This is a genomic window from Microbacterium sp. 4R-513 (genome assembly GCF_011046485.1).
Taxonomy (GTDB): domain Bacteria; phylum Actinomycetota; class Actinomycetes; order Actinomycetales; family Microbacteriaceae; genus Microbacterium.
In genome coordinates this window covers 460,250-921,622 of record NZ_CP049256.1, presented here as the reverse complement: position 1 = coordinate 921,622, position 461,373 = coordinate 460,250, and the positions used below count along the sequence as shown (strand labels likewise).

Annotated in this window: 358 protein-coding genes, 1 tRNA gene, 5 pseudogenes and 1 riboswitch (2 of these 365 only partly in view); of the genes and pseudogenes, 224 read left to right on the top strand and 140 right to left on the bottom strand. The window is 70.6% G+C overall.

Annotated elements, in window-relative coordinates:
* Positions 1-47: the 5' end (the start) of a LacI family DNA-binding transcriptional regulator gene (locus tag G5T42_RS03940; protein ID WP_165125735.1), read on the bottom strand. Its footprint begins 946 nt before the window's first position; only the first 47 of its 993 coding nucleotides appear in the window; it begins with the start codon at positions 45-47; its stop codon lies off the left edge, out of view.
* Positions 48-216: 169 nt separating this feature from the next.
* Between G5T42_RS03940 and G5T42_RS03935 the strand changes: the two genes are divergently transcribed.
* The 3 genes from G5T42_RS03935 to G5T42_RS03920 all read left to right on the top strand — a co-directional run bounded on the left by G5T42_RS03935 (position 217) and on the right by G5T42_RS03920 (position 6,953).
* Positions 217-1,491 (top strand): MFS transporter, encoded by a 1,275-nt coding sequence (locus tag G5T42_RS03935; protein WP_241245950.1) that lies wholly within the window; start codon positions 217-219, stop codon positions 1,489-1,491.
* 26 nt (positions 1,492-1,517) lie between these two features.
* The gene (locus G5T42_RS17955; RefSeq protein WP_347104217.1) at positions 1,518-6,578 is read left to right on the top strand and encodes a family 78 glycoside hydrolase catalytic domain; all 5,061 of its coding nucleotides are present in this window, start codon (positions 1,518-1,520) and stop codon (positions 6,576-6,578) included.
* A 72-nt stretch (positions 6,579-6,650) separates the two neighbouring features.
* Positions 6,651-6,953: an SDR family oxidoreductase gene (locus tag G5T42_RS03920; RefSeq protein WP_165125729.1), complete on the top strand. Its 303-nt coding sequence runs from the start codon at positions 6,651-6,653 to the stop codon at positions 6,951-6,953.
* A gap of 32 nt (positions 6,954-6,985) precedes the next feature.
* On the opposite strand, the gene G5T42_RS03915 is transcribed toward G5T42_RS03920, so the two are convergent.
* Both G5T42_RS03915 and G5T42_RS03910 read right to left on the bottom strand, forming a co-directional pair.
* Positions 6,986-7,447, bottom strand: a complete 462-nt coding sequence (locus tag G5T42_RS03915) for a DUF3237 domain-containing protein (RefSeq protein WP_165125726.1) — start codon at positions 7,445-7,447, stop codon at positions 6,986-6,988.
* A complete protein-coding gene (locus G5T42_RS03910) occupies positions 7,444-8,559 on the bottom strand; it encodes a LacI family DNA-binding transcriptional regulator (protein ID WP_165125723.1) in 1,116 nt (371 codons plus the stop codon). The genes G5T42_RS03915 and G5T42_RS03910 overlap by 4 nt, the downstream gene beginning before the upstream one ends.
* 60 nt (positions 8,560-8,619) lie before the next feature.
* Here G5T42_RS03910 and G5T42_RS03905 point away from each other — a divergent pair, with 60 nt between their 5' ends.
* From G5T42_RS03905 to G5T42_RS03890, 4 genes are all read left to right on the top strand, one after another.
* A complete protein-coding gene (locus tag G5T42_RS03905; RefSeq protein WP_165125702.1) occupies positions 8,620-10,074 on the top strand; it encodes an APC family permease in 1,455 nt (484 codons plus the stop codon).
* Positions 10,071-11,696 (top strand): amidohydrolase, encoded by a 1,626-nt coding sequence (locus G5T42_RS03900; RefSeq protein ID WP_165125699.1) that lies wholly within the window; start codon positions 10,071-10,073, stop codon positions 11,694-11,696. The genes G5T42_RS03905 and G5T42_RS03900 overlap by 4 nt, the downstream gene beginning before the upstream one ends.
* A 139-nt stretch (positions 11,697-11,835) precedes the next feature.
* Positions 11,836-12,762, top strand: coding sequence for a DNA-3-methyladenine glycosylase 2 family protein (locus G5T42_RS03895; RefSeq protein WP_206535705.1), 927 nt, complete (start codon positions 11,836-11,838; stop codon positions 12,760-12,762).
* Between the two features lie 148 nt (positions 12,763-12,910).
* Positions 12,911-14,614 carry a VWA domain-containing protein gene (locus G5T42_RS03890; protein WP_165125696.1) on the top strand — a complete coding sequence of 568 codons (1,704 nt, stop codon included), beginning with the start codon at positions 12,911-12,913 and terminating at the stop codon, positions 14,612-14,614.
* Positions 14,615-14,641: 27 nt separating this feature from the next.
* On the opposite strand, the gene G5T42_RS03885 is transcribed toward G5T42_RS03890, so the two are convergent.
* Complete coding sequence (locus tag G5T42_RS03885; RefSeq protein WP_241245949.1) at positions 14,642-15,205, bottom strand: NYN domain-containing protein; 564 nt, start codon at positions 15,203-15,205, stop codon at positions 14,642-14,644.
* Positions 15,206-15,330: 125 nt separating this feature from the next.
* Here G5T42_RS03885 and G5T42_RS03880 point away from each other — a divergent pair, with 125 nt between their 5' ends.
* Positions 15,331-16,002 carry a VOC family protein gene (locus G5T42_RS03880; RefSeq protein ID WP_165125690.1) on the top strand — a complete coding sequence of 224 codons (672 nt, stop codon included), beginning with the start codon at positions 15,331-15,333 and terminating at the stop codon, positions 16,000-16,002.
* Positions 16,003-16,044: 42 nt separating this feature from the next.
* Here G5T42_RS03880 and G5T42_RS03875 read toward each other — a convergent pair whose 3' ends face one another.
* Complete coding sequence (locus tag G5T42_RS03875) at positions 16,045-16,221, bottom strand: hypothetical protein (RefSeq protein ID WP_165125687.1); 177 nt, start codon at positions 16,219-16,221, stop codon at positions 16,045-16,047.
* 273 nt (positions 16,222-16,494) lie between these two features.
* Between G5T42_RS03875 and ppk2 (G5T42_RS03870) the strand changes: the two genes are divergently transcribed.
* Both ppk2 (G5T42_RS03870) and G5T42_RS03865 read left to right on the top strand, forming a co-directional pair.
* Positions 16,495-17,319 carry a polyphosphate kinase 2 gene (ppk2, locus tag G5T42_RS03870; RefSeq protein ID WP_165125684.1) on the top strand — a complete coding sequence of 275 codons (825 nt, stop codon included), beginning with the start codon at positions 16,495-16,497 and terminating at the stop codon, positions 17,317-17,319.
* 58 nt (positions 17,320-17,377) lie between these two features.
* Positions 17,378-18,739 carry a threonine/serine exporter family protein gene (locus G5T42_RS03865; RefSeq protein ID WP_165125681.1) on the top strand — a complete coding sequence of 454 codons (1,362 nt, stop codon included), beginning with the start codon at positions 17,378-17,380 and terminating at the stop codon, positions 18,737-18,739.
* A gap of 93 nt (positions 18,740-18,832) precedes the next feature.
* On the opposite strand, the gene G5T42_RS03860 is transcribed toward G5T42_RS03865, so the two are convergent.
* Positions 18,833-23,233: a S8 family serine peptidase gene (locus G5T42_RS03860; protein ID WP_165125678.1), complete on the bottom strand. Its 4,401-nt coding sequence runs from the start codon at positions 23,231-23,233 to the stop codon at positions 18,833-18,835.
* A 210-nt stretch (positions 23,234-23,443) separates the two neighbouring features.
* Complete coding sequence (locus G5T42_RS03855) at positions 23,444-24,169, bottom strand: GNAT family N-acetyltransferase (protein ID WP_165125675.1); 726 nt, start codon at positions 24,167-24,169, stop codon at positions 23,444-23,446.
* Positions 24,170-24,315: 146 nt separating this feature from the next.
* Between G5T42_RS03855 and G5T42_RS03850 the strand changes: the two genes are divergently transcribed.
* A complete protein-coding gene (locus G5T42_RS03850; RefSeq protein WP_165125672.1) occupies positions 24,316-25,707 on the top strand; it encodes a sigma 54-interacting transcriptional regulator in 1,392 nt (463 codons plus the stop codon).
* Positions 25,708-25,740: 33 nt separating this feature from the next.
* Positions 25,741-27,780 carry a VWA domain-containing protein gene (locus tag G5T42_RS03845; RefSeq protein WP_165125669.1) on the top strand — a complete coding sequence of 680 codons (2,040 nt, stop codon included), beginning with the start codon at positions 25,741-25,743 and terminating at the stop codon, positions 27,778-27,780.
* 6 nt (positions 27,781-27,786) lie between these two features.
* Here G5T42_RS03845 and G5T42_RS03840 read toward each other — a convergent pair whose 3' ends face one another.
* From G5T42_RS03840 to G5T42_RS03825, 4 genes are all read right to left on the bottom strand, one after another.
* Positions 27,787-28,551: an alpha/beta hydrolase gene (locus tag G5T42_RS03840; protein ID WP_165125666.1), complete on the bottom strand. Its 765-nt coding sequence runs from the start codon at positions 28,549-28,551 to the stop codon at positions 27,787-27,789.
* Between the two features lie 4 nt (positions 28,552-28,555).
* On the bottom strand, positions 28,556-29,407 hold the full coding sequence (locus tag G5T42_RS03835; protein WP_165125663.1) for an ADP/ATP-dependent (S)-NAD(P)H-hydrate dehydratase: 852 nt from the start codon (positions 29,405-29,407) through the stop codon (positions 28,556-28,558).
* The gene (locus tag G5T42_RS03830; RefSeq protein ID WP_165125660.1) at positions 29,391-30,122 is read right to left on the bottom strand and encodes a histidine phosphatase family protein; all 732 of its coding nucleotides are present in this window, start codon (positions 30,120-30,122) and stop codon (positions 29,391-29,393) included. The genes G5T42_RS03835 and G5T42_RS03830 overlap by 17 nt, the downstream gene beginning before the upstream one ends.
* Before the next feature lie 74 nt (positions 30,123-30,196).
* A complete protein-coding gene (locus tag G5T42_RS03825) occupies positions 30,197-31,054 on the bottom strand; it encodes an aldo/keto reductase (RefSeq protein ID WP_165125657.1) in 858 nt (285 codons plus the stop codon).
* Between the two features lie 166 nt (positions 31,055-31,220).
* Between G5T42_RS03825 and G5T42_RS03820 the strand changes: the two genes are divergently transcribed.
* The 3 genes from G5T42_RS03820 (at position 31,221) to G5T42_RS03810 (ending at position 34,487) form a co-directional block, all read left to right on the top strand.
* The gene (locus tag G5T42_RS03820; RefSeq protein ID WP_241245948.1) at positions 31,221-32,399 is read left to right on the top strand and encodes a peptidoglycan-binding protein; all 1,179 of its coding nucleotides are present in this window, start codon (positions 31,221-31,223) and stop codon (positions 32,397-32,399) included.
* 93 nt (positions 32,400-32,492) lie between these two features.
* Positions 32,493-33,275, top strand: coding sequence for a uracil-DNA glycosylase family protein (locus G5T42_RS03815; RefSeq protein WP_165125654.1), 783 nt, complete (start codon positions 32,493-32,495; stop codon positions 33,273-33,275).
* A gap of 177 nt (positions 33,276-33,452) precedes the next feature.
* Entirely contained in the window at positions 33,453-34,487 is a 1,035-nt protein-coding gene (locus G5T42_RS03810) for a LacI family DNA-binding transcriptional regulator (protein ID WP_165125650.1), read from the top strand.
* Positions 34,488-34,496: 9 nt separating this feature from the next.
* Here the strand turns inward: G5T42_RS03810 and G5T42_RS03805 are convergent, their stop codons facing one another.
* Positions 34,497-35,510, bottom strand: a complete 1,014-nt coding sequence (locus G5T42_RS03805) for an NADPH:quinone reductase (RefSeq protein WP_165125647.1) — start codon at positions 35,508-35,510, stop codon at positions 34,497-34,499.
* 163 nt (positions 35,511-35,673) lie between these two features.
* Between G5T42_RS03805 and msuE the strand changes: the two genes are divergently transcribed.
* Positions 35,674-36,300, top strand: coding sequence for an FMN reductase (gene msuE / locus G5T42_RS03800; RefSeq protein ID WP_241245947.1), 627 nt, complete (start codon positions 35,674-35,676; stop codon positions 36,298-36,300).
* 116 nt (positions 36,301-36,416) lie between these two features.
* Positions 36,417-36,587, top strand: coding sequence for a CsbD family protein (locus G5T42_RS03795; protein WP_165125644.1), 171 nt, complete (start codon positions 36,417-36,419; stop codon positions 36,585-36,587).
* A gap of 69 nt (positions 36,588-36,656) precedes the next feature.
* On the opposite strand, the gene G5T42_RS03790 is transcribed toward G5T42_RS03795, so the two are convergent.
* The 5 genes from G5T42_RS03790 to G5T42_RS03770 all read right to left on the bottom strand — a co-directional run bounded on the left by G5T42_RS03790 (position 36,657) and on the right by G5T42_RS03770 (position 42,672).
* Positions 36,657-37,115, bottom strand: coding sequence for a hypothetical protein (locus tag G5T42_RS03790; protein ID WP_165125641.1), 459 nt, complete (start codon positions 37,113-37,115; stop codon positions 36,657-36,659).
* Complete coding sequence (locus G5T42_RS03785) at positions 37,112-39,478, bottom strand: molybdopterin oxidoreductase family protein (protein ID WP_165125638.1); 2,367 nt, start codon at positions 39,476-39,478, stop codon at positions 37,112-37,114. The genes G5T42_RS03790 and G5T42_RS03785 overlap by 4 nt, the downstream gene beginning before the upstream one ends.
* A 95-nt stretch (positions 39,479-39,573) precedes the next feature.
* Positions 39,574-40,242, bottom strand: a complete 669-nt coding sequence (locus G5T42_RS03780; protein ID WP_165125635.1) for a GAP family protein — start codon at positions 40,240-40,242, stop codon at positions 39,574-39,576.
* 118 nt (positions 40,243-40,360) lie between these two features.
* A complete protein-coding gene (locus G5T42_RS03775) occupies positions 40,361-42,031 on the bottom strand; it encodes an MDR family MFS transporter (protein WP_165125632.1) in 1,671 nt (556 codons plus the stop codon).
* Positions 42,028-42,672: a TetR/AcrR family transcriptional regulator gene (locus G5T42_RS03770; RefSeq protein ID WP_206535704.1), complete on the bottom strand. Its 645-nt coding sequence runs from the start codon at positions 42,670-42,672 to the stop codon at positions 42,028-42,030. The genes G5T42_RS03775 and G5T42_RS03770 overlap by 4 nt, the downstream gene beginning before the upstream one ends.
* 194 nt (positions 42,673-42,866) lie before the next feature.
* Between G5T42_RS03770 and efeU the strand changes: the two genes are divergently transcribed.
* From efeU to G5T42_RS03750, 4 genes are all read left to right on the top strand, one after another.
* Positions 42,867-43,838, top strand: a complete 972-nt coding sequence (efeU, locus tag G5T42_RS03765; protein ID WP_165125626.1) for an iron uptake transporter permease EfeU — start codon at positions 42,867-42,869, stop codon at positions 43,836-43,838.
* The gene (efeO, locus tag G5T42_RS03760; RefSeq protein WP_165125623.1) at positions 43,835-45,064 is read left to right on the top strand and encodes an iron uptake system protein EfeO; all 1,230 of its coding nucleotides are present in this window, start codon (positions 43,835-43,837) and stop codon (positions 45,062-45,064) included. The genes efeU and efeO overlap by 4 nt, the downstream gene beginning before the upstream one ends.
* Position 45,065: 1 nt before the next feature.
* On the top strand, positions 45,066-46,391 hold the full coding sequence (gene efeB / locus G5T42_RS03755; protein ID WP_165125620.1) for an iron uptake transporter deferrochelatase/peroxidase subunit: 1,326 nt from the start codon (positions 45,066-45,068) through the stop codon (positions 46,389-46,391).
* 73 nt (positions 46,392-46,464) lie between these two features.
* Positions 46,465-46,902 (top strand): cupin domain-containing protein, encoded by a 438-nt coding sequence (locus tag G5T42_RS03750; protein ID WP_165125617.1) that lies wholly within the window; start codon positions 46,465-46,467, stop codon positions 46,900-46,902.
* A gap of 8 nt (positions 46,903-46,910) precedes the next feature.
* On the opposite strand, the gene G5T42_RS03745 is transcribed toward G5T42_RS03750, so the two are convergent.
* Genes G5T42_RS03745 through G5T42_RS03735 form a run of 3 tightly spaced genes read right to left on the bottom strand, consistent with a single transcriptional unit; the run spans position 46,911 to position 50,002 of the window.
* Positions 46,911-47,852 carry an SCO family protein gene (locus G5T42_RS03745; RefSeq protein WP_165125614.1) on the bottom strand — a complete coding sequence of 314 codons (942 nt, stop codon included), beginning with the start codon at positions 47,850-47,852 and terminating at the stop codon, positions 46,911-46,913.
* Between the two features lie 3 nt (positions 47,853-47,855).
* The gene (locus tag G5T42_RS03740) at positions 47,856-48,755 is read right to left on the bottom strand and encodes a HEAT repeat domain-containing protein (protein WP_165125611.1); all 900 of its coding nucleotides are present in this window, start codon (positions 48,753-48,755) and stop codon (positions 47,856-47,858) included.
* Positions 48,752-50,002, bottom strand: a complete 1,251-nt coding sequence (locus G5T42_RS03735) for a tyrosinase family protein (RefSeq protein WP_165125608.1) — start codon at positions 50,000-50,002, stop codon at positions 48,752-48,754. Before G5T42_RS03735 ends, G5T42_RS03740 begins: the two co-directional genes overlap by 4 nt.
* 228 nt (positions 50,003-50,230) lie before the next feature.
* On the opposite strand from G5T42_RS03735, the gene G5T42_RS03730 reads away from it, so the two are divergent.
* Together G5T42_RS03730 and G5T42_RS03725 are read left to right on the top strand one after the other, a co-directional pair.
* The gene (locus G5T42_RS03730; RefSeq protein WP_165125605.1) at positions 50,231-52,432 is read left to right on the top strand and encodes a PEP/pyruvate-binding domain-containing protein; all 2,202 of its coding nucleotides are present in this window, start codon (positions 50,231-50,233) and stop codon (positions 52,430-52,432) included.
* Between the two features lie 58 nt (positions 52,433-52,490).
* Positions 52,491-53,234 carry a sulfite exporter TauE/SafE family protein gene (locus tag G5T42_RS03725; RefSeq protein WP_165125602.1) on the top strand — a complete coding sequence of 248 codons (744 nt, stop codon included), beginning with the start codon at positions 52,491-52,493 and terminating at the stop codon, positions 53,232-53,234.
* A 38-nt stretch (positions 53,235-53,272) separates the two neighbouring features.
* Here G5T42_RS03725 and G5T42_RS03720 read toward each other — a convergent pair whose 3' ends face one another.
* The gene (locus G5T42_RS03720) at positions 53,273-54,217 is read right to left on the bottom strand and encodes an AraC family transcriptional regulator (RefSeq protein WP_241245946.1); all 945 of its coding nucleotides are present in this window, start codon (positions 54,215-54,217) and stop codon (positions 53,273-53,275) included.
* Positions 54,218-54,325: 108 nt separating this feature from the next.
* Entirely contained in the window at positions 54,326-55,150 is an 825-nt protein-coding gene (locus G5T42_RS03715; RefSeq protein WP_165125599.1) for a zinc-ribbon domain-containing protein, read from the bottom strand.
* An 80-nt stretch (positions 55,151-55,230) separates the two neighbouring features.
* Here G5T42_RS03715 and G5T42_RS03710 point away from each other — a divergent pair, with 80 nt between their 5' ends.
* From G5T42_RS03710 to G5T42_RS03695, 4 genes are all read left to right on the top strand, one after another.
* Entirely contained in the window at positions 55,231-56,421 is a 1,191-nt protein-coding gene (locus tag G5T42_RS03710; protein ID WP_165125596.1) for an acyl-CoA dehydrogenase family protein, read from the top strand.
* 226 nt (positions 56,422-56,647) lie between these two features.
* Positions 56,648-57,121: an SRPBCC domain-containing protein gene (locus G5T42_RS03705; RefSeq protein WP_241245945.1), complete on the top strand. Its 474-nt coding sequence runs from the start codon at positions 56,648-56,650 to the stop codon at positions 57,119-57,121.
* On the top strand, positions 57,118-57,435 hold the full coding sequence (locus G5T42_RS03700) for a metalloregulator ArsR/SmtB family transcription factor (protein WP_241245944.1): 318 nt from the start codon (positions 57,118-57,120) through the stop codon (positions 57,433-57,435). Before G5T42_RS03705 ends, G5T42_RS03700 begins: the two co-directional genes overlap by 4 nt.
* A 313-nt stretch (positions 57,436-57,748) precedes the next feature.
* On the top strand, positions 57,749-59,803 hold the full coding sequence (locus tag G5T42_RS03695) for a glycosyl hydrolase family 28-related protein (protein WP_165125590.1): 2,055 nt from the start codon (positions 57,749-57,751) through the stop codon (positions 59,801-59,803).
* Positions 59,804-59,953: 150 nt separating this feature from the next.
* Here the strand turns inward: G5T42_RS03695 and G5T42_RS03690 are convergent, their stop codons facing one another.
* The 6 genes from G5T42_RS03690 to G5T42_RS03665 all read right to left on the bottom strand — a co-directional run bounded on the left by G5T42_RS03690 (position 59,954) and on the right by G5T42_RS03665 (position 68,009).
* Complete coding sequence (locus G5T42_RS03690) at positions 59,954-61,567, bottom strand: tannase/feruloyl esterase family alpha/beta hydrolase (protein ID WP_165125587.1); 1,614 nt, start codon at positions 61,565-61,567, stop codon at positions 59,954-59,956.
* A gap of 247 nt (positions 61,568-61,814) precedes the next feature.
* Entirely contained in the window at positions 61,815-62,765 is a 951-nt protein-coding gene (locus G5T42_RS03685; protein ID WP_165125584.1) for a manganese catalase family protein, read from the bottom strand.
* A 150-nt stretch (positions 62,766-62,915) separates the two neighbouring features.
* On the bottom strand, positions 62,916-64,652 hold the full coding sequence (locus G5T42_RS03680; RefSeq protein WP_165125581.1) for a beta-galactosidase: 1,737 nt from the start codon (positions 64,650-64,652) through the stop codon (positions 62,916-62,918).
* A gap of 65 nt (positions 64,653-64,717) precedes the next feature.
* A complete protein-coding gene (locus G5T42_RS03675; protein ID WP_165125578.1) occupies positions 64,718-66,067 on the bottom strand; it encodes a sugar ABC transporter substrate-binding protein in 1,350 nt (449 codons plus the stop codon).
* A gap of 80 nt (positions 66,068-66,147) precedes the next feature.
* Positions 66,148-66,957 (bottom strand): carbohydrate ABC transporter permease, encoded by an 810-nt coding sequence (locus G5T42_RS03670; RefSeq protein ID WP_241246033.1) that lies wholly within the window; start codon positions 66,955-66,957, stop codon positions 66,148-66,150.
* A gap of 131 nt (positions 66,958-67,088) precedes the next feature.
* Positions 67,089-68,009, bottom strand: coding sequence for a sugar ABC transporter permease (locus G5T42_RS03665; protein ID WP_165125572.1), 921 nt, complete (start codon positions 68,007-68,009; stop codon positions 67,089-67,091).
* Positions 68,010-68,119: 110 nt separating this feature from the next.
* On the opposite strand from G5T42_RS03665, the gene G5T42_RS03660 reads away from it, so the two are divergent.
* Together G5T42_RS03660 and G5T42_RS03655 are read left to right on the top strand one after the other, a co-directional pair.
* Positions 68,120-69,163 (top strand): LacI family DNA-binding transcriptional regulator, encoded by a 1,044-nt coding sequence (locus G5T42_RS03660; protein WP_165125569.1) that lies wholly within the window; start codon positions 68,120-68,122, stop codon positions 69,161-69,163.
* 140 nt (positions 69,164-69,303) lie between these two features.
* Positions 69,304-72,906: a glycoside hydrolase gene (locus G5T42_RS03655; protein ID WP_165125566.1), complete on the top strand. Its 3,603-nt coding sequence runs from the start codon at positions 69,304-69,306 to the stop codon at positions 72,904-72,906.
* 92 nt (positions 72,907-72,998) lie between these two features.
* Here the strand turns inward: G5T42_RS03655 and G5T42_RS03650 are convergent, their stop codons facing one another.
* Genes G5T42_RS03650 through G5T42_RS03640 form a run of 3 tightly spaced genes read right to left on the bottom strand, consistent with a single transcriptional unit; the run spans position 72,999 to position 77,718 of the window.
* Entirely contained in the window at positions 72,999-74,657 is a 1,659-nt protein-coding gene (locus tag G5T42_RS03650) for an acyltransferase (protein ID WP_165125563.1), read from the bottom strand.
* Positions 74,654-75,772 carry a substrate-binding domain-containing protein gene (locus G5T42_RS03645; protein ID WP_165125560.1) on the bottom strand — a complete coding sequence of 373 codons (1,119 nt, stop codon included), beginning with the start codon at positions 75,770-75,772 and terminating at the stop codon, positions 74,654-74,656. Before G5T42_RS03645 ends, G5T42_RS03650 begins: the two co-directional genes overlap by 4 nt.
* Positions 75,769-77,718 carry a heparinase II/III family protein gene (locus G5T42_RS03640; protein WP_241245943.1) on the bottom strand — a complete coding sequence of 650 codons (1,950 nt, stop codon included), beginning with the start codon at positions 77,716-77,718 and terminating at the stop codon, positions 75,769-75,771. The genes G5T42_RS03645 and G5T42_RS03640 overlap by 4 nt, the downstream gene beginning before the upstream one ends.
* A 196-nt stretch (positions 77,719-77,914) precedes the next feature.
* On the opposite strand from G5T42_RS03640, the gene G5T42_RS03635 reads away from it, so the two are divergent.
* The 11 genes from G5T42_RS03635 (at position 77,915) to G5T42_RS03585 (ending at position 89,193) form a co-directional block, all read left to right on the top strand.
* Positions 77,915-79,870 carry a DUF2264 domain-containing protein gene (locus G5T42_RS03635; protein ID WP_241245942.1) on the top strand — a complete coding sequence of 652 codons (1,956 nt, stop codon included), beginning with the start codon at positions 77,915-77,917 and terminating at the stop codon, positions 79,868-79,870.
* A gap of 55 nt (positions 79,871-79,925) precedes the next feature.
* Positions 79,926-81,236, top strand: coding sequence for an extracellular solute-binding protein (locus tag G5T42_RS03630; RefSeq protein ID WP_165125554.1), 1,311 nt, complete (start codon positions 79,926-79,928; stop codon positions 81,234-81,236).
* A 95-nt stretch (positions 81,237-81,331) separates the two neighbouring features.
* Positions 81,332-82,252 (top strand): sugar ABC transporter permease, encoded by a 921-nt coding sequence (locus G5T42_RS03625; protein ID WP_165125551.1) that lies wholly within the window; start codon positions 81,332-81,334, stop codon positions 82,250-82,252.
* Positions 82,253-82,410: 158 nt separating this feature from the next.
* Positions 82,411-83,169 (top strand): carbohydrate ABC transporter permease, encoded by a 759-nt coding sequence (locus tag G5T42_RS03620; protein ID WP_347104456.1) that lies wholly within the window; start codon positions 82,411-82,413, stop codon positions 83,167-83,169.
* A complete protein-coding gene (locus G5T42_RS03615) occupies positions 83,166-83,846 on the top strand; it encodes a DUF624 domain-containing protein (RefSeq protein ID WP_165125545.1) in 681 nt (226 codons plus the stop codon). The genes G5T42_RS03620 and G5T42_RS03615 overlap by 4 nt, the downstream gene beginning before the upstream one ends.
* Before the next feature lie 41 nt (positions 83,847-83,887).
* Positions 83,888-85,072, top strand: coding sequence for a glycoside hydrolase family 88 protein (locus G5T42_RS03610; RefSeq protein WP_165125542.1), 1,185 nt, complete (start codon positions 83,888-83,890; stop codon positions 85,070-85,072).
* Positions 85,073-85,121: 49 nt separating this feature from the next.
* On the top strand, positions 85,122-86,042 hold the full coding sequence (locus tag G5T42_RS03605; RefSeq protein ID WP_241245941.1) for a fumarylacetoacetate hydrolase family protein: 921 nt from the start codon (positions 85,122-85,124) through the stop codon (positions 86,040-86,042).
* Positions 86,039-86,803, top strand: coding sequence for a 2-dehydro-3-deoxy-D-gluconate 5-dehydrogenase KduD (gene kduD, locus G5T42_RS03600; RefSeq protein ID WP_206535703.1), 765 nt, complete (start codon positions 86,039-86,041; stop codon positions 86,801-86,803). The genes G5T42_RS03605 and kduD overlap by 4 nt, the downstream gene beginning before the upstream one ends.
* A 47-nt stretch (positions 86,804-86,850) precedes the next feature.
* A complete protein-coding gene (kduI, locus tag G5T42_RS03595; RefSeq protein ID WP_165125536.1) occupies positions 86,851-87,684 on the top strand; it encodes a 5-dehydro-4-deoxy-D-glucuronate isomerase in 834 nt (277 codons plus the stop codon).
* A gap of 7 nt (positions 87,685-87,691) precedes the next feature.
* A complete protein-coding gene (locus G5T42_RS03590; protein WP_165125533.1) occupies positions 87,692-88,594 on the top strand; it encodes a sugar kinase in 903 nt (300 codons plus the stop codon).
* Positions 88,591-89,193: a bifunctional 4-hydroxy-2-oxoglutarate aldolase/2-dehydro-3-deoxy-phosphogluconate aldolase gene (locus G5T42_RS03585; RefSeq protein WP_165125530.1), complete on the top strand. Its 603-nt coding sequence runs from the start codon at positions 88,591-88,593 to the stop codon at positions 89,191-89,193. The genes G5T42_RS03590 and G5T42_RS03585 overlap by 4 nt, the downstream gene beginning before the upstream one ends.
* A gap of 235 nt (positions 89,194-89,428) precedes the next feature.
* Here G5T42_RS03585 and G5T42_RS03580 read toward each other — a convergent pair whose 3' ends face one another.
* Entirely contained in the window at positions 89,429-90,541 is a 1,113-nt protein-coding gene (locus tag G5T42_RS03580; RefSeq protein ID WP_165125527.1) for a substrate-binding domain-containing protein, read from the bottom strand.
* A 188-nt stretch (positions 90,542-90,729) separates the two neighbouring features.
* Here G5T42_RS03580 and G5T42_RS03575 point away from each other — a divergent pair, with 188 nt between their 5' ends.
* Positions 90,730-95,571 (top strand): family 16 glycoside hydrolase, encoded by a 4,842-nt coding sequence (locus G5T42_RS03575; protein WP_165125524.1) that lies wholly within the window; start codon positions 90,730-90,732, stop codon positions 95,569-95,571.
* A 95-nt stretch (positions 95,572-95,666) separates the two neighbouring features.
* A complete protein-coding gene (locus G5T42_RS03570) occupies positions 95,667-98,573 on the top strand; it encodes a discoidin domain-containing protein (protein ID WP_165125521.1) in 2,907 nt (968 codons plus the stop codon).
* A 74-nt stretch (positions 98,574-98,647) separates the two neighbouring features.
* Here G5T42_RS03570 and G5T42_RS03565 read toward each other — a convergent pair whose 3' ends face one another.
* The 4 genes from G5T42_RS03565 to G5T42_RS03550 are packed head-to-tail and all read right to left on the bottom strand — an operon-like array spanning position 98,648 to position 104,008.
* Positions 98,648-99,565: a carbohydrate ABC transporter permease gene (locus tag G5T42_RS03565; RefSeq protein ID WP_165125518.1), complete on the bottom strand. Its 918-nt coding sequence runs from the start codon at positions 99,563-99,565 to the stop codon at positions 98,648-98,650.
* A complete protein-coding gene (locus tag G5T42_RS03560; protein WP_165125515.1) occupies positions 99,565-100,500 on the bottom strand; it encodes a sugar ABC transporter permease in 936 nt (311 codons plus the stop codon). The genes G5T42_RS03565 and G5T42_RS03560 overlap by 1 nt, the downstream gene beginning before the upstream one ends.
* Positions 100,497-101,792, bottom strand: a complete 1,296-nt coding sequence (locus G5T42_RS03555) for an extracellular solute-binding protein (RefSeq protein ID WP_165125512.1) — start codon at positions 101,790-101,792, stop codon at positions 100,497-100,499. The genes G5T42_RS03560 and G5T42_RS03555 overlap by 4 nt, the downstream gene beginning before the upstream one ends.
* 32 nt (positions 101,793-101,824) lie before the next feature.
* Entirely contained in the window at positions 101,825-104,008 is a 2,184-nt protein-coding gene (locus tag G5T42_RS03550; RefSeq protein ID WP_165125509.1) for an alpha-galactosidase, read from the bottom strand.
* A 115-nt stretch (positions 104,009-104,123) separates the two neighbouring features.
* Here G5T42_RS03550 and G5T42_RS03545 point away from each other — a divergent pair, with 115 nt between their 5' ends.
* Positions 104,124-105,230 carry an ROK family transcriptional regulator gene (locus G5T42_RS03545; RefSeq protein ID WP_165125506.1) on the top strand — a complete coding sequence of 369 codons (1,107 nt, stop codon included), beginning with the start codon at positions 104,124-104,126 and terminating at the stop codon, positions 105,228-105,230.
* A 57-nt stretch (positions 105,231-105,287) separates the two neighbouring features.
* Positions 105,288-106,958 (top strand): annotated as a pseudogene (locus tag G5T42_RS03540) (alpha-glucosidase); the annotation flags it as partial.
* Between the two features lie 63 nt (positions 106,959-107,021).
* On the opposite strand, the gene G5T42_RS03535 reads toward G5T42_RS03540, so the two are convergent.
* The 5 genes from G5T42_RS03535 to G5T42_RS03515 form a co-directional block, all read right to left on the bottom strand.
* Positions 107,022-108,020 carry a glycosyltransferase gene (locus G5T42_RS03535; RefSeq protein ID WP_165125503.1) on the bottom strand — a complete coding sequence of 333 codons (999 nt, stop codon included), beginning with the start codon at positions 108,018-108,020 and terminating at the stop codon, positions 107,022-107,024.
* A 72-nt stretch (positions 108,021-108,092) separates the two neighbouring features.
* The gene (locus G5T42_RS03530; RefSeq protein WP_241246031.1) at positions 108,093-108,626 is read right to left on the bottom strand and encodes an SRPBCC family protein; all 534 of its coding nucleotides are present in this window, start codon (positions 108,624-108,626) and stop codon (positions 108,093-108,095) included.
* 200 nt (positions 108,627-108,826) lie between these two features.
* A complete protein-coding gene (locus G5T42_RS03525) occupies positions 108,827-109,438 on the bottom strand; it encodes a DUF3618 domain-containing protein (protein ID WP_165125497.1) in 612 nt (203 codons plus the stop codon).
* A complete protein-coding gene (locus tag G5T42_RS03520; protein WP_165125494.1) occupies positions 109,435-109,902 on the bottom strand; it encodes a phage holin family protein in 468 nt (155 codons plus the stop codon). Before G5T42_RS03520 ends, G5T42_RS03525 begins: the two co-directional genes overlap by 4 nt.
* Positions 109,899-110,603: a hypothetical protein gene (locus G5T42_RS03515; protein WP_165125491.1), complete on the bottom strand. Its 705-nt coding sequence runs from the start codon at positions 110,601-110,603 to the stop codon at positions 109,899-109,901. Before G5T42_RS03515 ends, G5T42_RS03520 begins: the two co-directional genes overlap by 4 nt.
* Before the next feature lie 505 nt (positions 110,604-111,108).
* On the opposite strand from G5T42_RS03515, the gene G5T42_RS03510 reads away from it, so the two are divergent.
* The 13 genes from G5T42_RS03510 (at position 111,109) to G5T42_RS03450 (ending at position 122,621) form a co-directional block, all read left to right on the top strand.
* The gene (locus G5T42_RS03510; RefSeq protein WP_165125488.1) at positions 111,109-111,783 is read left to right on the top strand and encodes a DUF6766 family protein; all 675 of its coding nucleotides are present in this window, start codon (positions 111,109-111,111) and stop codon (positions 111,781-111,783) included.
* Complete coding sequence (locus tag G5T42_RS03505; RefSeq protein WP_165125484.1) at positions 111,758-112,753, top strand: TIGR03885 family FMN-dependent LLM class oxidoreductase; 996 nt, start codon at positions 111,758-111,760, stop codon at positions 112,751-112,753. Before G5T42_RS03510 ends, G5T42_RS03505 begins: the two co-directional genes overlap by 26 nt.
* Entirely contained in the window at positions 112,750-114,411 is a 1,662-nt protein-coding gene (locus G5T42_RS03500; protein ID WP_165125481.1) for an alpha-amylase family protein, read from the top strand. The genes G5T42_RS03505 and G5T42_RS03500 overlap by 4 nt, the downstream gene beginning before the upstream one ends.
* Before the next feature lie 208 nt (positions 114,412-114,619).
* On the top strand, positions 114,620-114,955 hold the full coding sequence (locus G5T42_RS03495; protein WP_165125478.1) for an ATP-dependent DNA ligase: 336 nt from the start codon (positions 114,620-114,622) through the stop codon (positions 114,953-114,955).
* Complete coding sequence (locus G5T42_RS03490; RefSeq protein WP_165125475.1) at positions 114,942-115,205, top strand: hypothetical protein; 264 nt, start codon at positions 114,942-114,944, stop codon at positions 115,203-115,205. Before G5T42_RS03495 ends, G5T42_RS03490 begins: the two co-directional genes overlap by 14 nt.
* A 497-nt stretch (positions 115,206-115,702) precedes the next feature.
* A complete protein-coding gene (locus G5T42_RS03485) occupies positions 115,703-116,008 on the top strand; it encodes a hypothetical protein (RefSeq protein ID WP_165125472.1) in 306 nt (101 codons plus the stop codon).
* A 14-nt stretch (positions 116,009-116,022) separates the two neighbouring features.
* Positions 116,023-117,549 carry an FAD-dependent oxidoreductase gene (locus G5T42_RS03480; RefSeq protein ID WP_241245940.1) on the top strand — a complete coding sequence of 509 codons (1,527 nt, stop codon included), beginning with the start codon at positions 116,023-116,025 and terminating at the stop codon, positions 117,547-117,549.
* A 159-nt stretch (positions 117,550-117,708) separates the two neighbouring features.
* A complete protein-coding gene (locus G5T42_RS03475; RefSeq protein WP_165125469.1) occupies positions 117,709-118,590 on the top strand; it encodes an SDR family oxidoreductase in 882 nt (293 codons plus the stop codon).
* 1 nt (position 118,591) lies between these two features.
* Positions 118,592-119,029, top strand: coding sequence for a hypothetical protein (locus tag G5T42_RS03470; protein ID WP_165125465.1), 438 nt, complete (start codon positions 118,592-118,594; stop codon positions 119,027-119,029).
* Positions 119,026-120,255, top strand: coding sequence for a divalent metal cation transporter (locus G5T42_RS03465; protein ID WP_165125462.1), 1,230 nt, complete (start codon positions 119,026-119,028; stop codon positions 120,253-120,255). Before G5T42_RS03470 ends, G5T42_RS03465 begins: the two co-directional genes overlap by 4 nt.
* A complete protein-coding gene (locus G5T42_RS03460; protein WP_165125459.1) occupies positions 120,252-120,668 on the top strand; it encodes a hypothetical protein in 417 nt (138 codons plus the stop codon). Before G5T42_RS03465 ends, G5T42_RS03460 begins: the two co-directional genes overlap by 4 nt.
* The gene (locus tag G5T42_RS03455) at positions 120,655-121,005 is read left to right on the top strand and encodes a PRC-barrel domain containing protein (protein WP_206535702.1); all 351 of its coding nucleotides are present in this window, start codon (positions 120,655-120,657) and stop codon (positions 121,003-121,005) included. Before G5T42_RS03460 ends, G5T42_RS03455 begins: the two co-directional genes overlap by 14 nt.
* Before the next feature lie 56 nt (positions 121,006-121,061).
* The gene (locus G5T42_RS03450) at positions 121,062-122,621 is read left to right on the top strand and encodes an SLC13 family permease (protein WP_165125456.1); all 1,560 of its coding nucleotides are present in this window, start codon (positions 121,062-121,064) and stop codon (positions 122,619-122,621) included.
* 111 nt (positions 122,622-122,732) lie between these two features.
* On the opposite strand, the gene G5T42_RS03445 is transcribed toward G5T42_RS03450, so the two are convergent.
* Entirely contained in the window at positions 122,733-123,791 is a 1,059-nt protein-coding gene (locus G5T42_RS03445) for an SDR family NAD(P)-dependent oxidoreductase (protein WP_241245939.1), read from the bottom strand.
* 52 nt (positions 123,792-123,843) lie between these two features.
* On the opposite strand from G5T42_RS03445, the gene G5T42_RS03440 reads away from it, so the two are divergent.
* Both G5T42_RS03440 and G5T42_RS03435 read left to right on the top strand, forming a co-directional pair.
* Positions 123,844-124,425, top strand: coding sequence for a TetR/AcrR family transcriptional regulator (locus tag G5T42_RS03440; RefSeq protein WP_277601765.1), 582 nt, complete (start codon positions 123,844-123,846; stop codon positions 124,423-124,425).
* 85 nt (positions 124,426-124,510) lie between these two features.
* A complete protein-coding gene (locus tag G5T42_RS03435) occupies positions 124,511-124,825 on the top strand; it encodes an ATP-dependent DNA ligase (protein ID WP_165125450.1) in 315 nt (104 codons plus the stop codon).
* 7 nt (positions 124,826-124,832) lie between these two features.
* Here G5T42_RS03435 and G5T42_RS03430 read toward each other — a convergent pair whose 3' ends face one another.
* The 6 genes and pseudogenes from G5T42_RS03430 to G5T42_RS03405 form a co-directional block, all read right to left on the bottom strand.
* The gene (locus G5T42_RS03430) at positions 124,833-125,198 is read right to left on the bottom strand and encodes a hypothetical protein (protein ID WP_165125447.1); all 366 of its coding nucleotides are present in this window, start codon (positions 125,196-125,198) and stop codon (positions 124,833-124,835) included.
* Positions 125,199-125,218: 20 nt separating this feature from the next.
* A pseudogene (locus G5T42_RS03425) lies at positions 125,219-125,866 on the bottom strand (NAD(P)-binding domain-containing protein); the annotation flags it as partial.
* Positions 125,867-125,929: 63 nt separating this feature from the next.
* A complete protein-coding gene (locus G5T42_RS03420) occupies positions 125,930-128,230 on the bottom strand; it encodes a glycoside hydrolase family 3 N-terminal domain-containing protein (RefSeq protein ID WP_165125441.1) in 2,301 nt (766 codons plus the stop codon).
* Positions 128,227-129,042 (bottom strand): carbohydrate ABC transporter permease, encoded by an 816-nt coding sequence (locus G5T42_RS03415; RefSeq protein ID WP_241246030.1) that lies wholly within the window; start codon positions 129,040-129,042, stop codon positions 128,227-128,229. The genes G5T42_RS03420 and G5T42_RS03415 overlap by 4 nt, the downstream gene beginning before the upstream one ends.
* 56 nt (positions 129,043-129,098) lie before the next feature.
* The gene (locus G5T42_RS03410; protein WP_165125435.1) at positions 129,099-130,121 is read right to left on the bottom strand and encodes a sugar ABC transporter permease; all 1,023 of its coding nucleotides are present in this window, start codon (positions 130,119-130,121) and stop codon (positions 129,099-129,101) included.
* An 11-nt stretch (positions 130,122-130,132) separates the two neighbouring features.
* A complete protein-coding gene (locus tag G5T42_RS03405; protein ID WP_165130064.1) occupies positions 130,133-131,422 on the bottom strand; it encodes an extracellular solute-binding protein in 1,290 nt (429 codons plus the stop codon).
* Between the two features lie 172 nt (positions 131,423-131,594).
* Here G5T42_RS03405 and G5T42_RS03400 point away from each other — a divergent pair, with 172 nt between their 5' ends.
* Positions 131,595-132,593 carry a LacI family DNA-binding transcriptional regulator gene (locus tag G5T42_RS03400; RefSeq protein ID WP_165125432.1) on the top strand — a complete coding sequence of 333 codons (999 nt, stop codon included), beginning with the start codon at positions 131,595-131,597 and terminating at the stop codon, positions 132,591-132,593.
* Between the two features lie 19 nt (positions 132,594-132,612).
* On the opposite strand, the gene G5T42_RS03395 is transcribed toward G5T42_RS03400, so the two are convergent.
* Complete coding sequence (locus G5T42_RS03395; protein WP_165125429.1) at positions 132,613-133,776, bottom strand: ROK family protein; 1,164 nt, start codon at positions 133,774-133,776, stop codon at positions 132,613-132,615.
* A gap of 180 nt (positions 133,777-133,956) precedes the next feature.
* On the opposite strand from G5T42_RS03395, the gene xylA reads away from it, so the two are divergent.
* The 3 genes from xylA to G5T42_RS03380 all read left to right on the top strand — a co-directional run bounded on the left by xylA (position 133,957) and on the right by G5T42_RS03380 (position 137,299).
* The gene (gene xylA, locus G5T42_RS03390) at positions 133,957-135,147 is read left to right on the top strand and encodes a xylose isomerase (RefSeq protein ID WP_165125425.1); all 1,191 of its coding nucleotides are present in this window, start codon (positions 133,957-133,959) and stop codon (positions 135,145-135,147) included.
* A gap of 104 nt (positions 135,148-135,251) precedes the next feature.
* Entirely contained in the window at positions 135,252-136,556 is a 1,305-nt protein-coding gene (locus G5T42_RS03385; RefSeq protein WP_206535701.1) for an FGGY family carbohydrate kinase, read from the top strand.
* 62 nt (positions 136,557-136,618) lie between these two features.
* Positions 136,619-137,299 carry a GTP pyrophosphokinase family protein gene (locus G5T42_RS03380; protein WP_165125422.1) on the top strand — a complete coding sequence of 227 codons (681 nt, stop codon included), beginning with the start codon at positions 136,619-136,621 and terminating at the stop codon, positions 137,297-137,299.
* A 13-nt stretch (positions 137,300-137,312) separates the two neighbouring features.
* Here the strand turns inward: G5T42_RS03380 and G5T42_RS03375 are convergent, their stop codons facing one another.
* Positions 137,313-137,903 carry a TetR/AcrR family transcriptional regulator gene (locus G5T42_RS03375; protein ID WP_165125419.1) on the bottom strand — a complete coding sequence of 197 codons (591 nt, stop codon included), beginning with the start codon at positions 137,901-137,903 and terminating at the stop codon, positions 137,313-137,315.
* A 67-nt stretch (positions 137,904-137,970) separates the two neighbouring features.
* Between G5T42_RS03375 and G5T42_RS03370 the strand changes: the two genes are divergently transcribed.
* The 5 genes from G5T42_RS03370 (at position 137,971) to G5T42_RS03350 (ending at position 142,814) form a co-directional block, all read left to right on the top strand.
* Positions 137,971-139,107, top strand: a complete 1,137-nt coding sequence (locus tag G5T42_RS03370; RefSeq protein ID WP_165125416.1) for a hypothetical protein — start codon at positions 137,971-137,973, stop codon at positions 139,105-139,107.
* A 128-nt stretch (positions 139,108-139,235) separates the two neighbouring features.
* Entirely contained in the window at positions 139,236-140,099 is an 864-nt protein-coding gene (locus G5T42_RS03365; protein ID WP_165125413.1) for a transposase, read from the top strand.
* A 125-nt stretch (positions 140,100-140,224) separates the two neighbouring features.
* A complete protein-coding gene (locus tag G5T42_RS03360; protein ID WP_165125410.1) occupies positions 140,225-141,424 on the top strand; it encodes a cation:proton antiporter in 1,200 nt (399 codons plus the stop codon).
* A complete protein-coding gene (locus G5T42_RS03355) occupies positions 141,421-141,921 on the top strand; it encodes a glutaminase (protein WP_165125407.1) in 501 nt (166 codons plus the stop codon). The genes G5T42_RS03360 and G5T42_RS03355 overlap by 4 nt, the downstream gene beginning before the upstream one ends.
* A 152-nt stretch (positions 141,922-142,073) precedes the next feature.
* The gene (locus G5T42_RS03350; RefSeq protein ID WP_241245937.1) at positions 142,074-142,814 is read left to right on the top strand and encodes a tryptophan-rich sensory protein; all 741 of its coding nucleotides are present in this window, start codon (positions 142,074-142,076) and stop codon (positions 142,812-142,814) included.
* Positions 142,815-142,835: 21 nt separating this feature from the next.
* Here G5T42_RS03350 and G5T42_RS03345 read toward each other — a convergent pair whose 3' ends face one another.
* Both G5T42_RS03345 and G5T42_RS03340 read right to left on the bottom strand, forming a co-directional pair.
* Positions 142,836-143,582, bottom strand: coding sequence for a GMP synthase (locus tag G5T42_RS03345; protein WP_165125404.1), 747 nt, complete (start codon positions 143,580-143,582; stop codon positions 142,836-142,838).
* Positions 143,583-143,679: 97 nt separating this feature from the next.
* Positions 143,680-144,417: a LysR substrate-binding domain-containing protein gene (locus G5T42_RS03340; RefSeq protein WP_165125401.1), complete on the bottom strand. Its 738-nt coding sequence runs from the start codon at positions 144,415-144,417 to the stop codon at positions 143,680-143,682.
* 33 nt (positions 144,418-144,450) lie between these two features.
* On the opposite strand from G5T42_RS03340, the gene G5T42_RS03335 reads away from it, so the two are divergent.
* Positions 144,451-144,849 carry a DUF1304 domain-containing protein gene (locus G5T42_RS03335; protein WP_206535700.1) on the top strand — a complete coding sequence of 133 codons (399 nt, stop codon included), beginning with the start codon at positions 144,451-144,453 and terminating at the stop codon, positions 144,847-144,849.
* Positions 144,850-144,858: 9 nt separating this feature from the next.
* On the opposite strand, the gene G5T42_RS03330 is transcribed toward G5T42_RS03335, so the two are convergent.
* The 7 genes from G5T42_RS03330 to G5T42_RS03300 form a co-directional block, all read right to left on the bottom strand.
* On the bottom strand, positions 144,859-145,422 hold the full coding sequence (locus tag G5T42_RS03330) for a thermonuclease family protein (RefSeq protein ID WP_165125398.1): 564 nt from the start codon (positions 145,420-145,422) through the stop codon (positions 144,859-144,861).
* A gap of 173 nt (positions 145,423-145,595) precedes the next feature.
* Positions 145,596-146,003, bottom strand: a complete 408-nt coding sequence (locus G5T42_RS03325) for a transferase (protein WP_165125395.1) — start codon at positions 146,001-146,003, stop codon at positions 145,596-145,598.
* 171 nt (positions 146,004-146,174) lie between these two features.
* Entirely contained in the window at positions 146,175-146,948 is a 774-nt protein-coding gene (locus tag G5T42_RS03320; RefSeq protein WP_165125392.1) for an Fpg/Nei family DNA glycosylase, read from the bottom strand.
* Positions 146,949-147,094: 146 nt separating this feature from the next.
* A complete protein-coding gene (locus G5T42_RS03315) occupies positions 147,095-152,104 on the bottom strand; it encodes a DEAD/DEAH box helicase (protein WP_165125389.1) in 5,010 nt (1,669 codons plus the stop codon).
* A 151-nt stretch (positions 152,105-152,255) separates the two neighbouring features.
* The gene (locus G5T42_RS03310; RefSeq protein WP_165125386.1) at positions 152,256-152,441 is read right to left on the bottom strand and encodes a PspC domain-containing protein; all 186 of its coding nucleotides are present in this window, start codon (positions 152,439-152,441) and stop codon (positions 152,256-152,258) included.
* Between the two features lie 39 nt (positions 152,442-152,480).
* On the bottom strand, positions 152,481-154,142 hold the full coding sequence (locus G5T42_RS03305; protein ID WP_165125383.1) for an ABC-F family ATP-binding cassette domain-containing protein: 1,662 nt from the start codon (positions 154,140-154,142) through the stop codon (positions 152,481-152,483).
* Positions 154,143-154,471: 329 nt separating this feature from the next.
* A complete protein-coding gene (locus tag G5T42_RS03300; protein WP_347104194.1) occupies positions 154,472-155,050 on the bottom strand; it encodes an alpha/beta fold hydrolase in 579 nt (192 codons plus the stop codon).
* A gap of 171 nt (positions 155,051-155,221) precedes the next feature.
* Here G5T42_RS03300 and G5T42_RS03295 point away from each other — a divergent pair, with 171 nt between their 5' ends.
* Complete coding sequence (locus G5T42_RS03295) at positions 155,222-155,890, top strand: NUDIX hydrolase family protein (RefSeq protein ID WP_165130060.1); 669 nt, start codon at positions 155,222-155,224, stop codon at positions 155,888-155,890.
* Between the two features lie 294 nt (positions 155,891-156,184).
* Positions 156,185-157,852 (top strand): DivIVA domain-containing protein, encoded by a 1,668-nt coding sequence (locus tag G5T42_RS03290; protein WP_206535699.1) that lies wholly within the window; start codon positions 156,185-156,187, stop codon positions 157,850-157,852.
* Between the two features lie 72 nt (positions 157,853-157,924).
* Here G5T42_RS03290 and G5T42_RS03285 read toward each other — a convergent pair whose 3' ends face one another.
* Together G5T42_RS03285 and G5T42_RS03280 are read right to left on the bottom strand one after the other, a co-directional pair.
* Positions 157,925-158,992, bottom strand: a complete 1,068-nt coding sequence (locus tag G5T42_RS03285) for a low specificity L-threonine aldolase (RefSeq protein ID WP_165125380.1) — start codon at positions 158,990-158,992, stop codon at positions 157,925-157,927.
* A gap of 92 nt (positions 158,993-159,084) precedes the next feature.
* Positions 159,085-159,756, bottom strand: a complete 672-nt coding sequence (locus G5T42_RS03280) for an SDR family oxidoreductase (RefSeq protein ID WP_165125377.1) — start codon at positions 159,754-159,756, stop codon at positions 159,085-159,087.
* Between the two features lie 121 nt (positions 159,757-159,877).
* On the opposite strand from G5T42_RS03280, the gene G5T42_RS03275 reads away from it, so the two are divergent.
* Positions 159,878-161,278 (top strand): MFS transporter, encoded by a 1,401-nt coding sequence (locus tag G5T42_RS03275; protein WP_165130059.1) that lies wholly within the window; start codon positions 159,878-159,880, stop codon positions 161,276-161,278.
* Between the two features lie 27 nt (positions 161,279-161,305).
* Here the strand turns inward: G5T42_RS03275 and G5T42_RS03270 are convergent, their stop codons facing one another.
* Positions 161,306-162,763 carry a DUF6421 family protein gene (locus G5T42_RS03270; RefSeq protein WP_165125374.1) on the bottom strand — a complete coding sequence of 486 codons (1,458 nt, stop codon included), beginning with the start codon at positions 162,761-162,763 and terminating at the stop codon, positions 161,306-161,308.
* A 122-nt stretch (positions 162,764-162,885) separates the two neighbouring features.
* Here G5T42_RS03270 and G5T42_RS03265 point away from each other — a divergent pair, with 122 nt between their 5' ends.
* The 6 genes and pseudogenes from G5T42_RS03265 to G5T42_RS03240 all read left to right on the top strand — a co-directional run bounded on the left by G5T42_RS03265 (position 162,886) and on the right by G5T42_RS03240 (position 167,651).
* On the top strand, positions 162,886-163,404 hold the full coding sequence (locus tag G5T42_RS03265) for an Lrp/AsnC family transcriptional regulator (RefSeq protein ID WP_241245936.1): 519 nt from the start codon (positions 162,886-162,888) through the stop codon (positions 163,402-163,404).
* Positions 163,405-163,413: 9 nt separating this feature from the next.
* The gene (locus tag G5T42_RS03260) at positions 163,414-164,391 is read left to right on the top strand and encodes a diacylglycerol kinase family protein (protein ID WP_165125370.1); all 978 of its coding nucleotides are present in this window, start codon (positions 163,414-163,416) and stop codon (positions 164,389-164,391) included.
* Positions 164,392-164,457: 66 nt separating this feature from the next.
* Entirely contained in the window at positions 164,458-164,811 is a 354-nt protein-coding gene (locus G5T42_RS03255) for a helix-turn-helix transcriptional regulator (RefSeq protein WP_165125367.1), read from the top strand.
* Positions 164,808-165,668, top strand: a complete 861-nt coding sequence (locus tag G5T42_RS03250) for a hypothetical protein (RefSeq protein WP_165125364.1) — start codon at positions 164,808-164,810, stop codon at positions 165,666-165,668. Before G5T42_RS03255 ends, G5T42_RS03250 begins: the two co-directional genes overlap by 4 nt.
* Before the next feature lie 195 nt (positions 165,669-165,863).
* Complete coding sequence (locus tag G5T42_RS03245) at positions 165,864-167,015, top strand: histidine kinase (RefSeq protein ID WP_165125361.1); 1,152 nt, start codon at positions 165,864-165,866, stop codon at positions 167,013-167,015.
* Positions 167,012-167,651 (top strand): annotated as a pseudogene (locus tag G5T42_RS03240) (response regulator transcription factor). Before G5T42_RS03245 ends, G5T42_RS03240 begins: the two are co-directional and overlap by 4 nt.
* A gap of 10 nt (positions 167,652-167,661) precedes the next feature.
* Here G5T42_RS03240 and G5T42_RS03235 read toward each other — a convergent pair.
* Positions 167,662-168,348, bottom strand: a complete 687-nt coding sequence (locus tag G5T42_RS03235) for a hemerythrin domain-containing protein (protein ID WP_165125358.1) — start codon at positions 168,346-168,348, stop codon at positions 167,662-167,664.
* A 178-nt stretch (positions 168,349-168,526) separates the two neighbouring features.
* Here G5T42_RS03235 and G5T42_RS03230 point away from each other — a divergent pair, with 178 nt between their 5' ends.
* On the top strand, positions 168,527-169,342 hold the full coding sequence (locus G5T42_RS03230) for an ABC transporter ATP-binding protein (RefSeq protein WP_165125355.1): 816 nt from the start codon (positions 168,527-168,529) through the stop codon (positions 169,340-169,342).
* Positions 169,339-170,802 (top strand): ABC transporter permease, encoded by a 1,464-nt coding sequence (locus G5T42_RS03225; RefSeq protein WP_165125352.1) that lies wholly within the window; start codon positions 169,339-169,341, stop codon positions 170,800-170,802. The genes G5T42_RS03230 and G5T42_RS03225 overlap by 4 nt, the downstream gene beginning before the upstream one ends.
* A gap of 178 nt (positions 170,803-170,980) precedes the next feature.
* On the opposite strand, the gene G5T42_RS03220 is transcribed toward G5T42_RS03225, so the two are convergent.
* The gene (locus G5T42_RS03220) at positions 170,981-171,496 is read right to left on the bottom strand and encodes a hypothetical protein (RefSeq protein ID WP_165125349.1); all 516 of its coding nucleotides are present in this window, start codon (positions 171,494-171,496) and stop codon (positions 170,981-170,983) included.
* A gap of 66 nt (positions 171,497-171,562) precedes the next feature.
* Here G5T42_RS03220 and G5T42_RS03215 point away from each other — a divergent pair, with 66 nt between their 5' ends.
* Positions 171,563-172,195: a 2-phosphosulfolactate phosphatase gene (locus G5T42_RS03215; protein ID WP_165125346.1), complete on the top strand. Its 633-nt coding sequence runs from the start codon at positions 171,563-171,565 to the stop codon at positions 172,193-172,195.
* A gap of 75 nt (positions 172,196-172,270) precedes the next feature.
* On the opposite strand, the gene G5T42_RS03210 is transcribed toward G5T42_RS03215, so the two are convergent.
* The 3 genes from G5T42_RS03210 to G5T42_RS03200 form a co-directional block, all read right to left on the bottom strand.
* Positions 172,271-172,762 carry a SprT-like domain-containing protein gene (locus G5T42_RS03210; protein WP_165125343.1) on the bottom strand — a complete coding sequence of 164 codons (492 nt, stop codon included), beginning with the start codon at positions 172,760-172,762 and terminating at the stop codon, positions 172,271-172,273.
* 30 nt (positions 172,763-172,792) lie between these two features.
* Positions 172,793-173,314: a tetratricopeptide repeat protein gene (locus tag G5T42_RS03205; RefSeq protein WP_165125340.1), complete on the bottom strand. Its 522-nt coding sequence runs from the start codon at positions 173,312-173,314 to the stop codon at positions 172,793-172,795.
* A 102-nt stretch (positions 173,315-173,416) separates the two neighbouring features.
* Positions 173,417-174,283 carry a fused MFS/spermidine synthase gene (locus tag G5T42_RS03200; protein WP_165125337.1) on the bottom strand — a complete coding sequence of 289 codons (867 nt, stop codon included), beginning with the start codon at positions 174,281-174,283 and terminating at the stop codon, positions 173,417-173,419.
* Between the two features lie 123 nt (positions 174,284-174,406).
* Here G5T42_RS03200 and G5T42_RS03195 point away from each other — a divergent pair, with 123 nt between their 5' ends.
* Positions 174,407-175,162, top strand: a complete 756-nt coding sequence (locus G5T42_RS03195) for a 5-oxoprolinase subunit PxpA (protein ID WP_165125334.1) — start codon at positions 174,407-174,409, stop codon at positions 175,160-175,162.
* Positions 175,156-176,778 carry a 5-oxoprolinase/urea amidolyase family protein gene (locus G5T42_RS03190; protein WP_241245935.1) on the top strand — a complete coding sequence of 541 codons (1,623 nt, stop codon included), beginning with the start codon at positions 175,156-175,158 and terminating at the stop codon, positions 176,776-176,778. Before G5T42_RS03195 ends, G5T42_RS03190 begins: the two co-directional genes overlap by 7 nt.
* 9 nt (positions 176,779-176,787) lie before the next feature.
* Here the strand turns inward: G5T42_RS03190 and G5T42_RS03185 are convergent, their stop codons facing one another.
* Positions 176,788-179,412 carry a DUF4062 domain-containing protein gene (locus G5T42_RS03185; protein WP_165125331.1) on the bottom strand — a complete coding sequence of 875 codons (2,625 nt, stop codon included), beginning with the start codon at positions 179,410-179,412 and terminating at the stop codon, positions 176,788-176,790.
* Positions 179,413-179,481: 69 nt separating this feature from the next.
* Entirely contained in the window at positions 179,482-182,097 is a 2,616-nt protein-coding gene (locus G5T42_RS03180; RefSeq protein ID WP_165125328.1) for a DUF4062 domain-containing protein, read from the bottom strand.
* A gap of 320 nt (positions 182,098-182,417) precedes the next feature.
* Here G5T42_RS03180 and rpoB point away from each other — a divergent pair, with 320 nt between their 5' ends.
* The 3 genes from rpoB (at position 182,418) to G5T42_RS03165 (ending at position 190,586) form a co-directional block, all read left to right on the top strand.
* Positions 182,418-185,915 carry a DNA-directed RNA polymerase subunit beta gene (rpoB, locus tag G5T42_RS03175; RefSeq protein ID WP_165125325.1) on the top strand — a complete coding sequence of 1,166 codons (3,498 nt, stop codon included), beginning with the start codon at positions 182,418-182,420 and terminating at the stop codon, positions 185,913-185,915.
* Between the two features lie 51 nt (positions 185,916-185,966).
* On the top strand, positions 185,967-189,839 hold the full coding sequence (rpoC, locus tag G5T42_RS03170; RefSeq protein ID WP_165125322.1) for a DNA-directed RNA polymerase subunit beta': 3,873 nt from the start codon (positions 185,967-185,969) through the stop codon (positions 189,837-189,839).
* A 132-nt stretch (positions 189,840-189,971) separates the two neighbouring features.
* The gene (locus G5T42_RS03165; RefSeq protein ID WP_165125319.1) at positions 189,972-190,586 is read left to right on the top strand and encodes a hypothetical protein; all 615 of its coding nucleotides are present in this window, start codon (positions 189,972-189,974) and stop codon (positions 190,584-190,586) included.
* A gap of 16 nt (positions 190,587-190,602) precedes the next feature.
* Here G5T42_RS03165 and G5T42_RS03160 read toward each other — a convergent pair whose 3' ends face one another.
* Positions 190,603-191,217, bottom strand: a complete 615-nt coding sequence (locus tag G5T42_RS03160) for a hypothetical protein (RefSeq protein ID WP_165125316.1) — start codon at positions 191,215-191,217, stop codon at positions 190,603-190,605.
* Between the two features lie 131 nt (positions 191,218-191,348).
* Between G5T42_RS03160 and G5T42_RS03155 the strand changes: the two genes are divergently transcribed.
* The 49 genes and pseudogenes from G5T42_RS03155 to rplQ all read left to right on the top strand — a co-directional run bounded on the left by G5T42_RS03155 (position 191,349) and on the right by rplQ (position 251,436).
* The gene (locus tag G5T42_RS03155) at positions 191,349-192,512 is read left to right on the top strand and encodes an ABC transporter (protein ID WP_165125313.1); all 1,164 of its coding nucleotides are present in this window, start codon (positions 191,349-191,351) and stop codon (positions 192,510-192,512) included.
* 54 nt (positions 192,513-192,566) lie between these two features.
* Positions 192,567-193,052 carry a hypothetical protein gene (locus G5T42_RS03150; protein WP_165125310.1) on the top strand — a complete coding sequence of 162 codons (486 nt, stop codon included), beginning with the start codon at positions 192,567-192,569 and terminating at the stop codon, positions 193,050-193,052.
* A 48-nt stretch (positions 193,053-193,100) separates the two neighbouring features.
* On the top strand, positions 193,101-193,817 hold the full coding sequence (locus tag G5T42_RS03145; RefSeq protein ID WP_165125307.1) for a spermidine/putrescine ABC transporter substrate-binding protein: 717 nt from the start codon (positions 193,101-193,103) through the stop codon (positions 193,815-193,817).
* Between the two features lie 68 nt (positions 193,818-193,885).
* Entirely contained in the window at positions 193,886-195,019 is a 1,134-nt protein-coding gene (locus G5T42_RS03140; RefSeq protein WP_165125304.1) for a serine/threonine-protein kinase, read from the top strand.
* Positions 195,020-200,965 carry an Ig-like domain-containing protein gene (locus G5T42_RS03135; protein WP_165125301.1) on the top strand — a complete coding sequence of 1,982 codons (5,946 nt, stop codon included), beginning with the start codon at positions 195,020-195,022 and terminating at the stop codon, positions 200,963-200,965. It begins immediately after the preceding gene.
* A 38-nt stretch (positions 200,966-201,003) separates the two neighbouring features.
* Complete coding sequence (locus G5T42_RS03130) at positions 201,004-201,969, top strand: MoxR family ATPase (RefSeq protein WP_165125298.1); 966 nt, start codon at positions 201,004-201,006, stop codon at positions 201,967-201,969.
* Complete coding sequence (locus G5T42_RS03125; protein ID WP_165125295.1) at positions 201,966-203,366, top strand: DUF58 domain-containing protein; 1,401 nt, start codon at positions 201,966-201,968, stop codon at positions 203,364-203,366. Before G5T42_RS03130 ends, G5T42_RS03125 begins: the two co-directional genes overlap by 4 nt.
* Positions 203,363-205,879, top strand: coding sequence for a transglutaminase domain-containing protein (locus tag G5T42_RS03120; RefSeq protein ID WP_165125292.1), 2,517 nt, complete (start codon positions 203,363-203,365; stop codon positions 205,877-205,879). The genes G5T42_RS03125 and G5T42_RS03120 overlap by 4 nt, the downstream gene beginning before the upstream one ends.
* Positions 205,876-207,513, top strand: a complete 1,638-nt coding sequence (locus G5T42_RS03115; RefSeq protein WP_165125289.1) for a DUF5684 domain-containing protein — start codon at positions 205,876-205,878, stop codon at positions 207,511-207,513. The genes G5T42_RS03120 and G5T42_RS03115 overlap by 4 nt, the downstream gene beginning before the upstream one ends.
* On the top strand, positions 207,510-208,229 hold the full coding sequence (locus tag G5T42_RS03110; RefSeq protein WP_165125286.1) for a hypothetical protein: 720 nt from the start codon (positions 207,510-207,512) through the stop codon (positions 208,227-208,229). Before G5T42_RS03115 ends, G5T42_RS03110 begins: the two co-directional genes overlap by 4 nt.
* Positions 208,230-208,567: 338 nt before the next feature.
* Entirely contained in the window at positions 208,568-208,936 is a 369-nt protein-coding gene (gene rpsL / locus G5T42_RS03105) for a 30S ribosomal protein S12 (protein WP_029145644.1), read from the top strand.
* 5 nt (positions 208,937-208,941) lie between these two features.
* The gene (gene rpsG, locus G5T42_RS03100) at positions 208,942-209,412 is read left to right on the top strand and encodes a 30S ribosomal protein S7 (protein WP_133540949.1); all 471 of its coding nucleotides are present in this window, start codon (positions 208,942-208,944) and stop codon (positions 209,410-209,412) included.
* 104 nt (positions 209,413-209,516) lie between these two features.
* The gene (gene fusA / locus G5T42_RS03095; RefSeq protein ID WP_165125283.1) at positions 209,517-211,631 is read left to right on the top strand and encodes an elongation factor G; all 2,115 of its coding nucleotides are present in this window, start codon (positions 209,517-209,519) and stop codon (positions 211,629-211,631) included.
* Positions 211,632-211,799: 168 nt separating this feature from the next.
* Positions 211,800-212,993, top strand: a complete 1,194-nt coding sequence (tuf, locus tag G5T42_RS03090; RefSeq protein ID WP_141881972.1) for an elongation factor Tu — start codon at positions 211,800-211,802, stop codon at positions 212,991-212,993.
* Positions 212,994-213,143: 150 nt separating this feature from the next.
* Positions 213,144-213,362, top strand: a complete 219-nt coding sequence (locus tag G5T42_RS03085; RefSeq protein ID WP_165125280.1) for a hypothetical protein — start codon at positions 213,144-213,146, stop codon at positions 213,360-213,362.
* A gap of 331 nt (positions 213,363-213,693) precedes the next feature.
* Positions 213,694-221,145: a VWA domain-containing protein gene (locus G5T42_RS03080; protein WP_165125277.1), complete on the top strand. Its 7,452-nt coding sequence runs from the start codon at positions 213,694-213,696 to the stop codon at positions 221,143-221,145.
* Between the two features lie 308 nt (positions 221,146-221,453).
* Positions 221,454-230,447, top strand: a complete 8,994-nt coding sequence (locus G5T42_RS03075; protein ID WP_165125274.1) for a SpaA isopeptide-forming pilin-related protein — start codon at positions 221,454-221,456, stop codon at positions 230,445-230,447.
* 274 nt (positions 230,448-230,721) lie between these two features.
* Positions 230,722-232,206: a hypothetical protein gene (locus tag G5T42_RS03070; protein WP_165125271.1), complete on the top strand. Its 1,485-nt coding sequence runs from the start codon at positions 230,722-230,724 to the stop codon at positions 232,204-232,206.
* 502 nt (positions 232,207-232,708) lie between these two features.
* Positions 232,709-233,017 (top strand): 30S ribosomal protein S10, encoded by a 309-nt coding sequence (gene rpsJ / locus G5T42_RS03065; RefSeq protein WP_013584016.1) that lies wholly within the window; start codon positions 232,709-232,711, stop codon positions 233,015-233,017.
* Between the two features lie 11 nt (positions 233,018-233,028).
* The gene (gene rplC, locus G5T42_RS03060; RefSeq protein ID WP_165125250.1) at positions 233,029-233,688 is read left to right on the top strand and encodes a 50S ribosomal protein L3; all 660 of its coding nucleotides are present in this window, start codon (positions 233,029-233,031) and stop codon (positions 233,686-233,688) included.
* Between the two features lie 4 nt (positions 233,689-233,692).
* Positions 233,693-234,353, top strand: a pseudogene (gene rplD / locus G5T42_RS03055) (50S ribosomal protein L4).
* Positions 234,350-234,649, top strand: a complete 300-nt coding sequence (gene rplW / locus G5T42_RS03050) for a 50S ribosomal protein L23 (RefSeq protein WP_165125247.1) — start codon at positions 234,350-234,352, stop codon at positions 234,647-234,649. The pseudogene rplD and the gene rplW overlap by 4 nt, the downstream one beginning before the upstream one ends.
* Positions 234,650-234,675: 26 nt before the next feature.
* A complete protein-coding gene (rplB, locus tag G5T42_RS03045) occupies positions 234,676-235,515 on the top strand; it encodes a 50S ribosomal protein L2 (protein ID WP_165125244.1) in 840 nt (279 codons plus the stop codon).
* A 12-nt stretch (positions 235,516-235,527) separates the two neighbouring features.
* Positions 235,528-235,809 (top strand): 30S ribosomal protein S19, encoded by a 282-nt coding sequence (gene rpsS, locus G5T42_RS03040; RefSeq protein ID WP_018171448.1) that lies wholly within the window; start codon positions 235,528-235,530, stop codon positions 235,807-235,809.
* A 25-nt stretch (positions 235,810-235,834) separates the two neighbouring features.
* Positions 235,835-236,236, top strand: coding sequence for a 50S ribosomal protein L22 (gene rplV, locus G5T42_RS03035; protein WP_165125240.1), 402 nt, complete (start codon positions 235,835-235,837; stop codon positions 236,234-236,236).
* The gene (gene rpsC, locus G5T42_RS03030) at positions 236,236-236,997 is read left to right on the top strand and encodes a 30S ribosomal protein S3 (protein ID WP_133540926.1); all 762 of its coding nucleotides are present in this window, start codon (positions 236,236-236,238) and stop codon (positions 236,995-236,997) included. Before rplV ends, rpsC begins: the two co-directional genes overlap by 1 nt.
* Entirely contained in the window at positions 236,997-237,416 is a 420-nt protein-coding gene (rplP, locus tag G5T42_RS03025; protein ID WP_133540925.1) for a 50S ribosomal protein L16, read from the top strand. The genes rpsC and rplP overlap by 1 nt, the downstream gene beginning before the upstream one ends.
* On the top strand, positions 237,416-237,730 hold the full coding sequence (gene rpmC / locus G5T42_RS03020) for a 50S ribosomal protein L29 (RefSeq protein ID WP_018171452.1): 315 nt from the start codon (positions 237,416-237,418) through the stop codon (positions 237,728-237,730). Before rplP ends, rpmC begins: the two co-directional genes overlap by 1 nt.
* The gene (gene rpsQ / locus G5T42_RS03015; protein WP_165125235.1) at positions 237,730-238,077 is read left to right on the top strand and encodes a 30S ribosomal protein S17; all 348 of its coding nucleotides are present in this window, start codon (positions 237,730-237,732) and stop codon (positions 238,075-238,077) included. Before rpmC ends, rpsQ begins: the two co-directional genes overlap by 1 nt.
* Positions 238,078-238,111: 34 nt before the next feature.
* A complete protein-coding gene (rplN, locus tag G5T42_RS03010) occupies positions 238,112-238,480 on the top strand; it encodes a 50S ribosomal protein L14 (RefSeq protein WP_045246799.1) in 369 nt (122 codons plus the stop codon).
* A gap of 2 nt (positions 238,481-238,482) precedes the next feature.
* Positions 238,483-238,842: a 50S ribosomal protein L24 gene (gene rplX / locus G5T42_RS03005; RefSeq protein WP_141881983.1), complete on the top strand. Its 360-nt coding sequence runs from the start codon at positions 238,483-238,485 to the stop codon at positions 238,840-238,842.
* A gap of 2 nt (positions 238,843-238,844) precedes the next feature.
* On the top strand, positions 238,845-239,435 hold the full coding sequence (gene rplE, locus G5T42_RS03000; protein ID WP_165125232.1) for a 50S ribosomal protein L5: 591 nt from the start codon (positions 238,845-238,847) through the stop codon (positions 239,433-239,435).
* A gap of 94 nt (positions 239,436-239,529) precedes the next feature.
* Positions 239,530-239,928: a 30S ribosomal protein S8 gene (gene rpsH / locus G5T42_RS02995; protein ID WP_165125229.1), complete on the top strand. Its 399-nt coding sequence runs from the start codon at positions 239,530-239,532 to the stop codon at positions 239,926-239,928.
* Positions 239,929-239,934: 6 nt separating this feature from the next.
* Positions 239,935-240,471, top strand: a complete 537-nt coding sequence (rplF, locus tag G5T42_RS02990) for a 50S ribosomal protein L6 (protein ID WP_165125226.1) — start codon at positions 239,935-239,937, stop codon at positions 240,469-240,471.
* Between the two features lie 2 nt (positions 240,472-240,473).
* The gene (gene rplR, locus G5T42_RS02985) at positions 240,474-240,833 is read left to right on the top strand and encodes a 50S ribosomal protein L18 (protein WP_165125223.1); all 360 of its coding nucleotides are present in this window, start codon (positions 240,474-240,476) and stop codon (positions 240,831-240,833) included.
* Between the two features lie 20 nt (positions 240,834-240,853).
* The gene (gene rpsE / locus G5T42_RS02980) at positions 240,854-241,528 is read left to right on the top strand and encodes a 30S ribosomal protein S5 (protein ID WP_241245934.1); all 675 of its coding nucleotides are present in this window, start codon (positions 240,854-240,856) and stop codon (positions 241,526-241,528) included.
* Positions 241,528-241,713 (top strand): 50S ribosomal protein L30, encoded by a 186-nt coding sequence (gene rpmD, locus G5T42_RS02975; protein WP_060960260.1) that lies wholly within the window; start codon positions 241,528-241,530, stop codon positions 241,711-241,713. The genes rpsE and rpmD overlap by 1 nt, the downstream gene beginning before the upstream one ends.
* Positions 241,713-242,315 (top strand): 50S ribosomal protein L15, encoded by a 603-nt coding sequence (rplO, locus tag G5T42_RS02970; RefSeq protein WP_165125220.1) that lies wholly within the window; start codon positions 241,713-241,715, stop codon positions 242,313-242,315. Before rpmD ends, rplO begins: the two co-directional genes overlap by 1 nt.
* A 143-nt stretch (positions 242,316-242,458) precedes the next feature.
* Complete coding sequence (gene secY, locus G5T42_RS02965) at positions 242,459-243,784, top strand: preprotein translocase subunit SecY (RefSeq protein WP_165125217.1); 1,326 nt, start codon at positions 242,459-242,461, stop codon at positions 243,782-243,784.
* Positions 243,781-244,410: an adenylate kinase gene (locus G5T42_RS02960; protein WP_165125214.1), complete on the top strand. Its 630-nt coding sequence runs from the start codon at positions 243,781-243,783 to the stop codon at positions 244,408-244,410. Before secY ends, G5T42_RS02960 begins: the two co-directional genes overlap by 4 nt.
* A 1-nt stretch (position 244,411) precedes the next feature.
* Positions 244,412-245,248 carry a type I methionyl aminopeptidase gene (gene map, locus G5T42_RS02955; protein WP_165125211.1) on the top strand — a complete coding sequence of 279 codons (837 nt, stop codon included), beginning with the start codon at positions 244,412-244,414 and terminating at the stop codon, positions 245,246-245,248.
* 12 nt (positions 245,249-245,260) lie between these two features.
* The gene (locus G5T42_RS02950) at positions 245,261-245,944 is read left to right on the top strand and encodes a thioredoxin domain-containing protein (protein WP_165125208.1); all 684 of its coding nucleotides are present in this window, start codon (positions 245,261-245,263) and stop codon (positions 245,942-245,944) included.
* A gap of 122 nt (positions 245,945-246,066) precedes the next feature.
* Positions 246,067-248,016 carry a choice-of-anchor A family protein gene (locus tag G5T42_RS02945; protein ID WP_165125205.1) on the top strand — a complete coding sequence of 650 codons (1,950 nt, stop codon included), beginning with the start codon at positions 246,067-246,069 and terminating at the stop codon, positions 248,014-248,016.
* 158 nt (positions 248,017-248,174) lie between these two features.
* Positions 248,175-248,396, top strand: a complete 222-nt coding sequence (infA, locus tag G5T42_RS02940; RefSeq protein ID WP_133540897.1) for a translation initiation factor IF-1 — start codon at positions 248,175-248,177, stop codon at positions 248,394-248,396.
* Between the two features lie 76 nt (positions 248,397-248,472).
* Entirely contained in the window at positions 248,473-248,589 is a 117-nt protein-coding gene (rpmJ, locus tag G5T42_RS02935) for a 50S ribosomal protein L36 (RefSeq protein ID WP_005050492.1), read from the top strand.
* 204 nt (positions 248,590-248,793) lie between these two features.
* Entirely contained in the window at positions 248,794-249,168 is a 375-nt protein-coding gene (gene rpsM / locus G5T42_RS02930) for a 30S ribosomal protein S13 (protein ID WP_133540895.1), read from the top strand.
* A 33-nt stretch (positions 249,169-249,201) separates the two neighbouring features.
* Positions 249,202-249,600, top strand: coding sequence for a 30S ribosomal protein S11 (gene rpsK, locus G5T42_RS02925; protein WP_056117708.1), 399 nt, complete (start codon positions 249,202-249,204; stop codon positions 249,598-249,600).
* A 161-nt stretch (positions 249,601-249,761) separates the two neighbouring features.
* Positions 249,762-250,751, top strand: coding sequence for a DNA-directed RNA polymerase subunit alpha (locus G5T42_RS02920; RefSeq protein ID WP_165125202.1), 990 nt, complete (start codon positions 249,762-249,764; stop codon positions 250,749-250,751).
* Positions 250,752-250,827: 76 nt separating this feature from the next.
* The gene (rplQ, locus tag G5T42_RS02915; protein WP_165125199.1) at positions 250,828-251,436 is read left to right on the top strand and encodes a 50S ribosomal protein L17; all 609 of its coding nucleotides are present in this window, start codon (positions 250,828-250,830) and stop codon (positions 251,434-251,436) included.
* A 1,060-nt stretch (positions 251,437-252,496) separates the two neighbouring features.
* On the opposite strand, the pseudogene G5T42_RS17540 reads toward rplQ, so the two are convergent.
* Positions 252,497-253,507, bottom strand: a pseudogene (locus tag G5T42_RS17540) (acyltransferase); the annotation flags it as partial.
* A 313-nt stretch (positions 253,508-253,820) separates the two neighbouring features.
* On the opposite strand from G5T42_RS17540, the gene G5T42_RS02905 reads away from it, so the two are divergent.
* Genes G5T42_RS02905 through G5T42_RS02895 form a run of 3 tightly spaced genes read left to right on the top strand, consistent with a single transcriptional unit; the run spans position 253,821 to position 258,305 of the window.
* Positions 253,821-255,956 (top strand): adenylate/guanylate cyclase domain-containing protein, encoded by a 2,136-nt coding sequence (locus G5T42_RS02905; protein ID WP_206535698.1) that lies wholly within the window; start codon positions 253,821-253,823, stop codon positions 255,954-255,956.
* A gap of 37 nt (positions 255,957-255,993) precedes the next feature.
* Entirely contained in the window at positions 255,994-257,424 is a 1,431-nt protein-coding gene (locus G5T42_RS02900; RefSeq protein ID WP_165125193.1) for a mechanosensitive ion channel domain-containing protein, read from the top strand.
* 20 nt (positions 257,425-257,444) lie between these two features.
* Positions 257,445-258,305, top strand: a complete 861-nt coding sequence (locus G5T42_RS02895) for a tRNA pseudouridine synthase A (RefSeq protein WP_165125190.1) — start codon at positions 257,445-257,447, stop codon at positions 258,303-258,305.
* Between the two features lie 3 nt (positions 258,306-258,308).
* On the opposite strand, the gene G5T42_RS02890 is transcribed toward G5T42_RS02895, so the two are convergent.
* Both G5T42_RS02890 and G5T42_RS02885 read right to left on the bottom strand, forming a co-directional pair.
* Positions 258,309-259,358: an acyltransferase gene (locus tag G5T42_RS02890; RefSeq protein ID WP_165125187.1), complete on the bottom strand. Its 1,050-nt coding sequence runs from the start codon at positions 259,356-259,358 to the stop codon at positions 258,309-258,311.
* 4 nt (positions 259,359-259,362) lie between these two features.
* Complete coding sequence (locus tag G5T42_RS02885; RefSeq protein ID WP_165125184.1) at positions 259,363-260,373, bottom strand: acyltransferase family protein; 1,011 nt, start codon at positions 260,371-260,373, stop codon at positions 259,363-259,365.
* A gap of 361 nt (positions 260,374-260,734) precedes the next feature.
* Here G5T42_RS02885 and G5T42_RS02880 point away from each other — a divergent pair, with 361 nt between their 5' ends.
* The 6 genes from G5T42_RS02880 (at position 260,735) to G5T42_RS02855 (ending at position 268,567) form a co-directional block, all read left to right on the top strand.
* Entirely contained in the window at positions 260,735-262,159 is a 1,425-nt protein-coding gene (locus G5T42_RS02880) for an O-antigen ligase family protein (RefSeq protein ID WP_165125181.1), read from the top strand.
* A gap of 119 nt (positions 262,160-262,278) precedes the next feature.
* Entirely contained in the window at positions 262,279-263,796 is a 1,518-nt protein-coding gene (locus G5T42_RS02875) for a lipopolysaccharide biosynthesis protein (RefSeq protein WP_165125178.1), read from the top strand.
* Positions 263,793-265,073, top strand: coding sequence for a polysaccharide pyruvyl transferase family protein (locus tag G5T42_RS02870; protein WP_165125175.1), 1,281 nt, complete (start codon positions 263,793-263,795; stop codon positions 265,071-265,073). The genes G5T42_RS02875 and G5T42_RS02870 overlap by 4 nt, the downstream gene beginning before the upstream one ends.
* Complete coding sequence (locus G5T42_RS02865; protein WP_165125172.1) at positions 265,066-266,154, top strand: acyltransferase family protein; 1,089 nt, start codon at positions 265,066-265,068, stop codon at positions 266,152-266,154. The genes G5T42_RS02870 and G5T42_RS02865 overlap by 8 nt, the downstream gene beginning before the upstream one ends.
* Entirely contained in the window at positions 266,151-267,152 is a 1,002-nt protein-coding gene (locus tag G5T42_RS02860; RefSeq protein WP_165125170.1) for an acyltransferase family protein, read from the top strand. Before G5T42_RS02865 ends, G5T42_RS02860 begins: the two co-directional genes overlap by 4 nt.
* Positions 267,149-268,567: a Coenzyme F420 hydrogenase/dehydrogenase, beta subunit C-terminal domain gene (locus G5T42_RS02855; RefSeq protein ID WP_165125168.1), complete on the top strand. Its 1,419-nt coding sequence runs from the start codon at positions 267,149-267,151 to the stop codon at positions 268,565-268,567. Before G5T42_RS02860 ends, G5T42_RS02855 begins: the two co-directional genes overlap by 4 nt.
* 90 nt (positions 268,568-268,657) lie before the next feature.
* Here G5T42_RS02855 and G5T42_RS02850 read toward each other — a convergent pair whose 3' ends face one another.
* Genes G5T42_RS02850 through G5T42_RS02835 form a run of 4 tightly spaced genes read right to left on the bottom strand, consistent with a single transcriptional unit; the run spans position 268,658 to position 273,023 of the window.
* Positions 268,658-269,986 (bottom strand): UDP-glucose/GDP-mannose dehydrogenase family protein, encoded by a 1,329-nt coding sequence (locus G5T42_RS02850; protein ID WP_165125166.1) that lies wholly within the window; start codon positions 269,984-269,986, stop codon positions 268,658-268,660.
* Positions 269,983-271,056: a glycosyltransferase family 4 protein gene (locus G5T42_RS02845; RefSeq protein ID WP_165125163.1), complete on the bottom strand. Its 1,074-nt coding sequence runs from the start codon at positions 271,054-271,056 to the stop codon at positions 269,983-269,985. The genes G5T42_RS02850 and G5T42_RS02845 overlap by 4 nt, the downstream gene beginning before the upstream one ends.
* A complete protein-coding gene (locus G5T42_RS02840) occupies positions 271,053-272,180 on the bottom strand; it encodes a hypothetical protein (protein WP_165125161.1) in 1,128 nt (375 codons plus the stop codon). The genes G5T42_RS02845 and G5T42_RS02840 overlap by 4 nt, the downstream gene beginning before the upstream one ends.
* A gap of 39 nt (positions 272,181-272,219) precedes the next feature.
* Positions 272,220-273,023 (bottom strand): glycosyltransferase, encoded by an 804-nt coding sequence (locus G5T42_RS02835; protein ID WP_165125157.1) that lies wholly within the window; start codon positions 273,021-273,023, stop codon positions 272,220-272,222.
* 496 nt (positions 273,024-273,519) lie between these two features.
* Between G5T42_RS02835 and G5T42_RS02830 the strand changes: the two genes are divergently transcribed.
* Positions 273,520-274,755: an Ig-like domain-containing protein gene (locus G5T42_RS02830; protein ID WP_165125154.1), complete on the top strand. Its 1,236-nt coding sequence runs from the start codon at positions 273,520-273,522 to the stop codon at positions 274,753-274,755.
* Here G5T42_RS02830 and G5T42_RS02825 read toward each other — a convergent pair.
* From G5T42_RS02825 to G5T42_RS02785, 9 genes are all read right to left on the bottom strand, one after another.
* Positions 274,739-276,082 carry a cellulase family glycosylhydrolase gene (locus tag G5T42_RS02825; protein ID WP_165125151.1) on the bottom strand — a complete coding sequence of 448 codons (1,344 nt, stop codon included), beginning with the start codon at positions 276,080-276,082 and terminating at the stop codon, positions 274,739-274,741. The genes G5T42_RS02830 and G5T42_RS02825 overlap by 17 nt on opposite strands.
* Before the next feature lie 28 nt (positions 276,083-276,110).
* Positions 276,111-277,241, bottom strand: a complete 1,131-nt coding sequence (locus G5T42_RS02820; protein WP_165125147.1) for a glycosyltransferase — start codon at positions 277,239-277,241, stop codon at positions 276,111-276,113.
* Positions 277,242-277,385: 144 nt separating this feature from the next.
* Positions 277,386-278,360, bottom strand: coding sequence for a glycosyltransferase (locus G5T42_RS02815; protein WP_165125144.1), 975 nt, complete (start codon positions 278,358-278,360; stop codon positions 277,386-277,388).
* Positions 278,357-279,436: a polysaccharide pyruvyl transferase family protein gene (locus G5T42_RS02810; protein ID WP_165125141.1), complete on the bottom strand. Its 1,080-nt coding sequence runs from the start codon at positions 279,434-279,436 to the stop codon at positions 278,357-278,359. Before G5T42_RS02810 ends, G5T42_RS02815 begins: the two co-directional genes overlap by 4 nt.
* Complete coding sequence (locus G5T42_RS02805; RefSeq protein WP_165125138.1) at positions 279,433-280,509, bottom strand: glycosyltransferase; 1,077 nt, start codon at positions 280,507-280,509, stop codon at positions 279,433-279,435. Before G5T42_RS02805 ends, G5T42_RS02810 begins: the two co-directional genes overlap by 4 nt.
* Positions 280,510-280,528: 19 nt before the next feature.
* Positions 280,529-281,890: a polysaccharide biosynthesis tyrosine autokinase gene (locus tag G5T42_RS02800; RefSeq protein WP_165125135.1), complete on the bottom strand. Its 1,362-nt coding sequence runs from the start codon at positions 281,888-281,890 to the stop codon at positions 280,529-280,531.
* A gap of 156 nt (positions 281,891-282,046) precedes the next feature.
* Complete coding sequence (locus tag G5T42_RS02795; protein WP_165125132.1) at positions 282,047-282,916, bottom strand: alpha/beta hydrolase; 870 nt, start codon at positions 282,914-282,916, stop codon at positions 282,047-282,049.
* 1 nt (position 282,917) lies between these two features.
* Positions 282,918-283,943: a GDP-mannose--glycolipid 4-beta-D-mannosyltransferase gene (locus G5T42_RS02790; RefSeq protein WP_165125130.1), complete on the bottom strand. Its 1,026-nt coding sequence runs from the start codon at positions 283,941-283,943 to the stop codon at positions 282,918-282,920.
* Positions 283,940-284,869 carry a hypothetical protein gene (locus tag G5T42_RS02785; RefSeq protein WP_165125128.1) on the bottom strand — a complete coding sequence of 310 codons (930 nt, stop codon included), beginning with the start codon at positions 284,867-284,869 and terminating at the stop codon, positions 283,940-283,942. Before G5T42_RS02785 ends, G5T42_RS02790 begins: the two co-directional genes overlap by 4 nt.
* Positions 284,870-285,156: 287 nt before the next feature.
* On the opposite strand from G5T42_RS02785, the gene G5T42_RS02780 reads away from it, so the two are divergent.
* Positions 285,157-286,671 carry a sugar transferase gene (locus G5T42_RS02780; protein ID WP_165125126.1) on the top strand — a complete coding sequence of 505 codons (1,515 nt, stop codon included), beginning with the start codon at positions 285,157-285,159 and terminating at the stop codon, positions 286,669-286,671.
* Here the strand turns inward: G5T42_RS02780 and G5T42_RS02775 are convergent.
* Complete coding sequence (locus tag G5T42_RS02775; RefSeq protein WP_165125124.1) at positions 286,649-286,867, bottom strand: hypothetical protein; 219 nt, start codon at positions 286,865-286,867, stop codon at positions 286,649-286,651. The genes G5T42_RS02780 and G5T42_RS02775 overlap by 23 nt on opposite strands.
* 134 nt (positions 286,868-287,001) lie before the next feature.
* Complete coding sequence (gene galU, locus G5T42_RS02770; RefSeq protein WP_165125122.1) at positions 287,002-287,916, bottom strand: UTP--glucose-1-phosphate uridylyltransferase GalU; 915 nt, start codon at positions 287,914-287,916, stop codon at positions 287,002-287,004.
* 207 nt (positions 287,917-288,123) lie between these two features.
* On the opposite strand from galU, the gene G5T42_RS02765 reads away from it, so the two are divergent.
* The 4 genes from G5T42_RS02765 (at position 288,124) to glmM (ending at position 291,639) form a co-directional block, all read left to right on the top strand.
* Positions 288,124-288,822, top strand: a complete 699-nt coding sequence (locus tag G5T42_RS02765; protein WP_206535745.1) for an endonuclease/exonuclease/phosphatase family protein — start codon at positions 288,124-288,126, stop codon at positions 288,820-288,822.
* Between the two features lie 472 nt (positions 288,823-289,294).
* Complete coding sequence (gene rplM, locus G5T42_RS02760; protein ID WP_165125118.1) at positions 289,295-289,741, top strand: 50S ribosomal protein L13; 447 nt, start codon at positions 289,295-289,297, stop codon at positions 289,739-289,741.
* A 26-nt stretch (positions 289,742-289,767) separates the two neighbouring features.
* Positions 289,768-290,253, top strand: a complete 486-nt coding sequence (gene rpsI / locus G5T42_RS02755) for a 30S ribosomal protein S9 (protein WP_165125116.1) — start codon at positions 289,768-289,770, stop codon at positions 290,251-290,253.
* A gap of 15 nt (positions 290,254-290,268) precedes the next feature.
* Positions 290,269-291,639: a phosphoglucosamine mutase gene (gene glmM / locus G5T42_RS02750; RefSeq protein WP_165125114.1), complete on the top strand. Its 1,371-nt coding sequence runs from the start codon at positions 290,269-290,271 to the stop codon at positions 291,637-291,639.
* Between the two features lie 6 nt (positions 291,640-291,645).
* Here the strand turns inward: glmM and G5T42_RS02745 are convergent, their stop codons facing one another.
* From G5T42_RS02745 to G5T42_RS02730, 4 genes are all read right to left on the bottom strand, one after another.
* Positions 291,646-292,998, bottom strand: a complete 1,353-nt coding sequence (locus G5T42_RS02745) for a GDSL-type esterase/lipase family protein (protein WP_165125112.1) — start codon at positions 292,996-292,998, stop codon at positions 291,646-291,648.
* A gap of 215 nt (positions 292,999-293,213) precedes the next feature.
* Positions 293,214-294,059, bottom strand: coding sequence for a hypothetical protein (locus G5T42_RS02740; protein WP_165125110.1), 846 nt, complete (start codon positions 294,057-294,059; stop codon positions 293,214-293,216).
* Positions 294,052-296,625 (bottom strand): DUF4062 domain-containing protein, encoded by a 2,574-nt coding sequence (locus G5T42_RS02735; protein WP_165125108.1) that lies wholly within the window; start codon positions 296,623-296,625, stop codon positions 294,052-294,054. The genes G5T42_RS02740 and G5T42_RS02735 overlap by 8 nt, the downstream gene beginning before the upstream one ends.
* A 60-nt stretch (positions 296,626-296,685) precedes the next feature.
* Entirely contained in the window at positions 296,686-297,618 is a 933-nt protein-coding gene (locus G5T42_RS02730; RefSeq protein WP_165125105.1) for a Ppx/GppA phosphatase family protein, read from the bottom strand.
* An 81-nt stretch (positions 297,619-297,699) separates the two neighbouring features.
* Between G5T42_RS02730 and coaA the strand changes: the two genes are divergently transcribed.
* From coaA to G5T42_RS02685, 9 genes are all read left to right on the top strand, one after another.
* Positions 297,700-298,707, top strand: coding sequence for a type I pantothenate kinase (gene coaA / locus G5T42_RS02725; protein ID WP_165125102.1), 1,008 nt, complete (start codon positions 297,700-297,702; stop codon positions 298,705-298,707).
* 77 nt (positions 298,708-298,784) lie between these two features.
* Positions 298,785-300,638, top strand: a complete 1,854-nt coding sequence (glmS, locus tag G5T42_RS02720) for a glutamine--fructose-6-phosphate transaminase (isomerizing) (protein WP_165125099.1) — start codon at positions 298,785-298,787, stop codon at positions 300,636-300,638.
* Between the two features lie 194 nt (positions 300,639-300,832).
* Complete coding sequence (locus G5T42_RS02715; RefSeq protein WP_165125096.1) at positions 300,833-301,204, top strand: holo-ACP synthase; 372 nt, start codon at positions 300,833-300,835, stop codon at positions 301,202-301,204.
* Entirely contained in the window at positions 301,201-302,325 is a 1,125-nt protein-coding gene (alr, locus tag G5T42_RS02710) for an alanine racemase (RefSeq protein WP_206535697.1), read from the top strand. The genes G5T42_RS02715 and alr overlap by 4 nt, the downstream gene beginning before the upstream one ends.
* Positions 302,326-302,363: 38 nt before the next feature.
* Entirely contained in the window at positions 302,364-302,897 is a 534-nt protein-coding gene (gene tsaE, locus G5T42_RS02705) for a tRNA (adenosine(37)-N6)-threonylcarbamoyltransferase complex ATPase subunit type 1 TsaE (RefSeq protein ID WP_165125093.1), read from the top strand.
* A gap of 86 nt (positions 302,898-302,983) precedes the next feature.
* Positions 302,984-303,661 carry a tRNA (adenosine(37)-N6)-threonylcarbamoyltransferase complex dimerization subunit type 1 TsaB gene (gene tsaB / locus G5T42_RS02700; protein ID WP_165125090.1) on the top strand — a complete coding sequence of 226 codons (678 nt, stop codon included), beginning with the start codon at positions 302,984-302,986 and terminating at the stop codon, positions 303,659-303,661.
* Positions 303,658-304,155, top strand: a complete 498-nt coding sequence (rimI, locus tag G5T42_RS02695) for a ribosomal protein S18-alanine N-acetyltransferase (protein WP_165125087.1) — start codon at positions 303,658-303,660, stop codon at positions 304,153-304,155. Before tsaB ends, rimI begins: the two co-directional genes overlap by 4 nt.
* 5 nt (positions 304,156-304,160) lie before the next feature.
* Positions 304,161-305,249: a tRNA (adenosine(37)-N6)-threonylcarbamoyltransferase complex transferase subunit TsaD gene (gene tsaD / locus G5T42_RS02690; RefSeq protein ID WP_165130055.1), complete on the top strand. Its 1,089-nt coding sequence runs from the start codon at positions 304,161-304,163 to the stop codon at positions 305,247-305,249.
* A complete protein-coding gene (locus tag G5T42_RS02685; protein WP_206535696.1) occupies positions 305,246-305,770 on the top strand; it encodes a hypothetical protein in 525 nt (174 codons plus the stop codon). Before tsaD ends, G5T42_RS02685 begins: the two co-directional genes overlap by 4 nt.
* An 18-nt stretch (positions 305,771-305,788) precedes the next feature.
* Here G5T42_RS02685 and G5T42_RS02680 read toward each other — a convergent pair whose 3' ends face one another.
* Entirely contained in the window at positions 305,789-306,985 is a 1,197-nt protein-coding gene (locus G5T42_RS02680; RefSeq protein WP_165125084.1) for a class I SAM-dependent methyltransferase, read from the bottom strand.
* Positions 306,986-307,169: 184 nt separating this feature from the next.
* On the opposite strand from G5T42_RS02680, the gene groES reads away from it, so the two are divergent.
* Positions 307,170-307,466 (top strand): co-chaperone GroES, encoded by a 297-nt coding sequence (gene groES / locus G5T42_RS02675; protein WP_165125081.1) that lies wholly within the window; start codon positions 307,170-307,172, stop codon positions 307,464-307,466.
* Positions 307,467-307,690: 224 nt separating this feature from the next.
* Entirely contained in the window at positions 307,691-308,614 is a 924-nt protein-coding gene (rarD, locus tag G5T42_RS02670) for an EamA family transporter RarD (RefSeq protein WP_241246028.1), read from the top strand.
* Between the two features lie 97 nt (positions 308,615-308,711).
* Here rarD and G5T42_RS02665 read toward each other — a convergent pair whose 3' ends face one another.
* From G5T42_RS02665 to G5T42_RS02655, 3 genes are read right to left on the bottom strand one after another with little or no spacing between them, the layout of a single operon-like run.
* Positions 308,712-309,056: a metal-sensitive transcriptional regulator gene (locus G5T42_RS02665; RefSeq protein ID WP_241245933.1), complete on the bottom strand. Its 345-nt coding sequence runs from the start codon at positions 309,054-309,056 to the stop codon at positions 308,712-308,714.
* Positions 309,053-311,410 (bottom strand): heavy metal translocating P-type ATPase, encoded by a 2,358-nt coding sequence (locus G5T42_RS02660; RefSeq protein WP_165125075.1) that lies wholly within the window; start codon positions 311,408-311,410, stop codon positions 309,053-309,055. Before G5T42_RS02660 ends, G5T42_RS02665 begins: the two co-directional genes overlap by 4 nt.
* Entirely contained in the window at positions 311,410-311,616 is a 207-nt protein-coding gene (locus G5T42_RS02655) for a heavy-metal-associated domain-containing protein (RefSeq protein WP_165125072.1), read from the bottom strand. Before G5T42_RS02655 ends, G5T42_RS02660 begins: the two co-directional genes overlap by 1 nt.
* 211 nt (positions 311,617-311,827) lie before the next feature.
* Here G5T42_RS02655 and G5T42_RS02650 point away from each other — a divergent pair, with 211 nt between their 5' ends.
* Complete coding sequence (locus G5T42_RS02650; RefSeq protein WP_165125069.1) at positions 311,828-313,090, top strand: ABC transporter substrate-binding protein; 1,263 nt, start codon at positions 311,828-311,830, stop codon at positions 313,088-313,090.
* Positions 313,091-313,350: 260 nt separating this feature from the next.
* Here G5T42_RS02650 and G5T42_RS02645 read toward each other — a convergent pair whose 3' ends face one another.
* From G5T42_RS02645 to G5T42_RS02630, 4 genes are all read right to left on the bottom strand, one after another.
* On the bottom strand, positions 313,351-314,121 hold the full coding sequence (locus G5T42_RS02645) for an ABC transporter ATP-binding protein (protein WP_165125066.1): 771 nt from the start codon (positions 314,119-314,121) through the stop codon (positions 313,351-313,353).
* The gene (locus G5T42_RS02640; protein ID WP_206535744.1) at positions 314,118-314,993 is read right to left on the bottom strand and encodes an ABC transporter ATP-binding protein; all 876 of its coding nucleotides are present in this window, start codon (positions 314,991-314,993) and stop codon (positions 314,118-314,120) included. Before G5T42_RS02640 ends, G5T42_RS02645 begins: the two co-directional genes overlap by 4 nt.
* A 256-nt stretch (positions 314,994-315,249) precedes the next feature.
* On the bottom strand, positions 315,250-316,227 hold the full coding sequence (locus tag G5T42_RS02635; RefSeq protein ID WP_165125063.1) for a branched-chain amino acid ABC transporter permease: 978 nt from the start codon (positions 316,225-316,227) through the stop codon (positions 315,250-315,252).
* Positions 316,228-316,229: 2 nt separating this feature from the next.
* On the bottom strand, positions 316,230-317,558 hold the full coding sequence (locus G5T42_RS02630; RefSeq protein WP_165125060.1) for a branched-chain amino acid ABC transporter permease: 1,329 nt from the start codon (positions 317,556-317,558) through the stop codon (positions 316,230-316,232).
* 292 nt (positions 317,559-317,850) lie between these two features.
* Here G5T42_RS02630 and guaB point away from each other — a divergent pair, with 292 nt between their 5' ends.
* The 3 genes from guaB (at position 317,851) to G5T42_RS02615 (ending at position 321,201) form a co-directional block, all read left to right on the top strand.
* On the top strand, positions 317,851-319,353 hold the full coding sequence (gene guaB, locus G5T42_RS02625; RefSeq protein ID WP_165125057.1) for an IMP dehydrogenase: 1,503 nt from the start codon (positions 317,851-317,853) through the stop codon (positions 319,351-319,353).
* A 205-nt stretch (positions 319,354-319,558) separates the two neighbouring features.
* On the top strand, positions 319,559-320,419 hold the full coding sequence (locus tag G5T42_RS02620; RefSeq protein ID WP_165125054.1) for a DUF559 domain-containing protein: 861 nt from the start codon (positions 319,559-319,561) through the stop codon (positions 320,417-320,419).
* Between the two features lie 143 nt (positions 320,420-320,562).
* Positions 320,563-321,201 (top strand): TMEM175 family protein, encoded by a 639-nt coding sequence (locus tag G5T42_RS02615; protein WP_165125051.1) that lies wholly within the window; start codon positions 320,563-320,565, stop codon positions 321,199-321,201.
* A gap of 27 nt (positions 321,202-321,228) precedes the next feature.
* Here the strand turns inward: G5T42_RS02615 and G5T42_RS02610 are convergent, their stop codons facing one another.
* Positions 321,229-322,689, bottom strand: a complete 1,461-nt coding sequence (locus G5T42_RS02610) for a DHA2 family efflux MFS transporter permease subunit (RefSeq protein WP_165125048.1) — start codon at positions 322,687-322,689, stop codon at positions 321,229-321,231.
* Positions 322,690-322,771: 82 nt separating this feature from the next.
* Between G5T42_RS02610 and G5T42_RS02605 the strand changes: the two genes are divergently transcribed.
* From G5T42_RS02605 to G5T42_RS02560, 10 genes are all read left to right on the top strand, one after another.
* On the top strand, positions 322,772-323,413 hold the full coding sequence (locus tag G5T42_RS02605; RefSeq protein WP_165125045.1) for a TetR/AcrR family transcriptional regulator: 642 nt from the start codon (positions 322,772-322,774) through the stop codon (positions 323,411-323,413).
* Between the two features lie 40 nt (positions 323,414-323,453).
* Positions 323,454-323,738, top strand: a complete 285-nt coding sequence (locus G5T42_RS02600) for a DUF2277 domain-containing protein (RefSeq protein WP_165125042.1) — start codon at positions 323,454-323,456, stop codon at positions 323,736-323,738.
* 93 nt (positions 323,739-323,831) lie between these two features.
* Positions 323,832-325,520 carry an ATP-binding cassette domain-containing protein gene (locus tag G5T42_RS02595; protein WP_165125039.1) on the top strand — a complete coding sequence of 563 codons (1,689 nt, stop codon included), beginning with the start codon at positions 323,832-323,834 and terminating at the stop codon, positions 325,518-325,520.
* A 225-nt stretch (positions 325,521-325,745) separates the two neighbouring features.
* On the top strand, positions 325,746-326,864 hold the full coding sequence (locus G5T42_RS02590; protein WP_165130052.1) for a GuaB3 family IMP dehydrogenase-related protein: 1,119 nt from the start codon (positions 325,746-325,748) through the stop codon (positions 326,862-326,864).
* Positions 326,861-327,757 carry an SURF1 family protein gene (locus G5T42_RS02585; RefSeq protein WP_241245932.1) on the top strand — a complete coding sequence of 299 codons (897 nt, stop codon included), beginning with the start codon at positions 326,861-326,863 and terminating at the stop codon, positions 327,755-327,757. Before G5T42_RS02590 ends, G5T42_RS02585 begins: the two co-directional genes overlap by 4 nt.
* 10 nt (positions 327,758-327,767) lie before the next feature.
* Complete coding sequence (locus tag G5T42_RS02580; RefSeq protein ID WP_165125036.1) at positions 327,768-328,283, top strand: DUF3817 domain-containing protein; 516 nt, start codon at positions 327,768-327,770, stop codon at positions 328,281-328,283.
* Between the two features lie 13 nt (positions 328,284-328,296).
* A complete protein-coding gene (gene guaA, locus G5T42_RS02575) occupies positions 328,297-329,880 on the top strand; it encodes a glutamine-hydrolyzing GMP synthase (RefSeq protein ID WP_165125033.1) in 1,584 nt (527 codons plus the stop codon).
* Positions 329,881-329,897: 17 nt separating this feature from the next.
* Positions 329,898-331,013, top strand: coding sequence for a hypothetical protein (locus tag G5T42_RS02570; protein ID WP_165125030.1), 1,116 nt, complete (start codon positions 329,898-329,900; stop codon positions 331,011-331,013).
* Positions 331,014-331,137: 124 nt separating this feature from the next.
* Positions 331,138-331,767, top strand: a complete 630-nt coding sequence (locus G5T42_RS02565; RefSeq protein WP_165125027.1) for an ATP-dependent Clp protease proteolytic subunit — start codon at positions 331,138-331,140, stop codon at positions 331,765-331,767.
* Positions 331,764-332,372 carry an ATP-dependent Clp protease proteolytic subunit gene (locus G5T42_RS02560; protein ID WP_165125024.1) on the top strand — a complete coding sequence of 203 codons (609 nt, stop codon included), beginning with the start codon at positions 331,764-331,766 and terminating at the stop codon, positions 332,370-332,372. Before G5T42_RS02565 ends, G5T42_RS02560 begins: the two co-directional genes overlap by 4 nt.
* Here G5T42_RS02560 and G5T42_RS02555 read toward each other — a convergent pair.
* The gene (locus G5T42_RS02555) at positions 332,354-332,689 is read right to left on the bottom strand and encodes a helix-turn-helix transcriptional regulator (protein WP_165125021.1); all 336 of its coding nucleotides are present in this window, start codon (positions 332,687-332,689) and stop codon (positions 332,354-332,356) included. The two genes, G5T42_RS02560 and G5T42_RS02555, sit on opposite strands and share 19 nt — an antisense overlap.
* Before the next feature lie 250 nt (positions 332,690-332,939).
* Here G5T42_RS02555 and G5T42_RS02550 point away from each other — a divergent pair, with 250 nt between their 5' ends.
* The gene (locus G5T42_RS02550; RefSeq protein WP_241245931.1) at positions 332,940-334,310 is read left to right on the top strand and encodes a glycosyltransferase; all 1,371 of its coding nucleotides are present in this window, start codon (positions 332,940-332,942) and stop codon (positions 334,308-334,310) included.
* A gap of 120 nt (positions 334,311-334,430) precedes the next feature.
* On the opposite strand, the gene ligD (G5T42_RS02545) is transcribed toward G5T42_RS02550, so the two are convergent.
* Both ligD (G5T42_RS02545) and G5T42_RS02540 read right to left on the bottom strand, forming a co-directional pair.
* Entirely contained in the window at positions 334,431-335,675 is a 1,245-nt protein-coding gene (gene ligD, locus G5T42_RS02545) for a non-homologous end-joining DNA ligase (protein ID WP_165125018.1), read from the bottom strand.
* 207 nt (positions 335,676-335,882) lie between these two features.
* Complete coding sequence (locus G5T42_RS02540) at positions 335,883-336,806, bottom strand: Bax inhibitor-1/YccA family protein (protein WP_165125015.1); 924 nt, start codon at positions 336,804-336,806, stop codon at positions 335,883-335,885.
* A gap of 151 nt (positions 336,807-336,957) precedes the next feature.
* Between G5T42_RS02540 and G5T42_RS02535 the strand changes: the two genes are divergently transcribed.
* The gene (locus G5T42_RS02535) at positions 336,958-337,977 is read left to right on the top strand and encodes a glycerophosphodiester phosphodiesterase family protein (protein ID WP_165125012.1); all 1,020 of its coding nucleotides are present in this window, start codon (positions 336,958-336,960) and stop codon (positions 337,975-337,977) included.
* Between the two features lie 26 nt (positions 337,978-338,003).
* The gene (locus G5T42_RS02530; protein ID WP_241245930.1) at positions 338,004-338,885 is read left to right on the top strand and encodes an aminoglycoside phosphotransferase family protein; all 882 of its coding nucleotides are present in this window, start codon (positions 338,004-338,006) and stop codon (positions 338,883-338,885) included.
* A 60-nt stretch (positions 338,886-338,945) separates the two neighbouring features.
* Here the strand turns inward: G5T42_RS02530 and G5T42_RS02525 are convergent, their stop codons facing one another.
* The gene (locus tag G5T42_RS02525) at positions 338,946-339,191 is read right to left on the bottom strand and encodes a hypothetical protein (RefSeq protein WP_165125008.1); all 246 of its coding nucleotides are present in this window, start codon (positions 339,189-339,191) and stop codon (positions 338,946-338,948) included.
* A gap of 76 nt (positions 339,192-339,267) precedes the next feature.
* Between G5T42_RS02525 and G5T42_RS02520 the strand changes: the two genes are divergently transcribed.
* Complete coding sequence (locus G5T42_RS02520; RefSeq protein ID WP_165125005.1) at positions 339,268-340,038, top strand: hypothetical protein; 771 nt, start codon at positions 339,268-339,270, stop codon at positions 340,036-340,038.
* A 51-nt stretch (positions 340,039-340,089) separates the two neighbouring features.
* On the opposite strand, the gene G5T42_RS02515 is transcribed toward G5T42_RS02520, so the two are convergent.
* Positions 340,090-340,785, bottom strand: coding sequence for a hypothetical protein (locus G5T42_RS02515; RefSeq protein ID WP_165125002.1), 696 nt, complete (start codon positions 340,783-340,785; stop codon positions 340,090-340,092).
* Between the two features lie 130 nt (positions 340,786-340,915).
* A complete protein-coding gene (locus G5T42_RS02510; protein WP_241245929.1) occupies positions 340,916-341,425 on the bottom strand; it encodes a MarR family transcriptional regulator in 510 nt (169 codons plus the stop codon).
* Positions 341,426-341,506: 81 nt separating this feature from the next.
* On the opposite strand from G5T42_RS02510, the gene G5T42_RS02505 reads away from it, so the two are divergent.
* The 6 genes from G5T42_RS02505 (at position 341,507) to G5T42_RS02480 (ending at position 349,264) form a co-directional block, all read left to right on the top strand.
* Positions 341,507-343,651 carry an MMPL family transporter gene (locus tag G5T42_RS02505; RefSeq protein ID WP_165124999.1) on the top strand — a complete coding sequence of 715 codons (2,145 nt, stop codon included), beginning with the start codon at positions 341,507-341,509 and terminating at the stop codon, positions 343,649-343,651.
* A gap of 47 nt (positions 343,652-343,698) precedes the next feature.
* Entirely contained in the window at positions 343,699-344,367 is a 669-nt protein-coding gene (ribA, locus tag G5T42_RS02500) for a GTP cyclohydrolase II (RefSeq protein ID WP_165124996.1), read from the top strand.
* 44 nt (positions 344,368-344,411) lie between these two features.
* Entirely contained in the window at positions 344,412-345,899 is a 1,488-nt protein-coding gene (locus G5T42_RS02495) for an MFS transporter (RefSeq protein ID WP_165124993.1), read from the top strand.
* Between the two features lie 207 nt (positions 345,900-346,106).
* Entirely contained in the window at positions 346,107-346,919 is an 813-nt protein-coding gene (locus tag G5T42_RS02490; RefSeq protein ID WP_165124990.1) for an alpha/beta hydrolase, read from the top strand.
* The gene (locus tag G5T42_RS02485) at positions 346,916-348,286 is read left to right on the top strand and encodes a diguanylate cyclase (protein ID WP_241245928.1); all 1,371 of its coding nucleotides are present in this window, start codon (positions 346,916-346,918) and stop codon (positions 348,284-348,286) included. Before G5T42_RS02490 ends, G5T42_RS02485 begins: the two co-directional genes overlap by 4 nt.
* Positions 348,287-348,514: 228 nt before the next feature.
* On the top strand, positions 348,515-349,264 hold the full coding sequence (locus G5T42_RS02480) for an EAL domain-containing protein (RefSeq protein WP_165124987.1): 750 nt from the start codon (positions 348,515-348,517) through the stop codon (positions 349,262-349,264).
* A 56-nt stretch (positions 349,265-349,320) separates the two neighbouring features.
* Here the strand turns inward: G5T42_RS02480 and G5T42_RS02475 are convergent.
* The 3 genes from G5T42_RS02475 to G5T42_RS02465 form a co-directional block, all read right to left on the bottom strand.
* Positions 349,321-349,393, bottom strand: a tRNA-Met gene (locus G5T42_RS02475).
* 100 nt (positions 349,394-349,493) lie between these two features.
* Positions 349,494-349,982: a heme-degrading domain-containing protein gene (locus tag G5T42_RS02470; protein ID WP_165124984.1), complete on the bottom strand. Its 489-nt coding sequence runs from the start codon at positions 349,980-349,982 to the stop codon at positions 349,494-349,496.
* Positions 349,983-349,992: 10 nt separating this feature from the next.
* The gene (locus tag G5T42_RS02465) at positions 349,993-351,060 is read right to left on the bottom strand and encodes a YafY family protein (protein ID WP_165124981.1); all 1,068 of its coding nucleotides are present in this window, start codon (positions 351,058-351,060) and stop codon (positions 349,993-349,995) included.
* 62 nt (positions 351,061-351,122) lie between these two features.
* Here G5T42_RS02465 and G5T42_RS02460 point away from each other — a divergent pair, with 62 nt between their 5' ends.
* The 11 genes from G5T42_RS02460 to ligD (G5T42_RS02410) all read left to right on the top strand — a co-directional run bounded on the left by G5T42_RS02460 (position 351,123) and on the right by ligD (G5T42_RS02410) (position 364,508).
* Entirely contained in the window at positions 351,123-352,175 is a 1,053-nt protein-coding gene (locus tag G5T42_RS02460) for an ATP-binding cassette domain-containing protein (RefSeq protein WP_165124978.1), read from the top strand.
* On the top strand, positions 352,172-352,960 hold the full coding sequence (locus tag G5T42_RS02455) for an ABC transporter permease (protein WP_165124975.1): 789 nt from the start codon (positions 352,172-352,174) through the stop codon (positions 352,958-352,960). Before G5T42_RS02460 ends, G5T42_RS02455 begins: the two co-directional genes overlap by 4 nt.
* A gap of 239 nt (positions 352,961-353,199) precedes the next feature.
* Entirely contained in the window at positions 353,200-356,253 is a 3,054-nt protein-coding gene (locus tag G5T42_RS02450) for a hypothetical protein (protein ID WP_165124972.1), read from the top strand.
* Positions 356,254-356,300: 47 nt separating this feature from the next.
* Positions 356,301-357,101, top strand: coding sequence for a polyphosphate kinase 2 (gene ppk2, locus G5T42_RS02445; protein ID WP_165124969.1), 801 nt, complete (start codon positions 356,301-356,303; stop codon positions 357,099-357,101).
* Positions 357,102-357,218: 117 nt separating this feature from the next.
* A complete protein-coding gene (locus G5T42_RS02440; RefSeq protein ID WP_165124966.1) occupies positions 357,219-358,100 on the top strand; it encodes a CHAD domain-containing protein in 882 nt (293 codons plus the stop codon).
* Positions 358,101-358,150: 50 nt separating this feature from the next.
* Positions 358,151-360,598 carry a UvrD-helicase domain-containing protein gene (locus tag G5T42_RS02435; protein ID WP_165124963.1) on the top strand — a complete coding sequence of 816 codons (2,448 nt, stop codon included), beginning with the start codon at positions 358,151-358,153 and terminating at the stop codon, positions 360,596-360,598.
* Between the two features lie 64 nt (positions 360,599-360,662).
* Complete coding sequence (locus G5T42_RS02430; RefSeq protein ID WP_165124961.1) at positions 360,663-361,769, top strand: SseB family protein; 1,107 nt, start codon at positions 360,663-360,665, stop codon at positions 361,767-361,769.
* A gap of 80 nt (positions 361,770-361,849) precedes the next feature.
* Positions 361,850-362,296: a metalloregulator ArsR/SmtB family transcription factor gene (locus tag G5T42_RS02425; protein ID WP_165124959.1), complete on the top strand. Its 447-nt coding sequence runs from the start codon at positions 361,850-361,852 to the stop codon at positions 362,294-362,296.
* Complete coding sequence (locus tag G5T42_RS02420) at positions 362,293-362,769, top strand: SRPBCC family protein (protein WP_165124957.1); 477 nt, start codon at positions 362,293-362,295, stop codon at positions 362,767-362,769. The genes G5T42_RS02425 and G5T42_RS02420 overlap by 4 nt, the downstream gene beginning before the upstream one ends.
* Position 362,770: 1 nt before the next feature.
* On the top strand, positions 362,771-363,367 hold the full coding sequence (locus G5T42_RS02415) for a dihydrofolate reductase family protein (protein WP_165124955.1): 597 nt from the start codon (positions 362,771-362,773) through the stop codon (positions 363,365-363,367).
* A 94-nt stretch (positions 363,368-363,461) separates the two neighbouring features.
* Complete coding sequence (gene ligD / locus G5T42_RS02410) at positions 363,462-364,508, top strand: non-homologous end-joining DNA ligase (RefSeq protein WP_165124953.1); 1,047 nt, start codon at positions 363,462-363,464, stop codon at positions 364,506-364,508.
* Between the two features lie 63 nt (positions 364,509-364,571).
* On the opposite strand, the gene G5T42_RS02405 is transcribed toward ligD (G5T42_RS02410), so the two are convergent.
* Together G5T42_RS02405 and G5T42_RS02400 are read right to left on the bottom strand one after the other, a co-directional pair.
* Complete coding sequence (locus G5T42_RS02405) at positions 364,572-365,618, bottom strand: ATP-dependent DNA ligase (RefSeq protein WP_165124951.1); 1,047 nt, start codon at positions 365,616-365,618, stop codon at positions 364,572-364,574.
* A gap of 171 nt (positions 365,619-365,789) precedes the next feature.
* Positions 365,790-366,944, bottom strand: coding sequence for an AI-2E family transporter (locus G5T42_RS02400; RefSeq protein WP_165124949.1), 1,155 nt, complete (start codon positions 366,942-366,944; stop codon positions 365,790-365,792).
* Between the two features lie 159 nt (positions 366,945-367,103).
* On the opposite strand from G5T42_RS02400, the gene G5T42_RS02395 reads away from it, so the two are divergent.
* Positions 367,104-367,604 carry a DUF6325 family protein gene (locus G5T42_RS02395; protein WP_241245927.1) on the top strand — a complete coding sequence of 167 codons (501 nt, stop codon included), beginning with the start codon at positions 367,104-367,106 and terminating at the stop codon, positions 367,602-367,604.
* Between the two features lie 2 nt (positions 367,605-367,606).
* Positions 367,607-367,768: a hypothetical protein gene (locus tag G5T42_RS02390; protein WP_165124947.1), complete on the top strand. Its 162-nt coding sequence runs from the start codon at positions 367,607-367,609 to the stop codon at positions 367,766-367,768.
* 138 nt (positions 367,769-367,906) lie between these two features.
* On the opposite strand, the gene G5T42_RS02385 is transcribed toward G5T42_RS02390, so the two are convergent.
* The 5 genes from G5T42_RS02385 to G5T42_RS02365 form a co-directional block, all read right to left on the bottom strand.
* A complete protein-coding gene (locus G5T42_RS02385) occupies positions 367,907-370,837 on the bottom strand; it encodes an AAA family ATPase (RefSeq protein ID WP_165124945.1) in 2,931 nt (976 codons plus the stop codon).
* 106 nt (positions 370,838-370,943) lie between these two features.
* A complete protein-coding gene (locus tag G5T42_RS02380; RefSeq protein ID WP_165124943.1) occupies positions 370,944-371,132 on the bottom strand; it encodes a hypothetical protein in 189 nt (62 codons plus the stop codon).
* Between the two features lie 138 nt (positions 371,133-371,270).
* Entirely contained in the window at positions 371,271-372,503 is a 1,233-nt protein-coding gene (locus tag G5T42_RS02375; protein WP_165124940.1) for an acyl-CoA dehydrogenase family protein, read from the bottom strand.
* Positions 372,504-372,614: 111 nt separating this feature from the next.
* Positions 372,615-373,940 carry an alpha/beta fold hydrolase gene (locus G5T42_RS02370; protein WP_165124937.1) on the bottom strand — a complete coding sequence of 442 codons (1,326 nt, stop codon included), beginning with the start codon at positions 373,938-373,940 and terminating at the stop codon, positions 372,615-372,617.
* Positions 373,937-374,251 (bottom strand): metalloregulator ArsR/SmtB family transcription factor, encoded by a 315-nt coding sequence (locus tag G5T42_RS02365; protein WP_165124934.1) that lies wholly within the window; start codon positions 374,249-374,251, stop codon positions 373,937-373,939. Before G5T42_RS02365 ends, G5T42_RS02370 begins: the two co-directional genes overlap by 4 nt.
* A gap of 115 nt (positions 374,252-374,366) precedes the next feature.
* Between G5T42_RS02365 and G5T42_RS02360 the strand changes: the two genes are divergently transcribed.
* On the top strand, positions 374,367-375,104 hold the full coding sequence (locus tag G5T42_RS02360; protein WP_165124931.1) for an SDR family oxidoreductase: 738 nt from the start codon (positions 374,367-374,369) through the stop codon (positions 375,102-375,104).
* A 50-nt stretch (positions 375,105-375,154) separates the two neighbouring features.
* On the opposite strand, the gene G5T42_RS02355 is transcribed toward G5T42_RS02360, so the two are convergent.
* The 6 genes from G5T42_RS02355 to G5T42_RS02330 all read right to left on the bottom strand — a co-directional run bounded on the left by G5T42_RS02355 (position 375,155) and on the right by G5T42_RS02330 (position 382,606).
* Positions 375,155-376,357: an acyl-CoA dehydrogenase family protein gene (locus G5T42_RS02355; RefSeq protein ID WP_165124928.1), complete on the bottom strand. Its 1,203-nt coding sequence runs from the start codon at positions 376,355-376,357 to the stop codon at positions 375,155-375,157.
* Positions 376,357-377,394 carry a phosphotransferase family protein gene (locus G5T42_RS02350; protein WP_165124925.1) on the bottom strand — a complete coding sequence of 346 codons (1,038 nt, stop codon included), beginning with the start codon at positions 377,392-377,394 and terminating at the stop codon, positions 376,357-376,359. Before G5T42_RS02350 ends, G5T42_RS02355 begins: the two co-directional genes overlap by 1 nt.
* Before the next feature lie 89 nt (positions 377,395-377,483).
* Entirely contained in the window at positions 377,484-377,897 is a 414-nt protein-coding gene (locus G5T42_RS02345) for a thioesterase family protein (protein ID WP_165124922.1), read from the bottom strand.
* A gap of 2 nt (positions 377,898-377,899) precedes the next feature.
* Positions 377,900-379,057: an alcohol dehydrogenase catalytic domain-containing protein gene (locus G5T42_RS02340; protein ID WP_165124919.1), complete on the bottom strand. Its 1,158-nt coding sequence runs from the start codon at positions 379,055-379,057 to the stop codon at positions 377,900-377,902.
* An 85-nt stretch (positions 379,058-379,142) separates the two neighbouring features.
* Positions 379,143-381,857, bottom strand: coding sequence for a cation-translocating P-type ATPase (locus G5T42_RS02335; RefSeq protein ID WP_165124916.1), 2,715 nt, complete (start codon positions 381,855-381,857; stop codon positions 379,143-379,145).
* 77 nt (positions 381,858-381,934) lie between these two features.
* On the bottom strand, positions 381,935-382,606 hold the full coding sequence (locus tag G5T42_RS02330; protein ID WP_165124913.1) for a TetR/AcrR family transcriptional regulator: 672 nt from the start codon (positions 382,604-382,606) through the stop codon (positions 381,935-381,937).
* A gap of 180 nt (positions 382,607-382,786) precedes the next feature.
* On the opposite strand from G5T42_RS02330, the gene sucC reads away from it, so the two are divergent.
* From sucC to G5T42_RS02305, 4 genes are all read left to right on the top strand, one after another.
* Positions 382,787-383,950, top strand: coding sequence for an ADP-forming succinate--CoA ligase subunit beta (sucC, locus tag G5T42_RS02325; RefSeq protein ID WP_165124910.1), 1,164 nt, complete (start codon positions 382,787-382,789; stop codon positions 383,948-383,950).
* A 48-nt stretch (positions 383,951-383,998) separates the two neighbouring features.
* Positions 383,999-384,901, top strand: coding sequence for a succinate--CoA ligase subunit alpha (sucD, locus tag G5T42_RS02320; RefSeq protein ID WP_165124907.1), 903 nt, complete (start codon positions 383,999-384,001; stop codon positions 384,899-384,901).
* 354 nt (positions 384,902-385,255) lie between these two features.
* Positions 385,256-415,573 carry a hypothetical protein gene (locus G5T42_RS02310; protein WP_206535794.1) on the top strand — a complete coding sequence of 10,106 codons (30,318 nt, stop codon included), beginning with the start codon at positions 385,256-385,258 and terminating at the stop codon, positions 415,571-415,573.
* A complete protein-coding gene (locus tag G5T42_RS02305; RefSeq protein WP_165124901.1) occupies positions 415,486-416,472 on the top strand; it encodes an LPXTG cell wall anchor domain-containing protein in 987 nt (328 codons plus the stop codon). The genes G5T42_RS02310 and G5T42_RS02305 overlap by 88 nt, the downstream gene beginning before the upstream one ends.
* On the opposite strand, the gene G5T42_RS02300 is transcribed toward G5T42_RS02305, so the two are convergent.
* Positions 416,430-417,896: an NCS2 family permease gene (locus G5T42_RS02300; protein WP_277601764.1), complete on the bottom strand. Its 1,467-nt coding sequence runs from the start codon at positions 417,894-417,896 to the stop codon at positions 416,430-416,432. The genes G5T42_RS02305 and G5T42_RS02300 overlap by 43 nt on opposite strands.
* A gap of 162 nt (positions 417,897-418,058) precedes the next feature.
* On the opposite strand from G5T42_RS02300, the gene G5T42_RS02295 reads away from it, so the two are divergent.
* The 9 genes from G5T42_RS02295 to G5T42_RS02255 all read left to right on the top strand — a co-directional run bounded on the left by G5T42_RS02295 (position 418,059) and on the right by G5T42_RS02255 (position 431,830).
* Complete coding sequence (locus G5T42_RS02295) at positions 418,059-419,837, top strand: DUF6350 family protein (protein WP_165124895.1); 1,779 nt, start codon at positions 418,059-418,061, stop codon at positions 419,835-419,837.
* A 9-nt stretch (positions 419,838-419,846) separates the two neighbouring features.
* The gene (gene purN, locus G5T42_RS02290) at positions 419,847-420,455 is read left to right on the top strand and encodes a phosphoribosylglycinamide formyltransferase (RefSeq protein WP_165124892.1); all 609 of its coding nucleotides are present in this window, start codon (positions 419,847-419,849) and stop codon (positions 420,453-420,455) included.
* A gap of 61 nt (positions 420,456-420,516) precedes the next feature.
* Positions 420,517-422,124, top strand: coding sequence for a bifunctional phosphoribosylaminoimidazolecarboxamide formyltransferase/IMP cyclohydrolase (gene purH / locus G5T42_RS02285; RefSeq protein ID WP_165124889.1), 1,608 nt, complete (start codon positions 420,517-420,519; stop codon positions 422,122-422,124).
* 112 nt (positions 422,125-422,236) lie between these two features.
* On the top strand, positions 422,237-423,808 hold the full coding sequence (locus G5T42_RS02280) for an AlkA N-terminal domain-containing protein (RefSeq protein WP_165124886.1): 1,572 nt from the start codon (positions 422,237-422,239) through the stop codon (positions 423,806-423,808).
* Positions 423,805-424,299 carry a methylated-DNA--[protein]-cysteine S-methyltransferase gene (locus G5T42_RS02275; protein ID WP_165124883.1) on the top strand — a complete coding sequence of 165 codons (495 nt, stop codon included), beginning with the start codon at positions 423,805-423,807 and terminating at the stop codon, positions 424,297-424,299. Before G5T42_RS02280 ends, G5T42_RS02275 begins: the two co-directional genes overlap by 4 nt.
* Before the next feature lie 359 nt (positions 424,300-424,658).
* Positions 424,659-426,500, top strand: a complete 1,842-nt coding sequence (locus G5T42_RS02270; RefSeq protein ID WP_165124880.1) for an ABC transporter ATP-binding protein — start codon at positions 424,659-424,661, stop codon at positions 426,498-426,500.
* Positions 426,497-428,314, top strand: a complete 1,818-nt coding sequence (locus tag G5T42_RS02265; RefSeq protein WP_165124877.1) for an ABC transporter ATP-binding protein — start codon at positions 426,497-426,499, stop codon at positions 428,312-428,314. The genes G5T42_RS02270 and G5T42_RS02265 overlap by 4 nt, the downstream gene beginning before the upstream one ends.
* A gap of 289 nt (positions 428,315-428,603) precedes the next feature.
* Positions 428,604-430,358: a hypothetical protein gene (locus tag G5T42_RS02260; RefSeq protein ID WP_165124874.1), complete on the top strand. Its 1,755-nt coding sequence runs from the start codon at positions 428,604-428,606 to the stop codon at positions 430,356-430,358.
* On the top strand, positions 430,355-431,830 hold the full coding sequence (locus G5T42_RS02255) for a hypothetical protein (protein ID WP_165124871.1): 1,476 nt from the start codon (positions 430,355-430,357) through the stop codon (positions 431,828-431,830). The genes G5T42_RS02260 and G5T42_RS02255 overlap by 4 nt, the downstream gene beginning before the upstream one ends.
* Before the next feature lie 23 nt (positions 431,831-431,853).
* Here G5T42_RS02255 and G5T42_RS02250 read toward each other — a convergent pair whose 3' ends face one another.
* Positions 431,854-432,306, bottom strand: coding sequence for a GNAT family N-acetyltransferase (locus G5T42_RS02250; protein ID WP_165124868.1), 453 nt, complete (start codon positions 432,304-432,306; stop codon positions 431,854-431,856).
* Positions 432,307-432,438: 132 nt separating this feature from the next.
* Here G5T42_RS02250 and G5T42_RS02245 point away from each other — a divergent pair, with 132 nt between their 5' ends.
* A complete protein-coding gene (locus G5T42_RS02245) occupies positions 432,439-434,658 on the top strand; it encodes an NADP-dependent isocitrate dehydrogenase (RefSeq protein WP_165124865.1) in 2,220 nt (739 codons plus the stop codon).
* A gap of 69 nt (positions 434,659-434,727) precedes the next feature.
* Here the strand turns inward: G5T42_RS02245 and G5T42_RS02240 are convergent, their stop codons facing one another.
* Together G5T42_RS02240 and G5T42_RS02235 are read right to left on the bottom strand one after the other, a co-directional pair.
* Positions 434,728-436,230 carry a L,D-transpeptidase family protein gene (locus G5T42_RS02240; protein ID WP_165124862.1) on the bottom strand — a complete coding sequence of 501 codons (1,503 nt, stop codon included), beginning with the start codon at positions 436,228-436,230 and terminating at the stop codon, positions 434,728-434,730.
* 96 nt (positions 436,231-436,326) lie between these two features.
* The gene (locus G5T42_RS02235) at positions 436,327-436,794 is read right to left on the bottom strand and encodes a hypothetical protein (RefSeq protein ID WP_165124859.1); all 468 of its coding nucleotides are present in this window, start codon (positions 436,792-436,794) and stop codon (positions 436,327-436,329) included.
* Positions 436,795-436,939: 145 nt separating this feature from the next.
* Here G5T42_RS02235 and G5T42_RS02230 point away from each other — a divergent pair, with 145 nt between their 5' ends.
* From G5T42_RS02230 to G5T42_RS02205, 6 genes are all read left to right on the top strand, one after another.
* The gene (locus G5T42_RS02230) at positions 436,940-438,142 is read left to right on the top strand and encodes an ROK family transcriptional regulator (RefSeq protein WP_165124856.1); all 1,203 of its coding nucleotides are present in this window, start codon (positions 436,940-436,942) and stop codon (positions 438,140-438,142) included.
* 105 nt (positions 438,143-438,247) lie between these two features.
* On the top strand, positions 438,248-439,492 hold the full coding sequence (locus G5T42_RS02225) for an extracellular solute-binding protein (protein WP_165124853.1): 1,245 nt from the start codon (positions 438,248-438,250) through the stop codon (positions 439,490-439,492).
* 133 nt (positions 439,493-439,625) lie between these two features.
* A complete protein-coding gene (locus tag G5T42_RS02220) occupies positions 439,626-440,618 on the top strand; it encodes a sugar ABC transporter permease (RefSeq protein WP_165124850.1) in 993 nt (330 codons plus the stop codon).
* An 80-nt stretch (positions 440,619-440,698) separates the two neighbouring features.
* On the top strand, positions 440,699-441,526 hold the full coding sequence (locus G5T42_RS02215) for a carbohydrate ABC transporter permease (protein ID WP_241246026.1): 828 nt from the start codon (positions 440,699-440,701) through the stop codon (positions 441,524-441,526).
* Between the two features lie 43 nt (positions 441,527-441,569).
* A complete protein-coding gene (locus tag G5T42_RS02210; RefSeq protein WP_165124844.1) occupies positions 441,570-442,520 on the top strand; it encodes an ROK family protein in 951 nt (316 codons plus the stop codon).
* Complete coding sequence (locus G5T42_RS02205; RefSeq protein WP_165124841.1) at positions 442,513-443,292, top strand: glucosamine-6-phosphate deaminase; 780 nt, start codon at positions 442,513-442,515, stop codon at positions 443,290-443,292. Before G5T42_RS02210 ends, G5T42_RS02205 begins: the two co-directional genes overlap by 8 nt.
* 72 nt (positions 443,293-443,364) lie before the next feature.
* Here G5T42_RS02205 and G5T42_RS02200 read toward each other — a convergent pair whose 3' ends face one another.
* Genes G5T42_RS02200 through G5T42_RS02185 form a run of 4 tightly spaced genes read right to left on the bottom strand, consistent with a single transcriptional unit; the run spans position 443,365 to position 447,881 of the window.
* The gene (locus G5T42_RS02200; RefSeq protein WP_165124838.1) at positions 443,365-443,763 is read right to left on the bottom strand and encodes an NUDIX domain-containing protein; all 399 of its coding nucleotides are present in this window, start codon (positions 443,761-443,763) and stop codon (positions 443,365-443,367) included.
* Positions 443,760-445,154 carry an FAD-linked oxidase C-terminal domain-containing protein gene (locus G5T42_RS02195; RefSeq protein ID WP_165124835.1) on the bottom strand — a complete coding sequence of 465 codons (1,395 nt, stop codon included), beginning with the start codon at positions 445,152-445,154 and terminating at the stop codon, positions 443,760-443,762. Before G5T42_RS02195 ends, G5T42_RS02200 begins: the two co-directional genes overlap by 4 nt.
* On the bottom strand, positions 445,151-445,543 hold the full coding sequence (locus G5T42_RS02190; protein WP_165124832.1) for a YrdB family protein: 393 nt from the start codon (positions 445,541-445,543) through the stop codon (positions 445,151-445,153). Before G5T42_RS02190 ends, G5T42_RS02195 begins: the two co-directional genes overlap by 4 nt.
* A gap of 10 nt (positions 445,544-445,553) precedes the next feature.
* Positions 445,554-447,881, bottom strand: a complete 2,328-nt coding sequence (locus G5T42_RS02185) for a sigma-70 family RNA polymerase sigma factor (protein ID WP_165124829.1) — start codon at positions 447,879-447,881, stop codon at positions 445,554-445,556.
* Positions 447,882-448,290: 409 nt separating this feature from the next.
* Between G5T42_RS02185 and G5T42_RS02180 the strand changes: the two genes are divergently transcribed.
* Positions 448,291-448,734, top strand: a complete 444-nt coding sequence (locus G5T42_RS02180; RefSeq protein ID WP_165124826.1) for a RidA family protein — start codon at positions 448,291-448,293, stop codon at positions 448,732-448,734.
* Here the strand turns inward: G5T42_RS02180 and nagA are convergent.
* Positions 448,731-449,876 (bottom strand): N-acetylglucosamine-6-phosphate deacetylase, encoded by a 1,146-nt coding sequence (nagA, locus tag G5T42_RS02175; RefSeq protein ID WP_165124823.1) that lies wholly within the window; start codon positions 449,874-449,876, stop codon positions 448,731-448,733. The two genes, G5T42_RS02180 and nagA, sit on opposite strands and share 4 nt — an antisense overlap.
* Complete coding sequence (locus tag G5T42_RS02170) at positions 449,873-451,486, bottom strand: family 20 glycosylhydrolase (RefSeq protein WP_241245926.1); 1,614 nt, start codon at positions 451,484-451,486, stop codon at positions 449,873-449,875. Before G5T42_RS02170 ends, nagA begins: the two co-directional genes overlap by 4 nt.
* A gap of 126 nt (positions 451,487-451,612) precedes the next feature.
* Positions 451,613-451,697, top strand: a riboswitch (ZMP/ZTP riboswitch).
* Between the two features lie 51 nt (positions 451,698-451,748).
* Between G5T42_RS02170 and glyA the strand changes: the two genes are divergently transcribed.
* The 3 genes from glyA (at position 451,749) to G5T42_RS02155 (ending at position 455,618) form a co-directional block, all read left to right on the top strand.
* Positions 451,749-453,023: a serine hydroxymethyltransferase gene (glyA, locus tag G5T42_RS02165; protein ID WP_165124820.1), complete on the top strand. Its 1,275-nt coding sequence runs from the start codon at positions 451,749-451,751 to the stop codon at positions 453,021-453,023.
* A gap of 155 nt (positions 453,024-453,178) precedes the next feature.
* The gene (locus G5T42_RS02160; protein WP_165124817.1) at positions 453,179-454,063 is read left to right on the top strand and encodes a bifunctional methylenetetrahydrofolate dehydrogenase/methenyltetrahydrofolate cyclohydrolase; all 885 of its coding nucleotides are present in this window, start codon (positions 453,179-453,181) and stop codon (positions 454,061-454,063) included.
* A gap of 400 nt (positions 454,064-454,463) precedes the next feature.
* Positions 454,464-455,618, top strand: coding sequence for a serine hydrolase domain-containing protein (locus G5T42_RS02155; RefSeq protein ID WP_165124814.1), 1,155 nt, complete (start codon positions 454,464-454,466; stop codon positions 455,616-455,618).
* Positions 455,619-455,663: 45 nt separating this feature from the next.
* On the opposite strand, the gene G5T42_RS02150 is transcribed toward G5T42_RS02155, so the two are convergent.
* The gene (locus G5T42_RS02150) at positions 455,664-456,236 is read right to left on the bottom strand and encodes a YdeI/OmpD-associated family protein (protein ID WP_241245925.1); all 573 of its coding nucleotides are present in this window, start codon (positions 456,234-456,236) and stop codon (positions 455,664-455,666) included.
* 47 nt (positions 456,237-456,283) lie between these two features.
* Complete coding sequence (locus tag G5T42_RS02145; protein ID WP_165124811.1) at positions 456,284-456,811, bottom strand: DUF1269 domain-containing protein; 528 nt, start codon at positions 456,809-456,811, stop codon at positions 456,284-456,286.
* A gap of 295 nt (positions 456,812-457,106) precedes the next feature.
* On the opposite strand from G5T42_RS02145, the gene G5T42_RS17435 reads away from it, so the two are divergent.
* Positions 457,107-457,334, top strand: a complete 228-nt coding sequence (locus G5T42_RS17435) for a YkvA family protein (RefSeq protein ID WP_206535695.1) — start codon at positions 457,107-457,109, stop codon at positions 457,332-457,334.
* Between the two features lie 48 nt (positions 457,335-457,382).
* On the opposite strand, the gene G5T42_RS02135 is transcribed toward G5T42_RS17435, so the two are convergent.
* From G5T42_RS02135 to G5T42_RS02115, 5 genes are all read right to left on the bottom strand, one after another.
* Complete coding sequence (locus G5T42_RS02135; RefSeq protein ID WP_165124806.1) at positions 457,383-458,117, bottom strand: amino acid ABC transporter ATP-binding protein; 735 nt, start codon at positions 458,115-458,117, stop codon at positions 457,383-457,385.
* Positions 458,114-458,989, bottom strand: a complete 876-nt coding sequence (locus G5T42_RS02130; RefSeq protein WP_165124803.1) for an amino acid ABC transporter permease — start codon at positions 458,987-458,989, stop codon at positions 458,114-458,116. Before G5T42_RS02130 ends, G5T42_RS02135 begins: the two co-directional genes overlap by 4 nt.
* A gap of 52 nt (positions 458,990-459,041) precedes the next feature.
* Positions 459,042-459,893 (bottom strand): ABC transporter substrate-binding protein, encoded by an 852-nt coding sequence (locus G5T42_RS02125; protein WP_165124800.1) that lies wholly within the window; start codon positions 459,891-459,893, stop codon positions 459,042-459,044.
* A 93-nt stretch (positions 459,894-459,986) separates the two neighbouring features.
* Complete coding sequence (locus G5T42_RS02120; protein WP_165124797.1) at positions 459,987-461,030, bottom strand: DUF6596 domain-containing protein; 1,044 nt, start codon at positions 461,028-461,030, stop codon at positions 459,987-459,989.
* Positions 461,027-461,373 carry the 3' portion of a YciI family protein gene (locus G5T42_RS02115; RefSeq protein WP_165124794.1) on the bottom strand. Its footprint extends 37 nt past the window's final position, so only the last 347 of its 384 coding nucleotides appear in the window; the start codon falls outside the window, past its right edge — the gene reads right to left on this strand; it ends in the stop codon at positions 461,027-461,029. The genes G5T42_RS02120 and G5T42_RS02115 overlap by 4 nt, the downstream gene beginning before the upstream one ends.

Here is a 461,373-nt window from a genome sequence, read left to right as displayed (position 1 = left end):
CGGGCGACATCGGCCGCTGTGACTCGTTTGGTCGTCGGGCTCGGCATCCTGTCCCTCCTTTGGACTTGCGCGCGCTAGTGCAGATAACGTAGCATCCTGAGCAGCCACTAGCACGCGCTAGCAATCGAACCCGACAATGGAGTCCGCCCGATGTGCCCTACCACCAACGATGAACCGCTCATCACACCTCTCCCTGCGACCCTGCCGCCGCCGACGGTGAACGCTGTCGAGCTCGACGAGGCGGCACGCGCCGCTCCCGAGCTGCCCAAGGTGGGCGCTCGCTACATCTGGTTCATGGTGCTGGCGCAGTTCGGCGTCTTCATGGCCTTCATCACTCCGCTGGCGATCTCGCTCACGATCCGGGTCAACACGCTGGCACCTGGTCATCCCGAGTATCTGGGGTTCATCACCGGCGCGGGCGCCCTCTTCGTGATGCTCACCTCGCCGTTCATGGGGATCTGGAGCGACCGCACCCGCACGCGGATCGGACGTCGCCGGCCCTTCATGATCGGCGGCATGCTCGTGGGCGTGCTCTCGCTGGTCGTGATGGCCGTCGCACCGAACGTCCTCGTCGTGGGGCTCGGCTGGATCCTCGCCCAGTGGGGCTGGGGCACGACGCTCAGCAACCTGCAGATCTCCACCGCCGACCGCCTGCCCGAGTCGCAGCGGGGCAAGGTGGCCGGGTTGACGAGCTTCGCGACTCAGATCGCCCCGGTGTTCGGCGTGATCCTCGCGCAGTTCTTCACCGGCGACCCCCTGCTTCTCTTCCTGGTCCCCGGTGCGGTGGGAGTGCTGTTCGTCCTGCTGTTCGTCACGCTCGTTCATGAGGACGACAGCCGTCCGCTGCCGAAGGACCCCATCACTGTCCTCCAACTCCTGTCGAAGTACGTCTACAACCCGCGCAAGCACCCCGACTTCTCGTGGAACTGGCTGAGCCGTTTCCTCTTCTTCACCGGCATCACCCTGAACACGACGTACACGGCCTTCTTCTTCGCCGACCGGCTCGGCATCGCCGTGGAGTCCGTCGCCGGCATCATCGCGACACTGAGCCTGGGCGGCATCCTCGCCGTGACGTTGGGGGCGATCGGCGGCGGCTTCCTCTCCGACCGTCTCAAGCGACGCCGTCTGTTCGTGCTGCTGGGCGGCCTGATCATGGCGGTCGGGATGCTGCTGCAGGCGTTCGCCCCTGGCCTGGCCCTGCTCATCACCGGGTCGCTCATCGCCTCGGTCGGACTGGGCCTGTTCGCCGCGGTCGACCAGGCGCTGCTGCTGGACGTGCTTCCCGAGCGGGAGACGGACGCCGGCCGCTTCATGGGAATCACCGGATTCGCCACCTCCATCCCGCAGTCGATCGCCCCGCTCGTCGCTTCCGGGATCCTGCTCATCGGCGTCACCGGCGATGAGCGCAACTACACGCTGCTGTTCATCGTCGCCGCGGTCTCCGTGGTCCTCGCGGGCGCCGTCGTACTCCGCATCCGCTCCGTCCGCTGACACCTCTCGAAGAAAGCCCGTCGCCGATGTCTCTCACCGTCACGCCCGTCCGATTCGAGCACCACCGCGATGCCCTCGGCATCGGCGAAGCCGCACCCCGACTGTCGTGGATCACGGCGGATGCCCCGGAGGGCTGGGCGCAGGCCGCCTACGAGGTTCAGCAACGTGACGGTGAGAGCATCCGCATCGATGCTGGCGAGTCCGTGCTCGTACCGTGGCCGTTCGATGCGCTGCGTTCGCGGGAGCGGCGGGAGGTCCGTGTGCGCGTGCACGGCCACGACGGGTCCACCAGTGGATGGAGCGACTGGGCGACCGTCGAGGCCGGTCTGCTCGAGGCATCCGACTGGTCCGCTCAGATGATCGGTCCGGCGGATTCGGCCATCGCGTCGCCGCTCGTGCGCGGATCCTTCACCGCCGTCGAACGGGCCCAGGTGGTCCGGGCGCGGGTCTACGCCACGGGTCACGGCCTGTTCCAGCTCGAGCTCAATGGGAGGCGGGTCGGCGACGACGAGCTCGCACCAGGCTGGACCGCGTACGAGTCGCGGCTTCGATACAGCACCTACGACGTGACGGATCTCGTTCAGGCCGGACACAACGTCGTCGGCGCGTGGCTCGGCGACGGGTGGTGGCGCGGCCATCTCGGCTGGGGTGGCAAGAAGGCGCTCTACGGCTCGGACCTCGGCGTGCTCGTCCAGCTGGAGATCGACTACGCCGACGGCACCCGCCAGACCGTCGCCTCCGGTTCGGACTGGCTGGCCGGCACCGGCCCGATCCAGGCCGCCGACCTCTACGACGGTGAGGATTACGACGCCCGGGAGTTCGACCCGGCATGGTCGGCGATCGACGCGCACCTGGACGGGTGGACTGCGGTCGCGGTGCGCGAGCTGAGTGACGTGGCGCTCGTCGCACCCGATGGGCCGCCCGTACGAGTCGTCGAAACCCGCGCGGTGCAGAACGTGCTGGTCTCCCCATCGGGCACCACGATCCTCGACTTCGGGCAGAACCTCGTCGGCCGGCTGCGAATCACGGTCTCGGGCGAGGCCGGCACGACGATCACCCTCCGGCACGCGGAGGTCCTCGAGCACGGTGAGCTCGCGGTCGAACCCCTGCGGGGAGCCAAGGCGACCGACACCTACACGCTCGCCGGCGACGGCGAGGAGACGTGGGCGCCCCGGTTCACGTTCCACGGCTTCCGGTACGCCGAGGTCACCGGCTGGCCGGGCGAGTTCGATCCCGCAGCCGTGACCGCTGAGGTCATGCACTCCGATCTGCTCCGCACCGGCTGGTTCGAGACCGACAACGCGCTGGTGGACCGGCTGCACGAGAACGTGGTGTGGGGGATGAAGGGGAACTTCGTCGACATCCCCACCGACTGCCCCCAGCGCGACGAGCGGCTCGGCTGGACCGGTGATCTGCAGGTGTTCGCCCCCACGGCGGCCTACCTCTACGACTCGGCCGGCTTCCTCGTCTCGTGGCTGAAAGACCTCGCCGCGGAGCAGAAGAAGTACGGCGGCACGCCGATGGTCGTGCCCGCGATCGTCACCGGCTACACCGGACCCACCGCCGGATGGGCGGATGCCGCGACAGTGGTGCCGTGGACGATCTATCAGGCCTATGGCGATCTCGGCGTCCTCGAGTCCCAGTTCGACAGCATGGCCGCCTGGGTCGACGAAGTCACCGCAGCCGCGGGACCGGACCGGGTATGGAGCGCCGGCTTCCAGTTCGGCGATTGGCTCGACCCCACGGCGCCGGCCAACCGCCCCGAACAGGCGCAGACCTATCCCGAGATCGTCGCCACGGCCTACTTCGCCCGGTCCTCGCGCATCGTGGCCGACGCCGCGGCCCTCCTCGCACGTACCGACGAGGCGGAGAGATACGGTGCGCTCGCTGATGAGGTCAAGGAGGCGTTCGTTCGCGAGTACGTCTCGCCCTCGGGGCGGCTGCTGTCCGACTCGGCCACCGCCTACGCCCTCGCGCTGAGCTTCGATCTCATCGCGGACGCCGATCAGCGGCAGCGCGCCGCGGATCGGCTGGCGGAGATCGTGGCAGGGAACGGCTACAAGATCGCGACCGGGTTCATCGGCACCCCGATCGTCACCGATGCGCTCAGCGCGAACGGTCACGCGGGCGTCGCGTACCGGCTGCTGCTGCAGACGGATGCCCCGTCCTGGCTGTACACCGTCGAGCACGGTGCCACCACCATCTGGGAGCGGTGGGATTCCCTGCTGCCCGACGGGACCGTCAACCCCGGCGGCATGACCTCGTTCAACCATTACGCCTTCGGGGCGGTCGCCGACTGGATGCACCGCGTCGTGGCCGGCCTCGCGCCTGCGGCGCCGGGCTATCGACGCATCCGTGTGGCTCCCCAGCCCCCGCGCCTGGGCCTCACCTCCGCGCGCGCCACCCTTCTGACCCCGTACGGCACCGCGACCGCCGGGTGGGATCTGGCCGACGGCCAGCTCCACGTCTCGGCGACGATCCCGGTGGGTGTCACCGCCGACGTCGTGCTTCCGTCGGGACGAGCCCTCGAGGTGACGGCGGGCGCGCACGAGTGGACCGAGCCGTTCGAGGTCGATGAGGAATCGGCGCGCGAGTTCACGGTCGACTCGCGCATGGCCGACATCGCCGACCACAAGCCGGCGCTGAAGGTGCTCACCGGTGTCATCGCCAAGTGGGTGCCGGGCGCGGCCGAGCACATGTCGGGCGGTCTGCGCGGGCAGGACGAGGTCACCCCGCGCCAGATCACCGGCATGCTGCCCGATCCGGCCGCGGTGCTAGCCGACCTCGAGCGGGGCTTCGCCGCGCTGAACGCCGGCGAGGAGATTCCCGCCGACATCTACACCGCTCCGCAGCCGACGGCGGACGACGGCGAGCTGAGCGAGAAGGCGGCGCTGCTCTCGGGCCGTGACTTCTGGTCGACCCGCGACAGCGCGGGAGTGGCGTCGATCGTGATGGTGGACGGTCCGCACGGTGTGCGCCGACAGGACGGCGCCGCCGACAACCTCGGATTCAACGACTCGCTGCCTTCGACCTGCTTCCCCCCGGGTGTCGCCATGGGATCCACGTGGGACCCCGCGCTGATCCGCGAAGTCGGGGTCGCACTGGGAGAGGAGGCCCGGGCGCTCGGCGTGAACGTGCTCCTCGGCCCGGCGATCAACATCAAGCGGTCGCCGCTGGGCGGCCGTACCTTCGAGTACCTCGCCGAAGACCCGCTGCTCACGGGCATCCTCGCTGCCGAGTACGTGCACGGCGTGCAATCCACCGGCGTCGGCACCTCGCTGAAGCACTTCGCGGTGAACAACCAGGAGACCGACCGTATGCGGGTCAGCGCCGAGGTCGACCCGCGCACCCTCCGCGAGATCTACCTGCCCGCCTTCGAGCGGGTCGTGAAGGAGGCGGCGCCCACGTCGGTGATGAGCTCGTACAACGCCATCAACGGCGTGTTCGCGTCCGAGAACCGGTGGCTGCTCACCGAGCTTCTCCGCGACGAATGGGGCTTCGACGGGTTGGTCGTCTCCGACTGGGGCGCCATCAAGGACCGCGTCGAGGCGCTGCGCGCCGGGCTCGACCTCGAGATGCCCGGCACCGGTGATGACGGCACCGACGCGATCCTCCAGGCGCTCCGCGACGGATGCCTCGACCGCGACGTCGTCGAACGCGCCGCCGCACGAGTGGCGAACCTCGCCGACCGCACCCGGCTGTCTCAAGAACCATCGACCTTCGACGAGGAGGCGCACCACGCGCTGGCCCGACGGGCGGCAGCCGCTGGTGTCGTGCTCCTCCGCAACGAGGACCGGACACTGCCGCTGCGGGCAGGGCAGAAGGTGGCCGTGCTCGGCGTCCTGGCCGCCGAGCCGCAGTATCAGGGCGGCGGCAGCTCCCACGTCAACCCGACCCGGCTCGACATCCCTCTCGCCGAGCTCCGTGCGGCGCTGGGGGAGGAGAACGTCTCGTACTCGCCTGGATATCCCGGCGACCGCGACGGCGACCTCGATGGGGCACGGCTGCGCGAAGAAGCCGCCGAGACGGCCGCGGCCGCGGACGTCGCCGTCGTCTTCGTCGGGCTCTCCGAGAGGGACCAGTCCGAAGGCTTCGACCGGACGGACATCGACCTTCCGGCCGACCACGTCGCTCTGATCGAGGCAGTCGCCGGGCGCGCCGGTCGCACCGTCGTGGTGCTCTCCAACGGCGGTGTCGTCACGCTCGAGCCGTGGCACGACTCCGTCGACGCCATCGTCGAAGGCTGGGCGCTAGGGCAGGCCGTCGGCGGAGCCCTCGCCGACATCCTCACAGGGGCGGTGAACCCGTCCGGCCGACTGGCCGAGTCCATCCCCTTCCGGCTGCAGGACAACCCCTCCTTCCTCAACTTCCCGGGAGAGAACGAGATCGTCCGCTACGGCGAGGGCGTCTTCGTCGGCTACCGGTACTACACCTCCGCTGAGCAACCGGTCCGGTACCCGTTCGGGCACGGCCAGTCCTACACGACGTTCACCCATGAAGCACTCGAGGTCGTCATGACCGGGTCCGACAGCGCGGCCGTCCGTGTCACAGTGCGCAACGCCGGGCCGGTCGCCGGCGCCGACGTCGTCCAGGTCTACGTAGCGCCCCCGCCGTCGCCGGTGCGGCGGCCGGTACGGGAGCTCGCCGCGTTCCAGAAGGTGCACCTCGAGCCGGGCGAAGTGCGAACTGTCGAGCTGGCGGTGGATCGCCGGGCGTTCGCGTACTGGGACACCGTCAAGGACCGCTGGCGCGTGCAGCCGGGGACCTACGGGATCGAGCTCGGGCGGTCGTCCGCCGAGATCGTGGACTCCGTTCCGCTGGACCTCGAGGGCGACACGGATCGGCCGGAGCCGCTCACCTTGGACTCGACCGTCGCGCAGTGGTTCGGCCACCCGACCGTTGGACCGGCGCTCATGCAGGCGATGATGGCCAACGCGACTCCAGAGCAGATGGCCGCCGCCGAGGACAACGGCCACATGCTCAAGATGGTCGAGTCGATGCCCATGGGACAGTTCGCCCGATTCCCCGGCGTCGAGATCCCCGAAGACGCCCTGGACCGGCTCGTCGCGCTCAGCCTCACTCCCTGAGCATCGCGCTCCAGCGCCGATAGCTTCGGGCATGCGCCCGAAGAAGCAGACGTGAACCCAAGGAGACCGCGTATGAACCCCGACTCGCGCACACGCGTCTTCCTCACCGGCGCCGCCGGGAACTGGGGACGCAAGGTCCTCGAGGAGTTCCGCCAACGGGCGGACCGATTCGAGGTGATCGCGCTGGTGCTTCCGACCGGACGAGACCGGGAGGTGATCCGCCGCTACGAGGACATGGAGAACCTCGAGGTGATCTTCGACGACCTCACCGACTACCAGGACGTGGAGCGCTGCGTGCGCCGCGCGTACTACCTGCTCCACATCGGTGCGGTGGGCATCTGCCTACGCGGAGGCTTCGGCCGCTCGCTGAGGTGAGCCGGGTCAGGTGACGCGGCCGGCGAGCCGGGTCAGCTGACGCGGTAGGCGACGTAGCGGACCCGATTCGCCTCGCGGACGTACGACGCGACGTACACCGAGCTCTCGAATTCGGGGTGATCGGCCGACTCGAGCGTGAGCGCTGCGCGGAAGTAATAGGCGGCCGGGTCGACGTCGGCCCCGCCGAGCAGTGCTTCGAGCACGGCCGGGTCGCCGCTGCGCACGCCGCGCGCGCGGATGTAGAGGAGCGACCCGTCGTCGGCCCGAGCGCTGTACCGGCCGTCGATCTCGATCGATCCGTCCGGCCGCACCGTCTGCCAGTCGGCGCCACCGCGGAGGATCTTGCCGGTGAACGCACCGCGGATCGAGCCCCCCACGACCGGGATGATGCGACGGTGCCCGGCCCGCGTCATCCCGTGATCCTCCAGCGGCCCCAGGTCGGCGACGACCTCGAACGCGTACTCGAGCGACGGCACGGGCGGGTCGACGGTCATGGCGCTGTCCTCTGGGCGCGGCGGGTGGACTCGCGCTCGCGATAGACGACGTCGAACCACTCGATCCGGGTGGGCGCCGAGGTGGCTTCGTGTTCGCCCTCGATCAGCGAGATCAGCAGTTCGCCGGCGCGCAGGCCCGCCTCGCGCGGCCGCAGGTCGAGCGCGGAGATCGGCGGCTGGACGATCGGCAGCGTCGCGTTGTCGACGAACGACACCACCTGGATGTCTTCGGGCACGCTGCGTCCCAACTCGCGCAGGGCGGACAGGATGCCGACGCCGAGGCCCTCCGGAATGCAGACGATCGCGTCGATGTCGGGCGTCGTCGTGATCAGATCGCCGATGATGCGCTGAATCTGCGGGGCGGTCGGGATGCCGTCCAGCGGGACGAGTCTCAGAGGCACTCCGGTTTCGGCAGACCAGGCTCCGGCAGCGTCGTTCACGCCGACGACCCACATCTGGTCGACGGTCGGCGTGAGCACGGCGATCGAGCCGGCACCGCCCGCGCGGAGGCCGCCCAGCAGCATCCGTGTCGCCGTCTGATGATCGGCTGCCACCGTGGCGGTGGGCTGCGGCATCCCGGGCGGGACGAGTTCGGAAGTCACGACCGGCCGGCCGGAGGAGAGGATGGCACGGGCGAGCTCGTCGCCCCCGTCGACGTCCGCCATCACGAAGCCGTCGACGTGGATGCTGTTCGCCTTCGCCGGGGGGAAATCGCCCGAGATGAGCGAGACGGTCAGCTCGCGGTCCTGCGTGCTCTCGGCGACGCCGAACGCGAAGTTCATGTAGTAGTCCATGAACCTCAGCCCCCGCGGAAGCCACAGGCCGATCGATCCGGCCCGGGCCCGACGCAGGTTTCGCGCGCCGCTGTTCGTCGAATAGCTCAGCGAAGCGGCGGCTGCGATCACCCGCGCGCGGGTCTCGGCCGAGACGCGGCCGACACCGGTGAGAGCTCGGGATGCCGTCCCTCGTGACACTCCGGAGAGGTCGGCCACCTCTTGCAGTGTGGCCGGACGCGTGGCAGCCATCGGACTCCTCCCCGCGAGCGATACTAGGCGGACGATTCCTGAGCATTCTTGCACAATCGATTGCGCAAGCGGCCGATCGTAGTGCACACTCTTTCAACAGACGGCGGCGCCCGACCGCTGAGAAGTCATTCACCACAGGAGTTGCACATGACTTTGGACTCGACCCTCCTCGACGAGGCGCCCAAGACCGGATCGCTCAAGAAGGCGGCGCTGAGCACGTGGGGAGTCGTCTTCCTGGTCATCTCCGCCGCCGCACCGCTGAGCGTCCTCGCCGGAATCGGACCCCTTGCCGTCCTGATCGGCGGCGTCTCCGCCCCGCTCGTGTACGCGATCGCCGGTGTCGTCCTCGCGATCTTCGCCATCGGCTTCCTGTACATGGCCAAGAACCTCACCGCGATGGGCGGCTTCTACACCTACATCGCGGTCGGCCTCGGCAAGGTGGTCGGACTCGCCGCCGGCTTCCTCGCCTGGGTGTCGTACAACGTGCTGCAGATCGGACTCTGGGGTCTTTTCGGGGTGATGGCGCAGGGGATGCTCGCCACGGTGTTCGGCATAGACATCCAGTGGTGGGTGGTCGCCGTGATCGGGGCGGTCCTGGTGTTCGCACTCGCCGCCGCGGGGGTGGATGTCGGGGCGAAGGTGCTGGGCGTCCTCCTCGTGCTCGAGACCGTCCTGCTGGTCATCCTCGCGATCGGCATCCTGACCCAGCGCGCCGGCGAACTGGAATTCGGTACGTTCGCGCCCGGGAACGTCTTCACGCCGTCGATGTTCGCGATCCTGGGCTTCGGCTTCGCCGCCTTCATGGGCTTCGAATCCACGGTGCTGTACCGCAACGAGACCAAGAACCCCGAGCGGTCGATCCCGCGAGCGACCTACATCTCCGTCGCGTTCCTGGCCATCTTCTACACCGGCACGCTGTGGCTCGTGATCCAGGCTTTCGGCGACGCGCAGGTGCAGGCCGTCATCGCCGAAGACCCGGCAGCGTTCTTCTTCACGGCCATGGGTCAGTACGTCGGCGACTGGGGCGTGGCCGCGATGTTCATCCTGATCGTGACGAGCATCTTCGCGGGGCAGCTCGCCTTCCACAACGCGATCAACCGGTACAGCTACGCGCTTTCGCGCGACCGCATTCTGCCGGGCTTCTTCGGACGGACCAACCGCACCGGCGCCCCGTGGATGGCGGGCCTGCTGCAGACCGCCGTCGCGATCGTCGTCGTGATCGCGTTCGGCACGGCGGGCCTCGATCCGCTGACACAGCTCGTGATCCTCGTCAACTCGCCCGGCGTCTACGGCATCATCACGCTGCAGCTGCTCGCCTCCATCTCGGTGCTGATCTTCATCCTGAAGAACCGCCATCTGCCCAGGAAGCCGTACGTCCTGCCGGCGGCGATCTTCTCGATCGTGGCGATGGCCGCCCTGCTGGCCGTTCTCGTGATCACGATCGACTACCTGACGGCCGCCGGTTCAGCCGTCAACGAGGTGATCCTCGCCGTCGTGCCGGCGGTGCTCATCGGCGGAGCGGTCTATGCCCTCCACCTCCAACGCCGGCGTCCAGAGGTCTTCGCCCGCATCGGCGGGCAGGAAGCGGCGGAGGCGGCATGAACGCGGCACGTGCGGACATCGTGATCTTCGGGACGGTGATCACGATGGCGGAGGACGACCGCACGCCGGCCGAGGCCGAAGGCATCGCGATCGCCGACGGGCGGGTCCTGGCCCTCGGCGACCGCGAACAGCTCACGCCCCTCGTCGACGCGTCGTCCGAGGTGATCGAGCTGTCGGATGCGGCGATCCTGCCGGGTTTCGTCGACAGCCACATCCATCCGGTCTTCGGCTTGTCGCTGACCCGCGGCGCCGACCTCAGCCGTTGCGGCACCCTGAGCGAGGTGGGTGCCGCGCTCACCGCCGAACTCGACAGGCTGACAGGCGACGACTGGCTCCTCGGATGGGGGCTCGACCCCAACGTCTTCGGCGACGAAGAGGTGACGAACGCCTTCCTGGACTCGGTCGCCGGTCGACGCCCGGCCTTCGTCCGGCTGTTCGACGCGCACGCGGCGATCGCCTCATCGCGCGCGCTGGAGATCGCCGGGGTCGAGGGGGGTGCGGCGTTCACGGACGCCTCGCGCGTCGTCACCGATGAGAACGGCCGCCCGACCGGATACCTGCTCGAGATGCAGGCGCTCGGTCTGGTCGAGCGCGTCCTGCCGGAGCTCAGCTTCGAAGAGCGGGCCGAGCTCCTCTACGAGATCCTGCTGCGTATGGCCCGAGCGGGCTTCACCTCCGGTCAGGTGCAGGACCTGGCGCCGGGAACCATCGAGCTGCTGGAGCGGATCGAGGGCGATCGTGATCTGCCGATCCGGCTGCGGCTCTCGCCGTGGTTCGAGCCCGGGACGCCGGTCGCGGAGGTCGAGCGGCTCGTGGCGCTGCAGGGTACGCGCGGGCGCCGGTGGGTCGTCGAGGGTGTCAAGCTCATGATCGACGGCACGGTGGACAACGGCACAGCCTGGCTCCACGAGCCCGACTGCCTCGGCGAGTCGACCGCCTCCCTCTGGCTCGATCCCGAGCACTACCGCGCGGCGATGACCGAACTGCACAGGCGTGGAGTCCCGACGACCACGCACGCGATCGGCGATGCGGGCATCGACTTCGTCGTCCGCACGATCGACGGTCTGCCCCCGGGCGTCGCGACGCACCGGGTCGAGCACATCGAGACGATGACGGATGCCTCGCTCGAGGTCTTCGTGCGGTCCCGGGCGACGGCGAGCATGCAGCCCACGCATTGCACGCTGTTCACGAAGGCGGACGGCAGTGACAACTGGTCCCGCCGGCTCGGCGAGGAGCGCGCGGCGCGCGGCTTCCGGAGCCGCGACCTGGTCCGCGCGGGCATCCCGCTCGCCCTCGGGTCGGACTGGCCGGTCGCACCGAGCGACGCCGTCGCCATCCTCGCCGACGCGCAGCTGCGCCGCCCGCATGACGACGCGGATGCCGCGGCCATCCATCCGGAGCAGGCACTGGATGCGATGGATGCGCTGCGCGGTCTCACCACCCAGCCGTACCGGACGATCGGGAGCCGCGGCGGGATGCTCGAGGTCGGCGCCGTTGCGGACGTGACCGTGCTCGATCGGGACCCTCGTACCGTCGACCCTGTCGCCCTCGGCAGCGCTGAGGTCCTGCTCACCCTCGTCGACGGGCGTCCCGTCGTGGATCGGGTCAGCAGCCTCCGCTGAACCCGCTCCGCAGGCCGTCGCTCCTCGAGCCCCTGCAGGATCGCGCTCCTGTCGGCGACCAGGCATGCTGTTCAGACGAGAGGACACGCGTCATGACCCTGACCGGCCCCGTATCCGCCATCACCGTCGACGACCGCGCATGACCGAGACGATCGCCCTCCCGCGTCCCGCGGGCTACTCGCTCGCCGCGGCATCGCGTTTCGTCATGGCCTTCCCCGCGGGAGAGGGCGGCGACGACACGGGGCGACTCGACCTCGCGTTCGCGCTCGACCGCACGTGGCGGCCCGTCGCCGTCCGAGTCAGCCAGCGCGAGGACGCGCTCGAAGCCGAGGTCGTGCACGACCCGTCGGGCGCTGGAGTGCAGGCCATCCGGCACGACCTCGTCCGCATCCTCAACCTCGACGTCCTCGATGACCCCTTCGCTGAGATCGGCGCGCGCGACCCGCTGATCGCACAGCTGCGCACCCGATATCCGGGGTTGCGGCCCGTGCAGTTCCCTACCCCGTGGGAGGCGGCGGCGTGGACCATCATCGGCCGACGCATCCGCATGACCCAGGCGGCGGCGATCAAACGCCGCATCGCAGAGCAGCACGGTGAGCGCTTCCGCTTCCCCGACGGCGGCGAGCTCGCGGCCTTTCCCGGGCCCGAGGCGATCCTCTCGGCCGAGACGCTTCCGGGCCTGACGGGACAGAAGCTCGGTGCGCTGCACCTGGTCGCCGAGGCAGCGGCCTCGGGCTCGCTCGACAGCGACCGCCTCGCGGCCGCGCCCGTCGCCGAGGCGCTCGAGAGCCTTCAGACGATACCCGGCATCGGACCCTTCTCGGCCGAGCTGATCCTCGTCCGGGGCGTCAGGCAGTCGGATGTGCTACCGGCGCACGAGCCACGACTGGCCCGGGCCATGGCGACCCTCTATGGCACGGATGATCCCGCCGAACACGCCCGCATCGCCGAGGCATGGCGACCCTATCGGTCGTGGGTGTCGTTCCTCCTCCGCCGCTGGCTCGAGGATGAGACCGGGGAGATCGCGCGGGGGAGGCCGGCGCCGAGCCCGGATCGGACCGCCTGAGGGAGCTCGACGGACGAGGCATCCGATCCCCGACACGCCGTCGCCTATACTCCGTTGGAGTATCCCCCACGTACGCCGGCGTATTTCCCCCGATACGACGTCGTATCCCGCAGACGGGCTCCCCAACCCGCCGTCCGACGGAGTGCCTGTGGTCCGAGTGCAGCCGACCGCGCCCACCAGCGCCGACTCGCCGACGCGCGCCGCGGCGCGCGCAGCGCAGCAGCGGAGACGTTCGCTGATCCTCCTGGGCGTCATCCTCGTCCTCGCCGCAGCGCTCGCCGTCGTGCTCGGTGTCGTCTTCATGCGCGGAACGGCCGGTGAGCCCGAGCAGGCGCCCGCGTCGACGGGCGAGTGCCTCGCGACGAGCCTCCGCATCACCGCGGATCCGGCGATCTCGGGAGCCGTCGGAGCGGTCGTCGCCGACCTCGCCGGGTCGCGCACCGACTGCCCCGAGGTGACGATCCGGGCGGAGGACAGCGCGGTCACCGCCGCAGCGCTGGCCGCGGGGACGGCCCCGGACTTCGACGTCTGGGTCCCCGACTCCGGGATGTGGCCGGCGCGGGCCACCGGGCTCGCGAAGCTCACGGGCGTCGACGCGGCGGAGCTCGTGGTCGGCGATGCCGTCGCCAGCACGCCCGTGGTCTTCGCCGCGACGGAGGCCACCGCTTCCGCACTCGGAGCGGAAGAGGCGGGCTTCTCGAGCCTCGCGGGGCGCTCGGTCGCCGCGGTCCTCCCGGATCCTCTGACTGTCGCGTCCAGTTCCGCTGCGCTTCTCGCCCTGCAGACCGCGGTCGGCGGAGACGCCCGTGCCTTCACGGGGCTCGTCCTCGGCCTCGACACCGGTGTCGTCCCGACGGCGGCGGACGCGCTCGCTGCCACCTCCGCCGCGACGGCTCCCACGATCGCCGTCACCACCGAGCAGGCGCTGCTGGACTACGACCAGGACGCGAAGGCGCCGCTCGTCCCGATCTTCCCCGCCGACGTCAAGCCCACGGTGAGCGTCCCGGTCGTGAGCCTCGCGGATGCCTCGGACGACACGCTCGCCGCAGTCAAGGCCCTCTCCGCCGCGATGGTGGACCGCAGCGACCTCCTCGCCGCGCACGGCCTGCGTGGTGCGGACGGAGCTGCGATCGACTCGAAGACGGCGGAGGAAGACGGTGCTGTCGCGGCATCCGACCCGATGGACAGCGTGAATCAGGCCGAGGCGCTGCGCACGTGGCAGGTGCTCACCGCCCCGTCCCGGATGCTGTCGCTCAACGACGTCTCGGGTTCCATGCTGCAGCCGGTGACCGCCGACATGCGACGCATCGACCTGTTCGAGGAGGCCGCCGTCCGCGCCGTCAATTCGCTCTCCGACGAGTCCTCGCTCGCGACCTGGGTGTTCTCGAGCCGCCGCATCGGCGGCCAGGACTGGCAGGAGGTCGTGCCGTTCGGCCCGCTCGGGGACCCCGCGCACAAGCAGCGCACCATCGACACCGCGAACGGGCTCGACAGCCTCGTCGGCGGCGGGACGGGACTGTACGACAGCGTGCTCGCGGCCGTGAAGTACATGCGCGAGACGTACGTGCCCGGGCAGATCAATCTCGTCCTGCTGAACACCGACGGGGTCAACGAGGACGACGAGGGCCTCGACCTTCCGGGGCTTCTCGCGGAGCTCGAGCAGCTGCGGGATCCGGCGAAGCCGGTTGCGGTGATCGCGATCGGCTATGGGCCGGACACCGATCAGGCCGCGCTCGAGCAGATCGCCGCGGCAACCGATGGCGCGGCGTATCAGGCGCTGCAGCCGACCGACATCAGCACCGTGCTGGTCGACGCGGTCACGCAGCGCGGCTGCCGCCCGAACTGCGGCTAGGCCTTCGTATACCCGGAAGTCCTCTGATCAGGAGAGGAACATACCCGGGTCGAACTCGCTGATCGGGATCACCCGGATGCGCGGTAGTGGGGCGTCGAAGACCCGCGCGTCGTACTCGAGGTCGAACTTCTCGAGGCCCGGGATCGAGTTGAAGCCGGCGTTGCGGAACTCCGAGAACGCGACGACGCCGACCCGCCGGTCCGGCCCGATCAGCGCGGAGATCTCGGGGATGAAGTCGCCGTCGTGGCTGACGAGCATCACATCGGCCGCACGGCTCTCCAGTGCGCGCAGCGTGCGCTGGATGGCGATGTCGACGACCTTCTCGTCCGGCTCCCCGGAGAGCGGGACGACGATGTAGTCCATCGCCTTGAGGGCCTGGACGAACGGCATCGGAATGCCCGAGGAGGCGTTGAGGTAGAACACGCCGCGCGCCGGCTGTCGCCACGCCCCGTCTGCGAAGGCGACGAGGCGATCCCATCGCGGCCGTTCGTCCGGCTGCGGACGCCGGTTCAGGATGGACGTGCCGAATGTCGCGTCGATGTTCTCGCCATCCACGAGCACCCACGTGGTTCGAGAGCCTGCCTCTGACAATCCGTCTCCTTTGTGAGCCTCAGCCCGAATCATATGCGGGCGGGACCCCGCGAGTACCGTAGGGTCCGCACGGCGCCACCGGTTGCGACCGGCGGGGCGGTCCGACGGGTGGGAAGGAGTTGCTCATGGACGAGTCGACGACAGGGGCCGGGCTGATCTCGGCGGCGGAGTTCCACCGGGCGCCGGGCGTCTCGGACTGGCGTGTCACGGCGACGGGCCCGCAAGCGGTCTTCGCCGCGACTTCGCTGTCGGCGGCAGCCGACCTCATCTCCCCGATCGTCGAGGCGGCCGAGCGTCTCGGCATCCGGCCCGACGTCGACCTGCGTCCGGAGGGTGTCATCGTGCGCATCCCGTACCGCGACCCCGAGGGGATCCCCGAGGCTGCGGGTGAGTTCGCGGCGGCCGTGTCGCGGTCGGCGGCGAAGCTCGGCCTTTCCGCCGATCCGTCGCGGGCGCAATCCGTCGGCATCTACGTCGCCCAGCACTCCCAGGCGGACGTCCGCCCGTTCTTCCTGGCGGCGCTCGGCTACGAGGCGTTCGGGGACACCGATGCGGTCGATCCGCTGCGCAGCGGTCCGCAGCTCGCCTTCAACCCGATCTCCGGGGACGCGCCCGCGCGAGGTCGGACCCACTTCGATGTGTTCGTGCCGGCCGATGAGGCGCGATCACGGGTGGATGCCGCGCTCGCCGCCGGCGGAAGGCTCGTCGACGACTCGCACGCCCCCGCCTGGTGGTCACTGGCGTCGCCGGACAACCACGGCGTGGACATCGCGTCCTGGACCGACACCTACGAGTGAGCGCCCTGCAACCGGTTGACGCAGGAGTTCGGCCGCGGCGCGTCAGGCGTCGGGCTCGCCCTTGTCGGACTTCTCCGGCGGGATGTCGGTGCTGCGAGGACCCACGACGTCGCCGGTGATGGTGTGCTCGCGCTCGACGTCCTTGATCACGTCGGTCTTGAGTTCGCTCGCGGGATTGCTGAATTCCGGCGTCGGCTCCGGCTTGGAGGCATTCGTCACGATGTGCTCCTTCCGCCGGGCAGGTTAGGCGAGGATCGACCCGCCGATCACGCGGGTTGCGCACAGCCGGCGACGGGTGTAACCGAGAGATGCGTACCCCATTTCGGGCGTGCCTGCCAGCCCCCGAGCGTCCCGACACCGCGTGATAGTTTCCCCCTGGCCCTCGCCGGGGATCCGTCGTCGCGCCGCCCACAGAGACGTTCGGCGGCACAAGTGATCCCGGTGCGATGCCAGGCGGCTCATCCCCCCGAGAGCCGCGAGTTGGAGGAGCACATGTCCAAGAAGAGCTCACGCAAGTCGTCCGTGAAACGACTCGACAAGAAGCTGTACAAAGAGGAGCTCGAGCGCCTGCAGATCGAACTGGTCGAGATGCAGCGCTGGGTCGCCTCCGCGGGCGCCCGCGTGCTGGTCATCTTCGAGGGCCGGGATGCCGCGGGCAAAGGCGGCGCGATCAAGCGCGTCACCGAATACCTCAACCCGCGTCACGCCCGCGTGGTCGCGCTGACCAAGCCGTCCAAGCGCGAGCGCGGCCAGTGGTACTACCAGCGCTACATCGAGCACCTCCCTGCGAAGGGAGAGATCGTGCTGATGGATCGATCCTGGTACAACCGCGCCGGCGTGGAGCATGTCATGGGCTATTGCTCGGACGAGGAGTACCAGACCTTCCTCCGGCAGACGCCGATCCTCGAGCAGCTCCTCATCGAGGACGGCATCATCCTCATCAAGTACTGGTTCTCGGTCTCGGACGAGGAGCAGCAGGCGCGCTTCGTCTCACGGCTCGAAGACCCCATGCGCCGGTGGAAGCTCTCACCCACCGACGTCGAGTCGATCCTCCGGTGGGAGGACTACTCGCGCGCGAAGGATGCGATGTTCGCCGCGACCGACACCCCGGGCTCGCCCTGGTGGGTCGTGGAGAGCGACGACAAGCGCAGCGCGCGTCTGAACTCGATCAGCCACCTCCTCAGCAGAATCCCGTACGAGCGCCTCGAGCCCGAGCAGATCTCGATCCCCGATCGTCCGAAGGCCGACGACTACGATCGGCCGCCCATCGACAAGTTCAACTTCGTGCCCGACATCGCGGCCGAGCTCGGCAAGTAGGCACGGGCCCAGGTCCACGTTCGCGTCGCCCTGAGGATGCACCGACGCTGGGAAGACCGTGATCTCGACATTCATCGCCATCGGCGTGCTCCTCGTGGCCGCCGTCATTCTCCTGTCGCTGCGGCACCGGGCGGAGCGGGACATCAGCGCGAGTGCACGCGCGGCCCAGATCACCGGGTCGATGCCGGTCGCTCCGACCGATGCACCGGACGCGGTCACGACGCTGGCAGCAGCAGAGGCGCTGGGAAGCGCCATGACCCAGGCCGGCTACTCGGTCGAGACGGTGCAGGACGTGCTGGGCGACGTCGCGCGGGTCAACAGCCTGCCCGAGAGCGAAGCCGTCGTGTTCCCCAACGCGCTCCTCGTCTCGGCTCGCGGCGGCGGCGAGCACCGGACCGGCGCGGTCGTCAGCGAGGGCGGCCAGCTGCTGCTGTCTCAGATGGATGAACTGCAGCGGACGGTGGATGCCGCGCGCACAGGTGTCATCGATCCGGCATCGACGCTCGTGCGCATCGATCGCATCCGGGATATGCCGCACACCTATCGGCCCTACGCCCGCGTGATCGGCTACGGCTTCCTCAGCGCGGCGCTCGCCGTTCTGCTCGGCGCGACCTGGGCCGGAGTGTCGCTCGCAGCCGGACTGGGTCTGATCACGGGCGCCGCGCTTCTCGTGAGTGAGCGCGTGCCCCGACGCTACGGCGCGCTGATCACCGTGGCGATCTCGTTCGTCGTCGCGCTCGCGGTCTTCCTGCTTCTGCGAGCGGGGTGGGGGTCCGGCATCCTCGCGGCCCTTCTGGCTCCGCTCGTGGTCCTCCTGCCCGGCGCGCTGCTCACGACCGCCGTGCTCGAGCTGTCGATGGGGCACATGATCAGCGGAGCCGCGCGGGCAGCGGCCGGTGCGATGCAGCTCGTCCTCCTCGGCGCGGGCATCGTGGCCGCCGCGGCGGTGGTCGGCGTCCCGGACTTCGACTTCAGCCGGCATCCCGACCTGCTCGGTCCGTTCGCACCGTGGATCGCCGTGGCCGTCTTCGGCGTCGCGGTCTGCGTGCACCGCTGCGCGCCACGTCGGGCGATCCCGTGGATCCTGCTCGTGGTCTACGTCGCCTATGCCTCGCAGGTGCTCGGCGACCTGCTCGTCGGCGGAGTCCTCTCGGCCTTCGTCGGCGCGCTCGTCGTCACACCGGTCACGGCGCTCATCGCCCGGCAGCCGACCGGCCCTGCGGCACTCGTGAGCTTCACGCCGGCCTTCGCCCTGCTCGTGCCGGGAGCTCTGGGTCTGGCCGGTGTCGCCGACCTCCTCGGCGGCGACACCGCGGCCGGGGCGTCGCTCATCGCGACGCTCTCCACGATGGTCGCGATCGCCCTCGGCGTCCTGGCCGGCTCGAGCCTCTCGAACCGGATGCGCCGGCCGGCGCTCTGATCGCCCGCGGGGCGTGACGCACGAGCGCCCGAGCCGGCGCCGAGCGTCCCGCCGGGCCGGCACGATGCCGACCCGGCGGGACGCGGAAGGCCACTACTCGCGCAGCGACTCGGGAATGGCGAGCAGCACGGAGCTCGACCATGCCGAGTCCGGTCCGCCCTCCCCGTACAGCATCAGCTGGTGGCGGTTGTTGATGTCGAAGCTGTACGTCGGCATGAACCATTCGTCGGACCCGAGCGGCACCATGCCGGAGAGGTCCCACAGTCGCCCCTGCGGATCCCACATCGCCGAGACGGCGAAGTAGGGCGCGAGCTCGACGACGCCGAGCACCCAGCCGTCGTCGGTCACCTTCTCCGCGGCCGCGTCGTAGCCGTAGTCCGCGAGGCGCTTCATGCCGGTCGTCTCGGTCCACACGAACGCGTCGTCGCCGCTGACCCCGACGACGGTTCCGGAGGCGTTCACGTCCATCGCCGTCGCGGCCCCGTGGCCCGGGAGGGTGCCGAGGTCGCGCAGAGCGCCGGTCGCGGCATCCCACATCACCGCGTGCGGATCGTGCTCCGCGGTCACCGAGCCGCCGACGACCGTGCCCGCGGCGTTGACGGCACGCGGCTGGGTCGCCGACGGGTCGGTGGACAGGTGCTCGAGCGGGACGAACGCGCCGTCCGCCGTGCGGGCGAAGGCATCGCTGTAGTTGTGCCAGGTGCCCTCGGCATCCTGCTCCGTGAGCTCGGCGAACCCGACGACGGTGCCGTCCTCGTTGACGTCGGTCGCGTAGCCGCCCCAGTAGGGCCGCCAGTCGGGCACGCCGATCACCTCGAGCGATCCGTCGGCCGCCCACTGTGCCGGGACGAAGTTCCCGGTGTCGTCGCTCACGACCCCGACGGCGGTGCGGTCCTCGTTCATCCCGAGCGCCGAGCCGTACTCCCCGCCGTCCATGTCGAGATCGACGAAGCCATCCTCGGGCGTCCACGTCGTCGGCGTCATCTTGGCGTCCTTCTGCCGATCGCCCGCCACGACACCGTCGTCGGTCAGGGCCGAGCCGACGAACGGCGCGGCCCAGCTGACCAGATCGAGTTTCGGCACCTCGACCGTCGTGATCCGCACGGCGGCCGCCCCGATGATCGTGCCGTACTCGTTGGCGACCCGCACGCGCCCCACCATGGGCTCGCCCGTCAGCTGGCGAGCCGTCACGGTGACCGCTCCCTCGACCGGCATCGACTCGCCCGCCTCCAGCGCGAACGTCGTGTCCGACGTCGGCGCGACGGTGCCCTGGCCCCGCGAGAACATCTCCTCGTGGTAGTCGAACGTCACGCTCTCTCCCGCGACCGCGACTCCGGCCACGACGATGACGTACGTCCCGGGTTCGGGGTCGTCGATCACGATCCGCTCCGGTGAGTCGCCCGTCGTCGTGCTCTGCCCGATCGGGCTGCCGCGGAAGTAGACGTAGAAGTCGAGGTCGGCCGGCTCGCGCGGAGTGAGCGTGACGTCGAGCCGCGTCGCCTGGCGGGGGACGTAGAGCTGATTGGCGGTGATCTCGCCCTGCGCGACCGTCGAGAAGAGGTTGACGACGGTCCCGATCTCACCCTCGGCCACATGCGCCTCGACGGGTCCGAACGAGTTCGTGCCCGACAGGCTGACCGCGGTCGGCGCATTCATCGTCACCGCGTCGATCGTGGTCGAACCGGGGTTGACGCTCATGCCCTGCAGCGAGACGGTCGCGGTGTAGGTGTTCGCGTCGGTCGCCGACGTGCGCCGCGCCTCGATCACGAACTCCCAGATGCCGGGCATCGGGCGGTACACCGGGCGAGCCGTGGCCTCGCAGCCCGACGGGTCGGCGTAGCCGGTGTAGCAGTGATTGCTCGCGTTGCTGTCGGCAGGCATGCCCTCCGGATCGATCGGGAGGATGCGCACCTGGCTGCCGTCCGCGATCCCCTCGAGCGTCAGCTGCAGCGCTTCGACGCCTTCCGGCACGGGAACGAGCAGAGACGTCGTGCCGCCTCGGGCGAGGACGCCCGAATCGCTCACGGAGTAGGACGGACCGGCGAGCGGTGCCGTAGCCAGGACGGTGACGGCGACGAATTGGTCGATGCCGTTCGTCGCGGGGTCGTCGATCGTCATGATGGCGCTGTGCACCCCCGAGGTCTTGGCGAGCGCGGTCACCGTGATGTCGGCGGTCTTGTCCTTCTTGAGCGGCAGGGTCGAACGCGCGCTGAACGTGCCGTCGTTGCCGATCCAGCCCACGCGGTGCGAGACACTCCCCGTCGGTCCGCTCGTGCGCGTGACGCCGACCTTGTAGGCCTTCTCCGTGCCGGTCACCTGGCCGCCCTCGGAGGGCAGGCAGCGGTTGTACACGCCCGTGCCGGTGTCCGGCTTCTCGAGCAGGCCCGACAGCGCACTGCACACGGGGGCTGCGATGCGGAGGTCGTTGATCGAGACCTTCTTCGCGAGCTGCTTCCACGCGGCGACGGTGTCGATGAGGCCGGCTCCCTGTGCCGCGGTCGGGATGCCGGGGATCAGCCTCGCCGTGCCGGTCAGAGCCGTCTTGAGGGCGGCGGGCGAGATCGTCAGAGAGCCGGCCTCGGCCGCCGACAGGAGCAGGGCCGCGGAGCCGGCGACCTGCGGGGCGGCCATCGACGTGCCGTTCAGCATGCCGTAGCCGGCGGGCAGCTCATAGCCCGTCTCGGGCACCGACTCTCCGGCGAGCCACATCGGGATCGGCGAGACGGCAGCCCCGGGCGCGGACAGCTGGGGCGCGAGAGCGCCGTCCTCGGCGGGACCGCGCGACGAGAAGCCGAAGATGCCCTGCTCCGCGGTCACGGTGGCTCCGTAGTCAGCCCACCAGGTGCGGGAGCTGACGGATGCCGCGACCGCGATGGCCTCGCCGGCCACCGCGGGAGAGCTGACGGTGTTGCTTCCGAGGCCGTCGTTGCCCGCGGCGACGATGATCTGCACGCCGTACTCGTCGATGAGCTGGCCGTACAGATCGGCGACGACGTCGGAGCCGTCGTTCAGGGCGGGCAGTCCGCCGATCGAGAGGTTCACGACATCGACGTGCCTGTTGAGGACCAGGTCGATCATGCCCTCGGTCAGTGCGGCCTGCGTGCAGCCGCCCTCGAAGGTGCACGCCCGGGATGACACGATCTGCGCGCCGGGCGCTGCGCCGTGCATCTCGCCGCCGAACATCGACGTCGCCGCCACGATGCCCGCGACGTGGGTTCCGTGCGACGCGGACGGCAGGCCGATGTTGACGAACGTTCCCGTCTCACCCGGCTGACCGAGCGGCGACAGGTCGACGTCGTCGCGATACTGCACGACGAACGGGATGCGCTCGTTCTGGGGCGTGGCCGGATCGTCCGCACCGAAGTGGCCCACCTGACGGTCCACCGCGTACGGCGCCATCGCCGGGGCATCGGTGAAGTCGTGGTTGTCGTCGGCATCCACCCAGATCCTGTGCGTCGACGGCTCGTACAGCACGCCGTACGCGTCGTAGACGTCTCCGTCGCGGTTGAGGTCTCCCGCGAAGTCGCTGCCGGACGTCGCGAGGTCGTAGAAGTAGCCCACGAGGAACTCGCCCGCCGGCGCGGTCCACGAGTATCCCCCGTAGGAGAACGACGGACCGCTCCGGGTGGCCGACATCTCGACCCACGAGCCGTCGCCGTCCTGGATGGGATCCGTCGAGGTGACCCAGTCGACGATCTTCGGCTTGCCGTCGCTCGTCGTCTGCAGGGCGGGATGCTCCACGTCGACGCCCGTGTCGAGCACGCCGACGACGGTGCCGCGGCCGTCCCACTCGGGGTGTGCGCTCACGAACGCCGTCGCGCCCGTCTCGTCGATCGGCAGATACGGGTTCGCTGCGGGGGTGCTCGCGTCGGGTGCGGCCGGAGCGGCGCCACGGAGCGACGGCGCTGCGGCACCGGCGGCGAGATCGGGCGCCGGCACGCGATAGGTGCGGTTCAGGTCGATCGCCTTGACGCCCGACAGTCCGGCGAGGTCGGGAACGCTGTCGGTGGGCACCGTCGCCCGCACGTATCCGAGCTTCTCTGTGACCGACCCGACAGTTCCCCCGGCATCGAGCACGGCCGCGACGACGTCGTCGACGGCGTTCCTTCGCGCGAGCAGGAGGACCGTGACGGTCTTGGCCTTCTCCACCTCGGCCCGCTGCAGGAGCCTCGTGTCGGCGTCGCCGAGCTTCGCGACGACGACGTCGGACGACCCGGTCGAGTCGAGGGTGTGGAAACCGGGATCCGCCGGGGGCAGGTACAGGTCGCCGTCGTCGGCCGACTGCCGCTGAACCCCCGCCGACGACGCGCCCGCATCCTTCAGACCATGCCGCCCTGCGGAGAGCGGGCCGTCAGGATCGGGGGAGGCGGAGGCGTGGTGATCGGGTGGCGGCGCCGGCGTCGCGGCGGCGGCGGTCCCGATGGGCCCGGCCGCTATCGCGACCGACATCAGCGCCGCGGATGCGGCGCAGGCGAGCTTCATGCGTGTGCTCATCGTGCTCCTGGGGGGATCAGGACCGATGTCGGCGTCGACACCGGCACGAGCGCGGAGAACCCGCGGATGCGCGGCCCTCGGGCTCGGGTCGAATCTCCCAGCGCCGCGCCGAACGGGTCAATCGACTCGGTCGGCGGATACGCGACAGGGGCGGGAACCCGCCGGGCCGCAACCCGCCGGCGGGCTCCGCGGTCGCGTCGTGCGGCGGCCTCAGCGATCCGCGAGGACGCCCTCGGGAGTGCGCACGGCCGAGAACACGGTGTGCTTGCGCACGACGAAGCCGAGCTTCTCGTAGGCCGCGATCGCGTTGACGTTCCCGGCAGCCGCGTGCATGAGCGCGCGATCGCCCCGAAGGCGGATGTGGTACGCCACGTCGAGCACGAGTCGCGAGGCGAGACCCTGTCGGCGGTGCTCGGCATCCGTCGCCACAGCGCTGATCTCGGTCCACCCCTCGGGATGCAGGCGCTCGCCCGCCATCGCGACGAGCTTCCCTTCGCGACGGATGCCGATGTACCGGCCGAGCTCATAGGTCCGCGGCCGGAACGGGCCGGGCTGGTTCCGCTCGACAAGTGCCAGCATCTCGGGCACGTCGTCGGCGCCCAGAAGGATCGCCTCGTCGTCGGGGCGCGGGCGCAAGGCATCCGTCTCGACCAGCTGCACGCCCTCGCCCTCGCCGAGCACCTCCCATCCGGCCGGGGGAGCGGACGGGCTGCCGGACAGTCCGAGTTCGGCACCCGGGCCGGCGAGCTCGGCCAGCGCGTCCCACACGCGCGGGTCCTCCCACGTGCGCACGGCGACGAACGGCGCGACGTCCTCCGGATACCGGCGGACGAGATCGCCGCCGATCGCGAAATGGGCGTGCGGACCCGTGAGGGCGTGCCACGCCGGGTTGTCGAGCACCGTGTCGTCGTGCCGGGCGGAGTCGAGAGTGCTCATTCGTTCCCTTTCGCAGCGGGCCGAGGGCCGTCGGAAGCGACGGTAGAGCGGAATGCGGCCCGCCCACCGGGAGCAACGTCACCGGCCGAAACAAGATTTCCTCGGATCCGGCCCACATGACCGTTCAGCAGACCTACTCTCTCGTCATGACACCGTCGCCTTCCGCGATCACCACGACCGGACAGCTGCGCGCCTCCGGGCACACCTTCCGTCCCCTGCGGATCGAGCTGCGCGAGAACCTGCTGGCCGCGCTCGCCGAGGACCGCGATCCGTGGCCGGGGATCCACGGCTTCGACACCACCGTCATCCCGCAGCTCGAGCGCGCCATCCTCGCTGGTCACGACGTCGTCCTCCTCGGCGAGCGGGGGCAGGGGAAGACGCGCCTGCTGCGCAGCCTCGTCGGCCTCCTCGACGAATGGTCTCCCGTCATCGAAGGCTCCGAGCTCGGCGAGCATCCGTTCCACCCGATCACGCCGGCATCCGTCCGTCGTGCGAGCGAGCTCGGCGACGATCTTCCGGTGACGTGGCGGCATCGATCGCAGCGGTACGCCGAGAAGCTCGCGACCCCCGACACCTCGGTCGCGGACCTCATCGGAGACGTCGACCCGATCAAGGTCGCCGAGGGTCGCTCGCTCGGCGACCCCGAGACGATCCACTTCGGCCTCGTCCCCCGCAGCCACCGCGGGATCGTCGCGATCAACGAGCTTCCCGACCTCGCCGAGCGGATCCAGGTCTCGCTCCTCAACGTCATGGAGGAACGCGACATCCAGATCCGCGGCTACCTCCTGCGGCTCGACCTCGACGTGCTCGTCGTCGCGACGGCCAACCCTGAGGACTACACGAACCGCGGCCGCATCATCACACCGCTGCAGGATCGGTTCGGCGCCGAGATCCGCACGCACTACCCCCAGACCATCGACGAGGAGATCGCGGTCATCCGGCAGGAGGCCGACCTCGTCGCGCAGGTTCCCGAGCACCTCCTCGAGGTGCTCGCCCGGTTCACGCGCAATCTGCGGGAATCGGATGCCGTGGACCAGCGCGCGGGCGTCTCGGCGCGGTTCTCGATCGCCGGCGCGGAGACGATCGCGGCGGCGGCCCTTCACCGCGCGACGCGTCAGCACGAAGAGGTCGCGGTCGCTCGTCCCGTCGACCTCGAGACCGCCGTCGAGGTGCTGGGCGGCAAGATCGAGTTCGAGACCGGTGAGGAGGGCCGAGAGCGCGCCATCCTCGAGCACCTGCTGCGCACCGCCGTCGCCGACACGGCCCGCGCGCACCTGCGGGGGCTCGACTCGCGGGTTCTCGTCGAGGCGCTGCACGAGGGCTCGACCGTCATGACCGGCGAGCAGGTGCCCGCGGCCGAGGTGCTCGCCGGAATGCCCATCCTCGGCGAGTCCGACCTCTACGACCAGGTCGCCGAACGGCTCGACGCCCAGACGCCCGGCGAGCGTGCCGGCGCGCTCGAGCTGCTGCTCGAGTCGCTCTACCTGGAGCGGCGCATCGGCAAGGACAGCGCGGCGGGAGAGACCGTCTATGGATGAGTCGCGGCCGGTGCATCGGGGAAGGCTCCGCTGATGGTCCGGAGCTTCCACCGCTCGCCCGCCCACACGTCGCGGTACGGCCGCTACGCGGGGGGCGATCCGCTCGCGCCGCCGGTGGCGGTGCAGGCGGCGCTGGAGGCCATCGGGCAGGACGTCATGTCGGGCACGTCGGCCGAGCGGGCGATGCGGGAGTATCTGCGGCGCGGCGAGCGCGACCGGGAAGGACTCGACGACCTCGCCCGGCGCGTGCGCGAGCGTCGCGCGGAGCTGCTCCGGCGGCACCGGCTCGACGGAACGCTGGAGGAGATCCGAAAGCTGCTCGATCACGCTGTGCTCGAGGAGCGCAAGCATCTCGTGCGTGACGTCGACCTCGACGACGACGCCCGCGCGTTCGCCGAGATGCGCCTCGAGAACCTGCCGCCGAGCACGGCGGCGGCTGTCAACGACCTCGCCGACTACGACTGGCAGAGTCCCGCGGCGCGCGCCGACTACGACCGCATCCGCGAGCTGCTCGGCCGTGAGCTGCTCGATCAGCGGTTCGCGGGCATGAAGAACGCCCTCGAGAATGCGACGGATGCCGATCGCCAGGCCATCCGCGACATGCTCAACGACCTCAACGACCTGCTCGAGAAGCGCCGCCTCGGCGAGGACACGCAGGAGGACTTCGACGAGTTCATGCGCAAGCACGGGGATCAGTTCCCCGAGAACCCGCAGAACCTCGACGAGCTGATGGACGCCCTGGCGGAGCGCTCAGCGGCGGCGCAGCGCATGCTCAACTCGATGACCCCCGAGCAGCGCGACGAGCTCCTGAACCTGGCCGCGCAGGCCTTCGGCTCGCCGGACCTCGTGCAGTCCCTCTCGCGGCTCGACGACAACCTGCGCTCGCTCCGGCCCGGCGAGGACTGGACGGGCTCGGCATCCTTCTCGGGAGACGAGCCGACCGGCCTGGGCGAGGCGACCGGCGTCATGCAGGATCTCTCCGACCTCGACTCGCTCACCGATCAGCTCGGCCAGATGTACCCGGGCGCCCGCATGGACGACATCGACCTCGACGCCCTCGAACGTCTCATCGGCGAGGATGCCGCCGTCAGCGCGCGGACGCTCCGGGACCTCGAGCAGGAGCTGAAGGACACCGGGATGCTGCAGCGAGCCTCCGACGGAGCGCTGCGGCTGACCCCGCGGGCCATGCGGCAGCTCGGGCGGGCGCTCCTCCGCGACATTGCGACGCGGCAGTCCGGTCGGCTCGGGCGCCGCGAGACCCGCAACGCCGGAGCGGCCGGCGATCGCACCGGTGCGACGCGGGAATGGGCTTTCGGCGACACGGAGCCGTGGGACATCCCGCGCACAGTCTCCAACGCCGTGCTCCGCACGGTGGCCGACGGCGGCGACGCCTCTGCCGGCGTGCGTCTCGAGACGAGCGACGTCGAGGTCGTCGAGACCGAGGAGCGCACCCAGGCCGCCGTGGCGCTCCTCGTCGACACGTCGTTCTCGATGGCGATGGACGGCCGCTGGGTGCCGATGAAGCGGACGGCGCTCGCGCTCCACCACCTGATCTCGACCCGGTTCCGCGGAGACAGCCTGCAGCTGATCGCCTTCGCCCGCTACGCCGAGGTGATGGACATCGAGCAGCTCACCGCGAAGGACGCCGTGTGGGACAAGGGCACGAATCTCCACCACGCCCTGCTGCTCGCGCAGCGGCACTTTCGCCGCAACCCGGTCGCCCAGCCGGTGCTGCTGGTCGTCACCGACGGCGAGCCGACGTCGCACCTCGAAGCGGACGGGCATGTCGTCTTCGCCTACCCGCCCGACCCGCGCACGGTCGCCGCGACGGTGCGCGAGCTCGACACCGTGCAGCGGCTGGGTGCCCAGACGACGTTCTTCCGGCTCGGAGACGACCCGGGGCTCGCCCGCTTCATCGACGCCCTCGCGCGCCGCGCCGGCGGGCAGGTAGTCGCCCCGGAACTCGACGACCTGGGCCGCGCCGTCGTGGACAGCTACCTCGGTTCGCGCCACACGGGCCGCGGCACGCCGGAGGACTTCGGAGACATTCTCCGCGGCCGCTCGTGGTGGTGACCGGGGTCAGGATCGCGCGCTGACCTCGAGCGTGTGCGCCTCGATCGCGGACGCCATCGCGCGGGGTGCCGACTGCTGCGCATTGTGGAAGTGCCCCGGGATCACGACGAGCCGCGCGCTGCTCGCGCGGTCGCGCAGCCGGCGGCACCACTCCTGGCCGGCGATGGGATCCCTGCCACCCCGCACGAGCAGGAGCGGCATCGTCAGGGCGGTGACGCGGTCCTCGATCGGATAGGCCAGCATGTGCCGCAGTTGCGCGAGGTACCACGGCACGCCGCAGCGGATGTAGTCGGTGAGGACGAGCGCATTGACGTTGGGCGGCTCACCGAGCGAGTCGATCGCGAGTGCCACGGTCTGCGCGACGGCCGTGCGGTGCGACTCGTCGACGACGGGCCCGATCGCCACGACGTGGGACACGAGGTCCGGTCTCTGGGCACCCGCCTCAACGACCCACTGGCAGCCCATGGACTGCCCGACCAGCACGACCGGCACGACGTCGAGCGAGGCGATGACCTCGCCCAGAGCCGTCGCCATCTGGAAGACGTCGACGTCGTGGCCGGGCTTGGGCAGGCCGCCGAACCCGGGGAGATCGATCGAGTACACCGGGCCCTCGGCGGCGAGCAGGTCGTGCAGCTTCGAGAGGTAGCGGTGCGACATCCCGATCCCGTGGACCAGCACGAAGGGCGGCCGCTCGCTGCCGGACGGTCCCGGGCTCGCCAGCACCCGGAAGGCGAGGCGGCCGATGTCCAGGCGCGTCTGCGAGGTCGTCACGGGTTCAGGCCTCCGCTCGCATGAGGTCGCGGAGGGCGCGAGTCAGCTGCAAGGGGATGTCGCGCGCGAGGAACCCGATGCCCACGTCTTCGGTGAGCAGATCGCCCGCCCGAGCGTGCGCCCAGGCTCCCCACACGGCCGCCTGTGCGGGCGCGATGCCGCGGGCGGCGAAACCGGTGATCGCACCCGCCAGCACATCCCCGCTGCCGGAGGTGCCGAGGCCCGGCCCTCCCCCGGGAACATCCCACGCTTCGCCGGTCGGCGCGACGACGTGGCCGTAGCAGTTGACGACGGCGTCGTACCGGCGGGCGATCTCGACGAGATCGACCTCGCCGTCGTCGGGGTCGCGGTCGAGGAGGATCGCCGCCTCCTCGTGATTCGGATTGAGGACGAGGTCGCGCGGCAGCGCGGTGCGGTCGACGCGGGGGAGGATGCCGAGGGCATAGGCGTCCAGCACGAGACAGCGCACCTCGAGCCGGGACACGGCGAGGAGGGTCGCCCGTGTCTCGTCCGGGTCGTCGAACCCGGGTCCGACGAGGACCGCCTCGGCGGACTCGATCGTGCGCCGCGGTCCGTCGCCGAGGGGCTCGTCCGCGTCCTCGGGGAGGGAGTGGACGGCGGCCTCCGGCATCACGACGCTGAGCTGTGCATCGACCGATGCGGGCACGACCACGGCCAGCCGCCCCGCGCCGACGCGGAGCGCCGCCTCGCCGGCCAGGAACACCGCTCCGGGCGAGCGCCGCGAGCCCCCGACGACGACGACGTGGCCCCGGGACTTCTTCGAGTCGCCGGGATCGGGAAGCCCCCACGCGCGGAGAAGCTCCGGCGTGACGGTGATCTCACTCGGGTTCGACATCCGGGTTCCCCGGGTGGACGGTCACCGGAGCGCCCTCGACCTGCAGATGGCCGACGCCCGCGAACTCGGCGAGCCGCCAGCCCCCGCTCTCGTCGTCGCGGGTGAGCTGGGTGACCGATGCGTTGAGCACCGTGTGGGAGGCCGCGAAGTCGAGCAGCTCGGCCTCTTCGAGCGGCAGGAGCAGGTAGAGCAGGATCATCACGACGGCGTCGTGCGCCACGATCAGGCCGCCGCCCTCGCACCGGGGCAGCTCGTCGCGCAGGAACGAGCGCAGGCGCAGCGCGACATCCGCCCACGACTCGCCGCCGGGCGGCCGGTGGTAGAACTTGCCGAGGTGGCGGCGGCGGTCCGCCTCTTCGGGATGCAGGTGCTCGACGCCCCGCCGGGTGAGCAGGTCCAGGATGCCGAGCTCACGGTCGCGCAGGCGTTCGTCCACGATCGCCGCTGCATGGTCGTCATCGTCGCCGCGGGCGATCGCGAGGGTCTCGCGGGCCCGGCGATACGGCGACACCCAGCAGACGTCGACCGCATCCCGGTTCGCCGCCCACCACGTGCTTAAGGCCTGCGCCTGCTCGCGCCCCGTCGGCGACAGGGGCACGTCGGCGTCGCGGATGTCGATGGGGATCCGCTCGAGCCCCTCGCGCTCAGCGCGAGTCGCCGCGATGTTCGCGACGCTCTCTCCGTGCCGCACGAGCCACAGGTCCGTCACCGCCATGGTCTCAGGCTAGGTCGGCGGCGGGACGGCGCCCACGGGTTGACAAGCCCCGCCGAGTGCCCGAAGGAGCGGCGCTACGGCCGGGGACGCGGGCGCGCCAGAGGCAGGACGGCCGACATCAGCCAGCGAGGCATCCGGAACATCGGGCGGTCCTTCCCGAGGGCGTCGATGTCCGCCATCTCGCCGGGCGTGAGCTGGAAGTCGAAGACATCGAGGTTCGCGGCGATATGGGCAGGGTTCGTCGACTTCGGGATGGCGACGAATCTCCGCTGCACGTGCCAGCGCAGGATCACCTGCACGGCCGACTTGCCGTGCGCGCGCGCCGCCGAGACGATCGGCGGCTCGTCGACGAGCTTCTTCGACCCGTGGCCGATGGGATACCAAGCCTCGGCGACGATCCCCTTCTCGGCGAGGTAGGGGAGCAGCTCCGGCTGCTGCCAGTGGGGGTGCAGCTCGACCTGATCCACGACCGGCGCGATGCGCGCCTCCGGCAGCAGCTTCTCGAGGTCGTCGACGGTGAAGTTGCTGACGCCGATCGAGCGGACGACGCCGTTGTCGACCGCCTCCTCCATCGCGTGCCACGCGCCCTGGACGTCGCCGACCGGCTGGTGGAGCAGCAGCAGGTCGATCGGCCCGCAGTCGAGCCGCTCGAGAGCGCCGCCGATCGCCGCCTCGGCCTTCTCGTAGGCGTAGTCCGACGGCCACAGCTTCGTCGTGAGGAAGATCTCGTCGCGGGGCACGCCGGACGAGCGGATGCCGCGTCCGACGGCGGCCTCGTTGCGATACGCGAATGCCGTGTCGATGAGCCGGTAACCCGTCTGCAAGGCCGTCCTGACGCTCGCCTCGCACACCGTGACGTCCGACACCAGGTAGACGCCCAGGCCGATCTGCGGCATCCCGAGCCCGTTCGAGAGTTCGACGCTCGTCGTCATGTCTCGAACCTAGATCGTCGGTTCGTCTCCCGCGAGGGGGGAGCGACTGGCGACCTCCGGCCGTCTCGCGCGGAGGTCAGCCGATTCGGATGAGGCGGCCCCGGCACGCGCCGTGCGTGCTGTCATCATCGGCGAAGGTCCTGGCCATCGATCGGGAGGTCCGCTCATGAAGATGCCCCGCACGCGCGCTCCACGCCTTCTCATGGTCACGGCCCTCGGGTTCGTCATCGGAGCCGTCTCGCTCGCCGGCTGCGCCGGCAGCGTCAGCAGCGTCGACGTCGCCAAAGCCCGCGTGTCGTCGAAGGAGAAGGCGGTCGCCGAGGCACAGGCCGACCTCACCGCCGCGTCCGCGGAGTTCTGCGACGAGAGCAAGACGTACATCATGGCGCTCGACCGCTACGGCGATGTCATCGTCGAGACGGCCCCGACCGTGGGCGAGGTGCGGGACGCCGGTGCGGACCTCGCTCAACCGCGGGAAGACGCGTTCGACAGCGCAGAAGGGGCGCTCGAGGCGCAGCGGGCCCTGTCGGATGCGCAGGTGGAGCTGGATGCCGCGCGCGCAGCGCTCGCGAAGGCCGAAGCGGGAGAGACCGAAGACGCCGGCGACGGCGGCGAGGATGCCGCTGTGCCTGATCAGCCGACCCCGACGCCTCTCGCACCGGCTGCGACGGTCGATCGGGTGAAGCAGGCTGAGCAGCAGTTCGCCGACGCGCAGGCAGGGATCACCGACGAGACGCCGCTGAATCAGGCCTCCGAGCAGTTCAACAGCGCGGTCGTCGCGCTCGAGCTGGCGTGGCTGAGGCTCTTCGCGGATGCCGGGTGTCTGTCGGAGGAGGGACAGATGGAGGCCGAGGCATCCGTCCGGGCCTACACGTCGGCGCTCCAGCAGGATCTCGCGACGGCCGGCTACTACACGGGACCGGTCGATGGCATCTACGGCCCGCTCACGGTGCAAGCGGTCCAGGATCTGCAGGCCGCGAACGGTCTCCCCGTGACGGGGACGGTCGACAAGGCGACGGCCGAGGCTCTGCAGGCTCGCCTCGCCGCGCTTGGAGGTGCTGCTGCCGATGCCTCGCTCGCCACCACGGCAGCCGTCCAGCAGACCCTCAAGCTCGTCGGCTTCTGGGACGGACCGGTCGACGGCGTGTGGACCCCCGCCCTCACCGAGGCGGTCATGGCATTCCAGACCGAGCTCGGCGTTCCGCCGACCGGAACCGTGGATGCCGTGACTATCGCGGCGTTGGAGCACGCGATCGCCGAGCTGAAGAGCGCCCTGGCCTCGCCGAATCCCGGGGAGCCGGAGCCGGAGCCGTCCGGCGAAGAGACAGATCCCGGGGACGACTGAGGCGGGGGCCTCTCGTCCCGCGCCCGGCGGTCTTGCGCCGGCCCCCGGCATCCACTAGACCAAGCCCTGGGGGTCGACGAAGTGGGGGCCGCCATGATCACGGATGCGTTCGACAGCGGGCCGAAGGGCGCCTTCAAGGCGCTGTGCCGCAACTACCCCGACGACACGGTGTTCAAGGGGAGCGACGGGTTCCGGTCGCTATGGGGGCCCATCTTCTACCGCGGTCGCGCGGACGGGTCGGCGCGGCTGCTCGTGGTCGGGCAGGACCCCGCCCAGACCGAGGCGGTCACGAGGCGGATCCTGTCCGGACAGGCGGGACGGCGTGTGCAGGGCTTCGTCGAGAAGCTGGGCTTCACGCGCCGGTACCTCATGATCAACGCCTTCCTCTACGGCATCTACAACCAGAACATGGCCCTCCCGCACCTGAGCGATCCCGACATAGAGGCCTACCGGAACAAGTGGTTCGAGGCGGCGTTCGCCGGGGGGAAGATCGAGGCCGTCGTCACCTTCGGGAATCCTGCGTTCGCCGCGTGGACGGCCTTCAGGGCGACGCCGGTGGGGCAGACGGTGACGGCGTTCCACCATCGGGCCCTGCACCCGACCGCCGACAAGCCTCAGGGACCCATCACGCGCGCCGAGCTGCTCGACAACTGGAACGTCGCGCTGCAGGCCCTCCACGCCAACGTCCAGCATCCGGACGTCGCGAAGCCGCTCGTGCTCTACGGCAGCGACTTCACGCCCGACGAGCTGCCCGAGATCCCGAGCCGCGACCTGCCGATGGGTCTTCCGGCGTGGATGCGTGCGTCGGACTTCTGGGCGTCGATGGCTCCGACGCCGGGCAACGAGCGCGCGAACATCTCGATCGAGGTGCCCTGAACCACGGCTCCTCCGCGTGCACGGGCACGGGCGGTTCGCGAGGTCGGTCGGCGCATCCCTTGACACTCCCCCTTCCTGGGGTGAGAAATGCTGATAACGATGCGTTGCGAACTACGCTCGGGAGCGCTCCCGGTTTCGCGCCGGGACTCCCGCCCCGCCCTCGCAAAGGAATGACCCGTGCCTGACGAATCGACCCGCGCTCGTGGGCGCCCGAGCATCTACGACGTCGCCGCGCGCGCGGGTGTCTCGCACATGACGGTGTCGCGGGTCATCAACGGGCAGACGAACATCCGGGAGGCCACGCGCGAGCGCGTGCTCCAGGCGATCGCCGAGCTCGGGTATCAGCCCAGCTCCACCGCCCGCGCGCTGGCGTCCGGGCAGTCCCGCCGGATCGGGGTGATCGTGGATGCCGCGGAGCACTACGGTCCGAAGAACACCCTGCTGGCCATCGAGCGCGCCGCTCGCGAGGTCGGCTTCGCGGTGGAGGCCTTCTCGATCTCGGGGCACCAGCAGGTGACGGCTGCGACGGCGCTCTCGGAGCTCGCTCAGCACGAGGTCGACGCCATCTGCATGATCGCGCCGCGGCTCTCATCGCTCGGCACGCTCAGCGGCCGGGCGGTCCCCGTGCCGACGATCGTGGTCGGCGACTACGACGGCGACGCGTCGGTCCGCACGGTCGCCGTCGATCAGGGCGCCGGCTCGGCGATGGTCGTCGACCACCTCGCCGAGCTGGGCCACAGGTCGGTGCTCCACCTCGCCGGTCCGCTGGACTGGCTCGACGCGCTCGCGCGCGAGAGCGCCTGGCGGCGCGCGATGGACGCGCGCGGACTCGATGCGCAGCTGCTGGTCGGCGACTGGTCGTCGGATTTCGGCTACGAGGTGGGTGCGAGCCATCCCCTCATCGACGAGGTCACCGCCGTCTTCGCGTCGAACGACCAGATGGCGCTCGGACTCATGCACGGGCTCTGGACCCGCGGCATCCGGGTGCCCGACGACATGAGCGTCGTGGGCTACGACGACAGCCCGGAGTCGCGACACTTCCTGCCGCCGCTCACGACGGTGAGGCAGGACTTCGCCGCGCTCGGCGAGGCGGCGATGCGGGCCGTGCTCGACGCGGTCGAACGGCGCGACGTCCCGCACCGGCAGCGGGTCGAGCCGGAGTTCGTGATCCGCGAGTCCACCGCGGCGCCCCGCTCCGGCGGGGCGGGCTGAGCGGGCGCGTCACACGACGTCGATGAGGACCTTGCCGACGAAGCCGCCCTCCACGGCGTCGTGCGCCTGGGCGGTCTCGGCGAGCGCGTAGCGCGCGATCGGGAGGCCGTGCTCCTCGCCGACGGGGAGGGCTCCGTCGGCGACGGCCGCAGCCACCGCCCGCACCGCGGCATCCTTCTGCTCGTCGGTGATCGTGTAGGTCAAGAGGAACTGCCAGCGGATGTTCTTGGCCATGCTGGGGCGGATCGGGATCGACACGTCGTCAGCGCCAGGGGCATCGGCGTACGAGGCGACGACGGCGTTCACGCCCACGACCTCCGCATCGAGCGCCGCGTTGGCGGCGACGTTGACCTCGGCGACGATGTCGACGCCGCGCGGGGCGAGCGCCGAGATCTGGGCGGCGGCATCGGATGCCGTGTAGTCGACGACGTGGTGGGCTCCGGCGGCGCGCGCGAGCGCGCCCTTCTCGGGGCTGCTGACCGTCGCGATGACGGTCGCCCCGGCCCACACGGCGAGCTGGATGGCGGCGTGCCCGACGGCACCGGCGCCTCCCGCGACGAGGACCGTGCGACCGGCGAGCGAGCCCGCCGCGAGCTCGGACGGGCCCTGCGCGCTCGCCGCGAGCGCGTGGTGGGCTGTGAGGGCCGGGATGCCGAGCGAGGCGCCGAGGTCGAAGCTCGCGGTCTCGGGCAGCACGACGACCTGGCGTCGCGGCAGCACTACGAGCTCCTGGGCCGTTCCGTCGGGGCGGCGGTACGCGGCATCCCACACCCAGACGCGGTCGCCCGGGCGCAGATCTTCCACGCCCTCGCCCACCTCGTCGATGACGCCCGCGCCGTCCTGGTTGGGGACCTGCGGCTGGTCGAGCGCCCCGCCGCTGCGCCGCGCCTTCCAGTCGGTCGGATTGACCGCCGACACGTGGATCCGCACGCGCACCTCGCCGGCGCCCGGGTGCGGCTCGTCGCGGTCGATGACGGTCAGCACGTCGGAGGCGCCGCGGGAGGAGTACGTGACAGCTTTCATGGAGTGCCTTTCGGGAGCGGATGCCGGACACGGCCTCCCGCCACGCTAACGGCGCTCGGACAGGTGGAGGCGCGGCACCGCACGATTACGCGGCGTGTGCGCGCATGACGGCGTGTGTCGATCTGCAGGGCGCGGCCGCCCTGCCCCGACCTACCGTCGGTGCATGACCACGACGCCGGCTCTGATCCCCACCCGCAGCGACAGCCCCGTCCCGCTGCGACGGCCGCTCCGGGTCGTCGGCGTCTCGGGGTCGCTGCAGGAACCGAGCAAGACCACTGCGCTCGTCCGCGCCATCCTCGACACGGTCGCCGAGCACGTGCCGATCGAGACGCGCCTCATCGAGATCGCCAAGATCGGGCCGCGGTTCGCGGGGGCACTGACGCGTGAGGAGCTTCCCGCGGACGTGCGGGAAGCCCTCCGGCTCATCGAGACCGCCGATCTGCTGGTCGTCGCGAGTCCCGTCTATCGGGCTTCGTTCACCGGGCTCTTCAAGCACCTGTTCGACTTCGTCGAGCAGTACGCCCTCATCGGTCAGCCGGTGCTCCTCGCCGCAACGGGAGGCGGCGAGCGGCACGCGCTCATCATCGAGCACCAGCTGCGTCCGCTGTTCGGCTTCTTCCAGTCGCTCACGCTCCCGCTCGGCGTCTATGCGAGCACGAGCGACTTCGACGGCCCCGTGCTGCGCGACGGCGCCGTGCGTGATCGGATCGACCAGGCGGTCAGCCGTGGGCTCCCGCTCATCGAGCACTCGGCCGCGCAGGGCCTCTCGGAGTACGTGTCCACCTGGTAGGCCGTCGCCGCGCCGCGGTACCCCAAGATGAGCCTTCGCGCAACCCCAGGCCGTGTGGCGAACAGACTCCTACCGTGGAATCAGCCGGTCAAACCGATCGAGATCAAGGAGACGACATGGGACTCGACGACAAGATCAAGAACACCGCTGAGAAGGCGGGCGGCAAGGCCAAGGAAGCCGTCGGCGACGCTACGGACAACGAGCGCCTCGAGGCTGAGGGTCAGGCCGACCAGACGAAGGCCAACCTGAAGCAGGCTGGCGAGAACGTCAAGGACGCCTTCAAGTAAGTCCTGAGCAATCGCCCTGCGCCGATCGGCGCAGGGCGATTCTCTTTGCCCGGCGAGCGGGACGCGGCGTCAGCTTGCAGCGATCAGCACCTGCGGTGCCGCGTGCTTCATCCGGGTCTTCAGCCAGCGCAGCTGGACGGCCGTCTGCTTGTCGCACGCGGACACGACCTCCAGCAGCTCGCGATCGCGCAGCGCCTGCCCCGCCTGTTCCACGGCGATCCAGGTGATGTCGGTCAGGCTGGCGAGCAGGTAGAGGTCCTGCAGGTCGCGGAGCATTCCCAGCGGACCGGTGCGAGCCTCGCCCACGCCCGCCGCGTGCAGACGCTCGGGCTCGTCGTCGGATCCCTCGCCGTACCGCTCGATCACCGGCTGGAGCTTCGCCTGGTGCTCTTCGCACTGGTCGGCCAGCGACATGCAGAGGAAGTGGATGTCGGGCTCGTCGCCATGCGCCTCGGCGACCACCCGGAAGGAGTCCGCGAGGGTCTTCTCCGACTGCGAGAGCAGCGACAGGTACACCGGAAGGTTCATTCCGCACCTCCCAGACGCTTCACCCGCACAGCCGCGGCCTTGAAGACCGGCTGCTTGGAGACCGGATCCCACTCGGTGATCGTGAGCTCGTTGGCGGCCGTCGGGCGCCGCTTCTCGGCGCCGGGAGGGGCATCCCAGTACCCGTAGTGGAACGGCGCGAAGACAGCGCCGGGGCGGATCGCGGTGACGCGCGCCGGGGCGACGAGCCGCCCCCGTCGCGAGCTGACCTCGACGACGTCGCCGTCCGCGATGCCGTGGGCTTCGGCATCCGTCTGCGAAAGCTCCACCCACACGGAAGGCGCGGCATCCCGGAGCTGACGCGTGCGGCCCGTCTTCGTGCGCGTGTGGAAGTGGTACACCGACCGTCCCGTCGTGAAGCCGAGCGGGTATTCGTCGTCCGGCGGCTCGTGCGGGCCGACGTATTTCGCCGATTTGAGGAATGCGCGGCCGTCGGGGCGCGCCGCCTTGTACGGCTCGACCTCGACGCCTGCCCCCGTCAGGAGGTCGTGGCCGAAGGTCTCGCAGTAATCGGCCCGCGTCGAGAACTCGGCGTCGGCGTACAGGCGGTCGATGCTCTCGGTCTGGCCCTCCCGCCGCGGCCAGCGGATGCCGCTCTCACGCCGCAGGTCGTCGTACGAGATGCCCGTGTAGTCGCAGGGGCGGCCGCGCGAGCACTCCTGCCACGCCCGGTAGACGTCCTCCGGGTCCTGCCACTGGATGAGGGGGCTGCCGTCGAGGCGGCGGAAGTCCATGCGGCGGGCGTAGTCGAGGAAGATGTCGAGGTCGGCGCGGGCCTCGCCGGGCGGTTCGACTGCCTTCTCGGAGAGATGCACCGTGCGGGTCGTGTTGGTGAAGGTGCCGGTCTTCTCGCCCCAGCCCGCGGCGGGGAGCACGACGTCGGCGAGCGCGGCGGTCTCGGTCAGGTAGAGGTCCTGCACGACGATGAACGCGTCGGTCGTGCCGAGCAGCTCGCGGATGCGGGGGAGCTGAGGGAGCGACACGGCCGGATTGGTCGCCGAGATCCAGAGGAAGCGGATCGACCCCTGCTCGACGTATCGGAAGAGCTGCATGGCGTGCGTCGGCTCGGCCCAGTGCGGGATGACGAGCGGATCCACGCCCCACAGCTCCGCGAGCTGCTCGACATGCTCCGGGTTGTCCCAGTTGCGGAAGCCGGGAAGGTCGCCGTCCGCGCCGCACTCGCGGTTGTTCTGCGCCGTCGGCTGGCCGTTCATCTGGAGGATGCCGCACCCGGGCCGCCCGATCATGCCGCGCAGCAGATGCAGGTTGTTCACCTGACACGACGACGCCGTGGCCTGCGCCGATTGATAGAAGCCCTGCAGCACCGTCGACAGGACGCGCTCGGATGTGCCGAAGATCCGAGCTGCTTCGCGGATGTCGGATGCCTCGACCCCGCACTCCTCCGCCGCGCGCTCCGGCGTCCACTCGGCGATGTGCTCGGGGAGCTCGTCGAGGCCCATCGTGTGCTGGGCGATGAAGTCCTCGTCGGCCCATCCCTGGAGCAGCACTTCGCGGATGAGCGCGTACATGAGCGCCAGGTTGGTGCCGGGGCGGACCGGCAGGTGCACGGTCGCGCGCTCGGCGACGGGCGTCCGGCGCGGATCCACAACCACCAGCAGCGGCGGCTCGGGGCCTTCGAGCCGGTCGAGGATCCGCGCCCACAGCACGGTCTGCGTCGCGGCGACGTTGTGCCCGTAAAGGAAGAGCGCGTCGCACTCCTCGACGTCCTCGTAGCAGGCGGGCTGCCCATCGGCGCCGAACGTCTCCTTGAGCGCCGCGGCGGCCGTCGCGGTGCACAACCGCGTGTTGCCGTCCATATGCGGGGTGCCGATGCCGGCCTTCCCGATCACCGCGAGCGCGTAGTACTCCTCGAGGAACAGCTGGCCGCTCGTGTAGAAGCCGTGGCTCAGAGGACCGACTTCGTCGAGGAGCGCGCGGCTGCGCTCGACGATGGCCTGCATCGCCTCGTCCCACGTCGCGGGGACCAGCTCGGCGCCGCGACGGATGAGCGGCGTCGTCAGGCGGTCCTTGGCATCCATCCCCTGCCAGCTCGCGAACAGCCCCTTCGGACCCAGGCGCCCTCGGTTTATCGGGTCATCCGTCCGCCCGCGGATTCCGACCATGCGGCCGTCCTTGACGGCGATGTCGCATCCGCACCCGTTGCTGCAGAGCACGCAGGCCGACTTCACCCACGTGTCCACATCGCTCTCGGCGAGCCCCTCGGCGAGCGCCAGATCGAGGCGATCCGGCCACGCCTCGCCGCGAGCGTGCGGCGTCCGTCCGCCCCAGACGTCGCGCACCCGGTCGGTGCCCGCTTCCCCCGTCGAGCTGTCCTGCTGGATCATGCCGCCATGGTCGGTCCGCCGCGGGCGCATCCGGGAGGCCCTTGACGAGCGGCCGTCGACGACGCAGAGATGCGCGCGTCGCCTTCCGAGGGGTGTCAGAGCCGCTGGATGCCGATCACGACGACGACGACGCCGACCAGCAGGAGGATGGCCCCTGTCAGCACTTCGCCGTGGCCGAGAAGCCATTCACGCGCCGTGACAAGGCGCGGCTGCACCTCTTTGCGCGCGACGACGGACGCCACGATCGGGATGACGACGGTCGACGAGCCGATGAGCGTGTAGACGCCGAGCGCCACGGCCACCTCGGTCGGCGTTCGCGTGTCGGCGCGGAGCGCGAGACCCGCCGCGATCGCGAGCAGCAGGCCCTTCGGGCGGATGTTCAGCACGAGCCCGAGGCCGAGCGACGACCAGGGGCCGAGCTTCTCGATCGACTGCATCCACTTGGGGATCGTCGCCTGCGCCCGTCTGCGCGCACGAAGGAGCGTCCAGGCGCCGGCGAGGATGATCGCCGCACCGACCGCGATCTCGAGCCAGCCGATGAGCTGCTCGGTGCGCCGGGGGATCCGGTACGAGGGGAGGAACTGGGAGAGGCCGGTCATGAGCAGGGCGACGAGGAACATCCCCGACACCCAGCCGATCAGGAACGGGACCGCCGATCGCGCCCCGTAGGGCGAGAGGAGGATGACGAGCGCCGACATGATCGGCACCGTGCTGAAGGCGACCGCGATGGCGATCGGCACGAGACGCAGCAGCACCGTATGCATGCCGCCCCCTCGGCCGAACCGGGCCGCTCCACGAAGCGGGCGCGGCGTGCCTTCACACTATTGGATGCCGCTCCCGCCGGGCTGTCGCGCCGCCCCCGCGAAAGGACGGCGCGACCACTCAGCGTGACGAGGGCGTGCGGGCCTCGGCATCCGTCGCCTGCTCGGCGGTGCGACGCTCGGCATCGCGGCGCTCGGCGTCGAGCCGCTCGGCCTCCTCGCCGCCGATGGCCTCGCCGCGGGCGACGAGCCCCGCGACGTCGGACAGCGGGATCTCCTTGAGGAAGATGGCGAGGATGAGCGCCACCGCGATGAAGGGGACGAGGTACCAGAACACGGGCGCCAGCGCATCGGCGTAGGCGTTCACCACACCGTCGCGCACGGTGTCGGGGAGGGTCGACAGCACCGACGGATCGATCGTCGAGGTCGCCTCACCCGCCTGATCCGGCGTGGCCCCGGCATCGGTGAACACCTTCGTCAGGTTCTCGGTGAGGCGTGTCGTGAAGAGCGTGCCGAAGACGGCGATGCCGAGCGCGGCGCCCATCTCGCGGAAGTAGTTGTTCGTCGACGTCGCCGTGCCGATGTCGGCCGCCGGGACGGCGTTCTGCACGACCAGCACGACCACCTGCATGATGAGGCCGAGGCCCGCACCGAAGAGGAAGAGGTAGACGCAGATCAGCCACACGGGCGTCGCCGCCGAGAGGGTCGTCATGAGCACCATCGCGACGCCGACGATGATCGTCCCGGCGATCGGGAAGAACTTGTACCGGCCGGTCTTCGTGATGAGCAGACCCGCGGCGATCGAGGTGCCCATGACGCCGACCATCATGGGGAGCATCAGGAGACCGGATGCCGCGGCCGACGTGCCCGACGACATCTGCAGGAACGTCGGCACGAACCCGAGGGCCGCGAACATGCCGATGCCGATGGCCATGCCGATCGCGGTGGCGTTGACGAAGATCGGGTTGCGGAACATCGAGAGGGGCATGATCGGATCGGCCGCGCGGGACTCGGTGAAGATGAAGAGGCCGGCCGCAGCGACGAGCCCGGCTCCCCACGCCCACGTGGCGCCGTGGTCCCATCCGAAGTCGGCCGAGCCGCCGAAGTCGGTGAAGAAGATGAGGCACGTCGTCGCCGCCGAGAGGAAGAGCACTCCGAGCCAGTCGATCGGCTTCTCGGCCCTCTTGTTGGGCAGCTGCAGCGCGAACACCGCGATGAGGAAGGCCGCGATGCCGACCGGGATGTTGATGTAGAACGCCCACTGCCACGAGAGGTGGTCGACGAAGAAGCCGCCGAGGAGCGGACCGGCGACGGCCGCGAGACCGAAGATGCCCCCGAGCGGGCCGAGGTACTTGCCGCGCTCGTTGGCCGGCACGATGTCGGCGATGATCGCCTGCGACAGGATCATGAGCCCGCCGCCGCCGAGGCCCTGGATGGCTCGGAAGGTCACGAACATCCAGAAGTCCGTCGCGAAGGCGCAGCCGATCGAGGCGAGCGTGAAGATCGCGATCGCGATCATGAAGAGCCGACGCCGCCCCAGCACGTCGCCGAACTTGCCGTAGATCGGCATCACGATCGTCGTGGCGAGGATGTAGGCCGTCGTGATCCAGACCTGGTGCGAGACGCCGCCCAGTTCGCCGACGATGGTCGGCATGGCGGTCGAGACGATCGTCTGGTCGAGGCTCGCGAGCAGCATGCCGGCGATGAGGGCCGAGAAGATGACCCAGATCCTCCGCTTCGTGAGCAGGAACGGTGCGTGACCGTCCGGCAGGGTCTCGATCGTGGCGGTCATGGTGTGGTTCCCATCAGGTCGTGTTGAGTGGCGAAGACGTCGCGCGCGGCGGCGATGCGACGTTCGAAGATGTCGAGGAAGGTGTTGTCGTTCTCCCGATGGAGGAACTCCGCCGCGGCGGAGCGCACGAGCGCGCCGACGACCTGAGCGGCCACCTGCGCGCGCAGATCGCCGTCCTGCAGACCCTCGCGCTGCTCGATGAGGCGGGCGTCGAAGCGCTCGCTCTCGGCGCCGAGCTCGAGCATCCGTCCGAGCAGCCGGGGCTCCTTCTCGACGGCGGCGAAGAGGTCGCGCACCGTGTCGGGCGCGATGTCCAGCGCCCGCCAGCGCTCTTCGGCGAGCAGGGCGAGGTCGGTCAGCAGGGTCGGCGAGATGCGGCCGGGGGTCGAGCCGCCGTTCGCGAGGAAGCGGGCGATGGCCGCGGCATCCGATCGCTCGAGCGGGACACCGAGGACGGCGTCGTCCTTCGACGCGAAGTAGTTGAAGAACGTGCGCCGCGAGACGGCGGCCTCGCTGCACAGCTCCTCGACCGTGAAGCCGCCCAGACCGCGTTCGGCGGTGAAGTGCCGGGCCGCGCGGATGAGCGCGCGGGTCGTGTCGGCCCGTCGCCGCTCCCGCGGAGAATCTGCACTGTCGTCCACGTAGTGCATTTTTGCACTGAAGTGGTCCGAGTGCAAAACAGGCCACGTTACGCGATCGCTTTGGCGGCGCGGGTCGATGCGGCTATCGTGGGAAAGGTAAGGCTACCCTCACTCCCTCGCCGGATAGTGAACGGCGGCCGCTGCGCGCGACGGAGCGCACGTTCCCACTCCCCGCTCGAAACTGGATCCCCCTCTTGCTCGCCACCTTCCTGATCGGCCTGCGCGAAGGCCTCGAAGCCGCGCTCGTCGTGGGCATCCTCGTCGCCTACCTCGCGCGCCTCGGTCGGCGCGACGTCCTCCCCCGGCTCTGGGCCGGCGTGGGTCTCGCCGTGGCTCTCGCCCTCGCGATCGGCGCCGTGCTGACGTTCGGCGCCTACGCCCTCACGTTCGAGGCGCAGGAGCTCATCGGCGGCCTGCTATCCCTCGTCGCCGTCGGCATGGTGACCTGGATGATCTTCTGGATGCAGCGCACCGCGCGCACGATGAAGAAGTCGCTCGAGGGCGGCGTCGACCGCGCTCTCGCGACCGGCGGCCTCTGGGCGATCGTCGTCATCGGCTTCGTCTCCGTCGCGCGCGAGGGCATCGAGACGACCCTGTTGCTGTGGTCGATGGTGCAGTCGTTCGGCGACGCCCCGCAGGCCCTGTTCGGGGCGCTCCTCGGCCTCCTCGTGGCGGCGGTGCTCGGGTGGCTCCTCGCCCGGGGTGCACTGCGGCTGAACCTCCGCCTCTTCTTCACCTGGACCGGCGCGTTCCTCATCGTCGTCGCGGCCGGCGTGCTCGCCTACGCCGTGCACGACCTGCAGGAGGCCGGCGTCCTCCCCGGTCCGTTCACGGCGGCCGCCCCCACCGACCCCGCGACCGGCGCCGTCGCCGTCGGGCTCGCCGGCTTCCCGTTCGGCTGGGCCTTCGACGTCTCGGGCGCCATCCCGCCGGGCAGCGCCCTCGCGACCGTCCTGCAGGCCACCGTCGGCTTCATGCCGGCGATGACCTGGCTGCAGGTCATCGCCTGGACCCTCTACATCGTCATCGTCGGCGCCGTGTGGCTGAGGGGCCTCCGCCAGGGGTCGCCCAAGCCCGCCCGCGAGACCACGTCCTCGCCCACCAGCCCTTCCACGACCACGCTCGCCACGGCCGTCCAGCCGTCGACGCAGCAAGGAGCAGCATGACCGCCCCCCGCCTTCTCGGCGCCTTCGCCCTCGTCGCCGCCGGTTCGGTGGCGCTGGCCGGGTGCGTCGCCAAGACGGATGTCGCGGCATCCGACGCAATCATGGTCTCGTCGACCGCCGACGGCTGCGCCGTCTCGTCCGCCACCGCCACGAGCGGCACGCTGGCGTTCGACGTCACCAACGCCGGCGACCAGGTGACGGAGTTCTACCTCCTCGCCGAGGACGGTCTGCGTATCGTCGGCGAGGCCGAGAACATCGCGCCGGGTGCTTCGCGCACGCTCACCGTCGTCGCCCAGCCGGGAGAGTACTACACCCTCTGCAAGCCGGGCATGGTCGGCGACGGCGTCGGTCGGGCGGCCTTCACCGTCACCGGCGACCGCGTCGCGGCTGAGGGCGACGACGCCGAGCAGAAGAAGCAGGCGGTCGACCTCTACGCCGCCTTCGTGAAGGACCAGGTCGGCCGGCTCGTCCCGGCCGTGGACGAGTTCGTCACGGCGTACGAGTCGGGCGACGACGAGACCGCCCGCACGCAGTTCCCCCAGGTGCGCGCCTACTACGAGCGGATCGAGCCGATCGCCGAGGCGCTCGGCGACCTCGACCCGCGTATCGACTATCGCGAGGTGGACGCCGTCGCCGAGGGCCTCGACTGGACGGGCTTCCACCGCATCGAGAAGGACCTCTGGGTGCCGGCGCAGGATGCGCTCAACGCCGACGGCGAGACGCCCGCGTGGCAGGACTGGGGCCCGTCGACCACCGAGGAGCGGGCGTCGTACGGCGACCAGCTGATCGCCGATGTGCAGGAGCTCTTCGACTACGTCCAGTCCGAGGACTTCGAGTCGACCCTCGAGGACCAGGGCGTCGCGGGACTCTCGAACGGTGCGATCGCGCTCCTCGACGAGGTTGCGACCGGCAAGATCACGGGCGAGGAGGACTGGTGGTCGGGCACCGACCTGTCGGACTTCGCCGCGAACGTCGAGGGGTCGAAGATGGCGTTCTCGCTCGTCGAAGACCTCGCGAAGGCGAAGGGCGACGACGGTGCGGCGCTCGTGGCGCACATCGAGGGCGGCTACAGCGACCTCGAGGCCGCGCTCGCCGAGCACGGCAGCCTGGCGTCGGGCTTCGTGAACTACCGCGAGCTCTCGGAGGACGACAAGCGCGCCCTCACGGACCTGCTCAACGCCCTCGCCGAGCCGCTCTCGCAGCTCACGGTGACCGTGCTGGACTGACATGACTGAGGACTCCTCGACCGCCGCGGACCAGGCCCCGCCCGGCCCCGCTCCCGCCTCCGGCCCGTCCGGGCTCTCGCGGCGTGGGCTCCTCGGCCTTGCGCTCGGTGCGGGAGCGGCGGGCCTGGCGGTCGGAGCCGCGGGCGGGGCGACGACGGCTGCGGCGGTCGCGCGCTCGGAGCGGACGGATGCCGCGGCATCCGCCTACGACTTCTACGGCGCTCACCAGGCCGGCATCACGACGCCCGTGCAGGACCACCTGCACTTCGCGTCGTTCGACATGATGGCTCGCACCGATCGCGACGACCTCGTGTCGCTGCTGCAGGACTGGACGTACGCGGCCTCGCGGATGACCCAGGGCCTCGACGTGAGCGCGACGGGCGCCGTCGGCGGATCGCCCGAGGCGCCGCCCGACGACACGGGAGAGGCGCTCGGCCTGGCGGCGAACGGCCTGACCATCACGTTCGGCTTCGGCCCCACCCTCTTCGACCTCGACGGCACCGACCGCTACGGGATCGCCGGGCAGCGCCCCGCCTCGCTCGAGCGGCTTCCGGCCTTCCTCGGCGATGACCTCGACCCGGCCAAGTCAGGCGGCGACCTCTGCATCCAGGCCTGCGCCGACGATCCCCAGGTCGCCGTGCACGCCGTGCGCAACCTCAGCCGGATCGCCTTCGGCCGTGCGCGCCTGCGCTGGTCGCAGCTCGGCTTCGGCCGGACGTCCCGCACGACGACCGATCAGTCGACGCCGCGCAACCTCTTCGGCTTCAAGGACGGCACCGCCAACATCCTCTCGACCGACACGGCCTCGCTCGACGATCATGTGTGGGTCGCGGCATCCGACGATCCCGCGTGGATGGCGGGAGGGTCTTACCTCGTCGCCCGCAAGATCGCCATGCTCGTCGAGACGTGGGACCGCGTCCGGCTCTCGGAGCAGAACGCGATCGTCGGCCGTGACAAGGGCGAAGGGGCCCCGCTCTCGGGCGGCGGCGAGTTCGCCGAGCCCGACTTCCGGGCGACGGATGCCTCGGGCGCCCCCCGCATCGACCCGAACAGCCACGTGCGGCTCGTCCACCCCTCGCTGAACGGCGGCAACCGGATCCTCCGCCGCGGCTACAACTACGTCGACGGCAACAACGACCTCGGCCGCTTGGACGCGGGCCTCTTCTTCCTGTCATACCAGCGCAGCCCCGAGCAGTTCATCGCGCTGCAGAAGGCGCTCGCGACCGACCGCATGGCGGAGTACGTCCGGCACGTCGGCTCGGGGCTGTGGGCCGTGCCGCGCGGGGCGACGCCCGGGTCGTACGTCGGCGCCGAGCTCTTCGCCTGACGCCGGCGACGTCAAGGTGCACCCTGTCGGCGCCCGCGTGGATACTGGCGGAAGCATCGAAGAGGAGGCCGCCATGGACACCGCCGAACAGACACTCGCCCTCATCGCCGCGCTCGCGGCCGACCCCGAGGCGGCGTCAGATCCGGGGACGCTCGTCCATGCCGACGAGCTCCGCACCGGCCGGGGGCGCCTGCGCATGTTCATCGGCGCCGACCACGGCGCCGGCATCTCGTACTTCTTCGTCGACAACGAGCCCGGCCAGGGGCCGGGGCTGCACCGGCATCCGTACTCCGAGACGTGGTTCGTGCTCGCCGGCGAGGCCGAGATCCGCCTCGGCGACCGGGTGTTCCGCGCTCGGGAGGGCGACACGACGACCGTGCGGCCGGGGCAGTGGCACGGGTTCACGAACGTCGGCGAGGGCCGGCTGCGAGTGCTGTGCATCCACGCGTCGGACCGGATCATCCAGGAGTGGGCCGACGAGCCGGGCGTCCTCGACATCCCGACCCTGTAGCGGAGGCCTCAGACCGCCGAAGGGACGGCCCCGGCGCTCGCGAGCCAGTCCGGATCGAGTCCGCGCGCCGTGAGATCGCGCTTGACGAGGAACAGCTCCCGTGCGTGCTCGTTGACGGTGACCGGGCCGTAGCCGACGCGCAGTCCGAACATCGCCTTCACGTCGGGCCAGGCATCCGTCGTCCGCAAGAATCGGGCGCGGTCCCCGAAGGGGAAGCCGCGCTCGGCGCCATAGCGACGCAGGCGGGCGGGGGAGTCGTAGGCCGGATCGTACGTCACAGCGAGGTGGGCGCGTTCGGCGGGCGACTCCGCGCGCGCCGCCGCCGCGAGCCGGGTGATCGTCAGGGAGCATCTCGCCGGGTTCATGCAGCGCGTGTAGAAGAAGGCGAGCACCGTCTCGCGGCCGGTGAGGGCGTCGGCCAGCGTCGCCGTCCGGCCGTCCTGGTCCTCCACCGGTACGCGCGCGAGCGCCTCGGCATCGAGTGCGGTGACGGATGCCTCGTCCCCCGAGCCCTTCACGGGCGCCGCAGCCTGGGCTCGCACCTCCTCGAGGGTCGCGAGCAGCTCGCCGCGGGCCGTGCGCATCCACGAAGGGGCGACCGTGCCCGCCTGCCAGCGGACGAAGACGTCGTTCGTCGCGAGGCGGTCGGCGGCGTCGCGCAGGAGCGCAGCCCACTCCTCGTCCACGGCCGAGCCGAGGCTGCGCGCGGCGCGCGCCGCGCCCGCCAGCACGATGGGGCTCGCGCTCGTGCGAAGCTCCTCCGCCACGACGGCGCGGGCCGCCAGGCCCGGGATGCCGCGTTCCTCGAACGAGGCGAGCAGGTGGGCGCGGACGCGCTCGGCGTCGGCGGCCGAGAGCCCCGCAGTGTGCGGGGCATCCTGACGCAGCAGATCGGCGGTCACCGGCCGGGAGAGGAGGTCGGCGATGAGGGCGTCGACGGGGCTCGGCATCCGTCAGCCGTTCCCTTCGGGGGCGCGGGACTCGGTGAAGCGGTCGATCGAAGTGCGCAGCGCTCGCGACGAGGTCTCGCCCTTGATCCGGTCGAGGTGCGCGTCGAACGCCGGACCGGCGACGGCGTCGCCCGCCTCGGGCGTGAAGGCGAGAGCCGAGAGCGTCGCGGTGCGCAGCGCGTCGTCTTCGTCGTCGTCGATCACGAGCCCCCGCGCCACCTCCGCGAACGCCTCGGGCGAGGCGGCCTTGAGGCTCATGGCGGCGAGCTCCCGCACCTTCGGCCGCTCGGTCTTGTCGGTGGAGATCTCGGAGAGGAGGCCGACGGAGTCGGGGTCGGCGGCGAGGGCGCGGAGGGCCTCCTCTCGCACCCGGGCGGACCCCGTCCGGGCGAGCTCACGGAAGAGGGGCGCGGCGTCGCCGTGCTCGTCCCGCGCGAGGAAGCGCGTCGCGGTCGCGGCGGGAACGAGCGCCTTGCGCGTGCCCTCGAGACTCTCGCGCAGCAGCTGCTTGCCGACCTCGTCGTCGTCGAGGGTCAGCCGGTCGAGCGCGAGGAAGCGGAGCTGCTTGTCGTCCGAGACCGCGAGCTCCCGGAGCCGCTCGACGAACTCGGCGTGGAACGGCGCGAAGCGCACCGGCTGGAACGCTGCTCCGCCGAGCCGCTCGATGGCCCGCAGCTTCTGGTCGCTCGTCGCCGCTTCGTCGGCGAGGATGTCGAGCAGCAGGCGCACCGCCGTCTCGAACGTGTCGGCGTCGACGAGCATCGTCTCGAGCTCCTCGTCGCTCATCTCGGGGCTGCGCGCGGCAGCGACGCGGCGCGCGCTCAGCGGCTTCGGCCGCGCGCGGCGCTCCTCGGTCAGCTCCTGAACGTACGCCTTCCGCAGGTCTTCGATGTCGTCGCTCACGGGTTCGCTCCCACCAGCTGGAACGGCACGTCGTCGTACGCGAAACCCAGATGGGCCGGAGCGACGGTGCCGAGGTAGTCGATCGTGTCGCGGATGCGCGGGCTCAGGCCAGGGGCATCCGTCATCGGCGAGGTGTTGAGCTGACCGCCCGGAGCCGTCGTCGGACGCGGAGCCTGAAGGGGACCGCCCCACGGCCAGAGCCGGTCGCCGATGCGGTGGCCCGGCAGCGTCGCGCTCATCGCGTAGGCCCGGGCCGCGCCCGGATCGTGGCGCCGGAACGCCCACTGCCACTTCGCCCACAGGCGGTCGACGTTGCAGTGCAGGAGGAAGAAGAGGGGATCCTGCGGCGCGGTGCCGGGGTCGGTGATGACGCCGCTCAGGTGCGCCATGTGCGCGCGCCCGTGGGGATTGCCCTGCATCGACGCGAACGGGGTGAAGTCGGCGACCGGCGAGCCGCCGAGCGCGAGGGTCTGCTGCTCGGTGCGCACGAGCGGAACCGTCTGCGGGCCGACCCCCGGACCGCGCTCGACTCCGGGCAGCGCACCGGCGACCCACCCGCGGAGCGGATTCGTCGGCGTGAACTGCACCCGGTCCTGCGGCCCCGAGACCCCCATGAACTGCCGGGTGAAGACGTTCGGCGCCGCCTGGTCGAAGCGCCAGTACGGCAGCGACACCTCGCCGTCGATGGCCTGCAGCTCGCGCTCGAGGTCGAGCAGGTAGATGCGGTGCCACGGCAGGAAGCCGGTGCCGCCGTGCGCCTCGCGATCCGGCGGCCCCGAGACGTGCATGTCGCGGAAGTCGCGGAACCGTCCGTTGCCCGCTCCGTTGAGCACCGCCATCGCGCGGAGGAACCGGTCGCGCTCGGCCGTCGTCAGGCGGTCGGCGTTCTTGCGGACGCGCACCATCGTCGGGTGGCTCGCGAGGAGCGCGTTCGACGTGCGGTCCCGCACCTCGACGGTCACGTCGCCGAAGGCCGCGCTCGCCGCGGGGAACGCTCCGCCGACCCAGACCGAGACGGCCGAGCCGCTCGCGGGGAGGCTCAGATCGACGGATGCCGCGCCCGCATGCGTCAGCGATGTGGCGAAGGCGAGTCGGCCGCCGCCCGCGGCGCTCCGCGCCGAGACCCGCACGTTCAGCGCGGCTCCCGCCTGCGGCGGCTTGACGGCGATCTTGACCTCGACGGGCCGCCACGTCACGAAGGCCCGGCCGCGGTCGTCGTACCGCGGAAACGTCACAGTCACGCTCATGGCCACCCCACCACGCCCGTCTCCCCGCGATCAGGCTAGCCCTGCCGCGTCCGCGGGTCGAGAGGAGAGTGCTCGTGCGCGCCGACGCGTGTCGTCGGGCGGCCGAAGCGGGACTCGCCGTGCGGGCGCTCACCCGAAGTCGTGCGCGGATGTTGACCGCGGACGCGCGTCGCGGTTGCATCGGACCAGGCGCGCATCGGGGGCTGCCGCGCCCGAGAGGGGCACGTCATGACGGGATTCCTGCCGCGCGAACGGTCCGCCGCCGCGCTGACCGATGAGACGTTCCTGCCGCGCCGGCGCGACGCCCCGCGTCCCTTCGTCCCACCCGAATCCAGGCTGAGGGCCCTCCCGCTCGCGATCGAGCGCCTCGACTCCGCCGACGCGTTCGAGTCGGTCTCGACGCCGGCGAGCGACCTCGTCGCCAACGGGCGGGCGGCGCGATTCCTCGTCGACCGTCGGGATGCCGACGCCCCCGTCGTGCGATTCGTCAACGGCAACTTCACCCGCGACGGACGCGTGCCGACGTCCGCCCAGTCGCACTACTACTTCGGCGTCGAGACGTTCGGGGTGCCGGAGTCGCTCGGCGACTTCAACACCGCGACGTACTTCACGAACGACAAGCGCTACATCGCCGGCACGGTCCGCACGTACGCCCTGGACGGGGCATCCGATCCCGTCTACGGAGTGCAGTTCTATCCGCAGGACGTCATCCGCGAGGAGCTCGTCGTCGAGGCCGTGGGGCTCGTGAAGACGCAGATCGGCATCGCCGGCGCGCGGTTCGCCTTCGTCTCGACGGGTTCCCAGCAGACGACCGCCACCGTGGGCCCGCAGCTCGCGGCGCTCGGGGTCGACGACCTGTCGATCGATCGGATCCTCGGCGGCATCCGCTACCTCCCGCTCAACGCAGGCGAGGCCTGGGGCCACCTCCGCATCTTCCCCACCGACGGCGACGATCTTGCCGCGACCGACATCCCCGTCTTCGACGAACTGCCCCTCGACCTGTCTGTCGTGGCCGGCGTGCTGACGCGGGCCGTGCAGGACACCAACTCGCACGTCAACCTCAAGTCCAAGGAGCGCCGGACGCCGAACGCCGTCTTCCGCGACGCGTCGCCCGACCACCCGCGCCTCGCCCCCTTCGCCGGCCAGCCCGTGCACCTCGTCGTGGGCAGCGACGACTTCACCCTCGAGCCGACCACCGACGACGTGATCGCCGCCAAGCTCGCCGAGCGGATGCAGCGGCCGCTGCTGCGGCTGCAGTGGGAGGCCGAGACCGTCATCCGCTCCTACGACGAGCTCGCCGCCGGCACGGCGCGGCAGACACGCGCCCACTCCGCCCGCTACGGATCGAAGGCCGCGAACCTGGGCTTCCTCGCCCATCGCGCCGTGCTCGGCCGGGTCGGCGACGCCGGCTCGCCCAGCGAGGCGCGCGGGTACGACCTCGTCCCTCGGGGCTTCGCGGTGCCGCTGCAGGCGTACCGCGACTTCATCGAGCACCCGCCGAACACCGACGTCCGCGCGCTGATCGACGCATTCGTCGCCGACGAGCAGGCCGGGCTGCTCTCGCCCCGCGATCGTGCTCGGCGTACCGAGGAGATCCAAGACGGCATCATGGCGGCGTCGTTCCCACCGGGCGCGCTGGAAGCCGTCCGCGCGAAGCTCGACGAGGTGCTGCCCGGCGTCAAGAAGGTCAAGGTGCGCTCGAGTGCCAACGCCGAGGACGTGCCGGACTTCGACGGCGCCGGTCTGCACGACAGCTATTCCGCCGACACCACGAAGCGCGACCGGCCGATCGGGCCCTGCCTGGTCGAGGTCGACGACGACGCCGACGACGGGGAGGTGAAGCGCAAGGTGAAGCCGAAGTCCGTCGGGTGCGCGATCAAGGGCGTCTACGCGAGCCTGTGGAACAAGCGCGCGGTCGAGGAGCGGTCGTTCGCCCGCATCGACCAGACGACCGTCGCGATGGGCCTCGCGATCGTGCCGGCTTACGACACGGACTCCGAGGTCGCCGCGAACACCGTGATCGTCACCCGGGTGCTCAACACGCAGGACGTCTACGGCTACTCCCTTTCGGTGCAGCTGGGGAACAACCTCGTGACGAACCCCGATCCCGGTACATATTCGGAGGTCACCGTCGCCGGGTTCTACTCCGACGACGAGCCCATCAGCCTCACGATCACGCGCTTCGCCAAGCCCGCCCGTGACACCGCCGAGAGGACGGATGCCGTCCTCCCGCGCGACCGGATGCTCGACCTCATCGACATCGCGAAGCGGGTCGAGCGCGCCTACTGCGCCGCGACGCCCGGCTATTACCGCTGGTGCTCGGAGGTCGCAGGAGCGACCGACAAGAAGACCTCGCTCGACCTCGAGCTGAAGATCCTCGAGAGCGGGCACGTCGTGTGCAAGCAGGTGCGCGAGTTCGGCGGACGCTGACCGAGGCGGCGCCGCCGCTAGCCTGGAACGCATGCCGACCCGAGCCCGCCGCGCCTAGATGGTCGAGCTCACCCCGTTCCTCTGGTGCCTGCTGGCGCTCGGCGCGCTGGTCGTCGGCCTGTCCAAGACGGCGCTTCCCGGCGGCGCGACGCTCGCCGTCGCCCTCTTCGCGGCAGTCCTGCCGGCGCGCACCTCCACCGCCACGCTCCTCGTGCTGCTCATCGTCGGAGACGCCTTCGCCCTCCTCATGTACCGCCGGCACGCCGACTGGAAGACGCTCGTGCGCCTGGCCCCCGCCGTCATCGCGGGGCTCGTGGTCGGAGCGGTGTTCCTCGCCCTCGCGGACGACGACTGGGTGCGGCGCACGATCGGCGTCATCCTGCTGATCGTCGTCGCCTTCACCTTCTGGCTGCGGCGGCGCACGGAGAGGTCGGCGGCTCTCGTCGCGGGCGGGCGCGCGGCATCCATCGGCTACGGCACCCTCGGCGGCTTCACGACGATGGTCGCGAACGCCGGCGGCCCCGTCATGTCGATGTACTTCCTCGCCTCCCGCTTCGAGGTCAAGGCGTTCCTCGGGACCGCGGCGTGGTTCTTCGCCATCGTCAACATCGCCAAGCTGCCGTTCGCGATCGGCCTGGGACTGCTCAACACGCACACGCTGCTCATCGACCTCGTGCTCGTGCCCGCCGTCGTCGTCGGCGCCCTCATCGGACGACTGCTCGCCGACCGCATGAATCAGGCCGTCTTCGAGCGCGTGGTCTACATCCTCACGATCGTCGCCGCCGTCTACCTGTTGTTCTGATCCGCGCCGTCGGGCCCGGGCGCTTCGTCGCGGCCGGCTCAGCCCATGCGCACGGTGTCGCGCGGGTTCCGGCCGTATGCCTGGCGGTAGTACCGCGCGAACTTCGAGGGACCGGCGAAGCCCCAGCGGCGGGCGATGTCGGTGACGGATGCCGCGACATCCGCCTTCAATTCGGCATGCGCGCCGTCGAGCCGTACTCGACGCAGGTACTCCGTCGGGGTCAAGTCCAGCGCGCGCTTGAAGGCGTACTGCAGCCCGCGCGTCGAGATGCTCACGGCGGCGGCGATGTCGTCGACGGTGATCGGCTCGCGCGCGTGCTGCTCGATGTGCGCGATCGCCCGCCGCACGGTGCGCGGGGCGGCCTGATGCTGCGCCGCCCGGTCGAGGGCGTCGAGGAAGGTCGTGGGGAAGACCGCCAGCGTCGTGCGCAGGGCGTGCCGCCGCAGCTCGGCTTCGACGAGCGGCTCCGAGAAGCCGGTCGCGGCCATCGACAGCAGGGACGACGACACGTGCTGAAAGGTCCGCTCCCACTGCTCGGCGAGAGCCGCCGCGCGGGGCGAGGCATCCGTCATCTTGAGGACGAGCCGGTCGTCTCCCGTCACCTTCCTCGCGAAGCGCTCGGCGTGATCCCGGGCGAAGACGAACGCGCGCACCTGCGCCCGCCCGTTCCACCGGGCGGTCGTCGGGCCGTCGATGCTCAGCCACGGCTGGCGGGCGTTCAGCTCGCGGGTGGGTGTGCGCACCCAGCCGTCGCGCACGGCGACGCGGCACGCCATGATCTCGTCGCTCGGCTCGATCGCGGACTGCACGGAGGCGGCGAGTTCGTAGCGGACGAGCGAGAAGTCGTCGAGCGCGATCGACGTCCAGTCGAACTCGAAGGTGCGCGGGTCGACCTGATGCAGCTTGGCCGACGGGACGAACTGTCGCCAGGTCTCTTCGACGGCCTGGCCGTCGCGCGACTGCAGCGTGAGCACTTGACTCACGGGGTCCTCCTGCCAGGTGCGGAAACGTCACGCCTGGGCGAGGTCGGCGTTGCGGGAAGTATCCATTGTCATATACCTATGGCAGGAGGGGACGCATCGCGTTCCCATCTAGCGGAGGTAGGCGTCGACGAACAACGGTCCGCGGATGTCGCGGAAGGCGTCGATGAGCCGCTCGACGCCCTTCTTGCCGAGGCCGGAGAGCTGCAGGTCGTGGGGTCCGAGCTTCTCGAGCTTCCCGGTGCGGATCCTCACGACCTCCCATCCCGCCGAGCGCAGCAGCCGGTCCTTGCGGCGGTCGGAATCCTCTCGGGCGCCGACGTGCTCGAGGCCGAACTTGCCGGTGCTGTCGTATTCGACCGCGATCCGCAGCTCGGGGAGCACGAGGTCGGGCCACACCTCGAGATGGCTGAAGAAGGGGCGGCTGACGCGCACGGCGTTGAACCCGGGCGTCACGCCGAGCCGGGCGAACAGGTCTGCCCGCAGCCTCGCCTCGACGGCCGACGCCGGCTTGGGCGCGCACTCGCTCACGAACGGCTCTCCGACCGGAAGAGCGGGCGTCTTCTCGCACAGCGGCCGCGTCGGCCGGGGGCGTTTCGTGCGCGTCTGACCTGCGGGACGCACCCGCTGAGGCTTCGCAAGAGTCGCGCACTCCGGGCACCAGGCCGACCGCCGGCGCTCGGCGCCGGGTCGTGAGCGCTGCTCGCTCGGCGTCGCGGCGAACAGGTGCCCCGCCTCGCACTGCCACAGGAGCAGCACGTCGGCAGCGGGTGGGATCTGGGTCAGCGTGATCCCGGCGTTGAGGTCGGGATGGTACTGCCGGATGAGCATCGGGTACGGCGCCCACGCCTCGCGGTAGGTGCCGATCTCGTACGGCACCTCGACGCCGCGCGAGAACTGACGCCGCGCCCACCACGCCTCGACCCGCTCCGCCATGCCGGGCACAGTACCCGGGACCACCCACATCGGCGCCCGGTGATGCACACTCGTCAGTGCACGTCGACGAAGGAGTTCCCGTGACCGGCAGCACCATCGATCCCCACTTCCGCTCCGCCAGCGACCTGCTGGATCTCGACGACGAGTTCTCGGCGGCCGAGCGCGCCGTGCGCGACACCGTCCGTGAGTTCGTGGGCCGCAGCATCCGTCCCCGCATCGCGGAATGGTTCGAGACGGCGACCTTCCCCGTCGAGATCGTGCCCGAGATCGCGGAGCTGGGTCTTCTGGGGATGCACCTCGACGGCTACGGCTGCGCCGGGCGATCGGCCGTCGAGTACGGGCTCGCGATGCAGGAGCTGGAAGCGGGGGATTCCGGCATCCGGACCTTCGTCTCGGTGCAGGGTTCGCTCGCGATGACCGCGATCCGCCGTCACGGGTCGGAGGAGCAGCGCCAGGAGTGGCTTCCGCGGATGGCGCGCGGCGAGGCGATCGGATGCTTCGGCCTCACCGAGCCGACCGCGGGCTCGGACCCGGCGAGCATGCGCACCACGGCGCGCCTGGAGGGCGGCGAGTGGGTGCTCGAGGGCGCCAAGCGCTGGATCGGCCTCGCGTCGATCGCCGACGTCGCGATCATCTGGGCCCGCGCGGACGAGGGCGTTCGGGGATTCGTGGTGCCGACCTCGACTCCCGGCTTCAGGGCGACGCCGATCGGGCAGAAGCTCTCGATGCGCGCCTCGATCCAGTGCGACATCGAGCTCTGCGATGTGCGGCTGCCCGAGACCGCGGTGCTGCCGGGTGCCATCGGTCTCAAGGGGCCGTTCTCGTGCCTCAACGAGGCCCGCTACGGCATCGCGTGGGGAGCCGTCGGCGCAGCGCGCGACTGCTTCGACGAGACCCTCGCCTATGCCCTCGAGCGACAGCAGTTCGGCCGTCCGCTCGCCGGCTTCCAGCTGACGCAGCAGAAGCTCGTCGACTGGGCGCTCGAGATCCAGAAGGCGCAGCTGCTCGCGCTGCATCTCGGGCGGAGGAAGGATGCCGGGGCGCTCGAGCCGCACATGATCTCGGCGGCGAAGCTCAACAACACCCGCATCGCGATCGAGATCGCCCGCGAGGCCCGCGCCGTCCTCGGCGGCAACGGCATCACCCTCGACCACTCTCCGCTGCGCCATGCCAACAACCTCGAGTCGGTACGGACCTACGAGGGCACCGACGAGGTGCACACGCTGGTGCTCGGGCAGCACATCACCGGCATCCCCGCCTTCCGCGGCTGACCCAGCGCCGGCGGTCGCCGCCACAATGTCGGAGATCGCCACAATGTCGGACCGGCGCGCCGGGCCCGGCTCCGACGATGCGGCTTTCTCCGACGCTGCGGCGAAGACCTGCCAGGCACATGCAACCCTAGGGTTGCTTTTAGCTGATCGATGTGCAACTCTGGGGTTGCTACAAACTGCAACGCAAGGGTTGCATAGATCTCCGAGAGGAACCATCATCATGAGCATGACCGCCAATCCCGTCTCCGTCGTCGACGAGGACCGGTTCACCGTCCGCCGGACGATCCACGTCGCCGCGCCCGTCGAGAAGGTGTGGTCGGCCGTCACGGCGCCCGAGCACATCTCGCAATGGTTCGGCCAGGCGCGGTTCGAGGGCAGCGGCGTCGGCGCCCGAGGGACGCTGACCTTCCCGGACTACGGCGCCGTCCCGCTGCGGATCGAGGCCTTGGACCCCGAGCGCTCCGTCACCTACCGGTGGGGCAACGACGACGCGCTCGGCACGCCGCCGGCCGAGCTTGACGACGCCCGCTCGACCGTCTTCACCTTCACTCTTGAGCCCGCCGACGGCGGGACGCAGCTCACGGTCGTCGAGTCGGGGTTCGAGAACACGTCGGACCCGGCATCCAACCTCCGCGCGCACAGCGTCGGCTGGAACGACGAGCTCGACAAGCTCGTCGCACTCCTCGAGGGCGGCGCGTGACGTCCGAGACCCTCGTTCCGATGTTCGCCGCACTCGGAGACGAGACCCGGTGGAGCATCCTGACGGCGCTCGGTGAGGGGGATGCCTCGGCATCCGCCCTCGCCGGGCGCCTCCCCGTGACCCGCCAGGCCATCGCGAAGCACCTGGCCGTGCTCGAAGAGGTCGGCCTCGTCGAGTCCTTCCGCGTCGGGCGAGAGGTGCGGTACCGGGTCATCGGCGCGGCTCTCACCGCGACCGCCCAGCGCCTCGACGCCATCGGCGCGGAGTGGGACCGCCGCCTCGCGGCGATCAAGCGCATCGCCGAGTCGCTCTAGCCCCCCCGTCGCCGCGCGGCCGGGCCGTCGCGCAGCCCCGCCCGCCACAGCGCCGGAGATCGCCACTTCGTCGGAGCGACACGCCGTGCTGCGCTCCGACGAAACGGCGATCTCCGACATTGCGGTCTCGGTTAGCGCGGGGAGGCCCACGCATGGTCGCGCAAGCGGTCCGCATGCCGTTGCATCCGATGCAAGAAATCGACAGCATTGAGACAAAACACAACAAACACTTGAACTACCACGATCCCCGCACCTAGATTGAGCCGCGAGCGGGCGTCGACGCCCGTCCCATCCCGCCTGAAACGAGTCGAAGATGACACGTCCCCGGATCCTGCTCGCGGCGGCTGCCGCGGCATCCGTCACCGTCGCGATGCTCACTGCGGCGTCGCCGGCGCTCGCCGCGAAGCCCACGCCGCCTGCCCAGCCCGTCGTCACGCGAGCCGCCCTCGATCCGGCGCTCGTCGCGGGCCGCGGCGCCGACGTGGGGTTCGTCGAGCAGGAGGCCGAGAACGCCGTGACGAACGGCACAGTCATCGGACCGAGCCGCGAAGCCTATGAGCTCGAGGCGGAGGCCTCGGGTCGCAAAGCGGTTCGACTCGCTCCCGGACAGTACGTCGAGTTCACCCTCCCCGCGGCGGCGAACGCGATCACGGTCCGCTACAGCCTTCCGGATGCCTCGAAGGGCGGCGGCGTCACCGCGCCACTCGAGGTCAGGGCCGGGCACAAGAAGCACACGCTCGCGATGACGTCGCAGTACGGCTACCTTTACAACCAGTACCCGTTCACCAACGATCCCGACGCCGGACTCCTGCACCCGGACTGGTGGATCACCGAGTGCGGGTGCGTTCCGCAGTCCGACCAGCCGGGCTTCGAGCCGCCGCATCCGTTCCGGCCGATGAAGTTCTTCGACGAGGAGCGCCTGCTGCTCGGCAAGACGTATGCGGCGGGCGAGACCATCCGGCTCACCGCACCGGCCGGCGTCGCCTGGACCGTGATCGACCTTCTCGACACGGAGCTCGTGGGCCTCCCGTACGTCACGCTCAAGGCCGCGAACGTCGTGCTGTTCGGCGCCGATCCGACGGGACGGAAGGACTCGGCATCCGCCATCGAGAAGGCGATCGCGTTCGCGCAGGCGCGCGGGCTCACGGTCTACGTTCCGCCGGGGATCTACCGCGTGGACCGCCACATCGTCGTCGACGACGTGACGATCGAAGGCGCCGGCAGCTGGTACACGAAGATCAAGGGCTCCGAAGTCGCGCTCGCGACGCCGTCGCCGGACGGGTCGTTGCACACGGGCGTCGGCTTCTACGGGAAGGATGCCGCGGCCGGCGGCAGCTCGAACGTCCACCTGTCGGGCTTCGCGATCGAGGGCGACGTGCGCGAGCGCATCGACACCGACCAGGTCAACGGTATCGGGGGTGCGTTCAGCGACTCGAGCTTCTCGGGCCTGCACATCCAGCACACGAAGGTCGGCATCTGGCTCGACGGGCCCATGTCGAACGTCACGATCGAGGACAACGTCATCGTCGACCAGATCGCCGACGGCGTGAACCTGCACCTCGGCGTGACCGACTCCGTCGTGCGGAACAACTTCATCCGCAACACGGGGGACGACGGTCTCGCCGCGTGGGCGGAGCAGAAGGCCGACCTCCCGACGAATGCGCGCAACACGTTCGACCACAACACGGTGCAGACGCCGACGCTCGCTAACGGCATCGCGATCTACGGGGGCACCGACACGACGGTGTCGAACAACCTCGTCGCCGACACGATCCGCGAGGGGAGCGCCCTGCACGCGGGGTCGCGCTTCGGCGCGCACGCCTTCGCGGGGTCGCTGACCTTCTCCGGCAACACGACGGCGCGCGCCGGCACCTTCGAGCTCAACTGGAAGATCGGCCTGGGCTCGATCTGGTTCTACGTTCTCAACAAGTCCATCGACGCCGACATCCAGGTCGTCGGGGACCACTACCTCGACAGCACGTACAACGCGATCATGCTCGTCTCCGACTGGCCTGTGAAGGATCAGTACACCCTCACCGGGCTGCAGTTCCGTGACATCCAGGTCGACGGCGCGGGCACGTCGGTCGTGAGCGCGCGGGTCAAGGGCGGGGCATCCTTCGAGAACGTCGACGTGCGCAACATCGGCTGGTGGGGCGTCAACAACTGCGGCTCGTTCGACGACCCGACCTATTCGCACACTTCGTTCTTCTCGACCGACCTCGGCGGCAACGACGGCGTCGACAGCAACGAGTGGCACCCGGGCACCAACTGGCTCGCGTACTACCTGCCCAACCCCTACACGTGCGACGACCGCCCGCCGGTCGTCGCGCCGCCCGCGCCCTCGCCGTGGGTGCAGCCCGTGGGCTGACCCCCTCGCCCGCCGCAACGTCGGAGATCGCCGCAACGTCGGAGCTCTTCAACCCGGAAGCTCCGAAGAAGCGGTGATCTCCGACGTTGCGGTGCGGACGGACGGATGCCTCGGCCCGGGCGGCGCCAGGCCGAGGCATCCGCTCACCGGTCAGGGGACGCAGGTGAAGCTTGCCGCGCTGTTCGAGTCCGCACCCGTGAACTTCGGCCACGTGGGGTACTCGCAGAGCGGTCGGGTGCGGCCCGCCGTCGCAGCGTTGGTGTCGACGATGGTCTGCGGCCCCGGCGCCACGCCGTTCTCGACCCCGTTCTGCAGCGCCGTGAGCGAGTCCCAGCCGGCGACGAAGGGGCCGAAGCCATGGCTCATCCCGGGGATCGTGTAGAACCTGAGGAACGAGTCGACCTTCTTCTCACCCAGGTCGGCGACCACCCGGTCGTAGAGCTGGATCGTGTTGTAAGGGGAGACCCCGTCATCGGCCATGCCGGTGTACATCAGCACTTTCACCTTCTTGGCGAACGCCTGCTGGAAGCTCACGTCGGTCGTGTCCATGATCGTGCCGAGCTCCTGGATCCGGTCCTCATACGCGTGGATGTCGAAGTCCAGGTAGTTCAGCGTCGGGTCCTTCGTGACGAACCACTTCGCGTTGGTGTCGCCGACCTGGTAGTGCCAGGCATCCTGACTTGTCGCGGGATTGTGCGGCACCTGTGTCAGACCGAGGTTGTACCTGCCGAGGGTGAGCAGGCCGCCGTTGTAGACCGGGAATCTGGCCGCGACGCTGTTGCCCGCGATCTCGAAGCCGAGGTCGTTGTCGGACGCGAGGGTGTCGAGCGTCGCGATCTGGGCATCGGAGAGGCAGGAGTCGCCGAGATCGGCGCCGCCTGCGCACCGGAGCGTCTGCACGTCGAACGTCTCGAGGCATCCCTGCGTGTCCGAGATGATGCCGTCCGTGGCGCCGTCGATCGGATCGCACGTCGCGTAGACGCTGTTCACGAGCAGCGTCTGCTTCGCCGGATTCACCCAGCCGGCGCCGCCGTTCTCGTAAAGCGCATCCCGGTAGACGGAGCCATGTCCCGCGTGCATCATCGTGACGTTGTAGGTCGGCGTTCCCGCCACGACACCGTCGTAGTCCTTCGAATAGCGAGCGGCGGCGTCGAGCGCCTCATGGCCGCCCTGCGAGAAGCCGATGAAGTAGAAGTACGAGGGCTTGGCCTTGTAGGCCGCATCGATGAGCGAGACGGCGACGTCGTGCGTCTTCTTGATCGACTGCTGGCCGTAGTTGAGCAGTGCTTCGTCGTTGAGGGCGAAGCTTCCGCCCGCGCCTTGGTGGCCGCCGTCCGACCCGAGGGTCACGTAGCCCTGCTGGAGCGGCGTCGGCTGTCCGGGAGGCTGATTGCGGTACGCACCGAGCCCGTTGACGAGCGTGCCGTTGAGCCCGCCGCCGCCCATCTGGAGGGCGCGGCCGTTCCAGTTGTCGGGGAGGTTGACCTGGAACATGATGTCGGGCGCCGCCGGATCGACGGGGTGGATCGCCCCGTTCACCCGGCATTGCCCGTTGGGCGACGCGACCCATTGCGCCTGCGTGACCGTCGCGCCCGTCGTCGGCAGGTCGATGGCCTTCTTGCTGATCTCCAGGCCGGTCAGTGCCGCGCACTGTTCCTGCCCGAATGCCGCGGCCGGCTGCTTGGCCTGCGCGGGGCTGCCTGCCCACACGCCCGCCAGCAGAGCAGCGATCGCCGCCGCGACGGCGAGTTTGCGCTTCCGCATGATCTCTCCTCGTTGAGTGATGGATGCGGGGAAGGCGGCCTGGTGAGCGAGGGGCTCGACTTCCCTCTTCTAGGCAAGCTAGCCGTTGCCTATGGGCGAAGGGAAGTAGTCACGCCAAAACTGTTCACGATTCTGGCTCCGATCGCTCGGGACCGCGAGCCATTCGGCTGCCCGGCACGCGTCCGCCCGCAGACGATGGATGCCGTGCCCCGGCCGGGGACGCGGCATCCATCGCACGCTCGGGGTGTCAGCGCAACTTGCCGAAGGTGGCGTCGATGTCGGCCATCTCCATCTCGGCGGTTGCCTCGATGAGCGCGCGGAGCTCGGCATCGGCACCCGGCGCGAACTCCTCCGGCCGCTCGGGCGCAATGGTGAGCGGAGCGCCCTCGGGAGCCTGCTCCGACGCGTCCAGCGTCGTCCCATCCCCGGACGGCGAGACGCCCTGGAAGATCTTGCCGGCCTCCGACTGCCCGCCCAGGTCGAACGAGTACTGCTTGTTCTGCAGACCCAGGTCGAGCAGCCGCTTGACCTCGGGGAACCGCTCGGCGTTCGTCTTCGGGATCGGAAGCGCCATGCGCCACTGGACCCCGAGCGTCTCGAGGGCCTTCGCATAGGCGTTCTCGTGCGCCTGGTCGCGCACGATGAGGTACGAGATCGTCGAGCGCGCGGTCTTGTTCGACGTCATCTCGTAGATCCGGCACTTCTGCAGTCGCCCCGTCGACTCGAGCATGAGGTTGTAGAGCAGGTCGAGCACGAGGTTGCCCGAGTTGTACACGTAGCTTCCGCTCCACGGGTTGCCCGCGGCATCCACCGGCAGCGCTCCCTGCGCCCCGACGAGGTAGTGGTGGATGTTGCTCGTGTCGAGGGCGATGCTCAGCGGCGTATCTCCGCCCGACCCCGGCATGTCGACGGGATCGGTGGGCTTGCCGTTGTAGCGCGGCGACCCGTCGAGGAGGCGCGAGATCGTCGTGCCGATCAACTCGACGTGGCCGATCTCCTCCGTGCCGATGCCCTGCAGCAGGTCCTTGTACGGCTTGCCGCTCGGGCCCCGGAAGTTGATGCTCTGGAAGAGGTACTGCATCATCGTGCGCATCTCGCCGAACTGTCCGCCGAGGCCCTCCTGCAGCGCGTTGGCGGCTGCGGGATCGGGCTCGTCCTCGGCGATCGGGTTGATGAGCTGCTGCAGGTGGAAGTACATGGGGCTCTCCTCGATCCGAACGACCCGGGCGGAACGACCCGGGTGCCTTCGACCGTGCAGGAGCGCGGCGGATCGCGGATCCCCCTGGATTCTCCTGGAAAGCGGGGCGTAGACTCCCGCGCCCGCGACCGGATGGCGCCTTCCGGGGCCCTACTCCTCGAGCGGACCCAGCGCCGGACCGGGCACGAAGCGGGCGGCGGTCGGATCGGCACCGTCGAGCTCGATGATCACGACGTCGTTCCCGCCCGCGCGGGTGACGGGCGCGGGGACGAAGAGCGTCTGCTGCGGGCCGTTGCTCCAGTAGCGACCGAGGAGGAAGCCGTTGACGAAGGCATAGCCCTTGCCGAAGCCGCTCGTGTCGAGGAAGAGGTCGGCCTGCGCATCGAGGTCGAACCCGCCACGCGCGACCCGGGGGCCCCACGCCAGGGGCGATCCGGTCGCCGCGAGCTCGTCGAGGTCGATCGGGGTGGCGGTCCAGCCCTCGATCGGCACGCCGCCCAGCCGCGGCAGCCCTATGAGACCCTTCTCCTCACCGAGGCGCTGGTCGTAGTTGACGCGGCCCTGCTCCTCGACGAGCAGCGCGAGGTGCGAACCGGCGGGAACGAGAAGCGTCCTCTCGCTCCGGGTGCGCGAGAGGGTCCCCACGCGGCGCCCGTCGACGGCGACCCAGGCGTGATCGCGGATCTCGTCGATCTCGAGCACCGTCGGCTCGCCGTCGCGCGAGGCGTCGGCCGGCAGCTCGGCCTCGTACAGGACGAGCGCCCCGAGGTGGTCGAGCGCCTCGAACGAGGGAGGGGAGGGATGCCGCGCCCCGCGATCGCCGCGGACACCCTCGCCGATCACCGCGTCGAGCGCGACGTCGAAGGCGGGGGCCGGCCGTGCGGGAGCCGGCGTCTCGGCGGGAACCTCCGCGTAGCGCGCGATCACCTCGCGGAACGCGTCGAACTTGGCCGTCGGGTTCCCCGCCTCGTCGAGCGGCGCGTCGTAGTCGTACGACGTCGTGATCGGCAGGTAGCGGCCCTTGTCGTTCGCGCCGTTCGTGATCCCGAAGTTGGTGCCGCCGTGGAACATGTAGATGTTGACGGATGCCCCGGCGGCCAGGAGCGCGTCGAGCTCGGCGGCCGCGGCATCCGTGTCCGTCGTGTGGTGCAGGCCGCCCCACCAGTCGAACCAGCCGTCCCAGAACTCCGAGCACATGAGGGGGCCTGTGGGCTGGTGCTCGCGGAGCGTCGCGAGGCGCTCGGTCGCGCGGGAGCCGAACGATCCCGTGCGGTGGAGCTCGTCGAGGCTGCCGTCGCGGAGCATGTCAGGCTCGGGCTGGTCCACCGTCGTGAGCGGGACGGTGATGCCGGCATCACGCGTCACGCGCACGAGCTCGGCGAGGTAGTCGGCGTCGGCGCCGTACGCGCCGTACTCGTTCTCGATCTGGACGAGGATCACGTTGCCGCCGCGGTCGATCTGCCGGGGAACGACGATCTCGTAGACGCGCTCGAGATAGCGCCTGACCTCGGCGAGGTACTGCGGTTCGGAGCGGCGGAGGCCGATGCCGGGCGTTCCCGTCAGCCAGACCGGCAGGCCGCCGTTGTGCCACTCCGCGCAGATGTAGGGGCCCGGGCGCACGATGGCGTGCAGACCCTCGGCGGCGACGAGGTCGAGAAAGCGGCCGAGGTCGTTCCAGCCCGTCGCATCCCACTCACCCCGGAGCGGCTCGTGGGCGTTCCACGCGACGTACGTCTCGATCGCATTGAGGCCCATGAGGCGGGCCTTGCGGATGCGGTCGGCCCACTGGTCGGGGTGCACGCGGAAGTAGTGGAGAGCGCCCGCGATGATGCGGTGCGGCTGTCCGTCGAGGAGGAAGTCATCGTCGCCGATGGTGAAGGTGGGCACTGGGCTCTCCATGACAGAGGGGCGGCCGGCGTGTGACCGACCGCCCCCTCTCGTTGCTCGTGTTCTTACTTGTCGACCGTGAAGCCCTGCGCGTCGCCGTACTCGACGAGCGCGTCCTGCCACGTCACCAGGCCCTCGTTGAGGTCCGAGTGGTTCTCGTACGACTGGCCGACGGTGTCACCGAAGATGCTGTTGCCGTAGACCTGGAAGGGGAGGTACTGCCATCCGGGCACGACCGAGTCGGCCGCCGCCGCGAGCACCTCGTTGATCTTCTGCCCGCCGAAGTACTCCGGCTCGGCAGCCAGGAACTCGTCGGAGCCCAGCTGCTTCGTGGTCGAGGGGAAGCCGCCGCTCTCGAGAAAGATCGAGATGCTGTCGTCGCTGTTGTTGAGCCACCAGAGGAAGCCCGCGGCGAGAGCCGCGTTCTTGCTCTGCTTGGTCACAGCCTGACCGCCGCCGCCGTTCTCGGCCGACGCCGCCTTGCCGTCGTAGGTCGGCATCGGGGCGACGCGCCAGTTGCCGGCGCCGTCCGGGGCTCCCGACTCGAGGTTGCCGGGCATCCAGGCGCCGGTCGCGAGCGTCGCGATGGTGCCGTTGCCGAGCGCCTGGAACCACTCGTCGCTCCACGCCGAGATCGGCGCGACGAGCTGATTCTCGACGAGCGTGTTCCAGGTGTCGGCCCACTTCTTGGAGCCCTCGTCCTGGAGGTCGATCTTCACGTCGGTGCCGTCCGTCTGGAACGGCTGACCGCCGGCCTGCCAGATCATGCTGGTCGTGAAGCCCGCGTCACCCATGTCGGCGGTGATGTACTTCGACGGGTCGGCGGCGTGGAGGGTCTGCGCCGCGGCGACGTATTCGTCCCACGTCGTGGGGACCGCGATGCCGAACTGGTCGAACACGGCCTTGTTGTAGAAGAGGGCCATCGGGCCCGAGTCCTGCGGCAGGCCGTAGATCGCGTCGCCCGAGGTGACCGAGCCCCAGGTCGACGCCGTGTAGTCGCCTTCGAAGTCGCCGAAGCCGTAGCCGGAGAGGTCGAGCAGCGAGTCGGTGAGCGTGAACTGCGGGAAGGCGTAGTACTCGATCTGCACGACGTCGGGAGCGCCCGAGCCGGCCTTGATCGCGTTCTGCAGCTTGGTGTACTCGTCGTTGCCCGTGCCGGCGTTGACCACGTCGACCTTCACGTTCGGGTATGCCTTCTCGAAGGCGGCGGCCTGCTCCTCGGCCTGCGGCGTCCACGACCAGTACGTGAGCTCGCCGCCCTTCTCGAGCGCCGACTCGACCGCGCCGAAGCCGTCCTGCGGGGCGTCCGAGGATCCTCCGCCGCTCGAGCCGGAGCAGCCGGCGAGTGCGAGTGCGGCGACGGCGCCCATCGCCGCGATGGCGGCGTAGCGGCGCGCATGTGACCTGTGCGTCATTGCTGTGTCCCTTTCAGGTGAACAGGGCCGCGCGTTCCGCGGCCCCGCCGGGTTGTCGTTCGTCACGGTGCAGTCCCCGGCTACTGCTTGACGCTTCCCGCGCTCAGCCCCGACTGCCAGAACCGCTGCAGCAGGAGGAACGCGACGATGATCGGGATGATCGTGAGGAGCGACCCCATGATCACGAGGTTGTAGATCGGCGAGGATCCGGCGCCGATCGACTGCGCCGCCCACTGGTTGAGGCCCACGGTGAGCGGGTACCAGGTGGGGTCGCTCAGCATGATGAGCGGCAGGAAGTAGTTGTTCCACGTCGCCACGACGGCGAAGAGCAGCACCGTCACGATGCCGGGGACGAGGAGCCGGATCGAGATCGTGAAGAAGGTGCGGAACTCGCCCGCGCCGTCCATCCGGGCCGCTTCGAGCAGCTCGGTCGGCACGGCGTCCTCGGTGTACACCCAGATGAGATAGAGGCCGAACGGCGTCACGAGCGAGGGGATGATGACCGCCCAGGGCGTGTTCGTCAGTCCGAGCTCGCTGAAGAGGAGGAACGTCGGCACCGCGAGGGCCGTCCCGGGCACCGCGATCGCGCCGAGGACGATCGCGAAGACCGCTCGGCGGCCGGGGAAGCGGTACTTCGCGAGGCCGTAGCCGGCGAGGGTCGCGAGGAGTGTCGCGCCGCCGGCGCCCACCACGACGTAGAGCAGCGTGTTGCCGAACCAGCGGAGGAAGATGCCGTCGCGGTAGGTCAGCGTGTCGACGAGGTTCTGCCACAGGGCGAAGTCCGGGCCGAACCACAGCCCGAAGCTCGAGAAGAGCCCGCCCTGGGTCTTGGTCGCGTTGATGACGAGCCACAAGAGGGGCACGAGCGTGTACAGCGCGTAGAGCACCATGACGATGAGCAGCACCTTGGAGCTGCGTGGACGGAGCGGATTCGTCCGTGCCAGCGCGGGCTTGCGCGTCGGCTTCGAGGCGTCCCGAGTCGTCCGTCGGGTGGTCTCGTGCGTGGGGATGGTCGCGGTCATCAGCGCACCTCCGCTCGGGAGCCGCGCAACTGCACGACGTAGGCGATGACCGCCGTCATGACGCCCATGATGATTGCGACGGTGGCGGCGTAGTTGAACTGCTGGCCCGAGAACGACAGGTAGTACGCGTACATGTTCGGCGTGTAGTACGTCGTGATCACGTTCGGAGCGAGGGGGCGCAGGATGTTGGGCTCGTTGAAGAGCTGGAAGCTGCCGATGATCGAGAAGATCGTCGCGATGACGATCGCACCGCGCAATGACGGGATCTTGATCGCGAAGACGGTGCGCCATGCGCCGGCGCCGTCGATCGACGCGGCTTCGTAGAGCTCACCCGGGATGGTCTTGAGCGCCGAGTAGAAGATGAGCATGTTGTAGCCCACGAACTCCCACGTGACGATGTTGCCGATCGCGACGAGCATCCACTGCTTGGCGAAGGGCGTCAGGAGCTCGAATCCCAAGAGGTCGTTGACGTTCGCGGTGAGGCCGAACTGGTCGCCGTAGATGTAGCCCCACATGAGGACCGCCACGACCGCGGGGACCGCATAGGGCAGGAACAGCACGATCCGGAAGAAGGATGCCCCGCGCAGCCGTGCGCTGTCGATCGCGAGCGCCGCGCCGAGCGCCAGCGCGAGCATGATCGGCACCTGCACGACGAGGAAGAGGAGCACCCGGCCGAACGCCTCCCAGAACTGCGGGTCGGTGATCGCCTGCGCGTAGTTCTCGAGGCCGACGAAGGTCGTTCCGCCGACGAGCTGGTCGCGGAAGAGGCTCAGGTAGAGCGCGTACGCGAGCGGCGCGAGGAAGACGAGGGCGAACACGATCATGAACGGCCCGACGAACCACCAGCCGCGCCAGTCCGTGGACGGACGGCGCAGACGCGGGGTGCTCGCGAGTGCGGGGGGCGCGACGGTTGTCGTCATCGACGGGCCTCTTCTGGACTGATCAGGGGTGTCGCCGGAAGCGCCCGGCGGAATTGTTTACGCAAACATTTGCATGAACGTCGCTACGATGTCAACGTAAACAGAGGGAGATGACGATGGTGGCGTCACCGCAGCGCATCGAGGCGACCGCACCTCGGCGCGAACCGTCGATCCTCGACGTCGCCCGCGAGGCCGGGGTCTCGGCGCAGACCGTGTCGCGTGTCGCGACGGGCAAGGACGTCGTCCGCGCCGCCACGCGCGAGAGGGTCGTCGAGGCCATGCGCCGGCTCGGCTACCGCCCCAACGGCGCCGCACGAGCGCTCAAGGCGGGCCGCTACCGCAGCATCGGCGTCATCATGTTCTCGCTCTCGACGTACGGCAACATGCGCACGCTCGAGGCGATCGCCGCCGAGGCGACGGCCGCCGGGTATTCGATCACCCTCATCCCACTGGATGCCGCCACCCAGGGGAGCGTCTCCGGCGCCTTCGCACGGCTCAGCGAGGAATCGGTAGACGGCATCGTGATCATCATCGAGGCGCATCGCCTCAACGAGTCCGAGCTCGTGATCCCCTCCGGCATGCCCGTCGTCGTGCTGGACTCGAGCGCCGAATACGACCTCCCCGTCATCGACACGGATCAGGCTCAGGGTGCCCGGCTCGCGACGGAGCACCTCCTCGGCCTCGGACATCGCACCGTGTGGCACGTCGCCGGGCCCGAGGAGTCCTTCTCCGCCCACCGCCGCCGCGACTCGTGGGAGAGCACGCTCCGCGCGCACGGCGCTCCGGTGCCCGAGCCGATCATCGGAGACTGGTCGGCGGAGTCGGGGCGCGCTGCCGGAGAGATCCTCGCGCGCATCCCCGAGGCCACCGCCGTGTTCGCGGCGAATGACCAGACGGCGCTCGGGGTCGTGCACGCGCTGCACGCGGCCGGCCGGTCGGTGCCGGGCGACGTGAGCGTCGTCGGCTTCGACGACATGCCCGAGGCCGCGAGCTTCTGGCCCGCCCTCACGACGATCCGCCAGCACTTCGACCGGGTGGGGGCCGCCGCCCTCCAGGCCCTTGTCGCCTCGATCGAGGGGTCGCCGGGCGAGCGGGCCGACCTCGTGCCGACGGAGCTGATCGTCCGCGAGAGCTCGGCTCCGCCAGCGGCCTGAGCCTTCGTCATCCGGCCGCGACCCCTTGCGTGCCGTCTTGGATGCTCGCTAGGATCCCCATGTTCCCGCTAACTGTTTACGTAAACAGAGCGAACAACTCCGTGGGCCGGCGTCGGTCCACCGCGAAGGAATGGAAGACAATGCCGTCACGAAGAGCATTGGCGTCGGCCGCGGTCGCCGCCGTGATCGCCGCCTCGGTCACCGCCGCTGCGGCCCCTCCCGCGGCATCCGCCGCCGGCACACCCGTGCGCATCACCCCCAACCCCGCCTACGCCTCCGCGCCGTTCGAAGGCTGGGGCACGAGCCTCGTGTGGTTCGCGAATGCGACCGGCGGCTACCCCGAGCAGGTACGCCAGGACCTGTTCGACAAGGTCTTCGGCGAAGACGGCCTGAACCTCAACATCGCCCGCTACAACATCGGCGGCGGCAATGCCACCGACGTCCCGTCCTACCTCCGGCCCGGCGGAGCCGTCGAGGGATGGTGGAATCCGGATGCCGGTCTCTCCGACGCGCAGGGACCCATCACCTCCACCTACGCCGACCGTGACCGCTACGCCGCGGCGTGGGATGCCGAGAACCCCGCGCACTACGACTGGGACGCCGATGCGACGCAGCGCTGGTGGATCGAGGCGCTGAAGGACAAGATCACGCACTGGGAGGCGTTCAGCAACTCCCCGCCCTACTTCCTGACCGAGAGCGGCTTCGTCTCGGGCGGCACCAACGCCACGGCCGAGCAGCTCGCATCGGCCGACATGGACGACTTCTCGTCCTACCTCGTCAACGTCGTCGAGCACCTCGAGGACGAGTACGGGATCGAGTTCGACACGCTCGACCCGTTCAACGAGCCGAACACGAACTACTGGTCGACCCGCCTCGGCGCGAACGGCTGGCCCACGAGCGCGAGCCGCCAGGAGGGTGCGCACATCGGGCCGGCGGCCCAGAACGAGATGATCGCCAAGCTCGCGGATCGGCTCTCTCAGCCGTCCACGACGACGGATGTCGCGATCTCGGCGATGGACGAGACGAACCCGACGATCTTCGCGCAGAACTGGCGGGCGTGGTCGACGGCGTCCAAGTCGAAGGTCGATCAGCTCAACGTCCACACCTACGGCACGGGTGACCGCCTCGTCGCGCGTGACATCGCCAAGAGCTCGGACAAGCCGCTCTGGATGAGCGAGGTCGAGGGCGACTGGGACGGCACCGGCTTCAACCAGGTGAACATCGAGAACGGCCTCGGCATGGCCGGTCGCATCGTCGACGACCTGCGCGAGCTCGAGCCCACGGCGTGGGTGTTCTGGCAGCCGGTCGAAGACCTCTACAACATGCAGAAGGTCGAGAACCTCAACTGGGGCAGCGTCTTCATCGACTTCGACTGCAACGCCGAGGGCAAGTCGCTGCGCCGCATCGCCGCCGGCGAGGCCGACCCGACGTGCAAGGTGCTGACGAACGCGAAGTACAACACGACGCGCAACTTCACGCACTACATCCACCCCGGCGACCGCATCGTGCCGACCGAAAACACTCAGACGACGGCGGCCGTGACCGCCGACGGCACGGGAGTCACGCTCGTGCACGTCAACAGCGAGGCCGGTGCCCGCGACGTCACGATCGACCTGTCGCAATTCGGCACGATCGCGCCCGGTGCGACGGTGACGCCCGTCGTCACGACCCAGTCGCCGTCGTCCGATCCGGAGGCGAATGCCCTCAAGCAGGGCGCACCGGTCCCCGTCGACGCCGCGAGGAAGTCGGCGACCATCAGCGTTCCGGGCAAGTCGGTCACGACCTTCGTCGTGTCGGGTGTCTCCGGTGCCTCGGCCGACGCGCCGGTGCTGCGCGATGGTCACACCTACCAGCTCCTCGGGGTTCAGAGCGGCAAGGCCCTCGCGGCCGACCCTTCGTCGCTCGCCATCCGCACGTCGGCGACGACGACCGCCGGTGCGACGGCGCAGGCCTGGACCGTCCGCACCCTGGAGGGCGCGGGCACCGACCGCCAGCGCTTCGTCCTGCAGAACAGGGACGGACGCCTCCTCGGCACGTCGGGCGGAGGCACGACGCTCTCGACCTCGACGGTCGAGGCCGCGGCATCCGATCCCGCCCTGCAGTGGATCGCCTCGACGACCGACGGCAAGACCTACTCGCTGCTGAGCGTCGCCGGTGAGCAGGTGCTCGACGTCAACGGCCAGAGCACGGCCGACGGCGCCTCGGTCGGCCTCTACACCTCGAACGGCGGGGCGAACCAGCGCTGGACGCTCGCCGATGTCGCTGTCACCGGCGCGAAGAGCGTGCGGACGGCGACGGCGATCGGTGTGGCGCCGCAGCTCCCCGCGCAGGTGACCCTCGTGTACGCCGGCAACGTCGAGCGCCCCGCCGCCGTGACGTGGAACACGGCCGGCATCGACTGGTCGAAGCCCGGCTCGAAGACCGTCACCGGGTCGGGGACGGATGTCTTCGGCACCGCCTTCCAGGCGACCGCGACCGTCGAGGTGGGGGCGCTGGCCGGCACGCAGCCTGTCTCGGTGACCACCTACGCGGGCATCTCGCCCGCGCAGGTCAAGGCTGCCGCGCCCACGACGGTCCCGGCCGAGGCGGGCACGAGCGGCGAGACCGTCGCCGTCCCGGTCACATGGGACTGGACGGGGGTGGATGCCGCGAAGCTCGCCTCCACGGGAGTCGTCACGGTACCCGGCACCGCCACGACGACCGACCCGGCTCACCCGCAGGTGCCTGCCAGGTTGTCGGTCATCCTGACGACCGCCACGGAGAAGAACGTGGCCCCGGCGAGCACTGCCGCAGCCACCTTCACCGAGAGCGCCAGCTACAGCGTCGATCGCACGAAGAACGGCGTCACCACCGACAAGGGCTGGTCGAACTGGCGGTCGGGCACGAAGAACACGACGGACACGCTGACCTACACCCTCGCTGCGCGCGAGAAGGTGCAGCACGCCAAGGTGTACTTCTACAAGGACGGCACCAACAGCTGGGCGCAGTCGATCACGGTCGAGTACCGCACGGGGACGGGGGCGTGGACGACCGGTCCGACGGTCACCGACGCGACACCCGCCAGCGGGACGGCGCCGATCCTCGACATCCCGCTGGGAGTCGACGCCGACGCCGTGCGGTTCGTCCTGACGGCGAACCCCGCGACGCACATGATCGTGTCGGAGGTCGAGATCTACGCCGCAGGTCCGTCGGCCTCGGCCGTCGCGGACCTCGCGCGCATCACGACGAACGGCGTGGCGCTCCCCTCGTTCGCGCCGGCCCAGACGGCGTACACCGTCGACTGGGACGGCGGCGCGCTGCCGACCGTCGCCGCGATCCCCGTTGATCGCAACGCGAAGGTCGAGGTCGCCCAGGCGACGGCGGCAGCGCCCACCGCGACCGTCACGGTGACGGCCCCTTCGGGTGCGACGAAGGCCTACACCGTGCAGTTCGAGAAGAAGGCCGCGCCGGTGCTGGAGGCGAGCGCCACTGCGACGACGCGCTGCGTCGCCGGGAAGGTGCAGCTCGTCGTGACAGTGGCGAACGAGGACGAGGTCCCGCTCGATTTCGTCGTCACGACGCCGTACGGCACGAAGTCCGTCGACGACCTCGCGGTCGGCAAGAAGACGTCGGCGGCGTTCAGCACGCGCCTGGCGACCGTGTCCGCGGGCACCGTGCAGGTCGCGGTCTCGGCGGTCGTGAACGGGGCGGCGGTGCAGTCCACGGTGCAGGCGCCGTACGTCGCCGGAGGCTGCGTCAACTAGCGGCAGGAAGATCGACGGATGCCGCGTCCTGGCAGGGGCGCGGCATCCCTCGTCTCTTCTCTTGCGTCGAGCGTGAGAGCGGATGCCGGGGGTCAGCCGAGCGGCGCCGGTTCGGGGCGATGCACGCCCCGCGGGCGGTAGCCGAGCGCGTCGGAGAGGCCGGCGAGATCGGCGAGGTACCAGATCGTCGCGAGCCACATCTCCGTGCCCTGCAGCCCGGGATGCGAAGCGTCGCGCCAGGCATGGTCCTGGCTCGGTGCGCGGAAGCCGAAGCCTTCACCGTCGACCCAGCGGTCGAGCGCGACATCGAGGAGCCGCCGGGCGGTCGCCGAGACCTCGTCTGCCCGATAGCCCGCGGTGCGCGTGAGCCACAGGGGATGTGCGACGTCGAGCACGTTGCACGCGTCCTGCCGGTCGGGGCGGAACCATCGGTCATCTCGCACGTGCGCGAGGACGGTGTCGACGACGCGCTCGGGACGGGGGAGCGGCAGGCCGAACTGCGCGAAGGTCCCGCGCGAGGTGCGGTAGAAGCCGTTGACGAGCTGAAGGCGGCTGCCGTCCGCCCCGATCCGCCCCCACATCCCGGTGGCCGGGTCGGCGTGGGTGAGGAGCCAGCCGAACAGGGTCTCCTCGAAGGCGGGCGGGATGCTGTCGCCCCGCCGTCGAGCCCAGAGGAGCGCCGTGCCGACGGCATCCACCCGGTGCCCGGCGTGCCACGCGTCGGTGTGCCACGGCAGCCCGTCGAGGAAGGCGGAGAGCTCATCTGCCGACGACTGAGTCACGATGTCCACGGGATGGTCGAAGCTCGAACCCAGGACATCCAGGGCGTAGCCGACCGAGAGCACGTGATACGCGACGTCCGGATCGTCGTCGGGCGCCGACTCCGCGAGCGTTCCGTCAGCGAGCATGCGGGCGACGCGGCCGGTCGCCGGATCCTGCCACCGACGCAGGCGCTCGACCTGCTGCTCGACGGACAGCTGCGGAGGAGCCGAACCCAGGAGCAGGTCGGCGATCTCGATCGCATCGGCCTGCGCGCGGACCGTCGGTGCCGCACCAGGGCGATCGACGAAGAGCCGGTGATCGTCGCGCCACGAGCGCTCGAGGATGGCAGCCGCCTGGGCGCGGGCCCTCTCACCCAGCGACTCGAGGCGGCGGCCGAGGTCGCCGCCCGCCGGCGACGCTCCCTCGCCCGCGGGGGCGATCCGCCAGCGGAGCAGCTTCGCCGGGTTGCCGCCGACGATCGCGCCGGCGGGCACGTCCTTCGTCACGACGGCTCCCGCCGCGAGCACCGAGTGGTCGCCCACCCTGACACCGTCGAGGATGACCACGTGCGAGCCGATCCACACATCGTCGCCGACGCGGATGCCCTCGGCCGTGAGGGGCTGGCGGAACACCGGCAGGTCGGGGTCGGTCATCGTGTGGTTGAACCCGAGGATCGACGTGTGCGCGCCGATCCGCACCCCGTCGCCGAGCTGGACGTCCCCTCGGACGACCGCATACGGGTTGATGCTGCAGTCGCTTCCGGCTCGCAGGGCGCCCGTGAGATAGGCGCCCGCAGCGATGTAGGTGCGGTCTCCGAGGCGGAGCTCGTCGTTGTCGACCGACGCCAGCGCTGAGACGAAGCATCCGTCCCCGATCGAATGATGCGGGCGCGCCCGCAGCCCGCCCAGGAGGCCGCGCTGCCGTTCCTGCGCTGCGGGCTCGGCGCGAGTCCAGAAGTCCCACGGCGAGAACTCGAGGGGGTCGATCACCGTGGCGGCGCCGTCGACTCGCGCACGTGGAGCGTCGGATTGAGCAGGACCCGGTGCACGGGACGGTCGGGTTCGGCGATGCGGCGGATGAGGAGGTCGACGGCGGCCGCGCCGACATCCATGCGCGGCGGGCTCACGGCGGTGAGGGCCGGGGTGAAGAGCTCGGCCACCTCGTCGTCGTAGGCGATGACCGACAGGTCGCCGGGCACCGAGATGCCGCGGGCGAGCGCGAGATCGACGAACGCCATGGCCTCGGCGTCGGGGTGCACGAGCAGCGCGGTGGTGCCGCTCTTCATCGCCCGGTCGAGCGACGCGTTGACGGCGTCCGAGAAGTCCGAGCTGCTGCGATCGGGCAGCAGATGCTCGAAGTGCTGGGTCGGGGTGAGCCCCAGCTCGTCGCACACGGCCTCCCAGCCGGCCGCGATCTTGCGCGAGGTCGGCGAGTCGCGGGACAGCACCAGTCCGACCTTGCGGTGTCCGAGGTCGGCGAGGTGGCGGGCGGCGAGCACGGCGCCGAGCGCATGGTCGGACGTCACGGACTCGACGGGTGCGCGATCGGGAAGGAGGAAGGCGTCGCGCTCGGTGAGAACGCTCGGCACTCCCGCCCCTGCGAGCCACTGGATGACGTCCTGCGCGTGGGCGGTGTCGGTGTTCGGGGCGACGATGAGGCCCTTGACGCCCTCCGACCGCACGAGCCGCTCCAGCACGGGCCGCTCGTCCTGCAGCTCGTACGACGCTCCGCGCAGCATGACCCGGTAGCCACGGCGGCGCGCTTCGCGCTCCATGCCGCGCACGACGGTGGGCCAGTAGTAGTTCAGCGAGGGCACGAGCACCGCGATGGAATCGGATGCCTCGGTGGTGCGATCCTCCTGGTCGACGGACACCGTGTCCGGCGCGAGCCCGTTGCCCCCGGCCGGGGCCACGGCGCCGCCGTGCACGCGGACGAGCAGGCCTTCATCCTCGAGCTGTGCGAGGTCGCGGCGCACCGTGACGGGCGTCACGCCGAGCTCGTCGATGAGCTGCGAGACGCGCACGATGCCCTCGCGGGACAGCGAGGTGAGGATGTGCGCGCGGCGCGCCGGGGCGAGCGGAGCGTGGGTCGGCTGATCGGTCATCGGCTGTCCTTGTCGGTGGCTGCGTCCAGTTCTACCGTGACGCGGAGGCTGCGGTGCTCCGTGACGAGCAGGTCGACGCGCGTCAATGCGTCGCCCCACACCTCCGAGAGCACCGGGTCGGAGAGCGATCGGGTCACAAGTGCGGCGGGAACCTCTGGCGTCCACCGGACCGAGACGGGGCGCGCGCCTCCCAAGGGGAGGACCCTGAGTGCGCCGGCCGAGAGCTCGACCTCGCCGGCGACGAGGAGGCGAAGAGTCGTCGGAGGCTCGGCCGGTCCGGTCCAGGGCTCGACGTCCCACGCGTCCTCGATCACGACGCGCGTCTCGCCGGCCCCCCGGTCGAGTGCCGCGCGTCGGCGCCAAGCCCGAAGCCCCGGTGCCTCGTACGCCCCGGCGATGTCGAGGGAGAGGGCGGTCCGCTCGTCGCCGAGGGAGGGACGGACGACGGACGCCGCGTACCCCGCGCCCGGGGACTGAGCAGCACCGCGGACCTCGGGCACGTTGTGCCACGCGCTCTGCATCGTCCAGATGTCGTAGCGGCGCGGGCCGAACGTCGCCGCCGTGTACGTGGGACGACCGGCGTCGACGAGGACCGGGACGCCGTCGACCGCGACGACGAACGAGCCGACGTCGTTGTGATTGTGGTGCTCGCCGTTGTGTCCGCCCTTGATCGCGAGGGTGAGTCCCGCTGCCGAGCCGGTGCGCTCTCGCGCGATCAGCACCTCGGTCGAAGGCAGCCACGTGTCGCGCGGCAGCGGAGACGTCGCCGCGGCATCCTCGCGCCACACCGCGTCGGTGAGACCGCGCAGCAGCCGGCCGAGGCCCTCTCGCTCGGTCGCGAGAGGCGCGCCGGGCACGCGCTGGGCCGCGGCATGGCGCCGGGCGCCGTCGTCGCCGATGCGACGAGCGGCGCGGTGCAGGGCGTGCCACGGCTGCTCCCGGGTCGGGCGGGCCTGGCCGTCGGCCAGGTTGAGGTACCAGTCGCCGCCGAGGTGCATGCGGTGGGGGAACGCGACGGTCTGACGCAACGACTCCACCGCGGCTGCGGCATCCCATCGCCCTTCCGTCGCGAACGAGAGGAGGTCGAGGGCTTCGAGCGCGCGGCACGCTCCGTTCCACCAATACGAGTAGCCCTCGTCGATCGCGCCGTCATCGGGGAGGGAGGCGACATATCGATCGAGACCCTCCACGACCAGGGCCACGATCTCGGCGCGCAGATCGGCCTCCGCCGGATCGTCGAGCAGCTGCAGCGCTGTGACGAGGACGTTGCCGTGGATCCAGGGGTTCCAGTTGTGGACGTCGCCGTCGAGTCCGAGCCAGTGCCAGTCGGGGCGCGCGAGGAAGGGGTCGATGATCCGCAGGCGGGCTTCGCGCCGGATGCGGGCGCGCACGCCCGGGTAGCGCTCATCGAGCTGCGTCCCCAGCAGGCGGTCGAGCCACGCGAGCTGGCCGGCCACCTCGCCGGCGCCCAGATCGAGGAAGGGGTCGTCGACGGTGGCGAGCACGGCGCCGTGGCGCGCCCGGGTGTCGTCGTGAGCGGGCCAGCACCACGAGCTCTGCTCGCAGAGGAGGATGACGCCGTCGGCGACCTCGTCGATCCACTGCTCTTCGAGGGTCAGCGCTGCCGCGGCAGCGGCTCGGCTGAGCCGGCGCTGCCGCTCGAAGGCGAGCGTCTCCCAGGCATCCCGGTCTCCGTCGCGGTGGACGCGGACCGCCTGGCTCGCAAGGGGGAGGGGCCACGGGATGCCGAGGTCCCGCTCGGCGCGGGCGACCAGGTCGTGCGCGGTCACCGAATCGACAGAGGTCCAGACGGCGCGATCGGTCGCCGGCGGCACCGGAAGGGCGGCCGACGGAGGGAGGAGGATGCCGCGCACCTCGGCTGCGCCATCGCCCGTGCCGGTGCCGAAGAGTCGGGCGAGAGGGCCGGTGAACTGCTGCTCGGACACGGGTGCTCCTTCCTCCTCGTCGAGTGCTGACATCGCCGCACGGCGGCCCGCCCGGGGTAGACCCCGGCGCGAACGCCTCAAACGATCATAAACGATCAATACAGAAAAATCATGTGTTGCAATGAACGAAACTGATTGCTAATCTCCCAAAGCGGCCGCTCTGCGGACCCGCCCAGCCATTCAAAGGAGAACGACGGTGACGCGCATCCACGAAGCCCACGGCGGCGCATCCGCGCCCGACTGGACGCGTGCGCAGTGGGTCTCCTACGCAGATCGCCTCCTGGCCGGCGCCCGCGCCTTCGCTTCGCCCGGCCACGCGCGCATCACTCCTCCTGGCGCCGAGGGCGGCTACGGCACCGCGATCGACGGACTCGAGGGCTTCGCCCGCACGTTCCTCCTGGCGGGCTTCCGCATCGCCGGCGAGAGCGGCATGGGCGTCGACGACCTTGTCGACTTCTACTCCCGCGGCATCGCGACCGGTGTCGACCCGAACGCCCCCGACCGGTGGGTCCGCCTCGACGAGCACCCGCAGGCCAAGGTCGAAGCGGCATCCATCGCGCTCATCCTCGACCTGACGCGGCCGTGGATCTGGGACCGCCTCGATGCGATGACTCAGGAGCGCGTCATCGCGTACCTCGCGCCCGCTGTCGGCGACCAGACGTACCCTCGCACGAACTGGCTGTGGTTCCGCCTCGTGGTGCAGACGTTCCTCCGTTCGGTCGGCGGCCCCTGGTCGGCGCAGGACGTCGCCGACGACCTGGCCCTCCACGATTCGTTCGGGCGGCCGGGCGGCTGGCTCTCGGACGGCGACGAGCGCTCGTACGACCACTACGTCGGCTGGGCGCTGCACCTCTATCCCGTGCTCTGGGCGCGCATGCAAGGCGCCGCCGAGCTCGCGAACGGGCGCACGCCCAAGGATGTGGCGCTCCTGGACCGGTTCCTCCTCGACGCGATCGCGCTCGTGGGTGCAGACGGGTCGCCGCTCATCCAGGGCCGCAGCCTCATCTATCGCTTCGCCGCGGCCGCCCCCTTCTGGGTCGGCGTGATCGCGGGGGTGCCGTCGACATCGCTCGGTGCGCTCCGCCACGCGGCGAACCGCGTCGTCGGCCACTTCGCCGACAGCGGCGTGCCGGATGCCCGCGACCTGCTCAGCATGGGGTGGCACGGCGACTGGCGGCGGCTCGCGCAGTCCTATTCCGGCCCCGCCTCGCCGTACTGGGCGACCAAGGGTCTGCTCGGCATCTCGCTCCCCGCCGACCACCCGATGTGGAGCGCGCCGGCCGAGCCGCTTCCGGTCGAGAGCGGCGACACGCTCCGCGCCGTGCGCGCGGCGGGATGGGTCGTCTCGGGGACGCGCGCCGACGGCATCGTCCGCGTCGTGAACCACGGCACCGATCACGCCGCCGAGGGCAGCCTCGTCGGCGACTCGCCCCTGTACGCGCGCATCGGCTACTCCACCGCGACGGCACCCCTCGCGAACGGCCGGGCGTGGCGTGAGCCCCTCGAGCAGTCCGTCGCCCTCGTCGACCACCAGGGTCGGGCGACTCACCGCGCCGCGATGCAGCTCCTCGACGTGAGCATCGACGGCGAGGTCGGTGTCGCCGCCTCGACGTGGCCGGCGCATTGGATCTCGCCCGCCGAGACGCAGGTGCGGCACGGTTCGGGCATCCACGGCGAGATCGCGCTCGCGGGTCGCCTCACCGTCCGCTCGCTCGTCCGCGGTCCGTGGGAGGTGCGGGTGATCGACCTCGACGGCGTCGAAGACGGCGTGGACCCCTCGGCACTGACCCTGCGCGTGGGGGGCTGGCCCGTCGCCGACGGCGAGGAGCGGGTGACGGATGCCGCGGCATCCGTCACGACGCACCGCCTGGCGAGCGCCATCCGTCCCCTCCTCGGTGCCGGCGCCCCGAGCGTCGAGGTGCGGGCCGACTCGACCCCGCTCGGCGCCGACGCGGGTGTGCCCGTCGTGACCTTCCCCGCCGTCCCGGGGGAGCGCGTCGCGGTGATCGTCGAGCTCTCGGGGGCGCCCGCAGACCTCGGCGCCGCGCAGCTCGCCATGGAATCGGGCGAAGCCCGGATCACGTGGCCCGACGGCGTCGTCACGACGACGCCCCTTCCAGACCCCCGGATCGTCGATGCGTCGACCCGGTGACCGCAGGACCCGACGAAGGGTCCGCAATCCTGTACTCGCAAAGGAGCACCATCACATGAAGCGCAAGTTCGCAGCAGCGGCGGGGATCGCCGTCGTCGCAACGCTGTCGCTCGCCGCCTGCAGCGGCGGCTCGGGTGACACCCCGGCCGCCGAGGAGTCGTCGGGTCCCGTGACCCTGACGCTCTCGGGCTGGAGCCTCGAGACGACGCCCGAGTTCCAGACGCTCGCCGACGCCTTCCACGAGAAGAACCCCGACGTCACGGTGGAGCTCAAGGAGTACGACCCGGCCAACTACAACACCCTCGTCACGGCCGACCTGGCCGCCGGCGTCGGGCCCGACATCATCACGCAGAAGGAGGTCAAGTACGTCACGACCTTCCAGGAGGGCGGCCAGCTGCTCGACGTCTCGGATGTCGAGCTGCCCGACGACATCAGCGGCACGTCGTCGTACGAGGTCGATGGCACCGCGTACGGCGTGCCATACCGCCAGGACTCGTGGGTCCTCTACTACAACAAGGACCTGTTCGACGCCGCGGGCGTGGACTACCCCGACGGCTCGTGGACGTGGGACGACTACGACGAGGCCGCGGCCGCACTGACCGAGGGTCTGGCGGCATCCGGGAGCGCCGCCAAGGGGGCCTACCAGCACCGGTGGCAGTCGACCGTGCAGGGCTTCGCGAACGCCCAGTCGAAGGACGGCGACATCCTGAAGGGCGACTACGGCTACCTCAAGCCCTACTACGAGCGCGTCCTCGCGCTGCAGGGCGACGGTGACCAGGTCGACTACAACACGAGCGCGGCCAACCAGCTGACCTACCAGGGCGAGTTCGGCAAGCAGAATGCCGCCATGATGCCCATGGGCACGTGGTACGTCGCGACCCTCATCGCGCAGCAGGCCTCGGGAGACGCCGACACCTTCAACTGGGGCATCGCGCCGATCCCGCAGCTCGACGCCAAGACGACCGGAACCGACAACACCCCGGTGACGTTCGGCGACCCGACCGGCTTCGCGATCAACGCCGCCGTCGATGACGCGAAGAAGAAGGCGGCGAAGGAATTCCTCGCCTTCGCCGCCGGCGAGGACGCCGCCAAGGCGCTCGCCGCCATCGGCATCACCCCCGCGCTCCTCAACGACGCCGTGGTCGAGACGTACCTCGGGGTGAAGGGCGCTCCGGCCGACGACCTGTCGCGATTCGCCTTCTCGACGCACGAGACCCACCCGGAGAACCCCACCTCCAGCAAGACGGCGGCGATCCAGGGCATCCTCAACGACCTGCACACGGCCGTGATGTCCGGGTCCGACAACATCGACAACGCCATCAAGACGGCGGAGGACCGCGTCAAGAACGAGGTCGGTCTCGACTGAGACCCCCTTGCGGCGGCCGGGCCGCGGCTTGCGAGCCCGGCCGCCCACCAACCCTTCCCCCCCACTGGAGGACACCATGACGAGCATCGTCGCCGATGACGTCGCGACCGCTGCGGCGTCGCCCGCGCCCCCCGCGGCGCACCTCGAAGCTGCGGCTGCGCAACACGCTGATCGGCTGGAGCTTCATCCTCCCGAACTTCCTCGGGTTCGCCCTGCTGACCCTCGTGCCGGTCGTGACGCTGTTCTACATGTCGTTCACCAACTGGAACGTGTTCGGCAAGGCGGACTGGATCGGCCTCGCGAACTTCCAGCGTCTGATCGGCGACGGCAGCTTCCGCATCTCCGTCCTCAACACGCTCTACTACTCCGTCATGCACATCCCGCTGACGATCGTGGTCTCGCTCGGCCTCGCCCTGCTCCTGAACAACAGGCTCCGCGGCATCGCGTTCTTCCGCACGGCGGCGTTCTTCCCTTACATCACGTCGATCGTCGCGATCGCCGTCGTCTGGAACCTTCTCTTCAGCCCCGAGTACGGCCCCATCAACCAGATCCTCGGGTTCTTCGGGGTCCAGAACCCGCCGGGCTGGCTCACGTCGGCCGAGTGGGCGATGCCCGCCGTGGTCATCGTCAGCACGTGGCGCGACATGGGCTACTACATGATCCTCTTCCTCGCCGGCCTGCAGACCGTGCCCCGTGAGCTCCACGAGGCCGCGCGCGTCGACGGCGCGAACGTCATCCAGCGCTTCTTCAACGTGACGCTTCCGTGCCTCCGGCCGACGATGTTCTTCGTCACCGTGATGCTCACGATCAACTCGTTCAAGATCTTCGACCTGATCCTCGTCATGACCAACGGCGGTCCCGGGCAGTCGACCCTCGTGCTGTCCCAGTTCATCTACAAGAAGGGCTTCGAGGAGAGCCAGTTCGGCTACGCGTCCGCCGCGGCCGTCGCCCTCTTCCTCATGTGCATCGTCGTGACGATCATCCAGTTCTTCTGGAACAAGCGGAGGAGCTACTGATGACCGCGATCGAAAGCCCCATCAGCCGCCGTCAGCTGCACGAGGTGGCCGAGGAGCAGTCTCCGCCGCCCGTCGAGAAGTCGACGCTGACGCCCGGCCGTCGCGCCCTGCGGATCGTCGGATACGCGCTGCTCGTCATCGCGGCCGTGGGACTCCTCATGCCGTTCTTCTGGATGGTCATGAGCTCGCTCAAGTCGGCCAACGAGGTCTTCTCGGTGCCGATCAAGTGGTTCCCCGAGACGTTCGTGTGGAGCAACTACGTCGACATCTGGACCCAGTCGAACATGGTCACCTGGATCCGCAACACGCTCGTACTGGCGGTGGTCGTGACGTTCCTCCAGGTGCTCACCGGCTCGTTCGCGGCCTACGGATTCGCGAAGATCCGCTTCCCGGGGCGCGACGTCCTGTTCCTCGTCTACATCGCCACGATCGCCGTCCCGTGGCAGTCGTACATGATCCCGCAGTTCATCCTGCTCTCGAACTTCAAGGTCTCGAACACGCTGTGGGCCATCATCCTCATCCAGGCGTTCGGCGCCTTCGGCGTGTTCCTCATGAAGCAGTACTACGAGACGATCCCCGAGGAGCTGTCCGAGGCCGCCCGCCTCGACGGACTGAGCGAGTACGCGATCTGGCGGCGCATCATGCTGCCCCTTTCGATCCCGGCTCTCGCGAGCCTCACGCTGCTCACGTTCGTGAACACCTGGAACGACTACCTGGGACCGCTCATCTACTTGCGCAACCCCGACCTGTGGACCATCCAGCTGGGTCTCAAGAGCTTCGTCTCGAACCTCTACGACACCAACTACGCGCTCCTCTTCGCCGGCCTCACGATCTCGGTCATCCCGATCGCGGTCATCTTCCTCCTCGGCCAGCGCTTCTTCATCGAGGGCATCGCGACGAGCGGAATGAAGGGATGAACGCCCTGCGCCGCATCTCGCACGAGTCGTACGCGAACGTCTTCGGGGTCGTCTATCTGGGCCTCATGACGAATGCGCTGCTGCTCGTGGCAGCTCTGCCCCTCGTCCTGCTGCTCGTGACGACGGACCCCTCCCGCTCGTGGCCCCTCCTCGCCGTCGCAGCGCCTCTCGCCGCTCCGGGCCTGACCGCGGCGTTCTCGGTCTTCCGCGCACACGCGCAGGGGAGCACCACGATCGCGCGCGACTTCCTCGCGGGCCTCCGCGCCACGTGGCGGCGATCGCTCGCGCTGGGAGGGATGCTGTCGGCCGTCGTCGTCGTGCTGCTCGTCGATGTGCGGGCCTTCTCGGGCTCCCCGGTCGGCGTCGCGGTCATCCCGGCGCTCGCCGTCCTGACGGTGCTCGCCGTGGCCATCGCGCTCCTGACGTTCGTCGCGCTCGCCGAGGAGCCGAAGGTGCGCCTGCGCGACGCGCTGCGTGCCGGCGCGTGGCTCGCGGTCCGCCGCTGGTACCTGTCGGCCGTGTCGCTGCTCGTGCTCGCCGCCCAGGCGATGCTCTTCGCGTCGTTCCCCGCGATCGCGCTGGGGCTGACAGCATCCGCCGCCCTTTACCTGGCCTGGGCGAACGCCCGCTTCACGCTCCGACCCGTGCTCGACATCGCAGACACCCAGACCGCCTGACACGCAACGCCTGAGAAACCGACGAAGGAACACAGAGACCGATGACGTCCACGCCCCCGACTCAGGAGCGGACCGCGCTCGCCGCGCAGCCCGCCCTCGCCGGCGCCCTCTCGACCGTCCGCCGCAACATCGCGGCGTTCGGCGACCTCTATCCCGACGACACGACGCAGGACGACCGGTATCCGCTGCGTCCCGCCGAGGGCATCTTCGCCGAGGGCGGCAACCGGGGGTGGACGACGAGCTTCTGGCCGGGCATGCAGTGGCTCTCATGGGAGATCACAGGTGACGAGGTGTTCCGGGATGCCGCGCTCCGCCACGCCGCGGACTTCGAGCGCCGCGTGCGCCAGGGCGAAGACCTCGACACCCACGACCTCGGGTTCCTCTACACGCTCGCCTCCGTCGCGCCGTGGCGACTGCTCGGCGACGAGGACGCGCGGCAGGCGGCACTCCTCGCGGCCGACCACCTCATGAAGCGCTTCCTCGAGCCGGCCGGGATCATCCAGGCCTGGGGCGACCTGTCCGACCCCGCTCAGCGCGGCCGCACGATCATCGACAGCCTCATGAACATGCCCCTGCTGACGTGGGCCCACGAGCAGACCGGCGACGAGCGCTTCGCCGACGCCGTCCGCCGCCACACGATCCAGCTGCGCGATCACATCCTCCGTGAGGACGACTCGACCTTCCACACCTTCTACTGGGATGCCGAGACCGGCGAGCCCCTTCGCGGGGCGACGGAGCAGGGCGCCCACGACGACTCGTGCTGGGCGCGCGGGCAGGCATGGGGCATCTACGGCTTCGCCCTCAACCACCGGGCGACGGGGGATGCCTCGCTCCTCGATGCCGCCTGGCGCTGCGCCGACTACTTCCTCGCCCACCTTCCCGCCGACGACGTCCCGTTCTGGGACCTCGTCTACCACGACGGCAGCGACGCGCCGCGCGACAGCTCGGCCGCGGCGATCGCGGTCTGCGGATTCTTCGAGCTCGCCGATCTCGAACCCGGCACGGTGCGCGCCGAGCGGGCGACGTCTGCCGCGAACGCGATCCTCGACTCGCTCGTCGCGCGCTACGCGCCCGAGCCGCCCGAGGCATCCGACGCGCTCATCCTGCACGGCGTGTACGACCTGCCGAAGCACAACGGCGTTGACGAGGGCACTCTGTGGGGCGACTACTTCTATCTCGAGGCGCTCACCCGCCGCGCCCTCCCCGGATGGAAGCCGTACTGGTGAGGGATGCCGTGGCCCCTGGCCGGAACCCCGGGGGCACATCGTGCGCCTCGTGACGATCGCAGCCGCCGCGGCGCCGGTCGCGGCATCCGTCGTCTCTTCCCCTGACGGAACGGATCGCGTCGTCGAGCTGTCGGACGCGCTCGCGCAGGCGGGCGTCGCGGCGATCCTCGCCGACGCCGGCTTGCTCACGGCCGCCCGCGCCGAGACGGCGGCTCACGAGCCGGCGCGACTGCCCCTCCTCGCCGACGCCGAGCTCCTCGCACCGGTCGTGCCGGGCAAGATCCTCTGCCTCGGGTACAACTACCGCGGGCACGCGCCGGACGGGGTCGACCCGACGGCGAACGATCCGGAGTGGCCCGACGTCTTCGTCAAGACGCCGAACACCCTCGCGGGGCCGCGCGACGCCGTCGTCATCCCGCCGGGTGCGACCGATGTCGACTACGAGGGCGAGGTCGCCGTCGTCATCGGCCGGCGTGCGCAGCGCGTGACGCTCGACGAGGCCCTGGACCACGTCGGCGGGTACACGATCCTCAACGACGTCTCGGACCGCGCGTGGCAGCGGCGACAGAGCCAATGGGCGCTCGGGAAGTGCTCCGACGGCTTCGCCCCGCTGGGTCCGTGGGTGGTGACGCCCGACGAGGTGCCCGATCCCCACAATCTCCTCGTGGAGGTCGAGCGCGACGGGGTGGTCACCGTGTCGCAGTCGACGTCGACCACGATCTTCAGCGTCGCCTTCGTCATCCATCACCTCAGCCAGGTGCTGACACTCGAACCTGGCGACGTCGTCTCGACCGGCACGCCGCAGAAGCTGCCCGCCGCACAGGACGCGCACCGCCCGCTCGCGCACGGCGACGCCGTGACGGTGCGCGTCTCGGGGGTCGGCGAACTCACGACCCGCTTCGTGGGCGCCGAGGGCCTGGCCACCTCCTCGCGTCCGACCACCGGCACCCTTCAGGAGGCCCACGCATGATCCTCGACTCCTTCCGCCTCGACGGCCGCGTCGCCCTCGTGACCGGGTCCAGCCGCGGACTCGGCCAGGGGGCGGCGGTCGCGCTCGCCGAGGCGGGCGCCGACATCGCCCTCCTCGACCGCGGCGACCCCGCGGAGACGGTCGCCGCTGTGGAAGCGCTCGGCCGCCGCGTGCACAGCGTCCGGCGCGACCTCATCGGCGCGGCGCCGGCCGATCTCGCCTCCGCGGTCGACGAGGTCGTCGCCGAGCTCGGCCGTCTCGACATCCTCGTCAACAACGCGGGCACGATCCGCCGGGCTCCGGCCGCCGAGTACTCCGCCGAGGACTGGAACGACGTGCTGTCGGTCAACCTCGACGCCGTCTTCCACCTCTCTCAGACCGCAGGCCGGCACATGATCGCGCAGCGGCACGGCCGCATCATCAACGTCGCGTCGATGCTGTCCTTCCAGGGCGGCATCCTCGTCCCCGCGTACACGGCCTCCAAGCACGCCGTCGCGGGGCTCACGAAGGCCCTCGCCAACGAGTGGGCGGCCTCGGGGGTCACGGTGAACGCGGTCGCGCCCGGATACATGGCGACCGACAACACGGCGGCCCTCCGCGCAGACACCGAGCGCGAGGCATCCATCGTCTCCCGCATCCCCGCCGGCCGGTGGGGCACGCCGGCCGACCTGCAGGGAGCGTTCGTCTTCCTCGCCTCGGACGCCGCCGCCTACGTGACGGGCGCGGTCGTGCCCGTCGACGGCGGCTGGCTCGTCCGCTGAGCGTCCCCTGACACCGACCTCGACATCCATACGGAACCAGGAGCGACATGGAACAGCGCTACGCGACCAACCCCGACCAGATCCCCGGCATGACGACCGACGAGCTGCGCGAGCGCTACCTCGTGCCGGAGGTGTTCGTGCCCGGCGAGATCCGCCTCGTCTACACGCACCACGACCGGATCGTGCTCGGCGGGGCCGTGCCCGCCGGGTCGCAGCTCGCGCTGACCGGGTACCCCGAGATCCGCAGCGACTACTTCCTCGAGCACCGTGAGCTGGGCATCGTCAATGTGGGCGGCCCCGGCACCGTCACGGCGGACGGCGAGGAGTACGCCCTCGCCACGGGGGCATGCCTGTACCTCGGCCGGGGCATCCAGTCGGTGTCCTTCGCGGATGCCGACGCGGGCGGCGAGGGGGCGCAGTTCTACCTCTTCTCGGCCCCGGCGCACACGACCTATCCGTCCGCGCTCGTGGGCCCGGGCGAGGGAACCGTGCGGGAGCTCGGGGACCAGGTCACGTCCAACCGGCGCACGCTGAACCAGTACATCCACGAGAACGGCGTGAAGTCGTGCCAGATCGTCATGGGGGTCACGCAGCTGCACCCCGGATCGATGTGGAACACCATGCCGGCGCACACGCACGACCGCCGCACCGAGTGCTACCTCTACTTCGACGTCCCCGACGACGCCCGCGTCATCCACCTCCTCGGCGAGCGCGAGGAGACGCGTCACCTCGTCGTCGCCGATCGGCAGGCCGTCATCTCGCCCAGCTGGTCGCTGCACTCGGGCGTCGGCACGGCCGCCTACTCGTTCGTCTGGGCGATGGCGGGCGAGAACCAGGCCTTCGACGACATGGATGCCGCGCCCGTCACCGACCTGCGATGATCGGCCGATGACGAGTACCCGCGCCGGGGCGCTCCTCGCGATCGGCGAGACGATGGCCATGGTGACCCCGGCGGCAGCCGAGCGGCTGAGCGACGCCGTCGAGTTCCGCGTGGATGCCGGCGGCGCGGAGTCCAACGTCGCGGCCCACGCCGCTGCCTTCGGCGCCGCAGCCCGGTGGTTCAGCCGCCTCGGCGACGATCCGCTCGGACACCGCATCGCGCGGCAGCTCGCCGAGCGCCGCGTCGACGTGTCGAGTGTCGAGTTCGATCCGGGGCATCCCACGGGCGTGTACTTCAAGGACCCGGGGCACGGCGTGCGGTACTACCGCGGCGGCTCGGCGGCGGCGCACCTGGCACCCGCCGATGCCGATGCCGTCGACTTCGACGCCGTCGAGCTCCTGCACGTGTCGGGCATCACGGCCGCGATCTCCGCCACGGCGGCCGCCTTCCTCGACGCGGTGATCGGTCGCGCGCGCGAGGCCGGTGTGCGGGTCAGCTTCGACGTCAACCATCGCGCGCCGCTGTGGAGCGCCGAGGTCGCGGCCGCTCCTCTGCTCACCCTGGCCCGCCGTGCGGACATTGTGTTCGTGGGCCGCGACGAGGCCGAGCATCTGTGGGCGACGACGGATGCGGCATCCGTCCGCGCCCTCCTCCCCGACGTCGCCGAGCTCGTCCTGAAGGACGGGGATGTCGGGGCGACGGCGTTCACGGGCGCGGAGACCGTCTTCGAGCCCGCCCAGCAGGTCGAGATCGTCGAGGCCGTCGGCGCGGGGGACGCGTTCGCGGGCGGCTACCTGTCGGCGCTCCTCGAGGCGCTGCCCGTCGCCGAGCGGCTCCGCCGAGGGCACCGACGTGCGGCCCTGACCCTGCAGACCACGAGCGACTCGGTCGACGAGAGGACCCCGGCATGAGCGACAACGACTTCGAGGCGATCTTCGGGCGCGTGCCCGTCATGGCCATCCTCCGTGGAATGGGGGTCGAGCGCTCCGCCGCCCTCTCCACCACGGCCTGGGACCTCGGCATCGACTCCGTGGAGGTGCCCCTCCAGACCGACGAGGACGACCGGGCGCTCCGGGAGGTCGTCCGCCTGGGCGGCGAGCGCGGCAAGCTCGTGGGAGCGGGCACGATCATCTCGGTCGAGCAGGTCGCGGCCGCCCAGCGGGCGGGAGCCGCGTATCTCGTCTCGCCGGGCCTCGACGCGACGGTCGTGCGGGCGGCGCAGGCCGCCGGCATCCCGATCCTTCCCGGCGTAGCGACGCCCAGCGAGGTGCAGCTGGCGCTGTCGCTCGGGCTCACGTGGCTCAAAGCCTTCCCCGCGAGCTGGCTCGGGGCGGGGTGGTTCCGGCACATCCGGGGCCCGTTCCCGCAGGCGCGCTTCGTCGCGACGGGCGGCATCGACGCCTCGAACGCCGCGGAGTTCCTCGACGCCGGCGTGAAGGTCGTCGCGGTCGGCTCGGCCCTCGAGGACCCGTCGCAGCTCGACCGCCTGGCGGCCCTCCTGGCTCGCTGACCCCTCGCCCACCGTCGCCGCGCCGTCGGCGCCGGCCCGCGAACCCTCACCACAACGTCGGAGATCGCCACAACGTCGGACGGATCCGGCCTGAAACGTCCTACATTGCGGCGATCTCCTGCGCTGTGGTCTGTGCCGCGAGCGAGCAGGGCCTCGCACCGGCCCGGGCGACGCGGGCGACGGATGCCTCGGGCCGGCCGCGCCGCGGCCTCGAACCGGCAGCGGCGCGGCGCCGTCAGACCCGGGCAGGCACGGCGGTCGACTCGCGCAGCTGCAGCTCGGGCAGCACGTACGTGCGCTGGACCGGCCGGTGGCCGCTGTCGGTGAGGCGGTCGACCATGGTCTCGACCGCGAGCCGGCCGATGTGCTGCTTGGGTGGGCGGAGGGCCGTGATGGGCGGTTCGGCGCTCTGCGCCACCTCGTCGTCGTACGCGATGATCGCGAGGTCGTGGGGGATCGACCAGCCGTGGTCGCGCGCGTGCTGCTGCAGCAGCACCGCCTGCGGGTCGGAGTGGATGAGCAGCGCGGTGGTCGAGGTGCCGCGGCAGCGCGCCAGCACGTCGGCGATGAGAGCGTCGCGCGAGTCGCCGTCCATCGCATCGAGGGAGGCATCGACGTCGACGGGGCATTCGAGGCCGAGCTCGGCGGTCGCGCGAGTCCATCCCCGGCGCAGGTGGAACGACGTCGGCGAGCCGGACGACGTGATGATGCCCACCCGGCGGTGCCCGAGAGATGCGAGGTGGTCGGCGGCCAGCGATCCGCCGAAGACATGGTCGGTCGTGACCCATTCGAGGCTCGTCAGAGCGAGGGCGGACGGGGCGCGCCGCTCGGCGAGGACGACCGGGATGGGAAGCGACTCGAGCCACTGCAGGAGGGCCTGCCCGTCAGCGCCCGCCGTCTCGGGCGCTGCGATCAGGCCGTGCAGACCGCCGGACTGGACGAGCGAGGCGATCTGCCGACGCTGGTCGTCGACGGAGTAGCTCGCTCCGCGCAGGATGAGCTGCACGCCCAGCTCGGTCGCCGCCGCACGGGCGCCGACGATGATGTGCGGCCAGTAGTAGCTGAGCGAGGGGGTCACCATTCCGACGCGGAAGCGGATCGGGGCGGCGACGGCGGCTGCCGCGGGCACGGTGGTGTCGAGACGGCTGCGCAGCGTCGCACCGCCGTGCACACGGCTGAGCAGACCGCGGTCGGCGAGGTGGCTGATGTCGCGGCGGACCGTGAGCTCGGCGACACCGAGCTCTCGCGCGAGGTCGCTGACCCGCACCGCACCCGTGCGGCGCAGCTCGTCGAGGATGCGCTCCCGGCGGGAGAGCCCGAACGATGGCCGGTCTGTCGCGTCATCCATGTCACGAGGAGGCTATCGCGAGGTTCGGATCGATTCAAGCATGACCGAATGTGTTCGAATTGTTCCTTCGTTCGCGGTAACACGGCAAAATCTCGCTCGGGCACGTCGTCGTGCCCGCGTCGACGGGCCAGGACGGACCGCCGACGACAGCACACGCGAAACGGAGAGCGCAGATGTCGGAGGCAAGGATGCCTCGCCCTCGGGGCGGCAGGGATTCACGGACGTTTCGCGCGGCACTGGCCGCCGCCGTCACCGCGGCGGCGATCGTCGCTCCGCTGAGCGTCCCCACCGCCGCGCAGGCGGCCGGCGCCGACCCGGTGAGCATCACCGTCGACGGTGCTGATGTCGCGGCCGCGGCGCTGAACCGGAACGGGCTGACGTTCAAGGGCTTCGGCGTCCTGTCGGCGAACTCGACGAGCGCCCTGCTCCTCGACTACAAGTCGCAGCATCCCGAGAAGTACTGGGAGCTCATCGAGACGCTGTTCGGCGGCGACCACCCCATCATGAACACCGTCAAGATCGAGATGGGGAACGACCGCAACACCTCGACCGGCCCGAACGCCGCCACGATGCGCAGCCGCGACGAGTACCCCAACGTCCTCCGGGAGCCCGGCTTCCAGCTCGCCGCGGACGCCCAGCTCGTCGCTCACGGCGACATCCACCTGAGCCTTCTGCGATGGAACCGCCCGACGTGGGTGACGAGCCACGCCGACCAGTACATCTGGTTCAAGAACACGGTGCTGGCCGCGTACCGCCAGTACGGCGTCATGGTCGACTCGATCAACCCGGATACCAACGAGACCGGCAATCCCGAGCAGCAGCTCTACAAGAACTTCGCGGGCTGGGTGCGGGGCGATGTGAAGGGATACGAGGGCGCCACAGCAGGCGACCCGAACAACGGCTTCAAGACCCCCGAGGAGAAGACGCTCTTCAACGGCATCCGGACGATCGCCGGCGACACCGTCGGCACCCCGCCGGTCGCGCTGGGCAACGCCATGACCTCGGCGACCGACTCGTCGCTCCGCGACGCCGTGGACATCATCGGCTTCCACTACTCCAGCGCCGACGACAGCGCGGGCAACATGAAGAAGATCGCCGAGCAGCTCGACCGCGAGGTCTGGAACTCGGAGGGCCAGTCGACCTTCTCGAGCTCCGCGGACCGCCCCAACAACAACGCGAGCGACGAGCAGGGCGGCTTCGGCACGCAGTTCGGCGGCACGAACAGCGCCCTCGAGATGGGCAACTGGGTCACGACCGGGTTCAACGCCTCGCGGCGGACGATGAACATCTTCCAGCCGGCGATCGGCTCGTTCTACGACGGCTTCCAGTACTCCTCGAAAGAGCTCGTCAATGCGCGCGACCCGTGGTCGGGCTGGCTCTACTACGACGGCGGACTCGCCGTGCTCGAGCAGTTCACGCAGTTCGCGAAGCTCGGCTGGGAGAACGACGACAACACCGCGGGCATCTGGCGAGCGATCCCGAAGGCCTCGGGCAGCGAGCTCGGCACGGGCAACCCGCCCGGCGGCGCCCGCGCGGGCGGGGCGTCGTACACGACGCTGGCCGCCCCCGATGCGAGCGACTTCTCGACCGTCATCGTCAACGACAGCAAGTTCACCAAGATCTACCGGATCACGGCGAAGGACCTGAACCTCGGCGCCGACCAGACGGTCGAGTTGTGGCAGACGCGCGCCGCCGACGCCGGCGAGGCGTACGACGCGAACTACCTGCAGCCCGTCGCAGAGGTCTCGCCCGACGGCGCCGGGATGTACTCCGTCACGGTCAGGCCCTGGTCGACGGTCACCGCGACGTCGCTCGACCACGCGACGAAGCGGGCCGACGGCACGCTCGTCGCCAAGGAGGGCTACGGCAGCTCGCTGCCGACCTCGAAGGAGTACACGGCGGCCGACGGCGGCCGTGACGTCCTCGACACGGATGCCTCGGGGAGCGTCAACGGCGTGACCGGCGACGGCACGCTCTACGCCGACGACTTCGACTACGCGGGCCTCGCGAACATCAAGGGCTACGACCCCGACACGAAGCAGCTCGTCGACTCGGGCCAGTCGTTCCTCGAAGCGCGAGGCGACAAGGCCAAGCCGGCCGGCACCCCGTCGGTGCAGACCGAGGACAACGGCGCGACGCCGCGCTACACGAACGACACGAACGGCGCGTTCGAGTCGGTCGCGACAGCGGATGCCGCGCACGGACGCGTGCTGCGTCAGCAGGTCGGCCCCGGCATGGCCGGCAGCGCCTGGAACAGCGGCGACCCCAAGACGACGATCGGCGACTACCGCTGGGCGAACTACACAGTCTCGGCCGACGTGCTGTTCGAGGCATCCGGATCCCCGTACGCGACGGTCGGCGCGCGCGAGCAGGGCGGCACGGCCAACGGCCAGAGCGTGTCGGCCGCGGAGCTCAAGGTCGACGCGAACGGCGCGTGGACGCTGATGCGGTTCGGCAGCACGCTGTCGACGGGCACCGTACCGGCCGCCGCGGCCTTCAAGACGGGGGCGGGCGTGTGGAACAACCTCGCCGTCACGGTCGCGGGCGCCAAGTACACGGCATCCGTCAACGGCGTCGAGGTCGCGAGCTACACGGATCCCGCGCCGCAGGCGACGGGCCGCATCCAGCTGGGCTCGAGCTTCAACTTCGTGCAGTTCGACAACCTGAAGGTCGTGCCGGTGCCCGGCTACACGCCGTACTACACCGACGTCATCGACGGCATGCACCAGACCAGCTGGGCCGACGCCTCCAAGAAGGTCCTGAGCTTCGACGCGAACTGGAGCCACGTCAACGGCCAGGGCATGTTCGAGTGGCAGCGCACGGCCTCCAAGAGCACGGCCAAGGGCGCGGCGCTCACCTACGCCTTCGCCGGCACGGGGCTGGACATCATCGGCACGAACTCCGGCACGCCTACGCTCGACGTCGTCGTGGACGGCGTGCAGGTCGTGGCGTCCGCGCCGACATACAGTGCGGGCAGCGAGCGCACCGCGTTCACGCTGCGCGGCCTGAAGAACGGCGCTCACACCGTCGTCGTGAAGACCGCCAACGCGGAGTCGATCAACATCGACGCCGTGGGCGTCATCAAGGCGAACGCGGACTCGAGCAAGGTCGACACGACGGCCCTCTCGACGCTCGTCGACTCCGTGAAGGGTCTCGTCGAGGCGGACTACAGCGCCGACACGTGGGCCGTCTTCGCGGCGGTGCTCGCCGACGCGAAGGCCGCCGTCGCCGATCGGGCCGCCTACGGCCTCGACGCGGAGGGCGCCGCGGCGATCGCGGCGCGTCTGTCGGCCGCGGCCGACCGCCTCACGCCGAAGGACGTGAGCGCCGATGTCATCGACCTCGGCGTCGTGACCGTCACGACCAAGGATCGCAAGCTCCCCGCGAACGTCACGATCGCCGGCGCCGACACCAAGGCCACGTGGAGCCTCGGGTCGGTCGACGCCGCCAAGACCACGGCCGAGCTCGCATCGTTCGCCGCCACGGGGCGCACGACCGAGAAGACAGGGGCAGGCGTCTACCAGCGCTTCAGCGCCACGGTCGTCGTGCTGCCCGCGGACCTCGCGTACTTCATCGACTCCGGTTCGTCGGGGGCGCCCGCGGGCTCGGTGTACGCGGCCGCGAAGAGCGCGTTCCCGAACCTCCTCAACGCCACGAGCGACCAGAAGTGGGACGGCACGACCGCCGGCACGACGTGGGGCTACTCCACGACCGCGACGACGCTCGCGGCGGGGACCCCCGCCGACTGGGGCTCGTCGTACGTGGGCGCCGACTACAACAAGCCCGTCACGTACCACCTGACGCTCCCCGCGGGCACGTACAACGTCGTCGGGGTGCAGGCGCCGCGTGCGGGGCTGACGACGAACGTCTACTCGAAGGTGACGGCGGCCGGCAAGGCGACGACGAAGACCGCCGTCTCGACGGGCACTGCGACGCCGGTCGCGCAGTCCGTGACCCTCGACACGGCCGGCGTCGTCGACCTCGAGTTCGGCACGAACGGCACGAGCGGCTACAACGCCCGCCTCGCGCTCGTCTACGTGCAGAGCCTCCCGCGCGACCTCGGCGTGCAGGGTGCCCTCGGGGTCGAGGACGCGCTGCCCGCGAAGGTCGACGTCGCCGGCACGGCGACCGCCGTCACGTGGGAGGCGGCATCCGTCGCCCAGCCTCGGACGGAGTACGCGAAGCTCACCGTCACGGGACGCCTCACCGGCAGCGGCCAGCCGATCATCGCCTCGTTCGAGGTCATTCCCTCCCGCCTCGTCTACTACATCGACGCGGGGACGGGTGGCGCGGACTCGCCGCAGTACGCCGCCGTGAAGAAGGCGGTGCCGACGCTGCGGAACGACAGGATCGACCAGGCCTCGGCATCCGCGGACCAGTGGGGCTATGTCGCCGACGGGATGAAGGTCAAGGGCACGACAGACATCAACGACAAGTACTCGACCGGCTACTACCAGGACACGACGAAGCTGATCTACCGTCTACCCCTCGACGCCGGCACGTACACGCTCACGGGCGGCTTCACCGAGTGGTGGAACCTCAACCGCACGATGTACCAGACGGTCTCGGCGGGAGGCGTCGAGCTCGCGAAGGGCAGCGTCCCGCTCTCGGGTGCGAACACGCCCCTCGCGGCCGACCTGACCTTCACGCTCGACGCGCCGGCGACGGTCGAATACCTCGTGACCAACGAGGGCGCAGGCGCCGAGAAGCCCGTCATCTCGTGGCTCGCCGTGAAGAACGTCACGCCGCCGGCGGCCGTCACGGTCACGCAGCGCTGCGTCGCGGGCAAGGTCGTCGTCGCCGCGACCGTCACGAACAAGAGCGATGCGAAGCTCAGCGGGTCTCTCGCAACGCCCTGGGGTACGAAGCAGATCGCCGACCTCGCGGCCGGGAAGTCGACCTCGTTCGCCTTCACGACGCGCCAGGCCTCGATCCCGGCGGGCGACGTGACGCTCACGCTACCCGAGGACGCCACGGGGACGACTCGCGGCCCCATCACGGAGTCGTTCGACGCGTTCCCCTGCGGCTAGCCGACCGAGGGATGCCGCGGCCCGGCCGGGGTCGCGGCATCCTCCGCTCTGCGCCGCAGCCGCTCTCACACACCGATGAAGGAAGTGGACCGACCATGAACCACCTGCGTGCTGCCGCGTCGTGGGCGATCGGGGCGCTGCTCGTCTCGTCCGTCGTCGCGGCCTCGGCCCCCGCCGCCGCCCTCACCCCGGCCGCCGTCACCCCGGCCGCCGTCGTGACCGACCCCGCCGACGGCGTCCCCCGTACCGACCCGCCGCCGGTCTACGAGGACTATCCCGCGATCGCCGATCCCGGCGCGGGCTCGGCGGGCTACTTCCAGCCTTACTGGTACGACACGCAGGGCCGGCACATCCAGGCGCACGGCGGGCAGATCGTCACGGCCGAGGAGAACGGCGAGACCGTCTACTACTGGTACGGCGAGGACCGCACGAACGGCTATTACGGCAGCCCGGGCGTCTCGGTCTACCGCTCGACCGACACGCACAACTGGGAGAACCTCGGCACGGCGCTGCGCGGCGTCTCGAACAGCGCCCAGCTGACGACGGACCCGTACTTCGTCGATCTGTACGGCACGGTCGACGGCGCGGGTCAGCCGAAGACGGGGCTCGTCCAGTCGCTGTCGTACTACCTCAACACCGACCAGAACTGGACCTACACCGCGATCTTCGAGCGGCCCAAGGTGCTCCACAACGACAAGACCGGCAAGTGGGTCATGTGGTGGCATGCTGACGGCCGCACCTCGGCGGGCGGCTCGATGTACGCGCGGTCGATGGCCGCCGTGGCGGTCGCCGACAGCCCCGCGGGCCCGTTCAAGATGACGGGCGCCTATCGCCTCTACAACCGCTCGAACTATCAAGCCTGCACATCGAGCGCCGTCCCCGGTCAGGCCCGCGACATGACGGTGTTCCAGGATGCCGACGGATCGGCGTACATCGTCTACTCGTCGGAGGAGAATTACTCCCTGTACGTCGCGAAGCTCGACGACGACTACACGAACGTCGAGCACACGACCTCGACCGACCCGGTTCGCATGGGCTCGTTCGGCGCGAGCGGGAGCTACACGTTCCAGTACTCGGAGAGTGGGCGGTACCCGCACCTGTTCGCGGACGGCACGGCCGACGCGCCCGTCCGCGGCGTCGACTTCCAGATCGTCAAGGAGTGCGGTCACCTCGAGGCGCCCGCCCTCTTCACGCACGGCGGCAAGTACTACGCGCTCGCGTCCGGGGCCACGGGCTGGGCGCCCAACCCGCAGACCTACTACAGCGCCGACGACCTGCTCGGCAGCTGGATCCGTGGCGTCAAGTCCGACGATCCGTACGAGAGCGTCGCCTACAACTCCATCCCCGAGGGCGGCGACGGACTCCTGTCGGTCGGCGATGCCCGGCGCACGACCTTCGGCTCGCAGTCGACCAACGTCCTGACGCTCGGCCCCGGCAAGTACGTCTACATGGGCGACCGCTGGAACGAGGGCAAGTCCGACTCGACCTACGTCTGGCTTCCCCTCACCGTCGCGGCGGACGGCGCGCTCGAGATGCGCAATCCCGCCGCCGAGGATCCCGCCCGCTGGGGCGACGGCTGGGATCCGTCGTACTGGGATGACAAGGGCGCCGGCGCCAAGATCTGGCGCCTCGTGGATGCCTCGATCCCCGAGGCCGTCCGACTCGGGTCGTCGCCCGCCGAGGCGCTGCCGAAGAGCCTGAAGATCGAGGTCGACGGCGAGACCCGCGATGTCGCCGTGCAGTGGGATGCATCCTTCGACGCGCTCGGGACGACGAGGATCACCGGCATCCTCGCAGCCGATGCCGACTTCGGCCCCGGCCGCCGCGTGACCCGCACGGTGGACGTGTGGGACTACGGCGTCGCGAACATCGCGCCCGGCGCCAGCGTGACGGCCTCGAGCCGGCAGGATCTGGCACGCACCGTCGTCGACCTCAACGTCAAGGGCAAGGGCTGGGACGACTGGCTCTCGGGCGGTGTGTTCCCCAAGAACAGCTGGCTCGCCTTCGACTGGCCGACGGCGCAGCGCCCGCGCACGATCCTCCTGCACACGTACCGCGACGGCACGACCTCGTGGCCGTCGACGATCAAGGTGCAGTACAAGGCCGACGGGGCGTGGGTCGACACGCAGATCAGCGCGACGCTCGACCAGACGGCCATGACGGCACCGGTCGCGACGCTCGACGTCTCGAGCCTCCCGGCCACGACCGGCATCCGGCTGCAGCTGCAGACGGCGACCAACGTGTGGCAGTCGATCTCGGAGGTGCAGATCCAGGGTGCCGCGGCTCAGGGCGGCAACGTCTGCCGCGTTCCCGGCGCGAGCGTCTCGGCGACGTTCTCGCAGACGGAGTGGGAGACCTTCCCCGCGGCCAACGCCTGCGACGGCAGCGCGAGCACACCGTGGTCGACTTGGGCGAGCGCGCTCTCGTCGCGCACGTCCGTCGGCTTCACGCTCACGACGGGCACCGCCTACGAGGTCTCGAGCCTCGCCTTCACGAACACCGAGGGCTCGCCGAAGACGGTCGACGTCAGCTATCGCGGAGTCGACGGGCGCTGGCACGACACGACGGCCACGGGGGTACCCATCGCCGCGAACGGCACGTCGACCACCGCGAGCTTCACGCCGGTCGTCGCGACGGCAGTCCGCCTCGTCTTCGCGACGCCCGCGACCTACGTGAAGCTCCCCGAGATCGCCGTGTCGGGCGTCCTCGCGTCGGCGCCGCCGGCGGGCCCCTCCGTCGAGTCGTCGGTCACGACCCGGTGCGTCTCGGGCAAGGTCACGGTCGTGGCATCCGTCACGAACACGGATGCCGCGCCCCTCGCCGTCGAGGTCGCGAGCCCCTTCGGCTCGAAGTCGTTCGCGTCGGTCCAGCCCGGCAAGACCGTCTCGGCGGCGCTGACCACGCGCCAGGCGCAGATCGCGGCCGGAAGCGTCGAGGTGACGGCACGCGGCAGCGCCGAAGCCACCCACGAGATCGCCTATGCCGCGAGGTCCTGCGGCTAGCCGCCGGACACGACGGATGCCGCGACCAGCGCCCGGTCGCGGCATCCGTCGTCTTCTCGGCGGGGTCGCCCGGCCTATTTGATCGAGCCTCGCGTGACGCCGGAGATGACCCAGCGCTGGCTGAAGATGTAGACGATCAGCAGCGGCGCCATCGCCATGAGGTACGAGGCGAACGCGACCGTGTAGTCGGTGTTGAACTGTCCCTGGAAGACGTACTGCGCGAGGGGCAGGGTTCGCGCGCCGGGGTCGGTCAGCACGACGAGCGGCATGATGAAGTCGTTCCACGCCCAGACGCATGTCAGGATCCCGACCGTCGCGTTCATCGGCATGAGGAGCGGGAAGATCACCGACCGGAACACCCGCCACGTGCTAGCGCCATCCATCCGCGCCGCCTCCTCGAGCTCGATCGGGATCGAGCGGATGTAGGCCGTGTAGATGAAGATGTTCAGCGACAGCCCGTAGACGGTGTACAGGATGATGAGGCCGACCTGGTTGTCGAGCCCGAGGATCGCGGTCTGCTTCACGAGCGGCAGCATGATGATCGGGAACGGGATGAAGAGCGCCGCCAGCAGGTAGAAGAACACGCCCTTGAAGAACGGCCGGTGGAGGTTGCGCGCCAGGGCATAGGCCACGATCGAACTCGTCAGCAAGGTGAAGACGACGGACCCGACCGTGATGAAGGCGGTGTTGGCGAGCGCTCGGGGGAAGTCGGTCCGCTGCCACGCCTCGGCGAAGTTGCCCCAGTTCACCGGGTTCGGCCACTCGAAGCCCGTCCCCGTCGTGAGCTGGTCGGGCGTCTTCAAGGCGACGACGACCGCGAGGTAGAGCGGGATCAGGACGGTGAGGGAGCAGATCGCGATGAGCGCGGTCGCCCACCAGTTCGTCTTGCGGGTGTCGTCGTCGTCCTCCTTCGAGCGGCGCCAACGGCGCCGGGGCTCGACCGCCTCGGCCGGCTGCTCGAACTGGATGGCTGTATTGGTCATGCTGGTCATCAGAAGTCGGCCTCTCTGCGCTGAAGGACCCGGAACTGGAAGAGCGACACGACCGTGATGACGATGAAGAACACCACGGCGTTCGCCGTCTGGTAGGCGAACTCGCCGCCTGAGAAGCCGCCCCGGAAGATGAGCAGCGTGACGGACTCGGTCGACGTGCCGGGGCCGCCGTTCGTGAGAGCGACGATCGGATCGAACACCTGCAGGAAGCCCTTCAGGCTCAGCACGATGTTGATCGTGAAGAAGGCGCTGATGAGCGGGAACGTGATCGACCGGAACTGGCGTGCGGGCGTCGCCCCGTCGATCGACGCCGCTTCGTAGAGCTCGGCGGGGATCGTCTGCAGGCCCGACAGGTAGATGATGATTGAGAACGCACACGCCTGCCACACGGCGAGGGCGACGATCGCCGTCCACGCCCACGTCTCGTTCGTGAGGATGTTGTCAGCGAACAGCGGGATCCCCGCGAGAATCTTCGGCAGCGAGTTCGAGAAGAAGAACTGGAACACGTAGCCGATCACGAGGATCGCGAGGATGTAGGGCACGAAGTACACGCCGCGGAAGAGGTTCCGCGCCCTGATCTTCGCATTGAGCCCCAGTGCAATCGCGAGCGAGATCGCATTGGTCAGGATCGTCGCGACGATGGCGAAGAGGAACGAGAACCCGTAGGCCTGCAGCACGCGGTCGTCCCGGAACAGGTTGACGTAGTTCGACAGTCCCACGAAGTTCCACGCGCCGTAGCCCGGGTAGTTCGTGAAGCTGAAGAAGATGCCGACGAGGACCGGGAGGGTGTGGAAGAAGGCGAAGGCGATGACCGCCGGCCACACCATCCAGTAGTACGCGGACGGCGCTCGCCGGGTGTCGGTCCGGGTGCGGGCGGCGCGCTTCTGCGCCTTGCTTTCGACAGCGGTGGTCCGCACCGCCCGTGTGAGGGTCATCGGTTCTCTCCCGTCGTGACCGGAATGGTGCGGGCTGCGACCTTGCGCCACTCGTTGTCGAGCGTCTTCAGTGCCGCGTCGGCGTTGCCGTCGAAGAGGAACTGCTGGTCCGTCGGGATCAGGGGAACCGCGGGTGGGATCTGGTGGTCGATGAAGCCCGTGATCTGCCCGTTGTCGAAGAACGGCTTGACGGACTGCAGAGCGGGATCATCGCTGAGCTCGGCGCCCTCTACGGAGGGCACCATGTTCTGTGAAGCGGCGAACTTCTCGATGACGTCCTTGCGGAAGGCGTAGTCGATGAATCGCATGGCCGCCTCTTCGTGCGGGCTGTTCTTGCCCATCGTGAAGACGACGTCGACCCCGGAGACGAGCAGCCTGTCGGCGGGGTCGTCGGTCGGATAGGGGAAGATCCCCATCTCGATGTCGGGATTGACCTGCTTGATGGGATTCGTCGCCCAGATGCCCTGCAGCAGCATCGCCGACTCGCCGTTGGCGAATGCGGCATTGCCGTCGTCGTACGTCTTGCCCCGGTATCCGTCCTGCATGTACGAGTACAGCTCGTACTGGCGGTCCATGACCTCGGCGAAGTCCTTCTCGAAGGAGACATCGGAGTCGGGGCCGACATCCGCGCCCTCTGCGCGCAGCTTGTCGAAGAAGCCGTCCTGCGCCGGATAGGCGCCGAGGGCGTTGAAGGACGGAATGCCGGTCCACGAGTCCGCGAGCGTGCCGTAGAAGGGCTGGATGCCGGCAGCCTCGAGCTTGTCGCACACGGCGATGAACTCATCCCACGTCTCGGGCGGCTCCAGGCCCTGCTCGCGGAAGATCTGCTTGTTGTAGATGACGCCGTTCGCGTTGTTGACATAGCCGAGGCCGTTGACCTCGTCGCCGTAGGTGCCGAGGTCGGCGAGGATGTCCTGCACGGCCGGGTTGATCGTCTGCAGCACCGGCGCGTGCGAGAAGTCCTTGAAGACGCCGGCCTGGGCAAGGCGACCGAAGTTGCCGTTGGCGTTGAGCGTGATGATGTCGGGCACGCGGTCTTTGACAAGGAGGGTGCGGATGAGCGTGTCGGCGTCCGCCACCTGGTTCTGCACGATCCGGATGTCGGGGTTCTCGGCCTCGAAGTCCGCGATCATCCGATCGAAGTCCTCGAGCGCTTCTCCCTTGAACTGGAAAAAGTTCAGCGTCGTCACCCCGTTCGAGGGGTTGGCGGCGCAGCCTCCCGTGACCGCCGCGATGCCCGCTATCGCGAGCAAGGCGGCCAGTCGGCCGAGCCGGCGTGGGTTGGATTTCATCGGTGCGCCTCCTTGCGCGTCGGGGGGAGGGATCAGGAGATGGCGGTCAGCTCGACGACCGTCGAGCGCTGGGGGAACTGCACAGGCGGGCGCAGTCCGACGGTCGCGAGCTCGCGACCGGTCATGACCGTGGGATGGGCGGTCCACTCGAGCAACGACTGGCCGGCATCGGTGTGCTCGCCGGATGGGGCGAGCACCGCGACGCGATAGTGGCGGGCGGGATCGAGTCCCGGCATCCGCACGCGCCCCGGGGGATACGCCACCGACGTCTCGACCTGCGTGATCGTGAAGATTGCGGATGCCGCATCCTCGGCGACGATGCCCCGCACGTCGATGCCGGGGTCGGTGCCGTCGACGTCGACGGTGCGGCCGGTCGCGACCAGTGGACGGATGCGCTTGGCGACCCCGATCCACGCGGCGACACGAGCGCGGGTCTCGTCGTCGGCCGAGGCGAGGTCCCACTCGACGCCGAAGTGCCCGAAGAGGGCGACAGCGGCGCTCAGGTCGAGGCCGACGGCGCGGCCCGAGGAGTGCACGACGGGACTGGTCAGGTGCATGCCGAGCATCTCGGGCGGCACGACGAGCGCCGTGTAGCGCTGGTTGGCGAGACGCTCCAGAGGGTCGAGGCTGTCGCTCGTCCACACGCGGTCGGTGCGGTCGAGGATGCCGAGGTCGACGCGGGCTCCGCCCGAGGCGCAGCTCTCGATCTCGAGGCCCGGGTGCGCCGCCTTCAGCTCGTCGAGAAGCCGATACACCGCGAGGGTGTGGGCGTGCACCCGCGCGACGCCCTCGGGCCCCGAGCCGGCGTCGACGAGATCGCGGTTGTGGTCCCACTTGAGGTAGGCGATCCCATGGTCGGAGAGGATCGCGTGAAGACGCTCGGCGATGTAGGCGTACGCCTCGGGGTGCGCGAGGTCGAGCACCTGCTGCTGTCGTGCCGACGGCGGCAGCGCGAGTCGTCCGCGCATGATCCAGTCGGGATGCCGGCGGGCGAGCTCGCTCTCGGGGTTGACCATCTCGGGTTCGACCCACAGGCCGAACTCCATGCCGAGACCGCGCACGTGGGCGATGAGCGGGTGCAGCCCGTCGGGCCACACCGTCTCATCGACGTACCAGTCGCCGAGCCCCGTGGTGTCGTCGCGGCGGCCGGCGAACCACCCGTCGTCGAGGACGAAACGCTCGACGCCCACGGATGCCGCGGCATCCGCCAGCTCCTCGAGCTTCTTGAGCGAGTGGTCGAAGTACACCGCCTCCCACGTGTTGAGCGTGACGGGGCGGGGGCGACGGGGATGCTGGGGCCTGCGCCGCCACTCGTCGTGGAACCGGTGCGAGAGCTCGGTCAGCCCGTCGCCCCACGAGCCGATGACCCACGGGGTCGCGAGCGTCGCGCCGGGCTCGAGGATCGCCTCGCCGGGGCCGAGCAGCTCGCCTCCCGCCAGGAAGGCCTCACCCGTGACGGCTCGCTCGGCGATGAGGCGGTGGTTGCCGCTCCACGCGACATGGATGCCGTGCACGCGGCCCGCTTCGAAGCCGAAGCCGGGTCGTCCCGCGGCGAAAAGCAGGCTCGCGTCGGCGCCGGGGCGTCCGCGCCTGCTCTCGCGCACGTGGGTGCCGAATGTGAAGGCGTGCCGCTGCGGTGAACGCTCGCGCAGGTGGCGGCCCGTCGTGTCGAGCAGCTCGGTGGCGTCCCACGGCACGGGGAAGGCGAGCTGCAGCGACTGGACCGTGTAGTCCGTCTCGCCTGTGTTGCGAAGGGTCAGGCGCTGGTGGAAAAGACCGCTCGGCCCGACGCGCAGTTCCACCTGCGCCGCGAGGCGGGCCTCGGAGTCGACGAGCGCGAGGACGGCGCGATGGTCGTTGCGCTGGACCCCGGCGACCTCGAAGCGCGCGCTGAATCCGGCGCCCGAGCGGTGGCCCTCCAGTGCGGGTGTACCGAGCCATCCGCCCGCCGCCGTGGCGACGACCGTCAGGCGCGCGGTGGAATCGAGGTTGCCGGACACGCGCTGCGGGCGCGCCGCGACCGCAAGTCCCGCGAGCGATCCGATGGTGGAGTCGACGAGCTCCTCGCCCCAGTGGACGATCGCCGGACCTCCCTGGGCGTCGAGATCGACGACGACGCTCGTGCCTCCTCGATGGAGGTGAAGGACCGATGGGGCGTCACCGGCGGGGCGGAAGGGCGAGTGCTCGACGTCGAGCGAAACGTCACGAGAGGTCATGCGGTTAGTTCTACCACGGAACTAATTCTCGGGTCAAGAGTGAATACGAGAGGATCGCATCGCTGTGGATCGGGGGTTTTCGTGCCAATATGAAAGCAATGGAAGGGATGAGGGGATGCTCACCGACAGCGAGAAGGCGCTCGCGCGCGCCGTGCTCATCCACGGGCCGATCTCGCGCAGCGCCTTGACGTCGCGTCTCAACCTCTCGCCGGCGAGCCTCACGCGCCTCGCGAAGCCGTTCCTCGACCGCGGCTTCCTCATCGAACTGGACGACTCCGCCGACGGATCGGTGGGCCGGCCCGTCCGACCCCTCGACATCTCCCCGGGCTTGGGTCGGTTCGTCGGCGTCAAGATCACCGGCGAAGCCCTCCACGTCGTCACGACCGATGCGCGAGCCGCGCTGCTCGACGCCCGATCGGTCTCCTTGACGTCCACGGAGCCGGCCGCCGTCGCCATGCAGATCCGCGATTCGATCAGCTCGGAGCGTCCCCCGGGGGTCGGTGTCTCGCTCGGGGGCTCGGTGCGGGGTTCCGTCGCCGAGTTCTCCCCCTTCCTCGGGTGGGAGGAAGTGCCCTTCGGCGCGATCCTCGAAGACCTCGTCGGTGTGCCCGTGACACTCGAGAACGACCTCGTCGCGCTCACCGAGGCCGAGCGCTGGTTCGGCCTCGGCCGAGGCATCCCGGGCTTCACGGTCCTCACGATCGGCGCGGGCATCGGCTACGGTCTCGTCGTGAACGGCGAGGTCGTCCGTTCGCGCCAGGCAGGTGTCGGCCTCGCCGGTCATCTGCCGCTCAGTGCCAACGGCCCCGTGTGCCAGCTCGGCCACCGCGGCTGCGCGCAGGCCATGCTCACTTCGGGCTCCATCGCGGCGCAGGTGTCGGCATCCGTGCAGAGGCCCGTCGACTACGGCGAAGCGCTCGCGCTCGCGGCCGCCGGCGATCCGGCGGCCCGGACGGTGGTGGATGCCGCGGCCGATGCGCTCGGCCGGTTCGTCGCGCTCGCCGCCAATCTCTCGCTCCAGCCTGCGTCGGTGCTCGCCGGCGAGGGCATGGGGCTCTTCGCGGCGGCGGAGGAGCGCGTCCGCGCCGCGATCGACGCCGACCGCGATCCGAGGGCCGACCCGATCGAGCTGTACGTCGATGAGACGGGATTCACCGCGTGGGCCCGAGGGGCGGCGGCCGTCGCCATCCAGGCGGCGGTGGACCGCATCCGTCTCGATTGACGGCGCCTCGCCGACAAGGCGGCGCCGATAGCGCCGCGGAAATGGGAGAAGAGTGACATGAGCCCGGCCAATCCGCTCCTCGACCCGGCGACCGCGCCCTGGTGGACAGGAGCGGTCGTCTACCAGATCTACCCCCGCTCGTTCCAGGACTCCAACGGCGACGGGATCGGCGACCTCCGCGGCGTGCTCGACCGCATCGACCACCTCGTCGCGCTCGGAGTCGACGTCGTGTGGTTCTCGCCCATCTACCGCAGCCCGCAGGACGACAACGGCTACGACATCAGCGACTACCAGGACGTCGATCCGCTCTTCGGAACGCTCGAAGATCTCGACGAGGTCGTCGCGGCGCTGCACGAGCGCGGCATCCGGGTCGTGATGGATCTCGTGGTGAACCACACGAGCGACGAGCATCCCTGGTTCGTGGAGTCGCGGTCGTCGAAAGACAACCCCAAGCGCGACTGGTACTGGTGGCGTCCCGCTCGTGCCGGCCTCGAGCCCGGATCGCCCGGTGCCGAGCCGACCAACTGGGGCTCGATCTTCTCCGGACCGGCGTGGGCCTACGACGAGGCCACGGGTGAGTACTACCTGCACCTCTTCAGCACGAAGCAGCCCGATCTGAACTGGGAGAACCCGGAGGTGCGCCAGGCCGTCTACGCCATGATGCGATGGTGGCTCGACCGCGGGATCGACGGCTTCCGCATGGACGTGATCAACATGATCTCCAAACGCGTCGGCGACGACGGCTCGCTCGCCGACGGTCTCGTGACGATCGGTCCGTACGGCGATCCGAGCCACAGCACGATGAACGGCCCGCGCCTGCACGAGTTCCTGCAGGAGATGAACCGCGAGGTCTTCGCCGACCGCCGCGATGGCCTCCTCCTGGTCGGCGAGACACCGGGGGCCACGGTCGAAGACGGGAAGCTCTTCACCGACCCCGACCGGCACGAGCTCGACATGGTCTTCACGTTCGAGCATGTGCACCTGGACCACGGCGCCGCCGGCCGCTTCGACCTGCAGCCCCTCGACCTGCGCCAGCTCAAGGCCACCATGGCCCGGTGGCAGACGGGCCTCCAGACAGCCGGGTGGAACTCCCTCTACTGGGAGAACCACGACCAGCCGCGCGTCGTCTCGCGCTACGGCGACGACGGCCGCTATCGGCGGGAGTCGGCAACACTCCTCGCGACCGTCCTGCACCTCCACCGGGGCACGCCGTACGTGTACCAGGGGGAAGAGCTCGGGATGACGAACGCGCACTTCACCTCGCTCGACCAGTACCGCGACATCGAGTCGCTGCGCTGGGTCGCAGAGGCCCGCGCCCTGGGGCCCGCGAGCGACCACGACCTGCTCCGTGGACTCGCGAACGGCAGCCGCGACAACGCACGGACGCCCGTGCAATGGGATGCCTCGACCCACGCCGGCTTCACCACGGGGACGCCGTGGATCGACGTCAATGCGAACCACGTCGACATCAACGCCGAGAACGAGCGGGGGGACGAGGCATCCGTCTTCCACCACTACCGCAGGCTCATCGCGCTCCGGCACGACGAGGCCGTCGTGCGGTTCGGGGAGTTCGCGCTGCTCGTGCCGGACGACCCACACATCTATGCCTTCACACGAACGCTCGGAGGTGAGCGGCTCGTCGTCGTCGCGAACTTCGGGGGCGACGCTCGCGAGGTCGAGCTCGGTGTCGACCTGTCGCACGCCGAGCTGGTGCTCGGAAATTACCCCGACAGCAGCGTGGCCGGGGGAGCGCCATGGCGCTGCGGCCGTGGGAGGCGATCGTCGCGCGCGTCAGCTGACGGGGAAGGCCACTCCCGCACGCGTGCGCGGCTGGTCCGCGGTCACCTCCCCCAGCGCGGCATCCCAGCGCGAGAGGAAGGTCGCATGGCTGAAGCGCCGCAGCGCGTGGCGACGGATGCGGCGGCCCGCCTCGCGCGCGTGGTCCTCGTCGACGAGGTAGCCGATCGCCGCGTGCTTGAGGGCGTTCACATTGGTGGAGACGGCTCCGAGACCCGGCGGCACGGCGTGGAGGGCCTCGGTCGCGGCGAGCGCCACGACCGGCATCCCCATGAGCATCGCCTCGATGAGCGACAGCCCGAGCGAGGTCCAGCGGAAGGGGTGCAGATAGAGGCGGCGCCGAGCGAGCTCGCGCCGCAGGCCGGCGGGATCGAGGTTCCCCGCCCACGCGACCCCGGAATCGGGGCCGAGACGGTCGGCGAGGCGGTCGCCGTCGATGCCGAACACATCCACGCGGGCGAGCCGGCCGAAGTCGGGGAGCAGGTCCGTGCCCGTCGTCCGCCACCGTCGCACCGGTTCGTTGATGACGACGCCGATCGCCGGGATGTCGCCCGTGTAGAGCTCGCCGGGATCGGGGAGACCGTGCTCGATGACGAGGGTGCGGGCCCTGCCGTTGTCCCAGAAGACGTCGTTGAAGTGCGTGACGTGGACGATCGGGATGCGCGTCTGGTCGGCGAGGGGATGGACGCTGGCTGTGGGGTGGGGGTGCGGGGCATTGTGCTCGAGGTACACCGCCGGGAGGTCGTGGCCGGGGCGCCGCCCGGTGAGCCGCTCAGCCAGCTCGATCTCCTCGGGACGCTGCAGCACGACGACGTCGATCTCGGCGTCGCGCAGGTCGGCGTGGTCGATCTCGGTCGTGCGGGGCCAGTCGCGGCCGTCTGCACCGAGGCCCCAGGCATCCCGAGCGTCATCGACCGGGAGCAGGTAGTCGTGGTCACCGCGTACGAGCGCATCGGTGTAGCCGCCGTGCACATGCCAGACGAGAACCTTCATGCTGCGTCCTTCAATCCGCTGATCGGGACGGGGCCGGCGCTCCACGCTTTCGCGGAGCGCCGGCCCGTCACGTCATCCGCGCAGAGGCTCTCCGCCCGCGCCCGGGAGGCCGCTGACGGTCGTTCCCGTTGTTCCGCCGTAGGCCGCCGTGCCGGTGGAACCGGCATCGGAATCGCTCACGGCACCGGTTCCGGCGTCGACGTCGCCGCGCCAGGAGCCTGTCTCGCCGCCGCGGCCCTCGATGAACTCCTTGAAGTTGCGGAGGTCCTTCTTGACGGCGTGCTGCGGCGCGTGCACGAGGGCGCCGGCCTTCTCGAGAAGGTCGCCGGGCTCCCAGTCGATCTGCACCGTCACGCGGGTCTGGCTCTCGTCCAGCCGGTGGAAGGTCACGACGCCGGCGTGCGCCGTGTCGCCGCCGACGCTCTTCCAGGCGACGCGCTCGTCGGGGTGCTGCTCGGTGATCTCGGTGTCGAACTCGCGCTCGAACCCGCCGATCTTCACCTTCCAGTGGTTGTGGGTCTCGTCGAGCTGGGTGATCGACTCCACCTCGTCCAGGAAGTGGGGGAAGCTCTCGAACTGGGTCCACTGGTTGTAGGCCGTCGTCACGGGGACGTCGACGTCGATGGTCTCAACGATCTGCACGTTGTCTTTCCTTTCGTTGGGTCCTGCTGCTCGGCTCGTCCGTCCTGCTCCCGGCGCGTCGACGTTCGCACGCCGAAAGCAGGCGTCCCCGCCCGATCGGGACGGGCCGGCTGTCGGTCGTCTCCGACCCAGCGGCCCGCCCGTCCGGGCGGGGACGACGGCGGCTAGTAGCTCGAGCCGGTCGAGGAGTCCGAGGTGACCTCGTTCTTCGTGGCCTCGACCGAGTCCTTCGTCTGGTCGGCGACGGCCTGGCCGCTCGCCTTGGCCTCGCCGGCGACGTTCTGAGCGGCGTCCTGCGCCGTCGTCTTCACCGAGTCGACCGCCTCCCGTGCGGGCTCCTTGAGGTTCTCGCCGACCTCTCGCGCGACGTCCTTCGCCTGGTCGACGAGGGGCTGCGCCTTCTCCTCGACCTTCGCCGCGAGCTCGCGCTCCTTGTCCGAGGCGGGGATGAGGGATGCCACGAGCAGTCCCGCGCCGAAGGCGACGAGTCCCGCGGCGAGGGGGTTGCCCTTCGCCTTGCGGGCGATCGTCTGTCCCGCGTGCTGGACGCCGGACGCGGCGGACTCGCCCGCGTCGTGGACCGAGGACCCGACGTCATCGGCCGCGCCCATAACGCTCTCGCGCACGTTCGTGAACGCGCCGCGGATCTTGTTCTTCTGGCGATCGACGATCTTCGACGGCGTGACCTTGTCGGCGAGCGCGTCGACGTCCTGGCCGAGCTCGCGACGAGTCGCCTCGATGTCGGCCCGGATCTCTTCCGGTGACTGGTTGCTCATCGGTTCTCCTCATTCCTCTTCAGCGTCTCGGGGATCTCCTTCAGGGTTTCCACCGTCTGAGGCGCTCCTTGAACCTTCTTCATGTTGCTGCGGCCGACGGCGAAGAGGATCGCAGCGACGATCCCCCACAGCACGGCCACGATGAGAGCGGACCATCCGTTTCCGATCAGGTACCCGAGCGCCCACCAGAGGGTGATCGAGAGGAAAAGGATCGTCATGTGGCCGGCGTAGCCCGCCGCGCCGAGCATCGCGCCCGCCTTGGCGGTCGTCTTCGCGGATTCGCGAAGCTCCGCCTTGGCGAGTTCGAGCTCCTTGCGCATCAGGGTCGACATGTCGCCGGTGACCTGGCTGACGAGCTCGCCCAGCGACGTGTTCGCCGCCTGCCGTTCCGAAGGCGTCGAGTCGTCGAGCGGGGCGGCCGGCGAAGGCTCCACCCTTCGCGCAGCTGGTGTCTGGTCGGTCATACCTGCTCCCCGGAGCGATACAGCGGGTCATTGGGGTCGTCGGACGCGTCGGTGACGCTGCCCGTGCCGTACCCCGTGCCCTCGCCGGTCTCGGTGCCGAGCCGTCCCGCGGACGCATCGTAGACGGGGGTGTCTCCGTACGCGCTCGTGGTCGAGGTTCCGTAGCCGTAGGCGGTGCCCGTGTCACCGGGCACGTAGCCGGTCGACCCGGTCAGCTGACGACCCGAGGAGTAGTTCCCGCCCGAGTCGGGCTCACCGGCCGCGAGCGACCGGGTGAGGCGACCGACGAGCACGCCCGCGAGGGCGGCGGCGCCGAGGAACACGACGGGGCGGCGGCGCGCGTAGCGCTTGACCTCGTCGAGAACATCGCTCGGGTTGCGGTCGCCGAGCCAGGATGCGGCGCCGTTGAGGCGCTGGGCGGCCTGACGGACGAGATCGGTCGCGACCCCGCCATCGGTGCTCGAGGAGGCCATGCTGTGAAGCTCGTCGCTCGCGGAGCGCAGCCCCTGGGCGAGCTTGTCCTGGCGCTGGGCCGCCTGGTCGCTGAGCTCCATGCGGGTCTCGTCGTAGAGGCGGGAGACCTGAGTGCGCGCTTCGCGCCCGACCTCCTTGGCCTCTTCCTTGGCGGTGCGTGCGACGTGCTTGGCCTCGTCCTTCGCCGTGCCGGCGACGTTCGAAGCCTCCTGCTTGGCAGTCTCCACTCCGCCCGCCCCGCTGCCTGAGGAGGGTGTCGTCGTCCCGGTCCCTCCTGGGACGGTCGACCCGTCTGGAGTCGTGGAATAGATGGTCGGCGAGGTTCCGGCGGAGAATTCATCTCCACCTGTTGGCAGCGTGTCACGAGTGTCCGACATCGCGACTCCCTTCCGAATCTGCGGCCACAGCGGGCCGGTTGCCTACAGTCCTAGTTGGCGCTCCCCCGAGATTCGCGGGGCTTGCGTGATGCCGAAGGGTGTGGCATAACCCGCCCGCGGTTGGGCTGGCGCCTCGACCCCCCGTTCCGATGCCATGTCCTCGCGCGCCGCGTCAACCCCCTCACTGCCCGCACCCGCTCCGCATAGCGTGGGGTTCGATGGCGCGAGGAGGATGCCGATGCCGGAGACACGCCCGGAGCGCGTCGGGAGGCGCGCCGTGTTCTGGACCTGGATGGCGATCATCGCGTTCGGGCTCACGTACTTCGAAGCGATCCCCCTCATGGGCAGGTGAGCGGTGAAGTTCCTGCGCAACAACGCTCTGAGCCTGTTCTTCCTCGCGATCTTCGTCGCCGCGATCATCGGCCAGTCCATCGCCGGGTGGTTCGACCAGAACGAGCAGCTCACGATGCACGGTGAGGCGCCCGTCGCGTTCCTGCAGTTCGTGACGTCGTCGGACTTCGTCGTCGACGTCGCGGAGAACTGGCAGTCGGAGTTCCTGCAGTTCTTCCTCTTCATCGCCGCGACGATCTGGCTCGTGCAGAAGGGATCGCCCGAGTCGAAGAAGCCCGGTGAGCAGGGCGTCGAGAGCGATGAAGAGCAGTACGTCGGGCAGTACGCCGTCGCCGATTCGCCGACGTGGGCGAAGGTGGGCGGCTTCCGAGGCTGGCTCTACGCCAATTCACTCCTGCTCGTGATGGGTGTGATCTTCCTGCTCTCGTGGCTCGGCCAGTCGGTCGCCGGCACCGTCGTCGCCAACGAGGAGCAGGCGGAGCACGGTCTTCCGGCCATGACGTGGGGCGACTATGTCGTCTCGCCCGACTTCTGGAACCGCACGCTGCAGAACTGGCAGTCCGAATTCCTCGCCGTCGGGTGCATGGTCGCCTTCTCGATCTACCTGCGGCAGCGCGGCTCGAGCGAGTCCAAAGAGGTCGGCGCGCCCCACCATGCGGGCTCGATGGCGGCGGAGTGATCAGGTGAGGATCGGATTCCATGCGTCACACGAGCAGTTCACGCCGTCACGGCTCCTGAGCCTCGTCCGCGAAGCGGAGGCGGCCGGCTTCGATGCTGCGATGAGCTCGGACCACTTCGCCCCGTGGGGCCTCGCGCAGGGGCAGTCGGGACTCTCGTGGAGTTGGATCGGTGCCGCGCTCGCGACGACCTCCTTCCCCATCGGCATGGTCGTGGCGCCGGGTCAGCGCTACCACCCGGCGATCGTGGCCCAGGGCGTCGCGACGCTTGAGGAGATGTTCCCCGGCCGCTACTGGGCAGCGCTCGGCAGCGGCGAGGCGGTCAACGAGCACATCACGGGCGACGCGTGGCCGGCGAAGGCCGATCGCGAGCAGCGCCTCCGCGAGTCGGTCGACGTCATCCGACGGCTCCTCGTCGGTGAGCGCGTCGACCACGACGGAGCCGTGCGGGTGCATGACGCCCGGGTGTGGACGCGTCCCGCCGAGCCCCCGCCCCTGAAGGCCACCGCGGTGGGACCGGCGACGGCGGCATGGGCGGCCGGCTGGGCAGACGGTCTCGTGACCGTCGGGCACGATCCGGCCGGGCTTCGGGAGGTGGCGGAGGCGTATCGGGATGCCGGGGGCACCGGCGCGATCGCGGTGCAGGTGCACGTCTGCCTCGCGCCGAGCCTCGATGAAGGGCTGGGCGTCGCCGCGGAGCAGTGGCGACAGGGCACCGTCCCCGGCGAGGTCATGTGGGACCTGGAGCAGCCCGAGGACTTCGACCGGCTCGCCGATCCGGGCGACGAGAAGGCTCTCCACTCGGCCGTGCTCATCGACACCGACCCGCGCGCGATGGCCGAGCGGCTCGCGGAGGTCGCGGCTTCGGGCTTCGACGAGATGTATCTGCACCACGTCGGCCTCGACCAGTCGGCGTTCCTCGCGCGGGCGCGGGACGAGCTGCTGCCGGCGCTCCGGGAGGCGGTCGCATGAGGATCGCCGACGTGGGCGACCTCTGGTGGCGGAACGCTGTCTTCTACTGCCTCGACGTCGAGACCTTCCGCGACGGCAACGGCGACGGCGTCGGCGATTTCACCGGACTCACCGAGTCCCTCGGATACCTCGAGCAGCTCGGTGTCACGTGCATATGGCTCATGCCGTTCTACCCGACGCCGGACCGCGACGACGGCTACGACATCTCGGACTTCTACGGCGTCGACCCGCGGCTCGGCACGCTGGGCGATGCGGCCGAGTTCATCCGCACCGCACGGAGCCGGGGCATCCGCGTCATCGTCGACCTCGTCGTCAACCACACGTCCGACAAGCACCCCTGGTTCGTGCAGGCGAGACGCTCCCGGAACTCGAAGTTCCGCGACTACTACATCTGGCGGGACCGACCCACCCGCAACCAGAAGAACATGGTCTTCCCGGGCGAGGAGCAGAGCATCTGGGAGTGGGAGCCGAAGACCGAGCAGTACTACATGCACTCGTTCTACCGGCACCAGCCCGACCTCAATCTCACGAATTCGGCCGTCCGCGAGGAGATCGCGAAGATCGTCGCGTACTGGCTGACCCTGGGCGTCGCCGGGTTCCGCATCGATGCCGTGCCATTCCTCCTCGCCGCGCCGGGATCGCCCGATGCCGCCGATCCGCACGAGTTCATCCGCGATCTCAAGCGGTTCGTCCGACGCCGCTCGAGCGAGGCCATGCTGCTCGGCGAGGTGGCGCTGCCGCATCCCGAGCAGCTGGAGTACTTCGGCGGACAGGACGGCGGTGAGCTCGATGCGCAGTTCGACTTCACCCTCATGGATGCCGTCTACCTCGCCTCCGTCCGGGGCGATGCGACGCCGATCGCCGACGCGCTGCGGTCGCGCCCGAAGACGTCGGAGCCCGTCGCGTGGGGCAACTTCCTGCGCAACCACGATGAGCTCACCCTGCAGCTCCTCACGGACGAGGAGCGCGAAGAGGTGTTCGACGCCCTCGCTCCGGAGCCCTACCAGCGGATCTACGGCCGAGGCATCCTGAGACGACTGGCTCCCATGCTCAACGGCGACCCCCGTCGTCTGCGCCTCGCGTACAGCCTCCTGTTCTCCCTCCCGGGAGTGCCGGTGCTGTATTACGGCGAGGAGATCGGGATGGGCGAGAACCCGGAGCTGCCCGGCCGCTCCGCCGTCCGCTCGCCCATGCAGTGGACCCCCGAGCGGAACGGCGGCTTCTCGCCCGCGCGGCCTTCGCAGCTTCCTGGATCGCTGACGACCGGGGGTTTCGGCCCCGAGTACGTGAACGTGCGAAACCAGCAGATGGATGAGGGGTCGCTGTTCCACTTCATCCGCGCCCTCATCGCCCGCTACCGCACGACGCCCGAGATCGGATGGGGGGATGTCGAGCTCGTGGAGCATGACACTCCCGGCGTCTTCGCCCACATCCTCCGCACGGACCACGAGGGAGGGATGCTGGCGCTGCACAACCTCACCGCGGAGCCGGCGACGGTTTCGCTGCCGTCGGCCGCCGACATCGGGGGAGAGGTGCTCACCGACCTCCTCCACCCGCGTGAGATCCCGCTGCAGGCCGAGCGGGCGACGGACGTCCACCTCGATCCGTACGGCTTCCTCTGGCTGCAGATCACACCGCCCGGCGGAGCGATCGTCTGAAGCCCCGAGGAGGTCTCCCTCGCTCACGTCGGGACCTGCGGTGCGGGGGTCGACCGGCGTACCGTAAGCACCGAGCCCCGTCAAAGTATTTGCCCGCCCGCGACAGGACGACAGCGTGAGAGCAGCACGTCGTGGCTCGCGTGCCCGCTCGAGAACTTGGGATCGACGGAGCCGAACGGACCCTCTGTGGGTCCGGTGAAGGAGCGCGATGGGAAAGTTCGTTTACGAGGGCATCGTCAAAGTCGATTTCGAGGACCGGACGCTCGCCCACCTGCAGCTCGTGATCGGCACGAAGCTCCGACGCGGCGAGGCCTTCCACTTCAGCTGGCGCGACGACCCCAGCACGGGCGACGGCCGGACGACGGTCTGGATCCACCCGCGCTGCTCGCTCGTCTACAAGTTCTACGGCAGTCGCCGGCCCTCGCTCAATCGGGCGTGGGTCGACGCGCTCGCCTACACCGCGAACTCGCCCGCCGGGCTCTACGTCGTGCCCGAGCCGGCCGAATACCCCGACAGCCAGGGAGCCGCGGATGAAACGGATTGACGTCGTCTACGACGGGCACACGTACAGCGTGGGCGGGGTGGAGCTTGAAGACCTGCAGCAAGAGATCGCCGAGGGGGTGGCAGGCGGGCCGCATTGGCTGAAGGTGAACGAGGGGGAAGGCGATCGGCGAGACGCGCTCCTGCTCATCACGCCCGCGACGAGCATCTCCCTGATCCCGATCCCCGAGGGCGTGAGCGCCCCCGAGAAGGAGATGGGCTCGTGGGAGGTCCAGACGCAGATCACGCCGTGAGGCCGCTCGTGCTGCCGAGGGGGCTCCGGTCACGTTGCGGATTCCGCGTCAGAGATTCGCATCCCGGCTGACTTTTTCGCGCCCCGGCTCTCCCTTTCGCGCGAGGGTCGAGCGGCCGCTCGGGTGGTCTATCGGTGGTGACGAGGTGCGGCGGATGTCAAGCCCCTCGTGAGAGTCCTCTCACAGGCGCACTCTCGAGAGACAGAGCGCGACGCCCTGGGCAATGGAGCGTCGGCGAGCTACTCAGCGAGGTGACGAGATGGGCAAGGCGAAGACTCGCGAACGGCATCGAGGGGAAGCGACGGTCGACGCGGGGCAGATCCCGGGTCGTGGTGGAGCCTGGTCCGCAGACGACTACGACACCCGCCTGCGGCCGCAGGGACGTGGCTACGTCCCGGTCCGGTCGTACCAGGTTCCCGCGGATCGGCACGAGTGATGGACGGCAGCGTGGCCGAGCCGGCAAGTTCCCTGCCGGCGCAGGAAGAGGTGCGAAGGCCATGACGACGTTCATGCCGGACGGACCCGTCCACCAGCTCGAGCTGGTGCCTCTCGGCGAAGGCGCCTGGCGGCTGTGCGATCGGAATGTGCAGGAGGACGACCCTGCTAGCGTCATGGCCTACGTGGAGCAGAGCGAAGAGTTCCTCGAGGTCGTGTGGCTTCACGGCCGGCTCGGGTGGGCGCGGTTCACGTGTCTGACCGAGGTGCTCGAGGCAGCGGCGGCCGAGCTGGCGCCGACGCCCGCGCACCGGGCCAGACGTCCCGTCGACATCCCCCACTTCGCACCGCGGCTCTCGCCGCATTGATCGCAGCGTCACCGGTGCCGTCCCCGCCCTTCGCGGCCGACCCTCCCGCGTCGCTCTGGCAGCGCACCGCGGCTGCCATATCGAGCGACGCGATCAGCGATCGCGCTGACGTCGTCGTGGTCGGTGCGGGACTCACCGGGCTCGCGACGGCGGTCATGCTGGCACGGCGCGGCCGGCGCACCGTCGTGCTCGAGGCGCGGACGGTCGGCGCGGTGACGACCGGCAACACGACGGGAAAGCTCAGCCTCCTTCAGGGATCAGTCTTCGCCGGCATCCGGTCGCACGCCGGCGACGAGGTCGCCCGCGCCTACCTGGCGGGCAATCGCGCCGGCCAGGACTGGGTGCGTGACGTCATCGGGGGCGATGCCGCCGTCATCCAGACCCGGACGGCCGCGACCTTCGCCACGACACCCGAGGGCGACGACGCCGTCCGGCGCGAGGCCGAGGCGATGACCGCGGCTGGCGCGCCCGTGGAGGTGGAAGGCCCCCGCGCGGACCTGGACCTGCCGTTCCCCGTCACCAGCGCGATCCGCCTCGCGGACCAGTCGCAGCTGCACGCCGTGCGGCTGCTCGGCCGCCTCGCCGGCGAGCTTCGCCGTCTCGGCGGCCGGGTCGTCGAGGGTGCCCGAGTGACGGGTGTCAACGTCGCGGAGGACGGCGTGCACGTGCGCTCGACCGCCGGCGACGTCGCCGCTCGGCTCGTCGTGCTCGCCACGGGCACGCCGATCCTCGACCGGGGGCTCTTCTTCGCCAAGCTCGTCCCCTCGCGTTCCCTTGCGGCGGCGTACCGGCTCCCGGGCGACCGTCGGCCGCCGCGGGGGATGTATCTGTCGGTAGATCCGGAGGCCCGCTCGCTGCGCGGTGCGCCGACCGGGCCCGGGGCCGAGCTCCTCGTCGTGGGCGGCGGGGGTTTCGTGACAGGGCGCGCCGAGAGCGTCCGGTCCATCCGGGCAGAACTCGACGCGTGGGTGGAGACGCACTTCCCCGGCGCTGTGCGTGAGACGTGGTGGGCCGCGCAGGACTACCGCATGGTCACGCACGTCCCGTTCGCCGGCCCCCTCCCACGGGGCGGCGGCCGGATCTACGCCGCGACGGGCTACAACAAGTGGGGCATGACCAACGCGGCCGCCGCGGCGATCGCCATCACGGGCCAGATCACGGGCGATGAGCCGGAGTGGTCCGAGCGGCTCCGCATGTCCCATGTGAGCCTGTCCAGCGCCGGCGAGGCGGTGGGCGCGAATGCGGAGGTCGCCGGTCATCTGGTGGGCGGCTGGGCGCGCGCCGGGCTCTCCGGTGCGCCCGACGCGCCGCCGGCGGAGGGGGAGGGACGCGTCGTCCGAGCCGGCGTCACGCCCGTCGCGGAGTCGACGGTGGTGGGCGTCACCTGCCGTCTGTCCGCCGTCTGCACCCACCTCGGCGGGATCGTCTCGTGGAACGACGCCGAGCAGACCTGGGACTGCCCGTTGCACGGCTCGCGTTTCGCGGCGGACGGCAGGCTGCTCGAGGGGCCGGCCGTGAACGATCTGGGCAGCGCGGAGTAGCGGCGGCGCCTCAGCGCTCGGCCGGCGCGGGGCGCCGGGCATGGCCAATTCCTGCCCGACCCCGCGCGCCTTGTCAACCCGTTAGGCGCGTATGCCGCCCGCGACTAGCGTCTCGATCGGCGGGCCCCGCCCCGGGCCGCCGCGAGGCAAGGAGACGGCATGAGCGACCCGCCGAACGACCCGCGCGAGAAGCACCCCGACGGGTTCCCCCCGCAGGCCCAGGATCAGCCCGGCAAGACCGAGGACGTGGAGCCGACGCCCGACCATGGCGAGGACTCGTACGAGGGTTCCGGGCGGCTCCAGGGCCGGCGCGCCCTCATCACGGGCGGCGACTCGGGCATCGGACGCGCCGTCGCGATCGCATTCGCGCGGGAGGGCGCGGATGTCGCCATCGCACACCTTCCCGAAGAGATCGACGACGGCGATGAGACGGTGCGAATGGTCGCCGAGGCGGGAACGCGGGGCGTGAGCTTCGCGGGCGACATCCGGGAGGAGCGTTTCGCCACGGCGATCGTGACCGACACGGTCGCGCAGCTCGGGGGACTCGACATCCTCGTCCTCAACGCCGCGTATCAGAAGGACCGCGAGAGCATCGAGGCCCTCGAGACGGAGGAGTTCGACCGGGTCTTCCGCACGAATCTCTACGGGCTGATCTTCTCGGCGCGGGCGGCCGTGCCGCATCTGCAGCCGGGGGCGTCGATCATCGTGACCTCGTCGATCCAGGCGTTCAATCCGTCACCCGCCCTCATCGACTACGCGATGACGAAGGCGGCGCAGGTGGCCTTCGTGAAGGCCCTCGCCCAGGAGCTCGGCCCGAAGGGCATCCGCGTGAACGCGGTGGCGCCCGGTCCGATCTGGACACCGCTCATCCCGGCGACCGGCTGGGACCAGAGCAAGGTCGAAGAGTTCGGCAAAGACACTCCGCTGGGGCGCGCCGGCCAGCCGGCCGAGCTGGCGGGTGCCTATGTCTACCTCGCGTCGGAGGCCGCCTCATACGTGTCGGGGGCCGTGCTCCCGGTCACGGGCGGCAAAGGCCTCTGACATGAGCGGCCGGCGCTCGTCCAGCCGGTCGCAAGGCCTCGTCGCCGTCTGCGCGGCGATCGTCATCGCGCTCTCGGCCTGCGCGCCCACGCCGTCGCCCGACCCGGCGCTCGTCTCGCTCACAGCGGACGCGCTCAGCGCGACCCGCTCGGCGCAGCTCGGCACGGGGCTCCGCGACGACGGCCGCATGTTCTCGACGACGACGCACGCGCTGCTCGGCGACATGGAGCAGAAGATCGCCGACGTGGCGCGCGAGGCGGGGCTCCACGCTCCGGCGGACGCGACGGATGCGGCGTACCGCGACGAGCTCCTGAAGGCGACGGACGACGCGCTCGACGCCATGCACGCGGCGTCCGCGGGCAAGGACGACGGCGAGGCGCGGCTCGATGCCGCCGCAGATCGGCTGGAGGATCTGGAGAAGCAGGGAGGCGGGTCGTGAAGCGCATCTTCGCGGTCGCCCTCGGCATCCTGACCGCCATCGGGGGCTTCGTCGACATCGGAGACCTCGTCACCAACGCCGTCGTCGGGGCGCGGTACGGCCTCAGTCTCGTCTGGGTCGTTCTCATCGGGGTCGCCGGCATCTGCCTCTACGCCGACATGTCCGGCCGGGTCGCGGCGGTGAGCGGACGCGCGACGTTCGAGATCATCCGCGAGCGGCTCGGGCCCCGGGCGGGCCTGGCGAACCTCTCCGCCTCGTTCCTCATCAACCTCCTCACCCTCACCGCCGAGATCGGCGGCATCGCGCTCGCGCTGCAGCTCGCCGCGGGGGTCGGCCCGGGCATGTGGATCCCGGTCGCGCTGTTCGGCGTCTGGATCGTCCTGTGGCGCGTCAAGTTCTCGATCATGGAGAACGTCGCGGGCCTGCTCGGCCTGTCGCTCATCGTGTTCGTCGTCGCCCTCTTCCTCTTGAAGCCCGACTGGGGGAGCCTCGCCTCGAGTGCCCTACAGCCCTGGACGCTCGGCTCCGAGAGCCCCCTGTCGTACTGGTACTTCGCCGTCGCCCTCTTCGGCGCCGCCATGACGCCGTACGAGGTGTTCTTCTTCTCGTCGGGCGCCGTCGAGGAGGGGTGGACCACGAAGGACCTCGGCACCGAGCGAGCGAACGTCTTCATCGGCTTCCCGCTCGGCGGCATCCTGTCGATCGCGATCGCGGCCTCCGCGGCGGTCGTGCTGCTGCCCCAGGCGATCGAGGTCGAGACGCTCTCGCAGATCGTGCTGCCGGTCTCGCAGGCGGGCGGGCAGCTCGCGCTCGCCTTCGTCATCGTCGGCATCCTCGCCGCCACCTTCGGCGCGGCCCTCGAGACGACCCTTTCGAGCGGCTACACGCTGGCGCAGTTCTTCGGATGGAGCTGGGGCAAGTTCCGCCGCCCGGCCCAGGCCGCCCGGTTCCATCTCGCGATGATCATCTGCCTGCTCATCGGCGGCGGCATCCTGCTCACCGGGGTGGATCCGATCGCCGTCACCGAGCTCTCAGTCGTCTTCTCAGCGGTCGCGCTGCCGCTCACCTACTTCCCGATCCTCGTCGTCGCGAACGACCCCGACTACATGGGCGACGCCGTCAACGGGCGGGTCCGCAATGCGCTGGGCGTCGTGTTCCTCGTCATCATCCTGATCGCCGCGATCGCGGCGATCCCGCTCCTCATCGTCTCGGGGATGGGCTCATGACACGCAGAAACGATCCGAGGCATCCCCTCGAGTGGTACCGCGACCCCGACGGCCGGGGCGTCGATGCCCGGCTGCATCTGCTCGACCGCCAGATGCTCGACACCGACCGCGTCCCGGTGAGCACCGTCGACGACGTCGAGCTCTCGGGCATCGAGATCGGCGACAGCACCGAGCCGGAGCATCCGCCCGTCGTCGCAGCCCTCCTCGTGGGGGCTGCTGTGCTCCCCCGGATCTTCGGCGGGCGCATCCCGCGGTCGCAGTGGAACCGGATCCCGTGGGACGTCGTCGCGAAGGTCCACACCGCGATCGACCTGCGCGTGCACGCCGATGACCTCGATGCCACGTGGACCGAGCAGTTCGCGCGCGACCGGATCGTCGCCCGCATCCCGGGAGGCCGCCATGCTCCTGAGTGATCTTCTGGGTTCGCGGGTGCACGAGCCCGACGGCACGTCGCTCGGCACCGTCGTCGACGTGCGGTTCCGGCGCGGGCCCGCGCGCCGCAGCCGTGAGGGCGAGCTCGAGCTCATCGCGCTCATCGTGAGCCCGCGCAGCCGCATGTCGTACTACGGCTACGAGCGCGGACGGGTCAGCGGCCCCGCCGTCGTCGCCGCGATCATCCGGCGGATGCACAGAGGCACGCGCATCATCCCGTGGGAGTGCGTCGCGTCGGTGGAGGATGGCAGGGTGCGGCTCGGCATCAAGGCCCCCGTCATCCCGCTCGACATCCGCGTGCCCATCGAAGACGGCTGACCGCCGAGAAGAGCGGATGCCGCGGCAGCCGGCCCCCTCCTGGCTACGCTGGCCGCGTGGACCCCGTCGTCGCGACTCTCGCCATCCTCGTGCTCGCGGTCGTCGCATTCGTCAGCAATCGAGTGCCGCTGGAGATCGTCGCGCTCGGGGTCTCGCTCGCCCTCTTCTTCACCGGCGTGCTGACGCTTCCGGAGGCGCTCGCAGGGTTCGGCGATCCGACGATCCTCTTCATCGCGGGACTGTTCGTCGTGAGCGAGGCGCTCGACGCGACGGGGATCACGGCATGGGCGGGGCAGAAGGTGATCGCGCGTGCCGGCACGGGGCGGCGCCGACTGATCCTCGTCATCGGGCTGCTGGTCGCTGTCGTCTCGGCGCTCATCAGTGTGAACGGCGCGGTCGCCGCGCTGCTGCCGCTCGTGGTCGTGGTGGCGGCGCGGGCCGGCATCGCGCCGTCGCAGCTGCTGCTCCCGCTGGCCTTCGCGGCGAGCGCGGGCTCGATGCTGCTGCTCACGGGGACGCCCGTCAACATCATCGTCTCGGAGATCGCCGCGGAGAGCGGCGGGCGGCCCTTCGGCTACTTCGAGTTCGCGCTCGCGGGGATTCCGCTCGTCGCGGGCACCGTGATCTACCTCACGGTCTTCGCGCACCGGCTCCTGCCCGACCGCACGCCCGCCGAGATGCCGCTCGACCTCGCACGCCACGCGCGGCTGCTCCGGCAGCAGTACTCGCTGAGCCTCGAGACGTCGACGCTGCTCGGGCCGACCAACGGGGTCACCGAGATCGTCGTCGCTCCGCGCTCACCCCTCATCGGGAAGAAGATCTACCCGGGCATGGCGACCCCGTCCGGCGACCTCGTCGTGCTCGCGGCGCGCCGTGGCGACGAGGTCCTCAAGGGCGATGCCACCGTCCAGGCCGGTGACGCGCTGCTCATGCAGGGACGCTGGGACGACCTCGCGCGGCAGGCCGACGGTACGGGGGTGCTCGCGGTTCATCCGCCGCAGCAGCTGCGCCGCGGCGTGCCCCTCGGCAAGGGCGCCCGTCGCACGATGGTCGTCGTCGCGGTGATGGTGCTCCTGCTCGCGACGGGAGTCGTGCCGCCCGCGGTCGCCGCCCTCCTCGCCGCGTGCGCGCTCGTGCTGCTGCGCGTCGTGAAGCCGGCGCAGGCGTACCGCTCGATCTCGTGGACGACGATCGTCCTCATCGCCGGCATGATCCCGCTGTCCACCGCCTTCTCGAAGACCGGCGCCGCCGACCTCGTCGCGAACGGGCTGCTCGGCGCGATCGGCGGTGCCGGCCCGACCGTCGCCCTCCTCGTCCTGTGCGTGCTGACGCTCGTGCTCGGTCAGCTCATCAGCAACTCCGCGACCGTGCTCATCCTCGCCCCGATCGCCGTGTCGGTGGCGGCGACGATGGGCGTCTCGGTGCAGCCGTTCCTCATGGCGCTCGCGGTCGTCGCGGCCGCGGCATTCCTCACGCCGGTCGCGACTCCCGCGAACCTCATGGTCATGGAGCCCGCGGGCTACCGCTTCGGCGACTACTGGAAGCTCGGGTTGCCCCTCGGCATCTTCTTCCTGCTGATGGGCGTCTTCTACGTGCCCCTTATCTGGCCCTTCTGATCCCGGGCGGCAGCTGGCGACTCCGCGGGCCGGCGAGGCGGATCACTCCGCACCGCGCCGGCTCGCGAGATCGCCCGAGCGCCCCAGGGGCACGCCGGGGTCACGCCGGGGTCAGGCGGCGGACCAGCCTCCGTCGCTGGCGAGAGTGACGCCGTTGACGTTCACGCCGTCGTCGCTCAGGAGGAAGGTGATGGATGCCGCGAGCGCCTCCGCCTCGGCCGGTGCGGGCATGACCGCCATGGCCGTCTGCACGCGGTCGGCGCCGAGCGGCGAGCCGAACGAAGCCTCGATGTTCGTGATCGTCGCGCCCGGGGCCACGGCGTTGACGCGGATCCCACTCGGTCCGTACATGAAGGCGCTCGACTTGGTGAGGCCCACGACCGCGTGCTTGGACGCCGTGTACGCGGCACCGGCCGCCGAGCCGCGGAGCGCCGCCTCCGACGCCGTGTTGACGATCGAGCCCCCGCCCTGCGCGAGCATCGCGGGGATGACTGCCCGCATGAGCTTCATGGTGCCGGTCACGTTCACGCGCAGGACGCGCTCCCAGACCGCGTCGCTCAGCTCGCCGACCGGGGTCATGTCGTCCATAATCCCGGCGATGTTCGCGAGCCCGTCGATCGTGTCGCCGGCCGCCGCGATGATGCTCGCGACTCCGGCGTCGTCGGTGATGTCGGCCGTCAGCGGGACGACCTCCGAGCCGTCGTGCTGCGCGACGAAGTCGTCGAGGCGCTCCTGACTGACGTCTACGGCGATGACGCGGCCACCCTCCCGCGCGATGCGGGACGCGGTCGCACGGCCGATGCCCGAGCCGGCGCCGGTCACGATGACGGTCCTGCCGCTGAACCGGCCGATGTCGATGCGCTCGGTCCATGCGCGGGGCTGCGGGCGCGCGGGGGTGTCATCGGCCTCGGCCTCGGCCCCGGCCCCCGCGTCGGCCGGACCAGGCTCCGCCTGCGCGACGCGACGGACGAGATCGTCGAGCATGTCCTGCGTGAAGGCGCCGCGGCTCATCGCTACGAGGCGCTTGATGGCGAGGCTCTGAATGGGCTTGAAGACCTCGGGACTCTGGCCGCCCTGGGCGAGCATGTCGGTCAAGATGGCGCTGCCCGCGGGGTTCGCGAGCCAGTCCGCGATGGCGGAATCCTCGGTGAGGGGGGTGGTGTGGGGCACGGTTCGGGTCCTTTCTGTACCGGACATCATTGTCCGGTAATAGGTTATACCCGTGCCGAACAGTGCGGGATCACCTCAGCGGAGCAATCGTGGACCCGCCGCGGGCCCCGAGAACCGGCGTGCTCTAATCGCCGCCGCCCGTGAGGTGTACGCAGAGGCGGGCCTGAGCGCCCCGTTCAGCCAGGTCGCGAAGCGGGCGGGAGTCGGGCAGGGGAGCCTCTACCGTCACTTCCCCGACCGCACGGCGCTGGCTCTGGCCGTCTTCGAGGAGAACATCGCCGAGCTCGAAGCCTTCGCCGCTGACGCCGAGCACACGATCGAGGACCTCCTCGATCTCGTCGCCGATCAGGCGGTCGTCTCGACGGCGTTCATCGAGCTGCTGTCCGCGCGCTTCGAGGATCCGCGGGTCCTTCAGCTCGGCACGCGATATCGCGACGTCGTGGCGACGCTCGTCGGGCGCCAGCGCGAAGCGGCAGGCGAGGCATCAGATATCGACATCGACGACGTGCTCGTGGCGACCGAGATGCTGGCCTTCGCGATCTCGCGCAGCGCCCCCGAGAACCGGACGGATGCCGCGGCCCGCGCGCGCCGGATTCTGCAGAACGCGTTCCGGCCGGTAGCCTCATCGGTCTGACGTCGCTTCCTCGCCCGCGGCGTCGCTACCGACCGAACCGATTCAGGCGCTAACGTGTCGAGCGACGGGGAAGAAGGAGCAGCGCATGGGGAGGTTCATTTACGACACGATGGCGAACTCGGTCGACATCGACGACCGGACGCTCGCGCATCTGCGCATCGTGGTGATGAACAAGCTTCGGCGATCCGAGGCATTCATGTTCGACGTCGAGATCGGCGACGGCAGCGGCCGGAGGAGCTTCTGGATCCACCCCTCCGTGCCGCTGCAGTTCCACTTCTTCGGAAGTCGCAATCCGCGGATCAACCGACTCTGGATCGAGGAGCTCATGCAGTCCGCGAGCGGACCCAGCGGACTCCAGATCGTTCCCGAGCCCGAAGAGAGCACGGGCGAAGAGGGCTGAGGCTCCGTCAGTCGCGGTCGTCGACGAGCTCGACGGCCTGCGGGGAGATGTCGGGGACGGGCTCGCCGTCGGTCTCGACGTTCTCGGCGACGAGCGAGATCCCGCCCGACGAGTTCGCGGAGTTCGCGAGGTCCTCGATCCACTCCCGGCTGAGGGACGGAGACTCCGGCTCGTCGAAGACGAACCGGAGCGGGATCGAGGGGTGCAGCCAGATGGTGCTGCGCCCCCGAGGCTGATCGTCGGGGTGCGTCCAGGAGACCGTGAAGCTCTCACCGCGGCGGAGCTTCGTCGCGATGACGACCTTCAGATGCGCGAGTGCGCGATCTTCGATGTGGATCGGGGTGGCCGATCCGCCGTAATAGATGGTCCCCATACGCACACACTAACCCTGGGTCAGCGTTCCGCCAGCGACAGATTCTCGATGAGCTCGTCGCGGTCCTGACGCACGACGTACGCCGGCTGGTCCCGCTCGACGCGCCAGCTCTCCGAAAGCGGTCCGACGTCGACGGCGTCGAAGCCGAACTCGTCGTACAGAGAGGTGACGAGCGCGCTGGCCTCGGGCGCGTCGCTCGAGGTCGCCAGGGCTCGGCGCCCGGCGGTGCCCGCGGGGGATCCGTCGGTGTTGATGTCGGCGGCGGGGATGTGGTTGAACGCCTTGACGATCTTGGACTCAGGGAGGTGGTCCTGCAGGAGGCCGCTGACCGTCGCCCGCTTCTCGTCGAGCTCGGCGATGCGTCCGTCGCGCTCCCAGTAGTAGTTGTTCGTGTCGAGGACGATCTTGCCCGCGAGCGGGGCGACCGGAACATCCTTGTACGCCTTGAGCGGCACCGTGACGACCGCGAAGTCCGCGGCGGCCGCAGCATCCTCCGCCGTCGCCGCCCGTGCCTTCTCGCCCAGCTCGCCGACGAGCGCCGAGAGCGTCTCGGGCCCGCGCGAGTTGGCGATGACGACGTCGTAGCCGCGGGCGACGAGGCCCCGGGCGAGTGCCGATCCGATGTGTCCTGCTCCGATGATTCCCACTGTGGTCATGCCGAGGTGGAACGCGTCATGCCGGAGGCTATTCCGTGTTTCCCCGGATGACGTGGGCCGAGGGCGCCCGTCGGTTCAGGCATCCACCGGCGCCGTCACGTCCACCGACACAGTTCGCCCGTCAGCGGCCGTCACCTCGTGGACCGGCCCCGTGAGGCGCATCGACGCGGAAGTCTCCTGCTCCTCGCACGAGCCGCCCACCCACAGCTGCACGTCTCCCGGCTCGACGATCCGCACCCCGCGTCGATCCGCGAACGCGAGCCGGGCGGAGGGCACCTGGAACTCGACGACGGCGCGCTGACCCGCTTCGAGCGGCACTCGTGCGTAGCCCACGAGCTGCGCCACGGGACGCGTCACGCTCGCGTAGAGGTCGCGTGCGTAGAGCTGCACCACGTCGACGCCGGCTCGTCCGCCGGTGTTGACGACGTCGACGCTCACGGTGAATTCTGCGTTCGTCGCGGACTCCTCGGGAGCCGTCAGGCGGGAGTGCTCGAACGTCGTGTAGGTGAGGCCGTAACCGAATGGCAGTGCGGGCGTGCTGTCGGCGCTCGTCACCTCGGACGGGCCGCCCAGGATCGGGTGCAGGTACGTGTACGGCTGCGCGCCCGCCGAGCGCGGGAGCGAGACGGGCAGTCGACCGGACGGCGCCGCGCGGCCTGACAGGAGGGCCGCGATGGCGGGCCCGCCCTCCTCGCCGGGGAAGAAGGCCTGCACGACGGCGGACGGCGTGGCCGGGCCGCTGATCGCCCAGCCGATCGCGTAGGGGCGGCCGGAGAGCACGACGACGATCGTCGGGACGCCGGTGGCGACGACCTCCTCGACGAGCCGGCGCTGGATGCCGGGCAGCTCGAGGTCGTCGACATCGTTGCCCTCGCCGACCGTGCCGCGGCCGAAGAGGCCCGCGCGGTCGCCGACGACGACGACCGCGACATCCGCTTCTCGCGCCGCCACGACGGCATCCGGGATGCCGCTCGCGTCGTGGCCGGTCACATCGCAGCCGGCGACGACGTCGATCGCGGCATCGGCGAACTCGACCCGGAGCGCGTCGGCCAGGCTGGGCAGCTCCAGTCCGAGCGGCACCTCGGGGTGGTGCGCCAGGACGTGGTTGACGAACGAATAGCAGCCCATCAGGGCCTCTGCCGAGTCGGCGTTCGGGCCGAGGAGCGCGAGGCGAGTCGGCGCCTGCCGATCGAGCGGGAGCAGTCCGTCGTTCGAGAGCAGCACGAGCGACTCCTCCGCGAGACGACGTGCGACGTCACGGTGCGCCGGGGTGTCCAGGTCGATCTCGGCGGGCGGCTCGTCGAAGGTCTCGTCGAGCAGCCCCAGCTCCTCCTTCTCGGCCAGCACGCGGAGGACCGCGCGGTCGATGAGCTCCTCGTCGACAAGCCCGTCCCGCACCGCGCGGGCGAGCGGCTGCGCGAAGGCGTCGCCTGTCGGCAGCTCGACGTCGATCCCTGCGGCGAGGGCGAGCGCGGCGGCTTCACCGAGATCCTCGGCGACCGCGTGCATCGTGTGAAGGAAGGCCACCGAGAAGTAGTCCGACACCACGACTCCGTCGAAGCCCCACCGCTCGCGCAGGAGATCGGTGAGGAGCTCCTCCGACGCGGCGACGGGCACGCCGTCGATCTCGGAGTACGAGTTCATGACCGACCGCACGCCGCCGTCCCGCACTGCCATCTCGAAGGGCGGGAGGAGCACGTCGGCGAGTTCGCGGGGTCCTGCGTGGACGGGAGCGTGGTTGCGTCCGGCCTGCGACGTCGAGTACCCAACGAAGTGCTTCAGCGTGGCGTGGATGCCGGCATCCTGCAGTCCCCGCACGTACGCCGTGCCGATCGTGCCCACGACGTAGGGATCCTCGGCGATGCACTCGTCGACGCGGCCCCAGCGGGGATCACGGATGACGTCGAGCACGGGAGCGAGCCCCTGATGGATGCCGAGCTGCCGCATCGAGTCGCCGATGAGGCGACCCATCTCGTCGACGAGGTCGGGGTCGAACGAGGCCCCCCACGCCAGGGGAGTCGGGAAGGTCGCGGCCTTCCACGCCGCGAGCCCCGTGAGGCATTCCTCGTGGACGATGGCCGGGATGCCCAGACGGGTCTGCTCGCGCAGTCGCCGCTGCTCGTTCCAGAGCCAGGCCGCCCGCTCGACGGGGTCGACCGGCCTCGTGCCGTAGACCCGCGTGAGGTGGCCGATGCCGTGGGCCGAGGCATCCTCGTACTTCGTCGAAGTCGCCATCTCGCCCGCCATCGGCGCCACGAGCTCGTCGCCCTGGTCGACCCAGTAGCCGACGAGCTGCGCGAGCTTCTCGTCGAGAGTCATGCGCGCGTGAAGAGACCGCACCCGCTCCGAGACGGGTGGGAGACCGACGTCGCTCATCCCTTGACCGCTCCTGTCAGACCGCCGACGATGCGACGCTCGAACAGGCTGAAGAACGCCAGGGCGGGGATCATCGAGAGAGACGTGAAGGCGAGCACCTTGGCGGTGTCGACCGAGTACTGGGACGAGAACTGCTGAACGCCCAGGGGCAGCGTGAAGTTGGCGCTGTCGTTGAGGAGGAACAGCGGCAGCAGGTAGCTGTTCCAGCTGCCGATGAAGGCCAGGATGCCGACCGTGATGACTCCCGGGACCGCAAGGGGAAGCACCATCCGCCAGAAGAAGCCGAGCCGGCTGCAGCCGTCGATGAACGCGGCCTCCTCGATCTCGTCGGGGATCGCGCGGAGGAACGGCACCAGGATGATGATCGTCGTCGGGAGCGCGAATGCGATCTGGGGAAGGATGACGCCGCCGAGGGAGTTGATCAGCCCGATGTCGCGCACGACGATGTAGAGCGGCGTGATCGCGACCGTGATCGGGAACATGAGCCCCGCCGCGAACAGGGCGTACATCGCGCCCCGACCCTTGAACCGGTAGCGCGCGAGGACGTAGCTCGCCATGAGGCCGAGCACGATGACCCCGACCGTCGTGGCGATGCCAACGATCGTGGAGTTGAGCACGAGCTGCCAGAAGACTCCGCCGGTCAGCACATCGATGTAGTTCGTGAAGACCCACGGATCGGGCAGGCCGCCGGGGTCGGTCGTGATCTGGGAATTCGTGCGGAACCCGCCGAGGATGATGTACAGGACGGGCCCGAGCATCAGAGCGATCACGACGAGGGCGACGAACCACACCGCGGGGGTGGCGCGCCGCATGCGCTGGCGTCGGGGCGGCGGCAGCTCGATGGTCGCCAGTGCGGCCGTGGCCGTGGTCATTCTTCGTTCCTTTCGGTGAGTGCGCCGGCGGTGTCGCGGCGCAGCACGAAGCGCTGGTAGATGAGGGCGACGACGAGCGAGATGACGAAGATCACGACGGCGACGGCGTTGCCGTAGCCGAAGTTGCCCGCGTTGCGGCCGTTTGCGACCATGTAGGTCGCCATCGTCGAGGTGCCCGCCACGGGAGCGACGTACTGACCCCAGATGATGTAGACGAGATCGAACAGCTGCAGGGCGCCGATGATCGACAGGAATGCCCAGATGCGCAGGGTGGGTCCGAGCAGCGGAATTGTGATGCGGCGCTGGATCTGCCAGTAGGTGGCGCCGTCGATGGCGGCCGCCTCGTAGAGCTCGTCGGGAATGCCCTGAAGGCCGGCGAGGAAGAGGATGACGGCGAATCCGACGTACTTCCACGTGAGGATCGCGACGAGCGTCCAGATGGCGATGCTGGGATCGGAGAGCCAGTCATGGACGAGCCCGTTCAGGCCCCACTTCTCGAGCACGCCGTTGAGGCCGCCGTTGGTCGCCAGCAGCAGGCTGAATCCCGTGCCGACGACGACCTCTGCGATCACGTAGGGCACGAAGATGAGCACGCGGATGACCGACTGGCCCCGCATCTTGCGGTTGAGCAGGAGCGCCAGGAGCAGCGCGATCGGCCCCTGGATGACGATCGACGTGACGACGATGAACGCGTTGTGACCGAGCGCTTCCTGGAAGTCGGGGTCGGTCAGGATCGTGACGTAGTTCTTCAGGCCGATGAAGTCCGTCGCCGGACCGTACCCGTGCCAGTTGAAGAAGCCGTAGTACGCCGCCATGATCACGGGGAAGATCACGAATCCGACGAAGAAGAGCATCGCCGGCCCAGCGAGGATCGCGATCTCCAGACGGCCCTTCCACCCGATTCCTCGAGGTCGGCGGCGCCGCGATGCCGAGGGCGGCGGTGTGCCGCCGCCCCCGGAACGCTGCGCGAGATCCGTCTCCGGGCGATCGTCCGTCTTCGGTGTCTCGCTTGTCTGCATGGGAGGTCTCCCTAGCCCTTCGCCCCGGCCTTGTTGGCCTCGTCGATCATCTGCTGGGGCGTGGACTGTCCGGCGAGCATCGAGACGACCGCCACGTTGAGCGCGTTCCCGACGTTCTGGCCCAGCACGGTGTCGAGCCACTGCGAGACGAACGGTGCCTGGTTGTAGGCCTCGAGGATCTGCTTGAGGTACGGCTCTTCGACGGCAGCCTGCGCCGCGCTGTTGACCGGCGGAGAGTTGAAGGCCTTGTAGTACGCCGTCTGCTGATCGTCGCTTGCGACGAAGTTGAGGAAGTCGACGCACTCGTCCGGCGCCTGAGCAGAGCACGAGTAGCCGTCCACGCCGCCCATGATCGCGCCGGGCTCGCCCTTGCCGCCCGAGACCTCGGGGAAGGGGTACCAGGCGAGGTCGGGAAGAGGCTTCTGGTCAGGTGTCAGCGACGCGATCACGCCCGGGTCCCAGGCGCCCATCAGCTCGCCGCCGGCCTGGTGGTTGGCCACGAGGCCCGCCGAGCTGCCCGCACCCTGCTGCGCCGACGTCGTGAGGAAGCCGTCGTTGAAGGGCTCGGTCTTGGCGAAGTCCTCGAGATCCTGCGCGGCCTTCAGCCAGCAGGGGTCGCTGAAGTCCTTCGAGTCACCGGTCTCCTCCATCGTCTTGGGCGCGCACTCGCGCAGCGCGAACCAGTAGAACCAGTGCGCGGCCGGCCATGCGTCCTTCGCTCCGAGCGCGAGCGGGGCCACGCCGGTCGCCTTGAGCTTGTCGTTGGCGGCGACGAGGTCGTCGATCGTCTTCGGGTTCTCCGTGATGCCGGCGGCGTCGTAGAGGTCCTGGCTGTAGAAGATGCCGCCGGGCAGCACCGAAAGGGGCATCGCCCAGAGCTTGTCCTGATAGGTCTCGGCCTTGAAGGAGCCCTCGGAGATGTTCTCCTTGGCCTCGCCCTCGATCTTGCCGGTGAGATCCTTCAGCTGACCCGCCTGCACCATCGCGGCCATCTTGCCGCCACCGCGCTGGAGGAAGATGTCCGGCGGGTCGCCCGCGTTGAGCGACGTCTGCAGCTTGCCGTCCATGTCCTCGTTCTGGACGGACTGCATCTTGATCTTGACGTTCGGGTTCTCCTTCTCGAACGCGGCGATCGCGTCCTTCCAGAACTGCTGACCGGGTCCCGTCGTGGAGTTCTGCCACAGCGTCATCTCGACGTTGCCGTCACTGCTCTCGCCGGATCCGCCCGCGCTGCAGCCGGCGAGCGCGAGTGCGCCGACGACGAGTGCTGCGGATCCTGCGAGGATCCTGTTCGCCTTCATGTGATTCCCGTTCTCTTCATCGAGGAGCACCTCTGCTCCGGGGTGCGTGGTCAGCGCGACCGGGGGATCGCGCAGCTCGGAGAACTGTCCGAGCACAAAAAGTCTGCGCATCCAACAAATAATCTGTCAAACGTTTTCGAAAACGATTTCCACTCTGTTATGGTTTCGAGACATGAGGCACCGGCCGACGATCAACGACGTCGCGACGGCGGCCGGAGTGTCGGTGTCGACCGTGTCGAAAGCCGTCAACGGCCGGTACGGGGTCGCGAGCGAGACGGTCGATCGCGTCCTCGCCGTGGTCGCCGAGCTGGGGTACGAGTCGAGTCTCATCGCGAGCAGCATGCGCTCCCGCTCGACCGGTGTCATCGGGGTGCTCGTGGCCGACTTCGAGCCCTTCAGCGCCGAGATCATGAAGGGCGTCGGCCAGGCGCTGCGCGACTCGCCTTACGACCTGCTCGCGTACTCCGGGTCGCACGGCTCCGCGGAGGGGTGGGAGCGGCGCTCCCTCTCCCGCCTGTCGGGAACGCTCATCGACGGAGCCATCATGGTCACGCCGACCGTCGTGAACGTCGGCACCGAGGTGCCGGTCGTCGCGGTCGACCCGCACACCGGGCCGGCCGACCTCCCGACCGTCGAGTCCGACAGCTTCGGCGGCGCCCTCGAGGCGACGCGGTACCTGATCGAGCTCGGTCACACCAGGATCGGCTTCATCGCCGGCCGCCCCGACCTGCGGTCGTCCATCGCGCGCGACGCCGGCTACCGGCGGGCGATGGCGGACGCCGGCCTCCCGGTGCACCCCCACCTCGTGGGCACGGGAAGCTACCGCCAGGACGCCGTGCGGGTCGCCGCCCTCGAGATGCTCGGAGGGGTGGAGCGTCCGACCGCCATCTTCGCCGCGAACGACATCTCGGCGATCGAGATCGTCAAGGTCGCCGCCGAGCTCGGCCTCGACGTGCCGAAGCACCTCTCGATCATCGGCTTCGACGACGTGCCCGAGGCATCCAAGGCGACTCCCGCCCTCTCGACGGTCCGCCAGCCCATGCAGACCCTCGGCGCCGAGGCCGCGAGACTGCTGCTCGCGCTCATGCGCGGCGAGACGCCCCAGGCGACGCACATCACATTGCCCACGCGCCTCGCGCCGCGGGCCACCACGGCGCCGCCGCCGCGGTGAGGGGCTGCGGCTCCGCGCGTCAGCGCAGGGCGGTGCCGGCCGGGTCGCGCAGCAGTTCGTCGAAGGCCGCCTCGGCAGCGCCGATGAGCAGGCGGTCCTGCGCGAGCGCCGCCGGACGGATGTCGAGGTCCTCGCCGTTCGCCGGCATGGACTGACCGACCACCGCCCTGGTGAAGCCCTCCAGATCGTGCTCGGCCAGCATCGCGAGGAATCCGCCCAGCACGACCACCGACGGGTTCAGGACGTTGACGGCGTTGGCCAGAGCCGTCGCGAGGATGCGCCGCTGCCTCGCGACCTCGTCGAGCACGTCGGGGGTGCGCTCCTCCTTGAGGAGCTGCGCGAGCGTCGGCTCGTCGACGTTTCCACGGTGAAGGGCCGCGAGGAGCCTCGATCGGCTCACCTCGTCTTCCAGCACGCCGTTGCCCGCGCGGCGATCGGCCGGCGAGGCGATGCCGGGGCGGTTCTGTCCGAACTCCCCCGAGTATCCCGACGCGCCCGAGATCGCCATCCCCTGCACGATGAGGCCGCCGCCGATTCCGCTCGCCCCGCCGTTGAGGTACACGACGTCGTCGATGCCGCGCGCGGCTCCGAACAGGTGCTCGGCGACGATGCCCATCGAGGCGTCGTTGCCGATGACCGTCGGCAGCCCCGTCGCCGCCTCGATCAGGTCGCGCAGCGCGACCTCCGTCCACTTCAGGTGCGGCGCGTCGCGGACGAGGCCGTCGGATGCGCGCACCAGACCGGGCACCGCGACGCCGATTCCCGCGATGGCGGCGTCGGCCAGCTCGCCGTCGCGCCAGGCCGCGAGGCGCTCCGCGATCAGCTCGGCGGTGCGCTCGGGGCCGATGAGCCCCGTCATCTCGATGCGCTCGCTCAGTCGCACGGTCCGGTCGAGGCCCACGGCTCCGATGGTCAGCGCGTCCACCTCGGGGTTCACCGCGATCGCGACGACACGCGGATGCGCCGTCACGAGCGGCGAGGGCCGGCCGACGCGGCGACTCGGGTCGGGCGCCCGCTCCTCCACGAGCCCGAGCCCGACGAGGTCGCCGACGAGATCCCCGATCGTTGAGCGATTCAGGCCCGTCGCCGCGGTGAGTGTCGCCCGCGAGAGCGGGCCTTCGAGGTGAGCGAGGCGGAGCAGCCGCGAGAGGTTGGCTTGACGGCTGCCGACCGGATCGTTCATGCCATCACTGTAGGGGGTGCGGCGAACCCGCCGGATCGGGGCATCCGAGGTTTCCGAACTCGACCGCCCTCGGGGATGCGCATCTCGGCCACCAGCCCGAGAAGGGGAGTGGACGCGGCATCCGTTCTGCTATATGTTTCTCTTAACAACAATTCCCTCGGTCGTTCGCAAAGGAGCGCCATGCCCACCCCCACCCGTGCCGACAAGTTCTCGTTCGGTCTCTGGACCATCGGCTACAACGGCACCGACCCCTTCGGCGGCCCGACGCGGCACCCGCTCGACGTCGTTCACGCGGTCGAGAAGCTCGCGGAGCTCGGCGCGTACGGCCTCACCTTCCACGACGACGACCTCTTCGCCTTCGGGTCGACGGATGCCGAGCGCCAGACGCAGATCGACCGACTGAAGGGCGCTCTCGCCGACACCGGCCTCATCATCCCCATGGTGACGACCAACCTCTTCTCGGCACCGGTCTTCAAGGACGGCGGCTTCACGTCGAACGACCGCCAGGTGCGCCGCTTCGCCCTGCGCAAGGTGTTCCGCCAGCTCGACCTCGGCGCCGAGCTCGGCGCCAAGACCTTCGTCATGTGGGGCGGGCGCGAGGGCGCCGAGTATGACTCGGCCAAGGACATCCGCGCGGCGCTCGAGCGCTACCGCGAGGCCGTCAACCTCCTCGGCGACTACGTCACCGACAAGGGCTACGACATCCGCTTCGCGATCGAGCCCAAGCCGAACGAGCCGCGCGGCGACATCCTGCTGCCGACGCTCGGCCACGCGATCGCCTTCATCGACTCGCTCGAGCGTCCCGAGCTCGTGGGCCTCAACCCCGAGGTCGGCCACGAGCAGATGGCGGGCCTCAACTTCGCCGCCGGCATCGCCCAGGCGCTGTACCACGGCAAGCTCTTCCACATCGACCTGAACGGCCAGCGGGGCATCAAGTACGACCAGGACCTCGTCTTCGGCCACGGCGACCTGCACAACGCCTTCGCGCTCGTCGACCTGCTCGAGAACGGCGGCCCCGGCGGCGTCCCCGCATACGACGGCCCCCGCCACTTCGACTACAAGCCGAGCCGCACCGAGGACGAGACCGGCGTCTGGGACTCGGCTGCCGCAAACATGCGCACGTACCTGCTGCTCAAGGAGCGCGCCGCGGCCTTCCGCGCCGACCCCGAGGTGCAGGAGGCGCTCGAGGCCGCCCGCGTCCCCGAGCTGTCGCAGCCGACGCTCAACGAGGGCGAGTCGTACGAGGACTTCCTCGCCGACCGCTCGGCCTACGAGGACTTCGACCCGTCGGTGTACCTCGGCGGCAAGGGCTTCGGGTTCGTCCGCCTGCAGCAGCTCGCGACCGAGCACCTGCTCGGCGCCCGCGGCTGAGGCATCCCCCTCTTCAACCATCTCTTGCATGTCCCGAAGTTCGCCGTTCTCCGGCTCGGCAAGCGGCGAACTTCGGGACATGCTCGACTAAGGAGGTGCCGGGGATGAGCCTGGTCATGGGAGTCGACTCGTCGACGCAGTCGTGCAAGGTCGTGATCGCTGATGCCGCGACCGGCGCCGCCGTCCGGCAAGGGCGTGCGTCGCACCCCGACGGGACAGAGGTCGACACCGCCGCCTGGTGGGTCGCCCTGCACGCGGCGATCAGAGACGCCGGCGGGCTCGACGACGTCACCGCCTGGGCGATCGGCGGCCAGCAGCACGGCATGGTCGCGATCGATGCCGAGGGCCGCGTCATCCGTCCCGCCCTGCTCTGGAACGACACCCGGAGCGCGGGCGCCGCGGCAGACCTGATCGCGGAGTTCGGCGCCGACGTGCTCACCCAGCGCACAGGCCTCGTGCCCGTCGCCTCGTTCACCATCACCAAGCTGCGGTGGCTCCGCGACCACGAGCCCGAGAACGCCGCCCGCGTCGCCGCCGTCGCGCTCCCGCACGACTGGCTCACGTGGCGCCTGCGCGGCTTCGGGCCGGCGGGCGAGTCGCCGCGCGGCCCCGTGCTCGAGGAGCTCGTGACGGACCGATCGGATGCCTCGGGCACCGGTTACTGGAACCCCGACACCGACGACTACGACCGCGACCTGCTCACGGCCGCCCTCGGCCACGACGCGCTGCTGCCGCGAGTGCTCGGACCGGTCGAATGGGTGGAAGACCAGGACGGCCGCCGGGTCGGGCCCGGCGCCGGCGACAACGCCGGTGCGGCCCTCGGCCTCGGCGCTGGACCGGGCGACGTCGTCGTGTCGATCGGCACGTCGGGGACCGTCTTCGCCGTGAGCGAGAAGCGCACGATCGACCCCACCGGCACGGTCGCGGGCTTCGCCGACGCCGATGGGCGCTTCCTGCCGCTCGTCGCGACCCTCAACGCCGCGCGCGTGCTCGATGCCATCGGGCGCGTCCTGGGCGTCGATCACGCAGAGCTCTCGCGCCTCGCCCTCGCCGCCGAGCCGGGCGCCGGCGGACTCGCGCTCGTGCCGTACTTCGAGGGCGAGCGCACGCCGAACCTTCCCGACGCGACGGCGTCGCTCACCGGCATGACCCTCGCCTCGACGACCCGCGAGAACCTCGCGCGGGCGGCGGTGGAGGGGATGCTGTCCGGCCTCGGCGCGGGGCTGGAGGCGCTCCGCGCGCTCGGCGTGCCGCTCGAGCGGGCCCTGCTCGTCGGCGGCGGCGCGCAGTCCGAAGCGGTGCGCGCGATCGCCCCGCAGGTGCTCGGCATCCCCGTCGAGGTCCCCGAGCCCGGCGAGTACGTCGCCCTGGGCGCCGCCCGTCAGGCTGCGCGCGTCGCGTCGGCCTGAGGCATCCGTCCTCGCTCGGCACTTCACAGCAGTCGTATAGACGGCCTTCGTAGGTTGGGGGCATGGCCCTCCCCGCCGACGAAGCGTCGGTCACGATCTCGCCGTCCGAGCTGCGCAGTCTGCGCGACGAGCTGCAGCGGTTTCTCCTCGAGTACCGCTTCGGGATGCAGGAGATCGAGACGAAGATCGGCATCCTGCGCGAGGAGTTCGAGCACACGCATGCGTACAACCCGATCGAGCACGTCTCGAGCCGCCTGAAGTCGCCCGACAGCATCGTCGACAAGGTGGCGCGCAAGGGCATCGATCCCGGCTTCGAGTCGATCCGCGCACGCGTCACCGACATCGCCGGCGTGCGCGTCACCTGCAGCTTCGTCACCGACGTCTACCGACTGTTCGACCTGCTCGTCCGGCAGGACGACATCACGCTCCTCACGGTCAAGGACTACATCGCGAACCCCAAGCCCAACGGCTACCAGAGCCTGCACGCGATCGTCGAGGTGCCCGTCTTCCTGTCGACGGGCCGCGTCGAGGTGCCGGTCGAGGTGCAGTTCCGCACGATCGCGATGGACTTCTGGGCGAGCCTCGAGCACAAGATCTATTACAAGTACGACAGCCAGGTGCCCGACCGGCTGCTCGCCGAACTGAAGGAGGCGGCGGACTCCGCCGCTGCCCTCGACCACCGCATGGAGCGCCTGCATCGCGAGCTCCACGGACCGCACCCGTCGCCGGTCGTCGCGATCTGACGCGCCGCGCGGCTCAGGACGAGAGGACGGATGCCGCGAACTCCACGTACTCCGCGGGTTCGCGTCGCCCCAGCATCGCGGTGTTCGCGATGAAGCCCTGAGCGAGCGTCACGACTGTGCGCGCCGCCCGCGCCGAGAGCGCGGCGGCCGCCGCGTCATCCGGTGTCTGCGCGCGCGCCCACGGCAGGATCGCCGCCTGCAGGCCTGAGAAGAGCCGCCCGATGGTGTTGGTCATCTCGGCGCGGATCTCGGGGTCGACCATCGCCTCGCCCCAGAACTGCAGCACGAGCCCGGGGGAGAGTCCTGTCGAGGTGAAGATCCCGAGCATCGTCAGCAGGATCTCGCGCGGAGAGAGCACTTCGCCTTCGGCTGCGCGGTGCTCGAGCTCGTCGATCCGCACGCCGAGGAACCGGCCGACGATGTAGCGCGCGAGTTCCGCCTTGTTCGTGAAGTGCGAGTAGATCGCGCCGGTCGACAGACCCGATTCGGCGACGATGTCGGCGATCGAGGTGTCGCGCACGCCGTTGCGCTCGAGGCAGCGGATCGCCGCCTGGGCGATCTCGTCACGTCGTGCCTCGCGGTACTCGTCCGACACTTTGGGCATGGAAAGAGAATATCCGTTCTGTTATCCTCACAAACAGAACGATCATTCTCTTTGCAAGGAGTTCGCCATGAGCGACCACTCGGCCGCCGCGGCCCGTCCCACCAAGTGGGGATTCGCGGCACTGTTCGGGCTCGTCGGAGCCCTCGTCGTCGGCGTCATCGTGACGGCGTTCGTCTGGCCGGCAGCCACGGCGCAGGCTCAGAACCTGCCCGTCGGCATCAGCGGACCGGATGCCGCGGTCTCAGCCGTCGAGGACGCCCTCGCCGAGAAGGACCCGTCTCCCTTCGCGCTGCAGACCGTCGACTCGCGCGACGATGCAGTCCAGGCGATCAAGGAGCGCCAACTGTACGGCGCCATCCTGCTCGGCGATCAGCCCGAGGTGCTCATCGCATCCGCCGCGGGAGCGGCCCCGGCCGCGGCTCTTCGCGCCGTCGCGACCCAGCTCCAGACGCAGATCGACACGACCGTGCAGAAGGCCCTCAAGGACCAGCTCACCGCGATCGTCCAGGCGCTGCAGTCCGATCAGCAGCCGCAGCTCCCGCCCGGTGCGGGAAGCGGATCGGCCGAGGTCCCGACCGTCACCGTCACCGACATCGTGCCGCTGTCGCCCGGTGATCCGACGGGGGCGGGCCTCGCCGCGGCATCCTTCCCGCTCGTGCTCGGCGGAATGCTGGGCGGCATCCTCCTCACCCTCCTCGTGCAGGGCGCCGTGCGCCGGCTCATCGGCCTGGTGGTCTTCGGCGCGGCCGCCGGTGCTGTGATCGTCCTCGTGATGCAGACGTGGTTCGGCATCCTCGAGGGCGACTGGCTGCTCAACGCGGCGGCGACCGGACTCGGCGTCACCGCGACGTCGGCCTTCATCGTGGGACTCGCGGCGCTGATGGGCCCCCCGGGGATCGGCGTGGCGGCCGTGATCACGATGCTCATCGCGAACCCGATCTCGGGCGCAGCGCTGCCCCTCCAGTTCCTCCCCGCGCCGTGGGGCGAGGTCGGTCAGTGGTTCGCGCCGGGCGCGGCCTCGATGCTCCTCCGCTCGGTGAGCTACTTCCCCGAGGCATCCACCGCCATGCAGTGGCTCGTCCTTTCGGGATGGGTCGTGCTCGGCGTCGTGCTGACGGTCGTCGGCCACCAGCGGACGGCCGCCGAGATCGTGCCCCGGCCGTCGGAGCTCGAGCCCCGGGCCGCTGAACCCGCCGTCGTCTGACGCCGTCCGCACGGCACCGCGCCGACACGCCGTCGCTCCTACCCGGGCGGCGGCGTGTCGTCGTCCGGTCGTGCGGACGGCACGCCGATCCGTGCGGCCGGGCGGACGCACCGGGCAGAATGATCGGGATGCCGAAGCCTCCGGCGCCCGATGAGCTCGACGCGATCGCCGTCGAGCTCTACGCCCTGCCCCCGGCGGAGTTCACCGCGGCGCGCAATGCCCGGGCCGCGGCATCCGATCGCCCTCTCGGGGCGCGGGTGAAGAAGCTGCCCAAGCCCGCCGTCGCGGCCTGGGCGGTGAGCCTGCTCGGACGTGAGGGGCAGCTCGGCGATGCCCTCGAGCTGGCGTCCGCGCTGCGCGAAGCGCAGGACGATCTCGACGCCGCGGAGCTCTCGAGGCTGAGCGGCCAGCGCCGGGCGCTGGTCGCCGCGCTGTCGAAGCAGGCCGCCGCCCTCGCGGGGGAGCGGGGCGTCGCGGTCGGTGCGGCTGCCCGCGAAGACGTCGAGAAGACGATCAACGCGGCGGTGATGGATGCCGCGGCCGCCGCCGCCGTGATGACCGGCCGTCTCGTTCGACCCCTCGAGGCGACGGGCTTCGAGAGCGTGGATCTCACCGACGCGCTCGGCGGCTCAGCGCCCGACGGAAGCGCGGCTCCCCCTCCGCCTTCGCGCGACGACCTCGCCGAGCGGCGCGCCCGCAAAGAGGCGGAGAAGGCAGCCCGCGAAGCGGAGCGTGCGGAATCGGAGGCGGAGCGCGAACTGTCGCGCATCGAGGGCCGACTCGGCAAGGCGCGCGAACGTGCCGACCTGCTGCACGAGCGACTGGAGGATCTGCGGGACGAGGTCGCGCGCTTCGAGCGCGATTCCGCCGACGCCGAGGCCGAGGTGAAGCGGATCGACGAGGAGCGCTCGGAAGCGGCATCCGTCGCCCGCGCCGCGAGCAAGAAGGCCGAGGCCGCCCGAGAGGCTCTCGAAGAGCGTGGGGGACGGTGACCGGGACGGCCGCGGGCTGATCCGCGGCGCCGCCCCGGCCGGGACGGCCGGGGCAGTTCCCCGGCGCCGCCCGGCCCGGGTGAGCAACTCGCCCGCGGGAGACCGGCCGTCGCTACCCTGATCCCGTGAGCACGCAGCAAACGACGATCCTCGTCATCTTCGTCCTGGCGGTGCTCGCACCCCTCGTGGCGCGGTTCCTCGGCCGCTGGGTGCGCGTGCCCATCGTCGTCTTCGAGCTCCTGCTCGGCATCCTCGTGGGGCCCGCCCTCCTCGGGTGGGCCCAGCCGTCGGCCTTCGTCGACGTGCTGTCGAACTTCGGGCTCGCGATGCTCTTCTTCATGGCCGGCTCCGAGATCGAGCTGACGGCGCTGCAGGGGCGCACGGGCCGGCGGGCGGCCGGGGGATGGCTCATCAGCCTCGTCGCCGGCATCGCGGCGGGGTGGCTGATCGCGCCCGGCGAGGCCGCGGTGGTCGTCGGCGTGGCGCTCTGCTCGACGGCGCTCGGAACGCTCCTGCCGATGCTCCGCGACGAGGGAGAGCTCAAGACGCCCTTCGGCAAGTCCATCTCGGCCATCGGCGCGGTCGGCGAGTTCGGCCCGCTCATCGCCATCTCGCTCTTCCTCGGGGGTCGCGACCCCGGGATCGCGACCATCGTGCTCCTCCTCTTCGTCGCGCTCGCGGGCGCGGCGATCTGGTGGGCCTTCCGCGTGCCGCAGGGCGCTCTGCACCGGGCGGTCAACGCCTCGCTCCACACGTCGGGGCAGTTCGCGGTGCGCTTCGTCGCGTTCGCCCTCGCGGTGCTCGTCTCGATCAGCATCGTCCTCGACCTCGACATGCTGCTCGGCGCCTTCACGGCCGGTGTGGTGTGGCGGCTCATCATGCGCGACGCGAAGGAGGAGGACCGCCACGCAGTCGAGAGCAAGGTCGAGGCGGTCGCCTTCGGCTTCCTCGTGCCGATCTTCTTCATCTACACGGGCATCACGTTCGATCTCGAGGCGCTCCTCGCCAACCCGATCCTCTTCCTGCTGCTGCCCGTCGGGCTGATCCTGCTGCTTGTCATCCGGGGACTGCCCTCGACCCTCGCCGCGCCGGAAGCGTCATCCCGCCGGGATCGCGTGGCGACCGCGCTGTACGGCGCGACGGGGCTTCCGATCATCGTCGCGGTGACGGCGATCGGCGTCGACGAGAAGCTCATCTCCAGCGGGCTCGCCTCCGCCCTCGTCGGCGCGGGGATGCTCTCGGTGCTGCTCTACCCGCTCATCGGCACGCTCGTGCGACGCGAGCCCGTCACGGCGCCGGCAACCCTCGAGGACGACTTGGCGTGAACCTCTTCGCCCTGTTCGACAGTGCGCGCACGAGACTGCAGGTGATCCCCCGCGAGGGGCTCGGTGAGCTCATCGAGCCTCCCCGCATCCTCGGCATCCGCCGGGGGCCGCGCATCGTCTCGCGCGGTTCGGTGTGGCACCTCGGGGCCCTTCTGATCTCGGAGGACGCGGTCTACGCGACCGGCGACATCATCCGCGCGCACGAAGAGGTGCGCCGCGGATACCCGGCCGAGTCGCAGCGGCGCCGGGCCGAGCTCGCGGCGGCCGCCCGCCGCGGCGGATTCGCCGAGGGGCAGACGGTCCACCTCGGCTGGACGATGATCGACCTGGCGGCGGTCGGGGAGGGCGAGGCATCCGGTCCTCTCACCCTGATCGCCGGAGTGCCCAGCATCCGCTGGAGCCCGCGCGGGGGCTTCGTGCCGCTCGAGGGCTACCTCGAGGAGCGGATCTCGCTGCTGCTGCACCCGCCGCTCGGCATGGGGGAGTCTCCCGGATGAGGCGACCCAGCGCTTGTCAAGACCACGCGACGCCCGCCGGACATTCGTAGCCTCGGACCCATGACCGCCGCAGCCTCGTCACCACGCCTCGCCGTCGACTCTCGCCCCCCGACCTCGCCCGTCAGATCGCCGTCATCTCGGCGACCTGCTTCATGATCATCGCCGCCGCCGTCGGCACCGGTGCCTTCGGCGGCACGCCGGTCCAGGACCTGCAGGGTGGAGCGCTCGACAGCGACGGCTCATTCCTTGCGCCCGCGCGTCCGGCCTTCTCGATCTGGAGCGTCATCTACCTGCTCCTGATCGCCTACACCGTGTGGCAGGCCTTTCCCGGACAGCGCAGCGATGCCCGCCAGCGAGCGATCGGCTGGTGGGTCGGGCTGACCGCCGTCCTCAACGGCGTCTGGCTTCTCACGGCCCAGTTCGGCACTCTGCCGCTCACGGTGCTCGTGCTGTTCCTGCTCGTCGCCGCGCTCGGCGTGACGTTCCAGCGCACAGTCGCCGTTCCGTCGGAGCGGCCCGTCGACGCGATCCTCATCGACGCGACGACCGGACTCCACCTCGGCTGGTGCACCCTCGCCACCGTCGCCAACACCGCCGCCTGGCTCACCGCTTCGGGCGTCGAGGTCGATGCGCCGGCCGTCTGGGGCATCGCGGTGCTCGTGGTCGTCGCGGCGATCGGCATCGCCATCCCGCTTCTGAGCGGCGGGCGCTTCGCCCCCGGCCTCGCCATCGGCTGGGGCCTCATCTGGCTCGCCGTCGGCCGCCTCACCGGCGAGCCGGCGAGCGCCCCGATCGGGATCACCGCCATCGTCGTCGCGATAATCGTGGTCGTGACGCCCTTCGTCATCGTGATCTCCCGCGCGCGGCGAGGTGGGCGGTGGTTCCGCCCCTGACGGCTGGTCGGGCCGCGCCCCTCAGGACTGCTCGGGACCGAAGCGCCGGGCGAACCGCCGCAGCAGCCGCACGGGTTCGGTGACGGATGCCGCGAGCACCTGCGCCGCGATGTGCTCGTAGTCGTGCGCGGCGAAGTAGCCGTCGTCGCGGTACACGGCCATGCGCTCCGTGAAGGCCTTGGGCGTCGGCTCGGGGTGGAACTGGGTCGCGTAGAGGCGGTCGCCGACGCGGTACGCCTGCACGGGGCATCCCTCGTTCTTCGCCAGCAGCACGCCGCCCGGCGGCGGCACCGCCGAGCCCTCCTTGTGCGCCGTGAGAGCGGAGAACCGCGTCGCCAGCTCGCCGAACAGAGGATCGGCCGCGCCCTCCCGGGTCAGCTCGACGACCGTCGCTCCGGTGTCTTCGGGGTAGGCACGGCTGACCTCGCCCCCGAGGAACCTCGTGACGACCCCGATGCCGTAGCAGGTGAACAGGGCGGCCGTCGTGGCCGCCGCGGCCTGCTCGGCAATGGTCGTCAGGTCCTTCTCCAGGCGCTTCTGGACGTCGGTCTTGGTCGACTCGGGATCGGTCGTGTTGAAGGGGCTGCCACCGACGAGGAATCCGCTGTAGCGGTCGAACACGTCGGCCGGGAGCGGCTCGCGCACGAGGTCGTGCTGGGCCAGCTGCGACGCGTCGAGGCGGGTCGCGCGGCGGAACGACTCGTACTCCGCTGCGGCCGCTCCCTGCTGCGGCCGCACGCACACGTAGAGCAACCGGCCGCGGGTCATGCCCAGGATTCTAGGCGGCGGGGTCGGGATCGCGCGGCCCGCACGTCACGATCCGCCGCAGACGGGGGCCGTCCGGCGCCGGGTGCGAGAGGCACGGTCAGGCGCGCGAAGAGTTGGCCGTCCGCCCCCGCACGATGCCGACGAACGCGTCGACGTGCGGCGTCGTACGGTCGGCCGGCCACGCGAGCGCGACCTGGGATACCGGCCCGTCACGAAGGGGGATGGATGCCGCGTCCCGCCGCTGGTGCAGCCGCGCCAGCGACATCGGCACGATCACGACGCCGACCCCGGAGCCGACCGTGGCGATCGCGTCCCCCGTCGTCTCGGGAGGGTCGAAGGCCGGAGCCACCGCACCGGGCACGGTGACGCCCAGGACGTCGTCGAGCGGTGCGATGACGACCTCTCCCTCGAGGTCGGCGAGGTTCAGCTCGTCGACAGCGGTCAGATGCGAATCCTTCGAGACGACGACGACAGGCTGCTCGTCGTACAGGGGGATGACGTGCAGTCCGTCCGCGACCAGAGGCAGCCGCACGAGAGCCGCGTCGAGTTCGCCGGACAGCAGCTCCTCGCGCTGGGCGGCGACGGCGAGCGGGCGCAGCTCCAGCTCGACCCGCGGCATGCGCTCGCGCCACGTGTCGATCCACTTTCCCGGGGTCGCTCCGGGGATGGCGCCGAGCACGAAGGTCGACGGCTCGGGGGCGGTGGGCTCCGGGGCGGCGGGTTTCGGCCGGGTCGCGCGTGCGGGGGTGTTCGCGCGGCGCGGGGACGAGGCATCCGTCCTCTTCACGCTCTTGCCCTGCCGGGGCGCTCGCCGCGAACCACCGCCTTTCGCCATGCCGCCAGCGTAGCCGGGCGATATGGTTCGCTCATGGTGGCCATCCTCGCGACGGTGTTCGCGGCCCTCGCAGCCCTCCTGCACGTGTACATCTTCGTGATGGAGAGCGTGCAGTGGACCCGGCCGCGGGTATGGAAGCGGTTCGGAGTCGCCGATCAGGCGACAGCCGACGCGACGAAGCCCCTGGCCTATAACCAGGGCTTCTACAACCTGTTCCTCGCGATCGGCGCGATCATCGGACTCGTGCTCTTCTGGGCGGGGGGAGCGGGCACGGTGGCGGATGTCGCGGGCCGCACCCTCGTGCTCTTCAGCCTGGGATCGATGGTCGGCGCGGCGCTCGTACTGACGACGACGGGCTCGAGGTACCTCCGCGCCGCCCTCATCCAGGGCACACTGCCGCTCATCGGCTTCGTCCTGTTCCTCTTCGCCTGAGGACGCGGATCACCCGCAGGCGCCCCATTGCCCCGCTGAGCCGGCACGCGCGTCGGCCTCCAGGCTGCGGAACAGCGCTTCGTGCAACGTGTTCGGCCGGTAGACCTCGGTTCGCGCGTCACCCTGCGCGACGAGCTCGGCGTTGACGAAGCGCCCGTCGGCGGTCCACACGTAGAGCAGGTGCCGGCCGTACTGGTCGTACACCTCGACGTCGGGTGCGACCCAGATGGTCGATCCCGGAGGCGCGAGCGCAGCGAGCCGAGCAGTCGCCTCGGCGCCCCAGCAGTCCAGCTGCGGCGAGATCTCGGGGGTGTCGACACCCAGGAGGCGCACCCTCGTCGACGCGAGATCGGTGACGACACCGTTCGGCGCATCGACGTGCGCGCGGAGCGTGTCGCCGTCGTGGACGGATTCCACCGTCATGGGGAAGGCGTCAGCCGGCCGCGGCGGCACCGTGGGTGCGGCGGTAGCGGACGAGCCCTCGACCGGCGCGTCCGACCTCTCCGCGAACCACCACGCCGCCCCGGCGGCGACAGCCAGGACGAGGAGGGCGATCAGGACGCGCTTGGCCACCTGGCGATCCTAGAGCGGACCGATGACGTGGGCTGGCGCCTGGCCTGCGCGCGCCGGTTCGTCACGCGGCGAGGCGCTGTGTCGGCAGGTCAGGCGGCGAGTGGTTGTGTCCGTACGGTCAGGCGGCGATACGCCGTGTCGGTAGGCAGGCGGCGAGGCGCCGTCCCGGTCGATCAGGCGGCAAGCCGCAGCCCCCGGCGATCGGTCGCGACGCGCTCGCCGTCGCCGATCGTCTCGTCGTCGCCGATGAGTGAACCCACGGCGACACGGGCCTCGCGTCCGACCTGCGTGCGGACGCCGATCTTCGCACCGGCGCCGATCGCGGCTCCGGGTCCGATGTGCGCGTGAGGCGCGATGTCGGCCTCCGGCCCGATGACGGCGTCGCTCTCGACCCACACCCCTCGACCGACGTGTGCTCCGGCGGCGATCTGAACCCCCGGCTCGACATAGGCGCCCGCTTCGACGACGGCGCTCGGGTGCACCTTGGCTCCGTGCGCGATCAGCCCGCGACCGTTCGCGTGCTTGCGGTAGCGCAGGGTCTCGCCGCGGTCGTTCTCGATGTCGATGTAGTTCTTGCCCACTGTCCCCTCCTGCGGCGCTTTCGGCGCCGAGCATAGGAATAACCCGAATGCCCGGGAATTCATTCCCGTGCATGACCTCTGTCCCTATTGGGCCTCACAGAGGTATTCGCGACATAGGGCATTGCGGATTGGAGCACCGCGTGGCATAGCGGGAACCGCTCGCTCGAAAGGTCACCGCTGGCAGTTCGGGCACCAGAAGACGATGCGCTCGCGCGTCGGATCCGCCCCCAGCGCGCCGCCGAGGATCGTCGTGCCGCATCGCCGGCACGGCCGCCCCTCACGGCGGTAGACCCAGGTGGATCGCCCCGGTCGCGCGTCGCCCGTGAAGGTGCGCCCGGATCGATTGCGATTGGCGCGGATCATGCGCGCTCCGAGATCCACGACGGCCGCGGCATCCGTCTCCGTCGCCGGCCGGGTGGGCAGGATGCCGCGCACGAAGAGGATCTCATTGGCGTACTCGTTGCCGAACCCGGCGATGTTGCGCTGGTCCTGGATGGCGACATGCGCCGCGCGCGAGTCGGCCCCGAATCGACGAGCGGCCTCGACGGGATCCCAGTCCTCCGACAGGGGATCGGGGCCGAGATAGTCGACGAGCCGGCCCTCGTCGCGCGTCGGCACGACCTCGATGTCGGCGAGGTCGAAGCCCACGGTCTCGGCGGTCGGGGTGGAGATGACCGCTCGCGCCTTGAACGCCGGCGCGTGCCAGCGCTCGCCGGGACGATAGACGTGCCACTCGCCCTCCATCTTGAGGTGCGAGTGGAGCGTCCAGTCGCCGATGCGGTGGAGCAGATGCTTCCCGCGCGAGACGACGCTGTGGACCATCTCGCCGCGGAGGTCGACGGTCGCGGCCTGCGGCACGCGCAGCTCGAAGCGGGTCACTTCGGAGCCGGCGAGCGCCTCGTTCAGGCGTCGGGCAGCCCGGTACACGGTGTCGCCCTCAGGCATCGCCGCCCTCCGTCCGGTGCGGAAGGAGGAGATCGAGCGAGCGGAGGTGCAGCCGATGCACTTCGGACCTCCGCCCGTGCGTACTCCTCCGCCCGTGCACACTCCGGCGCTCGCGCACCTTCCGCGTGCTGCTCGAGCGTGCCCGTTCAGGCATGCGCCGCCGCTCGCGCCGCATCCCCCGCCGTGAGGCGCCGGAGGGTCAGGCCTCTCGGCGACTCGACGAAGCCGGCGTCGCGAAGGGCGGCACCCGTCGGCGCCGTGTAGACGAAGGCGCCGTTGACCTGCTCGATCGTGAGGGTGTCGAGTCGCCGCTCCCGTGCTGTCGCCGCAAGGTCGCGCGCCGCCGCCGCGAGCCGCTGCTCGTCGTCGGTGAAGGCGAGCGCCGACTTGCCGCCGCGCTCGAGGTACAGCGTGAGGGCGCCGTCCACGAGCACGACGATCCCGCCGGCCTTGCGCCCCGGCCGGTGGGTGACGCCCTCCAGCGCGGGCCACGCGAGCGCCGCCCCGTACGGATTCGCCGGATCCGTCGCGGCGAGGGTCACGGCCTTGAGGGGTGCGGGGTCGGGCAGTCCCGCGAACTCGCGGAGCCGGTCGACGGTGGCGGATGCCGCGAACTGCGCCGCCCCCAGCTTCTCGATGACGTAGCCCCGCCGGCAGTGCCCCGCCTCCTCGAAGCCGGCGAGCACGCGGTACGCCTGTGCGAAACCGCCGGGAAGACCCTCGGACTGCACGGCTCCGCGCGTCACGACGCCGTAGCGGTCGAGCAGGAGGCTCGCCGACGCGGTCGCGCGCAGCGCGGTGTCGATCTCCGCCGGCGGCAGGAGCGACCAGCGGCCGCCGATCGCGGGCGGACGGGGAGGGACGGATGCCGCGACCGACCGCACCGCCGCGCCCCGGTACATCCGGGCGCGGGGTGCACGCCGCGTGACGCGATGCGCCTGCGAGCCGCCCGTGAGGAGCGTGCGGATGGGCGCGAATGTGTCGTTGGTGACGCGGCCCGCCCACGTGAGGCTCCAGAGCGCGTCGATGACCGACTGCTCGTTCTCGGCACCTGTGATCTGCTTGAGCTGCGCGGCGAAGTACGCCCCGCCGCCCGCGAGCGCCTCGAGCAGCTGTTCTTCGAGGGTGCCGTGCGCGATCTCCTCGTTCGGCGGCGCGAGCGTGAGCGGCGCGCCGTCGGCGGGATGCAGCGCGATCCACCCGTCGCGGCCGGGGAGCGATCCGTGGCCGGACCAGATGACCTCGCCCGTCGCGGTCAGCTCGTCGAGCATCGCCGGCGTGTAGTCCGAGACGCGCGCGGGGAGCACGAGCGACTCCCACGCGCTCGCCGGGATCGGCACCCCGGCCAGTTGCTCGATGACGGCCGCGACGCCGTCGACGCCTTCGAGCGGGCGCGAGATGTGCTGCCACGCCGGAAGGAACCGCGCGTAGGCCTCTTGCGAGACGGGCTCGACGCTCCCGCGGATGGCGGCGAGAGAGCGCATGCGCAGCCGCCGCAGCACCTCGGTGTCGCACCACTCCAGGTCGTCGCCGCGCTGCTGCGCCTCGGCGGACGCTTCCGGGAGGAAGAATCCGCTCGACACGCGGCCCTGCGACTCGAGTCGCTGCAGGGTGTGCCGGATGACCGCGACCCCGAGGCCCAGACGGGTGGCGACGGCGTCCGCCGTGAACGGGCCGTGCGTGCGCGCGTGGCGTGCGACGAGGTCGCCGAGCGGGTCGGCGAGCGGATCGAGGAACGCCGTCGGTATGCCGACGGGCAGCGCCGCCCCGAGGGCATCGCGGAGGCGCCCGGCATCCTCGATCGCCGCGACCCGGGTGATCCCGGCGACCGTCACCGGAATGGCTCGCCGGGAGTCGATCAGCGCCGTCAGGTGAGCGGATGCCTCGGCCTCGGTCGCATGCGGCTCCGACGACCAGCCCGCTCGCGGCGCCGCCTCGCCGCCCCCGGTCCCTGAGCTTGTCGAAGGGTCGAACGCCTCGTCCTCGGCCGCCGAGCCACCATCCCCGGCCCCTGAGCCACCATTCCCGGTCCGTGAGCTTGTCGAAGAGTCGAACTCCTCGCCCTCGTCCCACCACTCACCCGTCTCGGGGTCAGCGTGCCCCTCCGCGACCCGCCGCGGCGCGGCCGCCTGCGTGGTCGCGGCGGGCGCCGTATCCGCAGGCTGCAGCCGCAGCGCCACCTCCGCGGCATCCATGGGTCCGAGCATCCGGAGGAGGTCGGCGACGCCCTCGACGCCCCGTGCCCTACGCTCGGGCTCGAGGCGCTGAACCTCGCGCTCGAACTGCGCGATGATCGCGGGATCGAGGAGCTCGCGCATCTCGACCTTGCCCAGGAGCTCCGAAAGCAGCGCGGGATCAACGGAGAGGGCCGCCGCGCGACGCTCGGCCAGGGGAGAGTCCCCCTCGTACATGAACGCGCCGACGTAGCCGAAGAGGAGGTCGCGCGCGTACGGCGACGGCTGGGACGGCTCCGTCTCGACAAGTCGGATGCGGCGCTCGCCGATGCCGCGGGCGATGCGCAGCAGCGCCGGTACGTCGTAGACGTCCTGCAGCACCTCGCGGAGCGTCTCGAGGATGATCGGGAAGGTCGGATAGCGCCGCGCGACCTCGAGGAGCTGCGCCGAACGCTGCCGCTGCTGCCAGAGGGGGCTGCGGCGGTTCGGATTGGTCCTCGGCATGAGCAGGGCCCGTGCCGCACACTCCCGGAACCGCGAGGCGAACAGCGCAGAGCCGCCGACCTCGTCGGTGACGATCTGCTCGAGCTCGTCGGGATCGAAGACGAAGAGCTCGGCGCCCGGCGGCTCGGCTGTGGCATCCGGAATCCGGGCGATGATCCCGTCGTCGCTCGCGACCGCCGATCCGTCGACGCCCAACCGCTCGCGGATCCGGGCGTTCACCGCGAGAGCCCATGGCGCATGAACCGGCATGCCGTATGGGGAATGCAGGATGAGACGCCAGTCGCCCACCTCGTCGCGGCCGCGTTCCACCGTCAGGCTCTTGTCGGTCGGAAGCGTGCCGGTCGCCTCGCGCTGCTCGGCGAGGTAGGCCATGAGGTTGCCCGTCGCGTTGAGGTCGAGTCCTGCCTCGCGCAGCCGCGCCTCCGCCTTGTCGGGCTTCGCCGTCGAGACCTCGCGCGCGAAGGCCCCCAGGGCCTCACCGAGTTCTGCCGGCCGGCCGAGGCCGTCGCCGTGCCAGAACGGCACCTTGCCCGGCTGTCCGAACGCGGGCACGACGTTCACCCGATCGTGCGTGATCTCGACGATGCGCCAGCTGGTCGTGCCGAGCGTGAAGACGTCGTTGACGCGCGACTCGTAGACCATCTCTTCGTCCAGCTCGCCCACGCGAGCATTCGACGACTCGCCCGCGACGAAGACGCCGAACAGGCCGCGATCGGGGATCGTGCCGCCGCTCGTGACGGCGATGCGTTGCGCTCCGGGCCGGCCCGTGAGCACGCCGAGGTCGCGGTTCCACACGACGCGGGGCCGCAGCTCGGCGAACTCGTCGGAGGGGAAGCGGCCCGCGAGCAGGTCGAGCGTCGCCTCGTAGGCCGAGCGGGGCAGCGAGCGGAACGGCGCGCTGCGCCTGACCGTCTCGTACCAGCCCTCGACGTCGACGGGACCGACGGCGCAGGCCGCGACGGTCTGCTGCGCGAGGATGTCGAGCGGGTTCTGCGGCACCGAGATCGCCTCGATCTTGCCGGCGAGCATGCGCTCCGTGACGATCGCGGTGTGCAGCACGTCGCCCCGATGCTTGGGGAAGAGTGCGGCGCGGCTCACCTCGCCCACCTGGTGCCCCGCGCGGCCGATGCGCTGCAGGCCGGAGGATGCCGAGGGCGGCGCCTCGACCTGGATCACGAGGTCGACGGCGCCCATGTCGATGCCCAGCTCGAGGCTCGAGGTCGCCACGACGCAGCGCAGCACGCCGGACTTGAGCTCCTCCTCGACCTGCGCGCGCTGCTCCTTCGAGACCGAGCCGTGGTGCGCCTTCGCGAGCACGGGGGCGGCGCCCGAGGTCGACCCCGCCTGCGCCATCATCGCCGCGGGCATTCCGGCCCCTGAGCCCGAGGGCTCCGGCAGATCTAGCCCGAGGCGCTCCGAGTAGATCTCGTTGAGCCGTGCGGTCAGCCGCTCGCCGAGCCGCCGGGAGTTGACGAACACGATGGTGGAGCGCTGCTGCAGGATGCGATCGACGATCGCCTCCTCGACGTGCGGCCACAGCGACCCCGTCACCTCGGTGCTCTCGGACGTGGACCGGGCTCCCGAGCCGAACCAGTCCTCGTCCTCGTCGGCGCCCGGCGGGGTCTCTTCGACGTCGGCGCCTGGAGGAGGCGGGGGGTTGAGCATGTCGTCGACCGGGACGACGACCCGCAGGTCGAAGGCCTTCGACGACTTCGGCGCGACGATCTCGACCGGCGCCGCGCCGCCGAGGAACCGGGCGACCTCGTCGATCGGGCGGACGGTCGCCGACAGCCCGATGCGCTGCGCGGGCGGCGAGCCCGGCTGCAGCGATTCGCGAAGGGCGTCCAGCCGCTCGAGGCTCACCGCGAGGTGGGCGCCGCGCTTCGTCGCCGCGACGGCGTGCACCTCGTCGATGATCACGGTGTGCACGCCGGCGAGGGTCTGCCCCGCCTGGCTCGTCAGCATGAGGTAGAGCGACTCGGGAGTCGTGATGAGGATGTCGGGCGGCGCCGAGACCAGCTTCCGACGATCGCTCGACGTCGTGTCGCCCGAGCGCACTCCCACCGAGACGTCCGGCACCGTGATGCCCAGCCGGCGCGCCGACTGCCCGATTCCGACGAGCGGCGACCGCAGGTTGCGCTCGACGTCGACGCCGAGGGCTTTCAGCGGAGAGATGTAGAGGATGCGGGTGGGGGATGCCGCGGCATCCCGTCTCTTCTTGCCCCGCCCAGGAGCGGGCTCGGAGTTCTCGGGAGCCTTCTCGCGGAAGACCCTGTCGATCGCGTACAGGAAGGCGGAGAGGGTCTTGCCGGAGCCCGTCGGAGCCACGACGAGCGCGTGCTTGCCGGCGGAGATCGCATCCCACGCGCCGATCTGCGCGTTCGTCGGCTGCGCGAAGGCGCCGCGGAACCAGTCCTGCGTGGCAGGCGAGAACCGCGCGAGCACACGCTGTGCCGAGGCTCCCGAAGCGTCGCTCATCCCTCCATCCTCCCGGACACCGCCGACATCGGGGGCGGTCAGATGAGAACTTTCTCCTGATCGAGAGACCATTCGCGCGTCTCGCCGCCCGAGCCTGCCCGCAGCTGACGAGGCCCCGCGGTCTCTCCCTCGCGGCGGCCGTCTGACCGGGTCAATCCTTACCGAGGGGAATGAGCAGCCAGAGCAGCAGGTAGAGCCAGATCGACAGGCCGAAGAAGACGACCGAGCCGACCATGACGACGCGGACGACGATGGGGCTCATCTCGAAGCGGTTCGCGATCGCGAGGCAGACGCCACCGAGGACGCGACCGGTGCGGGGACGTACGAGCTCGGCCATGCGACCATCCTGCCCCCATCGTCCCCGCACCGATAGACGTCATCGCTCCCCGAGCGTCCCGTCGCGGTCGAGCTCCAGCACGAGGTCGACGCCGAGCCGCTCGAGGAACGCGTCGTCGTGGCTCACGACGAGCACCGCCCCCCGGTAGGCAGAGAGCGCCTCGACGAGGCGGTCGACCGTGTCGAGGTCGAGGTTGTTCGTCGGCTCGTCGAGCACCAGCAGCTGCGGCGGCGGGTCGGCGAGCAGCAGCCGCGCAAGGGCGACGCGGAACCGCTCGCCGCCCGAGAGCGTCGAGACGGGCCGGGTCGCGGCATCCCCTCGGATCAGGAAGCGCGCCAGCCGGTTGCGCAGCTCCGGGATCGGAACGTCCGGCGCCGCGGCGGCGACGTTCTCGACGACGGATGCCTCGTCCTCCAGCCCGTCGACGCGCTGCGGCAGGTAGCCGATCCGATCGGTGTGAGCCCTCGCCGCGCACGACGCCGGCAGGACACCGTGGGAATCCGCCGGCTCGGGGGCCGCGCCCGCGGATCCCGAATCCGCGAGATCCGTGCCGGTCGACCCGACGAGCCGCTCGAGCAGCGTCGTCTTCCCGACGCCGTTCGGTCCGATGAGCGCGACGCGCTCCGGGCCCTGGAGGATCCAGGACCGGGTGCCGTCGCCGATCGTCGCGATCCGTCGCCCCGCGGGCACACCCGGGGCGGGCAGATCGATATGAAGCGACGCGTCGTCGCGCACGCGCCGTTCCGCGGCGTCGAGCGCCAGGCGAGCGGATGCCTCGCGGTCGGCCTTCTCGCCGCGCATCTTGCCCGCCGACACCTGCGCCGCACGCTTCAGGTTGCCCGCGACGATGGGCGGCACGCGCTTCTCGAACTGCGCCTTGCGCCCCATCGCGACTCGCTTCGCGAGCTTCGACTCGGCCTCGATGCGCTCGCGCTTCTCGCGCTTGAGGAGCTGCTCCGCGGTGCGCTCGGCCTGCCGAGCGGCGCCCTGCTCGGCATCCAGCCATGCGCGCCACTCCGAGTACGGGCCGCCGAAGACCGACAGCTCGTTCTCGTACAGCTCGGCGGTGTCGTCCACGAGCTCGAGGAGGGCGGTGTCGTGGCTGACCACGATGAGGGCTCCCCGCCACCCGCGGACCATGGCGTAGAGCCGGGCGCGGGCGTCGCGGTCGAGGTTGTTCGTCGGCTCGTCGAGGAGCGCGATGGGCGAATTGCGCAGCCGGATGCCGGCGATGGCGGTCAGGACGGCCTCGCCGCCCGAGAGCTCGCCGACGCGGCGGTCGAGCATGTCGGGTGCGAGCCCGGCCTCGGCCAGCGCCGCATGGGAGCGCGCCTCGATGTCCCACTCCGCGCCGACGGCGTCGAAGTGGGCGGGGTCGGGGTCGCCCGACTCGATCGCGCGGAGCGCGACGAGCGGAGCGGCCACGCCGAGCAGTTCGGCGACGGGCCGGTCGACGTCGAGCGTCAGGCGCTGCGGGAGGTACGCGGCATCCGTCGACCGCGTCACCTGCCCGCGATCGGCGGCGAGCTCGCCGGCGATGAGCCGGAGCAGCGTCGACTTGCCCGATCCGTTCCGGCCGACGAGACCGGTGCGGCCTGAGCCGAACGCTCCGGAGAGGCCGGCGAGGGCGGTCGTGCCGTCGGGCCAGGTGAAGGTGAGGTCGTCGATGACGACGGAGGGGGTGAAGGTATGGGCGGGCATGAGGCTCCTCGGTGTCGTGGGATGCACTGACACCGAAGAGGCCGCGAAAGCGTCCGGAGAAGCCGGAGCCGGATGACGGCGGAGGTCGACGGGTCAGCGCGGATCGGGGCGCAGACTCGCGTCGAGGATGTCCGGGAACGGACAGAGGGGTCGACGGATCAGCGCGTGGTCACAGCGCGGTCGCGACGATCTCCGTCAACGTCTTTCCTCACACTCGGGACAAGGACCGGCCAAGCATAGCGAACCGATCCTGAAAGAGGAACGGGATGCCTCGACCCGCGCTCCTCACAGCTGCGGCTCCGACACCTGGATGTGCTCGGGGTCCGTGGTCATCCCGCCAGGTTCTCGAGCTGCTTGTCGAGGAAGACCCGCACGTCAGCGAGCTCGGCCTCCGACACGCTGTGCGTGAGGCCCTGGTAGACCCGTCCGCTCAAATCGACGTGCGCGGGCAGCCACTCGATGCTGTGCGCGACGAGGAACTCGGGGATGACGTCGTCGTGGGTGCCGCGGCCCCAGAACACCGGTGGCTTGCGCGCGGCCAGCTCCGCGTCTCGGGGCAGCTCGCCGGGGGTCGCATAGCCCGACAGGTTCACGACGAATGCCAGTCGCTCCGGGGCGAGCCGCAGAGCCTGCAGTGACACCGCGCCGCCCTGCGAGAAGCCGAGCAGGCCGACCGGCGTGGGCGCGGGTGCGACGGCATCGAGCCAGTGCAGGAGGCGGGCGGCGGCATCCGTCGTCCTCGCCGCATCGCGGCCTTCGAGGCCCTCGATGGGGTACCACGAGTAACCAGGGGCGGGCCACGGCGGCGCGAGCGGCGCCCGGACGGCGGCGACCGCGAACTCGGACGGAAGGTAGGGGACGAGGCCGAACAGGTCGTTCTCATCGGCGCCGTAGCCGTGCAGCAGCACCAGCAGCGGCCTGCCCCCCGATCCGCGGGAGGAGCCGACCAGAGCACGATGTCGGGATCGAGGTGCGGGGTCTCGGTCGACGGATCGGTCATGCCCTCGATCCTGGCACTCGTACTCGACGTGCGGTCGGTCGGAGCCGTGCCGCCGAGGGCCCTGCGGTATACAGGAGGCATGCCGGTCCGCACGCCAGACCCCGATCCCAACGAGAGCGACGACCAGGGCACGCCCCGCGATCCTCTCGGCGGCATCGGCGCGTCGTTCGGGGTGCCGGGGAATCCGCTCGGCGACGGCACCTTCGGGTCGCCGGCTCCCGGAAACGCCGCGAACCCCGGGTGGCTCACCGACATCGAGCTCGCCGAGGCGCGTCGACGCCTGCCGATGCTCTACGTCGAGGCGCTTCCCGTGCGGACCGACGGCATGGGAGCCGTGACGCAGGTGGGCATCCTGCTGCGCGCCACCCCGCTGGGCGAGATCACCCGCACGATCGTCTCGGGACGCGTCCGCTACGGCGAGACCGTGCGGGATGCGCTGTTCCGCCACCTCGAGAACGATCTGGGGCCGATGGCGTTTCCGCTCCTGCCGCCCCAGCCCGTGCCCTTCACCGTCGCGGAGTACTTCCCGATCCCCGGCGTCAGCGCCTTCCACGACGACCGGCAGCACGCGGTCTCCCTCGCGTTCGTCGTGCCCGTGACAGGCACGTGCGAGCCCCGCCAGGACGCGCTGGAAGTCACGTGGCTCTCACCCGCGGAAGCGGCGTCGGACTCGCTCGCGGCCGAGATGGAGGGCGGGCGCGGCACGCTCGTGCGCCTCGCGCTCGCGAGCGTCGGCGCGCTCCGCTGAGCTGACCTCAGCGACCCGCGAACCCCCTCCTTCGTCGGGCAGGCGAGCGACTCGGACGCGGCGTCGTGGGCGCGCTCCCAGGGCCGTTCCCCCCGCACAGTTTCGGCAGGTATGATTCCCCCGACCGAGGCGCGATCCCGCGCCGGATCCCCCCAATACCGACGTCGCGGCACCCCGCGCGACGACCTCGCCGCAACGCGACCGCCGAGCCCGATCGACGGTCGCGGAACGAGGCCTGTCCGCCCGCTCTGCCCGCCGTCCTCGAGCTCATGAAGCGAAGAAGCGGAGAGTCAGATGTCCGACCAGCAGAGCCCTGCCCGGAACGCCCGCCCCGAAGACGCGTCCCCGTTCGACGAACTGATGATCGGCGGCGAGCAGTCCGTCGCCGGTCCCTCGTTCACGACGGCGTTCCGGGGCTATGACAAGGACGAGGTCGACGCGGCCATCGCGCGCCTGACGGCGCGACTGCGCGCGGAGAGCGACGAGATCACGCTGCTCGAGCAGCGCTACCGCCACGTGAGCGACACCGCGAACGCGCAGAGCATGGAGGCCGTCGAGCGCATCGAGTCGGAGTATGAGGCCAAGCTCGCCGACGCCGACGCCCGCAGCCGCGAGACGATCGACCGGCTGAAGGCCGCGCTCAACACGGCGAACGCGCGTCTCGGCAAGGTACAGGACCGCGTGCAGTCCGAGGTGGCCGCCGCCGACGCCCGCAACCGCGATGCGATCGAGCGCCTCGAGGCCGAGCTCACGGCGGCGAACGCCCGCGCCGCCAAGGCCGAGTCGCAGGTTCAGGCGCTGAGCGACGAGCTCGTCGAGGGGGCCGGGCAGGACTCCAGCCGGCCGCAGTTCGAGGAGATCCTCCGCGTCGCCGAAGACCAGGCGAGCCTCATCATCCGCAACGCCAGCATCCAGGCCGACCGCCTGCTCGAGGCCGCGCGCGAAGAGATCGGCAACCGCCGCAAGGAAGTACAGGTCGAGGCCGAGGCGATCCTCACCCAGGCACAGCACGAAGCGCAGCAGGCCCGCCTCCGCATCGACACCGAGCTGACGGCGCACGAGGCCCGTCTCGAGCGCGAGGCCGCGCACGCCGCCGAGAAGGTGTCACAGGCCGAGCAGGAGGCCGCCGCGATCCGCAGCGAGGCCGAGAAGGGCGCCGCGTCGCTGCGCTCGATGGTCGCCCGCGAGACGTCGCTCTCGCGCCAGGAGGCCGAGGAGGCGGTGCGCGAGCTGCGCATGCGCGCGCTCGAGTTCGAGGAGTCGCTCACCCGCCGGCAGAGCGATGCTCAGCAGGAGTTCCTCATGCTCCATAACCAGGCCGTCGCGCACGCCGAGCGGATCACGCAGGATGCGAACGACCAGGTCGCCGCGTCGCTCGAGCACGCTCAGCGCGTCGGAGCGAAGGCCGACGACTTCGATCGCCTCATGCGGGCGCAGGCCGCGCAGATCGAGGCCGATGCGAACATCCGCGCACGTGAGACCCTCGACCGGGCTCGTGACAAGGCGCAGAAGATCATCGAGACGGTGACCGCGCACTCGCAGGGCGTGCTGCGCGACGCCGAGGACCGCACGCGCCAGCTGCGCTGGCAGCAGCACCAGCTCACGAGCTTCATGGCCGAGGTGCGTGAGCTCATCCGCCCCGAGACGCCGTTCGACGCGACGGACGAGCCGTCGAGCGGGTCGACCCCTCCCGCCGAGGAGGAGACGACGGATGCCGCGGCTGCCGAAGCCGCGGACCCCGATGGCGCGGCCCCCAAGGGCGATGGCACCGAGCTCGAGCACTCCGGCGTCGAGCAGTCCGACGGCGAGCGCACCCACGTCGAGCACACCGAGTCCGAGCACGGCGACGGCGAGCACGGGGGCCAGCACAGGAGCGCCGAGGAGCACACCGAGGTCGAGCGGTCCTCCGAGCACCACGGGGCCGAGGGTGCGCCCGCCGACGCGGAGCAGCACAACAGCTGACGCCCGCCGATCCCATGAGAAGGGGTCGAGCACAGCCCGGAGCTGCGCTCGACCCCTTCGTCGTGTCCGGCGCTACGCCGAGGTCTCGCGGGCGATCGCCGTGACGAACGCGTCCACGTCCCCTTCGGTGGTGTCGAAGCTGCACATCCAGCGCACCTCGTTCTTCGCGGCATCCCAGTCGTAGAACCGGAAGCTCTCGCGCAGCCGGTCGGCGACGCCGGCGGGGAGGGTGGCGAAGACGCCGTTCGCCTGAGTGGGCTGCGTGAAGGCCACACCGCGGATCGACCCGTCGGCGATGCCCGCCTCGACGCCCGCACGCAGGCGCTGGGCCATCGCGTTGGAGTGCTGTGCGTTGCGCAGCCACAGGTCGCCCTCGAGGAGCGCGACGAGCTGAGCCGAGACGAACCGCATCTTCGAGGACAGCTGCATGTTGAGTTTGCGCAGGAAGGTGAGACCCGAGGATGCCTCGGGGTCGAGCACGACGATGGCCTCGCCCACCATCGCGCCATTCTTCGTGCCGCCGAAACTGAGGACGTCGACCCCGACGTCGCGCGTGAAGGCGCGGAGGGGGAGGTCGAGGGAGGCCGCGGCGTTCGCGATGCGCGAGCCGTCGACGTGCAGCCGCATGCCGAGGGGGTGGATGTGGTCGGCGATGGCGCGGATCTCGTCCGGCGTGTAGAGCGTGCCGAGCTCGGTCGACTGTGTGATCGAGACGACGAGGGGCTGCGCGCGGTGCTCGTCGCCCCATCCCCACGCCTCTCGGTCGATCAGCTCGGGGGTGAGCTTCCCATCGTCGGTCGGGACGTTGAGGATCTTGATGCCGGCGACGCGCTCGGGCGCTCCGCCCTCGTCGACGTTGATGTGCGCCGTCGTCGCCGCGACGACCGCACCCCAGCGCGGCAGCATCGACTGCAGGCCCGTGACATTGGCCCCCGTGCCGTTGAAGACGGGGAACGCCTCGGCGCCCTCGCCGAAATGCTGGGCCATGACCTCCTGCAGGCGCGCCGTGTAGGCGTCCTCGCCGTAGGCGACCTGATGCCCCTCGTTCGCGGCCGCGATGGCGGCGAGGATCTCGGGGTGGATGCCGGAGTAGTTGTCGGACGCGAAGCCGCGCACCGTGCGGTCATGGATCGTGGTCACGATCCACCAATCTACTTCGCCGCCCCCGGCCCCCCGCCCCGCCCGGTCCCTGAGCTCGTGGAGGGGTGGAACGCCGGCCCCTCCGGTCCCGTTCAGCCGAGCGTCACGACCGTGTCGTTGACGTCGGCCGCGTCGGCGGCCCACAGACCGGTGAACGCGTCGGCCAGGGTCTGCTCCAGTCCGTCGAGGGCCTTCACGCGGAAGACGACGGATGCCGCGGCCAGCGGCTGCGAGGCATCCCGTGCCGCCTTCGCGAAGCCCTGAGCGACGGCGCGCGTCCATGCCTCGCTCGCCGCCTTGACGGCCGCGTAGTTCGCGCCGCCGGCGAGCGGACGGGCCACCGCCGTCGACGAGACGATCGCGAGGCGGCCTGCCGGGGACGAGCGCAGGTCGTCGTCGAAGGCACGGGTGACATGGCGGAGCGCGGTCAGCGACCGCTCGAGGAAGCGGAAGTCGTCGTCGGTCTGACCCGCGAGGCCGCCGCCGCCGCGCCAGCCGCCGACGAGGTGCAGGACGCCGTCGATGCGCCCGACGTCGGCGTGCAGCTCGTCCGCGAGCCCGCGGACCGCCGCTTCGTCGGTCAGGTCGCACGCCGCTCCGCGCACGCCCGGAAGAGCCTCCGCCATGCGGTCGAGCTTGGCCGGATCGTGCCCGGCCACCACCACTGTCGCTCCGCGATCCAGGGCCGTCCGCGCGGCCGCCTCGCCCACGGCGCTCGTGCCGCCGGACAACAGGATCGTGCGGCCCGCCAACGACGTCGTCATGGGTCCATCCTCCCACTCGGGGTTTACGCGTGTCGGAGCCGCCCGTTAGCCTCGCCCCATGGCCTCCGACACCGGCCCTTCGGACGCCCCTCGCGAGACCGTGCTCGCGCCGCCCGGGGGTATGCGCATCTTCATCCAGGTGCTCGTCAACACCGCCGTCGCGAACATCACGACGAGCTTCCTGTGGTTCGCGCTGACGTTCTGGGCCTACCTCGAGACGAAGTCGGTCCTCGCCACGGGCGTCATCGGCGGCGTCTACATGCTGCTGATCGCGCTGTTCGGGATGCTGTTCGGCACCGTCGTCGACCGTCATCGCAAGCACCGCGTCATGGTGCTGTCGGGCTTCGTCACGCTGGCGGCGTTCCTCATCGCCGGCGCCATGTGGATCGCGCTCGGCGAACCCACCCTCATCGACCTCGGTCAGCCCTGGTTCTGGATCTTCTCCGCGATCATCCTGGCCGGCGCCGTCGTCGAGAACCTCCGCAGCATCGCCCTCTCGACGACCGTCACCCTCCTCGTGCCCGTCGAAAGGCACGCCAACGCCAACGGGCTGGTCGGCACCGTGCAGGGCATGGCCTTCATGGTCACGAGCATCTTCAGCGGCCTCGCGATCGGCCTCCTGGGAATGGGCTGGACACTCGTCATCGCTCTCGTCCTGACGGCCGCGGCGCTCCTCCACCTCATGCTGATCCGCATTCCCGAGGCGAAGCCGGCCGCCTCGGGCGAGAAGCTTCCGTTCATCGACTTCCGCGGCAGCGTCCGGGCCGTCGCCGCGGTCTCGGGGCTCTTCGCGCTCATCATCTTCTCGACGCTCAACAACCTCATCGGCGGCGTCTACATGGCGCTCATGGACCCCTACGGCCTGACGCTCTTCCCGGTCGAGTGGTGGGGAGTCGTGCTCGGCGTCACGGCGACGGGCTTCATCATCGGCGGCGCGTTCGTGGCGAAGTTCGGTCTGGGCAAGAACCCCATCCGCACGATGCTCCTCTTCGTCATCGTGATGGGCGTCCTCGGCAGCCTCTTCACGATCCGTGAGTGGTGGTGGCTCTACGCCCTCGGGATCTGGCTGTACATGTGCATCATCCCGGTCGTCGAGGCGTCCGAGCAGACCGTGATCCAGCGGGTCGTGCCCTATGCGACGCAGGGGCGCGTCTTCGGCTTCGCCCAGGCGTTCGAGGCGGCCGCGGCACCCATCACGGCCTTCCTCATCGCGCCGATCGCGCAGTTCTGGATCATCCCCTATATGAACTCCGAGGCGGGTCAGCAGACGTGGGGGTGGCTCCTGGGCGAGGGGGAGGCGCGCGGGATCGCCCTGGTGTTCCTGGTCTCGGGGTTCATCATGGTCGTGCTGGCGCTCCTCGCCTTCACGACGCGCTCCTACCGCACCCTCTCGCGGGAGTACGAGACGGGCGAGACGGGCGCGACGAGCGACGCGGCGGGGACGGATGCCGAGGCATCCGTCGCCACGCCGCCCGCCGCGGGCGCAGCGACCGAGCCCGCCCCAGAGAGCTCGGGCCGCTGAGCCACCTCGTCTCCGAGGCGACCGAGGTCAGTCGGTGCCGCGGATGCCCGAGGTCGACTCGATGACGGGGCGCATCTTCTTCTCGAGCGCCTCGTAGAACATCGAGAGCGGGAACTCGTCGTCGAGGACGGCGTCCGTGTAGCCCTTCGGCATGCCGGCGAGCACCTCGTCCGAGAGACCGCGCGCCCAAACCGACGCCGGGTTGGGCGTCAGCGTGCCGCGCACGAGGTCGTACGCGGCGAGCCAGTGCGCCGTCTTCGGACGGTCGATCGAGCGCCAGTAGAGCTCGTCGATGGCGTCGCCGAGCGCCACGACCGCTGCGGGCACGTCGTCCCAGTCGAAGGCGAGCGACGTGTCGGTCCAGTGCAGCACGTTGCGCTGGTGCAGCCAGGCGAACAGCAGCTGTCCGCCGAGACCGTCGTAGTTGCGCACGCGCGTGCCCGTGATCGCGAACCGGAAGATCCGGTCGAAGATCACGGCGTACTGCACGAGCTTCGCGTGCTGCAGCATCTCGGTCTCGGTCGCATCGAGGTCGCCGGCGCGGGCGGCCAGACGCTGCTCGATGGCCACGCACTCTCGGAACGCGGTGAGGTCGCAGCGCAGCTCTTCGAGCGAGTACAGGAAGTACGGCATCCGCTGCTTGATCATGAACGGGTCGAACGGCAGGTCGCCGCGCATGTGGGTGCGGTCGTGGATGATGTCCCACATCACGAAGGTCTTCTCGCTCAGCGCCTGGTCGTCGAGCATCGCCGCCGCCTCGGCGGGAAGGTCGAGCTTGGTGATCTCGGCGGCGGCGTGGACGACCCGGCGGTAGCGCGCGGCCTCGCGGTCCTGGAAGATCGCGCCCCACGTGAAGGCGGGGATCTCCCGCATCGCGACCGTCTCGGGGAACAGGACGGCCGAGTTGGTGTCGTATCCGGGCGTGAAGTCGACGAGCCGCAGCGAGACGAACAGCTTGTTGCCGTAGTCGCCCGCTTCGAGCTGCGCGATGAAGTCCGGCCAGATGACCTCGACGATCAGCGCCTCGACGAATCGATCGGCCGAGCCGTTCTGCGTGTACATCGGGAAGACCACGAGGTGACGGATGCCGTCGATCCGATGCTGCTGCGGCTGGAACGCCACAAGCGAATCGAGGAAGTCCGGGATGCCGAAGCCGCCGTCCGCCCACCGCTCGAAGTCGCGCTCGGAAGCCGCGAGGTAATCCGCATCGTGGGGGAAGAGCGGCGCCAGCTCGCGGATCGCCCCGACGATGACCTCGACGCAGACCCGAGCCTCGGCGTGGTCGGCCGGGTCGGGGATCGAGCCGTCCTTGGCCTGCATCGTCTGCAGGTTCGTCGCGGCATCCTTGAGCCGGTGCCATGCCGGGCTGTGCTCGACATCAGCGGCAGGTCCCGTCCGCACCTCGTGCCGGAGGGTGTCCTCGACGACCTCGGGCTCACCGATGATCGCCTCGACCGCACCTTCGTGCATGTGGCTGATGGACATGTGGACCTCCGATCGGATGTCGGGTGGACGGATGATTTCGACATTCTACGGAAATCCTCCGGCCAAATCGATCCCGCGCCGAAATCCTTCCGGTGCGGGTCAAAGGGGATAACCTCACGCACATGAGTGGTGACCAGACGACGGACGGGATGCCGCCCGCCCGCGTCGACGATCCGGTCGATGCGAGCATCATCCGCGAGGTGTCACGCGACGCGCGAGCGACGCTCGCCGACATGTCGAAGGCCGTCGGCCTGTCGGTCTCGGCCGTCCAGGCGCGCCTGCGTCGCCTCGAGGCCCGCGGGGTCATCGTCGGCTACCGCGCGGTGCTCGACCCGGAGGCGGTGGGCCGGCCGCTCGCGGCATTCATCGAGATCACGCCGCTCGATCCCGCTCAGCCGGACAACGCGCCCGAGCTGCTCGAGCACCTCACGGCGATCGAGGCCTGCCACTCCATCGCGGGCGACGCGAGCTACATGCTCTTCGTGCGGGTCCCGTCGCCGCGCGAGCTGGAAGCCCTCATCCGCGACATCCGTCTGGCGGCGTCGGTCAACACGCGCACGACAGTGGTGCTCCAGACCTTCTACGAGAACCGGCCGGTCGAGCCCGCGCAAGGGGACGACGTGGCGGGCCCGGACCGATAGCCTCCCCGGATGGGGAAGCAGGGGAAGTCTCTCGAGCCGCATCCGACGGGTGCGGGTGTGCTCATCGTGCGGAATCCGCAGTCGGGGCGGGATGTGATCCGGCGCGATCCCGGCGGTCTGATCGGCGAGCGGCTCCCCGAGGCGCGGGTGCACGAGCTCCTCGAGGGAGAGCTGCTGAGCGATGTCGTCGCCCGCGCGATCGAGGGCGAGGACCCGCCCACTGTGCTGGGCATCCTCGGCGGCGACGGGTCGGTGTCGCGCATGGCGCACCTGGCGCGACAGCACGGCCTTCCGCTGCTCGTGCTCCCGGGCGGCACCTTCAACCACTTCGCGCGGGCCGTCGGGCTCGAGAGCGTCGACGCCGCGATCGATGCGCTGGTGGCGGGTGAAGGAATGCCGGTGACCGCCGCCGAGGTCTGCGCAGACGACGGCGAGCCGGTCACGGTGCTCAACGCGGTCTCGGTCGGCACCTACCCGCAGGTCATCGCGGAGCGCGAGGACCGTATGGACGACATGGGCAAGTGGTTCGGCGGCGTGGCGGCGACCTGGCGTGCGCTGCGCGACGCGACCCCGGTCGTCATCGGCAGGGACGGGCGCCACGCGAAGGTCTGGTCGGTCTTCGTGAGCGTCGGCCGCAACGCCCCCGACCGCGTCGCGATGATGCAGCGGCAGACGATCCACGACGACCTTCTTGATGTCCGCATCCATCACGCGCGGGGCTCCCGGCTGCGCGCCGTCGCATCGCTCGCCTTCGGACGCAAGACGACGGCGATCCTCCGCGCGGTCCGCCTCATGCCCCCGGACTCCGATGTCGAGCGGCTCGTCGTGCGCGAGCTGACGCTGTCGGTGCGCGCGGCGGACGGCGGCCCCTCGATCTATGTGCACGACGGCGAGCTGGAGGAGGAGACCCCGCGCGGCTATGTGCTGCGGTGCATCGTCGTGCCCGAGGCGCTGCGGGTATACGCGCCGGGGGCCGCCCGCGAGTAGCCGCCGCAGACGGAATCCATATCTTCCTATTGACAATGGGAAGATATCTGCTCAATACTGTGAGCCATGAGACGACGTGCGGGAACGCTGGTGCCTCTCGAGGCGCAGATCCTCGACGCGGCGCTGCGGCTGCGCCGGTCCGGCGACGAGCACTTCCACGGGTTCGCGCTCGCGAAGATGCTCGCCGGCGACGGGTCGACGCTCACGGCGCACGGCACCCTCTACAAGGCGCTCGGCAGGCTCGAGAAGGCCGGTCTGCTCGAGAGCGAGTGGGAGGATGCCGAAGCCGCGCAGGATGAGGGGCGTCCGCGCCGCCGTCTCTATGGCGTGACGGGCGCGGGCCAGCTCGCGCTCGCCGCGCACCGGGCCGAGACCGCGCACGTCGCCCCCGTCGGGCGCGCCGCGTGGGAGGCGCTATGAGCGCCACGACGGCTCCGAACCGGAGTGCGGGTGACGACCGGGCGGCCGAAGCCGCCGCGGCCGTCGCCCGGCACTGGGTCCGCTGGTACTCCGGACTCGTGGGCACGGAGGCGGCCGAGCGTCGCCGTGCCGAGATCGAGTCCGACCTGTGGGAGCAGCGGGCCGAAGCACGCGAGACCGGCAGGCGATCCGTCGCCGTCGCCGGGTCGATCGCGTGGCGGGTCGTGGGCGGCGTGCCCGACGACCTGCTGTGGGTACGAACACAGCGCCTGGCGATGCGGGGTCAGCGGGCCGAACGAAAGGCATCCGCCATGAACCCTCTCGGAAACACCCTCGCCCGCTGGTGGTGGGTCGCAGGAGCCGCCGTGCTCGCCGCGATCTTCCTCAGCGCCGGCATCGACAACCTCGTGGGCGACTACGCGCCGCTCCCCGAGGCGGCAGCGCAGTGCTTCACCTACCTCGCGATCCTCGTCGCGGGGATCGCCTGCAGCTACAAGGCGCCGCGCACGAGCGCAGCGCTCGTCGCCATGGGGTCCCTGCCGACCGTCGTCGCGTACTGGCTGCCGCCGCTGATGATCTTCGGCCTGGCCGTGGCGGCCGGGGCGCTCTTCCAGGTCGCCCGCTGCAGCGCTCCCGGTGCTCTCGCCCGAGCGGGCGGGGCACTCGGGGGACTGCTTCTGGGTGCGGCGGCGATCATGCCGATGCTCGGTCTCGCTCCGGGTGCCGTGACGTCGCCGTTCGTCGCCTTCGGCATCGCTCTGATCATCCTCGGCGCGGGCATCGCCCTCCTCGTCGCCACTCGAGCGCCCGCCACGCGCACCGTGGAGTCGGTGAACGCCCCGACGCTCGTCGCCTGACCCGCGAGGGGCGCAGCCCCCTCGCTCCTCGACCCGGCACGGCCGCGGCTCCGCCGCGACCCCGCACGTGCCGGCCCGCGGTCCGGGATGCCCTCGGCAGGCATCCCGGACCCGCGTCGTGTCCGCCGGCAGGACGACGTGGATACATCGCGCGACGGATGCCGCGGCATCCCGTCGTCCCGTAGCGTGAAGCCGATGTTCCGCCGCCTCACGACCGCCCAGATCGTCGTCGACGTCCTGCTCGCGGGCCTCTTCGCCGCTGTCGCGGCCCCCATCGAGATCGCGCTGGGACGGACCGTCGACAGCAACGCGCTCGGGACGGCGCTCGTCGTCGTGATCTTCGCGGGGGCGCTCGCGGTGCGCCGGCTCTCGCCGGGCCTGTCGCTCGGCCTCGCGTGGCTGGGCGCGATCGTACAGATGAGCTTCGGCCGCAGCCCCGGATTCGCCGACTTCGCGATCTTCGCCGTGCTGTACGCCACGGCGGCGTATGGATCGCGCCTGGTCTTCTGGCTCGGGTTCTCGTCGACGATCGTCGGCGCGGCCGTCATCACGCTCTACCTCTTCGCGGGACCGGTCGTCGTCACGGGGCTCGACTGGTCCACGATCACGACGGCGGCGGCCGTGCTCATCGCGGCGACGTTCGCGCTGATGCTCGCGTGGACGGTCGGCGCGCTCGTCCGCACGGCACTGCGCGCGCGGGTCACCCGCGAAGCGCAGCGCCGCGCCGAGGAGGAGACCGTCGCGGAGCAGGAGCGGGTGCGGATCGCACGCGACATGCACGACGTCGTGGCGCACTCGCTCGCCGTCGTCATCGCGCAGGCCGACGGGGCGCGGTATGCCGCGGCATCCGATCCCACGGTCGCCACGGCCGCCCTCGGCACCATCTCGTCGACGGCCCGTTCGGCGCTCGCGGACGTGCGGCTGCTCCTGTCGCAGCTGCGCCACAGCCAGGGCGACGGCCCGCAGCCGACCCTGGCCGACCTCGAAGAGCTCTACGCGCAGGTGCGGGCTGCGGGCGTCGACCTGCGCGTCGACATCGACCCCGCCCCGCCGGGCGAGCCCCCGGCCGCCGTGCAGCTCGCCGTGTACCGCGTGCTTCAGGAGGCCCTCACGAATGCCCTGCGCCACGGCGACGGGGGGACGGTGAATGTGCGGATCGCCTGGCTCGCGGACCGCGTCGACCTCTCGGTGCGGAATCGGACGAAGACGGATGCCGCGCCCGGCGCGGGACACGGCGTCATCGGCATGCGCGAGCGTGCCCAGCTCGCCGGCGGGAGCCTCACCGCCGAAGCGGTCGACGGGGCGTTCGTGGTCCGGGCGAGTCTCCCGGTCGGGGCGGCCGCATGATCCGGGTCGTGCTGGTCGACGACCAGGCCCTGTTCCGCGCCGGCATCCGGATGCTCGTCGACTCCCAGCCCGACTTGGAGGTGGTGGGCGAGGCATCCGACGGTCGCGAGGCTCTTGCGGTCGTTCGGGCGACGCGGCCCGACGTCGTGCTGATGGACATCCGCATGCCCGTGCTCGACGGCCTCGCCGCGACGGTGGAGCTGCTGCGCGACGACGCGCCCCCCGCGCATCGTCATGCTGACGACGTTCGACCTCGACGAGGCGGCGGCCCGCGCGATCCGCCAGGGCGCGAGTGGGTTCCTGCTCAAGGACGCCGACCCGGAGTTCCTCCTCGCGGCGATCCGCACGGTGCACGCGGGGTCGGCCGTGATCGCGGCATCGGCCACCCGCGACCTGTTCGCGCACTTCACGGATGCGTCGCCCCAGCCGGTGCCGCCCGCCTACAGCGAGCTGACCGACCGCGAGCGCGAGATCTTCGCACTGGCCGCGCGGGGGCTCTCCAACGCCGAGATCGCGGCCCGCGAGTTCCTCTCGGAGGCGACGGTGAAGACACACATCAGCCGCATCCTCACGAAGCTCGGACTGCGCGACCGCGTGCAGCTCGTGGTCTTCGCCTTCGAGCACGGCCTGGCCTGATCAGGCCGGGTCAGCGCCCTTCGAGGGCGGCGCGGTGCTTCGCGTACTTCGGCTTGCCGACCCAGCGCCAGAGCAGCCGCACGGGCCCGGGCAGGTTCTTGCGCATCCACTGATCGCCGCCGTCGGGCTGCGACTCGAGGATGAGTCCGAGCGAGTTCCAGGTCTGCCCCTTCGGAGTCGCCTTGCGGCCGTGCTCCGAGAACCACTCCACCTCGGGCTGGGTGATGACCGTCTCCATGACCGGCACGATGTTCGTCTCCTCGTCGGGCAGGTGCACCGCCAGGGCTCCGTTGACGCCGTCGAGCGCCGCCAGGAGGGGCGCGGCATCCATGGTCCCCGCCGACCGTCGCCACGCCGGCAGCGCGGCATCCATCGCGTTCAGGTGCACGAGCAGCTCGGCGTGGTGCTGCTTCATGCGCTCGACGTGCACGGCGCACGCCGGGGCGCGCTCGGCCAGGGGCGCCCAGAGCCGCTCGTCCTCGCCCTCGTGGTGGGCGTGCAGCGCTGCCGACAGCAGGTCGAGCTGGCCCGCGACGACCTCGGCGTGTGCGGTGTCGCCCTGGGCGACTCCCCTCACGAGACGCGGCGCCTCGCCGAACCCCGCCTTGTACATGCGATGGATCTCGGCCATGCCGCTCGCATCGCACGTCTTGGCCTTCGGGACGTCACCGCTCGGCGGCAGGGGAGTGGCGGGCATGTCGGGCTCCTTCGCTGACTCGCGCACGACGCTAGCGGCACGCGCCCGCCCGCGGAAGAGCCGATCGTCCTGCCGGCGCTCCCCGGGTGCGGACGGCGACGGGATCATCCTGGAGATGTACGCGGATGCCTCTTGCGACCGACGCGGCAGCGCGGCGCCCCTCCCTAGCGTCGAAGGCATGCACATCTCATCGACCGACCTGGGCCTGGCCGCCCGGGTCCAGCAGCTCACCAAGACCTACGGCACCGGCGAGGGCGAGGTCACGGCGCTCGACAGCGTGAGCGTCGGCATCCGTCGCGGCGAGTTCACGGCCATCATGGGCCCGTCCGGGTCCGGCAAGTCGACGCTCATGCACATCATGGCGGGACTGGATGCCCCGACCCGAGGCCGCGCCTGGATCGGCGACACCGAGATCACGGGTCTGAGCGACCTCGACCTCACGGTCCTGCGCCGCCGCCGCGTGGGCTTCGTCTTCCAGGCCTTCAACCTCGTGCCGACCCTCGACGCCCTCGGCAACATCCTGCTTCCCTTCGACCTCGACGGACGCCGGCCGTCGGCGCTCGAGCGTGCCCGCATCGACGGCCTCGTCGAGTCGCTGGGTCTCGGCTCGCGTCTGCGCCACCGCCCGCACCAGCTCTCGGGCGGCCAGCAGCAGCGGGTCGCCATCGCCCGCGCTCTGGCGACGGCGCCCGATCTCGTCTTCGCCGACGAGCCGACGGGCAATCTCGACTCGCGCAGCGGCCGCGAGGTGCTCACGCTCCTGCAGACGGCGACCCGCGAGCACGGCCAGTCGATCGCGATGGTGACGCACGACCCCATCGCCGCGAGTCATGCCGACCGCGTGCTCTTCCTCGGCGACGGCCGCATCACCGCCGACAAGCCGCGTCAGACCGCCGAGGAGATCTCGGCGTACATGCTCGCCGCCGAGCTCGGTGCGGGCTCGCCGGCTGCGACGGCCGCCCCGGCCACCGCCGCCGCGGAGGTGTCGGCATGACCGCCGTCGCGGTGGACGGACGGATGCCTCGAGCCGCGGCATCCGCCCCCCTCGTGTGGCTCCGCGAACGCGGTATGGGCGCGAGCATCCTCGTCGCGGCCCTGTCGAGCGCCTTCGGCGTCGTGCTCATCTCGGCGACCGGCTTCATCGCGGCGATACTGCGCGCCGACCCGTACGTCGGCGACAGCGGCACGCTCGCCTTCGTTCTGAGCTTCCTCACGACGCTGCTGGTGGGCGTCGCCGTCTACGTCGCGGCGATCGTGACGGCGAACACCTTCTCGACCGTCGTCGCCGGACGCACGCGGCAGATCGCCTTGCTCCGGCTCATCGGAGCTTCGGCGCGGTCTCAGCGCGGCGAGGTCGCCCGCCAGGGCCTCACGGTCGGCGTCATCGGCGCCTTCACCGGCCTCGTCGCCGGCACGGCGCTCGCCGGGGCGGGGGTGTGGCTGATGATCGAGCTCCTCGGCCTGCAAGGCGTGTCGTACTCGGTCGTCCAGGGGGCGCTCCTCATCCCCGCCGCGATCGTCGCCCTCACGACGTGGGCCGCCGCATGGGCGGGATCCCGGCGCGTGCTGACCGTGACTCCGCTGCAGGCGCTCGGCGGCTCGGTCGAGGCATCCCACGAGACCCTCGCCCGCCGCAGCGGACGCAACATCGTCGCGCTTGTGCTCTTCGCGATCGGCGGCGGCCTGCTCGCCCTGGGCATCCTCGCGGGGCTCTACACGCCGCTCGGCGTGATGGTCGCGTTCGTCGGAGGCATCCTCTCGTTCACGGGGCTCGCGCTCGGCGCGACGCTCGTCATGCCGCCGATCCTGCGGCTCGTCGGCCGTGCCTTCGGCTCGTCGGCGACGGCGCGCCTCGCCGCCGAGAACGCCCTGCGCTACCCCGAGCGGTCAAGCCGTATGGCGATCGGGGTGGTCATGGGGGTGACGCTCGTCACGATGTTCGCCGTCGCCCTCGAGACGGTGAAGGCCGTGCTCACGATGTCGGCCGGTGGCGAGCTGCCCGGCGAGATGTCGACCGTGATCGACTCGTTCGCAGCGATCATGATGGGGCTCGTCGCCGTCTCCGCGGTCATCGCGGGTGTCGGCCTCGTCAACCTCCTGACCCTCGGAGTCGTGCAGCGTCGCCGCGAGCTGGGCCTTCTCCGGGCCCTCGGCCTGTCGAACGGACAGGTGCGCCGGGTCGTGCTCCTCGAGGCCGCCCACATCACGATCGCCGCTCTCGTGACCGGGCTGGTGCTCGGCATCGCGTACGGCTGGGCCGGCGCGCAGTCGCTCCTCGGATCGGTGCCGATCGATCCGGAGGCACCGCGCACCATGAACCTCGTGGCACCGGCGGTGCCGTTCTGGCCCGTCGTCATCATCGTCGCGGCGACCGCTGCGCTGACCCTGGTGGCGGCGGTCGTTCCGACGCGGCTCGCGACCCGCGTGGCACCCGTCGAGGCGCTTGCGGAGTAGGGGCGCCCGCGGGGTGGGGGATGCTCGGCGTCGCATCGGGACGCCGCCGAGCCGGCACGGGATGCCGCGGCCAGGCTTCGGCCGCGGCATCCCTCTGTCGTTTCGACGCCACCGCCGGGCTCGCCCGCGTCATCGCGCGAGCCGCCGGATCACCCGGCGACGGGATTCGCCTCGCGGTTCAGGCGGCGAGCGGCTCTTCCGGCTCGGGGTCGTGGGCCCACGTCGGGGCGAGCGCCTTGATGCGCGCAGCCCGCCACTGCCACACCGTCCAGAGCACGGGCCAGAGACCGGGGGCGGTCGGTCCGCCGATCACGAGGCGGTCGCGCCACAGAGTTCGGGACGGGTCGCCCGGTGCTTGCGAGATCGCCATCTGGTGATCCCACACGTCGAGGCTCGCGAGGGGGCCGGTGAGCGGGATGCCGCTGTCGCGGAAGATCCGCACCGTTCCGTGACGGTCCTCCACGGTGCGCTCGCTCATATGGATGAGCTGGCGTCCCACGGGCAGAAGGCCGAGCGCGCTCAGCTGCACGGGCACGTCGTCGCCGGGCGACCACGACGTCGGCAGCCCGTGCGGCACGAGCGGGTCGAGGTCCATCAGCGGGCCGTAGAGCTCCGCGACGGCCCGGGGGGAGTGGACCGCCCGCCAGGCGGCATCGGCGTCGCAGTCGATCACGAGCTTGAGCAGAACGCGCATGCGCCCAGTCTTGCATCGCACCCGGGCCGGTTCGGGGGCTTGCGGAGCCCCGCCTAGGCTGTCGGGGTGTCGTCGCCGCAGCATCCGTTCGATCAGTCCACGTACCAGGTGCGGTTCGAGTGGGGCGTCGCCGGCCTCGCCCGACTCGCGCCCGCCGACATCGTGGTGGTCGTCGACGTGCTGCGCTTCTCGTCGACCGTCATCCAGGCCATCGAGCGGGGCGAGACGATGGCGACGGATGCCGCGTCCCGCGCCGTCTCGATCAACGGCGTGGCCGTCGCCGAGGCGGCGAGCGGCATGGTGCTGATGGGCGGTCTGCGCAACGCCGCCGCTGTCGCGGACGCCGTGCTGGCGGAGCAGGAGCGTCGCGCCGCGCGCACGAGCGTCGCCGTCATCGCCGCCGGCGAGGCGACGTCGCGCGAGCCGGGAGCGCCGCTGCGCTTCGCCGTCGAGGACCTCTTCGGCGCCGGCGCGATCATCGCGGCGCTCAGCGACCGAGGCATCGATCATTCGTCGCCCGAAGCCGCCGCTGCGGCAGAGGCGTTCCGCCCGCTCCGCGGCGCGATGCGGCACCTCCTGACGGCGAGCGGCTCGGGGCGGGAGCTCTCCGGCCGGCGGGACGAGGTGCACGCCGCGGCAGCGGTCGACGCGTCGTCGGTGGTGCCGATGCTGGTCGACGGGGTCTTCGTCGCGCTCTGAGCGCGCCGTCGGTTCCGGTCGTCGCGCGAGCGGGCGGAGACGACCCCCGCCGCACGCTTTCGCTCGACAGGACCGTCAGTCGCGGGGCGTCATGGCGGCGAGCCGCGTCGCCGGCGTGATCTCACGCCGGGTCCAGGTGAAGAGGTAGCGCTGGTCGAACCGCGGCGCGCACTTGACGCACGACGTCGCGCGGGCGGGCCGCCGGTGACGGTAGGCCGTGTGGCCCGACGGGCACACACCCACCCACGGCGCGAGCTCGACCGCCGTCTCGCCCTGGTGGGTCACGCCGCCGACATAGCCGAGCTCTCGGGCCACGGCCTTCCAGCGCGGGCCGTGCGCGGCATCCGGTCCCGCCAGGGCGTGCGCGACCTCGTGGAGGAGAGTCTGGTGGTTGGTGTCGTCGTCGTAGCGCGCGGAGAGGTAGCGGGAGACCGTGATGCGCTTGCGCGTGTAGTCGCACAGGCCCGCGCGGCGCTTCGCGTTGTCGAATGCGAACGACCACGAATCGTCGAGGTGGGTCGCGATGAGCGCCTCCGCCCAACGGCGCACGCGTTGCAGTTCCGACATGCGGAGAAGACTAGAACGAAGGTGCGACAGTCAGCTGGCGACCCGCGCCCGGCGACGGTCGGCGGCGTCGACGGCGAGGAGGGTCGCCTCGAGCTGGTCGTCGGAGGCCCCGGACTCCTGGCGCAGGAAGAGCGCGCGCTTGAAGTCGCGCCTCGCCCGCTCGAAGTCGCCGGCCTCGTAGTGCGTCTTGCCGCGGTGCTGGTAGGCGAAGGCGGCGATGGCGCTCCACCCCTGCCCCTCGGCCTCTTCGGCGCACGTCGTCAGCTCCTGGTCGGCGGCCGCGTACGCGCCGCGGAACTGCAGCACCGAGGCGTGCAGGATGCGTGCGCGCAGCAGGTCCTTGCGGGTGCCGGCCATGCGGGCGAGCCGCACCGACTGCTCCGAGAGCACCAGCGCATCGTCGAGCCTGTCGAGAACCTTCAGCAGCCAGACCCGCTCCAGAAGGGCGGGAAGGCTTCGCTGTTCGCCGATCTCGTCGAGCCGCTCCTTGCACTGGCGCGGGTCGATCTGCTCACGAAGCGTGTCGGGGTCGTATCCGTGGATGAAGCTCACCGTCGACTCCTCTCCGCTGTCACCGGCGCGCTCACCCAGTGTGCCCCGAGGCGCCGCCGCCTCCGGCTCGGCACGCCGGGGTGCTTCGCCGCGAGGTCGGAATCAGCGCTCGAAGACGGATGCCGCGGGCTTCGGCGAGGGCGTCGCATCGGCGTCGGTCGCGGGCCGGGCGCCGCGCACGAACTCGTCGAGCTCGGCGCCCTGCGCGACCTTCGCCGGGTGGGGGCCCGCCGCCATGAGCCGCGGCAGCCATTCCGTCGGAAGCGGTGCCGCCGACGCCGCGATGACGAGGTTCCCGAACCGCCGGCCCTTGAGGGTCTGCACCTCGGCGAGCACGACGACGTGCGGCAGCACGGCGCGGACGGTGGCGACCTGGCGCCGCGCGAACGAGAGCCCCGAGCCGTCGGCGACGTTGACCAGCAGCACGCCGTCCGGTGCGAGCAGCCGGGCGGCGGCGGTGTAGAACTCGATCGTCGTGAGGTGCGCCGGTGTCTGCGCACCCGAGTACACGTCCGACACGAGCAGGTCGACGGCCCCCACGAGAGCCGCCGGGAGGCGCCCGAGCCCGTCTCGCGCGTCTCCGATACGAACCCGGATCGCGGCGCCCTTCGGCAGGGGCAGGTGCTCCCGCACGAGCTCGACGAGCGCCGGCTCGAGCTCGATGACCTGCTGCCGGGAACCGGGACGCGTCGCCTCGACATAGCGGGGGATCGTCAGAGCCCCGGCGCCCAGATGCACGGCGGTGAGAGGCTGTCCCGGCATCCGGAGCCTGTCGATCACCGCCCCCATGCGCGCGATGTACTCGAAGTGCAGGTGCGTCGGGTCGTCGAGATCGACGTGCGACTGCGGGGTGCCGTCGACGATGAGCTCGTAGCCGCTCGTGAAGTCCGAGACCAGGATCCGGGCGAGGGTGCCGTCCGAGAGTCGGGTCTGCGGGTCGTCACTCGGTTCCCGCCGCGCCCTGGCCATGGCTCAACGCTATCGGCAGCCCGGGCACACTCGGCTGTCGGGCGCCGCCCGCCCGCGGCGCCGGCGACCGTCTGCGCCCCCACGATCGGGAGCACCGGAAGCGCCCGGCGCTACCGTTGTTCCATGGCCTCGATCGACCTCAACGCCGACCTCGGCGAGACCGTCGACGGCGTCCCGACGGCGGACGACGAGGCGATGTTCGCCGTCGTGTCGAGCGCGAACGTGGCGTGCGGCGGGCATGCCGGCGATGCAGCGTCGATGCGCGAGGCGGTCGCGCGGTCCGAACGGTTCGGGGTCGCGATCGGAGCGCACCCGTCCTATCCCGATCGTGCGGGATTCGGCCGAGTGCGGATCGCCCTCGACCCCGCGGAGCTGCGTGCGACCGTCGCCGCGCAGCTCGCAGCCCTCGCCGCCGCCGGCGCTGATCTGCGGTACGTCAAGCCGCACGGCGCCCTCTACCACGCGATCACGACGGACCGCGCGGAGGCCGAGGCCGTTGTCGCGGCGGTCTCGGAGGCGTCGGACCGGCTCGGCCGCGCTCTTGCCGTCCTCGGGCTCGACGGCGAGATCCGCGCGGCGGCAGAGGCTCGCGGGCTGCCGTTCGTGCGGGAGGCCTTCCTCGACCGTGGGTACCTCGCCGACGGGTCGCTCGTTCCGCGCGGAGAGGCCGGTGCCCTGCTCGACGACCCCGCTCGCGTCGCGGCGCGAGCCGTGCGCCTCGCGCGCGAGGGGCGCGTGGATGCGGTCGACGGCTCCGACGTCGTCGCCGACGCGCGGTCGCTCTGCCTGCACGGAGACTCGCCCGCCGCGGTCGCGATGGCTCGTGCCGTCCGCGCGGCTCTCGACGAGGAGCGGATCGAGGTGCGCGCGCCGTGGTGAGCCCTTCGACGGCTGTGCGGGTGCTGCCGATGGGCGACCGCGCGCTCCTCGCGGAGGTGGGGTCGCTCGACGAGGTGCTCGCACTGCACGCGGGGCTCGAGGCATCCCGCCCCCGCGGCGTGGTCGACCTCGTGCCCGCGGCGCGCACCGTCCTGGTGCGGATCGACCCGCGCGTGCTGACGCTCGCGGCCGCGCGCTCCTGGCTCGACCGCACGATGACGGCGACGGATGCCTCGGCCGCCCCGCCCCGCGAGACGTGCACCGTGGAGCTCGACGCTGTGTACGACGGCGCCGACCTCGACGAGACGGCGGCGCTCCTCGGACTGTCGGCGGACGCGCTCGTCGCCCAACACGCGGGCGCGGCGTGGACGGTCGCCTTCACGGGCTTCGCCCCCGGCTTCGGGTATCTCGCGAGCCGCGACTGGTCGCACGACGTGCCCCGGCTCGACAGCCCGCGCACGCGCGTTCCGGCCGGGTCGATCGGCCTGGCCGGCGTCTTCTCGGGTGCCTATCCCCGTGACACCCCGGGGGGCTGGCGGCTCATCGCGAAGACCTCCGCGCCGCTGTTCGATCCGGATGCCGCGTCCCCCGCGCTCCTCGCGCCGGGCGTGCACGTGCGGTTCCGGCCGGTGCGAGCGGCCGTCCGGGCGGCGGACGGCGACGCACGGCCCGCGCACGAAGCAGCCTCGAGCCCGTCGTCCGACAGAGAGCCGAGGGGGGCCACGAGCCGAAGAGCGGCCGACCGCCCCGGCATCCGCGTGGTCGATCCCGGGCTCCTCGCCGTCCTCCAGGACCTGGGTCGCCCCGGGTCCGCCGCGCTGGGCGTCGCGCCGTCGGGAGCACTCGACCGCGGAGCGCTGCGCACCGCCAACCGTCTCGTCGGCAACGACGAGGGAGCCGCCGGCATCGAGGTCACGATGGGCGGCTTCCGCGCCGTCGCCGTCGCCGACCTCTGGTTCGCCGTCGCCGGCGCCTGGGGGCCGATCCGCCTCGACGGCCACGAGGTCGATCCGTACGAGGCTCATCCGTGGCCCGGCGGCGCAGAGCTGAATCTCGACTGGTTCGCCCACGGCGCGCGCGCCTACCTCGCCGTCCGCGGGGGCTTCGACGGCCCGGCGGTGCTCGGGTCGCGCTCTTCCGACCTCCTCGCGGGGCTCGGCGCGGGGCCTCTGCACGCGGGCGACGAGCTGGCACTTCGGGACGAGGCATCCGTCGCCATACCGACCTCGGCCATCGCGCCGTGGGGAGCGCCGCACGACGACCTGCTCGAGGTGGAGCTCGCGCCCGGTCCGCGCGCCGACTGGTTCGCGGCCTCCGCCCACCGCGACCTCTTCGAGGCGATCTGGACCGTCACGAACGACGCCGATCGCGTCGGCGTCCGGCTCGACGGTCCGGCCCTCGCCCGGTCCCGCGAGGGCGAGCTGCCGAGCGAGGGCATGGTGCCGGGCGCGCTGCAGGTGCCGCCGAGCGGCCGCCCCACGATCCTCCTGGCGGACGGTCCGGTGACGGGCGGCTACCCCGTCATCGCCGTGGCGACGGATGCCTCGCTCGACGCGATCGCGCAGGCCCGGCCGGGGACGCGGCTGCGCTTCCGGCACGCGCGCCCGTCGAGCTGACGCCGCCGGCTACCAGTGCGCCAGCGTCGTCGCGACGGCGGACTGATCCGCATCGGGCAGCGCTACGCAGACCGCCTCGGCGAGGCTCTGCTCGGCACCGTCCCGCTCGCCCGCCGCGACGCCGTCGGGGTCGCTCTCGCGGAGCGCCTCGAGGTAGGGCGTGTGGACGGTGAAGGCCTCCGCGTCGAATACGCCGATGCGGTGGCGGATCGACTCGGCGGCCTTCGCGAGCGCACCCGCACGCCAGGCGTCGCCCCGCGCGGCCGCGATGGCGCAGACGCCCTCGAGGCCGTAGGCGACGCCCTCGTCGTAGTGCAGCCGGATGGACAGGTGGAGGGTCTCGACGAACTCCGCTTCGGCCTCCTCGACCTTGCCTTTCAGGAAGTTGAGGCGGGCGCGCAGGTTGCCGGCGACGGAGCTGGTGAAGATGTCGCCGCTCGCGTGGGCGACACCCGCGGCCTCGTCGAACCGCTGGAGGGCGAGGTCGGTGTCGCCGCGCACCCACGCGAGGCGGGCCAGCGAGACGAGCGTGATGGCCTCGGCCCAGTTGTTCCCGATGTCGTGCAGCTTCGCGACGGCCTCCGTGAGCTCGGCCTCGGCCTTCTCGATGTCGTCGCCCGAGTACTGGATGCGTGCCGTCGCACGGGCCGCGAGGGCCATGGCCGACGCATCCTCGTCCCCGCTCTCCGCGAACAGCCGCACGCACTCGCCGAGACCCGCGACGACCTGCTCGCTCGGCCGCTGCCACATCTCGCCCCACAGTGCGAAGAACCACGCGACGGCGCGCGTGTGCTGCGTGATGGGCTGCTCCTTCTCGAGGAGCTCGAGCATCCAGACGCGCACCTCGCCGAAGAATCCGGCGATCCACCAGTAGATGAGCAGGCGCCAGGCGAAGTCGCCGGCGTCGTCCAGCCGGTCGGTGTAGATCAGGTGGCGGACGGCGGCGCGGAGGTTCGGCAGCTCCAGGCCGAGCTGGGCGACGGCGTCGGCCTGGCCGCGACCGCGGAGACTCGGGGCCAGCCGCGTGACCACGGTGCCGTAGTAGTCGGCGTGAGCGGCGCGCATCCGGTCGGCCTCGCCCCGCTCCTTCAGGCGCCCGAGCGCGTATTCGCGCACGATCGCGAGCAGCGAGTACACCGACTGCCCCGCCATCTCGAACGACCTCACGAGCGACCCGTCGATGAGCGCCGTGAGGCCGTCGAGCGCCTGCCCCTCCCACGATCGCCCGACGCCCAGCGCCTCGACGGCGTCGAGTGTGAACCGCCGCGCGAAGACGCCGAGATCCTCGAGGAGGTCGCGCTGCTCCGGCGGCAGCAGGCTCACGCTCCAGTCGATCGTCGCGCGCATCGTGCGGTGGCGCTCGGGCAGATCGCGCACGGCGGCCGTGAGGAGCGGAAGGCTCTGCTGCAGACGCTCGGCGATCACCTGGGGCGTCAGCAGCCGCACCTTGGCGGCGGCGAGTTCGATCGCCAGCGGAAGGCCCTCGAGGCGACGGCAGATGTCGGCGACCGACTGGGCGTTCTCGTCGGTGAGCTCGAATCCCGGCTTGGCGGCCTCGGCGCGGTCGACGAAGAGGGCGCAGGCGGTCGATCGCCGGGCACGCTCGAGTGACGTCGGCACGGCTTCGTCGGGGGTCGTGAGCGCTCCGACGTCGTACACCTGCTCGCCGCGGATGCGCAGCACGATCCGGCTCGTCACGAGGAAGGTCGCGAGGGGGGCCAGGTCGTACAGGCGCACGAGGACGGGCGCGGCATCCACGATCTGCTCGAAGTTGTCGAGCACGACGAGGACGCGGCGGCCGGCGAGAGCGTGCGCGATGCGCTCCTCGAGCGCCGCTTCGCCGTTGTCGCGGATGCCGAGGAAGTACGCGATCGTCGGGAGGAGCAGCCCCGCTTCGAAGACGCCCTCGAGGGGCACGAAGTAGGTGCCGTCCGGGAACAGGTCGGCGGTCGCGAGCGCCGTCTCGATGGCCAGGCGGCTCTTGCCGATCCCGCCCGGGCCGATGAGGCTCACGACCCGGTGGTCGCCGGCGAGCAGCTCGCGCACACCCTGCAGATCCCGCTCGCGGCCGATCGTGGCCGTATAGGGCACGGGCACCTTCCCCGCGAGCTGCTCGACGGACTCCGGCGCGGCGTCGTCGCGAGCCTCGCGCGATTCGTCGAAGCGTTCGGCGAGGAGGGTGGCGAGGTCGTCGGCGATGCGGTCTTGGAGTTCTTCGGCGGTGTGGAAGGGGAGGTAGGCGGCGTGGTCGTCTTTCTGGATGCGGGCGATGAGCTGCTTGAGGCGGGGTTCGCGGTTCTCGGATGCCTTGATGTAGATGAGTTTGGGCATCGTGGCGGGGGCGAGGTCGTATTCGTCCTCGAGGCCGGAGATCTGCTCGTCGGGGGCGACCCAGCCGTAGCTCTCCCAGTAGATGCCGACGAACACGTCGGACTGCTCGAGGTAGGAGCGGTACAGCTCGCGGGGCGGGTGCGGGCGGGCGCCGAGTTCGAACATGACAGGTGCCAGGCGCATGCGTTCGATCGCGGCGCGCGCGGCGGCGCGCTCGTCGGCGAGCTCGCGCAGGGTCGAGCTGACGAAGACCCGGATCCGCTGGTCGGGCGTGCGGATCGCGGGACGGTGGGCCCCAGCCATGACCACATCATGGCCCCGAGCACCGTCTCCTGTCATGCATCTGCATGCAGATCGGCGCGTGTCACCTGCTCACCACTGCGCGAGCGCGCGCTGAACGGCGACGTCGGCGTCGGGAAGGGCCAGCGCGTACGCCTCGGCGATGCTCATGTCGTCGCCCGCCTGCTCTCCCGCCGCCACGGCCTCCGGCTGGAACGCGCGCACGGCCTCGAGCTGCTCCCGGTGGCCGGCGAAGCCCTCGACGTCGTACTGCCCGACCCGCTGGCGGATGGCCGCCGCGACCGCGGACAGGGCGCCCGCCTGCCACGCGTCGCCCCGCAGGGCGGCGACGGCGCTCATCCCCTCGAGGGCGTACTGCGCGCCTTCGTCGTAGTGCAGGAGGGCCGCGAGCTCGAGCGTCGTCCGGTACATCGCCACCGCGCCGTCGACGTCGCCGCCGAGCAGCCGCACGCGCGCGACATTGTTGCCCGCCACGACCTGCGTGAAGGCGTCCTTCTCGCGGACGCCGGTGGCCGTCGCCCGCTCGAAGTGCTCGAGCGACTCGGGGAAGGCGCCACGGGCCATCGCGAGGAGGCCGAGCGCGACATCCGTCAGCGCCTCGAGCCACCAGTTGCCGAGGCGGTGGAAGACCTCCCGCGCCTGCTCGACCTCGGCCTGCGCGGCGGGCATGTCGAGGTCGGGGAACCGCATGCGGGTCGAGCCCCGCGCGGCCAGCGCCATGGCCGCGGCATCCGCGTCCCCGCTCTCCTGGAAGAGCCGCGACGACTCGCCCAGCCGCTCGATGACCTCCTCCGACGGACGCCGCCACATCTCGCCCCACACCGTGAAGAAGACCGCGACGGCTCGCGTGCGGGTGGAGATCGGATACCGCTTCTCGAGCAGCTCCAGCATCCACAGCCGCACTTCGCTGAAGAAGCCCGAGATCCACCAGTACACGAAGAGCTCCCACGCGAAGTCGCCGGCGTCGTCGAGCCGATCGCTGGCGACGAGGTGCCGCACCGCCGCGCGGAGGTTCGACAGCTCGAGGCTCAGCAGCCGCACCGTCTCGATCTGCGCGGGCCCGCGCAGGTCCGGTGAGAGGCGGCGGACGAGATCGGCGTAGTAGTCGGCGTGCGCCCGGCGCATCGTCTCGGCCTCGCCGCGCTCCTCCAGTCGCCCGAGCGCGTACTCGCGGACCGTGGCGAGCAGAGAGAAGGTCGATCGCCCCCCGACATCCACCTGCTTGACGAGGGATGCGTCGACCACCGCGCCGAGCGCGTCGAGGACCTCGTCCCGCCAGCTGCGCCCCTCGCTCACCGCCTCGACGGCGTCGAGCGAGAACCGGGTCGCGAAGACCCCGAGGTCTTCGAGGAGGTCGCGCTGGACGGCGGGGAGGAGGCTCACGCTCCAGTCGATCGCGGCCCGCATCGTGCGGTGCCGCTCCGGCAGGTCCCGCGAGGTCGCCGCGAGCATCGGGAGGCTCTGCTCGAGCCGCCGGTCGATCGCGGCGGGGTTGAGCGCCCGCACCTTGGCCGCGGCGAGCTCGATCGCGAGGGGGAGGCCGTCGAGGCGCCGGCAGATGCTCACGACGTGGCCGACGTTCTCGTCGGTCAGGACGAAGTCGGGCCGGACCGCCCGCGCGCGGTCGACGAAGAGCGCGACGGCGGACGACCGCCGGGCGCGATGCATCGTGGCGGGCTCGGACGCCGTGGGTGCGGACAGCGCCTCGACCTCGTAGACCTGCTCGCCGCGGATGCGCAGCAGGACGCGGCTCGTGACGAGGAAGGTCGCGAGCGGGGCGGCCGTGTAGAGGCGGACGAGGACGGGCGCGGCATCCACGATCTGCTCGAAGTTGTCGAGGACGATGAGCACGCGGCGGCCGGCGAGCGCGTGCGCGATGCGCTCCTCGAGGTCGACGGCGCCGCTGTCGCGGACGCCGAGCGAGTAGGCGATCGTCGACAGGAGCAGGCCGGGCTCGTGCACGCCCTCGAGCAGCACGAAATACACGCCGTCGCGGAAGAGGTCGCCGCTCGCGCGGGCGACCTCGATGGCGAGACGGCTCTTGCCGATGCCGCCGGGACCCGCGAGGGTCACGACGCGGTCGCCGCCCTTCACGAGCAGCTCGCGCACCCGCCGCAGGTCGTCCTCTCTGCCGATCGTCGAGGAGTACGGCACGGGGACCTTGCCCAGAGCCGGATCCTCTCCGGATGCCTCGGCCCCCGCCCCGGCCGCGTCGAAGCGTTCGGCGAGGAGGGTGGCGAGGTCGTCGGCGATGCGGTCTTGGAGTTCTTCGGCGGTGTGGAAGGGGAGGTAGGCGGCGTGGTCGTCTTTCTGGATGCGGGCGATGAGCTGCTTGAGGCGGGGTTCGCGGTTCTCGGATGCCTTGATGTAGATGAGTTTGGGCATCGTGGCGGGGGCGAGGTCGTATTCGTCCTCGAGGCCGGAGATCTGCTCGTCAGGGGCGACCCAGCCGTAGCTCTCCCAGTAGATGCCGACGAACACGTCGGACTGCTCGAGGTAGGAGCGGTACAGCTCGCGGGGCGGGTGCGGGCGGGCGCCGAGTTCGAACATGACAGGTGCCAGGCGCATGCGTTCGATCGCGGCGCGCGCGGCGGCGCGCTCGTCGGCGAGCTCGCGGAGGGTCGAGCTGACGAAGACCCGGATCCGCTGGTCGGGCGTGCGGATCGCGGGACGGTGGGCCCCAGCCATGACCACATCATGGCCCGGACCGGGCGGGAATGTCATGCCCCGGCATCCTGTTCCCGTATCCCGGGGCCGTGAACCGAGGCCGAAATCCCGGGTTATACCGCAGCATCAGGCCCTCGTCAAGAATCGCGCTGGACATGGCGCGTCGAACGACGTATAGTTGGTAGTTGCGCTCTTGGATTCCCCCTGCCCTCATATGGTGGTCGGCTGCGCCCGCGTGCCCCCGCTTCATCGCGGTGTGCGACATGCGGGCTATGGGGAAGAACGAGCACTCCACCTGACGACAAGGAAACGGGCCCTCACGGGCCCACGGAGGAATTCCCTTGGCTGCTGCGCCCAACGCATCCACCACCACCACCCCCAAGAACGGCCGCGGAGCTTCCCGCCTCTCGTTCGCCAAGATCTCCGACACGCTGACGGTCCCTGACCTTCTCGCCCTGCAGACCGAGTCCTTCGACTGGCTCGTCGGCAACGAGGCGTGGAAGGCGCGTGTCGCCGAGGCTCAGGCCGCCGGCCGCACCGACGTGCCCGAGGTCAGCGGTCTCGAGGAGATCTTCGAGGAGATCTCGCCGATCGAGGACCTGAGCGAGACGATGCAGCTCTCGTTCACGAACCCGTACCTCGAGCCTGAGAAGTACTCCATCGAGGAGTGCAAGGAGCGCGGCAAGACGTACGCCGCCCCGCTCTACGTCGAGGCCGAGTTCATGAACCACCAGACCGGTGAGATCAAGACCCAGACGGTCTTCATGGGCGACTTCCCCCTCCAGACCGACAAGGGCACGTTCATCATCAACGGCACCGAGCGCGTCGTCGTGTCGCAGCTCGTCCGTTCGCCCGGCGTCTACTTCGACCGCACGCCCGACAAGACGTCCGACAAGGACATCGTGTCGGCCCGTGTCATCCCCAGCCGCGGTGCATGGCTCGAGTTCGAGATCGACAAGCGCGACCAGGTCGGCGTGCGCATCGACCGCAAGCGCAAGCAGTCGGTGACCGTCTTCCTCAAGGCGCTCGGCCTCACGAGCGAGGACATCCTCACCGAGTTCGCCGGCTTCGAGTCGATCGAAGAGACGCTGTCGAAGGACACGATCCTCACCAAGGAGGACGCGCTCCGCGACATCTACCGCAAGCTCCGTCCGGGCGAGCAGGTCGCCGCCGAGGCCGCCCGCGCGCTCCTGGACAACTTCTACTTCAACCCGAAGCGCTACGACCTCGCGAAGGTCGGCCGGTACAAGATCAACCAGAAGCTCGGCCTCGACCGCCCGCTGTCGGACTCCGTGCTCACGGTCGACGACATCGTCGCGACCATCAAGTACCTCGTCCGCCTGCACCGCGGCGACACCGTCTTCGACGGCATCCGCAACGGCCAGGCCGCCGAGATCCGTCTCGACGTCGACGACATCGACAACTTCGGCAACCGTCGCATCCGCGCCGTCGGCGAGCTCATCCAGAACCAGGTCCGCACGGGCCTCTCGCGCATGGAGCGCGTCGTCCGCGAGCGCATGACGACGCAGGACATCGAGGCGATCACGCCGCAGACCCTGATCAACGTGCGCCCCGTCGTCGCCGCGATCAAGGAGTTCTTCGGAACGTCGCAGCTGTCGCAGTTCATGGACCAGAACAACCCGCTCGCGGGTCTGACCCACAAGCGCCGCCTCTCGGCGCTCGGCCCCGGCGGCCTCTCGCGTGAGCGCGCCGGCGTCGAGGTCCGTGACGTCCACCCGTCGCACTACGGCCGCATGTGCCCGATCGAGACGCCGGAAGGCCCGAACATCGGCCTGATCGGCTCGCTCGCGTCCTTCGCGCGCATCAACGCGTTCGGCTTCATCGAGACGCCGTACCGCCGCGTCGTCGACGGTCGCGTGACCGACCAGATCGACTACCTCACCGCCAGCGAGGAGAGCGACTACATCGTCGCCCAGGCTGGTGTGGAGCTGAAGGCCGACGGCACGTTCGCCAACGACCGCGTGCTGGCCCGTCGCGGCCAGGGCGGCGAGGTCGACCTCTTCCACGCGGAGGAGATCGGCTACATGGACGTCTCGCCCCGCCAGATGGTGTCGGTCGCGACGTCGCTCATCCCGTTCCTCGAGCACGACGACGCCAACCGCGCCCTCATGGGTGCGAACATGCAGCGCCAGGCCGTTCCGCTCCTCCGCTCCGAGTCGCCGGTCGTCGGCACCGGTATGGAGGGCTTCGCGGCCATCGACGCGGGTGACGTCGTCACCGCCGAGCGTGCGGGTGTCGTGGTCGAGGTCTCGGCAGACGTCGTGACGGTCCAGCTCGACGAGGGCGGCACGCAGGACTACTTCCTGCGCAAGTTCGACCGCTCGAACCAGGGCACGTCGTACAACCAGCGCGTCGTGGTCTCGGCCGGCGACCGCGTCGAGGCCGGCGAGGTCATCGCCGACGGCCCGGCGACGGAGAACGGCGAGCTCGCCCTCGGCAAGAACCTCCTCGTCGCGTTCATGACGTGGGAGGGCCACAACTTCGAGGACGCGATCATCCTCAGCCAGAACCTCGTGAAGGACGACACCCTCTCCTCGATCCACATCGAGGAGTACGAGGTCGACGCCCGTGACACGAAGCTCGGCAAGGAGGAGATCACGCGCGACCTGCCGAACGTGAGCCCCGACCTGCTGAAGGATCTGGACGAGCGCGGCATCATCCGCATCGGCGCCGAGGTCCGCCCCGGCGACATCCTCGTCGGCAAGGTCACGCCGAAGGGCGAGACCGAGCTGTCGGCCGAGGAGCGCCTGCTCCGCGCGATCTTCAACGAGAAGAGCCGCGAGGTCCGCGACACGTCGCTGAAGGTGCCCCACGGTGAGGCCGGCACGATCATCGCGGTCAAGGAGTTCAACGCCGAGGACGGCGACGACGAGCTCGGCTCGGGCGTCAACCGCCGCGTCGTCGTCTACATCGCCCAGAAGCGCAAGATCACCGAGGGTGACAAGCTCGCGGGCCGTCACGGCAACAAGGGCGTCATCGCGAAGATCCTCCCCGTCGAGGACATGCCCTTCCTCGCGGACGGCACGCCGGTCGACGTGATCCTCAACCCGCTCGGCATCCCCGGTCGAATGAACTTCGGCCAGGTCCTCGAGACCCACCTCGGGTGGATCGCCAAGCAGGGCTGGAAGGTCGAGGGCAATCCCGAGTGGGCGCTCCGCCTGCCCGAGGGCGCTCGCGAGGCCGCTCCCGGCACGAAGGTCGCGACCCCCGTGTTCGACGGCGCCTTCGAGGAGGAGATCGCGGGTCTGCTCGACTCGACGAACCTCACGCGCGACGGCGACCGCCTCATCGACAGCTCGGGCAAGACGCAGCTCTTCGACGGCCGCTCCGGCGAGCCGTTCCCCGCGCCGATCTCGGTCGGGTACATGTACATCCTGAAGCTCCACCACCTCGTGGACGACAAGATCCACGCACGGTCGACGGGCCCCTACTCGATGATCACGCAGCAGCCGCTGGGTGGTAAGGCGCAGTTCGGCGGCCAGCGCTTCGGTGAGATGGAGGTGTGGGCCCTCGAGGCCTACGGCGCGGCGTACGCGCTTCAGGAGCTCCTCACGATCAAGTCCGACGACATCCTCGGCCGAGTCAAGGTCTACGAGGCGATCGTCAAGGGCGAGAACATCCAGGAGCCCGGCATCCCCGAGTCGTTCAAGGTGCTCATGAAGGAGATGCAGTCGCTCTGCCTGAACGTCGAGGTGCTCTCGGCCGACGGCACCGCGGTCAACCTCCGCGACACGGATGACGACGCCTTCCGCGCGGCGGAGGAGCTCGGCATCAACATCTCCACGCGGTTCGAGTCGTCGTCGATCGACGAGATCTGACGCTCCGCGACCGACTGACTCACCACACAGAATTCCGACACAGGAGAACTAGTGCTCGACGCAACAACATTCGATGAGCTTCGCATCGGCCTTGCGACCGCCGACGACATCCGTCGCTGGTCGTACGGCGAGGTGAAGAAGCCCGAGACCATCAACTACCGCACGCTCAAGCCCGAGAAGGACGGCCTCTTCGGAGAGCAGATCTTCGGACCCTCCCGCGACTGGGAGTGCGCCTGCGGCAAGTACAAGCGCGTCCGCTTCAAGGGGATCGTCTGCGAGCGCTGCGGCGTGGAGGTCACCAAGTCCTCCGTCCGTCGCGAGCGCATGGGCCACATCGAGCTCGCCGCGCCCGTCACCCACATCTGGTACTTCAAGGGCGTCCCGTCGCGCCTCGGGTACCTGCTCGACATGGCGCCGAAGGACCTCGAGAAGGTCATCTACTTCGCCGCCTACATGGTCATCTCGGTCGACGAGGAGGCGCGTCACCGCGACCTCCCCACGCACGAGAACAACCTGCGCCTCGAGATGAAGACGGCCGCAGACCGTCGTGACTCGCGCATCGCGACCCGCCTCCAGAAGCTGGAGGAGGAGCTCGCGGCGCTCGAGGAGGAGGGTGCCAAGGCCGACCAGAAGAAGAAGGTCAAGGACGCCGCCGAGAAGGACATGGCCGCCATCCGCAAGAACGCGGATGAGACCATCGCCAAGCTCGAGCGCGTCTGGGAGGAGTTCCGCAACCTGGAGGTCGGCTCGCTGAAGGGCGAGGACGAGATCTTCCACGAGCTGCAGGACCGCTTCGGCCAGTACTTCGAGGCCTACATGGGCGCCGAGTCGATCCAGCGTCGTCTTCAGGCGTTCGACCTGCAGGCCGAGGCGGACAGCCTCCACCTGCAGATCTCGGAGGGCAAGGGCCAGCGCAAGATCCGTGCGATCAAGCGACTCAAGGTCGTCAACTCGTTCCTGCAGACCGGCATGTCGCCGGCCTCGATGGTGCTGGACGTCGTCCCGGTCATCCCGCCGGAGCTCCGCCCCATGGTGCAGCTCGACGGCGGCCGCTTCGCGACCTCCGACCTGAACGACCTCTACCGTCGCGTGATCAACCGCAACAACCGCCTCCGTCGCCTGATCGACCTCGGTGCGCCCGAGATCATCGTGAACAACGAGAAGCGGATGCTGCAGGAGGCCGTCGACGCGCTGTTCGACAACGGCCGCCGCGGTCGCCCCGTCACCGGCACGGGCAACCGTGCGCTCAAGTCGCTGTCCGACATGCTCAAGGGCAAGCAGGGCCGGTTCCGCCAGAACCTGCTCGGCAAGCGCGTGGACTACTCGGGCCGTTCGGTCATCATCGTCGGCCCGCAGCTCAAGCTCCACCAGTGCGGTCTGCCCAAGCAGATGGCGCTCGAGCTCTTCAAGCCGTTCGTCATCAAGCGCCTGATCGACCTCGGTCACTCGCAGAACATCAAGGCGGCCAAGCGCGCCGTCGAGCGCACGCGTCCGGAGGTCTGGGACGTGCTCGAGGAGATCATCCGCGAGCGCCCCGTGCTCCTCAACCGTGCGCCCACGCTGCACCGCCTCGGCATCCAGGCCTTCGAGCCTCAGCTCGTCGAGGGCAAGGCCATCCAGCTGCACCCGCTCGTCTGCGCCGCGTTCAACGCGGACTTCGACGGCGACCAGATGGCCGTGCACCTGCCGCTGTCGGTCGAGGCGCAGGCCGAGGCCCGCATCCTGATGCTCGCGTCGAACAACATCCTCAAGCCGTCGGACGGCCGTCCGGTCACCCTGCCCTCGCAGGACATGATCATCGGCCTGCACCACCTGACCACGGTCAAGGAGGGCGCCAAGGGCGAGGGTCGCGTGTTCGGCTCGGTCGGCGAGGCGATCCTGGCCAAGGACGAGGGCACCCTCGACCTGCAGGCCAAGGTGCGCATCCGCATCCCGGGTCTCACCTTCCTCGAGGGCGAAGGCCCCGACGGATACGAGCGCCACGGTCTCGTGGATGCCTCGCTCGGCCAGGCGATCTTCAACGACACGCTCCCCAAGGGCTACCCGTTCGTCCGCGAGCAGGCCGACAAGGGCAAGCTGTCGCAGATCGTGAACAAGCTCGCCGAGGAGTACCCGAAGGTGGAGGTCGCGGCATCGCTCGATCGCATCAAGGACGCCGGCTTCTACTGGGCCACCCGTTCGGGTGTCACGGTGGCGCTCAGCGACATCCTCACGCCCCCGAACAAGGGCGAGATCGTCGCGGGCTACGAGCAGCAGGCGGCGAAGGTCCAGGCGCAGTTCGAGAAGGGTCTCACGACCGACGCCGAGCGTCGTCAGGAGCTCATCAAGATCTGGACCGAGGCGACCGACGCCGTCCAGAAGGCGATGCGCGACAACTTCCCGGAGGACAACACCATCAACCGCATGGTGTCGTCGGGTGCTCGTGGTAACTGGCTGCAGATCCGGAACATCGCCGGTATGCGAGGCCTGGTGAACAACCCCAAGGGTGAGATCATCCCGCGTCCGATCATCTCCTCGTACCGCGAGGGTCTGTCGGTGGCGGAGTACTTCATCGCGACGCACGGTGCCCGCAAGGGTCTGGCCGACACGGCCCTCCGTACGGCCGACTCGGGCTACCTCACGCGTCGTCTCGTCGACGTCTCGCAGGATGTCATCATCCGCGAGGAGGACTGCGGCACGACGAAGGGCCTCGAGCTCCCCATCGCGACGCAGGGTCTGGGCGGCGTGCTCGTGAAGGACCCCAACGTCGAGAACTCGGTGTTCGCCCGCACCCTTGCGGCGGACGTCGTGGACCCGAACGGCAACGTCGTGGCCGAGGCCGGCGACGACGTGGGCGACGTGCTCATCAACAAGCTGGTCGAGGCCGGCGTCGAGAACATCAAGGTCCGTTCGGTCCTCACGTGCGACTCGGCCGTCGGTGTCTGCGCGAAGTGCTACGGCCGTTCGCTCGCGACCGGCAAGATCGTCGACATCGGCGAGGCGGTCGGCATCATCGCCGCCCAGTCGATCGGTGAGCCCGGCACGCAGCTGACGATGCGTACCTTCCACACGGGTGGCTCGGCCTCGGCCGACGACATCACGCAGGGTCTTCCCCGCGTGCAGGAGCTCTTCGAGGCTCGCACCCCGAAGGGCGCCTCGCCCATCGCCGAGTCCGAGGGCCGGATCACCATCGACGAGACCGAGCGCTCGAAGAAGGTCATCCTGACCCCCGACAACGGCGACGAGCCGCACGTCTACCCGGTCCTGAAGCGCGCGACCCTCCTCGTCGAGGACGGTCAGCACGTCACGGTCGGCCAGCCCCTGCAGGTCGGCACGCTCGACCCCAAGGAGGTCATGCGTGTCATGGGTGCCCGCGAGGTGCAGAAGTACCTCGTCAACGGCGTCCAGGGCGTGTACCGCTCGCAGGGTGTGCCGATCCACGACAAGCACATCGAGGTCATCGTTCGCCAGATGCTGCGCAAGGTCACCGTCGTCGACCACGGCGAGACCACGCTGCTCCCGGGTGAGCTGGTGGACTTCAAGCGCTACCAGAACATGAACCGCGAGGCCGTGGCAGAGGGCAAGCGCCCCGCGTCGGGCCGCCCGGAGCTGATGGGTATCACGAAGGCGTCGCTCGCGACGGAGTCGTGGCTGTCGGCCGCGTCGTTCCAGGAGACCACCCGCGTCCTCACGCAGGCGGCCATGGAGGGCAAGAGCGACCCGCTCGTCGGCCTCAAGGAGAACGTCATCATCGGAAAGCTCATCCCCGCCGGAACCGGCCTTGCGAAGTACCGCAACGTCACGGTCGAGGCGACCGAGGAGGCCAAGAGCGAGCGGTACCCCAACCGCATCTTCGCCTCGGACGGCGCCTACAGCGACGCCGACCTGAGCTACGTCGACTTCGACAGCTTCTCGACGGACGACTTCTCGGGCAACTACAACTAGTCGGCTGACGGATGCCTCGGCATCCGTCGCCCGCACACGAAGGCCCCGGCTCGCGCCGGGGCCTTCGTCGTCTCCGCGTGCCGAACCGGCGTCCCGGCGGCCGCCGCTTACCGTGGAGACGAGGGGCAGATCATGGCGCGCATCGGCGGTCGCAATCTCTGGCTCGCATGGCCTGTGGGGCTGCTGTGCGCCGGCGTCGTCGGCGCGCTCGTCTGGCTCGCGATCCCGGCCGTTCCGGGCACCGTCGGCTTCGTCGGCGACACCCTGCGGTCGGCGACCTCGAAGCCGCAGGCTGCATCCGCCGGGCCCGTCTCGACGCTCGCGCTGGACGGCGCCGCGCAGCTCGACTGCCGCGACGTCTATCCGTCGCAGCTGTGGGGCGAGCTCGCCTGGACCCCCGACTCCCTTCTCTCGCAGACGCACGCTGCGCCCGCGACCGCCGTGACGGCCCTCGTCGACGCCCTCCAGCCGACCGTGCGCGTCACATGCGCGTGGCGGTCGCCGCGGGGCGCGATCATCACGACCCTCTCGACGGTGGGGACGGATGCCTCGACCGTCACCGAGGCCGCGCTCCTGGGCCAGGGCTTCTCGTGCCGGCCGTTGGGATCGGGCGTCGCATGCCGGCGGTCATCGGCGGGGATCGTCGAGGAGCACGCCGTGCGGGACGGCCTGTGGCTCGCGAGCGTCGAGACGACGTGGCATCCCGAGCACTACGGGAGCCGGCTCGCCGCCTTCGTCTGGGGCTGACCTCGACCGGCCGGCGTCAGCCCCAGATCGAGGCGACGAGCGCGGCGGTGAACCCCGGCGGAGCGAGGTTGGAGTACTGCGTGTCGATGAGGATGTCGTCGCGCCAGAAGAGCGTCCGGCCGTCGGTCACGGGATATGTGGGATCTGGCCAGGTCTTCTCGCACCTCGTGCCGAGGTCCGGCGTGTAGCAGGTGTAGCCCTCCTCGTCGGCGAGCTGGTTGAGCATGTCGAGCGCCGGGCCGCGGTTCTTCTTCGAGATCGCCGTCGCGAGGTAGGTCGTGTCCGCGGCAGGGTCGCGCCAGATGCAGACGAGGCTGCCGTCGGACTGCTTGCCGGTGGGAACGCCGAGGACGGGGTCGTTGAGCGGAACCCCTTCGAGCTGCGACGCCACGCTCGAGGAGAGCATGCCCGCACAGTCGTCCGGGATCGCCGCCTGAGCGGTGGGGGAGCCGCTCGGCGTCGGGCTCGCCGTGCCGGACGCGGTCGCACCGGAAGCCGTCGCGGATGCCGACGCGTTCGGCTGGGGAGTCGCTCCCGGCTCGGGCGCACACCCCGAGAGCGCCGCGGAGAGACCGAGCGCCGCCGCCGCGATCGGGAGGGCCAGCCGGAGGAGGGGAGTGCGAGGCGACATGCCGATCACCATAGCCGCGCCCATGAAGGGCATTCGTGCCGAATCGCCGCGGCATGCCTCCGCGGGCATGGGGGCACTGAGCGCTAGCCTCGCTGGTGCGGGGGCGTGCCCCGTGTGAGGAAGTGCATCCGATGAGTGACTCGAAGTCGACTTACGGCGAGCCCGTCGAAGAGCCGAAGCCGGTCCACGACGTCGTCGGCAGCGCCGACGAGAGTCTCGCCGAGGCCGAGGCCGCCGGCCGGGATGCCGCCCCGCACTCCGAGCCCGTCACAGGAGACGAGGCATCCGTCGCCGACGCCCGCGCCGCCGACTCCCGCCCTGTGGACGACTCCCGCCCGTTGGACGACTCCCGCCCTGGGGAGGACGCTCGTTTCGCGGACGACGTTCGTCCCGCCGACGAGGCGCGTCCCGTCGACGACGCGCGTCCCGTCGCAGCCGAGCCGGTCGCAGGCGCCGATGCGCCTGTCTCGTCGTCGCCCGTCGCCGACTCGACGGACGATGAGATCACGGATGCCGCGGCCTACCAGGCGGCGTACAACGCGTCGTACGACGACGAGCCGTCGGAGAGCTCCGTCGCGGCACGCGCCTATGAGCCCTCAGCCGACAGCGCCGCTCCCGCGGCCGTCGTCGCGCCCAGCGAGCCGGTGGCCGACACGACTTCCGCGGACGGCGCCTACGTCGCCGGTGCGGGTGCGGCCGCCGGTGCCGGCGCTGCGACCGCGGCTCCGCAGCCGATCTTCGTGCAGGCGCCCGAACCGCCCCGCCAGCGCGGCAACCGAGCCGCGGCCGGGGCCATCGGCCTGCTGGCTGCCCTGAGCTTCGCCGTCATCTTCCTCGCCGCGTGGCTGGGCATCGGCCTCGTCCGAGGGGATGTCGAGGCCGCCGGCATCGTCGACGCCCTCACCGCGACCCTCACATCGTGGGTGTTCTGGACGCCGGTCGTGCTGTTCTTCATCGGCTTCTGGCTGCTCGGTGCGATCATCAATCGCGGGCGCTGGGCGCACTGGGTCGTCTTCGGCCTGTTCGTCGGCCTGTTCAGCTGGTTCGGCGTCATCCTGGGCGAGCTCTTCCAGGCCCCCTTCTGGAGCCTCACCTCGAGCGAGGGCCTCGAGCTGCTGCAGCGCAACCTGTTCGCTCCGCTCGCGGTCATCGCGTTCATCATCGGTCGCGAGCTGACCATCTGGTTCGGCGCGTGGGTCGCTGCGCGCGGCAAGCGCGTCACCGAGCTCAACACCGAGGCGCAGCGCGAGTACGAGCGCACGCTCGAGGCCGGTCCTCAGCTGTACCGCCAGTAGTCCGAAGCGTCAACGGGCCTCCCGCCCGCCGCGCGGCGGACGTATCGTCGATCGATGACGGCTGATCGACCGCCCGAGCACGGGCATGTCCGTCCGCTCGTCGCGCTGGGACTCGTGACGGCGGCATTCGGCGCGCTCGTCATCTGCGCGCTCGGCGTGACGAGCCTCCTCCTCGACGAAGACGTCATCGCGGTGCCCGGGCTCGGTCAGATCCCCGGGGTGCTTGGCACCGTCTCCGCGATCGGCGCATTCGCGCTGGCGGTCTGGCTCACGATCCGCCGGGCGCATCCGTCGTACTGGGGTGCGGCGATCGCGGCGGTCGCCGCAGTCATGGCGTATCCCCTCGGCGTCTGGTTCGGCGCACTCCTCGGCGGGGCCGATCTCGCCGCTGCGGCGGGGGCGGCCGGCGGTGTGCTGACCTCGTGGGTCGGCGTCGTCATCGCCGCCTCGGCCTTCGCCTGCGCGTGGGCCGGAGTCGCCCTCGTACGCACGAACGCCCGGCGGCCGAGGTGGCCGTGGGAGGATCCGGACGACGAATAGCGCGTCACACCAGGGTGTTCCGGCGCTCGGCGGGATACGGTGGAGGCCGTGGAGCGGTCGCTCGAGACCCAGGTCAGCCAGGCGGTGGACGCCTGGCTGAAGTGGCTGCCCCGGTGGGAGCCCGCGACGCATCGCGGACGCGTCGCACCGTGCCGGCGCTGCTTCGGGTCCCCCGTGCTCTCCGCGGCCGGGCTCGGCTCGGATGTGCCGCACGGCGTGCAGCACGGCCTCTCGACCCGCATCAAGACGATCGTCGACCACGCCGTCGCGGAGTACACGGCGCGGAACCTCCCCATGCTGCAGGCCGAGCTCGATCAGCAGGCTGCGCGCAACCGCGCCCGCAGCTACCGTCCGGCCGAGGGCCTCGAGCCGGAGTACGAGGGGCTGCCGCTCGACCCCGACCCCATCCCCGGTGCGCCGTTCCTCTTCACGATCTCGGGCCTCGCCGAGGAGGCGGAGGCGGGCATCCCCGACCTCCCGCCGCTGAGCGACGATGCGAAGGCGGCGCTCCGTCAGGAGGTCGGTCTCGCCGACGACTACGCGAACATGGTCGGCCGGGAGGTCTGCACGATCCTGCTGCATCACCGCCTGCGGATCCAGGCGGCGATCACGCAGTACGTCGAGCCGCAGATCGAGGCCATGCTGCACGAGCTCACGAAGTCGCTCGACGTCCCGTTCGACCCCAACGAGCCCCCCGCCGCTCTGAGTCCCGGCTCTGCACAGGCGCGGCCGGCGGCCCAGGGTCGGCTCAGGACCGTTTGTTAGCATTGCCCAGTTTGAGAGCGCACTTTGCGCCCCCGCTCGGGAGCGGGTGAGATGCGGGGGAGGAACGGGTGGCCACACGCCTGCCATCGGCCCCTCCTATCCTTCCCGGGCTGACATATATCCGCCCGCTCGGCTCGGGCGGCTTCGCCGACGTCTTCCTCTACGAGCAGGACATGCCGCGCCGCGATGTCGCCGTCAAGGTCCTCCCGAGCGACGTGCGCGACCCCGAGCTGCGCCGCATGTTCAACGCCGAGGCAGATGTGCTCGCGCACCTGTCGGCGCATCCCTCCATCGTCACGGTCTATCAGGCGGGCATCTCGGCCGACGGTCGGCCGTACATCGTCATGGAGTTCTGCCCGGGCTCTCTCGCGCAGCGCTACCGCATCGAGCGGCTCCCGGTGCCTGAGGTGCTCGAGATCGGCGTCAAGATGGCCAGCGCACTCGAGTCGGCGCACCGCGCCGGTCTCGTGCACCGCGACGTCAAGCCGAGCAACATCCTGGTCACGACCTTCGGCGCCCCCGTCCTGGCGGACTTCGGCATCTCGTCGTCGCTCGCCCGCGCGACCGCCGACGAGGTGCTCGCGATGTCGATCCCGTGGAGCGCCCCTGAAGTGGTCGCCGAGCAGACGGCGGGCACCATCGCGAGCGAGGTGTGGAGCCTCGGCGCCACGGTCTATTCGCTTCTGGCGGGGCACAGCCCCTTCGAGCGCCGCGAGCGCGGCCAGAACACGAAGGAGCAGCTGCGGCGGCGCATCGCCCGCGCCACGTACACGCCGATCCCGCGCACCGACGTCCCCGCCGCCCTGCAGGACGTGCTCGCCCGTTCGATGGCTCGCGAGCCCGTCCGCCGCTACCCCTCCGCGCGCGACTTCGCCGAAGCCCTCCGCAGCGTCCAGAGCGACCTCGGCATCTCGCCGACCGCGCTCGAGGTGCCGGCGGAGGAGTGGGCCGCGGCATCCTCTCCCGTCGACTTCGCCGACTCCACGATGCGCGGAGCGGCCCGGAGCCACGTCGAGCACGAGGGCCGCCGCAAGACCCGCCCCGAGACGGGGGTCGCGAGCCTCGCGCGCGATGAGGACACCGACATCTCGGCGAGCCCGCGGCCCCGCACCCGCGTCCTTCCCTGGGTCATCGCGGGCATCGCGGCGGTCGTCGCGATCGGCGCCGTCGTCGGCGCGCTCTTCGTCGCGGGGGTGCTCTGAATGCGTCGCCGGACCATCGCCGGCGTCACGGCGGCGGTGGCCGCCCTGGGCCTGATCGTCACGGCGAGCGTGGTGTGGCCGGGTCTCGATGCGCAGGAGACCCCTGAGGTCGACACCTCCGTCTGGGCGCTGCAGACCGGTGACGGGCGCCGCTACGCGCGCGTCAACACGACGATCGGCGAGCTGGACACCGTCCGCAGCGTCAGCAACCCGAGCGAGGTCGCGCAGACGTCGGACGGCGCGTTCCTCTTCTCGGACAGCTACAGCAAGCTCACGAAGATCGATCCGGCGATGCCGGTCGATCTCGACGAGGAGTCGCTGCGCGCTTCGCCGTCGACGCCGGCCGGCACGACCGACGTCGTCACGGCGGGGGACTTCGCCGCCTACCGCACCGACTCCGGAGCGGTCTTCGTCGGGCGCCTCTCGACGGGCGACTCGACGCAGCTCGACCCGTTCCCCTCCGAGGACGAGAACGCGCCGCAGTACACGGCCGATGCGATCGCCGTCGACGCTCGCGGCATCCTGTTCGCATACTCGCGTGCGGACTCGTCCGTCCTCCGCTACGACATCGCCGCGTCCGAGGTGAAGGGGCGCGACCCGCTCGAGGTCGACGGTCTCACGACGCCCGCGATCACGGCGGCGGGCGACATCTGGGCCCTCGTCGACACCGATGACGGGGACGTATGGCTGAGAGGGGCGGATGCCTCGATCTCGGCCGGCACCACCGGCACCGTCGTCGTCGGCGAGCCCGATGCCGGCGGCAAGGACGTCTATCTCGCGGATGAGACGGGCCTGGAGCGTGTCAGCGTGGACGGCGGCGAGGTGACCGACGAGGTCGGCGCGGGATCGACCGTGCTCGGCACGCCCGCGAAGCCCACCGTCCAGGACGGCGTGGTGTACGCCGGGTGGCTGCCGCAGGGTGACACCGGCGGCGTGGTGTGGGACTCGGCATCCGATCAGACCACCGACCTCGACTACGGTGGTCAGGACCTCGGCGACGACCGGCGGCCGATGTTCGTCGCGACCGATCAAGCCGTCATCCTCAACGAGACCCGCAGCGGCTGGGTGTGGACCGTCCCCGACGGCCGGCTCGTCGCATCGAGCCAGGACTGGTCTCTCGACGAGAAGACGAATCCCGACTCTCAACCCAGCGAAGAGCAGCTGACGATCATGATCGATCCCAAGCCGCCGATCGCAGAGCCCGACGCGTTCGGCGTGCGAGCGGGGAGCCTCGCGACCCTTCCGGTGCTGATGAACGACCACGACCCGAACGAGGACGTCCTGTCGATCGACCCGACGTCGGTCACGGGCCTCGACCCCGGCTTCGGCACGGCATCCATCACCGACGACGGGCAGCGCCTCACCGTCCGCGTCGCACCCGACGCCACCGGCTCGGCGACCTTCTCGTACGCCGTCACCGACGGCACGACGGCGGACGGCCTGCGCTCGGACCCGACGACCGTGACCATCACGGTCGCACCCGCGGGAGTCGACACCGCCCCGTCCTGGTGCGCTGTCGACGGATGCCTCATCCCCTGGCCCGAGCCCGAGGTCGCCCGCGGCGGCACCGTCACGGTGCCCGTGCTGCCGGGATGGGTCGACCCCGAGGGCGACCCGCTCCTCCTCCTCTCGGTCGAGAACACCTCCGGGGTCGGAACCGTGGCGTCCACACCGGCGGGCGATGTCGTCTATCAGCACGCCGACAACGGACAGGGGGGCGAAGAGCTCATCGAGCTGGCCGTGACCGTGTCGGACACCCTCGGCCAGACCGCGACGAAGCCCCTCGTCATCCGCGTGTCCCCCGAGCCGCGGCTCGAGGTGCAGTCCTTCGCCGTCGTCGACACGATCGACGCCGGGCTCACCGTCGATGTCGCACCGCACGTCACCGGGACGGCCGGCGCCGTGACGGTCGAGTCCGTGCGCGTCCTCGACGATGCCGCAGCGACGGCCACCGTCGTGGGCGGGACGACCGGCTTCGACTTCGCCGCCCGCACCCCGGGAACCTTCCGGGTCGGATTCACCGTGACCGACGGCGTGAGCGACGCCGATGGCACGGCGCGCATCACGATCCTCCCGGCGGATGCGCCGCCCGAGCTCGCCACCTCGCCGGTCGTGGCGTTCGTGCGTCCGCAGGAGGACGCGACGCTCGACGTCTTCGCCGCCGTCTCCAACCCCACGCGCCGCGTGCTGCTGCTGAGCGATGTGACGGCCCGCGCCGATGACGGGGCATCCCTGTCGGTCGACGCCGTCGGCCAGAACTACCTCCGCATCTCCGGCACGACCGCCTCGGGCGCGCCCGGCAGGCTCGGCACCGTCACGTACACCGTGAGCGACGGGACGGAGGACCGCGGCGCGAGCGTGCAGGGCGAGGCGACCGTGTATCTGCTCCCGCCCGCGCCGGAGCTCGCGCCCATCGCCGTCGACGACACGGTGGTCGTGCGGGCGGGTTCGCAGGTCGACATCCCCGTGCTCGACAACGACATCGCGCCCGCCGGCGGGCGGCCGATCCTCAACCCCGCCTCGGTCGTCTCGTCGAGCGAGGACGCGCTGGCCTTCGCCTCGGGCGACGTGCTGCGATACCTCGCACCGAGCGAGCCCGGCGACTACGGCATCGAGTACTCGGTCTACACGACGGGCGCGCCCGTGCTCGCCGACACGGCGGACGTCCGGATCCATGTGCTTCCCGACGACGCCAACCGGGCTCCTCTCCCCGAGACGCTCGAGGGCCGCGTGCTGAGCGGCGAGTCCACCGTCATCGAGTTCGACGGATTCGGCATGGACCCCGACGGCGACGTCGTGACGCTCGACCGGATCATGAGCCAGCCCGAGAGCGGTGCGGCGACGATCACGGCCGACGGCACATCCCTCCTCTACTCCAGTGTGCCCGGGTATCGCGGCCAGGTCTCGTTCCGCTACCGCGTCGTCGACGCGTTCGGCGAGACCGGCGAGGGGACGGTGCGCATCGGTGTGCTCGACGGCCAGTCCAACCCGAGCCCCATCACGTTCACGGACTATGTGCAGGTGCAGGCGGGGGCCGACAGCCGCATACGGGTCAGTCCGCTCTCGAACGACATCGATCCGACGATGCGGGACCTGACGCTCGAGGACGTGCGGCCCGACCTGCCCCAGTTCCTCGTCGACGGATCGCCGAACCCGGAGTTCACCCGGATCAAGAGCCGCATCCGCTCGCACTCCGACACGACGGTCGTCATCGACGCCGGCACCGAGCCCACGACGATGTCGTTCCTCTACGACGTCGTCTCGAGCTCGGGCAACACCGGCCGCGGACTGATCGTGGTCAAGGTCGTACGCGAGAGCGTGCCGGACTATCCTCTCGTGGCCGACACGGTGCTCACGGTCGAGAACCGCGACGACTTCCGCAAGGGCGTCGATGTGCTCGCGGGCAAGGCGACGTGGTCGGCCGGCGAGGTGGCCGACCTCGAAGTGAGCCTGTGGGGGGATCCGCCGGGCGTCACGGTGAAGGGCCGCAAGATCAGCGGCGCCCTCCCCGAGACGACGCAGATCATCCCCTTCGCGGTGACCGGCGAAGGCCCCTCGGGACCCGTCACGACGTACGCCTTCCTGCGTGTTCCGGGCGACGACGACCTGTCGCTCGTGCTCCGCTCTGGCGCAGAGACGCCGAACGTCAAAGAGCTCGAGTCCGTGTCGTTCGACATGGCGTCGCTCGTCGCGCGGCCCCCGGGGACCCCGCTCGAGGTCGGTCCGGAGCTGCGCACCTCCGGCGCGCGGGGCGAGGCATCCTGCGCCGTCGAATCCGGCACGACCGTGCGCTACGACGCCGGCTCGGGCGCTCCGTGGGTCGACGCCTGCCAGGTCCCCGTGCGCATCGCGGGCCAGGACGACTGGACGTATCTGTCGGTGCCGATCGTCGTGCTCGCCCTCGACCCGCAGCCCGAGCTGCACCCCGCCTCGCTCACAGTAGGCCCCGGCGAAACGGCGACCTTCGACCTCAAGCAGATGACGACATGGCAGCTGCGCGAGGGATGGGGAGACATCCAGTACGCGGTCGACTACTCCGGCTCCGCGTTCGAGGTCACGCAGTCCGGCTCGACCCTGACGATCGTCGGCGCGGACCGGGCGGTGCCGGGATCCGAGGATGCCGCGGTCATCAGCGTCACGAGTCACAACGCCGTCGCCCCGGCACGCCTGATCCTCCGCGTCGGAGCCGCGCCCTCGACCCTCCCGCAGGGCGGCTCCGCGACGCAGCAGTGCTCCCAGGCATCCGGCTCCTCCTGCACGATCCAGGTGGTCGGCGCCTCCGGCGAGGTGAACCCGCTGCCGCGCACGCCGCTCGAGGTCATCGAGGTGCGCCCGACCGGCGCGTGCGTCGGGGTCAGCTTCCAGGTCGCTTCCGCGTCATCCGTCGTCGCCTCCTGGTCCCAGGATGCCCCGGGTGCGACGTGCGCCGCGTCCTTCTCCGTCGAGGACGCCCAGGGCCGGCGGACGAACGCCGAGCGCGACGGCCGCATCCTGCTCGACCTCCTGGGGTACCCGAAGCCGCCCGCGAGCCTGCGGCAGACGGCGTACGGGAACGGCACGCTCACCCTGCGGGTGGACGGGGGCGAGTCGCGCCTCGCCTACCCCGCGCTCTCGGGCTTCATCGTCCGCTCCAACGGCCAGGAGGTCGCGCGATGCTCGGCCGACGGCACCTGCCCCCCGATCACGGCACCGAACGGCGAGCAGCGCACCTACGAGGCGGTCGCGGTGAACGCGGTGGGCGAGTCGCGTTCGAGCGTCAGCACCGTCGCGTGGGCGTACAACGCCCCCGGCGCTCCCGCAGGCGTCGTGGTGGCTCCCGTGGTGACCAACGGGGACGGCGGCGTCGTGTCGCTCTCCATCTCGGGTCTCGACTCCGGGCAGACCGGCGGCGTCGAGATCACGAGTCCCAACGGCGAGACGGCGCGCATCCCGGTCCGTCCCGGTGAGGACGCGATCGAAGTCGGCTCGTACCGGGTCGGCACGAACTCGTCGTCGCCCATCACCATCACCCCGTATTCGCGCTTCGAGCTCCCGCCGGGCCTCGGCGGCAGCGCCTCCGGCGCCGCGACCACCGTGTGGGGCAACGGCGTCGGCGCCCCCGTCAGCCCGAGTCTCGCGCTCACCTCCGAGTCGATGGGCGACGGCACCTCGACCGTCACAGCGCAGGCTTCGGCAGCCGTGAACGGCGACGGCTCGTCCCTCCGGTACGGCATCGTGCGCGACGGCCAGCGCTGCGAGACTACGGCGAACGGGGCCACGGCGACCTTCACGGGGCTCCCCGACGGCGACGAGTACGCCTTCACGATGTGCGTCGAGTCGTGGTTCGACGGCCGCTCGTTCGGGTCGAACTCGACGTCGGCGAGCGTGCGGGCCGTCCAGAGCGGCAAGCCGCCCAAGGGGTGGACCTTCGTCGTCGCCGGCCGTCCGAACGTCGGCGACGGGCGTGCCGAATGGACCATCCAGTCTCAGCCGACGTCGACCGAGAAGGTGCCGAACCGCAACCACGTGGAGATGACCGGCTTCCCCTCGGGCATCTTCGGCCGCGACCCGGGGATCCAGGTGCGGTACGTGCACGACTGGTGGGGGACCGCGACGCCGTGGTCGACGGTCGCGCCGGCGGCCGGCAGCGCGCCCTACCAGGTGCAGGCGAACTGGAACGCCGACAACGCCTGCCAGGGCGGCGGGAAGCTGTCGCCGCGAGGCACCTCGACGGAGGGCAAGGCGGCTATCTCGTTCGGCAACGGGAACCTCACCTACTACGACAAGAACGGCAAGGTCCTGCCGCACACCGCCGACACGTGGGACGTGCCGAAGGGCGCCGTGCGCGTCGACGGCATCCGCGTCACGGTCAGCTGGGCCGCGCAGAACTGGGGGCTGAACGACGCGTCGGCGACCTTCAGCGCCGTCTGCACGCCCAACGACGGCGACCCCCAGCCGAACCCCTAGAGACACCGACCTCCGAGCCCCACCGAAGGACAGCATCCATGACCCTCACGCAGGAGCAGGCGACCTGGTTCGCCCAGACGTTCGCGCAGATCGCCGACAACGTCGAGCGCGCCGTGCTCGGCAAGCGGCACGTCGTGGAACTCGTCCTGACGGCGATGCTGAGCGACGGGCACGTGCTGCTCGAAGACGTCCCGGGCACCGGTAAGACCTCTCTCGCGCGCGCCATGGGGCAGTCCGTGCAGGGGACGAACACCCGCATCCAGTTCACTCCCGACCTGCTCCCCGGCGACATCACGGGCATCACCGTCTACGACCAGAAGACGGGCCAGTTCGAGTTCCACGCGGGGCCCGTCTTCGCGAACATCGTCCTCGCCGACGAGATCAACCGCGCGAGCCCCAAGACGCAGTCGGCGCTGCTCGAGGTCATGGAGGAGGGCCGCGTCACGATCGACGGCGTCTCTCGTCAGGTTGGCGTCCCGTTCCTCGTCCTCGCGACGCAGAACCCGGTGGAGCAGGCCGGCACCTACCGCTTGCCCGAGGCACAGCTGGACCGCTTCATGATGCGCGCCTCGCTCGGCTACCCGGATCACGCCTCGACGGTCCGCATTCTCGACGGTGCCGCCGTCGCGACCGAGGATCTCAGCCCCATCATCACGCCGCAGGCCCTCGTCGGCATGGCGGACCTCGCCGCCGAGGTCTACGTCGACGCGCTCGTGCTCGACTACATCGCCCGGCTGGTCGACGGCACGCGCTCGGCCGACGAGGTGCGCCTGGGCGTCAGCATCCGCGGCGCTCTCGCGCTGACGCGCGCGAGCCGCACCAGGGCCGCCTCGCAGGGCCGCACATACGCGACGCCCGACGACGTCAAGGCGCTCGCCGTGCCCGTGCTGTCGCACCGCCTGATCCTGCATCCCGAGGCCGAGTTCGACGGGGTCACCCAGGAAGCCGTCGTCGGGCAGGTGCTCCTCGACGTGCCGCCGCCCACCCGCCGCGAGGCCGTATGAGCACGGACGAGCTCCGGCGAGCGGGCGTCGACACCGTCGAGGGCCGTCTCACCCGCACGTCGGCCTCCACCCTGTCGTCGACAGCGGGGGCGACGACCCGCACCGTCGCCCCGGTCACCCGCGGGCGCGCGCTCGTGCGCGCCGTCGTCTGGGCGACGGATGCCTCGCGCGCAGCGGCGTCTGCGATCTCCGTCGCGGCCCGCTCGGCGGCACGGACCGTCCGCCCCGCCGGGGTGCTCATCGCGGCGGCGGCCTCGGTCGGGCTCGTCCTGGGCCTCGTCTTCGGCTGGGTCGAGTGGATGGTCGCCGGCGTGGTCGCGCTCGTCCTGCTCGTGATGGCCGTGCCCTTCCTCTTCGGCGCCCGGTCGTACGACGTCGACCTCACGCTGGCGCACGAGCGCGTCGTCGCGGGGCAGGGCGTCGTGGGCGAGATCGTCGTCCGCAACCACGGCAACCGCCTCGCTCTGCCGGGGCGCATCGACATCCCCGTCGGCTCGGGGCTCGTGGAATTCGGCGTGCCGCTCCTGCGCCCCGGACACACGATCTCGCAGCCCCTCGACATCCCGGACCTGCGTCGCGGCATCGTCACCGTCGGTCCCGCGACGACGGTGCGCAGCGATCCCATCGGGCTCCTCCGGCGTGAGCACGCGTTCGACGACGTCCACGACCTCTACGTCCATCCGCGCACGACGACGGTGCCGTCGACGAGCGCGGGCCTCATCCGTGACCTCGAGGGCAGCCCGACGCGGCGGCTCGTCGACGCCGACATGTCGTTCCACGCGATCCGGGAGTACGCGCCCGGAGACTCGCGCCGCCAGATCCACTGGAAGTCCACGGCGAAGACCGGGCAGCTCATGGTGCGCCAGTACGAGGAGTCGCGGCGCTCGCGCATGGCGATCGTCCTCGGGATCGCCGAGGCGGAGTACGCCGACGCCGACGAGTTCGAGCTCGCCGTCTCGTGCGCGGCATCCCTCGGCCTCCGCGCCGTCCACGACGACCGCGATTTCGACATCGTCGTGGGCTCCGAGGTCCCCCGGGTCGTCCGCGGGCGGCTGCGCTCCATCCAGCGCATCCCCGCGCCCGCCCCCCGGCCCATGCTGGACGGCTTCAGCGGCATCGACCTGCTCGAGAACACGATGCCGATCGAGGACGTCTGCCGCCTCACCGCCGAGGCGAACGAGCGGCTGTCGATCGCGTTCGTCATCGCCGGGTCCCGCGTGTCGCTGACCCGGCTCCGGCAGGCGGCGCTCGCCTTCCCGGGCGACACCGCCGTCGTCGCGATCATGTGCGACGAGCGGGCGCACCCCCGCATGCAACCTGTCGCGGGGCTCACGGTGCTCACCGTCGGCACGCTCGACGACCTGTCCGGACTGCTGCTGCGCGGGGCCGCGTCGTGAGCGATCCCGTCGTCGTCCCGACCCCTTTGCGCCGCGAGCGGCCCGATGCGGTGCCGCGCCTCGTCGCCGGCTCGCTGTTCGTCGCCGCCATCGTGGTGATCGCCGCGGTCGCGGCCTGGCCCATCTACCGCTCGGGCTGGTTCCTGCTCCTCGTCGGCGTATCGGCCGTCGTCGCGGCGGGTCTCGCCGTCGTGGCGCGGCTGCGCCGGTGGGACGGATGGATGACGACGGCTTCCGTGGCCGCCGCCTTCTTCGTCCTCGGGGTGCCGCTCGCCGTGCCGTCCCGCCTCGGCGGCCCCCTCGAGCTCCTCCGCGGCCTGGGCGATCTCGGCACAGGCCTCGTCCTCGCGTGGAAGGACCTGGTGACGGTCGACCTTCCGGTCGGCACGTACCGGAATCTTCTCGTTCCGGCGCTCGTCGTCTTCCTCGTCGGCACGTGCGCGACACTCCTGCTCTCCTGGCGCGAGGACCGGGCGGCCTACGCCGCCGCGCCGATCGGCCTCGCGATGGTGTCGTTCGGCCTCTTCTTCGGGCGCACCGAGACGAGCGCGCCCCTCCCGCTCGGCCCCGTCACCCTCTACGCGCCGGTCGAGACGGCGATCGGCATCTCGGCTCTCGTCGTGACGCTCCTCTGGCTCGCGTGGCGCAACCGCGAGGAGCGGGTGCGCGCGCTGCAGCGCGCGGCGGCGTCCAGCGGGGTCCGGATCTCACGCCGCCCCACCCGCGCCGACCGTCGCCGGGGAGCACTCGGCGCGGGCATGCTCGTCATCGCGGTCGCCGCCGGAGCCGTCGTCGTGCCCTACGCCGCGCGGGGTGCCGACCGTGACGTCCTCCGCTCGGCCTTCGGGCCCGAGATAGACCTCGCGGCGGAGGTCAGCCCGCTCTCGTCCTACCGAGCGCTCTTCGCCGACGACCGCGCCGACGAGGTGCTCTTCACCGTCGACGTGGAATCGGGCTCGCCCTCCCGAATCCGCCTCGCCACGCTCGACAGCTACGACGGTGAGGTCTTCCGCGCCGGCGGCGCCGACGCGGTCGACGACGCCCAGTTCGTCCGGGTCCCCGCGACCCTCGACGCCGGCGACGGGCGGGCGGCGCGCACGAGGATCTCGATCGAAGGACTCGACGGGATCTGGATGCCGACGGTCGGCCGTCTGCAGTCGGTCGACTTCGCGGGGGATCGCGCCGCCGCGCTCGCCGACAGCTTCTACTACAGCGCCGAGGCCGCCGCCGGCGTCGAGACGGCGGGCGACGGACTGAAGAAGGGCGACTCGTACCTCATCCGTTCGATCGAGCCGGGGCTCCCGGACCTCGCGGCGATCAGGGCGCCGGGCGGCGTCGATTCGTCGATCGCCGTGCCCGAGAGCCTCGCGACCTGGGTCGAACGGCATGCGACAGGGTCGGACGGCGTCGCTCTGCAGGGACTCGTGAAGCTGCTCCGCGAGCGGGGGTACCTCAGCCACGGGCTCCTGCCGGAAGGAGAGACGCCGGTGTGGGCGTCGTCGCTTCCCGACTACGCGCCGCAGGCGAGCGCGTCGGGCCACTCGCTCGCGCGCATCGACACGCTGTTCTCGAAGCTCCTCGAGCGCGAGACGGATCCCCGGGCCGAGGCATCCGGCAACTTCGTCGCGGGCATCGGCGACGATGAGCAGTTCGCGGTCGCCGTCGCACTCATCGCACGCCAGCTCGGCTTCCCGTCGCGCGTCGTCGTGGGGGCGCGGCTGGATTCAACCGACCCCGGAGTCGCCACGTGCGACGACGGCGCCTGCCGTGCGCAGGACCTCTCGGCGTGGGCCGAGGTGCAGGACGACGCGGGGGAGTGGATCCCGGTCGACGCGACACCGCAGTACGCCGACTCGCCGAGCCTCGAGGTCACCGAGCAGCGGGACCCCGAGAACGTCACGGAGGTGCGGCCGGACTCCGTCGAGGAGGTGCTTCCGCCCGACCCGGTGCAGGAGGACTCGGGCGTCGACGACGACGTGCGGAACGACGCGGGGCCCGACCTCGCCTGGCTGTGGTCGACCCTCCGGACTTCGGGCGTCGTGCTCGCGATCCTCGTGCTCGCCCTCGGGCCGTTCCTGGCGGTCATCATCGCGAAGGCCGTTCGGCGTCGGGGGCGTCGCACCCAGGGCCCGCCGGCCGCACGCGTCGCCGGCGGCTGGGACGAATACGTGGATGCCGCGGTCGATGCGGGCCGCGGCGCCCCCCGTGCGCTCACCCGCTCGGAGGTCGCATCGGCGTACGCGACGGACTCCGGCCTCGTGCTTGCCGAGCGGGCCGACCGTGCGGTCTTCTCGGGCGCAACGACCACGCTCGACGAGGCAGAGGAGTTCTGGCGCATCGTCGACGAGGAGCGCCGCGGACTCGCTCGAGGCGAGGGGTTCTGGCGACGGGTGCTCGCGACCGTATCGTTGAGATCGTTCATCCGTCCCCTCGCCCCGATGAAGGGGCGCAGGGAACGCACCGCCGAGAGGGGGAAGCGCCGCGCCGTTCCGCGTGAGCGCACATCGCCATGAGCAACTTCGAAACCTGGACCGGCATCACGCTCGGGCTCACATCGACGCTCGTCGTCCTCCTGATCTACGTGTGGACGGCGATCGCACTGTCGGCCGTCTTCCGCAAAAGCGGCGAGGCCGGGTGGAAGGCGTGGGTGCCGATCCTGAACATCGTCGTGCTCCTGCGCCTCGGCGGGCTCTCGGGCTGGCTCGTCCTGCTCTTCATCATCCCGATCCTCGGCTGGATCTGCCTCATCATCGCCGTCTATCGCATCAACGTGGCCTTCGGCCACGGCGGTGGGATGACGGTGCTGGCCTGGTTCCTCTTCCCGGTGTGGGCCACGGTCCTGGGCTTCGGCTCCGACCGCTGGGTCGGCCGCGAAGAGGCGGCGCGCGGCCCCGTCCGCACGGCACTCCCCGACGTCCCGCCGCCCCCGCCGCTCCCCGGCGACGGGCGCCGCGCCACGACCGCCTACTCGCCGGTCGCGCCGCCTCCCGCGTACGGGCGGCCCCCGTCACCGGCCGGCGCCTCGGCGGCCCCGGCGGCGGTCCGCACGGCCGCGTCATCGCCAGCCGCCTCCGCTCCGGTGGCCGCGCCGGCCGCCGGATGGACGCCCCCGCCGCTTCCCCCCCAGGCAGCCTCCGCCGCTGTGACGGGCGTCCCCGGTGGGGGCACGTCAACCGCCGGGACCGACCGCCCGGTCTTCGAGGCGCCCGTGGCGGCCCCTGCCGTTCCGGTGCGGTCGGCCGATCCCGGCGACGACGACGACTCCGACGAGGCATCCGGCATCCCCGTCTCATCGCTGCCCCGCCGGACCCGAACGCCCCTCCCGGAGCCCGAGTGGGAGGTCGAGGACGACGCCGACCCGCCGTCCGACGAGCCCTCGTGGGATGTGGATTTCGGCGGTGCCGCATCGACGAGTGAGGTGACGGATGCCGTGACCAACGCCCCGGCGCCCATCAGTGCCGCACCCCGCCGCGCCGTGCAGCCCGACGACGAGCCCGTCATCATGCCGCGCCGGGCCGTGCCGTCTCCGGAAGCCGATGCCGACGAGGCCGCGCCGGAGCCTCCCGTGACGAGTGTGCCCACGGCACCGACGCCGGCCGCTGCGATGCGCGAGCCGTGGGCGCCGGCGGCGTCGCCGGTGCCGACCGAGGGGGAGGCCTTCCCCGAGAGCTCCGGTCCCGTGTCGGCCATCGCAGGTGCGCCGGATGCCGGGGGTCCGCGTTCGGCCCTGTCCTCCGTGTCGGCGCTGCACACCCGCCCGCACATCCCGGAGGAGGACGAGCTCGAGGCGACGGTCGTCGCCCGGCGCAAGCGCACCGCGTGGACGCTCGTCGACGCTTCGGGCACGCGCATCCCGCTGACGTCCGACGTCGTGCTGCTCGGGCGCCGCCCGGCCGCCGACCCCGAGTTCCCCGGCGCGCAGCTCGTGTCGCTCGACGACGACACGCGCACGATCTCCAAGACGCACGCGCGCCTCGAGCTGCGCGACGACAAGTGGTACATCACCGACCTCGACTCGACCAACGGCGTGCTGTTCACGACGCTCATGGGCACCGAGGTCGCCGCGACCCCCGGTGAGCAGACGGAGGCGGGCGAGACCTTCCTCCTCGGCGACGCGGAGGTGTCGCTCAGCCGGAGCGACGGGTGACCGCGGGCGGCGGCGAGGGCGCGGGTCCCGACGACCCGGGAGTCGACGACCCCGTCCTCGATGACTCCGGGCTCGACGACCGCACGGTCCGGGTCCCCCGAGCGGAGCCCGACGACGCGACCCTCGTCTCACCCACGGCGCCCGTGGATGCGACCGCCGTCTCGCCGCGCCGACGGGAGCTGCCGGACGACCTCGACTCGACGCTTCCCGCGCAGCCGGCGGTGCCCCGCGAGCGGGCCCCGGGACCGCGCCGCACGGCGACATCGGGGGATGACCGGATCGACCCCGAGGACGAGCCCGACGACGGCTCCACCATGGTGGTCCGCCGGGAGTCCCGCCGCCGCGCCGCGGCACGGGAGAGCGCCCGTCACGAACCGGAGGCCGTGGCCGAGGGCAAGGGGGCGGCCCCGGCGCCTTCCGGCGGAGCTGGCGCGAGCGTGGCCAGCGCATCGCAGCCCGGAAGCGAGAGCCCAGGTCGCACGGCGCAGGCCCCCCGAGCGGCAGATGCGATCTACCGGCCCCGCGCCTTCGAACCCGCGCACGTGGAGCGGGCACCCCGCCCCGAGCGCGCACCGCAGGCTTTCTTCGACACGGCGGCGGCCGAGGCATCCGCCCGCTCGAGAAGCCGTCGGCGCCTGGCCCTCGGGATCGTCGTGGGAGCGGTCATCGCCATCGGCGCGGTCGCGCTCCTCACGTTCATCGCCCTGACCGGCTGAACCTCCGCGGCCGCTGTCGGGGCGCGGCATCCGTCGCCAGAAGGGCGCCACGCCGCTCGTTTGACCACCCTCCCGAAACACGCGTATCATAGAGGGGTGTGCGCCCACGCGCGCCGTCCGCCGCGCCTCGGCGCGGCAGCCGGCGAGAGGGCGCCGCATCTCAGGGAACGGCCTGCGAACAGGCCACCCCCACGGCATATCCACCACAACAACCGCGCGGCACCATCATGCCTCGCCGGTGGATCCGCGTGAGCCCCGGGTGAAACAGATCGCAAGATCGGCAGATCCCGGGGGAGACCACGAACGCTGTCACCGTGCAGCATCTACAAGGAGAGAACGTGCCAACTATTCAGCAGTTGGTTCGCAAGGGGCGTACGCCGAAGGTCTCGAAGACCAAGGCTCCCGCTCTGAAGTCGAACCCGCAGCAGGCCGGCGTCTGCACCCGCGTCTACACGACCACGCCCAAGAAGCCGAACTCGGCGATGCGCAAGGTCGCCCGTGTCAAGCTCCGCAACGGCACCGAGGTCACCGCCTACATCCCCGGCGAGGGCCACAACCTGCAGGAGCACTCGCTCGTGCTCGTCCGCGGTGGTCGTGTGAAGGACCTCCCGGGTGTTCGCTACAAGATCGTCCGCGGCGCGCTCGACACGCAGGCCGTGAAGAACCGCAAGCAGGCCCGTAGCCGCTACGGCGCGAAGAAGGGTTGAGTTAGATGCCTCGCAAGGGACCCGCCCCGAAGCGCCCCGTCGTCAACGACCCGGTCTACGGCGCTCCGATCGTCAGCCAGCTGGTGAACAAGATCCTCGTCGACGGCAAGAAGTCGCTCGCCGAGTCGATCGTCTACAACGCCCTCAAGGGCGTCGAGTCGAAGAACGGCCAGGACGCCGTCGCCACGCTCAAGAAGGCCCTCGACAACGTGCGCCCGACCCTCGAGGTCAAGTCGCGCCGCGTCGGCGGCTCGACCTACCAGGTGCCGGTCGAGGTCAAGCCTCACCGCGCCAACACGCTCGCCCTCCGCTGGCTCGTCAGCTACGCCAAGGGCCGTCGTGAGAAGACCATGACCGAGCGCCTCCAGAACGAGATCCTGGATGCCTCGAACGGCCTGGGTGCCGCGGTCAAGCGCCGCGAGGACACCCACAAGATGGCCGAGTCGAACCGCGCCTTCGCGCACTACCGCTGGTAACCCCTCGACAGGCTCGGGGACCGGGGGCGAGAGCCTTGCCGGTGCCTGAGCCTGTCGAAGGACTCCACCGCGACATCCCGAACCACAAGTAAGGAAGACACCCCGTGGCACAAGAAGTGCTCACCGACCTCAACAAGGTCCGCAACATCGGCATCATGGCGCACATCGATGCCGGCAAGACGACGACGACCGAGCGCATCCTCTTCTACACGGGCGTCAACCACAAGATCGGCGAGACGCACGACGGCGCTGCGACCACCGACTGGATGGAGCAGGAGCAGGAGCGCGGCATCACGATCACGTCGGCCGCCGTCACGTGCTTCTGGGACAAGAACCAGATCAACATCATCGACACCCCCGGCCACGTGGACTTCACCGTCGAGGTGGAGCGCTCGCTCCGCGTCCTCGACGGCGCGGTCGCCGTCTTCGACGGCAAGGAGGGCGTCGAGCCCCAGTCCGAGACCGTCTGGCGCCAGGCCGACAAGTACGACGTCCCCCGCATCTGCTTCGTCAACAAGATGGACAAGCTCGGCGCGGACTTCTACTTCACCGTCGACACGATCGTCAACCGCCTGAAGGCCAAGCCCCTCGTGCTCCAGCTGCCCATCGGCGTCGAGAGCGACTTCATCGGAGTCGTCGACCTCGTCGAGATGCGCGCTCTGGTGTGGCCCGGCGACGCCAAGGGCGACGTGACCATGGGCGCCAAGTACGAGATCCAGGAGATCCCGGCCGACATGGCCGACAAGGTCGCCGAGTACCGCGAGCACCTGCTCGAGACGGTCGCCGAGACCGACGAGCACCTGCTCGAGAAGCACTTCAGCGGCGAGGGACTGACCGTCGAGGAGATCAAGGGCGCGATCCGCAAGCTCACGATCAACTCGGAGATCTACCCCGTCCTGTGCGGCTCGGCGTTCAAGAACCGCGGCGTGCAGCCCATGCTCGACGCGGTCGTCGACTACCTCCCGTCGCCCCTCGACGTGCCCGCGATCGAGGCGCACGACCCGAAGGACGAGGAGCGCATCATCGAGCGCCACGCCGACCGCGACGAGCCGTTCGCGGCGCTCGCGTTCAAGATCGTGTCGCACCCCTTCTTCGGCCGCCTCACCTACATCCGCGTCTACTCGGGTCACCTCGACTCGGGTGCGCAGGTCGTCAACGCGACCAAGGGCAAGAAGGAGCGCATCGGGAAGATCTTCCAGATGCACGCCAACAAGGAGAACCCGGTCGACTCGGTCACCGCGGGTCACATCTACGCCGTCATCGGTCTCAAGGACACGACGACGGGTGACACGCTCTCCGACGCGGCGAACCAGGTCGTCCTCGAGTCGATGACGTTCCCCGAGCCCGTCATCGAGGTCGCGATCGAGCCCAAGACGAAGGCCGACCAGGAGAAGCTGGGTGTCGCCATCCAGAAGCTCGCCGAGGAGGACCCGACGTTCCGCGTCGAGCAGAACGCCGAGACCGGCCAGACCGTCATCAAGGGCATGGGCGAGCTGCACCTCGACATCCTGGTGGACCGCATGAAGCGCGAGTTCAAGGTCGAGGCCAACGTCGGCAAGCCGCAGGTGGCGTACCGCGAGACGATCAAGAAGACCGTCGAGCGTCACGACTACACGCACAAGAAGCAGACCGGCGGGTCGGGCCAGTTCGCGAAGATCCAGTTCGCGATCGAGCCCCTCGAGGTCACGGCCGACAAGACGTACGAGTTCGAGAACAAGGTCACCGGTGGCCGCATCCCGCGCGAGTACATCGAGCCCACCAACCAGGGCTTCCAGGACGCGATGGCGGTCGGCGTGCTCGCCGGCTACCCGATGGTGGGCGTGAAGGCGACCCTCATGGACGGCGCGTCGCACGACGTCGACTCGTCCGAGATGGCGTTCAAGATCGCCGGCTCGATGGGCTTCAAGGAGGCCGTCCGCAAGGCGAACCCCGTCATCCTCGAGCCGCTCATGGCGGTCGAGGTGCGTACTCCCGAGGAGTACATGGGCGACGTCATCGGCGACCTCAACAGCCGCCGTGGCCAGATCCAGTCGATGGAGGACGCGGCGGGCGTCAAGGTCGTCCGCGCCCTCGTGCCGCTCTCCGAGATGTTCGGCTACATCGGCGACCTGCGTTCGAAGACGTCGGGCCGCGCCGTCTACTCCATGGAGTTCGACAGCTACGCCGAGGTTCCGCGCAACGTCGCGGACGAGATCGTCCAGAAGAACAAGGGCGAGTGATCGTCCCGGGATGCCTCACCCGAGCAACGTCGAAGGGCGAGGCATCCCGGCTCCTACAACTTCACAGAATCAAACCGAACCCCTCTACTAAGGTAGAGAAATCCCCGTAGAGAACCGGTCGCAAACCAGTGCCCGGAATCGCTACACGACCGTCCTGAGGAGGACCCAGTGGCTAAGGCCAAGTTCGAGCGGACCAAGCCGCACGTGAACATCGGAACGATCGGTCACGTCGACCACGGCAAGACCACGCTCACCGCTGCGATCTCGAAGGTGCTCGCCGACAAGTACCCGTCGGCCACCAACGTTCAGCGCGACTTCGCGTCGATCGACTCCGCTCCCGAGGAGCGCCAGCGCGGCATCACGATCAACATCTCGCACGTCGAGTACGAGACCCCGAAGCGTCACTACGCCCACGTCGACGCCCCCGGTCACGCTGACTACATCAAGAACATGATCACGGGTGCCGCCCAGATGGACGGCGCGATCCTGGTCGTGGCGGCCACCGACGGCCCCATGGCGCAGACCCGTGAGCACGTTCTGCTCGCCAAGCAGGTCGGCGTCCCCTACCTGCTCGTCGCGCTGAACAAGGCCGACATGGTCGACGACGAGGAGATCCTGGAGCTCGTCGAGCTCGAGGTCCGCGAGCTGCTCTCCAGCCAGGACTTCGACGGCGACAACGCCCCCGTCATCCGCGTCTCGGGCCTCAAGGCCCTCGAGGGCGACGAGAAGTGGACGCAGTCCATCGTCGAGCTCATGGAGGCCGTCGACGAGTCCATCCCCGACCCGGTGCGTGACAAGGACAAGCCGTTCCTCATGCCCATCGAGGACGTCTTCACCATCACCGGCCGTGGCACGGTCGTGACGGGTCGCGCCGAGCGCGGCACGCTCGCGATCAACTCCGAGGTCGAGATCGTCGGCATCCGCCCGACGCAGAAGACGATCGTCACCGGTATCGAGATGTTCCACAAGCAGCTCGACGAGGCGTGGGCCGGCGAGAACTGTGGTCTGCTCCTCCGCGGCACCAAGCGTGACGACGTCGAGCGCGGCCAGGTCGTCGTGAAGCCCGGTTCGGTCACCCCGCACACCAACTTCGAGGGCACGGCGTACATCCTGTCCAAGGAGGAGGGCGGCCGTCACAACCCGTTCTTCACGAACTACCGTCCGCAGTTCTACTTCCGCACCACGGACGTCACCGGCGTCATCACGCTGCCCGAGGGCACCGAGATGGTCATGCCCGGTGACACCACCGACATGACGGTCGAGCTCATCCAGCCGATCGCCATGGAAGAGGGCCTCGGCTTCGCGATCCGTGAGGGTGGCCGCACCGTCGGCGCCGGCACGGTGACCAAGATCATCAAGTAAGTCCTTCGACTTACGGGAAAGGGGTCGGACCTTCGGGTCCGGCCCCTTTTCGCATGCCCGGAGCCTCCTTGCCCAGGGTTTACCGCTGAGCCGGGTGCCGACAGAATGAAGCGGCGGCGCTCGCCGCGATTCGCACGGAAGGGGGCCCGGATGGGCATCGAGGACATCGTCAACCAGGGCAAGAAGGCGTACGCGGACAACAAGGACCACGTCGACGGATTCCTGAAGTCCGACCAGGCCGAGCAGATCAGCGACCAGGTCTTCGACAGCGCCGCCGACCTGGCCAAGAAGATCGCGCCGGACCAGTACGACGCGACGGTCGACGAGTTCCGCGACAAGGCCGACGGCGCCGTCGGCAACGAGAAGTAGCGCTTCCGACGCAGGCCCGGGTGGATGGCGCCCGGGCCTTCGCCATGCGTGGGAGGCGGCATCCCGCATTCTGCGAAGTCGCGGGCCGTTTCCCGTTCGTTACTTGACGCGCACTCGCGGCGCAGTCTACGTTCGCACCGGGAGCGCTTCTCTTTGTGTCGGCTATGGGGGCTGGCTGCAGACGATGTCGTCTTCCATCGGGGTTCCTTGTTCCGTGGAACCCCCAACGGCTTCCCAGTTCCGGGGGAGCCGAGTCGATGGCGACGGGTAACTCAATATGTCTGGTGTTCTGGGCGGGCAACATTCGGGGCGCAGGGGGCTGCGCCGCAACATGCGGGAGGAGCGGGAGCGGCAGCGCAAGCTGACGTTGCGGCATCGGTGGTACGCCGGTGGCATCGCGACGCTGCTCTCCGGTGCGCTCATCTTCTCGGGCGTCGCTCCGGCGATGGCCGAGACGACGCCGCCGCCGGACGACACCGCGACCCAGAGCGCGACGCCGCCGGCTGGCGAGGCGACGCCACCGGCTGGCGAGGCGACGCCGCCCGCGGACGACCCGGCACCGCCCGCCGACCAGCAGCCGGCACCGACGCCGGAGGAGTCCGCGCCGGCGGATCCGGCTCCGACGCAGCCGGCCATCAAGACGCCGGAGCTCATCCCGAGCGACCGGTCGGTCTCCGCCGAGCAGGATGCCGCCGATGTCGGGGTCCTCCTCGTTCCCGACCCCGGTCCGACGACGGCCGTCATCACGGTCAAGGTCGGCTCCGACCGCACCGGCATCACCGGCGTCACCAATCTCGCCGGCGTCGTGCTGCTGCTGAACACGGGCACGAACTCGCCCAGCGGCACCCGGCCCGACGGCGTCGCCGGCACGGCCGACGGCTGGGCGAAGTGCACGTCGGACGCGCAGGGCGACTGCTCGTTCACGGTGCCCAACACGCAGCCGGGCGGCGCGAACCGCGACGCCCGGTATTGGGTCATCCCGTCCAGCGTGCCCGCAGGCTACTTCGCGAACCCCAGCCTTCGCACCGGCGGCTCATCGGGCGCCGGCGACTCGACGCCGTACCGCTTCCGCACAGGGACGCAGCTCCGGGCCAACACGACCTACTCCTCGCAGAACGCCAACGACTTCATGCTGTCGTCGGGCATCACCCCGACGGCGTCCGGCGGAATCTGGCAGCAGTCGCGCAACAACCCGACGCTGGCGGCATCCTGCGGTCTCGACGTCGCGCTGATCCTCGACCTGTCCGGCTCCGTCGCCCCGTCCGTGAACCAGCTGAAGGCCGCAGCGAACACCTTCGTCGACTCGCTCCAGGGCACGCCGTCGCGCATGGCGCTCTTCTCGTTCTCCTCGCAGTCGCCGGCGACCGGCGCGAACGCCAACTTCCCGGCGCTCACGTCGGTTTCCACGGCGGCACAGGGCACGGCCTTCAAGGCCCGCTACGCCGCCTGGAGCGCCGGGGACAGCACCAACTGGGACCGCGGCCTCGGCGTCGCGGCGGCGGCCAACAGCCCCGCAAACAACTTCGACGTCGCGGTGATCATCACCGACGGCAACCCCACGTCGTACAACCAGCCGGCGCAGGGCAGCGGCAGCGACAACCGGTTCCGCGAGACGGAGAACGGCATCTTCTCGGCGAACGCGCTGAAGGCCGGCCCGGCGGGCGCCGCGCCGACCCGCGTGCTGGCCTTCGGCGTCGGCGACGGGGCGACGGGTGCGAACAACGCGCTCAACCTCCGCGCCATCTCGGGACCGACGGCGTACAACGGTTCCAACGGCGCCGTCGCCGACTACTACCAGACGGCCGACTACTCGTCGGTGGGCACGGCCCTCCGCAACCTCGCGCTGGGCAACTGCGAGGGAACGCTCACGGTGACCAAGCAGATCGTGCCGAACACGACGCCCGTCGGGCAGACGACCGGCGCGGTCCCGGCCGGTGCGGGCTGGCAGTTCACCGGCACCGTCAACACGGCCGGCGTCACGACCCCCAACCAGGTCCAGACGACGACCGCCAACGGCACCGGCACCGTCAGCTACCCGCTGACCTTCCCCGGCGGCACGACGAGCGCCTCGGTCACGGTCGTCGAGACCCAGCAGCCCGGGTTCGCACTCCAGCCCGTCGGCGGCCAGAACGCCGTCTGCACGAACCTCAACACCAACACGCCCGTCGTCCCGACGGCCAATCCCGCACTCGGCTTCACCGTCTCGGTCCCGAGTACGCAGGCCGTGAACTGCGTGATCTACAACCGGGCGCCCAACCCGCCCGCCGACCTCACCGTCAGCAAGACGTGGGTCGTCAACGGCGTCACCTACGCCGACGGTGCGCAGCCCGGCGGACTGAGCTCCCAGCTGCAGATCACGGGCCCCGGTGCGGCCGGCGCGACCGACCAGGGCTGGGGGGTCACGCGGACCGGCTACACGCAGGGCGACTCCGCGACGCTGACCGAGCAGGTCTCGCTCATCGATCCCACGCTGTGCACGAACTCCGCCGCGGTGACGAGCGTCAACGGCGCTCCGACGTCGACGCCGCTCGGCGCGGGCTACAACCTCGCGCTCTCGCAGGTGCACAACACGGCGACCATCACGAACACCGTGACGTGCCGGAGCACGCTGACCCTCGTGAAGCAGGTGCAGGGCGGGAACGCCGCCCCGACCCTGTGGACGCTGAACGCGCAGAGCACGGTCACGCCCGCGCCGCTGCCCTTCGCGCCTGGGACGACCGGGGTGACGCATGACGTCACGCCCGACGCGCGCTACCAGCTGTTCGAGACGGGCGGCGACCCCGCCTACCGTCAGACCGACAACCGCACGAACCTGCAGTCCAACCCGCTGTCGACCGGATCGGCGACGTGCATCCGGGTCGAGGCGGACGGCGACCCCTGGCCCGGCAGCGGCTTCTCGGACGGCATCAACGGCGGTGTCAACGTGCCGCTCGGCTACCGCGTCGCGTGCACGTTCACCAACCAGACGGCAGCTCTGACGCTGCTCAAGAACGTCGTGAATGACAACGGCGGCTCGGCGGCGGCGCCGGAGTGGGATCTGACCGCGACTCCGGCACCCCTCGCCGGTCTTTCGGCCACCACAGTGCCCGGATCCGAGACCGAGCAGCCCAGCAGCACCTTCGGCGTGCGTCCCGTTCACGTGTACACGCTGACGGAGTCGGACGTCCCCGGGTACCAGTTCTCACGGCTGCAGCAGCGGGTGAACGGCACCTGGGTGGATGTCGTCGCGAATCCCGACCCCGCGGGCTACCCGCGGCAGAACGGCGACGGCGACTGGATGATCACGGTCGGTCCGCTCGACGATGCCGTCTACCGGTTCGTCAACGACGACATCGCGCCGCGGCTGACCCTCGTCAAGACGGTCGTCAACGACAACGGCGGCACCGCCACCTCGGACGCGTGGACGCTCACGGCCACCACTCCGGGCGGCCCGGAACTGAGCGGCAAGACGGACACCGCAGCCGTGACGGATCAGCCGGTCCGCGCGGGCGTCGTCTACACGATCGGCGAGAGCGGCGGCCCGGCGGCGTACGTGTGGAATTCGCTCGAGTGCACGGGCTTCCCGAGCGCCACGCCGGCGAATCCCACGCTGACGCTGAGCCCCGGTGATGACGTCACCTGCACGCTCAACAACGACGACATCCTCGTTCCCGTGACGGTGGACAAGGCCGACGGCACCGTCGAGCAGCTCGCCGACGGCACGTGGCGGATCACCTACGAGGTCATCGTCGCGAACGGGAGCGCCACGCTTCCCACGACGTACTCCCTCACCGACACGCCGCAGTTCGACACGAGCTTCACCGTGCTGACGCAGGGCTGGGCGAACGATCCCGACGTCACCGACGTTGCGATCGAAGCGGGCGGCACCGACACGTACACGTACGTCGTGACCGCCGAGGCCACCACGTCGCCCGTGGCGCCGACGGCTCTCGTCTGCTCGCCGACGAACGGGGGCGGCTTCTTCAACAGCGCGACCGTCACCTTCCCCGGCGGCACCGACAGCGACACGGGATGCGCCGTCCCCGGCGCCCCGACCGTGCAGAAGATCGCTCAGACGGCCGTGCAGAACGGCACCACGGGGGAGTGGACGCTCCGCTATCTCGTGACCGTGTCCAACCCGACCGAGATCCCGCTCGCGTACACGCTGAGCGACACGGCGGCGGCTCTCCCTGCCGGAGTGACGGGCGGCGCATGGGCGGCCTCCGATCCGACCCCGGTCGGCGGCGGCACCTTCGTGCGGAATGCCGGATGGGCCGGATCGGGTGAGCTCGCCACCGGCACCCTGCCACCTGGTGCTACGCACACCTACACGGTCACGCGCACGGTCTCGGTGGCGGCATCCGTCCCCGACTCGGCGCTGACGTGCGGCTCGGTCGTTGGTCAGGGAGGCGGCGTGTGGAACACGGCATCCGTCACCAACGGCATCACGGTGACGGACTCGTCCGACTGCGCCGACATCGATCGGCCCGATGTGACGATCGCCAAGACCGTGACGGGCACGAAGCAGCTCGTCGACGGGACGTGGGAGATCGTCTACGACGTCGTGGTGACGAACCCCTCTGCGGCGCTCGCGGCGGTCTACTCGCTCGCAGACACGCTCCAGTTCGGCGGCGACATCGCGGTGGTGGATGCCTCGTGGACGGGTCCGACCAGCGGCACCTTCACCGCGGGGACCGCGACGCTCGCGACCGACCGCGTCCTCGCGGCGAGCGGTGTGGAGACCTACACCGTGACGGCGCACGCGACGATCGATCAGGATGCCTGGGACGGTGACACCGTCTCGTGCACCGACCAGACGCCTCCGACGGCCGGCGGATTCCTCAATGTCGCGACGGTGACGGTGAACGGCGTCGGCATCCCCGCCGACGACTGCTCGACACCGGAACTGCCGACCGTGCAGAAGGAGGGTGTCTCGGCGACGCAGGATCCCGACGACCCGGCCATGTGGACGGTGTCGTACGACGTGACGGTGACGTCCGGCGGGTACGACACCTTCTACTCGCTCTCCGACACGCCGGCGTTCGCGGCCGGGATCACCCTCGGCACCGGGTCGGCGCAGCGCACCGACATCGCGAGCCCGCCCATCACGCCCATCACGCCTGGTACCGACTTCGTCACCGGTGTGGCGCTGCCGGCGGGTGCGACGCACGTGTACCGCGTGACGTGGACCGTCGAGGTGACGGATGCCTTCGTCCAGGACGACGGCGAGTGCACCGGCGAGCCCGGCAGCGGCTTCTTCAACACCGCCACGCTGCTCGTGGGCGACATCCCGATCGACGGGACGGACTGCATCCCCGTCGACGAGCGGGTGTACCCGACGATCACCAAGACGGTGACCGGCACCGAGCAGGACCCCGCCACGGGGAGGTGGACGGTCACATACGACATCGTCGTGAACCTCGCCCCGACCGGCCCGAGCAACCCGAAGGGACTGGCCGCCAAGTACGACCTGACCGACACGCTGGACTTCGGCGGTGACATCACCGTGAACCAGGCGACGTGGTCCGGCGAGTCGTCGGGATCGTTCGATCCGGTGACCGACCCCGCCGACCTCGCTTCGGGCAAGGCGATCGCGGCCGGGGCCACGCACACCTACACCGTGACGGCGGTCGCGACGGTGACCGCCGCAGCGATCGACGGCGGCACCACCTCGTGCGACGCCGGCGAGGGAGAGTCCGGCGGGTTCCTGAACACCGCTCTGCTCTCGTCGGGTGGAGAGGAGACACCCGTCGAGGCCTGCGCCGAGCCCGTGTTCCCGCGCATCGTGAAGTCCGCGGCGGGTCCCGCCACCCAGGATCCCGACACCGGTGACTGGACGCTCGAGTACGACATCACGGTGACGTACCCGACGACGGCTGCCGATCCCCGCCCGAGCCTGAGCTACGTGCTGACCGACGTCCCGGACCTGCCGGACAATGTCGAGCTGCAGGGAGACTGGACGGCGATCGCCGCCACGGCGGACACGCCGGATCCGGACAACGCGACGTTCGACGGCGACGGCACCTGGACGATCGTGAACGCAGGGTTCGATCCGGACGCCGACGGCATCACGACGCACGTCTTCACGATCTCCGCGGTCGTGAGCGTCACCGGACCGCCGGTCGGACCGCTCGAGGAGTGCGACGAGCTGGAGAGCGCCGGGATCGTGGTGTTCAACACGGGAACGGTCACGTCGGGCGAATACACCGCCGATGACGACGCCTGCCAGGTGGTGACCTACGACGACGTCGGGGTCGCGAAGACCTCCGAGCTTCCCGACGACCAGACGTCCGTCGAGCCGGGCGACCAGTTCGAGTACGTCATCACCGTCACCAACAACGGCACCGGGGACGCCACGAACGTCATCGTGTTCGACGACTCGCTGAGCGAGGCGCCGTACGCGGGCCGGGTGCAGCTGGTCGACGGAACGCTGTCGGTCGAGCCCGCCGGGCTCGCCTATGACGACGACTCCGACCTCCCCGGCAACGTGATCGACCTCACGATCGACCAGCTGGGCGTCGGGGAATCGGCGACGATCAGGGTGACGGCGGAGTTCCTGCCGGCGCCGCATACGACCGATCCCGAGGTGCCGCCGGGAGACGAGCCGCCGGCTCCCGTGCCGCCGCTCGACTCGATCGTGAACCTCGTCTGCGTCGCGGCCGACTTCGACGGCGATCCCGCGAACAACTGCGACGACGACGAGGTGCCGACGCGCGACCTGACGGCGACGCTGTACGCCACCTGCCAGGCCGACGCACCGCTGCTCGGCTGGGTCGTCACGAAGTCCGAGCTCCTGCGGAATGAGGACATCGACTTCACGTGGACGCCGGACGACGGGACCCCCACGACCGATCCTGCGAGCGTGACGCTCACCCACCCCGGCGGTGACCTCGTCTGGGCGAACGTCATCCCGTGGCCGGGAGCCGTGTTCACGCCGAACGGCGTCAGCATCGACTACCCGGGCTGGCGGCCCATCCGGCTCACCGACATCGTGCCGGGGTCGGATCCCATCAACTACCGGGATCCCGAGACGGGCCTGCCGATGACGCCGCAGCAGAGAGTCGACCTCATCTTCAACGGGCTGATCCTCGACAACAGCGAGCTCGACTACGCGTGGCGCGGACCGTCGACCGTCACGATCCAGGTCAACCCGACGCTGACCTTCGAGACGGGCTACCCGCCGGCGACGCCGGAGTGCTTCGTGGCCCGCCACACGGAGGTGCAGATCGAGAAGACGGCGAGCGTCGAGCGCACCGAGCCGGGCAAGTCGTTCACCTACACGATGGACGTCCGGAACGTCAGCGACGACTCCGCCGCGGAGGGCATCGTCGTCACCGACGCGATCCCGACCAGCCTCAAGGTCACGAACGTGACCTGGGCCGAGCGGGAGAACGGTCTGCTGTTCCCGACCTGGCGCGAGGACGCATGCGGCGTCACCGGGCAGAACTCGGCCGGTTACGGCGGAACTCTCACGTGCGAGCTGTTCGGACCGCTGATGCCGGCCAATTTCCCGAACGGGGGCCGGTCCGTCGCACCCCAGTTGCGGGTGACCGTGCTGGTGAACCCGGCCACGACGGCGAGTGTCATCAACAACGTCGGCGTGGTCGATTACCACACGTTCGGCGACCCGGAGGATACCGGCCGCGATGCGGACGATGCGACGGTGCTGTTGTCGGGTCTTCCCGTCACGGGCGGATCGCCGGCGGTGCCGCTGCTCGTGCTCGGCTTCCTCGCCCTCCTCGGCGGAGTCACGACCCTGGTGATCGTGCGCCGCCGCAGGGGAGAGCCGAAGGCACGCCTCTAGACCCTCGCCATAGGGCGGGCGCCTCTCCTCCGGGAGGGGCGCCCGCTCCATTTCCGAGGCGAGCCTGCTGCCGCCGATGATTTTCCGGGCCTCCCGGGCCCGAGGCATCCTCTTTTCCGACGTCTCCTCCACAGAGGCGCGCGAGGCATGTTGTCATCCCGTTACTTGCTTCTTGAGGAACTCCGGTCTACGTTCGCCTTGGGGCATTAGGCCACGCTGAGATCTGGGGAGATTTCACCGGCGTGGTCGTGATCCTTGGGGGACCCTGACTCGGGGTCGCTTGTTGTCATTGGCGACGAGGGTGAAACATGTACGGCACTTGGGGTGCGTCCGATGCTGGGCGCAAGGGGACACGTCGGAATCTGCGGAAGCAGCGTGAGCGCGATCGCAAGCTCCTGCTGAAGCACCGCTGGTACAGCGGTGTGGTCGCGGTGGTGGTCGCCGGGGCGCTCGCGTTCTCGGGCACCGCCCCGGCGTACGCCGAAGAGCCCGCGCCGCCGACCGACACCGCGACGACGGCCACGACGGATTCGACGGCGACGGATGCCTCGACCGCCGAGGCGGCTCCGCCCGCCGATCCCGCGCCCCCCGCCGACCAGGCGGCGACGGCCGATCCCGCGCCGGTCGCGCCGGTCGCGCCGGTCGCGCCGGCCGCGGCCGACCCTGCCGCCGCAGACACGGGTGCGGCGGACGCCTCGGCCGACGACCAGGCGGTCACCGACGCATCGGTCCAGCCGCAGGCCGCCCGCACTGTCGACCCCACGGTGCAGCAGCAGGCCCTCGCCGCTCCGCTGGCCGCACTCTCGGCCTGTTCGGGGTGGCCCGTCGCCGGGTCGCCGGTCGCGGGCTTCGAGATCGACGGCAACCTCTGCGACGACCCCGCCGCGGGCGTGCTCGACTGGGCGACCGTGGGCGGACAGCCGCGCGCGAACGACCTGTTCGACGATGCCACGCAGTTCACCGGCGGCTCGAAGGAGAGCAACTGGCCATGGAGCGGCGCGCAGACCTCGGGAAGCGGCACCGCGCCCGGCAAGACCGACATCGGCAACGTGTACGCCTACACGCAGACGGTCGGCGGCAGCGTTTACGCCTACCTGGGCTTCGAGCGCCAGGAGAACAACGGTTCGGTCTCGTACCACGTCGAGCTGAATCAGAAGACGAACCTGTCGGGGCCGGTGCCCAACCGGACGGCGGGAGACCTGCGGCTGACGCTCGAGCAGAACGGCAGCAACGTCATCTCGCTCGTCGGCGCGGACCGCTGGAACGGCACCGCGTGGGTCTCGCTGGGAAACCTGTCGGGCTTCGTCGGCCAGGTCAACCAGGGCGCGATCGACAACCTCTCCGGCGGCACCGTCGAGGCGGGCATCTTCTCCGAGGCGGCGATCAACCTCACGGCACTGTTCGGTGACGCCGGCTGCAGCGGAACGTACGGCGTCCTCAACGTGCGCTCGAGCTCCTCGCCGGAAGACACCTCGTCGCTCGGCGACTGGATCAACCCGATCGCGCTGAGCGTCCCCTCGACGTGCTCGACGCTGACGATCCTCAAGACGAACACGAGCGGTGCTCCTCTCGCGGGCGCCCAGTTCACCATCGCCCCGAACCCTGCGACGGGCACCGGCTCCACGACGGGGACGACCGACGCGACGGGCAAGATCGTCTTCAGCGGCAACGTCAAGCCGGGCACCTACACCGTCACCGAGACGGTGGCTCCGGCCGGTTACCTCCTCCCCACGCCCGCTCAGCAGACGGCGACCTTCGGTGCGACGGCGGAGTCCAAGACGCTGACCTTCGTCGACCCGCTGGGCACCGTCTCGTGGGTCAAGCACGACGACGGTGGAAAGCTCCTCGGCGGAGCGACGTTCGTCATCACCGCGACGAGCGGCGCGGCATCCCTCGCTCCGTGGGACCTCGACACGTCGCCGATCACCGTCGTCGACAACACCGGACAGCCGGGGTACACGGGTCGTGACACCGACACCGACGCCGGCGAGTTCCTCGTCACCGGTCTGCCCATCGGCGCCTACTCGCTCAAGGAGACGGTGGCGCCGGCGAACTACGGCCTCGACCCGAGCACCAAGACCTTCTCGATCGCCCAGGGCGCTGCCAACCCCGTCGTCTCGGCCGCCTTCGTGAACCACCTCCTCGTCGGAACGCTCGCGATCACGAAGAGCCTCACGGGCGCGGGCGTCCGGCCGGGCACGGCGTTCTCGGGTACCTACACCTGCACCGACCCCGAGGGCTCGGCCGGAACGTGGAGCGTCACGGGCGCCGGCGCCGCGACGCTGACGCCGACGACGGGCGACCTCAACATCCTCGTCGGCACCCAGTGCACCGTGACCGAGAACGCGCTCGCCCAGAGCTTGCTCGTCGACGTCTCCTACGCCTGGAACACGCCGGTCATCACGCAGGCACCCGCCATCGTCGCGGGCCAGACCGTGACTGCCACGGTGGCCAACAGCACCAAGCGGGTCTACGGTTCGCTCCAGATCGCGAAGGCGCTGCAGGGCATCACACTGGCAGGGCTCACGAACCCGTCGTTCAGCGGCAGCTGGTCCTGCACCTACGGGACCGGACAAGGCGCCGTCCAGTTCTCCGGGACGTGGTCGGTGGCCGGCACGGGTGCTGCCACCCTGACCGGCCCGTCGACCGCGCTCCCGCTCACCTCGACGTGCACGGTGTCCGAGAACGCCCCGAGCAACGCGCTCTTCTCCGACCCCTCCTACACATGGATGACGCCGGTCATCGCGCCGACTCCGGCGACCATCTCGAGCACGACGCCCGTCACGGTCACCGTGACGAACCCCGCCGAGCGGGCGACGCTGACGCTCGTCAAGGTCGTCCAGAACGACGCGGGCGGCACGAAGGCTCCCGCCGACTGGAACCAGAAGCTCACCGCGACGAGCACCGTCGCCGGATCGCCGGCGATCCGGTTCGACACGGGCACGGCGAAGGGCGTCAAGCCGGGCGAGTACGCGATCGGCGAGGACCAGCTCGCCGGCTACGACTGGACGGCACTCACCTGCACCATCGACGGCGCGCCCGTCGGCGGTGTCGGACTCGGCGACAAGACCCTCGACATCGGTCCCGGCGACGCCGGGGTCTGCACGCTGACGAACGACGACATCGCCCCGACGCTGCGCCTCCAGAAGCAGATCGTCAACGACGGCGGCGGCACGCATGTGGCCACCGAGTGGCAGCTCACGGCGTACGACCAGACCCGCAATGCGCCCGCCATCCAGGGCTTCGGCAGCATCGTCCAGCCCGACCTCGCCGAGATCAACGCGGCTGTGGAAGCGGGCCACCCCTACCAGCTGAGTGAGAACGGGCCGTCGGGCTACACGGCCGGTTCGTGGACCTGCTGGCTGACGGGCACGCAGACCCCCGCCGCCCTTGTCGCCGGATCGGTGACGCTGCAGCTCGCGCAGGACGTGACCTGCCGGATCGTCAACAACGACGAGAACGCGTCGGGCACCATCACGAAGGATGTCGTCCCGGGCTACCCGGTGCAGAACGCCGACGGCACCTGGACGATCCGCTACGACATCAAGGTCACCAACGGCTCGGCCTTCTCGACATACACCTACAACCTCGCCGACGCGTTCGACTTCGGCGGTGGCATCACGCCCTCGAACGGCGCGATCATCTCCAAGCCGGCCGGCGTCACGACGAGCGCGACGTGGAACGGGACGACCGACACGACGATCGCGACCGGTGTCGCGCTCCCGGGCGGCCAGACCCACACCTACCGCGTCGAGGTCCGTGCGACCCTCGCGGCGGGCGTCGAGGACGGCGACACGTGGCAGTGCGTGCCGGGCGACGACGGCGGATTCCTCAACACGACGGCAATCTACCGACCGGGTCAGAACTCGCCCGACGGCACCGCTCGCGCGTGCGCCGAGCCGTCGTTCCCCTCGATCGACAAGAGCAACGGCACCGCGACCCCGAACTCGAACGGCACGTGGAACGTCTCGTTCGACATCGCGGTCACCAACGACGGAGCGACGGCGATCGACGCCACAGTCACGGACACGTGGCCGACGCTCCCCGCCGGGTGGTCGCTCCAGGGTCCCTGGACGGTGACGGCCAAGGGGGGATCGCCCGCCCCGACCAACAGCACGAGCGCAGGCTCCCCGCTGTGGCACGGGACTCTTCCGGCCAACACGACCTACACCTGGACGGTCAGCGCGGTCCTCGTGCCGAGCGCCTTCGCGCAGGGCTTCGGAACCTGTGAGAACCAGAAGGGCCTCATCAACTCGGCCGTCGTCGTCTCGGGCAGCGCCGATGATCAGGACTCCGACTGCGTGAACATCGTGTCGCCTCCCGTCGACGTCGCGAAGTCCGTGGCATCCGTCCAGCAGCTCGCGGACGGCACGTGGCAGATCGACTACACCGTCACGGTGCACAACACCAGCGCCACGTACCCGACGGTCTACACGCTCTCCGACACCCCGAGCCTCGGTGACGGCTTCTCGGTGGTGACGGCGGACTGGCAGGGGACGGCTCCGGCCGCGAACACGCCGATCGCCGCTGACGCGACGCACGTCTACACGTACCGCATCGTCGCGCAGCGCACCGCTGCGCCTCAGGCGGAACTCCGGTGCGACGGACCGGGCAGCGCGTTCTTCAACGGCGCCGTGGTCACCTTCCCGGGCGGATCGGACAGCGCTTCGGCGTGCGCCGAGCCGGCATCGCCGGTCGTCTTCAAGACGGGTTCGGCAGCTGTGCAGAACCCGTCGACGGGGGAGTGGACGCTCACCTACACGGTGACGGTCTCGAATGAGAGCAGCATCCCGCTCGCGTACACCCTGGCCGACACGCCCGCTGCGCTTCCGGGCGGCACGACGCTCACGACTGCGTGGGCTGTGGGCGCACCCGCGGCGGATCCGACCGGCGCCGGCACATTTGCACTGACCCCGGGTTGGAACGGCGGCGGCCAGGCCCAGATCGCGACGGGCACGCTCCCGGCGGGCGCCTCCCACGCCTACACCGTCACGGCGGGCATCACCGTCGCCCCGACCGCCGACCCGGATGGTCTTCAGTGCGATGAGGACGGTGAGAGCGGGTTCTGGAACGCGGCATCCGTCACCAACGGCATCGTCCCCGATGACGCCGAGGCGTGCATCAGCATCCTGCCGGTGCCGGTGACGATCGAGAAGTCCGACGCGACGGTGAACCAGCTCGCCGACGGCGACTGGCAGGCCGACTACGAGGTCACCGTCTCGAACTCGAGCGCGACTCTCGCGGCCACCTACGGCCTCATCGACACCCCGCAGTTCGACCCGGCCTTCACCGTCGTCTCCGCGGCATGGATCGGCGACCCGCAGCCGCAGGTCGTCAACGTCCTCGCCCCGAACGCCTCCGTCACGTACACCTATCGCGTGGTCGCCCACTACACCGGTGAGCCCGGCGCGACCGACGGAACGTGCGACGAAGAGGGCGGTGCGTTCTTCAACACCGCGACGGTGACGTTCCCGGGCGGGACCGACACCGACAGCGGGTGCGGCGAGCCGGCATCTCCGACGATCACCAAGACGCCCAAGGCTCCGACTCAGGATGCCGTGACGGGCCAATGGACCATCGCGTACGACGTCGTCGTCGCCAACCCCAGCGCGCAGACGCTCGTCTACACGGCTGACGACACCGCAGCGGCACTGCCTGCGGGCGTCACCGGTGTCGGAGACTGGACGGCCTCGGGCCCCGTCATCATCGTTGGCGGCTCCGGCTCGCTCAACGGCGCATGGGCCGGCTCGGGTGAGCTGGCCACCGGGGTGCTCGTTCCCGGTGCGACGCACACCTACACGGTGTCGCGCGTCGTGACGGTGGCGCCGACGGCCGATCCCGACGCGCTCGACTGCAGCCAGGAGCCCGGCGGAAGCGGGTTCTGGAACGGCGCGCAGGTGACGAACGGCTACGGCGAGGACGAAGCATCGGCCTGTGTCGAGATCACGCCTCCGGGCGTGACCATCGACAAGACGGTGACGGGCGTCGAGCACCTGCTCCTCGGCAACTGGCAGATCACCTACGACGTCGTCGTGACGAACACCTCGTCCTCGCTCACGGCGGTCTACGACCTCGCTGACCAGCTGAAGTTCGGCGGGGACATCGAGGTGGTGGATGCCTCCTGGACCGGACCCGGTGGCGCCGACGGCGACTTCGACCTGGCGACGGATGCCGCGACCCTCGCAGCCGCGAGGACGCTCGGCGGCGGAGCCAGCCACACCTACACGGTGACGGTCATCGCGAAGGTCGAGCTGGCGGACTTCTCCGGCGACACCCTCGCGTGCGAGGAGGAGGGCTCGCTCGAAGCGGGCGGCTTCCTGAACACCGCGACGGTGACGGCGGCGGGCGACAGCGACACGGCGGACGCCTGCGCCGAGCCGAAGCTGCCGAAGATCGAGAAGACCGGCCTGGGTGCCATCCAGAACCCGCAGAACGCGTCTCAGTGGCTCGTCTCGTACCTCATCACGGTGACTCCGAGCGGGTTCGACGACCATTACCGGCTCGACGACATCCCGGGCTTCCCGGTCGGCGTCTCGCTCGGGGACGGGTTGGCGCAGCGCGTCGACCTCGCGAACCAGCCGCTGTCGGGCTTCCCGCTGATCCACATCCTGGCGAACAAGATCCTCGACAACGTGGAGATCGGGGCGAACGACGCTCCGCACCGCTACCTCGTCACCTGGCTCGCCGACGTGACGAACACGGTGACGGAGGAGCTGGGCACCTGCGTCTCGACGCAGTCCGGCCGGGGCTTCTACAACACCGCGACGATGACGGTGGGCGGCATCCCGCTCTCCGACGACGCGTGCATCCCGGTGCAGCAGGCCGTCTACCCGACGATCGCGAAGACCGTCACGTCGGCCGTGCAGGACCCGGACACGGGCACCTGGACGATCACGTACGACGTCGCGGTGAGCCTTTCCGACAACGACGAGAACCTCGCCTCCGAGTACACGCTGACCGATGAGCTCGGGTTCGGCGCCGGCATCGAGGTGACGGATGCCTCGTGGACCGGTCCGACCGGCGCGGGCGACTTCGACCTCGGCGACGGCACGGCGACGATGGCCACCGACCGGACGATCGCGGACGGCGTCACCGAGCACTACACGGTGACGGTCGAGGCGGACGTGACCGCTGCCGCGATCGAGGACGAGACGACGGCGTGCACCGAGACCCCCGGCAGCGGCTTCTTCAACACGGCGACCCTCACGGCCTTCGGCCAGGAGGAGGACGCCTCGGCCTGCGCCCAGCCCGCGCTCCCGTCGATCGAGAAGTCTGGCGAGTCCTCGGTGCAGAACCCCGACGGCACGTGGACGGTGAGCTACCTGCTCACGGTGCGTCACGCCGGTCCCGTCCAGGACCCGGCGGTCGGCGCGGCCTACGTGCTGAGCGACATCCCGGCGGCGCTGCCGGACGGGGTGGAGCCGACGTCGGGCGCCGACTGGCACGCAGAGCCGGCCGGTGACGCGACACCCGACACGGCTGACGACGCGACGCCTGCTCCGGCCGACGACAGCTGGAGGCACGGCGAAGGCACGTGGGTCATCGGGAGCGGCACGCTCACGCAATCGGGCGCTGGCAGCGCGGTCACGTACCGCGTCTCGGCCACCGTCGACGTCACCGCCCCGCCGGTACTCGGCGAAGACGAGGACCTCCCGACCTGCACGAACGGCGAGGCGACCGAGAGCGGCATCGTCATCGACAACTCCGCCACCGTCACTTCGGGCGCCTACGAGGACTCCGACGACGCGTGCGAGGTCGTCCAGTACGACGACGTGAGCCTCACGAAGACGGCGCACCTCGCCGAGGGCGAGACCAGCGTCGAGCCCAACGACGAATACACCTACACGCTCGAGGTGACCAACAACGGAACCCGCGATGCGACGGACGTTCGCGTGCTCGACGACTCGCTCGACGTCGAGCCGTACGCGAGCCGGGTGGACATCACTGCGGTGGAGTGGGATCCGGCGCTCAGCGTGACCGATGACTCCGACATCGTCGACCACAACATCGTCGATCTCACCATCGCGTCCCTCGCGGCCGGCCAGACGACGACCATCACGGTCACCGTGACCTTCCTGCCGGACGACACGGTGAGCACGGTGGTCGAGAACCTGGTCGGCGACGACCCGCCCGCTCCGGAGTTCGACGCACCGCTCGCTTCGATCGACAACACGGCGTGCGTCAGCGCGGCGAACGACGAGGTCGAGTCGAACAACTGCGACAGCGAGTCGGTCGAGACGCGGGACATCACCGGCGTCGTCTACACCCGGTGCGTGAGCGACGCGCCGTACCTCGGGTTCTTCGTCCGGACGACTCCGAACCTGTCCGACGACCCCATCACGGCGACGTGGACGACCTTGCAGGAGCCGCAGGTCGACGGACACTCCCTGGTCCTCGGTCCGTACTTCGCCGGTCCTGACGGCGTCGGCCGGAACGACATCGTGTGGCCCGGTGCGGAGTTCACCCCGTCGGGCGTCGCGATCGACTATCCCGGATGGCGTCAGCTCGAGGCGTCGGACTACGGTCCGAACGGCGGCTACATCAACCCGGCTGACGGCCTGGAGTACGCGCCGGAGGATGCAGGGGCCTTCGTGTTCAACGGTCTGATCCTCGACCCGAGCGAGATCGACTTCGCCTGGCGCGACGGCACGCAGATCGTGTTCTCGGTCAACCCGACGCTGACGTTCAACGTCTCCTACCCGGCAGCCACTCCGGAGTGCTTCCAGGCGCGTCACAGCAACGTCGTGATCGACAAGAACGCGAGCGTAGAGCGCACGGCGCCCGGGAACTCGTTCGACTACACCCTGGCGGTGCAGAACGTGACGGATGACTCGGCAGCCGACGGGGTGGTCGTGACCGACACGATCCCCGCCGACCTGAAGATCACCGACGTCACCTGGACCGGCAAGGGCGACGACGCGGTCTTCCCGAACTGGGAGACGTGCGCGGTCACGGGTCAGAACGGACAGGGCTACGGGGGCACGCTCACGTGCGACCTGTTCGGTCCGCTCCAGCCGGGCGAGTCGGCCCCGACCATCACCCTGAACGCGTTCGTCAACCCGGCGTCGTCGGCCACTCAGATCGCCAACACCGGCGTGGTCGACTACTACACGTTCGACAACCCCGAAGACACGGGTCGAGCCGCCGATTCGGTGACGGTGTACCTCACGCCGCTCGCCGTCACCGGCGCAACGCTCGGACTCTGGTCGCTGTGGGCGGGCCTTGCCGCCCTCTTCGGTGGAGCAGCGCTCCTGTACGTCAACCGCCGTCGCAAGAAGGTGCTGAGGAGCGACGCCGAGTAGCCCGGACTCCGCCAGGAGAGGCCCGCCGACGCTCGTCGGGGGGCCTCTCCCCATGCGCGCCTGGACTGCGTCCCCGCCGTGCAGGCACTCGATTTCGCACAGGGGCGATTCCCGGATAGTGTTCGAGAACGCGGTGTGCGCACCCCGTCCGAGAGTGGAATCTCGGCCCGCCCCTGGGGGAGCGGGAGGGCGTGCGGAAGCCGCTACAGCGTCGACCCGAACGCGCTGGAGGTTTCGGTGTGCCTGTCCACGCCGTCTTGGGGAAGGAATACGCGTGCTCGAAGTGCGCATCAATCGGCGACTCTCCGCGCTTGCCGGCGCTGTCCTCGCCGCCGCTCTCGTCGTCGCTCCGCTCGTGACCGGAAGCGCCTCGGCAGCCAAGGACGACTCACCCGCGGAGCTCAAGGGCACCGTCGGCACGCTTGTGGAGTGGACGCCCGACTCGAACCACCCGGAGTATTGGGAGGCCCTCTACGCGGCGCACAACGCCACGTGCTACTCGAGCGAGGGCGACACGAGCCACGGCTCCATCACCGACGACGGCAAGACGGTGACGCTCAACGCGTTCGACCAGTCGTGGCCCGGCGACCACTGGGAGCTCCTCGTCGTCAAGGGCGGGAGCGACTGGAACAACGTCATCGTGCACCCGGTCGCCGGAGTCGCGTACGCGTCGCCCGAGAACAACGGGGGCCAGCAGTCCGCGGTGTCGCACTGGATCGTCTGCAAGGGCACGACGCCCGAGGTCCAGCCCACCGTGGTGATCCCCGAGCTCGACCTCACACTCCCGACGTGCAAGGCGGCCGGCACGCTCACGCTCAGCGAGAACGTGACGTGGACGCCGACGAGCAACAGCGACGGCACCACGACGTGGACCGCGACCCCCAAGCCGGGGACGATCTTCGCCGTCGACCAGACGACGCAGTGGACGATCCAGAGCCTCGCCCAGCTGCTGCCGACCGACGAGCGGTGCGCTCCGGATTACGAGCCGACTCCCGTCAGCCCCGCGCTCGAGTTCGAGCCGGGCACGTGCGACACCGCCGGCTGGATCGAGAAGAGCGACGACGTCGAGTGGGCGTCCGAGCCGGGCGCGAACGGCACGACCATCTGGACGGCGCTGCTGCGCGCGGGCACAGTCTTCGCCGCGGACGCCAAGACGGTCTGGGAGGTGCCCAGCCTCGCGCAGCTCGCCGCCGACAGCGAGGCGTGTGACGAAGACCTCGTGCCGGGCAAGATCCTCGCGGTGTGCCAGGGCGACGTCCCCTACCTCTCGTACGACGTCGACCTGCCCGAGGGCTACACGACCGACGACCAGACGCCGCTGACGATCCGCTTCGTGAACCCGTCGGGCGACGACTATGTCGTGGCGGATCAGCCCCTCACCGGCAAGATCCTCTGGCCGGGCGCCTCGGCGGCCGAGCCGAAGATGTGGCCCGGCTGGGCGCTCGTCGACGGCAAGTACATCGAGACCGACGGCAACTTCAAGTGGACGCGTCAGGGCGTCACGGTGCGCTTCGAGGTGAACCCGTCGTACGAGACGTCGATCACCTACCCGCAGGCCACCGCGCTCTGCGCCAACCCCGCGTCGACGACGTCGGTCCCCGTCACGACCTCGGCCGGCGACCCGTCCGACCCCGAGACGCTCGCCGTCACGGGCAGCGTGTTCCAGGCGGGCTACCTCGCGGCAGGTGCCATCGCGCTCCTCGCGGGTCTCGCGATGACCGTCTACACGGCGCGCCGTCGCCGCGGCGACGCGAGCTGACGTTCACACACCCCTGGGGCGGTCGCGCGAAGCGCGGCCGCCCCTTCGCGTTGCCGGCGTGCCTCTTAATAGGAGGCTGCCGAGGGCCGCGGCATCCGTCTCCGTGCTCTTGTCTGTGAAGCCGCCCTGCAATACACCGCGCGACACGCCCGGGTTTGCGACACGCCCGGGCTGCCCGTAGACTAGTGAGGTTCCACATTCCGGTGCCCCTTTTGGCGTGCGCCGGATCACTGCCAGGGCAGTGCATAGGCAACGCGATTACGCAGGGTCTAGGCCGCGGGCAGCAGAACAGCAAATCCGACACCTTGATCACCGAGGACGCGTGCGTCCTCGTGCGGCCGAGGAAGGAGCCGGATGCCGAGGCATCCGGTTTGACAGCAGAACAGCGGTGCAGCATCACCGGCGCAAGCCGGTGGAAGTGCCCAGGCGCCTCGCGAACGCGAAGCGCCACGTGCGTCCGATGCCCGACAGAGGTAAGACGCGGAAAGAGAGTGAGCAGACAATGGCGGGACAGAAGATCCGCATTCGCCTGAAGTCGTACGACCACGCCGGCCTCGACAGCTCGGCGCGCAAGATCGTCGACACCGTGACCCGTGCTGGTGCGACCGTCGTGGGCCCCGTGCCCCTTCCGACCGAGAAGAACGTCGTGTGCGTCATCCGGTCGCCCCACAAGTACAAGGACAGCCGCGAGCACTTCGAGATGCGCACCCACAAGCGTCTGATCGACATCATCGACCCGACGCCCAAGGCCGTCGACTCGCTGATGCGCCTTGACCTGCCGGCCGACGTCAACATCGAGATCAAGCTCTGAGGACGACGACCATGGCACACATCAACGAAAAGACTTCCAAGGGTCTGCTCGGCACCAAGCTCGGCATGACCCAGGTGTGGAACGAGAACGGCAAGCTCGTTCCCGTCACCGTCATCGAGATCGCCCCGAACGTGGTCACCCAGGTTCGCACGCCCGAGAAGGACGGCTACAACGCCGTTCAGATCGCGTACGGCCAGATCGACCCCCGCAAGGTGAACAAGCCCCTCACGGCCCACTTCGAGGCCGCCGGCGTGACTCCTCGCCGTCACCTCACCGAGATCCGCACCGCGGATGCTGCTGACTACTCACTCGGTCAGGAGCTCACGGTGGACGGCGTGTTCGAGGCCGGCCAGCTGGTCGACGTCGTCGGCACCAGCAAGGGCAAGGGCACCGCGGGTGTCATGAAGCGCCACAACTTCAAGGGCGTCTCGGCATCGCACGGTGCGCACCGCAACCACCGCAAGCCCGGTTCGATCGGCGCCTCGTCGACCCCGAGCCGCGTCTTCAAGGGCATGCGCATGGCCGGCCGTATGGGTGGCGAGCGCGTGACCGTCCTCAACCTCACGGTGCACGCCGTCGACGCCGAGAAGGGTCTGCTGCTCGTCAAGGGCGCCGTCCCCGGTGCGCGCGGCCGCATCGTCTACGTCCGCAACGCAGTGAAGGGTGCCTGATCTCATGGCTGACTCGACTCTCGCGCTCGACGTCCTGAAGGCCGACGGCAAGAAGGCCGGCTCCGTGGAGCTGCCCGCCGCCATCTTCGACGTCAAGACGAACATCCCGCTCATCCACCAGGTCGTCGTCGCGCAGCGCGGCGGCTCGCCAGGGCACCCACTCGACCAAGCGTCGCGGTGAGGTCTCGGGCGCCGGCCGCAAGCCCTTCAAGCAGAAGGGCACGGGTAACGCCCGTCAGGGCTCGATCCGCGCGCCGCACATGACCGGCGGTGGCATCGTCCACGGCCCGAAGCCGCGCGACTACTCGCAGCGCACGCCCAAGAAGATGATCGCCGCCGCCCTCCTGGGCTCGCTGAGCGACCGCGCCCGTGGCGAGCGCCTCCACATCGTCGAGTCCTTCGGCATCGAGGGTGCGCCCTCGACGAAGGCGGCCGCGGCGGTCCTGACCGACCTCGGTGCGACGAAGAACGTCCTGGTCGTCATCGACCGCGACGACGACCTCAGCGTCCTGAGCGTCCGCAACCTCGCGTACGTCCACGTGCTGACGTTCGACCAGCTGAACGCCTACGACGTGCTCGTCTCCGACGACATCGTCTTCACCAAGGCCGCCTACGACGCGTTCGTCGCGTCGAAGACCGGCGCCACCGAGGAGGTCTCGGCATGACCACCGTCAACAAGGACCCGCGCGACATCATCCTGAAGCCGGTCGTCTCCGAGAAGAGCTACGGGCTCATCGACGAGGGCAAGTACACGTTCCTCGTGGACCCCCGCGCTTCGAAGTCCGAGATCAAGCTCGCGATCGAGAAGATCTTCGGCGTCAAGGTGGCAGCGGTCAACACGCTCAACCGCGTCGGCAAGGCCCGTCGCACCCGCTTCGGCACGGGGAAGCGCAAGGACACCAAGCGCGCCATCGTGACGCTCAAGTCGGGCACCATCGACATCTTCACGGCAGTCGGCTGACGGTCGGGAACGAGGACTAGAGAACAATGGCTATTCGCAAGTACAAGCCCACGACCCCGGGTCGCCGCGGCTCGTCGGTGGCTGACTTCGCCGAGATCACCCGATCGACGCCCGAGAAGTCGCTCCTCCGCCCGCTCGCCAAGACCGGTGGCCGCAACAACCAGGGCCGCATCACCACGCGTCACATCGGTGGCGGCCACAAGCGTCAGTACCGCGTCATCGACTTCCGTCGCAACGACAAGGACGGCATCAACGCCAAGGTCGCGCACATCGAGTACGACCCCAACCGCACGGCGCGCATCGCGCTCCTGCACTACTTCGACGGCGAGAAGCGCTACATCCTCGCGCCGAACAAGCTGGCGCAGGGCGACATCGTCGAGTCGGGTGCCGGCGCGGACATCAAGCCGGGCAACAACCTGCCGCTGCGCAACATCCCCACGGGTACGGTCATCCACGCGATCGAGCTCCGTCCCGGCGGCGGCGCCAAGCTCGCCCGCTCGGCCGGCGCCTCGGTGCGTCTCGTCGCGAAGGACGGCCCCTACGCCCAGCTGCGTCTCCCCTCGGGCGAGATCCGCAACGTCGACGCGCGCTGCCGCGCGACGATCGGCGAGGTCGGCAACGCCGAGCAGTCGAACATCAACTGGGGCAAGGCGGGCCGCAACCGCTGGAAGGGCATCCGCCCGACCGTCCGCGGTGTCGCCATGAACCCGGTCGACCACCCGCACGGTGGTGGTGAGGGCAAGACCTCCGGTGGACGTCACCCCGTCACTCCTTGGGGCCAGGCTGAGGGTCGCACCCGTCACGCCAACAAGGAAAGCGACAAGTACATCGTCCGTCGTCGCAACGCCGGCAAGAAGCGCAAGTAGGAGTAGAGGAAGATGCCTCGTAGCCTTAAGAAGGGCCCCTTCGTCGACGAGCACCTGCTTCGCAAGGTCGTCGTCCAGAACGAAGCCGGTACCAAGAACGTCATCAAGACCTGGTCGCGTCGCTCGATGATCATCCCCGCGATGCTCGGGCACACGATCGCCGTCCACGACGGTCGCAAGCACATCCCCGTGTTCGTGACCGAGACCATGGTCGGCCACAAGCTGGGCGAGTTCGCGCCCACCCGCACCTTCCGCGGCCACGTGAAGGACGACAAGAAGGGCCGCCGCCGCTGACGCGGGGGCGCAAGAGGAGAGAGAAATGGTGGAGTCCATCGCACGCGTGCGACACATCCGCGTGACCCCTCAGAAGGCTCGTCGTGTCGTCGCGCTCATCAAGGGCAAGCAGGCCCAGGAGGCGCTCGCGATCCTGAAGTTCGCGCCGCAGAGCGCGAGCGAGCCGATCTACAAGCTCGTCGCCTCGGCCATCGCGAACGCTCGCGTCAAGGCCGACCAGGTGAACGAGTACCTGGACGAGCAGGACCTGTACGTGGCCAACGCGTACGTCGACGAGGGCACGACGCTCAAGCGTTTCCAGCCCCGCGCACAGGGTCGCGCTTTCCAGATCAAGAAGCGCACGAGCCACATCACGGTCGTGCTCTCGACGCCGGAGACCGCTGAGGCGGCTCCCGCGGCCAAGACCAGCAAGAAGGCGAGCAAGTAATGGGACAGAAGGTAAACCCGTACGGCTTCCGCCTCGGCATCACCACGGACCACGTGTCGCGGTGGTTCTCGGACTCGACGAAGCCGGGCCAGCGCTACGCCGACTACGTCGCCGAGGACATCAAGATCCGCAAGCTGCTGCAGACGCAGCTCGACCGCGCCGGCGTGAGCAACATCGAGATCGAGCGCACGCGTGACCGCGTCCGCGTCGACATCCACACCGCCCGCCCGGGCATCGTGATCGGCCGCCGCGGCGCCGAGGCCGAGCGCATCCGCGCCGACCTCGAGAAGCTCACCGGCAAGCAGATCCAGCTCAACATCCTCGAGGTCAAGAACCCCGAGGCCGACGCCCAGCTCGTCGCGCAGGGCATCGCCGAGCAGCTCTCGGCTCGTGTGGCGTTCCGCCGCGCGATGCGCAAGGGTCTGCAGGGCGCGCAGCGCGCCGGCGCCAAGGGTGTCCGCATCCAGGTGTCGGGCCGCCTCGGCGGCGCCGAGATGAGCCGCTCGGAGTTCTACCGCGAAGGCCGTGTGCCCCTGCACACGCTCCGCGCGAACATCGACTACGGCTTCTACGAGGCAAAGACCACCTTCGGCCGCATCGGCGTGAAGGTCTGGATCTACAAGGGCGATCTCACCAACAAGGAGCTCGCGCGCGAGCAGGCCAACGCGCCGAAGCAGTCCCGCGGTCGCGATGACCGTGGCGGCGACCGTCGTCGTGGCCCCCGCAACGAGGCCCCCGTGGCAGAAGGAGCGTCGGCGTAATGCTCATCCCCCGCAAGGTCAAGCACCGCAAGCAGCACCACCCCGGCCGTTCGGGCCAGGCCACCGGTGGCACCAAGGTGTCGTTCGGTGAGTTCGGCATCCAGGCCCTCACGCCCGCTTACGTGACGAACCGTCAGATCGAGTCCGCTCGTATCGCGATGACCCGTCACATCAAGCGTGGCGGCAAGGTGTGGATCAACATCTACCCCGACCGTCCGCTCACGAAGAAGCCCGCCGAGACCCGCATGGGTTCCGGTAAGGGTTCGCCGGAGTGGTGGGTCGCAAACGTCAAGCCGGGTCGCGTCCTCTTCGAGGTCGCCGGCGTCAACGAGCAGCTCGCTCGTGAGGCCCTGACCCGTGCCATCCACAAGCTGCCTCTCAAGGCACGCATCATCAAGCGCGAGGAGGGCGACGCGTAATGGCGATCGGCACCAAGACGCTCGCCCCGAGCGAGCTCGACACGTTCGAAGACCAGCGCCTCGTCGAGGAGCTGCGCAAGGCCAAGGAAGAGCTGTTCAACCTGCGCTTCCAGTCGGCCACCGGCCAGCTCGAGAGCCACGGCCGCATCCGTGCGGTCAAGCGCGACATCGCGCGGCTCTACACCGTGATCCGTGAGCGCGAGCTCGGCATCCGTGCCACGCCCGCGCCGCTCGAGGTCGCGACGAAGGCGAAGAAGACCAAGGCCAAGAAGGCGGATGCCGCTGACGAGGCCGCGAAGGAAGAGGCCGAGTGATGGCTGACACGAAGAAGGCAGCGGCCGCCGAGGCCGAGGTCAAGGACCAGGTCGCCGGTCACGAGTCGGCCGCGCACGACGTGCGCGACGAGGCCGCCCGCGGCTACCGCAAGGCGCGCCGCGGCTACGTCGTGAGCGACAAGATGGACAAGACGATCGTCGTCGAGGTCGAGGACCGCGTGAAGCACCCCCTCTACGGCAAGGTCATCCGTCGGACCTCCAAGGTCAAGGCGCACGACGAGGGCAACACCGCCGGCATCGGCGACCTCGTCCTCATCAACGAGACCCGCCCGCTGAGCGCCACCAAGCGCTGGCGCCTGGTCGAGATCCTCGAGAAGGCCAAGTAAGCCCTCGGCTTGCTTGGAACCCAAGGAGTAAGAAGTGATTCAGAACGAATCCCGCCTCAAGGTCGCCGACAACACCGGCGCCAAGGAGCTGCTCACGATCCGTGTGCTCGGCGGCTCCAACCGGCGCTACGCCGGCCTGGGTGACGTCATCGTCGCCACGGTCAAGGATGCGATCCCGGGCGGAAACGTCAAGAAGGGCGACGTGGTCAAGGCCGTCGTCGTCCGCACCGTCAAGCAGACGCGCCGTCCCGACGGCTCGTACATCAAGTTCGACGAGAACGCCGCCGTCATCCTGAAGAACGACGGGGAGCCCCGCGGCACCCGCATCTTCGGACCGGTCGGCCGCGAGCTTCGTGACAAGAAGTTCATGAAGATCGTCTCGCTGGCGCCGGAGGTCATTTAGTCATGGCGAAGATCAAGAAGGGCGACCTCGTTCAGGTCATCTCGGGCGCCAAGCCCGAGCGCGGCGGTGACCGCGGCAAGCAGGGCAAGGTCCTCGAGGTCCTTACCGAGCAGAACCGCGTCATCGTCGAGGGCGTGAACTACGTCACCAAGCACAACCGCGTGGGCCAGACCCAGCGCGGCACCAAGACCGGCGGCATCGAGACGTTCGAGGCCCCGATCCACATCTCCAACGTCGCGCTCGTCGACCCCTCGACCAAGAAGCCGACGCGTGTCGGCCACCGCGTCGAGGAGAAGACCAAGGACGGCGTGAAGCGCACCGTCCGCGTGCGCTACGCGAAGAAGTCAGGCAAGGACCTCTGAATATGAGCACCACCACTGCCGTGGAGGCTGGCAAGATCCAGCCCCGCCTGAAGCAGAAGTACAACGCCGAGATCAAGAAGGCCCTGCAGGAGGAGTTCGGCTACGCGAACGTCATGCAGACGCCCGGCCTGGTCAAGGTCGTCGTGAACACGGGTGTCGGCGAGGCAGCTCGCGACAGCAAGGTGATCGATGGCGCGGTCGACGACCTCACCAAGATCACCGGTCAGAAGCCGGTCGTGACCAAGGCCCGCAAGTCCATCGCGCAGTTCAAGCTGCGCGAGGGGCAGGCCATCGGCGCGCACGTCACACTCCGCGGCGACCGCGCGTGGGAGTTCATCGACCGTCTCGTCAACCTGGCGCTGCCCCGCATCCGCGACTTCCGCGGCCTGTCGGCCAAGCAGTTCGACGGCCACGGCAACTACACCTTCGGTCTCCAGGAGCAGTCGGTGTTCCACGAGATCAACCAGGACAAGATCGACCGCGTGCGCGGTTTCGACATCACGATCGTCACCACGGCGACGACGGATGCCGAGGGCCGGGCGCTCCTGCGTCACCTGGGCTTCCCGTTCCGCGCGGACGACGCCCAGGCCTGATCGAAGAAGTCCCCGGCGGCATCGCCGGGGCAGTCATAGAAGGTCGTCTGTCGTGTAACGGCAGCCGAAACCTCATGAACGAAGGAATCAACAAATGACAATGACAGACCCGGTCGCAGACATGCTGACCCGTCTGCGCAACGCGAACTCGGCGCACCACGACTCCGTGTCGCTGCCGAGCTCCAAGCTCAAGACGCACATCGCCGACATCCTCAAGCAGGAGGGCTACATCGCCGAGTGGAACGTCGAGGAGGCCCGCGTCGGCCAGACCCTCACGCTGACGCTCAAGTACGGCCCGAACCGCGAGCGGTCGATCGCCGGCATCAAGCGCGTCTCCAAGCCCGGTCTCCGCGTCTACGCGAAGTCGACCGAGATCCCCAAGGTCCTCGGTGGCCTGGGTGTCGCCATCCTGTCCACCTCCTCCGGTCTTCTCACCGACCGCCAGGCCGAGCAGAAGGGCGTGGGTGGGGAAGTCCTCGCCTACGTGTGGTGATCTGACATGTCGCGTATCGGTCGTCTCCCGATCGACATCCCCGCCGGTGTGACCATCTCGGTCGACGGTCAGGATGTCGCGGTCAAGGGCCCCAAGGGCGAGCTCTCGCTCACCGTGGCCCGCCCCATCGAGGTCAAGGTCGAAGAGGGTCAGGTGCTCGTCACCCGCCCCGACGACGAGCGCTCGTCGCGTTCGCTCCACGGCCTGACCCGCACGCTCATCAACAACAACATCATCGGTGTCACCCAGGGCTACTCCAAGGGCCTCGAGGTCGTCGGCACGGGTTACCGCGTGGCGCAGAAGGGCAGCTCGGTCGAGTTCGCCCTCGGCTTCTCGCACCCGGTGCTGGTCGACCCGCCCGCGGGCATCACCTTCACGGTCGAGGGCAACAACAAGCTCACCGTGAGCGGCATCGACAAGCAGGCCGTCGGCGAGGCGGCTGCCAACATCCGCAAGATTCGCAAGCCCGAGCCGTACAAGGGCAAGGGTGTGCGCTACGCCGGCGAGGTCGTTCGGCGCAAGGCCGGAAAGGCTGGTAAGTAACCATGGCTGTGAAGTCGAAGACCGACGCGCGCGCGCGTCGTCACGCCCGCCTTCGCAAGAAGGTCGTCGGCACCCCCGAGCGTCCGCGCCTGGTCGTCACCCGTTCGTCGCGTCACGTCTTCGTGCAGATCGTCGACGACAGCAAGGGCCGCACGCTGGCCTCGGCCTCGACGCTCGAGGCCGACCTGCGCGCGTCCGACGATGACAAGACGGCCAAGGCCCGCAAGGTCGGCGAGCTCCTCGCCGAGCGCGCGAAGGCCGCCGGTGTCTCGGACGTCGTGTTCGACCGTGGCGGGAACCGCTACGCCGGCCGTGTCGCGGCGATCGCCGACGGCGCCCGCGAGGGAGGTCTGAACCTGTGAGTGACAACAAGGAGAACAACGTGACCGCAGAGGCTCCGGCCGAGGCCCAGGCCCCGGCTGCCGAAGCACCCGCCGAGCGCGAGCGCGAGCCGCGTCGCGGTGGTCGTGAGCGCAGCCAGACCCGCGGTGACCGCGGCGGCCGTGACCGCAACGAGAGCCAGTTCCTCGAGCGCGTCGTCACGATCAACCGCGTGTCGAAGGTCGTCAAGGGCGGTCGTCGCTTCAGCTTCACGGCGCTCGTCGTCGTGGGCGATGGCAACGGCGTCGTCGGCGTCGGCTACGGCAAGGCCCGTGAGGTGCCCCTCGCCATCTCGAAGGGTGTCGAAGAGGCCAAGCGCAACTTCTTCCGCGTTCCCCGCGCCGGCGTCACCATCCCGCACCCTGTGCAGGGTGAGGCCGCGGCCGGTGTCGTGCTGCTGCGTCCGGCTGCCGCCGGTACCGGTGTCATCGCCGGTGGCCCGGTGCGCGCCGTCCTCGAGTGCGCCGGCATCCACGACGTCCTGTCGAAGTCGCTCGGCTCGTCGAACACGATCAACATCGTCCACGCGACGGTCGACGCCCTGAAGCAGCTTGAGGAGCCCCGTGCGGTCGCCGCGCGCCGTGGCCTCGAGTTCGATCAGGTCGCGCCCGCCCGTCTCGTCCGTGCCGAGGCCGAGGCGGCCGAGGCCGCCCGTGCTGCGAAGGCAGGTGTCTGATGGCTGCGCGTCTCAAGGTCACGCAGATCAAGTCCAAGGTGAGCGAGAAGCAGAACCAGCGCGACACGCTGCGTTCGCTCGGTCTCAAGCGGATCGGCGACTCGGTCGTCCGTCCCGACGACGCGCAGACGCGCGGCTACGTCAAGACCGTCGCCCACCTCGTCAAGGTTGAGGAGATCGACTGATGGCTGACAAGGCCGAGAAGAAGGACGACGTGGCCGAGGCCACCGAGCCCAAGAAGGCTGCCGCCAAGAAGCCGGCCGCCGCGAAGGCGCCGAAGGCCGCCAAGGCCGACGCCAAGGCTGCCCCCAAGAAGGACGCCGTGAAGAAGGATGCCCCGGCAGCCCGTCCCGGCGTGCTCAAGGTGCACCACCTGCGTCCGGTCCCCGGCGCCAACACCGCCAAGACTCGCGTGGGTCGCGGTGAGGGCTCGAAGGGCAAGACCGCCGGCCGTGGCACCAAGGGCACCAAGGCCCGCTACCAGGTGCGCGTCGGCTTCGAGGGCGGCCAGATGCCGCTGCACATGCGTACTCCGAAGCTCCGCGGGTTCAAGAACCCGTTCCGCGTCGAGTACCAGGTGGTCAACCTCGAGAAGCTCGCCGAGCTCTACCCCTCGGGCGGCGACGTGACCGTGAGCGACCTCGTCGCCAAGGGTGCGGTCCGCAAGAACGAGAAGGTCAAGGTGCTCGGCACCGGCGACATCGCGGTCAAGCTCAACGTGGCGGTCGACAAGGTCTCGGGCTCTGCCGAGCAGAAGATCGTCGCCGCGGGCGGCTCCGTCAAGTAGTACCCGGCAGGGGTCGGAGGGATCCTCCGGCCCCTGCTGTCGTCCCTGGCGCAAACCCTCGCAACGTCGCGGGTGGCCCGCTGGGTTACGCTGGTTGACGGCGCGCCCCGTCGCGTGCCGGCATCCCCTCTGGAGGCAACCTCTTGTTCAGCGCAATCGCGCGGGTCTTCCGTACGCCCGACCTTCGGCGGAAGATCGCATTCACACTGGCGATCATCGCCCTCTATCGTCTCGGCGCGCACATCCCGGCCCCGTTCGTGGACTTCCCGAACGTGCAGGACTGTCTGCGTGCGCAGAGCTCCGGCACCGAGGGCCTGCTGTCGCTCGTCAATCTCTTCTCCGGCGGTGCGCTGCTGCAGCTGTCGATCTTCGCCCTCGGCGTCATGCCGTACATCACGGCGACGATCATCGTGCAGCTCCTGCGCGTCGTCATCCCGCACTTCGAGGCGCTGTACAAGGAGGGCCAGGCCGGACAGGCCCGACTCACGCAGTACACCCGTTACCTGACGATCGCGCTCGCACTGCTGCAGTCGACGACGCTCGTGACGGTCGCCCGCAGCGGTCAGCTGTTCGGCACGACCGGCATCCCCGCGTGTGAGCAGCTGCTCACGAACGACGTGTGGTGGGCGCAGCTGCTCATGATCATCACGATGACCGCGGGCACGGGCCTCATCATGTGGTTCGCCGAGCTGGTCACCGAGCGCGGCATCGGCAACGGCATGTCGATCCTTATCTTCACGTCGATCGCTGCGGCCTTCCCCGCGTCGATGTGGGCGATCTGGCAGTCGCGCGGCTTCGAGGTCTTCCTCCTGGTCCTCGCGGTCGGGATCGTCGTCGTGGCACTCGTCGTCTTCGTCGAGCAATCGCAGCGACGCATCCCGGTGCAGTACGCCAAGCGCATGGTCGGCCGGCGCACCTACGGCGGCACGAACACGTACATCCCGATCAAGGTGAACATGGCCGGCGTCGTGCCCGTCATCTTCGCCTCGTCGCTGCTGTACATCCCCGCCCTCATCGCGCAGTTCAACCAGCCGCAGCCGGGCGAGGAGGTGCCGGCGTGGGTCGCGTGGATCCAGCTGTACCTCGTGCGCGGTGACCACCCGCTGTACATGCTCCTGTACTTCCTCCTCATCGTCGGCTTCACGTACTTCTACGTCGCGATCACGTTCAACCCCGTCGAGGTCGCCGACAACATGAAGAAGTACGGCGGGTTCATCCCCGGCATCCGTGCGGGCCGGCCGACGGCGGAGTACCTGGACTACGTCCTCACCCGCATCACGCTGCCCGGCTCGATCTACCTTGGCCTCATCGCGCTCCTGCCGCTCATCGCGCTCGCGACGGTCGGCGCCAACCAGAACTTCCCGTTCGGCGGCGCGTCGATCCTGATCATCGTCGGCGTGGGTCTCGAGACGGTCAAGCAGATCGACGCCCAGCTGCAGCAGCGACACTACGAAGGACTTCTGCGATGACCCTTCGGCAGGCTCAGGGCACCGCCTCACGTCCCGTCCGCCTCCTGATCGTCGGACCCCAGGGCTCTGGAAAGGGCACCCAGGGCGTCCGCATCGCGGAGTCGTTCGGCATCCCGGTCATCTCGACCGGTGACGTGTTCCGCGCGAACGTCTCAGAGGGCACCGAGCTGGGGCAGCAGGTCAAGAGCATCATCGACGCCGGTCAGCTCGTCCCCGACGAGCTGACCAGCGCCGTGGTCCGCGATCGTCTCTCGCAGGAGGATGCCGCGGACGGCTTCCTGCTCGACGGCTATCCGCGCAACGTGGCCCAGGTCATGCACCTCGACGAGTTCCTCGAGGGCCGTGACGAGGCGCTCGACGCCGTCATCGTGCTGTCGGTGCCTCGCGAGGAGAGCATCGCCCGGCTGACGAAGCGCGCGCACGAGCAGGGGCGCGCCGACGACACCGACGAGGTCATCGCCGCGCGGCTGTCGATCTACGAGACCGAGACCGCGCCGATCCTCGGCGTCTACGGCACGCGCGACATCGTCGACGAGGTCGACGGCGTCGGCTCGCTCGACGAGATCACCGATCGCATCGTCGCGGCGCTCGAGCGGCGCGGTCTGACCCGTCCGGCCGCCGCCTGACGTGGTCTCGCTCCGCCGCTCGATCTACAAGTCGCCCGCCCAGCTGCGGGCGATGGTGGAACCGGGTCTCATCACCGCCGCCGCGCTCGACGCCGTCCGCGCGCTGATCGCGCCCGGTGTCACGACGGAGCAGCTGGATGCCGAGGCATCCCGGGTCATCACCTCGCGGGGTGCGCGGTCGAACTTCCAGCTCGTCCGCGGATACCGCCACACCATCTGCGCCTCGGTCAACGAGCAGGTCGTGCACGGCATCCCGTCCTCGCGCGCGCTGGAGCCGGGTGACATCGTGTCCATCGACGCCGGCGCGGAGTACCGGGGCTGGAATGGCGACTCTGCCTTCACCGTCGTCGTGCCTGACCCCTCGCGGCCCGAGGTCGTAGCGGAGCGCGAGGAGCTCTCGCGGGTCACCGAAGGGTCGCTCTGGGCCGGCATCGCGTCGCTCGCGACGGCGAAGCACTTGGCCGAGGTGGGCGCCGCCATCCAGTCCTACATCGACGGCGCGGGCCACGGCTACGGGATCCTGCGCGACTACGTCGGGCACGGCATCGGCCGCAAGATGCACGAGTCGCCCTCGGTCTTCAACTACCGCGTCGCGGACTCTGGACCCGAGGTCCGTCCGGGCCTCGCGGTCGCGATCGAGCCGATGGTCGTCATCGGCGATCAGGCGACGCGCATCGAGGACGACGGCTGGACGGTGTCGACGCTCGACGGCACGGCGGGCTCCCACTGGGAACATAGCGTCGCCGTGCACGATGACGGTATCTGGGTGCTCACGGCGCCCGACGGCGGGAAGGCGGGGCTCGCACAGTTCGGTGTGACTCCCGTGCCCGTGGCTTGAGAGGGGGATGCGATGGCTCAGAAGCAGCAGCGCAAGGTCAACTGGTTCGCGATCTGGATCAGCGTCGGCGTCGTCGTCGCGCTCGTGGTCGTGGCGGCTCTCGTCATCTGGATGAACAACGCGTCGTCCGGGCCGGGCGAGGCGCCGCAGGGGTCGAACATCAACTCCGAGACCGGTGCCATCGCGGTGGGTGAGGGCTCGAACGAGCTCGACACCTACATCGACTTCATGTGCCCCATCTGCAACCAGTTCGAGCAGTCGTACGGCGAGACGATCCAGGGCCTCGTCGACGACGGATCGATCACCCTCAACATCCACCCCATCTCGATCCTCGACCGCGCGTCGCAGGGAACCGAGTACTCGACGCGGGCGGCGAACGCGATGTACTGCGTCGCGGTGGCCGACCCCGAAGCATCCGTGCCCTTCATGCAGGCGATGTACAAGAACCAGCCGGAGGAGGGCTCGACGGGACTGACCGACGAGCAGATCCTGGCCATCGCCTCGGATGCCGGCGTGACGGGCATCGACGACTGCGTGAACAGCGGCCGGTACTCGAAGTTCGTGACGAACATCACCGAGAAGACCCCCGTCAAGGAGGGCAACACGGGTATCGGGACGCCCACCGTGGTGCTGAACGGCGAGATCGTCGACCTGACCGGCGACCCCCAGGCCGACATCGTCAACGCGCTCCAGTAGCGGGCAGCGGTCGCCCGCGCGGGACGCTGATGATGTCGCCACGACGGGCACGCCGCTAGAGTCGCACCAGATCGCAGCACGAGCGGTGCGGGACGGGAGCGGCGATGCGACTGCATCAAGCGATGTCCGCGGCGGCCCTGGTCGCCGTCGTGGGGGTGATCGGTGGCCTCGGCATCTCGATCGCCGGCCAGTCCGCTGCACCCGATCGGGCCGATGCAGCCGTCGGAGAGTGTCCACCGGGCTCGCTTCCCGGCCCGGGCAACGACAACCCGGTCTTCACCGACGACAACGTCGCCGTCTACGCGGGCGCCTTCCGGGTCGTCCCGAGCGCCGCTGAGGCCGAGGGGCTCGTCGTCGTGCGAGGCGACGCCGAATTCGCAGGGGACAACGAGACGGTCAACGTCGGATCGGTCGGCGTCGGCTCCGGTGTCACCCCGTCACCCGGAGACGTGATGCTGGCGGTGGGTGGTGCGCTGTCCGTAGGCGCCGGGACGGTGCTCGACGTCGGAGCGAACGCCTTCGAGGGCGGAGAACTCCTCGGGGGCAGCGTCCAGGTCGGTGGCGCGACCGATCCCGACTATGAGCTCGACGGCTCGCGGTACCGCCTGAACAACGGCACGCTCACGCAGGACATGGGCGCCGATGCCATCGCACCCTGGGCGACGTGGGGCACCGACATCGTCACGGCCTCCATCGCCTATGCCGCCCTCACGGACACCGGCACCGCCGCCGCCGCGTTCGGCCGGATCACCTTCACGGGGGACGGCACGACGACGCAGCAGGTGTTCACCGTCCCGGCATCGGCGCTCAACGCCACGACCGAGGTCGCGTTCGAGGGCATTCCGGAAGGCACATCGGTCATCATCAACATCGCGGGGACGGATGCCGTCACGTGGGCTCCCAACTACTTCCAGGAAGACGGGGTCCGTGTCGATGACCCCGCCTCTCCGCTCTTCGGCACCGTCGCCGAGCGCACGCTCTGGAACTTCACCCAGTCCAGCGCCGTCCACATCGCGGGGTCGTCTCAGGTGCTCGGGACGATCCTCGTGCCGGCCGCGAATGCCGATCCGGCCACTCCCACGCTCACCGTCACCGCCAGCACGAACGGACGCCTCTACACCAACGGCCTGCTCCTCATGGACGGCGTCGGCAACGAGCACCACAACTACCCGTTCCTGGATGCGCCTTTCGACTGCGTCCCGGTGCCGCCCACCACACCGGCGGCGACCGGGTCGGTCTCCATCACGAAGGCACTGTCGGACGAGGATGCCGCGATCCTCCCGCCGGACGCGATGTTCCACGGCATCGTCACGTGCGCGGACCCCGGCGGGGGGACGACGGTCGCCGAGTGGGCGGTGGCTCCCGGCGACACGACGGTCGTCGACGGCCTCATCGTGGGATCCGCCTGCCTCGTCGCCGAGACCATCGGCGTCGGAGCCAGAGCGTACGCGCTCCCGATCGGACAGGCGGGCGACGCCACGACGGGCTTCACCTGGACGACGCCGTTCTGGGACCCGTCGCCGCCCGCTTTCGTAATCGAAGAGGGCGGCGGTCCGCAGATCGCCTTCACCGTGACCAACGCGATCGTGCGCGGCGCATTCACGATCGCGAAGGTCGTGGAGGGCGACGACCCGCCACCGGGCGTCTTCGCGGGAACGTGGTCGTGCGAGCTGCCGGCGGGCACGGTCGTCGGCAATGGACCGTGGTCTCTCGCGGCGGGAGCGGTCACCGATCCGATCGCCGCACCGGTCGGTGCGACGTGCGCCGTCACAGAGACGGATGTCGTCGACCCCGCCGACGGATCGTGGGCGGACCCCGTGATCGCACCGGCATCCGTCGTCATCACCGCCGGCTCCGCCGAGGCCCCCCTCGGCTTCACCGTGACGAACGGGTTCGTCGCTTCGCCGACGCCGGGCGGCGGCGAGGGCGGCGTGACGCCTGGGGTGCCGGGCGGCACGCTGCCGGCGACGGGCGGGCTGATCGCCTGGGGGGCCGTCGGAGCCGGCATCCTGCTCGTTCTCGGAGGCGCCGCAGTGCTCACGGTCGCTGCCGTGCGGCGGCGCCGCGGCTGAGGCCTCGCCACCGCTCGCCGTCCCCGGCCCGGTTTGCCGGTCGCTCCTTTATCACGTATGCTTGTTCTTTGGTGCGTTGCGCCTTTGTTGGCGTGTCCAAGCACCGAAACCCCATCCACCGCAGACCGACCGGTCTGCAATACAGCGATAGCGAGCGTATGGCGAAGAAAGACGGCGTCATCGAGATCGAAGGCGTGATCACCGAGGCGCTGCCCAACGCGATGTTCCGCGTGGAGCTGAGCAACGGGCACAAGGTCCTCGCCACGATCTCGGGCAAGATGCGGCAGAACTACATCCGCATCATCCCGGAAGACCGCGTAGTCGTGGAGCTCAGCCCCTACGACCTCACCCGCGGCCGGATCGTCTACCGCTACCGCTAGACCGGTCGAGAAGTAACGCCCCGCACGGGTCCGGAAGGACCGGCGCGCCCGGCGAAGACAGCGAAGAGAAGAAATCATGAAGGTCAACCCCTCCGTCAAGCCCATCTGCGACCACTGCAAGGTCATCCGCCGCCACGGCCGCGTCATGGTGATCTGCAAGAGCAACCCGCGTCACAAGCAGCGCCAGGGCTGATCCTCCGACGGTGCTCAGGAACCCATCAGCGGTTCGCTCGGCCCGTCGACTCACAACTCACAACTCCATACACACAACGGCAGGATCAGATCCTCGCCATCGACCCCTCGACGAGCTCGGGGACCGAAGGCGGGGGGACACCTCGGGGCGGAGGCCCGGGCACCGATCCTGCTCCATACCTCCACCTACTCCTAGGAGAGCCGCATGGCACGTCTCGCCGGCGTCGACATCCCGCGTGACAAGCGCGTGGTCATCGCCCTGACCTACATCTACGGCATCGGCCGTACCCGCTCGAACGAGATCCTCACCGCGACGGAGATCGACGAGAACATCCGCGTCAAGGACCTCAGCGACGACCAGCTCGTCGCGCTCCGCGACTACATCGAGGGCACCTACAAGGTGGAGGGTGACCTTCGCCGCGAGGTCGCCGCCGACATCCGCCGCAAGGTCGAGATCGGCTCCTACGAGGGCCTGCGCCACCGCCGCGGCCTCCCCGTGCGCGGGCAGCGCACGAAGACCAACGCGCGCACCCGCAAGGGCCCGAAGCGCACGGTCGCCGGCAAGAAGAAGGCGCGCTAAGGCGCGGCCCCCAGGGTTTAGGAGAGCAGAGCAATGGCACAGGCCAAGACCGCCGCGCGCAAGCCGCGCCGCAAGGAGAAGAAGAACATCGCGCTGGGCCAGGCCCACATCAAGTCGACGTTCAACAACACGATCGTCTCGATCACCGACCCGTCGGGCGCTGTCATCAGCTGGGCCTCGTCGGGTGGCGTGGGCTTCAAGGGCTCGCGCAAGTCCACGCCGTACGCCGCCGGCATGGCCGCGGAGTCCGCTGCCCGCCAGGCGCAGGAGCACGGCGTCAAGAAGGTCGACGTCTTCGTGAAGGGCCCGGGCTCGGGTCGCGAGACGGCGATCCGCTCGCTGCAGGCCGCCGGCCTCGAGGTCGGCTCGATTCAGGACGTCACGCCGCAGGCCCACAACGGCTGCCGTCCCCCGAAGCGCCGCCGCGTCTGATCTTCCGGCCCTTCGACAGGCTCAGGGACCGGTCCCTGAGCCTGTCGAAGGGCTACCGCACGTTTCCGGATGCCTCGGCCCGAGGCATCCCCTGAGAAAAACTCAACACCTCACTCACCGCACGTGTCATATAGCGGGCACGTGATCGAAAGGAACACATAGTGCTCATCGCACAGCGTCCCACCCTGACCGAGGAGAAGATCGGGGAGTTCCGCAGCCGTTTCATCATCGAGCCGCTGGAGCCCGGCTTCGGCTACACGATCGGCAACGCGCTGCGTCGCAGCCTCCTCTCGTCGATCCCCGGCGCGGCCGTGACGTCGATCCGCATCGACGGCGTCCTCCACGAGTTCAGCACCATTCCGGGTGTCAAGGAGGATGTCACCGAGATCATCCTCAACATCAAGCAGCTCGTGGTCTCGAGCGAGCGCGACGAGCCCATCACGGCGTACCTCCGCAAGACGGGCGCCGGTGAGGTCACCGCTGCCGACATCTCCGCTCCCGCGGGCGTCGAGGTGCACAACCCCGAGCTCGTCATCGCGACCCTGAACGACACCGCGAAGTTCGAGCTCGAGCTCACGATCGAGCGCGGCCGCGGCTACGTCTCGGCGACGCAGAACCGCAACGAGTACGCCGAGGCCGGCCAGATCCCGGTCGACTCGATCTACTCGCCCGTGCTCAAGGTCTCGTACCGCGTCGACGCGACGCGTGCGGGTGAGCGCACCGACTTCGACAAGCTCGTCCTGGACGTCGAGAGCAAGCCCTCGATCGCACCCCGCGACGCCGTCGCGTCGGCCGGTCGCACCCTGACCGAGCTCTTCGGCCTGGCCCGCGAGCTCAACGTCGAGGCCGAGGGCATCGAGATCGGCCCCGCGCCGGTCGAGACCGTCCTCTCGAACGAGCTGTCGATGCCGATCGAGGACCTCGACCTGTCGGTCCGCTCGTACAACTGCCTCAAGCGCGAGGGCATCAACACGGTGTCGGAGCTCGTCGCCCTGTCCGAGACGCAGCTCATGAACATCCGCAACTTCGGTCAGAAGTCGGTCGACGAGGTCCGTGACAAGCTCACGTCGCTCGGCCTGTCGCTCAAGGACTCGGTCCCCGGGTTCGACGGCGCGCACTTCTACGGCGGCTACGACGACGAGACCCTCTGATCGGATGCCGCTGACCCGGCGGTGACGCCGGGTCCAAGCATCCGTCAGACCGACTTTCCCCACTGGAGTAACTGATATGCCCAAGCCCACGAAGGGTCCCCGCCTCGGAGGCGGCCCCGCCCACGAGCGCCTGCTGCTTGCGAACCTCGCCGCGGCCCTGTTCACGCACAAGTCGATCCAGACGACCGAGACGAAGGCCAAGCGCCTGCGTCCGCTCGCGGAGCGCCTGATCACGTTCGCGAAGCGCGGCGACCTGCACGCCCGCCGTCGCGTGCTCTCGATCATCGGCGACAAGGAGGTCGTGCACGTTCTCTTCACCGAGATCGCGCCGCTCGTCGCCGACCGTGAGGGCGGCTACACGCGCATCACCAAGATCGGCAACCGCAAGGGCGACAACGCCCCCATGGCCGTCATCGAGCTCGTGCTCGAGCCCGTGACCCCGAAGGCCAAGTCGGCCAAGAAGTCGGCCCCGGCCGCCGCTTCGGCTCCTGCTGCCGACGCCGCCGAGGACGAGGCCACCGAGGCCGTCGCCGAGAACGACGAGCAGGCGGATGCCGCCGACGAGATCGCCGCGGACGACACTGCTGCCGAGGCCGGCGCCGAGTCGCCCGAGGAGGGCGCTGCCGCCGAGGCCGCCGCTGACGACGCCGTCGTCGACGAGGCCGCCGCCGAGAAGTCCGAGTAACCCGAACGCTCGGACGCCGGGAGAATGACCCGGCACCCTTGCACCGCGAGACCCGCGAGCCCCTCTGGGGCCGCGGGTCTCGCCCTTTTTCGTCTGCGCCGGTGGCCGGCGTCGTCTGCGCCGGTGGCCGGTTTCGCCCGCGCTGGTGCCCCGCTTCTGCACCGCCGGTGCGGGTCAGGGCCGGGCGGGGGAGGGTGAGTCGCAGCAGCGCCTGCGACCAGCGGTCGGCCCGGAAGACCCGCTTCGCGCGGTCGGCCTCGGCCTGGGCGACGGCGTCCGCGACGACGTCGGCGAAGATCCGGCCGCCCTCAGCGCCGGGGTGGATGTGGTCGCCGGCCAGGAGATCCTGGCGCGCGGCGATCGCGCTCGACCAGTCTGCGACGACGGTGCCGGGATGAGCCGCGGCGAAGGCGGAGAGGTCGGCGTTGACCCCGGGGACCCATTCGCGGGGAGCGAAGGCGTTGACGAGCACGAGGTGCCGCTCGGGGCCGGCGATCTGCGCCATCTTCTCCAGGGATCCGCGGTCTACGGGCCCGTTGGTGCCGAGCGCGAGCACGACGAAGGGCTTCAGGCGGTCGGAGTCCCGCAGCGCCTGCAGGATGCCGGGTCCGGCCCACGTCGAACGCGAGACGGCGGCATCGACCTCGATGCCCGGGAAACGCTCGAGGAGTGCGGGCGCCGAGGCGAGCATGACGGAGTCGCCGACGGCGGTGATCTGATCGCCCGTGACGGGGGTCGGCGACGGTCCCGGGACCGCTCCGGGCGCCGGGACGGCGGGGGACGTCACGGTCGGCGTGGGATCGACGGCCTTCCGGGCGTCTCGCAGTGCATGGGCGCCGGCGGCGACGGCTGCCTCGCCCGAGGTGGAGTCGGGTGCGACGGCGATGGCGGCCGAGGTGCCCCCGAGCATCGCGGCGGCGAAGGCGACGGCAGCGATGGCGCGGAAGCGCGCGACGGGTGTGCCGGTGAGGCGCCTCCCGACGCCGGCGATGCTCGCGCGGAAGCCCCGCCGGCGGATCGGCGTCTCGACCAATCGGTACGAGAGCTCCGCCACCACGACGGTCAGTGCGAGCACCGAGAGGCCCGCCCACGGCGGCACGTCGGCGACCGATCCGCCCATGACGGCCAGGAGGACCACGAGGATCGGCCAGTGCCAGAGGTAGAGGCCGTACGACCGCGCACCCACCCACGTCAGGGGCGCGCTGTCGAGCGCGGGTCCGAGCCGTGAGCCCGGCCACACCGATGCCACGATCACGACCGCGGTGAGAGCGCTCGCTGCCAGCAGGACCCCCGGGAAGGTCGCCGGCGAATCCGACGCCGGGATCATCGCGACCGCGACGACGCCGGCCGCTGCGAGAGCTCCCGCGAGGCCGAGGCCGCGGCGCACGGCGGGGCGCAGCATCCACCCCGCCGGCGACACGAGGGGACGGTGCAGCACGAAGGCGAGGCCGACGCCGAGCAGGATTCCGAAGGCGTGGGTGTCGGTGCCGAAGTAGGCGCGGGTCGCATCCGTTCCGGTCGCGACGAGCACCGCCATCCATCCGGCCGACAGCGCCCCGAGGGCGAGGGCCGCCGCGGCGCGCCGGCGGGCCCGTGGGATGAGCAGGAACAGCGGCAGCGCGAGCGGCCACAGGACGTAGAACTGCTCCTCGACGGCGAGGGACCACAGGTTGCGGAACAGCTCGGGCGTCGCATCGGCGAAGTACCCGGTGCCCCCGGCTATCGAGGTCCAGTTGTAGCTGAAGGTCGCCGCCCCGAGCACCTGGTCGCCGAGCCTCACGAGGAGATCGCCGCCGACGAGCCATGCCGCCGTGGCGCACGACATGACGACGAGCGCGAGGGCGGGGAGGAGGCGCCGGGCGCGCCTGCGCCAGAAGTCGACGAGGTCGGTGCGGCCCGTGGCATCCCGTTCGCGCAGCAGCAGGGCCGTGATGAGGAAGCCGCTGATGACCAAGAAGACGTCGACGCCGATGAAGCCGCCGCGAACCCACGAACCGGGGAAGAGGTGGTAGATCACCACGAGACCGACGGCCAGCGCCCGGAGTCCGTCGAGTCCAGCGAAACGGGGCATCGATCGGGCGTCGTCAGTCATAGTCACGAAGAGGCGGGGGCAGCTTGTGGCGCCCAGCCAGTCTAGCCGCCGCGTCGGACGCCCCCGAGGCGCCCCGCGCATGGCTGCGCTCGTGAGCACCTCCGAATCCGCCGGTCACACCTGCATCAGGCGTCACACGCGGCTCTATCGGACGCCGGAGGCCTGCCGCTATCCTGAGCCCAGCCCCCGGGGGACGGGGGCCGTGGGGTTCAGGGAGACGCGTACGCGCATTTCCGGCGGTCGGACGGTGGAGTCCGACGAGGGCAGGCCGGCTGCGGCGACCACCGAATGGGTGGGCACACCGCGGCCCCGTCGGCGTGCCGGCCTGTCGATCTACTCGATCCTGCTGATCATGCTCCTGTCGGTCAGCGTGCTGTCGAGCATCGTCGTGGGCGTCATCGGCTACGTGAACGGCACGCAGGCGCTCCGGGCCATCGCGACCGAGAAGCTCGTGGAGATCCGCGAGAACCGCGCGCGCGAGGTGACGCAGCTCTTCGACACGATCCAGAACTCGGTCCAACTGAGCGCGATGAACGAGACGAGCAAGCAGGCCGCCGTCGAGTTCACGCAGGGCTTCGCTGCCCTGGAGGGCACGCCATTGGATGCCGAGGCATCCGTCGCCGTCGCGGACTACTACGACGACACCTTCGCGGCGCAGCTGTCCGAGGCGACCGGCGAGGACGTCGACGGAGCCGCCTTCGCCCCCAAGGACGACGCCGCCCGCTATCTGCAGGCGAACTACGTCGTGCCCTACGACAGCTGGGAGGACGCGATCCTCGTCGACGACGCCGGCGACGGAAGCGCATGGTCCGCGGCGCACGCGAAGTACCACGAGTACTTCCGCGCTCTCACCGAGGTGCAGCAGTACGAGGACGTCCTCATGGTCGACACGCGGGGGAACGTCGTCTACACGGCGTTCAAGGGCGTCGACCTCGGGACGAACCTGCTCGACGGGCCGTACCGCCTGTCGAACCTCGCCGACGCGTACCGCGAGGTGATGAGCCGCAACATCGTCGGCGAGGTTGTGCTGGCCGACTTCGCCGCCTACAGCCCGAGCGTCGGGAACCCGGCCGGGTGGGCGGTGACGCCGATCGCCGTCGACGACGAAGTGGTGGGGGCGCTCGCCATCGAGCTGCCGATCGACCGCATCAACGACGTCATGACGGTCGGCGGGGAGTGGGCGCACAACGGGCTCGGCGAGACAGGGGAGACCTACCTCGTCGGGCGCGACGGCACGATGCGGTCGATCTCGCGCGAGCTCAAGTCCGCGCCCGACTCCTATGCGAAGGCCGCCGTCTCGGCCGGGCTCTCGCCAGGCGCTGCGGCACTCAGCGTGCGAAACGGCGACACCCTGCTGCAGCAGACGATCCTGGGGAACGCACTCTCGCAGGCGCAGTCCGGAGAGGACGGCGCCCTCATCGAGCGCGACTACCTCGGGCGCGAGAGCATCACGGCGTACGCGCCGCTCGGGGTGGGGGACCTCGGCTGGACCATCGTCGCGCAGGAGACGTTCGACGAGGCGATGGCGCCCGTCGAGGACTTCACGCGCAACCTCATCCTGTCGACGGCGGGCATGATCATCTTCGTCTGCCTGCTCTCGCTCGTGCTGGCCCAGGTCTTCGTGCGACCGCTGCGGCGACTCAAGTCGGCGGCCCAGCGCATCGCGGCGGGCGAGGAGGGCGTGCAGGTCGACGCGGGATCGAGCGACGAGCTCGCGGACGTCGCGACGGCGTTCAACGACATGAGCCGCAGCCTGCAGGCGAAGTCGGCCCTCATCGAGCAGCAGGAGAAGGCGAACGAGAACCTCATCCTGTCGTTCATGCCCGAGGGCATGGCCGATCGCTACAAGCACGGCGACGAGGCGATCACTCAGGACAACGACGACGTCACGGTCATCTTCGCCGACATCATCGGCTTCGAGGAGCTCGCGCTCACGCTGTCGTCCGAAGAGGCCGTCACGAAGCTCAACGACCTCATCCGGATCTTCGACGAGGCTGCCGAGCGCTACGGCGTCGAGCGCGTGCGCACGACCCGCCAGTCGTACGTCGCGAGCGTGGGCCTCGGCACTCCGCGCGTCGACAACGCGCGGCGCGCGGTGGAGTTCGCACTCGAGCTGAACACCATCCTGGAGCGCTACTCCGCCCAGCAGGGCGTCGAGCTCGGGCTTCGCGCGGGGCTGGACTCGGGGCAGGTCACGAGCGGACTCATCGGTCGTGCGCGGATCGTCTACGACATGTGGGGGGATGCCGTGAACCTCGCGTACCGGGTGCAGGGCGACTACGACGAGGCCGGCATCTACATCACGCAGCGCGTCGCCGACCGCATCCCCGACACGATCGTCGTCGTGCCGGCGGGCGAGGTGTCGACCAAGAGCGGTTCCCAGCGCGTGTGGCGCATCGAGACGCACGTGCCGGTGGGCGAGGGCTGAGGCATCCCGTGATCGTGGCCCGGGCGGGAGCTGTGCGATGAGCGACATCGCGAACCAGCCGTGGTTCTGGCCCGCCGTCATCGTCTCGATCGGCCTGCCGCTCGTGCTCATCGGCCTGACCGAGTTCGCGAGCATGCTCGTGCGGCGGGGGAGCCGCGCCGCACCGATCGTGATCATGGTGCGCAACTACCTCGTGCCCGTCGCCGGGGTGCTCGTGCTGCTGAGCCAGCCGGGGGCTTGGGAGGGCTCGGGAACGTGGCCGAAGGTGATCTGGACGATCTTCGGGCTGCTCGTGATCGTCGTGACGATCAATGCGATCAACCACCTGGTCTTCCACCGGGCCGAGAAGGGGTCGTGGCGGGACCGGTTCCCCACGATCTTCAGCGACCTCATCCGGTTCGTGTTCATCGTGGTCGGCATCGCGCTCGTGTTCTGGTGGGTCTGGGATGCCGATGTCGCCGGCGTCTTCGCGGCCCTCGGCATCACCTCGATCGTCGTCGGCCTGGCGCTGCAGAACGCGGTCGGGTCGATCGTGTCGGGCCTCTTCCTCATCTTCGAGGCGCCGTTCCAGCTGGGCGACTGGATCGAGACGGGTGGCACCCGGGGGCAGATCGTCGAGGTGAACTGGCGGGCCGTGCACCTCGACACCGGGAACGGCATCGTCGTGATGCCGACCGCCGAGCTCGCGGAGGGCTCGTTCGTCAACCTGTCCCGCTCCTCCGACCCCTACGCGGCGAAGAAGGAGGTGCAGTTCTCCACCGACGATCCGCCGGCGCGCGTGCGGGCGCTTCTCGTCGACATCGCCCGCGAGATCCCGCTCGTCTCGCTCGACCGCGACCCGACGGTCAAGACCGTCGGCGCCGCGACCTACAAGATCTCGATCCCCCTGCAGTCGCCCGGCGACGAGGGCGGAGTGCTGGATGCCTTCACCACGCGCCTCTGGTACGCGGCGCGTCGCGCGGGCCTCCACCTCGACGGCGACCTCACCGACGAGTGGAACACCCGCGACCGGCTCCTCGCGGGCCTGCACAAGATCGCTCCCTCGCTGAGCCTGCGGCCGGACGAGGCGCAGGCGCTCGCCGAGACCGCGCGGCTCGAGCGCTTCGCCCAGGGCGAGGTGCTGCTGCGGCCCGGCGACATCCCGAGATCGACGCGGTTCATCATCGAGGGGCGGGTCATGCTCGGCGTGCCGACCGACTCGGGGTTCGTGCAGATCACCGAGCTGAGCCACGACGACGCCGTGGGGCTGACGGCGCTGACACGCACGCGGACCATCTCCCGGGCGGTCGCCCTGACCGAGGTCGAGGTCGTCGAGATCCCCGTCGCGGTGCTCGACGAAATCGTGCGCAGGCATCCGTCGCTCGCGCGCGAGGTCGTGCGCGAGAACGACAACCGCGTGCGCCTCGCCCGATCGGCGATGGAGGCCATCGGCGAGAAGCTCGACCCCACCCGCCGGGTCGTGGGCTGAGGCCGCAATAGGCTGATCCGGTGCGGATCCGGCTCGACATCGCCTACGACGGCACCCACTTCCGGGGCTGGGCCCGTCAGCCCGGGCTCCGGTCGGTGCAGGGGACCCTCGAAGACGCCCTCGCGCGCGTCCTCGGCGGAGACCCGCGGCTCGTCGTCGCCGGCCGCACGGACGCCGGCGTGCATGCGACGGACCAGGTGGCCCACATCGATCTTGACGAGGCGCAGGTCGCGCGCCTGACGGCGCGCCCGTCGCGCGGGGACGCGACAACCGGTCCGCCTCCCGAGCCCGCCGAGAGGCTCGCGGGCCGGCTGCGCGGAGTGCTCGGCGCCTACGCGGACGTCACGGTGCATCGCACATCGGCCGCCCCCGAGGGCTTCGACGCGCGCTTCTCGGCGGTGTGGCGCCGGTACGAGTACCGCATCGCGGACCGGACGGCCGGCTACGACCCGCTCGAGCGGCACCGCACGACGACGGTACGCGCAGTTCTGGACGAGGGGGAGATGGATGCCGCGGCCCGCAGCCTCATCGGGCTGCACGACTTCGCTGCGTACTGCAAGCCGCGCGAGGAGGCCACGACGATCCGGACCCTCCTCGAGTTCGACTGGCATCGGGCGCCCGACGGCGTTCTCGTGGCGAACGTCAAGGCCGACGCGTTCTGCCACTCGATGGTGCGGGCGCTCGTCGGGGCGTGCGTCGCGGTGGGCGAGGGCCGGCTCGACGTCGAGGATGCCGCGGCGATCCGGGACGCGGGGGAGCGCGTGCCGGAGGTCAAGGTGCTCGCGGCGCGGGGGCTGACGCTCACCGAGGTCGGGTACCCCGACGACGCGCTGCTGGCGTCACGGGCGGAGCAGACCCGCGCGCGGCGGGAGCTCGAGTAACCGCTACGACGCGCGCGTTGCGGCCGGGCCCACGGGAGCCCGGGTCCGCAGCGCCGGCATCAGGAGCCAGGGCGCGATGGTGGCCAGGCGCGCGAGGCCGAACCCGCAGAGGATCGCGATCGCCGTGACGGCGAACGTCACCGCGATGTTGACGGCGGCCGGCCAGTCGGGCTGGAGCAGTCCGAGCGCGAAGGCCAGCGGGGCGATCGCGAAGATGTGGACGAGGTAGATCGGCAGCGACGCCCGCCCGATCGACTGCACGACGTCGAAGGCGCTCGCGCGCGCGGCGTACTTGGCGAGGAGGATGGCGACGGCGACCGCGAGGCACTGGCCGAGGGTGACGAGCAGGGGCACCCGCAGGAGCGAGCGGAAGACGACGAGCGTCCCGGCGACGACGACGAAGCCGCCCGCTGCGACGAGCAGGGCCGACACGTTCGCCCGCGCGACGCCGCGCTTGAGCGGCTCGGCCAGGAAAACGCCCACGACGAAGAAGAAGAACAGGGCGCCGATGCGGTTCCACGCGATCGTGTGCGTGTTGACGAGCCCCGAGGTGAACAGCCCGGAGACGACGAGCGCGCCGCCGACCACGAGCCCGCGAGGCATCCGTCGCACCGTCCAGGCGACGAGCATGAAGAGGGCGAGCGCGTAGAGGAACCAGTAGAGGCTCGCCGGAAGCACGGGCAGAAGCACGAGCGACAGCGGATCGGCGGGCGGGATGTCGGTGTCTCGGGACGGAAGCGCGGGGAACGCCGTGAAGAGCGCGAACCTCAGGAGGGACCACAGCACGTACACATAGACGAGGGGGAGGAGGCGCCGCGCGGCGAGGGTCCGGAAGTCCCACTCGAGGATTCCCCGCGCGCCGAAGACCCCCGCCATGAGGAAGAACGCCGGCAGCGGGAAGAGTTCGAACACGGCCTTGACGCGGCCGAGGGTGTCGTCGATGCCGATGGCGCCGAGGAAGAGCGTCGCGTGGAAGTAGACGACGCAGATGATCGCCGCGCCGCGGACGAGGTCCGCCCAGCCGAGGCGTGCGCGGGCCGCCGGGACGGTCACGGCCTCACACTCCCACCGGCATCGCGGCGGCCACCCGGGCGGGCCGCTGGGGCATGCCGGTGAGAAGCCGCGATGCCCGGGTGTGCCGCACGACGAGCGCCGCCGCCCACGGCACGGCGAGGGCGATGACGAACTGCGCGATCTGCGGCAGCTCGAGCGGGTCGATCGCCCACAGGATGCCGGCGTGCGTCAGGGTCACCATGAACGTCGACTCGGCGAGGAGGCTCAGCGTCGGCGCGGAGTGCAGCCTCAGCGCCGTGACGACCCCGCGGAGCACCCACATGCCGCCCGTCACGATCGCGATCGCGAGCACGACGCTCACGACGGGCGTGCCGAACTCGACCACCTTGAGATCCACCGGCTGCACGAGCCCGAGGCCGAAGAGCACGAACGAGGCGATCGCGATGACCGCGCCACCCACGACCCGCCAGACGAGCGGGACGGCGCCCTCGAACCGGCGGACCGTGCGACCGGCGAGGAGGAAGACCATGCAGGCGAGTCCGGTCGCGGCGGCGAAGGGCACCATCCGCACGAGCTCGGGAGCGACGTAGGCGGGGACGAGCAGTGCCGCGGCGACGAGCCACTGCGCCCACAGCGGAAGCTTCGACACCGCCCAGTACGCGAGCACGAGCACGAAGAGCGCGGTCGAGAACCAGAACGCCCAGAACGGCTTGTCGGCCATGTACCGGCCGCCGATCACCTGGCCGACGACGAATCGCACGGTGTACTGGCCCGTCACGACGACCACGATGATGCTCCACACCACGAGCCAGAAGGCGTACGGGATGAGGAGCATCTCCGATCGCCGCCGGACCATGGATGCGAACGGGCGCGTCTTCCAGAGGTAGCCGGTAAGGAAGAAGAAGAGCGGCATGTTCCAGCTGAAGATGTAGGCGTGCGCCCAGTCGGTCATCCACCACACGTGCGCGACGACGACCGCCGCGATGCCGATGACGCGGAGGATGTCGAGCGTCACGTCGCGGCGCGACGGGGCGGGGATCGCTGCTGTGCTCACGGGCACCTCCGCGGAAGTCGGGGGACGTCGGCCGGCCGAAGGACTCGACGGGCTGCAGGCGCCGGCACGCCATGGACGGTCACCCTGCGGCCGAGGATAGCCCGACGTGCCGAGGCATCCGGGGCCCGTCACGGAGGTTTTACCTTCGCGTAATCGCCGTGTCCCGAGCCGTCCTCCGGAGCGCCGATGCGCCGCCCGCACGGTCTCCTGCGGGCACCCGGGGTAAGTCCAGGGTTTACCGCGACGAAACAGGCCCTTCACGTGCGCTCGTTAGAGTCGCCGCCATGCGCACCACCTGTCACGTCCCGCGCTGCACTCGTTGCAGTCGTCCACGGTGGTGCCGCGCGTGACGGCGGGGTACATGGTCGCTCGGAGCTCGGCCGTGCGCGACACCGTCCGCCACGGCGGCCTCTTCGTCGTCGCCGTCCTCTTCACCGGCATCATCACGGCGGCGCTGCTGCGCGCCGTCGACGAGCCGACGCTCGGCCTCGCCGTCGCGCTTCCGCTCGTCGCAGCGCTCGCCGTCGCGATGTTCCTCCTCCCCGTGCACTACCTCCCCGCGATCACGGTCGCAGTCATCGCGCTCGTTCCCACGCGGTTCATCCCCAGCTCGTCGCCGTTCAACGCCGTGCCCGTCCTCGCGATCGTGATGGGCGTCTGGATGCTGCGCCGCATCGTGCTGGGCCAGAAGCCGCGTGGCTTCGCCGACCTTCCGCCCCTGCGCGCGATCGGTCCCCGGCTCGCGGTGTACACGACCGGCGGGATGTTCACCGCGTGGCTCGTCTTCTCGACCATCCGCACGGGCGCCGGCGAGACGTCGGTGGGCTGGACGGCGGCGTTCGCCGCGAGTGCGCTGCTGCCGCTCCTCGTCTTCGACGCCCGCATCGAGGTGCGCCTGCTGCGCAGCGTCCTCCTGTGGGTGGGAGCGATCGCGGGCGCCAACATCGTCCTTCAGATGGTGACGGGAGGGCCCGCGCTCTACGCGTTGCTCCCGGGCGGCGGGAGCTTCGGGTTCGCGGTCTACCGGCCCCAGGGCGCCTTCAACCACCCGCTCTTCGCCGGCGCGTTCCTCACCATCCCCGCCGCGATCGGCATCGGGCAGTGGCTCACGACCGGCCGGAGGAAGCCGCTCATCCTCGGGCTGCTCGCGGCGGCGGGCATCGTCTCGACCGTGTCGCGCAGCTCGATCCTCGCCGTCGGCATCGCGCTCGGCATCGGAGCCGTCGTCGCCCCGTTCTTCCTGGGCTGGAAGAACCTCGGACGCTGGCTCTTCCTGCTCGCGCTTGGTGCCGTCGGCGCCGTCGCCGTACTGAACTTCGGGCCGCTCATCGAGCGCTCCGAGTCGATCGAGTCGCAGCTGTCGGCCGGCGTCCGCGAGCGGATCGTGCCGCTCGCCCTCACGGCGGCCGACTACTCCGACTGGATGGGCACCGGCCCCGGGACGTCGGGGCAGACGGCGCGCCTGTTTGACTCGATCATCATCGAGAACTCGATGCTGCAGCTGCTCATCAGCGTCGGGATCCCGGGGCTCCTGTTCTTCCTCGCGTTCCTCGGCAGCCTCATCTGGTGCGCGTGGGCCCGCGGCGACCTCGGCGTCGGCCTCGCCGTCATCGGGTACACGATCGCCATCACGGGCTTCAACTCGCTGGATGCCGTCCGCAACATGCACATCCTCATCGGCTTCCTCGCCCTCCTCGCCGTGCACGACGGGCTCGCCCCCGCCGCGCGCGCACCTCGCCCCGTCATCCGCTCCTCCGCCCTAGAGAAGACCTTGACCGCCGCGTGAGCGCCTGAACCCCCGCGTTCACGCGACCGCAGTCCCAGCGTCGGGACCCCAAGACCGACAGGAAGGACCGCTGTGAGTGCTTTCGTGCGTGCAGACCGCCCCTCGAGGGAGGATGCCCCGTGACGGCCGTCCAGCGACCGCCGAGCCTCGGGCGCACCGCGAGCCGAGGCGCGGTGGTGACGTTCGGCGGCCAGGTCATCCGGATCACGATCCAGCTGCTCGGCATCGTGCTGCTCGCGCGGATGCTGTCGCCGACGGACTACGGCGTCACCGCGATGGTGCTCGCGATCATCGGCGTGGGCGAGATCCTCCGCGACTTCGGCCTCTCGAGCGCGGCCATCCAGGCCAAGACCCTGACGGCCGGCCAGCGGGCGAACCTCTTCTGGATCAACGTCGGGATCGGGGCCGCGCTGACGGTCGTCGTCATCGCGCTGGCGCACCCGATCGCCGACTTCTACGGCGACGACCGGCTTGTGCTCGTCACGATCGTGCTCTCGTCGACCTTCTTCCTCAACGGCTTCGCGACGCAGTTCCGCGCCGATCTCAATCGCAGCTTCCGGTTCGGCGCCCTCGCCACGATCGAGATCGCGGCGCAGGCCCTGTCGCTCGTCATCGCGCTCTCGCTCGCAGCGCTCGGGTGGGGCTACTGGGCGATCGTCGCGCAGCAGGTGCTGCAGGTCTTCTTCCAGGCCGTCGCGCTTCCGATCATGGGCGGCTGGTGGCCGGGGCTCCCGCGCCGGGGCGAGCAGATGAAGCCGCTCCTCGCCTTCGGTGGAGGACTCGTCGGCGCGCAGGTGCTCAACTACGCGAGCCGCAACGTCGACTCCATCGTGATCGGTCGCGCCTTCGGCGCGCAGTCGCTCGGCTACTACAACCGCGCGTTCCAGCTCATGCTGCTGCCGCTCAACCAGATCAACGCCCCCTCCACCCGGGTCGCGCTGCCGACGCTCTCACGGCTGCAGGACCAGCCCAAGCGGTACGGCGAGTTCATCAGCTTCGGCCAGACCGTGCTCCTCAACATCGTCAGCCTCGTCCTCGGCTTCTCGGTCGCGCAGGCCACCGATGTCATCGCCGTGGCGCTCGGACCCCAGTGGGCGCCCACCGTCCCGCTCTTCCAGATCCTCGCGATCGCGGGATTCTTCCAGGCGGCGGCCTTCGCGTCCTACTGGGTGTTCCTGTCGCAGGGGCTCACGACGCCGTACCTCTGGTACACGATCTGGACCCGGCCGTTCGTCATCGGTCTCATCATCCTCGGCGCTCTGTGGGGGACCGAGGGCGTCGCCGCGATGTACCTCGCCTCGACGGCGCTCCTCTGGCCCATCGGGCTGCTGTGGCTCCGGCGCCGCTCCACCGCGCCGCTCCTCCGCCTCTTCCTCAACGGTCTGCGGACGCTGATCGTGTACGGGCTCGCGGCAGCCGCGTCGTACGCCTCGACGCTCCTCCTGCCCGAGGCATCGCCGTTCCTCCGCATCGGCGTGGGTCTGCTGACGTTCCTCGCGGCGCTCGCGGTCACCGTCCTGGCCTTCCCGCCTTTCCGCCGCGACATCGCCTCGATCATCGCGGCGCGGCGGCTGCTCGCCCGCTCCCGCCCGGCCGCCGCGGCCGACGCCACCGACACGCTGGAGGACCCCGCATGAACGTCCGCAAGATCACTCGCCGGCTCTCGCAGCTCCGCCGCGATGTCGTCGACCGCACGGGGTGGACGGCGCGACAGGTCCGGCGCGAGCTCGCCGCCGCCATCACGCCGGGCGGCTCGGAGACGCACGTGCTCATCGCCCCTCCCGGAGCCGGCAACATCGGCGACCAGGCCATGGTCGAGGCGTTCCTCGCCTCGGCCGACCGGCCGACCGTCGTCGTGACCCGCGGCGAGGCCGACTTCGTCCTGCCCGACGACCTCGCGCAGCATGCCCGGATCGAGGCGCTCCCCGCCCTCTTCTACGGGAACGGGGATGAGCACCGCGTCGACCTGCGGCACCTCGGCTCGCTCGTGAGCGAGGCCGCGACCGTGTCGATCGTCGGCGCCGACATCATGGACGGCGTCTACGTGCTCCGCAGCTCGCTGCGCCGCTCGGGCATCGCTGCCGCGTGCGCGAACGCGGGCATCGACACATCGGTGCTGGGGTTCAGCTGGAACGCGGCCGCTCCGCGTCCGGCGCTCGAGGCGCTCCGCGCCGCGGGCGCGGCGGGCGCACGGCTGCTGCTGCGCGATCCGGCCTCGGCCGCACGCGTGCGGGACGCCGGTGTCGAAGGCGTCGTCGAGACGGCCGACATCGTCTTCACCGACGACCGGCTCGACGACGCGGGCGCCGACCGCGTCCTCGCCGGGGTCGGCGGGCCGATCGCGCTCGTCAATGCGAGCGGACTCATCGCACGCAAGGTCGACCAGGTGCCGGAGTACGTCGAGGTGATCTCGTTCCTGCGGGGACGGGGCATCCACGTCGTCCTTCTCCCGCACGTCCTGCGCAGCACGGCCGACGACCTCACCGCGTGCCGAGCCGTCTACGAGGCGGTGGGGGGCGAGGGCGTGAGGCTCGTCGAGGAGGTGCTGAGCCCTTCGACGATCCGCGCCCTGGGCGCGCGCGCGTCCCTCACGATCACCGGCCGCATGCACCTCGCGATCATGTCGTTGTCGCAGGGCACGCCGGCGATCACCCTCGCCACTCAGGGCAAGGTCGAGGGGCTCGTGCGGCTCTTCGATTGGCCCGAACTGTGCGTCGCGCCGGGAGCCGGCATGGCGCAGACGATCGTCGAGGTCGGTGGGGCCGTCCTCGACGACCCGGACTCGCGGACCCGCGTCAGCGCGGGCGCCGATCGGGCCCGGTTCCTCGCGTCGGCGAACGTCGACCGGATCGCCGGCCGGCCGAGCGCTGCGCACGAAGCCGGAATCTTCGGACTGGGAGGCCGAGATGGGTAGCAATGAGATCACCGGACGCGGGACGCGGCTGTTCCTCCGCACCGACGTCGGCAAGCGGGAGTGGGTGGACTTCGTCAAGGGGACGGCGATCATCCTCATCGTCGCGTACCACACGACACTGTTCCTCACGTCGATCGGGTTCGACGCGGCGGGCATCGGACGCGTCAAGGTCGTGCTGGAGCTCTTCCCGATGCCCGCCTTCTTCCTCATCACCGGGGTGTTCCACAACCGCGTCGGCACGTGGTCGTTCGCGGACGTGTGGAAGCGGCGCCTGCGCCAGTACCTCTATCTGTACGTGCTCTGGTCGGTGATCCGCTTCGTCTTCTACCTCGTCGCACCCAACGTCCGCTCGGACGGCGCTGGGACCACGGCATCCGACCCTCTCGCGCTCCTCGGGATCCTCATCTGGCCGATCAGCTCGTACTGGTTCATCTACGCGCTCTTCGTCTTCACCCTCGTGCTGTGGCTGTTCCGCAAGGCGCCGCCGTGGGTTCTCCTGAGCATCGCACTCGTGCTGTCGGTGCTGTCGTCGTCGGGCATCCTCGACGCGCGCAACGTCGGCATCAACCGCATGACGGAGTACCTGATCTTCTTCACGCTCGGGGCGTACTTCAACCGCCGGATCTTCGCCGCCGTCGACGGGATGCGTCCGTGGAAGGCCGCGGCCGTCACGGCGGGCTTCGTCGCGTTCGCGGGCCTCGTGACCCTCGTGCCTGTGCTGCACCGCATCCCCGGCACCGCGTTCGTCGGGCAGCTCCTCGCGATCGCGACGGGCTTCGCGCTCGCGTACTACCTCGTGCACCTGGTCTTCCTCAAGTGGGTCGTCTACGTCGGGCTGCGGACGCTCAACATCTACCTCGTCCACGTGTTCGTGATCGCGCTCGTGGTCGCGCCGCTGACGTTCCTCCCCGCGCTCGACGAGCTGCCGGGCCGCGGCCTCATGCTCATCGGGGTGCTCACCGCGATCGTCATCGTCGTGTCGATCCTCATCACCCGCTACCTCACGCGCGTGTCGTGGCTCTTCGTCTACCCGTTCACGGGGCGCCGGACCCGCCGGGGCCAGAAGGTCGAGACGTCATGAGGCTCGCGTGGGCGGACGTCGCCAGGGGCGGCGCGATGATCCTCGTCGTGCTCGCCCATGCCCTGCAGCTGATGGATGTCTACGGCTGGCACAACGCCTGGCTCGACACCCTCAATCTGTACCTCACGGCCGTGCGGATGCCGCTCTTCTTCCTCGTGGCGGGGATCTTCGGGGCGAACGCGATCCGGCGGACCTGGCGCGGCCTGTTCGCGTCGCGGCTCGCGCTCCTGCTGTACATGTACTTCCTCTGGATGCTGATCCGCGCCGTCTGGTTCACCGTCATCCCGTGGCCGCTCAGCGACGTCCACCCCTGGATCGCGCTCGCTCTCTCCCCTGCGTGGCCCACGAACGGGCTGTGGTTCCTCTTCGCGCTCATCGTCTACCTCGTGGTGGGCAAGCTCACGGTCCGGTGGCCTGCGTGGATCCCGCTCGTCGCCGCCGGGATCCTCGCGGTGGCGGCGGCGATGGACGTCGTGCCGACCGCGGGCAACACCGTGTGGCGGTCCGTCGCGATGTACCTCTTCTTCTTCCTCCTCGGCGCGCGGCTCCCCGACGTGTGGCGGGCCGTCGCGGCGCGGGCGAACATCCCTCTCCTCGTCGTCGCGATCGTCGTCGTGCCGGCGGCCATGGCGGGGTTCTCGTTCATCCCGGGCATCGGGCGCGGGGTGGGACGCATCGGCCTCTCGGTCGTGTGCGTCGCCGCGTGCCTCGTGATCGCCGCGATGATCGCGAAGGTCGGCTGGCTGGCCGCGCCGTTCCGCTACATCGGGCAGCGGACGATCGCCGTCTACGTCGCCCACGCGATGCTGCTCGCCGCGGTCGTGCCGCTCATCCCGGTCGGGATCGTCCCGCCCGTCGTCGCGGCGGTCGTCTTCACGGCGTTCGGCGTCGGCGTGCCGCTCGTGCTGTACCGCTGGCTCGGGCCGGTCGGCGGCGTGTTCAACCTGCCCCGGCCATGGGCCCGGGCGCTCGAGTCCCGAAGGGAACCCGTCTCATGACGACAGAAGACCTCCGCATGCGGCCGGAGGGCGAGGCATCCGTCGTCGCCATCCCGGCCACGCGCGCTCACACGATCGAGGACGTCATCTCGCGAGGGATGTGCGTCGGCTGCGGCGCATGCTCGGTCGCGACGGGCGGCGCCATCAAGATCACGCTCGGACGGCGCCGGTCGTATGAGGCGGATGCCTCGGAGGCGCCGGCCGAGGCGCTCCGCGCCGGCAGCCGGGTCTGCCCGTTCTCGGACGAGTCCCGGAACGAGGACGCGATCGCGAACGACAGGTTCGCGGGGCTGAAGCACGACCCGCGCATCGGGTACTACTCGACGCTCACCGCTGGGCGCGTCACCGACTTCGAGCGCCTCCTCGGCTCGAGCTCGGGCGGCCTCACGAGCTGGGTCGCCGAGGAGCTGCTGCGCCGCGGCAAGGTCGACGCGATCCTGCACGTGTCGCCGTCGCACACCGACGACGGGCCGCTCTTCTCCTTTTCGGCGTCCGACACGGCCGAGGAGTTCGCATCGCAGCGCAAGTCGATGTACTACGCCTCGACGATGGCCGAGATCGTCTCCGCCGTCCGGGGCGACGGACGCCGCTACGCCGTCATCGGGGTGCCCTGCTTCCTCCGGGCGGCGCGGCTGCTCTCGGAGACGGATGCCGAGCTCGGCGCCCAGTTCGCCTACTTCCTCGGCCTCGTGTGCGGCCACTTGAAGTCGCAGGCGTTCGCCGAGGCGCTCGCGTGGCAGGCGGGAGTCGCCCCCGACGACCTCGAATCGGTCGACTTCCGCGTCAAGGTGCCGGACCGCCCCTCGAGCCACTACGACGTCGCCGCGACCGCGCATGACGGCGAGCGGAGGACGGCCCATACCCACGACCTCGTGGGCGGAAACTGGGGCCATGCGATGTTCCAGGTGAACGCCTGCAACTACTGCGACGACATCTTCGCCGAGACCGCGGACGTGGCCTTCGGCGACGGCTGGCTGCCCGAGTTCAAGATGGACTGGCAGGGTACGAACGTCGTCGTCAGCAGGCATCCCGACATCGACGAGATCATCGCCGACGCGTCGGCCGTCTGGTCGACGCCGCTCACCGCCGATCAGGTGGCCGCGACGCAGGGCGGCAACTTCCGCCACCGCCGGGTCGGCCTCTCGGTGCGGCTGCACGACGACGTCGCGGCCGGGCTGTCGGTGCCGGTCAAGCGGGTGCCTGCGTCGCTCGACGGCATCGACCCGCAGCGCGTGGCGGTCATCCGCCTGCGCCGGCACATCTCCGACGTGAGCCACGAGGCCTTCGCCGACGCCCGGGCCCGGGGGTCGCTCGAGGTCTTCCTCCGCCGCATGCGGCCACTGCTGAAGAAGTACGACCGCGTCTCGCGGGGCAGCCGGTTCTCGCGGCTGATGAAGCGCCTGCGCCGGCGCTGATCCGCGGCGAAGCCCCGCGCGCATGGAGAGGCCCCGGGACCGTGGTCCCGGGGCCTCTGCGCGTGCGTTGCCCGCTCCGCTGCCGGGTCGCTAGGGGCGGCCCATCCCGTAGTACGACCAGCCCGCGGCGCGCCAGGCCGCGGCATCCAGTCCGTTGCGTCCGTCCACGACGATTCGGCCCTTCGTGAGCGACGACGCGTGCTCCGGTGAGAGCTGGCGCCGGTACTCGTCCCACTCCGTCACGAGCACGACCGCGTCCGCATCCGTCAGGGCCTCGTCGCGGTCCTCGACGTAGGTGAGCTGCGGATGCTTGGCCTTCGCGTTCGGGATCGCCTCGGGATCGGTGACGACGACGGATGCCCCGAGCCCCCGCAGCCGCACGGCCACATCGAGCGCCGGCGAGTCGCGGATGTCGTCGCTGTGCGGCTTGAAGGCCGCGCCGAGCACCGTGATGCGCTTCTCGAACACCGACCCGCCGAGCGCGTCGACGACGAGGTCGACGGCACGGTCCCGGCGACGCAGATTGATCGCGTCGACCTCGCGCAGGAACGACACCGACTCGCCGCGGCCGAGCTCCTCGGCCCGGGCCGAGAAGGCGCGGATGTCCTTGGGGAGACAGCCGCCGCCGAAGCCGATCCCGGCGCCGAGGAAGCGCCGGCCGATCCGCACGTCGTGGCCGATGGCGTCGGCGAGCTGCGTGACGTCGGCGCCGGTCACCTCGGCGATCTCCGCCATGGCGTTGATGAACGAGATCTTCGTGGCGAGGAAGGCGTTCGCGGCGACCTTCACGAGCTCGGCCGTCGCGAGGTCCGTCACGATGAACGGCGTGTTCGTCGCGACGGCCGTGTGGTACACCTCGCGCAGGACGTCGGCCGCGCGCTCGCCGTCGGCGTCGGCCCGGCCGGTGCCGTCGGTCGGCACGCCCGCGACGAGCCGGTCGGGCTCGATCGTGTCCTTGACGGCCCAACCCTCCCGGAGGAACTCGGGGTTCCACACGAGGGTCGCCCCCGTCGGCGTCACACGCTCGGCGAGGCGCGCCGCCGTGCCGACCGGCACGGTCGACTTGCCCGCGACGACATCGCCGGGCTTGAGGAAGGGGAGAAGGGCGTCGACCGCCGCATCGACGTAGGTGAGATCGGCCGCGTACCCATCCTTCTGCTGCGGCGTGCCCACCCCGATGAAGTGGACGGTCGCATCCGCCGCGGCGCACATGTCGGTCGTGAACCGCAGGCGGCCCGAGGCGACGCCGTCCTTGAGGAGCTCCGGAAGCCCGGGCTCGAAGAACGGCGCGATCCCCTGCGCGAGCGCATCGACCTTGCGCTGGTCGACGTCGATGCCGACGACGTCGTGCCCGATGGATGCCATGGCTGCCGCGTGCACGGCCCCCAGGTACCCGCAGCCGATGACGGAGAGCTTCATTCGGTTCCCTTTCCGGAGGTGGTGCCGACGCGCAGAGGTGCGCTGCGTGCCGTTCCTGCGGCGTCCAGCCAGATGCGCTCCACCCGCGGGAAGACGGCCTCGGCCGAGTACCCGGTTCGGAAGCGGTCGTAGCCGCGTGCCGCGAGTCGTGTCCGGTGCGCATCGTCGCCGAGGGTCCGGCGCAGCGCTGCGACGAGGGCGTCGACGTCTCCCGGGGGAGTGAGCTCGCCGTGATCGTCGCCGAGGACGGCGGGGATGCCCCCGACCGTCGTCGACACGACGCACGCCCGGCGAGCCATCGATTCGAGGATGAACATGGGCATGGCCTCGTCCCGCGACGGCAGCACCGCGACCGACGCGTGCTCGAGCAGCTCCATGAGATCTGCGTGGCCGAGGCTGCCGAGGAATCGCGCGCGCGGGAGGGCGTCGTCGACGAGGTCGGCGTCGCGGAGGGGTCCCGCGACGAGCAGGGTCCACTCCGGAAAGGCGTCCGAGACCTCGCGCCACGCCGCCTGGAGGACGTCGATGCCCTTGCGGTGAGAGACGACGCCGCCGAAGACGACCGTGCGGTCCTTGGTCTCGCCGTCACCCGTCGGGATCGCGTTCGGCACGAGCTCGACGCGCTCGGCGCCGACGTGACGGGCGCTGATCCCGCTCGACTCCTCCGAGAGTGTGATCACCTTGACGCAGGCGTTGAGCACGCGGTCCACCGACTCGGGGTTCGACTCCTCGTAGGCGGCGAACTCGCTGCCGTGGAGGTGGGCGATGACGGGGAGGCCCAGGCGTGCGGCGTACCGTGCGATCGCACCCTCCCGGACGAACGATCCCCGCTCGGACAGGTGCACGACGAGCACGGCATCCTCTCCGCGCTTGGCGATGGCCCGCACCTGCGCGAGGGACAGCGTGAAGCGCCGCACCGCCGTGAGATGGTCTCCGGGGTCGCCGCGGGACTCGATGACATCCACCGTGACGTCGTCGAACGGCCACGCCAGGTAGGCGTTGACCACCTGCGTCATGCCGCCGGGGATGTCGCCGGCCCGGCCGACGTGGTACACGCGGGTGCGGGTCACGAGACGCCCGCCGTCGCCTCGGCGCGGACGGGCCCGAGGAGCCGCTGCAGGTCGGACCTGACCTCGCTCAGCCGCTCGCGGGCGATCAGCAGCTGCTCGATCTGCTCGGCTCGGCGGCCCGCGATCGCGAGGACGCGGTCGGAGATCTGCGCACTCGTCAAGCCCGTCGTGTTGACCGCCACCCCCTCGATGCCGATCGTCGAGAAGTGGCGGGCGATCTTGTCGGAGTCGTCGAGCTGCAGCCCCACGGGGGCCGCGCCCTCGGTGAATGCGCCGATGATGACGTGCAGGCGGTCGCTGGCCGCGACGGCCGTCCGCCGGTACACCCCCGCAGGCGCTCCTCCTGCGCGGCGTGGTCGCCGAGGCGGTCCCACCCCACGAGCTCGGCGTCGAGATCGGCGGCGAGCCGGCGCGACCGCTCCTCGTCGACCGAGACCTGCGTGACGACGCAGAGCGTGAGACCCAGCTGCTCCGCGGCATCCTTCATCCCCTCGAACCAGGCGTGGTCGGGGTAGGGGCGCGGTGCGACCTCCGTGTCGTCGCGCAGCGACAGGGACGAGCAGGTCCCGGACCGGGGCGTCGGGGCCGATGGATGCCTCGAGCTCCGCCTCGCCCATGCCGTCGGAGAAGCCCAGGTCGGGCATCGCCGGGCCGAAGCCGAGATACGCCGCCGTGCGGTCGTCGCGCCACCGCGTGTAGCTCGACAGGGCGTTGGAGGGCCACATGATCGCCCGGGGGAGCGGCGCGAAGTTGCGCGAGCCGACCCCGATCCGGGCCACCTTGCCGCCGCGCAGCCGGACGAGCGTGGCGGCCGGGAGCATCGCGACGTGCTCCTTCATGCCCACGACGGTGAGCTGCACCTCGCCGGGCTTGTAGATCGAGTGCGCATTGCCCGCGACGGCGGCCTTCACGAGGGCCGCGTACCACTGCGCGAACGAGCGGTAGACCCGGTCCTCGGGTCGCAGGCCGAGGCCCTCGTCGTAGCCGTCCGGCGACTCGCCCACATAGACGTGGAGGCGCCCGGCCTCCCGCGCCCAGTCCAGGAGCGGCCGCCGCAGGATGATGTCGCCGATGTTCTCGTACTGTCCGCGCCCGACGGCGAAGATCTCTCGTTGCTGTTCCACTCGACTCCCGTCGTCAGGCCGCCGCTGTCGCGGCCGCCGTCACTGCTGCGCCGTCACCTCGGTGCGGAATCCGTCGATGATCCGGCGCGATGCCGCGTGCTCGATGACCTGCGCGGTGAGCTGCGGACCCTCCACGGCGATGCCGATGTCGTTCGCGTTCACGAGGTCGGCGATCTCGGTCTGGTGGTCGTCCACGTGCTCCTTGCGCGAAGCGCGCCGGACGGCCAGCACGGGATAGGCCCCCATGCTCAGCAGCTCGAGGAGCGTCCCGACCCCGGCGTGGGTCACGACGACGTCCGCCTCGCGGGCTGCGGCGCTGAATTCCGACGGCGAGAGGTACGAGAACACCTCGCCCGGCAGCGCGTCGGTGCGGGTCGTGTCGCCGAGCTGCCAGACCGTGTCGTCGTTGGCGTAGCCGCTGGCGAGCAGGGCGTCGACGATCGAGTCGAAGCGGTAGCCCTGGATCGTGCCGAGCGTCACGAAGAGCTTCGCAGGCCGCTCGGGGTACGCGATCTCGGCGCTGCGGAAGTCGGACAGGATGCTCTCGCACGCCGTCCACCGCCCGCCCGCCCACACCGGGTGCGGAGTTCGGAGGGAGACCCCCGGCATCCGCTGCAGGATCCGGCCCGTCGCCGATGGCCCGCGAAGTCGGCACACGCTCTCGACGTAGGTGGCGGGCACGCCCGACCATGCGGCGATGGGAAGAGCGGATGCCGCGATCGCGGCGCCCGTGCTCACAGCCGCGTCGAAGCGCTCGGCCTTGAGGAGACGGCGGATGGCGGGCGCCGCGGAGAGGGTTCCCTTGAGGTCGCGGGGGGCCGATGTAGGGGAGGAAGTGCACACGCCGCCCCTCGAGCATCTGCCTGCTCTGCGGAGTGTCGAAGGTCACCCACAGACTGTCGGGGTTGATGCCCATGCGGGCCTCGAGCCGCACGAGCTCCGACAGGTGGCCGCCGGTCGAGCACACAAGGAGCGCCTTGGCTCCTGCGGGGGCGATCGGCTCGATGAGCGCGGCGGAAGGATTGCCCGATGCCATGCTGCGTCTCCTCGCGTCGGGCGCGAAGAGGGAACATCTCGCGCCGGGTGTCTGGCATCGACACGTCCTTGGCGAGTGCCCGTGGTGCGAGGCTAGCCCGCTGCACGGCGCGGTCGAGGGCTTATCGCGAACCCTTTACTCGCCCGTAACGACTCTTCATCCCGCGTTCACACGACGTGATGTCCGGGTGCGGAGGATGGAGGAGCGGAGCGTGACCGATCCGTGTCTTTCGCGTTGAACGAGCACCGCGGGGGCTGAGACACCGCGATCGGTCGACGATCGCATCATGGGGATGAGGCGCATGTGAACGACCAGAGGAACAGCGATCCGGGCACAGAGGGGCGGGGTCTCTCGCGGCGGGGCTTCATCGCGCTCGCCGCCGGCGGAATCGGGGGAGCCGTGCTCGCGCCGGTGTTCGCGGCGCCCGCGTTCGCGGCGCCCACGCCGACGCTTCCGGGGGAGTACTTCCGCAAGGGCAATCAGCTGACGGCGGCCGGGACGGTCTTCGACAACATCTGCGTCCGGATCAACGGCGACGTCGCCCGCATCCATGTGCCCCAGTCGCGCAAGCCATACTCTGCCGACCCCGTCCAGGTGGTGTGGTTCTATCACGGCTCGGGAAGCGACCACAACGCGCTCGACGGCGGGTTCAAGCAGTCCGCCGCAGCGGTCGTCGACCGCGGCGGCATCGCGATCTGCCAGACCGCCGGCGGCACGCTGTACTCGCATCCGATCGCGGTGGCCCTCCAGCTCGCCGGGTACTCGTACATGGCGGGGCTCTTCAACATCCGGAGCAACGTCCTGCGCTCGACGTCAGGGGGCGGCGCGCTCGCGACCGAGACCTACGCGGCACGTCTCATCCCGGCGATCGACGGGATGTACAACGTCAACTCCGCCTACGACCTCCGGGCCTTCTACGACGGCGGCGGATCGGGCAAGGACTCGGTCGTCGCGGCGTTCGGCGACGACCCCGCTGCGATCGACGCCGCGAACCCCGCCCGGCACCCGCAGTCCGCGTGGACCAGCAGCAAGATGCGCATCGTCGTCTCCCAGCCGAGCTACACCGACACGGTTGTGCCGCCCGACGAGCACGGGCTCGCACTGCTCGCGCTCGCGCAGCCGGTTGCGGCGGACGCCACGCTTCGCGCGCACTCCAACGGCCACGCGACCCCGGGCTTCGCGACCCCGGACTTCGTCGACATGATCGACCGCTGGTCCCCTGCGATTCCGCCGCCCTCGGGCGACTCCGTCGCGCCGAAGGCGACCATCACGGCTCCCGCGAACGGCTCCACCGTGAAGGGGTACACGACGATCAAGGTCACCGCGACCGACGACGTCGCCGTCACGGGGGTGGCGATCTATGCCGGGAGCACCAAGATGCTGGACCTCGTGCAGACATCGGCGACCGAATGGAGCTCGACGATCTGGACGAAGTCCTCGCGCACGCCCAACGGCACGTACAGCATCACGGCACGGGCGACGGATGCCGCGGGCAACATCGGTGTCAGCGCGCCGATCACGCTCACCGTCGCCAACTGATCCGCACGGAGAAGCCCCGGCGTCCGCGGACGCCGGGGCTTCTCCTCAGCCGGGCTACTGCGGGACCGAGCGATGCGCCTCGATGATCTTGCTCTGCGAGAGCGCCTTGTCGATGCCTCTCTTCGAGGGGGATGCCCGGCGCCGTGCTGACATAGGCGAGGAGCGTTCCGGTCTTCGTCGACGAGCTGGCGGCGAAATAGGTGACGTCCATGGCGTAGTAGTCGGCGAGGTCGTAGAACTTCTCGAAGAGCGCGTTCCACTGGGTCGCCGACGTCAGCGACTGTGCGCCGTCCGTCCCACCCGACGGCCAGCCCACCTCGCCGACCGAGCAGCGCACACCCCACTTGCGGCACCAGTCGCCGAACGCCTTGAGCTGCGAGAGCACCTTCGAGTGGTCGACGCTCGAGTCGTACACGTCGCCGTTCTCGTTGTCGTAGAAGTGCTCCGAATACATGATCTTGCCGAGCCGGTCGACGATCCAGGGTCCCTCCGGGGCGATCGTCGCGATACGGCCGCGCTCCTCGCTCAGCATCCCCTCGACCCAGATCGTGTGCGTGTCGCCCGTCGAGCGGATCGCGTCGACGGCCACCTGGGCGTAGAGCTTGTAGGCGTCCACGCCGACGGACCAGCGCGGCTCGTTGAAGATGTCGAACCCGGCGACACGCTCGTCGTACTTGAACTTGGTCGCGATCGCACGCCAGAGCGTGCGGACGTGGGTCTGCGTGATTCCCGAGCCGCAGCGGAGGCTCCCCGAGACGTAGTCGCCTGCGCCCCAGGGGTACGTGCAGCCGTTGTGCAGGTCGATGACGGTGCGGATGCCGGCGGCCGACGCACGCCGCACCTGCTCGGCGACGACCTCGAGGTAGGCCTGACTGATCGGCTGCGCGAGCCCGGCGAGGGCGTCGCCGCCCTCGGGGATCTCCTGGAGGCGCTGCCACGGCACGGCGAGGCGCACGATCTTCACCCCGCGGGAGGCGAGGTAGGTGTACGACGCCTGCGGCTCGCCGAGCACCGAGAGGTCGGACTGCTTGCCGGCGAAGATCAGGCTGTAGATGTTGACGCCGCGCAGGTACTTGAGGTCGTTGAGGTAGCTGCCGTCGCCGAACCGGAGTGCCGTGTTCGTCGTCCTCGTGCCGACGAAGTTGCCGCCGGAAGGGTCGCTGACGGCGGCCGGCACGACGCCGGCCCGGTCCTTGCCGAGCGCCGAAGGCGGGCTCGTCGTGATCCCCGCCCACCACGCGCAGGCCACGAGCAGAGCGGCGCACCCGGCTGCCAGCGTCGCGAGAGCGGCTGCCCGGTGTCCTGGACGGGTCGTGGTCCTGTTCACGGCCGCGTGCCGGGGCGATCGCTGTTCGTCATGTGCGCGCATGGGCGTACCTCACCGCTTCTTCGAGGAGTGATCCGCTGACCTCCGCCGTGAACCTGTCCAGCCATGCGTCGATCCCCTCGATCCTGAGGTGCGCGGCCCGCTCCACGGCGTCGGCGATCGATTCGGGGTCGTCGTCGAGGGCGAGCTCGCCCGTGACCCCGGGGATGACGGCGTCCGCCACCCCGAGAGCCGTCGACACCGCGACCGCCGGCACGCCGCGCGCCGCGGCCTCGATGAGGACGTTCCCGAGCCCCTCGCGGTGCGAGGGCAGGATGACGACGGAGTTGTCGTCGAAGTGGTCGAACCAGTCCTCGACCCACCCGTGAGGGGTGAAGCGCACGCCGAGCTCGTCGGCGAGCTTCTCGAGGTCGCCCTGCAGCGGGCCACCGCCGAACGAGACGACCTCGGTCGGGATGCCGCGCCGTTCGAGCGCCTGGGCCGTGGCGAGGGCGAGGTGGGGACTCTTCTGCGGAACGAGCCGGCAGGCCAGGACGAGCTGGATGCCCCGGTCCGTGCCGGGAGTGCGCCGGACCGGTGTGCGGTGCCCGACCTTGGCCATCGCGGGGTTCGGCACGACGAGGCTCCGGGACGACGGGACGCCGAAGGCGGCGGCCATCTCGGCGCCGACCGGGTGCGACGCGGAGGTCACGACGTCGGCGCGCCGGTACCAGCGCTTCGCGAGCCAGATCTTTGCGCGGTGCGACATCGACGAGCCCGGCAGCCCCAGGCTGATGAGGTTGTGCTCGGTCACGACGACGGCGGGGCGGGACGACCGGGGGCCCGTGCGGGCGGTCGCCCTCGCCCTACGGCCCGCCGCCGCGATCGCCAGCAGGTTCGGATAGGTCTGCAGTGCGACGAGGGCGTCGTAGCGGTGCGTCCGGACGAGGCGGCGCACGGCGCGGACCTTCGCCGCGTGATTGCCCGTCGCCGCATCGCGGTGCACCGTGATGCGCGGGTCGACCAGATCGGACTCGGGCTTGTCCGACACCATGACGGCGCTGACGTCGTAGCCCGCCTCCGCGAACCAGTTCATCCAGGCGATGCCGACGGCCTCCGCTCCGCCGCCGTGCAGGGAGCTCACGACGAATGCGATGCGGGTCCCGGTTCGGGGGAGCATGGACCGACCTCCTGGGCGTTGCGTTTCATGAACGGTGGTGCTCGGTGGTCGGGTCCGATTCCGAGCATAGAGGTCGAGGGGATGCCGCGTCCCCCCGTTGCGCGACGAACATGCGATCGCCACGTGCCTCGACGACCCGGCGGGTCATCGATCGGCTGCCCGGAGCAGGGCCCGATGGGCGGCGAGCGACGCCTTCGCGGTCGCGGCGAGGGCGAATCGGCGAGCGTCGCGTCGGCGCGCGAAGAGCACGACGTCGCCGATCGACAGCGACCTTCTGCGATGGCGGAGGTGCCGACGCCGCTCCGTATCGTCATACGACGCGAACAACGCGTCCTTGATGCCCGACAGCTGGATGTAGCGGGCGCGGAAGTACCGGTAGTCGTCGCTGTCGTCCAGGCCCAGGCGGTGGGCGTCGGCAGCCACGGCGTCGTCGATGATCGCGAGCGACTCGGCGCGCTTCGAGGTAGAGGTGATGATCGACCCCGCCCGCAGCCGGTACTCGTACACCGTCTGCGGAGTGAAGGAGACGCGGCCGGCGTGGGCGAGCGCGTCGGCGACCATGACGAGGTCCGACTGCACGCGGGCGGGCGCGAAGCTCGCCTGCGCCATCACGTCCCGGCGGAAGAGCTTGTTCCACAGGTGGCCCGTGATCTCGCCTCGTAGGAGCATGCGGAAGGCCTCACGCCCCTCGACGGGCGCGCTCTCCGGTGAGGGGAGCGGGCGCGTCGCACCGCCCTGGTAGACGAACAGCGCGCTCGCCACGACGACATCGGCCTCGGAGCGCCGAGCGGCTTCGACGAGCGTCGTCAGCGCCGACGCCGGCCAGCCGTCGTCGGCATCGATGAACCAGAGGTATTCGCCGCGGCTCTCGGCGACCGCACGCTGGCGTGCCCGGGCGACACCGCCGTTCTCCTCGAGCACGACGGCCTGCACGCGGGGCAGGCGCTCGGCGAGCTCCCGCGCGGCCTCGGCCGTGTCGTCGCCGGAGCCGTCCTCGACGATCACGACCTCGAAGTCCCGGAAGTCCTGCTCCTCGAGCCGAGGAATCCCCGCGCGCAGATAGGCGGCCGCCCGGTACGCGGGGACGATGACGCTGACGGTCGGGTTCTCGGCGGTCATGCGATCTTCCCCTTCGCGCGCACCTTGGCGCGCAGCTGGTCGGTGACCCGGCCGAGCTCGGTGCGCGCCGCGACGACGGCCTCCATGATCTCGGGGCGGCGCGCGAGCGCGTCGTCGAGGGTGACCTGGACCGCCGCCTCGTCGGGCAGCTCGCGCGGGACGCTGGTGCGACGGATGCCCGCGCCCTCGAGGGTGCGGGTCACCTTGTCCATCGGGCCGGTCTGAAGCGCGATCGGCACCGCCCCCTCCGTCGCCGCGATGACGACGGCGTGCAGCCGGTCGCTGAGGACGAGCGCGCTCTCCCGGTAGGCGGCGCGGAGCCGCTCCTCCTGCCGGGCGTGGTTGTCGTCGAGCCACGGCAGCGCCTCGCACCCGAGTCGGTCGGCGAGCTCGATCGCGAGGGGGCCGTCGCGTTCGATCTGCGCCACGACGATGGGCTCCAGCCCCAGGCGGTCGGCCGTCCGCCGCACGGTGGCAACCCATTCGTCGCTCGGCTTGTCCCGCGCCATGTGGCTGAGGCCCTGCCGGAACGCGATCGCCAGACGCGGCCGCGGGTGGTCGGGGTCGCGGAGGAAGTCGTCGGGGGAGCCGAGCGCGAAGGCCCAGTCGGGCGTGACGGCGCCGAAGCCCATCATGTCGCGCGACTTCTCGTCTCGCCACGAGACCATGTCGCACATCCGGAGGACCGTGCCGATGGGGCGCCGCCACGGCGTCGACGCCCGCACCCCCACGCCGAGCTGCACCGCCGTGCCGCCGCGCAGGCGGTTGACGGCAAGGAGCGGAGCGAGCTTGAGGTAGCGCTTCGCGAAGGCCCGCTCGACCTCGGTCTCGCCGGTGTCGAAGGCGTAGAAGCCGCCGGAGAGGAGCTCCTTCGACACCTCGCTGCGCCACTCCCTCGAGTCCCGAACGGGGATGTCGCCCGGCTGCAGCCCGAGGCCGCTCACGTAGTCGTCGGTCTTGTCGCCGATGTAGACGCGAAGGGGCGCGATCGTCCGGAGGTGATCGAGGAAGCCGCGCCGCAGCACGGTGTCGCCGACGTTGTCGTACTGTCCGACGGCCGATGCGAGAATCCTCATCGTCGGCTCCTTCCGTTCTGCGGGCTGTGAGGGGAGGCGGCGCGGTGGAGCGTCGCGAGGAGCAGGCGACCGCTCTCGTCGGGCGAGAACCGGGCCGTCCAGCCGTCGGCACGGGGGCGAGGCATCCCCCGTGCGGCGAGCACGGCCTGCGCGAGGGAGTGAGGCGTCGCCGTGAAGGCGAGCTGACCGCTTCGCCCGGGAACGACGGCGTCGGCCACGCCGAAGGCGTGCGAGACCGCGACGCTCGGGATGCCGGAGGCCGCCGCCGAGACGAGGGAATCGGCGAAGCCGGCGGTCGACGCAGGGAGCACGACGACCGCTCCGGGCGGTGCCTCGGCGAGCCAGGCGTCGGACCACGGGCGGGCCTCGAACGGGACGGCGGAGGTGCGCGCACCCAGGGCCGGAGCGCGTCCGTCCCGGCGCTCGTAGGTCACGACGCGCGTGTCGACCCCCTGTGCGCGCAGGGCCGCGGCGGCGTCCAGCACGAGCTCCGCATGGGTGCGGTCCGCCTCGGGGACGAGGAGGGCCAGCGGGTCGCCTGCGGCAGCTGCGGTATCGGCCGGCGGAGGAGCCTCCGCCGCGGGCCGGTCCGGCGCCGCCAGGGCGACAGGGTTCGGCACGACGACCACGCGGGACCCGGCGACCCCGTACGCGCTGACGAGCTCGGCGGCGACGGCGTGCGACACGGCCGCGACCCGCGCGGCGCCGCGGTACGCCTTGATCGTCCGGGAGCGGCGCACGCGGTTCCGGATCGACCGGCTGTCGCCGCCGGTGAGCCGATCCTCGCGGATGACCACCGGGATGCTGGCGGCGGCCTGCACGGCCCGTGCCCCCGCCTCGCCGCCGAGAGCCAGCACCACATCAGGCCTGGATGCCTCTACCCCGGCGCCCAGCGCCCGGTCGGCCGCCCGCCCGGCCGGGAGCGTCAGGCGTCCGACCGGTGCGGGGAGCTCGACGCCTCCGGCATCGACCGCAGCGACGAAAACGCCGTGGCCGCGGTCGGCGAGCCAGGCGGCCCATACCCGGGCCGCCGGATCCGCGCCGAGCGAGGGGGTGACCAGAAGGATCCTCATCGAGGGGGTTCTCCGCCCCTCAGGCCTTGGAGGGCTTGAGATCGCGGAACGTCGCGGTCGCGACATCCGCGTCCACGCCCGTGAGGGGCGCGTCGAGGATGACGACACCCGCTACCTGCGCGTGGATCGCAGAGAGCGTGTCGCTCACCGTGCGAAGCTGCGTCACCGTCACGCTGCCGGCCGAGACGGCCAGCACGGTCGTGTCGGCGGCCGAGGCGGCGAACAGCGAGTCGCTCAGCGGCAGGACGGGCGGGGCGTCGACGACGATGATGTCGTACGAGCGGCGGAGGCCCGAGATGATGCCGTCGAAGCTGCCGCTCGCGATGAGCTCTGCGGGGCTCTCGGTCGTCGTACCCGAGGGCAGGACGTCGATGCCGTTGACGGTTTGGATCGCGTCGACGGGCGTCGCGGCACCGGTGAGGCAGTCCACGAGGCCCGGCCCGGTCAGCCCGAGCGAGGTCGAGATCGCGCCCGAGCGGAGGTTGGCGTCGATCAAGAGGATCCGCGCGCCGTACTCGCTCATCGCCAGGGCGAGGTTCGAGGCGAGCGCCGACGAGGCGTCGCGGGGCGTGACGGCGGCCACGGCGGTGACGCCGACCTTCGCGCCGGGCGTGCGGCCGAGCGTCGCGGCGATCGTGCGGTACGACTCGGCGGCCCGGCTGAGCGGCTTGTCGGCGAGCACCGCGAGATCGGCCGGCCCGCTCGTCGCGGGCACCGTGCCGAGCGTGCGCACGGCGACATCGCCGGATGCGACATCCGCTCCCGTGAAGACGCGGCGCTCGCGCGTCGCCGCGATCGCGATCCAGATGATGCCGATCGCGAAGCCCGCGAACGCGCCGAGAGCGATGTTGACGAGGAGGTTCGGCGACGACGGCTCCTCCGGCAGGCTCGCGGCGGCGAGCGACTCGATGCGGACGGGTGCCGTTCCGCCCGTCGAGGGCGTCTCGATCTGCACGACGACGTCGCTGAAGGCGTCGACGACGGCGTTCGAGAGCGTCACGGCGTCCTGCGGGCTCGGTGCCGTCGCGCTGATGCGCATGATGACGCTGTTCGTCGGCACCGTGACGTCGATCTGGCGCGCGAGCTCGTCGGCGGTGGTGTCGAGGCCCAGCTCGTCGATGACCTCGTCGAGCACGCGCGGCGACTCGACGACCTCGACGTAGGAGTAGACCTTCTGGAGCGCGAAGTTGTTCGCCTGCACGAGCTCGGCTGGGCCGGCACCCGCGCTGGCGTCGAACGCCACGAGGATGCGGTTCGTCGCCTGGTACTCGGGCGTCATGAGCAGCGACACTCCGGCACCGCCTGCGGCGCCGACGAGGGTGAGAACGACGACCGCCCACCACCACTTCTTGAGTGCACGGACAAGGGTCGTGGGGCTCATCTCTTCATCCGTTCCGTTGGTGCCATGCTCGGCCGCCGGTATCCGGATGCGCCCGCCCGCGAACGGAAGGTGCTGCACCCCGTTGCGAGCCGAACACTCTGGACGCTACCGACGCAATGTTGCGAACGTGTTGCCACCGATGAGCAGTCTGTGACGTTACGGTGACGAGTTGTCTTCGAGAAAGCGGAAGACGGATGCCGCCACCGCCGGCGTGAGCAGCTGCAGGCCGTGGTGGTCGCCGTCCTCGATCTGGAGGTCCGCCGGGATGCCGGCATCCGTCATCGCCTGATGCAGGGCCTTCGCCTGCGCGACGGGGATGAGCTCCTTCGAGCCATGCACGAGGAGTGTCGGCGGGAGGGTGCCCACGTTGTACCGCGGGGATGCCGCGACCGCGTCGGGGCAGTCCTCCACCGTCTTGCAGCCGAGGTAGCCGAGAACGACCTTCTCGAGCGCCGGGTCCGGGGTGCCGAGGCGGAGGGCGTCGGAGGTGAGGTCTCCGGCGGCCGAGAGCGTGACGACGGAGTCGACGCCCTCGCCGGCGGCGCCGAGCCGTGCGGCGGTGCTCAGCGCGATGATGCCGCCCGCCGAGCTGCCGAGGAGCGCGAGGCCGTCGGGCGAGATTCCGAACCGCTCGGCCTGCGCAGGGTCGCGCAGCCACTCGACGGCGGCGCCGACGTCATCGACCTGCGCCGGGTAGCTGTCCGGGATCAGCCGGTAGTCCACCGCGAACGCCGCCCAGCCCTGCGCGGCGATCGACTCGCAGACGCCGCTCATGTTCGAGCGGTCCCCCTCCTGGAACGCGCCGCCGTGAACGAGCACGACCGACGGCAGGTCCGTGCCGCCCTCCGCCGGAAGGCACGCGTCGAGCTGCAGGGTGTCGCCCTCGATGGTCCGGTAGTCGATCGAGCGCTCGACCCTCACGTCGGGGTTCCCCGTCGCGCTCGGCGCGGGCTGCTCGGCCCCGCACGCCGAGAGGACGAGGGTGGCGAGGGAGAGGACGGATGCCGCGATCAGCCGCCGCCGCACCTCACTGACCCTTCCCGCGCCGCTTCGCGAGGGCGCTCCGGTAGACGTCACGGTGCCGGCGCCCGACTTCGTCCCAGTCGCGGCCCTCGAGGCGCGGGCGTGCGCCGGCAGGGATCCGCTCCGCGGCGGCCGCGGCAGCGGTGAGGATCGCGTCGGTGAGGTCGCCGTCGTACTGCATGACCCACTCGGCTCCGGCTTCCTCCGCGAGGGCGGTGTTGGAGGGGGTGCGCGGCACGAGGATCGGCCGATCGAGCGACAGGGCGACCAGCGCCGCACCCGAGTTGTGCATCTCGGCGTAGGGCAGCACGACGAGCGTCGCGGCCCCGATCTCGCGGACGAGCTGCGCGTCCTCGACGAAGCTGAGGTTGGTCGAGACGGAGTCGTTCGCTGCGGCGAGGGCGAGGATCCGCTCGCCAAGGTCGGCGGACGGCGATCCCACAACCCGCAGGCGCTGCCCCGGACGCTCGCGCTCGCCGAACACCTCGATGAGCTTCTCGACGTTCTTGTAGGGACGGATGATGCCGAAATAGAGGACGAGTCCGGGCTCCCGTTCGGCCCCGGCGTAGTGCGCGAAGCGGTCGCGGTAGTGGCCGTGCAGGATCGTGACGCCCGACATCCACGGCTCGAGCTCGGTCGTCGGGTTCAGGCGGATGAAGACATCCGTCCGCCGGTCGACGGTCGCGAGCAGCTTCTGCTCGGCCCGCGAGCCCTCCTCGTGCGGATGCAGGTTGTGCACCGTGCGGACGATGGGCACGCGGCGCAGCCGCGCGAGGGCGAGCGTCGCCCGCATCGCCTGGCGCTTGCCGAGGCGCACGCGCGCGGTGCGGCCGCGCAGCAGGAACTCCGGCCAGTGCAGGTGCAGCACGTCGTAGTCGCCTTTGAGCGCACGCTTCCACGAGAAGTACGCGACGTCGACATCCGCCGGCGCGCCCTCGGTCATCTGGTCGACGAACTTCGTGGTGCCGTCCGGCGGGGCGAGGGAGTGCAGCACGCGCACGTGTTCGCGGGTGGTCGTCGTGGTGGTCATCCGAGGCATCCTTCCGCCATCGCGGTCACGTCGGCGGCGTCGATCTCCGACGTCGTGGCAAGGGGGCCGGCAGCGGTCGCCTGCGACACCTGATGTCCGGACTGCTCGAGAGCGGACACGAGGGTCTCGGCGTCCTGCATCCGCAGGTCCTCGGCGCCCGGTCCTGGCACCACCACCCGATAGCTCGTGGTGGTGGGTGCCGCGGAGATGTTGGCGAGGACCGTCTGGTCGGCATCGGGGACCCCGCCCCACGCCGAGACGAGCTGCTCGCCGACGACGGGCACGGCGGTGGCCGTCGTCGCGAGATCGGTCACCGTCGCCGCGCCGTACCAGCACGCGACCGGCAGCTCGGGGGAGCGGATCATCGAGGCGAGACTCGTCGAGCCGCCCATCTCTGATGCGACGTAGAGCACGGGAAGGGTGCCGAGCTGCTCGCCGAGCCACCCGCGGAGCGCTGCGACGTCCTTGCTCGACGAGGGCGAGCCCCAGCTCGGGCCGTGGAATCCGCCGGTCGAGACCGCCCAGCCCGCCGCAAGAAGATCCTGCGCGGTCGCCGTCTTCAGAAGGGACGCGGGATCGTCCGCAGCCCCGGGGAAGAGCACGGCGACACCGACCGGAGCCGTTGCGGGCTTGGCGAGCCACACCGCCTGCCCGTCGAGCTCGGCCGTCGTCACCGCTTCGGGGGCCGGCGGAGCCGACGGGATCGGCTCGGACTCGGCCGGCGTCAGAGCGGCGGCCGGCACGTCGGCCAGCTGCACGACGGCCAGGAGGGCCAGCGTCCCGGCCACGAGGGCGAGGATCGCGATCGCGGCGATCGCGAGGACCCATCCACGACGGGTGAGCCCGGTGGTGGCGCGGGGGTCTGCTGGTGCTGCGATCAGGGGGCCGTCTTCGCGCTCCGCTGAGCCTGGTGTGGTTCTCGGCATCGCAGTCACGGTATCCGCGCTTCGTGACGAGACTGTTTCCCGGGTGTGAACGGTGCACCGCCGATCGGTCACACGCCGTCATCCGGCGCAAGGCGACCGGCGGATTACCGAAACGGCTATGAATCCGTAACAGAGGGGTAACCCAACGAGCGGATTCGTTGTCCATCATGGGACTTGCTTGATCCGATGCTGGGGGGCAGCGGGAGTTCTGTTCCGCGACGTCGCTTGGCGTCTGCCATCCCCACGCGGCCTGTTCCAGCCGAGTGAGATCAGAGGTGCAGACGAATATGGCGATTCTTGTTTCGACGACTGACGAGGACGTACGCGACGAGCCCCGGCAGGCGAGGGCGGTCGCGATCCCGCAGGCGGCGAGCTCGGCGGCCGGGTGGTCCCGGTCCTACGCCCGCGCCCTGGTGGTGAGCGACTTCGCCGTGATCGCCTTGGCGCTCGCCGTCGCGACGATCGTGGGCTCGCAGCCCTACACGCTTCCGCTCCTGCACGGCGGCGCGGCGGTGTCGGTCTGGAGCGTCGTCGGTCTCATCGGCGTCATCCTGCTCGCCGCGCTGTCGATGAGCGGCAGCCGAAACGCGCGGGTCGTCGGGGTCGGGACCGAGGAGTACCGGGCGATCCTGTACTCCTGTTTTTTCTCGTTCGCCTCGGTCGCGCTCGTGGCGTATCTCGCGAGCCTCGCCGGCCTGCACTTCATCCTGCTCGTCGGCCTCGGGTCGACGGCCGCGGGGCTGCTGCTGACGCGCTGGGCGTCGCGCCGGTGGCTCGTCGCGCAGCGGCGTGAGGGACGGATGTCGGATCGCGTCCTGGTCGTCGGGTCCGAGGCATCCGTCGCCCAGACCGCCCGAGATCTGCAGCGCACGCCCGCCGCAGGACTGCGCGTCGTCGGAGCCTGCACGCCCAGCGGCCGCATCGCCGACTACATCCCGGGGACGGAGATCCCCGTGTCGGGATCGGTGTCGAACGTCATCGAGGCGCTCGGTCGCGTCCAGGCCGACACCGTCCTCATCTCCAGCGCCAACGAGCTCAGCGCCCGTACGGTGCGCGAGCTCAGCTGGGCCCTGGAGCCCGGGCGCCAGCACCTGATCGTCGCGCCGAGCCTCACCGACATCGGCGGTCCCCGGCTGCACACGCGGCCGGTCGCGGGGCTCCCGCTCGTGCACGTCGAGACGCCTCGCTACGGCGGCGGCAAGCTCTACGGCAAGCGAGCCTTCGACGTGGTCGCCTCCGGCCTGCTCATCCTGCTGCTCGCGCCGATCCTCGCCGCGATCGCCCTGGCCGTGAAGCTCACGAGCCCCGGCGGGGCGTTCTTCCGGCAGCAGCGGATCGGACTCGGCGGCGAGACGTTCGACATGCTGAAGTTCCGGTCGATGTACACCGATGCCGAGGAGCGGCTCCGCGAACTCGCCTTCGAGGCTCGGGACCGAGGCAACGACGTCATGTTCAAGATGAAGGACGACCCCCGGGTGACCCGTGCGGGCAAGTTCCTGCGTCGCTTCAGCCTCGACGAGCTGCCGCAGCTGTTCAACGTGTTCCTCGGCGAGATGTCGCTCGTGGGCCCCCGCCCGCCGCTCGAGCGCGAGGTGCAGCAGTACTCCCAGTCGGTGCACCGCCGGTTCCTGGTCAAGCCCGGCATCACGGGCCTCTGGCAGGTGAGCGGCCGCAGCGACCTCGACTGGGAGGAGACGGTCCGCCTGGACCTCTTCTACGTCGAGAACTGGACGATGACGGGCGACCTCGTGATCCTGCTCAAGACCGTCCGGGCCGTCATCAAGAGCGAAGGCGCTTACTGACCGACCCCGCGTCGGTCGCCGGCGGCTCCTGCAGAGCCGCCGGTTCGGCGCGCTCGGCGGCGCGCATCTCGCGCCGCATGCTGGTGACCTCGTTCTCCTCGTCGGCCCGCCGCACGACGCGCCCGAAGACGAAGAGGATCGCCACGGCCATGAGGGCCCACACCGCGACGATCGCGATGATCACGAGGACGGTCATGGTGGTCGACACTCCAGCGGGTCGAGGGACGAGCTCGGGGGCGAGTGGCCGGATGGCCCGGAGCCGCTTCGCGTCGCAACGCTAGCAGACCCCCGCCGGGAATCCCGGCGGGGGCCTGCGGTGAAGGGTGGGTGTCAGGCGGTGGGTTCGAGCGTGGGCTCGAGCGTCGGTGCGAGTTCCACGATCCACGAGGCGAGCTCGGGTCCGAGGTCCTCACGGTCGAGGGCGAGCTGGATGCTGGACTTGAGGTAGTCGAGCCGGTCGCCGGTGTCGTACCGGCGCCCGGTGAAGACCACCCCGAGGACGGGTCCCGCGATCTCGTCGTCCGCCGCGAGCGCCTGGAGCGCGTCGGTCAGCTGGATCTCGCCGCCCTTGCCGGGGGCCGTCGTCTCGAGCACGTCGAAGATCTCCGGCTTGAGGACGTAGCGCCCGATGATCGCGAGGTTCGACGGCGCTTCGGCGGCCGACGGCTTCTCGACGAGGCCGGTCACCCGCACGACGTCGCCCTCACCGGTCTTCTCGACGGCGGCGCACCCGTAGAGGTGGATCTGCGAGGGCTCGACCTCCATCAGCGCGATGACGGTGGCCGACTGGGACTGCGACACCTCGATCATGCGGGAGAGGAGCGGATCCCGTGCGTCGATGAGGTCGTCGCCGAGGAGGACCGCGAACGTCTCGTTGCCGACGTGCTTTCGTGAACGCAGGACCGCGTGTCCAAGGCCCTTGGGGTCGCCTTGGCGCACGAAGTGGATGTCGGCGAGGGAGCTCGGGTGCATGACGCGCTCGAGCTTGCTGCGGTCGCCCTTCTGCTCGAGCGTGTGCTCGAGCTCGGTGACGCGGTCGAAGTGGTTGGCGAGCGCGTTCTTGTTGCGCCCGATGATGACGAGGACGTCGTCGATGCCCGCGGCGACGGCCTCTTCGACGACGTACTGGATCGCCGGCTTGTCGACGACGGGGAGCATCTCCTTCGGCATGGCCTTGGTCGCCGGGAGGAAGCGGGTCCCCAGACCCGCTGCGGGGATGACGGCCTTGATCGCGGTTTCACTCATATGCCGACGCTAGAGGGGCTCCGTGAAGTCGCGGTTACAGCCGCGTGTCGGTCGGTGTCCGGATGACGACGCCCGACCGGCTGCGCGGATGCGGCGGGCGTCCGCCGAGTGACGGATCGACGGCTGAAAATTGCACGTGAAGAGGTATTCGCTTCACCGCAAGCCCCCCTGCGCCGGTCGGAGGAGCTCTAATCTGGGCTCAGCATGCTGAAGCTCATCTCGTACAACCTTCGCAAGCACCGGGCCGCCGGAGAGCTGGCGGCGCTGGTCGAGCGCCACGCTGTGGACGTGCTGTGCCTCCAGGAGTGCGACACGACCGACATCCCGCCCGCGATCGAGGGGTTGCGCCTCGCGGACTCGACGCAGCGCAATCGGCTGGGGCTCGCCGTCTACTACCGCGAGAACACGTACCGCCCGGTCGAGGTCCGCTCGATGGCGCTCAAGAAGTCGCTGCACGACCGCGTGCTCAAGCCGGCCGAGGAGCGCATGCTCGGCGTGCGGCTGCACGACATCGACAACGGTCATGAGTTCATCGTCGCGTCGTTCCACGCGGCTCCGCTCACGGCGCTCAACTCGCTCCGCCGCCACCAGATCCGCACGGCCCTCGGCGAGCTCGCCGAGCTCGGACCGAAGCTGCCGATCATCATGGTCGGCGACTACAACTACCCCGTCTTCAAGGAGAACCTCGGCCAGAAGGTGCGGGAGCAGGGGTACGACCTCACCCTCAGCGATTCCCGCACCTACACGCGGTACCGCTTCTTCCGCGGTCACTACGATTTCGCGACCTCGGTGGGCTTCTCGATCGACAGGGTGAAGACCCTGCCGCAGGGGCTTTCGGACCATCTGCCGATCCTCGTGACGGCTCATCCCGCCGCCGAGGCGCAGGCCGCGGCCGGCGCGGCCTGACGCGCTCCTCGGCCGGCCTGTCAAGGCTCGGAACGATTTCGGTCGAGTGATGTGCATTGCGGCCCGGGGCGTGAGAACATCATCGAGTCGGCTGATCGGATCGGCGGGCTCACCCACCGTCCGAGCTCGAGAGGGCGATACACAGACTTCACGCCGCGGCAGCGTGACGTGCCGCGTCACACGGTGCTCCGGACCGCATGACGCGTGGTGGACAGGTCCCCGGTCGGGCGCTTCCCCAGGCGCATCCCCAAGCCGGCCGGGGGCCCTCCTCCGCAGCTCCGGCCCCCGCGGTGCTCGTCGGTTTGGACGAGGCATCCGGATGCCGTAGGCTTGATCTTTGGTGTCCGGCTCAGCTGACCCGGCATCACGAACGTGAGCCCTCCACTGGCGTCTTCGTCGCTCATCGAGCAGCCGAAGCACCCCGGAGCGGGATTCACGAACTTCTCCGTTCGATCAAGAAAGCAGCACTACTGTGACGCGCACTTACACCCCCAAGGCTGGCGAGGTCCAGCGCGAGTGGCTGGTCATCGACGCGACCGACGTCGTTCTCGGCCGTCTCGCCTCGCACGCCGCCGTCCTCCTTCGCGGCAAGCACAAGCCCACCTTCGCGAACCACGTCGACACCGGTGACTTCGTCATCATCATCAACGCCGACAAGGTGGCCCTCACCGGCCAGAAGCTCGAGCAGAAGAAGGCCTACCGCCACTCGGGCTACCCCGGTGGCCTCAAGTCGGTGACCTACTCCGAGCTCCTCGAGAAGAACCCGGTTCGCGCCGTCGAGAAGGCCGTCCGCGGCATGCTCCCCAAGAACAGCCTGGGCGCCCAGCAGCTGTCGAAGCTGAAGGTCTACCGCGGTGCCGAGCACCCGCACGCCGCTCAGCAGCCCAAGACGTACACCTTCGACCAGGTCGCCCAGTAAGCGCCGCCCAGAATAAGGACACACTCGTGGCGAAGATCCAGGATTCCATCGAAACCCCCGAAAGCTACTCGACCGAGACGCCGGTCGACCAGGAGGTCGTGGCCGCCGAGCGCCCCGTGCTCTCGGTTCCCGGCGCGGCCGTGGGCCGTCGCAAGCAGGCGATCGCGCGCGTGCGCCTCGTCCCCGGCTCGGGCACCATCACCATCAACGGCCGCACGTTCGAGGACTACTTCCCGAACAAGCTGCACCAGCAGCTCGTGACCGACCCCTTCACGGTGCTCAACCTGACCGGCGCGTACGACGTCATCGCGCGCATCTCGGGCGGTGGCCCCTCGGGCCAGGCCGGCGCGCTGCGCCTCGGCATCGCTCGTGCGCTCAACGAGATCGACGTCGAGAACAACCGCCCGACGCTCAAGAAGGCCGGGTTCCTCTCGCGTGACGCTCGCGTCAAGGAGCGCAAGAAGGCCGGTCTCAAGAAGGCCCGCAAGGCGCCTCAGTACTCGAAGCGCTAAAGCGAGTCGCATCCGATGCCGCTGTTCGGCACGGACGGGGTGCGGGGGCTCGCCAACGGCCCCCTCACCGCCGACCTCGCTCTCACCCTGGCCCAGGCGACCGCCGTCGTCCTGGGCCAGGGCCGTACGGCCGAGGCGCGTCGCGCCGCGGGCAAGCGCCTCACGGCCGTCGTCGCCCGCGACCCGCGCATCTCGGGCGAATTCCTCGCCGCCGCCGTCGCCGCGGGTCTCGCCTCGTCCGGCGTGGACGTGCTCGAAGCGGGCGTGCTGCCGACCCCGGCCACCGCTTACCTCATCGCCGACACCGACGCCGACTTCGGCGTGGTCGTCTCGGCGTCGCACAACCCCGCACCCGACAACGGCATCAAGATCTTCGCGCGCGGCGGGGTGAAGCTGCCCGACATCGTGGAGCAGCGCATCGAGTCCGCGATGGCCGCTCCGAAGCTCCAGCCGACCGGGGCGGAAGTGGGCCGCATCCGCCGGTTCGCCGACGCCGAGGACCGCTACGTCGTGCACCTGCTGGCATCCCTGCCGAACCGGCTCGACGGCATCCACGTCGTGCTCGATTGCGCGCACGGTGCCGCGGCCGGCGTCTCGCCCGAGACGTTCCGCGACGCGGGCGCACAGGTCACCGTCATCGGAGCCGACCCCGACGGCCTCAACATCAACGACGGCGTGGGCTCCACACACCTCGACCAGCTGGCACGCAAGGTCGTCGAGGTCGGAGCCGACCTCGGAATCGCGCACGACGGCGATGCGGACCGCTGCCTCGCCGTGGACGCGGCCGGGAAGGTCGTCGACGGCGACCAGATCATGGCCATCCTCGCCGTCTCGATGAAGGAGCGCGGCCACCTCGTTCACGACACGCTCGTCGCGACAGTCATGAGCAACCTGGGCCTCCATCGCGCGATGGCCGATCACGGCATCCGTGTGGAGCAGACGGCCGTGGGCGACCGGTACGTGCTCGAGCGCATGAACGAGGGCGGCTTCGCCCTCGGCGGCGAGCAGTCCGGTCACGTCATCATGAGCGAGTACGCCACGACCGGCGACGGCCTGCTGACGGGGCTGCACCTGGTGGCCGAGATGGCGCGGCAGGGGAAGACCCTCGCCGAGCTCGCGTCGATCATGACGGTCTACCCGCAGGTGCTCGTCAATGTCCGCGGCGTCGACCGCTCCCGCGCGAACAGCGACGAGGTCGTCCTCGCCGCCGTCGACGAGGTGGCGGCAGAGCTCGGCGACAGCGGTCGCGTCCTCCTGCGCGCGAGCGGCACGGAGCCGCTCGTGCGGGTCATGGTCGAGGCGGCCGACGAGGCGGCGGCCCAGACCGCGGCCGGACGCCTCGCCGACGTCGTCCGCGACCGGCTGGCCCTCGAGCCCGCGACCTGACCACCTCTACTGCGGCACCTCGACGATCAGCGCGTCGACGATCAGGTTGTGGCCCGTGGACGCAGCGGCCCGACTGCCCGAGACCGTCACCGTGATGGTGTGCTCGCCGAGGGGCAGCGTTTCGCTCGCGAAAACGGTGCTCTGATACTCCGTGTCCGCGGCGTAGCCGTCGATACGTCCCACCGGGACTCCGTCGATCGAGACGTCGCTGATGCCGGAACTCGGCGTGCGACGCGCCACGACACTGACACGCGTCCCGGTGAATGTCAGCGAGAACGACGACCCCTTGGAGGCGCTGAACGAGACCGACCCGCCCGAGTCGCGGGTGGAGCGGGTCGCACGCCATGACCCCGCGAATGCGAGCTTCGACGAGGTCTCGTCGATCGTCCACCTGGCCGTCGAAGGAGACCCGGACGACGGGGGCTGTGGTGCTGCGGGCTCGGGAGCCGGCGCCGGCTGAGGCGCCTCGGGCGTGGGCTGGGTGGGCGCGGGCGCGTCGGTGAAGAGGTGGTTGTCGAGCACCTCGGCCCACGTGATCGTCGCGATGCGCGCCTGTCCTGAGAGCGACGGGTGGAAGTAGTCCACCGGTGAGAGATCCGCGAGCGCGGGGTGATTTCCGTACACGGCGCCTCCGTCGTAGGTGCACGTCGCATAGGAGGCGCACACCGTCGCGAGTGCCGCGTTCATCTCGCGGATGCGCGTCTCCACGGCCGACCGTCGCTGCACGGCCGACTCAGCCTGCGAGAGGGGATCGGCCAGCATGATGGGGCAGGTGCCGAGCGTTCCCCACGCGCTGACCGCGGACCGCGATGACTTGCCGGCATCGAGCACCGCCTGAAGGCTCGGCACCGACAGAAGCAGCACCTCCGCGCTCGGGACACCGGTCGCGAGCGTCTTCAGAGCCGACGCGACATCGGTGCGGAACTCGTCGACGGCCGGGAGTGATGCGACACTCGTCGCTTTGCAGACGTTGTTCGCCCCGGACAGGATCGTCACATACTCCGCACGGTATCCGACGGCGAGAGCCGCCTGCCGCGTGAGATCCGACGATGTCGTCCCCGCGACCGCGACGTTGTACGCCGTCACAGGACTGCCCCCGAGTGCGGTGAGGCGCGCGCGATGCGACTCGACTGACGGGGTCGTGCCGGTGGACCAGCTGTTGATGCCCGTCCCTGCCGTGGGACCGTCAGCGAGCGGTGCCCGAGTGATCGAATCGCCCAGCGCGGCCATGATGCGGGGTGGTGCAGGGACTGCCGTGGCGGCAGTCGGTGCAGTCAGGAGGCCTGCGACGACGAGGGCGGCAGCGCCCAGCACCCCGATTCGGGGCGCGCGAGACGAGGTGTATGACGAGAGAGACATGCGACTCCTTGACGACGAGATCCGGTGGGGAATTCGACACCGTTGTCGCATCTGCGCGTGAGCCTCCGCAGCTGAGTTGAGAGTGGCAGGGCGCCGCACTTCGTCGCAAGCCGAAAGCCGACTGGTGATTCGGAGTTAACTTGAACGTGACAAACCGTCCCCCGAACGGCGGACAGCGCTTCCCCGACCTGTCCGCCGTTCGGCGGACAGATGTATCACGCTAGAGGAATGGATGCCGCGGCACGACGCGCGAGCGCCTCACTGCGCAGGGTGAAGACGGCGTAGACGAGCAGCGCCCCGGCGACGAGCACGACGAATCCGAGGGTCATCGGCCGGTCCCAGAGGAGGTCGTCGCGACGCGCGACGAGCGAGACGGCGATCGCGACGAGGCTGAGCAGCTGCGCCTGGAACAGCGTGCGGAAGGCGCTCCAGCGCGCATCCCAGAGGAGCCCCGCGTTCACGACGCCCGTGAGACTCAGCACGGCGCCCGTCACCTGCGCCGTGAGCGGGGTCAGGGGCCATGCCCAGAAAGTCATGGCGAATTCGGGGGCGAGGAAGACCAGCGCCCCGAAGGCGAGCGCCGCGGCGCCGATCGCGGCCAGTCCGAATCGCCAGCGACGGGGGATGACGACATCCCCGGCATCCGGCACCCGAGGGTCTCGTGGCCGCTGGACGACCGCGAGAACCGCGACGACGAACGGGGTCGTGAGGTAGAGGGCCATCCACACTGCGAACGAGAGGTTCTGCGAGAAGCGGTCGAGATGCAGGAGCGTCGCGACGAGCAGTGCCCCCGCGAAGACCACGACGGCGGGGAACCCGTGCGTGACGTGGTGCCACCGCCGCGCCCGTGCGACGCCGACGAAGAACCAGATCCCGCCGACATATGCCGAGGCGAGCAGGAACGCCGACATCGGCACGGCGATCGCCCACGCGAAGAGCTCGCCGGTGCGCTCCGGGAAGGCGAAGAGGAGGAAGGCCGCGACGACGAGGAACGGCACGATCGCGACCGCCACCCAGCGCGTCGCCGGCAGGACCCGATCGTCGGCCGGCCGCTCAGCCACGGATGTACTCCAGCGCCTCTGCGAGCGACAGCTCCGAACCTTCCGCGACGGCTCGGTCGAGCTCTGCCCCGTGACCGCTGTCGCGCAGCGCTTTGACCGGCACCATGTAGAACTCGAAGGCGCCCGGGTTGAGGAACCCCTTCCGCCGGCGGACGGTCTGGGCGGCCCCGAGCAGGAGTCCGGCGCGTCGCACGTCGCCCGCCGCCGCGGCGAGCGCCACGAGGGACTCGAGCCCGTAGGCCAGGCTCTCGTCATGGCGCAGAGCGAGCGAGATGTCCATGCCGTCGGTGAAGTCGCGGCGCGCTGCCTCGAGGTCGCCCGCGAGGAAGCTCGACCATCCGCGGTGGTTGATCGCGATCACGATCCCGAGACGCTCACCCTGGGCCGACGCGAGGCGCAGGCTCTCGTCGAAGCGCTCGCGGGCCCCCGCGAGGTCGCCCTGCAGCATGTCGATGCGGCCCAGCATGACGAGGGCCATCGCATGGCCCCAGGCGTCCGAAGCCGACCGGAACTCCGCAAGGCTCTGCTCGAGTTCCGACCGCGCCCGCCCGAAGTCGGCGCCGCCCGCCGCCGTCAGCAGCGCCAATGCGAGCGAGACCCGAGCGAGGGCCGTGCCGAACACGTCGCCCGCCTCCGTGAAGAGGTCGCGGCTGCGGGTCATCCCCGGGGCCGTGTCGAACGCGGGGTCCTGCCAGTAGCGGATCGCGTTGGTGTAGTACTCGGCGACGGCCCGGGTCTGCATCGCGAGCGGTCGCTGCTCGCGCTCCGCGATCGCCAGCAGCTCGGTCGTCCACCCCAGCACGACGCCGAGGTAGCCGCCGATCCACAGGTACAGGTAGAGCGACCACAGGTAGGCACCGGCCTCGTCGAGCTCGCGGCGGTCGAGCATGGCTCGTGCGACACCGGCGAGGTTCTCGGTCTCGACGTCGAGGAGGTCGAGCCACTCGGCCTGATCGTGCCCTCGGATGGCGGCCGCGGCATCCGTCGCCAGAGCGCGATAACGATCGATCCAGGCGCGGGCGACCGTCTCGGCGTGTTCCGGCGTCATCGTCTCGTGCGCGTACGCGCGCACGAGCGACAGCAGCCGGAAGACCGTCGTGCCCCGCCGGTCGGACGAGGCGACGAGGCTCGCATCGACGAGCGCCTCGAGTGCCGAGAGCGGATCGGCCGCGCCGACGGTCTCGAGCACGGCTTCGGCGGAGGCGAGCGAGAAGCTGCCCGTGAACGCCGAGAGCGTCTGCAGAGCGGCTCGGGCGTCCTCGTCGAGCAGCTGGAAGCTCCACTCCATCGTGCTGCGCAGCGCACGCTGTCGCGGCGGCAGGTCGCGCGCCCCGCCGACGAGAAGCGTGAGCGCCGAGTCGAGCCTCTCGAGGATCTCCTCCACCGAGAGCGACCGCACGCGCGCCGCCGCCAGCTCGATCGCGAGCGGCACGCCGTCCACGGCGCGGCAGATCGCGGCGACCGCGGCGGAGTTCTCGGGCGTCACCCGGAATCCCGGACGCACCGCCGCCGCGCGCTCCTCGAAGAGCCGGACGGCGGATGCCTCGGCTCCCGCCCCGGCCGCTCCTTCGGCCGGCACGGTGAGCGGTCCGACTTCGTACACGCGCTCGGCCCGGAGCCGCAGCGGCGAGCGGCTCGTCACGAGCAGCTGCAGGCGTGGCGCCTCCGTGATGAGCCGCACGAGCAGGTCGGCGGCGGCGAGGACGTGCTCCATGTTGTCGACGACCAGCAGCACGTCCCGGTCGCCGATGGCCGTCACGACGCGATCCTCGAGCGAGCCCTCGCCCCCGGCATCCCGCACCCCCAGCGCTCGGGCGATCGCGATGATGACGCGCTCGGGAGAGGTGACCGCCTCGAGGAGCGCGAAGGCCACGTCCCGCCCGCTCTCGGCGACGGTGTCGGCGATCTCGATCGCGAGGCGGGACTTGCCGATGCCGCCGGGCCCGACGAGCGTGACCAGCCGCACTCCGGGCTGGGTCAGCAGCGCCAGGACGTCGCGCTGCTCGGCCTCGCGTCCGACGATGGCCGAATAGGGGGCCGGGATGTCGGGTGCGTCGGCCGCCTCGGCGGCGACGGATGCCGCGGCCCGCGTCGCATCGAAGCGCTCGGCGAGGAGCGTCGCCAGGTCGCCGCGCACGAGCTCCGCGAGCTCCTCCGGCGTCGAGAAGGACTTGTACGAGCTGCGGTCGTCCTCGCGGATGCGGTCGAGCAGCTCCTCGAGCCGCTCCTCGCGGGCCGGGGCCGGCTCCTTCACGTACATCAGGTGGGGGAGGTCCCCGGAGAGGGCGTACTCGTCCTCGAGGCCCGACACCGTCTCTTCCGGCGCGATCCAGCCGTAGCGCTCGCCGTAGATGCCGACGAAGACGTCGCTCTGCGCGAGGTACGAGCGGTAGAGCTCCCGCGGCGGGTGCGGCCGCGCGCCGAGCTCGAACATGACCGGCGCGAGCTGCAGCGACTCGATCGCGGTGCGCACCGCGCGGCGCTCCGGCTCGAGTTCCTTCAACGTGGAGCTCACGAAGACGCGGAGGCGCTGATCGGGAGTGCGGATCGCGGGCCGTGCGGCCATGAGGGAATCATGGGGCACGGTCCCCGGCCGCGTCCACAGGCACGCTGTGCCGGAGGCCGGTCAGCCCCAGGACATCGACTCGATGTACCGCAGCAGAACGCCCTCGCGAAGGGCCCACGGGCTCACCTCGAGCTCGTCGACTTTCAGCATCGTCATGGCGGTGTGGAGCACGACCGCCCCTGCGACGATCTGGAACGTGCGATCGGGAGTGATGCCGGGGAGCTCCTGCCGTGCCGCGGCGGGGATGCGCGCGAGCCGCGGGATCCACGAGCCGAGAGCGGCGCGGGGGAGCAGCATCCCCTCGATTCCGGACGATCCCGGAACCGGGTAGCCCGCGAGCTTCGCGAGGGAGCGGATGGCCTTCGACGACCCCACGACGTGATCGGGCCGCGGCTCGGCCATGAACCGGTCGACGACGGGCGCGAGGGTCGTGCGAGCGTGCGCGCGGAGCACCTCGACGGCCTCCTCGCCGGGGGGATCGTCGGGGAGGAACTGCACCGTCATGCGCCCCGCACCGAGCGGGACGGATGCCGCGGCATCGGGCAGCTCGTCGGCACCCGACGCGAGCTCGAGCGAGCCGCCGCCGATGTCGAAGAGCAGGATCTGCCCGGCCGCCCACCCGAACCAGCGCCGGACGGCGAGGAAGGTGAAGCGGGCCTCGGACTCGCCGCCGAGCACCTGCAGTTCCTGGCCAAGCGCCTCCTCGATGAGGGCGATCACCTCCGGGCCGTTCGTGGCCTCGCGGACGGCCGAGGTCGCCGTCGCGAGCAGCTCGTCGACCTTCTCGGCGAGCGCGACCTTCTTCGCCTCGGCGACGGCGCCGACGAGCGCGTTCACCCCCTCATCGGTGATCGAGCCGTCCGGACCGAGGTAGCGCATGAGGCGCAGCACGGTCCGCTGGCTCGTCGTGGCGAGCGGGCGGCCGCCGGGCCGCGCGTCCGCGACCAGAAGATGGACGGTGTTCGAGCCGATGTCGAGGACTCCCAGGCGCACGCGTCGAGGTTATCGGTCGGGGCCAACCGCTCACCGGCACATGACGAGCCGGCCCCGAACGGGGCGGATACGATGGGCGCGATGTCCGCCGAAGCTGCGATCCCCGGAGAAGACTCCGCCGACTCCTTCCTCGAGAGCGTGGACGGGTTCGACGGGGACAGCGACTTGAGCCCCGCGCTGTACCGCGAGATCGGCCGGGAGGAGTGGTCCCGCCTCGCGGGCGGCCTGGCGCAGCCGCTGTCCGAGACCGAGGTCGTCCAGCTGCGTGGTCTCGGCGACCGCCTCGACCTCGCCGAGGTGCGAGAGGTCTACCTTCCGCTCAGCCGGCTGCTGAGCCTCTACGCGACGGCGACGAAGCGGCTGGGCGCCGACACCTCCGGCTTCCTCCAGGAGCCCGACACGACGACGCCGTTCGTCATCGGCGTCGCCGGCTCGGTCGCCGTCGGCAAGTCGACGATCGCTCGCCTCCTGCGAGAGCTCGTGAGCCGCTGGCCCGGAACCCCGCGCGTCGAGCTCGTCACGACCGACGGCTTCCTGTACCCGAACGCCGAGCTCGAGCGCCGGGGCCTCATGGGCCGCAAGGGCTTCCCCGAGTCGTACGACCGGCGGGCGCTCGTGAAGTTCCTCACGGATGTCAAAAGCGGTGCAGCCGAGGCGCAGGCGCCCTTCTACTCGCACCTCCGGTACGACATCGTGCCCGACGCCCATGTCACGGTGCGCCGCCCCGACGTGGTCATCGTCGAGGGGCTCAACGTCCTGCAGCCCCCGCCCCAGCCGAACGACGTCGCGGTGAGCGACCTGTTCGACTTCTCGATCTACGTGGATGCCGCGACCGACCACATCACGCAGTGGTACGTCGACCGGTTCCTGGCCCTGCGACGCGCGGCGTTCTCCAACCCGACGTCGTACTTCAAGGTGTTCGCCGAGCTGACCGACGAGCAGGCGGTCGAGATGGCGCTGGGCTTCTGGAACGACATCAACCTCCCGAACCTCGAGGAGAACGTCAAGCCGACGCGGCACCGCGCGACGCTCGTGCTGCACAAGGCCGCGAACCACGCGGTCGAGCGCGTCCTCCTCCGCAAGCTCTAGCGCGGGCGCGGGCGGCCGGCCTCGCAGCGGCTGTTTGTTCAGGGAACTCACGAACCCCCCTGATTACCATGGGAGGCATGTGTGGAATCGTGGGTTACGTCGGCCCGAGGGACAGCCAGGCCATCCTCCTCTCCGGCCTCGCGCGCCTCGAATACCGCGGATACGACTCCGCGGGCATCGCCGTGATCGACGGCGCGGGCGGCCTCGGCATGCGCAAGAAGGCCGGCAAGCTCAGCATCCTCCGCGATGACCTCGCCGAGCACCCGCTGCCCGACGGCACGACCGGCATCGGCCACACCCGCTGGGCGACCCACGGCGGACCGACCGACGCGAACGCCCACCCGCACCTCGCCGACGACGACGATCTCGCGCTCATCCACAACGGCATCATCGAGAACTTCGCCGACCTCAAGGCGGGCCTCCTCGCCGACGGCTTCACGTTCCGGAGCGAGACCGACACCGAGGTCGCCGCGGTGCTGCTCGGCCGCGAGTACCGCAACAACGGAGGAGATCTCGTCGAGGCCTTCCGCTCCACCGTCTCGCAGCTCGAGGGCGCCTTCACGCTTCTCGCCATGCACGAGGACCACCCCGGCCTCGTCGTCGGAGCACGTCGCAACTCGCCCCTCGTGATCGGCCTCGGCGACGGCGAGAACTTCCTCGCCTCGGACGTCGCCGCCTTCGTCGAGCACACCCGGCACGCGCTCGCGATCGGCCAGGACGAGATCGTCGCCATCACGCCCGCCGGCGTCGAGGTCACCGACTTCGCGGGCGGATCCGTCGAGGTCGAGCCCTTCGAGGTGCTGTGGGATGCCGCGGCCGCCGACAAGGGCGGCTGGTCGTCGTTCATGGCCAAGGAGGTCTCGGAAGAGCCCGAGGCGGTCGCGAACACGGTGCGCGGCCGCATCCGCGACGGAGTCGTCTCGATCCCCGAGCTCGACGGCCTCGACGACCTCTTCGCCGGCATCAACCGGATCATCGTCATCGCGTGCGGCACGGCCGCGTATGCGGGCATGGTCGGCAAGTACGCGCTCGAGCAGTGGGCACGCGTGCCCGTCGACGTCGAGCTCGCCCACGAGTTCCGCTACCGCGACCCGGTGATCGGCCCTGAGACCCTCGTCGTCTCGATCAGCCAGTCGGGCGAGACGATGGACACCCTCATGGCCGTCAAGTACGCCCGTGAGGCGGGCGCCAAGACCGTGTCGATCTGCAACACGCAGGGCGCGACCATCCCGCGCGAGTCGGACGCGATCGTCTACACGCACGCCGGTCCGGAGGTCGCCGTCGCCTCGACGAAGGCGTTCGTCGCCCAGATCACGGCCCTGTACCTCCTCGCGCTGCACATCGGCGGCGTCCGCGGCGCGCTCAGCCCCACCGAGATCGCGCACCACGTGCTCGAGCTCGAGGCCGTGCCGGAGAAGATCCAGCGCATCCTCGACCGCTCGCAGAAGCACATCGAGGAGTTCGCGGGCTGGATGGCCGACACGCGCTCCGTGCTGTTCCTCGGGCGCCACGTGGGCTACCCGATCGCGCTCGAGGGCGCGCTCAAGCTCAAGGAGATCTCGTACATCCACGCCGAGGGCTTCGCGGCCGGTGAGCTCAAGCACGGCCCCATCGCGCTGATCGAGCCGGGCCAGCCTGTCTTCGTCATCGTGCCGTCGCCGCGCGAGTCGCCCGTGCTCCACTCGAAGGTCGTCTCGAACATCCAGGAGATCCGCGCCCGCGGCGCCCGCGTCATCGCGGTGGCCGAAGAGGGCGACGCGGCGGTCCTGCCGTTCGCCGACGAGGTGCTGCACATCCCGCTCGCGGACCCGCTCATGGAGCCGCTCCTCGCCGTCGTGCCGCTGCACATCTTCGCCATGGGCCTCGCCACGGCGAAGGGCCTCGACGTCGACCAGCCCCGCAACCTCGCGAAGTCGGTCACGGTCGAGTAGCCCTCGACTCATCGGTCCGTGAGCTCGTCGAAGGGCCGACGCGTCTCGTCTGCGGCGCTTCGCGCCTTCGCTCAACGACCGAAGGGTCGACCTCCGGTCGTTGAGCGAGCGAAGCGAGACGAAACGCGCCGGGCCTTCGGGGGCCGCGCGATAGGGTGACGGATGCCGCGTCCACGGCGAAGACGGGAGGTCGGATGATCGTCGGAATCGGCGTCGACCTCGTCGACATCCCGCGTTTCGAGCGCACCCTCGAGCGCACGCCGCGGCTCGTCGAGCGGCTCTTCTCGCCGTCCGAGCGCGAGCGCCCCCTCCGGTCGCTCGCCGCCCGCTACGCGGCCAAAGAGGCGCTCATCAAGGCCCTCGGCGGCTCGGACGGCGTGCACTGGACTGAGATCGAGGTCGCCTCCGAGGCATCCGGTCGTCCCGTCTTCGTGCTGACCGGATCGACCGCCGCCGCCGTCGAAGACCGGGGGATCACGATGATGCACCTCTCGATGTCGCACGACGCGAACCTGGCGACGGCCTACGTCATCGCCGAGGCGGCGCCCGGATCGGACCCGACGTGAGCCGCCTGCCCGACGGCGTCCTGAGAGAGGCCACGATCGACGTCGGCGCGATCAGCGCGAACGTGCGCCACCTCCGCCGCCTGACCGGGTCCGAGGTGATCGCCGTCGTCAAGGCGGACGGCTACGGTCACGGCGCCGTGCGCAGCGCCGTGGCAGCTCTCGACGGCGGTGCGAGCCGTATCGGCGTCGCCGACGTCGGCGAGGCGCTTGCACTGCGGCGGGCGGGGGTGGATGCCCCGATCCTCGCGTGGCTGCACGCGCCGGGCGCGAACTTCCGCGAGGCGGCCGCCGCGAGCATCGAGCTCGGCATCTCGAGCTTCGACCAGCTGCTGCAGGCGTCGGCCGCGGCATCCGTCGACCGCCCCGTCGCGGTCCACCTGAAAGTCGAGACGGGCCTCGGCCGCAACGGCATCGCGCCCGAGGACTACCGGGTCGTCTTCTCTGAGGCGGCGCGCCTCGAGCGGATCGGCAAGCTCCGCGTGCTCGGCGTCTTCAGCCACCTGTCCAACGCCTCCGCCGACGACGATCGGGCGGCCGTGCGGGTCTTCCACGACGCGCTCGGGGTGGCTGCCGCAGCGGGCCTGGCCCCGCCGCTTCGGCACATCGCGGCGAGCCACGCTGCCATCGCGCTGCCCGAGTCGCGCCTGGGCTGCGTGCGCCTCGGCGTCTCGATCTACGGGCTCTCGCCCTTCGCCGACCGTGACTCGGGCGACCTGGGCCTGCGCCCCGCCATGACGTTGCGAGCGCCGGTCGCTGCGGTGCGCCGCGTGCCGGCCGGGCACGGCGTCTCGTACGGCTACGACTACCGCACCGACCGCGAGACGACCCTCGCCCTCGTGCCCCTGGGGTACGCCGACGGTGTTCCGCGCAGCGCCTCGGGCGCGGGTCCGGTCTCGATCGACGGCTCGCGCTTCCGCGTCGCGGGGCGGATCGCGATGGACCAGTTCGTCGTCGACGTCGGCGACCACCCGGTGCGCGTCGGCGACGAGGTGGTGCTCTTCGGCGATCCGACGCTCGGAGTGCCGTCCGCGGATGGATGGGCGGATGCCGCGTCCACCATCAACTACGAGATCGTGACGCGTATCGGCCCCCGCGTTCCCCGCCGGCAGGTCTCGTCGTGACCGGGAACGCGGCGGGCGACTCCGGCGTTGACGAGGGCATGAGCACGACCACCGATGGACTCCAGGCGCTCGCGGGCCGCCGCGAGATCGACACACCCGCGGCCATGGAGGAGTTCGGCGAGCAGCTGGGGCGGATGCTGCGCCCCGGCGACGTCCTCGTGCTGACGGGCCCGCTCGGCGCGGGCAAGACGACCCTGACCCGAGGGATCGCGGCCGGTCTCGGCGTGCGCGGCCCCGTGCAGAGCCCCACCTTCGTGATCGCGCGCACGCACCCCTCGCTCGTCGGCGGCGCACCGCTCGTGCACGTCGACGCCTACCGCCTCGGCTCGGCCGCCGAGCTCGACGACCTCGACATCGACTTCGACACGTCGGTCGTCGTCGTCGAGTGGGGGCGCGGCCTCGTCGACAAGGTCGCCGACTCGTGGTGGGACATCGAGCTCGAGCGCGAGTGGGGCGGGACCGGGGTCGACACGGCGTGCGGCACGAGCGGCCCGGCGGCGGCGCAGATGGACGCCGATGCTCCGCGCGTCCTGACGCTCACGCGCCACTCGCCCGACACAGCCGGTCGTTGAGCGAGCGGAGCGAGACGAAACGCTCGCACCCGCGTGACAGCGGCGGCTCGATCACCGGAAGTCGAGGTCCGGCTAGCCTGGAGGGCGTGATCCTCGGCATCGACACGTCCCTCGGCACCGCCGTCGCGGTGGTCGAGGCCGACGGTGTCGTGCGGTCGGAGACCGAGAGCGTCGACCCACGCGGACACGCCGAGGTCATCGGCAACCTCATCGAGCGGGCGCTCGCCGAGGCATCCCTCCGCCCCTCCGACGTGACGCACGTCGCGGCGGGGATGGGCCCGGGGCCCTTCACGGGCCTGCGGGTCGGGATCGCCGCCGCGCGGGCGTTCGCGCTCGGTCGCGGCATCCCGGTGATCCCGGTCGTGAGCCACGACGCGGTCGCCCTCGAGCTGCTGCTGCACAGCGCGCTGACCGGCGGCCGCGACAACACCGACGACGACGCGTTCGCGGTCGTGACCGACGCCCGCCGGCGGGAGCTGGCGTACACCCTCTACCGCGGCATCGACGATGACGGCCTCCCCGTCCGCGTCGAGGGTCCGGCGCTGTCGCCCCGCGACGAGCTCGACGCGCTGCTCGCCGACCGTGGCGCCCTCCGCCGGGACGCCGACCGCATCCCGGCCGTCATGCTCGCGCTCGCGGCCGCCCGTGCCGTCGTGGCCGGTCGGCAGATCGGTCCCGCCGACGCGCTCTACCTGCGCTCTCCCGATGTGACGCTGTCGAGCGGGCCGAAGCGCGTGACGGCACCGACGGGCGGTGCGGCATGACCCTTCGCGCGGCGACGCCCGCCGACCTCGGCGCGATCATGGCGCTGGAGCGCGCATCCTTCCCGACCGACGCCTGGTCGGACGCGATGATGCGCCAGGAGCTCTCGTCGCGCCACGGGTTCTACCTCGTCGCCGAAGAGGCCGGCCGTCTCGTCGGCTACGCGGGGCTGCGCGCGCCCGCGGGATCGAAGGATGCCGACGTCCAGACGATCGCGATCGCCGAGTCGGCCCGGGGCCGGGGTCGCGGGCGGGCGATCCTCGAGGCGCTCCTCGCCGAGGCATCCGCTCGCCGCATCGAGGAGGTCTTCCTCGAGGTGCGCGCCGACAACCCCGTGGCGCAGGCGCTCTACGCGTCGGAGGGCTTCGCCGAGGTCGGACGCCGCCCGCGGTACTACCAGCCCGACGATGTGGACGCCGTCGTGATGCGGCTCGACGTGCGCGCGTGGGCCGCCGCCCGCGCTGCGGATCCCGACGATGCGGGGGTGTGCACGTGACCGGCGTGCAGAGGCATGGGTCCGAGCCGCTCGTGCTCGGCATCGAGACGAGCTGCGACGAGACGGGCATCGGGATCGTGCGCGGCCGCACGCTCCTCAGCAACACGATCGCGAGCAGCATGGACGAGCACGCGCGCTACGGCGGCGTCGTCCCCGAGGTCGCCGCCCGCGCCCACCTCGAGGCCCTGCAGCCGTCGATCGAGGCCGCGCTCGCGGAGTCGGGCGTCACGCTCGCCGATCTCGATGCCGTCGCGGTGACGTCCGGGCCCGGGCTCGCGGGAGCCCTCATGGTGGGCGTCGGCGCCGCGAAGGCGCTCGCCGTCTCGCTCGACCGGCCGCTGTACGCCGTCAATCACCTCGTGGGTCACATCGCCGCCGACATCCTCGATGCGGACGCGCCGCCGCTCGAGTATCCGACCGTCGCGCTGCTCGTGAGCGGCGGCCACACCTCGCTCCTCCTCGTCCGCGACCTCACGACCGACGTCGAGCTCCTGGGCGAGACGATGGACGACGCCGCCGGCGAGGCGTTCGACAAGGTCGCCCGGGTGCTCGGGCTGCCCTATCCCGGCGGTCCTCAGATCGACCGTGTCGCGGCATCCGGAGATCCCGCGGCGATCCCGTTCCCGCGAGGGCTGTCGCGCGCCTCCGATCTGGCGAAGCACCGCTACGACTTCTCGTTCTCGGGTCTCAAGACCGCCGTCGCCCGGTGGGTCGAGCAGCGCGAGGCCGTGGGCGAGCCCGTCCCCGTGGCCGATGTCGCGGCGAGCTTCCGCGAGGCGGTGGTCGACGTCCTCGTCACCAAGGCCCTCGCGGCGTGCCGCGACCACGGCGTCCCACGCCTCCTGCTCGGCGGCGGCGTCATCGCGAACCGCCGGCTGCGCGACGTCGCGATCGAGCGGGCGGATGCCGCGGGCGTGACGGTGCGGATCCCTCCGCTCTCGCTCTGCACCGACAACGGCGCCATGATCGCGGCCCTCGCGTCCGAGCTCATCATGTCGGGCCGCCGGCCTTCGACCCTCGAGTTCGGTGCGGATTCGACGCTCCCCGTGACCGAGATCCAGGTCGCGGAGGCGCCCGGCGAGGCGGCGGCGTGAGCGCGCCGGAGGGTCGCCCACCCGGATCGGCGCCGGGCGAGAACCCGTCGACCGCGCCCGGTCCGGCCGACACCCGACCGCCGAGTCCCACCGTCGATGCGCCCACGCAGGAGATCGGCCCGGTCGGAGCCGAGTCGGTGCTCCCGGGCGGTCACCGGGGGGGCTTCCAGCGGCTGCCCACGGGGCCGGTGGGGATCACGAGCCAGTCCGCTCCCGCGGACCCCGACGGCGAGCACCCCGCGCCGCTCGTGCAGTGGGCCATGCCCGAGCCGGAGCAGCCTCGGCGCGGTCTCGCCGGCTGGGCGCTCGTCTTCGCGATCCTCGGGCTCGTCCTGTCGCTCTTCGTCGGCTGGGGGTTTCCCCTCGGCATGGCGGGCATCGTCGCCGGCATCCTCGCGCTCCGCCGCCCGCTCGAGAGCCGCGGCGTCGCGATCTGGGCGATCGTCCTGGCCGGGGTGTCGATCCTCTACAGCGTGGGGTGGCTGCTGTTCGCCGCCGTGGCCTCGGGGTTCGTCGGCTGATCCCGACCCGCAGGAGGCTCAGCCGACACGGTCGGCGAGCAGCGCGACGCGCTTCTTGCCGATGCGGGTCATGATGAGCGTCGCGGACTCGTCGCCCTTGAGCGACAGAGACTTCCGCAGTGCCGCGGGGTCGACATCCACCCCTCGCTTCTTGATCTCGAGCCGCCCGATGCCCCGCTCGCGCAGCGCCCGCGCGAGCTTCTTCGTGTCGGCGGGAAGCTCCTCCCGCACGCGGAACGACGAGACGAACGGGCTCGTGAGGGCCGCGTCCGAGGTGAGGTAGGCGATGTGCTCGTCGAGCATGCCGGCCTGAAGCGACCGGGCCACCTCGCCGATGAGCCGCGCCCGGATGACGGCGCCGTCGGGCTCGTGCACGAACGCGCCCAGCGCGCGAGCGGGCTCATCCTCGGCATCGCCCGCCGCGGTGAGCTCCGCCGCCGTGTCGCCCCGCACGACGAGGGCGGCCCGACGCACTCCGGGTCGCGCGAGCGCGCCCGACCACAGCACGAGCTCGATCGTCGAGCCGTCGGCGCTGACCCACTGCGCCTCCACGTCGTCGGGGATGAGGCCACGGTCGAGCCCCGGGCCGAGCTTCACGCCGGCGGGATGCCGCGACGCGAGGTCGAAGACCCACTCGAGCGACGGCGACCAGTCCTCCGGCCGCGTCCGGGAGGTCTCGCTGTGACCGGCCGTGCGGCGGGCGGGATCGAGCCAGTACGCGTCGACGTCGAGCCCTTCCTTCACGACGTCCTCCGCGAGCCCCTGCCGCACGACGACGTCGCCCGCGAACGGAGCCAGGTTGTACGCGGCGATCGCGGCCGTGACGTCGTCGGCATCGACCGCGACGACCCTCAGCCCGAGAGCCGCGAGCCCGAGGGCGTCGCCGCCGATGCCGCAGCCGAGGTCGGCGACCGCGCCCATGCCCGCGTCGCGGAACCGCGCCGCGTGGCGCCCCGCGATGGGCAGGCGCGTGGCCTGCTCGAGACCCGCGCGGGTGAACAGCATCCGGTCGGCGAATCCGCCGAACTTGGCCCGGGCGCGGGTGCGGAGCCGCGCCTGGCCCACCACCGCCGAGACGAGGTCGGGGGAGTGCCCGGCCGATCGCAGTCGCGACACGGTCCGTGCGACGTCGTCCGCCGAGTCGATCGGTCCGAGCTCGTCCAGCACCCGCAGGCCTTCGGGTGTCAGGAGTGCGGTGAGCTCGGCCAGTTCCATCCGGCCAGCGTACGTCGGCGCGGGGCGACGACGCGGCCGGGCCGGACCGGCGAGGCATCCGTCAACATGACGCCGTTTGGCACTCACGTTGCATGAGTGCCAGCCGACTGCCTAAACTGGATCAGCACTCTCACCAGGTGAGTGCTAACGAGTCTTGAGTCTCAAGGAAAGAAGAGGTAGACCCGTGTCGGTTTCCATCAAGCCGCTCGAGGACCGCATCGTCATCAAGCAGGTCGAGGCCGAGCAGACCACCTCCAGCGGTCTGGTCATCCCTGACACCGCCAAGGAGAAGCCCCAGGAGGGCGAGGTCGTGGCCGTGGGCCCCGGCCGCATCGATGACAACGGCAACCGTGTTCCGCTCGACGTCGCCGTCGGCGACCGAGTGCTCTACAGCAAGTACGGCGGGACCGAGGTCAAGTTCGGCGGTGACGAGTTCCTCGTCCTGTCGGCTCGCGACGTGCTGGCGGTCGTCGTCCGCTGACGACAGCTCTTCCGAAAGGGGCTCGGATGCTTCGGCATCCGGGCCCCTTTCGCATGCGCGGCTGGCAGGAATCGGCTCAGGGACGGCAGGTGACGGATGCCTCGCCCCGCCGACGCCGTGGTGCGCCGTCCTAGGCTGGGAAGGTGAATCCCGAGTCTTCGCCGTCGTCCAGCGCGCCACCTCGTCCGGCGGCGGCGAAGCCGGCCGATCCCGGTCGCGAACGCCTGCTCGGCGGCGTCTTCGCCTTCACGGCGTACCTGCTCTGGGGATTCCTGCCGCTGTACTTCCTCGCCCTCGCGCCGACCGGTCCGTTCGAGGTCGTCGCCTGGCGCATCATCCTCTCCCTCGTCTTCTGCGCCTTCCTGCTCACCGTTACGCGGACGTGGCCGAAGCTCGTCGCGATCCTCCGCAATCGGCGGCTCGTCTGGTGGACCGTCCTGGCGGGCGCGCTCATCTACATCAACTGGCAGACCTATCTCATCGGCGCGCTGACCGGCCATGTCGTCGAGACGAGCCTCGGATACTTCATCAATCCGATCGTCACGGTGCTCCTCGGCGTGCTGATCCTCCGGGAACGCCTGCGCGTGACTCAGTGGGTCGCGATCGGCATCGCGACCGCGGCGGTGCTCGTCATCGTCATCGGGTACGGAGCCTTTCCCTGGATCGCCCTGACGCTCGCGTTCTCCTTCGGCTTCTACGGGCTCGTCAAGAAGCAGATCGGCCCCTCCGTCGATGCGGTCAGCGGCTTGACGCTCGAATCGCTGTGGCTCGTGCCCGTCGCCGTCATCCAGCTCGTCGTGATCGCCGTCACCTCCGGCCTCACGATGGGTCAGGGCTCCACCGTCCACACGATCCTGCTGCTGCTGGCCGGGGTGGTGACCGCGGTTCCGCTCCTGCTCTTCGCCGCCGGCGCCCGGCGGACCCCGCTCACGCTCATGGGCATGCTGCAGTTCGTCGCGCCGATCCTCCAGTTCATCATCGGCGTCTGGCTGCTGGGGGAGCCGATGTCGCTCGAGCGCTGGATCGGCTTCGCGCTGGTGTGGATCGCGCTCGTCGTGCTGACGGTCGACTCGATCGTCGCGGGCCGGCGAGCCCGCGCGGCCCAACGCGTCGACGACGGCGTCTCGGACGTCGCCGAGCTCACCTGACACCCCGGCTCTCGCAACGAAGGAGCGGCGGCTCCCGAGGAGGGAGCCGCCGCTTCGCGTCACGGGAGCCGCCGCTTCGCGTCACGGGAGCGCCGCGTCAGCGCACGAGCCGCGCGATCGCCTGCGTCGCCTCGGCGATCTTCGCGTCCGCCTCGGCGCCGCCGAGCCTCGCCGCGTCCACGACGCAGTGCTTGAGGTGGTCGTCGAGGAGGCCGATCGCGACAGCCTCCAGCGCGCTCGTGAGAGCGCTGATCTGCGTGAGGATGTCGATGCAGTACTTCTCCTCCTCGACCATCTTGTGGATGCCGCGCGCCTGCCCCTCGATCCGCTTCATGCGGTTGAGGTACTTGTCCTTGTCGGTGATGTAACCGTGGTGGGCGGCGTGGTCGGGGCCGGCGGATGAATCGACGGATGCCGCGGCCGGCGTCTCTGCGAGGGTCATCGCTCCTCCTTCACGAGGTGGTGGGCGTGGTGCTCAGGGTAGTCCTGCGGCATGGCCGGCGCCGCTGACGCCGCCGGGCCGTCGGCCCAGCTGCGGAACCGGCGCAGGAGGAGGCTGTTGCCCACGACGAAGGCGCTCGAGAACGCCATCGCCGCTCCCGCGATCATGGGGTTGAGCAGCCCCAGGGCCGCGAGCGGGATCGCCGCGACGTTGTACGCGAAGGCCCAGAACAGGTTGACCTTGATCGTGCCGAGCGTCGCGCGCGACAGCCGGATGGCGTCGGCGGCGCTGCGCAGGTCGCCGCGCACGAGAGTGAGGTCGGAGGCCTCGATCGCGGCATCCGTCCCCGTCCCCATCGCGAGACCCAGGTCGGACTGCGCGAGTGCCGCGGCGTCGTTGACGCCGTCGCCCACCATTGCCACGACCTTGCCCTCTACCTGCAGCCGCCGGACGACCGCGACCTTCTCGGCGGGGAGCACCTGCGCGATGACGCGTCCGATGCCGACCTCGCCCGCGATCCGCCGGGCCACCGTCTCGTTGTCGCCGGTGAGCAGCACGGGCTCGAGGCCCAGGCTGCGCAGCTGCCGGATGGCCTCCGCGCTCGTGGGCTTCACGCGGTCGGCGACGGCCAGGACGCCGTGCACTTCGCCGTCCCACGCGACGACCACTTTCGTCTTGCCCTCGCTCTCGAACCGCGCGGATGCCTCGGCCAGTGTGCCGTCCAGGCGCAGCGCCCAGTCGGCGAGGAGTGCTTCGCGGCCCACGACGACGGCGTGGCCATCGACGACGCCCGACACGCCCGTGCCGGGCAGGTTCTGGAAAGCCTCCGCCTCGGGGAGTGCGCCGAGCTCGGTGACGGCCGCCTTCGCGATGGCCCGGGCCACCGGGTGCTCCGAGGACTGCTCGAGCGCGCCGGCGAGGCGGAGCACCTCGTCGCGCGACGTGCCCGCCGCAGTCGCGACGTCCATGAGCGACATCCGTCCGGTCGTCACCGTGCCGGTCTTGTCGAGCACGACCGTGTCCACCGTGCGGGTGGACTCGAGCACTTCGGGACCCCGGATCAGGATGCCGAGCTGCGCGCCTCGTCCCGTGCCCACCAGCAGTGCGATCGGTGTCGCGAGACCCAGCGCGCACGGGCAGGCGATGATCAGCACGGCCACGGCAGCGCCGAAGGCGGCGGCGGGCGGGAACCCGAGCAGCAGCCACACGACGAGCGTCGCGAGGGCGAGCCCGATCACGATCGGCACGAACACAGCCGAGATGCGATCGGCGAGACGCTGCGCCGCCGCCTTGCCCGACTGCGCCTGCTCTACGAGCTTCGCCATCTGAGCCAGCTGCGTGTCGGAGCCGACGCGCGTCGCGCGGACCACGAGGCGGCCTCCGACGTTCACCGTCGCACCGATGACGCCGTCGCCCTGGCCCACTTCGACCGGCACCGACTCGCCCGTCACGGTCGAGGCATCCACCGCCGACGTGCCGGAGACCACGACGCCGTCGGTCGCGATCTTCTCGCCCGGGCGCACGACGAACTCGTCGCCGACGCGCAGCTGCTCGACGGGGATGCGCACCTCGGTGCGGGTTCCGGTGAGGAGGTCGTCGCGCAGCACCGCGACATCCTTCGCCCCCAGCTCGAGCAGCGCCCGCAGGGCTGCGCCGGCCTGCCGCTTGGAGCGGACCTCGAAGTAGCGACCGGCGAGCACGAACATCGTCACGCCCGAGGCGACCTCGAGGTACAGGTTGCCCGCGGCGTCGCTCGGAGAGATCGACCACTCGAAGCCGTGCGTCATGCCGATCATGCCGGCGCCGCCGAAGAACAGGGCGTAGAGCGACCAGACGTACGCGGCCGTGACCCCGACCGAGATGAGCGTGTCCATCGTGACGGCGCCGTGGCGGAGGTTGGTCCACGTCGCCTGGTGGAAGGGCCAGGCCGCCCAGGTCACGACGGGGGTCGCGAGCGCGAGCGACACCCACTGCCACCCGGGGAACTGGATCGCGGGGATCATCGACAGCAGGATGACCGGCACCGACAGCGCGATCGCCGCGATGAGGCGACGGCGGAGCGAGCCGAGCTCGGGCTCGACGTGGTGCGCGTGCTCGTGCACGGGCTCGGGCACCTTGGCGCCGTACCCCGTCTTCTCGACCTCGGCGATGAGCGCGTGCGGATCGTAGCCCTTGGGAGCCACGACGTGCGCCTTCTCGGTGGCGAAGTTGACGGATGCCTCGACCCCGTCGAGCCTGTTCAGCTTCTTCTCGACGCGCGCCGCGCACGACGCGCAGGTCATGCCCGAGATCTCGAGCTCGATCGCGTCGCCGATCGCCGGTACGAGTGCGTCGTGCCGGTGCGTCTCGGACATCAGATGCGCACCGCCTCGTAGCCGGCCTCGTCGACTGCCGCGATCACGGCGTCGTCGCTCACGGCGGCGGACGTCACGACGAGGCGTCCCGTCGCCGCGCTCACTTCGATGCCCTCGACTCCGGCGATCTGGGAGACGTGCTTGCGGACCGTGGCCTCGCAGTGGCCGCAGCTCATGCCAATCACCTGGAACTCGTTCGTCGTCATGGAAGTGCCTTTCGTCATACGGATACCCCCTTGGGGTACCTGTTACAAGGGTATACCCCGCTCGGGTATTCCGAGCTGGTCGAGTAACGATTGGGTCGCGTTACAAACCGTTAACGAAAGGCAATACACAAGAGACCGGCTCCCGGTTAGGTTTATTGGCACTGGGGCGGCGCCCGAGCCGTGCCCGCGTTCAATCACAGCAAGGAGCAACATGAGCGTCTTGACCCGCTCGCGCACCCTCGGAGTCCTCACCGGACTCGCTATCGCAGGTGCTAGCGCCCTCGTCCTGGCCGGTTGCGCCGGCGGTGGGACGGGTAGTGCGTCGTCCGCGGCCCCCTCGGGCCCCGCGGAGGAGCAGACCCTGAAGATCGGCACGGTTCTGCCGCAGACCGGCAGCCTCGCCTTCCTCGGCCCGCCCGAGGAGGCCGGAGTCTCGCTCGCCGTCGCCGAGATCAACGATGCCGCCAAGGGCGTCACTGTCGACGCCACGTTCGGCGACTCGGGTGACGCCGACAACAAGGCGTTCGAGACGACGGTGCCGAAGCTGCAGAGCGAAGGCGTCTCGGCCATGATCGGCGCCGCGGCGTCGGGCGTGACGAAGCTCTTCCTCGACAGCAACGTCAGCGCCGGCATCATCACCTTCTCGCCCGCCAACACGTCGCCCGACTTCACGACGTGGGACGACAACAACCTCTACTGGCGCACCGCCCCCAGCGACCTGCTCCAGGGCGAGGTCCTCGCGAACACGATCGCCGAGGACGGCCACGAGAACATCGGCATCATCTACCAGAACGACGCCTACGGCACGGGCCTCTACGGCGTCGTGAAGGACGTCTTCGAGTCCACCGGCGGCACGGTCGTCGCCGAGGCCTCGTACAACGACGGCGACTCGTCGTTCGACGCGCAGGTGCAGACGGTCCTGGCCGCCAACCCCGACGCTGTCGTGCTGATCACCTTCGACCAGTTCGCGACGATCGCGCCGCTCCTGGTCAACGGCGGCATCGCGGCCGAGAACTTCTACCTGGTCGACGGCAACCTCAAGAACTGGGGCCCCGACGTGGCGGTTCCGCTCGAGGGTGCCAAGGGAACGCTCCCCGGCCCGAAGCTCGACGACGACTTCCAGAAGCGCGTCAACGACAACTGGGTGTCGGAGGGCAACCCCGAGCTCGAGGACTACTCGTACGCGGGTGAGTCGTACGACGCCGTCGTGCTCCTCGCCCTCGCGTCGCTGGCAGCCGGCTCGACCGACGCCGCCGACATCGCGGCGAAGCTGCAGGAGGTCTCGGGCGGTTCGGGCGACGGCGAGAAGTGCAAGACCTTCGCCGAGTGCGCCGACATCATCAACGGCGGTGGCACGGCCGACTACGACGGCTACTCGGGCCCGATCACGTTCGACGAGAACGGCGACCCGACCGAGGCCACGATCGGCATCTACCAGTACGGTGCCGACAACATGTACAAGCGCATCAACTGACCCCGTTCAGCTGAAGCACTCGAGGGCCCCGGAGCGATCCGGGGCCCTCACCCTTCCGGCGCCGCCCGGTCGTTGAGCGCAGGCGCGCAGCGCCGCAGAACCGCGGTCGTTGAGCGGAGGCGCGGAGCGCCGCAGACGAAACGCGCCGGACCGTTCCCCGGTCGTTGAGCGAAGGCGCGCAGCGCCGCAGACGAAACGCGCCGGACGAACGAGAAGAGCGGATGCCGAGGCATCCGCTCTTCTCGTATGAGGTGCTGTCGTCAGACCCCGTCGGCTCCCAGGGTGCCGAGGTAGAGGCCGATGACCTTCGGGTCGTTGAGCAGGTCTCGACCGCTGCCCTCGTAGGCGTCGCGGCCCTGGTCGAGGACGTAGCCGCGGTCGCAGATCTGCAGGCAGCGACGCGCGTTCTGCTCGACCATGATCGTCGTGACGCCCGCCTTGTTGATGTCGGAGACGCGGATGAACGCGTCGTCCTGACGGACGGGGCTCAGACCCGCCGAGGGCTCGTCGAGGAGCACGACCGACGGATCCATCATGAGCGCGCGCGACATCGCGACCATCTGACGCTCACCGCCGGACAGCGAGCCCGCGCGCTGCTTGAGCCGCTTGCCCAGCTCGGCGAAGATGCCGGTGACGAACTCGAGGCGCTCCTTGTAGATCTTGGGGTTCTGGTACAGCCCCATCTGCAGGTTCTCCTCGATGGACAGCGAGGGGAAGACGTTGTTCGTCTGCGGGACGAATGCGACGCCGCGCTGCACGAGCTTGTCGGCGTTGAGGCCGACGATCGACTCGCCGTTGACGGTGATATCGCCGCCGCGCACCTTGACGAGACCGAAGATCGCCTTGAGGAGCGTCGACTTGCCGGCGCCGTTCGGGCCGATGATGCCGATCAGCTCACCCTTGCGCGCGACGAGGTTCGCCCCGTTGAGGATGTTGACGCCGGGGAGGTACCCCGCCACGACGTCGTTCATCTCGACGACGATGTCGTCCGTCTTGGCGGCCTGGGTGGCCGACACCTGGGGCAGGCTCATCGCGTCTCCTTCTCTGCGTCCTCGTCCGAGAGCTCGTGCTCTTCGCGGATCTCTTCGAGGAGCTCCTGCGCCTCGGCGCCCAGCTCGCCCGAGATGCGGCCCGTGACGACGCCGAGGTCGACGTCCTGGTGGCTGCCGAGGTACGCGTCGATGACCGCCTGGTCCTGCATGACGGCGTCCGGCGGCCCCTCGGCGACGACCCTGCCCTCGGCCATGACGACGACCCAGTCCGCGATGTGGCGGACCATGTGCATGTCGTGCTCGACGAAGAGCACGGTCATGCCGAGGTCCTTCAGGTCGAGGATGTGGTCGAGGAGCGACTCGGTGAGGGCCGGGTTGACGCCCGCCATCGGCTCGTCGAGCATGACGAACGTCGGGTCGCTCATGAGCGCACGAGCCATCTCGAGGAGCTTGCGCTGTCCGCCCGAGAGCGAAGCCGCGAAATCGTCGGCCTTCGCGTCGAGCTTGAACCGCGCGAGCAGCTCGCGTGCCTTCGCCTCGTTGTCGCGCTCCTGCGAGCGCCAGAAGCCCGGCAGGAAGCTCGTCCAGAAGCGCTCTCCGCGCTGACCGGTCGCTCCGAGCTTCATGTTCTCGAGCACTGTGAGGAGCGAGAGCGCCTTCGTCAGCTGGAAGGTGCGGACCTGACCCATGCGGGCGACCTTGAAGGCGGGGATGCCCGACAGTCGCTTGCCGTCGAACTCCCACGTGCCCGAGTTGGGCTTGTCGAAGCCGCACAGGAGGTTGAACAGCGTCGTCTTGCCGGCGCCGTTCGGCCCGATGAGCGCCGTGATGGCGTTCCTCGGGATCTCGAGGTGCTCGACGTCGACCGCGGTGAGGCCGCCGAACCGGCGGGTGACGTTGTCGACCACCATGATCGGGTCGACCTTCGCGACACCGGGGACGGGTTCGCCCTTCGCGAGTCCCGAGGTCTTCGGGCGACGGACGCTGCCGGTCACCGGCGCCGGCTCGCGGAGGACCGCGGGCGCCGGTGCCGTCGCGGGCACCGCCGCAGGCTCGGGCTGCGCAGCGGGGCTCGGCACGGCCTCGCGGGCGACGTCCGGAGGCGTCGGGTCTTCGTGCGGACGGGGCGCCGGGGCATCCGGGTCCGGAGCGGGCGTGGGGACGTCGTTACTTGACAAAGGTCATCTCCCTCTTGTCGCCGAGGATGCCCTGGGGACGGAAGATCACAAGGAGCATGAGCGCGACACCGACGAGGATGAAGCGCAGCGTGCCCGCCTGGATGTCGCTGATGGGCAGGATGCCGGCCGTCGCCAGGTCGGGGAGCAGGTTGCCGAGCAGCGCCATCACGAGCCAGAAGATCACGGCGCCGAGCGACGGACCCAGGATCGTGGCGGCACCGCCGAGGAGCAGACAGGTCCACACGAAGAACGTCAGGGCCGTCGTGTAGCTCGACGGGACGACCGCCGAGGGCAGGACGTAGACGATTCCGCCGAGTGCGCCGATGACGCCACCGACGACGAGGGCCTGCATCTTGTAGGCGAAGACGTTCTTTCCGAGCGAGCGGACGGCGTCCTCGTCTTCGCGGATGCCCTTGAGCACCCGACCCCACGGGCTGCGCATGAGCGACCAGACCAGGAGGATCGACAGACCCAGCAGGATGAGACCGAAGACGCGCACCCATAGGCCGACCTCGTTGAACGTCCACGGGCCGAAGCCGTACTGCCCGGGTGGGAAGGGGTTCGCCGCCCGGAAGCTGTCGTGGTAGCCGCCCAGGCCGTCCGCCGAGTTGGTCCACTCGTCGAACACCTGCGTCGTGAAGAGCAGGCGCACGATCTCGGCTGCGGCGATCGTGACGATGGCGAGGTAGTCGGCACGCAGACGCAGGGTCGGGATGCCGAGGAGCACGGCGAACAGCGCCGCCATGACCATGCCGATGATCATGCCGAGCCACCACGGGGCGCCGAAGCTCAGGATCGAGATCGCGTAGCCGTAGCCGCCGAGGGCCATGAAGCCGGCCATACCGAAGTTGAGCAGGCCCGCGAAGCCGAAGTGGACGGCGAGGCCCGTGGCCGCGAGGGCGTAGGCGATCGTGACCGGGCTGATGAGGTAGCCCAGCGTGTTGCCGAAGATGGATCCCCAATCCATGGCTAACCCAACCTCTCTTTGCGTCCGAGAAGACCTTGGGGTCTGATCAGCAGGATCAGGATCAGCACGATGAGCGCTCCGGCGTACTTGAGGTCGGACGGGATCCAGAGGGTCGACATCTCGACGACGATGCCGACGATGAGCGAGCCGAGGAGGGCGCCGAACGCCGTGCCCAGACCGCCGAGCGTGATCGCCGCGAAGATGAGCAGCAGCATCTGCGTACCCATGTCCCACTTGACGCCTGGTCGGAAGTACGCCCACAGGATGCCCGACAGGGCTGCGAGCGCGCCGGCGAGGATCCAGACGATACGGATCACGCGGTCGACGTTGATGCCCGAGGCCGAGGCGAGCTGCGGGTTGTCGGAGATGGCGCGGGTGGCCTTTCCGATCCGCGTGCCGAGGAGGAAGTAGGCGACGCCGAGGATCACGACGATCGAGACGCCCATGCTGATCATGTCGATGTAGGACAGCGAGATCGGTCCGAGCTGGATCGGCTGGGGGCTCGCACCGGGCAGCTGGTAGGTGCGGCCGCCGATGAAGAACTGGAAGGTGTACCGGAGCGCGAGCGAAAGGCCGATGCTGACGATCATCAGCTGGATGACGCCGAGGCCCTTTCTTCGCAGGGGTCTCCAGAGCCCGGCGTCGAGTGCCAACCCGAGCAGGGCTCCCGCCGCGACCGCGAGGATGATGCCGAGCCAGAACGGGAGGGCCCAGAACGACGTGAAGACCAGCGCCGTCAGCGCGCCCCACGTCACCATCTCGCCGTGGGCGAAGTTCGACAGACCCGTCGTGCCGTAGATCAGGGCGGCGCCCATCGCGGCGAGTGCCAGCAGGAGGCCGAAGTTCAGACCGTTGATGAAGCGCACGAGGAGCTGATCGACGAACGACTGCGTCTGCCTCTCGCCCTCGCCGAGGAAGAGGTTGATGATCGCGGAGTTCGTGAGGCCGAAGCTCACCTCGAACGAGGCGGTCGTGCCCGACACCGGCTTCATGCTCTCGGGCAGCTGCGCCGGGTCGACGATGACGCCTTCGGGCAGCGTGTCCTCGTCGACCGAGATGACGTAGTCGTCCTTCTCGGGGACGTAGAGGCGCCAGCGGCCCTCGGCATCCGTCACCGTCTCGGCTTCGAACCCGTTGCCCTTCACGGAGATCGTCACATCGGCGACCGGGTCGCCGTCGAACTCGATGCGGCCGCCGAAGTAGTAGTCGGTGGCCTCTTGATCACCACCCGGCGTATCGGGCGCGTCCGCCGCGTACGCACCCGCGGGCGATGAGAAGAAGACCATCGCGGCTGCAAGCAGCGCACCCGCGACGACCACCACCCAGCGCATCGAGCGCCTCGCAGTCACAGTCGTAGGACCCACAGAACCTCCCGTCCGGCACAGCGCACCGAAGCTTCCGGGTCGCATCGGCCGTGATGAACGACGGTACGAGCGTAATGTGTCGCGCGTGTTTCGCGCACAAGCCGCTGTGGAGACTTGTGCGATCCCTCCTGTCGGCCGGGTTGGAAGCCCTGCTCGGGAATGATTCCCAGCCTGCGCCGCTTAGAATCGAGTACGGCGCGTTCCCGCGCACCGGCCGACGTCGTCCACCCCGAGCCACTCGCCGCGCGCAGGAGATTTCATGGAGCACAACGACCCTTTCGGCTTCGTCGGACTCACGTACGACGACGTCCTGCTGCTGCCGGGTCACACCGACGTCATCCCGAGTGAGGCCGACACATCCTCGCGCGTGACGAGACGCATCACGGTCGCGACACCGCTCCTCTCGGCCGCCATGGACACCGTCACCGAGGCCCGCCTCGCCATCGCGATCGCGCGCGAGGGCGGCATCGGCATCATCCACCGCAACCTCTCCATCGAGGACCAGGCGTCGATGGTCGACCGCGTCAAGCGCAGCGAGTCGGGGATGATCACCGACCCGATCACGACGACGCCCGACGCGACGATCGAAGAGGTCGACGCGCTGTGCGCGCAGTACCGCATCTCCGGTCTGCCGGTGGTCGACGCGCAGAACCACCTCGTGGGCATCGTGACGAACCGCGACATGCGCTTCGTGTCGGGCTTCGAGCGCCAGACGACCCGGGTCCGCGACGTCATGACGACCGAGAACCTCGTCACCGGCCGCGTGGGCATCAGCGCCGGCGAGGTCATCGCGCTCTTCGCACAGCACCGGGTCGAGAAGCTTCCCCTCATCGACGAGGACGGCACGCTCGCAGGCCTCATCACGATCAAGGACTTCGACAAGAGCGAGAAGTACCCCCTCGCCACCAAGGACGAGCAGGGCCGGCTCCGCGTCGGCGCTGCCATCGGCTTCTTCGGCGACGCCTGGCAGCGCGCCGAGGCCCTCCGCGACGCGGGTGTCGACGTCATCGTCGTCGACACCGCCAACGGCCAGTCGGCGGGTGTCATCGACATGGTCCGCCGGCTCAAGGGCGACGCATCCTTCGCGCACATCGACATCATCGGCGGCAACGTCGCCACCCGCGAGGGCGCGCAGGCGCTCATCGACGCGGGTGTGGATGCCGTGAAGGTCGGCGTCGGGCCGGGCTCGATCTGCACCACGCGCGTCGTCGCGGGCGTCGGCGTGCCGCAGGTCACGGCGATCTACGAGGCGTCGCTCGCGGCGCGCGAGGCGGGCGTCCCGGTGATCGCCGACGGCGGCCTGCAGTACTCGGGCGACATCGCGAAGGCGCTCGTCGCCGGCGCCGACACGGTCATGCTCGGGTCACTCCTCGCGGGCACCGACGAGTCGCCGGGCGAGATCGTCTTCCAGGGCGGCAAGCAGTTCAAGCAGTACCGCGGCATGGGCTCGCTCGGCGCACTGCAGACGCGCGGCAAGAAGACTTCGTACTCGAAGGACCGGTACTTCCAGGCCGACGTCCCGAGCGACGACAAGCTCATCCCCGAGGGGATCGAGGGTCAGGTCGCATACCGCGGCCCCGTGTCTGCGGTCGCCTACCAGCTCGTGGGCGGACTGCGGCAGTCGATGTTCTACGTGGGCGCCCGCACGATCGACGAGCTGAAGGCCAAGGGCAAGTTCGTCCGCATCACCGCCGCGGGGCTCAAGGAGTCCCACCCCCACGACGTGCAGATCGTCGTCGAGGCGCCGAACTACAAGCGCTGAGCCGCCGTCCGCTGCACGAACTCCGGAGTTCCGCACGAACTTCGGGCCTTTGCGGCTCGTGGGTCCGGAGTTCGCGCGAATCTCCGTGATTCGTCGACGGATGCCGCGCCTCCGCGTCTCCTCGACAGGCCATAGCGGGGCGCACTACTCCACGGAGTGAGCGGACGCGGAGCGCCTGCGCCCCGGCCGAGCCCATGATCTCGGCATGGACGTGGACGAACGCATCGGGCAGTGGCTCCGAGCGCGGAACGGCATCGAGCATCGCGACACCCTGATCCGCGCCGGAATCCCCGTCACCCGGCTGCGCGACTTCGTCCGCCGCGGTCGCGGCGCACTCATCCGCCGCGCCTGGATCGCACTGCCCGACGCCGATCCGGATCTGGCGCTCGCCGCTCGCGCGGGCGGCCGCGTCACATGCATCGCGCTCGCGCGCCGACGAGGATGGTGGATCCCGCCGGCCGCTGACGCCCGGCCGCATCTCCACCTGCGGCCCGCCGCCGGGTCCGCCGGCCTCGGTCCCGGCTGGGATGGTGTGCTGCACTGGACTCAACCCGTGGCGCCGACGCCCGGACGCGCACTCGAGGGCACCGTCGAAGACGCGTTGGCCCATATCGCGGTGTGCCAGCCGCCCGACGTGGCACGAGTCCTCTGGGAGTCGGCGGCCCGCAAGGAGGGCCTCGCGCCGGAGTACCTGCGTGCGGTTCGGTGGCGCGGTCCTGCTGCCCGGGAACTCGCGCACATCGTCACGGGCCTGTCCGACTCGGGGCTCGAGACTCTCGTCGTCGCGCCGCTCGCCCGGTCGGGCCTGCGAGTGCGGCAACAGGTGAAGATCGCCGGACGCTTCGTCGACGCGCTCGTCGGCGACCTCCTCGTCCTGCAGATCGACGGGTTCGAGTTCCACTCGGCCAGCGCTGACCGCACGCGCGACATCGCTCACGACGCCGAGCTCCGACTGCGCGGCTACACCGTGCTCCGCTTCAGCTACGCCCAGATCGTCCACGACTGGCCGACTGTCGAGGCGACAATCCGCCGAGCGCTCGCCCTGGGACTGCACGCCGCGCGGTGAGCGGCTGCACGAACCTCGGAGTTTCGCACGAAGTTCGGACGTTCTACCGCAGGGCGTGCGAAGTTCGCGCGAATCTCCGAACCTCGGACGGGTCGAGGCGCCGAACTGCAAGCGCCGAGCCGCCGCCTCGCTACCCTGTCGTCATGGCGGACGGTCGGGGGGCGCGCACGTACGCGACGACACGGGTCGAGGCGTATACCGACGGGGTCTTCGCGATCGCGGCGACCCTGCTCGTGCTCGACCTCACGACGAAGGGCTTCGGCAGGCTCAAGACGGACGATCAGATGTGGGCGTCGCTCGTCGACATGTCGGACAACTTCGTCGCCTTCGCGGTCAGCTTCCTCCTGCTGAGCATGCTCTGGACCATCCATCTGCAGCAGTGGCGCGACATCGGGCGGGTCGACTCCCCCATGCTCTGGCTCAACAACCTCCGCCTGCTCTTCATCGTGCTGATCCCCTTCACGACGAGCCTCGTCTCGGAGTACTCCGAGTTCTACGCGGGACGGATGCTGCTCCCGATCAACTTCTTCTTCGCGGCGCTGCTCGGGTATCTGTCCTACGCCTGGGCCGCCGCGCGCGGCGGGCACCTGCTCGAGGAGGATGCCCGCGACAACGCGCGCCGACAGAGCCTCGGCGGCCTGAGCGCCGTCATCTTCGCGCTCGTGGCGGTCGTGCTCGCTCCCTGGGTCGGCTCGTGGGCGTTCCTCGTCTTCGTGCTCAACGAGCCGTTCACCCGCTTCCTCCAGCGCCGCGGAGGCGCGCGAGAAGGGGCGGGAGCCTGAGCCCCCGCCCCTTCGCGCGCCTGTGAGTCAGGCCCCGACGAGCTCCTTGCCCGAGGGGACGGATGCCGCGGCATCCGTCGCCTTCTCATCGCCGGCGACCGCTCGGCCCGACGGGAGCCAGAGTGCCGCGACCGCGGCCGCGAAGAGCACCACAGCACCCGTGAGCACGGCCGGCCGCGCCGCGTCGACGTAGAGATCGGGCTGCAGCGCGCCCCCCGCGCCGAGGAAGATCGCGGTCATGACCGCCGTGCCGAGGGCGATGCCGATCTCGCGGACGGTGGAGTTCACGCCCGACGCCTTCGCGTGGTCGAGCATGCCGAGGGTAGCGAGGAGCGCCGTGGCGGACGGCGCGAAGACCAGCCCCATGCCGACGCCGGCGAGGATGAACGGCGCGACGAGCTGGGCGTAGTCGAGGGTCGCCGACATCGTGAGGCCGATCCAGGCGAGCGCGACGCCCTGCAGCACGAGACCCGTGAGCATGAGCAGGCGGGTGCCGACGCGGGGCGCGATGATGCCCGCGATGGGGGCGACGAACATGGGCGCGAGCGTCCACGGGGTCGTCTGCACGGCGGCCTCGAGCGGCGTCGAGCCCTGCACGACCTGCATGTACTGGATGAGGATGAACACGGCGCCGAACGTGCCGAAGCTGAATCCGAAGCCCACGATGTTGGTGAGGGTGAACGACCGGTCGCGGAAGAGCCGCAGCGGCACCAGCGGAGCCTTCGCCCGCAGCTGCCAGAGCACGAACGCGACGAGCAGCGCCGTGCCGGCGACGATCTCGGCGATGACGGAGAACGACGACCAGCCGTCGTCGTTGCCGCGGACGATCGCGTGGACGAGGGCCAGAACGCCGACGGCTGCGAGAACGGCCCCGACCACATCGATGCGGGCGCGGGCGCCGAAGTCGTTGTTCAGCGCGAAGAAGGCGAACGGGATCGCGATGATCGCGACCGGGACGTTGATCCAGAAGATCGCCTGCCAGTTCCAGCCCTCCATGACGGCTCCGCCGACGAGCGGGCCGACGGCGACTCCGAGTCCCGAGATGCCGCCCCAGATGCCGATCGCGAGGGGACGGCGCTCGGGAGCGACCCCGCCGGAGATGAGGGCGAGCGAGAGGGGCATGACCCCCGCCCCGCCGAAGCCCTGAAGGGCCCGCGCCGCGATCAGCTGCGTCGGGTCGGTGCTGAGAGCCGCCAGCACCGATCCGACGCCGAAGATCGCGATGCCCGCGATGAAGACCGTGCGACGGCCGAACCGGTCGCCGAGAGCCGATGCGATGAGGATCGCGCTCGCGAAGGCGAGCGTGTACGCGTTGACGAACCACTGCAGCTGCTCGACGCTCGCTCCGAGCTCGGTGTGCAGGACCGGCAGCGCGTTGGTCATCACGAGGTTGTCGAGGGTGGCCATGAACATGGGGACGGATGCCGCGGCCACGACGAGCCCGAAGGCTCGCCGCCGCGTCGCGGGGGAGGTGAGGACGTCGCTCATCGATAGCTCCTTCGGGTTGGTTGTAATCGGATGATTACTAAGACGAGGATCAATGTAGTAATCGACTGATAACATGTCAAGCATGAGCGCGAATCAGGAGACGACGACGGCGTCGCGACCCGAGACAGCACGGCGGATGAGCTCGGAGGAGCGCCGGGAGCAGATCGTCACGGCCGCGATCGCGGTGTTCGGCGCCCGGGGATACGAGGGGACGACGACCGACGACGTCGCTCGGACCGCAGGTGTCAGCCAGCCGTACGTCGTGCGGCTCTTCGGATCGAAGGAGAGCCTCTTCCTCGCCGCGATGCAGGCGTCGCTCGACGAGCTCATGCGCGTCTTCCGCCTCGCGCTCGCCGAGGACGAGGCATCCGACCGACCCGTCTCGAAGCGGATCGGCGAGGCCTACGTCGAGCTGCTCAACGTGCGCGGGCTGCATCAGACGCTGTCGCACGCGTGGCTGCTCGGCGGGCACCCGGTGATCGGCGCGGCCGCCCGGCGCGGGTTCGCCCAGGTCTGGCGCTTCTTCCGCGACGAGGCAGGGCTCGATGCCGACGAAGCGCGCAAGTTCCTCGCCGAGGGCATGCTCATCAACGTGATGATCGGCATGCGGCTCGTCGACGACTACGGCTCCGATCCGAGCATCACCGAGCTCTTCCGCGCCTGCTTCCCGACCGAGCTGCCGCACATCCTCGACATCGCGCCGCGGGGCAACGAGCCCTGGTGACCCTGGTCGGCTGACCGGACCCCGGCGTATCGTCGGGGGCATGTGCCGCAGCATCCACAACCTCCACAATTTCGAGCCCGCCGCGACCAGCGACGAGGTGCAGGCCGCGGCGCTCCAGTACGTCCGCAAGATCTCGGGCACGACCAAGCCCTCCAAGGCCAACCAGGAGGCCTTCGACCGGGCGGTGCACGAGATCGCGCACATCACGCAGCACCTGCTGCAGGACCTCGTGGCGACGGTTCCGCCCAAGAACCGGGAAGAAGAGGCCGAGAAGGCCCGTGCCCGCGCCCTGAAGTCCGGCCGCTACGCCGCGCCCGCCGCCTGACCGACGCCGCGTGACCGACGCCGCGGGCACGCCGCGGTCGTCGCGCGATAGGCTGGTCGGCTCCGTGCGCACCGGGGCGGACGGAGAACCAACGTGGGGCATATCGACGTCAACGGCGTCTCTTTCGCGCTGCCCGACGGGCGGCAGCTGCTCGACGACGTGTCGTTCCGGGTCGGCGAGGGCTCGACGACCGCGCTCATCGGCGCGAACGGCGCCGGCAAGACGACGCTCCTGCGCATGATCCGCGGCGAGATCGCCCCCGATCAGGGTTCGATCTCGATCGGCGGCGGCCTCGGTGTGATGGACCAGTTCATCGGTCACGGCGGCGCCGACCAGACGGTGCAGGACCTCCTCGTCGCGGTCGCGCCGGACCGCATCGCGCGGGCGGCGCGCGAACTCGAGGCGTCCGAGAACGCGATGATCGAGCACGACGACCTCGAGACCCAGATGCGTTACGCGACGGCGCTCGCCGACTACGCCGAGGCCGGCGGGTATGAGCACGAGACGGTCTGGGACACCTGCACGACGGCGGCACTCGGCATCCCGTACTCCCGCGCGCGGTTCCGCGAGCTGTCGACCCTCTCGGGCGGCGAGCAGAAGCGGCTCGCGCTCGAGGCGCTGCTCCGGGGACCCGACGAGGTGCTGCTGCTCGACGAGCCCGACAACTACCTCGATGTCCCGGGCAAGCGCTGGCTCGAAGACCGGCTGCGCGAGACGCCGAAGACCGTGCTGCTCGTGTCGCACGACCGCGAACTGCTCGCGCGCGGCGCCGACCGCCTCGTCACACTCGAGGCCAGCCCCGCCGGCAGCTCGGCCTGGGTGCACGGCGGCGGGTTCGCGACGTACCACCAGGCACGTGAGGACAGGATGCTGCGCCTCGACGAGCTCCGTCGCCGCTGGGATGAGCAGCACGCGAAGCTCAAGGCCCTCGTGGCGGACCTGAAGGTCAAGGCCGCCGCCAACGACGGCTTCGCCTCACGGTACCGGGCCGCCCAGACGCGGCTGCGGCGCTTCGAAGACGCGGGGCCGCCCGAGGAGCGCCCGCCCGAGCAGGAGCTCGCGCTCCGGCTCCGCGGATCGCGCACCGGCAAACGCGTCGTCGTCGCCGAGGCCCTCGAGCTCACGGGCCTCATGCAGTCGTTCGACCTCGAGGTGTGGTTCGGCGACCGCATCGCGGTGCTGGGCTCGAACGGATCGGGAAAGTCGCACTTCCTGCGCCTTCTCGCCCGGGGCGGCACCGACCCCGACGGGCGCCTCGGCCACCTGACGACCGTCGGCGGGTCGCTGGAGCCCGTGCCGCATACGGGCCGGGCGATCCTCGGCGCGCGCGTCGTGCCCGGCTGGTTCGCGCAGACCCACCGCCACCCCGAGTTCTCGGGGAGGACGCTGCTCGACATCCTGCATCGCGGTGACGACGAGCGGTCCGGGATGCCTCGGGATGCCGCGAGCTCCGCCCTCGACCGCTACGGACTCATCCGGCAGGCCGAGCAGTCGTTCGACACCCTGTCGGGCGGCCAGCAGGCCCGCTTCCAGATCCTCCTGCTCGAGCTCTCGGGTGCGACGCTGCTGCTCCTCGACGAGCCGACCGACAACCTCGACCTCGTCTCAGCCGAGGCTCTCGAGGATGCCCTCGCCCGGTTCGAGGGGACCGTCGTCGCCGTGACGCACGACCGCTGGTTCGCCCGCTCCTTCGACCGGTTCTTGGTCTTCGGAGCAGACGGCCGCGTGCGCGAGACGCCCGAGCCCGTCTGGGACGAGGGCCGCGTCGCCCGCGCCCGCTGACCTCACCGGTCCTCGCCTCGTGCACAACGGCGGAGAAAGTGTGCGACGCGCCGGTGGCGCCCCGGCGTGTCAGGCACATCATCCGCCGTTGTGCACTGGCTAGGGGTCGAACTGCGGTCGGCGGGGGACGTCGGCCCGGTCTCCGACGCTTCGACAAGCCCAGCGACCAGGGCTAGGGGCGCCACGGGGGCCGCAACCCGCGCGGACTAGGCTGGAGGGGTGAGCATGGACATCGAGCTCGGCCGCGCGAAGCGCGCCCGCCGGGCGTACGCGTTCGATGACATCGCGGTGGTGCCCTCGCGGCGCACGCGCAATCCCGAGGACGTCTCGACCGCGTGGTCGATCGACGCATTCCAGTTCGCGATCCCCGTGCTCGGCGCCCCGATGGACTCGGTCATGAGCCCCCGCACGGCGATCATGCTCGGCCAGCTCGGCGGTCTCGGCGTGCTCGACCTCGAGGGTCTGTGGACGCGCTACGACGACCCCGAGCCGCTGCTCGCCGAGATCGCCTCCATGCCGGACTCGGCAGCCACGGCCCGGATGCAGGAGCTCTACTCCGAGCCGATCAAGGCCGAGCTCGTGCGCGATCGCCTCGCCGAGATCCGCGCGGCGGGGGTCACCGTCGCCGGCGCTCTCACGCCGCAGCGCACGCAGGAGCTGTACGAGACCGTCGTCGCGGCGGGCGTCGACCTCTTCGTCATCCGCGGCACGACGGTGTCCGCCGAGCACGTGTCGTCGGTCGACCAGCCGCTCAACCTCAAGAAGTTCATCTACGACCTCGACGTCCCCGTGATCGTCGGCGGCGCCGCCACCTACACGGCCGCCCTCCACCTCATGCGCACCGGCGCTGCGGGTGTGCTCGTCGGGTTCGGCGGGGGCGCGGCATCCACGACCCGCGCGACCCTCGGTCTGCACGCCCCCATGGCGACCGCCGTCGCCGACGTCGCCGGCGCACGGCGCGACTACCTCGACGAGTCGGGCGGCCGCTACGTGCACGTCATCGCCGACGGCGGCGTGGGCACCTCGGGCGACATCGTCAAGGCGCTCGCGATGGGCGCCGACGCCGTCATGCTCGGCGTCGCGCTCGCGCGGGCGACGGATGCCCCTGGTCAGGGCTTCCACTGGGGTCCCGAGGCGCACCACTCGCGGCTCCCGCGCGGCCACCGCATGAAGGTCGAGCAGCTCGTCGACCTCGAGTCGGTGCTCTACGGCCCCGCACCCGTCGCCGACGGCACGGCCAATCTCATCGGAGCCCTGCGCAAGTCCATGGCGACGACGGGGTACTCCGACCTCAAGGAGTTCCAGCGCGTCGAGGTCGTCGTCGCGCCCTACAGCGGCGGATGAGCTCGCTTCCTCCCCTCTCCCCGGCTCCGAGCCCGGACATCGAGCCCGAGGTCTTCACGCCGACCCTGCGCGAGGTCATGCTGCGTCCGCGCTGGATCGCGATGCTCGGTCTCTGCCTCGTCGTCGCCGGCGTCTTCGCATGGCTCGGCCAGTGGCAGCTCGGGCGGGCGATCGACACCGATCCGACACCGCCCGGTGCGACCGAGGTGCTGCGTCCGCTCAACGAAGTGACCACCCCCGGGGAGTACCTCCCCGAGCCGCTCGTCGGGCAGCTCGTCGAGACCACGGGACGGTGGGTGCCCGGCGATTTCCTGATCGTCGAGTCGCGCTACAACGAGGGCGTCGAGGGGTACTGGGTCACGGGGCAGCTGCGCATCGATGCCCCAGCTCCGACCTCCGTCGCCGTCGCGCTCGGCTGGGCGGCGACCCGCGAGAAGGCGCAGAACGCGGTCGACCGGCTGGACTTCGACGCCTCCGCGGCGAACCCCGAGCCCGTGAGGGTCACGGGGCGCCTCATCGCCGACGAGGGTCCGCTGCCTCCGCCGCGGGGGAGCGACCCGCAGACGATGACGCGGATGTCGCCGGCGGCCCTCCTCAGCCAGTGGCACGACGTCGAGGGGCTCGACGTCTACCGTCAGTACATCGCGTCCGAGACGGCGCCGTCGCTGCTGCTCGACATCCACTCCCCGCCGCCCGACGAGGGCTCGCGGATCAATTGGCTCAACATCTTCTACGCGATCGAGTGGGCGGTCTTCGCCGGCTTCGCCTTCTACCTCTGGTACCGCCTCGCGAAGGACGCGTGGGAGAAGGAGGTCGAGGAGATCGAGGACGCCAAGGCCGAGGCATCCGTCACCGCCTCGGGCACGGGCGGGGACGAGGCATCCGGCCGCTAAACTGGAGCCCATGCCCGCCGCTCCCAAACTCGCCTCGTTCCCGGCGATCCGCGGTGCGCTGCGGTTCTACCAGGTCTGCTCGATCATCACGGGCACGATGCTGCTGCTCCTGTGCGCCGAGATGCTCGTCAAGTACGCGCTCGGGTACGAGCTCTTCCTCGGCGGGTCGGGCGGTTTCCTCTGGTTCGCACCCGTGATCGAGGGCCCCACCGGGCACGAGTCGACGGGCGACGGCTTCAACCTGTCGCTCGGCATCCTCGTGGCGCACGGCTGGTTCTACGTCGTGTACCTCTTCTCGTGCTTCCGCGTGTGGAGCCTCATGCGCTGGCACTTCGCGCGGTTCCTACTGCTCGCAGCCGGCGGCATCGTGCCGTTCCTCTCCTTCTTCCTCGAGGCGCGCGTCGCCCGCGAGGTCAAGCGCTACCTCGCCGAGCGCGAGGCCTCCGAAGCGACCCATGAGCTCGCGAAGCACTCGACGCTCACGCAGGCGATCCCGACCGAGCAGCACGACAAGCCGCTCATCTGACAGAAAGCACCCGTTGACCGAGCAGACCGAGACCTCCCAGCGCCCCGTCCTCGTCGTCGACTTCGGCGCGCAGTACGCGCAGCTGATCGCCCGCCGCGTGCGCGAAGCCGGCGTGTACAGCGAGATCGTCCCGCACACGGCGTCGGCCTCCGACATCGCGGCGAAGAACCCCGTCGGCATCATCCTCTCCGGCGGTCCGTCGTCGGTGTACGAAGAAGGGGCTCCGGCACTCGACGAGGGCGTCTTCGACCTCGGTGTGCCGACCCTGGGCATCTGCTACGGCTTCCAGGTCATGGCGCAGGCGCTCGGCGGCGAGGTCGCGAACACCGGCCTGCGGGAGTACGGGGCGACGGATGCCTCGGTCTCGGGCGACGGCGGAGTGCTCCTGGCCGGGCAGCCCGCCGAGCAGAACGTCTGGATGAGCCACGGCGACCAGGTCTCGCGGGCACCCGAGGGCTTCGACGTGCTGGCGTCGACGACCGCCACGCCCGTCGCCGCGTTCGGAAGCGATGAGCGCCGCTTGTACGGCGTGCAGTGGCATCCCGAGGTCAAGCATTCCGACCACGGGCAGCGCGTCATCGAGAACTTCCTGCACAGGGCGGCGGGACTCCCCGCCGACTGGAACAGCGGCAACGTCATCGCCGAGCAGGTTGACCGCATCCGCGAGCAGGTCGGCAGCGGCCGGGTGCTCTGCGCGCTGTCGGGCGGCGTCGACTCCGCCGTCGCGGCGGCCCTCGTGCACAAGGCAGTCGGCGACCAGCTCGTGTGCGTGTTCGTCGACCACGGCCTCCTCCGCAAGGGCGAGCGCGAGCAGGTCGAGAACGACTACGTCGCCTCGACCGGTGTGCGCCTCGTCACGATCGACGCGCGCGAGCAGTTCCTCACGGCGCTCGCCGGGGTCTCCGATCCCGAGCAGAAGCGCAAGATCATCGGCCGCGAGTTCATCCGCACCTTCGAGGCCGCCGAGCGCGACCTCGTCGCCGAGGCGGCGGCCGACGGCGAGCCGATCCGTTTCCTCGTGCAGGGCACGCTGTACCCGGACGTCGTCGAGTCCGGCGGCGGCACGGGCACGGCGAACATCAAGTCGCACCACAACGTGGGCGGACTGCCCGAGGACCTGCAGTTCGAGCTCGTCGAGCCCCTGCGGACGCTCTTCAAGGACGAGGTCCGCGCGATCGGGCGCGAGCTCGGCCTTCCCGAGGTGATCGTGTCGCGCCAGCCGTTTCCGGGCCCCGGCCTCGGCATCCGGATCGTGGGTGAGGTCACCGCTGACCGCCTCGCGATTCTGCAGGATGCCGACGCCATCGCCCGCGAGGAGCTGAGCAAGGCGGGGCTCGACGGAGAGATCTGGCAGTGCCCGGTGGTGCTGCTCGCCGACGTCCGCTCCGTAGGCGTACAGGGCGACGGCCGCACCTACGGCCACCCGATCGTGCTGCGCCCCGTCTCGTCGGAGGACGCGATGACGGCCGACTGGACGCGGCTGCCCTACGACGTGCTCTCGAAGATCTCCAACCGCATCACCAACGAGGTGCGCGACATCAACCGCGTCGTGCTCGACGTGACGTCGAAGCCCCCGGGGACCATCGAGTGGGAGTGAGCTGAAGGGACGGCGCGATGGACGAGCAGCCTCCTCCCGCGGCGGATCCGCCCGGGCCTCCCGTCTCGGGAGACGAGCCGTCGTACGCTGAGCCGGGCGCGGCTCCGGCCGGTGAGCCCGTCGGCGCTCCGCCGACCGGTGAAGCCCTCTCCACGCCTCCGGCCGGTGAACCCGTCGCCGGGCAGACAGCCGGTGAATCGGCCCCGCCGGCGTCCGGGGCGGCACCGGTCCGCCGATCCCGGGGCGCAGTCGTCGCGGCCTGGGTGCTCGGCATCCTTCTCGTCCTCGTGCTCGCGGCAGGAGCTTGGCTCACGGTGCAGTTCCTCGAGGCTCGGGAGCGGATCGCGGACCAGCGCGAGAAGATCTCGAACCAGCAGGACGAGATCGAGAAGCAGAAGGAGCTCATCGACAAGAAGGAGGAGTTCGGCGCGGCGATGTCCGGGCTCCTCGGCACCGCCGCGGAGTTCGACGGGGTGCTCACCGGCTCGATCGTCCCGTGGCACGAGTACCAGGTGCTCGCCGAGCGCGCGTGGCGGCATCGCTGGGACGGTGACAAGGTCGAGGACGACACGCAGGGCGTCCGGCAGGCGGCCGCCGACCTCGAGACGATCCTGGCCACCGCGCGGCAGGATGCGGCCTCCAACGCGACGGGGTCGACGTACGAGTCGGTGATCGACAGCCTCGGCCGCGGCTTCGTCCGCTCCGTGCTCGATCAGAAGACGTGCAGCAGCAGCGACGACTCGGTTCTCGGCTGCGTGTTCGGGAACGACCCCTACCTCGTGCACTTCGATGCGGCGGGCGACCAGCTGCCGTACATGACCGACGAGCTGCGGACCGGCATCGCGTACCACGAGTTCGCGCACGTGCTGCAGTTCACGAATCCGGATGCCACGGCCGCCGTCCTCCCGGCTTTCGACGGCGACCACGAGGTCATGGCCGACTGCTTCGCGCTCACCTTCCTCGACGGCTGGACCCTCGACCACCGCATCTGGGTCAGCGGCTACCAGTACTGGGACGTCAGCATCGGCTACGGCCAGGTCTGCTCCGATGCCCAACGGCAGGCGGTCCGCGACTGGTACGGGCAGCTCGGCGTGAAGCCCCAGCCCATCGACTCCGGCGACGCCCCGGCCTGACGCTCGAGACCGACGCGCCGGCCTCAGGGACCTGCCCGACGCCTCGGCCCGCGCGCCGCCCACAGCAGAACCGCCCTCGGCAGAGCCCGCCCCGCGGGGCCGTGCGGCGGCGCAGGCTGGGCGCATGGCTGAAGAAGGAAAGATCCCCCAGTTCGGGGCCGAGGCGCGGCGCGAGCTCTTCCACCAGCGTGTGCTCGTGCTCGACGGTCCCCTCGATGACGACAACGGCACCCTGATCGCGACGCAGCTGCTCGCGCTCGCGGCGGAGGACGAGGCATCCGACATCGCCCTCTGGATCCACTCGCCCGGCGGCTCCGTGCCCTCGATGCTCGCGATCCGCGACGTCATGCGGCTCATCCCGAACGACGTCGCGACCCTCGCGCTCGGGCTCGCCTGCAGCGCCGGGCAGTTCCTCCTGAGCGCAGGCACGCGGGGCAAACGCCGCGCTCTGCCGCACGCCCGCATCCTGATGCATCAGGGATCGGCGGGGATCGGCGGCTCCACGGTGGAGGTCGAGGTCCAGGCGGGCGACCTCCGGCACATGCGCGACACCGTGCTCGGGATCATCTCGGCCGACACGGGCCAGCCGCTCGAGCGGGTCTTCGAGGACTCGCTCCACGACCGCTGGTACACGGCCCAGGAGGCGTTCGACTACGGCTTCATCGACGGGATCGTGACCGACTTCGCGCAGGTGGTCCCGAAGCGCCGGCGGCCCGCGGGCCTCGGCATGGCACCGGCGGAGGTGGCGGCATGAGCTCGTACACGATCCCGAACGTCGTGGCGCAGCATCCGCGCGGCGACCGCGTCATGGACGTCTACTCGCACCTTCTGACGGAGCGCGTCGTGTACCTCGGCACCGGCATCGACGCGGGGGTCGCGAACGCCCTCATCGCGCAGCTGCTGCACCTCGACGCCGACAACCCCGACCGCGACATCCAGCTCTACATCAACTGCGAGGGCGGCGACCCCGCGGCGATGCTGGCCGTCTACGACACGATGCAGCACGTGCGCCCCGATGTCGCCACGACGGTCGTCGGTCAGGCGATCGGAGTCGGTGCCGTGATGCTCGCCGCAGGCGCGCACGGCAAGCGCGCGGTGCTCCCGCACGCCCGGGTCGTGCTCCACCAGCCGGCGGGCCAGGGCCGCGGCGCGATCCCGGACCTGATCCTCCAGGCCGACGAGCTCGTCCGGGTGCGCGGCGACGTCGAGCAGATCCTTGCTCTCCACACGGGGAAGGATGCCGTTCAGCTCCGCGCCGACACCGACCGTGACCGCGTCTTCACCGCCGCCGACGCCGTCGGCTACGGACTCGCCGACCGCGTGCTCGAGCGGGTCGGGACTCAGGCCGCGAGGGCGTAGGCCGCGCGCACGCCCACGACCGCGCGCTCGCCCGCGCGGGTGCGGAGGTCGTCGGCGACGGCCGCGGTCAGTTCGACCAGGGTCACGTCGAGGGCTCCCGCGACGGCGGCGATCATCTCACTCGAGGGCTCTTTGAGGCCCCGCTCGATCTCGGACAGGTACTGGGGTGACAACCCGGCACGGTCCGCCGTGTCGGCGAGGCGCTCGCCGCGCTCGTGTCGCAGGCGGCGGAGCAGGTCGCCCAGGGCGTCGCGCCACAGCGGCTCCGGTTCGCGCGGGGCCGGCTTCTTCGTCGGCAGCGGGATGATCTCGGCCATGCGCTCACGATAGATCCGGGATGCCACGCCCGCCGAGTGCTTCCGCTCAGAGCAGAACGCCCCGGCCGGCTTCGTCCGCGCGACGCGTTTCGTCTCGCTCCGCTCGCTCAACGACCGAGAACTGTCTCCGCTCCCGGTCGTTGAGCGAGGGAGCGGAGCGAGCGAGACGAAACGCGCCAGGCCTCCGGAGCAACGCAGACCGGAACGCACCGGGCGTCGACCGCGCTGCCCGGTAGGGGAGGATGGACGGGTGACCGACCTCCTGCCCGACGCGCATTACCTCGTGCTCGCCAGTCGGCTCCTTCCCGACCGCGACGGCGGCTTCACGATCTCGGTCCTGCGCCGCGCTCTCGACATGGCGGACGCCGGCGCGCAGCCCGTGCTCCTCACGATCGACCCGGGCGAGATGGCCGATCACGACGCCGATCGAGCCGAATGGGTGCGCCGAGGACTCCTGTCCGAGCCCGACGCGCTTCGGAATCTCTTCGACGATGCCCGAGCCGACGGCGGGTGGCTCCGCGCCGCGGCGCTCCGCGGACCGATCCCCGCGTCGGCGTGGCCGTACCGCCCGATCACGGACGCATCCGGTGCGACCGTCCTCGAGCTGCCGGTCGTGAGCGGCGACCCCGCGTGGCACCTCACCGATGCCCCGGTCCGCATCTGGAGCGACGGCGAGGTTGTGGGGTGGGTGCCAGGCTATGCGGGGCTCTACCGCGCGTGGATCAACGCGCTCGCCGCTCGCACGGACAAGCCCGTCGTCCTCGTCTGCGAGGCTCGGCAGGTCGGCGAAGCGCTCGTCGCTCCGGGCGAGCCGGTCCTCGACCCGCGCGTGCGCATCGTCCACACCACCCACGCCTGCCACGTCCTCGCGCCGTTCGCGTGGGATTCGCCGATGGACCCCGCGTGGGAGCGCTGGTTCGCGGTGGCCGACCGGTTCGACGCGGTCTTGTGGCTGACGCCGAGTCAGCAGCGGGACGTCGAGCGGCGGGTGGGCCGCGGCATCCGTTCTTTCGTCGTCCCGCACCCCGCGAACCAGACCGCGGCGGAATCGACGCCCGTGCCGGGTCGGATCGTCATGCTCAACTCGCTCATCCCGCGCAAACGCGTCGACCACGCGATCCGTGCGCTCGCCGCGGTGCGGCAGGCACGGTCCGAGGCGCACCTGCACGTCTACGGCGACGGTGCGCAGCGCGCGGAGCTCGAGCAGCTCGCGAACGAGCTCGGTGTCGCGGACGCCGTCGCCTTCCGGGGCCACGCGTCCGACACCTCCCGCGCCTGGGCGGAGGCCGACGTGTTCCTCCTCGCGAGTACGAACGAGGGCCAGCCGCTCGTCGTGCTCGAGGCGCTCGGCGGGGGCGTGCCGGTGGTGAGCTACGACATGCCGTACGGTCCGCGCGACACCCTCGCGCACGGCGGGGGCCGGCTCGTCGCCGACGGTGACGTCGACGCCCTGGCCGAAACCCTCGTCGAGGTCGTCGGCGACCGTGCGCTGCGCGAACGCCTTTCGCGGGAGGGCCGCGCCGCTGCGGCGACGATGGATGCCGCGGCCTCGATGCGCGCGATGGGCGACGCGGTGCGCGCGGCCCTCGACGAGCCGGTCGACCGAACCCGCGGTCGTTGAGCGAGCGGAGCGAGACGAAACGCCTGCGCGCGGCGTGAGCGCGGGGTACGGCGCGTTTCGTCTGCGGTCGCTGCGCGACCTCCGCTCAACGACCGGGGGACCGCGTGCCGCGACCTGGGCTCAGGGGCCGGGGGCGCCGGGCCAGACCTTGCCGGCCCAGGGGTCGTAGTCGGCGAGCAGTTCGCCCTGCTCGGGGCGCTCAGCCTCGGGGATGTGCTGCAGGTTGATGCGCACGCGGTACCAGAGCGAGCTCGAGCCCCGCATGCCGTCGATGAGCACGTCGGCCGGGTGGAGGTGTGGTACGACGTCGCGATGCTGCTCGTTCCAGGTCTGCAGCGCCGCGAGCGCCTCGGACTTCGTCTTCGTCCGTGCGATCTCGATGAGCGGCATCGTCGAGACCCGCCGCCCCGAGCCGTCGCCGCCGCGCGGCGCCTTCTCGGCCGGTCCGAGCTCCTTCGCCAGCTGCAGCAGACCGTCGAGCGTGCCGACGGCGTCGTCGATGCCCTCGTGCGGATCGCCGCGCTCGGCATACCGGGCGGGCACCGTGCGCACGGTGAACTCCTCGGGGCGGCGCTCGTGAACCTCGTCCCAGTCGAGCGGCATCGACACCCGCGCGTCGGCCAGGGGGCGGACGGAGTAGGCGGATGCCACGGTCCGGTCCTTGGCGTTCTGGTTGAAGTCGACGAACACGCTCTCGCCGCGCTCCTCCTTCCACCATCGGGCGGTGGCGAGCCCGGGCGCGCGGTTCTCGACCTCGCGGCCGAGGGTCTCGGCGGCAAGACGGACGTCGCGGAAGTCCCACTGCGGCGCGATGCGCACCAGGATGTGCAGGCCACGCGAGCCGCTCGTCTTCGGCCACCCGACGAGACCGTAGTCGTCGAGCACTTCCCGCGCGACCATCGCGACGTCGACGATCTGCGCCCAGTCCACCCCCGGCATCGGGTCGAGGTCGATCCGCAGCTCGTCGGGATGCTCGAGGTCTTCCGCGCGCACGGGGTGCGGGTTGAGGTCGAGGCATCCCAGGTTCACGACCCAGGCGAGGCCCGCGGCATCCCGGATCACCGCCTCTTCGGCCGACCGCCCCGACGCGTAGTGGAGCGTCGCGGTGTCGACGTATTCAGGACGGTTCTCTGGCACGCGCTTCTGGAAGAACGGCTCGGTGTCGATGCCCTTGGGGAAGCGCTTGAGCACCATCGGCCGGCCGCCGGCGCCCCGCAGAGCCCCGTCGGCGACAGACAGGTAGTACTCGACGAGCTCGAGCTTCGTGATGCCCGGCTCGGGGAACACGATCTTGTCGGGGCTCGAGACGCGCACGTCGCGTCCGCCCACCTCGAGGAACGTCTCTGAGGACTTCGAAGGGCTCATGATGCTCACGCTAGGGCGACGACGGATGCCTCGGCCAGGGGTTGCGGCTCGACGCTGACAGCTGCAACCCCCCGTTCGGGGCGGGTTCGGTCCGCGCCACGCCGTGACACGCCGCCGCCGCCCGACGGAACGCGCCCCGAACCCCCGGAACGCCAACGACGAAGGGCCGCCCCAGCGGGACGGCCCTTCGTGCGATGCGTGCGACGGCTAGTTGTTGCCGCGCAGGATCGCGAGAATGCGGAGGATCTCGATGTACAGCCAGACGACGGTCACCATGATGCCGTAGCCGGCGTACCAGCCCCACGGCCGCGCAAGGCCGTTACGCACGCCCTGCTGAACGAAGTCGAAGTTGAGCACGAGCGAGTACGCCGCCATGATCACGACGAACACGCCGATGACAAGCCCCAGCGGAAGCCAGCCGAACAGCTGGTAGCTGTAGAGGCCGAAGGCACCGCCGGCGATCGGCACGTTGAAAATCATCAGGCCGATGTTGATGAGGCCGAACACCAGGTAGCCGATCATCGCGATCATGAAGACCTTGGTCGCGCGCTTGGAGGCGCGGACCTTGCCGCTCGCGAAGAGCGCCAGAGTCACGCCGACGACCGCCAGGGTGGCGAGAGTCGCCTGGACGACGATGCCGGGCCAGATGAACTCGAAGTACGCCGAGATCCCGCCGACGAAGAGGCCCTCGAACACGGCGTAGCCGAAGTAGAGGGCGGGCCGGATCTTGTTCCGCATGGCCTGGACGTTCGCGACGATGCCCAGGATGAGGCTGCCGACGATGCCGATGATCCACGGCAGGAGCGTGGGCTGAGGGTTGGCGACCGTCACCGGAGCCATCGTCCACACCCAGCCGCCGACCGCGGCGACGAGCATGATCGCGAAGAGCGCGAGCGTCTTGAGGACCGTGTCCTCGACCGTCATGCGGCCCGTGTCGATCGCGCCGGCCGGGGGAGCGGCGTATGCGCCCTCGAGCCGTGCGTTGGCGGCGGCATCCACTCCCGCGTTCGCCGTCGAGGCGTACTGCGTGGGACCGCCGAGGTTGGCCGCCTGCGGACCGCCCGGGTAGGTCTTGACGGCGCGCGGGTCCTGGAAGGCGGGGTTGTTGAATGCGGGGTTTGCCGAGGCCATGCTCGATCACACTCCATTGGTTGTTAGCAGCACGGTGCTGTTGATCCACGATATCCGATGGGGTGCTTTCCGCTCCTGGTCGGTGCTGTGAAGGGTCTTTGAGCACGTCAGGCGGGAGACGGCTCCGCGAGCCCGCGGATAGCCTGGATCCATGCCGCGCCCCCGCCCGCTCGTCATCGGGCACCGCGGTGCGCCGGGCTATCGTCCCGAGCATTCCCGGTCGTCGTACGACCTCGCCCTCGCGATGGGGGTCGACGCCGTCGAGCCCGACATCGTGGTCTCGCGCGACGGCGTGCTCGTCGTGCGGCACGAGAACGAGATCGGTTCGACGACCGATGTCGCGACCCGCCCCGAGTTCGCCGACCGCCGCACCACGAAGACCATCGACGGAGCCGAGCTCACGGGCTGGTTCACCGAGGACTTCACGTGGGACGAGCTGTCGACGCTGCGGTGCCGCGAGCGTCTGCCCAGAATTCGGCCGGACAGCGCATCCTTCGACGACCTGCAGCCGGTCCTGCGCCTGCGCGACGTCCTGGATCTCGTGCGCGAGGCGTCGCTCGAGCAGGGCCGCGAGATCGGCGTCGTGCTCGAGATCAAGCACGCGACGTACTTCGCCGGGCTCGGATGGGATGTCGCGGCCCTCGTCGACGACGAGCTGCACGCCGCAGGCTGGGCCGAGGGCGAGCTGCCGCTCGTCGTCGAGTCGTTCGAGTCGACGGTGCTCGCGCGGGTCAAGGAGCGAGGCATCCGCGGCTCGTATGTGTATCTGCTGGAGTCGTCGGGCAGCGCGTTCGACCTCGTGGCGGCGCACGGGAAGGCGGCGCCGACGTACAAGCAGACGGCTGCGCCGGCGGGGCTCGATCGTCTCGTCGGCGTGGTCGACGGGATCAGCGTCGACAAGAAGATGATCCTCGCGCCGGATCGGCTCGGCCGCGCCACGGGGCCGTCGTCCGTCGTGACCGACGCACACGCCCGCGGCCTGCAGGTGTTCACCTGGACATGCCGTCCGGAGAATGCGTTCCTGCTCCCGCAGTTCCGCACGCGCGGCGGCTCGGGTGCGCTCGGGGATTGGGAGTCGGAGTGGGCCGTGATCCGGGATGCCGGCATCGACGGCGTCTTCGTCGATCACGCCGACCTCGGCCTCGGCTTCTTCCGCGGCTCCGGCCGCTGACGCTGCCGCCCGGGTAGCGTGGCCGGGTGACCGACGCCCCGATCGACGCCTTGCGCATCGATGCCGCTCTCGTGCGGACCCTCATCGCGGAGCAGTTCCCGGAATGGGCCGGGCTTCCCGTTCGCCCTGTCGAGCCCGGGGGCAACGACCACCGGACCTTCCGCCTCGGCGACGACCTGAGTGTGCGGCTGCCGAGCGCGCCGGGCTACGTGGCGCAGGTGGCGAAGGAGCAGACGTGGCTTCCGCGGCTCGCGGCGGCCGTGCCGCTGCCCATCCCAGAGGTGCGGGGCGTCGGAGCGGCATCGGAGCTCTTCCCTGCGCCGTGGTCGGTGTACGGGTGGCTTCCCGGGGAGCCGCTGGCTGCGGCATCCGTCGACGATCCCGTGCGGTTGGCGACCGACCTCGCAGCGTTCCTGGACGCCCTCCGCGGAGCCGACACGACGGGCGCTCCGCCGCCGGGGCAGCACAGCGCCTTCCGGGGGTGCACGGTGAGCGTGTGGGACGACGAGATGCGCGACATCCTGCTGCGCGTCGACGGCTGGGAGCGCGACCGGGCGGCCGGAATCTGGCGCGATGCGCTCGAAGCGCCGGTTCAGGGATCGCCCGTGTGGTTCCACGGCGATGTCGCCGTCAGCAACCTGCTCATCCGCGACGGCGCGCTCGGCGCCGTGATCGACTTCGGCTGCTCCGGCGTCGGCGATCCCGCGTGCGACACCGTCATGGTCTGGACCTCCTTCGACGGCCGGGCACGCGAGGTCTTCCGCAATATCTACGACGTCGACGAGGCGACCTGGGCGCGCGGCCGGGGATGGGCTGTCTGGAAGGCGCTCATCATGATCACGAACAAGCCGCCCGCGCAGCGCGCGCTGGCGCGCCACGTGCTGGACCAGCTGCTCGCCGGGGTGTGAGCCGCGCATCCCCGACGGCCGGCACCGACCGCGGGCGCGAGAGGGCGGCTGTCGGAGCGGTCAGCGGTAGGGGTTGGGGGTGTCCTGACCGGCTGCGTCGGCGATGCCCGCTGCATGCCCCTGGTCCCAGGCATCCCCTCGCCCTTCGAGATCGCGGCGCAGCGCATCGGCGGCGATGATTCGCTGCGCGAGCGCGACCCAGTCCGACCAGCGGGCGTCCCCCTCGGCCCGCCAGGCGTCGGAGTCCTCGATGGGGCGCAGCGCGATGCGGCCGGTGTCGATCGGTCTTCCGCTCTGGTCCGCCATGAGGCCTCCTCGTCGGTCAGGTTAGCGGTCGACGGCGACCGCCGGAGGATCCCTTCCCTGTGCGACGATGCTGGAGATGGATGCCGATGCTGCCGCAGAGCTGCGGAGTCTGCGGGCGCGGGCCTACGGGCCCGACGCCGACATCCATGACGACCCGCGCGCGCTCCGGCGGCTGGAGGAGCTCGAACGGCTGGCGCGTCCTCCCGGCGGCGAAGACCCCGAGGACGTCTCCCCGGCCGAGCCGGAGCGGTCCGCGGCATCCGCCGTAATCCAGGCGCCTACCGTCGACCAGCCGACCCTCGAGCAGTCGGAGGACATCGCCCGACCCGACCCGCCTCGTTCACGACGGCTGCGATGGTGGGTTCCGTCGCTGTGGTTCGCCTCGCTGGTCGTCGTCGCCGTGCTCGCCGGCGTCTGGACGCTCACGACGACGCTCACGATCTTCACGCCGATCCAGCGGGACGCCGACGGTCATCAGGTCGCGGTGCTCGAAGTGGATCCCGACTTCGTCATGCCGCAGATCTTCGGGACGACGAGTCCGGGGTACGTCGGATTCCACGAGTTCTATGGGCTCACGGTGGTCGCGACGCCGGGCTCGTGGGTCGGCGGCTACGACAACGACGGCAAGTGCCTGCTGCTGGTCCGCACGACGGACATCGACGACGATCACCAGGTCGTCAACGGTCCGATCTTCAACGGCTGCTCCGCCGGGTCCTTTCCCGCCACGGTCGAGCTCGTCGTGAGCCGAGAGCTGCCCGACGAGGTGCGCGAGCGCTTCCCCGAGGGCTCCGCGCTGCAGTTCGTGCTCGACGGCGATCGCGTGGGCGTCTTCTCCGACACCGAGTAGGAGCGGCGCCGACGACCGTCTCGCGCGCTGGCCGGATCGCGAGCCGGCGCCCTAGCCGGCACGCACGGACTGCGCGCGGCGATACGAGGGATCGCGAAGCGCGCGCACCCACGGATACTCGCCGGCTCCCGGGAGGGGGTGCCGTCCAGCATCGAAGCGCAGCTCCCGGTCATCCTGCTCGTGGGCGAGCCGGAGTGAGACGTCGGCGAAGGGATGCCACAGGCTCGTCGGGGTCGCGTGATACAGGCGCAGGCGCCAGCCCGGTGTCTCGAGGGCGGCGTCGAGCCCCGCCCCGCCTGCCGGCAGGGTTGCGGGCGCGAGCGTCCGCGCGCACACCAGCACCGGGCCGCGGGTGCCGCGGTAGGGGAGGAGGGTGCCCAGACGCGCCCGCGCGGGGGATCGGTGCGGGAGCAGCATGAACCGCGAGGGGATGCCGAGGCCCGTGGACGCGAGCTCCAGATCGGCCGGCCGCCCATCGATGTCCAAGCGGAGGGCGAGTCCGATGATGTCCGGGAGCCCATCGGGCAGTCCCACCGACCGTGAGAGCCGGGCGACGACGGGCTGCGGTGCCGGGGGGACGGTGTCTATCCAGGCGATGCCCGAGGGCGCGGCATCCGGCAGCCACGTGATCCAGCCGTCGAGGACGCGCCCGCGCGGATGGATCGGCCGGGGACGCCGCACGAGGAGCAGAGCGCCGAAGAAGGCGCGCAGCACCCGTCCGCCGAGTTCAGCGATCCGTGTCAGCACATCGCCATGATCGCGCGCCGGCAGCTCCGCACGGCATGCCCTTCACCGATGGATGCCGCGGCACTACGCTCCGCATCGGCTGCACGGTCACCTGCTGACAGTAAGCCGGGTCGGTGACGTGCCCCGCCGGTCAGTCGTCGACGGCGTGGGTGTGAGACCGGTAGACCTCGACGACGCCGTTGAGGTACGCCGTGATGACCCGCTGCTCGTCGGGCGTGAAGCGGTCGAGGACGGCATCGACATCCTGGATCATCGGCGCGAGCACCGACATCGCCCGGTCACGGGAGGAGTCGGTCGGGATGACGAGCACTCCGCGCCGGTCGGTGGGATGCGGCTCCCGGGTCACATGGCCGAGGCCTACGAGGCGGTCCACCACCGTCGTGGTCGAGGCCGTCGAGATGCCGAGGCGGCGGGCGAGCTCGCTCGGCCCGAGTGGCCCGGACTGCAGCAGGTGCTCCATCGCCTCGAGGTCGGTGGCGTTGACGGTGAGGTGGGCTCGTAACCGGCCCTCGAACAGCTCGCTCACCTCCAGCAGCTGACGCAGCAGCATCGTGGCGGCGCGAATGCGCGGCCCCTCGGTGTCGACGGCCGCCGCGGTGGGGCCGGCCGTCTCGCGTCCTCGCGGTTGCCCAGCATCCATGGTTCCATCCTACTCGCCTTTGTATATAGTGTCTTATATCTAGATAATCTAGAAACAAGCCTTACTAGGAAAGAGACTCTCGTGAATGGGTTCCTGCGGTTCATCACCTCCGCCAAGACGTCGTGGATCGTGCTGGTGCTGGCCGCGCTCTTCGCCGGCGGCGTCTTCTTCCTCGGCAGCGGCGCCGAGGAAGACACCGCGCCCGGTGTGGGGCTGCCCGACTCCGCCGAGTCGGTGAAGGTCGACCGGCTGGTCGAGGAGTTCCCCAGCGCCGACACGACGTCGGCGCTGCTCGTGTTCGCGTCGGAGAGCGGCGAGCTGTCGCCCGAGACCCTCGCCACGATCGGTGAGAAGGCTTCCGGCGAGCTCGCCGACCTGACTCCGGACGGTTTCATCCCGCCCGCGCAGGTCTCGGACGACGGGACGGTCGCTCTGCTCGCGGTGCCCCTCGATCCGCAGTCCGACGTGGCCGCTCAAGCGGAGCGCGCCGATTTGATCCGCGACCTCGCGCGCGCCGACCTCAGCGGCGTCAAGGTCTATCTGACCGGCGCAGAGGGATTCGAGGTGGATGTCGCCGCGGTCTTCGCGGGCGCGGACTTCACCCTCCTCCTCACGACGGTCATCGTCGTCGCGGTGCTCCTTCTCGTGACCTACCGCAGCCCGTGGCTGTGGATCGTGCCGCTCACGGTCATCGGCCTCGCCGACGCGGTCGCCGGGATCATCGCGACGCGGGTCGCGGCATCCGCCGGGATCGTGCTGGATGCCTCGATCACCGGCATCCTCTCGGTGCTCGTCTTCGGCGCAGGCACCAACTACGCGCTCCTCCTGATCGCGCGCTATCGCGATGAGCTGCGCCGCAGCGAGGACCGCAGGGAGGCGATGCGGCGAGCTCTGCGCGGAGCCGGGCCGGCGATCATCGCGAGCGGGTCGACCGTTGCGCTCGCCCTCTCGACGCTTCTGTTCGCCGAGCTCGCGGGCAACCGCGCACTCGGTCTCGCGTGCGCCGTCGGGATCATCGTGGCGATGGCCTTCGCGCTCATCGTGCTTCCCGCGGCTCTCGTGCTCTTCGGACGCGGGCTCTTCTGGCCCTACATGCCGAAGTTCGGCTCGGCCGATGCGATCGCCCGCAGCCCCTGGGGCAAGCTCGGACGCGCCGTCTCGCGCCGCCCCGTGGTGGTGGTCACGAGCGGATTCCTGGTGCTGGCCGCCCTCGCGAGCGGGCTGTTCTTCGTCCAGACCGGCCTGTCGCAGAGCGACCGGTTCCTGCAGAAGCCCGAGGCCGTCCAGGGCCAGGAGGTGCTCGCCGATGCGTTCTCCGCCGGCACGGGGTCGCCGGCCATCGTGGTGGCACCGGCGTCGCAGGCGGACGAGACGGCCGCGGCGCTCGCCGATCTGGAGGGCGTCGACAGTGCGACGATCGGCGAACAGGACGGCGACCTCGCGCGGATCGACGTCGTGCTGTCCGCGGGCGCCGAGACCGCCGAGTCGTTCGCGACGGTCGAGCGCATGCGCAGCGCGCTCGACGATGTGGGGTCGGGCGACGCGCTGGTCGGCGGACTGGATGCGCAGTCGCTCGACGTCGCAGAGGCGCAGTCGCGCGACCAGGCGCTCATCATCCCGCTGATCCTCGTGCTCGTGCTGATCGTGCTCGTGATCCTGCTGAGGGCGCTCCTCGCACCGGTGCTGCTGCTGATCGCGGTCGTGGCCAGCTTCTTCTCGGCAGTCGGCGCGAGCTGGTGGCTCTTCCAGACGCCGCTCTTCGGGTTCCCCGCGATCGACACGAACGTCCTGCTGTTCAGCTTCCTGTTCCTGGTCGCGCTCGGCGTCGACTACAGCATCTTCCTCGTCACACGCGCGCAGGAGGAGGCACGGGTGCTCGGCACGACCCAGGGCATGATCCGTGCGCTCGCGGCGACCGGTGCGGTCATCACGAGCGCCGGCATCCTCCTCGCCGCCGTGTTCGCCGTGCTCGGAGTGCTTCCGCTCATCACCCTCACGCAGATCGGAGTGATCGTCTGCATCGGCGTGCTCATCGACACCCTGCTCGTGCGCACCGTGATCGTGCCCGCCATGGCCTTCATCGCGCGAGACCGGTTCTGGTGGCCGCGCCGCCCTCCTGTCCTGGACGAGGATGCCCGGGCCCAGGGCCTCGACGCGCTGTCGGAGCGACCGATCGAGGCCCCCGAGTCCGCACGCGAGGAATTGCCGGCGGTCCAGGTGGGTTGACTCCTGACAATGCCGCCCTCCCTCCTCTGAACACCCAGGAGCATTCGATGCTGCAGCTGCAAGACGATGCGAGCCCGCACACCGCGATCGCCGAGATCCGGACGGCGGTGACGATCCCGCTCCGGTTCCCGGACGGCTACTCGGCGGTCGCCCGCGTGCTGACCTTCACGGGGCTGGTCGACGGTGCCGAGCACCTCCTCCTCGCGTTCGGCGACGCGAGCACCGAGACGGGGGTCGTCGCACCGGCACCCTCGCCGCTCGTGCGCCTGCACAGCGAGTGCCTGACCGGCGACGTCTTCGGCTCGGAGCGGTGCGACTGCGGGCCGCAGCTGCGTGAGGCCGTCGAGCGGCTCAACGATGAGGGCGGGCTTCTGCTCTACCTCCGTCAGGAGGGCCGCGGCATCGGCCTCTACTCCAAGCTGGATGCCTATGCGCTGCAGGACGGCGGGCTCGACACGTACGAGGCGAACGCGGCGCTCGGACACGGCGAGGACGAGCGGGATTACACCGCCGCGGCGCAGATGCTCAGCGCCGTCGGCGTGGAGAGCGTGCGTCTGCTGACGAACAACCCCGACAAGCCTCGCCAGCTCGCCGGCCTCGGAATCGGGGTCGATGAGGTCGTGCGGACGGCGGTCCACCTGACGGCCGCGAACGCGCGCTACCTCGAGGCGAAGCGCGACCGGACCGGCCACCTGCTCGACCTGCCCGCCGCCTAGCGTCGCGTCAGGGGCTAGGCTCCCGATCCGGGAGGCGATCGCACATGCGCAGGATCGGGACGCTGACGCTGGTGCTCACGCTCGTGAGCGCACAGTTCGTCGTGATGCTCGACTCCAGCATCCTCAACGTCGCGCTGCCCTCCATCGCTGCGGATCTCTCCCTGACGCCGGTCGGCACAGCCTGGGTGCTGAACGCCTACTTCCTCACCTTCGGCGGACTGCTCATCATCTCGGGCCGGACCGCCGACGTCTTCGGCCGCCGCCGCATGTTCCTGATCGGCACGACCGTGCTCATCGCGGGGTCGCTGCTCGGCGGTCTTGCCATGAACGAGGCCATGCTCATCATCGCCCGACTCGTGCAGGGAGCCGGTGCCGCGATGCTGAGCCCCGCCGCGATGTCCGTCATCCTCGCCACCTTCGCCGGTCCCGCACGGGCGCGCGGGATGAGCTGGTGGGGTGCCGCATCGACGGCGGGCGGAGCGGTCGGCGTCACCGTCGGCGGTCTCCTCACCTCGGCGTTCGGCTGGCAGAGCGTCTTCTTCGTCACCGCCGCGGTCGCCGTCGCGATCGGCGTCGCGGGCTGGTTCCTGGTCCCGGCGTTGGAGGCGGGGGAGCGCCGGGCGTTCGACGCGACGGGAGCCGGGCTCCTCACGGCAGCCGCCGTCGCGGTCGTCTTCGCCGTGCTCTCCGCCCCGCACAGCGGCATCGCGTCATTCGCCGTCGTCGGCGGCGCGGTGGCGGCCGTCGCATGCCTCGTCGGATTCGTGGCCGCCGAGCAGCGCAGCGCCAACCCGATCCTGCCGCTCTCCGTGCTGAGCGACGCGCGGGTAGCGGGAGGCATCGCGGTGAACCTCCTCGGCGGCGGTGCGCGAGTCGCCTGCTTCGTGCTCGTCGCTCTGCTCCTCCAGCAGGTGCTCGAGTACGCGCCCGACATCGCGGGGCTCGCCATGCTTCCGACGTCGCTCGCCGGCTTCGCGGTGAGCACGCTCGTCCTTCCGCGCGTGCTCGTGAAACTCGGGCCGCAGCGCGTGACCCTGATCGGTCTCGTCCTGCTCGTGATCGCGCACGTCCTGCTGGCCACCGTCGACAACGGCGACTCGTACCTGCTCCAGGTGCTCCCCGCGCTGCTCGTGGCCGCGACGGGCGTCGCCTTCAGCTTCACGCCGACGACGCTCGTCATCTCCGAGGGCATCGCGGCGCAGAACGCCGGCGTCAGCTCCGGGCTCGCATCCGCGACGGCGCAGATCGGCGGTGCGATCGGCATCGCGGTCTTCGGCGCGTTCGATGCCGCTCGCCGCGCCGCCGTGCTGGGGGCCGGCGGCACGCAGCTGGCGGCCGCGGAGGCCGGTCTTCACGCCGCGAACCTCGCTGCGGCAGGCGCGGCGGGGGCGGCCGCCCTCATCGCGATCCTGATGTTCCCCGCACTCGGGCGACGACTGCTGCGACGGCGGCCGGTAGAAGCGGATGCCGGGGCTGACGCCATCCATCGACACCGCCGAGGCGACGCGAAGCGCCCGCGCGACGTACGCTGAGGTTGGGTCGAGGGCGACTGTGAGAGGACTCTCACGGTATCCGCGGGCAGCGGGCTTCGAGAGTCGACGTGGGGACGATGTTCGACGGTGCAGCGGCGACACCGCCCTCCTTCGAGCACGACTGCGAGTGCAGGGCGGTGCGACGCGACGAGGCGGCGCACCTAGGATGAGACAGGCGGCTTGCTCTTCTGCCGGGATGGGGACGGGATGGCCGCTGCGGCGAAGACGGACGTTCTGCGCCGCAACAATGTCACCGTCTCCGGCAACCCGGCGGGCCCGCTCGTGATGCTCGCGCACGGCTTCGGCTGCAGCCAGGAGACGTGGAATCTGGTGGCGCCGCAGCTGGAGCCGGATCATGCCGTCCTGCTGTTCGACCACGTCGGAGCCGGCGGCTCCGACTGGACTGCCTACGACAGGCAGAAGTACGCCGACCTGGACGGTTATGCCGCCGACGTGCTCGACATCCTCGAGGCGCTCGATGCCACCGAGGTGACCTTCGTCGGCCACTCGGTCAGCGCGATGATCGGCGTGCTGGCTGCCAACCGCGATCCCGCTCGTTTCCGCGCCCTCGTCCTGGTCGGCCCGTCCCCCCGATACGTGAATGCGGACGGCTACCACGGCGGCTTCGAACAGTCCGACATCGATGGCCTCCTCGACTCGCTCGACGCGAACTACCTGGGCTGGGCGCGTCAGCTCGCCCCGGTCATCATGGGCACCCCCGACCGGCCGGCCCTTGAGAATCGTCTGACGGACAGCTTCTGCCGTTTCGACCCCGACGTCGCCCGTCAGTTCGCGCGCGTGACGTTCCTCTCGGACAATCGCGAAGATCTGGCCGCGGTGTCTGTGCCGACCCTGGTGCTGCAGTGCCGGGCCGATGCGATCGCACCAGAACCCGTGGGCCGGTACGTCCACGACGCGATACGCGGCAGTGAGATGACCATGCTCGACGCGACCGGCCACGTGCCGATCCTCTCAGCGCCCGACCAGGTCGCCGGCGAGATCCGGCGGTTCCTGGCGTGAGTGGAATCGACGACACCGACTGGTTCCTGCGCGCGCCGTGCGGGCTGATCGCGCTGTCTCCGGACGATGTCATCCTGCACGCGAACGACACGTTCCTGACGTGGACGGGGTACGAGCGCGGCGACCTCACCGGCCGGCCGTTCGGGTCGCTGCTGGATGTCGGCAGCCGACTGCTCATGGAGACGCGCGTCGCGCAGCTGCTGCACCTGCAGGGCCGGGCGGACGAGGTCGCGGTGAGTCTCGTCAAGGCGGATGGCACGGCGATACCCGCGCTGATCAACGCCGTGCGCGACGAACGCGCCGGGCTCATCCGGGTGGCGGTCTTCAACGCCACCGAACGTGTGCGGTACGAACGCGAACTCCTTGCCGCGCGGCGTGCGGCGGAAGCGTCGGAAAGACGGGTGCGGATCCTGCAGGAGCTGTCCACGGCTTTCGGGTTGAGCGCGACCGACGAGGACGTCGCCCGATCGTTCGCCGACGCCGCACGCGACGCGTTCGACGCCTCGCACACCGCTGTGCACCTCGCGGACGACTCCGGTGAGCTCGTCGTTGTCGCCGGCAGCAATCCGCTCTTCGGCAAGGTGCGCCCGGTGCCGGCGCTTCGAGCGACGACGGAGGTGACGGTCGTCACCGACGACTCGGTCGAGTTCCCCGAGATCGCCGCCGGGCTCCGCGAGATCGGGTCGGCAGCGCTGACGGTCACCCCGCTCATCGCTGACGGCGAGCGGGTGGGTCTCCTGGTGTGCTACTTCGCGAAGAGCTCCGACTTCGATGCGGGGTTCTGGGAGCTGCAGCACGCGCTGGGTCGTCAGGCGTCCCAGACCCTAGTGCGGCTGCGGCTGCAGCGCAAGCTCGCCGCTCTCGCGCTGCACGACCAGCTGACCGGGCTCGCCAACCGGCAACTCCTGCAGCTGACGCTGGATCAGGCGATCGAAGCGTCCACTCTCAGCGGCGAGCCGCTGTCGGTTCTCTTCCTCGACATCGACGACTTCAAGAGCATCAACGACGCATTCGGCCATAGCGCCGGCGACTCGGTGCTCATCGAACTGGCGACCAGGCTCGCCGGGGCGGTACGGGCGGGAGACACCGTCGGTCGCATCGGCGGGGACGAGTTCGTCGCCATTCTGGTCGGCGCCGACAAGTACGCCGCAGAGAGCGTGGCCGAGCGGATCCTCGCTGTCTGCCGAGCACCCGTCGCCGTCAGTGAGGGCGTCGTCTCGGCCTCCGTGAGTGTCGGAGTGGCCGTCTGCCGGCGCGGAATGGACCGCGACCTGACCTCGCAGCAGCTGCTCGTCCGCGCGGATGCCGCGATGTACGACGCCAAGCGCGCCGGCAAGGACCGCGTCACGCTCAGCCCCCAAGCGTGACCCGTCTCAACCCGGGGCAGCGGACATTGTGGCGCGTCTGAGGCTTTCCCGTTGCCGTGCCGTAGGGCAGAAGTGCGTACGGTCGGAGATGCGACGCATCCCACGTAGAGCGGATGACCGTGATGACCCCACCTTGGTACGCCTGCTTGGTGCGCCAAGGCTTCCGGCGCACGTCGCGTCCTGAGATACCGCGCAACCATGCCTAGCCCAACATTCTCCGAGTCCGAGTTGGCCGCTGCCCTGGACCAAGCGCTCGATCGCGCGGAGCTTTTCGCTGTCTTCCAGCCGCAGATCGCCCTCGATACGGGCAGAGTGGCAGCGGCCGAAGCGCTGTGCCGGTGGACCCATCCCGTTCTGGGGTCTGTTCCGCCCGATGTCTTCATCCCCCTCGCCGAGCGCACGGGCGTCATCGAGGCGATCGGGAACTTCATGTTGAACGAAAGCCTCGACGCCCTCACCTCGTGGCAACGATCGAACGGTGAGATCACCGTGTCGGTCAACGTCTCTCCTCTGCAACTGGAAGCAGACACGTTCGTCACGCAGGTCGCTGAGGGTCTGCAGAGGACGGAGTGCGCCCCCGCGCGCTTGACTCTCGAGATCACCGAGTCACATCCCCTGGCCCCGCTCGACGTGGTCAACACCAGCCTGCGCGCGATACGCGAGAGCGGAGTACTCGTGTCCCTCGACGACTACGGCGTCGGCCACGCGTCATCATCGTCGCTTGCGCGCCACACCTTCGATGAGGTGAAACTCGATCGATCGCTGCTCGACGGCAACGATCTGGACGCTAGTCAGACCATCCGCGACATCACAGCCGAGGCCCGTCGGCGCGGACTCAGAATCGTGGCTGAAGGCATCGAGACCGAGGAGCAGCTGGAGTTCGTGCGTAACGTCGGGTGCGATCGGGGACAGGGATTCTTGCTCGGGCGGCCGATGGATCGCTCAGCGCTCACCGAGCTGCCCGGATGGTCGGACTGACCGGCCAAGTAATTCGCGAGGCCGTCGAAGGGCGAAGCGCGACAGCGTCGAAGTAGACGCGACGGCGGGAGTCGAACCCGCAACGCTCCCGGGTATGAGCCGGTGCCCGGGACCGCCCGGATCGCCGCGATGAGACCACGCTAGCGCCGGAGCGACCTGCAGTGAGTCAGCGTTAACCGGGGTTTCGCTGTGAGTCCTTGCGTGACCGCCACCGAAAGCGGCGGCTCGGTCACGCGGCGGGCAGCGAATCGCGATGCGCTCGCAGGTGCTCCACGACGAACGCGTGGTCGTCGGCCTGCGGCAGCCCCGACACACCGACCGTTCCGACGACCCCAACGCTCGCGATTGTGATGGGGAACACGCCGCCGTGTGCGGCGTAGAGCGTCGTGTCCAGACGCGCCGACGTGTCGAACGCCTTGCCGACGGCGGTGAACGAGAGCCCGACTCCGTATGACGATCGGCCGTAGCGGCGGGCGACGCGCGCCTTGCGCTCGAGCCAGCCGTCGTTGTCGGCGCTGGACCCGGGCAGAGCAGTGTGGAACACGCGGGCTTCGCCGAGCGAGATGCCGATGACGATGGGCAGCCCGCGCTCGAGCGCCGCGGCGCGCATCGCCGAGCCCAGCCGCCAGGCGTCTTCGAGGTCGAAGCGGGGCAGGACGATCTCGCGCTCCTCCGCCTCGACGCGGGCCAGGATCTCGGCGGGGGTCGGTTCGCTCACAGAGCCGAGGTTAGTGGCAGCGAGAACGGATGCCTCGCCGGCGGGGTGCGAGAACGGCCTCAGCGCCGCACGCGGGTGCGGGACGAGGCATCCGTCGCCCGAGGCTCGGGGGAGCGGCGTCGAGAGCCCGGAGCATGCGGGCGAGGGTCTCGCGCAGTTCGCCGCGGGCGGGCTCGGCGAGATCGGTCGTGTACTCGATCCCGGCCGGGACCCAGGACAGGCCGTACATCGTCTCGCGGAAGTCCGCGCCGCCGACGGGCCAGCGCGTGCGATCCGAGCCTTCGGGCTCGGCGCCCTGGCCCCACTGGCCGAACCACTCGCGCATCTGCTCGTAGGGAAGGTCCATCACGACGTCGGTCTCGACGGGCTGCCTGACCCATGAGCGGGCGACGACGATGAACTCCTCGACCTGCTCGGGGCTGAGCGGCCGCGGCTCGAAGAGCAGGCGGGTGTGCTCGACGTCGGCGAGGCGGTCGACGCGGAAGGTGCGCCAGTCCTCCTTCTCGAGGTCCCAGCACAGCAGGTACCAGTGCCGATCGGCGGGTGCGAGCACATGCGGCTCGACGCGCCGCCGCGTCACCTCGCCCGATGCGGCCGTGTAGCTGAAGCGCACGCGCTCGTGATCGCGACAGGCGAGGGCGAGCTCGCCGAGCACCTCGCTCGAGACGGCGGCGCCGGAGCGGATGCCCGCCGGCTGCACCGCATCGGCCAGGGCGTTGACGCGTCGGCGGAGGGGCGCGGGGAGCACCTGCTCGAGCTTCGCGAGCGCGGTGAGCGTCGTCTCGGGCCCGCCGATGAGGCGCTGGGATGCCGCGACCCGCAGTCCGATCGCCATCGCGACGGCCTCTTCGTCGGTGAGGAGGAGGGGCGGCACGGCGCTGCCGGCTTCGAGCCGATAGCCGCCGGCCGAGCCGGGCGTCGATTCGATGCGGTAGCCCAGCTCGCGCAGCCGCTCGACATCGCGCCGGACGGTCCGCTCCGTGACCCCGAGCCGGTCGGCCAGCTCCGAGCCGGGCCAGTGGCGGTGGGTCTGCAGCAGGTTGAGCAGCGAGAGGGCCCGTGTGGTGGTGTCGGACATGTCCACAAGAATGCCACTCGTTGCGGACCGAATCTGTCCGCATTGGCTTCTACCGTGACGTCATGGCGAACGAACCGATCATCGAGGCGCATGGCCTCACCAAGAGATTCACCGTCAAGAAGAAGACGGTCGACGCGGTCACCGATCTGACCTTCGAGGTCGAGCGGGGCGAGCTCGTCGCGTTCCTCGGGCCGAACGGCGCCGGCAAGTCGACGAGTCTGCGGATGCTCACGACCCTCATCCCGCCGACGGCCGGGTCGGCGCGCGTGGTCGGGCACGACATCCTCACGCAGTCTGCCGGGGTGCGCGCGCGCATCGGGTACGTCGGACAGCTCACGAGCGGCAGCTTCTCGCAGCGCGTGCGGGACGAGCTCCTCAGCCAGGGCGCCTTCTACGGCATCTCCAAGACTGCGGCCGCGAAGCGGGCCGACGAGCTGATCGAGTCCCTCGACCTCGCGTCCTTCGCGACCCGCACCGTGCAGCAGCTGAGCGGCGGGCAGAAGCGGCGACTCGACATCGCGCTCGGGCTCATGCACGCACCGCCGCTGCTCTTCCTCGATGAGCCGTCGACCGGCCTCGACCCGCAGAGCCGGGCGAATCTGTGGCAGCACATCCTGGACCTGCGCGCCGAGCACGGCACGACGGTCTTCCTCACCACGCACTACCTCGAGGAGGCCGACCGCTACGCCGAGCGGGTCATGGTCATGGACAAGGGCCGGGTGATCGCCGACGACACCGCGACGGCGCTCAAGGCCAACCTCGCGGGCGACGTGCTCACGTTCGGCTTCGCGTCGGCCGGGGAGGCCGACCGCGCGCTCGCGGTCGTGCAGCGACTCACCGACCGTGGCGTGCGGCGGGAGGACGAGGCATCCGTCGCCCTCACCGCCCCGGAGGGGGATGCGCTGCTGCCGACCGCGGTGCGGGAGCTCGACGCTGCCGGGATCCGCGTGCGGACGGCGACCGGCGTGCCGCCGACGCTCGACGACGTGTTCCTCGCGCTGACCGGGCGCACCCTGCGCGAGGCGGGCGAAGGCCAGGAGACGGAAGAGAACGAAGAGGCGACGGATGCCGCGACCCCCGTCGCCGCGAACGAGAAGGCAGGAGCGAACCGATGACCACCCTGACCAAGCCCGACACCGCCGTGCGGCAGAACCCCGCCCGCGACACCTGGAACGTCCTGCGGCGGGAGCTCCGGCCGGTCGTCCGCGACCCGTTCACCCTGATCTTCAGCCTCGTGCAGCCCCTGGTCTTCCTAGGTCTGTTCGCACCGCTGCTCATCGGATCGTCGGGGCAGCCGCCGGCCGAGACGCTGCAGTGGTTCGTTCCGGGCGTGCTCGTGATGATCGTGCTGTTCGGCACCGGAGCCACCGGGTCGAACCTGCAGTACGAGATGATGACCGGCTCGCACGAGCGCACCCTCGTGGCACCGCTGGCGCGGTCGTCCCTCCTCGTCGGCCGCGCCCTCAAGGAGATCGCGCCGATCGTCGTGCAGGCGATCATCATCGTGCTGATCGCCTGGCCGTTCGGCTTCTCGATCAACCCGGCCGGCCTCGTCATCGGGCTCGCCCTGCTCGCCGTGTTCGGCGTCGGGCTCGGGTCGCTGTCGTACACCCTCGCCCTGAAGACCAAGGACCGCGAGTGGCTGTTCTGGGGCGTGCAGCAGACGCTCATCTTCCCCTTGCTGATCCTCTCGGGGATGCTGCTGCCGCTCGACGATGGTCCCGCGTGGATGAAGGCCGTGTCGGCCGTGAACCCCGTCAACTGGGTCGTGCAGGCCGAGCGCGCCCTCTTCGCGGGCGACCTCGGAGACGTCACGGTGCTGTGGGGCTGGCTGGCGGCGCTGATCCTCGCGGCGCTCGGCCTGTGGGCGGGCGTGCGGGCCATCCACAAGTCGAACTGACCCGGGCCGCCAGCGTCTCCCTCCTCGGTCATTGAGCGAGGGAGCGGAGCGACCGAGACGAAACGCGCGGGACCGATGCCACTCGTCGCGACGGCGCGTTTTGTCTCGCTTCGCTCGCTCAACGACCGAGGCTCGGCGGGCGGGGCAAGGGCACGGGACGATAACGATTCCCTGTGGTGCCCGCCCGGAGCGGGGGACCCGGGCGAATGCCCAGGTCGCGCCCGCTTATGCTTCTCCGCATGCCAACGGCGCGACGAAGGGGAATCCTCGCAGCCGTCACCGCCATCGTCCTCCTCGCCTTGGGCCTCGGAGTGGGGGTCGCAGTCGGTGATGCGCTCGGAATCCGCACCGAACCCTCGACCCAGATGACACCGGCCGACCCCGTCGTGCCGGAGATCTCCGGACCCGTCTTCCCTCCCGACTTCACGACGATCGACGCCCCCGACACGCCGCGCGTCTCGGCGGCCCTCGATGAGCTGGCGGATGCCGCGGCCTCCGCGACGGGCACCTCGGGCGAGGCATCTCTCACCGTCGTCGCCGGCGAAGGCGACGCCCCCGACGACTCCTACACGCTGAGCGGCAATCCCACAGCGCTTCGGATCGATGCCGCGAGCGAAGCGGGCGCCGCGCGCGGCGTGTACGACATCGCCGACTCGGTCCGCATCGGATCACCCGTCGAGGCGCTCATCGGCGAGCACCCCGCGTCGGAGCTGCCCCTGCGGATGGTCGACCTGGGAGCGGTCGGCGTCGATCCCGACCCCTCGCAGTGGGTCGAGGGCACCGACTACTCGCACGTCTCGCGGGCGTTCGAGGACGTCTACCTCTCCGATCCGCCGTACATCGATCAGGATGCCCTGGCCGCGGCGTACGACGACTGGGAGGAGTTCCTGCGGCACTCCGTGGCGAACGGCTACAACGCCGTCTCGTGGCCGGGCTTCATCGAGTTCGCGACGTTCGCCGATGTCCCGGGCGGACCGGTCTACCCGGAGGGCGATCCGCACGTCGATCGGGCGCTCGCGCTCCGCCAGGCATTCGGGCCGTTCTGGGATCGCGCGGCGGAGCTCGGCGTCAAGATCTACCTCCGCACGGACATGCCGACGCTCACGCCGGAGCTCGCCCACTACTTCGACGCTCAGTTCGGCGGACTCGACACCGAGAATCCCGAGCTCTGGAGGATCTACACAGCGGCGCTGGACGAGCTGTACGCGGCGGAACCGGCGTTGTCCGGCATCCTCATCCGCATCGGCGAGGGCGGCAACGTCTACCAGGAGCCGGGCTGGGACTACTACTCAGAGATCGCCGTCCGCTCGGTCGAGGCCGTTCGCACGATGCTCGAGACGTACTCGGAGCAGGCCGAGGCATCCGACCGTGAAGTCATCTTCCGCACGTGGAGCGTCGGCATCGGCGATGTCGGAGACATGCACACCGACCAGGAGGCGTATCACGCGATCCTCGACGGCATCGACTCGCCCGCGCTCATCGTGTCGACCAAGTACACACTCGGCGATTTCTACAGCTGGCTCCCGCTCAACGACACCCTCGAGACCGGCGACCAGCGCCGGATCGTGGAGTTCCAGAGCCGGCGCGAGTTCGAGGCCTTCGGCTCGTTCCCGAACGACCTCGGCCCCGAGTATCAGTGGGCGCTGCAGACGCTCCTCGCGGCGAACCCGAACATCGAGGGCATCTGGACGTGGACGCAGGACGGCGGTCCGTGGCGCGCCGGACCCATGTCGCTGTACCTCAAGAGCGGCTTCTGGCAGCTCTACGAGCTGAACACGCAGACCGCCGCGGCCCTCGCGCGCGACCCGGAAGCGGACATCGGGCAGGTGACCGTCGACTGGGCGAAGGAGTGGTTCTCAGAGGACCCCGCCACCGTCCGGGCCATCACCGACGCGATGGCGCTCTCGCGCGACGCGATCACGCAGGGCCTGTACATCCAGCCGTTCGCCGAGCGGCGCACGTTCGCCCTCGGCCTCGAGCCACCGCCGCAGATGTGGATCTTCGAGTGGGACATCCTCACGGGCGACTCCGCGAGCCTCGGCGTCATCTACGAGATCTCGCACGATCGCATCGACGAGACGATCGCCGCGGGGCACGAAGCGGTCGAGAAGGCCGAGCAGATGCGCGACCTCGTCGCGGGAACGGATGCCTCGACCTGGCGCGACCCCGAGCTGCGCGACGCCTTCATCGGCACGCTGGACTACCAGGCCGACGTGCTGCGCATGCTCGGCGCCTATCGCGAGATGTTCCTCGAGCAGATGCGCTGGCACGACACGATGTCGCCCGAGGCGAAGGCCGCGGCATCCCGGGCGCGCGATGAGTTTGTGGCGCTCGCCGATCAGCATCTCGAGACGTACACGGGCGACATCGATCACCCCGCGTGGAACCTCGATGCGGCGCTCGGCTCCGTGCAGCGCGCCGACCGCGACGAGGCCATGGCCTGGATCGCCCGCGTCCTCCTCGCACTGGCACTGGCGTGGGTCGTGATCGGCATGATCGCGACTCGCACGCGGCTCGTCCGGCGCCCCGGCGCCGCGGCGGCGCGCGTGACGTGGCTCGCCGCGACGCGGCCGTGGCGTGCGCAGGAGTCGACGCTCGGGCTCCTGCCGCTCGACCGGTGGCTGCTGCTGATCGTGCCGGGGGCGCTCCTCGTCGGAACCCGCGCCGTGCAGACGTCGTTCCTCTCGTGGACGCATCTGCTCGTCGTCCTCGTGGCGTGGCTCATCTTCGTGCTCGTGCTCGATCTGCTGCTCATGCGCAAGCGCTCGCCGTGGCCGGTGATCGCGGCCGTCGGAGGCGTCATCGTCTTCCGCTGCATTGTCACGCTCGCGGCGCTGTCGTTCACAGGGCCCGGCGGCTACTGGTTCGCGTTCTGGACCGACCCCGTGCGGCGCACGATCTACATCTCCGTCGCCTTCGCGCTCTTCCTCTGGGTCTTCGTCGCGGCGGGCTGGGCGCTCTCGACGCAGCTCGGCCGCCGGCGTGCGACCGGAGCCGTGCTCGCGGCGATCGGCGCCGCGCTCGCCGTCCCGGCGTCGGTCGTCGCGATCCTGGGACTCGAGCCGTCGCTCTCGACCTGGAACGACCAGCTCGGGCTGCTCCCGTGGGGGCTCGCACGCATCCTCGGACTCACGACGTACCTCGAGATCCCGTCGGACACGGCGTGGTGGGCGGCGGCGTTCGGCGCGGTCCTGCTCGTGGTCGGCGTGCTGCTCGCGGTCCCCTGGGGCCGACGGCGCAGTGCGGCCGCGAGTGCCGCGGGGACGAGGCATCCCGAGCCCCTCCAGGGCTAGGCTGACGCCGAGCGGGTCCGAGCGGCGCTCGGCATCAGGAGGCGCGGATGGGGAAGAAGTCCGACAAGCGCGGCGGAGGCCTCAGCGGCAAGCGGTACGAGAAGGAGCTCAAGAAGCTCCACGTCGAACTCGTGAAGCTGCAGGAGTGGGTCAAGCACGAGGGCGTCAAGGTGTGCATCGTGTTCGAGGGCCGGGACGGCGCCGGCAAGGGCGGCGTGATCAAGGCGATCACCGAGCGCGTGAGTCCGCGTGTCTTCCGGGTCGTCGCCCTCCCGGCGCCGACCGAGCGCGAGCTGAGCCAGATGTACATCCAGCGCTACATCTCGCACTTCCCGGCGGCCGGGGAGGTCGTCATCTTCGACCGCTCCTGGTACAACCGCGCGGGCGTCGAGCGGGTCATGGGCTTCACCGACGACGAGACGGCCGACAAGTTCCTGGCGCAGGTGCCGCTGGTCGAGAAGGCGATGATCGACTCGGGGATCATCCTCTTCAAATACTGGCTCGAGGTGAGTCCCGAAGAGCAGACGCGGCGTCTCGAGGACCGCATCCACGACGGCCGCAAGACGTGGAAGCTCTCGCCCATGGACCTCAAGTCGTACAACCGCTGGTACGACTACTCCCGCGCCCGCGACAAGATGTTCGCCGCGACCGACACCGACTTCGCGCCGTGGAACGTGGCCGTCTCCGACGACAAGGAGCGGGCGCGGCTCAACATCATCTCGCACCTCCTCTCGAGGATCCCCTACGTCGAACTGCCCGGCGACGAGCCCGTCCTGCCCGAGCGGCAGGAGCCGGGCGACTACGTCGAGCCGGACTACCCGTACCGCTACGTGCCGGACGCCTTTTAGTCGGTCGAGATCGCACGGATGACGGCTCGGGCCGCGCGCCGATGGAGATTCGTGCCATCTCGGCGGCGCCCGGCTGCCAGCAGCCGTGCCCCGGTGAGGGGTGGTTAGGCTCGGGAGATGTCGAACGGGCCGACGTCGTTCACGACGCGTGAGGTCGTCGTGGTCGCGCTGAACAGCGCTGCGACGGCGGTCGCCGAGACGGCGCCGGCTGCAATCGAGGACGAGCCCGACGGCGTGCACCAGCACCGCATCCAGGTGCGGCGGCTGCGGAGCGTGCTCGCCGGCTTCCGGGTTGCCTTGGATGCCCCCGCCGCCAAGGTCGTGCGCCTCCGCTACCGCGAGTGGGGGCGCGACCTCGGCGTCGTGCGCGATATCGAGGTGCGAGCCGACGTCGCCGAGGAGGAGCTCGCGGCGGCCGGGGTGGACGATCCGCACATGCGTCGACGGCTCGTCGAGTCCGAGCGCGAGTCGTACGTGCGTGCGCACGCGCGGCTCGTCGAGATCGCCGCGAACCCGCGCGCCGAGGAGCGCCGGCGGCTGCTCGACGCGCTGGTCGAGGCATCCGTCGTCCACGATCCGGACGCGGATGCCGCACCCTTCGTGGCCGCCGTGCTCGCCAAGCAGGCCCGCCGGGTGCGCAAGGCGGTCCGCCGCATCGACGGCAGCGAGGACTCGTACCACGCCGTGCGCAAAGCCGCCCGCCGCCTGCGGTACGTCTCGGAGGCCGTCGCGCACGCCGCGCCCGGCCTGTACCTGTCGCAGGTCGCCGAGCTCACGGTCGTCGGCGACGCGCTTCACGACAGCCTCGGCGGGCATCGGGATGCGCTGATGTTCGCGGACCACGTCGCGCGCGAGGCCGTGCGCGCGGCGCGGGCGGGAGAGTCCGTCGCCGCGTATCCCGCGATCGAGGCGTCGGCGCGGGCGGCGGCCGCCGAGCATCTCACCGCTCTGCCCGAGGCTCTGGACCGGCTGCGGGCAGCGGCATCCGATCTGCGGTGAAGCCGCTGCACGGACACGGTGTCGGGCGCCGCGCCTAGACTTGTCGGGCCATGACCGACGCCAGTACGCCCCTCATCGTCGGCAGCGACATCGGGCCGCAGTCCTCTGGATCGCGCGCCGACGAAGATCTGCTCGCGGGACTCAATCCGCCGCAGCGCGAAGCCGTGACCTATCGCGGCCCCGCGCTGCTCATCGTCGCGGGTGCGGGCTCGGGCAAGACGAGCGTCCTGACCCGGCGCATCGCGTCGCTTCTGCGCAACCGCGAGGCGTGGCCCAGTCAGATCCTCGCCATCACCTTCACCAACAAGGCCGCGGGGGAGATGCGCGAGCGGGTGCAGCACCTCGTCGGCGAGCAGGCGGCGCAGGGCATGTGGATCTCGACGTTCCACTCCGCGTGCGTGCGCATCCTCCGCCGCGAGGCCCAGCAGTTCGGCTTCACGAAGGCCTTCACGATCTACGACTCGGGCGACTCGCGCGCGCTCATCAAGCGGCTCGTCAAGGAGCATGAGGCCGATGCCTACGGCCTGACGCCGGCGGCCACGCAGAGCAAGATCTCCAAGCTCAAGAACGAGCTCGCGGATGCCGAGTCCTATGCCCGCCAGGCGAACATGAACGATCCCGCCGAGCGGATCTTCGTCGACCTGTTCGCGGACTACCAGCGCGCCCTGCAGCGGGCGAACGCCTTCGACTTCGACGACCTCATCGCCCAGACGGTGTACCTCTTCCGCGCGTTCCCGCACGTCGCCGACGTGTACCGCCGGCGGTTCCGGCACATCCTCGTCGACGAGTACCAGGACACGAACCACGCGCAGTACGCGCTCATCAATGAGCTGACCCAGCCCCTGTCCGAGCCCGAGGGCGAGTCCTACGGCGACAGCGGAATGATGATCTTCGACGCGCCGGCGACCGATGCGCTTCCGGCGGCCTCGCTCACTGTGGTCGGCGACTCCGATCAGTCGATCTACGCCTTCCGCGGCGCCGACATCCGCAACATCACCGAGTTCGAGCGGGACTACCCGGGCGCCAAGGTCGTGCTGCTCGAGCAGAACTACCGCTCGACGCAGAACATCCTCAGCGCCGCGAACGCCGTCATCAGCAACAATTTCGACCGCAAGGACAAGAAGCTCTGGACCGACGTCGGCGCGGGCGAGAAGATCGTCGGCTTCACCGGCTACTCGCAGCACGATGAGGCGCAGTTCGTCGCAGACGAGATCGAGGCGCTCCACCGCAAGGACGTCCCGTATTCGCGGATGGCGGTGTTCTACCGGACGAACTCGCAGTCCCGTGCGCTGGAGGAGATCTTCATCCGCTCGGCCGTGCCCTACAAGATCATGGGCGGCACGAAGTTCTACGAGCGCGCCGAGATCAAGGACGCCCTGGCCTACCTCGTCGCCGTGGCGAACCCGGCCGACGAGATGGCCGTGCGACGCATCCTCAACAAGCCCCGCCGCGGCATCGGGGATGTGACCGAGACGGCCATCGCCCGCTACGCCGCCGACGAGGGCATCACCTTCCGCGATGCCCTCGCGAATGCGTCGGCGCTCGGCGTCGGCCCGAAGACCCAGGCGGCGATCGCGCAGCTCGACGCGGTGCTGGCCGAGGCGACCGATCACATGCTCCCCGCGACCGGTGAGCTCGCGCCGCCCACCGCCGTGGCCGAGGGCCTCCAGATCCTCCTGCAGAAGAGCGGGTATCTCGACGCGCTGCGTGCGAGCAAAGACCCTCAGGACGAGGCGCGCGTCGAGAACCTCGATGAGATGGTCGCGGTCGCCCGCGAGTTCGCGCGCAACAACCCTGAGGGGACGGTCATCGACTTCCTCGCCGAGGTGGCCCTCGTCTCGGACGCCGACGACCTCGACGACGCCTCGGGCTCGGTCTCGCTCATGACGCTGCACACGGCGAAGGGCCTCGAGTACGACGCCGTGTTCGTCACCGGCGTCGAGGAGGATCTCATCCCGCACCGCATCTCGGCGGGGGAGCCGGGCGGCCCCCAGGAGGAGCGCCGGCTCTTCTACGTCGGCGTGACGCGTGCGCGCAAGCGCCTCTTCTTCACGCTCGCGATGACACGCGCCCAGTTCGGCGAGGTCACCGTCGCGATGCCCAGCCGGTTCCTGCAGGAGATCCCCGCCGAGCTGATCGACTGGCGGCAGTCGCCGGGCGACGTCAACTCCCGGGGTGGCACGCAGTCGCGAGCGCTCAACGCCCGTCGTCCTGGCGGCGGCTGGGGCGGCTCGTCCGGCACAGGGCGTCGCTACGGCGAAGACCTCGTGCCGAAGTCCACGTCGATCGAGCGGTTCGCGAACAAGATCCCTGCGAAGGTGCGCGACAACGGCGACATGGTGCTCGGGCCTGGCGACCGTATCCGCCACGAAGACTTCGGTGAGGGACGAGTGGATGCCGTGACCGGCGAGGGCGCGAAGCGCGTCGCCCACGTGCGCTTCGACAAGGCCGGCCCGAAGAAGCTCCTCATCAAGATCGCCCCGATCGAGAAGCTCTAGCCGCGCGCGGCCCGTGCTCCGCTGGTTCCTGCGGGCGCGGATGAGCGCGGGTTAGGCTCGATCGATGGCTCTCTTCTCGCGCGGAAAGCGCAACCGCGACCAGTCCGCCGACACCGATGCCGAGCGGCCCGCCGAGCCGGCGCCGGCAGAGTCGCCGGCTGCGGGACAGGCGGAGTCCGGGACGGCGCAGACTCCGGAGGCATCGCTGCCCTCCGGCGCAGCGGAGGGGACGGATGCCGCGGCCGAGGCATCCGTCGGCATCTCGGTCTCGTCGTTCCGCGGAGTGGGAGCCGCCCCGGTCGAGGAGGCCCCGGCGCCTGTGCGAGCCGCGGCGCCGCCGAACGCCCCACTGGGAGAGCTGCGGCTGGGGCGCGAAGTCGCGCCGCCACCGCGCGAGAGCGTCCCGGGTCTTCGCGACAATGTTCTCCTCGCCGAGGCGCTCGGCGCCCTTCCCGCAGATCCGTCGCCGCAGCAGATCCTCGACGTGGCGCGTCAGCTCATGCAGGGCCACCTGTACCTGCGGGTGAAGGGTGACGCTCGCACACTGCTCGCGGAGGGCAAGGGGCTGCCGCTCGCGATCGTCACGCTCGGCGACGAGAACTTCGTCGTCGCCTACAGCGGCGGCTTCGCGCTGAGCGCGAGCCTGCGCAGCGACGGTGCGAACGACACGTCGGCGATGGGACAGCCCGCCCTGACGGTCATCCGTCACGTGCTCGGCGGATCGTACGCGGGCCTCGTGCTCGACCCGGCCTCGGCGCCGGCGCGTATCGTCCTGCGCCGCGACATGCTCGAGCGGATGGTCGAGGGCATCGACCCCGACCTCGAGATCAAGGCGCTGCTCGCGTCGGAACGCACGCCCGCGACGGCCCCTTCGGTCGGGGCGGCGCTCGGCCGCGCTCCGTTCTGGGTGGGCGTCAGCCGCGCCGGCGACAGCGGGAAGTTCGGGGTCGCCGAGGCTCGCACCGCAGACGGTCAGCGCTTCATCGAGATCTTCTCGCACCCCCTCGAGGTCGTGGTGCTCGGCCGAGGCGATCAGCCGGCCCCTATGACCGGTGAGCAGCTCGGAAAGGCGCTGCGCGCTGATCCCGGGATCACGGGCGTCATCGTCGACCCGGCCGGGCCATGGATCCGGCTGACCCGCGAGGACCTCGCGGGCCTCATCGACGCCTGAGCTCCCTTTGGGGTTGACACGGAAGAGGAGCGGCGTATCGTCTTTATCAACACATCGGTTGATAAAGAGATGAGTTGATGATGCGCTCGGCAGCCGCCATTCTCGGCCCGTCCGATGACGGGAGGGACGAGGCATCCGTCACCGCCGACGAGCTGCTGGACAAGGCCTTCCTCGCCCTCGCGGATCCCGTGCGGCGCGCCATCGTCGCCCGGCTGAGCCGCGGCTCTGCGACCGTGAACGACCTCGCGGAGCCCTTCGCCATCACGAAGCAAGCCGTCTCCAGGCACATCCACGTGCTCGAGCAGGCGGGACTCGTCACACGGAGCCGCGACGCGCAGCGCCGGCCGGTGCATCTGGATGCCGCTGCCCTCGAGCGGCTCACGGCCTGGATCGACCGGTACCGGCTCGTCGCCGAGGCGCGGTACCGAGCGCTCGACGGGGTTCTCGCGACCTCGCGAAGCGCCCCTCCCACGTCATCGGGCGGCGGTCAGGCCGTCGCCACCCCACAGAAGGAGAAGGAATCATGAGCAACCCCGTCGTCATCGACGCCGCACCCGGCCAGTCGTACGCCGACATCACACGCGAGTTCGAGGCATCGGCCGACGCGGTCTTCCGCGCGCACGCCGACCCGGACCTCTTCGCGAGGTGGATCGGCCCGCGCTCGCTCCAGACGAAGATCAGGCACTGGGACTTCCGCAGCGGAGGCGGCTACGCATTCGTGCAGACGGATGCCGAGGGCAACGACTACGAGTTCCGCGGCGTCTTCCACACGGTGCGCGAGAACGAGCTCATCATCCAGACGTTCGAGTTCCTGGGAGCACCCGACCAGGTGAGCATCGACGCCCTCCGCTTCGAAGACCTGGGCGGCGGACGCTCCCGGCTGGCGGACCACAGCGTCTTCCCGTCGGTCGAAGCGCTCGAGAGCATGATCTCGGAGGGCATGGAGTACGGCATGCGCGAGGGCTACGAGAAGCTCGACGACCTCCTGGCGGGTGAGTGACGTGGGCGCTGTCATCGCTTCGGCCACCGTCTCGCTCGACGGGTTCATCGCCTACCCCGACAACCTGCCGGGTGAGCTCTTCGACTGGTACGAGAGCGGCGACGTCGAGGTCCCGCACGCCGGTGACTTCCCGAACTTCCGCTTCACGCCGGAGAGCGAGGCGTACTGGCGCGAGTTCACGGAATCGGTGGGCGTCCTCGTCGTCGGCCGGACGCTGTTCGACATCACCGACGGCTGGAAGGGGCGGCATCCGCTCGACGTCCCGGTCGTGGTCGTCACGCACGAGCCGCCCACCGACTGGTCCTACCCCGGCTCCGAGAACTTCGACTTCGTCACCACCGGGATCGCCGACGCGATCGCCCGCGCGCAGCAGATCGCGGGCGACCGGGTCGTGGCGGTCGCGGCCGGCACGATCGCGAGCCAGGCGCTCGCGGCGGGCCTGCTCGACGAGGTCGCGATGGACCTCGTGCCGGTCATCCTCGGCCGGGGTGTGCCGTACTTCGTCGACCTTCCGCCCGAGACGGTCATGCTCGGCGACCCGACCGTCGTCGTGCAGGGGCGCCGCGCCACCCACCTGAAGTTCCCCGTGCTCCGCTGAAGTCGTCTGCCCGCCCGGGGCGGGGAGGATGCCGATCCCCGCGTGGGCGGCAAGCCCATGACGGGCGTCGGGGTCTGCCCCTAGGGTCGGTGTCATGGCCTCCCCGCGCATCACCCTGACCGTCCCCGGACCGGACGGCGACCGCGAAGTCGGCATCTCCAACCCCGACCGTGTGCTCTGGCCCGAGGCCGGCATCACCAAGCGGGAGCTCGCCGAGTACCTCGTGACGGTCGCGGAGCCGTTCCTCGCGGCCAATGGCGACCGCCCGGTGTCGCTCGAGCGCTTCCCCGACGGCGTCGACGGCGAGCGCTTCTACTCGAAGAACCCGCCCAAGGGGGCTCCGTCGTTCGTCGAAGCGCAGACGGTCACGTACAACAGCGGCCGCCGGCATCCGCAGATCATCCTCACCGAGATCGCGTCGGCGGTGTGGGCGGCCCAGATGAACACCGTCGTCTTCCACCCGTGGGCCTCGCTCGCGTCGAACACCGACAACCCCGTCGAGCTGCGCATCGACCTCGACCCCCAGCCCGGAACGGATTTCCAGGATGCCGCGGCTGTCGCCCCCGCGCTCCGCGAGGTGCTGTCGGAGGCGGGGCTGACCGCGTTCCTCAAGACGAGCGGCAATCGCGGCATCCACGTCTTCTGCCCCATCGAGCCGGAGTGGGAGTTCCTCGAAGTGCGGCATGCGGTGATCGCCGCGGGGCGTGAGCTCGAGCGGCGCCTGCCCGAGAAGGTCACGATGAACTGGTGGAAGGAGGAGCGCGGCGAGCGCATCTTCATCGACTTCAACCAGGCCAACCGCGACCGCACGATGGCCGGCGCGTACAGCCCGCGCGCCCTGCCGGGCGCGACGGTCTCGACGCCACTCACGTGGGAGGAGCTCGACGCGGGCGTCGACCCCGCCGCCTTCACGGTGCGCTCAGTCCCCGAGCGGCTCGCCGCTCAGGGCGACCCGTGGGCGACGCTGCTCGACAAGCCTGGCCGCATCGACACGCTCCTCGAGTGGTGGCAGCGCGACCTCGACAACGGCCTCGGCGAACTGCCCTTCCCGCCCGACTTCCCCAAGATGCCGGGCGAGCCGCCCCGCGTGCAGCCCAGCCGCAAGAATGAGGCGAACTGGCCCAAGGACGGCGAGGCCTGAGGCTCTCGCCGGTGCCGATGGGCCCCACCGCATGCGCGCGGGCCGGGGCATCCATCGCCGCGATCAGTCCAGGACGTCGCCCAAGTCGTAGGCCGAGACGGTCTCGAGCTGCTCGTAGGTGCAGGAGCGAGGGTCGCGGTCGGGGCGCCAGCGCTCGAACTGCACGGTGTGGCGGAAGCGCCAGCTCTCGAGCTGGTCGTAGCGCACCTCGAGCACGCGCTCAGGGCGCAGCTTGACGAACGACATGTCCTTGTCCGCGCCGGTGAACCGTGACTTCTCGCCCGCGCCGGTGACGGCCTCCCCGGACTCATCACGCTCGACGAGGGACGCGAGCTCGTCGACGAGTTCGAGGCGCCGCGCATTGCTCCACGCGGAGACGGCGCCCACGGGAAGCAACGTGCCGTCCTCTCCGTAGAGGCCGACCAGGAGCGAACCCACGCCCTGACCCGACTTGTGCACGCGATAGGCCCACGCCACGACGTCTGCCGTGCGGGCGTGCTTGATCTTGAACATCGTGCGCTTGTTCGGCGCATACGGCTGGGCCAGGGGCTTGGCGACGACCCCGTCGAGGCCGGCGCCCTCGAATTCGGCGAGCCAACGGCGGGCCAGATCGGGATCGTCCGTGGTGCGCGTCACGTGCACCGGGTGCGGCACGTCGCCGAGCAGGTCGACGAGTTCTGCCCGCCGCACCGAGAAGGGCTCGTCGAGCAGGTCTCGGTCGCCGCGCGCCAGCAGATCGAAGGCGATCAACATCGCCGGCGTCTGCTCCGCGAGCATGTTGACCCGGGATGCCGCGGGGTGAATGCGCTGCGTCAGCGAGTCCCAGTCGAGCCGCTGCTTGCCGTCGACGTCCTTCGGCACGACGACCTCGCCGTCGATCAGACAGGGCTCGGGAAGGATCCGCGCCAACGCCTCGACGAGCTCGGGGAAGTAGCGAGTGAGGGGCTTGGCCCCTCGAGAGCCGATCTCGACCGACTCGCCGTCCCACGAGATGAGGGCACGGAACCCGTCCCACTTCGGCTCATAGCTCAGCCCGCCGGCCACGGCGTCCTGGCCGGGCACATCGGGGACGGACTTCGCGAGCATCGGCGCGGGGATGTCGTGCGGCATGGGTCCATCCTGCCGTGCCGCTCCGACACCGGCGAGGGCTATGCATCTTCAGCCTCGCCGCGCGGTCGGGTCTGCCGAATGCTGCCGAGAGCGCACGAATCACCGATGCCGCGGCATCCCGAGCGTGATTCCTGCGATCTCGACGCGCGCTGCAGTGGCGATCGAGCGCGGCTACGACTCGAGCGCGCGCTTCGGGCGTGCCCAGCGGGCGGGGCGGTCGGGCCCGTCCCAGACCTGGATGACGCCCCACACGACGGCCGCGATCGGCACGGCGAGGACGGCGCCGAGGATGCCGTTGACGGCGGTGCCGACGGCGAGGGCGATCAGCACGACGAAGGAGTGCAGCCGCATCGACCGGCCCATCAGCACGGGCTGGAGGAAGTTGCCCTCGAGCTGATTGACGAGCACGACGACGCCGACCACGAACAGGGCGTTGACCCAGCCGTTCGCGACCAGGGCGACGAGCGCCGCGACGATGCCGGCGAGCACGGCGCCCACGATCGGGATGAACGCCAGCAGGAACACGAGCGCGGCGAGCGGGATCGCGAGGGGCACTTGAAGGATCAGGAGCCCGATGAGGATGCCGATCGAGTCCACGAGCGCGACGAACGCGGTTCCGCGCACGTACGAGCCGAGGATGCCGACGGTCTTCGACCCGATCCGGCGGGCCCGGAGGTACTTCTCGCCGCGGAACGGCCGAAGGACGAACTCCCACATCTGCGGCCCGTCCTTGAGGAAGAAGAACAGGATCGTGACCATGAGGACGAGCCCCGTGAGGAAGTTCGCGATGGCGTTCACGCCGGCGAGCGCGCCCGAGCCGAACTGGGCGCTCGTCAGGAACTCGGTGGCCTGCGCGCCCCACTCGTGCAACTGGTTGTCGGACGGCGCGAACGGCAGCGTGTTGATCCAGGCGATGACGCTCTGGAAGCCTTCCTGCGCCTGGACGGCGAGGTCCTCCCACTGCCCGCTGACGGCCCACACGATGAGCCATCCGACCGCACCGAGGATCACCAGGATCGTCAGGAGTGTGATCACGGTCGCGAGCACCGACGGGACGCCGCGCCGGTGCATCCACGCCATGACCGGAGCGAACGCCGACCCGAAGATGAGCGCGAGCATGAGAGGGATCGTCACGAGCGTCACCTGCTGCAGCACCCACACCGCGCCGACGGTGATGGCGACGACGAGGAGGATCTGCAGGGCCCGGGTCGCGAGGCGGCCGAAGCTGTCCGCCCAGAGACTCCACGGCGGCTGCGAGGCGCGCAGACCTACCTCGGAGGTCTCGAGTTCGACGTACTGCGGCCCGCGGGGTCGGAACATACCCATGGCTCGACCGTAAGGTGCTGTCGACCGGCGTCAGGGGGGCTTGCGCCGGCGCGGTGCACCCCCTAGGCCCTCACCCTCGGGGGAGGAGCGTCCGGCCACGGCCCTGACGCAACCTCAACACTGGACGTGCGGATCAGACCCCACCGCGAAGGAGGAAGCATGTCCGAATCAGAAGCCGTCGCGACGGACGAGCAGACGCTCGAACCCACCGACACCCTTACGGGTGAACTCCTGGACGAGGAACTGGGCCCGATCGACTACATCGTCGTCGAGTTCCCCGCCGGAGAGACCAACTTCACCGGAGCCGCGGCAGCCGAGCTCGTCTCGCTCGTGCAGTCGAATACCATCCGGGTGCTCGACCTCATCTTCGTCTACAAGAACGAGGACGGATCCATCGACATCGACGAGCTCGAAGACGTCGACGACCTGGGCCCCCTCGGCGGCATCGTGAGCTCACTCGCCGAGGTGCTGGCCGAGTCCGACCTCCTTCAACTCGCCGACGCGCTGTCGCCGGGCAGCCGCGCCGCAGTGCTCGTGTGGGAGAACACCTGGGCCGCGCCGTTTGCTGTCGCACTGCGCAAGACCGGCGCGCAGCTCGTCGCCGCTGACCGCATCCCCACCCAGGCGCTCATCGCCGCGATGCAGAACGAAGGAGAATGACCATGCCCATCGGAGTCGGACGCGTAGGACGCGTCGGAGTCATCGGCCGCCCGGTCGCCCGCACGGCAGCCGTCGTCGGCACCGCCGCCGTCGTGTCGCACGGCGTGGAGCGCCGTCAAGACCGCCGATTCGATCGGCGCGAAGATCGCCGGGATCGCTTCTGACATTCGGATCCCACCCATCGGATGCCGCCGGTTCGCACACGTGAGCCGGCGGCGTCCGGCGTTACGGGACGTGACCCCGAGCAGTCGTCGCTGCCTCGGTCGCCGGACGGTGTCGGCGCATGCGGTGGACGGTGCGGTTCAGGATGCCTCGGCCGCAGCCGCGGTGAAGAGCGCCGCCGCCTCGGCGCGGTTCGCCGCGCCCACCTTCGCAAGGATCGCCGAGACGTGCACCGACGCCGTCTTCGGGCTGATGAAGAGGCGCTCGCCGATCTGCGAGTTGGTGAGACCCTCGGCCACGAGAGCGAGCACTTGGCGCTCGCGTGCCGTGAGCGCATCGATCCCCGTGACGCCGCTCGCGGGGTGAGTGGATGCCGCGACACCCGCGCGACGGGCGAGTTCAGCCGCCCACCGGCCGACGCTCGCGATGCCGCCGGCCGGGGCATCCGTCGTGATCGCGTGGAGCACCTCGGCAGCCTCGTCCCGACCGCCTGATGCGATCAGTGCCCGCGCAAGGCTCAGTCGAGCAATCTGCCGGTGACGCAGCGGCATGATGCCGACGGTCGTCTGCGCGACCACCTCGCGCCACTGCTCGACGCTTGCCACCGGGTCGCCGCCGTCCGCGTCGGCGAGGGTCGCCCTGATGAAGCGCGCGATGACGGGAGACGCGCCGACGGCGGGCCAGTCGTCGATCGCCGTCGCGACGAGCTGGCGCAGCTCGGGAACCCCGTCGACGGAGCTGCCGGCTCCGAGCGCCCGGATGACGAGGGCGCCCGCTGCCGCCGCGTAGCGCTGAGCAGGCGGCGACCCCTTGCCCTGAACCACTGCGGCGATCGAGGCGATGCGGCCGGGCCAGTCCGAGGCATCCGTCGTCGGGGGCAGACCCGCGGCCGCCGCCAGCGCGGCATCGACGGTCTCGGGGACCCACCAGTCACGCCGCTCGGGGTGTCGACGCGCGCTCTCTTCGAGGGTCGCACGCTCCCCCTCGAGAAGCGCGCGTCGCTCCTCGGGCTGGTCGTTCCATGCGTAGTGGGTCGCGAGGAGCCGGACGACGGCACGGCGCGATGGCCGGTCCAGCAGCCGCCGTGCCCGCTGCGCGTACCGCAGCGCGCCGTCGGGATCGCCGACCGCGAACAGGGCGTGCGCGACGCCCACGGCGATGCCGGCAGCCGTCCCGCGCTCGATGCCCGCCCGGGATGCATCGGCATGGAGCTGCTTTCCCAGCGCCGCAGCCTCGCTGAAGCGCCCGAGACGCGAGAGGAGGCTGACGTACGCCTCGCCCGCGTAGGCGCGCGTGGCAGGATCGACCTTGAGGGCGAGCGCTCGCTCGAGCGGCTCGACCGCCCGAGGCTCGTCCCGCTCCTGGTCCGAGATGCGCCACGACTTGTTGGTGAGCGCGATGGCCAGCGCCGTGTCATCGCCGAGCTCTTCGGCGATCGCGATCGCCCGCTCGAGGTTGCCCGGCGATTGCGGACCGCTGTCTTCGATGACGAGGTTGGTGAGGGTCCGGGAGAGGAGCACGCGGGCCTCCTCGCCCGGGAGCCCTTCGAGCAGTGAGATCGCCTCATGCAGGTCGGACCGGTCGGGGTGCTTGTCGGTGTTGAACTCGTGCACGAAACGCTGGCGGAGGAGCGCCGCGCGCACGAGCGGCTCGTCGCCCGCGACGGAAAGGCCCTCGTTCGCGGCGCGCAGGGCGCGCTCGCCGTCGCCCAGCTCGTGCCACGCCTGCGCGGCGCCGAGATGGAGTTGGGCGAGTGTCGTGCCCGATCGGGCCGCGGCATCCGGAACCTGAGGCCACAGCTCGGTCAGCCGCTCGGCGAGCTTGACGGAGGTCGCGGGGGCGAATGTCGCCCGTGATCGCCGCAGCGCCACGACCGTGGCGTCGAACGCCGGGGTGATCTCGCGCGCGACCAGCCAGTGCTCGGCCTCGGCGGACACGGCGTCGGGGGAGATGGTGCGGTGGGCGGCGAGGTGCTCGGCGTAGCGGCGGTGGACCCGCACCCGTTCGCTCGGCAGCATCTCGCCGGAGACGGCCTCCTGGGTGAGGGCATGGCGGAACGCATAGCCGGCGCCGTCGGCCACGATGACGCGCGCGTCGATCGCCTCGCGGAGCGCGGCGTCGAGTTCGTCATCGTCGCGACCGGACACAGCACGGAGCACGTCGTGATCGATGCGCACCCCGCCCGCAGCCATCGCGCGGACGACTTCCTGCGAGAGGACGCTGAGCCGGGCGTAGCGAGCGAGCACGAGGTCGCGCAGCGTCTCGGGCAGCTGTGCCTCGCCCAGATCGACGAGCTCTTCGACGAGGAACGGGATGCCGCCGCTGCGGTCGCTGAGGGCGCGCACGTCGTCGTCGGGGAAGTCCCTGGCCGAGAGGAGTGCGACCTGCTCAGCGACCTCGTCGGCGCTGAGCGGCGCGATCTCGACGCGCACGACGGCACGCGTGCGGTCGAGCTCGGCGAGCACGGGTCGCAGCGGATGGAAGCGGTCGATGTCGTCGGAGCGGTAGGTGGCGACGACGGTCAGGTGCCGGCCGCGCAGCGTGCTGGCGAGCGTGCGGAGGAGCGCGAGGGTCGCGGCATCCGCCCACTGGAGGTCTTCGATGACGATGACGAGATGCCGCTCGGCGGACAGCGATTCGAGCACGACCTCGATAGCCTCGGCGAACTCGCCGGTGTGCTCGTCGGCGGCCGCGCCCTCGTCCGCGATGCCGGGAACGAAGGCGGCGAGCGTCGCGATCACCGCGGGCGACCCGGCGGCCGCGCGCAGCGTCTCGGTCCCCACCGCCGCGTGGAGGTCGCGCAGGACGCGCCGGATCGGGCCGAACGGCGCGCCGATGGGGCCGAGGTCGACGCACTGGCCCGTCGCGACGATGGTCGGCCGCTCCCCGCCCTGCCGCCCCGCTGCGGCGGTCAGGAACTCCTGCACGAGCCGCGTCTTGCCGATGCCCGCCTCGCCGCGCACGACCACGGTGCGCGGGACACCGTCGCGACCCTCGTCGAACGCCTCGAGGAGGCTCTCGAGCTCGGCGCGGCGGCCCACCATACGCGGGCTCGACGCGAGTGCGGGCATGGTCATATGGTCGCACCCGCCTCGGACAAGCCGAAGGGCCGCGCGGTTCGCGCAGCCCTTGAGCGAGGGGGCCGGCGCCGGACGAGCCGCACCGGCCGGGCGAGCCTCAAGAGCTCGGCCCGGCCAGTGCGAGGTCCCCCTGCACGCAGACGGAGGCCGCGGGGCCGCCGTCCGGGGTCGTGGTGGCGCGAGCCTCGGCGCGCCGGGCGTGGGCGGCGCGCAGCGCGATCTCGCGCTGCAGCTCCGCGTCGCGATAGGCGCCGAGTCGGCTCGCTGCGAAGGTCATGGCATCCATGTCGCTCTCCTGTTCTCGCCTCTGCGGCTTCTGACAGGTACGACTCTTCTCGCTAAGGAGGGGCCTCCCCATCGGGAGGATGCCCTATCTTCGCCGTACGGCGCTGCTTAGGCGGAGGCGGGCGACTCAGACGTCATCTCAGGCGAAGGCGCTCATGCCCGTGATGTCGCGTCCGATGAGGAGGGCCTGGATCGATTCGGTGCCCTCGTACGTGTGGATCGCCTCGATGTCGGCCATGTGCTGCATGACGCCGTTCTCGAGCAGGATGCCGTTGCCGCCGAGGAGGTCTCGAGCGGATGCCGCGATCCGGCGCGCGGCGCGGGTGTTGTGGTACTTGGCGAGCGACGCCTGGGTGGGCCGGAGGCCGCCCGACAGCTCGAGGTCCGCGAGGTGGCGGCAGTACAGCTGCATCGCCGTGAGCTCCTCGAGCATCTGGGCGAGGCGCTCCTGCACCATCTGGAACTTCGCGAGGGGCTTGCCGAACTGGGTGCGCTGCTGCGAGTAGCTCAGTGCCGCCTCGTAGCAGGCCGTCGCGTGCCCGAGCGCCGACCAGGCGACACCGGATCGCGTCGAGTAGAGGACGGTCGAGGCATCCTTGAAGCTCTTCGCCCCGGGAAGCACGGCCTCGAGCGGAACCCGCACGGCGTCGAGCACGATGTGCGCCTGGTGGATCGCTCGCAGCGACGCTTTGCCCTCGATCACGGTGCCCGTGTAGCCCGGGGTGCTCTGCTCGACGAGGAAGCACCGGACCGCGCCGTGCTCCGCCGCGCCCTCGTCGTCGATCCGCGCCCACACGAAGGTCACGCCGCCGGAGGCGCCGTTGCCGATCCACTTCTTGGCTCCGTCGAGCACCCACTCGTCTCCGTCGCGGCGGGCGACGGTCTCGAGCGAGACGGAGTCCGACCCGTGATCCGGCTCGGTGAGGGCGAAGGCCGCGGGCACTTCGGAGCGCGCGATCGGGCCCAGCCAGGCCTCTTGCTGCGCGGCACTGCCGAAGAGCGCGAGCGTACGCAGGGCCAGACCGCCCTGCACGGCGACGACGGTGCCCAGCGAGCCGTCGCCGCGCGAGATCTCCATGTTCACCAGGCCTGCGGCGAGGGGCGAGAAGCGGGTGAGACCGGGATGCTCGATCCCGTCGTTGAGCAGGTCGAGCTCGCCGAGGCGCCGTGCGATGTCGAGCGGATACTCGGCGCGATCCCACGCGTCGAGCATGCGGTCGCCGACCTCGTCGATGAACCCCTGTGCTCGCTCCCAGACCGCGCGATCCTCCGCGGGGATGTCGGCGAACACCGCGTAGTAGTCGGTGCCGAGACGGCCGGTGACGTCGTAGCCCTCGACGCTCTGGCCGGGGCGGGCGCGGAAGTCGGTCACGATCGGGCTCCAGACTCTGGGGGATGGATGCCTCGATTCTAGTGGCACTCAGTGCCAACTTACATCGGACTCAGTGTCAGTGGCCCTGGCTCGCGGCCGTGTTCTTCCGACTCAGGCCCTGGCGCCGAAGCGCTCGAGGATGCGCCGCGCGAGCGCGTCCGGCGACATCTCGGGCGTGCCGTGATGGCCGCCCTCGAGGGCTTCGTACTCGACCGTCGGCAGAATCGCGGCCAGGGCCTTCGCGGTGTCGTGGAAGAACGCGGGGCTCTTGCTTCCGGCCATCGCAACCGTGGGGGCCGTGAGTCCGGACCATCGCTCTGCGGGCAGCGGCTGCCCGGACTGCAGTCCGTCGAGGAGCGCGAAGTCGTAGCGGAGCGTGCGGGTGAGCGCCTTGGCGTCCCGCCAGAACGGAAGGACGCGCATGACGGCGACCCCGAATCGCGGCACGCCGACCGCCTCGACGAAGAACGCCCGCGCGGCCGCGGATCGATCGCCGGCGGCGACGGACGCCGCGATCCGGGCTGGCAGGTCGGCGGCCACGGGCGGCCGAGAGTCGTCGCAGATGAAGGGCGCCTCGTATGCCACCACGCCGGTCACGCGGTTCCCGAGCCGGGCGGCCGCCTCGAGTGCGAGGGCTGCGCCCGACGACGTGCCGAAGAGGATGGCCGAGCCGCCCGCGAGGTCGATGAGCGCATCGATGTCTTCCACCTCGTGAGCGGGCTCGGCCGTGTCGGGGTGCGCGTCTCCGCTCCCGCCTCGGCCGCGCCGGTCGTAGCTCAGGACATCGAAGCTCGGCGCGAGGACGCGGGACAGCCTGGCCGAGCTCTTGTGCGCACCGAGGGCGGGATCGATCAGGATGATCGCGGGTCCGGCCCCCTGCCGGTACACGGCGATCCGGGTGCCGTCCGCTGAGCGGACCTCGGTGGGAGAGGCGGTGAGTGTCATGGCGCGCTCCTCAGGAAGTGCTCGAGACGGTCGAATCCGCTTGCCCAGCCCCCCGACCATGCCGAGGGCGGCGATCTCTTCGAGACGGGCGGCGGAGGGGAAACGGGTGCGGTGCACGAGGCGCGTCCGGCCCTCGTCGAGCCCGATGAACTCGACGGTCACGCGCTGCGAGGCGGGATCGAGGTCGGCACCCGTCTCGTCCGAGAAGCCCTCCACGTAGGAGAGCAGGGACCCCTGGATGACCTCCGTGTAGATCGCGCGAAGCCAGACCTCCGGTGCCGAGCCCACCGGCCCCATCCCGAAGTGCCAGAGTCCGCCGGGTCGCACGTCGAGTGCGCGGACCGTCGTCTGCCAGCCCTCCGGTCCCCACCACGCCTCGAGCTCGTCGGCGGTGGTCCAGCTGCGCCATACGGCTTCGACACCGCCGCGCAGCTCGCGCTCGAGCACGATCTCTAGCCGGTCCAGGTTCTTCGCCACGAGAAGGCCGGTCATGATCCGTGCTCCGTGCGATCCAGGTGGGCCTGCAGACGATCGAAGCGCTCGTCCCACACGGACGCGAAGGAGTCGAGCCAGCGCTCGAGCTCGTCGAAGGCACCCTTCTCGAGCGCGTAGATGCGGCGCTTGCCGTCGACGCGCCGGTCGACGATCGCGGCGTCGCTGAGCACCTTGAGGTGCTTCGACACGAGCGGCTGGCTCAGCCCGAGGTCGTCCACGATCGCGCCGACGGGGAGGGGCCCGCGCTTGAGCAGCTCGACGATGGCGAGCCGATTCGGCTCGGCGAGGGCGGTCAGCGTTCCGATCATGGCTTCAAAGTACTCACAAGTTATATGAATGTCAAGTGATGTGAACAGGGACTCGGACGAGCGCCGGACCGCCGCGCTAGGGTGACCGGAATCGACCGGAGTCCGAGGAGGCCCAGTGGGAAGGTTCGACGGGCGTGTGGCCCTCGTCACCGGGGGCAGCCGCGGCATCGGCTTCGCCATCGCCCGGCGTCTCGTCGCGGAAGGCGGCGAAGTCGTCATCACGGGCCGCAAGCAGGAGTCCCTCGACGGGGCGATCGCAGAACTGGGGGATGCCGCGACCGCCGTCTCCGGCCGGGCCGACGACGCCGAGCATCGCGCGACGGTCTACGCCCACATCCGCGAGCGGCACGGACGGCTCGACCACCTCGTCAACAACACGGGCATCAACCCCGCCTACGGTCCGATCGCCGATGTCGACCTCGATGCCGCGCGGAAGATCCTCGAGGTCAACGTCATCGCCACGCTCGATTGGACGCGCGCTGCCGTCGCCGCGGGTCTCACGACCTCGGTCGTCAACATCGCCTCGGTCGCGGGCCTGGGGGCGAGCCCCGGCATCGCCTTCTACGGCATCTCGAAGGCGGCCATCATCAACCTCACGATGCAGCTCGCCTACGAGCTCGCGCCCGCGATCCGCGTCAACGCCGTCGCGCCCGCGGTCATCAAGACCGCTTTCGCCCGGGCGCTCTACGAGGGCCACGAGGCGGAGGCCGCCGCAGCGTATCCGCTCGCGCGGCTCGGCGAGATCGACGACGTCGCCGGTCCCGTCGCCTTCCTGCTCTCGGACGACGCCGGCTGGATCACGGGCCAGACGCTGCCGATCGACGGCGGTGCCGGCATCCGTCCCTTCCTGTAACCGCGAGAAATCGCCGACGGATGCCGCGGCACGGCGCCCCGCATCCGTCGTCAGAGACTGAGTTCGGCGCGACCCAGGCTGTTGAGGTGCACCTCGTCGGGACCGTCGGCGATGCGCAGCGATCGGATGCCGGCATAGAGCTCGGCAAGCGGCGTGTCGGACGAGAGGCCCGCGGCCCCGAACACCTGGATCGCCCGGTCGAGGATCTGCTGGACAGCGCGCGGCACCGCGATCTTGATGGCCTGGATCTCGGTCATCGCCCGGCGGTTGCCCACGGTGTCCATGAGCCATGCGGTCTTGAGCACGAGAAGGCGGAGGGCCTCGAGCTGGATGCGCGACTCGGCGGCCCACTCGCGGACCACCCCCTGCTCGGCGATCGTGCGGCCGAAGGCCCGGCGGGCGTTCGCGCGCTCGCGCACGAGGGAGAGCGCCCGCTCGCCCATGCCGATCGCGCGCATGCAGTGATGGATGCGGCCGGGGCCGAGGCGCGCCTGCGCAATCGCGAAGCCCTCGCCCTCGCCGCCGATGAGGTTCGACGCGGGCACCCGGACGTCGTCGAACGCGATCTCGGCGTGGCCGCCGTGGTCCCGGTCGTCGTAGCCGAACACCGTGAGGGGGCGGATGACGCGCACTCCCGGGGTGTCGCGGGGGACGATGATCATCGACTGCTGACGGTGGCGGTCGGCCGCGGCATCCGTCTTCCCCATGACGATGAAGACCGCCGCCTTCGGGTTCATCGCTCCCGTCGACCACCACTTGCGCCCCGAGACGACGTAGTGGTCGCCGTCGCGGCGGATGCGGGTGCCGATGTTCGTCGCATCGGACGAGGCGACGTCGGGCTCGGTCATGCAGAACGACGAGCGGATCCGGGCGTCGAGCAGCGGCTCCAGCCACCGCTCCTTCTGCTCCGGCGTTCCGAAGTCGCTCAGCACCTCCATATTCCCCGTGTCGGGGGCGGCGCAGTTGAAGGCGACGGGTGCCAGGCGGGGACTCCAGCCTGTGACCTCCGCGATGGGCGCATACTGCAGATTCGTGAGTCCCGCCCCGCCGGCGCCCGGGAGGCAGAGGTTCCAGAGACCCTGCTCGCGCGCCCGCGCCTGCAGGTCGCGGACGATCGGCGGCGTGCTCCAGCTCTCGGGCGATTCCGCGAGCTGGTGCTCGAGCACCGGCTCGGCGGGCAGCACGTGCTCGTGGAGGAACGCCGTGGCGCGGTCGACGAGCTCGGCCGTGCGATCGTCGTGAGCGAACTCCATCAGTGCATCTCCCGTCCCTTGTGCGCCAGCGGCTCGACGAGTGCGCCCAGTCGGTCGAATCCCTCGCCGACCGTCTCTCCGGCCTGGTAGCGGAAGTGGATGCCCTCGAGGATCACCGCGAGCTTGTACGCGGCGAACGCGCGGTACCACCGCAGCTCGGGCACCGCCGTGCCGGCGCGCTCGGCGTACGCGTCGACGAGCTCGTCGAAGTCCGGATATCCCGCCGCCGGATCCACCGCGCTCGGCACGGCGCCTTCGAAGCCGCCGGGGAGGTCGGCGATGTTCCAGTAGAGCCCGAAAATCCCGAGGTCGACGAGCGGATCTCCGAGCGTCGCCATCTCCCAGTCGAGGATCGCCGAGATGTGCGGCTCGTCGCCTTCACCGACGACGAGGGCGTTGTCGAGGCGGTAGTCGCCGTGGACGATGCCGATGCGCGCCGATGCGGGCACGTCGGCGGCGAGCCGCTCCTGGAGCTCGTCGAGGGCCGGGGTCGCGCGCGAACGGGAGGCGTCGAGCTGCCGCCGCCAGGTCGAGAGCTGACGGGCGAGGTAGCCGTCGGGACGTCCGAAGTCCGCGAGACCGACGCGCTCCGGATCGACGGCGTGCAGATCGGCGAGGTGCTGGGCGAGCCCCAGGCCGAGGGACCTCAGGCCAGCGGGGGTGTAGTCCGCGTTCTGCGCGCGGTGCGCGAGCACCCGGCCCGGTGCGCGCTCCATGACGAAGAAGACCGTGCCCGTCACCTCCGCTCGCGCGGTGTCGTCGACGACGTCGATCGCGCGGGGCACCGGGACGGCGGTGCTGCCGAGCGCGGAGATGACGCGATGCTCGCGCCGCATGTCGTGCGCCGTGGAGAGGACGTGCCCGAGCGGCGGCCGCCGGACGACCAGCGGCAGTCGGGCACCGTCGACGGCATAGGTGAGGTTGCTCCGTCCGCCCGCGATGAGGCTCGCATGCAGGGGCGCGGCCGCGAGGTCGGGGTGGGACCGCGTGAGCCATGCGGTGAGCCCCGCGACATCGAGTCCGGGTGGCTCGGTCATCGGTGCCTCCTCCGCCTCACGTCGGCGTGCGGCGGGACCAGCGTACCCGCGTCCATTCACGCGCCCGGCCGCACGCCCGAGCCCTCGGGTCAGCCGACGAGCTGGCCCTCGATCGCCGCGCGGATCCCCGCCGGGATCGGCGTCGGACGGCGGGTCGCGGCATCCACGAAGACGTGGACGAAACGCCCCGTCGCGAGTGGTCCGTCCTCGCCGCGGCGGAGGATGCCGAGGCTCCACGTGACGCTGGTGCGGCCGAGGCGCTCGACGCCGATGCCCACCTCGAGAGGCTCGGGGAATCCGGCCGGCTCATGGAACTCGCACGATGAGGCGGCGCACAGCGCGATGGCATCGCCCGATGTGTCGAGACCTCCGTCGCGGATCATCCAGCCGTTGACGGCGGTGTCCATCGCCTCGTAGTAGACGGTGTTGTTGAGGTGCCCATACTGGTCGTTGTCGTTCCAGCGCGTGAGGAACGGCATGCGCACGAGGTAGCCGGAGGCCATCGTCAGGCGGCCCTTCCGGGCTTCGTGTCGTGCTCGGCATCGGACGGGAACTCGATGAGCTGGCGGAGCTCGCCGCCCTGCGCGAGCCGATCCATCGCGTCGGCGATCTCGCCGAGACGGATGCGCGACGAGACCAGACGCTCGAGCGGAAGCCGCCCCGCGCGCCAGAGTTCGACGTAGCGCGGGATGTCGCGCTCCGGCACCGCCGAGCCGAGATAGCTGCCGACCACCGTCCGGGCCTCGGCCGTGAGGGTGAGCGGCGAGATCTCGGCACGAGCCTGCGGTCCGGGCAGGCCCACCGTCACCGTCGTGCCGCCCGCCGCCGTCAGCGCGAACGCCGTCTCGAACGCGCGAGCCGACCCCGCTGCCTCGATGACGAGGGGAGCGCGGATGCCGCGCTCCGCCGCCTCGTCGGGGCTCACGGCGGTCGTGGCACCGAGCGCGACGGCGAGGTCGCGCTTGGCGTCGACGACGTCGATCGCGATGACGTCATGACCGAGCGCGATCGCGACGAGGAGCGCGGCCATGCCGACTCCGCCGAGTCCCACGACGGCGATCGTCGAGCGCGGCGCCGGCTGCCCGGCGTTGATGACGGCGCCTCCGCCCGTCAGCACGGCGCAGCCGAGCAGCGCGGCGACATCGGCCGGCACATCGGGGTCCACCCGCACCACCGAGGTGCGGCTCACGACGGCGTGCGTGGCGAATGCGCTCACGCCGAGGTGGTGGTGGACGTCCTGGGCGCCCGCATCGCCGTGCGTCCGATGGAGACGGATGCCGCCACCCACGAGCGCGCCGGCCGTGTTCGCGGCCGTGCCGACCTCGCAGGGCAGCCGGCCGTCGGTGAGGCATCCGGCGCACTCGCCGCAGCGCGGGAGGAACGTCATGACGACGCGATCGCCCGGCACGATGCCGGCGACGTCGGGGCCGACCTCCTGCACGATGCCCGCGGCTTCGTGCCCGAGGAGCAGCGGAAGAGGCCGGGGGCGGTTGCCGTCGACGACGCTGAGGTCGGAGTGGCACACGCCGGCGGCCTCGATGCGCACGAGCAGTTCGCCGGATTCCGGAGGGTCGAGTTCGAGTTCGCCCACCGTGAAGGGGCGGGATGTCGTGAACGGCGCCTCCGCGCCGGATGTCTCGAGCACGGCCCCCGTGATGCGCATGCGACCTCCTCGTCTTCGCCTCGCTCCAGTCTGCGACAAGGAGCCGGGCGACGACGAACCTGGGGATCGGAGAGGCCGCGCCGGCTCAGGGGCGGGCTGCTCGCGCTCGCCGCGCGATCCGCCGCCGGCGGATCCACTTCTCGACCTCGACGAACAGCGGCACGACGAGCGAGAGGCCGATCGCGATGAGCCACTGCTCGCCGTTGAGCGACGTGGTGAGGATGAGGTTCTGGAGGAAGGGAAGCTCGACCGCCGCGACCGTCAGGGCGATCGGGATCGACAGCCACTTGATCGCGGAGAGGATCGGCGGCTCGAGCCCCGGCTCGGGGTCGCGGCGCATCGCCAGTCCGCCCAGGATCGCACCGAAGGCCGCGACCACGAACGTCATGGTGACGGGCACGCTGGGCTCCGTGGGGCTCAGCAGATCGGGGTAGAGCAGGAGAGGTACGAGGGTCATCAGGAAGAGCAGGCCGCCGTAGACGAACCACAGCACCACGGCTCCGCGGTTGGCGATGGTCTTCTTCGGGTCGCGCGGCGGCTTCAGCATGATGCCGTCCGGCACCGGGTCGAGGAGGATCACGATGACGGGGAAGATCGAGACGAAGAAGTTCAGGAACAGGATCATGATCGGCTGCAGCGGCACGCCGCTGTTGATGTCGAACAGGCTCGCGACCAGGAACAGCAGCACGAGCGAGAAGAGCTGCGACATCTGGTAGCGGACGTAGCTGACGATCTTGTCGTAGATCGCGCGGCCGAGCCGCACCGCCGTGACGAGTGTGCCGAAGTTGTCGTCGACGAGGATCATCTTGCCGGCCTGCTTCGTCACCTCGCTGCCCGACCCCATCGCGACGCCGATGTCGGCCTGCTTGAGCGCTGCGGCGTCGTTCACCGCGTCCCCGGTCATCGCGACGACGGCACCGTCCTCCTGCATGAGCCGCGCGAGGCGCAGCTTGTCCTCCGGTGTCACGCGGCCGAACACGTGCAGCTCGGGCAGCTTGGCCTTGAGCTCGTCGTCGCTCATCGCCTGGATCTCGGCGCCGCTGGCGGCCCCCGCTCCGAGGCCGAGCTTCGCGCCGATCGCCGCGGCCGTGATGGCGTGGTCGCCCGTGATCATGCGCACTTCGATGCCGGCCTCGCGCGCGATGCGCACGGCCTCCTTCGACGATGGGCGGAGCGGATCGATGATCCCCACGAGACCGGCAAGGGTCAGGTCCTTCACCTCGGCCATGGGGTCGGCGGGAACCGGCGTGCCGGGCTCGAACCGGCGGAAGGCGAAGGCGAGGACGCGCAGGCCCTGCTCCGACAGGTGCTTGTTGGCGTCGAGGATCGCCTGCCGCTTCTCGGCGATGGGCGCGGGGCCGTCGGGGGTCAGGACGCTCCCGCAGCGGTCGAGCACGACATCCGGCCCGCCCTTCACGAGGCCGACGAGGCGGGTCGTGCCGTCGCCGGGGATCTCGTGGAAGGTGGCCATGAACTTGTACTCGGAGTCGAACGGGACCTCGGCCGCCCGGGGGTACTGCGCGCGCGTCAGCGCGGCATCGACGCCCATTTTGGCGGCGAGCACGACGAGCGCCGCCTCGGTCGGGTCGCCGACGACGACGCCGTCGTCGGAGACGGTCGCATCGCTGCAGAGGGTCAGACCGAGCGCCAGGGTGGTGAAGTCGGGGTTCTGCGTCCCCGCCACGCGGCGGATCTCGCCCGTCTTCTCATAGCCGCTGCCCCCGACCGTGAACCACTCGCCGGCGAGGTAGAGCGACTCGACGGTCATCTCGTTCATCGTCAGCGTGCCGGTCTTGTCGGAGTTGATGGCGCTCGTGGCTCCGAGCGTCTCCACGTCCGTCAGGTTCTTCACCACGGCGTTGTGCTCGGCGAGTTGACGCGAGCCGTAGGACAGCATCGCCTGGACGAATGAGGGCATGCCCGTCGGGATCGCCGAGATGGCCATCGAGATGCCGAGGAGGACGACCGACGCGATCGGCTGGCCGCGCAGAAGGCCCGTGATGACGATCACGGCGACGGCGCCCCAGGCGATCCAGCCGAGGACGCCGGTGAGCGAGTCGAGCTCGCGCTGCAGCGGCGACTTGGCGGGCTTGACGGCGGAGAGCATCTTCGCGATGCGCCCCATCTGGGTGTCCATGCCGGTCTCGGTCACGACGGTCGCCGCCGTGCCGCGCGTGACCTGCGTGTTCTGGAAGACCATGTTGGCCCGGTCGCCGAGCGTCGTCTCGGGGTCGGCGAGGGACGAGGCATCCTTCGCGATCGGCGCGCTCTCGCCGGTGAGTGCCGCCTCCTGCGTCTCCAGGGTCGCCGAGCGCAGGATGCGCCCGTCTGCCGGAACGATGTCGCCGGCCTCGAGCATGACGATGTCGCCGGGCACGAGATCCGTCGCGGCGATCTGGGCGAGGATGCCGTCGCGGACGACCTTCGCTCGCGGGATCTGCATCTTGGCGAGGGCGTCGACCGACGCCTTGGCCTTCATCTCCTGACGGGTTCCGAGGATGACGTTCAGGATGACGAGGGCGCCGACGAGGATGCCGACGCTCACCTGGTTGATGACGAGGCTGATGACAGCGACGACCACGAGCATGACGTTCATCGGGTCGGCGAGCTGGCGCAGCGCCACCTGCCACACGGACGGGGCCGGCTCGGCCGCGATCGAGTTGGGCCCGTGATCGGCGAGGCGCTTGGCCGCCTCCGCCTGCGTCAGCCCTTGATCGCGGTCGGTGCGGAGGGACGCGATCACCGCGTCCCCGTCCTGCGTGAACCACGGCGCGGCTGGGGACGTCTCGACAGTGCTCATGGTGCCGAACGTACTCGCGCTGGAGCGCTCGGCAAGGGGAGGTCAGCCGCGGTGGGCGAGGATACCGCCGAGTCTTCTCAGACCAGCTGTTCGCCGAGACGACGTGCGACCTCGGCGGAGGGCATTGAGCGGGGGAACACGGCGACGACCAGATCGTCGGCGGCGGCATCCGTCCCCTCGGGATGCACTCCGTAGCGGCGCATGACGTCGTCGAGCGCCCGGCGCAGCACCGACGCGGGCACGCGCTTCGTGCCCCGGAGGAGCTGCCGCAGCACATGGTTGTGGACGGCCGTCACGAGCGCCGCGAACCCCACGGCGTCGAGCGGGTCGAGCCCCGGCAGTGCCTCGCGCAGGTACTCGTCGAAGAGCCGCTCGTACCGGAACACCGTGACGATCTCGCGCTCGCGCAGCGCGGGCACGCCGCGCACGACGGCATAGCGCCGCCGCGCGAGCTCGGGGTCTGCGGTGAACTGCTTGAAGACCCAGAGGGATGCCTCGCACACGGCCGCCCACGGGTTGTCGTGGGACTCCGAAAGGTAGGAGCGCAGACCGTCGAGGAGCAGCTCGTGATCGGCGAAGACGACGTCGTCCTTGCCGCCGAACTGACGGAAGAAGGTGGACCGCGAGATGCCCGCGGCCTGGGCGATCTGCTCGACGGAGGTCGACTCGAATCCCTGGCGCGCGAACAGATCGAGAGCCGCCGACACGACGGCGTGGCGCGGCGCGGTTGCCGAAGCGGTGTCGCTCATGCGCCGAGCCTAATGCGACGCTCCGTGCGATCTCAGGCGAACCGCGGCGGGGCTGGCGGGCCCGGCGCGCGCACGGACCGGTCAGCGAGCGGTAGTAGGCTGGGGGATTGGTCGATCTCTTGATATCGAGAGATCTCTCGGCCGTTTCCCCCACATTCGCCCCCAGCGAAGGACTGCACTGTGGATCTGTACGAGTACCAGGCACGCGATCTGTTCGAGAAGTACGAGGTGCCGGTGCTTCCGGGCCTCATCGCCGACACCCCCGAGGAGGCGAAGGCGGCGGCTGAGAAGCTCGGCGGCGTCGTCGTCGTGAAGGCTCAGGTGAAGACCGGCGGCCGCGGCAAGGCCGGCGGCGTCAAGGTCGCCAAGACCCCCGACGAGGCCTACGAGGCCGCGAAGGCCATCCTCGGCCTCGACATCAAGGGGCACGTCGTCAAGCGCGTCATGATCGCCGGCGGCGCCCGCATCGCCAAGGAGTTCTACTTCTCGGTGCTGCTCGACCGCGCGAACCGTTCGTACCTGTCGCTCGCGAGCGTCGAGGGCGGCATGGAGATCGAGCAGCTCGCCGTCGAGAAGCCGGAGGCGCTCGCACGCGTCGAGGTCGACCCGCTGACGGGCATCGACCAGGCCAAGGCGCTCGAGATCGCGAAGGCGGCGAATTTCGACGACGAGCTGGCGCCGAAGGTCGCCGACGTCTTCGTCAAGCTCTTCCAGGTCTACAAGAACGAGGACGCGACCCTCGTCGAGGTGAACCCGCTCATCCAGTCTGAGGACGGCGAGATCATCGCCCTCGACGGCAAGGTCTCGCTCGACGAGAACGCCGAGTTCCGGCACGCCGGCCACTCGCTGCTCGAGGACAAGGCCGCGGCGGACCCGCTCGAGGCGAAGGCCAAGGAGAACGACCTCAACTACGTCAAGCTCGACGGCCAGGTCGGCATCATCGGCAACGGCGCAGGCTTGGTCATGTCGACGCTCGACGTCGTCGCCTACGCCGGCGAGAAGCACGGCGGCGTCAAGCCCGCCAACTTCCTCGACATCGGCGGCGGTGCCTCGGCAGAGGTCATGGCGGCCGGCCTCGACGTGATCCTCGGCGACCCGCAGGTCAAGTCGGTCTTCGTCAACGTCTTCGGCGGCATCACCGCATGCGACGCCGTGGCGAAGGGCATCGTCGGCGCGCTCGCCGAGCTCGGCTCGTCGGCTTCGAAGCCGCTCGTCGTCCGCATCGACGGCAACCGCGTCGAGGAGGGTCGCCGCATCCTCCAGGAGGCGAACCACCCGCTCGTGACGCTCGCCGCCACGATGGACGAGGGCGCCGACAAGGCCGCCGAGCTCGCCAACGCCTGACGCTTCGACGAGCTCAGCGACCGGATCACAACATAAGGAATCTGAAACATGTCGATCTTCCTTGACAAGAACTCCAAGGTCATCGTCCAGGGCATCACGGGCGGCGAGGGCACGAAGCACACCGCGCTCATGCTGAAGGCGGGCACGCAGGTCGTCGGCGGCGTCAACGCGCGCAAGGCGGGCACGACGGTCCTCCACACCGACAAGGACGGCGCGGGCGTCGAGCTCCCCGTCTTCGGGTCGGTCGCCGAGGCCATCGAGAAGACGGGTGCCGACGTGTCGATCGCCTTCGTCCCGGCCGCCTTCACGAAGGCCGCGATGATCGAGGCCATCGACGCCGAGATCCCGCTCCTCGTCGTCATCACCGAAGGCGTCCCGGTCGGCGACACGGCCGAGGCGTGGGCGTACGCGAAGTCGAAGGGCAACAAGACCCGGATCATCGGGCCGAACTGCCCGGGCATCATCACGCCCGACGAGGCGCTCGTCGGCATCACCCCGGCGAACATCACCGGCAAGGGTCCGATCGGCCTCGTGTCGAAGTCCGGAACGCTTACATACCAAATGATGTATGAACTGCGTGACCTGGGCTTTTCCACCGCAATCGGCATCGGTGGCGACCCGATCATCGGCACGACGCACATCGATGCGCTCGAGGCATTCGAAGCCGATCCCGAGACGAAGGCGATCGTCATGATCGGCGAGATCGGCGGCGACGCCGAGGAGCGCGCGGCCGACTTCATCAAGGCCAACGTGACCAAGCCGGTCGTCGGCTACGTCGCCGGCTTCACGGCTCCCGAGGGCAAGACGATGGGCCACGCCGGCGCCATCGTGTCGGGCTCGGCGGGCACCGCTCAGGCGAAGAAGGAGGCCCTCGAGGCCGCCGGTGTCAAGGTGGGCAAGACCCCCTCCGAGACCGCTGCGCTCATGCGCGAGATCGTCGAGTCGCTCTAAGCGACAAGCGCTTTCCCGCCTCGCATGAGGCGGCCGGAGATGCACCCTCACCGCTTCGCGGGAGGGTGCATTTCTCGTCTCCGGATGCCGCGGCCGAGGGGGCCGTGTGACATGTGGTGCTTGTGCGCTGGGTGTGACGCGGTCTAGCATCCGATTCGAGTGTCGATGGTGGGCAATGTCTTCGGCACGGGGGATGGGGATCTCTAGTACGAACGCGCCTGGGCGAAGGGAGCCCTGTGGCACGGAGAACCCCCGTCATTGGGGTACGCCGACGCCGCCGGAACGACACACCGGTGTCGTTCGTCGACCCCTCCCGCGGCCCCCCGCCGCCCGAAGGCGGGCTTCGCCGCCCTCGTGAGCTTCGTGCTGGTGATCGGCCAACTGACCTGGGGAATTCCCCCCGCGCTCGCCGCGCCACACGCCGTCCCGCAGAGCACGACCGCGACGGTTCCCGTCCCGCAGTCCGGTCTGCCGGCCGTGGCCCCGGAGGAGGAGCCGACGGTCCCGGAGCTGCCCCCGGACTCGCTCGTCGAGGTGCCCGTGGCGCCGCCCGCCGAGCAGCCGGCGCCCGCCCCTGCGCCGCGCACGACGACCAAGATCACGATGACGGTCATCGTCCCGCCGACGCCCGCGCCGAGCCCGTCGCCGACCTCGCCGTTCGGGCCGAACTGCGTGCAGACCACGACCGGCGGGACGCCCGGAACGTCCACCGGCACGAGCTCCTCGACGACGAGCACGAGCAGCACGAGCCTCACGTGCGGCCCCGGCACGGTGAACCCCGGATCGATCGGGACGAACCCGAACCCGGCGCCCACGCCGCCGCCCGTCCCGACGCCCACGCCGACCCCGACTCCGACGCCCGCGCCGACGCCGACCCCCACTCCGCAGCCGGTTCCCACGCCGACCCCGACGCAGCCCGCGCCCGACCCGACGGGCCAGCCGACGGCGTCTGGACGGGTCGTCGGCATGCCCGCCATGCTGTCGGTCCGGCCGTTCTCCGCCGAGGAGGACGCGGCCCCCGCCGACGCCGGTGACCAGGGCCAGAGCAGCGGCGCCGACCAGGCGGTCGTTCCGCCCGTCGAGGAGCCCGCGCCCGTCGAGCAGCCCCCGGCTCCTCAGCAGACCGAGGCGCCCGCGCCCGCCCCCCAGCAGACCGAGGCCCCCGCCGACGAGCCTGCGGCTCCCGCCGCCCCGGCCGATGCGACGACGCCGGCGGCCGAGGCACCCGCGACGACCCAGCCGGCCGACGCGGCTCCCGCCGCTCCCGCCCCGTGGGCCGTGTCCGCAGCGGGCGACGTGACGGTCAGCCGCGACGGCGACGACCTCGTGGTCGTGGCCGACGGTGTGGAGACGCGGCGGGCCGCGGCATCCGTCACCGCACTGAGCATCTCGGCGGGCGGGCGCGTCTCGCTCCCCGCGTGGCTGGGCATCGCGGTCACCGTCACGAACGCCGCGACCCTCGCGGTCGCCGGCTCGGGACTCACGTGGACGACGGACGGCCACGGCGCCGGATCGGTTGCAGGCATCGCGTACTCGAACGTCTCGACGCTCGTCGGACTCGGCGGCGGGCACCGTCTCGCCGGGCCCGGCGCCGATGCCACGTGGACCGTCACAGGCTCGGGCTCGGGCGTCGTCGCGGGCCAGGGTTTCGCCGGCTTCAGCACCCTCGTTGGCTCGGCCGGGAACCGCGACACGTTCGTCGTCACCGGCAGCGGCAGCATCGCCGCCGTCGAGGGCGGGGCGGGCGGCTACGACACGCTGACCGTCCTCGGCGACGGCGGCGCCGTCGTCTCGCGGGCGAGCGGGCCGCAGTCCGGCACGATCGCCGCGGGTGCCCGGACGATCGCGTACTCGGGCCTCGAGCCCGTCGATCTCGGTGCGCAGAACGCGCCCGTCACGATCGCCACCAACGACGTCGACGGCGAGACCGTCGAGGTGCTCGCCGACCCCACGATCCTCGGGCAGCTGCTCATCCGCAGCAGCGACGGCACCTTCGAGCAGCACAGCGTGCTGCCGCTCGTGAGCCTCACGGTGCGGACGGTCGGCAAGGGAGCGACGATCCGCATCATCGGCGTCCTGACCTTCCTCGGTGTGACCTTCCTCTTCGAGGCGAGCCGCATCATCATGGACCCGGGTTCGCAGCTGAACGCCGGCACGGGCGACGTGACCCTGGCGGCGACGAGCTCGTCGACCGACTCGACGCCCGCCGAGGCTCTCGTGCAGCTGACGGATGCCGCGATCACCGCGCGCAACATCACGCTGACGGCGACGGCCGACAGCACCGCGAACCCCGGGGCGACCGTCGGGCTCGCGAACGGATCGAGCACGGCGTCGGCCGGAGTCCGGCTCGCGGGTGCGAGCAGCCTCACGGCATCCGGCGACGTGCGGCTCGCATCGAAGTCGACCGCGAACCTCGTGACCGAGTCGACGGGGACGGGAGCGGATGCCTCTGTCGACGCCGCCGTCGCGCACGCCACGATCGACAACACCGCCGAGACGACGGTGACGGATGCCTCGCGCATCGCCGCAGCCGGAACGCTGACGCTCGCCGCGACCACCGCGACGACCGCGACGACGAACGCCGATGCGACGGCCGCGACGGCCGGTGCCGGCATCGCGACGACCGACGCGACCATCCGCACGAACGTCCTCGTCGCGACGACGGCGCCCCAGGGTCTGACGGCCGGCGGAGCGATCTCGCTGCTGGCGGACTCGACCCACACCCTCTCGACGCAGGCGCTCGCGAGCCCGGGCGGCTCGACCGCGAACGGCACCTCGCCGAGCACGTCGACCTCCACGGCTTCGCAGCCCGGCGGATTCGCGCAGGCTCCCGGCGGATCGATCGGCGTGGCCGGCGCCCTCGCGTTCTCGCACCTCGACCAGCAGACGGCCGCGACCCTCGCCGGGTCGGGACCCGTCGTGGTGTCGGCCGGCGGCACGGGACTCTCGGTCGCCGCGGTCTCGTCGGGGAGCGCCGACGCGAAGGCGGATGCCGGCGCCGTCGGCGGCTCGGCCGCCGGAGTCGGCGTCGCCGTGTCGGTCAACGTCGCCGACTCGACGACGACCGCCCGCGTCGCCGGCACAACGCTCGCCGGCCCCCGCGTCGAGGTGCGGGCGACGGCGGCACCGCGCAATGCCGGCGACGTCAACGCCTACCGGTCCGAGTCGATCTCGGGCGCAGGCGGCGCATCGTCGGTCGGAGCGGCCGGTTCCCTCGCCGTGACCGTCGCCGGGTTCCGCACGCGAGCCGCTCTGGACGGCGCGGCGACGGTGACCAGCGGCTCGACCGACTTCGCCTTCGACGCCCGGTCCGACCACGCGGTCGCCACGATCGCGAGCCCCGGCACGCAGGCCGGAGCGACGACCGGCATCGGTGCGACGGTCGCGACGAGCATCGTCAACGACACGACGGTCGCCGAGATCGCCGACGGCGCGACGCTCGCGGGAGCCCACGACGTCTCGCTCTCCGCCGCGACGACCTCGCCGGCGACGACCCAGGCGACGGGAGGCGTGGCTTCGGATGCCGCGATCTCGGGGGTCCTCGGACTCACCATCTCGAACGTCTCCACGCGTGCTCGCCTCGGCGCCGGCACCCCGCTCACGATCACCGGGTCCTACCGTTCAGAGGCGCAGCAGTCGGCCCCCGTCACGACGACCGCAACCGGCAATGTCGACGCCGAAGGCGGGGCAGCGGTCGGCGCCGTCGTCGCCCTCACCTTCGCCGACCACTCGGTCGCGTCGGAGCTCGCGCGCGACCTCACGGCGCTCGGCACCGTGACCCTCCTCGCGACGGGTGCGAGCCTCGCCTCGTCGGCCGCGACGTCGTCGGCGACCGGCGCGCCGGGCCAGGGCGGCCAGGCGACGCCTGCCGCGCAGGCGGCCGACGCACGCGGGTATGCCGACGGCATCGCCCCCGTGACCGGGGCGGCCGGGAACGGGTCCGGCGGCACCGGCTCGACGCCGATCCCGACACCCGCGACGCCGCAGGGCACGGTCTCGGTCGCCGCCGCGCTCGCCCTCACCATCCAGCACGCGTCGGCCGACGTCTCGGTCGACGGGATCGCCATCGTGGCGCAGGGCGTCGAGCTGAAGAGTGCCGAGAACGCGACGGCATCCTCGACGGCGAGCGGCGCACCGTCCTCGCGCGGACCCCCGAGCGGCACCACGATCGCAGCGGCCGTCGCGATCACATTGGCGGACGTCGTCGTCCGCGCCGAGGTCGGCCCCTCGGCCACAATTTCCACACAGCACCTCACCCTCTCCGCAGGCACCGCGCCCCTCGATGCGAACGGCGCCGCGGACGGGCAGCACGACTTCTCGGCCACCGCCACCGGCGGTGCCGGGACGGGCGGAGACCTCGGCATCGCCGGGTCGGTCGCCATCTCGCTGGTCCAGCTCGAGGCGATCGCCTCGCTGGCCGGCACCGCGATCCTCACCGGGCCGACCCCGGACGTCGCGATCTCGGCGTCGTCGGCCGCGAGCAACACCGCTTCGGCGCTGTTGAGCTCGGATGGCGCGGCGCTCCCGACCACGGGCGTCGGCGCAGCCTTCGCCCTCGCGAGCACCGACCACACGACGTCGGCCTCGCTCGCCGCGACCGGCGCGGTCGCCGGCGCGCGCGACCTGCGCGTCGAGGCGACCTCGACCGACACGACCACCTCGGACGCACACGGTGCGGCACGGGCGACGGGTACCGCGATCGCCCCGTTCACCGCGGTCACGCTGGCCCACGTCCGGACCACGGCCGCGATCGCCGCCGGCGCGCCGACGACCGTGACGGGCGCCCTCACCATCGCGGCGACCCAGCGCACGACCGCGTCCAGCGAGGCCCGCGCCGCGACGGGGACGACTTCGGGCACCGCCGTCGGCTTGGGTCTCGCGCTCACGATCGCCGACCCCGCCGTGAGCGCGACGCTGGGTCGCAGCGTCACGACCTCGGGTGCCGCGACGATCTCGGCGACTGGCATCAGCGCCGCAACCTCGACAGCCGAGGCATCGGCGGCGGGCGCCCCCGAGAACGCCGGCGCGGGCGGCAGCGCAGGGTCGGGAGTCGACACCGCCGTGCAGGGCGCGCGCGACACAGCCGGACAGATCGCCGGCGACGCAGGGGGCAGCGGCGCGACGGGTGCGGCGACGCCGAGCGCCTCTTCCTCCCAGGGCGGGGTGGATGCCGCGGCCGCCGTCGCGGTGACGATCGCGACCGCGGGGGTCGAGGCATCCGTCGCCGCAGGCGCAAGCCTCATCGCGGGCGCCGCCGTCACGATCATCGCGAGCGCCAATCACGACGCCGCCTCCTCGGCGGACGGCTCGGCGTCGCAGGGAACGGATGCGACCATCGGCGCCGCCGTCGCCATCACGCTGGCCACGTTCTCGACGCGCGCCACCGTCGCCGCCGGGGCGACGGTGCAGACGGCGGCGACGCTCACGCTCGCGGCCGGGGTCGCCGTCGAGGGATCCGACGAGACATCCAGCGTCTCGGCACGGGCGGTCGCGGGCGCGGGCGGAGGCAGGTTGTCTGTCGCCGGGTCGCTCGCGCTCGCGATCGCGAACCAGGCGGCGCTCGCAGCGCTCGACGGCTCGGCGACGGCGCAGGCCGTCACGGTGTCGGCCACGAGCGCGCTCTCGTCCGAGGTCCGCGCGCTCCCGCACGACGACGGCGCCGCCTCCACCGACGTGGGAGTCGGGGCATCCATCGCCCTGAACCTCGTGACAGATGCGACCACGGCCCGAGCCGCAGATGGCGCGACGATCGCCGCCGGTGCGCTCACCGTGACAGCCGCCGCCACCTCGTCCGCGACGACGGAAGCGCGCATGGGGGCGAAGGGAGGCGATGTCGGCGTGACGCCCGTCGTCGCCGTGACGACCTCCTCCGTCGCCACCACCGCGTCCGTCGGCGGCGGTGCTGCGCTGAGCCTCACGGGTGCGCTCGCGATCTCTGCGACGCAGCGCGCTTCGGCCGCGACCACCGCTTCGGCGCAGGCGATCGGCGCCGCCGACGCCGGGATCGGCCTGGCGCTCGCCCTGACGATCGCCGACCATGCCACCCTCGCCACGCTCGGCCGCAGCGTCGTCGCCGCGAGCGTCGAGCTGCGGGCGACCGGCATCTCGGCTTCGACCGCCACGTCCAGCGCCTCGGCGGCGGGTGCTCCCGAGAACTCGGGAGCCGGCGGGGCCGGCGGCTCGGGCGTCGACGACGCCGTCGCCGCCGAGCGCAGCCACGCATCCGACACGGTCACCGCCAACGGCGGCGCCGGGGCGAGCGGCTCGGCCGCCACCCCGAGTGCCTCGTCGTCTCAGGGCGGCGTCAACGCCGCCGCGTCCGTCGCCGTGACGCTCGCGACGGCGCACACGCGGGCGACCTTGGCCGACGGCGTCGCCGTGACGGCCGGGACGGGGACGATCGCCGCGGCATCCAACGTCGACGCCGCGTCGGCCGCGGACGGCTCGGCGTCGCAGGGAGCCGACGCCACGATCGGCGCCGCGGTCGCCCTGACCCTCGCGAACGTCGTGACGGAGGCGATCGTGCCGGCCGCGGCATCCGTCCACGCGACGACGCTCGCGCTCACCGCCGGGACCGCCGACGAGGCCGGGGACTCGACGTCGACCTTCGGCGCACGGTCGACCGCCGGCGCGGGCGGCGGCAAGGTCTCGGTCGCCGGCTCGCTGGCGATCGGCATCGTCAACGCCACGACGCGGGCGCTGCTCTCCGGGCCGGCCACGATCGACGGCTCGGCGACGGTAGGCGCGACGAGCGACGTGGCCACGACGGTCTCGGCGCTGCCCGCCGGCGAAGGCGTCACCGATGCGGGCGACTTCGGGTTCGGGGCATCCGTCGCCCTCGCGATCATCACCGACCGCACGACAGCCGACGTCTCGGGCGGTGCATCGGGCGCGGGCTCGCTCACGGTCGCCGCAACGGCCCGCGATCTCGTCACGGTGGAAGCGCGCATGGGCGCCGCGGGCGGAGACGTCGCCCTTTCGCCGGCCGTGGCAGTCGCGCTCTCGACCGTGGCCACGCTCGCGCAGGTGGGCTCCGCGGCCCCGCTCGTGCTCGGCGGAGCGCTCTCGGTCACCGCGACGCAGCGCGCGGTCTCGTCGGCAACGGCCTCGTCCGACACGAAGGCGGCGGGTGACGCCGGCGTCGGCGTCGGCCTCGCGCTGGGCATCTCGACGCACAGCGTCACCGCCCGTCTGGCCGGCACCGTCACCGCCGGCTCCATCGACCTCCGTGCGTCGGGAATCTCGCACACGACCGCTGCGGCGTCGGCATCGGCGTCGGGCGCTCCCGAGAACGCGGGCGCCGGCGGCGGATCGGGCGACGGCGTCGACCAAGCCGTGCTCGGCGAGCGCGACCACGCCGATGCGACGGCGGCCGCGAACGGCGGCACCGGATCGGGCGGCGCGACACCGCCGAGCGCATCCAGCTCGCAGGGCGGCGTCAACGCCGCCGCGGCCGTCGCCCTGAGCCTGGTGACCGTCAGCGTGCGGGCGGTCGTCGACGCCGGTGCGGTCGTCACGACGACGGGTGCCCTGACGATCTCGAGCACCGCCAACACCGACGCGAGCTCGACGGCCGACGGATCGGCATCACAGGGAGCCGACGCGACGATCGGCGCCGCCGTCGCTCTCACGCTGGCGCGGGTGACCAATGAGGCCGTCGTCGCGGCGGGCGCTGCGGTCACCGCCGCGAGCCTCACGATCGAGGCCGGTGTGACCGAGGATGCGGGCGACACCACCTCGACGATCGGCGCTCAGTCGACCGCCGGCGCGGGCGGCGGCAAGGTCTCGGTCGCCGGCTCGCTCGCGATCGCCGTCGTCACGCACACCGTGCGGGCAGCCCTCGACGGCACCGCCGCGCTCTCGGGGGCGCTCGCGATCAGCGCGACGAGCGCCATCGCCTCGACGGTGAAGGCGCTGCCGGCCGGCGAGGGCGTCACCGACGCCGGCGACTTCGGGTTCGGGGCATCCGTCGCCCTCAACCTGCTCACCGACCGCACGCTCGCCGAGCTCCTCGGGGCGGCGAGCGGAGCTACCGGCGCGTCGATCACCGCGACGGCGGCGGATGCCGCGACCACCGAGGCGCGCATGGGTGCGGCGGGCGGCGACGTCGCCCTCGCGCCGGCGGTCGCCGTCACGCTGTCGAACGTCACGACGACGGCGCGGGTCGGTGCGGGTGCGGTGCTCACGACGACGGGCCTCCTCGCGGTGTCGTCCTCGCAGCGCGCCACGGTCACGACGACCGCTTCGTCCGACACGAAGGCCGCCTCCGACGCCGCCGTCGGCATCGGGCTCGCGCTCTCCATCGCGAACCACACCGTGACATCCGAGCTCCTGCGCAGCGCGACGGCCGGCTCGGTCGAGCTCCGGAGCTCCAGCATCGCGAAGTCGGCGTCGACCGCGTCGGCCTCAGCGGCGGGTGCGCCCGAGAACAGCGGCGCGGGCGGTGGGTCGGGGAACGGCGTCGACCAGGCCGTCACCGCCGAACGGGATCACGCCGGCAGCGCCTCGGCCGCGAGCGGCGGCGAGGGTGCGGGCGGGGCGACGCCGCCCAAGGCGGAATCGTCCCAGGGCGGCGTGAACGCGGCGGCGGCGGTCGCCATCACGCTCTCGACGGTCCGCTCCGAGACGGTGCTCGGCGCCGCCATCACGATCGCGGCGACAGGAATCGTGACTCTCGCGGCGGCGGCGAACACGGATGCCTCGACCACGGCCGACGGGTCCGCCTCGCAGGGTGCCGATGCGACCATCGGCGCCGCTGTCGCGATCACTCTCGCGAACGTGACCAACCGGGCGACCGTCCCGGCCGGCGTCACGATCAACGCGCACGACCTGGCGATCTCTGCGACCGTCGCCGACGACGCAGGGGACGTCGCGGCGGCGGTCGCGGCGCAGTCGACCGCAGGCGCCGGCGGCGGCAAGGTGTCGGTCGCGGGGTCGTTCGCGCTCGCGGTCGTGAACCACACCACGCTCGCCTCGATCGCCGGCACGGTCGTCCTCGCCGGCGGCGCGGCGACCGTCACCGCCGGCAGCTCCGTCACGAGCACCGTCAAGGCCCTGCCCGCCGGCGAGGGGGTGACGGATGCCGGCGACTTCGGGTTCGGGGCATCCGTAGCGCTCAACCTCCTCACGGACAGGACGACGGCCGAACTCGCCGGCGACGTCACCGGAGGAGCGCTCTCGGTCGTCGCGACCGCCGTCGACGCCGCCGTCACCGAAGCGCGGATGGGCGCTGCGGGCGGAGACGTCGCCCTCGCGCCGGCCGTGGCCGTCACGCTCTCGAACGTCACGACGACCGCGCGGGTCGGAGCCGGCGGCATCCTGACGATCACCGGCGCGCTCTCGCTGAGCGCGACGCAGAAGTCCGCGATCACCACGACCGCCTCGTCCGACACGAAGGGCGCCGCGGATGCCGCCGTCGGCATCGGGCTCGCGCTGTCGATCGCGAACCACGTCGTGACGGCCGAGCTGCTGCGCAGCGCCTCGGCCGCCTCGGTCGCGCTCAGCACCTCGAGCATCTCGAAGACCTCTTCCGCAGCCTCCGCCTCGGCCGCCGGGGCTCCTGAGAACAGCGCGGGCGGCGGTTCGGGCACGGGCGTCGACCAGGCGGTGACGGCGGAGCGCGACCACGCGAGCAGCGCCTCGACCGCGAACGGCGGCGAGGGTGCAGGCTCCGCGACGACGCCGAAGGCCGAGTCGTCGCAGGGCGGCGTCAACGCGGCGGCGGCCATCGCCATCGCGCTCTCGACGGTCCGCTCCGAGACGGTGCTCGGCGCCGGCATCTCGGTGGCCGCCACGGGCGCCGTGACGCTGGCGGCGTCGGCCAACGCGGATGCCTCGACCACCGCCGACGGCTCGGCATCGCAGGGGGCCGACGCGACGATCGGCGCCGCGGTCGCCATCACCCTCGCTGAGCTGACGAACCGAGCCGTCGTGCCGGCCGGAGTCACCGTCGCCGGTCAGTCCGTCTCGCTCACCGCCACGACGGCCGACGACGCGGGAGACGTCACCTCGACGATCGGCGCGCAGTCCACCTCGGGCGCGGGCGGCGGCAAGGTCTCGGTCGCGGGATCCTTCGCGCTCGCCGTCGTGAACCACACGAACCGCGCCGCGATCGACGGCGTCGTCACGGCGGCGGCAGCCACCGTCACGGCGACGAGTGCCGTGTCGAGCACCGTCAAGGCGCTGCCCGCCGGCGAGGGCGTCACCGATGCCGGCGACTTCGGATTCGGGGCATCCGTCGCCCTCAACCTCATCACCGACCGCACGCTCGCCGAAGTCACCGGGGCGGTCGGTCCCGGATCGCTCGCGCTCTCCGCGACGGCGACGGATGCCGCGACGACCGAGGCGCGGATGGGTGCCGCCGGCGGAGACGTCGCGCTGGCCCCCGCGGTCGCGGTGACGCTGAGCAACGTCACGACGACCGCGCGGATCGCCGCGGGCGCAGCTCTGACCCTCAGCGGTGCGCTGAGCCTTTCGGCGACGCAGCGCGCGGCGGTCACGACGACGGCGTCGTCCGACACGAAGGGCGCCTCCGACGCGGCGGTCGGCATCGGCCTCGCCCTCTCGATCGCGAACCACACCGTCACGGCCGAACTGCTGCGCAGCGCGACCGCGGGCTCCGTCGCCCTCTCGACCTCGAGCATCTCGAAGGCCGCGTCGAGTGCCTCCGCCTCGGCGGCCGGGGCTCCGGAGAACAGCGGCGCGGGCGGAGGCTCGGGGAGCGGGGTCGACCAGACCGTCCTCGCCGAGCGCGACCACGCCGGCGCTGCCTCGACGGCGAACGGCGGCGAGGGCGCGGGCAGTGCGACGCCGCCGAAGGCCGAGTCGTCGCAGGGTGGCGTCAACGTCGCCGCAGCCGTCGCGATCACCCTCTCGACGGTCCGGTCCGAGACCGTGCTCGGGACCGGCATCAGCGTCTCGGCGGCGGGCACGGTGAGCCTCGCCGCGGCCGCGAACACCGATGCGGCGACGACGGCGGACGGTTCCGCGTCCCAGGGGGCCGACGCGACGATCGGCGCCGCCGTCGCCATCACCCTCGCCAACGTCACCAACCGTGCGACCGTGCCTGTGGGGGTCACGATCACGGCGCACGACCTGACGGTGTCCGCGACCGTCGCCGCTGACGCGGGGGACGTCACGGCGACGGTCGCGGCGCAGGCGACATCCGGCGCCGGGGGCGGCAAGGTCTCCGTCGCCGGGTCGTTCGCGCTCGCCGTCGTGAACCACGCGACGACGGCCGGCGTGCTCGGTGCCGTCGTCCTGACGGGCGGCGATCTCACCGCCACAGCCACGAGCTCCGTCGCGACCACCGTCAAGGCGCTTCCCGCGGGCGAAGGAGTGACGGATGCCGGTGACTTCGGGTTCGGGGCATCCGTCGCGCTCGCCCTGCTCACCGACAAGACGATCGCCGACCTCTCCGGCACCGTCTCGGGTGCTCGTGACATCCGTCTCACCGCCACCGCGACGGACGCGGCGATCGTCGAGGCGCGCATGGGTGCGGCCGGCGGCGACGTGGCCCTGGCACCGGCCATCGCGGTCACACTCAGCAACGTCACGACGACCGCTCGCGTCGGCGCCGGCGGCAGCCTCTCGCTCAGCGGGGTCCTCGCGCTGTCGGCCGCGCAGAAGGCGACGGTCACCACGACCGCCTCGTCCGACACGAAGGCCGCCTCGGATGCCGCGATCGGCGTGAGCCTGGGCCTCTCGATCGCGAACCACACGGCGACGGCCGAGCTCGTCCGCACGACCATCGCCGGTTCGGTGGACCTGAGGGCCTCGACCATCTCGGAGGCGGCGTCGAGCGCCTCGGCCTCGGCGGCGGGTGCCCCCGAGAACAGCTCCGGCGGCGGATCGGGCAGCGGCGTCGACCAGACCGTGCTCGCCGAGCGGGCCCACGCGAGCAGCGCCTCCACAGCCAACGGCGGCGACGGTGCGGGCTCTGCGACGCCACCGAAGGCCGAGTCGTCGCAGGGCGGCGTCAACGTCGCCGCAGCGGTCGCGATCACCCTCTCGACGGTCCGGTCCGAGACCGTGCTCGGCGCCGGCATCAGCGTCACGGCGGCCGGCAGCGTCAGCCTCGCGGCCGCCGCCAACACCGACTCCTCGACGACGGCAGACGGATCCGCCTCGCAGGGCGCCGACGCCACCATCGGCGCCGCCGTCGCCATCACCCTCGCGAACGTCACGAACCGCGCCGTCGTCCCGGCCGGCGTCACGATCACCGCCCACGACCTCGCGCTCTCGGCCACCGTGGCGCACGACGCGGCCGACCCGACAGACGTGACCTCGACGATCGGCGCGCAGTCCACGTCGGGCGCCGGCGGCGGCAAGGTCTCCGTCGCAGGCTCGTTCGCCCTCGCGGTCGTCGTCCACGCCACCCTCGCGGGCATCGAGGGCACCGTCGTCCTCACAGGCGGCGATGCGACCCTGACCGCCGATAGCGCGGTCGCCTCGACGGTCAAGGCGCTGCCGGCGGGTGAGGGCGTCACGGCGACGGGCGACCTGGGGCTCGGGGCATCCGTCGCCCTCAACCTCCTCACCGACACCACGACGGCGTCGACCGCCGACGGAGTCAGCCTGACCGGTGCGCGCAACCTCTCGCTGGTCGCCTCGGCGCAGGACACCGCCGTCACCGAAGCACGCATGGGCGCGAAGGACGGCGACGTCGCCCTCGCCCCGGCCGTCGCGATCACGCTCTCGACCGTCACGACCCGGACCGCCATCGGCTCGGGCCTCCTCTCGCTCGCCGGCAGCCTCGCGATGACGGCCACCCAAGTGGCCAAGGCGACGACGACCGCATCGTCCACGACCCTGGATGCGACGGATGCCGCGATCGGCGTCGGGCTCGCGCTCACCGTCGCGAACCACACCGTGACATCGGAACTCGGCCGCAACACGACGGCGGGCGCCGATGTCGCCCTCCGGGCCATCGGCATCTCGGAGGCCTCGTCGACAGCCGCGGCCTCGGCCGCGGGAGCGCCCGAGAACAGCGCCGACTCGGGCGACGCGGGCAACCCCGGCGGTGGGTCCGGCACGGGTGTCAACGACCTCGCCCAGGCCGAGCGCGATCACGCCGACGCGGTGTCGACGAGCAACGGCGGTGCGGCCTCGGGCAGCACGGCGGCACCGGAGGCCTCGTCGAGCGGCGGCCCCGTCAACGTCGCCGCCGCGATCGCCATCACCCTCTCGTTCGTCCGCTCGCAGGCGCTCGTGGCTCCGGCCGTCACCTCCATCACGGCCGGCGGCGCGGTGACCCTCGCCGCGAGCGCAAACACCGACTCGGCGTCTTCTGCCGACGGCTCGGCGGCGGGTTCCGGCGATGCCACGATCGGCGCCGCCGTCGCGATCACGTACGCCGACGTGGACAACCTCGCGATCGTCCCCGCGACGCTCACGATCACCGCGCACGACCTCACCGTCTCGGCCACCGTCACGCCCGAGGGCGCCGACACGGTCGCCACGATGGGCGCGCAGTCGGTCTCGGGCGCCGGCGGCGGCAAGATCTCGGTCGCAGGGTCGTTCGCCCTCGCCCTCGTGCTCCACACGACGCGCGCCGCGATCGAAGGCACGGTGGTCCTGACCGGCGGGGACGCGATCCTCACCGCCGCGAGCAGCGTCGCGAGCACCGTGAAGGCGCTGCCTCAGGGCGACGGCGTGGTCTCGAGCGGCGACGCGGGCGTCGGAGCATCCGTCGCGCTCAACCTCGTGACCGACAAGACGAGCGCCGAGATCGCCGACGGGGTGTCGCTCACCGGCGCGCGCAATGTGACGCTCACGGCAACGGCGCTCGACGACGCCGAGACCGAGGCCCGCATGGGCGCGAAGGGCGGCAAGGTGGCCCTCGCGCCGGCCGTCGCCATCACGCTGTCGAACGTCACGACGTGGACGCGCATCGGCACGGGCATCCTGACCGTGACGGGCAGCCTCACGATGACGGCGACGCAGAAGGCGGTCGCCGACACGACGGCGGCGTCCGCCACGCTGGATGCGACGGATGCCGCGATCGGCGTCGCTCTCGCGCTCGCGCTCGCGAACCATACCGTGACCTCGACGCTCGCGCGCAACGTCACCGCCGGGGTCGACGTGAGCCTCGGCGCCTCGAGCATCTCGGTTTCCAGCGCGATGGCCTCTGCCTCGGCCGCCGGCGCTCCCGAGAACGATGACTCCGGCGACCCGGCCAACCCCGGCGGCGGGGCCGGCACCGGTGTCGACCAGCTCGCGCAGGGCGAGCGCACCCACGCATCTTCGGTCTCCCAGGCCGGCGGCGGCGACGGAGACGGGGCGGGACAGGCGAATCCGAGCGCCGAGACCGATGCGGGACCCGTCAGCGTCGCCGCCGCCGTGGGCATCGCGATCGCGACCGTCCGCGCGGAGACCGTCGTCACGCCGGCCGTCACGGCCATCGTCGCCGGCGGTCGGGTGACCCTCGCCGCAAGCGCAAACACGGACGCCCGCTCGGGGGGCGACGGATCGGCGGCCGGTGAGGGCGACGCGACGATCGGCGCCGGCGTCGCACTGACCTCCTCGACCACGACGAACCGCGCCACGGTGCCTGCGACCCTCACCGTCACGGCGCACGATGTGACGGTCCGCGCCACCGTCACCCCCGACGGCGCCGACACGACGGCCACCTTCGGGGCCGCCGCGTCGTCGGGGGCGGCGGGCGGCAACGTGTCGGTCGCAGGATCGGTCGCCATCGCCCTCGTGACGACGGACACCACGGCCGCGGTCTACGGAACACTCGTGCTGACGGGCGGCGACGTCACGCTCGAGGCCGCGAGCAGCGTCGCCGGCACCGTCACGGCTCTGCCCGTGGGTGACGGCGCCGCGGGCTCCGGTGATGCGGGTGTCGGGGCCTCCTTCGCCCTCACCCTCGACACGCACCGCACGACCGCGCTCATCGCCGACGAAGTCCCGCTCACGGGCGCCCGGAACGTGACGCTCACCGCGACCGCGACGGATGCCACGACGACCGAGGCGCGGATGGGCGCGAAGGGCGGCGGCGTCGCCGTGGCCCCCGCGATCGCCCTCGTCCTCTCCAACGTGACGACGATCGCCCGCCTCGGCACGGGGGTGCTCGTCACGACCGGGAACGTCGCGATCACCGCGACGCAGCACGCCTCCGCCGACAACACCGCGACCGCGGCGGCGATCGCGACGGATGACGCGGCCATCGGCGTCGGCTTCGCCCTCACGATCGCGAACCACACCGTGACCGCCGCGCTCGGCCGCAACACGACGGCGGGCGGCGATGTCACGCTCGGCGCCTCCAGCTGGTCGAAGTCGAGCGCTCGGGCGGCCGCGTCGGCCGCCGGTGCGCCCGACGACAGCGACGGAGACCCGTCGCACCAGGGGGGCCAGTCCGGAAACGGCGTCGACCAGCAGGCCAAGGGCGGCCGCGACCACCTCGACGGCGTCGCGGGCGAGCGCGGCGTCCAGGGCACGGGCGGCACCGCCACGCCGAGCGCCGAGACGAGCTCGGGCCCCGTGAACGTCGCCGCCGCGATCGGCATCGACATCGCGACGGTCCGCGCCCTCACGATCATCGAGCCGCAGGTGGCGTCGGTCATCGCGGGCGGCACGCTCACGCTCCGCTCATCGCAGAACACGGATGCCGCGTCCGGCGGCGACGGATCGTCCTCGCGCGGCGGCGACGCGGCCATCGGTGCCGGCATCGCGATCACCGTCGCCGACGTCGTCAACCGGTCCGTCGTCCCGGCGACGGTCGAGGTGCACGCGCAGGCGCTGACGGTCTCGGCCGTCATCACGCAGGACGGCGCGGACGGGACCTCGACGGTCAGCGCCATCGCCTCCTCGGGCGCCGGCGGCGGCGATGTGTCCGTGGCCGGCTCGGTCGCCCTCGGCTTCTCGACCTTCGACACGCTCGCCGCCGTCTCGGGCACGGTCGTGCTGACCGGCGGCGCCGCCGTCCTCACGGCCGCCAACGACGTGGACACGACCGTCAAGGCGCTCGCCGCGGGCGACGGCGTGGTGTCGTCGGGCGACGCGGGGGTCGGGGCATCCTTCGCCCTCGCGCTCGTCACGGATGACGTGCACGCCCGCCTCGACGACGGCGTCTCGCTCACCGGCGCCGGGAGCCTCGCGCTGAGTGCGACCTCGGGCGACCGCGCGACGACCGAGGCCAGCATGGGCGCGAAGGGCGGAGACGTCACCGTGACGCCCGCGATCGCGATGACGGTCTCTACCGTCCGGACGAGCGCCTCGCTCGGCACCCTCGCCGCAGGACCAATCCAGGTCGCGGGGGCTGTGACCCTCGCGGCTACTCAGGCCGCCGCGGCTCACACGAAGGCCGGTGCTGTCGCGACCGACGCGGGAGACGCGGCGGTGGGCGTCGCGCTCGCGCTCAACTTCGCCTTCGACACCGTCTTCGCGACCACTCGGCGCAGCGTCGTCGCCGGCGCCGGGATCGCCATGACGGCGGTGGGCTCCTCGCTCAATGGCGCGGTCGCCAACGCGTCGGCGAGCGGCGCACCCGGCAAGGGGCAGCAGGGCGCGCCGGCGGGCGGCGTCGACGGTCAGGCGCTCGAGCAGCGCAACTACGCGAACACCAAGAGCCAGTCGCGCGGCGGCTCCGGCGTGCAGAACAGCGGCAACCCCTCCGCCTCGACGAGCGACGGCGGTGTCGCGGTCGCGGGTGCGATCGCACTGAGCATCGCCGACGTGTCGGCGACCGCCTGGCTGCCCGACAGCCTCTTCCTCACGGCGGGCGGGGCAGTCGTCCTCGCTTCCTCCGAGCAGGTCGACAGCATCGTGCAGGCGGACGGGACGGCGCTCGCTCAGGACGACGCGGGCGTCGGCGTCGCGGTCGCCCTGAGCTTCGTGTTCCTCGAGAACCGCGCCTGGGCCGGCGAGGACACCGTCATCGACGCCGACGGCTTCACGGCCGCCGCGACGATGACGCAGGTGGGCGCCGACCGCAGCCACGACCTCTCGGCCATCGCGAACGCCGGTGCCGGCTCGAAGGACGTCGGCGTGGCCGGCGCGCTCGCCCTCAACATCTCCATCGTGCACACCGAGGCGTGGATCCCGTCGAGCGCCGTCGTCGACTTCGGCACGGGCGACGTGCTCCTCTCGGCCGAGAACCGCCGCACCGACACGGCCAAGGCGAAGGCCGACGCGAAGGCCGGCGGTTCCAGCACCGGGGTCGGGGCATCCGTCGCCATCAACGTGATCGCGACCGACGTGACGCGCGCCGAGATCGAAGACGGAGCCGATGTCTCGGGCGGCGACGACGTCTTCGTGAGCGCCGTGCACACGGACGCCGTGACGAACGAGGTCACCGCAGGATCCGCGGGTGGCACCGCCGTGAGCCCCGCGGTCGGGATCAACGTCGTGCTGCCCATCGTCCTGGCCCGCATCGGCACGCCGGGTCCGCGGCCCTTCATCGCGACCGGCGACGTGGTCATCACGGCCTCGCACTCGGGCTCGGTGACCGTGAGCGGCAATGCCGAGGCGGCCGGGTCGAGCGTCGCCGTCGGGGCGATCATCGTCATCAACGTGGTCGACATCCCCGTCCGCGCCGCTGTCTTCCGCAACGTCACCGCCGGCTCGCTGTGGCTGCTCGCATCCAGCGAGCTGCACACGTCGGCGACGGCGCAGGGGTCGGCGAAGGGCACGAAGGGCGGCGAGGATCGCCAGCCCGGCGACGCGCAGAACTCCGACCAGCAGGCTCAGGACCAGCTGAACGGCACCCCCTCGACGAGCGGGAAGACGGGCGCGCTCCCGTCGTCGAGTCAGACCGTCTCGAACGGCAACGGCCAGGCGAACAGTCAGTCGAGCCAGTCGAGCGACGGCGTCGGCGTGGGCGCCGCGGTGTCGGTGAACTGGATCACGGTCCGCTCGGAGGCATCCGTCGCCCCGGGGCTCACGATCGTCGTGACCGGCATGATGGCGGCCGCTGCGTCGAACGAGACGGATGCCGTCGCCAAGGCCACCGGCTCCAGCTACAGCATCGACACCAACAGCAACAACATCGGCGCGGCCGTCGGACTCAACGTCGTCACGGTGACGAACCGCGGCTCGATCGGCGCCGGCGCCGACATCACGGCCGGGGCCGTGCTTCTCACCGGCCTGACCCCGAGCGGTGCGCGCAACGACTTCCAGGCGTGGGGCATCGCGGGTGCGGGCGGCAAGGGCGACGCCAGCGTCGCCGGATCCGTCGCCGTGCAGGTGCTGCAGCTGACCAATGAAGCCACGGTGGGCGTCGGCTCGCGCCTTGCGGTCGCCGGAGCGATCACGCTCGACGCGAGCAACCCCATGGGGCTGCAGGCGCTCGCCGCCTCGGGCGCCATCACGACGAACGGCTCGGGCGTCGGCGCGGGCATCGTCGTCCAGTACGTGGCGACGACGACGCGCGCCGTGATCGAATCGACCTTCGCCGACCCGACCGTCGTGACGGCGGGAGGCACGATCATCGGCCGTGCCACGGGCGGCATCGTCGCACTCGCCGCCCCCGAAGTGCCGCTCATCACGCTCCCGGCGTTCACGGCGGTCGCGATCGGAGCGGCCCTCGGCGGCGGCGACGCCGGAGTCGGAGGCTCCGTCATCGTCGACGTCGTCGACCGCACGACCGTTGCCGGGATCGGCGACGGCGCGAGCGTCAACCAGGACATCCCGGTCGCCGCCGCACAGGATCTGGCGTTCACGGCCGTCGACGCCACCGAGTTCGTCGAGCTCGCCGGCGCCCTCGGCATCTCGACGGGCTCCGCCGGCGTCGGCTTCGCGCTCATCGTCGGGGTGCACAACAAGGACGTCCGGGCATTCATCGGCCGCGGCGTCGACGCCGATCTCGGTGGCTCCGTGTGGCTGGTCGCGACCGCGGGGGAGAAGTTCACCGAGATCGTCGCGGGCGGCGGAATCGCCTCCGACGCGGGCATCGCGGGCTCCTTCGTCGTGCTCGTCGTCAACGAGGGCTCGAGCGACCCGGGCACGCGCGCCTACATCGACAGCACGGATGCCGCGCCCACCGCCGTGCGCGCCCGCGGCTCGATGACCATCACCGCCGCCGACCCCGTCTCGGCGACCCTCTTCGCCGGCGCCGTGGGCGCCGCGGGCACGGCGGGCATCGGCCTCTCTTCCGTGGTCCTCGTCCGCAGCGGGATCGTGGATGCCTCGGCCGGCCCGAGCGCCGAGCTGTGGGCCCGCGGCGGAATCGGCCTGTGGATGTCGGCCGACCAGAGCGAAGACCTCTGGCTCGTCGCCGTCGGCGGTGCCGCGGGCGGCACGGCGGGCATCGCGGGCGCGGCCACGGTCGGGGTTCAGAACAACACGACCCACGCCCACCTCGACCGCGGGGTGAGCCTCGACGGCGTCGCGGCCGGCGGCTTCGCCGGCGCGCGGATCGCCGCCGCCGACCACACGACGCTCCGCGGCATCGCCGGTCAGCTCGCCATCGGCGGCACGGCCGGCGTGGGCCTGGGCGCCGACGTGCAGGTCGTGAACAAGTCGACCCAGGCATGGATCGCTCCGCAGACGCTCGTCACGGTCGCCGGCGACGTCGCGATCGACGCGTCCTCGAGCGAGGACGTCACGAGCGTCGCCGCGGGGGCGAGCATCGGCGGCACGGCCGCCGTGTCGGCGAACGCCACGGTCTCGGTCCACACGATCGTCACGAAGGCGTTCGTCGGCGAGGTGTGCGGCGCGGCGACCGCGACCGAGGCGCTGTGCGCGGCATCCCGAGCCGTCGTGGTCGCGGGCGGGAGCGCCCGGATCTCGGCCAACGAGGTCCTGACGATGGATCTGATCTCGGGATCGGTCGCCGGCTCCGGCACCGCCTCGGTCGGCCTCACGGCCGTCGTACCCGTGCTGCACAAGACGACGACGGCGTTCATCGGCGACCTGTCGCGCGTCACGGCGCTCGGAGGCGGCGCGGGCCTCGCCTCGACGGTCGGCGGCTACGACATCCACTACACCGACACGCGCTTCAACCCCCAGACGGCGATCATCGGCGGCAACCAGCTCGAGCTCGGCTACGTCCATGGCATCGAGGACGGCCAGCAGGTGGGCTACGACACCGGCGGTGGGCAGCCGATCATCGGCCTCTCGCCGGGCACGGCGTACTACGCGATCGTGGATGCCGCGTTCCCGACGCGTCTGCGCCTGTCGCTCACGCCCGGCGGCGCGCCGATCGCGCTCGTCGCCCCCGCGCGTCCCGGGCAGTCGCAGCGCATCTTCCGGTCCGATCAGGCGACGGTCCCCGAGCGCATCGCGCCGTACTTCACCCCCTCGACCGACGTGAACGGCGGGACGAACGTCGTCACGCTCCCGTACGACATGCCGTCGAAGGACGACGCGAACACCCCCGCCCCGCTGCAGACCGGCGACGGCGTGCTCTACACGACCAACGGGGGAGCGGCGATCGGCGGGCTCGTCGACGGCGCGACGTACTTCGTCGTGATGACCGGGCCGAACAGCTTCCGCCTCGCCCGCACCGCGTGCGAGGCGAACCCTCTCGCCAGCGGCTGCAGCGGCGCGGTGCAGACCTTCATCGACCTCGACCCGTCGGTCGCGACCGGCCGCGCGCACAGCTTCGTGCGCCAGGGAGCGCAGCCTCCCGGCGACCCGGCGGTCATCACGGGCATCCGCACGGTCGTGCCGCGCACGGGCACCCTCTTCGGCGTCGGCGTCATCGCCAACAACAGCGACGAGATCCTCGCTGTCGGTGCGAGCGTCGCGATCGCGGCGACCGCCGGAGTCGGCGCGGCGGGCAACGTCAACGTCGTCGACGCCGACACCGACGCCTTCGTCGGCCGCGCCGCGCGCGTCAACGACGACAACACGGGGGCGGCCGCGCTGCAGTCCGTCACGGTCGCAGCCGGCGGAGCTTTCCGGCAGCTCATGGTCTCGGCATCCGTCGGCGGCGGCATGGCGGGCATCTCGACCAACGCCGCCGTCGACATCGTCACGCTCGACGTCGACGCGACGATCGCCGACGATGCGATCGTCCGGGCACGGGGCGATGTGCTCGTCACCGCGTCGGCCAGCCAGGACGTCACGGGCGTTGCAGCTGCCGTGGGTGCCGGTGTGGCAGGCGTGGCCGTCGCGGTCGCCGCCATCGTGATCGACGCGCACACAGCCGCTCGGGTCGCGACCGGCGTCACGATCGACGCCGGGAACAACGTCCTCGTCGCCGCGGCCGACGACACGGACCTCACGACCGTCGCGGGCGGGCTCGGCGTGGGCTTCGCGGGCATCGGCGCCGGCGTCGTCGTCGTCTCCGTCACCAAGGACACCGCCGCCACGATCGGCGTCGGAAGCCGGGTGGATGCGCGTGCGCGCGGCGGCTGGTCGCTCGGCGGCATCCCGACCGGCACGATCTCGGGCGACGTCTTCCCCGTCGGGTCGCAGTCGGGCCTCGCGATCCTGGCCTCCTCGAGCCAGAACCTCTTCGGCCTGGCCGTCTCGGGCGGCTTCGGCTTCGTCGGCGTGTCGGGCGCCGTCGACGTCACGCTCATCACCGGCACCACGACGGCGGCCGTCGAGAGCTCGGCCGCGCGTCCGACGCTCATCAATGCCGACCGCGCGAACGCGGGTGCGGCGCAGTCCGTGTCGGTCAGCGCGACCGACCGGACCGACACCTTCACGATCGGCGGCGGCATCGCCGGCGGCTTCGTCGGCGTCACGGGCGGCATCGACATCGGCGTGCTCGACATCGCCGTCTCGGCCGGGGTCGGCGACCACGCCGCCGTGTGGGCGAGCGACGACATGCGCATCCAGGCCCTGTCGTCGCGCAGCATCCAGACCTACGCGGTGAGCGTCGGCGGCGGATTCGTCGGTGTCGCCGGCTCGGTGTCGGTGTGGACCGCGGGCGCCGCGCCGACGAGCACCTACAGCGACGACGGGACGAACCACGACGCGCTGAGCTCCGCCGACGGCACGCCGCAGAACCAGGCCGACCAGGCAGCCTCGGGGACGGGCGCCAACGGCTACTCGTCGATCCTCAACGGCGCGAACGACACGTCGGGCACTCGGACGGCTCAGCGCAAGAAGGGCGCGATCGACAGTGCCGCGGCATCCGTCGCCGGAGCGGCCCCCGGATCGGGCGTCGTCATGAGCACCTTCGCGTCGCCCCCCGCCCTCCGCGGGACGACGAGCCGCATCGGCGGGGGAGCGTTCCTCTTCGCGGGCGATGACGTCGCCGTGACGTCGGAGGCGCGCGACAGCTACTTCGGCCTCGCCGGCTCGGTGTCGGGCGGCGTGGGCGCACTCGGCGCGTCGATCGTCATCGCGAACCTCCGCTCCCTCACGGATGCCGTGATCGCGACGGGTGCCGTCGTCTCGGCAGGCGGCGACATCGCGGTGCGAGCGGGCCACGTCGAGGACACGTCGGCGATCGCGTTCAGCGGATCGCTCGGGCTCCTGAGCGTCGCCGGGCAGATCGTGGTGCTCGACAGCGACGCGCGCCAGTACGCGCACATCGATGACGGCGCGCTCATCCCGGCGGCCGGCGGAACCGTCTCGGCACGCGCCGCCACCGACCGCCGCGTCGCCCCGCTCACGATCGGCGTGGCTATCGCCCTCGTCGCGGCCGGCGCCTCGATCGCCGTCGCCGACGTGCACGGCGACACCGTCGCCCGGATCGGCACGGTCGACATCGGCGTCGGCGGCCCCGGGGGCGGGCTCGCCGTCGAGGCGAACTCGATCATCGCGGCTCCCGTTCAGGCCTACTCGGTGTCTGGCGGCGTCGGCCTGTCGCTCACGGGCGTCGGGGCGACGAGCACGATCTCCGGCCGCACGGCGGCCGAGTTCGCTGGGAACGCCTGGCTCGCGGGTGGCGCGAGCATCGCGGCCACCGCCCGCAACACGGCGAGCACGCAGACGTTCTCGCTGCAGACGGGCATCGCGACGGTCGGGCTCAACTTCGCCGACAGCGACATCTCGCGCGACACGACGGCCCTCGTCACCGACGGTGCGCAGTTCTCGACGGGCGGCGTCATCGCCGTGTCGGCGGACTCGCGCAACCGGACGACGGCCGACACCCCCGGCGGCAGCATCGGCGCCATCACCCTCTCGGCCCAGGTGCCCACCGCCACCGTGTCGGGCCTCACGCAGGCCCGGATGCGCGGCGACGTCACGGCATCCGGAGGTGTCGACGTCGACGCGATCGGCCAGAACCAGGCGACCGCGACGGTCAAGGTCGTCACGGTTTCGTTCGGCGTCGGCGTCACGGGCGTGGTCGCGACGGCCGAGGTCACCGACCGCGCCGTCGTCGAGGCCCTCATCGACTCGGGCACGATCCGCAGCACGGGGGCCGTGAGCGCGTCGGCCCGGATCGCGACCGACGGCGGCGAGGGCAACCTCGCGCGGATCGGCATCAGCGCACTGACGGGCGGCGTGCTCTTCGACGGCGGCGGCTACTGGGGCACAGCGCACCTCCGGGGCGCGACGACGGCCGAGATCTCGAGCCCCGTGCTCGCCTCGGCCTCGGTCGAGGTCTCGGCGCAGTCGCAGAACAAGGCCGACGCCGACGTCGCGACGGCCGGCATCGGCACCTTCAAGGTCACGGTCTCCGGCGTGGATGCGCAGATCCTCGCGAGCGCGGCGACGCGCGCCCGGCTCGTGACCGACGTCACCTCGACGGGAGCGACGGCGCTCCGGGCGGTGGCCCAGAACACGGCGACGGCGACGACGGATGCCTCGTCCTTCGGCTTCCTGAGCCTCTCGTTCAGCGTCCCGACGGCGCTCATCGCCGCGGCGACGCAGGCCCTCGTGACGAGCGGGCTCAACGGCCAGGGGCTCACCGTCGAGGCGCGCGGCACGAACGCCGCCTCGTCGAACGCCGACCTCAACTCCGCCGGCATCATCGACGGCGGCATCGGCGGAGCGATCGCCCGCGTCACCGCAGAGGCGGCCGTCGTCGCCGAGGTGGCGTCGCCGGGCCGCAGCATCCTGGCCGGCGCCGGCCCGGTCGCGATCACGGCGTGGTCGCAGAACGACGCCGACGCCGACATGCGCAAGCTCACGATCGGCCTCTTCACCATCGGCGGACTGCTGCCCGAGGCGACCATCTCGGCCGAGACCCGCGCGTCCTTCACCGCCGCGTCGGCGACCTCCGGGTCGTTCGCGATGACAGCGTCCTCCCGCAATGCGGTCGATGCCACGGCGCGCCTCGCCGAGATCTCCATCGTCGGCCTGCGCGGCACGATCGCGAGCGCGACGGTCGAGGCATCGGCCGCCACGACGGCGTCGGTCGCGGCGGGCGTCTCGCTCGCGGCATCCGGAGCCGTCTCGCTCCTCGCGGAGAGCCGCGACGGCGCGCACGCCGTGGCCGCCATCGCGAGCGACGGCGGCGGTCTCATCTCGGCCGGCATCTTCGCCGCCCTCGCGCGCTTCGGCGCTCCCGTCACGGCGGCGTACGACGGGGTGGTCACGGCTTCCACCGGCGTCGCCGTCAAGGCCGACGGGCGGGCGAACGTCGACGCGGAGATCCAGTCGAGCACGCTCGGCCTCTTCGGCTTCACCGGCACGGTCGTCGACGCCGAGCTGTTCAACTCCGCCTCGGTGGCGGCGCGCTACGGCTCGGGCGCGCTCGCCACGTCGGGAGCCGTCGCGGTCGAGACGACGCTGACCTCGACGGTCACGGCCAAGACCGACCTGGCCTCGGGCGGTGCGATCGTCATCGACGTCGCAATGCCGACGGCGCGGATCGCCGCCGCAGCGACCGCCGACTTCTCCGGCCGCCAGTCGGGCGGCACCGCTCTCTCGGTCAAGGCGACGGCCAACCGCACCGTGAACTCGACGTCCGGCGGGCTCTCGTTCGGGCTCATCAGCATCACGTACTCGAACGCCCAGGCCCTCATCACGGATGCCGCGATCACCCGCGCCCGCGTCTACAACGGCGCGACGGTCAACGCCCCCGCGGCGGCCATCACGGTCGCTGCGACCTCCACCAACTCCGCGACCACCGCGGGCGGCTCGGTCAACGGGGGAGCGCTGACCGTCAACGTCGCCGAGCCCGACGCGTTCATCGACGGCTCGACGCTCGCGCAGTTCGCCGCCACGGTGCCCGCCGCGGCATCCCTCTCGGTCACGGCGCAGTCGACCGACACCGCCGTTGCGAAGCTGAGCAGCACGGCGGGCGGCGCCATCACGATCGACAGCGGTGCGGCGCACGCCCGCGTGCGGCCCGTCGTCGAGGCGACAGTGGGCGCCGGATCGGCGATCACGGTGAGCGGCAACGTCGAGGTGCGCGCGATCGCACAGCCCGTGTCGCTCTCGTACGCGCAGAACTTCTCGGCAGGGGCGCTGACGATCTCGGCCAACCGCGCGCTCGCCGAGACGTTCCCGGTCGTCCGGCTGTCGGTGACCAACGGGACGACCCTCACGGCCGGCGGCACGGTCACCCTCACCGCCCAGCAGAACTCCGCTTCGCCGCCGCCTCTCCCGACCTTCGCGTTCGACGCGGTCTCGGGCGTCGACCCCGCGACCGACACCATCACGCTCTCGGGCCCGCACGGCCTCGACGACTCGGCGACCGTCACGTACCACCGCGACGGCGGGACCGCCGTGGGCGGACTCGTCGACGGCACGAAGTACAGCGTGCTCGTGGTCTCGCCGACCCAGATCCAGCTCGGAGCGGCCTTCGACGGCAACACGATCGACGGCGCGAACGACATCATCACGTTCACGCGTGCGCACAACTTCATCAACGGCCAGCGCGTCTACTACACGGCGTTCGGCTTCGTCGTCGGCGGGCTGCAGAACGGGCACGCCTACTTCGTGCGGGTGCTCGACGAGCTGCGCATCCAGCTCATCGACGCCGACACGCCTCAGGCGCCCGTCGAGTTCGACGGCGGCGACGTCAACGAGACCGACGACGTCATCAACGCGCCGAACTCGTACACCGACGGGCAGATGGTGCAGTACATCGCGCCGCCCGCGAAGGCGTCGTTCTACTCGAGCCGTGTCGACATCGTGGTGGATGCCTCGGGCAGCCCCGTTCAGGTGGGCAGTCCGCCGACCTTCCAGACGCAGAACAACGACGTCATCGCGATCCGCCAGCACGGCCTGCAGACGGGCGACCAGGTCGTCTACCGGTCGACGGGCGGAGCGCTCGGCGGACTCTCGCAGAACACCACCTACTGGGTGATCCGGCTCGACGACAACCGCATCCAGCTCGCCGACAGCCTGTGCCACGCGCTCGGCAACTGCGACGACGGCGGCGGAGGGGTCATCCCCGTCACGTTCCTCGGCCTGACGCCCGACCTGTCCGCCGCGGGCCTCGCCGTGCTGCACCAGCTCTTCGCCCCCGGTCAGCAGCCCATCGCGGGGCTGCAGAACGGCCAGACCTACCGCATCTGCGACGCGACGCCCACGTCGTTCGGCCTGACGCTCATCGAGATCCTCGGGGTCTGCGTGCACATCCCGCTCGGCGCCAACGGCAGCATTGGCACAGGACGCTTCGTCCCCGCCGTCGTGGACATCTCGCCGACGGCCGGCGCGGGAAAGCTCGTCCTCGACCTCACCGCCGACGGGACGGGGACCCAGAGCGTCCAGGTGACCTCGGTCGCACCGTCGCTCCCGGCGGGGACCTACAGCGAGGCCCGGGTCGCGGGCGAGGGCGTCGGGTTCATCGCGGTGGGCGAGACGAAGCCCGTCGTCAACGTCGATGCGACGGTCGATGTGACGGTGGGCGACGGGGCCCGGATCCTCGCGGGCGGCGACATCGGCGTCCACGTGCTCAACACCGCGGCCGGCCTCGCCGACGGAACGTCACAGGGGCTCGGCTTCATCTCCGTGACCCACGCCCGTGCCGAGGTCAACGCCAAGGCGACCACGAACGTGTGGATCAAGGGCGGGACGGAACTCGCCACGACGGGCGGCAGTGTCGTGATCGATCCGCTGAGCGTCGCGAGCGCCAACGGCTACGCGTACTCGAGTGCGGGCGGCTTCGGCCACGGCACGGAGTCGCAGACGCGCGCGACGCTGGGCACCGCCTCGCACGTCACCCTCGACGGCAGGATCACGGCGTGGAACGACATCACGGCGACCTCGTCGACCGCGATGCAGTCTGAGCTCCGGTCGGCGGCCGACGGCGGTTCGTTCGCCGGCAGCTCGACCTCGGGCGACGACTGCTCGTCGTGCCACATCTTCGCGAACAACGACGCGACCCTCACCGTGGGCGGCGCGGCGCACATCGAGGCGGACAACGTCCTGCTGGCCGCGCAGATGATCTCGACCTATCTCCTGGACTACAACCGGTCGAACGGCGATGGCGCCTTCGAGGACTCCGACGCCCGGTCGGAGGTGCACCTCAGCTCGAACGTCCACGTCCAGCTCGTGAACCACGCCAAGATCATCGGCTACCAGACCGTCACGATCCGCGCTCAGCATCAGAACGTCGAGCTGCACGCCGACGCCCGCGCCACCTGCGGCTGCTTCGGCGGTGACAGCGATGCCGACGCGGTGGCCGACTACAGCGCGACCTCCTCCGTCACCGCCGAGAAGGGCGTGCGGATCCGCACCGCGACCCTCCGCGTCGAGGCGCTCCACGTCGGGGTGGTCGTGCAACCCCAGGCCTCGACGGGCGGCGGGTTCATCGACTTCGGCGGCGCGGACGGCAACGTGTCCGACAACCGCTACCGCTGGATCGAGTGGAATGCCGACGTCGTCCTGCATGCGCCGAACCCCACCCTCGTCGTCGACGCGACGGGCAAGATCATCAAGAAGTACGCCGTCACGGTGCGCGACGATCTCGGCACCATCTACACGCTCGGCCAGACGATTCCCGTCGGCCGCGCCATCGTGGTCGACCCCATCGAGAACAACGGCGGCGGCTCGGCGACCTATTACATCAACAACCCCGACGGCAACCAGGTCGGCACCCTCACGGGCGACCAGGGCACGCTCCAGGTGCAGAACACCTTCGACTTCGTGCGCCTGTACAACTACTCGAGCCGCGACCTGTGGGTGAACGGCATCAGCGTCGCCAACCTCGACGACATCGGTGCGACGGTCAACGTGCAGGCCGAGGACTCCAGCGCCTTCCGGTTCCACATCGGCCGGCTCATCTTCATCCCGACCCTCGTCGACATCGCGAACTGGGCCGGACCCGGCACGCCCGACATCCGCCTGCAGGGCGCGATCGACAACCCCATCGGCACGACGTCGGTGATCAACGAGCACGGCGACATCCAGGCCACGGCGACCGGCAGCGTTCGCACGAACATCGCTCTCCTGCACGCGAACCAGGGATCCATCGGGCAGGTCTTCACGATCCTCGGCACCGAGGTCCGCCTGCCCATCCCGGTCGTCCTCGTCCAGAGCGACTTCCTCGTCGACGACGTCGACCCGACGCGCCCCGTCGTGCTCGTCGCCGACGCGCGCGACGACGTCGTCCTCGACATCACCTACAGCGCACGGATGCCGGTGAACTCGCCGTACGCCGGCACGGCTTTCAAGCCCGTGCTCGGCCCCATCCACGCCGGGCGCGACATCGACATCGTCGTGCATGACTCGCTCTTCGGCTCGGATGTGCCGCCGCTCACCTCGTACCTCGTGCAGGTCAACGTCGTGTCGCCGCCCGACCTCGGAACGCTCATCACGCCGCCGTCGGGGCAGTACCACACCTACTTCCACCCCGACCCCGGCCCCTGGGCGGGCTTCGACGACCCCGTGCTCGTGGCGTGGGGCACGAACAACGTCCTCCACGACAGCGACTACACGTTCAGCGACCTGAGCGCGGGCGACGACATCAAGGTGCTCCACCCGTCTCCCGCCACCCGGATCACGTTCGCCGTCACGAGCAACGTCGACGCGACGCTCTTCTCGCTGCGCTTCCCGGCGCAGCAGTACTCCACGCAGAACGGCGACGGCGAGATCACGCTGCTCACGAACGGCTGGATCACCGACCTCGAGACCGTCGACGACCTCCGGGTCGGGACGATCACCTCGACCCTCGACGACGTGACGCTCATCACGCAGGAGACGGATGCCTCGATCCTCGACGCCGGCGACATCTCCGACGGCTCGGCGCGCGTCGTGGGCCGCGACATCCTGCTCTTCGCCGGGAGCGTCTCGGGACGCATCGGCGGCGCGGGGACGACTCCGGACTTCCTCGAGATCCGCTCGTCGTACTCGGGCCGCGGAAGCCTCACGGCGCTCGCCGGCGGCGACATCCTTCTCGATCAGGTGCTCGGAACGCTGTACGTGAGCCTCGTGCAGTCGTTCGATGGACTGGGCGACGGCGACGCGGACGTGTCGCTCCGCACTCGCGCCGGGTCGATCCGCTCCGACGTCGACAACGGTGCGACCCGCGTCGTCGGCCACGACATCGACCTCATCGCCGTCGGCGGCACCATCGGCGGCGACAGCCCGGACCGCAGTGCCGATCTCGTGATCGACACAGCCCTGGACGGACGCCTCTACGCGCTGTCCGTGCCCGGCGACGCGATCATCTTCGTACCGCCGACGGGCGTCTTCGTCACGGAGGCGTCGGGATCGCTGCTGGTGCTGCGAGCCGAGGCCGAGACCGGCGATGTGCGCCTCACGGTGCCGTTCGTCGCCGGCGGCGACCCCGAGACCCTCTGGGTGCTCACGGAGGGCGAGACGATCGACGGCCTCGTGACGATGACGGAAGGACGCATCGTCGCCGGCGGCGACGTGACGCTGCTCGTCGGAAACGACGTGATCGCCCCGGCCGGCACGATCATCGCGGGCGACACCGTCACGATCCGCGCGGCGTTCGGGCAGAGCCCGCTCGCGCCCGAGGACGTCATGGTCTACCTCGGGGGCGAGGTGACGGGGCACCCGACCCGCATCTTCGGCGGGGCAGGCGACGACACGTTCGTCCTGGACGAGACGCTCCTCGGAGGCCACACCCTCGTCTACGGCAGCGCCTCCGACAAGCCCGGCGACCTCGACGGCGACGACAGCTTCTTCGTGACGCGCCTGCAGTCGATGACGGGCACGCACATCGCGGCGCCCGGCGACGCGTTCGCCGGACTCGAGGTGCGCGACTCGCTCGTGCTGTTCGGCCAGGCGGGCGACAACGAGGTGTTCGTCCAGACGTGGGGCGGCGAGGAGTCGGTCGGCCACGACTACCAGATCATCGTCCGCGGCGGCGGGGTCACCCAGGGTCTCAACCGCCTCACGATCTACGGCACCGACGACGCCGACCTGTTCCTCTTCCGCGCGCTCGCGGCGATCGCGGAGAACCCGGACGCACGCCGCCCCGCAGTCGTCGCGCAGATCAACCTCGGTCAGGCGACGGTCGAGCGGATCGCCTACGACGAGGGCGTCAACGCGCGCCTGACCGTCAACGGCTACGACGGCGACGACACGTTCGTCTTCGACGACAACAGCACCCTCACGACCGTCTTCGGCGGCGACGGGAACGACACGTTCGTCGTCGGCCAGTTCTTCGCGACCCCCGCACCGAGCCGAATGTCCAGCCGGGCGACGGTTTCGACACCGTCTCCACCGAGCTCGGCTACGCGAGCCGCGGGATCTCCTTCCCGGCGGTCCTCTACGGCGGACTCGGCGACGACAGGTTCGTCGTCTCGGGGCACGTCGCCGAGCTGCGGCTCGAGGCCAACGAGGGCGCCGACCTCTTCCTGCTGCTCGCGGTGCGCCTCGCGGACGGGATCACGTTCCGCGCGAACGGCCTGCTGTCGCTCGACGGGGGAGTGGATGCCTCGCTCCTTCAGGTGCTGACCGCCGGGCTCGCCTCCGACCTCGCCGTCGGCCCCGACCCGGTCCACCCGTTCGTGAAGCTGCTCCAGGGCGCCGGGCTCCACGTCGAGCTGCACAGCATCGGCGAGCCGACGATCACCGCTGCGCCCTATGCCGCAGGTGTCCCGCGTGGCCTGCCCGGCGACGAGCTCGCGCCCGCAGACCCGATCGTGGTCCCGGTCCCTGTCGAGGTCGACGGGACAGGCCAGGTCATCATCGTCGAGACCGACGGCACGACGACCCTCGTGGCCGGCGTCAAGGAGACCGACAGCTACACGATCGCGCTCGGCACCCCGCCCACGGCGCGGGTCTACATCACGATCACCGCGGCGTATGCGGGAGGCATCCCGTACGCCGAGATCTCGATCGACGGCGGTCTGACCTTCCACGACCAGGTCATCCTGATCTTCGAGATCGGCGAGACCGCACCGAAGACCGTCATCGTGCGGCTCAAGGCCGGTTCCGGCGACCACCACCCGATTCAGCTGCTGACCGCGGCGCCGACGAGCCAGCCGGGGCCCGGCATGGTCGTGCAGACCGTGAGCCACTCCGTCTGGAGCGAGGACGGCCTCTACCTCCACGCGCAGGCGCGCAACGTCTACATCAACGCGGACCCGTTCGTCCCCGCCGAGCCGGAAGAGCCGGTCGAGCCCGGTGAGCCGGGTCAGCCCGGCCAGCCGGGCGGCTCGGGTCAGCCGGCTGCGCAGTCCGGCTCGGGCGCGGACCTCGCAGCGACGGGCGTCGAAGCGCCGTTCGGCCTTCTCCTCGCGGCGCTGATGCTCCTCGTGCTCGGCGGCCTCGTCCTTCGCCGCCGGCCGGGGCGAGGCATCCCGGGTCGTCAGATGCCGAACGCCACCGAGATGGGCCCGCGCGCGAAGTAGAGGACGAAGCCGGCCGCCACGATCCACAGGAGCGGGCTGATCTCCTTCGCCTTGCCGGTGATCGAGCGGATCACGACCCACGAGATGAATCCCGCGCCGATTCCGTTGGCGATCGAGTACGTGAACGGCATGACCGTTACCGTGAGGAAGACCGGCACGAGCACCGAGAACTCGCTGAGATCCAGGTGACGGATCTGCGACATCATGAGCGCACCGACGATGACGAGCGCCGCCGCCGCCACCTCCGATGGGACGACAGTCGTGAGCGGGGTGAAGAACATCGCCGCGAGGAAGAGCACTCCCGTCACGATGTTGGCGAGGCCCGTACGGGCTCCCTCGCCGATCCCCGACGCCGACTCGATGAAGACGGTGTTCGACGACGACGACGTGAAGCCGCCCGCGACGGCGCCCACGCCCTCGACGATGAGCGCCGAGCGAAGGCGGGGGAAGTCGCCCTTGGGGTCGGAGAGTCCGGCCTCACGGGAGAGGCCCGTCATGGTGCCCATCGCGTCGAAGAAGTTGGTGAAGACGAGGGTGAAGATGAGACCGATCGCGGCGGGGGCGCCGATGCGCGCGAACGCGCCGAAGAGGTCGACCTGACCGACGAGGCTCAGGTCGGGCAGGCTGACGAGGTTCGCGGGAAGCGCGGGGACCGAGAGCCCCCAGCCGCCGACGGTGACCTCGCCGTCGGCTCCCACCGCGGGACCGAAGTGCCAGATCGCCTCGGCGATCACCGCGAGGACCGTGCCCACGACGAGCCCGATGAGGAGGGCGGCGCGCACACGCAGTGCCATCAGGACGGCGCACAGGAGTAGCGTCACGACGAAGAGCAGGGTGGGGACGGTTGCGATCGACCCGTTGATCCCGAGCCCGACGGGGGGCGATGCGACCCCCGTCGCCGTGACGAATCCGGCGTCGACGAACCCGATGAAAGCGATGAAGAGGCCGATGCCGACCGTGATCGCCGTCTTGAGCGCCACCGGCACCGCATTGAAGATGAGGCGTCGCAGTCCCGTCGCGGCCAGCAGCACGATGATCAGACCGTTGATGACGACGAGCCCCATCGCCTCGGGCCACGTCAGCTCGCCCACCACGCTCACGGCGAGGAACGAGTTGATGCCGAGCCCCGCCGCGAAGGCGAACGGCAGGCGCGAGATGAGGCCGAACAGGATCGTCATGACGCCGGCGGTCAGCGCCGTGACGGCGGCGACCTGCGAGAACCCGAGACTGTCGCCCGCGACATCCGTGCTCCCCGACAGGATGATCGGGTTCAGGATGACGATGTAGGCCATCGTCACGAACGTCACGAGGCCGCCCCGCACCTCCGCACCGGGAGTCGAACCGCGCTTGGTGATCTCGAAGAAGCGATCGACGCGTCCGCGGGGTTCGGCGACGTCTGTCTCGGGCGTGGGCGTAGTGGTCACAGGCAGCCTCTCCAGGATTTCCGAGAACGACGTTAGCCCCCATGGGGCTTCACGCGCGCGCCGAGGCGGTGATTCGGCCATCGGGGAGGGTCGTCGTCGATCGTCCGGCATCGGGCGTGCCCGACTGGGGGGCGTGCGGGCGGTAGGTAGGGTCGTCAGGGCATGCACCGCCTGATCGTCGCCTTCCTTGCCGCCTTCGACGCCGCCATCGCGGTCGCCGTGGGCGTCGCGGCGATCCTCGCCCCGCTCACCCTGGTGTGGGTCCTCGGCCTCGGGGACACCGCCGACTGGGGCTCCCTCTGGCCCGCGAGCGCCGCCGTCTGGCAGCTCGGCCATCTGGTGCCACTGGCCGTCGCGCTGCCCGGCGACTACCTCGCGGCGACGGGGATCGACGAGTCCGCGGCATCCTTCGTCCTCTCGCTCGCCCCCCTCGCGTTCGCGACCTTCACGGGCGTCTTCGCCGCACGCTCGGGATCTCGGGCGTCGCGAGCGGATGCCTGGGCCACCGGAGTCGCGACCGGCACCGTCGTCGTCGCCGTGCTCGCGACGCTCGTCGCGCTGACCTCGCAGAACCCCGTCGCGAAGTCGGAGGTGTGGCAGGGGATCGCCTTCCCGACGCTGATCTACGCCGTCCCCGCCCTCGTCGGCGCGGTCGTGACCGAGTGGCGCGAGGCCCCGAGCGGGCTGGTCGCGAGCCTGCGCGATCGCGCGGAGTCGTGGCGTGGCGGGTGGGGCGACGTGATCGGAGTGTCCGCCCGCGCGTCGTCCGTGGCCGTCGTCGGACTCGTGGGGGCCGGGGCGCTGCTCGTGGCGGTGTCGATCACGCTGCGCGCGGGGGACATCGTGGCGCTCTACCAGGCCGGCAACGTCGACCTCCTGGGTGCGACTGTCGTGACGCTCGGTCAGCTCGCGTACCTCCCGACCCTCGTCGTGTGGGGGATCGCCTTCGTCGCCGGCCCGGGGTTCAGCCTCGGCGCGGGCACCGCCGTCTCTCCGTCCGGGACGCAGGTCGGTGTCGTGCCCGGCGTGCCGCTGCTCGGCGCCGTCCCCGAGTCCTCGTCGCCGTGGCTCCTCTTGCTCGCGCTCGTCCCGGTGGCGATCGGCGCCCTGGCGGGCTGGGTCGCCCGTTCGCGGCTGCTGGCGGCGGCGGGGTACGTCCCGCGTCCGCGCCCTCCGCGGAACAAGAAGGCGACGGATGCCGCGCCCCCTGCCGCTGAAGAACGCATCGTCGTGAGGCCCACCGACGACCCCCGCCGCTCGACCCTCGAGGCGCTGCTGGCGGCGGGTCGCGTCGACGCGGCGCCCGAGGCCGAGTCGCCCGTGCCCGCGGCTGTGCCCGCGGAGCAGCCGCCGCACGAGCCCTCCGTCCACATCCACGAGCCGTTCCTCCCGCGCCTCGTCGTGACCGTCGCGATCGCGCTCGTCGCCGCCGGCGCAGCCGCACTGCTTGCTCTGTTCGCCTCGGGGTCCGCCGGGCCCGGCCGGCTGTCCGACGTCGGACCGGACCCGGGCCCCGTCGCACTCGCCGTAGGCCTCGAGATCGTCGTCGGCGCCGGCATCCTCCTCCTCGCGAGCCGCCGCGGCAGCCACGACGACGACCTCGTGGCCCTCGCCGACGCGGCGGAGGCTGCGACGCCACCGGTCGTGCCCGGCTCGGAAGCGGTCGTGCCCGGCACGACGGCGGTCGCTTCTGGCACGGTGCCCTGGCCCCGGACGCCGCAGGCGGTATCTCCCCCGCGACTCCGGAGCGCACCCCCACCCCGCCGGCGCCTCAGATCCCCGAGCCCCGACCCGAGGCATCCCCGCCCGCGGAGAAGCCCGTCGCGGCCGCCTCGCCGCCGGCGCCGTCCGGACCCACGCCGCCAGCCGATCCCGACGCCATCACGGCGCCCATCGAGCTCCCGCCGTCACCCGACACGCCGCCCGAGCGGCCGTCGGTAGACTAGGCGGGTGCTCTCGGTCGCCGTCCTCATCTCAGGCACGGGCTCGAATCTGCGGGCCCTCCTGGATGCCGCGGCCGACGCCGACTATCCCGCGCGAGTCGTCGTCGTGGGCGCGGATCGCGAGGCCGAGGGCTTCGCGCACGCCGAGGAGTACGGCGTCCCGACGTTCCTCGTCCCGTGGCGCGAGTTCGACTCCCGCGAGGAGTGGGGCGCCGAGCTCGCCGCCCAGCTCGGCGTCTGGCGGCCCGACCTCGTCGTGCTGAGCGGCCTCATGCGCCTTCTTCCGCCGGCCGTCGTCGAGGCGTGGGCGCCGAACATCATCAACACCCACCCCGCCTACCTGCCCGAGTTCCCGGGCGCGCACGCCGTGCGCGACGCGATCGCGGCGGGGGTCGCGCAGACCGGGGCCAGCGTCATCGTCGTCGATGACGGCGTCGACACGGGGCCGATCGTCGCGCAGGAGCGGGTGCCCGTCCTCCCCGGCGACGACGAGCACACCCTTCACGACCGCATCAAGCCCGTCGAGCGCCGACTGCTCATCGATGTCGTGCGGCGCATCGCGACGGGTGAACTCGACCTGGCCGCGGCCGCGGCATCCGTCTCTCCTTCTTCCTGACCAGGCGGACGCGCACGCGCCCGCCCCCCTCGAACCCACGATCCGACCCGAGGAGCCATTCATGGCCGGCCCCAGCCACGACCCGTCCCTCTACCGCGACCGCGACGTCGTCCCGATCCGTCGCGCGCTCATCTCGGTGAGCGACAAGACCGACCTGCTGCGGCTCGCGGAGGCGCTGCAGGGCGCGGGCGTCGAGATCGTGTCGACGGGCGGTTCTGCGTCGATGCTGCGGGATGCCGGCATCCCCGTCGTCGACGTCGCATCGGTGACGGGCTTCCCCGAGTCGCTCGACGGCCGGGTCAAGACGCTGCACCCGAGCGTGCACGCGGGACTTCTGGCCGACCTGCGCCTCGAAGACCACGAGCGCCAGCTCGCCGAGCTGCACATCGACCCGTTCGAGCTCGTCGTGGTCAATCTCTACCCGTTCGTCGAGACGGTCGCCTCGGGTGCCCAGGGTGATGACGTCGTCGAGCAGATCGACATCGGCGGTCCCGCGATGGTCCGCGCCTCGGCGAAGAACTTCGCGAATGTCGCGATCGTCGTCTCGCCCGAGTCGTACCCCGCGATCATCGAGGCGCTCGGTGCCGGCGGAACGACCCTGGGTCAGCGCAGGGAGCTGGCCGCCCGCGCGTTCACCCACACCGCGCAGTACGACCGCGCCGTCGCGACATGGTTCGCCGAGGGCACGCTCGGGGAGTCGGAAGACCTCCCGCAGCACCTGACGATCAAGGCGGAGCGCCTCGCGACGCTGCGCTACGGCGAGAACTCGCATCAGCGCGCCGCCATCTACACGCGCGTCGGCGGCCACGGCATCGCACAGGCGACGCAGCTGCAGGGCAAGGAGATGTCGTACAACAACTACGTCGACGCCGACGCAGCCCTCCGCGCCGCATTCGACATGGTCAAGCCCGCCGTCGCGATCATCAAGCACGCCAACCCGTGCGGCATCGCCGTCGCGGCGCCGAACGCCCTCGACCCCATCGCGAGCGCGCACCTCCGGGCGCACGAGTGCGACCCCGTCTCGGCCTTCGGAGGCGTCATCGCGGCCAACCGGACGATCACGCTCAAGATGGCCGAGAACCTCCGCGACATCTTCACCGAGGTCATCGTGGCGCCCGACTTCGAGCCCGAGGCGCTCGAGGTCTTCAAGCTCAAGAAGAACCTGCGCGTCCTGCAGCTCCCCGCCGACTGGCGCCAAGAGCCCATGGACGTCAGGCTCGTCTCCGGCGGGCTGCTCCTGCAGGACGCCGACCGGTTCCCGGACGAGATCGACGTCGTCGCCAAGGACTGGCAGCTGGTGTCGGGGGAGCGCCCGGCCGAGGCCGAGATGGAGAACCTCATCTTCGCGTGGAAGTCGTGCCGCGCCGTCAAGTCCAACGCCATCGTGCTCGCGAAGAACTCCGCGACCGTCGGCATCGGCATGGGCCAGGTCAACCGCGTCGACTCGTGCCGCCTCGCGGTCGAGCGGGCCGGAGACCGCGCCGCCGGATCGGTCGCGGCATCCGACGCCTTCTTCCCCTTCGCCGACGGCCCCCAGGTGCTCATCGACGCCGGCATCTCGGCGATCGTGCAGCCGGGCGGCTCGGTGCGCGACGAAGAGGTCATCGAGGCCGCGCGTGAGGCCGGCGTCACGATGTTCTTCACCGGCGAGCGCCACTTCTTCCACTGAGCCCGCGGCCACTCCGGCCGCCTTCGCCTTGAGCGCGGACGGTGACGGATGCCGCCACCGCCGTGTCCGATTTCCGCCAGCCGGTGTCGGTGGGGCGTGTCAGAGTGGAGTCATGAGCAGCCCGGCCATGACGTTCGACGAGCGGTACAGCGTCATCCGATCGCGCGACCCGCGGTTCGACGGCCAGTTCGTCACGGCCGTCCGGTCGACGGGCATCTACTGCCGGCCCAGCTGTCCTGCGCGCACCCCCAAGGAGTCGAACGTCACGTTCTACGCGACGAGCGCCGCCGCGCACGAAGCGGGCTACCGCGCGTGCAAGCGGTGCCTGCCCGAGGCGGCTCCCGGCTCGCCCGCGTGGAACGTGCGCGGCGACACGACCGCGAGGGCGATGCGGCTCATCGCCGACGGCGTCGTCGAGCGTGAGGGTGTCCCCGGGCTCGCCCGTCGCCTGGGCTACTCGTCCCGGCATCTGACGCGCCTCCTGACCGCTGAGCTCGGGGCCGGACCTCTCGCCCTGAGCCGCGCGCACCGCGCGCACACGGCCCGCATGCTGCTCGTCGGCACAGACCTTCCGGCCGCCGACGTCGCCTTCTCGGCGGGGTTCGCGAGCGTGCGGCAGTTCAACGAGACGGTGCGCGAGGTGTTCGGGATGCCGCCGCTCGAGCTGCGCGCGCGGCGACGCCGCCCTGCCCACGCCGTCGGGGGCGCGAGCGCCGCGACGGATGCTCCCGGCTCGATCGATCTCGTGCTGCCGCACCGCGGCCCCCTCGACTCGGCGGGGCTCTTCGCCTGGATGAAGGCCCGTGCCCTCCCCGGGGTCGAGACGGCGACCGACACGTCGTTCTCGCGCACCCTCCGGCTCGCGGGAGGTCCGGCCTGGTTTCAGCTCCGGGTCGACGAGGCCGGGCACGTCCGGCTCCGCGCGCGCCTGACCGCGCTCCGCGACCTGCCGGCGGTCGTGGCGCGCGCCCGGCGCCTGTTCGACCTCGACGCCGATCCGATCGCCGTCGACGAGGCCCTGGCGAGGCATCCGGAGGTCGCTCCGCTCGTGGCGCGAATCCCGGGCATCCGCGTCCCCGGCGCCGTCGACCCGCACGAGATGCTCATCCGCGCGATGGCCGGCCAGCAGATCACCGTCTCCGCGGCCCGCACGGCGCTGACGGCGCTCGCCGAGGCGCTCGGCGAGCGGGTGGACGGGTTCGAGGGCGACACGGTGCTCTTCCCGACGATGGCCGCGATCGCCGAGCGTGGCCACGAAGTGCTCCGCGGGCCCGCCGCCCGCACGCGAGCCCTCCTCGGCGCGGCGGGGGCCCTCGCCGACGGCAGCCTCACACTGACCACGGGTGACGACGGGCCCGAGCAGCGCGCCGCCCTCCTCGCGATGCCGGGCATCGGCCCCTGGACGGCCGACTACCTCCGCATGCGCGTCCTCGGCGATCCCGACGTCCTCCTGCCGGGCGATGTCGCGGCGCGAGCCGGCGCGGCGGCCTCCGGCATCCCCGCCGACCCTGCGGGCCTCGTCGCCTGGTCCGCCCGGACCGCACCGTGGCGCAGCTACCTCATGGCGCACCTCTGGGCGGCGGCTCCGGCATCTCGCCCCCGACGACCCGACACCGCCCCACGGGCGCGCCGCGCGACGGCCGCGTCGCCTCGGCATCCCATCCCGACACTGGAGAACTCATGAGCACCGCCACCATCCAGACGATCGACACCCCCGACGGCGCCTTCACGATCGTCGCCGACGAGAACGGGCGCGTCCTGGCCTCGGGCTGGACGTCCGACCCCGAGGCCGCCCTCACTCGAATCGCCCCGCGTCTTCGTCCGGCTTCGGTCGCACAAGGAGAGACGGATGCCGCGGCCGCCGCCCGCGCCTACTACGACGGCGATCTCTCGGCCATCGAATCGGTCGAGGTCGCCCAGGGAGGCACCGCGATGCAGCTCGCGGGCTGGAAGGCGCTGCGGGGGATCACGCCCGGCGCCCCCCTCTCCTACGCCGAGTTCGCGGCAGCCCTGGGTCAGCCGAGCGCCGTGCGGGCCGCGGCATCCATCTGCGCGCGCAACGCTCCGGCGCTCTTCGTGCCGTGCCACCGCGTGCTGCGGTCCGACGGCTCCCTGGGCGGCTTCGCGTGGGGCCTCGAGGTGAAGCGCTCGCTCCTCGCTCGCGAGGCTGCCTGATCGTCAGGACTTCTTTCCTCTTCTCCGCCCGAAGAGAAGCTTGCGTTCAGCGGACTCTCAGGTTTAGGCTGGAGGGCTGTCGCGCGTCCGTCGCGGCATCCCACGATCCGAGGAGGAAGCCATGTACCAGGCCGTCACCGCTATTCAGCCGGTCGCCTTCCGCATCCTCCTCGGTGCGTCGACCGGCAAGACCGGCCTCGTCGACGGAGTTCCGCAGCACTAGCCGTGTCCCGGGTCCGGCATAGCCTCGGACCCGCCAGCGTTCTCCTCGACAGGTCGGTCACTCGGCCTCCGTGCGCCAGTGCGCCATCCTCGCTATCCCGTCGCGATGTCGCGGCATCCGTCACCCCACAAGGATCATGACTTCCACCGCCCCCTCCGCCCGTCTGTCCACTCCACGCGCACTGGCGAGACTCCTCCCGTTCGCCAAGCCGGTCATGCCCCGGCTCATCGCGGGCGCGGTCAGCGCACTGCTCGCGAGCCTCGTCGCACTCGCCATCCCGCTCGTGCTCGAGGCGTTCGTCGCCGAGAACGGCCCCATCGCGTCGGGCGAGCTCGCACCGATCCTGTGGGGCAGCGCCGTGGTGCTCGCGCTCGGGCTCGCCGAGGCGGGGCTCATCTGGCTGCGCCGCTGGTTCGTCCTCACGCCGGCGACGTCGGTCGAGTACGACCTGCGCACAGGCTTCTACCAGCGCCTCCAGCGGCTCCCGGTCTCGTTCCACGACCGCTGGCAGTCCGGTCAGCTGCTGAGCCGCATGATGCAGGACCTGAGCGTCATCCGCCGCTGGGTCGCGTTCGGCCTGATCATGCTGCTCGTCAACATGCTGACGATCTTCGTGGGCTCGATCATCCTCTTCCGCTGGCACTGGGCGCTCGGAACGACGTTCCTCGTCTGCTCCCTTCCCCTCTGGTACGCCGGCTACCGCTTCGAGAAGCGCTACGGCGCGCTCACGCGGCAGAGCCAGGACCAGGCGGGCGACCTCGCCACGGCCGTCGAGGAGAGCGTCCACGGCATCCGCGTGCTCAAGGCCTTCGGGCGGGGCAAGCACGCCCTCCGCAAGTTCGTCCGCCAGGCCGAGACGCTGCGCGAGACCGAGCTCGACAAGGCGCGCGCGGTCGGACTCATCTGGTTCTGGCTCGTGCTGCTGCCCGACGTCGCATTCGCACTGTGCCTCGCCGTAGGCATCGTTCTGGCTGCCAACGGGCAGCTGCAGGTGCAGGAGCTCTTCGCCTTCTTCGCGATGGCGACGGTGCTGCGCTGGCCGATGGAGTCGATCGGGTTCCTGTTCTCGTTCCTCCTCGACGCGCGCACGGCGACCGACCGCATCTTCGAGGTCTTCGACGAGCAGAACACGATCGTCGACCCCGAGAGCCCGGTCTCGATCTCCGAGCCGCGTGGGGAGCTCGCCTTCGAGGGCGTGCACTTCCGGTATCAGGATGCCCCGGCCACCCAGCGCGACCTGCTGGACGGCATCGATCTCGTCCTCCGTCCGGGTGAGACGATGGCGCTCGTGGGTCTCACGGGCTCGGGGAAGACGACCCTGACCACCCTGCCGACGCGTCTGTACGACGTGACAGGCGGCCGGGTCACGCTCGATGGGGTCGATGTGCGCGACCTGACCCTGACGGAGCTCCGCCGCCACATCTCGATGGCCTTCGAGGATGCGACGCTCTTCTCCTCGACGGTCCGTGAGAACGTGCTGCTCGGCCGGGAAGACCTGGCGCCCGGCAGCCCCGAGGCCGAAGCGGCACTGACCGAGGCTCTCGCGGTGGCCCAGGCATCCTTCGTCTACGACCTTCCCGACGGCGTCGACACGGTCATCGGCGAGGAGGGGCTGTCGCTCTCGGGCGGTCAGCGTCAGCGGCTCGCGCTCGCGCGCGCCGTCGCCGCCAAGCCCGCCGTGCTCGTGCTGGACGACCCGCTGTCGGCGCTCGACGTCGACACCGAGGCGCTCGTCGAGGAGGCGCTCCGCCACGTGCTCGCCGACACGACGGCGCTCGTGGTCGCGCACCGGCCCTCGACCGTCGCCCTCGCCGACCGCGTCGCGCTCCTCGAGCGCGGCCGGGTGACGGCGGTGGGCGCGCACTCCGAGCTCCTCCGCACGAGCGAGCACTACCGATACGTGATCTCGAGCCTCGAGATCGAAGAGGCCCGCGTGCGGGCCTTGCAGACCCAGGAAGCGACGGAGGTGGCCCTGTGAGCAGCGCGACCGTCACCGGAACGAGTGGCGAAGACCGCTCGGACTACACGCGCGAGGAGAGCCGGCAGATCCGGCGTCGCTCGTTGCGCCTGCTCGGCTCGCTCGTCAGCCCCCTGCGCTGGCAGCTCGTGCTCGCCGCCGTGGTGCTCGTGGTCTCGACCGTTCTGCGGGTCATCGGCCCGGCGCTCATCGCGTACGGGATCGACACGGCCCTCCCTGCGGTCATCGACGAGGCGAACTGGATGCCGGCCATCGTGGTCGTAGGCGTCTACCTCCTCTCGGCCGTCGGCGGCGCCGCCCTCATCGGGTGGTACGTCGTCGTCGCGGCGCGCCTGACGCAAGCCGTCATGCTCGAGCTGCGCAAGCGGATCTTCCACCACACGCAGCGCCTGAGCCTCGAGTTCCACGAGTCGTACACGTCCGGCCGCATCATCTCGCGTCAGACGAGCGACCTCGACTCCATCCGGGAACTCCTCGACGGCGGGCTGAACGAGCTCGTCTCGGGCATCCTCTACGGCGGATTCACGCTCATCGCGCTGCTGCTCCTCGACTGGCAGTCGGGTGTCATCCTGCTCGTGATGGGCATCCCGATGCTCCTGCTCATGCGCTGGTTCTACACGCGCTCCCAGCTCGCGTACCGCCAGTCGCGGGTCGTGAGCGCGAAGGTCATCGTGCAGTTCGTCGAGACCATGACGGGCATCCGCGCCGTCAAGGCGTTCCGCAAGGAGCCCCGGAACGACGAGCGGTTCGGCGAGCTCGCCGGCCAGTACCGCGACGTCAACCTCCGGTCGATCCGCATCTTCGGAACCTTCGAGCCGGGCCTCATCGCGGTCTCGGCGCTGTCGCTGGCCCTCGTCCTGCTGTGGGGCGGCTTGCGTGTCTCGACGGGCACGCTCGAGGTCGGTGTGCTGCTGGCCGCGGTTCTGTATGTGCGCAACTTCTTCTCGCCGATGCAGGAGGTCGCGTTCTTCTTGAACTCGTACCAGGCTGCGACGGCGGCGCTCGAGAAGGTGTCGGGCGTCCTGGAAGAAGAGCCGACGGTTCCGGATCCGGTCAACCCTGTCGACCTCTGGACGGCACGCGGACACGTGCGCTTCGACGACGTGACCTTCGGATACACGAAGGACCGCAACATCCTGCCGCACTTCTCGCTCGACATCCCGGCCGGCCAGACCGTCGCCCTCGTGGGCACGACGGGCGCGGGCAAGTCGACGCTCGCGAAGCTCGTGTCGCGGTTCTACGACCCGACCGACGGACGTGTGACGCTCGACGACGTCGATCTGCGTTCGCTGCACCCGAAGGACCTCCGCCGCGCGATCGTCATGGTCACGCAGGAGGCCTACCTCTTCAGCGGCTCGGTGGCCGACAACATCGCGCTCGGCAAGCCCGACGCGACGCTCGGCGAGATCAAGGCGGCCGCCCGTGCCGTGGGCGCCGACGAATTCATCGAAGAGCTGCCCGACGGCTACAACACCGACGTGAACAAGCGCGGCGGCCGCGTCTCGGCGGGGCAGCGTCAGCTGATCTCGTTCGCGCGGGCCTTCCTCGCCGATCCCGCGGTGCTGATCCTCGACGAGGCGACGGCGTCGCTCGACATCCCGAGCGAGCGCCAGATCCAGGAGGCACTGCAGAGCCTCCTGGCCGACCGCACCGCGATCATCATCGCCCACCGCCTGTCGACGGTCGCGATCGCCGACCGCGTCCTCGTCATGGAGCACGGGGAGATCATCGAGGACGACGCGCCCGAGAACCTCATCGGCGGCACGGGCAAATTCGCCCAGCTGCACGCCGCCTGGCGCGAGTCGCTCGTGTAGCCGCAGCCGGCTCCGGTCTGGAACGACGGATGCCGCGGCCCCCGCACTGCGCGGGGCCGCGGCATCCGTCATTCCGGCGCCCCTGCACGCCACAGCGTCGGAGATGACCCTCGTCACTCCGGCACGAGCGCACGCCACAGCGTCGGAGATAACCAGAGCGTCGGAGGAATCCGCGCCCGATCATCCGACGTTGCGGCGATCTCCGACGTTGTGGCGTAAGGGGACGCGGACCGGACCTCTTGACGCCTGGCACCCGAGCCGCCACGATGGGCGCAGTCAGGAGGCTGGTGTGGGGGCATCGACCGAAGGTGGACGGCGCGAGCTGAGCGCGCTGCTGCGTGTGCTCGCGTTCATCGGCGCGGCGCTCGTGGCCGTCGCGTTCGTCGCCGTCGTCGTCTCAGCACTGAGCTCGCGCGGCGTCAGCCTGGGCGACACGACCCTCTTGTGCCAGTCCGCCAATCGGCTGCTCGCCGGCGACGAGGACCGCGCCGAGGAAGTCGTCGCCATTCTCACCGACGCCGGCGTCGGCGATCCGAAGTCGGCGCCCTGGCCCGAGCTCTGCGACACCGTCCTGCAGAAGGCCCGGTGGCTCTCCGCCGACCTGAAGCCCGACTTGGCAGAACAGTGCGAGAAGGCTCGTGCCCAGCTCGCCGAGGGGTCCGTCGACGATGCCCGCGACACGCTGGATGAGGCGGGGGTATCCGCCGAGAATGCCGATGATCTCCCCGCCGGGTGCGCTCTGGTGTGGCGGTTGAGCGCGGACGCGGCCGACGACGCCGGCACCGACGGCGATGCGGGCGCAGGACAGGGCACGACAGCGCAGGGCGCGGGGCCGCTGGATGTCGCGTGCGATCTCGCGGAACGTCAGCTCTTCAAGGGCGAGTACGCCGCGGCCGTCGCCACGCTGCGCGCCGCCGGAGCGTCCGAGGCGAGCCAGCCGGAGAACTGTCCCGGCGTATGGGCCGTGGCCGCTTCGCTGGCGGATGCCGCGAAGGCGGGGGTCGCCGACGACACGGGCGCCGAGCAGGTCGGCGGATGGTGGGACGACTTCGTCGAGCACTACCTGACTCCGCTGGCGAGCGGGGGATTGTTCCTCCTCGGCGGATGGCTCGCGCTCATCGTGCTCGCGCGGCTCCTCGTGGAGCTCCCGATCGCCCGAGACCTGACGTCGTCCACGGCGTCCCGCCGGGCCGCTGCCGTGATCGGCTGGGTGACGCTGCTCGTGGTCCCGCTCGCGCTGGGAATCCTCGGAGTCGTGACGGCCGCGGGTGCGAGGAGTGGGGTCGGGATCGCGATCGCGCTCGGTGCGGTCGCCGCGATCGGCGTACTCGGCGCCGCCGCACTGGCCGCTTGGATCGCGACGCTCCGCAAGCTGGACGTCTCGGTGGACGACACCGGGAAGACAGGCCCGGGACTCGAGCAGATCGTCGCGCGACTGCGTGGCCTGGCGACGGACACCGGGAGGAGCATCGAGCTGCAGAGCGCGCCGATGCTCCGCGACATCTCCAAGGACCTCGGCGACCTCTCGAAGGACCGCTGGATCGTCGCCGTGCAGAACGTCGTCCTCTTCCTCGTCGGCATCAAGCCCTGGCGGGCCACCGTCAAGGTCGGCGGAGCGAACGAGGCATCCGTCATCGTGGGTCGGAACGGCCGTACAGTCGATGCGCGGCAGATCCGCCTCGATGCGCCGGCGCTCCGGGCGCTGACTCCGCTCCCGAGCGGCGTGACCCCCGCCGACATCCTCGCCGTCTTCATCGCCGCCGAGATCTTGATGGCCCTCCGGCCCGCCTATCCCCGGGACTTCGAAGCGGGACTCGATGGGGCGACCAAGGCCGACGCCGTCGCGCTGCAATTCATCTGCGAGCAGTGGTACATGCGTCAGCCGTCCTCCGAGCAGGCGGTCGCCCTCCTCCGTCGTGCCGTCGAGGTAGACCCGGGTCACCGACTCTCCATCGCTACTCTCCAGTCGGCACGGTTCCGACAGAGCGACGACATCGAGGAGCTCCTCTCGTACGCATCGTGGCTGCAAGGACAGTCGACGTGAGCACCAGGGAACAGGCGGTGCCGGCGCCCGGGAAGTTGGAGATCGGGCGGGCGTTCGCTCAGGCCGCTGCCGCCCGCAACGTCGCGGCGATCGTCGAGCCGCTCCTGCGGCCGAAGAGCGATCCGCCACCGGATGCAGCGGCAGTCCCTTCGGCCGCTGTGTCAGGTGCGCAGGGCGATGGCGTCGAGGCCGCGCGCGCGGCGCCGACCGATCCGCCCGCCGACGGCTCATGGCGGCGCGCGCTGCGCTCCGTCGCCGCCGTCGCCGCCTCCAGGCTCGATGTCCCTCTGGATCCGGGGGTGATCGATGGCGTCCTCGACGCCTTCGAGGCCGCGAGGTCCGGGCAGTCCAAGGAGCCGAAAGAATCGGGGCGCCTGCGCGAGCCCGACGCGTCGACGGGGCGAGCGAGCTTCCCTTGGCCGCCCGACTTCTCACCGCCGGGCGCGGACGTCGACCTCGAAGAGCCTCCTCCCGAGCTGGAGCGGTCGCCGCGGCCAAGTCCCGTCACGGCGGCGTGGCGACGCGCGTCCGACTCCGACGCAGCCGCGCGGAAGGCCCAGTCCCGCGCCGTCGCCGCCGTGGCGCGCATCACGGACATCGCGGCGGGCCGCCCGCCGTCTGCCGAGCTCGAGGCGGCGCAGACAGCGGCTGAGACATGCGCGAGAGAGGCCCAGCGACTCGCCGCCGCGGCCGCCGCCCGCGCCCAGCGGGCTCTGGACGCTCTCGACCTGCCGACGGCGAGCTCATGCGCGGATGAGGCTCACGTCGCAGAGGCGGAGGCGGCGAAGGCGGCGAGAGCCGCCGAAGCGTGGGCGGACTACGCACAGAACACCGTCCACCGAAGCATCGCAGACGAGCGGCGCGACGATGTGCGGAATCACCTCGTATCGGCCAAGACGAGGCTCGAGAAACTCGCCCTTCCAGAACCGGTCACCCCGGAAGACAGACGCAATGTCATCAGCCGCAAGATCGAGATCCTCGTGCTCGGTGCCGTGGTCGACGCGATCCCGACGGAGCCTTCGGCAGCAGGGGACCAGGACCCGGCTCCGTCGGTCGCCACTGCCTCCGCTGCGCCGGTCAACGCCGCTCTTCCACCGACGCCGGCACCTACGGCCGACCTGGCCCTTGCTCCTCTCGCCGGCGCGAACCCCGTCCCCGAGGCGCTCACCGACGAGGAGTGGCGATTCGTCACCCTCCAGCCGCGCCTGGCCTACAGCGTCGCATGCTTCCTCGTCCGCTGGCGCGGAATGCAGTTCGACGTCCCGCCGGTCCGGTTCCTCTTCGACACCGCACTGACCTCCGATCTGCAGTCCCGCTTCATCCCGAGCGACCCGGAGCTGACCACGGCGGCCGATACGGCCGGTTTCGGACGTCTGAAGAAGCGCGCCGCCGATGTCGTCGAGGCGATCGATGCGGCCGACAAGAAGATGCGCGCGGAGCAGTCGACCGCCGAAGAGCCGAAGAACGCCTGACGCCACGGGGGCGGGATGAAGGCCTAGAAGCGGAGCTCCGCGATGACCTCGCCGTACTCGGTCTCGCCGACCGGCGTGAATCCCACGCGCTGGAAGAATGCCTCGGGGCCGCCCTCGCCCGCCTCGTAGATGACGTCGACGTGATCCTTGCCGCGCTTGCGCGCCTCTTCGAGGAGCTTCTCGACGGCGAAGCGGCCGACGCCGCGGCCCTGATCGTCGGCGTCGACGTTGATGCGCCACAGCACCGACTTGAAGTGCTCCTCGGGGGCCTCGTCGTCGAAGTTCGCGCTGACGAAGCCGACGACCTCATCGCCGTCGAGCACGACGCGCTGCCATGCCGTCGCCGGATTCGAGACCGCGCCCGCGACCGCGTACGAGATCGGAGCGAGGAACTGCTCCTGCCCCGGCTTGAGGGACAGATTGTTGACCGCCACGATCGTGCTCGCCGACAGTTCCACAAGTCGCAGGTCGCCCATAACGCACAGGCTAGCGGGAAGACGCCGATCCGGCATGCCCGAGTCTCCGTGTGACCAGGAGATATCTCGACGTCAAGATACTTTGGCTCCTTGCGATAGGCTGGGACGGCGACCCGAACGGAGACGACTCAGGTGACCGAATCGACCATCATCTACACCCACACCGACGAGGCGCCGGCTCTCGCGACGGCCTCATTCCTGCCGATCATCCAGGCGGTGACGCGCCAGGCAGGTGTCGATGTCGAGACGCGCGACATCTCGCTCTCGGGCCGCATCCTCGCGGCCTTCCCGCAGAACCTGACGCCCGAGCAGCAGGTCGGTGACGCGCTCGCCGAGCTCGGCGGCCTCGCGACGCTGCCCGAGGCGAACATCATCAAGCTCCCCAACATCTCGGCGTCCATCCCGCAGCTCAAGGGCGCGATCGCCGAGCTGCAGGGCCAGGGCTACGACATCCCCGACTACCCGGACGAGCCGCAGACGCTCGAAGAGAAGGACGTCCGCGCGCGCTACGACCGGATCAAGGGATCGGCCGTCAACCCCGTCCTCCGCGAGGGCAACAGCGACCGCCGTGCTCCGCTCGCCGTCAAGGGCTATGCGCGCAAGCACCCGCACCGCAACAAGGCGTTCGCCGAGGGCTCGAAGACCCGCGTCGCGACCCTCGGCCACGACGACTTCAAGTCCAACGAGAAGACGACGGTCATTCCCACCGACGACGTCCTGACGATTCAGCACGTCGCCGCCGACGGCACGACGACGGCGCTGAAGACGGGCCTGAAGGTGCTTCCCGGCGAGATCGTGGATGCCACGTTCCTCTCGGCCGCCGCCCTCGACGCGTTCCTCGCCGAGACGCTGGAGACCGCCAAGAACGACGACGTCCTCTACTCCGTGCACCTCAAGGCCACGATGATGAAGGTCAGCGACCCGATCATCTTCGGGCACGTCGTGAAGGCGTACTTCGCCGACGTCTTCGACCGCTACGGCGACAAGATCGCCGAGGCGGGGCTGACGCCCAACGACGGCCTCGGCGCGATCCTGGCGGGCCTCGGGTCGATCGAGGGCGGCGACGAGATCGCCGCGGCGATCGAGGCCGACCTGCAGAACGGCCCGCGCCTGTCGTACGTCAACTCCGACAAGGGCATCACGAACCTGCACGTACCGTCGGATGTGATCGTGGATGCCTCGATGCCCGCGCTCGTCCGCAACGGCGGCAAGCTGTGGGGCGTCGACGGGGGAGAGGCCGACACGCTCGCCGTCATCCCCGACTCGTCCTACGCCAGCGTCTACCAGACGACGATCGACGACGTCATCGCGCACGGTCCCCTCGATCCCGCCACCATCGGCACCGTTCCCAACGTCGGCCTCATGGCGCAGGCGGCCGAGGAGTACGGCAGCCACGACAAGACGTTCGAGATCGAGGCATCCGGAACCGTTCAGGTCGTGAACACCGCGGGCGACGTGCTCCTCGAGCACGCCGTGCAGCCGGGCGACATCTGGCGCGCGATGCAGACGAAGGACATCGCCGTCCGTGACTGGGTGAAGCTCGCGGTCACGCGCGCCCGCGCCACCGGCGCCCCCGCCGTGTTCTGGCTCGACAAGACCCGCTCGCACGACGCCGCGCTCATCGAGAAGGTGCACGAGTACCTCGCTGAGCACGACACCGAGGGCCTGACGATCGAGATCCTGGCTCCCGCTGAGGCGACCCAGTACTCGCTCGACCGCCTCCGCAAGGGCGAAGACACGATCTCGGTCACGGGCAACGTCCTGCGCGACTATCTCACCGACCTCTTCCCGATCCTCGAGGTCGGCACGTCGGCGAAGATGCTCAGCATCGTCCCACTCCTCGCCGGCGGCGGCCTGTTCGAGACGGGCGCCGGCGGGTCCGCCCCGAAGCACGTGCAACAGCTCCTGGCCGAGAACTACCTGCGCTGGGATTCGCTCGGCGAGTTCTTCGCGCTGGCGGCCTCGCTCGAGCATCTCGCGACCTTCACGGGCAACGTCAAGGCACAGGTGCTCGCCGACACGCTGGATGCCGCGACCGGCACGTTCCTCGAGAACGACAAGTCGCCCGGCCGCGCGCTCGGCACGATCGACAACCGCGGAAGCCACTTCTATCTCGCGCTCTACTGGGCCCAGGAGCTCGCGAAGCAGACGGCCGCCCCCGAGCTCGCCGAAGCCTTCGGCCCGGTCGCGGAGTCGCTCGCGGCGCAGGAGCAGACGATCGTCGACGAGCTCCTCGCGGTGCAGGGATCGCCGGTCGAGATCGGCGGCTACTACCGCCCCGACACGAAGCTCGTCGACGAGGTCATGCGTCCGTCGGCGACCTTCAACGGGATCATCGACGCGCTGCGCTGATCAGCTGAGACAGAAGAAGAGCGGATGCCTCGGCATCCGCTCTTCTTCGTTCGCCGGCGATCCGTCAGATCAGTTGTGGATCCAGACGTCGGTGCCGCTCGGCGCCCAGTTGTAGATCCACTGCGCGCGCCACTCCGGCATGCCGACGCAGCCGTGGCTCATCGTGTGGCCGTAGTTGTTGTGCCAGTACACGCCGTGGAAGGCCTGGCCGCCGTTGAAGTACATCGGCCACTTCACGTTGGGCGTCGAGTACGTGCCCGTGATGTTGCCGGCGGCGTCGCGGTTGTAACCGTTCATCGTCTGAACGGTGGCCTTGTAGCCGATGTTGTAGTGGCCCGTGTAGGTCGGGGTGTTGTTCGCGCCGCTCGAGATCAGCCAGGAGTCGACGACGTTGCCGTTCTCCTTGACGTAGAGGCGCTGCTCGCTGAGGTCGACCTCGAGCATGCGGGCGAGGCTCGTCGTGTGGAACGGCACCTCGGTGACCGGGAGCGCGTACACGGCGTTGCCGGCTCCGATCTGGTCGGCGAAGGCCTTCGCGATGCCGTCGGTCGCACCGAGCTCGCGGCCCACGGCGCCGGCAGTCGGCGTGCTCAGCACCCGGCCCGCCGCATTGACGATCGTCGTGGAGTCGACGGGTGCGCGGTTCACGGCGGCGGCGAGACCGTCGACGGTCGGCTGGATGGCGTTCGGGTCGGCGCTGATCGTGAAGGTCCCGCGATCGGCGGGCGTCACCGTGAGCCAGGAGGCGAACGTCGCCCGGTCGATCGGAACCGTGCGCTCGTCGCCGACATAGAACCCGGCGCTGTCGAGCATGCCGTTGAGCTGTCCCGCGGTGGCCTCGGCGACCGCGGTCGTGCCCTCGGCCGGGACCGGCGCGGTGGCGGCGGCGAGGTCGATGTTCGTGTCGCCGGAGGCGAAGGCATCCGTCAGCGCACCCTCGACGGACGCGACGTCGATGCCCTGGCCGTCGACGGCCGGGGTCACGACGTAGGTCGCGCTCGCGGGATCGAAGCCGATCGTCGCATCCGTCGGGTCGACGTACATCGACGGCACGGCGGCGCGCAGGGCCTCGGTCGCGGTCGCGGGGTCGAGCGTCACCTCGACCTCGGCCGGCGTCGCGTTCCACGTCGTCGGGTTCCAGGCCGGGTGCTGGGCGAACGCCTCGTCGGCGAGCGCCTTGGCGTCGATCGTCGCGCCGAGCTCGGCTGCCGTCACCTCGGCGTCGCCGCCGGGTCCGGTGAGCACGATGGTCGTCGTCGCGAGCTGCTGCTGAACGGCTTCGGCCGCGGCGCCCGGGGTCAGGCCCCCGACCGGTACGCCGGCGATCGAGGTGCCCGGCGCGATGAGGAAGAGAGACGTGACGCCCACGCCGATGGCCACTGCGGCGACCGGGATCCCGATCCACAGCCCCAGGTGGCGCTTCTTCGGCGCGGGCTCTGTCGGAGCCCACTCATACGTCGTCGGCGGCGTCTCGCCGGAGTCGTCGGACTGCGTCGTGACGTCGTCGATGATCGCCGTCCCGTCGTCAGGTGACGAGTCGTTGGCGTCAGGCCTCGTAGCCAGATCGGTCATGCCTTCAAACCCCCCGGCTCCCGAACATGCCATTACATGCTACGGGATGACGTATTCCAAAAGGGCAACGGTCCTATCACAGTGGACCGCGCGAGGTCATTCTGGCGCGCAGAGTTCCTGGAATCGCTGGCTCGTGTCCTGGAACTCATCGCCCAGCGAGGTGAGGTCTTCGAGCTTCGACACATCGCCGTCGACGATCCCCTGCATGGTCTCCGCTGTCTTCGCGAACATCTCCTGCAGGTCGGGCAGCAGCGCTGCGACATCTTCGTTCGTGACCTGGGATGCCGCGTCCGTCAGCTTGTCGGCGGCCGATTTCATGGCCTCCACGACCTGTGCGGGGTCTTCCGTCGCGGCCTTGCCGAACTCGTCCGTCGCCTCGGCGATCGTGTCCTGGATCAGGGCGCAGGCGTCCTCGACGGATTGGCCGTCGGCGGAGCTCGTCGTGCTTGCGGTGGAGGACGGCTCCGACGAAGTCGCCGCGCCGTTGGTGGATGGCAGCGTGCAGCCGGCGAGCCCGAGCAGCACGGCGGCGGACAGGGAGACGATGGCGATGCGGCGGTTCATGATTCCTCCGCCGCTCAGCCTAGGCGACGGCATCCAACCTCTTAAGAGGGAGTGATCGAAGCGGAATGTAACAAGTTTGTAAAGCCGCCGTTCAAACCCCTCCGATCACTTGCGGATTGTTTGTTCGTAAGGTCTACTAACAAACATGTCTGCATCGGAAGTGCAGCGCGGCTCTTCCACTCTCGAGCCGCCGCACGCTGCCAACGGAGCCGCCGGCCGCACGTTCGGCCCAGGGCGCGCGCTCCGCCAGGGCGGCAAGGTGCTCCCCGAGCACGCCCGCGGCCACAATCGGTCGCTCGTCATGCAGACGCTGTTCCACCAGGGCGCGATGAGCCGCGCCGACCTGTCGCGCGAGACGGGCCTCACGCGGGTCACCATCTCCGATCTCGTCGGTGAGCTGATCGCGGACGGCTTCGTCGCCGAGAAGGGCGTGCGCGAGGCATCCGGTCCCGGCAAGCCGGCCATGCTCGTCGACCTCGACCGTGACGGCCACCGGATCGTCGGGATCGACCTTTCGGGGAGCGACGAGTTCATCGGCGCGGTGCTCAAGCTCGACGGTGACATCGTGGCCCGCCGCCAGGTGCCCGTGCCGCCGATCGACGGAGACGTCGTCGCGACGGTCGTCGCCCTCGCGCGCGACCTGGTCGCCGAATCGCACGCTCCCGTGCTCGGGATCGGCGTCGGCACTCCCGGTGTCGTCGACGATCAGGGCGTGATCCTCACCGCCCCGAACTTCCGCTGGGCCGGGTTCGACCTCGAGACGGCGCTGCGCGGGGCCCTCGACCTCCCGGTCCTCGTCGCGAACGACGCCAACGCCGCTGTGCTCGCCGAGTACACATTCGGCGGAGCGGGCGACGACGTGCTCCTCGTGAAGGTCGGCCGAGGTGTCGGCTCCGGCCTCCTCGCGTCGGGTCAGCCCATGCGCGGTGCGCACTTCGCCGCGGGGGAGATCGGCCACGTCACCGTCGGGACCGATGGCGGCCCGGTCTGCGTGTGCGGCAAGGTGGGATGCCTCGAGGCCTGGCTGGCAGTGCCGCCGCTCACCGCGCGGCTCGCCGAGGCATCCGACGACGCCGCCCGCGAAGGCATCCTCCGCGACGCGGGGGAGCGCCTGGGCATCGCGCTCGCGCCCGTCGTGGGCGTGCTCGACGTTTCGGAGATCGTGCTCTCCGGCCCCACCGAACTTCTCGACGGGCCTCTCGCGCAAGCGACCGTCGAGACCCTCCGCGCACGGACGCTCGCCGAGTTCCACGACGGCGTTCGCGTGCGGATGACGGAGCAAGGCCAGGACATCGTCCTGCGCGGCGCCGCCGTCATGGTCCTGTCGGGACAACTGGGGGTGTCGTAGCACAGCCCGACCGTGCTCCCGGGGCATCCCGGACACCCGAACTTCCCCCCGGATGGGCCGCCCGGCCCCTCCTCACACCAAGAGAAAAACACAAAGGAAGACACCATGAAGAAGACGCTCGGAGCACTCGCACTGCTCGGCGCCTCGGCGCTCGTCCTCGCCGGCTGCTCCACGGGAGGCAATGCAGGCTCCACGGGCAACGCGGAGGGCGAAGAGATCCGCGTCTGGCTTGTCGGCGCCGACACGCCTCAGGACGCACGCGACTACCTGAAGACGACGTTCGAGGAGGAGAACCCCGGTTCGACCCTCACGATCGAGGAGCAGACCTGGGACGGTCTCGTCGACAAGCTGACGACGAGCCTCTCCAGCTCGGACAGCCCCGACCTCGTCGAGTTCGGCAACACGCAGGCCCCGGCCTTCACGTCGGTCGGCGCGCTGCTCGACATCTCCGACATCTACGAGGACCTCGGCGGCGACGACCTGCTGCCGGGCTTCGTCGAGGCCGGCTCGTACGACGGCAAGTTCTATGCCGCCCCGCTGTACTCGGGCGCCCGCGTCGTCTTCGCGGACCCGGCCCTCGTCACCGAGGCTCCCGCGAGCCTCGACGACTACATCGCCAAGGCCAAGGAGCTCGCCGCCGCCAACCCCGGCAAGTCGGGCATCTACTTCGCCGGTCAGGACTGGTACAACGCCCTTCCCTTCATCTGGGAGAACGGCGGCGAGATCGCCGTCCAGGACGGTGACAAGTGGGACGCTCAGCTGAGCTCGCCCGAGTCGGTCAAGGGCCTCAAGCAGGTTCAGGACCTCATGACGACGGCCTCGCTCGCGCCGAAGGACGGCGACAACGCCGAGCCGTGGACCCCGTACTGCGAGGGTGCCGCCGCTCAGTTCTCGGCCCCCAACTGGGCACTGGGCCTGGCCAGCAAGTGCGAGACCGACCCGCACCCGGACGCTCCGTTCGTCTACGCCCTGCCCGGCATGAAGGGCGGCGCGGCGCAGGTCTTCGCCGGCGGCTCGAACATCGGCATCTCGGCGAAGTCGGCCAACCCCGAGCTCGCCAAGAAGGCGCTCGAGATCATCGAGAGCGATGAGTTCCAGAAGATCTACGGCGAGAACGGCCTCATCCCGGCCAAGAAGTCGCTTGCCTCGACGCTCGGCGACACCCCTGAGGCGAAGGCCTTCACCGAGGCCGCCGCGAACGCGAAGCTGACGCCCGCGTCGCCCAACTGGGCGCAGGTGGAGGCCTCGCGCGTGCTCGAGGACTTCTTCGTCAAGATCGCTCAGGGCGGCGACGTGCAGTCGCTCGCCGAAGAGGTCGACCAGAAGATCGAGGACATCCTCAACGGCTGACCCGGGGAGGGGCTCGCCCCTCTTCCCTGCGCCCTCGGGCGCATCCTCGACGCCTCGTGCGTCGACCCGGGCCGGCGGCGTGAAACACTCGCCGCCGGCCCGGTCCCATGCTTAGCTTCCCCCAGGAGTTCCCATGTCCACCGCGTCCAGCAGGCTCACCCCCGCGGTGCTGCCGGTCGATGGCGAAGGCCACCTGACGGCGCCGCCGGAGCGGCCGCCCGCACGCCGCCGCTTCATGCAGGCGGGCGGTCTCACGCCGTACGCCCTGCTGATCCCGGCCCTCATCGCCCTCGTCGCGATCACCGGCTGGCCGCTGCTGCAGCTGCTCATCATGTCATTCCAGAAGTACGGGCGCGCGCAGGTGTTCGGCGCCCCGCCCGAGTTCGTCTGGTTCGACAACTACATCTCGATCCTGACCGACCCGGAGTTCTGGGGCGTGCTCGGGCGGTCGGTCGGCTTCGCCTTCGTGTGCGTCGTCGCGACGATGGTCCTCGGCGTCCTCGTTGCCCTCCTCCTGAACCGCCTCGGCGCCTTCCTCCGCACCCTCGTGTCCGTGGGTCTGCTGCTCGCCTGGGCGATGCCGCCCCTGTCCGCCACGATCGTGTGGGGCTGGATCTTCGACACGCAGTACGGCGTGCTCAACCACGTCCTGACGAACTGGTTCGGGCTCGACTTCGAGGGCCACTCCTGGCTCATCGAGCCGCTCAGCTTCTTCTTCGTCGCCGCGGTCATCATCGTGTGGGGCGCCGTGCCGTTCGTCGCGTTCACCGTCTACGCCGGTCTCACCCAGGTGCCGGACGAGGTCCTCGAGGCCGCGCAGCTCGATGGAGCAGGCGCCGCCAAGCGGTTCTTCCTCGTGGTGGTGCCCTACATCAAGTCGATCCTCGTGATCGTCCTGATCCTCCAGATCATCTGGGATCTGCGCGTCTTCACCCAGATCTACGCCCTGCAGTCGATCGGCGGCCTCGCCGAGCAGACCAACACGCTCGGCGTGTACATCTACCGCGTATCGCTGGGCTCCGGCGACTTCGGGGTCGGCGGCGCCGTCTCGGTGCTGATCGTCCTGATGCTCTCGATCGCCTCGATCTTCTACGTCCGCCAGAGTGCGAAGGAGGAGACGCTGTGACCGCCGTCACCGCCCCGGCCCCCGTTGCCCCGTCCCCGAGCACGGCGCCCCCGCCGTCCGCTCGCCGCCGCCGACCCCGCATCGGCTCGATCCTGGCCGGCATCGCCGCGATCGTGGTGTTCGTCGCGTCAGTGTTCCCGGTCTACTGGATGCTCAACACGTCCTTCCAGCCCAACGCCCAGATCCGCGGCTCCGAGCTGCACTTCTGGCCCGACAACTTCACCATCCAGAACTACTCGAACGTCATCCTCGGCCACACCCGTGCGCCGTTCGGCCCCGCTCTGGCCAACTCGGTGATGGTGAGCGCGATCACGGTCGTCGTCGCGCTCCTCTTCGCCTTCTGCGCCGCGCTCGCCGTGACGCGCTTCCGGTTCCGCAGCCGCGTGACCTTCATCGTGGCCATCCTCATCGTGCAGATGATCCCCGCCGAGGCCATGATCATCTCGATCTTCCGCCTCATCGACGGCTGGCATCTGCTCAACTCGGTGCTCGGCCTCTCGGCCGTCTACATCGCCACGGTCCTTCCCTTCACGATCTGGACGCTGCGCGGCTTCGTCAACGGCGTGCCCGCCGAGCTCGAGGAGGCGGCGATGATCGACGGACTCAGCCGCTCCGGCGCGTTCTGGCGCATCACGTTCCCGCTCCTCGCGCCGGGTCTGGTGGCGACCGGCATCTTCGGGTTCATCCAGGCGTGGAACGAGTTCGTCTTCGCGCTCGTCCTCAACCCGCGTCCCGAGGCCATGACCCTTCCGGTCTGGCTGCGGACGTTCCTCGACCCCAACGGAGGCATCAACTGGGCGGAGCTGATGGCGGCTTCCACCCTCGTCGCGATTCCGGTCGTGGTGTTCTTCCTCTTCGTACAGAACCGGATGACGGGCGGCCTCGTCGCAGGGGCGGTCAAGGGCTGATGCGCGCGGGCAGAGCAGCCGCCTCCCGACGGGAGGACGGCCGATGAGAGTCGGACTCGACATGGGCGGCACGAAGACCGACGCGGTCGTCGTGGACGCCGACGGCGCGGTCGCCGCGCGCGTCCGTCTCGCGACGGGCTGGGGCGGCGAGGAGATCGTGCGGACCGCCGTTGCGGCGGTGCACGCGGTGGCGACGGATGCCGCGATCGCCCTCGAAGAGATCGAATCGGTGGGCATCGGCATCCCGGGCCAGATCGAAGCGGGAACCGGCCGCGTCTCGCACGCCGTGAACCTGGGTGTCGAGGAGCTCGACCTGGCAGCGGCTGTCGCTCCGATGGTCGGGATGCCGGTCCGCGTCGAGAACGACGTGAAGGCCGCTGCCTTCGGCGCCTACGCGCTGCGCGGAAGCGCACATGGCCTCGATCTCCGGCACGGCTCGATGGCGTACCTCAACCTCGGCACCGGCATCGCGGCGGGCATCGTCGCGGACGGCGAGCTGTGGCGCGGGGCCCGCGGCACGGCGGGCGAAGTGGGGCACATCTCGGTCGATCCGCACGGCCCGCTCTGCCGGTGCGGACAGCGGGGCTGCATCGAAGCGCTCGCCGGCGGGGGAGCGATCGCCGAGCGCTGGGGGCGGCCCGGCCAGCTGCCGGTCCGGGACGTCTTCGACGCCGCCGATGCGGGCGACCCCGAGGCGAAGTCTCTGCGGGTCGGCCTCGCGCGCGGCGTGGCGGCGGCCGTTCGAATCCTCGTGCTGACCGCGGACGTCGATGTCGTCGTCCTCGGCGGCGGTGTCACGGCTCTCGGCGATCGCCTCATGACGGATGTCTCGGCCGAACTCGCCGCGAGTGCCGAGGCATCCCCGTTCATGCGTTCCCTGCGCCTCGACGAGCGTGTCGAGCTCCTCCCGACCGGATCACCGGCCGCAGCGCTCGGCGCCGCGCTCATCGGCGCCCACGACCCCGAGCCGGAAGAGGTGCTGACGCATGGCTGAGATCGTCATCGTTCCGGATGCCGCGGCCGCCGGCGCTCTCGTCGCCGACGAGATCGTGCGGCTCGTGCGGGCCGACCCGGAGGCGGTCCTGGGTCTCGCCACGGGCTCGACGCCGCTTCCTGTCTACGAGGCGCTCGCCCCCCGGCTCGCCGGTGTCGACGTGTCGCGCGTGCGCGGCTTCGCGCTCGACGAGTACGTCGGCCTCGACCCCGCGCATCCCGAGTCCTACCGATCCGTCATCCACCGGGAGGTCGTCGAGCCGCTCGGCCTCGACCCGGCGCGCATCCGCGTCCCGAACGGGTCGCTCGAGGGCATCGAGCACGCGGGCGAGGAGTACGAGCGGGCGATCGTCGCGGCGGGAGGCGTCGACCTGCAGATCCTCGGCATCGGCACGGACGGCCACATCGGCTTCAACGAGCCCGGCTCGTCGTTCGCGTCCCTCACGCGGGTGAAGACCCTCACCCAGCAGACCCGCGACGACAACGCGCGGTTCTTCGACTCGGTCGACGACGTGCCGCGTCACTGCATCACGCAGGGCCTGGGCACGATCCTCCGCGCCAAGCACCTCGTGCTGCTCGCCTTCGGCGAGGGCAAGGCCGAGGCCGTCGCGGGTGCCGTCGAGGGCCCCCTCACGGCATCCCTTCCCGGATCGGCGATCCAGCTGCACCCCCACGCGACGGTCGTCGTCGACGAGGCGGCCGCTTCGCGTCTGAACCACGCCGACTACTACCGCTACACCTACGACAACAAGCCGGCCTGGCAGGGCCTCTGACGCCTCGATCCCTGAGCTCGTCGAAGGGTCGGACCCCGGCCCTTCGCCGAGCTCAGCAACCGGACGGGCCCGCTACCCCCAGACGAGCGGCAGGAGCAGGTCGCGGCTGAGCGGTGCGAGGGGAGTGGATGCCGCGTCTCCCGCGGCGATCCAGCGAAGCTCTTCGATCTCTCCCGAGCGTTCGACCCGCGCGGGATCGACCTCCAGGCGGAAGGCATCGGCGACGACGCGATGGCCGGGCTCGTTCGCGGCATCCGTCGTGAAGACTCCCAGCGGGGCCAGGGCATCCTCGCCGACGACCACGCCGATCTCTTCCCGAAGCTCGCGCACGAGCGCCTCGGTCGCCGACTCGCCCGGCTCGCGCTTGCCTCCCGGCTGCATGAACAGCGACGTGCCGGCTTTCCGGACGACGAGGGCGCGGCCCGCGGCATCGGTCACCACGGCGGCGCTGACGCGGATGTCGCGGGTCACTCCGCGAAGACCTTGCCCGGATTGAGGATGCCGAGCGGATCGAAGACGCGTGTGATGTCCCGCTGCAGCCGCCACTGGTCGTCGCCCAGCTCGTCGGCCAGCCAGCGCCGCTTGAGCACCCCGACACCGTGCTCGCCCGTGAGGGTGCCGCCGAGCCGCAGCGCGGCGCGGAAGAGGTCGTCCGCGGCGTCCCACACGGCGGGCGGGACCTCGACCGTGCCGTCGGGGCCCACCTCGCCGGCGAACACGAAGTTGGGGTGGAGGTTGCCGTCACCCGCGTGCGCGACGGTCGGGATGACGATGCCGTGGTCTCGCTCGACGCGGGCGATCTCGTCGAACATCGCGGGAAGCATGCTCCGGGGCACCGAGACGTCCTCGATGAGCGTCGTCCCGAGGGTCTCCATCGCCGGATGCATCGAGCGGCGGATCGCGAGCAGACGCTCGCCCTCTTCACGATCATGGGTCACCGCGACAGTGCCGCCCGTCGCCTGCAGGACGGCGGCGATCGCGTCGGCTTCGACATCGGCTGCCGGCCCGTCCGTCTGGATCGTGAGCTGCGCGGCCCCCGCGGTCGGCGGCCCCAGGCTCAGCAGGGCGTGGACGGCGCGGAGGGACGCGGCATCCATCAGCTCCATGATCGCCGGCTGCGCGCCCGATGCCGTGACGGCAGCGGATGCCTCGGCCGCCGTCCGCACGTCGGGGAAAGTCGCGGCGATCGTCGCGACCGTGCCCGGCACGAGGCGTCGCAGCTTGAGCGTCGCGCCGACGATGACGCCGAGCGTGCCCTCCGAGCCGATGACGAGCGACGTGAGGTCCAGGCCAGTGACGCCCTTGACCGTACGGTGACCGAGCTTCAGCAGCCGCCCGTCGGCGAGCACCAGATCGACGCCGAGCACGGCATCCCGGACCACACCGTACTTCGCGCACAGGAGGCCGCCGGCGCCGGTCGCGATGTTGCCGCCGACCGTCGCGATCGCACGGCTCGCGGGATCGGGCGCCCACCACAGGCCGTAGTCCGCGAGCGCGGCGTTGAGCTCGGCGTTGATGATCCCGGGCTCGACGACGGCGAGGAGGTCGTCGGGACGCACCTCGAGGATCCGCTGCATCGCGCGGACCGAGAGCGCGATCTCTCCGCCTCCGGCATTGGCGCCGCCGGCGAGCCCCGTGCCCGCGCCGCGGGTGACGACCGGGGTGCGGGTCTCGGTCGCGATGCGCAGCGTCTGCTGGACGTCCGAGACGGACTGCGCGTGGACGACGGCGAGGGGGAGACCGGATGCCGCGTGCCCCGACTTGTCGGCGCGGGCGTCCTGTCGTGCCGCCTCCGAGGTGTCGAGACAGTCGCCGAGGACGGCGCTCAGGCGGGCGACGACGTCGTCGGCGGTCGCGCTCACGCGAATCGGCGCCGGCCTGCGAAGACGCCGATCGTCACGGCGACGATCCCGAAGCCGAGTCCGATCCAGGGCTGCCCCATGCTCCACCACGCCATGGTGGCCGACGCGTAGACGAGCAGCTCGACGAGCGCGCGGATGAAGGGGTGCACACCGAAGACGGCGCGCGGCGAGACGAAGAGCGCCCACACGAGGATCGCGACGATCGGCGCGCCGATGCCGAAGACGATGTTCCACGGGAAGGCCCAGAAGAGGAAGCCCCAGATGGCGAGCGAGGCGAACGCGAACAGCTCGCAAAGGAAGGCCAGGATGTCGATGCCCGAGAGGGGTGCCCGCGTGCCCGGCTCCGGCTCGGCCGGTGCGGTGGGGCGGACGTTTGGAGTGTCGGGCATGACCTCCAGTCTAAGACGCGGGCAGCGCCGCCTCGTCCGTGATCGGGGTCGGTGCGGGCTCCTCCACCGGCGTCGGCGTGACGGTGGACGGGGGCACCGCAGTCTTGTTGCCGGCCGAGGCGGTGGCCTTCCCGCTCGCGGCGCCTCTGTTCCCGTTGCCGCCCGACCCGTTGCCGTTGCCGGCTGCGTTGCCGTTGCCGCCCGCCGCGTTGGCGTTGGCCGGGGTGGTGTTGCGGTTGGATCCGCTCGACGCGGTCGTGGTGCTCGGATCGCTCAGGATGCTGTCGGTGGTGGAGGCGGTGATGGGGTCCGTTGCGACCGTGACGCCCTTTCCGGTCGCCGCGCCGCTGCCTTTGCCCGTCGTCGCGGTCGTGCCCTTGCCCGTGGTGGACGTCCCGGTTGCACCGCTCTTGCCGGTGGAAGAGTGGGTCGTGTCGTTCTCGGTGGTCCCCGTCGAAGCGCCGCCGCTCGAAGCGCCCTTGCCGTTCGTCGTGCCGTTGCCGGTGGGATTGCCTTTGTTCTGCGTGGGGCCGTTCCCCTGCGTGCCCGTGGTGCCGCCCTGGCCAGGAGTGCTTCCCTGTTCGACCGTGGTGCCCGGGTCGGACGAGTCGGGGCGGCTGTCGTTCGGCTGCGGCTTCATGGCCGCGGCGACGGCGGCGAGGTCGGCGATGTCGCTCAGACGCAGAGACCGAGTCGCACCGGTCCAGTCGCCGACCCGGTAGCGGAGGCCCACGCGCGCATCGCTGTTGACGAGACCGTAGTTGGGCGCGATCGAGGCGCTTCCGCCGCCTCCGGCATCGAGGGACGTCGCCGAGGCGACGGAGCCGTTCAAGAGCACTTCCACTGTTGCGCCCGCGTCGCCCGACAGGGGGATCGTGAAGGTCGGCTGTTCGCCCGCCCACGAGACGCTCGCGCTGCCGGCCGAGGGCATGCCCGCGGGGAACGAGAGGCCCGGGACGACCTCCGTGCCCGCGCCGGGATCCGCGGCCCCGTCGGACGTCTCCTCGGCCAAGATCGCCGTCGGATCATCCGCCGAAGTCTGGCTAGTGGTGGTGGTGTCCGACGCGGCGGAGGGAGCAGTCAGGCCGAAGGCCTCGGGGGCGACGATCGACGCAGCCACCGCCGATCCCACCAGGACGGCTGCCGCTGTCGTGACGCCGACCATCGCGCCGATTCCCGAGAGGATTCCGCCCGCTCCCGCTCCCGCTGCGGCGGCGGCCGTGCCGACGCCGACAGCGCCCGCCGCGGCAGAGCCGACGGCGACGGCAGACCCGCCCGCTGCGGCAGAGCCGCCGGCGGCCACCGATCCGCCTGCCGCGGCCGTTCCACCGACCGTCGTGCCGCCCGCGGCCGTCGACCCGGCCGCGACCGATCCGCCGGCCGTCGTCGATCCGCCCGCAGCCGCAGAGCCGCCTGCTCCCGAGGTGCTGCCTCCGGCGATCTTGGCCGTCGGTGCGACGGCGAGACTCGACGGCACCGCCGGAGCAGCACTCGCCGCGAGTGCCACGGCCGGGACGCCACCGCCCTGAAGCGTCGCCAGATAGGCCGCGGCGCCGGTCGCACCGAGAGCGAGAGGAAGGAGCACGAGGGCCAGCCGGCTCGAGACATCCTTCGCCTCAGCCGCCACGATGGTGCACCGCGCGCAATCCGCGAGATGCTCGTCCACCTTGCGCCGGTCACGACGGGACAGGTTCTCGCGGGCGTGGGCTCCCAGGCGCTCGATCGTCCACTGGCACTCGGAGCCGTCCGCGAGTGACTGCAGATGAGCCTGGATCCACGCCTCGCGCAGGCCCTCGCGCGCCCGGAAGGCGAGCTGGGCGACGGCCGTCGGCTTCATGCCGAGCAGCGGCGCGATCTCGGCCGGCTTCATCTGCTCGATCTCGGTGTACCAGAGCACCTCCTGCCACCTCGTCGGCAGGCTGCGGAACGCCCGATGCGTGAGACCACGGTCGAGCGCGGCATCCGTCGCCTCATCGCTCGTGGCAGGGTCTTCCAGCGTGTCGAGAAGGTCGATCGTGTCTTCCCGGCCCGCGCGGCCCCAGCCGGCCGCGGTGTTGCGGATGCTGGTGAAGAGGTAGGCGCGGAACGATCCGGTGGGACCGCCCCCGCGGAGGATCGACTGGTAGATGCGGGCGTACGCCTCCTGCACGAGGTCGTCCGCGTCGAGCGTCGGGCTGACGGAGCGGGCGACGGTGATGCCGGACCGATAGTGGCGGAACCACAGCTCCCCGAAGGCGGACTTGTCGCCCGAACGGGTGCGCAGGACGAGGTCGGCGTCGGCGGGCTCTGAGCTGTCGCCCGTTTCCAAGGCCTCGCCGGGGCTGTCGATGCTGGTCACGCGGAACTCCGGATCTGCACGTTTCGGGACCGCCTCAGTCGTCGTCGACCGTCCCCCCAAGTGGGTCCATTCTCCTGTGTCTCGCGGTTTCGCGCTACGCCCGCGAATTCGTTCGGATTATTTTCCGAGTTTCGCGTCATAGAACGCGACCGCCTGCATCTCATGGTCAGGAGACATTGCCCGCTCCGTTCCCGACAAACCCGCGGGCACGACGATCCCAGGAACGGAACGCCTCGGATCGCCGCGGGGATGGAGAGAACTCGGGGGAGGGTTTTCCAACCCCGATTCTCCGGGAATCGCGGCCGTTGCACCTTGGGGATGCAACGGCCGCACCCGTCTCTGCGGGCGCCGCCGCCCCCCGTCGGCGCCCGCGGAGGCGGATTCGGCACGTCGATGCGATGATGAGCCGATGGTCTCGCCCGTGCGCCTCGTTCGATCCGCCGAGCTCAGCGATGCGCCGTATGCGTACGCGGCCGTCGTGGCCAGCGGCGTGCGGCTGGTCTTTCTCGCCGGGGCGTGCCCGCTGGAGCACGACGGGACGACGGCGGCCGTCGGGAGCTACGTCGGCCAGGCCGAGAAGTGCATCGAGAATCTGATCGCGGCCCTCCGGGCAGTGGGCGCGACATTGCAGGATGTCGTGAGCACGCGCGTTCTGGTCGTCTCCGCTGAGAGGTCGGATCTCGGCCTCGTGTGGGGAGTCGTCCACGATGCCTTCGGCGACCATGACGTCCCGAGCACGCTGCTGGGCGTCACCGTTCTGGGCTATGCGGATCAGCTCGTCGAGATCGAGGCCGTTGCCGCGATCGCAGACCCGTCCGTCGACGCGAACGACGGGTCGAGCGCCACTCCTTAGCTGCGCTCGCCGCCCACCCAGACGGCTCGCACCTGAAGGTCGGTATCCAAAAGCACCGCGTCACCGAGCGAGCCGATGTCCAGCGAGCCGAGGTCGTGCGAACGGCCGACCGCCCGTGCGGGCACGCTCGTCAGCGCGGCGACCGCTTCCGAGAACGGCACACCCGCCGCGACGGCATGGCGGAGCGCGACGTCCTGCGTGAGCGTCGATCCCGCGATCGATCCGCCGCCCGCGAGGCGCGCGACCCCGCCGACGACGTCGACGGCGAGCGAACCCAGGTCGTAGCGCCCGTCTTCGGCGCCCGCCGCCGCCATCGCGTCGGTGACCAGTGCGATGCGGCCCGGCGCGGCGGCGAAGGCGATCCGGACGATCTCCGGGTCGAGGTGCACGCCGTCGGCGATGACCTCGAGGGTCACGCGGGGGTCGGATGCCGCGGCACCGACAGGGCCGGGATCCCGGTGGTGCAGGCCCGGCATCGCGTTGAACGCGTGGGTGAGGATCGTGGCGCCCGCATCGAACGCCTCCCGGGCCTGGTGCGCATCGGCGGAGGTGTGGCCCACGGCGGCGGCCGCCCCGGCCGCGACGACCGCTCGGATGGCCTCGAGCCCGCCGGGCAGCTCGGGCGCGAGCGTGATCTGCCGGACCGTCCCGCGACCGGCCTCGAGCAGGCGTTCGACCGAGGCGGCGTCGGGTGCGCGGAGGAGCGACGGATCGTGGGCGCCCTTGTGGCCGGGGTCGAGGAAGGGTCCTTCGAGGTGCGAACCGAGGATGTCGGCATCCGTCGCCATGAGGTCGGCGACCATCGCCGCCCGGCGTTCGAGGGTCTCAAGCGGAGCCGTCACGAGCGAGATCACGGCGCGGGTCGTGCCGTGCGCCCGGTGAAGCGCCCGCGCCGCGCGAATCGCCTCGGGGCCGTCGTCGTACGAGACGCCCGCGCCGCCGTGACCGTGGATGTCGATGAAGCCCGGAGTGAGGACGGCTCCTTCACCCGCGAGCGATCGTGCGTCGACCGCGGTAGAGGCATCCGGTCGGTCGGTTCCCGTGCCGCGCGCTTCGACGCGGCCACCCCCGAAGAGCACCCAGGCGTCGTCGATGACGATGCCTCCGTCGACGAGGCGGACGGAGTGCAGAAGAGTCGTCACTCGCTGACCCAGGGGATCTCGTCGGAGGGGTGGAAACGGATGCCGAGGCTCGTCCACAGGGGGCCCATGGCCCCGACTCGCTCGCGGAACGAATCCCACGTGCGCTGGGGATGGGCGCCAGTGGCAGGTGACCACGCCGCCTCCGCCGCCGCGGCGATGCGGGGGAAGGCGAGCTCGTCGATGTCGTCGAGGTCGCGGACCGTCTCGGCCCAGAGCGGCGCCTCGATGCCGAGGACGTCGGCCTCTTCGACGCCGTCGATGATCTGCGACGGCTCCCACGAGTACGCGCGCTCGACGCTCGTGGGACCGTTCGCCCACGCGAGTCCGAGCGTCGTGCTCTGGTCGTACTTCATGTCGAGGTAGACGGCGTCGGCCGGCGAGAGGATGAGCTGCGCTCCGTTGCGGACGTACGAGCGCGCCTTCTCGTCCATCCCGTCGGTCGGTGTCGTGTACCCCCAGTACTGCCCGATCGTGTCGGGGTTCAGACCCGGAGCGGCACCGGCTTCATGCCACGTGATCGGCGTCTTTCCGAGGTCGGCCACGATGTCGGTCGCACGGTCCATGAACTCAGCGAAGTCGTCGGGATCGGTGCCCAGCGATTCGTCGCCCCCGAGATGGAGGTACGGTCCCGGCGTCATCGCGGCGAGCTCCCCGAAGACGTCGGCGACGAAGTCGTACGTGGCCTCGTCGTGGATCCTGAGCGAAGAGAACCCCACCGCGATGCCCTCGTACACCTCGCCGGGGGTGGGCGTGCCGCCCCCGTACTCGGCGACGGCCTCCAGCATCCCGGGGGTGATGACCGGATCCTCGACGAGCTCGGGATACGCCGCACTCACGGCCTGCGTGTGCCCCGGCATGTCGATCTCGGGAACGACGATCATGTGACGGGATGCCGCGTACTCGACGATCTCGCGATAGTCGGCCTTGGTGAAGAACCCGCCCGGGTCGCCGCCGACCGCCGAGCCGGACGCGAGCTCCGTGAGCTTCGGCCGCGACGAGAGCTCGATGCGCCAGCCCTGGTCGTCGGACAGGTGGAGGTGCAGCGCGTTCAGCTTCAGGCCCGACGCGCGGTCGATATAGGCCTTCACGGTCTCCACGGGCTGGAAGTGCCGGGCCACATCGAGCATGACGCCCCGGTACGCGAAGCGCGGCGCATCCTCCACGACGACGGCGGGGAAGAGCCATCCTTCGCCCTCGCGGGTGAGGAGCTGCCCCAGCGTCTGGACGCCGTAGAAGAGGCCGGCCGCGTCGGCTCCGGTGACGACGACGGATGCCTCGTCCACGGCGAGGCGGTAGGACTCCCGCTTCCCGGCGGCGCGGTCGATCCGCAGCTCGATCGTGCCGTCGTCGTCGGTTCCGATCCGGAGACCCGTTCGAGCGGCGATCAGGGCGCTCAAGGCGGCCGCGGCATCCGTGTCTCCGGCGATGCTCACCTCGCCGTCGAGGGCGAACGGAGCGGAACCGACGGCCTCGAGCGAGGCGGGCACGGGAACGAGGGCGGGGAGTGGCACGGTCTCTCCATTCTGGTCGGCGGCGGTGCAGCCGGCCAAGCCCACGACCAGCATCGCCACGGCGGCGGAGACCGAGACGAGTCGTCGTCGACTGATCATGTAAGGATCCTTAACAAAAGCTGACCTCAGCCTAGCAGTGGTCGCCTCAGCGACCCAGGCGCGCGCGGGCCGGGCGGCGAAACCACGTGACATCGAGAGAGGACCGGCGTGCGGCATCCGTTATGCTCGGGATGTCGCGACTGGCGTTGAGGTGGTCCACCACCGGGGAGCGACCGACAACGGCATTCGACCGCACGCCTGGGCCGATGTGATTCCCGGCACCCCGTGCCGCACCCGAAAGCCGTTCGTCAAGGAGATCGCCATGACCGATCAGTTCTTCAACGCCCCTCTCGCCGAGGTCGACCCCGAGATCGCGCAGGTGCTCGAGCGCGAGCTCGATCGTCAGCGCGGCTATCTCGAGATGATCGCGTCCGAGAACTTCGTGCCCGTGTCGGTGCTGCAGTCGCAGGGCTCGGTGCTCACGAACAAGTACGCCGAGGGCTACCCCGGTCGCCGCTACTACGGTGGCTGCGAAGAGGTCGACGTCGCGGAGGAGCTCGCGATCGACCGCGCCAAGGCCCTCTTCGGGGCGAAATTCGCCAACGTCCAGCCGCACTCGGGCGCGACCGCGAACGCGGCCGTCCTGCACGCGATCGCCCGCCCCGGCGACACGCTGCTCGGTCTGTCGCTCGACCAGGGCGGACACCTCACGCACGGCATGAAGATCAACTTCTCGGGCCGGCTCTACAACATCGTCGCCTACGGCGTCGACCCCGAGACCTCGGTCATCGACATGGACGAGGTCCACCGCCTGGCCGTGGAGCACAAGCCCAAGGTCATCATCGCGGGCTGGTCCGCCTACCCCCGTCAGCTCGACTTCGCGCGCTTCCGCGCGATCGCCGACGAGGTGGGCGCCTACCTCTGGGTCGACATGGCGCACTTCGCGGGTCTCGTGGCCGCCGGGGTTCACCCGTCGCCCGTGCCGCACGCGCACGTCGTGTCGTCGACCGTTCACAAGACGATCGGTGGACCCCGCTCCGGCTTCATCCTCACGAACGACGAAGATCTCGCGAAGAAGCTCAACACGGCGGTGTTCCCGGGTCAGCAGGGTGGCCCGCTCATGCACGTCATCGCGGCGAAGGCGACGGCGTTCAAGCTCGCCGCCACGCCCGAGTTCAAGGAGCGTCAGGAGCGTGTCCTCCGCGGCGCGCACATCATCGCGGAGCGCCTTTCGCTGCAGGACGTGAAGGACGCCGGCATCACCGTCCGCTCGGGCGGCACCGACGTGCACCTCGTGCTCGTCGACCTGCGCAACGCCGAGATCGACGGCAAGCAGGCCGAGGATCTCCTGCACGAGATCCACATCACGGTCAACCGCAACGCCGTGCCGAACGACCCCCGCCCGCCGATGGTGACGTCCGGCCTCCGCATCGGAACCCCGGCCCTCGCGACCCGCGGGTTCGGCGACGCGGAGTTCACGGAGGTCGCCGACGTCATCGCGCTCGCGCTACAGCCGGGCGCGGATGTGGAGGCGCTCCGCGCGCGCGTCGCCGCGCTCACGGCGGCCTTCCCGCTGTACCCCGGTCTGCAGCAGTAGTCCGCCCGCTCAACGGAAAGACCGTCGCGTGATCGCGGCTCGTCTGATATCACTATCGACGTAGGGATAGCGGATGCCTCGGCCGAGGCATCCGTGATCCGAATCGATTCCGCACTGATCCCGGGTCCGTACGAGGGCCGAATCGGAGGCACGACATGACGGCACAGAAGCTGGACGGCCGCGCGGCCGCGGCCGACATCAAGGCGGAGCTGAAGGGCCGCGTCGATGCGCTGAAGGAGCGCGGCATCACACCCGGCATCGCGACGGTGCTCGTGGGCGCCGACCCCGCGTCGCAGCTGTACGTCGGCATGAAGCACCGCGAATCCGAGGCGATCGGGATGAACTCGATTCAGCGCGAGCTGCCCGCCGACGCGACGCAGGAGGACGTCGAGGCGCTGATCGACGACCTCAACGCCGACCCGTCGTGCCACGGCTACATCGTCCAGCTGCCCCTTCCCAAGCACCTGGACACGGACGCGATCCTCGAGCGCATCGACCCGGCGAAGGACGCCGATGGCCTGCATCCGACGAACCTGGGCCGGCTCGTGCTCAACGTCAACTCGCCGATCACCACGCCGTTGCCGTGCACGCCGCGGGGAGTCATCGAGCTGCTCGTGAGGAACGGGTACGACCTCGCCGGCAAGCATGTCGTGGTCGTCGGCCGCGGAGTCACGATCGGGCGGTCCATCGGACTCCTGCTCACCCGTCGCGAGTACAACGCGACGGTCACGCTGACCCACACGGGAACCGTGGACCTCGGCAAGCACCTCCGCGATGCCGACGTCATCGTCGCCGCGGCGGGCGTGAAGCACATCGTGCAGGCGGCCGACGTGAAGCCCGGCGCCGCCGTGCTCGACGTCGGCGTGACACGGGAGACCGACCCCGAGACCGGCAAGAGCGTCGTGCACGGGGATGTCGCGCCCGATGTCGCCGAGGTCGCCGGGTGGCTCTCGCCGAACCCCGGGGGAGTGGGCCCGATGACGGTGGCGCTCCTCATGACGAACGTGGTCGAGGCCGCGGAGCGCGCCGCCGAGGGCTGACGCCCGTATGCGACCCTCCGTGCGCGTCCGCATGGAACGATCGTCGCCCGACTTCCGATCGCAGGGCCAGGGCGTAGCCGAGGGGTGACCGGCGAACCGCGTGCCTCGATCGAGCCCGAAGAAGGCTGCGGAACGCCGGGACGCGATTGGAGGGGATATTCCGGCGCCCCGCAGCTGGCCTTCTCGCCCCCAAGTGCGACGGAGCTTGCCCAGCCCAGCCGCGGCGAGATGCCGTGCACAAATGTTCACACAAGCATGCCCGGAAGCGCCAGCCCCGGACGGGACGACTTTCGGCGGCCCGGAAGCGGCTGAAGCGGTGCTGTACGGGAGGTGACCCGTCATCCGTCAGCACCCACTGCGTGCGTCTCGGCCGGCGTGATGGCGTGGAATACTCGCCGGCATGACGACGCCGTTGCAGAGCCTCCTGGATTCGCACGTCGAGCGCGGAACGATCCTGGGCGCTGTCGCCCTTCTCGGCACTGCCGACGGCATGCCCGAGCAGGTCACGGTCGGCTCAGTCGCAGTGGACGGACCCCCTCTGCGATCCGATGCGATCATGCGGATCCAGTCGATGACGAAGGCGGTCACGAGCGTGTCGGCCCTGCGACTGGTCGCCTCGGGACGTCTGGGGCTCGATGACGGCCTCGAGCCGTGGCTGCCCGAGCTGGCCGATCGTCGTGTGCTGGCCTCGCCCGCGGCGGCGCTTTCCGAGACGGTGCCCGCCACTCGGCCGATCACGCTCCGGCACCTCCTCACGAATACCAGCGGATACGGCATGATCCCCGCCGAGTCGCCGCTGCAGCGTGCGATGGCCGAGAACGGCACCGAGGCGGGCGTCGACCCGGTCGCGCTGGGCGCGGACGAGTGGCTCGCGCGGCTCGCCGAACTGCCACTCGCCTTCCAGCCGGGCGAGGGATGGCGCTACCACCACTCGTTCTCGATCCTGGGCATCCTCCTCTCCCGGATCACCGGCCGGCTCGCCGGTGACCACCTGCGCGACGATCTGTTCGACCCGCTCGGCATGGTCGACACGTCCTTCTGGGCGCCCCCCGAGAAAGCGCATCGACTGCCGGCCGCGTACCGGCACGCGAAGACCGGGTTCCTGGAGACGGAGCCGGTCGGTGGCGGCTTCTCCGCGGGCGAGCCGCCGTTCGATGTGAGCCACGGCGAGCTGGTGTCGACCGCGGACGACTACTTCGGGTTCTTGCGGATGCTGGTGCACGGCGGCATCGCCCAGACCGGCCCCGCGCGGGGCGAGCGGATCGTCCCGGCGGAACTGGCGGCTGCGATGGTCCGAGACCAGGTTCCTGCTTCCGCGAAGGCGAGCGACAGCTTCTTCTCTCCCGATTTCTGGGAGCACACAGGCTGGGGCTATGGGGTCGGCGTCGAGACGACGGGGCCGCACCCCGGTCGGTACACCTGGTCGGGAGGACAGGGGACGAACTTCTACGTCGATCCGGACGGCACCATCGGCGTCCTCCTCACGCAGCGAGAGGCGGATGGTGGTTTCGGAGAGCTCATCTCCGAGTTCCAGGACCTGCCCGCACAGAGCTGAGGTGCCTTGCCTGCCCCGGTTCGAGTCGACTCGTCGCAGCGATCGTCAGTAGATCGTCTCGCCGCGCTTGAGCATCTCGACGTACTGTGCGACGCGCGCGGCTCGCGAAGCCGGCCGCTTGAGGTTCGCCACGCGGAAGGACATCGCGAACCGGTTCTGCGCCGACTGCGCCGCGAAGGCCCGGGCGATCTCCGGATCCGCGTCGAGGGCTTCCTGCAGCTCGACGGGGAGCTCGCCGTCGCGCTGCCGATAGGCGCTGTCCCACCGACCGTCCGCCTTGGCGCGGTCGATCTCGCGCTGACCCTCCGGCCGCATCCGACCTTCGTCGATGAGCCGACCCACATGTCCGATGTTCACCTTCGACCAGATGCTCCGCGGGCGGCGCGGCGTGAAGGTCTGCAGGAAGTAGTCGGCATCGAGGGAGTGCGACTGCCCGTCGATCCACCCGAAGCAGAGCGCGACATCCAGCGCCTCGGCGTACGTGATCCCCGGCTGGGCCGTTCCCTTCTTCCGCAGGCGCAGCCGCACTCCGTTCGGGTCGGGGTCCGCCTCCAACCAGGCCTCCCAGTCGGCCACCGTGTCGACGTGCAGCTCCGGCTTGGTCATGCGCTCGGCCATGACGGGAGGATAGCTGGCACCCCCGACGGCGCGCGGGCGAGCGCGTCTCAGGAGTTGATCTGCTTGACGACGTCGTCGGCCGACTCTGCGAGCGCCTTCTCGAGCTTCTCGTAGTCGTCCGCGTCGATCGCCCGGCTGATGCGCTTGTCCGAACGCGCGAGCGCCTTCTCGACTCGGTCCGCCCACTTGTCGTCGACCACCGCGACGACCGCCGACGTTCCGGGAGCGAGGTACTCGTCGAGGTCGCCCGAGAGCTTCTTCTCCTCGCGCCCCTTCCTGATCTTCCCGAGGATCGCCCCGATGCCGGCTCCCACCGCGGTCGCCGCCAGCAGAGGCGGTGCGAAGAGTCCGACCACGACACCAGCGCCGGCACCCCACGCGGCGCCATGGCCGACGGACTTGTCGCCGTGCTCCTTGACCTCGACCTTCCCGTCCTTGTCGCGACTCAGCACGACCGCGCCGACGATCTCGTAGCCGCCCGAATCCTGCCCGCTGCGCAGCGCGTCGTAGTCATGCGACGCGGCTCCCGCGTCGTCGTACGATCCGACCACGAGTGCCAGGTTCTTGTCGCTCATCGATTGCTCCTCGGGTTCATGTCCGTCGCGCGCTTCCGACCGCGGGGACTTCTTTCGCGATCCTGCTGTGATGCTCGGCGGCGCCCGGGTGCTCCGGCATCCGGTCGCCTTCGAACGGTGCGATTCTCCTCACGCTCGCTCGTGTGGGCAAGACCTGCACCCGCGCCGGATGGTGACGGATGCCGCGGCGGTGGAGAGCGCCGAGGCGCCGCGACTTGCTGGGCGAATCCTCCACGTTCGGTCACGGATCGGTATCTCCGGCGCCGGACCGGCCCCGCTGACGGACACTGGTCGAATGTGGTGGAGATTCGTAAAGGCGGTCAAGAGCCGCGAGCATCGGGTCGCAGCGACGACATGGATCGCCGCGGCGGCCGCGGTCGTCTACACCCTCGCCCCGATCGATCTGATTCCGGAATTGGTGCTCGGTCCCCTCGGGCTCACCGACGACATCGGCGTGTGGGGCATCCTCGCGGTCCTCGTCGCGCGCGAGCACCGTCGCTGGCAGTCGAGCGTCAGAGCCTAGGCGTCACGCGGGGTCCGCACCCCGCCATGGGTGCCGCGATGATGCGGATCAGGCGCTGAAACGCGCCAGAAAAGCCCGGGTCCGCTCCTCACGAGGAGCGCCGAACACGTCTGCCGGCCGCCCCTGCTCGAGGATGCGTCCGGCGTCGAGGAAGACGACACGGTCGGCCACGTCGCGGGCGAACGCCATCTCGTGCGTCGCCATGACGATGGTCATTCCGTCGTCGGCCAGGGCACGCACGAGATCGAGCACCTCGCCGACGAGCTCGGGGTCGAGCGCCGAGGTGATCTCGTCGAGGAGCAGCAGATCCGGCGAGGTCGCGATCGCCCGTGCGATGGCGACCCGCTGCTGCTGACCGCCCGAGAGCCGGTCCGGGTGCGCCGACGCCTTGTCCGCGAGGCCCACACGCTCGAGGAGTGCGAGGGCCCCGGCATCCGCTTCCCGCCGGGAGATGCCGTGCACGTGCCGCAGCCCGAGAGTGATGTTGCCGAGCACCGTGAGGTGCGGGAAGAGGTTGTACTGCTGGAAGACGACACCGATTCGGGCGCGAACCGCATCGGCGTCGACGCGCGGATCGCTGATGTCGTCGCCGCGCAGGAGGATGCGGCCGTCGTCGATCGGCTCGAGCAGGTTGACCGTGCGCAGGAGCGTCGACTTGCCCGATCCGCTCGCGCCGATGAGGGCGACGACCTCGCCCTCGGCGACCTCCAGGTCGATCCCGCGCAGAACCTCATGCTCGTCGAACGCCTTCCACACGCCGTCGAGTCGGAGCACGTCGCTCATACGATGCCGCCGATCTGCTCGCGGGCCCGCACACGGGCCGTGTACCAGTCCGTCAGTCGGATCGTTGGGATGGCGAGGAGGACGAACAGTATCCCGGCGACGACGTACGGGGTGAAGTTGAAGTACTTCGCCGTCTCGATCTGCGCGGCCCGAACGGCATCCACCGCACCCAGCACCGAGATCAGGCCCACGTCCTTCTGGAGTGCGACGAAGTCGTTCATGAGCGCCGGTGTCACCTTGCGGATCGCCTGCGGCACGACGACGAGTCGCATGGTCTTCGCGTGACTCAGGCCGAGCGAGCGCGCGGCCTGACGCTGAGAAGGGTGGACGGCGTCGATCCCCGCGCGGAACACTTCCGAGACGTACGCCGAGTAGGTGAGCGTCAGGGCGACGGTTCCCCAGAAGGCGTACGGCAGTCGCACGGGGATGAGGTCGAGCCCGGGGATGCCGAAGCCCACGAGGTACAGGACGATGATGAGCGGGAGTCCGCGGAAGAGATCGGTGTATCCCGCGGCGAGTGCGCGGAGCGGCAGCCAGACCGGCCCCCGCAGCGTGCGGAGCGTGGCGAGCAGCATCCCGAAGATCAGCACCAGCACGGCCGAGATCGCGAGCACCTGCAGATTCAGCAGGAATCCCTGCCAGATCCGGGGGAGCGAGGCCAGCATGATCTCGCCGTTGAAGAACATCTGCCGGACGGCATCCCACCCCGGTGTGTTGATGAGAGTCACCCACACCAGCGCGGCGAGCACGAGCGTCGAGATCACGCTGATCACAACCGACTTCGTGCCCTGCCGCTTGCGATAGGCCCGGCGTGCGAGTTCGGTGCCGCTCACGGCGCGTGCGGCCGGAGCGGTGGGCGGTGCCACGGTCATCGCGCCAGGCTAACGGTCGGGTGCGCGGCGCGGGGGCGCGGACGCCCCGCCGTCACTTGAGGAGCGGGGCGGTGTCGTCGCCACCGAGCCATTTCGTCGCGAGCTCGTCGAGGGTGCCGTCGTCGCGCAGCGCGTCGACGGCGGCCGACACCTTCTCGGTGAGCGGCGAGTCCTTCGCGAGGATCAGACCGAACTGGTCCCCCGCCACCCCCTCGGGGTTGGGAAGCTGACCCACGATGACGCCGTCGCTGAGCTCCGCACCGGCGATGTAGAACGCCGTCGGCAGGTCGACGACGATCGCGTCGACCTGGCCGTTCTCGAGGGCGAGCTTGGCGTCGTCGTTCGTGTTGAACGCCTGTGCACCCTGCGTCGGCTGGATGACCGACTCGATCGTCGTGAAGCTCGTCGTGCCGGTCTGCGCGCCGACGAGGAGATCCTTGAGATCCGCGATCGAGGACGCATCGGCCGCGGGAGAGGAGCCCGTCGTCACGACGACCTGCGTGGTCTCGTAGTACGGGGAGCTGAAGTCCACGGACTTCTTGCGCTCGTCGGTGATGGAGAACTGCTGCAGGTTGAAGTCGAAGTCCTTCGGGCCGGGGGCGATGGCCTCTTCGAAGCCCGTGCGCACCCACACGACGTCGTCCTTCGAGAAGCCGAGCTGATCTGCCACGGCGTAGGCGACAGCGGCCTCGAAGCCCTCGCCGCTCTCCGGCTTGTCGTCGATGACCCACGGGTAGTACGCCGGCTCGCCGGTGCCCACGGTGAGCTTGCCAGGGGTCACCCAGCCCTGGTCGGCTGCCGCGGTCTCGCCAGTCGAAGCCGATCCCGATGCGCAGCCCGCGAGTGCGAGGCCCGCGACGACGGTCGAAGCGACGAGGGCGGAGCGCAGGAAGGAACGAGACATGCGAGCCTCCAGGGGTCGGGTGCGGCGCCGTGCTGTCGGCGTGCCCCCATCCTCTCGGAGGCGACGGATGCCTCGCCCTCGCGCGTCCGATTGTTACGGGCCCCGCCGGGCCTGGGCGGCGGCGAGGGCCGCGCGGGCGCCCGCGGTCGGAGCGATCGCGACGAGGCCGCGATACAGCGTCACGAGGGAGTCGACGTCGAGCACGCCCGTCCGCGCCCGGTCGCAGTGCACGGCCTGGATCGCGGCTTCGAGCTGGAAGCGGCCGAGAGGCCGGCCCAGCGCCGAGGCGCGCGAGAGGAGCGAACGCCCCTCGGCGATGAGCTCGGCATCCCACTCGCGCGGATCCTGTTCGTCCAGCGGCGGCCACGGCGCGACGGCGCGCGCGGGCGCGCGCGACTGTGCGAACGTCAGGAGGGCGGCGAGGCCCCAGGCCTCCGGCTCGTCGGGGAGCAGGCTCGCGACGAGGACGGCGAGCCACCGAGCCTCGTCGGCGATCGACTCCCGGATCGCGTCGCCCTGGTCGAGCCAGTCGATCGCATACGCGCCGTAGATCGCCTCGAGCACGGCCGGCAGCCGATCGGGCATGTCGGCGCGCGACGGCACGGTGAACGGGATGCCGGCGCCGCGGATCCGGCGCTTGGCGCGGACGAGGCGCTGCGCCATCGTCGCCTGCTCCACGCCGAAGACGCCCGCGACCTGTGCAGCGTCGAAGCCCAGCACGACCTGCAGCATGAGGGGCGGGCGGATCGCGGGGTCGATGCCCGGATGCGCGCACGCGAAGAGGAGCTCCAGGCGCTTGTCGGGGATCGCCTCGCGGCGGGCGACGAGGGCGGCGGCATCCGTCCTCTCGTCCAGGCCGGCCAGGATGGCCTCGTCCAGGGGCACGCCCGTCCGCTGGGCGGCGGAGCGGAAGTGGTCGCGAAGTCGATTGCGAGCCACGGTCAGAAGCCACCCTTCCGGATTGTCCGGGATGCCGCTGCCCGGCCAGGTCGTCAGTGCACGCTCGAACGCGTCGGCGAGGGCGTCCTCCGCCCAGGCGATGTCATGGGTCGACGCCGCGACGAGGGCGAGCAGGCGTCCGTACGAGTCGCGGGCGGCGGCCTCGGCGACCTCCCGCGCTCGTACGGATCCGGTCATCGGTAGTCGAACGCCGACCAGGCGCCGTCGACGAAGCGCGTCCCTACGGGACGGATCTCCACGGCGCCCCACGCGACGGAGGGCGCCTTGCCTGCCCAGACGATCGCGGCGTCCAGATCGTCGACCTCGATGACGAAGGTGCCCCCGAGCTGCTCCTTCGTGTCGGCGTAGGGACCGTCCTGCACGCGGAGCGAGCCGTCCGCCGACGTGATGGTCGTCGTCAGCTCGGACGGCTGCAGCACCTCCGCGGACCGGAGCACTCCGGCGGCGTCGAGCGCTTTGGCGTACTCGTCGAACTCGCGCATTCCCTCGGCGAGCGCCTCGGGTCCGAGCTCTTCCGCGC

Coding starts and splice junctions, on each gene's coding strand:
- G5T42_RS17955 (WP_347104217.1), top strand. CDS start 1,518: ATGTCTCTCACCGTCACGCCCGTCCGATTCGAGCACCACCGCGATGCC.
- G5T42_RS03920 (WP_165125729.1), top strand. CDS start 6,651: ATGAACCCCGACTCGCGCACACGCGTCTTCCTCACCGGCGCCGCCGGG.
- G5T42_RS03915 (WP_165125726.1), bottom strand. CDS start 7,447: ATGACCGTCGACCCGCCCGTGCCGTCGCTCGAGTACGCGTTCGAGGTC.
- G5T42_RS03905 (WP_165125702.1), top strand. CDS start 8,620: ATGACTTTGGACTCGACCCTCCTCGACGAGGCGCCCAAGACCGGATCG.
- G5T42_RS03900 (WP_165125699.1), top strand. CDS start 10,071: ATGAACGCGGCACGTGCGGACATCGTGATCTTCGGGACGGTGATCACG.
- G5T42_RS03895 (WP_206535705.1), top strand. CDS start 11,836: ATGACCGAGACGATCGCCCTCCCGCGTCCCGCGGGCTACTCGCTCGCC.
- G5T42_RS03880 (WP_165125690.1), top strand. CDS start 15,331: ATGGACGAGTCGACGACAGGGGCCGGGCTGATCTCGGCGGCGGAGTTC.
- ppk2 (WP_165125684.1), top strand. CDS start 16,495: ATGTCCAAGAAGAGCTCACGCAAGTCGTCCGTGAAACGACTCGACAAG.
- G5T42_RS03860 (WP_165125678.1), bottom strand. CDS start 23,233: ATGAGCACACGCATGAAGCTCGCCTGCGCCGCATCCGCGGCGCTGATG.
- G5T42_RS03855 (WP_165125675.1), bottom strand. CDS start 24,169: ATGAGCACTCTCGACTCCGCCCGGCACGACGACACGGTGCTCGACAAC.
- G5T42_RS03850 (WP_165125672.1), top strand. CDS start 24,316: ATGACACCGTCGCCTTCCGCGATCACCACGACCGGACAGCTGCGCGCC.
- G5T42_RS03845 (WP_165125669.1), top strand. CDS start 25,741: ATGGTCCGGAGCTTCCACCGCTCGCCCGCCCACACGTCGCGGTACGGC.
- G5T42_RS03835 (WP_165125663.1), bottom strand. CDS start 29,407: ATGTCGAACCCGAGTGAGATCACCGTCACGCCGGAGCTTCTCCGCGCG.
- G5T42_RS03830 (WP_165125660.1), bottom strand. CDS start 30,122: ATGGCGGTGACGGACCTGTGGCTCGTGCGGCACGGAGAGAGCGTCGCG.
- G5T42_RS03825 (WP_165125657.1), bottom strand. CDS start 31,054: ATGACGACGAGCGTCGAACTCTCGAACGGGCTCGGGATGCCGCAGATC.
- G5T42_RS03820 (WP_241245948.1), top strand. CDS start 31,221: ATGAAGATGCCCCGCACGCGCGCTCCACGCCTTCTCATGGTCACGGCC.
- G5T42_RS03815 (WP_165125654.1), top strand. CDS start 32,493: ATGATCACGGATGCGTTCGACAGCGGGCCGAAGGGCGCCTTCAAGGCG.
- G5T42_RS03805 (WP_165125647.1), bottom strand. CDS start 35,510: ATGAAAGCTGTCACGTACTCCTCCCGCGGCGCCTCCGACGTGCTGACC.
- msuE (WP_241245947.1), top strand. CDS start 35,674: ATGACCACGACGCCGGCTCTGATCCCCACCCGCAGCGACAGCCCCGTC.
- G5T42_RS03795 (WP_165125644.1), top strand. CDS start 36,417: ATGGGACTCGACGACAAGATCAAGAACACCGCTGAGAAGGCGGGCGGC.
- G5T42_RS03790 (WP_165125641.1), bottom strand. CDS start 37,115: ATGAACCTTCCGGTGTACCTGTCGCTGCTCTCGCAGTCGGAGAAGACC.
- G5T42_RS03785 (WP_165125638.1), bottom strand. CDS start 39,478: ATGATCCAGCAGGACAGCTCGACGGGGGAAGCGGGCACCGACCGGGTG.
- G5T42_RS03780 (WP_165125635.1), bottom strand. CDS start 40,242: ATGCATACGGTGCTGCTGCGTCTCGTGCCGATCGCCATCGCGGTCGCC.
- G5T42_RS03775 (WP_165125632.1), bottom strand. CDS start 42,031: ATGACCGCCACGATCGAGACCCTGCCGGACGGTCACGCACCGTTCCTG.
- efeO (WP_165125623.1), top strand. CDS start 43,835: ATGACCGCCCCCCGCCTTCTCGGCGCCTTCGCCCTCGTCGCCGCCGGT.
- efeB (WP_165125620.1), top strand. CDS start 45,066: ATGACTGAGGACTCCTCGACCGCCGCGGACCAGGCCCCGCCCGGCCCC.
- G5T42_RS03750 (WP_165125617.1), top strand. CDS start 46,465: ATGGACACCGCCGAACAGACACTCGCCCTCATCGCCGCGCTCGCGGCC.
- G5T42_RS03745 (WP_165125614.1), bottom strand. CDS start 47,852: ATGCCGAGCCCCGTCGACGCCCTCATCGCCGACCTCCTCTCCCGGCCG.
- G5T42_RS03735 (WP_165125608.1), bottom strand. CDS start 50,002: ATGAGCGTGACTGTGACGTTTCCGCGGTACGACGACCGCGGCCGGGCC.
- G5T42_RS03730 (WP_165125605.1), top strand. CDS start 50,231: ATGACGGGATTCCTGCCGCGCGAACGGTCCGCCGCCGCGCTGACCGAT.
- G5T42_RS03725 (WP_165125602.1), top strand. CDS start 52,491: ATGGTCGAGCTCACCCCGTTCCTCTGGTGCCTGCTGGCGCTCGGCGCG.
- G5T42_RS03715 (WP_165125599.1), bottom strand. CDS start 55,150: ATGGCGGAGCGGGTCGAGGCGTGGTGGGCGCGGCGTCAGTTCTCGCGC.
- G5T42_RS03705 (WP_241245945.1), top strand. CDS start 56,648: ATGACCGCCAATCCCGTCTCCGTCGTCGACGAGGACCGGTTCACCGTC.
- G5T42_RS03695 (WP_165125590.1), top strand. CDS start 57,749: ATGACACGTCCCCGGATCCTGCTCGCGGCGGCTGCCGCGGCATCCGTC.
- G5T42_RS03690 (WP_165125587.1), bottom strand. CDS start 61,567: ATGCGGAAGCGCAAACTCGCCGTCGCGGCGGCGATCGCTGCTCTGCTG.
- G5T42_RS03685 (WP_165125584.1), bottom strand. CDS start 62,765: ATGTACTTCCACCTGCAGCAGCTCATCAACCCGATCGCCGAGGACGAG.
- G5T42_RS03675 (WP_165125578.1), bottom strand. CDS start 66,067: ATGACGCACAGGTCACATGCGCGCCGCTACGCCGCCATCGCGGCGATG.
- G5T42_RS03670 (WP_241246033.1), bottom strand. CDS start 66,957: ATGGTGCTCTACGCGCTGTACACGCTCGTGCCCCTCTTGTGGCTCGTC.
- G5T42_RS03665 (WP_165125572.1), bottom strand. CDS start 68,009: ATGACGACAACCGTCGCGCCCCCCGCACTCGCGAGCACCCCGCGTCTG.
- G5T42_RS03660 (WP_165125569.1), top strand. CDS start 68,120: ATGACGATGGTGGCGTCACCGCAGCGCATCGAGGCGACCGCACCTCGG.
- G5T42_RS03655 (WP_165125566.1), top strand. CDS start 69,304: ATGCCGTCACGAAGAGCATTGGCGTCGGCCGCGGTCGCCGCCGTGATC.
- G5T42_RS03645 (WP_165125560.1), bottom strand. CDS start 75,772: ATGACCGATCAGCCGACCCACGCTCCGCTCGCCCCGGCGCGCCGCGCG.
- G5T42_RS03630 (WP_165125554.1), top strand. CDS start 79,926: ATGAAGCGCAAGTTCGCAGCAGCGGCGGGGATCGCCGTCGTCGCAACG.
- G5T42_RS03625 (WP_165125551.1), top strand. CDS start 81,332: ATGACGTCGCGACCGCTGCGGCGTCGCCCGCGCCCCCCGCGGCGCACC.
- G5T42_RS03620 (WP_347104456.1), top strand. CDS start 82,411: ATGCCGTTCTTCTGGATGGTCATGAGCTCGCTCAAGTCGGCCAACGAG.
- G5T42_RS03615 (WP_165125545.1), top strand. CDS start 83,166: ATGAACGCCCTGCGCCGCATCTCGCACGAGTCGTACGCGAACGTCTTC.
- G5T42_RS03610 (WP_165125542.1), top strand. CDS start 83,888: ATGACGTCCACGCCCCCGACTCAGGAGCGGACCGCGCTCGCCGCGCAG.
- kduD (WP_206535703.1), top strand. CDS start 86,039: ATGATCCTCGACTCCTTCCGCCTCGACGGCCGCGTCGCCCTCGTGACC.
- kduI (WP_165125536.1), top strand. CDS start 86,851: ATGGAACAGCGCTACGCGACCAACCCCGACCAGATCCCCGGCATGACG.
- G5T42_RS03590 (WP_165125533.1), top strand. CDS start 87,692: ATGACGAGTACCCGCGCCGGGGCGCTCCTCGCGATCGGCGAGACGATG.
- G5T42_RS03585 (WP_165125530.1), top strand. CDS start 88,591: ATGAGCGACAACGACTTCGAGGCGATCTTCGGGCGCGTGCCCGTCATG.
- G5T42_RS03580 (WP_165125527.1), bottom strand. CDS start 90,541: ATGGATGACGCGACAGACCGGCCATCGTTCGGGCTCTCCCGCCGGGAG.
- G5T42_RS03575 (WP_165125524.1), top strand. CDS start 90,730: ATGCCTCGCCCTCGGGGCGGCAGGGATTCACGGACGTTTCGCGCGGCA.
- G5T42_RS03570 (WP_165125521.1), top strand. CDS start 95,667: ATGAACCACCTGCGTGCTGCCGCGTCGTGGGCGATCGGGGCGCTGCTC.
- G5T42_RS03565 (WP_165125518.1), bottom strand. CDS start 99,565: ATGACCAGCATGACCAATACAGCCATCCAGTTCGAGCAGCCGGCCGAG.
- G5T42_RS03560 (WP_165125515.1), bottom strand. CDS start 100,500: ATGACCCTCACACGGGCGGTGCGGACCACCGCTGTCGAAAGCAAGGCG.
- G5T42_RS03555 (WP_165125512.1), bottom strand. CDS start 101,792: ATGAAATCCAACCCACGCCGGCTCGGCCGACTGGCCGCCTTGCTCGCG.
- G5T42_RS03550 (WP_165125509.1), bottom strand. CDS start 104,008: ATGACCTCTCGTGACGTTTCGCTCGACGTCGAGCACTCGCCCTTCCGC.
- G5T42_RS03545 (WP_165125506.1), top strand. CDS start 104,124: ATGCTCACCGACAGCGAGAAGGCGCTCGCGCGCGCCGTGCTCATCCAC.
- G5T42_RS03535 (WP_165125503.1), bottom strand. CDS start 108,020: ATGAAGGTTCTCGTCTGGCATGTGCACGGCGGCTACACCGATGCGCTC.
- G5T42_RS03525 (WP_165125497.1), bottom strand. CDS start 109,438: ATGAGCAACCAGTCACCGGAAGAGATCCGGGCCGACATCGAGGCGACT.
- G5T42_RS03520 (WP_165125494.1), bottom strand. CDS start 109,902: ATGACCGACCAGACACCAGCTGCGCGAAGGGTGGAGCCTTCGCCGGCC.
- G5T42_RS03505 (WP_165125484.1), top strand. CDS start 111,758: ATGCGGGCTCGATGGCGGCGGAGTGATCAGGTGAGGATCGGATTCCAT.
- G5T42_RS03500 (WP_165125481.1), top strand. CDS start 112,750: ATGAGGATCGCCGACGTGGGCGACCTCTGGTGGCGGAACGCTGTCTTC.
- G5T42_RS03495 (WP_165125478.1), top strand. CDS start 114,620: ATGGGAAAGTTCGTTTACGAGGGCATCGTCAAAGTCGATTTCGAGGAC.
- G5T42_RS03490 (WP_165125475.1), top strand. CDS start 114,942: ATGAAACGGATTGACGTCGTCTACGACGGGCACACGTACAGCGTGGGC.
- G5T42_RS03485 (WP_165125472.1), top strand. CDS start 115,703: ATGACGACGTTCATGCCGGACGGACCCGTCCACCAGCTCGAGCTGGTG.
- G5T42_RS03475 (WP_165125469.1), top strand. CDS start 117,709: ATGAGCGACCCGCCGAACGACCCGCGCGAGAAGCACCCCGACGGGTTC.
- G5T42_RS03470 (WP_165125465.1), top strand. CDS start 118,592: ATGAGCGGCCGGCGCTCGTCCAGCCGGTCGCAAGGCCTCGTCGCCGTC.
- G5T42_RS03460 (WP_165125459.1), top strand. CDS start 120,252: ATGACACGCAGAAACGATCCGAGGCATCCCCTCGAGTGGTACCGCGAC.
- G5T42_RS03455 (WP_206535702.1), top strand. CDS start 120,655: ATGCTCCTGAGTGATCTTCTGGGTTCGCGGGTGCACGAGCCCGACGGC.
- G5T42_RS03435 (WP_165125450.1), top strand. CDS start 124,511: ATGGGGAGGTTCATTTACGACACGATGGCGAACTCGGTCGACATCGAC.
- G5T42_RS03430 (WP_165125447.1), bottom strand. CDS start 125,198: ATGGGGACCATCTATTACGGCGGATCGGCCACCCCGATCCACATCGAA.
- G5T42_RS03420 (WP_165125441.1), bottom strand. CDS start 128,230: ATGAGCGACGTCGGTCTCCCACCCGTCTCGGAGCGGGTGCGGTCTCTT.
- G5T42_RS03415 (WP_241246030.1), bottom strand. CDS start 129,042: ATGCGGCGCGCCACCCCCGCGGTGTGGTTCGTCGCCCTCGTCGTGATC.
- G5T42_RS03410 (WP_165125435.1), bottom strand. CDS start 130,121: ATGCAGACAAGCGAGACACCGAAGACGGACGATCGCCCGGAGACGGAT.
- G5T42_RS03405 (WP_165130064.1), bottom strand. CDS start 131,422: ATGAAGGCGAACAGGATCCTCGCAGGATCCGCAGCACTCGTCGTCGGC.
- G5T42_RS03400 (WP_165125432.1), top strand. CDS start 131,595: ATGAGGCACCGGCCGACGATCAACGACGTCGCGACGGCGGCCGGAGTG.
- G5T42_RS03395 (WP_165125429.1), bottom strand. CDS start 133,776: ATGAACGATCCGGTCGGCAGCCGTCAAGCCAACCTCTCGCGGCTGCTC.
- xylA (WP_165125425.1), top strand. CDS start 133,957: ATGCCCACCCCCACCCGTGCCGACAAGTTCTCGTTCGGTCTCTGGACC.
- G5T42_RS03385 (WP_206535701.1), top strand. CDS start 135,252: ATGAGCCTGGTCATGGGAGTCGACTCGTCGACGCAGTCGTGCAAGGTC.
- G5T42_RS03380 (WP_165125422.1), top strand. CDS start 136,619: ATGGCCCTCCCCGCCGACGAAGCGTCGGTCACGATCTCGCCGTCCGAG.
- G5T42_RS03375 (WP_165125419.1), bottom strand. CDS start 137,903: ATGCCCAAAGTGTCGGACGAGTACCGCGAGGCACGACGTGACGAGATC.
- G5T42_RS03370 (WP_165125416.1), top strand. CDS start 137,971: ATGAGCGACCACTCGGCCGCCGCGGCCCGTCCCACCAAGTGGGGATTC.
- G5T42_RS03365 (WP_165125413.1), top strand. CDS start 139,236: ATGCCGAAGCCTCCGGCGCCCGATGAGCTCGACGCGATCGCCGTCGAG.
- G5T42_RS03350 (WP_241245937.1), top strand. CDS start 142,074: ATGATCATCGCCGCCGCCGTCGGCACCGGTGCCTTCGGCGGCACGCCG.
- G5T42_RS03345 (WP_165125404.1), bottom strand. CDS start 143,582: ATGACCCGCGGCCGGTTGCTCTACGTGTGCGTGCGGCCGCAGCAGGGA.
- G5T42_RS03340 (WP_165125401.1), bottom strand. CDS start 144,417: ATGGCGAAAGGCGGTGGTTCGCGGCGAGCGCCCCGGCAGGGCAAGAGC.
- G5T42_RS03335 (WP_206535700.1), top strand. CDS start 144,451: ATGGTGGCCATCCTCGCGACGGTGTTCGCGGCCCTCGCAGCCCTCCTG.
- G5T42_RS03320 (WP_165125392.1), bottom strand. CDS start 146,948: ATGCCTGAGGGCGACACCGTGTACCGGGCTGCCCGACGCCTGAACGAG.
- G5T42_RS03315 (WP_165125389.1), bottom strand. CDS start 152,104: ATGAGCGACGCTTCGGGAGCCTCGGCACAGCGTGTGCTCGCGCGGTTC.
- G5T42_RS03310 (WP_165125386.1), bottom strand. CDS start 152,441: ATGGCCGAGCTCGTACGTCCCCGCACCGGTCGCGTCCTCGGTGGCGTC.
- G5T42_RS03305 (WP_165125383.1), bottom strand. CDS start 154,142: ATGCCCGCCCATACCTTCACCCCCTCCGTCGTCATCGACGACCTCACC.
- G5T42_RS03295 (WP_165130060.1), top strand. CDS start 155,222: ATGCCGGTCCGCACGCCAGACCCCGATCCCAACGAGAGCGACGACCAG.
- G5T42_RS03290 (WP_206535699.1), top strand. CDS start 156,185: ATGTCCGACCAGCAGAGCCCTGCCCGGAACGCCCGCCCCGAAGACGCG.
- G5T42_RS03280 (WP_165125377.1), bottom strand. CDS start 159,756: ATGACGACGTCGTTGGCGGGCCGCACGATCCTGTTGTCCGGCGGCACG.
- G5T42_RS03275 (WP_165130059.1), top strand. CDS start 159,878: ATGCGCATCTTCATCCAGGTGCTCGTCAACACCGCCGTCGCGAACATC.
- G5T42_RS03270 (WP_165125374.1), bottom strand. CDS start 162,763: ATGTCCATCAGCCACATGCACGAAGGTGCGGTCGAGGCGATCATCGGT.
- G5T42_RS03265 (WP_241245936.1), top strand. CDS start 162,886: ATGAGTGGTGACCAGACGACGGACGGGATGCCGCCCGCCCGCGTCGAC.
- G5T42_RS03260 (WP_165125370.1), top strand. CDS start 163,414: ATGGGGAAGCAGGGGAAGTCTCTCGAGCCGCATCCGACGGGTGCGGGT.
- G5T42_RS03255 (WP_165125367.1), top strand. CDS start 164,458: ATGAGACGACGTGCGGGAACGCTGGTGCCTCTCGAGGCGCAGATCCTC.
- G5T42_RS03250 (WP_165125364.1), top strand. CDS start 164,808: ATGAGCGCCACGACGGCTCCGAACCGGAGTGCGGGTGACGACCGGGCG.
- G5T42_RS03245 (WP_165125361.1), top strand. CDS start 165,864: ATGTTCCGCCGCCTCACGACCGCCCAGATCGTCGTCGACGTCCTGCTC.
- G5T42_RS03235 (WP_165125358.1), bottom strand. CDS start 168,348: ATGCCCGCCACTCCCCTGCCGCCGAGCGGTGACGTCCCGAAGGCCAAG.
- G5T42_RS03230 (WP_165125355.1), top strand. CDS start 168,527: ATGCACATCTCATCGACCGACCTGGGCCTGGCCGCCCGGGTCCAGCAG.
- G5T42_RS03225 (WP_165125352.1), top strand. CDS start 169,339: ATGACCGCCGTCGCGGTGGACGGACGGATGCCTCGAGCCGCGGCATCC.
- G5T42_RS03220 (WP_165125349.1), bottom strand. CDS start 171,496: ATGCGCGTTCTGCTCAAGCTCGTGATCGACTGCGACGCCGATGCCGCC.
- G5T42_RS03210 (WP_165125343.1), bottom strand. CDS start 172,762: ATGTCGGAACTGCAACGCGTGCGCCGTTGGGCGGAGGCGCTCATCGCG.
- G5T42_RS03200 (WP_165125337.1), bottom strand. CDS start 174,283: ATGGCCAGGGCGCGGCGGGAACCGAGTGACGACCCGCAGACCCGACTC.
- G5T42_RS03195 (WP_165125334.1), top strand. CDS start 174,407: ATGGCCTCGATCGACCTCAACGCCGACCTCGGCGAGACCGTCGACGGC.
- G5T42_RS03185 (WP_165125331.1), bottom strand. CDS start 179,412: ATGGCTGGGGCCCACCGTCCCGCGATCCGCACGCCCGACCAGCGGATC.
- G5T42_RS03180 (WP_165125328.1), bottom strand. CDS start 182,097: ATGGCTGGGGCCCACCGTCCCGCGATCCGCACGCCCGACCAGCGGATC.
- G5T42_RS03165 (WP_165125319.1), top strand. CDS start 189,972: ATGGCGCGCATCGGCGGTCGCAATCTCTGGCTCGCATGGCCTGTGGGG.
- G5T42_RS03160 (WP_165125316.1), bottom strand. CDS start 191,217: ATGTCGCCTCGCACTCCCCTCCTCCGGCTGGCCCTCCCGATCGCGGCG.
- G5T42_RS03155 (WP_165125313.1), top strand. CDS start 191,349: ATGAGTGACTCGAAGTCGACTTACGGCGAGCCCGTCGAAGAGCCGAAG.
- G5T42_RS03150 (WP_165125310.1), top strand. CDS start 192,567: ATGACGGCTGATCGACCGCCCGAGCACGGGCATGTCCGTCCGCTCGTC.
- G5T42_RS03135 (WP_165125301.1), top strand. CDS start 195,020: ATGCGTCGCCGGACCATCGCCGGCGTCACGGCGGCGGTGGCCGCCCTG.
- G5T42_RS03130 (WP_165125298.1), top strand. CDS start 201,004: ATGACCCTCACGCAGGAGCAGGCGACCTGGTTCGCCCAGACGTTCGCG.
- G5T42_RS03125 (WP_165125295.1), top strand. CDS start 201,966: ATGAGCACGGACGAGCTCCGGCGAGCGGGCGTCGACACCGTCGAGGGC.
- G5T42_RS03115 (WP_165125289.1), top strand. CDS start 205,876: ATGAGCAACTTCGAAACCTGGACCGGCATCACGCTCGGGCTCACATCG.
- rpsG (WP_133540949.1), top strand. CDS start 208,942: ATGCCTCGCAAGGGACCCGCCCCGAAGCGCCCCGTCGTCAACGACCCG.
- G5T42_RS03085 (WP_165125280.1), top strand. CDS start 213,144: ATGGGCATCGAGGACATCGTCAACCAGGGCAAGAAGGCGTACGCGGAC.
- G5T42_RS03080 (WP_165125277.1), top strand. CDS start 213,694: ATGCGGGAGGAGCGGGAGCGGCAGCGCAAGCTGACGTTGCGGCATCGG.
- G5T42_RS03075 (WP_165125274.1), top strand. CDS start 221,454: ATGTACGGCACTTGGGGTGCGTCCGATGCTGGGCGCAAGGGGACACGT.
- rpsJ (WP_013584016.1), top strand. CDS start 232,709: ATGGCGGGACAGAAGATCCGCATTCGCCTGAAGTCGTACGACCACGCC.
- rplC (WP_165125250.1), top strand. CDS start 233,029: ATGGCACACATCAACGAAAAGACTTCCAAGGGTCTGCTCGGCACCAAG.
- rplW (WP_165125247.1), top strand. CDS start 234,350: ATGACCACCGTCAACAAGGACCCGCGCGACATCATCCTGAAGCCGGTC.
- rplB (WP_165125244.1), top strand. CDS start 234,676: ATGGCTATTCGCAAGTACAAGCCCACGACCCCGGGTCGCCGCGGCTCG.
- rpsS (WP_018171448.1), top strand. CDS start 235,528: ATGCCTCGTAGCCTTAAGAAGGGCCCCTTCGTCGACGAGCACCTGCTT.
- rplV (WP_165125240.1), top strand. CDS start 235,835: ATGGTGGAGTCCATCGCACGCGTGCGACACATCCGCGTGACCCCTCAG.
- rpsC (WP_133540926.1), top strand. CDS start 236,236: ATGGGACAGAAGGTAAACCCGTACGGCTTCCGCCTCGGCATCACCACG.
- rplP (WP_133540925.1), top strand. CDS start 236,997: ATGCTCATCCCCCGCAAGGTCAAGCACCGCAAGCAGCACCACCCCGGC.
- rpmC (WP_018171452.1), top strand. CDS start 237,416: ATGGCGATCGGCACCAAGACGCTCGCCCCGAGCGAGCTCGACACGTTC.
- rpsQ (WP_165125235.1), top strand. CDS start 237,730: ATGGCTGACACGAAGAAGGCAGCGGCCGCCGAGGCCGAGGTCAAGGAC.
- rplX (WP_141881983.1), top strand. CDS start 238,483: ATGGCGAAGATCAAGAAGGGCGACCTCGTTCAGGTCATCTCGGGCGCC.
- rplE (WP_165125232.1), top strand. CDS start 238,845: ATGAGCACCACCACTGCCGTGGAGGCTGGCAAGATCCAGCCCCGCCTG.
- rpsH (WP_165125229.1), top strand. CDS start 239,530: ATGACAATGACAGACCCGGTCGCAGACATGCTGACCCGTCTGCGCAAC.
- rplF (WP_165125226.1), top strand. CDS start 239,935: ATGTCGCGTATCGGTCGTCTCCCGATCGACATCCCCGCCGGTGTGACC.
- rplR (WP_165125223.1), top strand. CDS start 240,474: ATGGCTGTGAAGTCGAAGACCGACGCGCGCGCGCGTCGTCACGCCCGC.
- rpmD (WP_060960260.1), top strand. CDS start 241,528: ATGGCTGCGCGTCTCAAGGTCACGCAGATCAAGTCCAAGGTGAGCGAG.
- rplO (WP_165125220.1), top strand. CDS start 241,713: ATGGCTGACAAGGCCGAGAAGAAGGACGACGTGGCCGAGGCCACCGAG.
- G5T42_RS02960 (WP_165125214.1), top strand. CDS start 243,781: ATGACCCTTCGGCAGGCTCAGGGCACCGCCTCACGTCCCGTCCGCCTC.
- G5T42_RS02950 (WP_165125208.1), top strand. CDS start 245,261: ATGGCTCAGAAGCAGCAGCGCAAGGTCAACTGGTTCGCGATCTGGATC.
- G5T42_RS02945 (WP_165125205.1), top strand. CDS start 246,067: ATGTCCGCGGCGGCCCTGGTCGCCGTCGTGGGGGTGATCGGTGGCCTC.
- infA (WP_133540897.1), top strand. CDS start 248,175: ATGGCGAAGAAAGACGGCGTCATCGAGATCGAAGGCGTGATCACCGAG.
- rpmJ (WP_005050492.1), top strand. CDS start 248,473: ATGAAGGTCAACCCCTCCGTCAAGCCCATCTGCGACCACTGCAAGGTC.
- rpsM (WP_133540895.1), top strand. CDS start 248,794: ATGGCACGTCTCGCCGGCGTCGACATCCCGCGTGACAAGCGCGTGGTC.
- rpsK (WP_056117708.1), top strand. CDS start 249,202: ATGGCACAGGCCAAGACCGCCGCGCGCAAGCCGCGCCGCAAGGAGAAG.
- rplQ (WP_165125199.1), top strand. CDS start 250,828: ATGCCCAAGCCCACGAAGGGTCCCCGCCTCGGAGGCGGCCCCGCCCAC.
- G5T42_RS02900 (WP_165125193.1), top strand. CDS start 255,994: ATGAGCGACATCGCGAACCAGCCGTGGTTCTGGCCCGCCGTCATCGTC.
- G5T42_RS02880 (WP_165125181.1), top strand. CDS start 260,735: ATGGTCGCTCGGAGCTCGGCCGTGCGCGACACCGTCCGCCACGGCGGC.
- G5T42_RS02870 (WP_165125175.1), top strand. CDS start 263,793: ATGAACGTCCGCAAGATCACTCGCCGGCTCTCGCAGCTCCGCCGCGAT.
- G5T42_RS02865 (WP_165125172.1), top strand. CDS start 265,066: ATGGGTAGCAATGAGATCACCGGACGCGGGACGCGGCTGTTCCTCCGC.
- G5T42_RS02860 (WP_165125170.1), top strand. CDS start 266,151: ATGAGGCTCGCGTGGGCGGACGTCGCCAGGGGCGGCGCGATGATCCTC.
- G5T42_RS02855 (WP_165125168.1), top strand. CDS start 267,149: ATGACGACAGAAGACCTCCGCATGCGGCCGGAGGGCGAGGCATCCGTC.
- G5T42_RS02850 (WP_165125166.1), bottom strand. CDS start 269,986: ATGAAGCTCTCCGTCATCGGCTGCGGGTACCTGGGGGCCGTGCACGCG.
- G5T42_RS02820 (WP_165125147.1), bottom strand. CDS start 277,241: ATGCTCCCCCGAACCGGGACCCGCATCGCATTCGTCGTGAGCTCCCTG.
- G5T42_RS02815 (WP_165125144.1), bottom strand. CDS start 278,360: ATGACCGCCGAGAACCCGACCGTCAGCGTCATCGTCCCCGCGTACCGG.
- G5T42_RS02810 (WP_165125141.1), bottom strand. CDS start 279,436: ATGAGGATTCTCGCATCGGCCGTCGGACAGTACGACAACGTCGGCGAC.
- G5T42_RS02805 (WP_165125138.1), bottom strand. CDS start 280,509: ATGAGGATCCTTCTGGTCACCCCCTCGCTCGGCGCGGATCCGGCGGCC.
- G5T42_RS02800 (WP_165125135.1), bottom strand. CDS start 281,890: ATGAGCCCCACGACCCTTGTCCGTGCACTCAAGAAGTGGTGGTGGGCG.
- G5T42_RS02790 (WP_165125130.1), bottom strand. CDS start 283,943: ATGACCACCACGACGACCACCCGCGAACACGTGCGCGTGCTGCACTCC.
- G5T42_RS02785 (WP_165125128.1), bottom strand. CDS start 284,869: ATGCCGAGAACCACACCAGGCTCAGCGGAGCGCGAAGACGGCCCCCTG.
- G5T42_RS02780 (WP_165125126.1), top strand. CDS start 285,157: ATGGCGATTCTTGTTTCGACGACTGACGAGGACGTACGCGACGAGCCC.
- G5T42_RS02775 (WP_165125124.1), bottom strand. CDS start 286,867: ATGACCGTCCTCGTGATCATCGCGATCGTCGCGGTGTGGGCCCTCATG.
- galU (WP_165125122.1), bottom strand. CDS start 287,916: ATGAGTGAAACCGCGATCAAGGCCGTCATCCCCGCAGCGGGTCTGGGG.
- glmM (WP_165125114.1), top strand. CDS start 290,269: ATGCCGCTGTTCGGCACGGACGGGGTGCGGGGGCTCGCCAACGGCCCC.
- G5T42_RS02745 (WP_165125112.1), bottom strand. CDS start 292,998: ATGTCTCTCTCGTCATACACCTCGTCTCGCGCGCCCCGAATCGGGGTG.
- G5T42_RS02735 (WP_165125108.1), bottom strand. CDS start 296,625: ATGGCCGCACGGCCCGCGATCCGCACTCCCGATCAGCGCCTCCGCGTC.
- coaA (WP_165125102.1), top strand. CDS start 297,700: ATGTCCGCCGAAGCTGCGATCCCCGGAGAAGACTCCGCCGACTCCTTC.
- glmS (WP_165125099.1), top strand. CDS start 298,785: ATGTGTGGAATCGTGGGTTACGTCGGCCCGAGGGACAGCCAGGCCATC.
- G5T42_RS02715 (WP_165125096.1), top strand. CDS start 300,833: ATGATCGTCGGAATCGGCGTCGACCTCGTCGACATCCCGCGTTTCGAG.
- tsaE (WP_165125093.1), top strand. CDS start 302,364: ATGAGCACGACCACCGATGGACTCCAGGCGCTCGCGGGCCGCCGCGAG.
- rimI (WP_165125087.1), top strand. CDS start 303,658: ATGACCCTTCGCGCGGCGACGCCCGCCGACCTCGGCGCGATCATGGCG.
- G5T42_RS02680 (WP_165125084.1), bottom strand. CDS start 306,985: ATGGAACTGGCCGAGCTCACCGCACTCCTGACACCCGAAGGCCTGCGG.
- G5T42_RS02665 (WP_241245933.1), bottom strand. CDS start 309,056: ATGACCCTCGCAGAGACGCCGGCCGCGGCATCCGTCGATTCATCCGCC.
- G5T42_RS02660 (WP_165125075.1), bottom strand. CDS start 311,410: ATGTCCGAGACGCACCGGCACGACGCACTCGTACCGGCGATCGGCGAC.
- G5T42_RS02655 (WP_165125072.1), bottom strand. CDS start 311,616: ATGACGACGAACGAGTTCCAGGTGATTGGCATGAGCTGCGGCCACTGC.
- G5T42_RS02650 (WP_165125069.1), top strand. CDS start 311,828: ATGAGCGTCTTGACCCGCTCGCGCACCCTCGGAGTCCTCACCGGACTC.
- G5T42_RS02645 (WP_165125066.1), bottom strand. CDS start 314,121: ATGAGCCTGCCCCAGGTGTCGGCCACCCAGGCCGCCAAGACGGACGAC.
- G5T42_RS02640 (WP_206535744.1), bottom strand. CDS start 314,993: ATGGTGGTCGACAACGTCACCCGCCGGTTCGGCGGCCTCACCGCGGTC.
- G5T42_RS02635 (WP_165125063.1), bottom strand. CDS start 316,227: ATGGATTGGGGATCCATCTTCGGCAACACGCTGGGCTACCTCATCAGC.
- G5T42_RS02630 (WP_165125060.1), bottom strand. CDS start 317,558: ATGCGCTGGGTGGTGGTCGTCGCGGGTGCGCTGCTTGCAGCCGCGATG.
- guaB (WP_165125057.1), top strand. CDS start 317,851: ATGGAGCACAACGACCCTTTCGGCTTCGTCGGACTCACGTACGACGAC.
- G5T42_RS02620 (WP_165125054.1), top strand. CDS start 319,559: ATGGACGTGGACGAACGCATCGGGCAGTGGCTCCGAGCGCGGAACGGC.
- G5T42_RS02615 (WP_165125051.1), top strand. CDS start 320,563: ATGGCGGACGGTCGGGGGGCGCGCACGTACGCGACGACACGGGTCGAG.
- G5T42_RS02610 (WP_165125048.1), bottom strand. CDS start 322,689: ATGAGCGACGTCCTCACCTCCCCCGCGACGCGGCGGCGAGCCTTCGGG.
- G5T42_RS02605 (WP_165125045.1), top strand. CDS start 322,772: ATGAGCGCGAATCAGGAGACGACGACGGCGTCGCGACCCGAGACAGCA.
- G5T42_RS02600 (WP_165125042.1), top strand. CDS start 323,454: ATGTGCCGCAGCATCCACAACCTCCACAATTTCGAGCCCGCCGCGACC.
- G5T42_RS02590 (WP_165130052.1), top strand. CDS start 325,746: ATGGACATCGAGCTCGGCCGCGCGAAGCGCGCCCGCCGGGCGTACGCG.
- G5T42_RS02585 (WP_241245932.1), top strand. CDS start 326,861: ATGAGCTCGCTTCCTCCCCTCTCCCCGGCTCCGAGCCCGGACATCGAG.
- G5T42_RS02580 (WP_165125036.1), top strand. CDS start 327,768: ATGCCCGCCGCTCCCAAACTCGCCTCGTTCCCGGCGATCCGCGGTGCG.
- G5T42_RS02570 (WP_165125030.1), top strand. CDS start 329,898: ATGGACGAGCAGCCTCCTCCCGCGGCGGATCCGCCCGGGCCTCCCGTC.
- G5T42_RS02565 (WP_165125027.1), top strand. CDS start 331,138: ATGGCTGAAGAAGGAAAGATCCCCCAGTTCGGGGCCGAGGCGCGGCGC.
- G5T42_RS02560 (WP_165125024.1), top strand. CDS start 331,764: ATGAGCTCGTACACGATCCCGAACGTCGTGGCGCAGCATCCGCGCGGC.
- G5T42_RS02555 (WP_165125021.1), bottom strand. CDS start 332,689: ATGGCCGAGATCATCCCGCTGCCGACGAAGAAGCCGGCCCCGCGCGAA.
- ligD (WP_165125018.1), bottom strand. CDS start 335,675: ATGAGCCCTTCGAAGTCCTCAGAGACGTTCCTCGAGGTGGGCGGACGC.
- G5T42_RS02540 (WP_165125015.1), bottom strand. CDS start 336,806: ATGGCCTCGGCAAACCCCGCATTCAACAACCCCGCCTTCCAGGACCCG.
- G5T42_RS02535 (WP_165125012.1), top strand. CDS start 336,958: ATGCCGCGCCCCCGCCCGCTCGTCATCGGGCACCGCGGTGCGCCGGGC.
- G5T42_RS02525 (WP_165125008.1), bottom strand. CDS start 339,191: ATGGCGGACCAGAGCGGAAGACCGATCGACACCGGCCGCATCGCGCTG.
- G5T42_RS02520 (WP_165125005.1), top strand. CDS start 339,268: ATGGATGCCGATGCTGCCGCAGAGCTGCGGAGTCTGCGGGCGCGGGCC.
- G5T42_RS02510 (WP_241245929.1), bottom strand. CDS start 341,425: ATGGATGCTGGGCAACCGCGAGGACGCGAGACGGCCGGCCCCACCGCG.
- ribA (WP_165124996.1), top strand. CDS start 343,699: ATGCTGCAGCTGCAAGACGATGCGAGCCCGCACACCGCGATCGCCGAG.
- G5T42_RS02495 (WP_165124993.1), top strand. CDS start 344,412: ATGCGCAGGATCGGGACGCTGACGCTGGTGCTCACGCTCGTGAGCGCA.
- G5T42_RS02490 (WP_165124990.1), top strand. CDS start 346,107: ATGGCCGCTGCGGCGAAGACGGACGTTCTGCGCCGCAACAATGTCACC.
- G5T42_RS02465 (WP_165124981.1), bottom strand. CDS start 351,060: ATGTCCGACACCACCACACGGGCCCTCTCGCTGCTCAACCTGCTGCAG.
- G5T42_RS02460 (WP_165124978.1), top strand. CDS start 351,123: ATGGCGAACGAACCGATCATCGAGGCGCATGGCCTCACCAAGAGATTC.
- G5T42_RS02455 (WP_165124975.1), top strand. CDS start 352,172: ATGACCACCCTGACCAAGCCCGACACCGCCGTGCGGCAGAACCCCGCC.
- G5T42_RS02450 (WP_165124972.1), top strand. CDS start 353,200: ATGCCAACGGCGCGACGAAGGGGAATCCTCGCAGCCGTCACCGCCATC.
- ppk2 (WP_165124969.1), top strand. CDS start 356,301: ATGGGGAAGAAGTCCGACAAGCGCGGCGGAGGCCTCAGCGGCAAGCGG.
- G5T42_RS02440 (WP_165124966.1), top strand. CDS start 357,219: ATGTCGAACGGGCCGACGTCGTTCACGACGCGTGAGGTCGTCGTGGTC.
- G5T42_RS02435 (WP_165124963.1), top strand. CDS start 358,151: ATGACCGACGCCAGTACGCCCCTCATCGTCGGCAGCGACATCGGGCCG.
- G5T42_RS02430 (WP_165124961.1), top strand. CDS start 360,663: ATGGCTCTCTTCTCGCGCGGAAAGCGCAACCGCGACCAGTCCGCCGAC.
- G5T42_RS02425 (WP_165124959.1), top strand. CDS start 361,850: ATGCGCTCGGCAGCCGCCATTCTCGGCCCGTCCGATGACGGGAGGGAC.
- G5T42_RS02420 (WP_165124957.1), top strand. CDS start 362,293: ATGAGCAACCCCGTCGTCATCGACGCCGCACCCGGCCAGTCGTACGCC.
- ligD (WP_165124953.1), top strand. CDS start 363,462: ATGGCCTCCCCGCGCATCACCCTGACCGTCCCCGGACCGGACGGCGAC.
- G5T42_RS02405 (WP_165124951.1), bottom strand. CDS start 365,618: ATGCCGCACGACATCCCCGCGCCGATGCTCGCGAAGTCCGTCCCCGAT.
- G5T42_RS02400 (WP_165124949.1), bottom strand. CDS start 366,944: ATGGGTATGTTCCGACCCCGCGGGCCGCAGTACGTCGAACTCGAGACC.
- G5T42_RS02395 (WP_241245927.1), top strand. CDS start 367,104: ATGTCCGAATCAGAAGCCGTCGCGACGGACGAGCAGACGCTCGAACCC.
- G5T42_RS02390 (WP_165124947.1), top strand. CDS start 367,607: ATGCCCATCGGAGTCGGACGCGTAGGACGCGTCGGAGTCATCGGCCGC.
- G5T42_RS02385 (WP_165124945.1), bottom strand. CDS start 370,837: ATGCCCGCACTCGCGTCGAGCCCGCGTATGGTGGGCCGCCGCGCCGAG.
- G5T42_RS02380 (WP_165124943.1), bottom strand. CDS start 371,132: ATGGATGCCATGACCTTCGCAGCGAGCCGACTCGGCGCCTATCGCGAC.
- G5T42_RS02370 (WP_165124937.1), bottom strand. CDS start 373,940: ATGACCGGCCTTCTCGTGGCGAAGAACCTGGACCGGCTAGAGATCGTG.
- G5T42_RS02365 (WP_165124934.1), bottom strand. CDS start 374,251: ATGATCGGAACGCTGACCGCCCTCGCCGAGCCGAATCGGCTCGCCATC.
- G5T42_RS02355 (WP_165124928.1), bottom strand. CDS start 376,357: ATGGAGTTCGCTCACGACGATCGCACGGCCGAGCTCGTCGACCGCGCC.
- G5T42_RS02350 (WP_165124925.1), bottom strand. CDS start 377,394: ATGACCGAGCCACCCGGACTCGATGTCGCGGGGCTCACCGCATGGCTC.
- G5T42_RS02345 (WP_165124922.1), bottom strand. CDS start 377,897: ATGGCCTCCGGCTACCTCGTGCGCATGCCGTTCCTCACGCGCTGGAAC.
- G5T42_RS02340 (WP_165124919.1), bottom strand. CDS start 379,057: ATGCGCATCACGGGGGCCGTGCTCGAGACATCCGGCGCGGAGGCGCCG.
- G5T42_RS02335 (WP_165124916.1), bottom strand. CDS start 381,857: ATGAGCACTGTCGAGACGTCCCCAGCCGCGCCGTGGTTCACGCAGGAC.
- G5T42_RS02330 (WP_165124913.1), bottom strand. CDS start 382,606: ATGAGCGACACCGCTTCGGCAACCGCGCCGCGCCACGCCGTCGTGTCG.
- sucD (WP_165124907.1), top strand. CDS start 383,999: ATGTCGATCTTCCTTGACAAGAACTCCAAGGTCATCGTCCAGGGCATC.
- G5T42_RS02295 (WP_165124895.1), top strand. CDS start 418,059: ATGCACCGCCTGATCGTCGCCTTCCTTGCCGCCTTCGACGCCGCCATC.
- purH (WP_165124889.1), top strand. CDS start 420,517: ATGGCCGGCCCCAGCCACGACCCGTCCCTCTACCGCGACCGCGACGTC.
- G5T42_RS02280 (WP_165124886.1), top strand. CDS start 422,237: ATGAGCAGCCCGGCCATGACGTTCGACGAGCGGTACAGCGTCATCCGA.
- G5T42_RS02275 (WP_165124883.1), top strand. CDS start 423,805: ATGAGCACCGCCACCATCCAGACGATCGACACCCCCGACGGCGCCTTC.
- G5T42_RS02270 (WP_165124880.1), top strand. CDS start 424,659: ATGACTTCCACCGCCCCCTCCGCCCGTCTGTCCACTCCACGCGCACTG.
- G5T42_RS02250 (WP_165124868.1), bottom strand. CDS start 432,306: ATGGGCGACCTGCGACTTGTGGAACTGTCGGCGAGCACGATCGTGGCG.
- G5T42_RS02240 (WP_165124862.1), bottom strand. CDS start 436,230: ATGACCGATCTGGCTACGAGGCCTGACGCCAACGACTCGTCACCTGAC.
- G5T42_RS02235 (WP_165124859.1), bottom strand. CDS start 436,794: ATGAACCGCCGCATCGCCATCGTCTCCCTGTCCGCCGCCGTGCTGCTC.
- G5T42_RS02230 (WP_165124856.1), top strand. CDS start 436,940: ATGTCTGCATCGGAAGTGCAGCGCGGCTCTTCCACTCTCGAGCCGCCG.
- G5T42_RS02225 (WP_165124853.1), top strand. CDS start 438,248: ATGAAGAAGACGCTCGGAGCACTCGCACTGCTCGGCGCCTCGGCGCTC.
- G5T42_RS02220 (WP_165124850.1), top strand. CDS start 439,626: ATGTCCACCGCGTCCAGCAGGCTCACCCCCGCGGTGCTGCCGGTCGAT.
- G5T42_RS02210 (WP_165124844.1), top strand. CDS start 441,570: ATGAGAGTCGGACTCGACATGGGCGGCACGAAGACCGACGCGGTCGTC.
- G5T42_RS02205 (WP_165124841.1), top strand. CDS start 442,513: ATGGCTGAGATCGTCATCGTTCCGGATGCCGCGGCCGCCGGCGCTCTC.
- G5T42_RS02190 (WP_165124832.1), bottom strand. CDS start 445,543: ATGCCCGACACTCCAAACGTCCGCCCCACCGCACCGGCCGAGCCGGAG.
- G5T42_RS02180 (WP_165124826.1), top strand. CDS start 448,291: ATGGTCTCGCCCGTGCGCCTCGTTCGATCCGCCGAGCTCAGCGATGCG.
- G5T42_RS02170 (WP_241245926.1), bottom strand. CDS start 451,486: ATGATCAGTCGACGACGACTCGTCTCGGTCTCCGCCGCCGTGGCGATG.
- glyA (WP_165124820.1), top strand. CDS start 451,749: ATGACCGATCAGTTCTTCAACGCCCCTCTCGCCGAGGTCGACCCCGAG.
- G5T42_RS02160 (WP_165124817.1), top strand. CDS start 453,179: ATGACGGCACAGAAGCTGGACGGCCGCGCGGCCGCGGCCGACATCAAG.
- G5T42_RS02155 (WP_165124814.1), top strand. CDS start 454,464: ATGACGACGCCGTTGCAGAGCCTCCTGGATTCGCACGTCGAGCGCGGA.
- G5T42_RS02150 (WP_241245925.1), bottom strand. CDS start 456,236: ATGGCCGAGCGCATGACCAAGCCGGAGCTGCACGTCGACACGGTGGCC.
- G5T42_RS02145 (WP_165124811.1), bottom strand. CDS start 456,811: ATGAGCGACAAGAACCTGGCACTCGTGGTCGGATCGTACGACGACGCG.
- G5T42_RS17435 (WP_206535695.1), top strand. CDS start 457,107: ATGTGGTGGAGATTCGTAAAGGCGGTCAAGAGCCGCGAGCATCGGGTC.
- G5T42_RS02135 (WP_165124806.1), bottom strand. CDS start 458,117: ATGAGCGACGTGCTCCGACTCGACGGCGTGTGGAAGGCGTTCGACGAG.
- G5T42_RS02130 (WP_165124803.1), bottom strand. CDS start 458,989: ATGACCGTGGCACCGCCCACCGCTCCGGCCGCACGCGCCGTGAGCGGC.
- G5T42_RS02125 (WP_165124800.1), bottom strand. CDS start 459,893: ATGTCTCGTTCCTTCCTGCGCTCCGCCCTCGTCGCTTCGACCGTCGTC.
- G5T42_RS02120 (WP_165124797.1), bottom strand. CDS start 461,030: ATGACCGGATCCGTACGAGCGCGGGAGGTCGCCGAGGCCGCCGCCCGC.